The following is a 457319-nucleotide window of genomic DNA, read 5'->3' on the forward strand; positions in this document are numbered from 1 at the left end:
GTGGAACAAAACAAAAAAGCAAGACATCGTCATCATGTCGTGTTCGCGTCCACTATGCAGTATCTGACACAACACCCCGGACCAGACACCAACCGTGTGTCCCGGATGTTTGTCGGTGGTCAATAGCGGCAGGGAAACGCCCGGACCCATTCCGAACCCGGAAGCTAAGCCTGCGTCGCGCCGATGGTACTGCAACCGGGAGGTTGTGGGAGAGTAGGTTACCGCCGACACCAAACAACAAAAACAACTCAATAATCAAGGGAGGGCTCTCGGCCACAGGCCGGGAGCCCTCCCTTTTTCGATCCTTGGCTCTACTCTCGCGGGACTTAGTCGGTGTCGTTTGCCGGCCTGGCGGGGCGCTCGGTTGTCTGTATTGCTTTCAGGGGTGGTGATGCGACAGGGTGTCTGGCACGCTAAGCTGTAATAGTTGTTATCTACAATTAAGAAAGTGAAGTTATGACTCATTCTGCCGCTTCCCCCGTCGGCGCGTCGACCCCGGCAGTTGCAGCCCGGGCCATCGAGCTGTTTAAGCAGTACGGCGAAGGGGAAACTTCCGTTACCGCACTGGATCACGTCACCATCGACTTCCGCCAGCAGGAGTTCACGGCCATCATGGGGCCGTCGGGCTCCGGCAAGTCCACGCTGATGCACACCATGGCCGGCCTGGACTCGGCGACCAGCGGGGCCGCCCTCATCGGGGAGACGGACCTGTCGCAGCTTAGCGACAAGGAGATTACTGCCCTGCGCCGCGACCGCCTCGGCTTTATCTTCCAGTCCTTCAACCTGGTGCCGACGCTGACCGCGGCAGAAAACATCACCCTGCCGGTGGACATCGCCGGCAAGAAGGTGGACAAGGCGTGGTTCGACGAGATCACCACGCGCCTGGGCCTGGCACAGCGCCTGGAGCACCGCCCGGCTGAGCTCTCCGGCGGCCAGCAGCAGCGCGTGGCCTGCGCCCGCGCGCTGGTCTCCCGCCCGGAGATCATCTTCGGCGACGAGCCGACCGGTAACCTGGACTCCAATTCTTCCGCCGAGGTCCTGGACATCCTGCGCACCAGTGTCGACCAAGACGGGCAGACCGTCGTCATCGTCACGCACGACGCCAAGGCGGCATCGTACGCAGACCGGGTCGTCTTCCTGGCCGACGGCCGCCTGGTGCACGAGCTGGAGGAGCCCTCAATGGAGGCCATCCACCAGATTATGGCGGAGATTGAGAGCTAAGCATGGGCAAGAACAAAACCATGCGCAGGGTATCCCTGCGCAATATCCTGGCCCACAAGCTGCGGCTGGGCCTGACGGTGCTGGCCGTGGTGCTGGGCACCGCGTTCATCGCGGGCTCGTTCATGTTTACCAACTCGCTGTCCTCGACGTTCGACTCCGCGGTGTCGAACTCTTTTACCGGCGTGGACGCGGCCGTCTCCCAGAAGGAGGGCGGCCCGCTCCTTAACGCGGAGATGCGGCAGAAATTAGCGGACGACCCGCAGGTCGCCGGCGTTAACATGCAGTCGAGCCAGACGGTCGTGGTGGCCAACTCCGACTCCGAGGCCTTCCAGACCCAGGGTGGTACCTCCGCGCTGGTGCCGTATTACGCGCCCGAGGACACGGTGGGTCAGCCGGCGGAGCTCGTCGAGGGCAACGCCCCGCAGGGCACCAACGAGGTCGTGGTCAACTCCGGGGCGGCCGAGAAATTCGGCATCGGAATCGGCGACGAGGTCGTCGTGGTCCACCCAGACAAGCAGGACCGGATGACTATCTCCGGCATCGTTGAGCCGGCGATCGAGCAGGGCTCCGGGCTAACCCTGTCGATGGACGCCGAGGGCTTCAACGAGGCCTACGGTGACTCCCAGCAGCTGCGCGTGGCCGCGGCCGATGGGCTAAGCGCCGACCAGCTGGTCGACCACCTCAACGCGACCTACGAGGTCGAGGCCGAGTCCGGCCAAAAGCTGGCCGACGAGCTGTCCGAGACCATCTCCGGGGCGCTGAAGTTCGTCAATTACTTCCTCATCGCCTTCGGGCTCATCGCGCTGCTGGTGGGCACCTTCATCATCGCGAACACCTTCTCCATGATCGTCGCGCAGCGGACCAAGGAATTCGCGCTCCTGCGCGCCCTGGGCGCCTCCCGCGGCCAGATCACCGGCTCGGTGGTCATGGAATCCCTCATCGTGGGGCTCATCGGCTCCGCCCTGGGCGTCGTCGCGGGCGTCGGCCTGGTCGCCATCATCAAGGCCGTCATGAACGGCCAGGGCATGCCGATGGACGACTCGCTGGGCCTGTCCGCCTCCGCCATCCTGGTCCCGCTGGTGCTCGGCACCATCGTCACTGTGGTCTCCGCCTGGATGCCGGCCCAGCGGGCGGGCGCGGTGGAGCCGGTCGAGGCGATGCGCACCACCGAGTCCGCCGCCGGATCCTCGCTCAAGGTGCGCACCATCATCGGTGGCCTCGTCCTGGTACTCGGCGCGGCCCTGGCGGCCACCGGCGCGCTTATCGATGCCGAGACCACCCCGCGCGCCGTCCTAGTCGGCGTGGGCGCCCTCTTCGTCATCGTGGGCTTCTTCCTCGCCGGCCCGGCGCTCTCGCTGCCCATCGTGCCGGTGCTGGGCAAAGTCTTCGGCGCCCCCTTCGGGGCCATCGGCCGCCTGGCCGCGACCAACTCCCGGCGCAACCCGCGCCGCACGGCCGCGACCGCCTTCGCGCTGACCCTGGGCATCGCGCTCGTCACCGCGATCGGCATGTTGGGCGCGACGATGAAGACGTCCATCTCCAACGTGCTGGATGACAAGATCTCGGCCGACTATATCCTGGCCGGCCCGCAGTCAGGCTCCTTCCCGACGCCGAACGACACCGCCGACAAGGCCCGCGAGGCCGACGGGGTAGGCGAAGTGCTCTCGCTGTCCATGGCGCCGGTCGCCATCGACGGGCAGGCCAGCCTGGACTACGGCCCCCGCTTCCAGCAGTCCATGGTCATGGACACCAACCCGGAAAACCTCTTCCAGCTGGACGTGGCGGAAGGCAACGTCAACTTCGAGGCCGAGCCCGGCTTCATCGCCACCACCGATTACGCCGCCGAGCACAACTGGCAGGTGGGGCAGACCTACCCGATGACCAAGGCCGGCGGCATCGGCGAGGCGGTCGATGCCAAGCTCATCGGCACCTTCGAGCCGAACCAGATGATCCAGGGCTTCGCGATTAACCAGGCCCTGGTCGAGGAACTGGTCCCGCGGGACGCGCTGATTACCCAGATGGTGGGCGTCAACGCCGCCGAGGGCACCGACCCGGAGGAGCTGCGCAGCAACCTGGAAGAGGCCGTCGAGGACCTCGTGGTCGTCCAGGTCGCCACCGGCGAGGAATACGCCAGCGAGTCCGCCGGCGCCATCGACCAGATGCTCTCCATCCTCTACGCGCTGCTGGCGCTGGCCGTGGTCATCGCCGTGCTGGGCATCGTCAACACCCTGACCCTCGGCGTCATCGAGCGCCGCCAGGAGATCGGCATGCTGCGCGCCGTGGGCACCCAGCGCGGCCAGATCCGCACCATGATCACCCTGGAGGCGGTCCAGATCGCCATCTTCGGCGCGGTCATGGGCATCCTCATCGGCCTGGGGCTGGGCTGGTCCTTCATCCAGGTCATGTCCGAGCAGGGCCTCGACGAGGCCACCGTCCCGTGGGGCCAGCTGGCCATCATGCTGGTCGGCTCCGGCGTGGTGGGCGTAATCGCCGCCCTCTGGCCGGCGGGCCGGGCCGCGAAGACCCCGCCGCTGGAGGCCATCTCCTCTTAAAGCCGCCCCGCGCGGGGCTAGCCGAACCAGATTCGCTCGGCCCAGATCACCCCGCGCCACGCGGCGATGATGCCAATCGCCACAGTGATGGCCGCATACCGCAAGGCCCGCCCCCAGTGACGGGCCTTGAGCATGTCCCCCAGCTCCCGCGCAAAAGTGGACCAGGTTGACAGACCGCCGGCGAATCCGCCGGTCAGGCCCATATAGGCCACGGAACCCCACGGGCCGGCCTCCCAGCCGCCCAGGCGGAAAAACCCCACGGTCAGGCCCAGGGCGAGCGAGCCCAGGACATTCGCCGCGAAGGTGCCTCCCGGGCTGGGCAGAAGGCGCGACAGGCCGTAGCGCAGCATGCCCCCTAGAAACGCGCCCAGCCCTACCGCGGCGAGGATGAGCAGGGTGTTGAGGCTCAGCGCCGTCATGACTTCTCACCCCCGAAGTGCGCGCCGGCCAGGTACGCGCCGACGCAGCCTAGCAGCGTGGCCGCCACGTAGGCGGCCGCGGCGCCGGGGCTGAGCTCCGAGCTCAGCAGGGCGAAGGTGGCGAAGCTGGTAAATCCCCCGAGCACCCCGGTCGACCAGAAAGGCCCGGGCCGGCAATACCCCATGAGCGCTGAGCCGGCCACGTTGATGGCCAGCAGCGGCCACCACGCCTGGGCAAAAAACGCCATGAGCCCGACCCGGGCAACGGCGCCCAAGGCGGCCCCGGCGCCGACAATCAGAGCTTCGCGCATAGTCTCCTATGCTAGTGCTAGCCGCGGCAAGGCGGCTACTTCCAGTCCATCCCCTGGGCTTCGGTGAACTCGCGCACCTCGGTGAACGGGCGGTTTAGTCCCGGATCGAACTTGAGGTAGGCCTTGGTCTCGCGAGCCACCAGCCCGGAGAGGATGAGCAGGCCGATGAGGTTGGGGACCGCCATCAGGCCGTTGGCCAGGTCGGAGAAGGACCAGACCAGATCCAGCTCGGTGACGGCGCCGACGAAGACGACGACGGTGAAGAACATGCGGTAGGGCAGGGTAGCGATGGTGCCCACCAGGGAGGCCAGCGCGCGCTCGCCGTAGTAGGACCACGCCACGATGGTCGAGAAGGCGAAGAAGATGATGGACAGGGAGACGATGGTGCCGCCCCAGTGGCCGGGCAGGCCGACGGAGAAGGCGTCGGCAGTCATGGTGGCGGCGTTGTCGCGGCCTTCGTCCCAGGTGCCGGTCACCACGATGACCAGGCCGGTGATGGAGACCACGACGAGGGTGTCGATGAAGGTCTGGGTCATGGAGACGAAAGCCTGGCGGGCCGGGTGCGGTGTCTTGGCGGCCGCGGCGGCAATCGCGGCGGAACCCATACCGGACTCGTTGGAGAAGATGCCGCGGGCGACACCGAACTGGATGACCATGATGATGCCGGCGCCGGTGAAGCCGCCGGCCGCCGAGGTACCGGTGAAGGCGTCGGTGAAGACCGTGGCCAGGGCCTCCGGCAGCGCCCCGGCGTTGGTGATGAGCACGATGATCCCGCCGACCACGTAGATGATGATCATCAGCGGCACGAAGGCGGAGGTAATGCGGCCGATGGCCTGGATGCCGCCGAGCAGCACCGCGCCGATGGCGACGAACATGATGGCGCCCGAGGCGACCGGGTCGATGCCGAAGGTGGACTCCATGTTGGAAGCGATGGCGTTGCCCTGCGTGAGGTTGCCGATGCCGAAGGAGGCGAAGACCGCGAAGATGGCGAAGGCCACGCCGAGGATCTTGCCCAGGGGCCCGCGGATGCCGCGCTTGAGGTAGATTTGCGGGCCGCCGATTTGCTCCCCGCGGGCGTCGGTGACGCGGAAACGGACGCCCAAGTAGGCCTCCGTGTACTTGGTGATCATGCCGACCAGGCCGGTGACCCAGATCCAGAACAGGGCGCCCGGCCCGCCGATGGACAGGGCCGTGGCCACACCCACGATGTTGCCGACACCCACGGTGGCGGCCAGCGCCGTGGTCAGCGCCTGGTAGTTCGTAATATCACCGTCGGTGGAATCATCCGAGTCGTCGCGGCTGAACACCGCGCGCAGGGAACGGCCGAGGGTGCGAAACTGCAGGCCGCCCATGCGGATGGTCAAAAACAGGCCGGTCAACAGCAGCAGGGGGATAAGGAAGAACGGGCCCCAGACGACGGAGCCCACCGAGTCGAGCAAATTCTGTAACGAGTCCATTCTTGGAATGTACCCGCCGCCACACTGATTTGTGACCTAAATGACAAAAGAGGTGTGCGGCGGGGGTAAAAGGCAGGTGTGCTCACGCTGCGCGCCGCGGCCGCGCGGGCGACAATGAAGGCGCAAGGGCCCGTGCCAGCACTGGCCTCCCTAAACCGCGACGAGAGGAACCCGCCATGGCCCACCCCCGCGCCGGAGCGCCGGCCCGCCCGGAAGACCGCGACGACATCGCCCACGTGGTGACCTCCTACTATGCGCTGCGTCCCGACGTCCGCACCCCGGGCCAGGAGGTGGTCTTCGGCACCTCCGGCCACCGCGGCAGCAGCCTGGACGCGGCGTTTAACGAATGGCATATCTGGGCCATCACCCAGGCCATCGTGGACTACCGCGCCGAACACGGCATCGCCGGCCCGCTGTTTATCGGCCGGGATACCCACGCTCTCTCCGAGCCGGCGGTGGTCTCGGCGCTGCAGGTCCTCGTCGCCCGCGGGGTGGACGTGCGGGTCGATGCCCGCGGCGGCTACACCCCGACCCCGGCGGTCTCCCGCGCCATCGTCACCCACCCGGGCAGCGACGGCATCGTGGTCACCCCGTCCCACAACCCGCCGCGCGACGGCGGCTTCAAGTACAACCCGCCGACGGGTGGCCCGGCCGACTCCGCGGCGACCGACTGGATAGCCGACCGTGCCAACGGCTACCTGCGCGCCCGCCTCGAGGGCGTCGAACGGGCCGACGTTGCCGGGGTAACGGACCCGGGCCTGGCTACCTACGACTTCCTGGGTTCCTACGTCGACGACCTTGACAAAGTGGTGGACCTGCGAGCCATCGCCAAGGCAGGCGTACGCATAGGCGCGGACCCGATGGGCGGGGCGGCGGTGGACTACTGGCCGGAGATCGCCCGGCGCTACGGGCTGCAGCTGACCGTGGTTAACCCGCACGTGGACGCCACCTTCGGTTTTATGACCCTGGACAAGGACGGCCAGATCCGGATGGACTGCTCCTCCCCGGCGGCGATGGCCTCGCTGATTGCCAACCGGGAGACCTACGACATCGCCACCGGCAACGACGCGGACGCGGACCGGCACGGAATCGTCACCCCGGACGCCGGGCTGATGAACCCCAACCACTACCTCGCGGTGGCCGTGGACTACCTCTTTTCGCACCGCCCCGACTGGGAAGGCGCCGGGATCGGCAAGACCGCGGTGTCCTCCTCGCTCATCGACCGGGTGGCGGGCCGCCTGGGACGGGAGCTGGTGGAGGTCCCCGTCGGCTTCAAATGGTTCGTGCCGGGGCTGCAGGACGCCTCCCTGGCTTTCGGCGGCGAGGAATCCGCCGGCGCGTCCTTCCTCTGCTTCGACGGCAGCACCTGGACCACCGATAAGGACGGCATCATCATGAACCTGCTCGCCGCCGAGATTCAGGCGGTGACCGGGCAATCGCCGTCCCAGTGCTACCAGGAGCTGACCGAACAGCTGGGCAGCTCCGCCTACGCGCGCATCGACGAGCCCGCCGACCGCGCCGCCAAGGCCGTTCTCAAGGGGCTGAGCCCGGACGCGGTCACGGCGACGCAGCTGGCTGGGGAGGAAATCCGTGCCAAGCTCACCGAGGCCCCCGGCAACGGCGCGGCCCTGGGCGGGCTCAAGGTGGTCACCGAAAACGCCTGGTTCGCCGCGCGCCCCTCGGGCACCGAGGACAAGTACAAGATCTACGCGGAGTCCTTCCGGGGTGAAAAACACCTGGAACAAGTCCTGCAAGAGGCTGTCAATGTGGTCAAGGACGCATTGAGCAGCGCCGAGTAATGTGTAAACTGTTCAAGCGTGAAGAAACTCGATAAAAGCCTGATTCTCGACCTGCTAAGCGCCTTCGCGCGCTTCTTCATGGCCTATATCTGGATCGCCGCAGGTGTGGAGAAACTCAACAAGCACTTTACGATGACCCAGACCATCGAGGCTTATCAGATCTTCACGCCGGAATGGTCGCACTACCTGGCCTATCTCATCGGCCCGCTGGAAATCGCCGGCGGCGTCCTGCTGCTTCTGGGCCTGTTCATGCGCCCGGCAGCCAAGGTGGGCATCATCGTGCTCGTGCTATTCATGATCGGCATTGGCCAAGCCTGGGCCCGCGGACTGGACATCGACTGCGGCTGTTTCGAAGTCGATCCGGCCAACACCGACCAAGTCATGGACTACGTCAAGACACTGGGGCGCGATCTCTTCTTCCTCGTGCTCATGGTCTGGATTTGGGTGCGTCCGTTCAAGAAGTTCGCAATTTACCCCTAAGGCCAGCTTGGGTAGGCTATTCCCAGGTGCAAAGACCGCAAACAACCCTAAACCAAGGATGAGTGGAGTAAGTGAGTAATTCTCGGAAAGTCACGGACCCGAACGCCAGCGGCAAGTCCGGGTTCCTGTGGGGCCTGGTAGCCCTGCTGGTCATCGTCGCCGTCGTCATCGGCTACATCATCTGGAACGGCCAGAGCGCGAAGACCGACGAGCTGGCCGACCGCGCCGTCGACGTCAACATGGACATGCAGTACGAGGACCACTCCGTGGTGCTCAAGTCCGCCAACACCAAGGACGATGCCCCGGTTGTCGACCTGTACGAGGACTTCTCCTGCCCGCACTGCGCGGAGCTGGCAGTCGCCTCCGACGAGAAGATGGCCCAGGCCATCGAGGACGGCAAGATGATCGTCCACATCCGCACCCTGAACTTCATGGACGGCCAGGACGATCCGGAAAAGCTTGACGGCTACTCCACCCAGGCGGCCACCGCGGCCCGCGCCCTGGCGGAAGACGGCGACGTCCACGCCTACTGGAACCTGCGTAAGGTCCTGCTCGAGGATCAGCAGGATGTCGCCCGCCAGTGGGGCGCTGAGGAAATGGCTGACGCCGCCAAGGCTTTCGATGCCTCCGGCGACGCCGTAGACAAGATTAAGGGCATGGATCTGAGCGCCGGCCAGGAATTTGCCGCCGCCAACTACCACAAGCTGGAGAAGGACACTGGTTCCGTGTCCTCCCCACGCATCTTCGTCGATGGTGAAGAGCTGGAGCTGACCTCCGATCTGGGCGCCTGGGTCGACCAGGTAGCCAAGTAGGCTCGGCCGGAGAAAAATTAGCTCACGCTGGCGATTTGGTTCGCGCCTTCGCCAGCGTGTAGATTAATACGAGTTGCCGCACCAGGTACCGCACGGTGTCCAGGTGCACGGCATACGGGGCTATGGCGCAGCTGGTAGCGCACCACACTGGCAGTGTGGGGGTCACGGGTTCGAATCCCGTTAGCTCCACTCCACAACTTCATACCTGGTACTTCCGCAGTACTTTGGGGCTATGGCGCAGCTGGTAGCGCACCACACTGGCAGTGTGGGGGTCACGGGTTCGAATCCCGTTAGCTCCACCAATTTTTACAACCCGGGTTCGGCTCAGCTGGCCCGGGTTTTTGCTGTGCCTGCCCGCGCGCCCGGTTCGCCGGGGTGAGATTTGGTTAGGATGGTGGGATGGCTACTTTTACCAAGGACGTTGCCCAACCCGACCAGGCCGGGGCGGAGGCCGCGGGCCTGCGCTGGCTGCACCAGGCGGTGCCGGAGGCCGTCGTGGAGGTCGTAGAGGTAGGACAGGGCTACCTGCGCACTGAGCGGGTGGAACCGGCCGCCCCCACGGCGGAGGCGGCGCGCGAATTCGGCCGGCGCCTGCGCCGGATCCATGCCGCCGGGGCCGAGGCCTTTGGCTGCCCGCCTGCGGGCTGGGAGGGCAAGAACTTCATCGGCCGCGTCGAACAGGACTGCCTCCCGAGTGATTCGTGGGGTACCTTCTACGCCCAGCAGCGCGTGCTGCCCTTCGCCCGCGGGGCGGGCCTTTCCGCCGGTGACTTGGACACGGTGGAGCGGGCCTGCCAGGCCATCGCCGCGACTGACTTCGACGTGGAACCCGCCCGTATCCACGGCGACCTGTGGGCCGGCAACCTGCTGTTTAGCGAGGGCGGCGCCGTGGTCATCGACCCGGCGGCCCACGGCGGGCATCCGCACACGGACCTGGCGATGCTGGAGCTTTTCGGCGCCCCGTACTTGGACGAGATTCTGGCCGGCTACGGCGATCCGAAGGTCGACTTCGACCTGCACCAGTTGCACCCGCTGGCGGTGCACGCCATGACCCACGGGCGGGCCTACCAGCGCCCGCTGGTCGCGGCCGCGCGCGGCGTGCTCGAGCGCTACTAGGCGCGGGGGAGGAGCTATAGCGGGCGAGGGCCCTGTGGCATCTGGCGCTTGTGTGCGCCGGCGCGCCAGAGGCGCTCGATGGTGGCGGCGGCCGCGGAGGGGACCGGCTTGCCCTCCAGGTAGTCGTCGATGTCGGAATAGCTAACGCCCAGCGCCTCCTCGTCCGGCAGGCCCGGCTTGTTGTCTTCCAGATCGGCGGTGGGCACCTTGGCCCAGGTCGAGCGCGGCGCGCCGAGGTGTACTAGCAGTTGCGCGCCCTGCCGCTTGTTGAGGCCGGCGAGCGGGAGGAGATCCGCCGCACCGTCGCCCCATTTGGTGAAGAACCCGGTGACGTTTTCCGCGGCGTGGTCGGTGCCGATTACCAAGAGGTTCTTCTCGCCGGCCACGGCGTACTGGGCGACCATGCGGAGGCGGGCCTTGACGTTGCCGCGGTTGAAGTCGCCGAGCGCGTCCTGGCCCAAGGAATCGGCCGCGGCGGCGGAGAGGGCATCGGTAGCCGTGGCGATGTCTAAGTCCAAGCGGTGATCGGGCTGGATGAAGTCCAGGGCCACCTGGGCGTCGTCCTCGTCGACTTGCTGGCCGTAGGGCAGGCGCACGGCCCAGAAGGCCGCGCCGTCGACCTGCTCGCAGGCCAGCTGGGCTAGCCGGCCGGCCAGGGTGGAGTCCTGGCCGCCCGAAATTCCTAGGACGTAGCCTGCCGCGCCGGTGGTTTCGAGGTAACTAACCAGGAAGTCGACGCGCTGTTCGACCTCTTTTGCTGGATCGATTAAGGGCCGGGTGTGCAGGGCTTTTATGATTTCGGACTGGGTGGAGTTCGGATCTGGTGACATGTGCTTCATCGTAGTGGAGTGCGACAATGTGGGACGTGAAACAAAGTTCTTATATTAAAACGGTGGCGACGGTAGCGGCGCTGGGCGGCTTGCTCTTCGGCTACGACACCGGCGTGATGAGCGGTGCGTTGCTGTTTATTTCCCCCGAGTTCGGGATGAGCGCCCACGAGGAGGGCTGGGTGACCTCGGCGCTGCTCATCGGTGCCGCCATCGGTGCGCTCAGCGCCGGCCGCGTGGCGGAATCCCTGGGGCGGCGGCGGACGCTCATCCTGGGCGGCGTCGTCTTCGTGGTGGGCTCCATGTGGTGCGCGCTGTCCGGCTCGGTGATGATGCTGGCGGCCGCGCGGGCCTTCCTGGGCCTGGCGGTCGGCGCGGTCTCCATCGTCTCGCCCATGTATATCTCGGAGATGGTGCCCACGGCCGTGCGTGGCAAGCTGGTCTCGCTCAATACCTTGATGATCGTGGTGGGGCAGCTGCTGGCCTACCTGGTCAACTCCGCGCTGGCGGGGCTGGGCAGCTGGCACCTGATGTTGGCGGCCGCGGCCATCCCGGGCGCGGCGCTCGCGGTGGGCATGTGGTTCCTGCCGGATACTCCCGTCTGGTTGGTCGCCCGCGGCCGCACCGAGGATGCGCACCGGGTGGCCGGCCGGGTCGGGCTGGAGCTGGACGAGGTCGCCGACAGTCAGCACCACCAGACCGACGGTAGCGAGTTTTCGCGGCTGAAGTCTGCGCGCTGGCTGCAGGTGACCGTCCTGCTGGCCATGCTGATGGGCCTGACCCAGCAGATTACCGGCGTGAACGCGATTGTTTATTTCGCGCCGACGATGATGAACCAGGTGGGGATTTCCACCCAGAACTCGGTCTATACCTCGATGGTCATCGGTGCGGTCTCCGTGGCCGCGTGCTGGGTGGGGCTCAAGGTGGTCGACCGGGTAGGCCGCAAGCGTCTGCTGCTCATCGGCCTGGGCGGCAACGTGGTCTCCCTGTTCGCCCTGGCCGTGGTCTACGCGCGGGCGGAGGGATCCGTGGTCTTCGCCGGCCTGTCGCTGGTGCTGATGGCTAGCTTCATCGCCTTCCAGCAGGCGGCGGTCTCGCCCACGACGTGGCTGCTGATTTCGGAGCTGGTGCCGGTGGGCATCCGCGGCATCGGCATGGGGATTGCCGGGCTCAGCCTGTGGGCGACCAACTGGGCCGTGGCCCAGTACTTCCTGCCGCTGGTGGAGTGGCTGACCGGCCCGTGGGCCTTTGCGCTCTTCGGGTGCCTGGGGCTCGTGGCCATCGGCTATACCCGGGTGCTGGTGCCGGAGACCATGGGGCGCAGCCTCGAAGAGGTCTCTGCCGACCTGCGGCGGCGCTACCAACCCCAGGAGTGAATTTTGGGGTCTGGGGCAACGTACGGTAAAGTGTTTCCCCGTGTCAGTGCTGAGGTTGCTCAGCACGTTCTTTGTTATAGATTCAACCGCATTTTTATTGCGCATTCAGAAAGGAGCGCCCGATGAAGGTCCGCAAGTCGCTTCGGTCGCTGAAGAAGAAGCCGGGCGCCCAGGTTATTCGCCGCCACGGCAAGGTCTTCGTGATCAACAAGAAGGATCCGCGTTTCAAGGCTCGCCAGGGCTAGTCTGAACCGGAAGCGCGAGAGCCGCTCCCCGTCGCACCAATAGTGCAGTACGGGGAGCGGCTTTCTGTGTTGCGGGGTAATTACACCTTTGTAAGTGAATTATCTCACAATGCCTCGGCTCGTCCTGCGGAAATGCCAACGGTGTAGTTACGTCGTTGGTGAGCGCCGGCCTAGATGTGGGGCTTGAGCTTCAGATGTCCTGCGGATATCCCGCGCGGGAGCACAAGATATTGTGTCTGTTGCGGGTTATTGCCCCAAAGTATAGTGTTGTCGGTGTTGCTCCGGCGGGCCTAGGCGCCGCCCTGAGAGGGCGTCGAAGAGTGCGCAACGCGCTCTGCAGCCAGGCCGGAGAAGAAGGAATCTGCCTCCCCGAAACGGATTAAGGAACCTGCCACCATGTCTATCAAGCTCTACACCAAGCCCGCCTGCATGCAGTGCAACGCCACCAAGAAGGCGCTGGACCGTGCCGGCCTGGACTACGAGTCCGTAGATATCTCCCTTGACGACGAGGCCCGTGACTACGTCATGGCCCTGGGCTATGTCTCCGCCCCCGTCGTGGAAGCTAATGGTGAGCACTGGTCCGGCTTCCGCCCGGACCGCATCAAGGAGCTGGCTACCCTGGCAGCCTCCGCGTAACTAGGGGCCGAAGATATCCATGTTGGTCGTGTATTTTTCTTCCGCTACGGAAAATACGCGCCGCTTCGTGGAGAAGCTGGGCTTCCCCAATGCGCGTATTCCGCTGCGGCTGAACGATGAGCCGCTGACTGTCAACGAGCCCTACGTCTTGGTCTGCCCGACCTACGGCGGGGGAGCGTCCATCAACCACCAAAACTCCCGCCCGGTTCCCCGGCAGGTCATTCGTTTCTTAAACGATGAGCACAACCGGAGCCTCATCCGTGCGGTTATCGCGGGAGGCAACAGTAACTTCGGCACCGACTTCGGGAAGGCCGGGGATGTCATCTCCGCCAAATGCAAGGTGCCGTACGTCTACCGCTTCGAACTACTCGGCAACTCCGACGACGTGGAGATCTGCCGCGGCGGTTTGCTAGCGAATGCGCAGCAGCTAGGGCTGGAGCCCGGCCTGAGCGCATAGGGCAATCTACAAACGCCGGCCGCGGGGAAGCGGCCGGACAGATAGACTTAAAAACAGGAAATATCGCGTGGGCTAGCTTGGGCGGTTGGCGGTCGCGTCTTACCTCGCGGGGACGCGGCTGGCCAACCGCCTTCGCCGGCCCGCGCCTTACGTAAAAGATGAAAGGCCTGAGTGCAGCCGTGGATAACCAGTTGGGAAAGACTGTGGCAGAGCCGGTTAAGCCGGAAGAAAAACTCGATTATCACGCGTTAAACGCGCTGTTGAACCTGTACGACGAAGACGGCAAGATTCAGTTCCACCAGGACCGTGAGGCTGCCAACCAGTTCTTCCTGCAGCACGTCAACCAGAACACCGTCTACTTCCACGACCTGGAAGAAAAGATCGGCTACCTGGTGGACAACCAGTACTACGACCCGACGGTCATTGAGAAGTACGAGTTTTCCGACATCAAGGACCTGTTCAAGCGGGCTTATGCCTTCAAGTTCCGTTTCAAGTCCTTCCTGGGCGCGTACAAGTACTACACCAGCTACACGCTGAAGACCTTCGACGGACGCCGCTACCTCGAGCGCTTCGAGGACCGCGTGGCCATGACCGCCCTGTTCTTGGCCGACGGCGACGTCGACTTCGCCGGCAAGATCGTCGACGAAATCATGACCGGCCGTTTCCAGCCGGCCACCCCGACCTTCCTGAACGCCGGCAAGGCCCAGCGCGGCGAACTGGTGTCCTGCTTCCTGCTGCGCATCGAGGACAACATGGAGTCCATCGGGCGCTCCATCAACTCGGCTCTGCAGCTGTCCAAGCGCGGCGGCGGCGTGGCCCTGCTGCTGTCGAATATCCGCGAGTCCGGCGCGCCGATCAAGCACATCGAGAACCAGTCTTCCGGCGTCATCCCGGTCATGAAACTGCTGGAGGACTCCTTCTCCTACGCTAACCAGCTGGGCGCGCGCCAGGGTGCGGGCGCGGTCTACCTGAACGCCCACCACCCGGACATCCTGAACTTCCTGGACACCAAGCGCGAGAACGCGGACGAGAAGATCCGCATCAAGACCCTCTCGCTCGGCGTGGTCATCCCGGACATCACCTTCGAGCTGGCCAAGCGCAACGACGACATGTACCTCTTCTCGCCGTACGACGTGGAGCGCGTCTACGGCAAGGCCTTCGGCGATATCTCCGTGACCGAACACTACGAGGAGATGGTCGAGGACCCGCGCATCCGGAAGAAGAAGATCAACGCCCGCCACTTCTTCCAGACCCTCGCGGAGATCCAGTTCGAGTCCGGCTACCCCTACATCATGTTCGAGGACACCGTGAACCGGGCCAACCCGGTCAAGACGGGCCGGATCAACATGTCCAACCTGTGCTCGGAGATCCTGCAGGTCAACTCCCCGTCGGAGTTCAACACGGACCTTACCTACCGCACCCTGGGCAACGACATCTCCTGCAACCTGGGTTCGCTGAACATCGCGATGACGATGGACTCGGACAACTTCGCCCAGACCGTCGAGACCGCCATCCGCGGCCTGACCGCGGTCGCGGACATGACGGCTATCGACTCCGTGCCGTCGGTGCGCCAGGGCAACGATCAGTCCCACGCCATCGGCCTAGGCCAGATGAACCTGCACGGCTTCCTGGGCCGCGAGCACATCGAATACGGCTCCGAGGAGGCCCTGGACTTCACCAACGCCTACTTTGCGGCGGTGCTCTATGCCTCCCTGCGCGCCTCCCTGAAGATCGCGCAGGAGCGCGGCGAGGCCTTCGCGGAGTTCCCGCAGTCCGAGTACGCGACCGGCGAGTTCTTCGACCGCTACGATCCGGCGGAATTCCAGCCGCAGACCGAGCGGGTCAAGGACCTTTTCGCCAACTCGACCATCCACACCCCGTCCGCCGAGGAGTGGGAGCAGCTCAAGCAGGACGTCGCCCGCGACGGCCTGTACAACCGCAACCTGCAGGCCGTGCCGCCGACGGGGTCCATCTCCTACATCAACAACTCGACGTCGTCCATCCACCCGATCGCCTCCAAGATCGAGATCCGCAAGGAAGGCAAGATCGGCCGCGTCTACTACCCGGCGCCGCACATGGACAACGACAACCTGGAGTACTTCAAGGACTCCTACGAGATCGGCTATGAGAAGATCATCGACACCTACGCGGTCGCCACGAAGTACGTGGACCAGGGCCTGTCGCTGACCCTGTTCTTCAAGGACACGGTCACCACCCGTGACATCAACAAGGCCCAGATCTACGCCTGGCGCAAGGGCATTAAGACCCTGTACTACATCCGCCTGCGCCAGATGGCGCTGGAAGGCACCGAGGTCGAAGGCTGCGTGTCCTGCATGCTCTAGCTGCAGCCCGCGCTGACCGCCGGTAGCGCGAGAAGGGCCCGAGGGAATCGCCCTGATTCCCCGGGCCCTTCTTTTTCTTGCCTTGCGCTTTAAACTTGGCGCTTACCAGTCGCGGTGGGAGCTGGCGCGGTTTTCGTCCAGGATGATGCGCGAGAGGTGCTCGGCGCGGTCTGGGTCGCGGTCCTGGATGGCGGCGGCGAGCTCGTGGTGGAGCTGCGTGGTGCCGGCGACCGGATCGCGCTTGGGGGAGCCGAAGACGGACTTGCCCTTGAAGATGGACAGCAGCGACGGCGCGAGCGCGGCGAACATCTCGTTGCCGGAGGCGTGCAGGATTAGGGTGTGGAAGCGCAGGTCGGTGGCCAGCTCTTCGCCGACGCGCGAGGGCGGGGAGGTCTCCAGCTCGGTAAGGCGGCGGGCGAGGGCGGCCAGCTCGGCGCATTCCTCGGCGGTAGCGCGCCGGGCGGCTAGGCGGGCGGCGATGGGCTCGACGGCCAGGCGCAGCTGGTTGAGCGAGCCGAGCTGATCGGCGCGCGTGCGCTCGGACTGCAGCCGCCAGTTGATGATGGCCTGGTCGTAGACCGCCCACTCGGTCATCGGCAGCACCGTGATCCCCACGCGCCGGGAGGAGGCCACCAGCCCCATCTGCTCAAGCGCGCGCATGGTCTCCCGGGCGACGGTCCGGGAGATATCGAAGCGGGCGCAGATATCTAGCAGGGTAAAGGTCTGGCCGGTGGTAATGGTCCCGTTGATGATCTCGCCGCCTATCTGATCGAGGACGGAGCTCAGTAGGGGAGTGGGGTGCTGGGAGGTAGGGGCAAGCAAAATCTGAAATCCTCGCGCGTGGACTGGGTCAGTGGTCGGAAAAATACGGGACAGGGACGTATCACCGGGATGTGGCCCCGGCGGTAATGAGCCCGGCAGCAGGCGCTTACGTGGATATTATCGCTGGCTACAAGGATGCGTTAACGCTTGTGGGCGGACTAGACCTGATTGTTATTTTGTAGGGGTAACCGGCCGCAGCCCGAGGTTAGGACGCCCAGCGGGGAATTGCGGGGCCTACTCGGGTATCGTGGTGGGTTGTAATACTCCCCGATCCATGAAGGTAGGTCACCTGCGTTGTCTCACGAGTACGATGCGTATGTTTCCGGCCATGACCAGCCGGTTAAGGCAATCAACTGGAATACTATTCCGGACGAAAAGGACCTCGAGGTCTGGGACCGACTGACGGGTAACTTTTGGCTGCCGGAAAAGATCCCGGTCTCCAACGACATCCCGAGCTGGAAGACGCTCACCGACAAGGAGCAGGAGACCACCATGCGGGTCTTCACCGGCCTGACGCTGCTGGATACCATCCAGGGCACCGTCGGCGCGGTCAGCCTGCTGGATGACGCCGTCACTCTGCACGAGGAGGCGGTCTACACCAACATCGCCTTCATGGAATCGGTGCACGCGAAGTCCTATTCCAATATCTTTATGACGCTGGCGTCTACCCCCATGATCAATGACGCCTTCCGCTGGTCCGAGGAGAATGAGAACCTCCAGAAGAAGGCCAAGATCGTCATGTCCTACTACGAGGGCGACGACCCGCTGAAGAAGAAGGTCGCCTCCACCCTGCTGGAGTCCTTCCTGTTCTACTCCGGCTTTTACCTGCCGATGTACTTCTCGTCCCGCGCCAAGCTGACGAACACCGCCGACATCATCCGCCTCATCATCCGCGACGAGGCCGTCCACGGCTACTACATCGGCTACAAGTATCAGCAGGGCGTGCGCAAGCTGGACGAGGCCAAGCAGCAGGAGCTGAAGGAATACACCTTCGATCTGCTCTACGATCTCTACGACAACGAGATCGACTACACCGAGGATCTCTACGACGAGCTTGGCTGGACCGAAGACGTCAAGCGTTTCCTGCGCTACAACGCCAACAAGGCCCTCAACAACCTGGGCTACGAGGGCCTCTTCCCGGCGGACGAGACCCGCGTGTCGCCGTCCATCCTGTCCTCGCTGTCGCCGAACGCGGACGAGAACCACGACTTCTTCTCCGGTTCCGGTTCCTCTTACGTCATCGGCAAGGCGGAGGAGACCACCGACGACGACTGGGACTTCTAAGAAGCTCCGCAGTTCCCGACACCCCCGGCTGAGACGTCAACCGAAAGGATGACGTATCACGGGGGTGTATTTTCGTCTCTGCACCGGCGGCGAAGCGGGGCTGGCGCGGGAAATATTGTGGGCTACACCACGTTCGCTCGCGGGCGGGTTCCGGGCTGGCAAAAATCTAAGCCCAATTTACTGCGACAATGCCGCCACACGAGCCACACGAGGCCACTCAGCTGCGAATTCGAGTCTTAGAAACAGCTGGCAAAGTGGGGTGGAGTTGGCCTAGGATTAGGCGGTGTAAAACTTTTAAGCGCTTGTATGGCATAAAGCTGGCAAGCGCTTGCTAGTCAGGAGGATATAAATGACCGCTGTGGCGCCACGGTTGGACGACTACGTCCAGCCTTCACGTCCAGAGCCGACGGGGCACGCTAAGACCGGCTCCAAGGCCTGGATGATGTTGACCACCACTGACCACAAGCAGCTGGGCATCATGTACCTGATCATGTCGTTCAGCTTCTTCTTCCTTGGTGGCCTAATGGCACTGCTGATCCGCGCTGAGCTGTTCACGCCGGGTCTGCAGTTCCTGTCCAACGAGCAGTTCAACCAGCTGTTCACCATGCACGGCACTGTGATGCTGCTGCTGTTCGCAACCCCGGTTGTCTGGGGCTTTGCTAACTACATCCTGCCCCTGCAGATTGGTGCGCCGGATGTGGCCTTCCCGCGTCTGAACGCCTTCGGCTTCTGGATCACCACCATCGGTGGTGTCGTGATGCTGGCAGGCTTTTTGACCCCGGGCGGCGCTGCCGACTTCGGCTGGACCATGTACCTGCCGCTGGCGGACTCCGTCCACACCCCGGGCATCGGCGCTGACATGTGGATCGTCGGCGTCGGCGCTACCGGTGTCGGTACCGTTGCTTCCGCCATCAACATGGTCACCACCGTGCTGACCCTGCGTGCGCCGGGCATGACCATGTTCCGCATGCCGGTGTTCACCTGGACCATCTTCACCGCTTCCGTGCTGGCCCTGATGATCTTCCCGCTGCTGCTGGCTGCGGCACTGGGCGTTCTCTACGACCGCAAGCTGGGCGGCCACATCTTCGACTCCGCTAACGGCGGCGGCATCCTGTGGCAGCACCTGTTCTGGTTCTTCGGACACCCGGAGGTCTACGTTCTGGCCCTGCCGTTCTTCGGCATGGTCTCCGAGGTCGTGCCGGTCTTCGCTCGCAAGCCGGTCTTCGGCTACGTCGGCCTGATTTTCGCTACCCTGTCCATCGGTGCGCTGTCGATGGCCGTCTGGGCTCACCACATGTTCGTCACCGGCGCGGTCCTGCTGCCGTTCTTCTCGTTCATGACGTTCCTGATTGCGGTTCCGACCGGTATGAAGTTCTTCAACTGGGTCGGCACCCTGTGGAAGGGCCACATCACCTGGGATACCCCGATGATCTTCGCCATGGGCTTCATGGCCACCTTCCTCTTCGGCGGTATGACCGGCGTTATGCTGGCCTCCCCGGCACTGGACTTCCACCTGGCTGAGTCCTACTTCCTGATTGCTCACTTCCACTACACCCTGTTCGGTACCGTGGTCTTCTCCGCCTTCGCGGGTCTGTACTTCTGGTTCCCGAAGATGACGGGCCGCATGCTGGATGAGCGTCTGGGCAAGATTCACTTCTGGCTGACCTTCATCGGCTTCCACGGCACCTTCCTGGTCCAGCACTGGGTCGGCAACATGGGTATGCCGCGTCGTTACGCCGACTACCTGGAGTCCGATGGCTTCACCATCTACAACCAGATCTCGACCATCTTCTCCTTCGTGTTGGGTGCTTCCGTCATCCCGCTGATTTGGAACGTGTTCAAGTCCTGGCGCTACGGCGAGATCGTCACCGTCGACGATCCGTGGGGCTACGGCAACTCCCTCGAGTGGGCCACCAGCTGCCCGCCGCCGCGCCACAACTTCAACTCGCTGCCGCGTATCCGCTCCGAGCGCCCGGCGTTCGAGCTGCACTACCCGCACATGGTTGAGCGCATGCGCTCCGAGGCGCACATCGGCGCCGGACACTAAGTAGTGTCAACGAGGCGCTGAACCCTCCTGCCAACCAAGCCACCTTCTAGGTCCGGTTCTTACCGGGGCCGCAGAAGGTGGCTTTTGGCGATCCATAGCCACGTCGCGGCGGCCAGCTCAGGGGCTGTGACCGCGGCCGCTGCCTGCTGTGGCAGGATAAAAGCTGTGGATAATCAAGCATTAAAGGACGTAGTGATTACGACCTCGGGGCCGGACAAGCCCGGGGTTTCGGCGGCCTTCTTCCGCGTGCTGGCCGCCGTCGGGGTGGAGCTGGTGGACGTGGAGCAGGCCATCTTCTCCGGCCGCATCACGCTGGCCGCCTACGGGCGCCTGGACCCGCAGCTGGTGGAGAAGGCCGAGGCGGGACTGCGCAACACGCTGAGCATCTACCAGCACACCGTTAGCGTCGAGGTGGGCACGGGGCGTACTCCGCGGCCGCGCTCGACCCACGTCGTGGTCATCATGGGGGCGACGGTGACCGCCGAACAGATGGCTGCGCTGGCGCAGGAGCTAGCCAACTTCGACACCAACATCGACCGCATCCGCGGCCTGTCCCAGCAGCCCCTGACCGGCCTGGAGCTGGCCGTGACCGTGGGCGGCGACGCGGGCACGCTGCGGGCCCGGCTTGCCGAGCTGGCCGGGCGCCTGGGCGTCGACCTGGCCATCGAGGAGGCGGGCCTGCACCGCCGCGCCAAGCGCCTAGTCTGCTTCGACTGCGACTCGACGCTGATTACGGGCGAGGTGATCGAGATGCTGGCCGCCCGCGCCGGCCGCGAGGCGGAGGTCGCCGCGGTCACGGAGCGGGCCATGCGCGGCGAACTCGACTTCGCCGAGTCCCTGCGGGAGCGCGTCAAGGCCCTGGGCGGGTTGGCCGAGTCCGTGCTGGCCGAGGTCGCCGAAGACATCGAGCTCACTCCGGGCGCGCGCACCACGGTGGCCACGCTGAAGCGCCTGGGCTTTAGGGTCGCGGTGGTCTCCGGTGGGTTTACCAAGGTCCTCGAGCCGCTCGCCCGGGAGCTGGATCTGGACTACGTACGGGCCAACACTCTGGAAGTCCGCGACGGGAAGCTCACCGGCGAGGTGACCGGGAAGATCGTCGACCGCGCCGCGAAGGCGGAATACCTGCGCGAATTCGCCGCGGACTGTAGCGTGCCCATGTCGCAGACCGTCGCGGTCGGCGACGGGGCCAACGACATCGACATGCTGAGCGCGGCGGGCCTGGGCATTGCCTTTAACGCCAAGCCGGCGCTCAAGGAGGTGGCCGACGCCCAGGTCAACCACCCGTACCTGGACGAGGTCCTGCAGCTGCTGGGCATTCCGTCCGCCGAGATCGTGGAGGACTAGGGCATGGGCGCCGAGCAGGCTATCGATGCCTCCTTTAGCACCGCGCACCAGCGGCTCAAGGATTCCTGTAGTTCGCGGGACTGGCACCGCGATAGGGAAGACCCCGACCAGCCGGAGACGGTCCAGGCCATGCAGATCGCGCTGAACCTGCCCAAGCAGGACACCCCGGCCCGCCACCGCGTGCTGGAGGCGGCCGCGCGGGCGGTCGTGTCCGTCTGCCTGGACGAGCGGGCCGGCGGCGATACCGCCTTCGCGGCGGCCCTGGGGCGCTGGTACGGCCACCGCATCCGCAAGGTCGCCCGCCGCAGCCGCAACAAGGCCTGGAACGACGTGCAGGCCCTGCCCGGCGTGACGGTCGACGTGGCGCGCGCGTTTGTGCCCTCGGCGGTCAACGAGGTGGATCCGCTCATCGGCAAGCTGCAGATTGGCCACACGGACCTGCCAGCCGACCATCCGGGGGAGCCGTTAGGCGATGCCCCGGTTATCTACGTGGACGCCTCCCTCGGCATGAGCGCCGGCAAGGCCGCCGCCCAGGTGGGCCACGGCTCCATGTTGCTGGCCGCGAGCCTGGATACCCAGGCGGCGTGGGAGTGGAAGCAGGCCGGCTTCGCCTTGAACGTGCGCGAGGTCGACCACGCCACCTTCGAGCGCGCGGCAAAAGAACCCGGGGCGGTGGTCGTCGTCGACGCCGGGTTCACCGAGATCGCGCCGGATTCGGCCACGGTCTGCGCGCTGTGGCGCCCGCTAGGCGCCCAGTAGCCCCGGGTAGCTATGGTTGGCCGGGCCGGCCGCTAGCGGCTGTCTACGAGCCGCTGGAGGGCGCCTAGCACGGTGTCTAGGCGCGTGGTGGACCAGAAGGGCGGCATGGAGGCGCGTAGGAAGCCGCCGTAGCGCTTGGTCTCCAGGCGGGGGTCGAGCACCGCGACGACGCCCCGGTCGTTAGTTGCGCGCAGCAGGCGGCCGGCGCCCTGCGCCATGAGGAGGGCGGCGTGGGTGGCCGAGACCTCCATGAAGCCGTTGCGGCCGGCCGCCTTGGCGGCCTCCGTGCGGGCCTGCATCAGGGGGTTATCGGGCCGCGGGAAGGGGATGCGGTCAATGACCACCAGCGAACACGCCGGCCCGGGCACGTCCACGCCCTGCCAGAGGGTCAGCGTGCCGAACAGGCAGGAGTTTTCCTGCTTGCTGAACTTATCTACCAGCGCGCCGATGGAATCCTCGCCCTGGAGGAAAACCTCGAAGGGCAGCTTCGGGCGCAGCTCCTCGGCGGCCTGCTGGGCGGCCCGGCGGGAAGAAAACAGCCCCAGGGTGCGCCCGCCGGCGGCGGTGATAAGCTGGCCCAGCTCGTCGAGCGTGGCCGGGGCCAGGCCGTCGCGGCCCGGCTGGGGCAGGCCCGCGGCGGTGTACAAGATCCCGGACTTGGCCGGGTCGAAGGGCGTGCCGACGTCCAGCGAGTCCCAGGTGCCCTGCGGCAGGCCCCACTGGGCGGCCATCGCGTCGAAGCGCCCGCCCAGCGCCAGCGTCGCCGAGGTCAGTACGACGGTCTGTTCGGCGAAGAGGTTGTCGTGGAGCATCTCCGAGATAGACAGCGGCGCCACCGCCAGGGTGTTCGCCCCGTTGCGGCTGTCGCGATCCAGCCAGACGACGTCCTCGTGCGCGGCCGGATCCCCGGTCGCGAAGACGTCGAGCAGCCGCGCGACGGTCTCCACGATAGAGCCCAGGTGGTTGGTCAGGTTCTGGCGCTCGGCGTATTTCTCCGGGTCCTGCGCCTGCTCGTTGTCGGGGGCGCGGCTGATGGTGGACTTGATGTCCTCGACCGTCTCCGCCAAGGAAGACAGCTGGGACTTGGCGTCATCCGGCAGGTCCACCCAGCGGCCCGGGGAGTACTCGTCCAGCAGGATATTGAACTCGTCGGCCTGTTCGGTAAGGCGGGTTTCCTTCCCGTTGGCGCCCAGCGCCTTGACGCGGTTGGCCGCCATCTTGAGGCCGCGGGCGGTCAGCTCGGCCGTGGACACCGAGGTGATGCGGCCGTCCAGCTCGTGGGCCTCGTCGATGATGACCGCCGAATGCTCGGGCAGGATGGTGGCCTGGGAGACGGCATCGATAGCCAGCAGCGCGTGGTTCGTGACCACCACGTCCACCTGGGCCGCCGCCTGCCGGGCCGCCTCCGCGAAGCAGTCGGCCCCGTGCGGGCAGCGGGTAGCGCCCAGGCACTCGTTAGCCGTGACCGAGACCTGGCGCCACGCGAGGTCGCTGACCCCGCGGTCTAGGTCTTCGCGGTCGCCGGTGTCGGTCTCATCCGCCCAGTCGTAGAGGCGAGCGACCTGGGCTCCCAGGCCCGTGGCCTCGGTTTCCTCGAAGAGGCCGGACTCCGCCTCGGCCAGGGACTCGGCCCGCGCCACCTTGTTCAGGCACAGGTAATTCGAGCGGCCCTTCATGATGGCGAAGGTGGGCTTGCGCTGCATGATGGGCTCGAGCGCGTCGACCAGGCGGGGCAGGTCGCGCTGGACCAGCTGGCGCTGCAGGGCCAGCGTCGCGGTGGAGACCACCACGGTCGAGCCGGTGTTGTGCGCGTGGCGGATGGCCGGGACCAGGTACGCCAGGGACTTACCCGTGCCGGTGCCGGCCTGCACGGCCAGGTGCCGCTGGCTATCGAGGGCCTTGGTCACCGCACCCGCCATGCGGATCTGGCCGTCGCGCCGGGTGCCGCCCAGGGCCTCGACAGCCGAGGACAGCAGCTCCTCGGTGGAGTGGTTGAGCGGCTCGCGATAAGACTCGCTGTCGGGGTCGGCGGGGTCTGCTGGGTCGTGCGGGGCGTTTGTCACCCCGGTTAGTCTACCGGCCTAGGACTGGTGCGGCGGCAGCAACCCGACCGCCCGGGTGGGCACGGCCGGCTCGCCGCGGGACAGGGCCAGGCCCTCCCAGGGCAGCGTGCCGATGGCCGCGGCCAGGTGGGCGCGGGAGGCGTCCAGGTCCGGGATGTCGTCGACGGCCCGGCCGTCGCGCATCAGCGGGATGGTCAGCTGCTGGGTCTCCAGCCCGCCGACGTCCGGGGCGGTGGTGTCCGTGTAGGGGAAGACGACCTCCTCGACCGCCACGCCGGTGGAGCGGTAGGTGCGCAGCGCCTGCTTGGCGCCGCCGATGGATTCCTTGGAGGAAGAGCGCTTGGCCACCGGGTGGCCGTCGACCTCCACGACCTTGTAGACCAGCCCGGCCGTCGGGGCGCCCGAGCCAGTGACCACGGAGGTGCCCACGCCGTAGACGTCCACCGGATCGCCGCGTAGGCCGGCGATGGCGAACTCGTCCAGGTCGGAAGAGACCACGATCTTGGTCTTGTTATTGCCCAGGTCATCGAGCTGCTTGCGGACCCGGCGGGTGACCGCGCCCAAGTCGCCGGAGTCGATGCGCACGCCGCCGAGTTCCTTGCCGGCGACCTCCACGGCGTTGATAACGCCCTGGGTGATGTCGTAGGTATCAACCAGCAGCGTCGTGCCCGCGCCCAGGACGTCGATCTGGGTGGCGAAGGCGGCCTTCTCGTTGGCGCTGCCGTCCTCGTTGACGTGTGCCAGCGTCCACGCGTGCGCGGCCGTGCCGGAGACCGGGATGTCGTAGCGGAAGCCGGCCTCCAGGTTGGAGGTGGCGACGAAGCCGGCCAGGTAGGCCGCGCGGGCGGCGGTGACCGCGCCGTATTCGTGCGTGCGGCGCGCGCCCATCTCCAGGATGGGGCGCCCGTCCGCGGCGGTGACCATGCGGGCGGCCGCGGAGGCGACGGCGGAGTCGGCGTTCATGATGGACAGGATGACGGTCTCCAGCACGATGCACTCGGCGAAGGTGCCGCGCACGGTCAGCAGCGGCGAATTCGGGAAGTAGAGCTCGCCCTCGCGGTAGCCGTCCACCTGGCCGCTGAAGCGGTAGGTGCGCAGGTAGTCCTTGGTCTCATCGTCGAGGAAGTCGAGGTGGGCCAGCTGCTGCTCGGTGAAGCGGAAGTTCTGGATGGCCGCGATGACGCGCGGCGTGCCGGCGACGACGCCGTAGCGGCGCTCGTTCGGCAGGCGCCGGGAGAAAACTTCGCAGGTGACTTGGCGGTGGGCACTGCCGTCTCGCAGGGCTGCCTGGAGCATGGTCAGCTCGTACATGTCGGTGAGTAAGGCAGTGGAGGCGGTGATATTCGAGCTATCGTTCACATCGTGAAGTGTACGTCACAGCCGCGTGACGGGGGTGTTTATTGTTCAAATTGGATGACCACCCAGACGCGGCCGTGGCCGATTTCGGCGGCGACCGCCTGGAAGGTATTGGCCGGGTTTAAGACCACCTCGAGGTGCGGGCGGGAGGCGCGCAGCTTCTCCACGACCGCGTAGCCGGTGGCGCCTTCAGCCGGCAGGTTGACCTGCAGCTGCGAGATGTTCTCCGGCGAAGGGGATTCCTTCCCGGCCGCCGCGTTCTGGCGGGCCCGCTCGCGCGCCGCGCCCTGGCGGTCGGGCCACGGCAGCCCCGGCGGCAGCCCGTTGTCCAAGCGCCACTGGTTCAACGCGGTGCCCACCTCCTGCTCCAGCTGGGTCAGCCGGACCTGCTCTTCCGGGGAGGCCGGCTCCGGTTCCATGGTGGACGACCCGTTGCCGGGAGACTCCGACGAGCCCGTCCCGCCGGGGCTGGAGACCAAGGAGGCGATGGCCACGCCGACTGTTGCGGCGAGGGTGACGAAGGTGATGACCGCGCGGGCCACGCCGGGCAAGTCGGCCGGGAAGCGGCCGGCGCGCACGTCGTTGATTAACCGCGTGAGCAGGGGAGGCTGTGACATGCTGTCCTTTCCGCCCGTCAGGCTGGGGCTGGCAAGCACTAAAGCTGAACTGTTTCAGTATGGATGAACCACGGAATGGATGAACCATGGATGGATTAGGCTACAGGGCTAGCTGAGGCACAGGTTACCTGCCAGGCAACTTGCGCACTAGTGAAATTGGTTAGGCTATAAGGTATGACTGCCAGAATTTCCCCCATTTACATGGGCTCGCCCATGGCTACCCCGGAACTGGACGAGGACCTTCAGGTGGACGTGGCCACCAGCGAAAACTTGCCCTGGATGTGCATTGTCTGGGACGACCCGGTCAACCTGATGAGCTACGTCTCCTACGTCTTCCAGACCGTGCTGGGCTACGACAAGAAGCGGGCCAACGAGTTGATGATGCAGGTGCACACGGAGGGCAAGGCGGCCGTCTCCTCCGGTGAGCGCGACAAGATCGAGGCCGACGTCAAGAAGCTGCAGATCGCGGGCCTGTGGGCCACCATGCAGCAAGCCGGCTAGGAGGCGGAGAAGAAAACCCCATGCAAGAGTGGAAGAAGAAGAAATCGCTCATGCGCCCCGTGCGCTTTCACGCCGTACTCGACCCGATGGAGCGCGAGGTCCTAGGCAACCTGACCTCGACGGTGGCCGAGGCCATCATCCAGCGCGCGCAGTCCGCGCCGAAGGACGAGCTGGCGGAGATGATGGACATGCCCTCCGGCCACAAGGAAGCCCCGGAGGATCCGTCCCTGGCGCGCCTGTTCCCGGATTTCATGGCCGACGGCGATGAGGAATTCGACGGCGACGCCTCCCTGATGCGCAGCCTGCACGAAAACGACATCGCCCGCGCGAAGCTGGCTAACCTGCAGGCCATCAACTCCGCGCTGGGGCCGACCGGCTCCGTGGAGCTGAGCATCACGGAGGAAGAGGCCCACCAGTTCGTCGCCGGGCTCAACGACTTGCGCCTGTTCGTGGCCGCGGGGGATTTCAGCGGCCCGGATGCCGCGGTCACGGACCGCGACGCGCTTGTGGAGTGGCTGGCCTTCAACCAGGACTCGCTGCTGCGGGCGCTGATGTCCTAATGCTCAGCGTCGGCCACGTCAGTCGCGGGGATACCGGGGTCACCGCGGTCTATTTCGGGCCCGCCGGGGCAGTGGCCGGCGTCGACGTGCGCGGCGGCGGCCCGGGCACGCGGGAGACCGACCTTTTGGCCCCGCACAACACCGTCCAGCGGGTCCACGCCATCATCCTGGCGGGCGGTTCCGCCTTCGGCCTGGCGGCCGCGGACGGGGCCATGCGGCAGCTGGCGCAGGAGGGGCTGGGATTCGCCGTCTTCGGCGAGGACAAGCCCGGCCCGCGCGTGCCCATCGTGCCGGCGGCCGTCATCTTCGACCTGGCAGTGGGCCCGACGATGCCCACCGCCGACGACGGGGCCGCGGCCATCCGCGCCGCCCTGGCCGGCGACGATCCGGCCCAGGGCAGCGTCGGGGCCGGCTGCGGCGCCACCGCCGGCAAGCTGCGCGGCGGGTTGGGCCGGGCGCAGCTGGAGTCGGCGGATACCGGCTATCACGTCGGCGCCATCGTGGCGGCCAACCCGGTCGGCCAGGTAGTCGACGCGGCCACCGGGCGCCTGTTCCGCGCGGCGGGCACCCCCGGCATCGACAGCGCGGCCTTCGCCAAATTGCCCGACCCGGCCGCCGGCCTGAACACCACCATCGGGGTGGTCTACACTAACGCGCCGCTTTTCAAGGCGCAGGCCAAGCGGCTGGCCCTGGCCGGCCACGACGGCATCGCCCGCGCGGTGCGCCCGGCCCACTCGCCGCTGGACGGGGACACCTTGTTCGGCGTCTCCACCGCGGGGGCGGGGCAGGCCGCGGCCGCATCCGCGCCGGTGGGAGACGGGGTCCTGGCCCGGCTGACGGCGCTGGCTGCCGATGCCGTCGAAGCCGCCATCGTCTCTGCCGTCTGCGCGGCCAGCGACGGCTTCGGCTACCCCGCGTATTCTTCCCTGCTGCGCTAAGCTGAAGTGCACTATGACATATTCCACTGGACCGTATTCGTCCCGGCCGGACCGTAGCCGGGGGCAGACCGGCCCGGCGAATTTCGGGCCCACGGGCGGGCCCCTCCAGCCGGCCGGCGGCGCTGGCACGCGCAAGCGCCAGACCAACCGGGGCGACTCGGTGAATTACACGCGCGCCGGGCGCCTGCGCACCGGCCTGGTCTTCGCTATCGGCTACCTGGTGGTGCTCTGGGGCATCCACATCATCAACTACGTCATCTTCGGCGGGCAATTGAGCTACTACGGCATCCACCCGCTGGACTTCAACGGCATCTGGGGCATTGTCACCGCCCCGCTGTTGCACGCCGACTGGGAGCACCTCATCGGCAACTCGCTGCCCGGGGCCGTGTTCTGCTTCCTCATCGGCCTTTCCGGGCGGAAGGCCTGGTGGGAGGTCACCCTGCTGGTGGTGCTCATCGGCGGGCTCGGCACGTGGCTGCTGGGCGGGCCCGGCACCAACCACATCGGCGCCTCCAGCCTGGTCTACGGCTGGCTGGCCTACCTGCTGGTCCGCGGTATCTTCAATCGCTCGCTCATCCAGATCGTCCTCGGCGTGGTCCTGGGCGTTGCCTACTCCGGGCTGGTCTGGGGCGTGTTGCCCATCTACGAGGGCGTGTCCTGGCAGGGCCACCTGTTCGGGGCCATCGGCGGCATCGTGGCCGGGATGACTATCACCTCCGACGACACGTCGAAGCAGATTATGCGCCGCAGCGTAAAATAGTTCGGCGTGACTGAACTAGCTGATAAACCGCAGCCCGGACCGACCGCCCCCATCGGGATTTTCGATTCCGGGGTGGGCGGCCTGACGGTCGCGCGCACCATCATCGATCAGCTGCCGCACGAGTCGCTGCTCTACATCGGCGACACGCTGCACGGCCCCTACGGCCCGCGCCCCATCGCGGAGGTCCGCGCGCTGTCCATCGACATCGCCGACGAGCTGGTCGCCCGCGGCTGCAAGATGATCGTGGTGGCCTGCAATACCGCCACGGCCGCCTTCCTACACGACGCCCGCGAGCGCTACGACGTGCCGGTCGTCGAGGTCATCCGCCCGGCCGTGCGCCGCGCCATCGCCACCACCCGCAACCACAAGATCGGCGTCATCGGCACCGAGGGCACCATCAAGTCCGGCGTCTACCAGGACCTTTTCGCCGTGCACCCGGACGTGCAGGCCACCGCCGTCGCTTGCCCCGACTTCGTGCCTTTTGTGGAGCGCGGGATTACCTCGGGCCGCCAGATCCTAGGCATTGCCGAGGGTTACCTGGAACCCATGCAGGCCGCCGGCGTCGACACCTTGGTGCTCGGCTGCACGCACTACCCGCACCTTTCGGGGGTTATCCAGCTGGCCGTGGGCGACGAGGTCACGCTGGTCAGCTCCGCGGAGGAGACCGCCAAGGACGTCCTCAAGGTGCTTACCGAGCGCGACCTGCTCGCGCCCGTGGACAACCCGGCCACGCGCGTGTTCGAGTCCACCGGCGACATGGAGATCTTTGAAAACCTCGCCTCCCGCTTCCTGGGGCCGGGGGTCGGTGAATTCAACCACATTTCCCACTCGGGTTGATTTTCTCCCCGAAATGGCCACAAATCGCCCCACTGTGGGCCCATTCGTGACACCATGAATGCATGAAGTTGACCATCTTGGGATGCTCCGGAAGCGTGCCCACTTCCGGGAATCCGGCCTCCGGCTACCTCGTGTCTTTCCCGGATGCGCCGTCCATCCTCATGGACTTGGGCCCCGGTACGCTGGCCGCTTTGCAGGACGTCCAGGATCCCTGTGACGCCCACGTGGCGCTGACCCACCTCCACGCCGACCACTGCATGGATTTTCCCTCCCTGATGGTCTGGCGCCGCTTTCACCCCTACGCGCCGGCCCAGGGCCGCAACTTCTGCTTCGGCCCCAGCTACGCGCCGCTGCACCTGGGGCGCCTGTCCTCCGACGGCCAGCCGGACGGCGTGGACGATATGTCGGATACCTTTGCGTTCAGCCCCTGGGAGGACGGGGTGGAGCAGCGCGTCGACGACGTCGCCATCACCCCGTACCGCACCATCCACCCGGTCGAGACCTACGGCCTACGCCTGCGGCACACTGAGACCGGCACGATCATCGCGTATACCGCGGACACCGCCTTTGATACCAAGCTGGTGCCGCTGGCGCAGGACGCGGACGTCCTGCTGGCAGAGGCCGCCTGGGGAGCTAGCTCCGAGGGCAAGGCGGAAAAGATGCACATGTCCGGCGCGGAGGCCGGCCGCCTGGCGCAGCTGGCGGGCGTGAGCACCCTCGTGCTGGTGCACCTGCAGCCGTGGGGTGATGCCGCGGAGACGGTGGCCGCCGCCCGCGCCGAATTCGACGGCGAATTGGTCCTCGGCAAGCCCGGGATGGTCATCGAACTCTAGCCCGGTTGCTGCGGGTAGCCTGGGGAGCATGACTGATTTTCAACGAGCAGACGGCCGTGGCCTCGACGAGCTGCGCACCGTGCGAATTACCCGCAATTTCACCACCAACCCGGCGGGCTCGGTGCTGGTCGAGTTTGGTAACACCCGCGTGATGTGCACCGCCTCGGTGGAAACCGGCGTGCCCCGCTTCAAGCGGGATTCCGGCGAGGGCTGGCTGACGGCCGAGTACGCCATGCTGCCATCCGCCACCCACGAGCGCATGCCGCGCGAGTCCATGAAGGGCAAGGTCAAGGGCCGCACGCACGAAATCTCGCGCCTGGTGGGCCGCTCGCTGCGCGCCGCGGTGGATCTGCGCGAGCTGGGGGAGAACACCATCCAGCTCGACTGCGACGTCCTGCAGGCCGACGGCGGCACCCGCACCGCCTCGATCACCGGCGCCTACGTCGCGCTGGCCGATGCCGTGGCCGCCCTGAAGGAGCGCGGCGCCGTGCCGGGCGAGCCGCTGCTCGACCCCATCGCGGCGGTTTCCGTGGGCATCATCGACGGCCAGATCTGCCTCGACCTGCCGTACGAGGAAGACTCCCGCGCCGAGGTGGATCTCAACGTGGTCATGCAGGAAAGCGGCGACTTCGTGGAAATCCAGGGCACCGGTGAGCACGGGCTGTTTGGCCGCGACGAGCTCAACCAGATGCTGGACGTGGCCCAGAAGGGCTGCTCCGAGCTCATCGCCGCGCAGCGCGCCGCCCTGGGGTGGGACTAATGCAGCTGCTGGTCGCCTCGAACAACCCCAAGAAGCTCAAGGAGTTGCACACCATCCTGGCCGAGGCCGGCATCGAGGGCGTGGAGCTGGTCCCGCTCAGTGAAGCCGAGCCCTACCCAGAGCCGGTCGAGGACGGGCGCACCTGCGCCGACAACGCGCTGATCAAGGCCCGCGCGGGCGCGAAAGCCACCGGCCTGCCGTGCGTGGCGGATGATTCCGGCCTGGCCGTCGACGAGATCAACGGCATGCCCGGCGTGCTGTCGGCGCGCTGGTCCGGCCGCCACGGCGACGACGCCGCCAACAACGAACTCCTGCTGGGGCAGCTGGCCCACGTACCGGAGGAGCGCCGCAGCGCGGCGTTCGTCTCCGTGTGCGCGCTGGTCACCCCGGCCGGGCAGGAACACGTGGTGGAAGGCCGCTGGCCCGGGCGCGTGCTGACTGCCCCGCGCGGGGAGGGCGGCTTCGGCTACGATCCGCTTTTCCAGCCGGAGGGCGAGGAGCGTTCCGCCGCGGAGATGACCCCGGAAGAGAAAAACGCCGTCTCCCACCGGGGCCAGGCGCTGCGGCAGCTGGTTCCCGTGGTAGCGGCGTTGCAGAAAAACTAGCGCACCAGGCTAGAGCTGGAAGTCGCGCTGCACCTCGCGGCGGCGCTTGACCTCCATGTAAAAAGAGAAGAACGGGATGGTGCCGGCCAGGGCCGTGGTGAACCACTTCATCGGCGGCCACAGGGCCTTCGGCGCCAGGTTCAGGATGGACAGCAGGTACAAGACGTAGAAGGCGCCGTGGATCTGGGCGATGTGGGTGGCCCACTCGGGCATGTCCATGCCGACGATGTATTCCAGCACCATGCGCGTGGTCAGCACCAGCAGGAAGATACCGGTGACCGTCGCGGCGACGGTGAACAGGGTCAGCGCGGTGCGCACGCGGGCCTGGCGGGCCGGGTGGATGCGCTTCGGCGCGGTGGAAGCAGAAGTGTTCTCAGAAGTCATAGCAGTTATCTAGCTTAGCTTTTTCGGAAATAAAAATCGCACGGGTCAGGCCCTAGCGGTCGAGGTCGGGGTTGACCTCGTGGTGCCCGCGGCGGGGGCGGTTGAGCTCGTTGAACTCCTCGACGCCTAGCTGGGGCCGGCTGGGCAGGAAGTCCTTGTCGATGGTGGTCGGCTTGGTCTTGGTGACCTCCGGGGCCTCGTAGGCGAACCCGTCGAGGTCCTCCGCCTCGTTTTCGGCGGCGATGCGCTCGTTCTCGCTGCGCAGCGCGGTCCGGTAGGCGTAGATGACAAAGGCCGCGAACAGCGGCCACTGGAGGGCGTAGCCCAGGTTCTGGAAGGTGCCGGAACCGGACTGGAAGCGGGTCCACTGCCAGTAGGCGAGCGCGAAAAAGGCGACCACGAGCACGGCGATGAGGACAATATGCCACCACCGCACTCGGATCCTCTGGCGCTTGCCGGTTTCTTGCGTGCTCACGTGTCCTAGCCTACCCACTGGCGGCGGCGCGCCAAAGTCATTAGTGAGCAAACATTAGTGAGCAAAAACGCCCACCGCCCCGATTAGAACTCGCAGGAATCAATCCGGTAGTATCAATCGCGTTAAGCGCCCGTGGCGGAATTGGCAGACGCGCTAGATTTAGGTTCTAGTGTCCGAAGGACGTGTGAGTTCAAGTCTCACCGGGCGCACCACACAAAAAGGCCTCTTGACCAGCTCAAGAGGTCTTTTTTAATTCCCCCACAGACCCATCGCACGACAAATCCACGACATCAGAAAAACGACTATCCATCACAGCACCAATCGAGTCCACGTCGTTCTCCCACAAGTCCGCGTACGTTTGAAGAGTCTCCGCGGCGTTCTTGTGACCAAGATAACGCTGCACGACTTTCACCGTCGCCCCGGAGCCAATCATCAGGCCAGCCGCCACATGGCGCAGCCCATGCGGTGTAATCCGCTCAGGGATAACCCCCGCCTCCACACACCGCCGCACCGCAAACGCAAACCACGAATGATGACCCAGCGGCTTCAACGGCGACTCGCCGCCGAACAACCACTCTCCCGGGGCACGCCCCTGGGCCTGCGACCGCAAAAACCCCATCACAGTCTCAGGCACCGCGATAACACGGGACTCACCATTCTTCGGTGCCCCAACATGCAATTGCCTGCCCTCCCACGTGACAGCGCGGGCTACTTTCACGCGGTGTCCAATATCGGGAATATCCCCAACTTGTAGGCCGGCCAGCTCGCCCCACCGCAGGCCAGTCATGCCAAGAGTGAGCACGATACCCCCGTTGGGGCCGCACTCACGCGCCAGGCCGACCAGCTGCTGCTCGGTCAAATAAATCTTCTTCGGGATAGGCTTCTTCGGCAACGTCACCCCGCGGGCACGATTCAAAGGCACCGCACCATCATCGACAGCGATGTCCAGAATTCCGGCCAGCACGCCATGAGCGCGGCGCACAGACACCGGCTTCTCATGATGCTCTGACAGCCACGCTTGCACCTCGGGCTTACGAATTGAACCCACACTACGATTACCCCACACTGGCTTTACCCAGTTCTCCCAGGACGACCGCATAGGGCGTAGTGACCCCGGCGCTAAATGTGCCTTCGTCTTGAAAAACAAGGGAGCGTAATCGGCCACGGTACGCCGCGCCAAAGTCGGGTCACACCACGTACCATCACGCACATCCGTCGCGTTTTTATCCGCCCACGCCTGGGCCTCAGTCTTCGTACGAAAGCCCTGCTTAGTCCTCGACCTGCCATCCGGGGAGCGGTACTGCACCCGCCACGCATGGCCTTTAGCAGTCTCGTATTTTTTGATAGAAGCCATATGCTAAAATCACTTCCTAGCCGGGCGGCCCGTAAGACAGCCCCCGACACATTTCGAGAGGAACACCCCTGGCGCACGAAAGTGCCAGGGGTGTTTTGCTTTAAAGTTCGTAAACGAACCCGTTAATACCAATCTTTGTCGCGCCCTCCGGGATGATAAAAGACCCGTAAATACGCATTTTCTGGCCACTGTCAATCGTGCTAGACCACAGCTCATGGCCATCATCGGCACCACGGCAGTCCACGTCCATATCCGGGGTCTGGGTGTACCCATCCGCGTCCTGAACGATCGGATCTTCCACCATGATCCAGTCGTTGCCGACGCTGGTTTCCACATGCACCACGTCTACATCTGCCCACAGCTGAAGAAGCTGCTTGCCTTCGGGAACCTTCCCAAATTCTGGATCCTCCTCCCCGCCATAGTCGTTGGTGCCGTACCGGCATTCTTCGCCTACGCTCATGTCGGTCAGTGTGAAATTGGTTTCGTTGCCGGGAAGCTGGGAGAGGTTCACGGTCTGTCCAAGCTCCGTCGCAGCGGGATTCTCGTCGGAGGTGCCTTCATCGGTCGGCTGGGTGGTGGTCTGCTCCTGCTGGGTGGCCTGTTCGGTGTTGGTATCACCGTTGTCGTCGCCACACGCTGTCAGCATTAACGCTAGGGGGAGGGTAAGGGCGATAGGGGCAATTTTCTTCATGATTGATTCCTTTCCGAGGATTCTAGCCATACGGCTAGGAGGTACTGGGTGACTTCGAGCTCGTCTGCGATGGCTGGCAGATGACCATCGTGCCATCGGTAGGATGATTCGAAGTATGGGCGGTCTATGAGTAGATGTGCGGCGTACTGGTCAGCGCGACGCTCCTGGCGCTGGTCATAGTGTCCGTTGCCTGTTGGGCGGTCGCCATGTGTGGCGTGGCCGAGCTCGTGGGCAAGAGTGCAGCGGTACTGGGTGATGCTCATTCCGCGGCGTGTGGATATAGTCCGCGTGGCGTGGTCGTACCAGCCCTTGGGACCGCCATCGTGCCGAACCAGCCGCACGCCCAGATCGTCTGCTAGGCGCTGCAGGCTAGGGGATGTTATCTGGGTCAGTCCAATCACCCCCTTCCTTTTCCTCCCGGAGCGCATCCTCATCAGGGGATGAGTCGGCGACGGCCTGAAGTGGCATATCAGCACGCTGTTCGGCCAGCTGGTCGACCGGAATATCCTCGATGAGCTTGAGGCGTCGAAGGAGTTCATCCGTTAGCTGCTCGTCGGAGGCGCGAGACAGTGCCGTTATGACGCCCGGTTCGTTGACCCAGCGGGCCGAAATGAAGCCCAGGTCTACTAGCGCGTAGACGGGGGACTCGTTATAGGCCTCAGCGATTTTAATGAGGTTCTCGGGGGCAAGCTCGCCTGCTCGGATTTGGCGAGAGAGAGTCGCGTCGGAGATTCCTGAGCGGTGGGCTATGGCTCGATTCGAGTCGCCTTGGGTGACGCGATGTAGCCATTCAATGTGTGGTGATGTCATGGCTTTAATTTTAGTCAATGTTCGCGCGTGCGTCAATATGGAACGCCCTTTTATGTGGGAAAATGGGAAATTTCGGCGTTGGGCTTGCGCAAATGAAGCGCGTGCGTCATAATGGTGCATGTGAGTCATTATGAAGCGCAGGAGGTGAACATGAAAACCCGCCTAGATCCCACAGTCCTCGACCAGGCACGCGAGCAGCTCGGATTCAAGTCAGATGAAAAGCTTGGCGCCAAGCTAGGCCGCTCCGGTCACACTATCCGCCAATGGCGAAAGGGAAACAGTACCCCGACGGCCCCCGACCTGGTGAAACTGCAATTCCTCACCGGCCGCCCCTACGGAACCATGCTGCTCATCCCCGAGCGCACAGAAGCCGCCTAACCCCACAAAGAAAGGAGGCCCCAATGAAGCTGCACAAGCTCAACATTGAAGGCACATCCACAGGCGTCAATATCGATGTTGACGGTGCCCCAGAGGGTATCCACATCGAATACGAAATTCTGCCGGAAGTCATCGCGGAGCTGGTCAGGGTCGCCTTGGCTCAAGGAGCAACGAACCAAGGCGACTAGCTCACCTACTTCGACTTCTTAGACCGGGACTCGGAAACCGTGGTCTTTGGGTGTCGAGCAGCGGTAGAAGCCTTCACAAACCGGCCAGTAATGGCACTGCGATGGTTCTTACCGGAGCTTTTCCCTGAGGATTTAGCCAACTGAATTCACCTCACTTTCCGGGGAGGTATCCCCAAGTGAAGTTTAAAACGAAAGGAGCCCCGACATGAGTGCACATGACGGAGCTGACAATCAGCTTATCCCATTGACCAGCAATGGGGAAACTCAAGCGGTCATGGGCCGAGACCTCCACAGCTTCCTCGAAGTGGAGTCAAATTACACAACGTGGTTCGACCGCATGACTGAGTACGGATTCGTAGCAGGTCAAGACTTCGATTCCCAAAATGGAATCGAACACGACAAGCTGGGTCGCCGCCGCGAAGTCAAGAATCACATCATTTCTCTGGATATGGCGAAGGAAATCTCCATGATCCAGCGCACCGAACGTGGCAAGCAGGCACGCCAGTACTTCATCGAGTGCGAACGCCGGGTGAAGGGGTACCAGGCCACCCCCGCGCTTCCTCAGGATTATGCTTCCGCGCTTCGCGAGCTGGCCAGCACGGTGGAGGCGAAGGAGCTCGCCGAGGAGCAGGAGCGTGAGCAGCGTGAGCTTGCTGAGAAGCGGGCGCGTGCTATCGAGGCGCAGGCCCCCGCCGTTGCAAAGGCGCAGGCTCATTCCGGTGTTAAGGAATGGAAAGGTAAGCAGAATTTTGCCCGCGAAGTGCAGCAGTGGGGAGATTTGCAAGGGCTTGATATTAAGCAGGCCAATGTTATCCAACTGCTGACCCGGAAGGGAATGTATATCGCCCCGGGGCGCGCCGACAGTGGCCAGGTTAAGCGGGACGCTGTACGTGCCGGTTGGGGCAAGAACGAAAAGGGGGTCGCTGAAAACGGGCACGCCTACGACCGCCCGTTAATCAGCCCTAAGGGCCAGGACGTGGCCTGGAAATGGATTATCAAGGCCGCCGCAGAGTACGGCCAGGAACTGAACCCGAAGGAGATCGCCTAATGAGTGACTACATGTACCGCGCCCACATCATCGACTACCCAGAGTTTGAGGCGTACACCGCGTTCGATGAACGTACTGGCGAGGAGACCGTTGAGTGGGGTTGCCCGGTGGGATGGCAAGCGGGGCCGGAGTATATCGAACGGTTTAAGTCCAACAAGTTTTTCGAGCCGAATACGGATAAGTGGTTTAGGTCTCGTTCTTCGGCGAAGCGGCGTGTAGACCTGCTGAATTCGATGGGATACATCGCGATTGTTCAGCGCAGCGCCCCGGTCCAGTGGCCGAAGGACAGGCAGGAACGAGTTCCCGAGAAGGCAAACGTGGCAGAAGCGCTGCGGATTGTCCGGGACGCAGGCTTCGAACTGGCCTCATAAAACCCTAGATGCGAAAGGAGGATCGTCATGAATAATGGTGAGAATTCCCCCGGTGCTGGCACACCAGGGGAAACCTATGAACAGTTGACGGAACGGTTGTCAGCTCTTGAACGTCGCACGGAGCGCCTCGAAAGCTTCCTCGTCTGGGAGTTGTCGAGCGGCGACATTCTCAATTCCCGCGACTAGCTCCAGGTTTTTCAATCGAGTTTCGAGGGAGGCAAGAGTCCACAGAGTCTGCATTTCCAAATTGACGAGGTATGAAAACTCTCCGTTCTCCTGCATCTTCTCGAAAAAACGGGCGGTGTCTATTAACCCCTGTCTCGTTAGTTCCTGGTGAATCTTCTGGAAATCGGAATCCATTGTGTTCACCTCCTTTCTTGCGCTGGTTGCGCGGAAAGAAATTTTAGCCCGTTGGAGCGAAGGGTTGGTTCGATTCCAGCCCCGGGCGCGGGGACCGGTGTGTCCCAAAGTTTCGCCACAGTGACATAAACCCCAAGGGGTTTAGGTAGGGCGAAAAACGTTGTATCGAGAACTCAATAGTGAAACTGCGCCAAGGCTCATACTTACCTACTTGGTGGCCGGCCTGCTCAAGGTCTGCCGTAGTAGGGCCGTTGGAACCTCCACGATTAGCGAGCGTGGAGAGGCAACACCTGGCGCGTAAACAAATTCCAGCCCTTGCCCACTGGTGTGGGCAGCTGTTTTCCGTATCCCAACTAGCGGATCGGGGCGTATTACAACACTAGCTGTTCAGATTCGATTTCTGACAAGGGCACTGGGGGTGTTTGTGGGTTGTCCAGCATTCGCCCACCAAGGGGTTACCCGGCACGCCGGCACTGGCCACCTGCACCCCACCCAACACATGAAAAGGCCTCCGTGTGACGTAGTCCGAATAATCACGCGGAGGCCCCTATCAGGAAGGTATCCCACATGAATATTACACGTTATTTGACGGTGAAACAGGTCTCCGACATGACTCAATACTCGCCGTGGTTCATTTACGAGGCCTTGAATCGGGGCGTTCTCAAGGGCACGAAGTCGGGCCCTGGGTTCCGTGCTCATTGGCGTATCCGCCCGGAGGACGTGGACGCCTGGCTAGAAGGGAACGCTGCCTAATGAAGCGAATTCTCCGAAGTCTCCAGAGTCTGTTTTACCGTGGCCGGCACCGCCGCAAGTTTGTGATGGTGTGGCGATGAAACGTATTACCCCAGACAAGCTGCCCCAGCTGCTGCGTGACATTGAGGGCCAGTACACGGCCCTATATCACGCCGCGAATACCACTGAAGAAATCCGTAAGCGCCTGCATGACGGCGCCGCGCACGCCCACTACCTGGCCGGCTTGGCCAAGAAATACGAGGAGAGGATCCGTTATGCCCACCCCGACCACAAGTAATACCCGGCCGCGCCGGGTGAACCCTGACCGGCGAATCGAACGCCTAGAAGACCAGCTCGCCAAGCGAATGCGCTTCGCCTGGCTCATGTTCATCTTCGGCACCCTGGCCGGCGCGGTGTTCACCGCCATCATCTCCGCCCCGCCAATCTGGCTGGAGGCGATGTGACATGCCATTTTTTGGTTATGAGTCAGCCCCGTGGCTTGGACGCGAGCGCAAGAAAATCGCGCTCGCCCGGCTAGAAAACGAAGCCCTTGATTGGATGCGCGAATACGGCGACATGTTCCCAGAACTCCGGGACCTATGCCACGAAATCGACGTACAAATCGACAAAGAAAGGACCCAACTGTGAAACACCCGCACCCGACTGAAATTCCTCCCCGTGAGGTTGTGCGCAGCATGTCACCGACGATGCTGAAGCATCTGGATGCTATCGCCCAGGGCGAGACTGTCACCAACCAGCAGCGAGTCGAAGACCTCGCCGACCGAATTTTGATTACGTTCACCTACCAGCACGGGCGGAAAATTCCCGCCCACCTGACCGACCACGGCGAACGCGTCCTGAAGGAGTGGAAAACCAATGGACGCTGACGAGGTGAAGCCGAAGGCTCGTGTTGTTCGCAGGGATGGCGTGTGGATGGCGGTACGCGGGATGTGGAAGCGCACGTGTTCGTCTCATGCTGAGGCCGTTCGCCAAGCGGAATTGCTGTCCAAGAAGAAAATGTGCGTGTTTTCGCAGTGTGTCCGCCCTCAGGTGACTGTCGAGCACCGAGACCTAGGTCTCTGCGACTTCCACGCCCGAAGAGCAGCCGCAATTCTCGGCTGGGGAAAGCAGGCCGCAGCATGATTGACGACCGTGTAACCCGTGCCGAAAAGGACGCCGGGGTTTATGACTGCGACGTGTGCGAGTCCTACCCGTGCGAGTGTGAGCCAGACCCAGACCAGATTTATGAACTTGCCGTAGGCAAATAAGGGAGGAAAACAATGTTTAATAATTTGCCAAGTCCCGGCCATTTGCCGGAGCCAAAAGCCGACATCCGTGGTGCGGCCCATAAACTGGCGCAGATTATGTCTGCCTACATGGAATCTGGCTTTACACGCGAGGAAGCTTTCGAGCTAGTCAGCAGGGTGATGGTTGAACATACCCGTGCCGAAAGGGAGGGCTAATGACCGGTCATGTATTGGGGCAGGGGCGGGCCGCCACGCCCGGTAGCCCAGAGCACATGAAGCTGATTACCGCCTCGAAAATTCCCGCCATTCTGGGTATTGACCCGTACCGGACGCAGGGGGACCTGTGGATGGAGATGAGCGGGCTGGCTACCCCGGAGGAGCCGAGTGAGGAGATGCGCCAGGCGTGGGCCTGGGGTCATGCTGCGGAGGAGTCGCTGGCCCGGTGGTGGCAGGCCCAGCACGACGGGTGGACGCTCAATCAGAAGCGTGGCGGAACAACAGAGATCGCCTACGCGGACGACAATCTGCCGTTCCCGAACCAGGTCACGCTCGACCGGCGCGCCCGATCCGGCAGTCGGTATCACCGTTTGGAGATTAAGACCAGCGCCTCGGAGAAAAAATGGGGCAGCAGGGAAGCGGAACTACCTGGTGACGTGGCGGCGCAAACCATCTTCCAAGCTGGTGTGAGCGGCATCCAGGCCGGGACAGTCATTGCGCTTATTGGTGCTGACCGGCCCCAATATCCGCGCACTTATGACGCCCCGGCGGATAAGGAGTTGTTTGAGGGCATGGTGGACGCCGCCTTGGCCTTCTACCGCACTCTGGGGGAGGAGGAGCCGCCCGCACCAGACCCTGCACTCCTGGACGCGCTCAAAGCACAACAGACCCCCATTGATGATGACGATGTCACCATCCCGCAGGATGTGCTCGACCGGTACCAGCAGACCAAAGACGCGCTGGCTGAGGCCAAGGATGACCACGACCAGTCCAAGGCCGAGCTAACCCAGATCCTCGGCGCGCATAAGCGGCTCATCGGCCCGGACGGGCAGGTCATCGCCACCCAAATCCCGGGCCGTTTCTCCCAACGCCACGTCCCCGAAGAATACGCCCACCTGCTCAAACACCCGGAGGTCATGACACCCAAACTTGATAACAGGAAGCTCAAGTCCAAATACCCCGACCTCTACCACGCCGCCACCGGCCCCAACACAGTGAGGTACCAATGACCCCCACCCCAAACGACCACGCCCTGCAGCAAGCCCGCGCAGACCACGCCGACTACCTCGCCATGTGGGATGAAGCAGTCGCAGAAGTCAACGAGACCTTCCACCGCTTCCACAACCAAGACCCCCACACCGCCGCCATCCTCACCCTGGCAACCATCCTCAACCTACAAGAAGGAGAATAAACATGACTACCGATATTCAGCACTATGGCAATAGTGACTTTGATAAGCATCTGTCCGCTCAAATGCGACACGCTGAAACGCTTGCCCAGGCCAATATGATCCCCGACAAGTTCAAGGGCAACCCAGCCAACGTCCTCGTTGCTCAAGAAATCGCCCGCAGCATGGGCGAATCCACATGGGTCACGATGACCGAGCTGTACTTCGTCGGCAATGTGCCCACTTTCAGCGCGAAGTACATGCGCTCCCGAGTCCGTGCAGCCGGCCACATCCTCCGCGAGTCGTTCGACCCGAAGACTATGACCGCCACGTGCGTCATCATCCGCAAGGACGATCCAGACTATGAGCACGTAACCACCTGGACGAAGGCAAAGGCCGAAGACCACGGGCTGTGGGGCAAGGGCCACTGGAAGAAGAATCCAGAGCTCATGCTCAAAAACCGCGCCGTGTCTGAAGGCGTACGCGAAGCCTGCAATGAAGTCATGGGTGGGGTGGTCTACACCCCGGACGAAGCCCAATCCATCCAGATGACGGCTACCCGGGATGATGCGCGTGGTGTGTCGCAGGTGCGGGCGGCCCTGGCCGCGAAGAAGGAGCAGGAAGCCCAGGAAGAGCAGGGCGCGCCGGCCCCGTCGAATGTGCAGCGGGTGCAGGCCGTGACCTCCCGCGAGCAGCTCGACAACCTCATGGGCGAATTACAGGCTCAGGCGCAGCCTGATGAGTGGGCCGAGCTCGTGGACGCCGCCAACGCGAAAGCGGAGGAACTCTAAATGGCTTACACCGTACTCACCGGGAATTTGGGCAAAGACCCGGAGTTGAAGGCGACCCGCGATGGTAAACCCATGCTCACCCTGTCGGTGGCGTGGTCTGAAAATACGCGTGACGCCAACGGCCAATGGTCTCCTGGCCCGACCGTATGGGTATCCGCGAGGGTCTTTGGAAAGCAGGCAGAACACGCCGCCCAGTCGCTCCACAAAGGCTGCATGGTTACTGTGTCTGGCCAGCTCAAACCCGAAACCTGGGCCTCTGACCAGGGCGAGCAAACAGTCATGACCATGATGGTCGACACCATCGCCCCGGCACTGTTCACTCAGGTCACAGAGGTGCGGAAGGCAGGCCAGCAGGCCCAGCAACCCCAACAGCAGACCAGCAACTGGCAGCCACAGAACAACACCGGGCACGCCTGGAACACCCAGCAAAATCCGCCCTTTTAGCCGCCCCGCCCCGAGCGTATCGGGGCCCTTTTTCTAACCCGCTTCACCCCAAGGAAACACCATGTGCACCTCCTCCTACGGCAAATCTAAATCCGCCGAGACCATTCGCATCATGCCCCGCGGCGTGAAAAACGACATCATCAAACCGGTCCCGGACATTGACCCCAGCATCATTGAATGGTTGCAGCAGCACTCCTGCATCGTCGCTTCCGCCAAGGCTGAGCACGGCCTGAGGTGGACGAAGCTCGGTAAATCTGTCCGCAAGCAGCTCACGACTCGGGCGGCACTGTAATGGCCACGCCAACCACCAAATACAACCGCCTGATGAGTGACGTCCGCCAGCTCAAACTCGACTTGGAGCAGATGGCCGGACTCGCCCCGTCCCAGGAGCGGGACGCGTTCTTCGACGCCGCCGGCATGGTCAAAAACGTCCTCGAAACCCACGAAAGGAACCACTAATGCTTAACCTCCTAACCGCCTGGCCCTTCACCCCCGACGGTGGCCTAGCCGACCCGAACCACCCCATCTACATGCTGGTGTGGGCACTGGCCCAGCTGGGGGTGCTGTAATGGCCGGCTACACTCGCAAACAGCTTATTAACGCGTGGGAAGCCCTCGACCGGATGGACGATGGGCACCGCAGTCTAGATGCCTACAACAACGACCTGGAAGCGATTAAAGCTGTTCTGCCAGAACGACCGAAGAAGACCATGGACGACCTCGGCTGGGACCAAGATGAGAACTTCCTGATGGAGGCAGAACACGGCAGGACCAAAGTCGTCATGCTTGGATACCGGCTTGATGGCCACACCATCCTCACCGACAAGGGGCACATCGCCCCGCGTCACCTGAGCCCCACCGGGAGGCGGTACAAGCTCGTACTCGACGACGACCACCCGGAATATTTAGAGACTGAGCAGGACTACGAGAACGCGCCGGAAGGCACCATCGTCGCCGCTCTTCATTCAAGTCCCTGTTTAAAAAACAGAAGCGTGTGGCTCTGGCCCGACAGCATGACGGGGACCGACAATAAGGACATGTTCGGCGTCCGCCGCCGTGTCCTGCGCTGGGGGAGGGGCACCGATGCCTAACCCAACCCGTCAAGAAATCATCGACGCTCACAACGCGCTAGAGGACCTAAAGAACGCAGCGTTTAGTGCAGCCGACTTCACTAGCGACACAGTGCTTTACACGCAATGGAAGAAACAGGTCCTCGCAGCCCTTCCACCCAGACCACAGCCCACCATGGCTGAGGCCGAATGGGACGACAAGCACTACCTCGCGGAGGCACAATTAAAAAACGGTGTAAAGGTAGTCATGCTGCACCCCGAGTCTGACACGCAAATCCTATGTTTCTGTAAACGGTACGGCCCGTATCGGGCCTACAGTTTCAACGTCGACCAGCTCACCCCGACTGGGCGGCGCTACACACTCACGGAGGTGCAGGAATGAGCGACACTCCGCGCCCCATTAATATCACCCAATCCAAAATAATTTGGCGGGAATGGGGACTCTGCGTACTCCTAGACATCAGACCTGGAAAGAACACTGTACTGCAAATCAGCCGCGAAGAAGCCGCTATTTTTCGCAATGAGCTCAACCGCTACCTAGGAGAATCCCAATGATCGGCCCTTGGCAGCGTTGGTTCGCCTGGTACCCCGTGCGCACCGAGCAGCACGGGTGGAGGTGGCTACGCACCGTGGAGCGCGCCCTGCACTACCCGCCCGACATCCCATTCGCGCCCGACCCTTACTGGGTGTACCGGCCAACCAAAGACAATCGTCACGAAATCGAGGAGCAGGAATGAGCATCGGCCCTTGGCAGCGCTGGTTCGCGTGGCGCCCCGTCGAAACGGAGCAGCACGGGTGGCGCTGGCTACGCACTGTAGAGCGCCGAAAAATCACCGGCCCCACATTCAGCCCGTACGAAAAGCCGTATCTGTGGGAATACCGGCCAACCAAAGACAATCGTCACGAAACGGAGACAACCAATGACTAATCGTGACCGTGCGCTCGCCTCACTGGTGACTCTCACCCCGCCAGACGGGTGGGGCGAGACGTGTGTGGCGTGGGTGGAGTCCCGCGACGCGGAGTGCGGGAAAGACGTGAAGCACGGCTTTCTGTGCACCCGGCACGCCACAGTAGCGAAACGCCGCTGGGAGAAAAAGCAAGCGAAGCGACAAGCCCAGCAGCAGCAGCGCAAACAGCACCGAGCGAAGCACCTTCCGGAGTGGCGCGCCGAACTTGACCGCATCGACGCGGAACTCACCAGACGCACCCAGCCGTTGACCACTGACCGTGCTTTCTCCGGTGGCGTCGGCACCAGGAAGCACAGGAAGCACCTGGGCCGCCAGTTCTCCGACGCAAACGTCGAGCGCGTCGGCACACTGCTACGCCGACGCCAAACACTCGAATCACTGATAGGAGACAACCAATGACTAGCCTGAGCACCACTAATCTCCAGCGCCTTCTCGACCAGGCCGTGCCCGGGCCGTGGGAATACAACCCCGGAGAAGCCCCAGAGGAGCGGTACATCGGCGACTCGGCTACCTGGGACATGTGTATCGCAGTAGAGGCAAACGGCGAAGGCTCTTCATGCTCGGACGCTGACCTCACACTCGCCGCAGCCGCCCCAGAACTCGCACAGGAAGTAATCCACCTACGCGGCGCGCTCGAATACCTCATAGAAGAAACACGCCTCGCCGCCGAAAACACCAAAGATGTGAAAACCATGAAGCACGTAGCGGAGACCATTAAAACCACCATCGCAAAATGCAAAGGAGACCACGATGAGTAGCCAAGACCACGCACTGGAAGCAATCGCCGCCACCACCGCCTGGGAACCACTACCGGAGGCTCCCGGTGAGTGATTTTCACTTCGCCCGGGCCGTCCGCATCATCGAAGCCTGCACGGACCAACCCCCAGAGGTCACCGCACGGGCCCTACAGCTCGCGGCACTACTCCCGCTGAACCCTCTTGACCCGGATAACGACAATCACCCCTAGGAGGTGATGCACTATGCCTGAAAACTTAACCATTGGGTCCCTGTTTTCGGGCTACGGCGGCCTCGACCTAGGAGTCATGCAGGTGCTCGACGCCCAGCCCGCTTGGCATGTTGAGGTAGACCCCGCCCCGGCCTCCATCCTCGCTAGTCACTACCCAGACGTGCCCAACCTGGGCGACGTGACACAGATTGATTGGGGAGGAGGTGCCGTAGCCCCGGTGGACATCATCACCGCTGGCTATCCCTGCCAGCCATTTTCCCAGGCAGGGCACCGGAAAGGAACGAATGACGACCGCCACCTATGGCCCCACGTGCTCGATGCAATTAAGCATCTTCGACCACGATTTGCCCTGTTCGAAAACGTATCTGGCCACGTCACACTGGGACTCCCCGAAGTCCTGGACGACCTTGCCGAAATCGGGTGGGATGCGCAGTGGGCATGTATACGAGCATCCGACGTGGGAGCACCACACCACCGGGAGCGCTTGTTTATCCTTGCTTCCCACGCCGACGGCCTCGGACTCGAAACGGGCCGACTCGCCCGCAGACCAGCGCCGCAAATCCCCTGGGATAACGACATGCTCGACTTTCTGGCCCGGATTAACGCAGCCTCCGACCTCCACTGGGAAATAACCAACCGGTGGGGCGACCACGGCCCGGCCATCCTCCAATGGGCGCTAATCACCGGGCAGCCGCCGCCGCCCATCATCGCCGACCATATCGGCCCCAGCCTGCACCCACGTTTCCCGGAAATCCGCGCCGCCACCAGCACAGAGTTCATCGAATGGATGATGGGCCTCAAAGACGGCTGGGTAACCAGCGTGCCCGGCCTAACCCGCAACCAACAGCTCAAAGCCCTAGGCAACGGGGTCGTGCCAGCCCAGGCCGCCGCAGCACTCACAGAACTACTCACCCTATAAGCCCCGCCGTTTAGGACCTCAATAGTCCACACGCGGGGTCGTTTCGTATGAAAGGAACCCAATGATTTATTACCAGCTGGATGATGGCGCAGCCCACCCGCGCCAAGCCTACAAAGATGACGCCGGCATCGACCTAGCCCTCAAACACGACCTCACCGTGCCCGTGGACGCGCACAGGGTAGGGGACACCGGCGTGCACGTTGCTGTGCCACGCGGCCATGTGGGGATGGTGTTTGTGCGCAGCAGCACCGGTATCAAGAAGCACCTGGTGCTCTCTAATGGCACCGGCATTATTGACAGCGGATACAGGGGCGCAATCAAGTTGAGCCTGCACAACACCGGCGACACCACACAGCACATCGCAGCTGGCGACTACATCGCACAACTCGTAGTAATCCCCATCACCGCCAACGAAATCGCCGAAGTACCACACCTCGACACCACCCAACGCGGCACCAACGGAATCGGGAGCAGCAACTAAATGCCCACCCATCAGCAGCGTGAGGACATGCGCGCCTGGTTGGAATCACGCGACGTGTACTACGCCAGCCCCGCATTCCTCGACGCACTCATCCAACTATTCCAATCCATAGAGAAAGGAGGAAACAACGATGAACTACCTGACCACCAGTGAAAAATACGAGCTATGCGACATGCTAGACCCAGAAAGATACCTCCCCACCGAACGCGCCCTAGCACGCTACATCCTCGTCCATGTAGACGAAGAGCCCCACCTGACCCGCGTAGCACGCGAAGTCCTAGGAGTAGGAGACGACGATGCGTAAATTCGCGCAGATACAGGTAGAAATCTGGAATGACAGTGAATTCCGGAGCCTTACCGTTAACGCCCAGCACCTCTATTTTGTCCTGATTTCACACCCGTCCCTGAACCACGCTGGGGTAGGGGATTGGCGCCCCGGACGATTAGCGAAGTTTGTCGGCAACTGGGAACGAACAGACGTTGAAGACGCCGCTCAAGAACTCATCGCGGGCCTTTATGTGCTCATCGACGAAGACACTGAAGAGTTCCTTGTTCGTTCGTATTTGCGCAACAGTGGGCTGTTGAAGCAGCCGAAGATGGCGACCGCTATGACGCGGAAGCTAGCAGAGGTCGGCTCTAGCGAGTTGCGTGGGGTTGTTGTGTACGAGCTCGCCCGGCTCCGCGAGGAGGCTCCCAGCCTTCCGGGGTGGGGGTCTGAGGAGGCGTTGAATCTGTTGTCTGAGCCCCGTGTTGACCCGTCCATTTACCCGTTAGGTAAGGGGTCCGGAAAGGGGTCCGGAAAGGGGTCCGGAAAGGGGTCCGGAAAGGGGTCCGGAAAGGGTAAACCGACCCCTATCGGTAAGGGGTCCGGAAAGGGGTCCAGAAAGGGGTTCCCTATAACTAGTAACTGTAACTATGTAACTAGTAACTCAGTAACTAGTTCAAAACCAGGTTCAAACGATGAACCCGAAGAGGGTTCACCTGACGGTGAACGCGGGCGTGACGAGACCCCCAACAAGTACCCCGCAGCCTTCGAAGACTGGTGGCACCTCTACCCACGCAAGCAAGGCAAGCGAAAAGCCCTCAATGAGTGGCGACGCGCGACTAAGCGCGTAAGCCGCGACGAACTCAACGCCAAAACCCAACGCTTCACCGACTTCCACGCCACCCAAGGCACCGACAAGCAATACATCCCACTGCCCACCACATGGCTGGGCCGAGACGGCTGGGACGACGAACTCATACCCCGCACCAGCAACCCCGCCCAAGACACCAACACCCTTAACGCGTGGCTCGGCCTCCCCAACAATCACGACCCCAACACCATCGAAGGCGAAGTCGTCAACCACGCCTGGCAGTCGAAAGGAGAACTCCCATGGTGAACCAAACCACCGCCGCCGCCATCCTCCAACGCGGCAAACAACTCACACCAGACCGCTTCCCGAAACCCGACGCATCAACCGCCGCCGCCTGGGCCAAATCCCTGCGCGGCACCTACCCGTCAGCACTGTGGGAGGAAGCCGTGCACCTCTGGGCCGAAGACCTCGTCGGAGACCGCATGGCCACACCAAAAGAACTCAACCAAGCCGCACGAATCGTCCTACGCCGCTGGGAATCAGACCCCGTCCGCGGCCCACAACTCGAAGCCCACCGGCAGCAGCTCACCGAGCAGCGCGACCAGGAACTACGCGACGGAACCTTCGGAATAAACCGGGGCTACCAACCACGTGCTGTGGAACCACCAAAACCGGAAGTCCCCGACTTCATCAAAAAATGGACCAAGAGAAACAACCACAAACACCCAAAATAAGCCCCAGAAGCCCCACAGAACGACAAACAAGACACCCGTGGAAACCAGTCCAGAACGAAACGCCAGAGCGTTAGAAAGGCACACAGATGGCACGAAACAGAAAATCAGCAAAAGCAGCCGGAGCTAGGTTTGAACGCCAAATCGCAGATTTCTTACGAGACAACCTCGACGACCGCATAGACCGAAGAGTCAAAACCGGGGCGAAAGATTGCGGCGACATCGCCAACGTCCGCGACTCACACAACCGCCGAATCGTAATCGAAACCAAAGACTACGGCGGAAAACTCAACCTCCCCCAATGGACCAAAGAAGCCCACCAAGAAGCCCAAAACGACAACGCACACGTAGGCCTCGTCATTGCCAAACGACGCGGCACCACCGACCCCGGAAAACAATGGGCAATCATGACCGTCGACGACCTCACCAAACTACTCACACCAGGAGAACACCAATGACCACTGACCTTCGCGGTTCCGACATCAAGGCCACGGCACTCAACCTTAAGAACAAGTACTACGTCCTGGACGCCCACATCCTCGACCGGCCGGCACCGCCAGAAGCCCGCGTCATGAAACCCAACTTCGGGCCCGCCGAACCATGCAACCCACTCATCTTCGCCAAAAAGCTAGACATGGAGACCAGGCTCAAAGAGGTTGCGTTCGACGCACTCGGAGAACTCAACGTCACCATCCGCGATGACCAGGCCGGCGCGGCTAGCCTCTGCCAACTCCTAGCCACCCACGCCAACGACGTGGTCCTCCTGGACTGGGCGGGCGACCTCCTCGACGAACTGACCCACCAAGACCAAGTGCTGGGCCGGTTCATCGACCGACACATCGACCAGAAGGAGCCCTCGGTGTGGGACATTTACCGGCGCAAACAGCACCTTGTGAATAAATATACCCCTCGACTTGACAAACAACCCCCCAAAATGTGATATGCTCGCGTGTGAAACAAGACCCCGGACAGGAACCCAACCACCCGTCCGGGGTCTTCGCGATCCAACAGCAAGGCGGTGAAACATCCAATGGCCTGGACAAACCGCACCAAACACGTCACCACCACCACCCGCAAGCGCATACTCAACCGCGACAACAACACCTGCCAACACTGCGGCAGCAAAAACGCCCCACTCGAAGTAGACCACATCAACAACACGCGCGGCCCCGGCTACCACCAGGACGCCAATCTCCAAGTCCTGTGCACCTCTTGCCATGAGGCCAAAACCCGGGTCGAGCAGCAGGCGGGGCAGAAGCGTAGAATTGCGCGCAGAAAACTCCCCCTCGCGCCACACCCTGGACTCAGCTAGCCCCTCTACAAGAAGAGGTGGGGGAGGACCCTCGACTTCGCCAGTTCGCGCCCTCAGAAGGCATAGGGTGAATGTCTGTGTACGGGTTAGGGGATTGCCCTGGTGGGGCTGTTTGGGTGCTTGTGTGGCGTTCTGGGTGGCGTTTGGGCGGTTGGATGGTTGTTGTGGTGGGTGTGTTGGTTTTTGCGCCTGTTTTGGTGGGTGCATACCTATGAAAATATATCCGCTGGTCAACGTGGTTAATTCGTAACACTCTGGTAGAATAGGGTGCATGACCTGCAAAGAATGTGGCTCGCCACTTGGAATTGGGGGCGCCCGAGGTCGGCTGCCTCGGTTCTGCTCGAATGCTTGCCGCCAGCGCGCCTATCGCCGCCGCCGCGACACCACAATCCCCGCGGCCATGCGGGGCACCGCCCGCTGGGCACGAGCTGTAGGCAAGCGGCCCATTCAGATTGATGGCACCCCTGCCTCGTCGACAAACCCCGCCACGTGGTCAGCGTATTCGAAGGTAATGAAATCAAAAGCTGGCGACGGCTTTGGTTTCATGCTGGGCGACGGTATCGGGTGTTACGACCTGGATAACGCGCTTGAACACGGTGCCCTGAAGCCGTGGGCGTGCGAGACTGTAGCGTCCATTATTGAACCGGTCCTCTACATCGAGGAGTCTCAGTCAGGGACCGGTCTGCACGTGTTCGTGGCCACGGGGGAGGCGCCTGGGAGGCGTGCCCCAGTGGGGGATGGAATTGTTGAGAAGTATTCGTATGGTCGGTTTATCCGCTGTGGTAGGCCAGTGAAGTTAAAGGAAGTGATGAGTGGTGCCCGGTCCACCGCCGAAGAGGAGTGACCAGCGTCGTCGTCGTAATAAGCCGGACGAGAACCAGCCGACGTTGACTGTGGTCAAAGACAGTGCCCCTCGTCCTGTTGTGAAGGCGCCGCGGGTGTCGCCGTCGTGGCACCCCTTAATGAAGGACTGGTTCCGTTCGTTGAAGCAGTCGGGGCAGGCGCGGTTTTATGAGCCGTCGGATTGGCAGACTGCCCGGTTGTTGGCTGAGGTTATGAGCCAGGAGCTAAACAACGGTGAGGGAGTTAAGGCGTCGATGCTTGCCGAGTTTAACCGTGCTGCGGCGTCGCTGATGACGACGGAGGGGGAACGTCGTCGTCTTCGTGTTGAGCTCCAGGCCGCAGATGGCGCTGTGGTTGATGATGAGTCTTCTTCGGTGATGTCTCATTACAAGGAGCTGTTTATGTAGGAGGTGGCCGGTATGGGTGATGTTGCTCCGCAGGAGCGGCTGGCGACGTTGCCCGAGGGGCTACCTAAGTTCACGCTGGGCTATGAAGCTTTGGCGTGGGCCGCGAAGTACCTGCGCCACCCGAACGGTATTCGTGCGGGTAAGGCATGGCAGTTTACCCGCGAGCAGGCACGCTTCGTCCTGTGGTTCTACGCCCTGGACGAAAATGGCCGTTGGCTTTTTCACCATGGGGCGCGCCGGTTGGCGAAAGGGTCCGGTAAGTCTCCGTTCGCTGCAGTCATGGCGTTGATTGAGCTTTTGGCACCAGTACGGTTTGACCACTGGAACTCAGGCGTTCCCGGTGGTGTGGTCGGGAAGCCGGTGTCGATGCCGTGGGTGCAGATTGCGGCGGTCTCCTTGGACCAGACTGAGAATACTATGCGTATGGTGCGTGCTATGGCCTCTCCTGCGAATGCGCCGGCTCTGCACCGCGACTACAGCCTGGACGTTGGAAAGACCCAGATTTTCGTGCAGCCGGAGGGCAAACTCGAAGTCATTACCTCATCGGCAGCAACCGCGGAAGGCGCGGAGTCAACATTCGTTATCGGCGACGAGTTGGAGCACTGGACCCCGTCGAATGGCGGGGCAGAGTTGCACGCTACTTTGATGGATAACTTGTCGAAGTCTGGCTCTCGTATGTTGGAGACGTTGAATGCGTGGAAGCCGGGCATTAACTCGGCGGGCGAGTCCACGTTTAATGACTGGGTTTTGCAGGAGTCTGGCCGGTCTAAGAATGAGTCGCGGATTCTTTACGATGCGCGTCAAGCCCCGCATGATACGGAGATGGGGGATGCTGATTCTCTACGCTCTGCACTTGAGTGGGTGTATGCGGATTGTCCTTGGTCTGACATTGATGCAATTATGACGCGTATCTGGTCTCCGTCGGCGCAGGTGGATGATTCGAAGCGGAAGTATTTGAATTGGCCGGTGGCTTCGTCTGATTCGTGGTGTGATCCGCAGGATTGGGCGCAAATGGCGCGGCCGGACATTGATGTCGCGCCGGGTGAGGACATCGTAATGTTCTTTGACGGTTCGCTGTCGAATGACCACACAGCACTTATTGGGTGTCGTATGGATGACGGTCATATCTTCACTATTGGGGTGTGGCAGCCGAAAGCAGCCGACCCGGACGATAAACCCATGGTCGATGTGCAGGCGGTTGATGACCGCGTTGATTTTGCGTTCGCTACATGGAATGTCATCGGCTTTTACGCCGATGTGCGTGAATGGGAATCGTTTACGAAAGTGGCGTGGCCGGAGCGGTACCGAGACCGGCTGGAGTTGTGGGCGACATCGAGGGGCGCGCAGCAGCCGGAGCCTATTGCTTGGGATATGCGCGGTAAGGACTTTCAGTTCACTACGGCTGCGGAGCTCGCGGAGGCGGAGGTTATGCAGCACTCGTTCACGCATGACGGTAACCCGTTGTTGACGGAGCATGTGTTGAATGCCCGCCGGCATGAGGGTCGGTATGGCATCACGGTGCGCAAAGAGTCGAGGAAGTCGGCGAAGAAGATTGACGCGTGTGTGTGCATGATTGGTGCGCGCATGGTGTGGCGTCTGGCTCGTGAACGTGGCGGCGTATCGAAGAAGAAGCAACGGACTGGGAAAGCATTTTTCATTTAATTAGTGGGAGGAGGACGTCGTGCTAAGGCGTGATAAAGCAGAGCATGCGGTGCGTGAGTTACTGTCCACGCACGTGGCCGAGCGCAGGATTTTCGACAATATCCATGAGTACATGGTGCCGTGGGATAGTGAGACGGCCACGGTCCGAGTTGGCGCCACGTCGAACTCTAAGAACCGTGAGCAGCACGCGGAGCTTGCGCGCATGTCTGTCGCACCGTTCGTGGCCCTGGTGGTGGATACTTATTCGCAGTCGTTGAAGGTGGACGGTTTCTACTCCGCCGATGGTGAGCAAGCGGATGCCTGGTCTTGGTGGCAGCGCAACAAGATGTCTGCCCGCCAGACTGGTCTGCACCGGGCGGCGTTAACGTATGGCACGTCTTACGCGTCGGTGCTTCCGGCTGCTGATAATGCTTTGCGTATTGGTGTGCATTCCCCGCGGCGCATGGTGACGTTCTACTCTGACTCGCTTGGCATTCCGGGGGTGCCGTCCTCGGATGAGTACCCGATGTTGGCGCTTGAAATTGGTGACCGGTACATGCGACTGTTCGACGAGGAGTACGTGTACTGGTTTGGTATTGAGCATGCGCCGCAGGAAGTGAGGGATTGGCTTGATAGGACCTATTACTCCCCGACGAATCTAGTGTTTCAGGAAGCCCGTCCGCACAATATGGGTGCGGTGCCTATCGTTCGATACCAGGACCGAATGCTTACTGATGGTGAAGAGCGCCGCGGCATTGTGGAGCACTTACTTGGTTTGCAGGACCGCATTAACCGTACGAACTATGAGCAGGGTGTAGCGCAGCATTTTGCCGCGTTTAAGCAACGCTATGTGATTGGTTGGGTGCCTGAGAATGAGATGCAGGCTTTCCTCCAGTCTGTGGCTGACACGCAGTTCTTTGATGACCCTGATGTGAAGGTTGGGCAGTACGACGAGACGGACTTGTCGCGTTATATTGAGTCGCGGCAGGCGTCGGTGCGTGACTTCGCGGCGTTGGCGCAGGTGCCTGCCCAGTCGTTGGGGGCAAATGCCATTAGTAATATCTCGGCTGACGGTCTGGCAGCACTCGAGACCTCGAAGGATAGGCAGGCGGCGGAGATTCAAACGTCGCTTGGCGAGTCACATGAGCAGCTGCTGCGCTTGTGCTCGCATGCTTCTGGTGATGAGGACGGCGCCGCCGATTTTGAAGCAGAGGTGACGTGGGAGGAAACCTCGTCTCGTTCGTTTGCGCAGACGGTGGACGGTTTGGGCAAGCTGTCGACCATGCTGGGCATTCCACCCGAGGAGCTGTGGTCAGACATTCCGGGGTGGACGAAGGAACGGGTGGAGCGCGCCCGCTCGACCGCTCGTGCGTCGAGTCTGTTTAGCGGTATTGCTGATGCTGGTGACGCTGTGGAGGGTTTGCAGCTGTAGTTACTGTGAGGTGGTGATGGTATGCCGCTGGCGCATGTTCGCAATAATGATGATTCGCTGGCGGTGGATATTAGCCGCCTAGTGAATAAGGCTTTGGCTACCTATGGTGTTCCGGTCACTGTGGAGCAAGTGGAGCAGCTGGTGGATATTTTGTATCCGCGGGTTATTCGCATGCGGCGTGTATCTTGGCGCACACACGTGGTGGAGCTTGGCCGCCAGGCCGCTGGCGTTGGCGTGGAGATAAAGCCCGAGGCCATACGGCCTTACCCTCGGAAAGCCCTGTTTGATGCTATCGCTGACGTATCGCGCCTGTCCCCGGACTCGTCGAAACTTCACGTGATGATGTTGGATGAGGAGTCTAAGAAGCGCGTTATGCAGGCTGTGAGCCCTGATTTTTCCAACCGTATGGATTCAGCAGTTAAGGCACGTGTTGCTGGTGAACTTGGCCGGCGTTTGTCGCGCCATGTTGTGGATGCGGGGCGTAGTGCTGTGGCGGATGCAGCACATAACGGCACGGCACGGTTTAAGTCTGGGCGCCCTGCCCGCGCCGGGTATGCGCGCGTTTTATCCGGCCGCGAGTCGTGTGCTTTTTGTACCATGCTCGCCTCTCGCGGGGCGGTGTATTCGGAGGATACGGTAATCCGCCGGAGTGATGGGCGCAGGTATCACGATGGCTGCGATTGCATCCCAGTGCTCGTAGTTGATGGCAAACCATGGGAGGGGCAAAAGGAAGCAGATGCCCTGTATGCGCACTGGCGTGAACAGACCTGGGCGGGAGATAAACCGTCGCCTGCACAGTTTCGAAAATGGGCCGAGTTCATTTCGTCTGGTGGTTTGAACACCACTGATTATTCGCCGTTTGGCGGAAAATAGCGCTACCAACGGTTGGCGATGTTGGGGTTCGATTCCCCCTTAGCGCACCACCCCCACACCACATTGCTTGGTGGCGGGGGCTTTTTCATGCCCAACCCAGATAACCCAGGAGGTTACCGATGGCAGAAGAAACTACCGCCACCACCGACGACCAGAATGCCGCCGAGGTGGCAAACGAGGATAAGGCCCAGGAGGCCGACAACTCGAAACCGGAACGCAGCGCAGAGTCCTACCAGCAGGAGTTAGAGAAGCTCCGCAAGGAAAGCGCACGCTACCGCACCGAACGCAACGAACTACGTGCCGATGCGGAAAAGTACCGCGAGATTCAAGACGCCGAAAAGACGGAACTACAACGCGCCCAAGAAGCCCTGGAGGCCGAGCGCACCAAGGCCAACCAATACCAAGTGGAATTGGCACGTTCCAAAGCCCTTTCTAAGTACGGAATCTCGGCGGAGAACGCCGACCTGCTGGGAAGCGACCCGGAAAAGTTCGACGATAACGCAAAGCGCTTAGGCGAGTTGCAGGCACAGGCCGCGAAGCGAGCCACACCGCCGTCTGACTACCCAGTCGAAAGTCTTAAGCCTGGCGCGTCCTCGCGGGAAGATGCGCCGGACTATTCGTTCCCTGCGTCGTGGCCGGTTAACGGCAAGTTTGCACAGCATAACTAATTCCCATTAAAGGAGGGATTTTCGTAATGTCCACTGTTGTTCATTACACCCCCGCCCAGAATCCGACTGTGAAGGCACAGGCGGACCTGAAGGCGGGTACTTTCGTACAGATCGCTGGCGATATTGATGGCCGCAACCCAGTTGCGAAGACTGCGGGTGCTGGTGCACAGGTCTTCGGCGTGCCCGCCACCGACGTTGCAAAGGACGGCTACGTCATGGTGTACCGCGCAGGACACATCGTTGAAGTCGAGTCTAATGGCGCTATTGCCGCCGGTGACCCGGTAGCTGCTGCAGCGTCCGGCAAGGCCACTAAGGCCGCGGAAGCCGCCCCGGTGGTAGGTATCGCCGTGTCTGCCGCCGCTGATAACCGCGTCATTGTGGCGCTGAAGTAAGGAGGAAGAAAGATGGCTGATTTCACTTTCCCACTTTCCCCAGCCCGCGTTAACGACGAGGGCACCATCACCACGTCCATGCTGGTGAAGGAACCGACTCGACTGTCTAACTACGTGGCGGAGCTTACCCAGTCGAATCTGGTATCCCAGTTCCTGTTCACCTCCACAGCTGCTAATGGTGGCGCGATCATGTATGACCGCCTTGAAGCCAACATGGCCACTGCGGCGGAGAAGCCTGGCGTCATTGCCCCGGGCGCGGAGTTCCCAGCGTTCTCCACCGCGCAGGGCAAGCCGGTAGTCGACCCGGTTGTAAAGACCGGTGGGCACTACGACCTGACTCGTGAGGCGGAAAAGCGTAACGACCCAATCATCTTGCAGCGTGGTGCCAACCGTGTTGCCAACACGATGGTCAAGGACATTGATGACCGTGCGTTCCAGGTCATCGATGGCGTTATCTCCAACATGGACAATGGTCTCAAGCTGGAGTCTTCCGGTTGGGCAGCAGCCGGCAAGGTCACCGCATCCAATAAGACTGCGCTGACTGGTGAGGGCAAGCTCATTGATGATATTGAGGAAGCCAAGCTCAAGATTGAGGAAACCAATCTTGGGTACATTCCCGACACCCTCGTTCTGAAGCCACGTGACGCGAAGAACCTGCGCGCCATCCTCGGTGTTGACAAGTGGCAGCAGATTCTGTCCACCCTCGGCATCACCCTCTACGTGTCCAACACCACCTCGCTGAAGGAAGGCGAAGGTCTCCTGCTGCAGCGTGGCGCCGTTGGCGTCATGGGTGTTGAGGACCCGATCTCCACCGACAATGAGTACATCAAGGGCCGCCAGGTGACTCGCTTCTACACTTGGGCGACGATGGCGTTTGGTGTTACTGACCCGTTGTCTGTGGTGAAGCTGTCCGGTTTGGAGCAGTAGTCATGGCGGCGTTTGCAACTAGCGACGAGCTGCGCGCACGGTGGTCGCTTGCCCCTGACGGGGACCAGGCGAACGCCGTACTCGAAGACGCTTCCGTGTGGCTGCAGGCCATGTACGACCTGCCAGACAACCCGTCAGCCAAGCTCGCTGCTGTCTTGCGGATTATCGTGTGCTCGATGGCGAAGCGTGCTTTGCAGTCTGAGGGCACTGACCACATGGAGTCGTTGTCACAAACTGCTGGGCCGTTTTCTCAGTCGTCGTCGTTTCGTAATAGTGAGGGAAACTTGTTTCTCACGAAGGCGGAGCGAGAAATGCTAGATAAAGCGCTCGACGATGAGCTGAACCGGTCTCGTGGCATGCGAACCGTAGAGGCGGTGAGCTGGTAGACGTGGCTTTCATTCCGCTTAATCAGGCTGTGGAGGTGTATCGCCGTGGCGCCCCGGAGCGGGATCGCTTCGGCAATGAACGCCCCGGTAAAGGTGAGTGGCGGCAGGTTCAAGTGGCGTCGTGGTGGGTGGACCGCACTGAGGAAAAAACAGAGGATTCAATTCTCCGCACGATTGATTACCTGCATGTGCATTTCACCCCAGAAACGGCACCTGGCCCGGAATCGAAGATCCGTATTCCCGATGGGTCCGAATGGACCGTAGAAGGAAACCCGGAGAATTATAACCACGGGTGGCACGGGTGGTCACCAGGACTAGTAGTCGTTCACGGGAGGAAGGTCGAAGGATGATCCAGGTAGTCGCTAAGGATGAAGCCGGCGAGCTTAAGCCGCTTGAGTTTGATACGAACGCGGTGGAGGTTATCGACGGTGCGCTTATCGTCTACACGCATGGGGCGAAGGATTTTTTGGCTGGTTTTGCTCCCGGCCAGTGGATGACGTTCCAGCGTATGGATATTACAGACTGATGGTCCGTATCCAGTTCAATATTGACGGGTTTAACCAGCTTAGACGGGACCCCGCCCTCGTGAGGTTGGTCGATGACCTTGCTGAAGGTGTGGCCGAGCGGGCGGGGCGCGGGTTTGGCTGGAAGTCTCGGACTGATATTGACCGTCACCGGGCCATCATCTTTACTGGGACGGCCCGCGCTATGCGGGTTAATGCCCGCGATAACACACTGTTGAAAGCGTTAAGGGGTGGATAAGAGTTTTGTTTGTTACCCCTGTCGAGAGGCTCATCATGGCACTAGGTGAGCGGCTTGAAGCACCAATTTCTACGAAAGTGCCGCGAAATCCGCCTGACCTGTTTGTAAGGCTTGACCCGTCTGCCCCACGTATGACGGGGCCTACGTCGCAGGATTCGCTTATGGCGGTGCAGGTCTACGGGCGGGACCAGGAAGATGTCATTAACTTGATTGGGGCTATCCGGTTCCTGCTTGTGGATGAAATATATGCCCTAGACCAAAAGATAATTTGGTGGTCAGAGGAGTCCGGGCCGCATGAATTCCCGGACCCTGATACTGCTGAGTTTTTCCGATGGCAGACTACGGGCGTTCTCACTACAACCCTCACCTAAACCTGGTGGGGGTTTTCGCATACCTACTGAAAGGTTGATTTGTCATGGCTGATTTGCGTAATCGTCGCAACGTTCTTGTTGGTGCCCCGGATGTTGAAGCTTCCGGCGGCATCACTATTGGCCCGGTGGCCACTGACCCTCAGACGTTCCCGACTGACGCGGAAGGTGAACTGGAGCCCTCCCTGGAGCATAAGCCCGCTGGCTATGTCTCCGAGGACGGCGTGGTCAAGACTGTGGACCGCTCCACTGAGAAGATTAAGGACTGGAATGGCGACACCGTCGTCATCACCCAGTCCGACCACTCTGTCTCCCTCCAGGTAACGTTTATGGAGGGTGCGAATGGTGAGGTGCTCAAGCTTATCGCTGGTGAGAACAACGTCACCGAGTCCGGCGGCACCATCAAGGTCATTGACAACGCCGACGAACTCCCGCACCGTTCCATCGCCTTCTACATCAAGGGCGGTAACGGGTCTCGAATTAAGGTGTTCGCCCCGGACGTGCAGGTCACTGAGGTTGGAGAGACCAACTACGTTCGTTCCGACGTCATCAAGTACCAGGCGACCCTGGAGTGCTTCGGTGTGGATAACGTCAAGCTGATTTCGCTTATCAAGCGAGCCGAAGATGATTCTGTACGAACCTCTGGTGGCGCTGACGGCGTAAACGACGAGGAAGCTGGCGATTCCGTTTAACCGCCCCTATGGGCCTAGGGAGTTATTGCGGTTCGCCCTAGGCCCACCCCAATGAACCGCAACACGATTTTCACACTCACAACTAGAGAGGAACCGCAATCATGGCACTCGAAAAATTCCACTTTGAAGCCACCGACGGCACCACCATCGACGTCCACTACCTGAACGACAAGATCTCCTACAAGCAGATGAAGGCCATCCGCAAGAAGTACAAGGGCGACGAAGACGGCTTCGGCGACGCCCTGATGGAAGCCGCGCTCGATAAGGAAGACCTGGATAAGGTGGAGAGCCTGTCCATGCGTGATTTTGGTCGATTTATGGAAGAGTGGGCTGAGACTGAGGACGCCCCGCTGGGGGAATCCTAAGCCTCGTTGACCTCATCGAAGATGAAGGGGAAGATGGGCTAACCGCCCTTGAGGCGGATTTAATCCGCGAGGGTGTACGCCTGCGCTGGGTCGGGGATGGGACGGACCGCCTATCATGGCGGGATCTGCTTGTCCTGGTGAAACACATGGAGGGTTCTGCGGCGCTTGCGGAGCAGCTGACTAACCATGAGTCCACGTGGGACATTGGTACGCATTTGTTGGCGTCGGTTCTTGACGGCGTCCATGCCATTATTTGGCAGAACGGCGGGGGTAAGGGTGCGCGCCCGAAACCTGTCCCCCGGCCAGGTGAGAATAAGGCCACGCCGCGTCAAGGTAAGCCGGTCCCTCAGGGCGATCCGTTTAACCCGAATGAATCTGGTGTCTTCAAGGGTGAGATGACTCCGTTGTCTGAGCTGAATGAGTGGCTCGGGTGGACTAAAAAGCCGACGCGGGACGAACAAATCGTTGACGCTTATGCCGACGGTGGAGTGTCTTACCGCGAGTTAGCTGCCCAATTTGGGGTGTCTACGTCAACCGTGGGGCGTGTTGTGCGCGCAGCCCGCTCCAATTAAAGAAATGTAGGTGAATAAGCATGGCCGGTGTAGAGCTTGCGAACGCGTGGGTAAATATTATTCCCTCGACGAAGGATATCGCACCGAAAATTAAGAAGTCCTTTGGCGAGGTGGATAAGGTCGCCGGCCGTTCGGGCACTTCCATCGGCCAGAAGCTTTCTAACCACATGGGCAAGGCCCTAAAGATTGGCGCCGTATCCGCTGGTACAGCTGTGGGCGGTGCCCTTGCTGGGTCCATTGCTAAGGGCTTCGGACGCCTGACGGCTATCGAAGGTGCGGAAGCCAAGCTGAAAGGTTTAGGTAATTCCGCGTCCGATGTGGCCGGCATTATGGACAATGCTTTGGCTTCGGTCAAGGGGACGGCTAATGGCCTTGGTGAGGCCGCTACAGTATCGGCCTCGATGGTTGCTGCTGGTATTAAACCCGGCAAGGAACTGGAGCAGACACTCAAGACTGTGGGCGATACGGCGGCTATCGCGGGCCGTTCCATGTCTGATGTGGGCCTAATTTTCGGCTCGATTGCTGCCCGTGGCAAGCTTCAGGGCGACGACTTGCTTCAGCTCACGTCGGCAGGCGTGCCTGTATTGCAGATGTTGGCCGAGGAAACCGGTAAGACTTCTACCGAGATTTCTGAGATGGTGTCCGCCGGTGAAATTGATTTCGCGACGTTTGAGCGCGCCATGCGCAAGGGCGTCGGGGGATCTGCCCTGGAGATGGGTAACACCTTCTCCGGTGCTATGGCTAATATGGGCGCGGCGATGGGGCGTTTTGGCGAAGCCCTCATTAAGCCCGCCTTCCTATCTGCTCCAGCCATGTTTTCGGCTATCGGCGGGGCTTTTGACGCCATGGCTGAAGGATTCAAGCCCGCTAGCGAGCATTTAACAACGATTCTTACCCCGGCTTTTGAGAAGGTCGGTAAGGCCATTGAAGGCGCCTCCCCTTTCTTGGAGACGGTGGGGCAAAAATTCGGGGAAATCGCGGTGAGCCTTGCGGAAGCCGCAGTTGACCCCGCTAATTGGGAACGAATCGGTGGGGTGTTTTCGACCCTGTGGGACACGGTAGAAAAGCTGTGGCCGTCGATTGAGTCACTAGCGCGGTCCTTCGTGAAGATTACTGCGTCCCTCTCCGTTGCCACGTGGGAGGCTTTGGGCGGTGTGTTGAACGCACTAGCCCCGCTCGTGTCTTCTGTTCTGGTCCCGATCGTTGAGAAGGTCGCTCAGTTTGCGGAGCAAAACCCAGGGGCGATCCAAGCAATCGTTGTTGGTTTTCTAGGGTTTAAGGCTGTTAGCGCTGTTGTTGGTCCTGTCAGTAAGGCTGCGTCGGCGATTAAGGGCCTGAAAACTGCTGCGGGCACGCTGAGGAAAATCTTCCAAATTGGTGGGTTGGTCAACGGGTTTAAGACGTTGGCTAGCTTTGCTGGGACCAGTGTGCCTGTTTTAGGCCGTCTCGGCGGTGTGGTTAGTAAACTCGGCGGTTTCCTCAAGGCCGTTGTAGGCCCGCTCAAGACGGTAGGGAAGTTTTTCGCTACTGTCATCACGAAGATCAACCCTTGGGTGGCTGTCATCACGGCAGTTGTTGGGGCTTTGACCTGGTTCTTTACTCAGACTGAGTTGGGGCAAGAAATCTTCCAGGGTTTCGTGGACGGTGTTTCTGCTGGTTGGGATTGGATTAGCCAAAAGACTGGGGAAGTACTATCCACCGTAGGGGAGCTGCTGTCCGCCGCTTGGGGTGTTATCCAGCCTATTCTCCAGGGGATTTGGGACGTTATTCAGTCTATCGGCCAGATTGCCATGAACGTTTTCGGCGGTGTGCTCGCCGTAGCGATTGGTCTGGCGGTAGTGGCGTGGCAGGGGCTGTCTGCCGCGTGGAATGCCTTGTGGACCGGTGTTATTAAGCCCGTTATCGACGGTTTCGGCAACGCCATGTCTTGGCTGTGGTCCAACGTTATTAGCCCTGTCGTTGATTGGATCGTCGGTAAGTGGAATGTTCTTTCCGAGGCATTGCCAATCGTCTGGGCATGGATTAAGACCACAGTCATCGACGCGTTTGCTAACGCCATGTTGTGGCTGTGGAATAACGTCATCAACCCGGTCATCGACTGGATCGTCGGTAAGTGGAACGCGCTTGTTAGTGCGCTCCAGGCGGTGTGGGGGTGGATTAAGTCCACCGTTATCGACCCCCTGGCCGCTGCTATGCAGTGGCTGTGGTCGAATGCCATTAGCCCGGTCATCGACTGGATTATCGGTAAGTGGAACGCCCTCGTTGGTGCTTTGCAGGCGGCATGGAATTGGATTAAAAACACAGTCCTTTCTCCGCTCGCCGCAGCGATGCATGCGCTGTGGACGACCGCAGTCAAGCCCGTCATCGACTGGATGGTCGGTAAGTGGAATTGGTTGCGTGACTCCATGCACGCGGCCTGGACGTGGATTAACACCAACGTCATCGAGCGGTTCAAGTCCGCCTTAGATACGCTGAAATCGTTCTTCGGCACGGTCGTCAACGGCATTAGGGACACGTGGAACCGGTTGAAGTCGGCCCTGGCAGGGCCAATCAATTTCATGATTAATACCGTCTACAATGGCGGCATTGCCAAGGCTTGGGATACCATCGGCGGTTTCCTGCCGCTGAACCCGAAGACCGCGAAGAAACTGGCCCCCATCAGCGGCTACGCTACTGGTGGTGCTATCCGCGGCCCGGGTTCTGGTACCTCGGATGATATTCTGGCCCGCCTGTCCAATGGTGAACACGTGCTTACCGCAGCAGACGTTCGTGCTGCTGGTGGGCAAGGCGCAGTGTATGCCATGCGACAAGCCCTGAAGAAGGGGCAAGGGTTTACGTTCGACGGCACTAGCCTCCAGCTTCTGCCGGAGCACATCAACAACCGTAAGGGCGACCTCGTTGGCGCAGCTCCCGGCCTGTTCCCAGCCTTCAAAGACGGCGGCGAGGTCCGCCCAATGTGGGAGCTGCAGCTGGAACGTGGGCACAAGTGGGCTAAGGCTCGGCACGGGCGCCCGTATGTGCTTGGCGGTTCTGCTGAAGGTGGCGGCGGTACTGACTGTTCGGGCTTCATGTCTGGTATTGCGGATGTGATGGGCGGCGGTAATGGTGCTCGCCAGTGGGCCACGATGGCGTTTAACGGTGGCGGCAATAGTCAGTATCCCTCTGGGCCGCAGGGTTTCGTTGCGGGGCTGAAGGGTAATACTTTCTCCATCGGTGTTACCAATGGTGGTGCCGCTGGTGGCCATACTGCCGGTACTCTGGGCGCTACGTCGCGTGTTGGTGCGGTTAACGTTGAGTCTGGCGGCTCGCCGTCGATGGTGAAGTATGGTACCGGCGCAGCGGGCGCTAACGATGGTTACTTCCGCACTCACTACCACCTGCCTATTGGCCCGGGTGGTGCATTTGTCATCGGTAAGGGGTCTGGCGGCCCGTCGCCGGAGCAGATGAAAGATTTCGTCTCCAAGAAGGTCTCGGACGTCATCGATAAGATTATGGGGCCAATTAAAAACCGTCTTCCTGCCGGCCCGCCCGCGTGGAAGGACATTCCACGTGGTGTCTACGACAAGGGCAAGAAGTCCTTGTCGGACAAGATGGGGGATCTGGTCGGCGGTCTTGGAGACAAGCTCAGTACTGTTTACACGGCGGCTCAAGAAGTGGGTGATATTCTCCGGAACGCTGGACGCGGCGCTATGGAGTGGGCGGGCCGTGCTATTGGTCTGCATGACCAGGGCGGCTGGCTCCAGTCCGGGAATCTGGCGCTGAACCTTTCCGGTAAGCCGGAGCCCGTGCTGACGAATGCCCAGTGGTCGCAGGTCGCTGGCCTTATTCGTGCTATTGGCAAGCTGGTGCCCCCGCTGGAAAAGTGGGCTAACGCAGCGGCTAAGCACGTGGAGAAGGACCCTACGCGTAACGTGCAGGCATGGTTTGCTCAGTCTTCTGTGAAGGACAAATTTGATGTGGCCTCTAAGGCCCCGGTCCTGGGTAACCTCATTTCCCCGTTTAGTGGTGTAGCCAGCGGTTACGATTCGCTAACGAAGGCTTATGGGGACCAGTCGAAGGCAGCGGGCGACCTGAAGGTGGCCGAGTCCGAGCTGGCGCAGGCCCGTAAGGATGGTGACGTCGGGAAGGTTGCTGAGGCCGAGAAGAAGTACGCAGCGGCGAAGAACGCGGTCCAGGAGGCGGCGGTTGTTGCTGGACATGCTGAGATTGCTATGGTCATCGCGGTCGCGGACGCGTTTATGGACGTGTGGGAACTCGTCGTTGGGTCTATCATGAAGGCCCGCGTTGAAGCGTTCAAGGCGATTTCTTCCACGATGGGCTCCATCCGCGAGCTGGTGACGATGACCGAGGGGCTCCGCCAGCAGGTGGCCGGTTTGGTGATCGACCAGGCGATGGCGGCGATTGAGCTATCGGCTGCTGAGCGCACGGTCCGTACCACTCGGATGGATGGGATTAGGGCCCAGCTGGAGGGCGCGAAGTCTTTGGCTGAGGTTCAGGCGCAGTTTGATGCGCAACGCCGGGCTGATATGAGGCTGGCGGCCGCTAACTATGAGGACTTGTCGTTGGCTTATGACAGGTTCCGGTGGAAGATGGCTGTTGGTAATCAAGACGTGATGGGGCAGATGGCCGCATGGTCTGATGAATCGCACGCCCTGTATGCGGAAGTTCTGGCAGCACAGATTAACCAACAGCTGGTGGCTAAGAAGGCGCAGCAAGCCAATCTTGAGGCCACGTATAAGGCGACGTTGGCGGCACTTGATTTGCAAGATGTCACGGCAAGCCTGAATGTTGCTACCCAAAAGTTGGCGCTGATGTCCGGTACCGCGTTTGGGTATGACTCGGTTCAGGCCACCGTTGGTCAACGCTACGCGGACTTGATGACCGAAAAGGCTCAGTTGCAGGCTAACCAGGCAGACATTAAGACCTGGATTAACCCTGTCAACTGGTTCACTGCGATGCCTGCCGCGACACGTCGCATCAAACAGATTGACGAGGAGCTGGCGAAGCTGGCGTCTCGGTCAGAGTTTAAGGACTTCGACGCTGAGACTAAGTCCCAGATTGATAAGGCTGCCGCTGCCGCCGGCGCCATGGGGTTCTTTGGTGCTGGGGACAAGGTGGCCGACATGATTAAAAACGGCGCCCCCGGTGACCCGGCTCGTGCTTTGGAGCAGATGAAGTTTGAGCACGGTCTGATTGATTTGAAGGCTGAGCAGGATAATCTGCGCTCCAAGCTGGAACGCGACATGGCCGAGCTGGACCACCGGGCGAAGCTGGATCCGCTCAAGACTGAGATTGAGGGCCTGGAGCAGGAGAAGGCGTCGAATGAGACGTGGGCCGAGTATTGGCGTACGTCGAATGAAGAGGTCCGAGCAGCTTTGGCTGACCTGGCGAAGTTCCAGGCCGAGTCGGCTAGCGAGCTGAAGGGCATGTCTGAAAAGCAGCCGGTGCAGATTATCGGAAGCAGCTTCAGCGCTGATGATGTGGCCGGAATGCTTGAGCAGCTGGGTTACCGTGTGGACCGGTTGGAGAACCCGAAGCCGAACGCGGCGACGGTTGCTATGTCGAGGAGGTAGCGCATGTACGACATTGAGTACCTGTCTTTTGATGGGGGATTCCGTATTGGTGATGGGTCCGAGTCGGACGTGTTTATCGAGTACGACACGCTGTCTGGGTTTGTTGGCCAGTTTGAGGACACTGGTGTGGCCACGGTGGGGATGCCGGGTGAGGTGGTGGACTTTCGTGACAGGAAGGTGCTGCCTACTGAGGGGTCTTTTACCCTAGTGGTGAAGTCACGTGAGGCGTGGGAGCGGGTACGTCGGGCGTTTTCCACGCGGCGGCATGGCACTTTGATTATTAGGCATGGTTCAGAGCATCACCTGCCGGTGTGCTTGGCGCAGTCGTTGCCGTCTCCGGGGAGTGTGCCGAAAGTTGGGGCCCGGATTGAGGTGAATCTGGTCCGTCATGAGGGTGCTTGGCTGGTGCCGATGGATGGCGTTGGTAACGTCACTGTGACGAATTTCGGTGAGACTCCGGTATGGCCGCGTTTCGTCTGGAGGGGGGGCGGTGGTGGGGTTACGTTGCCTTCTGGGGCGGGTTTTACCCTCCCGCCGGTGGACGATTGGCACACCTTGTATATGGATCGGCGTCGCGCGGGCCAGGTGTACGGGCCGGATGGCGTGTTTGACCGTGAGGTAACTGGGCAGGTTGATGCGGTGTGTGAGCAGGTGCCTGTCGACGAGTCACGCACCTTCACCCTGCCGGGCGGGGCACGCTTGGAGTGGTCGGTGGAGGTGTTTGACCCGTGGATTTAAGCTTGTGGCGTAAGCATATTCAAGCTGTTGTGGACGATGAAGGGCAGTGGGTAGGCCTGTTGAACGAGGAAGGCTACCCGATTCTGGATTTCCCGGCGGTGGTGAGTATTAAAGCCCCCGAGACACGCCTTGCCCCCTCTTCTGTGGAGGTTGTTGCTAGCGTAGCTAATGACAGTGCTGTCCGCCTGGTGGATGAGTTGGTGGCCGGCGGGCTAGGTGTGCTCGACGCGGAGAAGCGTCTTGTGCCTGCTGCTGGCCCTACTCGTATGGTGTGTGTCGTGCGCGAGGGTGAACGCCTGGTCTACACGGTCACTCACGCGGTGGCGGAGGGCGGGGCGGCCCCGTCAACGTTGACGGTTCATGGGGTTGACCTTGTGGATTCGCTGGCGTGGTGGCCGTGCCCTTCGGTGCCGTTGGAGTGGGTGAAAGCCAAGGTGGAGTCGTGGACTACCGACGCTTCCGGTGTCGAGTACAGCAAACCGCGCGGCCTTGCCCGTGTGGAGTTCGGGACCGCCGTGGACGGCTACACCGTGAAAGGCCCCGCAGTGACTGCGATCCGTACAGTCATTCAGGATTCGTTTGACGCGGTGAACCGCCTGATGGGGTGGGAGGTACCGCACGCTGTAGTTGAGTTCAACAAGGTAGGCGCCGACCCATCGCCGGAGGTGTTGATTCGTACTGATGACTCACCGATTTGGGATACGGTCGCCGACCCGGCAAAAGACGCTGGGGTGAACATCGACGTTGATTTGTGGTTGCCGGGCGACATGCCGGTGATGGTGCGTACCGATGACCGGAAGGATTACGCCGAGCACTCGTGGGACGTTCCAATTCAGATAGTAAAGGTGGATTATGCAGCCGCTAATCGCTGATGGTGGGGAGCTTACTGTCCTGCGGTCTCTTGCTGCTTATGTGTGGGGCCGGTGGCAGGTGGAGTGGCCGGACAGCGTGCCGGAAGACCAGCGGCCTACGCTGCCGAAGGATCGTGAGCATGGTTTCGTGTATCGTATGCCCGGAACCGTAGGGCGGATGGGACGGAGGTTTGTGCGCTCGGACGTGTCGATAACCGCCGCCGACTATGGGGACAATGGGCAACCGTTACCCATGTCGGGGTGGTCCGATGTGGAAGCAGTCCTTGACGCTGCGGAGCGCAGGACGACTGGGGACGCGTTTTTTGAACGTGAAATCACCCGCGGGGGGTTAGGCCCTTTGGTGCCTTACCGCGATTTTGATGTGGGTGACTTGGTGCCGGTTCAGATTTGGGGCCGGGTGATGGAGCAGCCGGTCATGTCGATTGAGGCTGTGTCTGAGGCCGGTGCCGTTGTGGATTGGTCTGTTCATGTTGGTGGAGATCTGGTCGCTGACGATGTGGAGCGTAAAAAGTCCAATGAGGCTTTGGAGCGGTCGATTGCGCAGGAGCGGCGTGAGCGGTTGAAGGACGTTGGGGTGGTGTCTCGGGCTGCGTCGCGTGCTCAGTCTACGGCTGATGGGGCTGCGGAGGGTGTGCAGGATCTGCGGGATACGCTAGGGGGTCCCGGCGCGTCGGGGAAGACGCTTGTGGAGCAGCTGGGAGCACTAAACAAACAGCTGAAGGAACAAGGGGAGGAGCCCCAGCCGGGTGTGCTGCCTGCTTACCTGGATTTGAATACGAGGTTGTGGTCGCAGCAGGAGAAGGTCAATGCGGTTCAGACGGAGGCGCAGGAGGCGGATAGGAAAGCCCTGGACGCTTTAGGTAAGGCCGTCAGCCTCCTGCACCTGAACAATCACGGCAGCTGGTACATCTCGAAGAGCTACAATCTGGGCCGTCGTGAAGAGGAGCACATGTGGTTTGACGCGCAGCGGTCTAGTTCGGTTTCTGGGTGCAGGGTGGCGTACTTCACGGATACTGGCGACCCGTACATCAAACTTTCTGAAGCGGGCGACTGGCAGGTCTACGTCCGCGTGACTGCACCACCGTCGAACGCGATTGTCAGTGGCAGTTTCACGCTGACGGTTTACGCGTACGCGCCGGGCGGAAGAAAAATAGCGGAAGCGAAAACCCGCACCAAAAACTACGGCTACTACGACACAATGCAGCTGCAAACGACCCTCAACGCGGAGGAATCCGGCTGTTACCTGTACGCGACCCTGTACACCGACGAGGCCACAAGCGGCGGCCTATTCGATGCGTCGGGTGGCAAAGAACTAACCGAACTGTCTGTGCGCCAGCTTTCACGTGGGTGATGGGTGTTTATTTTTAGGAGGTCATTATGCCCGTTTTGCAGGGGACACTTATTGATGTGACGGCTGAGCCGTCGACGGCTAGTGAGGTGTGGGTGCGTGCCCCGCGTGGGCGTGTGGCTGGTACGCGTGTGGTGGTGCCGGAGACCCGGCGGGTGGAGGTGACGGGCGGGGAATTCAGTGTGAATGTGGAGCCTGGGCCTGCCTACCTCGTCGTTGTGCACGCTACCGGCCCGCAGGAGCACGTGCCCCTGTTGGTCCAGGAGGGGATGACCACGATTGCTGAGGCGGTGCGCCTAGGCGACGAGTCGTGGGCCGATTATTCGCCGTCGCAGGCTGACGCTATCCGCGCTGAGGTTGTGGCGTCGGTGGCGCAGGCCCGCCAGCAGGCGCAGGATGCGGCCACGTCAGCTACAGCAGCGGACAAGTCAGCTAGTGGTGCGTCGTCGTCGGCGGCGCGGGCTGAGGAGTCTGCGCAGGCCGCGACCACGGCGGTGGATAACGCGGCAATGTATTCCAGGGAAGCGCTGGACTCCAGGTCGGCGGCGCAACGGGATGCCAACCGGTCGGCTGAGTCGGCGTCGTCTGCTGCTGAGTCGGCGTCACAGGCGGCGGGTAGTGCCGCGAGCGCTAAGGTTGATGCTGACCGTGCTGGGCGTATCGCGGAGTCAACGTCGTGGGATGGGGATAAGCTCACCGTCAATGGAAAAACCTCCCCGTCCCTCACCGGCCCCAAGGGAGAACCTGGCGAGGTGTCGAAGGCCCAGTTGGACATAGCCATCGCGGCGGAGAAGGCCCGCACGGTGGGCATGGTGTGGATGGTGGAGACCGAGGACCAAGCCACGGTGAAAGAAGTCTCATGCCAAAAGGGTGACTTTATCCAGGTCGCTCAAACCGGAAATATCTACCAGGTGGTGTAAACAATGATTAACACTCTGAACCTCATTGCCCCCCCACAAGGCGGGTGCTAAACAATGACGCTAAGAAAGATCGCCCCCGTCACGGAGACCGCGAGCGGTACTGGCTGGTCGGTCAGGAAGACCGGCAATGTGGTGGAGCTACGCATCGAGGGGCTGGACAGTCAGCAGTCATTCCCCGCTCAGTACGCCCCCACGTCGCAGACGTACGCGCCGGTGTCCGCCCAATCCACCACCAGCTCGTACACACCCCGCGTCAGCATCACCTACAACGGCGTCATCACCCCGCAGGGGTATTCGGGCAAGGGCTGGGGGATAGCCACCTACACCGTCTAACCAGCGTAGGCGGTGGTGCGCGGTGGCGCTGAAACTCATTAAATCCAGCCCCCGCACGCTGTGGGCCTCCACCTCCCCTAAGTCGAATCGTAACCCGATCAACTGGGTTCCTGAGGGTGACCCGTGGAGGGGGGTGAATTGGTCCCGGGTGAGCCCACCGGGCGGAAAGTGGCTGGTAGAGATGGTTAACTCACATGAATTTGCCGCTGAACTGTGGGTGCAGGGTACCAGAGTTGCGACCGCCACGGGCGGGACCGCCTCTCATGCGGTGGAGTTAACAGCCGCGGCCAGGAGCGACGTGTTCGTGCAAATACCCGGGGAGAATCACGATAAGCCGATAATTTTGCGCTTCACCCCAATCAACTAGGAGAAAACACTATGACCGTAGAAGACCTACAAGACAAAATCCGGCAGTTCGACGACGCCCAGTTTCAGCAACTCCTCGCGTGGGTGGTCACGGAAGAGAAAGACCGGCGTGCAGCACAGCCAGCCATCGAGCAGGCACAGGCTGAGGTAGTCAAGGTGTTGCAGGACGAAGGCAAGCTCCCGATGCCTGATGCGCTGACTGACGCGGAGGCGCTGCCCGAGGACGTCAGCGACGTGCCAGAATGGGCTAACCCAGGCACCGATCATTCTGCTATGTACCGCGAAGGCGATATCGTGCGTTACCAGGGGCGGATCGTTCGCTCCACACACCGGGGGCTGAATCACTGGACTCCAGGCACATTAGCTTTCGACGGGCGAATTTGGGAGGACATCACCCCGACCGACGACACCCCCGCCGAGGGCAGCGATGACACCACCGAGGACGCGGAGGCCACCCCGCCCACCTGGCGGCCTGGCGTTGCCTACCTCGCCGGCGAAGAAATCCTCCACGAAGGCCGCCGATACCGCGTAATCCAAGGACACACCTCGCAAGCAGGATGGGCCCCAGGCGCCGCACACTCACTATTCCAGGAGGTCAAAGCATGAAGAACTGGGAGACGCTAGAACCTGATAAGTACGCGCTGGTTGGCGGGCATCGTTTCACGAAGGGGCGCGCCCGGCCGATTGACCGGATCATCATCCACCATAATGCCGCTAATCGATGGTCATCTGAGCAGGTGCGTGACCTGTGGAACAACAGCCGAGAAGCCTCCGCCCACTACCAGGTGGAGGCGGACGGGACGATCGGCCAGCTCGTCAACGACTGGGACACCGCCTGGCACGCGGCAAATGCTGATATTAACGCCCGCTCGATTGGTATCGAGCACGCGAATATTTCCGGCCCGCCGCGCTGGCAAATCTCCGACAAGACGATTGAGGAGGGCGCGCACCTGGTCGCCGCTCTCTGCCACGCCTACAAACTGGGCCGGCCCACCTGGGGGAAGAACGTTTTTCCCCACTCGCAGTTCACCTCCACCTCCTGCCCTCATCAGCTGGACGTCGGAGGCGAGGACCACGCCACCTACATGCGGCGTGCCCAGTGGTGGTACGACAACCCCACCGGTGGGGCGAAGAAAACCACACCGGAGCAGCATCCGAAACCGAAGGAGCAGAATGTGCTGACCACTAAGTATTTCACTGACTACATCACGGGGTTTTTCACTCCGCAATTTGACGCAATTCAAGAAATTTGGACGCAATTAAGGGGGCCAGGGGGTAAGGGATGGAAACAATTAGGTGTTAATGACAAGGGGCAGAATTTAACCCCGGTTGATGCACTTGCGGCCATCCGTCGCCAGCTCGTAGAAATAGAAAGGAAGTTAGACGATCTCTCTAAATAACCATATTGACCTGCTATAATGGTGAATAAGAGCGGCCCGCATAGGTGCTACCAACACCGATACGGGCCTAACCCACGACACTGACAAGGAGTGTGAGGGCTGTGTCTCAGCCTACCTGTAACGAAAATTGGCTACCAATCCCGGGGTATGAGGGGCGATACGAGGTATCGGATCTCGGGAATGTTCGCAGTGTGGAAAGAGTGACCGTTGACCGACGTGGTGGAAGAAAACACTATGCCGGAAAGGTATTGAAGCCCCACAGCAATGGCTCTCATTTTAATGTTCCGCTTTATGACGGATTCAGCAATAAGCGCTGGGAGTATATTCACAGGCTTGTGATGCTGGCTTTCGTAGGGCCATGCCCTGAAGAGAAAGAGGTATGCCATAACAACGGAGACCCATCTGATAATCGCTTGTGTAATTTGCGTTACGGAACAGTGAGCGAAAACCGGTTGGATTCGGTAAGGCACAGAACCCATCCAGAAACTAGAAAAACCCACTGCCCACGGGGCCATATTCTCGCTGAACCCAATCTGCGTAGTGGGCAAAAGCCGGGATATCGGAAGTGTAAGACGTGCAAATACGCACAGGAATATATCAAACGCCATCACTTAAAGGGTGAGTGTACGGAGGTCTATGCAATGTATTACAAGAAGATTATGGAGGTACGATAATGGGTAAGCACTACAAGAACCCGGTTTTCACGACCGTGTCGGAGCACGTGGCAGACGCTGTCGCGGTGGAACTTCAAGAACAGCCGTGGTGGCGGCGATATAAGGGAACCATCATGCTTATTTTGCAGGCTGTTGCGTGGGTGGCTGGTGTTATTCCGGTCTACCTGGCGGACGCGCCGGAATGGACAATCATCCTTGTGGGCGGTATCGGTTTCTTCGTCACCACCCTAGTCAACCGCCTCACTGTTGACGGTGTCACCCCGTCCATGGCCTCACGCCTAGCAGGCCAAGCGGAACGCCGCGAATCAGCAGAAACCCCCGCCACCCTACCGGTCTACAACGGCCCCACCACCGCAGGGGAGTAGTCATGACCCGCACCCTTCGACTCATCATCGCCGCGCTAGCGCTCCAAATGACGTCACGGGGCTTGGACTACCTATTCGGTGACACTCGCTCAGGGATCGGCATATTCGAGATTGATAGCATCGGCCCGCCCTTCGCATGGGGCCTAGCCTGTATCCTCGCCGCCGCGATTACCGCTACTGGTCTCGTCATTGGGAGGGACCGAATTACGAGGGGAGGAGCAACGCTATCAGCGGCGATCTACGTCGCTTTCGCCCTTATGGTCGTTGATGACGTTTACCTAAACGACACGGTGGATGACTGGCGCTATCTCACCCTTTATTTGTCCGCCGCGTTTATCTGGGGGGTCATCGCATGGTCGCTCAGTGTCCGCATGGCGGTCACCGAGAACCGGAAGGAGCATAGTGCAGATTGACGAAATACTTACGTTCTTATCCGGTTCTAAGAGCCCGCTGGGCTTTTTTCTTTCCGTCGCTATCATCCTCGCCTTCGTGAGCGGACTATTCTCCAAGGCGGCAGAAAACTACGGCGGCATCATTGGTGCGGCCAGCAAGGCGCTCAATAAGCATAAGCAGGACGCCATCGCCGCCGACGAGGCTAGCGATGCCCGCCGCCTCGACCGGTTAGAGAAGACGATTCAACGCCTCGATAACGAGGTTGGTGAGCTGCGGGAGAAAGACAAAATCCACCATGAATACCAGCTTTATGTCGCAGCGTACTGGCGCAAGCTGCAGTTCTGGGCAGTGGAGAAGAACATCACCCTGCCGCCCCCACCGATGATGACCTACCCGGAGTGGAAAATAAGTACCTACCCAGACACGGAGTAACGTTGACCCCCGCCCTCGTGGTGGGGGTCTTTTTTCATGCCCTTTTTTAGTAGTCGCCCTTCAGGGAGGTGATGTACAGGGAGGCTTCTTTTTTGGACATTTTTTCTACTTCCTCGCGGGTGGTGGGGCCGTAGTAGAAGCCGCCTTCGAGGCGTGCGCCCTGGTCAATAAGTGCCATGATGTAGGAGACCTGGCGCGGGGTGGCGAGTGGGCCTTTTTCTGCGATGAGTTGACGGCGTTCTTCTTCGGCTTTTTCTTCGGCGGCGATTTCTGCGCGGATGGCTGCCCGTTCTACATCCCATTTTGCTTGGAGCTCGTCGCAGGCGGCGATGGCTTCGGCTTCGTCGGCGTAGGGGCGGAGATTTTTGGGGGTGATGCTGCTGTTGTGGAATGCGTAGAGGCCGGGTCCCCAGGTTTTGCCGCGTTCTTTGCGGGGGCGGGTTTCCTGGATGATGTAGTAGTCTGTGGTGCTGTAGATTTCGTTTTTCATGGTGTGGGTCCTTTCTGACCTTTGTGGCCGGGAACTTTTCCCTTGCCTGTACTACTAATAGTAGTCGATCCCCCGCTAGTTGTCTAGCTGGTAGACATCTATATTTGTATGGTGTTCGTCACTCCTCGTCCCCTAGGTGGAGGGTGACCCCGTGCATGGCCATGGCGAGTCGGCAGGCCGCCTGCTCCCAGTCGAGGGCCCGGCCGTCCAGCTGCTGCTCCTCCGAATCGGAGGGGTAGAGCAGGATGACGCCGCGCTCCTCCATGTCGGCGAGTGTGTCCGCGTCATCAAGGAGGCGTTCTAGCAAGTCTTGAACACCGCCACTGATAGCCAGGGGGATAGGGGCGGTGCCTGCCACCCACCGTGCGTAGGTGCGCCGGGCTACCCCTAGCGTGCGGGCCATAGCATTGGTGTCCAGCCCCAGGAGGTGCTGCGTGGCCTGCAAATCGCCACGCGAAATTGGTTCTTCCCCGCCCTCGTCCCACATGACGGCGGGCACGTCCCAGACTTTGCAGGCTAGGGCGTCCAACAGATCCTCGGTCAGGGGGCGCGGGGTGGAGGGCTGCTCGTCCTCGTCCAGTCCGGACTCGTCCAGCGGGTGCACCGCCTGAACCTGGTCTAGCCAGTCGTCCATGATTTTGCCGCTGTCTAGGGCCTCGTCGATAAGCAGCTTGCGCAGCTCCTCCAGCGACTCGCCAATCACCTCGTTGGTGTAGCCGGCCTTTTCTGCGGAAATGATGATGGTCATGATGGTGGTCTCCAGTCTTGTGTGTGGCTGTGTGGTTTATGTATTTTGTGTGGTTTGTGTACCCCCCAATTAACTTCCCACAGTGTTAAATTGAGTAGGAAGCCAGTGGGGGGCCGGGGGTTATAGTGCGTGAGCTGCGACATTCTCCCAGAAGTCAACGTCCTGGCGGATGATGAAGCGCTTGGCGATGCCTTCCCCGTCGGTGGTGATGACCTGGTCGGCGATGGTGTCAATGTCGTGCTGGTCGGCGTACTCGCCCAGAACTTCGATGATCTCGCGCTGGATGGCTTCGGTGCGGGTTTCGTATCGCATTGGAATCAATCTCCCTTGTGTCGTGGCCGGGAACCTCTTTCCCTTGCCTGTCCCTATTACCTTAGCGAACCCTGTAGCAGTTGTCTAGTCGGTAGACACCGCTATTTATGTGGTGTTCGCCACAAAGAAAAATCCCCGCCGGAGCGGGGAAGCGACATCCGTAGAACACAACAAAGGCTCATCCCCACCGCGGCGGGGAGGACTGGATGTCTAGCCCTAATCGTACTCGCCCAGGATTGGAAATTCATCCATCCAGGAGTAGATCGTCTGCCGGGTAACCCCCATCGCGCGGGCCAGCTGCGCGACCGGAACCTGTTTCGAGTGGGCTAGGCGGGCGACCTGCTCGTGCAGCATTCGCTGGTCAAGTTCCAGCTTAAATTGGAGATCTGCCAGGCGCTCCCGCTCCTCGCGCACCTCACGCACCAGCGGAGGTTCCTCCTGAGACGGCGTAGTAATTTCGTAGGCCTTGATGTGGATGGGCTCAAATCCAAGCGCCTGCACCAGGTCGCCCTGCACCATGTCCAGTACCGTCGCGCCCAGGCCGTATTTCTTCTTCGTCTCCTCGGTGACTACCCAGGTTCCCCCGGCCTGCCCGGTCTCACCCAGCACCGCGCCGTCTGGGGAGACCAGCACGCCCTTCACGCCGCTGTCTCCCGTCCAGGCGCTAGCCCACCGCGCCAGCTGCTTATGTGCGCCCATCGGGCCGCCGCCACGCTTGGCCAGCACCTGCTCGGCCTTCCGGGCGTTCCAGGCGTTGATAGTGCCATACTTGAAATTAATCATTGTTCTTTACCTCTCATAGATCCGTTGTGCCTTTCTGTCCATATCCTAGTGTATACACGCTAGACATGTCTAGCGGTCTATACTGTGGCGGCGGCACGCTCGGCGCGTAGGAAGCACGCCAAATCCCACGACAATTCCACGACAAAAGGCCTAAAAAGCGGCCAAAAGCGCCCAAAAGATACCTAACGTGAAAACCAGAGAAAACCACTACAACCAGCAAAAACACAGGTAATAGTGGGGAGGCGACAAAAGGCGTAAAAGAGTTCAAGTCTCACCGGGCGCACCAGGCTAAAGGAAAAATGCCGAGGTCATCGCAGCAAAGACCTCGGCATTTTTGTGTCTTCCTACTCCACCTCGGTGAATTTCCGGTCCCACGCGGAGCGGATGGGGTTGGCGTCGGCCAGCAGGATGTCGAAGCGGTCGCCGGCGATTTCGACGATTTCGCTCAGCGCCACGCGGTGCTCTTGGGGCTCGGAGTTGGCCAGGCGGCGCACGCCGGCGTCGAGGACGCGCTCGAAGGTGTCGTTGGTGTCCAGGTAGGCCACGAACGGCATGCCGAAGCGCTCGCGGTAGGCGGCGGCCAGCTGGGTGATCTGCTCGGTCTGGACGTCGTCGAGCTCGCCGAGGCCCAGGGAGCCGCGGTCGGCGGAGATCGCCGCGGCGCCCTCGTCGTCGGCCAGCAGGAGCTCGTCCATGGCGGGGTAGTCGTGGATGAGCTGTTCGCGGCGCTCGACGTCGGCGGTAAGCACGGCGACCTGGATGGCCTCGCGCAGCTGCCCGACGTTGTCGAAGGGGCGGGACTCCCAGGTGGTCTCCAGCGGCCAGGTCTCGTTGTTGAACAGCGGGCGCAGGGTCGCCACGAAGTCGTCGCGGTCCATGGCGTTGAGCTCGTCCAGGGAAACGCCCGTGCCGCCGGTGCGGGCGACGTCCCCGCCGCGGGAGCGGCCCGTGTGGAAGAACAGCAGGTTCAGCCCGATGGCGGTGATGGCGCCGATCGACATGCCCGAGGAGACGAAGGTCTGCGACCACTCCGGGAAGACCGCCGCGATGTCCGGCTTGAAGGTCACGAGCATGGCCAGGCCCAGGGCGGTGGTCACGATGACGGCGTTGCGTCCGTCGTTGATGTCGGCCTTGGCGATGGTCTGCAGGCCCACCCAGGCGACGTTGGCGAACAGCGCTAGCGATGCCCCACCCAGCACCGGCGCCGGGATCGCCGCGACGATGGCGCCGGCCTTGGGCAGCAGGCCCAGCACGATCATGAATCCGGCGGCGGCCACGGCCACCCAGCGGGACTTCACGCCGGTCAGGCGGACCAGGCCGACGTTCTGGGCGAAGCAGGTGTAGGGGAAGGAGTTCATCACGCCGCCGATGACGGTGGACACGCCGTCGGCGCGCAGTGCGGCCTGGACGTCGGCACGGCGGATGCGCTTTTTGACGATCTCGCCGGTGGCGAAGACATCGCCGGTGGTCTCCACCATGGTGATTACCATGACGATCAGCAGGGAGAAGATGGCGACTAGGTCGAACTGCGGCATGCCGAAGTAGAACGGCGTCGTGATGCCGAAGGCATCGGCCTCGCCGACTTCCGCGAAGCTCGCGTCGCCGGACAGGAGGGCCACGCCCGTGCCCAGCACCAGGCCCAGTAGCACCGACAGGGTGCCCAGGAAGCCGCGGAAGAAGCGCTGGACTAGGACGATGACGGCCAGAGTGCCGAAGCCGTACCAGAGGTCGCGGGCCGCTGGTGCGCCCTCGGCGTAGTTGGTGAAGTCGTTGGCGGAGACGGCCAGCAGGGACGTACCCATCACTAGCAGGACGGTGCCGGTGACCACCGGCGGGAAGTAGCGGAGGAAGCGGCCGAACAGCGGCGCCATGAAGAAGGTGAACAGGCCCGCGACGATGATGGAGCCGTAGATGACCGGCAGGGAGGCCACACCGCCCTGCCCGTCGGTCGCGCCCAGGCCGATGGCGATGATCGGCGCGACGGCGGTGGTGGTCACGCCCTGGACGATGGGCAGCCGCACGCCCACGTGCTTGCCGATGCCGACCGACTGGATGATGGTCGCGATACCGCAGGTGAGTAGATCCGCGTTGATGAGGTGGATGGTGGTGGCGGTATCCAGGTTGAGCGAGCCCGCGATCAGCAGCGGGACGATGACCGCCCCGGCGTAGAAGGCGAGAACGTGCTGCAGGCCGAGTGCGGCGAGTTTGCCGGGGGCCGGAACTTGGTCGACGGGGTGTGTGCGCTTGGGCTGGGTGCTAGTTTGGGCAGCCACGAAGTCCTCCAGTGTGGGGCGAAGCAAAAAAGGGGTCTAATTCGTACCCCTCAAGCGTAGAAGGGCGGCGCAGATTTCGGGAAAACCGCAGCAAAACGTTCCGGTTATGACCAGAATTCCGGCCGGCGCCCGAAGCTTAAACCGGACGGACGTTTTACTAAAAATGCCTGAGCAGCACACTAGAGTCAGACATCAGACCTGTGGGCCATTGCACACTTTCTGGGTTGGAGTAACCACCTAACAAGCCCCTACACTGGGACTCAACGGGGCTTGCCGCTAGAGAAGCTCAAGACCATCGAAACCCGAGAAAATATACAGGTTACAAGGTGGATTGGGAATTGGGAATGGCGAGCGCGCCCCAAGGTATAAGGGAACTTATAGATACAGAAGGGAGTCACCGACAGTGACCACCGCAACCCAAGACCTCAAGTTTGATGCCTGGAAGGGGTTTGAGACCGGTCCGTGGACTGAAGGCATCGACGTGCGCGACTTCATCCAGCGCAACTACACCCCCTACGAAGGGGATTCGTCCTTCCTGGCCGGCCCGACCGAAAAGACCAAGCGCACCTTCCAGCACCTGGAAGACAACTACCTGTCCGTCGAGCGCCAGCAGCGCGTCTTCGACGTCGACACCCACACCCCGTCCGACATCGACGCCTTCCCGGCCGGCTACATTTCCGAGGATGACAACGTCATCGTCGGCCTGCAGACCGATACCCCGCTGAAGCGCGCCATGATGCCGTTCGGTGGCTGGCGCATGGTCAAGCAGGCCATCAAGGAAGCTGGCAAGGAAGTGGACCCGGAGGTCGAGAAGATCTTCACCCGCTACCGCAAGACCCACAACGACGGCGTCTTCGACATCTACACCCCGCGCATCCGCGCTGCCCGTTCCTCCCACATCATTACGGGCCTGCCGGACGCCTACGGCCGCGGCCGCATCATCGGCGACTACCGCCGCGTGGCCCTCTACGGTGTTGACTACCTCATCGAGGAAAAGCAGGCCTCCCGCGACTCCGTCGCCGACGCCGGCTTCTCCGAGCACTGGGCTCGCTTCCGCGAGGAGCACTCCGAGCAGATCAAGGCTCTGAAGAAGCTGAAGGTCATGGCCGAGCAGTACGGCTTCGACATCTCCGGCCCGGCTACCACCGCGCAGGAAGCTGTGCAGTGGACCTACTTCGGCTACCTGGGCTCCATCAAGTCCCAGGACGGCGCCGCCATGTCCATCGGCCGCCTGTCCGCGTTCTTCGACTGCTACTTCGAGCGCGACCTGGCCAACGGCACCATCACCGAGGAAGACGCTCAGGAAATCATCGACGCGCTGGTCATGAAGCTGCGCATCGTCCGCTTCCTGCGCACCGAGGACTACGACCAGATCTTCTCCGGCGACCCGTACTGGGCCACCTGGTCCGACGCCGGCTTCGGCGACGACGGTCGCCCGCTGGTCACCAAGACCTCCTTCCGCCTGCTCCAGACCCTCATCAACCTGGGGCCGTCCCCGGAGCCGAACATCACGATCTTCTGGGACCCGAAGTTGCCGGAAGGCTACAAGAAGTTCTGCGCCCACATCTCGATTGAGACCTCGTCCATCCAGTACGAGTCCGACCGCCAGATTCGTGAGCAGTGGGGCGACGACGCCGCCATCGCGTGCTGCGTGTCCCCGATGCGCGTCGGCAAGCAGATGCAGTTCTTCGGCGCCCGCGTCAACGCCGCCAAGGCCCTGCTGTACGCCATCAACGGTGGCCGCGACGAGGTCAGCGGCAAGCAGGTCGTGGAAGGCTACGAGGCCATCCAGGGCGACGAGCCGCTGGACTTCGATGAGGTCTGGCAGAAGTACGAGGAGATGCTCGATTGGGTCGTCGGCACCTACGTCGAGGCCCTGAACATCATCCACTACAGCCACGACAAGTACGCTTACGAGGCCATCGAGATGGCCCTGCACGACTCTGACATCGTGCGCTCGATGGGCTGCGGTATCGCCGGCCTGTCGATTGTCGCCGACTCCCTGTCCGCCATCAAGTACGCCAAGGTCACCCCGGTCCGGGATGAGTCCGGCCTGATTGTGGACTACAAGACCGAGGGCGAGTTCCCGGTCTACGGCAACGACGACGACCGCGCCGACGACATCGCCGCAACCATCGTCCACACCGTGATGGAAAAGATTAAGGCCATCCCGATGTACCGCAACGCCATCCCGACCCAGTCGGTGCTGACCATCACCTCGAACGTGGTCTACGGCAAGGCCACTGGCGCCTTCCCGTCAGGCCACGAGGCCGGCACCCCGTTCGCGCCGGGCGCAAACCCGGAGAACGGCGCCGACAGCCACGGCATGGTCGCATCCATGCTGTCCGTCGGTAAGCTGGACTACAAGGATGCGTTGGACGGCATCTCGCTGACCAACACCATCACGCCGTCTGGCCTGGGCCGTACCCCGGATGAGCGCATCACCAACCTGGTGGGCGTCCTGGACGCCGGCTTCATCATGGACAAGTAAGACCACCCAAAACCCAATCTCGTAGAAGGAGAAATCATCATGGCAACCCCGACTTTCGATCAGCGTCTCGAGGCAATGAAGTCCCGTCGTGCAGAGCACAACATGGACTCCGGCCTGTACCACGCCAACATCAACGTGCTGGACAAGTCCACTCTGGAGGACGCAGTTGAGCACCCGGAGAAGTACCCGAACCTGACCGTTCGCGTCTCCGGCTACGCCGTCAACTTCGTCAAGCTGACCAAGGAACAGCAGCTGGACGTCATCTCCCGTACCTTCCACCAGGGTTCGTAAAAAACCATGGCTGATGGCGTTACTGGTGTTGTTACCCTCCAACCAGAAGAAGGCGAAAAGGTTCGCGGCGTCGCCGCGGGCCTGGGTGGGGACAACGAACTCGACCAAATCACCCGCCCCGAGCTCATGGAAGCCCGCCGCACTGGCGACGTCGGCTTGGTGCACTCGTGGGAACTGGTGACCTCGGTCGACGGGCCGGGTACCCGCATGACGATGTTCATGTCCGGTTGCCCGCTCCGCTGCCAGTACTGCCACAATCCTGACACCTTCGAGATGAAGACCGGCTCCCTGGAGAAGGTCGAAGACGTGGTCAAGCGCGTCAAGCGCTACAAGCCCATCTTCGACGCCTCCGGCGGCGGGTTGACCATCTCCGGTGGGGAGGCGCTGTTCCAGACGGCGTTCACCCGCCGGGTGCTCAAGGAAGTGCACGATGCCGGCATCCACACCACCATCGATACCTCCGGTTTCCTCGGGGCGCGCGTGCGCGACGAGGACCTGGACAACATCGACCTGGTTCTGCTGGATGTCAAGGCAGGCGATGAGAAGACTTACAAAGAAGTCACGCGGCGTCAGCTGCAGCCGACCATCGATTTCGGTGACCGGCTCTCCGCAGCAAACAAGCCGGTGTGGATCCGCTTTGTGGTCGTCCCCGACCTGACGGATAGCCCGGAAAACGTCCAAAACGTCGCCAACATCGTGGCACGGTGGCCCAACAACGTGGAACGCGTTGAGGTCCTTCCGTTCCATAACATGGGCGCCGACAAGTGGCGTGAGCTGGGTTATCCCTACACACTGGAAGACACTAAGCCCCCGGCTGCAGAGGATGTCGAAGCTATCCGCGACGTCTTCCGAGCCAAAGGCTTCACGGTCTACTAGTTCCCTATAACCCGCAAACACCCGCTCGCTTGCCCTCCTAGTCTCTAGGAGGCAGCGGGCGGGTGTTTGGCGTTTGCGGGCGGCTAGGCGGCTATTCCTTGACGTAGCCGACGTTTTCGACCTCGACACTGCCCAGCGACTTGGCGCCGAAGTTGGCCAGCTTGGGGTTGGTGGCCACCATATCCGGGCCGTTCATCAGCGGCATGATGCCGAAGGTGGACAGCGCCTCCTTCTCCAGCTCGTTGGCTTTCTGGGTCTGCTCATCCGCGTCCGCGATCTGGCCCAGTTCTTCGATTTTCTTGTCCATCTCCGGGGTGCCGGTGCCGGACTTGTTCAGCTCCGAATCCGAGGCGTAAATCTGGTTGAAACTCGCCACGCCCAGCGGGGAGGAGGACGCGAAAGCCATCGGGAAGATGTCGAAGTCGCGCTTGGTGACGATCTTGGAGAAGTCCGCCGACGGGCGCTCCTCGATGTCCAACTTGATGCCGACGTCCGCCAGCATCTTCTGGGTGGCGGAAGCCTCCGCCTTGATCCCGGGGTCGTCGCCGGTGAGCACGTAGCGCAGGGCCAGCGGCTGGCCGTCCTTCTCGCGGGTGCCGTCGGCGCCCGGGGCCCAGCCGGCATCGTCGAGCAGCTGCTTGGCCTTTTCCGGATCGAAGGAGATGAGCTCGCCGAAGGAGTCCTGGTAGCCCTCCTGGGTCTGGTAGAGGGTGAACGAACCCGGCAGGTCCTCCTCGTAGTCCAGGTCGTTGAAGCGGATGGAGGCCAGCTGGTCGCGGTCGATGGCGGTCATGAAGGCCTCGCGCACCTTGATGTCGTCCAGGCCTGGCGCGTCGGAGTTCAGCACGAAGAGCACGTTGGCCGGGCGCATGGCTGCGCGGATCTCGATGTTGTCCATGTCCTGGATGGTGGCCAGGCGCTCCTTGGAGGCCACGCCCGTCGCGTCGATCTCGCCGGCCTTGAAGGCGTTGATGGAGGCCTGCGACTCCATCTGGCGGTAGGTGATCTTCTTGATGAAGGGCTTGTCGCCCCACCACTTGTCGTTTTCGGTGAAGGTGACGGTGCCGGCGCCGAAGTCGACGCTGTCGACGGTGTACGGCCCCGCGCCCCACTCCGGGTGGAGCTGGTTGACGTAGGCCTCGTTGAACTTCTCGGCCGAGTCGACCTGCGGCGGCAACAGGGAGGAGAACGTGTCCTGCCACCACGGGTAGGCCTGCTTGAACTTCACGACGACCTGCTTGTCGTTTTCGCCCGGGGTGATGGACTCGATCTTGTCGAAGCCCTCCGTCGAGTGGATGTTGAGCTCATCCATCTCGCCGTTGTTGAACTTCCAGGTGTGCTCGAAGACCTTCCAGTCGATCTCCGTGCCGTCGTTGTACTTGGCGTCCGGGTTGATGGTGTAGGTCACCTGCGTCTTGCCGTCGACGACCTCTTCTTCCACGTCGGTCAGGTAGTCGGCGTTCGGGACGAATTCGCCGTCGCCGGTGTAGGTGGACAGCTGCGGGTTGTAGTACTGCCAGAAGGTCCGGGTGTAGCTGGTCATGTCCGCGTTGAAGGCGTTCTGCTGCTCCGAAAACTCATCGATGCCTAGGGTCAGGTCGTCGCCTTCCTGCAGGTTCTCGCGGTCCTGCATGTTGTAGGAGCCCTCCAGCTGCAGGTCGACGTCGATGGCGCTCGAGGAACCGTTCGAGCCGCCCGCGCAGGAAGAAAGAAGCACCGCCGAGGCCGCGAGTGCTAACAGCGTGGTGTAGCGGTTTGTGGTTGACATGGTCTGAACTACCTTTCTGGCAGGGGTGGAAATCTTGAGGGAGGTTGGTATGGAGTTATCTCTGCTGCGCCGGGCAGCAAACTGGGGAAATTCTTTAAGGCTCAATGGGCTCGTAGACGGTCCTTTCCCGGGTGCGCTCTACGGCCGGGTCGGGCACGGGGATGGCCGAGATGAGCGCCTGGGTATAGGAGTGCTGCGGGTGGTCGAAGACTTCGTCGATGGGGCCGGTTTCTACAAAATCGCCCTTGTACATCACGGCCACCTTGTCGGATAAGTGCCGGACCACGGAGAGGTCGTGGGCGACGAAGACAAACGAGATGCCCAGCCGCCGCTTCAGGTCGTGCAAGAGGTTGATGATGCCGGCCTGGATGGACACGTCCAGCGCGGAGACCGGCTCGTCCAGGATCACCACCGACGGGTTGGTGGCCAGCGCCCGGGCTAGGCCGATGCGCTGGCGCTGCCCGCCCGAGAAATGCCCGGGGAAGCGGTCGATGTGGTGCGCGGACAGGCCCACCAGCTCGAGCAGCTCGGAGATCCGGGCGTCGACGTCGCCGTCGTAGCCCAGTGACTGCAGCGGCTCGGCGATGACCTCCCGGATGGTCATGCGCGGGTTGAGCGAGCTCATCGGGTCCTGGAAGACCATCTGGATGTCCTTGCGGAGCTCGCGGCGCTGACGGTCGCCCAGCTGGGAGGCGTCGACGCCGCCGACCACCACGCGCGCCCCGTCGGTGGGCTTGAGCTCCATGACCTCGAGCAGGGTGGTGGTTTTGCCGGATCCGGACTCGCCCACGATGGCCAGGCACTCGCCCTCGTGGACGGTGAAGCTGACCTGGTTGACCGCGTGTACCGTGCCCACGCGGCGTTTCAGGATGGAGCCCTTGATCAGCGGGAATTCCTTGCTGAGGTTCTCGACCTCGAGGGTCGTGCGGCGCTTCTCGAAGGGGGTATCGCCCAGCACGTCCTCGGCAAAGGTCGGCAGGGGGAACAGGCGCTGGCCGCCAATCCGCGAGTCGATGATCTCGTCCGCGCGGTGGCAGGCGGCGCGGTGGTGGCTGACCGCCGGGTCCAGGCTGGAGGTCATGCCGACTAGTTCCGGCTCGCTGGCGCGGCAGGCATCGATAGCCACGGGGCAGCGGTCGGCGAAGGGGCACTCGTCGGGGACCTCGATGAGCTGCGGCGGCGTGCCGGCCACCGGGGTCAGCGGCTCCGACTGGGCGGTGTCCGCGCGCGGGGTGGAGCCCAACAGGCCGATGGTGTACGGCATCTTCGGGCTGTTAAAGAGCGTGTCGACGTCGGCGTATTCGACTGGGCGGCCGGCGTACATCACGGCGACGTCGTCGGCGGTGCCGGCCACCACGCCCATGTCGTGGGTGATCATGATGGTCGCCGCGCCGGTCTCCCGCTGCGCGACCTTGAGCACGTCCAGAATTTGCGCCTGGATGGTCACGTCCAGGGCCGTGGTGGGCTCGTCGGCGATGATGAGCTGCGGGTTGTTGGCAATGGCGATGGCGATGACCACGCGCTGGCGCATGCCGCCGGAAAACTCGTGCGGGAAGGAGCGCAGGCGCTTGACCGGGTCGGGGATGCCCACTAGGTCGAGCAGCTCGGCGGCCTCCTTCTGCGCGGCGGCGCGCCCGATGGAGCGGTGGGCGGTGATCGCCTCGACCAGCTGGTCGCCGATGCTAAAGACCGGGGTGAGTGCCGACAGCGGATCCTGGAAGATCATCCCGATGCCCTTGCCGCGGATGGCCGACATCTGCTTGTCGGTTTTGCCCAGCAGCTCCTCGCCTTGAAAGCGGACGGAGCCGGTGACCTTGGCGTAGTCGGGCAGCAGCCCCATCACGGCCATGGAGGTCACGGACTTGCCGGATCCGGACTCGCCCACGATGGCCAGGGTGCGCCCGGCCTCGAGGCTGAAGCTGGTCCCGCGCACGGCGTGGACGGTGCCGGCCTCGGAAGGGAAACTGACGTTGAGGTCTTCGACCTCGAGCAGGGCGGTCATGCGCGTCCTCCGGAATTCGAGTTGGGGTCGATGGCGTCTCGCAGGCCGTCGGCGATAAAGGCCATGGAAACGGTGAGCAGGGTCAGGGTGGCGGCGGGGAAGTAGAACTGCCAGGGCGCGGCCTCGACGGCGTTGGTGCCCACGGCCAGCAGCGTGCCTAAGGAGACGTCCGGCAGCTTCACGCCCAGCCCCAGGAAGGACAGCGCGGTCTCGGAGACGACGGTGGAGACCACGCCCAGCACTAGCTGGATGATGAGCAGCGATCCGATATTCGGCACGATGTGGCGGACGATGATTTTCGGGCGCGAGACCCCCATGTAGCCGGCGGCGCGCACGTAATCGTTTTCCCGCACGCTCAGCGCCATGGCCCAGATAACGCGCGCGGCATACATCCAGCCGAAGGCGATGAGCACGATGATGAGCATCTTCCAGTCGCCGCCGGAGTCGGAGACGACCAGGGCGATGAGCAGGAAGGTCGGGATGGCCAGCAGAAAGTGGATAACCGCCAGGATCACCTTTTCGGTCCAGCCGCCGTAGATGGCCGCGCCGGCGCCGATGATCGCCGACAGGATGGAGGTGGCGATCGAGACGGTCAACGCGATGACAAGCGATCGGCCCAGGCCGTGGACGACCTGGGCGAACAAGTCGTTGCCGGAGTTGGTGGTGCCGAACCAGTGATCCGGCGACGGCGGGGCGGACAGGGCCAGAAAGTCCGGCTCGTCGAAGGCCCACGGCGTCAGGTAGCTGCCGAAGAGGGAGACGGCGATAAGGCCCAGGAAGATGATGAAGCCGACGGTGGCCATCTTGTTGCGGAAGAACCGGCGCGTGTACAGCTTGAGCTTGCTCGTGCCGCGGATGGTGGTCTCGTCGGCGGTGTAGAGCTTGCGCTGCGACTCGTCGGCGTCGACGCCGGCCGCGGTGGCGGACAGGGCGCTGGGCTCGGTGGCCATGCTGAAGTCGGCGGTCGCGGTGTGCGGGCGGATGCCCAGGTTGTCCGCGGCCGAGTCGATGGCCAGGTCGTTGCGGAGGTGGGGAGTGGCCCGCCGGGCGGTCGCGCGCGGCTGGGTGGATTTGCTGCGATCGGACATTTAGCTCACCCTTACCCGGGGATCGAGGACGACGACGATGAGGTCGGCCAGGATGGCCGAGACCGCAATCATGACGGCGCCGAAGGCGGCCACGGCAGTGGTGCCGTGTATGTCGTTGCGGGAGATGGTCTGGATGAAGTACTGGCCCATGCCGTTCCAGGCGAAGATGGTCTCCGTCATGATGGCGCCGGTGAAAATGCCCGGCACGGAGAAGGCCACCGACGTGGCCACGGGGATGATGGAGGTCCGCAGCGCGTGCTTGCGGATGGCCTGGGTGCGGGTCAGCCCCTTCGCCCGGGCGGTGCGCACGTAGTCGGCGGATAGGTTATCCAGCAGCAGCGTGCGCTGCATCATGTGGTAGCCGGCGTAACTGATAATGACCAGCGAAATGGTAGGCAGCACCAAGTGTTGGGCGGTGTCGATGAGCGTGGGAACAAACCCTTCGACCCCGGGGGAGCCGGCGCCGCTGACGTAGACGATGCGCTGCCCGGTCACCCGGTTGAGCCACAGGCCGACGGACACGACGACCAGGGAGGCGACGACCACGTGGACGTTCATGGTGACAATCGACATGCCCTGCCAGAAGCGATCGGCGAACTTGTACTGGCGGGAGGCGGTGTAGACACCCAGGCCCACGCCGAGGACGATGGAGATGATGGTGGCCAGCAGCAACAGCTGGGCGGAAACCAGCGCGCGCCGGGAGACTTCCTCGGTGACCTCCACCCCGAGCGGGGAGGCGCCCCAGTCCCAGTGCAGCACCACGCCGGTTAACCACGTCCACCAGCGCTCCAGCAGCGGGGTCTCCGGGTCCAGATTGAGTGGCTGCAGGATGTGGCTAATCTGCTCCTGGCTCAGCGGTGGGCGCCGCCCGGCGTAGTTGGAGCGCGGATCCAAAAAGACCGATGCCAACAGGTAGGCGATGTTGGTGGCCAGGAAGATCACGATTAACCAACTGGCGGTCTTTTTGATGATGTATTTGACCATCGCGGTTTCCTTGGGTGTGGGAACGTACTCGGGTTAAGTGATCCAGCATCGAAGTTCGTTCGAATGTGGTGTGGATTACTAACTGTGATATTGACAATAGTGGGGGCGCTAAACCGACGGGGCGAAAACGAGGAAAAATCCTCCGGAAAGGTGTGGGCGCATACCCCCATCCGGGTAGGGCGGCGCCGTGGCTCGGTCCCGATCCCGCTTCCCCGATCCCTAGCCATGCGCGCTGTTCGCGCTGGGTGGGACCCCCTCGCGCATCGGCGGCGAATGTGTCAGACTGAGAGCTGACCGGTGCAATAGAATTCTCCGAAAATAGCCCCGAAAACCGAACCGAAAGCAGAAAGGCCGCGCGTGAGCACGCTTCTCGTCATTGGCATCATCGTCCTCATCGTCATTTTGACGTTGTTCGACGGATACTTCATCGTCCGCACCAAGGAGGCCGCCATCATGGAGCGGCTGGGCAAGTACCAGGGGGTGGCGCATGCAGGCCTGCACTTCAAGATCCCCTTCGTCGACCGGGTGCGTGAAAAGATTAACCTGCAGGTCCGCCAGCTCGACGTGATGGTGGAGACCAAGACCAAGGACAACGTCTTCGTCCAGATCCCCGTGGCGGTCCAGTACCAGGTCGTCCAGGGCCGCGAGCGGGAGGCTTACTACACCCTGTCCAGCCCGGACCAGCAGATCGTGGCCTACGTCCAAGACAACGTGCGTTCCTCCGTGGCGAACATGAACTTGGATGACTCCTTTTCCTCCAAGGACACCATCGCCCAGAACGTGGCCGAGTCCCTGCGCGACAACATGGCGGCCTACGGCTGGCACTTCGTCAACACCCTGGTCACCGACATCCGCCCGGACGAGCGCGTGCGCGAATCCATGAACTCCATCAACGCCGCCCAGCGCGAGCGCGAAGCCGCCGTGGCCCAGGCCGAGGCCGAAAAGATCCGCGTGGTCAAGGAGGCCGAGGGCGCGGCCGAGGCCCGCAAGCTGCAGGGCCGCGGCGTTGCCGACCAGCGCAAGGAGATCGTCGAGGGTATTGCCGCCCAGTACGAGATGCTGCGCAACGCCGGCGTCGAGGAGTCCCCCGAGGCCCTCATGCTGGTCTCCCAGTACCTGGACGCCATGGTGGACGTTTCCTCCAACGGCAACGCCTCCGTGCTCTACATGCCGTCCAACCCGGCCGGCATGGGGGATCTCTTCGCGGGCATGCGCGACGTGCTGATGAGCAACCACGCCCTGGACAGCCTGGACAAGCCGAACAAGTCTTCTTCCAGCCAGCGCCCGCGCACCCGCAGCAACCCGGAGCGGGAGACCAGCTCCGCCAGCCCGGCCGAAAAGCCCAGCCTGCCGAGTGCCAGCGACGTGCGCGGTCAGGCCGCCGACTGGGCCAACGACAACGGCATCCACTCCGCCCGCGACGCCTTCCAGGCGCTGCGCGACAAGCACGGGGAGTGGCGCAACGACGACTAGTGAGTTTGTTTTTCCGGCGCGCCGGAATCTCCACTAGCCTTAGGTGAGCACCAACCTGTAAAAGGAGCAGCTCACCGTGAATCCTCGTGAACCTTTCGCCCTGTCCTTTTCGGGACAGGGTTTTTCTTGGGCCGACTCGTTACGCGGCGCTGGCGCCGACCTGCGCGCCACGGTGGACCAGGCCGCGCAGCTCCTGGAGCCGCTTGCCGCCGAGCTGGCCGGTCGGCGCCCCCGCGGCTTCCACCCCTTCGACTGGGCGCAGCAGCCGCCGGCTTGGGATCTCAGCGCCCCCGAGGTTTCCGTGCCCGGCATCTTCCTGGCGCAGCTGAACCTGCTCGACGCCCTGGCCGCCCAGGGCCTAGAGCTTAACGATGCCGTCGCCGTCGCCGGCCACTCCCAAGGCCGGCTGGCCGAATTCGCGCTGGACGGCCTGGGCGGCACCGCCGGCCGGGCGGAGATGCTGGCTATTGCCCAGCTCATCGGCGCGGCGATGACGCACACGGCGCGGCGCTACGGCCTGGTCCGCGACCGCGCCGCGGCCCCCATGGTCGCTATCGACGCCGACCCGCGAGACATCGCCGCCGCTATCCGGGACACCGGCGCGGACACGGTCATAGGCTTGCACAACAGCGCCCACGATGCCGTCCTGTCCGGCCCACCCGCCGACAACCTCGCCGTCGCCCGCGCCCTGGGGGTGGAGGCGCGCCCGCTCAAGGTGGCCGCGGCCTTCCACCACCCGCGCATGGGCGAGGCCGTGGAGCAGGTCGTGGACTGGGCCCAGCAGGTGGGCCTGGACGCGGGTCTGGCCTTCCGCGCGGCCCGCGCGGTGCTCACCGACGTCATCGACTGGCCGGCGCAGGTCGGCCGCCTCGTCGACGCCGGCGCGCAGTGGATCCTGGAGGTCGGCCCGGAAGAAGGCGTGCGCCCCCTGACCGAGAAGATTGTGGAGGGGCGCGGAATCGGGGTGCTCGCGGTCGGCACCGCGGAAGGGCAGGCCCGCCTTATCGACCCCGGCCACCAGCTGGCCCCGCCCCGCCCGTACCGCGACTTCGCCCCGCGCACCACGGCCGGCGGCGAACTAGTGACCCGCTTTACCCGCCTGACCGGCTACCAGGCCGTGCTGCTGGCCGGCATGACCCCTACCACGGTGGACCCGGCCATCGTGGCGGCCGCGGCCAACGCCGGGTACTGGGCCGAGCTCGCCGGCGGCGGGCAGGTCACGGACCAACTGCTCGGTGACAACCTCGACTACCTGCGCGAGCACCTCGCCCCGGGCGTGAACGCGCAGTTCAACGCGCTCTACCTCAACCCCCGACAGTGGCGCCGCCAGGTGGCGGGCAAGCGGCAGGTGCCCACCGCGCGGGCGAACGGGGCGCCGGTCAACGGCATCGTGTGCTCGGCGGGCATCCCGCCGCTGGACGAGGCGGTGGAGCTCTACCGGAGCCTGCGGGAGGGCAACATCCCCTGGGTGGCCTTCAAGCCCGGCGCCGTGCACCACGTCGATAAGGTGCTGGAGATCGCGCGCGCGGTGGCCCCCGCCCCCGTCATCATGCAGCTGGAGGGCGGGCTGGCCGGCGGGCACCACTCCTGGGAGGACCTGGACGAGCTGCTGCTGGCCACCTACGCGCGCATCCGCGCCGCGGAGAACGTCTACCTGGCCGTCGGCGGCGGCATCGGCACGCCGGAGCGCGGCGCGGACTACCTGACCGGCGCGTGGGCGCGCGCTTACGGCCGCCCGGACATGCCCGTCGACGCCATCCTGGTCGGCACCGCCGCCATGGCCACGCGGGAGGCGACCACGTCCCCGGCCGTCAAGCGCGCCCTCGTCGCAGCCGCCGGCACAGAGGGCTTCATCGCGGCCGGCACCGCCCGCGCCGGCATGTCTTCGGGCCGCTCGCAGCTGGGCGCCGACATCCACGAGGTGGACAATTCCTTCGCCCAGGCCGGCCGGCTGCTGGACGCCGTGGCCGGCGACGCCGACGCCGTGAACGCCCGCCGCGCCGAAATCATCAGCGCCTTGGACGCCACCTGCAAGCCGTATTTCGGGGACCTGACCAGCCTGACCTACCGGCGCTGGCTGGAGCGCTACCTCGAGCTGTCCCACCGCGGCGAGTGGGCGGACGACTCCTGGCGCGCCCGCTTCGCACAGATGCTCCTGCGCGCCGAGGCCCGCCTGCACCCCGCCGACCACGGCGAGTTCGCCTCCCAGCTGCCCGCCGGCGAGCTGGACGCCGGGAACCTGGCCGACCTGCTGGCGATCTACCCGCAGGCCGGCACCCAGCACGTGAGCGCTACCGATGCCGCCTGGTTTATCGATCTCCTCAAAGGCCCTGGCAAGCCCGCCAACTTCGTGCCGGTCATCGACGAGGACGTGCGCTGGTGGTGGCGCACGGATTCGCTCTGGCAGGCCCACGATGCCCGCTACCCGGCAGATGCCGTCTCCATCATCCCGTCGCCGCGCTCCGTGGCCGGGATTGATCGCGTGGACGAGCCGGTCGCCGAGCTGCTGGGCCGGTTCGTGGCCGCCGCGGCCGCCCGCGCGGAGTTCACCTGCCCCGCGGCGAGCGAGCGCGAGCGCATCCTGTCCGCGCCGGCCTGGGACTGGGCCGGCCACCCGGCGGCTAACCCGGCGCGCCGGCTGGGCCTGGAAGCAGGTCCCGACGGGGGATTCCGCGTGCCCGGCCTGAGTGTCACGGTGGAACTGCCCGAGGGAGCGACCGTGCCCGTCGTGGGCGCGGATTCGGCTGGTGAGGCCATGCGGGAGCTGGCGCGCCGCGCCGCCGGCGGGCAGCTGCCCGAGGTCGTCGGCGGGGCGGCGGCGTGGTCGACGACGCTGAACACCGTGGACTACCAGACCGTGACCGCGGGCTACCTGCCGGGCGACAGCGGCCCGGCAGGCGCGTCCGGCCCGGCCGCCGACGCGCTGGTGGGGCCGGCCTGGCCGGCCATCTTCGCGGTCATCGCGGACACCGACGCCGTCGAGGGCCTGCTGCGGCTGGTGCACCTGGAACACGCGGTGCGCCTGCATTCCGAGCTGCCGCAGCATGGCGCGCAGGTCAGCGCCACGGCCCGCCTGACCCGCGACCTGGCCACCGCGCGGGGGCGGGTCCTGGAGGTTCACGTCGGCATCGTGAGCGGGCACCAGCACCTGGCAACGCTGACCGAGCGCTTCCTCATCCCCGGTACGGCCAGGGCCGACGAGCTGCCGGCATTAGACGTCACGGACCCGGCCGCCCGCCCGACTCCGCTCTTAAGCCGCGGCCAGGTGGCGGTTACCGCGCCGGAGAGCATGCGGCCTTTCGCCCAGGTCACCGGCGACTTCAACCCCATCCACACCGACGAGAACCTGGCGCGGGCGGCAGGCCTGCCCCAAGGCCCGATTGTCCACGGCATGTGGACCTCGGCGCTGGCGCAGCTGGCCGCCGGGGACAACATCGTGGGCTGGCACGCGCGCCTGCTGGCCCCGGTCCTGCCGGGGCAGACCGTGGAGTTTTCCACCGCGCGGACCGGGCAGGCCGCCGGCGGGGAAGTGCGCACCGTCACCGCCACGGTGGGCGGCGTTCCCGTGCTGGAGGCGACCGCCCAGCTGGCCGCCCCGGTGACGTGGTACGCCTTCCCCGGCCAGGGCATCCAGTCGCCCGGCATGGGCATGGCAGCTTATGCCGCGTCCCCGGCCGCGCGCGCCGTCTGGGACCGCGCCGACGCCCATACCCGGCAGGCGCTGGGTTTTTCCATCCTGGACATCGTGCGCCGCAACCCGCGCGAGGTGCAGGTGGCCGGCGAAAGCTTCTCCCACCCCGACGGGGTGCTGTACCTGACCCAGTTCACCCAGGTGGCCATGGCCACGCTGGGCTGCGCGCAGGTCGCCCAGCTGCGCGAGGCCGGGGTGCTGGCCGAGCACGCCTTCTTCGCGGGGCACTCGGTGGGCGAGTACAACGCGTTGGCCGCCTTCGCGGACGTGCTCTCGGTGGAGGCGGTCATCGAGATCGTCTACCAGCGCGGGCTGACCATGCACCGTCTGGTCCCGCGGGACGGCGACGGCAACTCCAACTACGGGCTGGCGGCGCTGCGCCCGCACAAGATGGGCATGTCGGACGCGGACGTCTTCGACTACGTCGGCCAGCTGTCGGCGATTACGGGCGAGTTCCTCGAGATCGTCAACCACAACGTCAAGGGCAAGCAGTACGCCGTGGCGGGCACACGCGCCGGGCTGCGCGCCCTGGAAGCCGATGCCGCCTCCCGCGGCGAGCGCGCCTTCGTCCTCATCCCCGGCGTGGACGTGCCCTTCCACTCCTCCCGCCTGCGCGACGGGGTGGATGATTTCCGCCGGCACCTGGACCAGCTCATCCCGGCAGACATCGACCCGGACAGGCTGATTGGCCGCTACATCCCCAACCTGGTGGCCCGCCCCTTCGACCTGGGCGAGGAGTTCATCCAGGCCATGGAGGAGGTCGTTGACTCGCCGTGGCTGACCGCGGCCCGCACGCAGCCGGCCCAGCAGCGCGGCCGCACCCTTCTGGTGGAGCTTTTGGCCTGGCAGTTCGCCTCCCCGGTGCGCTGGATCGAGACCCAGGATTTGGCGCTGGGGCCGCTGGGAGTTGAGCGCTTTGTCGAAATCGGCGTGGCCAGCGCGCCCACCCTGGCCAATATGCTGCGCCAGCACCCGGGCGCGGCGCGCGTGGAGGTTCTCAACGCCGAGCGCGACCAGGCCGTCGTCTTCGCCACCGATGCCGACCCCGAGCCCGCACCGGAACCGGAGCCGGAACCAGAACCGGAGCCCGAGACGGAGCCGGAGCCGGTAGCCGTGCCCGCACCAGAGCAGCCGGCCGCCACAGACACTCCGGCGGATAAGCCCCTGCTGGCCAGCGATGCGCTCCGCCTGCTGGTGGCCGCCTGGACCAAGGTGCGCCTCGATCAGCTGCGACCGGCGGACACCATCGAGTCCCTGGTGGAGGGGCAGTCGTCCAGGCGCAACCAGCTGCTGCTGGATATCTCGACCGAGCTGGGGATTGCCGCTATCGATGGCGCTGCCGACCTCGACCTGGCCAGCTTGGGCGAGCTAGTCGACCGGCAGGCCCGCGGCTACCAGGCCTTCGGGCCGGTGCTCCAGCCGCAGGTGGAGGCCTGCCTGCGCGATCTCACCGGCCCGGCCGCGCAGCCGACCTCGTATGTTTCCGAACGCGTGCGCGGCCGCTGGGGCTTGGGCCCCGGCTGGCTGGACCGCGTGCTCGCCCACCTGGTCGACGGCACGCGCCCCGGGGCCTCCCTGCGTGGCGGCGAGCTAGCCAGCCTGCCCGCCGGCCTCGACGCGGCTATCGATGCCGCCGCCCACGCCGCCGGAATCACCACCCCGCTGCCGGAACCGGCCGCGGCCGCGGCTGCCACCGCTGACCCGGCCGCCGTGCGCGAGCTCACCGATGCCCTAACCGCCAACGCCCGCGACCTCGTCGAGCGGCTGGATCCGGAGGCAGCCAGCGCGGAGGGCCCGGATGATGGTGCCGGCGCGGGAGGCGAAAACGCACGCGAACTCGCCCAAGCCGTCGACCGCGAGCTGGGCGCGGGCTGGGCCGACTTCGTGCGCCCGGCCTTTGACCCGGGGCGGGCGGTCCTGCTCGACGACCGCTGGGCCTCGGCGCGCGAGGACGCCGCCCAGGGCCGCGGCGATGTGACGGCGACCGGCGAGGAGGTCGCCCGTATCGCCGAGTACGCCGGCCACCCGGAGCTCGCCGCCGCGGCCCGGAAGGACCCGGCCGGCCTCGACTACGCCGCCGACTGCGCGCTGATAACCGGCGCCGCGCCGGGCTCCATTGCCGCGGCCATCACCGCCGAGCTGCTGCGGGGCGGGGCGACCGTCGTGGCGACCAGCTCCCGGCTGGACCAGGCGCGCCTGGACTTTTTCACCCGCCTCTACCGCGACCACGCCCGCGGCCAGGCGGCGCTGTGGGTCGTGCCGTGTAACGTGGCATCGTTTGCCGATGTCGACGCCCTGGCCGACTGGGTGGGCAGCGAGCGCACCCGCACCGTCGGCGCCGAGGTGCGCCTGGTGAAGCCGGCGCTGACGCCGACCCTGCTCTTCCCGTTCGCCGCGCCGCGCGTGGCCGGCACCCTGGCCGAGGCGGGCGCGGGCAGCGAGCGCCAGATGCGCCTGCTGCTGTGGTCGGTGGAGCGGCTCATCGCCGCCACCGCCGACATCGCGGAGCACGTCCACGTCGTCCTGCCGGGCAGCCCCAACCGCGGGCGCTTCGGCGGCGACGGCGCCTACGGCGAGGCCAAAGCGGCCCTCGATGCCGTCGAAAACCGTTGGCGCCGCGAACCGGCCTGGGCCAACCGCGTGGGCCTGGTGCACGCCCAGATCGGCTGGGTGCGCGGGACCGGCCTGATGGGCGGCAACGATCCGCTGGTCGCCGCCGCCGAGGCCCGCGGCGTGCGCACCTGGGACACCCGCGAGCTCGCCGCCGAGCTGCTGGCCGAAGGCGCCAACCCGGCCGCCCGTCGGGCGGCGCGCGAAGAGCCGGTCGCGGTGGATCTGACCGGGGGACTAGCCGCCGCGGACGTGGATTTGGCGGCGCTGCGGCAGGAGGCATCGGCAGCCGGGGCAGAGGCCGCGGCGGAGCCGGACGCGCGGGTCGTGCCGGCCCTGCCCAACCTGGCCGCGGCCGCGGCCCCAGCCCCGGAGCCGGACTTCGGCGAGGTCACGGCCGGCCTGGAGGAGATGGTGGTCGTCGTCGGCGCCGGCGAGCTCGGCCCCTGGGGCAGCGCGCGCACCCGCTTCGAAGCGGAACTCGGCGGCGACCTCAGCGCCGCCGGCGTGGTGGAGCTGGCCTGGTCGATGCGGCTTATCCGCTGGGAGGACGGCTGGGTCGACGCCGCCGGCGAGCCCGTAGCCGAGGCAGATATCTACGCCCGCTTCCACGACGAGGTCATGGCCAGCGTCGGCGTGCGCCGCCTGCGCGACGACGCCGGCATCAGCGACAACCTCGCCGGCGAGCTGACCACGGTCTACCTGGACCGCGACCTGACCTTCAGCACCGCGGACGCCGACAGCGCCCGCGCCTTCGCCGCCGCCGGCGCCCGGGTGCGCCCTGACGGGGATGCCTGGGAGGTCACCCGCCCGAAGGGCAGCGAAATCCGCGTGCCGCGGCGCACCGTGATGACCCGTTTCGTGGGCGGCCAGCTGCCCGACGGCTTCGACCCGGCCGCCTACGGCATCCCCGCCGACATGGTGGAGAACCTGGACCGCCTGGCCGTGTGGAACCTTATCTGCACCGTCGAGGCGTTTACCTCCGCCGGGTTTAGCCCCGCCGAGCTGCTCGCCCACGTCCACCCGGCGCGGGTCAGCAACACCCAGGGCACCGGGATGGGCGGGGTGGCCTCCCTGCGCGGCCTCTACGTCGACCGCCTGCTGGGCCAGCCGCGCAACAACGACGTGCTGCAGGAGGCGCTGCCCAATGTCATCGCCGCGCACGTCATGCAGGACTACGTGGGCGGCTACGGGCAGATGGTCCACCCGGTGGCCGCGTGCGCGACCGCGGCGGTCTCCGTGGAGGAGGCCGCCGACAAGCTGCGGCTGGGCAAGGCCGACTTCGTGGTGGCCGGCGGCGTCGACGACATGAGCGTGGAATCCGTGACCGGCTTCGGCGCGATGGCCGCCACGGCGGATTCTGCCGCGCTGGCGGCGGCGGGCATCGCCGAGCGCTATTTCAGCCGGCCCAACGACCGGCGGCGCGCCGGCTTCGTGGAATCCGCCGGCGGCGGCGCGCTGCTGCTGACCCGCGGCGACCTAGCGGCCGAGCTGGGCCTGCCGGTGTTAGGCGTGGTGGCGTTTGCGGAGTCCTTCGCCGACGGGGCGCACACCTCCATCCCCGCGCCCGGGCTGGGCGCACTGTCGGCCGCCCGGGACAACCGGTTGGCGGCCGCGCTCGCCTCGTACGGGCTGGACGCCGACGACGTGCGCGTTATCAGCAAGCACGACACCTCCACGGAGGCCAACGACCCGAACGAATCCGACCTGCACCAGCGCCTGGCGCGGGCCAGCGGGCGCACCCCCGGCAACCCGCTGTACGTGATTTCGCAAAAGCACCTGACCGGGCACGCCAAGGGCGGGGCGGCGGCCTTCCAGCTCATCGGGCTCATGCAGGTCATGCGGCGCGGTATCATCCCGCCGAACCGGGCCTTGGACTGCGTCGACCCGCAGCTGCGCCGCTTTTCCGACCTGGTCTGGCCGCGCACCCCGCTGCCGGCGGACATCAAGGCCGGGCTGGTGACCTCACTGGGCTTTGGGCACGTCTCGGCGCTTATCGCCGTGGTGCACCCGGGCGCGTTCGCCCAGGCTCTGCGCCAGGCCAAGGGCGAGTTCGCGCTCAACGAGTGGCGCACCCAGGCCGCCCGCCGCGAGCGCGCGGGGCAAAAGCGCCGCGATGCCGCCATGCACGGCCAGGGCGCGCTCTATGCCCGGCCTACGGGGCGCAACCTGGGCGGCCGCGGCTCGGGCCACGAGGCGCAGGTCTTGCTGGATCCGCAGGCGCGCCTGCGGGGAGGGGAGCTTAGCTAGATGTTCGCGGTCGGCACCGACATCGTCCACATCCCCGGCTTTGCCGAGCAGCTGGGGCGGGAAGGCACCACCTTCGAGCGGGTCTTTTCCGCCCTCGAGCAGCGCGTGGCCGCGACCCGGCCGCGCCGGGAGGAGCACCTGGCGGGGCGCTGGGCGGCCAAGGAGGCCTTCATCAAGGCGTGGTCGCAGGCGCTCTACGGGCGCCCGCCGCGGCTGGCGGAACACGAGGTCGATTGGGCCGAGGTCAGCGTCCAGCCGGACGCGTGGGGTAGGGTCGGCCTGCACGTGACCGGCAAGGTCCGCACGGCTATCGATGCCTCCCTCCCCGGCTGGCAGGCCCACCTCAGTATCTCCCACGACGGCGACTACGCGGTCGCGACGGTGATAATCTCCTGCTAGCGCGTGCGGGCTAGCGCGCGCGGGGGCGGGGCGAGGCGCGGCGCCTAGGTTGCGGCCACTAGGTCGTGGCCACGGAGAAGAGGTAGGCCACGAGCATGCGCTTGACCTCGCCGACGACGGAGGCGAAGCTGTCGGCGTCCTCGGTGCGGATGGCGTAGTTGAGCAGGGAGACCACCGTGTGGACCAGGAAGCCGGCCAGTTCGATGCGCTCCTCGTAGTCCATGCCGGTAGCCAGCGGGGCGAGGATATCCGCGAGCGGCTCCAGGATTTCGCGCTCGGTGGCCGCGGCGGTCGCGCGGGTGGCCGGCGTGGACTGGACGGCGTGCCAGACGGCCCGCCGGGACGGGTCCTTGCGCCACATCGAGGCCAAGTGGTCGATGAACTCGTCGAGGAAGTCCGGCCACTGCAGCGCCGGGACGTGCTCGGAAAAGCGCTGGATCTCCGCCAGGTTCTCGGCAGTGTCCTGGCGGTCCAGCTCGCAGACGAGGACGTATTTGTTGGCGAAGAACTGGTACAAGGTGCCAATCGGCACTTCGGCGCGGCGCGCGACCTCGTCGAAGGTGAAAGACTCAAAGCCTAAGTCCACGAGCACGCTGCGCGCGGCCTGCAGAATCCGGTTGAACCGCTCGCGGCTGCGGGCCTGCGCCGGCCGTCGGCGCGGGACGAGGATCTCGGCCTTGCCCGCCTGCTCGTTCGCGTCGGTTTCGGGGTTGTCGGTGGAGGGTGTGCTCATCGAGGGATAATTTAGGCGTCTAGTTCTTTGCTGATGCGGGCCACGTGGCCGGTGGCCTTGACGTTGTACTTAGCCAGGGCGATCTTGCCCTCGGCGTCCACCAAGAACGTGGAGCGGATAACGCCCTGGACGACCTTGCCGTAGTTCTTCTTCTCGCCGAACGCGCCGTAGGCCGTCATGACCTCCTTGTCCGGGTCGGACAGCAGCGGGAAATTCAGGTCGTGATCGGCGCGGAACTTCGCCAGCTTCTCCGGGTTATCCGGGGAAATACCCACGACAGCGATGCGCCGGTCGTTCAGTTCCTCCAAAGAGTCGCGGAAATCGCAGGCCTCCTTGGTGCAGCCCGGGGTGTTGGCCCGCGGGTAGAAATAAACCAGGACCTGCTGGCCGGCGAAATCACTCAGGCTGACGGTGTTGCCTTGGTCGTCGCTCAAGGAGAACGCGGGGGCGGTGTCGCCTACTTCTAAACGCTGTTGGTCAGTCATGCTATCCACCATACCCGGCCCGGCAGGTGGCGGAGGTTGGGTCAATACGTCACGCTGGCGGCAAACGCGATAGAATGTCCGCGTACCCGATAATCTTTAAGCGAAATACCAGGAGTAGAACGTGGCACGCAGTATTGAGGACATCCAGCGCGACATCGAGCGCACCCGTCGCCAACTGGCCGGCACCTTGGACGAGCTGGCCGACCGCAGCCGCCCGCAGAACCTGGCTAACGATGCCAAGTCTGCCGCCCAGGACAAGCTCCAGGACAAAAACGTTCAGATCGCTCTGGCCGGCGTGGCCGCCGTCGTCGTCGGCGGGATCGCCTTCGCGGTCTTTCGTTCCCGTCGCCGTTCCAGCGACATCAAGGAACTGCAGCGCCTGCTCGCGCAGCGCAAGTAATTTCCTCCTTATTCCGAATCATTCCGAATCCGACCTTCGCCTCCTAAAACGGCGAGGGTCTTTTTCGTACCTGCTGTTTTATCCGCGGTGGTTCATTCCCGGCGGGGCGGGGTCCAGACCACGCGCCCGTGGCGCCGGACCAGCCGGCCGCGGCGAGAGCGGGCGGGGGAGTCATCGTTGACGGAGTTGTGGTAGCGGCACAACGTGGCGAGGTTGTCGGCGTTGGTGTGCCCGCCCGCGGACCAGGCGCGCAGGTGGTGGACCTGGCAGTCCTCGGCCGGCGCGCGGCAGTCGGGCCAGGCGCAGGTGGGGTTTTCCAGCATCGCCAGGTGGCGCTGCTTCCACGTGGCCAGCCGCTTGCTGCGGTACAGGTTCAGCGGGCCGTGGACCGGGTGGAAGAGCCCAACGTAGCCGTAGTCGCTCAAGATGCGCCCGACCAGCTCCGCCCCGGTCAGCCGGCCGCCGTTGGTCAGCTGCAGCTCGACGTCCTGGCCTTCGCCGTCGAGTAGCTGCACGAACTCGTCCAGCTGGATGACGACGTTGGTGGTGATCTGCGGGCGCTCGGCCCCGCCCTCGAAGACGGCGCGGGCATCCTCGACGGTCTTGACGTGCGCGTGCAGGTCCGCGATGTCCAGCGAGGAGGCCGTGATCGACAGCGTCGCCGTCCCGTCGCTGCGCCGGGTGACGTTTACGCCGGGGCGCCGCGGCGGCCGCGGCTGGATGTCGTTCACGCGCTTGCGCCCCAGCGAGCGCAACTTCTTCGCGTCGCCCGGGGTGCGGGCGAGCTCCAGGAGGAGGCTGACGGCATCGGACTGCCGCTTGAGGCGCTTGACCTGGCTGTAGATGGCCAGCAGCGCGGCGTAGCTGTGGCCGGTTTCGGTGGCGGCATCGCGGGCCGCGGCGCGCTGGGCGGAAAAGGACGCGGTGCTAAAGAACAGATCGCGCAGGCCCAGCAGCGTGCGGGCGGCCTGGGGGTCTTCGCCCCAGCTTAAAAGGGTGTCGTAGTCGAGGTCGCGGGCAAGGGACAGGTACGTGATGCCGTCGGCGCGGCTTCTGATGGAGGCTTCGAGTGCGTGCATGACCTTCACGCTAGAAAGGCGGGCGCCCCGGCTCAACGATAAGCCGGCCGAAGCTGTGGATAACTCGCCGAATTTGTATTACAGGTAATACAACGCGCGGTTATCCACAGGTTTTAGGCCAGCTCGGCCCCGGCGGCGCGCAGCTCGGCGAAGGTCGCCTGCGCGGCGTCCTCGCTTACGGCTGAGCACAGGTCCTGGCGCACGGTGACGGCAAAGCCTTCGCGCAGGGCATCGAGGGCCGTGGCGCGTACGCAGTGATCGGTGGCGATGCCCACGATGTCCACGCGCTTAATCCCCCGGCCGCGCAGGTAGTCCGCCAGCGACGTGCCCGCTTGGCTGGCGCCCTCGAAACCGGAATAGGCGGCGGTGTAGGCGCCCTTGTAGAAGAACTCGTCGATGTCCTCCTGCGGCAGCGCCGGGTGCAGCCGGGCGCCCTCGCTGTTGGCCAGGCAGTGCACCGGCCACGTGTCGACGAAGTTGGGGTTGTCGGAAAAGTGCCCGGCCGGGTCGATGTGCCAGTCCAGGGTGGCCACCACCGCGGGATAATCGGCAATAACGCCAGCGATGCCCTCTGCTACCAGGTTGCCGCGCTCAGTGCCGAGCGCGCCGCCGGGGCAGAAGTCGTGCTGGACGTCGACGACGAGGAGGGCATCGGCGTGCGTAGTCATGAGGACTAGTTTAACTGTCGGTAGGCTGGTCAGGGTGAAAACTCCGATCCCATTTTACCTCGAAGAAATCCTCGACAAAGTGCGCTACTCCGACGGCGGCGCCGTCGCGGACTATATCCCCGAGCTGGCCGACGCCAACCCGTCCTACTTGGCAGCGGCCATGTGCACGACCACGGGCAACGTCTACAGCGCCGGGGACAAAGAGGAGCGCTTTACCATCCAGTCCATCTCCAAGCCCTTCGTCTACGCCCTCGCGCTGCAGGAGCTGGGCCTGGACGCGGTGCGCGAAATCGTCGGCATGGAGCCCTCCGGCGAGGCCTTCAACGAGCTGTCCCTGAACGCCGAGGACCACCGGCCGGTCAACCCGATGATCAACGCGGGCGCCATCGCCGTCACGCAGCTGATTAACGGCGTGGATTCGACCGTCGACGAGCGCGTCGAGCGCATCCGCTCCTATATGTCGCGCCTGGCCAGCCGGGAGCTCGGTATGGACGAGCGCGTGTGCGGCTCCGAGCTGGAGCACTCCGACCGCAACCTGTCCCTGGCGCACATGCTGCGCAACTACGGCATCATCAAGGACGAGGCGCCCGATGCCGTGACCACCTACATCCGCCAGTGCTCCCTCCTGGTCGACGTGCGGGACCTGGCCGTGATGTCGGCTACGCTGGCCAATGGCGGCCGCCAGCCGGTCACCGGCGAGAAGATCCTGGACGCGGACGTGTGCCGCCTGACGCTGTCGGTGATGAGCTCGGCCGGCATGTACGACGGCGCCGGCCGCTGGATGGCCGAGGTCGGCATCCCCGCCAAGTCGGGCGTGGCCGGCGGGCTCATCGGTACGCTGCCGGGCCAGTTGGGTATCGCGACGTTCTCGCCGCGGCTGAACAAGGAAGGCAACAGCGTGCGCGGCGTGGAGGCCTTCAAACTGGTCTCCCGCGACATGGGCCTGCACCTGATGTCGACGGAGGAGCGCTACGGTATCGCGCCCATCCGCGATATCCACGAGGAAGAGGACACCTACGTCTTCCGCCTGCAGGGACAAATCAACTTCAACGCCGCGGAGACCATCCTCTACGAGCTGGCCGACCAGGACTTCGACAACGAGGCCGTGGTGCTGGACATGTCCGGCGTGACCGGGTCGAACCGCATGGGGCGGCGCATGCTGAAGGAGGGCTTGCGCCGCCTGCGCGAGTCCGGCCACGACATCGGCGTGGTGGATCCGGACAACCGGATGACCGACCTGAAGATGTCCGACGGCACCGAGGTCCCTGTCCACGACGCCGAGGATTACGAGATCGCCGGCGAAGAAATCTAGGCGCGCCAGGGTGCCGAAGGGAACCGGTGCCCTGTGAAGTTTAAGATCTCGACCGAAACTAGTTTTGCGGAGGCAGGCAGTCTCTTTTGGCGCCTCCCTGCTCGATCGAGAAAGCGTGGCACGGGTCGCCTGCCTAATCTGGGTCCATAGCTTAGAGGTCTTCCGCTTGATTAAACTGGGCGACCGGCTCCCGGGAAATTGAACGCCGCGGATGGGCTAACTGAGGTTGTGCCTGTTAGGCCACGCCTTCGCTGTGCCGTAGCAAAAGTATGCAGGCCATCTCAGGAATCTCCGTGTTTTCCATACAACTTTACGCATAGCCTAATGTAGCTGTTATGTTTCGAAACTAATTGTATAGGTGTTCTCACATTCACCTTCACCGACATATAAACCTCATCGGAGACAGGTTGCGAAATGGAAAACACAGTATCGATTACGGGAGAACTTCTCTCGGACTCCACACCAGTAAGCGACTATAACTGGCCTTCTACTGAGCCGGTTTTCTCTATCATCGACCCAGTTGTACTCAATTCTTCTCTACGCGGGACTTGACCAAGCCTAAGAAAGGCAACAGATGCGAATAGTGAGCGCTCTAAACTTTAATACCCTTCGTTTCGGGCTTGCATACGCAGTGGGCCTTTTCGTTGCGGGCGTGGATCTGTCGATATCTGTGCGGGTGGGAGAAAACCTGACGGGGAGCTCGCTAGGAGGGACAGCGGCCTATGTGTTAATAGCGCTGGGAACAATAATTGCTGCTCGTTTGGGTGCACCCCGGCTACAAAGAGTTGGTCCAAGGAGGACCTATCGCGGCGCAGGAACAATCTGCGCTTTATCCGGGATCGCGACTTCTTATGCGGCCTACGCGGGCGTCCCAATTTTGTTCTACGTGGGTATGCTTCTCGTCGGCATTTTTATGGGAATGTCAAACTTTCATAGACTCTTAGTCAAGGATTACTCGAGCAGCCCGACCGTGTGGGATACGAGCCTGGTGTTGTTAAGTGGGGTGGCGGGATCGATTTTGGGACCATGGGCTGTGGGAGTCGTTGCGACCTCTGTCGACGATTTCTATAAGGCGTATCAGATGGTGGTTGTGGTAGGGCTCCTTACGTTTGTTATCTCGTATATGCTCCCGAATCATTCTGGTTCGTGTGGCCAGGAGAGTAACGTGCATAGCGGTTTTGGTGACCGCTCACTTCTTTATCTAGGGGGTGTAGCCGGAATGCTCGGCTACGTTGTTATGACTCTAATGATGACTGCGATTCCACTCGAGGCGCAGAGGCAGAGCTTGAGTAGTGTCGAGATATCTCAGCTGACTGGAATGCATATGATTGCTATGTATCTGCCTATCGTTATAGTTCCACCCCTTCTGGAGAGATTCTCGCCTAAAAATATGGCGGTTGCGGCGCTGGGTTTTGGCGGCTTTGGTGCCTACTGTTTGTGGGCCGGAGACTTTTATACAGGGAAAGCCGGCTTAGCCATGTTGATGGTGATTGCGGGCGTGCTCTGGGCCTTCTCGTATACCGCTGCATCCAACATGGTGGCGGTGAGCCGTTTTGGGCAGGCTAATCCTTCAGCGAGGGGGCGAGTTGAGATGCTGCCGCCGATTGGGATGGTACTGGGTTCGATTATCGCTGGATTGCTACTGGAAAGTGCGGGATTTGTTTGGGTGCTATTGGTTTTTATTCTTGTGTCAACGATGGCTGTGCCCGTCCTGTTTTTCATGAGCCAAGCTGGAACAGACGCGAAAAAGACTGTCTAGGGAAGATTTTGTTGCTTGGTGTCGGTTGTCGTTCGGTCCGGTGTAGCGGACTTCGCGGCGACTAGGTTACAAACTTCCTAACTGACGCGATACAGGAAAAATCGCGCCGGAAGTTCTGTTGGAAAAAATTCTACCCTAAATGGGGCAAGCTAAAAAGGCCAAGTTCAGAACGGTAAAAATACCGCCTGACTTGGCCTTATTGTGCGCCATCAGGGACTTGAACCCCGAACCCACTGTTTAGGCAGTTTCGCTGCTTAATACGCTAATAGAAATGAGTATCCTTTCCGATTTTGTGCAATCCATGCGAGCGCGGGGGTGCCGGAAACAGACTGTCCAGCTACGCCGCTATCACGCTATGCGAGCCGTCGAGGAACTTGGCGAGCCGAACACGTGGACTAAACGCGCCGTTGAACAATTCCTAGCGAATCCCGATTGGGGAGCGTCGGCGCGTCGGTCGATGCACGCGAGCCTAAAGGCGTTCATTCGCTCGATTGACTCAATCGAGGGCGCGGGAGTCATGGATCAGATTCCGGCGCCGCGTGTACCTCGCGGCGTTCCTCGGCCGCTTTCCGATGACGTGATTCGAGCCGCCCTGGCGCGCGCCGATGCGCGCACCGCACTCATGGTTGAGCTTATGGCCTACGGTGGTTTGCGCCGGGGCGAGGTCGCCGCCGTGCGCGGTGACGATGTAAGCGGCGGTTGGCTGCGTGTAACGGGCAAAGGCGGGCACGTGCGCATGGTGCCCCTGCCGCCGCACCTGTCGCGGCGAGTAAGCACGCACGGGCCGGGGTTTGTGTTCCCAGGGCAGATTGACGGGCACCTATCCGCACGCCGCGTCGGCGAGCTAATACGCGAGGTGCTACCGGCGGCAATGACACCGCACCAGCTACGTCACCGCTACGCTTCTACGGTGTATCAGCAATCCCACGATATTCGCGCGGTTCAGTCGTTGCTCGGCCACGCCCGGTTGGATACCACCATGATTTACACAGCGGTGGACAGCTCGGCGGCGGCGAGCGCGGCGGCCGGGGCGTGGAAGCTGGCTGGCTAGGACCCGTCCGCGATAAAGGTCACGGAGGTGTTACCGCCCTTGGTAGCTCTGACGGTTCCGTCTGCACCGACCTGGATTAGGAAGAACTCGAACTTGCCGAAACCATCAGCCGACGCGCCCGTCAGAATGATAGTGTGCGACGGCCGCCAGCCGGAGGGCAGCTTAGGGGAGTTCGCTAGTGCGGACCCGTTGAGCCTTATTTCTACTTGCTTTCCGCAGCGTAGCGCGTAAGCACCCGTATTTCCGAGTTCCCGGCGTTCGACTGTTTGCGCCGCGTCTTTACCCGCCGGGCCTTGGGGGCCGGTGGGGCCAGCCGGGCCGCGCTTGCCTTGCGGGCCGGCGGGGCCGGGCGGTCCCTGAATCTCGCCGACGTTAGACCAGCTCTTACCGGACCAGACATGGACAGTGTTGTCAGTGGTGAGAAGGTAGGCGTCTCCGGGGTTAGCCGATTCTGGGAGGTTCGAGGCGCTGGAGACCGTTCCGAGTAGCTGGAAGCCGGACCCCGGCTCGCCTTGCGGCCCAGCGGGGCCGGTCGGGCCCTTAGCGCCCTTTGCGCCCTTAGGCCCTTGCGGTCCTGTAGGACCGGCGGGGCCGGTGGGGCCAGCCGGGCCGCGCTCGCCTTGCGGGCCGGGGGTGGTCTGGATCGTGGATACCGTGTTTTCCAGCCCTAGAGCCAGATTCTGTAGCAAAGTCGGGAGATTCTGAACCGGATCGCTCGCGGTGGGGTAAGGGATTGAGTATTTCTTAGTCTTTGCGGGCATTATGCGTATTCCTTAAATGGGTTGTTGGGGTCAAGAATGGAAAAGTCAGACCAGGTGGTTCGCTCGGCATAGTCGCCGATGGTGTAGCCGCCGGAGTTAAGAGTCTCGTAGGTCACGTCACCCTTCCCGGCGCCGATACGGCCGATGTGGATCAGGTTGTGGGTGACGCGCCAGGTCTCGCCGTTGTACTCGAGTTCGCCGCCTACGGGCATTACCGTTGGCGGGACGGTATCAGCGGCAGCGGCCTTGGGTACAGATTGGAGCCATTGGAGCACGGCCGAGTTAGTCATTACGCCGATGATTCCGGTGTCCCACGTGGAGAGCCAATACAGTTTTTCTACCTTGGTTTCGAGGCGGTCGAACTCATACGTCACGCGCGGCGGCAGTGGGTATTGGGTCACGCGTTTGACGGTGTTGGCGACGCTGTATGCGTACCGTTGGATATAGCCCTTGTCCGTCGATGATGACGGAGCGAGCATGGTGTCCGCAGTCATGGAGTCGGCGCCGTCGGTGTAGACGGTGACGGATTTTTCGACTTTGTCGTTCTCGGTGTAGGCGTAGGCCTTAACGTCTACTTTTTGCAGGTTCATTGGCGGGCCGATGGTGAATCCGAGCTCGTCCACCTCGAGGACGTCGCCGTCCAAGTCTACGACGTCGTTGGTTCTTCGCAGATAGTCGGTATCCGCTTCGATTACTAGGCCGTAGGCGTAGTGGGCGAGGTGTGAGCGAATTAGGGAGGGTCCGAGATTCTGGGGGAAGATTGCTCGAGTCTGGGCGTTGTAGTCCCAGCCCCGGCCGCCTAGAGTGCGATAGAACCGCTCGAGGTAGGTACGCAAGGTCGCGTTATCCCAGTCAGGGTGCGCAATTTGCACAGTGGTATTAGCAGATTCTGGCGGCACTTCCACGGCGCTTACGGTCTCGGTGAATCGGGGGAGAGAGCGTAGACGCTTAGTGATTTTCTTGGCGGTGCTTACCATATCGGTGGCTTGCCACCCGGTGTCCACTAGCGGGCGGTGGTGCTCGAGGACGGTTGTTACGTCGGCGGCGGTCACGGTGAGTTCGTAGAGCTCGCGGCCGTTGAGGGTGGTGCGACGCGCTTTAACTTCGCGGGGGTAGCCGCGAAATATAATCGTTCCGGCGACGTTGATAGTAATCGGGATTGACTGGCGGAAGGCCATGAATAACCCGGTGGTGTAGGCCGCGGAGTCGAACACAAATAGGCGGAAGTCCGCCGTTGTTGGGGTGTGTTCCTCGAGGTATTCCTCCCGGCCCCACGTGAGGTAGAGCGATTCCACCGCGATAGGCTTATCGGCGGTGTGAATGTCATCGTGAGTCATCGTGGCTTGCCAGGCCGAGTGCTCGAAGTTAATCAACGGGACAAACGGGTCCATTATGCGAATACCTTTTTTCGTCCGAGGTTTACATCAGTTTTCCGGATTGCGCGGGTTACTACGTCGGCCAGGTGGCGTTCATCACCGATAGCCGAATCGGTGATGTTCACGTTTATTACGGGTGGCGCGGCGCTGGTAGAGTGGCGCGGCGCGGCCGCGATGGTGGCGGCCAGGCCGCCGGTCACCGCGCCGTCGAAGCCGGAGAAATCCATACCGGCGAAGTCCATTCCACCGGCGAAGTCCATTCCACCGGCGAAGCTAAAATCAGGCACGGGAACCGACTGAATCCAATTGATTAAATCGCGGAGCCATGAAATTACCACGTCAATCTTGTTAATCAGCCATTCCAGCCAATCGCCTACATCGGCGATAGCCGGAGTCAGCCACTTGATAAATCCGCTGGCCAGCGACGCTACCCAATCAGCGACTACCGCGATAATATCCGCCGCGCCGCCGAGGAGGTTAGTCAGCGGTGGCAACAGCGACGTAATCAGTTCGGCGATAGGTGGCAGCAGCGGGGTGAGCGCTTCCACGATTTGGATAAAAGCGTCCGCCAAGGACAACACGGCGGGCATCACGGCAACCAAGATGTCTCCCAGGGCGGGCAGTAGTGCGCGTGCTACGTCGGCCAGCGGCGGGAGGATAGGCAGCAGGGCGCGAATTAGGTCTTGCACCACGGCCGCCATTTGAGGGAATAGCGGGGCGACTGATTGGAGCACATCGCCCAGGAGCGGGAATAAGTCGGCGGCGACGTCTTGCAATACCGGGATTACCGGGCGGAAAGCGTCAGCGAGCATTCCCACGGTCTGAACCAGAGTAGGAATGATGGGGGTCACAGCTTCAATTGCGCCCTTGAGCAGGTCGCCGATTAGAAGGGAGATGTCATTAATCAGCGGCGAGATTGCCACCATGGCATCGCCGAGGGCCTGGCCAATGAGCGCGGCCACCATGGCCAGCGGCTCGAGAAGGGGGGAGAGAGCTTCCGCGATGAACTGTAGGCCGGTGAAGAATGGCTCGATTGCCGGGGCGATGATTGCCAGTGCCTCGGCTAGCGCGGTGCCCACGGTCTCGGCCATCGCGGAGAGAGGTTCGACTAGGCCTCCGACGGCTACGCCTAGCGCGGTGAAGATGTCGCCCAGGGCGGGGCCGAGGGCCACGCCGAGCTGGGCGAGCAAGTCCAGCAACGGGCCGAGCAGATTGGACAGCCCGTCGAGCGCGGCCGAGAATCCCAATACTAGTTCGGTCATAACGCCGTTGTCGGCGAACTCTTGGAACTTCGCGCCGATGGTTCCGAGCACGCCGCCGAACGCTTCGCCAAGTCTCCCGGCGGTTTCTTCCATGACGGGGCCGATTGCGAGGAATCCTTCGACTAACTGGTTCAGACCGGGCGCGAGCGTTGAGAGGAACTCGCCGCTGGCCACGGTGAGAGATTCCAGCTGGGATTGGTTAGCGCTTACGGTGTCGAGGAGTCCAGAGAATACCCCGGCGGTGGTCGCCGCCAGGTCGGTCATAGCCGGGGTCAGGCCGGTTATGGTCTCGCCTAGGCGGGCGAATGAGTCGGTCATTCCGGCGGCGAACTCGCTGCTTACCGCGCCCTTGAGTTTCTCGAATGGTGCTTGGGCGGCGGTGGCTGCTTCCTTGATTCCGTCCATGCCGAGGGCTACAGCGCCGAGGGCGGGCCCGGCGACAGCGCCCAGGGCGGCGGCACCGGCGGCGATTTGGCCGATAGCACCGCCAGCGATAGCCGCGCCGGAAGCTACCGAGGAGGATATAGCGGTAAACTTCGCCATTTTTTTGGCCATGGTGTCGGCCGCTTTCGCCGCTTTGCGGAAGCCGCGATTATTCGCGTCGGACACGATGCGAATGGAGACCATCGAGGTCTTTTTACCGGCCATTTTCCTTTGCGCTTTCCTTGATTACGTCGATCATTGTCGCCAGCATCACCGGATCTTCATTGAGTAGGACGCTGGGCGGGGTTCCAGTGTGTACCGCCAGGGCGGCGATTACTCGCCCTGGGCCGGTGTAGGGTTTTCGCTCGCGCCGCCGTCCTCGTCGGGCAAGTCAAAGTCCACCACGTCGTTTAGGAAGTCCTCGAATGGCTTGGAGTAGTTGCCGGTTCGCTGTAGAGACTTCCAGGCGATGAACGCGCACGCGGTCACCTGGGAGGTTGGGTCGTTGAACGCGCCCCACTTGCGGGTTCGGGCGGTGGCTTCGTAGGCCACCATGTCCGCCAGCGTCGGGTGGATCTCGTGCTTGGTGCCGTCGGCTAGCTGGATGATGATTGTGTTCATAGTTTTACTTTCCTTTAACTTTTTTGATTGCTTGGTCTACCGCGTCCATGTACGCCTTCATCCAGATACTTTCGTTACCGGTGGCGGCGTTAGCCATAAACGGGTTTGCCTTACGTCCGCGTGCTGGCCAGCCCCAATGAACTACGCCCGCGTAGGGCACGGACTTTCGGCCAGCGCGGAGCATTCCGGCGCGGTTGGTCGCGGCGACTCGGAGACTGGCCTTTAGTTGGCCGGTGGCCACCGGGGCGAGCCCGGCGGCTATCGGCATGATGGATCGGGCCGCTTCGCGGTTGGCTTCGCGTAAGTCCGAGAGGTCGCCGCCGGCTTGCTTGAGCGTGCGGCGTAGGCGGCGCGCGCCGTCTACATCTATCGAGACTTTCTGAAAGCCGTTGCCCATGGCTAGTCGTTTCCGCTGTTCGAGGTTTCGGCGGTGAGAGTTGGCTGGCCGATGACGGGGAACTCCACCTCGGAGGTGTTGCGCTTGCCCACGTCGCCGCCGAGTTCTACGGGTACAACCATGATTGTGCCGGTGACTTTGGCGGCGGTTTCCTTGTCCTTGGGAATAAAGATAAAGGGTACTTCCTTGCCCTTATTCTCCCAAGACCAGGGCAGGAAGTGCCCCTTGGCGACGGTCTGGAAGCAGGTGACGGACATAGCCCAGGTGAAGTTGGTATCGCCGGCCAGCTGGCGGCCGGACAGCACCATAATCGAATCTTCCGAGTTAACGGAGGGAGTGAGACGAATCGCGGTGACGTACTCGTTCATTTCCACGGAGGTATCGCCGACTTCGCCTAGGGTGAGCTCGCCTGGGCCTAGGGTGAGATATTGCGGTTCCATTGGTCTTAGTCTCCAATTTCTACAGTCAGTGTCATTGCTGGGATTTGTCCCCAGTTGGGCAGGTCGATTGAGGTAATGGCAGTGGAGGTCGGGATGATTCCGGCGGACAGAATCTTCTCCAGAACTTCCATGAGTTGTGTGAGAGCGTGCGCCTGGCCGGTGTCACGCGCTAACAGGTGGATTTCGGCAGTGGGGAAAATCTGGCCAGAGTGGAGGAGCTGGGCGTCGATGGTGCCCACGGTGACGAAAGCGCCGGGAAGATTCACCCGGTGAGCTTCCAGGCTGGCGGGCACCCCGGCCGCCGTGAGCCGGTCGGCCAGGGCTTGCAGTTCGCCGGTGAGTTGGGTGGGCTTCATGTCATCCCACCTTGGGGATAGTCCAGCCGCCCAGGCCGAGCAGCATAGCGGCTTGCGGGTCGTGTTTTTGCACGTATCCGGCCGCATCTTCACCAAACTGGGCGACACCGCCGGGGGTGGCGCGCCGCCGCCAGAGGTGCGCGGCGAGGATTACCGCGCCGCCGTGGATACGGTCGTCCCAGCCCTCGGGGTCACCGTGCCATTTCGTCACAGTGTCGTTAATAATGGCTACTACGGTATCCAACGCCGTCGAATCGTGGCCGGAAGTTTCCACCCCTAACCATGATTCCACTTCCAGTGTGGTGATTTCAGCCATGCTTACTCGGTCCCCTCAGGAGACGATGCGGGCTCGGTTGTGGAGGTCTTGGAGAAGTGCACCTTAACCAGTGCTTCGGGCCGGTTGATCATGTGCGCGGTGTATCCGAATAGGGCCGCGTCCCGGCCGCCCTTGGCGATGTGCTCGGCCTGTACTCGGAGCGGGGAGCCGGGCAGTTCGTAGAACGTGGCGGCTTGCTTCGAGCCAACTAGGGCGGTTCCCGGTTCTACAAACTCACTGGTTACCCACTTATCCGGGGTGGATACCGGGGTCAGGCCGGTGTAGTGCGGAACGTCGAGCTGTGAGAAGTCCAGCACGCTTTCGAGGTCGTTGGGGTTCACCAGGGCGAAAGATGCAGGGACGTGAACCGCGTTGTCGATGCGGATTGCGCCGCGAGTAATCGCGCGAATCAGGTCCGGGGCGGCTTCCTGTAGGTCGGTAGCGTTGTCAGCCAGGAACGCGGCGGTGTCCTTGTCGGTCTCGAAAGCGTAAGATTCGGCCATCGCCTCCCAGTAGGCGCGGAGCGTGTCGGACTCGTTGAAGTCGAAAATCTGGCGGTCGAGGTCATTACCGCCCGCCCAGGGCTGGGCGCTAATTTCTACATTTTCCCACTCGGCAGGGGAGGAGTGGATATCGGTCTTGTCGCCCGCCCACTTGGCGACGGTCGGCTTAGTCTTCCACTTAAAGCCGGTGGCCTTGCGGTTGCGGAGCGCGGCGTTTTGAATCAGCGGGACTACGCGGCGTTCGTACTGTACGCCAGACCACAGCTCGCCGAGCCAGCCAGGGGCGACAGTGTTAATCGAGTTTGAGCCGGTGATGTCTACCAGCTCGGCGTGGAGTTCGTCCATGGCCAGCTCGCCGGTGTGGGCGGCCATGAGTAGGTCAGTTGCGCGCTCGAGGGTCGCGGGCTCGCGGGTTGGGTTCTCGCTCGTGAAAGCGGGGCGGATTGGATTGTTCATTTCTTCCTTGTCCTCGGTTGGGGTTGCTTCCTCGGATTCCTCGGCGGGTTCGGTGGTGTCCTCGGATTTGTCCGGGGTGGTGTCCTCGGTTGGGGTTGCTTCCTCGGATTCCTCGGCGTTCACAGTTTCTACCCGGGCACCGTCGAAAGCCGGAAAAGGTACTAGGGCCACGGCTTTTAGCAGTCCCTCGCGGGCTTCGCGGTTGCCGATGGTGCGGAGCCCTCGGACTTCGACACTGAAAGCGTCGATTGTGTGTTCCTGGGCCATGAGTAGCGAGTCCTGGGCGGCGGCGTGCGAGCCGAGCTTGAATCGCATGTAGAGCCCGTCCTCCCTATCCTCGGCATCGATTGCGTGTCCTACTGGCACGCCGCCTTTCTCGGAGTGGCCAGCGAGGAGCTTTACCTTGGAGAGAGTGGAGGGGAGGTTTACGGATCCGCGCGGGAACGTCATCTGTCCCTTGTTGGTGCTTCCTACCGCACCCCAGGGCAGGACGTAGCCCTCGAGGGTGCGCTCGGATTCGCTGGCGTGCACTTCGCCGGGGTCGATTACGTCAACGGCGGTGAGGTCAGTGTTTGGCATTAGTGTCCTTTCGGTTTAGCGCCTAGATGAAACGTGTCAGAGAGCCACGCGTCCACACTGGGGAGTGTGATCACGCGCTGTATTGCGGCGGTGACGGCGAGCGTGGAGACTACCCAGGGGACAGTTTCGACACCGGCGTCGCGGGCGATTTCAGGGAGTAGAGGGAGCAGTCCGAGCGTGGCGCAGATGACGGCGCGGATCGTCGCCCGCCAGGGGTGCTGCACTTGCGTGGCGTGTTCTTTGGTGTCGATTCGGTGAGCCACCGTGAGAGAGTCCTTCCTTGTATTCCTTGGCAGAGTGGCGAATCCACGTAAACAGAGCGATGGAGAGCAGAATCGCGCCGGAGAGTAGTCCGGCGATGTAGATGATTGCCATGAGTAACACCGCCTTATTCCTTTACGTCTTTGGTTCCTGGTACGCCCTCAATTTCGGCGATTGCACATATCACGTCGTGGAGGGTGCGGCCGCCGGATTGCGGCCAGGGCGTGCGCCCCTGGTCGGTGCGCTGGCCTAGGAGCTGGTCGAGGATGAGGTCTTGTTTGGCTTCGATTCGGTTGGCTTGCTCGGGGGTCACGGTTGATTCCTTTCGTGGTGGGGGAGTTGGTGACGGGTTGGCCATGCGGTCGTACCAGTAGGACGCGCGCGCCATGTAGGTGCGGTGGTCTTCGCCACCTGGCGCGAGCTGGTGCGGGCAGGAGGTGGACGCAAAATCGGAGTGGGGGAAGATGTTTACTCGCCAGCGCGGCGGGCCGAGCTTGTAGGCGTGGCAGAGCGCGGCGACTAGGTGAGCGCCCTCTTCGATGGTCTTATCCGAGATTTGCCAGCGCGGCGGGCCGCCGATGTTGGCGTGTTCGATTCCGATGGACTCGGCGTTTACCCGCGCGTTGGCGGCGTGCCATGCGGTATCCCAGTCATTTACCAGCTGGCCGATGGTGCCATCGTCTTCCACCTGGTAGTGAGCGCTTGCTTCGCGCTCGGTATCCCACAGGTGCTTGCAAGCTTCAGTGGACATGCGAACCCCGGCGTTGTGGTGAATGACGATTTTGTTAATCGCCGAGGTGCGCCCCTTGGTGAATCGGTGCCCGCCTACTAGGGCGTATTTATCAGGCTCGAGAGTTAGCCAATTCTTCATTTCTTGGCGTCCTTTCATCATCGGGAACGTCCACGGATTGAACGTTCAGACCTCCCACGTCGGTCAGCTCGCGGGTGTCGAATCGGATTTGGGCACCGGCCGGGGTCATGTCGTCCATGCCCAGGCGCGCGGCAATCGCGGCCATGAACGGCGCTAGGCAAAAGTCGATGAACTCGGTGTTGCGCGCGTCCACGTTGGAATAGCGCATCGTGTTATCCCCGCTGGCGGCGTCCAGGAGAATCGCGGGGATTCCGGTAATCCGGGCGATGTCCAGCGCGTTAGCCGCGCGGCCCTCAATGAGTAGTGAACCGTCGTACTGGCCGTGATTCTTCACTTCGATATTGGGCGAGGTATAGGACACCGCCCCATCTTCGGACTGGCGCGCCTTAATCCAGCCCGTAATGAGTGCGCACTTGGCTTCATCAGAGAGTGGATCGCCGCCGGTCTGGTGGAGCTCGGTGTGGGCTACTGGTGTTGTCGCCGCTTTCGTCGATGCCCGATTGAGCGCGACAGCGTGGCGGATTGTCTCGGGGCTGGCGGCCAGGACGCCCTCGTCTACGCCGGGGATTAGACACACCGATTCGGGGTTGACCTCGCGAGATTGGTAGGTGATTCCGCCCTCGTCGGTGAACTCCCAATCAGCGTAGGGCACGCGGTCGGCGGCGATGACGCGGCCGTCCTGGTCGCGCTCGAGTGCCCAAAGACTCCAACCGTAGAAAAGTAAATCGTCTACCGTCCAGAGCATTCGGTGAAATGGGCTAATCGGCCCGTTGGAGCGCGAGAGCCATTCGGGCTGTAGCTCGTCCGGCTCGTCGCCGGTGGTCTGATACAGCGGGCAGCGGGCGATGGAGCCAACGATGAGGCGGCGAGCTCGCGCCAGGGCGGGAATCCCGATAGCGGTGGCGCGAGTCGCAGGAATGTAGGGCCTATCCGGGGGGTCGATGCTTAATAGGTGGTTGGGCGATGCCCAGGGCGACTCGTAGGCAACGGAGCCCGCCGCCAGGGCGGGCAGCGCGAGTGAGTCGCGGAGAGTTTGCAAAAGTCCCATGCGGAAAGAATGACGCTAACCGCTGGCGATTGGTAGAAAAGTCGAGGTTAACGCGGGTAGCGGCGCAATCTATACACGTTGTTCATTGCGTACTCGGCCCCGTGATAGTCACCGTGAGCGTCCTTGAGGTGCCGGGCGATGAGATACCAGCCGTGCTCGCGGCTTCGCGCGGCTTCGCGCCACTCGCACTGGCGGCAGCACACTACCGTGAGGTAGGGAGATTCTTCCACGATGGCAACCATGTTTTGTTTCTTTGGGGTCACAGCGAAAATACCTCGGGCGCGGAGACCACCGGCGCGACAGCTCGCACGCCCCTTACCGCCAGGAGCCCGGCTTCAATCGACGCGATGGATCCGTTAGAGCGACGGCGGTCAATAAGTCGGCCTTTATCGCCTACAGTGCGTAGCGCCGCGCCGCTAAACTCGGCGGGCCACTCGGGGGCGGTGCGTAGGAGGAGCCGTTGCTCGGGTATCGCGGTGAGCATGAAGTCAGTGGATTGGATCAGGTCATCTACGGTGGCGAGTTGCACCGCTTCGCCGAGGTCGGCGGCCAGTTCCTCGGCCAGGTGGCCGGAGGGGCCGTGAGCGTCGATTCGGATTGACTCGGGGCGGTGCTTTCGGTGGATTCGCTTTACCACGTCCACCGCCCAGGCTTGGCCGGGGCGTGACTCAATCAGCTCGAGGGCGGGCACCCCGTTAATCGTGCCAGCGGCCACGATAGATGTTTGGTCGTGAGCCCAAGACACGGCCACGCCGAGGTGGAATGTTCCGGGATCAAGTGGCGCGTTAGTGGTCGCGGCTTCAATCGCGGCACCGGGGAGAATCGCGTTAGACACTTTCGTCCGCCGGTTGCCGTAGGCGCGGGCAAACTCACCGGGGGTGAGCTCGTCGGCGGCTTCCTCGAGTCCCTGCATCGTCAGCCCCTCCCCAGCGGAGGGGTGCGCGGCGAACACCGCGTCTAAGTCGGTGGGGTCTACATCGTCGCCTATCCCGTAGTCGATGACGCAGACACCCGGCGTTTTGTTCTCGCGCGCCTGGTCTAGCATGTTGTGCCACCACGTCGAGTTTCCGTCCCCCATCGTCGAGAAATACCAAGTCTGGGGGCCGTGGCCGAGGTCGTGCCGGGTCGATTTCGTCGGAACGATGGCCTGTAGGAGGGCAGCCCCGGCCGCTTCGCTATGCACCCACGGTTCATCAATGGCCACTAAGTCGGATTGCTCGCCGTGGAGATAGTCGCCAGTAGGCGGCATTGGCCGGAATTGAGCGTCGGTGGCGGGCACGATTAGGCGAGTATCCCCCGCACCGAACTTCGTTCGCACGATTGATTTAAGCCGAGAGCTGGCAGGGGTGCCGCAATCTTTAACCCATCGTTCGCGCGCGGCCTGGCCGGTCTGAGCTGTATACCAGACCCGCGCCCCCGGCTGTATCAGCGTGCGGTGAGTCCCCACGGCCATGAAGTTGTAGGTCTTACCCGCCTGTCGGGGAACGGAGACTAGCACCGTGTGATAGTTCCACTTGCCGGTGTCTGGGTTGATTTCCAGGGCAACATCATCTGCGGCGCGTTGCCAGCGCTTGAGCCGCCCCTTGAGAGCACCGGCGACGGCATCGACGGCCGGGCCGTAGGTGGGGAAGTCCTCGTTACGCGGGGTGTGATAGCGGGGAACCGCTAGGGCCGAGTGCATTTAGTAAGTCCTTGATTTCATCGTCTGTTGCAACGTCGCGTGAGTCGGGGGTCATGCGAGCCTCACGGAGCGCGCTAACCATCTGGTCGATAATTTTTGTCGGGCCGTAGGGCCTGTTCTGCTTCTCGAATGAGTCGAGCGCCCATGCACCGGCGCGGAGCACGGTCTCAATTCCTTCATCTACTTCGCTTAGCCCGCCCTGGTCGCGAGCGGCCAGAATCGCCGAGTCCATCGCCTCCGAGTGCCGTCCTCGGAGCACCTGATCAGGCTCTTTGATTGCTTCCGTCTCGAAGATGCCGAGCTGGCCAGCACGCGGCCGCCTAGGATCTGGTCTACCCATGATTTATGCCGTCCTAACTGGGGTTTTCGTGAATTGTACCAACCCCCGTGTTGAATTACGCTGGGAAAAAATGGAAGTTGGGCGCGGGACTTCCTGGGCGGCCCTTACTACCAAAACGCCCAGGTGGAGCGCCAGCCAATCGCGGGAACGCGGCGCCCGCTCGCCCCGCGCGATGGGGTGAGCCTTGAACCACTCGGTCAGGGAGCGCGCCCCGCGCGAGCTGTTGCAGGACTTATGCGCCGGGCGGAGATTGTCGAGCGAGTTATCGCCACCGCAAGCCACGGGGACAACATGGTCGATAGTGGTAGCGCCCGGTTTACCGCATAGATGGCAGGTGTCGCCGTAGGTCTCGAGGGTTAGAGCGATGAGAGCTTGGAGCCGTCGCCCGCTTAGCCTAGCCAACCAACTCACCCCTGGCGATTGCTTGGAGTCGCTTAGAAGCTTTATTCCTGGCGTGGCCCTTCTTCACAGGCACCCACACGCCCGCCCGCACGCTATCGCCCACCAACGGGTAGAAAGCTTCCATAGCACACTGTTGCTTCACCGGGCAGCCCCTACAGAGGAACTCGGCCACGTCATCGCGGGTAGTGTCCGGCCCCATGAGCTCGCGCCAGGGTCTAATGTCGTCCAGGTCGTAGACCATGGGGTGTTGCGTAGTGCAGCGAGCGGTGTCTGTCCACTTCTCGAGGCGGGCCATTTATCTACCTTTCCTATCTTTAGCTACTAGTTGCAGGGGCTAGGGTGGTTACCCATATCGCCCCCTACGGGGGAGTTGTTTGTCGATGACCTCCCCAGTGCTGGTTTCCCAGTTTTGAACCGCTTTCCGACGTCATCCCACGACTAATAGACCCGCGTGCTTTTCCATGCACGGGGCCTCTCAGTTCCACGCCTGCTACCGGTAGCTAGTCGGCGGCGGGCGGCTCCGGGGCGCTAGACCGGGGCACTTTTTACTGTGGTGAAAGCTCAATTAGCGCACGCGGTTGTTGTTAGCCCTGTACTCACGTCATAAGCAGGGGGTCGGTTGAAAGTCATCTAAGGTTATTTAGTTTTCGCGTGACGTATCCCGGTAGGGCACGCCATGAGGGCCCATCAACGACCGCGACGGAGATGATTTGTGTTGATAGACCCACATGACCGGTCCCTAAATCGGAAGCTGTCCGGCGTAGTGGGAGTGGTGTCGTTCCCAGCACGAGGCGCAAATCCTCATACCGTTCTGTTCCGGGGCGACATGGCCGGCGGCGAAGGCGATCCCACACACATCGCAGCGGTATTCGCTGCGCTTATGAGGGAACTCGCCTCGGCACGCCGGGCAATTAGGATCGGGGAACTTCACGGCGTAGAGACTCCCGGCTTAGTCCGTTGACTGCGAAGGCGACGCCGAGGGTGGCGAAGGCGATGGCTAGCACTCTTTCCCTCCAATCTCGGCGGCCAGGCGCTCGAGCTCGGTACGGTCGAATACTTGAATACCGCGCTTGCCTAGTTCGCCGGCCGGCTTGAGCTTGCCAGCCTTAGCCCATCGGTTGATAGTTCCGCGGGTAACGCCTAGGAGGTGGGCCGCCTCCTTGCTCCCGATTAGTTCTTTAAGCGTCATAGGACACATTAAAGCACAACGGGCCAATGTCATACAACCTTAAACGCTACATAAGACACAACTGAAGTGCGTCACTTGACGCATTAGCCAGCTAAAGGGCAAAATTAACCACATGACTACTTCAATACATGGCGCGGGGTTCGTTCCCTCATGGACAATCGCGGACCGGGTACGTAAGGCGCGCGAATCCACGAATCTAAAGCAGTCCGAATTGTCGGCACGCCTAGGGATGGCTAGGACGTCGCTAGCAAGGATTGAGCAAGGTAAGTCTGAGCCACGGCGGACAACACTTATCGCCATCGCGTTCGCGACGGGCGTGTCTCTTGATTGGCTGGAGACAGGCGAAACCCCCGCCGGGCCGGAGCCAGACGGGGGTGAGGTTGTGCGCCATCAGGGAATCGAACCCCGAACCCACTGATTAAGAGTCAGTTGCTCTGCCAATTGAGCTAATGGCGCATTGTTTCAAAAACTTGAGCCAATCTCTCGGCCGCTGTCCTTGCAACGGAAAATAACTTTAACCCCTTCAAAGAAAATAGTAAAATCGGCTGGTCATCCCAGGTTTTTGCGGGGTATTAACGTAACGTTATCGCGTGCTTGATGCTGAATGCAACGATTAGGTATCAAAGTCGCTGCAGCGCTAATTTTGTGTACAAATTGGGGACGTTTTGTCGATATGGTTAGTGAGATTGGGTGACGAGCTCGCGGCGAAGGCGGCTCGGCGGCTGACTCGCAGGTTAACTTGCAGGTTAAAAGAACCAGGCTAGATAAGGGTTTTTGAATTTTGACTAGGACGATTTCGCTGCTGCGCCGCGGCGTAGTGACGGTAGTTGCATCCGTTACGGCGGTGTCGCTGGCGGCGTGCACGATTGGCGATCCGGAGGGTAAGGACGCGGCGGCGCCGGAGGTAAGTGGGGCATCGGAAGCCGGTGCCACCAGCGTGGCCAAGAAGGAGAAGAAGGCTCCGGAGTTCTCCGTCAAGGATGGCGCCGAGGACGTCGATCCCTTCACGCCCGTGACCGTGAAGTCCCTGGGCAAGGGGCTGGAGACGGTCACCATGACCAACGAGCAGGGCTACGTCGTGGCGGAAACGCTCTCGGATGATGGCAAGACCTGGTCGAGCGACGAGACGCTGGGTTATAACCGGACCTACACCATCTACGCCAAGGACGAAAACGGCAAGGAAAAGACCGTCCAGTTCACCACCCCGGAAGCTAACGGCACCGCGGATGTGGCCATGGCCCCGCTGGACGGCTCCGAGGTGGGCGTCGGGCAGACCGTGAACTTCCGCTTTGGCGTGCCCGTGCCGGACCGCAAGAAGGCCGAGGAGGCCCTGACGGTGGAGACCTCCCCGGCGGTGGAGGGCGCGTTCCACTGGGTCAACGACTACGAGGTCCGCTGGCGCCCGAAGGAGTACTGGGAGCCGGGCACGAAGGTGACCGCGAAGGCGGAGATTGAAGGCGTCGACCTGGGTAACAAGGTGTACGGCGGCTCCAACAACGAGGCCAGCTTCACCATCGGCGACCGGGTCATCTCCATCGTGGACGACGCCACCAAGACCATGCGGGTCTACAAGAACCAGGAGCTGCTGCGCGAGATCCCGGTCTCGCTGGGCCGCGACGGCCAGTACGCGACCCCGAATGGGCGCTACATCATCGGCGACGAGCACGAGCAGCTCATGATGGACTCCACGACCTTCGGGCTGGCTCTCGATGCCGGCGGCTACCAAACCGTCGTCGACTATGCGACGCAGATGTCCTATTCGGGCATCTACGTCCACTCCGCCCCGTGGTCGGTCTGGGCGCAGGGCAACACGAACACCTCGCACGGCTGCATCAACGTCACCCCGGAGGCTGCCCAGTGGTTCCAGCAGGTGGTCGGCCGCGGCGACATCGTCCTGGTCAAGAACACCTCCGGCGGGGTGCTCTCGCCCTACGACGGGCTCGGCGACTGGAACATGTCCTGGGAGGACTGGAAGGCCGGCAACGCCTAGCCCGCCTAAGCCAGCTCAACCTTTGCGGAGCGCGTGCTCCCCGCGGCCAATGACTACCGTGGGGAGCATGCGTTTTTCTGTCTTAGATAGGGCCGCGGCGACCCCGGCCGAAACGGAGGCCGAGACCCTGCGCGGGGTGGCCGAGCACGCCCGGTACGTCGAGTCCTTGGGCTTCGAGCGCTTCACCGTCGCCGAGCACCACGGCGTCGACGGCATCCCCAGCGGGCAGCCGGCTCTCTTGGCGGCGCACGCGGCGGCGGCCACACAGCGCCTGCGCGTGGGCACGGCGGGCATCATGGTGCCCGGGCACCCGCCCTTTCTCATCGCGGAGCAGGTGGCGACGCTGGCGGCGCTGTACCCGGGCAGGGTGGACATCGGCCTGGGCAATTCCGTCGGCTTTACCGCCCCGGTGCGCGCGGCGCTGCGCCAGGACGGCAAGGCCCGGGAGCGCTACAGCGATGACCTGGGCGAGCTGCTGAGCTACCTGCGCGGCGATGCCGCAGTCACCGCCCGCCCGCGCCTCGAGGGAGAGGTGGGCCTGTTCCTGCTGGCCGGCTACGCCTCCGCGCGCACCGCCGGGCGCTTAGGCCTCGGCGTCATCCTGGGCGGGCCGGTGGGCACCCAGCTAAAGGCCGCCCAGACCTACCGGGCGAACTTCCAGCCCAGCGAGTTTTGCCCCGCCCCGCACGTGATTTCCTCGCTGAATATCGCCGTGGCGGACACGGAAGCAAAGGCCGCGGACCTGCTGGCCCCGGAGGCCTACGCGCAGGCGATGGCCCAGTCCACCGGCCGCTTCAGCCCGCTGGTGCCGGCCGCGGACCTGGATCTCGCCGCGATGACCAGCCAGCAGCGCGCCCGCATGCGCGACATCCAGGCCCACCACGTGGTGGGCACGCCACAAACAGTGCGGCGGGAGCTAGCGGCAATTGCTAGCCAGCTGGGCGTGGAGGAGTTTATGGTGACGGGCGATATCCCGGACCGCGCCGGCCGGGCCGAGAGCGAAAGGCTCCTGGCGCACCAACTAGCTCACTAGGGATAGCAAAAGCAGGCCAAGGAATCCTTGACCTGCTTTAACTTTGGGGTGGCTGACGGGGCTCGAACCCGCGACACCCAGGATCACAACCTGGTGCTCTACCAGCTGAACTACAGCCACCATCGCTGCCTTAGCAGCGCTATTTAGGTTAACCCATGAACGGCGAATTACAAAAACGCCTGGTAAGCGTGGGTGCTTTCGGCCTTCGCCTCGAGGGCCTGGCCGCTGTCCGGGCCGCCGTCGGTGCGGAAGACGCTGCGGCGGTAGTAGTCCAGCTCGCGGATGGACTCCACGATGTCCTGCAGCGCGCGGTGGGCCAGCCCCTTATCCGGCTGGTGGAAATACGCCTTCGGGTGCCAGCGCCGCGCCAGCTCCTTGATGGTGGAGACATCGATCATGCGGTAATGCAGCGCCTGGTCCAGCCGGGGCATGTAGCGCCGGATGAAGGTGCGGTCCGTGGCGATGGAATTGCCGGCCAGCGGGGCGGGGTGCTCCGGGTCGCAGTGGGCCGCGACCAGCTCGAGGACGGCCTGCTCGGCCTGCTCGACGGTGGTGTGGGAGGCGCGGATTTCCGTATCCAGCCCGGAGTTGGCGTGCATCTCGGTAACCACGTCGTCCATCTGCGCCAGCTCCTCCTCGGTGGCGTGGACGACGAGGTCGATGCCCTCGCCCAGGATGTTCAGGTTGCCGTCGGTGATAACGGCCGCGACCTCCACGATGACGTGGCGGTCCGGATCCAGACCGGTCATTTCCAGATCGATCCACACCAGGCGGTCGTGTTTGGGGGCTATCTCTTGGCTATGCATAACCACCAGTCTAGCTACCCCATCTGCGAGTAGAACTTGCCCACCAGCGGCGCGATAAGTGGGGTCGGCAGCACCTGGCTAATCGTGTTCATCGCCTTGGACAGCGGTCCCGGCACCACGCGGCGCTGGTTGCGGGCCATGGCCGCCAGGGTTTCCTGCGAGCAGGACTCGTAGGTCGTCCACAGGAAATCCGGCACGACCTTGTCCACGATGGACTGCTCCTCCGCGGGGACGACGGCATCCCGGACCGGGCCGGGAGCGAGCAGCGTGCAGCTGACGCCGCTGCCGGCCAGCTCGTAGTGCAGCGCCTCCGTGAAGGCGTTGACGCCGGCCTTGGTGAAGACGTAGGTGGCGTTGTTCGGGATGGGGATGTTGCCGGCCGCCGAGCCCACGTTGCAGATGGCGCCGCGCCGCCGCGGCAGCATCTGCTCCAGCGCCGCGCGGGTAATGCGGTGCACGGCCGTGGCGTTGAGCTGGAACTGGTCGGTCTCGTAGCCGAAGTCTTGATCCATGAACGGGCCAAAGCTAGCGATGCCGGCCGAATTGACCAGGATGCTCACCTCCCGGCCGCGGATGAACTCGACGAGCCGGTCGACGTCCTCGGCGCGGGAGAGGTCGGCATCGAAAGCCACGGCCTCGACGTCGTGGGCCCTGCTAAGCTCGCCCGCGATCTTGTCCAGCGCCTCCTTGCGCCGGGCGACCAGGACCACGTTGTGGCCCAGTGCGGCTAGGTCGCGGGCCATGGCCTCGCCGATGCCCTGGCTGGCGCCGGTGATCAGGGCATAGGAATGGCGGGTGGGGGCAGGCAGTCCGGATTTTTTCGGCATAGCGGGTTCAAGTCCTTTCGCGGATGGTGCGTTCGACCTTAGGCGGTGCCACTCAGCCTAGCGAAAAGATCCGGGTTAGTTCAGGGAAAAACCCTGATGCGCTGCGGGTGGATCCACGGTTGAATAGAAGGTGAAAGGAAAACCCCGACCCCTAAGAAGGAGAAATACCCCCATGAACGACAAACTCCACCGCTCCACCACCGACCGCTACGTCGCCGGCGTGTGCGGCGGCATCGCCGAGACCTACAACGTGGATGCCACCCTGGTGCGCGCCCTGTTCGCCATCGCCACGCTGGGCGGCGCCTGGGGCCTGGCCATCTACATCGTGCTGTGGATCTGCATGCCGGAAGGCCCGCAGGCCTAGGCCCGGCCCCGCGCTACTGCAGCGGGCCGAAGTCCATGAATTCCCGCCAGGTGTCCCACTCTTCCTGCAGGGCCGCCCGGCGGGATTCTTTGCTCGCGTGGCCGTCGATGAGGCTGGCGTCCTGCATCCGGATGCCGTTGTCGAAAAAGAGCGCGGCGTGCCCGGAGGCCCCGTAGCGGATGACCGGGATGAGGTTGAGCCCGTCGAAGGACAGGCGCGCGTTCGGGCGCACGTCCAGGCCCGCGATGGCCGCCAGGGTGGGCGCGAGATCCATGGGGGAGACCAGCTCCTGGGAGGTGCCGCCTTCGGCCACACCGGGCCAGAAGATGCTCATGGGCCCCGGGGAATCGCTGAGCGTGGCCACGGCCACGACGCCGGTATCCGGCAGCGAGCCCGGCTCCTCCCACAGGCGGAAGACGTTCTCGCCCGGCTGGGCGGGCTCTGCCCCCTCGGTGACGCGCCAGCCGGCGTCGGCGAAGACGTCGGTGATGCGGTAGCGCGCGCGGCGCTGCGGGTACTGGCCGGTCAGCACCGCGTTGCGGGACGAGGGGTAGTCCGCGGCGGGCGGGTAGCAGTTATCGAAGCGCAGGCCCGGCGGGGCCAGCTCGGCGGGCCAGTGGGAGAAAGTAGCCAGGGTGATGTCCATGGCTGCTATTTTAGTCCCGCTCAGACGGGAGAAAGCGGTGCCCCCACCAGGATTCGAACCCGGGACACGCGGGGTAGAAACCCGCTGCTCTATCCACTGAGCTATAGGGGCTAACAAGGGGCAGGCGCCGCGCTGTCGCGCAGTGCAGGACAGATTTTACTCGACCGGCCCGGCGCCGGAGACACACGGCCCGCTAGCTGGTCGCGGCGCCGTTGTCCGCGCGCTGCTTGCCGACCTTCTTGACCAGCTCGATAAGCCGCTGGGTGGCCGGCGAAAGGTCGGCGTCGCGCCGGGTGAGCAGGATGCCGCTCATCATCGGCAGCTCCTCCTTGAGCTGGCGGTAGTGGATGCCCTCGGACTTGAACGTGCGGGCGGTCTCCGGGAAAAGCGCGACACCCAGCCCGCCGGCGACCAGCGGGATGGCGGTCTGGAGCGTAGATATTTCCTGCCGGCGCGCGGGCACGGCATCGGGGTGGTCGGCCCAGAGCTCGTCCAGCAGCTCCGTGAGCCCGATAAACTCCGGGTTGCGGGGCACGACCACCCAGGTCTCGTCCCGGATGTCGTAGAGCGAGACCGGATCCGGCAGGCCGGCCAGGCGCTCGGGCAGGCCGACCACCCAGGGGAAGCGGGCGAACTCGACGACGTCGAGCTGGCGCACGAAGCGCCGCGCGACCGCGGCCGGGTCGGTGACCGGCAACAGGCCGACGTCGACGGTGCCGTCCAGGACCCGCTCCAGCGTGATGCTGGGGGAGGGGTCTTCGACGTAGACCTCCACGTCGGGGGCCTCTTGCAGCATCTCGTGCAGGACGGCGGGCATGACGGTCCAGTTGAACTCGGGCGCCGAGCACACCGAGACCGAGCCGGCTAGCCCGCCCGCCATCTCCCTAATGCGCTGGGTGGTCTGGCTGAGCAGGGCGTCGAGCTTGACCGCGGTTTTGTAGACGTAGTGTCCGGCGTCCGTCGGGGTGACCCCGGCGCGGCTGCGGTTGAGCAACTGGATGCCGAGCTCGTCTTCGAGCTTGCGGATGGATAGGCTCAGCGAGGGCTGGGTCATCTCCATCGCCGCCGCGGCATGCGTGAATCCGCCGTGGTCAACCACGCTGCGGAAGTAGTGGAGTTGCCGAGAATCCATAAATCCCATCGTGCCAGAAAATAGACCATTAATCATTTTCGTTATGGAAACGTCGCCGAAGTAGAATAGCGGCATGTCTTTCAGCCACGCCACCGACGCGGATGCGACGAAGAAGCCTAGCCCCAGTACCGGCACCCAGCAGGTGCGATCCAGCTGGGGTATTTACGCGGCAGCCACGGTCTTCGCCGGCGTGGTCGGAGGGTTCATCTCGATGTTCTTCCTGGCCGACTCGCTGCAGGCCCTAGGCATTCCCGATCCGGGCCGCCTGACCACCATCGGCCTGCCGGCGTTCCGGGGCGCGGCCTGGATACTCATGGCCCTGGCCGTGGGCTCCTACCTGACCTCGGCGTTCCTGATTTCCCCGGCCGTGCCGGAGGGGGACAACGAACGGCTTATCGATGCCCCCTTGACCGTCGACGGCCACCTCGCCGCCCGCACCGGCATGGTTGCCTCCTTCGGCGTGGCCATCGTCTCGCTGCTGGAGATCCCGCTGGTCATGTCGGATGTCTCCGGCACGCCCTTCGTCCAGGTCTTAAGCCCCGACATGCTGGGCCTGGCGCTGTCCCAGGTGGCTACCGCCCAGGCGTGGCTGGCCACCGCGGTGATCGCGGCGTTGGTCGGCGTGCTGACCCTGTTCAGCCAGCAGTGGTCCCTGCAGCCGGTGCTGCTGTTTTTGTCGATCACCATGGTGGTTCCCCTGGGGTTTGACGGGCACTCGGCCTCCGGCGGCGACCACGACTACGGCACCAACTCCTACCTGTGGCACCTGTTGTTCGTGGTGCTCTGGGTCGGCGGCCTCATGGCGCTCATCGCCCATGGCCGACGCCTGGGCCGGGAAATGGGGCAGGCGGTGCGCCGCTATTCGACGCTCGCGCTCGTCGCCGCGCTGGCGATGGCCGCCTCCGGCGTGGTCAACGCCGCCATCCGCGTGGAGTGGTCGGACTGGCTGACCACCCGCTACGGGCTGATTATCACCACCAAGACCGTGCTGCTGGTCGTGCTGGCCTTTTTGGGCTTCGTCCACCGCCAGCTGACCATCCCGCAGCTGGACAAGCGCCCGCGCCTGTTCCTGCGCGTGGCGGTGGTGGAGGTGGCCGTCATGGCCGCCACGGTCGGCGTGGCCATCACCATGGGGCGCACGCCGCCCCCGCCGCCGCGGGATCCCAACCTGAACTCCATGCAGATCCAGCTGGGCTACGAGCTCTTCGAGCGCCCCACCTTCTGGAACGTGTGGACCTTTTTCCGCTTTGACATCATGTTCGGGGTCATCGGCCTGGTGCTGGCGGGTCTGTATGTCTACGCCCTCTACCGGCTGCGCAAGATCGGGCTGAGCTGGTCGCCCATGCGCACCGCCTGGTGGATGCTCGGCTCGCTGGGCATGACCGTCGTGATGTCGACGGGCATCGGCCTGTACTTCCCGGCCATGTACTCCATGCACATGCTGGGGCACATGGTCCTGTCCATGGTCATCCCGCTGTTTTTGGTGCTCGGCGCGCCGCTCACCCTCCTCATGGAGGCCTTCCCCGCGGGGCGGCCGGGCCGGCCCAGCCTGCACGACTACGCCGTCGCGGTGACGAAGTCGCGCATCCTGCGCGCCATCACGCACCCGGCCGTGAACCTCCTGCAGTTCCTGGTGGTCTTCTACGCCATCTACCTGTCCTTCGACTTCTACGAGTTCGCCATCTCGGAGCACGCCGGCCACGTCCTGATGAACTGGATGTTCCTGCTGTCCGGTTACCTCTACTTCTGGGAAGTCATCGGCCCGGATCCGCTGCCGAACCGCGCGCCGGTGCACATCCGCCTGTTCGTGCTGTTTTTGTCCATGCCGGTCCACCTCTATATGGGCGTCTACCTCATGCAGCTCAACGCCATCTTGGGCGAGGAGTTCTACAACTCCCTGAACCTGCCGTGGGATATCGACCTGCTGGCGGACCAGCGCGAGGGCGGCGGCATCGCCTGGGGCTTCGGGCAGTTCCCGCTAGTTATCGTCTTCGGCAAGCTCTTCGTCGATTGGCTGCGCGAGGATCGCAACACCGCCGCGCGCCACGACGCGAAGGCGGATGTGGATCACGACGCCGACTTGGAGGAATACAACCGCATGTTGGCCGGGCTGAGCGAGGATGGTGACATTAGTCGTTTCCGGCAGATGTAGGCACCTCACCAGCGCCCATAGTGCTTAACGATGCCACCCCGTCCCCACCATAGGCATATTTCGCGCCGTGGGGGCGGGGTTTATCCACAGGTACGGCCGGCGCCGGTTTACAGCCGCTGCCGCCTCGGCGAGCATGGACACCAGCGGCCCGCGACCGCGGGGCGCGAAGAACACTATTTGCTCGAGGGGAATTAAACCGAGATGTCTCAACTGTCCATCACCGTTTTTGGCCACCTGACCCATAACCCACAGCTCGTTAAGTTCAACGACGAGACCATGAAAACCAACCTGCGCGTCGCCTCCTCGCGGCGCGTGCGCGATAACTCCACCCAGTCCACCGACACCTGGAAAGACTCCGACCTGTTGTTCATGGACGTCGAGGTCTGGGGGCCAGCTGGCCCAGTCCTGCCGCATCACCCTGCAAAAGGGGATGCCGATTATCGCCGTCGGCTCGCTGGTGACCAGCCAGTGGACTACTGAGTCCGGCGAGGCCCGCAGCCGCATCTACCTGAAGGCCTCATGGCTGGGCCTGGACATGAACCGCTGGGTCATCGGCGCCCGCAAGATCGAAACCGTCACCAACGCCGCCGGGGTGGAGATCCCGGGCGAGAGCGTCCTGGACTACCCGGTGGACAAGGACCTGTCGAAGTCCGGACCCAAGCAGCCGGAGCCGGCACAAGCCGCGGAGTCTGCGGAATCCGGGGACGATAGCAACGGAGAGGGGGATACCGCCACCGATACCGCGGGTGATCGCGCCGCCGCCAGCGCGCGCAGCGTCCTGAGCTAATCCGCCAGCTACTTCACGACCCGTCGGCGCCCTGCTGTGCCGGCGGGTTATGTGCCTTAAGGGGTAGCCAGCGGGCAACTTGCGGTAGTGTTTGTGGTGATAAAACCTGACCCAATGGACGAAAAGGGGAATGATGGGCGAGTTCATCTACACGATGAAAAACGTGCGCAAGGCTATCGGCGACAAGGTCATCCTGGACAATGTCACCATGGCCTTCTACCCGGGCGCCAAGATCGGCGTCGTGGGGCCAAACGGCGCCGGCAAGTCCTCGATCTTGAAGATCATGGCCGGGCTGGACCAGCCCTCCAACGGTGAGGCTTTCCTGGATCCGGGCGCCACCGTCGGCATCCTGCAGCAGGAGCCCCCGCTGAACGAGGAGAAGACGGTCCGCGAGAACGTCGAGGAGGGCCTCGGCGACATCTTCGAGAAGAAGCAGCGCTTCGAGCAGATCGCGGAAGAGATGGCCACCAACTACACCGACGAGCTCATGGAAGAGATGGGCAAGCTGCAGGAGGAGCTCGACGCCGCCGATGCCTGGGAGGTCGACTCCAAGATCGAGCAGGCCATGGAGGCCCTGCGCTGCCCGCCGTCCGATGCCCCGGTCACCAAACTCTCCGGTGGTGAGCGCCGCCGCGTCGCACTGGCCAAGCTGCTGCTGAGCGAGCCGGACCTGCTGCTGCTCGACGAGCCCACCAACCACCTGGACGCCGAGTCCGTCCAGTGGCTGGAAAAGCACCTGCAGGACTACCCGGGCGCCGTGCTGGCCGTGACCCACGACCGCTACTTCCTAGACCACGTCGCCGGCTGGATCTGCGAGGTCGACCGCGGCAAGCTCTACCCGTACGAGGGCAACTACTCGACCTACCTGGAAAAGAAGCAGGAGCGCCTCGAGGTCGCCGGCAAGAAGGACGCCAAGCTGCGCAAGCGCCTGAAGGACGAGCTGGCCTGGGTGCGCTCCGGCGCGAAGGCCCGCCAGGCCAAGAACAAGGCCCGTCTGGAGCGCTACGAGGAGATGGCTGCCGAGGCCGAGAAGTACAAGAAGCTCGACTTCGAAGAAATCCAGATCCCGACCCCGCCGCGCCTGGGCAACAAGGTCGTCGAGGTCAAGGATCTGGTCAAGGGCTTTGGCGACCGCGTGCTCATCAAGGACCTGTCGTTCACGCTGCCGCGCAACGGCATCGTGGGCGTTATCGGCCCGAACGGCGTGGGCAAGACGACCCTGTTCAAGACCATCGTCGGGCTGGAAGAGCCGGACGCGGGCTCCGTGGAAGTCGGCGACACCGTCAAGCTGTCCTACGTGGACCAGAACCGTGAGAACATCGACCCCGAGGCCACCGTCTGGGAGGTCGTCTCCGGCGGCCTGGACTACATCCACGTCGGCCAGAACGAGATGCCCTCGCGCGCCTACCTGTCCGCTTTCGGCTTCAAGGGCCCGGACCAGCAGAAGCCGTCCAAGGTGCTCTCCGGCGGTGAGCGCAACCGCTTGAACCTCGCGCTGACCCTGAAGGAAGGCGGCAACCTGATCCTCCTAGACGAGCCGACCAACGACCTCGACGTCGAGACCCTCGGCTCGCTGGAAAACGCCCTCGAGAAGTTCCCGGGCTGCGCCGTGGTCATCTCCCACGACCGCTGGTTCCTGGACCGCACCTGTACCCACATCCTGGCGTGGGAAGGCAACGTGGAAGAAGGCAAGTGGTTCTGGTTCGAAGGCAACTTCGGCGACTACGAGAAGAACAAGGTCGAGCGCCTGGGCGAGGAGGCCGCCCGCCCGTCGCGCGTGACCCACCGCAAGCTGACCCGCTAAACAACGCAGTTAACCGCAGTTAAAAGGAGCAGGATGTCCATCCATACCCACGAGGTTCCGGTCCGGTGGTCGGATTTCGACCGCTACGGCCACTTGATGAACGCGAATTACGTCGAGCTGGCGCAGGAAGCGCGGCTGGCGTTCGCGGAAGACAAGTTCTACTCGCAGGGGCACGAATTCGCGGCTTTCGTGCGGCACCTGGACCTGGACTTCCGCCTGCCCATCGAGCCCCGCGGGACCACCTCCGTGGTGGTCGAAACGCAGGTCGTCGAACTGGGCAACAGCTCCCTGACCACCCGCCAGGAGATCAAGGACAGAAACGGCCGGGTCGCCTGCGTGGTGGAATGCGTGCAGGTCGCCGTGGACCTTGAGACCCAGCGCCCGCGCCCACTCAGCGATGCCGAGCGCGACATCCTCACCCAGGTAGGGGAAGAATAGTTGCCGAACGAATCGCTGGACCTGCGCAACGGCGGCAAGGGCCTGCAGGTGCTGGTGAGCCGTGCGATTGGCGTCGACGGCGGGTGCTCCGTGCGGCTGCGCCAGCTGACCGAGCACCAGGTTGATGTCTTCGTCACCACGCCTTTCGAGGTCGTTGTCGCGCGCCGCGTGGAGGGTAAGGCCTCCCGCGATGGGGCAGTGGTCTCCGCATATCTGCTGCAGCAGGAGCTGCTCAAGCACAACGCCGCCGGCAAGCTGGAGCTGGGCCCGGCCCGCGATCCCGTCTGGCCGGGCGCGCTGCCGCCGATGGACGGCTTCCGGCTGCTGGACCACCTGCCGGTAGAAGTCGTGCGCGAGCTTGCCGATGCCGGCCAGGCCCTAGCCCGCCAGTTCTCCGGACCGTTGGGCCCGCCGTCGAGCCTGATGAACCAGACCGTGGTCACCGTCGAGGGCCAAGGCAAGCAGGTCGAGGTGCCCATGCGCATGATTTTCGCCTGCACCAGCCTGGGGCTCATCCCCGGCTTCTCCGCGCCTACCGACGTCCCGCGGCACCTACGCGTTGCGGCGAAGGGCCGCTGGGTGCGCCTCGATGCCCCCTTCGGCACCGTCTACCACTCCAACCGGCTGTCTTTGTTCTAGGAAACTCTAGGTTTTCCACAGGCCGCGGTTCCCGAGTGTTAACCATTCCACTCGGGCGGCCGAGTTATCCACAGGCGCGGGATCGTGCTCTTGTGGGGGTTGATCTGTGTTTCTAGCGTGTGAGTCATGACAACGACAGCCATGGACACACTGAAAGCAGCGCACGCCATCTTCGCGGACGGGATCCAGTATTTGGACCTGTGCCGCCAGCTCAGCCTGCCCGCTTTGAAGGCTGTCATGTCCGATGTTGCCGCGGCCGCACACCACCGCGCGTGCCAGACCTTCTTCGGGAAGACGTCCTATACGCGCAAGCAAGCCGCCGCCCGCCGAGCCGCCGCTTCTCAGGGCCATCACCTGGATACCCTCTTGGTCCTGGACAATGCCTTCCGCCGGGTACGCCACCAGGGCGAGGCCTGGGCCATGCTCATCGAACTGTGCAACACCCCCGGCACCACCAAACAACTCCGCCGGCTTGCCAACCAAAAAGTCTTGGAGCTCAACCGCCCGGCCCCACCCGCCGAAGGCGTGCGCGTGACCCGCCGCAAAGACGGCCCCAGCACCTTCTCCATTACCGGGGACCCACAGCTGGTAGAAAACCTCTGGGCATCAATTAAGACCATCCCCGACGTGGAAGCCTTGTTCAGCGGCGGCCTAGAAAAACAACCCAAGACCACCCACGTGGTCATCTCCCTACCGGACTGGGTGCGCATCCTTGCCGGAGACGGGGATGAGATCACCTTGCAGCTGAGCAACGGCACCACCATGACCGGTGCCGACTACGTCCGACAGTGCCTGCTGGACGCGGGCCTTGCCACCCTGGTGGATCCGAGGCGCGGGCCGGTCAACCAATACCGCTACCAACGGCATGCCTCGCCGAAGCAGAAAGACATGGCCAAAGCCGAGACCACCTGGTGTGCCTGGCCGAACTGTAGGAAGCCGGCGGATGAGTGCCAGGTCCACCACATCCACCCCTGGGCAGGCGGCGGAGAAACCAACCAAGAAAACCTGACGCTGTTGTGCGAGTTCCACAATTCCTGGAACGACGACGATCCGGCCTACCCAAGGCACGGGAGGGTCAACCGAAGACACGGCACAGTCACGTGGGACCCGCCCTGGAGCGGCGGCTGACACGGGGGCCAGCCGAGAGAGCAAAGTCGCGAGAGCAAAGCCGCGGGGCTGACGGCTGACGGCTGACACGGGGTCAGCCGAGGGAAAAGGAACAACAAAGTCAACCAAACCCCACGACTGCCGGGCCACAAGGGGCAATCCCAGTCTAAACACGCGAAAAGGCGCCACGGAAACCACTCCGTAGCGCCTACTCGGCGTGCCGAAAAGCTAATCCGGCCGGTTGATGAGCATCGCGGCGACGCGCTGCATGTGATCCCAGATCATCGCGCGGTACGCCGGCGGAATGGTCTCCTCCTCGATGTCCTCCAGGGACGCTCCCATCAGGTCCAGCCAGCGCTGGGCGGCGGCGGAATCGATGGGGAAGGACACATGCCGCATCCGCAGGCGCGGGGCACCGCGGTTGGCGTTGAACTCGGCGGGCCCGCCCCAATACTGGGCGAGGAACCACTGCAGCCGTTGCGCGGCGCCGTCGAAGTCCTCGGCCGGGTACATGGGCGCCAGGATGTCGTCGTTGCGCACGCGGGCGTAGAAACCTGCGACCAGGCGGCGGAAGGTCTCCTCGCCCCCGATGGCATCGTAAACGCTGCTGGGCTGCACTTAGTCCGCCTTCCGCATGATGCCCATGCCGTAGGGGTACGGGGTGGAAATGCCGGCCTCCTGCATCGCGTCCAGGATGTGCGCCTGGGCGTGGCGCTGGACGTGCCACTGCTGGCCGGGCATCGTCTTGATGGAAATGCGGTAGGAGATGTAGTCCGGCTCCCAGTCGGAGATGCCGTTGATGACGGGCTCGTCGATGACCTCGTTGACAATCTCCGGATCCTTGATGGCCTGGTTGACGGCGTCCTCGATGACGCGCCACGCTTCCTTCGCGTTGTTGGACAGGCCCACCGGGATCTGCAGGCGGCAGATGGCGTAGTGGTCGGAGAAGTTACCGATGCGCAGGATCTCACCGTTGCGGACCGTCCACAGGGTGCCGTCGATGTCGCGCAGCTTGGTCACGCGCAGGGTGATGTCCTCGACGTCGCCGATGATCTCCTCGCCCACGTCGATGGTGTCGCCGATGCCGTACTGATCCTCCAACAGCATGAAAACACCGGACAGGAAGTCCTTGACCAGCGACTGGGCGCCGAAGCCAAGGGCGACACCAACCACACCGGCGGAAGCGATAAGCGGGGCGATGTTTACGCCCAGCTGGTCCAGGATGAGCAGGGCGGCCAGGCTCCAGATGATGATGCCCACCGCCGATTTACTGACCCCGGCCAACGTCTTGATGCGGGACTTGCGCCGGTTTTCTTGGCTGCGGTTCATCGCGGCCTGCTGGCGGCTTTCCTCCTCCCGCTGCGCCTTGGTGGCCTTCGGCCCCAGCGGCAAGCGCGGGATGGTCGTCCCGCTGGGGGTCTTGGAGGCCTTGGCGGCCAGCTGGTTGATGATCCGGCGCAGCACCCACTGGGTGATGACGGCGATCAGCAGGATGATGACGATCTTGACGGGCCGTTCGACGACCCACGAGCGGATCTGCTCGTCCTCCCACCAGTTGCTGACCGTGTCGACGGCAGTGGTGCTGGCGGAACTAGCTAACACTGTGAGACTCATGCACTCTCTTTCTTTGTTGACTCGGCTTCGATTGTAGTAACCGCGGCCGGGCGTGGGCGCAGCGATGGCTACGGCGGCACAGGGCAGGTGGTGAATAAAAGGGTGGCGGGGGAGCGCCAAAAGTGGACAGCTTGGTCTAGGGTTGGGTGGCATGACGCAGCAGACGAAGCAAGAACTCGCCCAGGGATTTACCTCCCGCGCCATCCACGCCGGCTACCACCCGGACGGACACATGGGGTCCATCAACGTGCCCATCTACGCCTCCACGACGTTTGCGCAGGACGGCCTCGCGCAGCTGCGCGGCGGCTTCGAGTACGGCCGCGTGGCCAACCCGACGGTCCGCTCTCTAGAGCAGACCCTGGCGGCCCTGGAAGACGCCAGCTGTGCCCGCGTGTTCTCCTCGGGCATGGCGGCCATCGACACGCTCATCCGCATCCTGGCCCGCCCCGGCGATCACGTCATCCTCGGCAACGACGCCTACGGCGGCACCTACCGCCTGCTGCACCACGACTTTGGGGAGTGGGGCGTTCAGCTCAGCGTCGTGGACACGACCGACCCGGACGAGGTCGCGGCCGCTGTGCGCGACAACACCCGGATCATCTGGCTGGAAACGCCCAGTAACCCGGCGCTGTCGGTCACGGATATCGCCGCCGTCGCGGAAGTGAAAAAGCACGCCGCGCTGGTGGTGGACAACACCTTCGCCACGCCCTACCTGCAAAACCCGCTGGCCCTGGGCGCGGACCACGTGGTCCATTCGACCACCAAGTACCTGGGCGGCCACTCCGACGTCCTCGGTGGTGCCGTCATCACTAACGATGCCGAAGTCGACGAGCGCCTCCTGTACTTCCAGGGCTGCGTCGGCGCGGTCTCCTCGCCTTTCGATGCCTACCTCACCGCCCGCGGCATCAAGACCCTGGGCGTGCGCATGGAGCGCCACTGCTCCAACGCGCAGGCGGTAGCGGAATACTTGGCCTCCCGCCCCGAGGTCGCCCAAGTCTATTATCCGGGGCTGGAAGACCACCCGGGCCACGCGACGGCCGCGGGCCAGATGCGCGGCTTCGGCGGCATGCTCTCGGTGCGCTTCCGCAACCCCGAGCACGCGGAGCAGTTCTGCCTGAACACGCGCCTGATTTGTCTGGCGGAGTCGCTGGGCGGGGTCGAGTCCTTGGTCGAGCACCCGCAGAAGATGACGCACGCCTCGGCGGAAGGCTCCGAGCTGGTCCCGCCGGCGGACATGGTGCGCCTGTCGATTGGTATTGAGGACGAGGCCGATCTCATGGCCGACCTCGCCCAGGCGCTGGGCGCCCTAAGCTAGCAGGTCGCCGGCCGTGCGGTCGGTCTCCTGCAGCAAAAGGGGATCGGTGCCCGGCATGGGGGAGATGGTGGTGTCCGGCCACTGGGCATAGGTGGGGATGCCGATGATGTGCAGCCGCTCATCCACCGCGCCGTCGGGGTGGACGGTGCGGCGCTGCCACGTGGTCTCCGGCGAGCCCGTCGGGTGCCCGTGGTCGTGGAACGGTCGCGTGCGCGCCTGGATCGACACCGACATCGGGTCGACGGCGTGGCGCACGTCGGGCTGGTGCATCCAGGCGTCGACGAGCCAGTCGGAGCTGGCGGCGCCGAAGCGGGTGCGCAGGGTGAACGCGTCGCCGATTTCCAGGTGCGGGTGGTCGCCCAGGAAGGTGACCAGGCCGGCATCGATGAGCGCGAGCAGCTGCTGGGTGCGGAACAGCGGCGGGCCGGAGCCTACCATCTGGCCAAACGCCATGAACTCGCGGTAGGCCCCGGTGCGCGAGGCCCAGCTCATGCGGCCTTCCGAGCCGGCGATGGAGGCGGGCTTGCGCGCCGCGGAAATCGCCCACAGGGCGGCCTTGAGGCGGGAGTCGCGCCCGGCCTGGGACTCGGCGATGTCGCGTTCGAGCCCGGCGGCGATGAAGCCGGTCGGGTCGTCGCCGGCGTAGGCGGCCAGCGGGTTCATCCAGTAGTCGAGGCGGAACTCGCAGTCCAGCGCCGCGGTGAGCTCGGCCGCCAGGGCGGGCAGGGTGTCGGCGTGTAGCTCGGCGGCATCGATCTCGGCGGCGCGCTCGGGGTAGTAGGCGGCGTAGGCGTCGCGGACCAGGGCGGGCAGGACCTCGGCGCCGAAGTCGAAGTCGTCGCCCAAGTCCGCCAGCGCCGCCTTAAAGCGGGACAGGTCGGCCTTCGGCGGCAGGGAGTGGTACTGGGACTTCGGCAGGTAGGGGTAGCCGCGCCCGGAGGTAACGACCAGCTGGGGCTCGCGGCCGGACGGCTGGTAGCGCAGGCCGCCGCGGGCGGAGTCGTCGGCGACGAACTCGCCGCCGCGGTTGATGGTCACCAGCGCCATGACGTCGAAGAAGCCCATGCCGAGCCCGCGCACGAGCACCTTCTGGCCGGCCGGTATCTCCTCGACGGGCTGCTCGACGGGGTTGTCGGGGCGCACCCAGTTGAGATCCGCGGCGGCCAGGCGCTGCTCTTCCTCGTTGGCGGCCGGCACCTGCCAGCCGTAGGTCAGCACGGTCTTGTCGGCGGCCACCTGGGAGCCGTCGGCCAGGGTGAGCACGTCGTGATCGCCGGCGTCGGCGATGTCGGTAGCGCGGCTGAAGTGGTGGACCACCTGGACCTGCTCGGGCAGCTGCGCCAGCGCGACGGTGAGCACCCAGCGCAGGTAGGCGCCGTAGAGGGCGCGGGAGGGGTGGGACTCGGGCCGGGACTCGTCGAGCTCCGTGGCAAAGGCGCGGTCGACGGTGGGCGGGAACTGGCGGAACAGCTCGACCTTGGCGTCGCTGATGCCGGCGGCGGCCGGGTCGTCGCCGCGCAGGAGCTGGATCCACTCGTAGAGGATGGGGCCTTCCAGCGCCGGGGCGGTGAGGGTGGACTCCGGCTCGGTGAACAGGGTGACCGCGCCGGCCAGGGTGTTCATGCACAGGGTGCGGGTCTGGTCGGTTTCCCAGATGCGGCCGGCGCCGTGCTCGGCGTCGTCGATGAGGTGCAGGGTGATAGGTGGGGTGGAGGGGTGCTCGTGGAGGTGGGCGGCGAGGCGTTCAATGACGGAGATGCCCCGCGGGCCCATCCCCACGATGGCCACGGCTAACGGTGCTGACAATGTCTTCATCCTTCATAGACGAGAGAATAAATTAGACTAGTTGGTCTACAGTAATGATACTAAACGGTCTAAACTGTGTTAAATTCGCAAGCAGTTAAAAGTTGAACTAACCCCGAAGAAGTATCATCACCGTGAAACTACTCAGAACCCTCACCAGTCTAGTCGCCGTGGCAGCGCTGGCCGCTGGGTGCGCCACCGCGCCGGAAGGGGAGGAAGGCGGCTCCGACAACGTCCTGACGTACCTGGAGCCGCAGTTCTTCCGCACCCTCTACCCGCCGGCCGCCGGCTTCTACCCGAACGGCGGCGTGGTCAACCAGATCACCGACCGGCTGCTCTACCAGGACCCGGAGACCCTGGAGCTTTCTCCCTGGATCGCCACGGAGCTGCCCGAGGTCAACGAGGACGCCACCGAATACACCTTTAATATCCGCACGGACGTGACCTACTCCGACGGCTCCCCGCTGACGGCGGAGAACGTGGTGGCGAACTTCGATCTCTACGGGCTGGGCGACAGCGACCGCACGCTGACCGCCTCCGAGCAGATCTCCAACTACGAGCGCGGCGAGGTTATCGACGAAGACACCGTGCGTTTCCACTTCTCCGCCCCGTCGCCGGGCTTTTTGCAGGCCACCGCCTCCTACAACGCGGGCCTGCTCGCGGACGAGTCGCTCCAGCTGGACAACGAGGGCTTCGGCCCCGGCAACGCGCGCAACGTCATCGGCTCGGGGCCCTTCGTGGTCGAGCACGAGGAGATCGGCACCGACCTGGTGTTAAAGACCCGTGAGGACTACGACTGGGCGCCACCTCAGGCGCGCCACCAGGGCCGGGCCGCCATCGACGGCGTGCACTACATCCTGGCCGCCGAGGAATCCGTGCGCACCGGCGCGGTGCTATCCGGCCAGGCGGACATCGCCCGCCAGATTTCGGCGCCGCAGGAGGACCTGCTGGAATCCCGCGGGGTCAACATCGTCACCCGCGGCACCAACTCGATGAACAACCAGCTGGCCTTCCGCTTCGACCACCCGCTGCTGCAAGACCAGCGGGTGCGCGAGGCGATCATCCACGGCATCGACAGGCAGGAAATCCTGCGCGTGCTCTTCTCCGACTCCTACCCGCTGGCCACCTCCACCGTGGCCGAAACCGGGCTGGGCTACAAGGACCAGGGTGATGCCTACGCCTACGACCCGGACGCGGCGCGCGAGCTGCTGGCAGCAGCCGGCTGGGAACCGGGCCCGGACGGGATCCTCACCAAGGACGGCAAGCGCCTGGTGCTGCGCTCGAACACGGCGCTGCCGCAGCCGCGATCCAAGGAGGTCATGACGATGGTTCAAGACCAGCTGGGCGAGCTCGGCATCGGCGTGGAGATTAACGCCGGCGACCAAGCCACGCAGAACGCGGACGCCAAGGACATCGACAAGGTGCAGCTGTACCACTCCATGGTCGCGCGCGCCGACTACGACGCGATTACGTCCTTCTACAGCATCAACAACCGCGACGCCTTCCTCAACCAGGATTCCGCCGGCGAGCCCATCGACGCCCACCTGGAGCAGCTGCTCGACCGCGTCGTCTCCGTCACCGGCACCCAGGAGCGCGAGCAGGCGGTCCAGGAGGCCCAGGATTACCTCACGGAGAAGGCCTACGCGCTGCCGCTGTTCGAGGAGCCGCAAGTCTACGCGGTCGCCGAGGGCGTGGAAGGCTTCCGGCCGGAGGCCGTCGCCCGCCCCTGGTTCTACGAGGTGGAGGAGATTAACTAATGACCGGAAAGCAGATTTTGGCCCGTCTCGGGCAGGCACTGCTGGTGCTGCTGATTACCTACACGGTCGCGTTCTTCCTGCTGTCGGCGCTGCCGTCCGATGCCGTGCAGTCCCGCTTCGGCGACCCGGCGCTGGGCCTGTCGCAGGCCGAGATTGACGAGATCCGGGACTCGATGGGCATCGATAAGCCCCTGTGGGTCCAGTTCTTTACCTCGCTGGGCGGGTTCCTGGTCGGCGAGTTCGGCAATTCCACCGAGTCCGGCGCCCCGGTGGCCACGCTGATTGCGGACGCGCTGCCGCACACGCTGGCGCTGGCGACCTCGGCCATCGTGGTCTCTGTCATCGTCGCCCTGCTGGTCGCCTTCGCCGCGACGCTGCCGGGCCTGGGCTGGATCGGCTCCTTCTTCCGCGGGCTTCCCTCCCTGCTGGTCTCCCTGCCGGGCTTCTGGGTCGGCATCCTGCTCATCCAGGTCTTCTCCTTCCAGCTGGGCTGGGTGCGCGTGATTGAGCCGGGCAGCATCGAGGGGCTCATCCTGCCCACGCTGACGCTGGCGGTGCCCATCTCCGCGCCGCTGACGCAGGTGCTCATCCGCTCCATCGAGCAGACGCAGGGCCAGCCTTTTGTCAACGCGGTGCGCGCCCGCGGCGCCTCGGAGGCCTGGATCTTCTGGCGCAACGTCCTGCGCAACTCCCTGCTCCCGGCGCTGACAATGGCCGGCCTGCTCTTCGGCGAGCTGGTCGGCGGCGCCGTGGTCACCGAGACCGTCTTCGGCCGCACCGGCCTGGGGCAGATGACCGCCCAGGCCGTGGCCAACCGGGACACCCCGGTGCTGATGGCGGTGGTGGTTATCGCCGCGGCCGCCTACGTGATTATCAACCTGGTCGTGGACCTTTTGTACCCGGTCCTGGACGTCCGCCTGCGGGGCCAGAAGGCCCCGGCCCGGGTGGCAGGAAGGAAGACCCATGTCTAAGCCCCGCAATCCCTGGACGCGCCCGACCTCGCTCGTGGCGATCGTCGTGCTGGTCATCGCCGCCCTCGCGGCGCTGTGGCCCGGCCTGCTGGCAAGCGCGGACCCGTACGCGGGCACCGACGTCGCCCTGCTGCCGCCAAGTAGCGAGCACTGGTTCGGCACCGACGCCGTCGGCCGCGACTTGTACGCCCGCGTCGTCTACGCGGCCCGCCAGTCCCTAGTCGGCGCCTTCATCGCCGTGGCCGTGGGCCTGGTGGTCGGCACGATCATCGGCGTGCTGGCCGGCAGCCTGCGCGGCTGGGTGGACACGGTCCTGATGCGCGTGGTCGACGTGCTGCTGTCCATCCCCGGCATCCTGCTGTCGCTGTCCATCATCATCGTGCTGGGCTTCGGCTCCGTCCAGGCGGCGGTGGCCGTCGGTGTCACCAGCATCGCCGCGTTCGCGCGCTTGGCGCGCTCCCAGGTCATCAGCGTGGCCGGGGCGGACTATGTGGAGGCCGCCTACGGCTCGGGCGCGCGCCCGCTGCAGGTGATGGTGCGCCACATCCTGCCCAACTCGCTGACCCCGGTGGTGGCCCTGGCGACCCTGCAGTTCGGCTCCGCCATCCTGCAGCTGTCCATCCTGGGCTTTTTGGGCTACGGCGCCCCGCCGCCCACGCCGGAGTGGGGGCTTATCATCGCCGAGGGCCGCGACTTCATGGCCACCGCCTGGTGGCTGATTGTCATCCCGGGCCTGGCGATTGTCGCCGTCGTCATGGCCGCCAACCATCTCTCCCGCAACATCCGGGCGCAGGCCTAAACCACAAGGAGCAGAACTCGTGTCACTGTTAACTGTTACTGACTTGAACGTCTCCTACGACGGCTCCCCGGCGGTCCAGGGCGTGAACCTTGCGGTGGAGCCGGGCCAGATGACCGCCATCGTCGGCGAGTCCGGCTCGGGCAAGTCCACCTCGGCGCTGGCCATCCTGGGCCTTTTGCCGGACAACGCCGCCGTCGATGCCGGCTCCGTGACCTTCCAGGGCCGCGACCTGACCGGGCTTAGCCGCAAGCAATGGCGCGGCATCCGCGGCGCCCACATCGGGCTGGTGCCGCAGGATCCGAACAACTCGCTGAACCCGCTGAAGACCATCGGCGCCGCGGTGGAAGAGGGCATGGAAATCCACGGGCGTGGGGATCGGCGCGCCCGGGCGCTGGAGCTGCTCGATCGGGTCGGCATCGATGACCCGGAGCGCCGCTACCACCAGTACCCGCACGAGCTGTCCGGCGGCATGAAGCAGCGCGTCCTCATCGCCGCGGCGGTGGCGCTGGAGCCAGAGCTTATCATCGCCGACGAGCCCACCAGTGCCCTCGATGTGACGGTGCAGAAGACCATCCTGGACCTGCTGGACGACATGCGCGAAGAGCTCGGCCTGGGCCTGCTGTTTATCACGCACGACCTGGCCGTGGCGGGCGACCGCGCGGACCAGATCGTGGTCATGGAGGCCGGCCAGGTCCGCGAGTCCGGCCTGGCGGCCACGGTGCTCACCGACCCGCAGCACCCCTATTCCAAGCGCCTGCTCGCCGATGCCCCCTCCCTGACCGCCGCCGATTTCACCCGGCAGCAGGCCACCCCGGCCGCCGCCGGCACGCCGCCGCTGCTGCGGGTGGACGGCCTGGTGCAGCGCTTCGGCGACTTCACCGCCGTGGACGGGGTGAGCTTCGAGGTTGCTAAGGGCACCACGCACGCGCTGGTCGGCGAGTCCGGCTCCGGCAAGACCACCACCGGCCGGTCCGTGTCAATGTTCAACCAGCCGACCGCGGGCAGCATCCGGCTGGGCGGCACGGAGCTGACCGAGCTGGATGCGGCCGGCCGGCGCGAGGCCCGCCGCCAGGTCCAGCTGGTCTATCAGAACCCGTATAGCTCGCTGAACCCGCGGCGCACCATCGCGGATACCATCGCCGAGCCCCTGGTGAATTTCCGCGGGATGAAGCGGCCCCGGGCGCGGGAGGCCGCCCGCGAGTTTATGGAGCTGGTCGCCCTGGACCCGGACATGGGCCAGCGCCTGCCGGCGCGCCTGTCCGGCGGGCAGCGCCAGCGCGTGGCGATCGCACGCGCCATGATCATCGAGCCGGAGCTGGTCGTGCTGGACGAGGCGGTCTCCGCCCTGGACGTGACCGTCCAGTCGCAGATCCTGCGGCTGCTCGACGACCTGCAGCAGGAGTTGGGGCTGACCTATATCTTCATCTCCCATGACCTGGCCGTGGTCAACCAGGTCAGCGACACCGTCAGCGTGCTGGGGGCGGGCCGGCAGGTCGAATACGGCCCGACCGCCGAGGTCTTTACCAACCCGCAGGCGGATCTGACCCGCCGGCTCATCGAGGCCATCCCCGGCTCTCGCTACCGCGGCGGCGACCTAAACTTGGGCCTGTAAGAGCGAAAAAGTAGCAAAGAAGCAGCAAGCAGAAACGAAGAACCGAGGAGGATCAATGACCGATATCATCGACGAGCTGGCGCAGACCAGCCCCGCCGTTAGCCAGCTGCGCAGCGCCCGGCGGGCGGCCCGCGAGAACGCCCAGCTGAGCTTCGAGGCGCTGCTCGAGCCGGCGGAGGCCGGCGAGTTTAGCCAGGCGGAGCGCTACGCCGTGGCCGCCTTCGTGGCAGGTATCACGCAGGCCGGCCGCCCGGCGGAGTTCTACCTGGACCTGTTGGGCGACGAGGACGAGGAGCTTCTCGCCCCAGTCAAGGAGGCCATCGCGGGCGGACAGCACCGCGGGCCCTACGCGGGCGGGGGATATAGCACCTTCGAAGGCCTGGGCGAGCGCCTGGGCGCGGCCTTCGACTTCGCGCACCTTCTGGTCTTCCACCCGAAGGACGCAGACCCGGCGGCCATCGGCCACCTGGACGCCAGCGGGTGGGGCCCGACCGGCATGGTCAGCCTGGCGCAGCTGATTAGCTTTTTGGCCTTCCAGCTGCGCGTGGTGCGCGGCATCGCGGTGCTGGGCGGCGGGGCCCCGGCCGCGCCGGGGGCCGTGGCGGAGACCCCGCAGGAGCGGCCCGGCTGGGAGGTCACGGGCGGGGTGGAGACCCCCGAGGTGGTCCACCCAGGCCGCTTTGTCAACCACGCGCTGGGCTGGAAGCCCTGGGTGCCGGGGCTGAGCAAGGAAGACTTCACCGAGGAGCAGCGCGAGGCGCTGATTAAGCCGGAGCGCATCGAACAGCCCTACTTCCGCCTGCTGGCCCGCGACCCCGCCGCGCTGAAGGCCCGCACCCTGACGGACCTGGACATCTTCTACAACACCGACGGCGGGCTGGGCCGCGCGGAGCGCGAGCTGGCCGCCACGGTGGTCTCGCGCCTCAACGGCTGCGAGTACTGCGCCTCCGTGCACCAGCAGCGCTACGTCGACGAGGGCGGCGACCGGGAGACCATCGACCGCCTCCTCGACGACGGCGTCGACATCGACCTCGGCCGAGCCGACTGGGCCGCCATCCGCGACGCCGCGGTGGCGATTAGCCGGACCCCGATCGAGTTTGGCGCCGAGCACGTCGACGCGCTGCGGGAAGCGGGACTCGACGACCAGGCGGTCCTGGACGTTATCTATTCTTCGTCCTTCTTTAACTGGGCGAACCGCCTGATGCTGACCCTGGGCACCCCGGACGTGCCCCGGCGCTTCCGCTAAAGCGCCTAGACTGGCCGGCATGACTAACCAAGCACAGACCAAGACCGCCGTCGTTACCGGCGCCACCGGCGGGATGGGGCGCGAGATCGTCGCGGATCTGTCCCGCGACCACCACGTCGTGGCCATCGGCCGCAACGCCGAGCGCCTCGCCGAGCTGGAGGGGCCCGGCGTGACCTGCGTGCGCGCGGACCTGACCGAGGACTTCGACCTGCCGGAGCTAGACCGCGTCGACGTGCTGGTCCACGCGGCGGCGATTGCGCAGCGGCGCTCGGTGGCATCGGCCAGCCGGGACGACTGGGAAGGCCACCTGTCCATCAACGTGGTGGCCCCGGCCATGTTGACCCAGCGCCTCCTGCCGGCGCTCAACCGCGCCGGCGGAACCGTGGTCTTCATCAACTCCGGCGCCGGCCGGGGCGGCTTCGGCGACAACGTGGTCTACGCGGCCACCAAGCACGCGCTCTACGCCCTGGCGGACGGGCTGCGCAAGTCCGAGCACGGCATCCGGGTGAGCACCGTGGCGCCCGGGCCCACGGATACCGCGATGTTGCAGGGGCTGACCGACTACAACCGCGACGAGGTTATCGCCCCGGCCGAAATCGCGCGCGCGGTGCGCGCGGTCGTGGACGCCGGCCCGACCACGCAGCTGACCGAGATCCAGGTGCGCCCGCGCGTGGAATAGGCCGCGTGGGTCGAACACCTCGCGCAGATTCATGCGCTAAACTTAATCTGTGACTAAGCAGCCCAGCTCTAAACCGGCCTATCTGGCCATCGCGGACGCTCTGCGGGGGCGCATCGAACGTGCCGAGTTGCGGCCGGGCGACCGGTTTCCCACCGAGCGCGCGCTCGTCCACGAGTTCAACGTCGCCCGCATGACGGTGCGGCACGCGCTGGATATCCTCCAGCTGGAAGGGCTTATCGATCGCCGCCGCGGCCGCACCGGGGGAACGTTCGTGCGCACGACGGCGCCGGTGGTGGACTTGGGCCGCGTCGAGGACCTAGGGGCGCAGCTGAGCAACGACGAAAACGAGCTCGTCATTGACGAGCTCGAGGAGTCTCGCGTGCAGGTGCCGCCGACGGTGGCGGAGCAGCTAGCGATTGCGGAGACCGACCGGGTCTGGTCCGTCAAGAGGCGGCACACCGTCGACGGGACCCCGGCGTTGTTTTCGCACCACTTCGTGCCAGCGGCGGATTTGCAGGGCCACTGGGAGCAGCGGCGCCCGGCCAGCTACCGGCAGTCCTTGGAGCCGGCGCTGCCGAACGCGGTGGAGCAGAAGGCGCTGGGGCTTTCGCGCACCACGCCTATCCTGCGGGTGCAGCGCTGCGCGCTCGACGCCGCCGGCCGCCCTCTGGATTTCACCGAGATGGCGTTGCGCGGCGACGTCGCGAAGCTGCACCTAGATATTTAAGGGGCGGGCGCGGGCCCCGCAGGGCTAGAGGAGCACCTGCGCGAGCAGGGAACCGACCACACAGGAGGTCAGCACCGAGATGGCGCCCGGGATGATGAAGGAGTGGTTGATGACGAACTTGCCGATGCGGGTTGTGCCCGTACGGTCGAAACCGATGCAGGCCAGGTCCGACGGGTAGGTCGGCAGGATGAAGTAGCCGTAGGCCGCGCCGTAGAAGCCGACGATGACGGCCGGGTCGATACCCAGCTGCAGGCCGATGGGGGCGATGGCCACCAGGGCCGCGCCCTGGGAGTTGACCAGCTTCGAGACGATGATCAGCACGACGGCGTATGCCCACGGGGCTTGGGCGACGACGTCGCCGAGGCCGGCCTCCAGGGCATCGATGTGCGCCTGGAAGAAGGTGTCCGCCATCCAGGCCACGCCGAAGACGGAGAAGACCGCGGTCATGCCGGCCTTGAAGACCGGGGTGCTGGCGATCTTTTTGTGGTCGACCTTGCAGCTCATCAGGATGACGGCGCCGGCGACCAGCATGACCATCTGGATGACCAGGTTCATCGACACCGGCGAGAGCTCGCCGTCCTCGCCCGGGACGAGCGGGCGCAGGAAGTCGAAGGCGCCGAGGAAGACCACGCAGACGATGGCGACCAGGAAGATGGCCACGGAGCGCTTGGCTTCCTTGGGGAATTCCACGCCGATGAGCGAGTGGCTGGAGTTTTTAATGGAGTCCGCGAACTCGGGGTCCTTCATGCGCTCCTGGAAGACCGGGTCCTTGTCCAGGTCCTTGCCGCGGCGCAGGGACCACAGGGCGGCCAGGATGACACCGGACAGGGAGGCCGGGATGGCGACCATGAGGATCTGCGGGATGGAGTAGGCCTCGTCGATGGCGCCGGCGTGCTCGGCCAGGATGGAGGCCAGCGAGACGGTGGCGACCGAGACCGGCGAGGCGGTGATACCCATCTGGGCCGAGGTGGAGGCCACGGCCATGGGGCGCTCGGGGCGGATGCCCTTCTTCAGGGCGATGTCCTCGATGATGGGGAACATCGTGTAGACGACGTGGCCGGTGCCGCAGAGCACGGTCAAAAACCACGTGGTCAGGGGAGCGAGAATGGTGATGCGCTCCGGGTGGGCGCGCAGGATCTTCTCCGCGAATTGCATCATGACTTCGAGGCCGCGCGCCTGTTGGAGGGTCGCGGCGCAGCCGATGACTGCGATGATGGTCAGCATCACCGATACCGGCGGCTCGCCCGGGGCCAGTCCGAAGACGAAGACCATGAGCAGTAGGCCGATACCGGAAATCAGGCCCAGGCCGAGCCCGCCGTAGCGGGTGCCCAGCACCAGGGCGACAAGGATAATGACCACTTGCAGTACGATCGCCAGGACGGAGTCCGGGGCGAGGACAGTGGCTAACATCTAAGTGCCTTTCCACTAGTAACAAACAAGGGGGACAGTAAAAATATTATCGAACCGGGCATAATCGGACATAGCGGAAGCGGCGAGCTAATAATCACAGCTCGCCGCTTAGTAGTTTTGGGTGCAAATCTGCTAAAATCCCAGCGTGACGCCCATACTGTTAGCTGGCGTCCACCGCCCGGTTGCGCACCGCGCGGGCGGTGCGGTCACGCTGCTCGGTCACCACGCGGCGCAGCCCGGTGGGCAGATCGCGGCGCAGGAACTCCTCGGCGCGATCCACGGTTGCCTGGCTGACGTCCCAGGAGGGGAAGAGGCCGGTGACTGTCGCCAGGGCGATCTCGTGGGACTGGCCGTCCCAGATCTTTTCTGCCACCTCGAAGTAGCCCTCGCTGGGCAGGTTGTCTTCCGCGCCGGGGAAGACCAGGCCGGCCAGCTTCGAGCCGGTGTCGCGGTTGCCGAGTTTCCCGTCGACGAGCTCTCGCCAGACCGCCTTCTTGTTCTCTGGCGTGTTGATGGCGGCGCGCGCCTTGAGGGAGGCCTGGTAGCCGGTGGCGGAGTTGTCGCGCTCGAGCTCGGCATCGATGAGCTTATCCGCGTCCTCCACGGCCCCGCCGGCGACCAGGGCGGCCACGGCGCGCCAGCGCATGCCGTAGTCGTTGGACGCCTCCAGCACCCCGCGGAAGAAGTCGCGGGAGGCATCGGTCAGCGGCAGGGATCCTAGGGCCTTGGCGAAGACCAGGCGGCGCTGCTCGTCCTCGCCGCGGGCCCCGGCGACGAGGGCATCGGCCAGCAGGGTAGTGTCCTTCGCCCAGGCGGGATCGGCGTAGCGCAGCTGGGCCTGCACGGCCTGGGTGAGGATGCGCTCGAGGACCGACAGCTCGGTCTCTGCGGCCGCGCCGCGGGCGACCAGGGCGATGAAGTCTCGGGCGCGCATGCTGCCCGCGCGGGTCATCTCCCAGGCGGCGGACCAGCACAGGGTGCGCGCCATCGGATCGGCGATCTTGTCGATGTTGTCCACCACGAAATCGCGGGAGGCTGGGTCCAGATCCTGCAGGGCGTAGGTCAGATCGTCGTCGTTGACCAAGACCAGGTCCGCGGCCGGGGCGCCGACCAGCTCGGCGACGTCGGTGCTGGCGCCGTCGATGTCCAGCTCGACGCGCTGATAGCGGGTGACCTTCCCGCCGTCCAGGCGGTAGAGCCCCACGGCCACGCGGTGGGTGCGCAGGGTATCCCCGGACTGCTCGACGGCGAAGTCCGTGTAGGTGCCGTTGTCCACGTTAAAGCTGGCCTTGAGCGAGTTCACTCCGGTGGTCTTGAGCCACTGCTTAGCCCAGAAGGACAGGTCGCGGCCGGAGGCCTCGGTCAGGTGGCGCAGCAGGTCGTCGAAGGTCGCGTTGCCCCAGGCGTGGGCGGCAAAGTGGCGGCGCACCCCGGCGAAGAAGTTCTCGCGGCCGACGTAGGCCTGCAGCTGCTTAAGCACGCTGGCGCCCTTGGCGTAGGTAATCCCGTCGAAGTTCTGCTCGACGGTCTCAATATCCGAGGCGTCCGTGGAGATGGGGTGCGTGGTGGGCAGCTGGTCCTGCTGGTAGGCCCAGGCCTTCTCCACGTTGGCGAAGGTCACCCAGGCCGTGTCGTACTGGGTCTGCTCCGCCTGGGAGATGGCGGCGGACCAGGTGGCGAAGGACTCGTTGAGCCACAGGTCGTTCCACCACTGCATGGTCACCAGGTCCCCGAACCACATGTGGGCCAGCTCGTGGAGGATGGTGTCCGCGCGGCGCTCGTACATGTAGTGGGTGGCCTGGGAGGCGAAGACGTACTCGTCGCGGATGGTCACGCAGCCGGCGTTTTCCATGGCGCCGGCGTTGAACTCTGGCACGAAGACCTGGTCGTACTTGCCGTAGGGGTAGGCGAAGCCGAAGTTGCGGTGGTAGAAGTCAAAGCCCTGCTTGGTCTCGGTGAACAGGCGCTCGTGGTCCAGGTGCTCGGCCAGGGACTTCCGGCAGTACAGGCCCAGCGGGACCTCCAGGTCCTGGGCGGGCTGGCCCTCCGGGTGGGCGGAAAGCTGCCCGCGCCAGGTGTCGGTGAACTCGACGTAAGGGCCGGCGCACACGGCGATGAGGTAAGTCGACAGCGGGTAGTCCAGGTGGCAGCTAAAGGTGTTGCCGCGCTGGGTCACCGGCCCGTTGGTGATAACCCGCCAGCCCGCCGGCACTGCGAAGGACAAGTCGTAGGTCGCCTTGAGATCGGGCTGGTCGAAGCAGGCGAAGACCCGCTTGGCGTCGGCGGTCTCGAACTGGGTGTACAGGTAGGGCTGGTCATCGGCCGGGTCAACGAAGCGGTGCAGGCCCTCGCCCGTGCGGGAGTAGGGGATGCGGGCGGTGACCTCGACGGTGTAGTCCGCGACCTGCAGGCCGGACAGCGGGATGCCGAACTCCGGCTCGTAGGCGGCGGTCGGCAGGGGAGCCCCGCTCAGGCGCACGTCCAGGATCTCCTCGGCGCGCAGATCCAGGAAGGTGCTGCCCGGGCGCAGGCACGAAAAGTCCACGCGGGTGGTGGAGATGAAGTGCGTGTCCGACTGCGTTAAGTCCAAGGCGACGTCGTAATGGTTGACTCGCAGCATCTGCGAGCGATGCTGGGCCTCGTCGCGAGTCAGGTTTGTCGAGGTCATAGCTGTTTTACCTCCTAGGTGGTGAATTTTAGGCTACGGTCCAGCCTAGCCGTCGCCTAGGCTGGGGCGCGCGGAAATCCTTAAGCAACCAAGATTTTAGGAGAAAACGTTCATGACTCAGCAGGTGAAGTTCTGGTTCGACGTCTCGTGCCCGTTCGCTTGGGCCACCTCGCGGTGGATCAAGGAGGCCGAGAAGGTCCGCGACATCGAGGTCACCTTCGTGCCGATGTCCCTGTCCGTGCTCAACGAGGGCCGCGACCTGGACCCGGCCTACCTGGAGGCCATGGAGGCCAACTGGGGCCCGGCCCGCGTCTTCGCCCGCGTGGCCACCCAGGAGCCGGCCAAGGTCGACGAGCTCTACACGGCCATGGGCACCCTGGTCCACGTGGAGGGCAACGCCGGCAAGAAGGGCTACGGCGCTTACGACGAGGTCATCGCCCAGGCCCTCGACCAGGCCGGCCTGGACGCGGCCTACGCCGAGGTAGCGAATACCACCGACGCCGACGAGGAGCTGAAGCGCTTCCACCAGGAGGGCATCGACTCGGTCGGCGAGGACGTGGGTACCCCGGTGGTCAAGCTGGGCGAGACCGCCTTCTTCGGCCCGGTCATCACCCGGATCCCGCGCGGCGAGGAGGCCGGCGAGCTTTTCGATGCCGCCGTCAAGCTCGCGGAGTTCCCCTATTTCTTCGAGATCAAGCGCACCCGCACCGAGATGCCGGCGGCCGAGTAGGCCCGGCGGTAGGATAAGAATTATGCGCGTATACCTAGGAGCAGATCACGCAGGTTTTGAGACCAAAAACCTGATTGCACAGCACTTGTCCGACGCCGGCCACGAGGTCATCGATTGCGGCGCCCACACCCTCGACCCGGAGGATGACTACCCGGCGTTTTGCATCGAGGCGGCCCAGCGCACGGTCAACGACCCGGGTTCTTTGGGGATCGTGCTGGGAGGCTCCGGCAACGGCGAGCAGATCGCGGCCAACAAGGTCGAGGGCGCGCGCTGCGCCCTGGCGTGGTCGGAAGAGACCGCCCGCCTGGCCCGCGAGCACAACAACGCCCAGCTCATCGGCATCGGCGGCCGCATGCACACCCCGGAGCAGGCCCTGGCCATCGTGGACGCCTTCCTGGACCAGGAATGGTCGGGCGCGGAGCGCCACCAGCGCCGGATCGACATCCTGGCCGACTACGAGCGCACCGGGATCGCCCCGGAGGTCCCGGAGGCTTAAGCCAGCTAGCCAGCCGGCTAGCTAGGCCCCTCTAGTCAGACGAAAGGCGCCGGGGAGAACACCACTGAAGTGCTTCTCCCCGGCGCCTTTGTGCGGGCGCTTCGGCTTAGAAGTCGAAGTCGAAGCCGTCGCCGCCGAGCAGGCCGCCGTCAAAGATGCCGCCGTCGAAAAGGCCGCCGCCGTCGCCCATGTCCCCGGCGTCGCCGGCGTCCCCCATGTCGCCGCCGTCGCCCATATCACCAGCGTCGCCAGCATCCCCCATGTCGCCGCCGTCGCTGAAGTCGCCTGCGGCCGCCTCCTCGCCGGAGTAGCCGACGCCGGCCATGCCGGCGAACATGGCGTTAAACATCATGGAATAGCCCATCATCCACACGCCGGTAGCCATGGCGTCCGCCCACCACGGGCGGGAGTACCAGCCGGCCGGGACCGGGCGGCCGGCCACCGTGCCGCCGGGGTAGTAGTTCGGGGTCTCGTCGGACGCGTACGGGGAGGCGGTGATCTCCTGGCCGCCGGCGTCGACAGTACGGCGCTCGGTGACCTTGCCGGCCTTGCGCTGGCCCTCCAGCGGGGGCAGCTCCGGGCCCGGATCCATGCCCATGATTTCGCGCGCCGCGTTGACGTAGTGCAGGCCCTCGAGCGCGGACTCGCGGGCCAGGTGCGCCTGCTTGGTGGTGTTCGCCTGGGAGATAGCGGAATTGGCCGCGGTGAAACGTTCCGAGGCATCCGCCATTGCCTGCTGGGAGGCCTTGTCGGTGCCGGACAGGCTCATCACCTGGCCGCCCAGGCGCTCGATCCAGCGCCGCGCCTCAGCCTGCGCGTCTTCCAACTGTTGCTGCTGGCGCTGTTCGGTCTTTTTCTTGTTGTTGCTGCTGGTCCACCAGGCCACGCCGCCGCCGACCACGATAAGAAGGATGAGCAATGACATGTCTAAAAAGTTCACTTCCCGATAATCGAGTGTTGTCTCCCGCGCCCGGCGGGGCAGGTGGGCCCCGGCGCGGGGTAGTTCTCTGGGTACCTATTAGGTTAAACGCCAGCCTATCCCGAAAAGTTCCCTCCCGTTGAGCTTTTGGGGCGCGTTCGGTGCGGGCCCGCGGCCCGCCCGGGCGGTTTTGGGCGCGGCCCAAACCATGCGCTATCATTGTTCCCACGCCTTTAAAAGGGGCAGTGGGAATGTCGTATAGTGGCTAATACCTCAGCCTTCCAAGCTGAAGACGCGGGTTCGATTCCCGTCATTCCCTCCAAGTAACGCCGAAGATGCAGCGCGCTGGAAGAGTCCAGTCGCCTGGTCTCCGGCGTTTTGCGTATCAGCCTGGCCAGCCAGGGGGGGGCGGGGGACAACCTGGGTGTTTATCTGCTCAGCAAGAACGGTACCGGCGGCTGTCCCTGGGGCGCGCTCGCGCCTTAAAAGACGTGGTTTCAGTACAGTGGGGCGCATGAACGTACCAATGATTGAGCTCAACGACGGCAACCGCATCCCGCAGCTGGGCTACGGCGTGTTCCAGGTGGACCCGGACAAGACCGAAAATCTGGTCGCCGAAGCCCTGCGCCAGGGCATCCGGCACATCGACACCGCCGCCATCTACGGCAACGAAGAGGGCGTGGGCCGGGCGATTGCCGCCTCCGGCATCCCGCGGGACGAGCTGTTTGTCACCACCAAGCTGTGGAACGACAGCCAGCTCAACGCCGCGGAAGCGCTGGATACCTCCCTGGGCAAGCTGGGGCTCGATTACGTCGATCTCTACCTCATCCACTGGCCGGTGCCCGCCGACGGCAACTACGTGGAGGCCTGGAAGCAGCTGATTGAGTTGCGCGAGGCCGGCAAGGCCAAGTCCATCGGCGTGTCCAACTTCCTGCCGGAGCACCTCGACCAGCTGGAGATGAACACGGACGTCACCCCGGCCGTCAACCAGATCGAGCTGCACCCGTACTTCCAGCAGTGGAAGGACATCGACGCCGCCCGGGCCCACGGCATCAAGGTCGAGGCCTGGGGCCCGTTGGGCCAGGGCAAGACCGATATCTTCGAGCAGCCGGAAATCACCGACCCAGCCGAGGCCCACGGCGTCAGCCCGGCGCAGGTGATCATCCGCTGGCACCTGCAGAACGGGACCATCGTCTTCCCGAAGACCGCCACCCCGGAGCGCATCCGCGAAAACTTCGACGTCTTCGGCTTCGAGCTGAGCGAGGACGAGATGGCCGGCATCACCTCGCTGGACCGCGGCGAGGAAGGCCGGGGCGGTGCGCACCCGGCGGAGATGGACGCGAAATAGCGGCTAACTGGTCGCGCCGTGCGCCCCGAGCCTGCGGAAACCGGGCCAACCGGGACCCGAAGTTGGGCATAGCGCGGCGGCATCGGTAAGCTAAGGCGAGCAACGCCGGCGCGGGGTTTCCGCGCTGGCAGGGCAAGCTATACGGGGCGTGGCGCAGCTTGGTAGCGCACCTGCTTTGGGAGCAGGGGGTCGCAGGTTCAAATCCTGTCGCCCCGACGTATAGGGGCCTGTCAGCCACCCTCATGCGAGGTGCTGCCGGGCCCCTTGTTTATACTCTGTACCAGAAATCCTTCTACCAATTGAGAGCCAGGAGAGTTACTCGTGAAGACTACCGTCGACAAGCTGAGCGACACCCGCGTTAAGCTCACCGTCAACGTCCCGTTCGCAGAGCTGGATAAAGAGATTGATCAGGCCTACGCCGCAATCGCCCAGCAGGTTGCCATCCCGGGCTTCCGCAAGGGCAAGGCGCCGCGCCAGCTTATCGATGCCCGCTTCGGCCGCGGCCCGATCCTCGAGCAGGTCGTCAACGACATGCTGCCGTCCCGCTACGAGCAGGCCGTCACTGAAAACGACCTGAAGGTCATCGGCCAGCCGGACGTGGATATCTCCAAGATCGAAGACAAGGACTTCGTGGAGTTCACCGCCGAGGTCGACGTCCGCCCGGAGATCGAGGTCCCGGACTTTGCCGACCTGTCCGTCACCGTCCCGGCCATCACCGCCGAGGACGCCGACGTGGACAAGGAGCTGGAGAACCTGCAGGAGCGCTTCGGTGAGCTCAAGGACACCAAGCGCAAGATGAAGACCGGCGACATCGCCGTCATCGATCTCACCGCTGAGGTCGACGGCAAGAAGATCGACGAGGCTTCCACCGAGGGCCTGAACTACCGCATCGGCGACGACGACCTCATCAAGGGGCTGGACACCGCCCTGCGCGGCCTGAAGACCGACGAGGACGCCGAGTTCACCGCCAAGCTGGAATCCGGCGAGCACAAGGGCGAAGAGGCCACCATCAAGGTCCACGTCCAGCAGACCAAGGAGCGCAAGCTGCCGGACCTGGACGACGAGTTCGCCCAGCTGGCTAGCGAGTTCGACACCATCGACGAGTTGCGCGATGCCACCAAGACCCAGGTCGAGGAGCAGAAGAAGGCCCAGCAGGCCGGCAATATCCGCGACGAGGTCCTGAAGGCCGCCCTGGACAAGGTTTCCTTCGAGCTGCCGGAGTCCATCGTGGAAGAGCAGGCACACGCCCAGCTGCACCAGGTCCTGGGCCAGCTGGCTCACGACGAGAAGGCGCTGGCGCAGCTGCTCGAGGCGCAGGGCACCACCCGCGAGGAGTTCGACGCCGACGCCCGCAAGTCCGCCGAGGAGTCCGTGCGCACCCAGCTGTTCCTGGACACCGTCGCTGAGCAGGAGCAGCCGGAGGTCTCCCAGCAGGAGCTGACCGACCACATCCTGTTCACCGCGCAGTCCTACGGCATGGACCCGAACCAGTTCGTCCAGCAGCTGCAGTCCAACGGCCAGATCGGCAACCTTTTCGCCGACGTCCGCCGCGGCAAGGCCCTGGCCGCCGCTATCTGCCGCGTTGACGTCAAGGACGAGGACGGCAACAAGGTCGACGTCGACCAGTACTTCGGCGAGATCGACGAGGACGAGGACGCGGCAACCGACTCCGAGTAAGGTCGCCTCCCGCCGCGCCTGTAGCGGCCGCGGCGGGGCCGCCTAGCCCAGCTTCGGCTGGGCTTTTTGTCTGTCTGCGGCGGCTGCACCGCGGCTGCAACGCTGACAGCGAACACGTCCCACGGGAGGCGGGAAAGGCAGTATCGTGGGTCGTATTAAGACAAAGATCCGTCACCAAGGAGATTATGAATTCTATGTCTGACAGTATTCAGATGACCTCGCCAGCACCGGGCATGAACCTCGGCGACAGCGTCTACGAACGCCTGCTGCGCGAGCGCATCATCTTCCTGGGCACCCAGGTTGATGACGAGATTGCCAATAAGCTCTGCGCCCAGATCCTGCTGTTGTCCGCCGAGGACCCGACGCGCGATATTTCCCTCTACATCAACTCCCCGGGTGGCTCGGTGACCGCCGGCATGGCCATTTACGACACCATGAAGTACTCGCCGTGCGACGTCGCCACCTACGGCATGGGCCTGGCCGCCTCCATGGGCCAGTTCCTGCTCTCCGGCGGCACCAAGGGCAAGCGCTTCGCCCTGCCGCACGCCCGCATCATGATGCACCAGCCCTCCGCCGGCGTGGGCGGCACCGCCGCGGATATCGCCATCCAGGCCGAGCAGTTCGCCGCCACCAAGCGCGAGATGGCTGAGCTGATCGCTGAGCACACCGGCCAGACCTTCGAGCAGATTACGAAGGACTCGGACCGCGACCGCTGGTTCACCGCCGCGCAGGCGAAGGACTACGGCATCGTCGACCACGTCATCGAGACCGTCAACGGCCCCATCAGCAACTAGAACTAGGTAGCACCTCACCACCTCAAGCTCAGAAGCAAGGAGAATTTTTAATATGACGCAATCGCAGATGCCTTCTTCCCGCTACGTGCTGCCGTCGTTCATCGAGCAGTCCGCGCAGGGGACCAAGGAGACCAATCCGTACTCGAAGCTCTTCGAAGAGCGCATCATCTTCCTGGGCACCCAGGTCGATGACACTTCCGCTAACGATGTCATGGCGCAGCTGCTGGTCCTGGAGGCTCAGGACCCAGACCGCGACATCACCATGTACATCAACTCCCCGGGCGGTTCCTTTACCGCGCTGATGGCTATCTACGACACCATGCGTTACGTGCGCCCCGACGTGCAGACCGTCTGCCTGGGTCAGGCGGCTTCCGCCGCGGCGGTCCTGCTGGCTGCCGGCGCTCCGGGCAAGCGCGCCGCGCTGCCGAACGCCCGCGTGCTCATCCACCAGCCCGCCACCCAGGGCACCCAGGGCCAGGTCTCCGACCTGGAGATCCAGGCCGCCGAGATCGAGCGCATGCGCAAGCTGATGGAGAACACCCTCGCCGAGCACACCGGCCGCACGGCCGAGCAGGTGCGCATCGACACCGACCGCGACAAGATCCTGACCGCCGAAGAGGCCAAGGAATACGGCATCATCGACCAGGTCTTTGAATACCGCAAGCTGAACTCCTAAATTCAGGGGTACTCCTTGTGGGACTCAGGCCCGCCGCCGGCATACCGCCCGGCCGCGGGCCTTTTGTTTGGGGTGGCACGAGGCAGCCGGCGCGCGCGGGGCGGGAGATTGCGCAAGCGAAAACTATCAGTCGCCGGGAACGGCCCTGCTCAGCCGGGCCAACACCGGCAGGGCTGACGCGTCCCACCAGGCGGGAAGGGCGAGGTAGCCCACCGGAAAACGGGGGTGGCAGATCCCACATTAATTGCGTTGTGGCGTGGAAGGTGGCTATATATTTCTATGTCACGAATCACAAACGCTCACTCAGTGCCAGACGCGTCGGGCGACGCGCACGGTGCCGGCGACGGCTCAGCCGTCGGTAAACCACAAAAATCAGAACGTCAGTTTTTCGGCCACCCGTGGGGGCTGGCCAACCTCTTCGGCGTGGAGATGTGGGAGCGTTTCAGCTTCTACGGCATGCAGGCGCTGGTCCTGCTGTACATGTACTACTCCGTGTCCGAGGGCGGCCTGGAGATCCCCAAGGCGGCGGCAACCTCCATCGTCGGCGCCTACGGCGGCCTGGTCTACATGGCCTGCCTGCTGGCCTCCCTGGTGGCCGACCGCGTGCTCGGCGCGGAGCGCACCCTGTACTACTCGGCCATCATGGTCATGCTGGGCCACCTGGCACTGGCCTTCATCCCCGCGGTCACCGGCCTGGCCATCGGCCTGGTGCTCATCGCCGTGGGCTCCGGCGGCGTGAAGACCACGGCGCAGGTGGTGCTGGGCGCGCTCTACTCGCGCGATGATCCCCGCCGCGATGGCGGGTTCTCCATCTTCTATATGGGCGTTAATATCGGCGCGCTCTTTGGCCCGCTGATTACCACGCTCCTGTGGGGCTGGCAGGGCTTCCACTGGGGCTTCGGCATTGCCGCCGTGGGCATGTTCTTCGGCCTGGTCCAGTACACCCTCATGCGCGGCAGCACCATCAAGGAGGCCGGCCACGAGGTCCCGAACCCGGTCTCGCGCCAGCAGTTGCTGGCGGCCCTGGGCGTCCTCGCCGTCATCGTCGTCGTGTGCGTGTGGCTCATCGCCTCCGGCGTGGTCAAACTGGAGTGGCTGTCCAATATCGTCACCGTCGTGGCCTTCCTCGCCGCGGTGACGCTGTGGCTGCAGATGTACCGCTCCCGCCTGACCACCCCGCAGGAGCGCGGCCGCCTGCTCGGTTTTATCCCGATGTTCGTCTCCGGCGTGCTCTTCTTCGGCATCTTCCAGCAGCAGTTCACCGTGCTGACCATCTACTCCGATATGCGCCTGGACCGCCACATCTTCGGCACCGAGATCCCGCCGTCGATGGTCCAGCTCATTAACCCGATCTTCATCGTCATCTTTTCCAGTGTTTTCGCCTTCATCTGGACCAAGCTGGGCGACCGCCAGTGGTCGACGCCGACCAAGTTCGGCATTGCCAACGTCATCATCGGCGTCTCGCTGTTCTTCTTCCTGCCGTTCAGCGGCGGCGGCCCGAACTCCACCCCGATGTTCGCCATCATCTGGATCCTCTTCCTGTTCACCATGGGCGAGCTACTGCTGTCGCCGGTGGGCAACTCTCTGGCGACCAAGGTCGCCCCGGAGGCCTTCCCGTCGCGCATGATGGCGGTGTGGATGATGGCCGTGGCCATGGGCACCTCCCTGGCGGGCACGCTGGCCGGCTTCTACAACCCGGATGACGCCGGCGCGGAAAACACGTTCTTCATCACTCTGGGCATCGTTTCCATCGCTCTGGGCGTGGTCTTGTTGGCGCTCGCCAAGTGGGTAGTTAGCAAGTTCGCTACCTTCCGCTAAGGCGCGCCGGCTGCGTCGGGTGGGCGTGGTACGGTTGCTGGGATAAAGGAAATTGTGCCCTATGTGTTGAGAGGGTTTAATGGCACGTATGCAAGAAAGCGCGGATCTGCTCAAGTGTTCCTTCTGCGGCAAGAGCCAGAAGCAGGTTAAGAAACTCATCGCCGGCGGCGGTGTGTACATCTGCGATGAGTGCATTGAGCTGTGCAACGAAATTATCGAGGAAGAACTGGGCGCGGCCCAGGCCGAGCAGGCCGAAAAGGAAGAAGTTCGGCTGCCCCGCCCCTCGGAAATCTCGGCCTTCTTGGATAACTACGTCATCGGCCAGGACCAGGCCAAGCGGGTGCTGTCCGTGGCGGTCTACAACCACTACAAGCGCATCAAGGCGGAGGAAGCTGCCGCCGCCCGCGGCGGCAAGCGCTCCAAGAAGGAACCGGAAGACACGGTCGAAATCGCCAAGTCCAACATCCTGATGCTGGGCCCGACCGGCTCCGGCAAGACCTACCTGGCCCAGACCCTGGCGCGCATGCTGGACGTGCCGTTCGCCATCGCGGACGCGACCTCCCTGACGGAGGCCGGCTACGTGGGTGAAGACGTGGAAAACATCCTGCTGAAGCTGCTCCAGGCCGCGGATTTCGACGTGGAAAAGGCCCAGCGTGGCATCATCTACGTCGACGAGATCGATAAGATTTCCCGCAAATCGGACAACCCGTCCATCACCCGTGACGTCTCGGGCGAGGGCGTGCAGCAGGCCCTGCTGAAGATCCTGGAGGGCACCGTCGCGGCCATCCCGCCGCAGGGCGGGCGCAAGCACCCCAACCAGGAATTCATCCAGCTGGACACCTCCAATATCCTGTTCATCGTGGCCGGCGCCTTCGCCGGGCTGGAGAAGGTCATCTCCGAGCGCGTGGGCAAGAAGGGTCTGGGCTTCGGCGCCAAGCTGGAGACCCAGTCGGAGCAGGAGCGCGTCGACCTCTTCGAGGAGGTCCGCCCGGAGGATCTGGTCAAGTTCGGCCTCATCCCGGAGTTCATCGGCCGCCTGCCCGTCGTGGCGACGGTGGACAACCTGGACCAGGAGTCCCTCATCCGGGTGCTAACCGAGCCGCGCAACTCCCTGGTCAAGCAGTACCAGGCCCTGTTCGTCATGGACGGCGCGGAGCTGGAGTTCGACACCGGCGCGCTGGAGGAGATTGCCAACCTCGCGCTGGAGCGCAAGACCGGCGCCCGCGGCCTGCGCGCCATCATGGAGGAGCTGCTGGTGCCCATCATGTACGACATCCCGGACCGCGAGGACATCACGGGGGTGCGCATTACCGCAGAGGTAGTCCGCGGCGAGGACGGCCCGGAGTTCATCTACGCCGACGCCGAGGAGCAGTCGGCCTAGGCAGATGTCTTAACAGCTAGAGGCAGATAAAAGCCGGCCCGCGTTTTCGAAGAGGAAGCGCGGGCCGGCTTTTTCGCGTCCGGGCGCCGGGGAAGGGGAGAGTCTCCGGCGGGCGGGGCTAGCCGTAGATGTCGCTGTTGTTGTCCGCGGTATCGACGGCCTCGCGGGCGGTAAGGTAGGACGCCTCGCCGCTGTCCGGGATGTTGGCGGTCAGGAACGCGAGCACTGCGTCCACCACCATGCGGTGCAGCCCCGCGGTGTTGGCCTCGGACTGCATGTCTATCCCCAACAGGTTGTCGATCATGTTGTGGTTGGTCACCCGGTACATGGTCAGCGAGGTGATCAGGGTGAAGATGTCGTCGGCCGAGATCCCCGGCCGGAAGGCCCCGGAGTCCTGCCCGTGGAGGAGCAGCTTGTCCAGGTGTAGGGCCACCCCGCTGACGTCGTTGACCGGCTGCCGGCCGACCACGCCGAAGACCTGCTGGGTGGTCTCCATCGCCAGCATGCGCACGGCCTCCGGGTGGGCGATGTGGCAGGCAAAGAGGGCATCGACAAGTTTGCGCACGCCCTCGACCGGGACCTCGGAGTCGACCTCGAGGTCCTCGAGCGGGGGATTGAGGCGTTCTACCGCGGCCTCGAGGGCGCGCTGGTACAACCCGCGCTTGTCGCCGAAGTGGTAGTGCAGCATGCGCTTGGACAGGCCCGAGAGGTTGGCGATGGTCTCCATCTTGGTCTCGGTGAAACCGAACTGGGAAAACTGCTCGAGCGCGACTTCGACGGCGCGCTGGGCAGACTCGGCTCCCGTGACGGCGGTGGGAGAATCGGAGTTACCCATAGCAACATGCCCCTCTTTTTTAAGAATCGCTTAGACGGATTGGTTCATTCCCTATCGTGCCGCAAATTCGCGACCCCGTCCGGTAATTGCCCCCGGGGGCGGTAAAATGCCAGTACAGCCGAGTTAGAGGTGTACTTCTGCTACCTCAATTCGAGGGCAATCGGGCGGAACCTATCGCGCTACCGTTTTTGTGTCTAGACTAGGAGTTTCACCGAAAGCTCGAGGTGTTCTTCTGGGAAGGATGATGCACACAATGTCTAAGCCAACAGCACAGGGTGGACCGAAGCACAACGTTTCAGAACCCATCAACGTCACGGTCACCGGCGCCGCCGGGGCCATCGCCTACTCGCTGCTGTGGCGGATCGCCGCCGGCGAGGTCTTCGGCGCCGACCAGCCGGTCCGCCTGCGCCTGCTGGAGCTCGAATCCGCCGTGCGCGCCGCCGAGGGCGTGGCCATGGAGTTGCAGGACTCCGCCTTCCCGCTGCTGGCCGGCGTGGAGATTACCGCCGACGAGGACACCGCCTTCGCCGACGCGAAGGCCGCCTTCCTTGTCGGCGCGCAGCCGCGCACCAAGGGCATGCAGCGCGCCGACCTGATTTCTGCCAACGCGGAGATCTTCTCCCGGCAGGGCGAGTCCCTGAATCGCGTGGCCGCCCGCGACGTGCGCGTACTGGTGGTGGGCAACCCCGCCAACACCAACGCGCTCATCGCCGCCCACCACGCGCCCGACCTGGATGATTCCCAGTTCACCGCGCTGATGCGACTCGACCACAACCGCGCGGCCGGCCTGCTGGCCCAGCAGGTAGGCGTGCGTCCGGATGAGATTGAGAAGCTGGCCGTCTGGGGCAACCACTCGGACACCCAGTTCCCGGACATCACCTTCGCCACGGCGGGCTCCCGCCCGCTGGCGGAGGCGGTCGACCAAGGCTGGTACGCAGACACGTTCATCCCGACGGTGGCCGGGCGCGGCTCCGAAATCATCGAGGTCCGCGGGTCCTCGTCGGCGGCCTCGGCGGCCTCGGCGGCCGTGGACCACATGCACGACTGGATTTTCGGTACCCCGCAGGGCGACTGGCGCACCGCGGCTATTGTCTCCGACGGCTCCTACGGCGTCGACGCCGGCCTGGTGGCGGGCTTCCCGACGGTCAGCCGGGACGGGCGTTGGGAAATCGTGCAGGGCCTGGAGTTAAACGATGCCCAGCGGGCCCGCATCGATGCCTCGGTGGCGCAGCTGCGCGAGGAAAAGGAAGCCGTCGCCCACCTGCTGGGCTAGCCCCGGGAGAAAAACCCGCGGTCTTGCCTGGGTGGGGCCCAAAGGGGTTTGACCGACAGGGTAGAATTGGTCGGCGTGACTGAGCGTAAAAATGAGGAACTAGTAGGTACCAACCGCGCGGACGCGCTGCCCAAGTCCTGGGAGCCGCAAGAACAGGAGACCGCCCTGTACGAGGGCTGGGTCGACGCGGGGTATTTCACCCCGGACGCCCACTCCGACAAGCCCGCCTATTCCATCGTGCTGCCGCCGCCGAACGTGACCGGCCAGCTGCACATGGGCCACGCGCTGGACCACACGCTCATCGACTCCATCATCCGCCGCAAGCGCATGCAGGGCTATGCCACGCTGTGGCTGCCGGGCGCGGACCATGCCGGTATCGCCACGCAGACCAAGGTCGAGGCCGCCCTCAAGGAATCCGAGGGCAAGACCCGCTGGGACTACGACCGCGACGAGTTCATCGGCAAAGTCTGGGAGTGGAAGGAAAAATACGGCGGCACCATCCAGTCCCAGATGCGCGCCATCGGCGACTCCGTGGACTGGTCCCGCGAGCGCTTCACCCTGGACGACGGGCTGTCCAAGGCCGTGCAGACCATCTTCAAGATGCTCTACGACGCCGGCCTGATCTACCAGGATTACCGCCTAGTCAACTGGTCGCCGGTGCTGGAGACCGCCGTGTCCGACATGGAGGTCGTCTACGACGACGTCGAGGGCGAGCTGGTCTCCATCCGCTACGGCTCGCTGGATGACAACGAGCCGCACCTGGTCGTGGCCACCACCCGCGTCGAGACCATGCTGGGCGACGTCGCCATCGCCGTCCACCCGGACGACGAGCGCTACGCCGACCTGGTGGGCAAGGAGTTCCCGCACCCGTTCCGCGACGATCTGAGCCTGAAGATCATCGCCGACGACTACGTCGACATGGAATTCGGCACCGGCGCGGTCAAGATCACCCCGGCGCACGACCCGAACGACTACGCCATGGGCCAGCGCCACGGCCTGGACATGCCCATCATCATGGACAAAACCGGCCACATCGCCGATACCGGCACCCAGTTCGACGGCATGACCCGCGAGGACGCCCGCGTCGCCATCCGCGAGGCGCTGGCCGAGCAGGGGCGAATTGTTAAGGAAATCCGCCCCTACGTCCACTCGGTCGGCCACTCGGAGCGCTCCGGCGAGGCCATCGAACCGCGCCTGTCCAAGCAGTGGTTCGTCAACGTCAAGGAGATGGCCAAGTACTCCAGCGAGGCGGTCCGTCAGGGCGATACCACCATCCACCCGGCCTCGCTCGAGCCGCGCTACTTCGACTGGGTCGATGACATGCACGACTGGTGCATCTCCCGCCAGCTGTGGTGGGGCCACCGGATCCCGATCTGGTACGGGCCGGAGGATGCCGACGGCAACCGCGACGTGGTCTGCGTGGGCCCGGACGAGGAAGCCCCGGCCGGCTACGAGCAGGACCCGGACGTCCTGGACACCTGGTTCAGCTCCGCGCTGTGGCCGTTTTCCACCCTGGGCTGGCCGGAAAAGACCCCGGACCTGGAGAAGTTCTACCCGACCAACGTGCTGGTCACCGCCTACGACATCCTGTTCTTCTGGGTCGCCCGCATGATGATGTTCGGCACCTTCGCCGCCACAAAGACCCCGGAGCTGCTGGGTAACGGCACCGACGGGCGCCCGCAGGTGCCGTTTGCGGATCTCTACCTGCACGGCCTGGTGCGCGACGAGCAGGGCCGCAAGATGTCCAAGTCCCTGGGCAACGGCATCGACCCGATGGACTGGGTCCGCGACTACGGCGCGGACGCGCTGCGCTTCGCCCTGGGCCGCGGCGCCAACCCGGGCGTCGACCTGCCGCTGGGCCCGGACGCGGCCGCCTCGGCGCGTAACTTCGCCACCAAGCTCTTCAACGCCACCAAGTTCGCCCTGCTCAACGGCGCCGGGGTGGCGGAGCTGCCGGAGCGCGACGCCCTGACCGATGCCGACCGCTGGATCCTGGACCGCGCCGAGCAGGTCCGCGCCCGCGTCGACGCCTACCTGGACGACTTCCAGTTCGCCAAGGCCAACGAGCTGCTCTACCACTTCGCCTGGGACGAGCTGTGCGACTGGTACGTCGAGATCGCCAAGACCCAGATCGCGCGCGAGCCGGCCGACGAGGCCGAAAAGCAGCGCGCCCGCACCACCCAGATCGTGCTGGGCCGCGTCCTCGACGTCGTGCTGCGCCTGCTGCACCCGACCATGCCGTTTGTCACCGAGGTCCTCTGGAAGGCCCTGACCGGCGGCGAGTCCCTGGTCGTGGCCGACTGGCCGACCGCCGAGGACACCAACGGCGGCGCCGCGACCGACGAAGCCGCCGCCCGCCGCATCCAGGACGCCGAGAAGCTCATCACCGAGCTGCGCCGCTTCCGCTCCGACCAGGGGGTTAAGCCCTCCCAGAAGGTGCCGGGCCGCCTGGACTTCGCCGCCGCGGACCTGTCCGGCCAGGAGGCCTTGGTGCGCAACCTGGCCAAGACCACCGAGCCGGGCGCGGACTTTACCGAGTCCGCCTCCATCGAGGTCCGCCTGTCGCAGGCCACCGTCGAAGTCACCCTGGACACCTCCGGGGCCGTCGACGTCGCGGCCGAGCGCAAGCGCCTGGAAAAGGACCTGGCCAAGGCCAACAAGGAGCTGGAACAGACCACCAAAAAGTTGGGCAACGACAACTTCCTGTCCAAGGCGCCGGAAGAGGTCGTGGAAAAGATCCGCACCCGCCAGGCCGTGGCGCAGGAGGAAGTTGACCGCATCAGCGCGCGTTTGGAGGCGCTCAAGTAGTGACTGACCGTACCGGAAACGGCGGCAACGGCCGCGAGCAGGGCCGCGATAAAGGCCAGGAGACCGAATACGAGATCGTCGACGCCCTCAAGGAGGGCACCGAGGGCTCGCCGGTCGAAATCACCGAGTCGGGGCTCACGCTCAACCTGGGCGGGGCGGAGGACTATTCCGCGCCCGCGCCGGAGACCGTCAGCGCCGAGGAACTGCGCGAGCTCGCCGAGGTCGAAGAGGAACTCAACGCCCGGTGGCCGGAGACGAAGATCGAGCCCTCGCTGGAGCGCATCGAGAAGCTCATGGACCTGCTCGGCCACCCGGAGCGGGCCTTCCAGGCCATCCACGTGGCCGGCACCAACGGCAAGTCCTCGACGTCGCGGATGATCGACTCGCTGCTGCGGGCGTTCCACCGCCGGGTCGGCCTGTTCACCAGCCCGCACCTGCAGCGGGTGACCGAGCGCATCGGCATCGACGGCCAGCCCATTCACCCGCGCGATTATGTGCGCATCTGGCGCGAAATCCGGCCTTACGTGGAGATGGTGGACGCCGAGTCGTTGGCGGCTGGCGGCCCGGCCATGTCCAAGTTCGAGGTCCTGGTGGGCATTGCTTATGCTGCCTTTGCCGATGCCCCGGTCGACGTCGCCGTCATCGAGGTCGGCATGGGCGGGCGCTGGGACGCGACCAACGTGGTCAACTCCGAGGTCGCGGTCGTCTGCCCGGTGGGCATGGACCACACCGATTACCTGGGCGATACCCTCGCCGAAATCGCGGGGGAGAAGGCCGGCATCATCAAGGCCCGCCCGGACGCCGACGACCCCATCACCCCGGCCGAGAATATCGCCATCCTGGCGGAGCAGGAGCCGGAGGCCATGGAGGTCCTGCTGCAGCAGGCCGTGGCCGTGGACGCGGGGGTGGCGCGCGCCGGCAACGAGTTCGCCGCGCTCGAATCCACCATCGCCGTGGGCGGCCAGCAGCTGCGCATCCAGGGGCTGGGCGGCCTGTACGAGGACGTCTTCTTGCCCCTGGCCGGCGAGCACCAGGCCCGCAACGCCGCGGTGGCCCTGGCCGCCGTGGAGGCCTTCTTCGGGGCCTCGGCCGGGCACCCGCTGGACGCGGCGAGCGTGCGCAACGGCTTCGCCCAGACCATCTCGCCGGGCCGGCTGGAGCGCATGCGGCAGTCGCCGACCACGTTCATCGACGCCGCGCACAACCCGCACGGCGCCCGCGCCCTGGCTCAGGCCCTGGGGCGGGATTTCGACTTCGCCCGCCTGGTCGGCGTGGTCGCCATCCTGGGCGACAAGGACGCTACCGGGATCCTCACCGCGCTGGAGGACGTGCTGACCGAGATCGTCATCAGCCAGAACAGCTCCCCGCGGGCGCTGGACGCCTACGAGCTGGCCGAGCTGGCCCGCGACATCTTCGGCGAGGAACGCGTCTACGTCGAGCCCGACCTGCAGTCGGCCTACGCCCAGGCCGTCGAGCTGGCCGAGGATGCGGAAATCCAGTCCGGTTCCGGTATTGTCATCACCGGATCGGTGGTCACCGCCGGTGAGGCACGCGCGATGTTTGGAAAGGAGCCGGCATGACGGACAAGCCGAAGGACGTCGGGCCCCTGGGCATGGGGCACAAGCCCGTCAAGGACCCGATTAAGGGCTTTAACGGGATGGTCATCTCCAGCACCCTGACCCTGGAGGCGCTCACCCTGGTGCTGGCGCTGCCGATGCTGCGCATGCTCTACAGCGGCGAGCTGTGGACCGGGGTTAACATCGCCATCGTCGTGGCGCTGATGGTCTTCCACCTGGTCATGTTGGCCTTCGCCAGCCGCCGGTGGTCGCTGAATGTCATCCTGGCCGTGCAGGTGCTGGGTATTGTCGCTGGCCTGTTTATCCACTGGTCGATCGTGGCCATCATGGTGGTCTACGGACTGGTCTGGCTGCTGGCGGCCTACCTGCGCTCCAACCTCATCGCGCGCATGGAGCGCGGCCTGCTGACCACCCAACACCTGGATAAGAAGGGCTAGGCAGGCCGCCGTGCGCTACGTGTATTCGCTGCTGGCCGCGCTGGCCTGCGTGGTGGTCATCCTCGCGCGGGCTTTCCACTGGCCGGGCGTGGTCATCGTGGTGGGGCTTATCGTGGCGGCCGCTTTCCTGGCGCTGGCCTTGTTCCGTGGCGGCCAGGATCGCCCGGGCAAGGAACGCCCGCTGCGCCAGGCGGATTTCTCCCCGGAGCGCGAGGAAGAAATCCGCGAGCTCGTCTCCGCCGGCAAATACGGCACCGCGGTCAAGCAGGTCCGGCTGTGGTACCGCCACGTCGGCCACGACGAGGCCGAAGCCATGGTCAGCCAGCTGACCACCGGCCACTAGCGCAATCCCGGACGGCTGCCGCGGGGCGATTATTGCCGCCTTAAGTGCGAAGGATCGCTCGGCATTCGGTACGATGGCCGGTATGACTGAACGTACTCTTATTCTCATCAAGCCGGACGGCGTCAAGAACGGCCACGTAGGCGAAATCATCTCCCGTATTGAGCGCAAGGGCCTCAAGCTGGTGGAGATGGATCTGCGCACCGCAGACCGCGAAACCGCAGAAAAGCACTACGCTGAGCACAAGGACAAGCCGTTCTTCGGCGAACTCGTGGACTTCATCACCTCCGCTCCGCTGGTCGCAGGCATCGTCGAGGGCGAAAGCGCCATCGCTGCCTGGCGTCAGCTGGCCGGCGGCACCCACCCGGTCGAGAAGGCCACCCCGGGCACCATCCGCGGTGACTTCGCCCTGACCGTCGGTGAGAACGTCGTTCACGGCTCCGACTCCCCGGAGTCCGCTGAGCGCGAGATCTCCATCTGGTTCCCGAACCTCTAAGACGCACCCTTATTCGCTGCCCCCGCCCGCGGCGCCTGGGTATCCCGGCCCCGCGCGGGGGTTTCGCGCATTCACAGCACCACTAGGCGACCGCGGCTCCGGGCCTGTTTTTAGCGCCGCTGCGACTCGGTCAGCGCGTGCACGCCCACGGCAGTGATGCTCATCCACCACTGGGCGGATCCTCCCTGCCAGGTAGGCGCGCGGAGCTTCACCAGCTTGGCGCTGTCTAGCTCCTGCAGGCGCCCGCGTAGCGCCTCCTCGTCGGCGGAGAGCGCGGGGTCCAGAATCCTTTGCAGACCCTTCAAGCCCACCTCGTTGCCGTCGACGGCGCCGATGGCGATAAGCGCGGCGAGGATATCGGTGTTCTCCTCGGCCAGGCGTTGCGTGGTGGCGGTCAGCTCGGTCAGCCCGAAGTCCATCCGCTGGATGCGCCGGCGGCCAATGCTGTAGGAGCGCCGGAAGAGCACGGTGCCGGAAAGGAACAGTCCCACGCTGTAAAACGCCGCCGTGGACAGCGTGGCCACCGCCGGCGGGACCGAAAAATCCCAGCCCAGCGCCTGTACCGGCAGGGCCAGCAGGGGCGCGACGATGGGAATGAACGGGGCGAAGTAGGCGGCGGTGGGGTAGTCGCCGTCCCGGATCTCCATTTGCGGGACGCCCACGGCCTTCGGGTAGTGGCGGGCAATCTTGACCCCGCAGGCCACCGCCGCCACCAGGCACAGCGCGCCAAGGACGTAGAAGGCCGTATGGTCTAGGAAGAAAAAGCTCACGCCGAAGCTCGCCGTGGTGGTGAAGGCAAGCAGCTCGCGCGGGTTGAACTCGTTGCGTCCACGGTAGTGCCGGATTGCTGCTGCCGGTGAGGTGGGTACGAGTTCGCCGTCGGACATGGTCTTAAGCTATCACAGCGCGAAATTCCGCCTGCCCGGGCAGGTGCGCCCAGAAGCGCGCGCCCAAGTGTGCCACAATAGGAGCTAGAGCCTGTATGCCAGGTTTGCAGTTGTGCATAACTAAATACTCAATCTTTAACACTTAAACTTTCGGCGCTTTCAGGGTAGAAAGCCCCGCGGTGTGCTTGCCTGCAGCTTGGATGACTTGCGCGGCCCCGCGGCGAGCTTGCCCTCGAGCCACTAGACGTCAGGAGTAGCCCGTGGCTGCAAAGACTAAAAACGAACAGAATACGGATTTATCAGCGGCCGCCGCGTTGGCCGAGCGGATCGATAGGAGCCAGCTGAAGGACAAGACGCGGCTCTACACCCTCGCCAAGATGCTGGGGATTTCCTCCAAGGCCCTGGTGGAACAGTTCGCCCAGCAGGGCATCAAGAAGGCCCCGCAGTCCGGCCTGAGCAAGGTGGAAGCCGAGCAGATGCTCGACCGCATCCAAGCCGCCGGCTCCCAGGCCCCGGCTGGCGATGCCCCCTCCGAGGCCGCAACCGATCCGGAGCCCGAGGCCCAGGACGCGCCCCCGGCCAAGAAGAAGACCACCAAGTCCACTAAGTCCACCAAGAACAAGCGGAAGGCCGCGCCCAAGGGCAAGCGGGCCGCCACTAAGTCCGAGAAGGCTAAGGCCGAGAAGGCTAAGCCCGAGGAGGTCGAGCCCGAGGAAGCCAAGTCCGAAATGGGCGCCCCTGCTGAGGAGCGGGCCGAGGATAGCGCCGCGGACAAGAGCGCGGACAAGCCCAAGAAGACCCGCAAGCGCGCGACCCGCAAGTCCACCAAGAAGCGGGCCGTGCGCGCCGCCGCCCCGGCCAAGCCGCAGCAGCAGGACGAGGAGCCGAAGCACGAGGACTCGGCCGACGCCGTGGCCACAGCCGCCGAGGAAAAGCTGCGCGACCGTGTGCGCAAGAACGTGGAAAACGAGTTCAACCAGATCGCCGACAAGGTCGACTCCGAGCTGCAGAACCTCGCCCCGACCGAGGCGCCCGACGGCGCCGATGCAGCAGCCGGCCACGGTGGCCAGGACGGCATCGGCAGCACGCAGGCTGACCAGGCTGACCGGGCTGACACTGCACAGGCCGAGGACGAGGACGAGCACGCAGACCTCGAGCGCGACGAGGACCTAGAGGAGCTGGTCGCGGCCCTGACGCCGCCGCACCAGGCAGCGGCCAAGGATAATGCCGCGGACTACGCGCCGGTCTTTATCGCCCCGCAGGCGAATGCCGCCAAGCCGGCCCGGCCGGCTGAACCGGATGATGCGGACGGCGATGACGACGAGCCGGAGCGCATCGAGGCCCCGCGCGGCATCAAGGGCTCGACCCGTATCGAGGCGCAGAAGCGCCGTCGGGCGGAGATGCGTGAGAAGGGCCGGGAGCGCAAGCACATCGTCTCCCAGGCGGAGTTCCTGGCGCGCCGGGAATCCGTTGAGCGCACGATGGTGGTGCGCGAGCGCCAGCGCGTCGACCACGCCGGTTCCGTCACCCAAGTAGGCGTCCTGGAAGATGATCTGCTGGTCGAGCACTTCGTGACCTCGGACTCGCAGGCCTCGCTCATCGGCAATATCTACCTGGGCCGCGTCCAGAACGTGCTGCCGTCGATGGAGGCCGCCTTCGTCGACTTCGGCGAGGGCCGCAACGGCGTGCTCTACGCCGGCGAGCTGAACTGGCGCGCCATGGGGCTCAAAGGCCGTTCCCGCAAGATAGAGCAGGCCTTAAAGTCCGGCGACCAGATCCTGGTCCAGGTGTCCAAGGACCCGATCGGGCACAAGGGTGCGCGTCTGACCACGCAGATCTCCCTGGCCGGCCGCTTCCTGGTCTATGTGCCGAACGGCCGCAGTGCCGGTATCTCCCGCAAGCTGCCCGCCCCGGAGCGCAAGCGCCTCAAGGAGATCCTGCAGCGCGTCGTGCCGGGCGAGGGCGGCACCATCATCCGCACCGCCGCGGAGAACGTCTCTGAGGAGGCCATCGCCACGGACGTTGGCCGCCTGCACGGGGTCTGGGAGGACATCCAGGAGCGCGCGGAGAAGGAAAAGAAGTCCAAGGGCGCGAAGCCGGTGACCCTCTACGAGGAGCCGGACATGTTGGTCAAGGTCGTCCGCGACCTGTTCAACGGCGACTTCAAGCACCTGGTCGTGGACGGCAAGAAGGCCTTCAACACGGTCAACGCCTATATCCAGTCGGTCGCCCCGGACCTGGCAGACCGGGTGGAGCGCTTCGACCGGAAAAAGCACGGCGGCCAGGACGCCTTCGAGGTCTACCGGATCGACGAGCAGCTGCAGAAGGCCCTGGCCCGCAAGGTGTGGCTGCCTTCGGGCGGCACGCTGGTCATCGACCGCACGGAGGCCATGACCGTCATCGACGTCAACACCGGCAAATTCACCGGCTCCGGCGGTGACCTCGAGGAGACCGTGACCCGCAACAACCTCGAGGCCGCAGAAGAGATCGTGCGGCAGATGCGCCTGCGCGATCTGGGCGGCATGATCGTCGTCGACTTCATTGACATGGTGCTGCCCGAAAACCAGGAGCTGGTCTTGCGCCGGCTCAAGGAGGCCTTGGGCCGCGACCGCACCCGCCACCAAGTCTCCGAGGTCACCTCGCTGGGCCTGGTGCAGATGACCCGCAAGCGCCTGGGTGCGGGCCTCCTGGAGACCTTCTCCAGCGAGTGCGAGCACTGCCAGGGCCGCGGCATCATCATCCACGACGACCCGGTCGAGCACACCGACGATCACTCCGGCCCCGGGCACCACGACCGCCGCAACCACAAGCACGCGGATTCGGGCCACGGCCGCAACCAGCGTTCCGCCGAGGAGCAAAGCTCCAAGTCGGAGTCCCGCGGCGGCACCCAGCAGCTCGACGAGCTGGTGGCCAGCGTGGTCAAGGACGACAGCGCCGCCAACGACGGCGAACATCGCGACGAGCGCCACGACAATGACCCCGAGGACCGCAAGGGGTCCTCCTCGCGCCGCCGCCGTCGCCGCGGCAGCCGGGGCGGTCGCTCGAACCGCTCCCGCGATGATCAGTCCCGCGACGAGCAGTCCCAGGACTCGGTCAGCGATATTGAGAAGATCGCTTTCGCCGCGGCCGACAACGCCGCCGACAGCGACGATGTCGCCGAGTTCAAGGACTACGTGCCCGACGAGGGCGCGCAGCCGGCACAGGCTGGTGGCGCCGCCTCCTACGACGAGGCAGTCGAGGAATTCGAGGCCTCGCCGCGGCGCAAGCGCAAGACCCGCGGGAACTCGCGCTCCGATCACCGCCCGCGCCGGGAGGATTTCCCGAGCCAAGGCAGTGATTCCGCGCAGCCCGCGGCCGGCGCGCAGGCTCAGGCGGAGGACGCTGCTGACGATGCCGGCGATTCCTCCGCGAATCAGCCGGGGCGCGGCAAGCGCGGCCGTCGCCGGGCTACTCGCCGCAGTGGCGGACAGCGCGGTGGGCGCGGCAACCGTGGCGGCAGGCAGTCCGCCCCGGCCCAGGAGCAGGCCTCGGCCCAGGATTCGCGGGCTGGTTCTGCGGCGCAGGCCGAGGACAACACCGAGGACAACACCCAGACCGTGGTCCGCGGGCGCCGCCGGCGGGCAGTGCGCCGCACGGCGAAGGCCGACCAGCCGGAGCAGGCGGAGTCCGGTCGCGCGAACGAGCCGCGGCGTGGCACCGATGAACACAAGGCCGACGGTGGCGCAGAAACCCGGAAGCAGCCCAGCCGGGGCCGGCGCCGGGCGACGCGCCGAAGCAGGAAATAAGCAGAAATTGGTGTGACCGGCGGGTGCAGGAAAGACGCGGTTTGTCTTTTCTGGTCCCGTCGGGGTAGGATTTCCAAGTCGCCGTTTAAGTCCAGTTGAGCCGCGCCAGAAGTCTCATGACTTACGTGTCGCGCCGGCACTGGACTCAAGCGCAAAATGTAATTGTCCATTCAGGGGTTGGGCCTCGCCTGCCCCTGAGCCGAGTTTAGATAAGGGGTAACCCTCTATGTACGCGATCGTCAAGACCGGCGGAAAGCAGTACAAGGTTGCCGAAGGTGACCTCGTCAAGGTCGAGAAGATCGAGGGTGAGCCAGGCTCTGCCGTGGCTCTCACCCCGGTTCTGCTCGTCGATGGCGCAAACGTCAAGTCGAAGGCCGATGACCTGGCTAAGGTCAAGGTCGACGCTGAGATCGTTGATCAGGCCAAGGGCCCGAAGATCAACATCATGAAGTACAAGAACAAGACTGGTTACAAGAAGCGCATGGGCCACCGCCAGCCGCTTACTGTTCTGAAGATTACCGGTATCAAGTAAGCTGCGAGGCTTGCACTAAAGACCCCTTGAAGGAGGGAAACCACAATGGCACACAAGAAGGGTGCATCCAGCACTTCTAACGGTCGTGACTCCAACCCGAAGTACCTCGGCGTTAAGCGCTTCGGCGGTCAGCAGGTCAAGGCCGGCGAGATCATCGTTCGCCAGCGCGGCACCAAGTTCCACCCGGGTGAGAACGTTGGCCGTGGCGGCGACGACACCCTGTTCGCTCTCGAGGCCGGCTCCGTCGAGTTCGGTGTCAAGCGCGGGCGTCGCATCGTCAGCATTGCTCCGGCCGAGGTCGCTGCCCCGGCTGCGGAAGCTTCCGCCTAGTACCACTCTAGGTTCCACACCCCGTCATTCCACGCCTTAAAGCGTGGGAGGCGGGGTTTTGGCATGCCTGGGTACTCCCGGGCTTGCTGGAGGCTGTGAGAACCGTGGTCAGCGGCCCTCGGGGAGGGCGGAAAAGCGGTAGCTGATGGACCTGCCGACCGAGAACCTGAAAGAAAGCTCCGAGTTTCCATAACGGCAAGTGAAAGTATTGGCAAATCGCGCGACCGTTATCAGGGTTTGGACGGGTTTGCAACCGCCAATGTATGAATAAATATTATGGCGGTCAGCTTTGGTCGCGCTTCGCAATTATGCAGCTTATGGAATTTTAACCGGGTAAAAATAGCTTAAAGGGCCAAGTAAAGTTTCAATACCAAAAGAGGCCTTTTCGACTTGTCTTTAATTAGCAGTTGTCTTAATATTACCTGTGTTATACATACTCCCCAAGCCTGACGATAACCAGCAGTGGTGAAGGGCCCAAGGGGTGACATTTCTTTAGCTGAGAGGCTCTTGTATCAATGACCGCTTCCAAGAAGATTGCCGCCGCTCTGGCCGCGACTACCCTGACCTTGACCACCGGTTTCGTCGGCGCTGGGGCGAACTTTGCCTTCGCGCAGGAAACCGGTGCGGAATCCACCCCGGCGGAAGAAGCGGGCGCTGAAGCCCCGCTGGCTCCCAACAACGACGCCGGCCTCATCAACGCCGACGCTGACGTCGCTCTCACCATCGAAAAGTACCTTGGTGAGCCGGGCGATACCTCCACCTCGCTGCCGGGCGCTAAGTTCCGCGTCGAGCGCGTCAACGACATCGATCTGACCGATCCGGCCGGCTGGGCACAGGTCGGAAACCTCAACCCCGGGGACGAGAGCCTCGCGGTAACCCCGGTCGACGGCGGGGAAGATGGTGTCTTCACCACCAACGATCAGGGTGTTATCAACCTGACGACGGCGGCCAACGGCCTGTCCGTCGGCGTCTACCGCGTCACCGAGGTCCAGTTCGAGAACTACACCGTGGCCGCCCCGTTCTTCGTGACGCTGCCTTACGACAACAACGGCAGCTGGGAGTATTCCCGGACCGTCCAGCCGAAGAACCAGGACGTCACCCCGAACAAGCAGGTCAAGGACGATGGCGTCACCATCGGCAAGCCGCTCGAGTACACCATCAACGCGCCGGTCCCGGCAGGCGAGCTCAACCGCTTCAACATCGTGGATAACCTGGTTGAGAACCTGAACGCACCGGCCGCTGGTGACGTGAACGTGACCACCAACGGCGACGTCGACCTGGCCAACGGCACCGACTACGAAATCACCGTGAACGGCCAGGAAGTCCGCGTGAACTTCACCGACGCTGGCCGCAGCAAGCTGCAGGAAGCTCGCCAGTCCAACCCGGGTCTGCAGGTCAGTGTCAACTTCGCGGCGGTAGTCAACTCCGTTCCGGAAAACGGGGTCATCAACAACTCCGCGACCGTGGAGCTGCCGAACGGCCAGGACAGCACCACCGACGACGGTGATACTCCGACCAACACCGTCTTCGGCAACCTGACCATCACGAAGACCTCGCCGGCTTCGGAGGGTTCGCTGAACGGCGCGACCTTCGAGCTCTACCAGTGCTCCGCGCAGGACGACGGCAGCTACCAGCTGCTGGGCGACGCCGTCGAGGTAGCTTCCGCGGCCAGCGGTGAGAACATTACCACCGGTACCGAAATGACCACCGCCGGCGGCGGGGCCGATGACGCCTCGGACGCAACGGCGAACGGCTATGCCATCCCGCTGCAATCCACCTCCACCGGCGCGACCGGTGTTGTTGCCAACACCTACTGCGTGCTGGAAACCCAGGCCCCGGACGGCTTCGTCCGTAACCCGCAGCCGCAGCCAGTCAACGTGGACATTGAAAACCGCGCTCTGTCCGTCTCCGTGGAAAACCAGCGTGATTCCATCATCGGCCAGCTGCCGGCTACCGGCGCCTGGGGCATCCTGATCGCCTTCCTGGTGGGCATGGCCTTCCTGGCCCGTGGCCTGTACACCAGCTACAAGGATTCCCGCGCAACGGCCTAAGACCACGGGGTCATCCTGACGGGCGAGGGCCTAGCTGTTCTACGGTGCGTTCGCGAATGTGAGGAGTAAAGATGCGAGCAGGCGGTGACCATGCGCAGCCGGTAACGGCCGCGCAGGCGCCCCGACGTGGGTGGTGGAAACGTTACCGCTCCGTCGTCTACCTCGTCATCGCCGCCCTCATCTTCCTCACCCCGGTGGTGCTCACGCATTACAAAAACGTCGAGCAGAACCGGATCGCGGAAGAGTATTCCCGCAACGTGGCGCAGCTAGACCCCGCCGAGCGGGAGGCAGCGTTGGCCGCGGCCCGGGACTATAACTCCCGGCTGCCGGAGTTCGGCGCCCCGGACCGGTGGACTTTGGGGCCGGACAAGGACTCCGAAGGTTACCGCGAATACCTCACCCACCTCGACGCCTTCGACAACTTGGCGCGCCTGCGGGTGCCGTCGGTGGGCATCGACTTGCCGGTCTATCACGGCACCGACTCCAGCGTCCTGGCGCATGGCGTCGGGCACCTGTACGGCACCGCGCTCCCCGTCGGCGGCGTGGGCACGCACTCGGTGCTGACGGGGCACACCGGCCTGGCGACTCTGACCATGTTCGACAATCTCACCCATATTCGCGAAGGGGAAGTCTTCACCGTTGAGGTGATGGGGGAGAAGCTCGCTTACAAGGTCACCTCGATTGAGACCGTACTCCCGGAAGACATTGAGACCATCCGCCCAGTGGCTGACAAGGATCTGCTGACGCTTGTCACCTGCACCCCGTACGGGATTAACTCGCACCGCCTCTTGGTACACGGGGAACGCACCGAGCTACCAGGCGACATTGAGCAGGATTACCACAGCCCCTGGCAGCCCTGGATGATCGCCGCCGTGATTATCGGCCTGCTGGTCATCATCTACCTGTGGTGGTGGATGCGGCGCCAGCGCCGAAAGAACAAAAACGACACAACGCAGACCCCATAGACGCAGCCTGCAGCACCGGACGCGTTTTAGACAAGGACTTGAACTATGGACATAGTTAGCGCACTAGGGCGGCACCGCCGCGGCGCTTCGTCGTTGACGGCTAGTCTGCTCGTGGCTCTGCTTTGTGCACTCTGCGTAGTGGTCACGCCGTGGGGTGCCCCGCAAAGCGCTGCGGCCGAACAAACCGGGACCGTCGTGGTTGCTAAGACGGCCGGGGTAGGGGATGAGGCCGAACCGGCTGTCGCGGGTGCCCAGTTCCAGCTGCTCGAATTGCCGGAACTGCGCGCTGACGGGGAAGAAGACTTACAAGAACTCGTCCGCGCCGACCCGCGCCTGCTCTACGGAGAGCCAGGAGTTCCTGTGGGCCGGCGTCTGGTGGCAGAGACCGACCAGGCGGGCATCGCCCGTTTCGAAGGAGTCTCTCCGGGCGTTTACCAGCTGCGGGAGTTGCCTTCCCAGACCGGCGATGTGGAACGCACCGCCGCCACCACGACGCTCGTGCGGGTCGAAGCCGGCCGGACGGCGTGGGTGCGCGCGAAGAACCAGCCGCTGCGCGTGGACAAGGAAGTCAACGTGGCCTCCGCCCGACCGGGCGACACTGTTGCGTACCGAATCACCAGCAGCGCGCCCGACGTCGACGCCGCGGGCGCGCTGCACCGGTGGGAGTTTCGCGATGAGCTGGACCGGAACTTCGCCTCCGGGGCTATTAAACGGATCACCGTCGCGAATGCTGACCGGGATATCACCCTGGACGAAGGCGTCCACTACACGGATAAGTCCGCGGGGCTGACTCTGGAGGCATCGTTTAACGACCGCGGGCTGGCCGAGCTCGCGCGGCTGCGCGACGGCCACCCAGAAACCAAGGTCAGCGTGTACCTGGAAGCGGTCGTTAGCGACGCCGCCGCCGCAGGCACGCGGGTCCCGAATACCGCGCTGGTCGCAGTCGACGGCCTGCGCCTGGAGCGCGATGCCGTGGCGTCTAACCGGGCTACCATCACCGTGGTCGCCGCGAGCGAGCCGGTGCCGAGCACCTCGCCGTGGCCGAGACCGGAAGAACCCGACCGGCCCGACCACGAGGCGCCGGGGCGACCGGGGGATGGGCAGCCCGAGACGTCGACGCCGCGCCCGCAGCAGACTCCGGAACCGCCCGGGCGCGGGCCCCGGCAGGTTCTGGACAAGCTAGCAACGACGGGCGCGAGCATCTTCGGGCTGGTGCTCGCAGGCTTATGCGCCATAGCCATCGCGGTTATATTACTGCGCCGGCGGCGCGAAGAAACGAATGAGACAGGGGAATGAGAAGGATGCAGAACAGGAGCACGCTGATGACCGGCCGTAGGCTACTCGCCCTTGTACTCGTCGCCGTCTTGTATATTTCCGCGTTCATGGTGCCGAACAGCTTCTCGGATGAGGTCACACCGCAGGCGGAGGCCCAAACGAATGACGACTCGGCGAGCCAGGCGGGCCACTTTGACTTCGGAGACTGCGCCGTACGCCAGACTCGCGGGCCCCTGATGGACGACAAACCGGAGCTGTGCTGGATCGACTTCAGTGACCTCGGTGCGCTGTCGACGACCCCGAAGAGCTTCACCAAACAGATCGGTCACTATCAGCTTTCTTTCGACCTCAGCGTCAATGCTGCCACTGAGCCGGGCCGAGTGACTCCCCGCCGCGACCGCCAGACTAATTCTGCTTTCGGGTATTCCAACGACCGAGACAGCATTTTCGTGCCCTATGCCGGTGACCAGTCCCGCCCCATTATTCACGTGGATCAGCAATCCCCGACGGCAACCTTCAGCCCGCGCAAGATGGCGCGGTTTACCTTCCGCAACATCAAGATCGTGGATACCACGACCGGTGCCAGGCTGCCGAATTACAACATTGTCTTAGCCGACGCCGAAACCACGAAGATCCAGGCCTACGGCGAGCACATGGTGATGGACGACCTGAACCCCAACAAACTCATTGAAGACTGGGGCCAGATTGCCCCGGACAGGTTTTATCGCGCGTGTTTGCCGGCCCCGTTGGGAGGATCCAACTTCTACGGGCGTAGTAAAAACGACGATGGCAGTTTTGTCTATCGCAATAACGAAGGCGAAATTGTCAGCGAGAACGCTCCCGGTGCGCGTCGGTATGTCTACGAGTACTACCGCGAGGGTGATCCGACGCGCCAGGCGACTAAGGACATCGCGTGCCAGGAAAGCCGCGGTGCATGGGCTAGTCCGGACAATCGCGCCGGTACCTACCTGTGGTCCGCGGATGCACCCGAGAACCTGGAAATTACCACTTTTTCCACGCAGAACCAGGCCTTCGCTCTGGCCGTGCCGATGTCCCTGATGCGAACTTCCCAAAAAATTGACACCACGATGGAGGAAGCCGCTACCGGGCAGTCCACCCAGTTCGATACAAACATGTACCTGGACAACGACGGCGAGGAAACTCCCATCGCAAAATCCGAGGGAGACCGGTACAGCGAGGCTCTCCGGGTCATTACCACCCGCAACGAAGCTGGCGAGTTACAGGATGGCAAGCCGCGCGCCAAGTCGCAACAGGTCTTCCGTTCCCAGGCTTCGGGCGGGCAGGCGGACAAGGTTTTCGACCGTTATGCACCTCAATGGACGTGTAGTTACCGCGGCAGTGCTAGCACAACTTATACGCTGAACGAGGCCTATCCCACTGCGGGGGAATTCAGCCTGGTTAATAACAAAGAAAGAGGGTTTTCGGAGGTTCGCACGGCCAATGCGCGTAACAACGCAGTCAGCTGCGAGGTCGAGTGGAAACCGAAATTTGTGGCCGCAAGTTTGCAGCTGCAGAAGACCGTTTCCGGTTCGGCAGCGACGTTTACCGAAAACCAGAACCGCACTTTCACGCTGCGTTACCAGTGCACTGTGTCCGATGCGTACAAGCGCGCCTATGGCGAGACTGCGGCGCAGGGCGAATCCGACCTGCTCAATGGGGCTACTGCAACCGTGACCGGCCTACCTGCGGGCACCCAGTGCCGGGTGGCCGAAGATTTCGGCGACTCGGAACCGCGCCCAAAGGGCCAAGACTGGGACCTCGTTTGGGATGTGAAACAGGGAGCGAATCCCGACGCCGCTCCGCGGACAGAGGATGACAATGGAATCGACGCGCAGGTGCTGACCCTGACCGAGGGGAATAACTCTGTTTCCCTGCGCAACAACTACGAGGCCCGGCTGGGCACCCTGGATCTGTCCAAGCACGTCACCGGAGCGCCGGTAGCGGAGCTGGGCAGCCCCAAGGATTACCGCTTCCACCTGACTTGCGAGGGCACCAACTACGCCCAGGACGTCACCCTGAGCCTGTCCGGCAGCGGGGACCTGTCGGGATCTACCGAAATTACCGGGATCCCGACCGGCCGTGACTGCACGCTGTCGCCGTTGACGGGCCTCGACCGGGAGCAGACGGAGTTTATGACCTTCGACGGCCGGGACGTCACCTTCCAGGGGCAGGACACCCCGGCGGACGGCTCCGGCTCCTACCACTTCGAGCTGGATGAGAACCCGGCTGCCGCGGGCGCGGAGGAGATGCGCATCGAGGCGCACTATTCCTACAAGACCCGCGAACTGAACGTGGTCAAGCAGCTGACGGGCCCGGGCGGCGAAAAGGCGCGAGGCCTGCATTACGACTACCCGGTCACTGTCCGCTGCCAGCGCGGCGATTACGCGGAGTCGCTGGTGGAGGCCGAGGGCACGACCAGCACGCAGAATTATTTCTCCGTCGCTGATGTTCCGGTCGGCGCTACCTGCCGCGTGGAGGAAGGCGAGTTTGACTACCCCGCGGACGCCGGCATTCGCCCATCAGACAATCCGGTGAGCATCACGGTTCCGGACGGGACGTCGGAAACGCGGACGGTTGAGTCTGCAAGCGTCGAATTCGTCGTCCCGCCGGCCTCCCGCGCGGCGACGGTGCCGGTCGTGGTGACGAACGACTATGACGTTGAGGTCGCCCCGGTTAACCTGCAGAAGCTGGTGGACACCAACGGCATGGCCGGGCAGTTCCCGGATTCCTACGAGCTGCAGTTCCGCTGCGGAACCCGCAACGTCCGCGCCGCCGACGGCAGCTACCCCTCGGTGAGCCTGACCGGTAGCGTTCGGCTGGGCGCCAACGAAGACCAGCGCTTGGTCGCGGACACGGACGACCCGGCGCTAGCCGCCTTGGTCAACGACCAGGACGGCGCGCTCGGCGTTCCGGTGGGCAACGAATGTACGTTCACGGAGACTACCCCGGGCGGTCTGCCCAGCGGCGTTAACTGGAGCTCAGATCTGTCCGAGGCGGCGCACGAAGTCACGGAGGGCGACAACCGAGTCACCGTGACCAATACCTTCGAGCCGGCCGGTGAAGGCCTTACCATCAACCAGAACTTCGCCGGCAACGCGCGCCTGGGCGAGGAGGTTGAATACCAGCTGACCTGTGAGATCGATGGCGCGCCCCTGCCGCTGTCGCCGGCGGAAGAAAACATCACCCTGGGTCCGGACAACCCGCGGCATGAGATCGATAGCTCCTCTCTGCGCGAGGGCGCCGAATGCCGGATCAAGGAGATCCGTGATGAATCCACCAGTGGTCTGCGGACCATGGATGGCATCACCTTCCCAGTCCGTCGTGATAGTAGCGCGACGCTGTCGCAGGACGACGGCAGCGAGCAGCGCTACGAGTTCGCCGACAACGAGCTCATGGAAGGCTCGTTCACGATCGGCCAGTCGACCGTTATCAACCTGAAGCACGCCTACGCCTACCAGATGCGTGATATCTCGGCCCAGAAGCTGGTCGAGTTCGCACGTCCGGAGGATCCGATGATTTCTCCGGCCGGCCAGGACGCGCTGCGCGAGCGCGGGTACACCGTGACCCTGCAGTGCGTGCCGCCGGCTGGTGGGGCCACCATCACGGTTACCGACACGATGACCGGTACCGAGGGCGCCGAGCGCCTGGCGGCGGTTCCGGCCGGCAGCCGCTGCGAGCTGGTGGAGCAGGACTTCGCCAGCGGCACGGGCCTGGATTCGGAGAGCAAGATCTCCCTCGAGGGCGGCGATGGCTCTGGCCCGACTATCGATGACCCCCTGCGTTTCGTTGCCGTGAACCCGGAGAACCCGCAGAATACGGGCGAGATCGCCGCGAAGATCACGAATACCTTTAACCGCCGCGCGGCCACGGTCGAGCTGAACAAGATAGCCCGCACCCCGATTGACGTCCAGGCCACTTTCCCCGAGTGGGACTTAGGCCCCTTCGGCGGTGACACCGGTCCCTCGCACCCGGACAACGGTCGGGTGTTCTACCAGCACGACTTCGTGCTGACCTGCCACGACCCAGGGGACAAGGACTCGGTCATCGCGGTCCGCGAATCCACCATCACCGGCCCCGGCCAGACCGAATTCGTCGACGTTCCGGAAGGCGCCGAGTGCAGCATCAGCGGCAACAAATTCGGCACCCTGAACATGACGAAGGAACAGGACGGCATGGAGCTGGAGACCCACCTGCGCCCGAAGCAGGTCAACTGGGCCTCCGTGCACAACGACGGCACGACGCTGGTCGATGACGAGTTGGCTAACGACGCCACGGAGTCGATGGATTTCTCGGTGCTGGCGGACAACGGTTCCGATCCCGGCAACGTCATCAACCTGACCAACACCTACGAGTTCCTGCCGGCTACCGTGCGCTTGACCAAGGAGGTCAAAGGCGACGCGGTGAACTTGGCTCGCCTGGCAGACAACCAGCAGTTCGACTTTTCCTACCAGTGCCGCGGCGTGGGCTATTCCTACTCCAGCATCGGCCTGGGCGAAGTGACCCTGCCGAACACGCTGGAGCTGAACGAATTCACCGAGCGCGACGGCGTCTATCGCTTCGAGTCGGAGCCGGTCCAGGTTCCCTCGGGCGCGCTGTGTAACTTCACCGAAAACCAGCCCCTTGACACCCCGGAGGAGTTGGAGCTTGACGTGGATTCGCCCGGCGAGAACGTCCGCGTCGAAGACGCCGCGGACCAGGAAATCGACCAGAACTTCGAGTTCGTGAATAACTACTCGCGCCGCCTGGTGGACGCACGCGTGACCAGCATGCATGATGGCTACCTCGAGGGCGCCGACCCGGCCGGCTACAACTATCACCTCACCTGCCAGGACGCAGACGATAGGGATGCGGTCCTCTTTGATGAGACGTTGAGCTTCGACCTGCAGTCTTCCTTCGTAGAGGGCAATCTGAGCGGCTCCACGCCGCCGTTGCGCGGTAGTGTCATCCAGATCCCTGTCGGCGCTGAGTGCCGCATCGAGGCGGGGGAGTCCCCGGCACTGGCAGCGCGCCCAGAGTTGGAGGTCAACCAAGGCGACCGCGCTCCCTATATGGAATTCGCCCACTGGGGAGCGGCCACCTCGGAGACCGAGAACCCAACGCGTCCGCTGAGCGATGTCGCGCCGGGGGATGTCACCGAAGAGATGAAGAGCTACGCCTATGAGTTCACGGTTCCGGCCTCCGCCCAGAGCCCGGGCGCCGAGCAGGTCGCTCTGAGCGTGGCCGGTGAGGCCGTGCACCCGCGCGCCACCGTCGACTTGACCTTTACCAAGGAAGTAGACGGCGACGCCGCGAGCGCCGCGGACTATGATTTCTTCGCGTCGTGTACTGGCGAGTCCTTCAGCCTGCGGGCGGGGGAGACCCACGTCATCCACGACGTCGACGTGAACGCGCCGTGCACGATCTACGAAACCGAGGACGATAATCCAAACGTGGACGCGGTACTTGAATTCGGCGATGAGCTCGGTGAGCGCCTGTCGGAACCGGCCTTGGTGGCGGATAACCTTCACCGCCGCGAAGCACCGGATGAAGTCAACCCGGATTCCACGGTCCAGGTACCGACCGGCTGGACCGTGCGCGTCAACCCGGTGGCTTCCGCCACGGACCTTTCGCGTGACGGGGCCAAGTGGGCCTTTACCGGCATCAACCGGATGCCGGGCGTGGACATCGACAAGCACATCGACGGCGCGCCGCTGTCCGCAATCACCGGCGCGGTCGCAAACACCGCGCTCTTGCCGGATGATGCCACGCAGATGCATTTCAGCTACACCGTGACCAACCCGGGCGCGCTGCCGCTGAAGGACTTCTCGTTTGCCGAACCGGGCCTGGCCGGCCGCGAGATTGGCTTCGGCGATGGCCACACCGTCACCGTCGGCGAAAACGGAGTCCTGCCGGCGGAGGTCTGCGCGGCAAGCCTGCCGGGCGGGGAGCTGGCACCGGGCGCGTCCTTTACCTGTGAATTCGACGTCGCCGTGCCGGAGACCACCGAGGAATTCTTCCGCTACGGCGGTGGGGACGACGGTACGGTCACCGTTGCCGCCAGTGTCGTCGGGCAAGAGGCCACGGGCGCCATCGTGCGCGACTCGGATAGCTACGGAGCTATCCGCCTGCCGGAGAGCATCGGCTGGATGCTGCCTGATACCGGACGCCAGACCCTGGTCTTTTTCCTCCTGTTGGGCTTGCTGATTCTGGCCGCCGGCTTGATTCGCTACCTGCGCAACCGGGATGATGAAGAAAACGAGCTGGACGAAACCCAAGGAGCGGAGGAGTCATCGCGGAGCTAACCAGCCCCAGCACGGGCGCTGACCCGGCCGCCACCGCCGCCGGCGATGCCCGTGCTGTGCGGCACGGCCGCAGGAGGCATAGTGGCCGGTCGGGCCGGGCCCGCCGGTGGCGCTCTTTGGCGTGGATCCTGGTGGGTATCCTCATCCTGTCCTACCCGGTGGTCGCGACGTTGTATAACGACTACCGGATCCAAAAGCAGGCGGAGGACTACAGCGGATCGGTGAAAAAGATCGACCCGCCGAACCGGGCGCAGCAGTACTTGGCCGAGGCCCGCGACTACAACGCCCGGCTGTCCCAGCAGGGCCACCACGCGCTGCCGCCGGGGGATGAATCCCCGGGCTGGCAGGAGTACCTGTCCACGCTGAACGCCCCGGAGACCAACGGCATGCTGGCGCGTATTACCATTCCTGCCATCGACGTGGACCTGCCCGTCTACCACGGCACCCAGCCGGACGTGCTCTACGAGGGCGCGGGCCACATGTTCGGCAGCGATCTGCCCGTGGGCGGGGCCGGCACCAACGCGGTGATTACCGCGCACACCGGCATGGTGGATGCCTCCATGTTCGACCGGCTGCCCACGCTCAAGGACGGCGAGATCGCCACCGTGGAAGTCATGGGGGAGAAACTGCACTACCGGGTCACCGGCCGTAAGGTGGTCAAGCCGGACTACTGGCAGGCGGCGACCTACGAGGAGAGCAAGGACAAGCTCACCCTGGTCACCTGCACCCCGTACGGGATTAACTCGGACCGACTGCTGGTCGAGGCGGAGCGCGTGGATCTCGGAACGGACGGGGACTACTCGTGGAAGCCGTCGTTTAGCTGGTGGATGCTGGCTGCCCTGGCGATTATCGCCATCGTGCTGGCCATCGTGGCCAGCAAGGAATGGCGACGCCGCCGGCGCCGGCGCCAGCAGCAGGCCGGACAGCCAGAAGAAGCGGCCCAGGCGGGCTAGGTGAGCATTCTGGGACCTCACCGCCGGGCTGGTAGACTCCCAGGTTAAGTGAAAATCCGTTCTTTACGTGGGGAATTGAAGGTGAGGCACCATGGCCCGATTTGTTGACCGCGTCGTTTTGCACTTGCAGGCAGGCGACGGCGGGCACGGCTGCGTGTCCGTCCACCGCGAGAAATTCAAGCCCCTCGGCGGCCCGGACGGCGGCAACGGCGGCCACGGCGGGGACATCGTCCTGGAGGTCTCCAACCAGATCCACACGCTGATGGACTTCCACTACCGCCCGCACATCAAGGCTGAGCGGGGCGGCAACGGCGCGGGCGATAACCGCAACGGCGCCCGCGGCAAGGACCTGGTGCTGGAGGTGCCCGCCGGCACGGTCGTCCAGGACACCAAGGGCCGCGTGCTAGCCGACCTGACGGTCCCGGGCACGCGTTTCATCGCGGCCGAAGGCGGCTACGGCGGCCTGGGCAACGCCGCGCTGGCCACCGCCCAGCGCAAGGCCCCGGGCTTTGCCCTGCAGGGCGAGCCGGGGCAGGCGCACGACCTGGTCCTGGAACTTAAGTCGATGGCCGACGTCGGGCTGGTTGGCTTCCCCTCGGCCGGTAAGTCCTCGCTGATTTCGGTGCTTTCTGCTGCCAAGCCGAAGATCGGTGACTACCCCTTTACCACCCTGCAGCCCAACCTCGGCGTGGTGGACATGGGGGATTCCTCCTTTACCATCGCGGACGTGCCGGGGCTCATCCCGGGCGCGTCCCAGGGCAAGGGCCTGGGCCTGGACTTCCTGCGCCACATCGAGCGCACCGCGGTGCTGGTCCACATCGTGGACACCGCCAGCATCGAGCCGGGCCGCGATCCGGTCTCGGATATTGAGGCCCTGGAAAACGAGCTGGCCCAGTACAAGTCCGTGCTGGACGGGGACACGGGCCTGGGCGATCTGCGCGACCGCCCGCGGCTGATCGTCCTCAACAAGGCCGACGTGCCCGAGGCCGCGGAGCTGGCGGAGTTCGTCAAGGAGGACCTGGAAAAGCAGTTCGGCTGGCCGGTCTTTATCATCTCCGCGGTCGCCCGCAAAGGCCTGGATCCGCTGAAGTACGCCCTGATGGAAGCGGTGGATAAGGCCCGCCGCGAGCGGCCGAAGCAGAAGGCGGATCCGAATCACACGGTCATCCGTCCGAAGGCGGTCGGCCCCCGCACCGGCGGTTCCTTCGCCCAGTTCACGGTCGAGGCGGACCCGGAGGTCGAGGGCGGCTTCATCGTCGAGGGCGACAAGATCGAGCGCTGGATTACCCAGACCGACTTCGAAAACGAAGAGGCGGTGGGCTACCTGGCCGACCGCCTGGCCAAGGCCGGCGTGGAAGACTCGCTGCGCAAGGCCGGCGCCGTGGAGGGCGCGCCGGTGACCATCGGCGGTATCACCTTCGAGTGGGAGCCGATGACCGCCGGGGATCCGACCCTGGCCGGCCGCGGCCACGACGCCCGTCTGCAGGGCACCTCGCGCGTCTCCGCCGCCGAGCGCAAGCGCGCCTCCCAGGCCCGCCGCGGGCTTATCGACGAATACGACTACGGCCAGGACGAAGAAGTCACCCGCGAGGGCGCCAACCGCGACCGCTGGCAGGGCTAGGCAACCCCATTGCCGGCGCCGGCCGCGCGGGGCGAGGTGGGCCAAAAGTAGGTAAGGCCTGCACACCGGCGCGGTAGGTTTGTATGATCGGTGAGCATGACTGCGCAATCGGACAATCACAGTACTTCTTCCGACCAGCCTTCCCGGCCCCTGCCGCTGGAGCCGTATGCGGATCAAGCTCCGGAGACCCCCTTCCCGGACCCGGCGCCGCAGGCCGACGAGTCCCTGGCGATGGGGCACGAGTCCCAGCTGCGCGAGGAGATCGCCAAAGCCAAGCGCGTGGTGGTGAAAATCGGTTCCTCCTCGCTGACGGGCGATGATTTCTCGGTCGCCCCGGAAAAGATCGACCGGATCGTGGACGCCATCCAGGCCCGCATGGAGTTCTCCGACGTCATCGTGGTCTCCTCCGGCGCCGTGGCCGCGGGAATGAAGCCGCTGGGGCTGACCCAGCGGCCTACGGACCTGGCCACCAAGCAGGCCGCCGCCGCGGTCGGCCAGGTACACTTGGCCTACGAGTGGTCGCGGTCTTTCGCCCGCTACGGCCGCACCGTGGGTCAGGTCCTGCTGACGGCTTCCGACGCCGGCAAGCGGGACCGCGCCCGCAACGCCCAGCGCACCATCGAGCGGCTGCGCCACCTGCGCGCCGTGCCGATCGTCAACGAAAACGACACGGTGGCCACCTCCGAGATGCGGTTCGGTGACAACGACCGCCTCTCCGCCCTAGTCGCCCACTTGACCTCGGCGGACGCGCTCTTCCTGCTCTCCGACGTGGACGGGCTTTACGACCGCAACCCGGCGGATCCGGGCGCCCAGTTCGTCGACGAGGTCCGCACCGGCAAGGATCTCAAGGGCGTGGCCGCCGGCGACGGCGGCAAGGTGGGCACCGGCGGCATGGCCTCCAAGGTTTCGGCCGCGCGCCTGGCCGCCCGCGGCGGGGTGCCGGTGCTGCTGACCTCGGCGGATAACATCGGCCCGGCCCTGGAGGATTCCCGCGTCGGGACGGTCTTCCACACCCGCGAGGAACGCCGCCTGTCCGCGTGGAAGTTCTGGGCGCTGTACTCGGCGGACTCCGGCGGAACCCTGCGCCTGGACGCCGGCGCGGAGGAGGCCGTCACCCGCGGCGGCAACTCCCTGCTCGCGGTCGGTATCACCGACGTGGACGGCGAGTTCCGCGCCGGGGAGATCGTCGACATCGTCGGCCCGGAGTCCAAGGTCATCGGCCGCGGCGAGGTCAACTTCGACTCCAGTACCCTGCGCGAGATCATGGGCCGCCACACCGACGAGCTTCCGGTGGAGATGCACCGCGCCGTGGTCCACGCGGACTACCTGTCCAACTACGCCTCCCGCCTCTAAAACGGAGGGTAAAAAGAACGCTTAAGGCAACGCGGCCGGCGGCTTGGTCGCGTAGCGTGGGGCCCATGAAGTATTTTATGGGCCCCTACGTTTGGGAAGAGACGGTCGCCGATATCGACGCCGCCGGCCACGAGCGCGTCGATCGGCTGGAGGACGCGGAAGCGTATATCAACACCTCGCCGAACCCTGCCAAGATCCCGGATATGCCGGGCAACATCGGCTTCATTCAGCACTGCTTCACCGGGGTGGAGGGCCTCATTGCGGCCGGGCTGATTAGCGAAGGCGGGCTGCGCTGGGCGAATTCGGCCGGCGCCTTCGCCACCCCGGTCGCCGAGTCCGCGCTGGGGCTGCTGCTCTCCCAGGCCCACCAGCACAAGGCCTTCGCCCTGGCCGCGGACTGGGGCATGGCCGGCGAGCTCGACAAGCAGCAGGCGTGGCTCTACAGCCCGGCCGGCCGCGACCCGAAGACGGTGGTGGTGCTGGGCGCGGGCGGCATCGGCAAGCGCCTGATTGAGCTCCTCGCCCCGTTCGGCCTGCACGTCATCGCCGTGAATAATTCCGGCCGCGAGGTCGCCGGCGCGAACGAGACCTTCGCGCTTAGAGAGGCCGGTGAGGTCTGGGGCCGTGCCGACTTCGTGGTGAACATCCTGCCGCTGACGCAGGAGACGAACGGGCTTATCGATGCCTCTTTCTTCGCCCGCCTCAAGCCCAGCGCCATCTTTGTCAACGTCGGCCGCGGGGCCACGGTGGTGACCGACGACCTGGTGCAGGCGCTGCAAGACGGCACCATCGCCGGTGCCGGCCTGGAGGTCGTGGACCCGGAGCCGCTGCCGGACGGGCACCCGCTCTACGCGCTGCCGAACTGCACGATGACCCCGCACATCGCGGCCTCGCAGCGGGTGGCGCGCTTCCACCTGGGCCCGATCTTTGACGCCAACGCCCGGGCTTTCGCCGCCGGCGAGCGCATGCCCACCGAAGTCAACCCGGAAGCAGGTTATTAAGCCATGAAATACGTGATGTACCCGCAGCGCTGGGAAGCCGCCCAAGCCGCCTTCGACGAGGCCGGTTTCACCCAGCTGGGCATGGAGCAGCTGGGGCAGGCGGACTTCCTGTTCTTTACCGGCGGCGCCGACGATCTGCCGGAGATCCTGCCGGAGTCCCTCGGCTTCGTGCAGCTACCTTTTGCGGGCGTGGACGCGCTTTTGCCGCAGATGCGCGAGCTGACCCGCACCTGCGGCACGCGCTGGTCGAACGCGGCCGGGCTCTACGATGAGACCGTGGCCGAATCCGCCATCGCCCTGCTGCTCGCGCAGCTGCACTCCCACCGCCGCGTGGGTTCTACCTGGGACAACCGCGACGAGGTGGAGGCGCACACCTCCTTCCTCTTCGAGGACAAGACGGTCGCCATCGTCGGTGCCGGCGGCATCGGCGCGCGGCTGATCGAGATGCTGCGCGGGTTTGGCCCGAAGATCGTCGCGGTCAACCGCAGCGGTAAAGACGTGCCGGGCGCGGACCGCACCATCCCGACCGAACAGATGGATAAGGTCTGGCCGGCAGCGGACTACTTCGTGCTGCTGCTGCCGCTGACGGACGAGACCCACCACGTGGTGGACAGCCGCGCCCTGGAGCAGATGCCCGAGCACGCCGTGGTCATCAACGTCGGCCGCGGGCCCCTGGTGGACACGGACGCGCTGGTGAAGGCCCTGCGTGAGGGCAACATCGCTGGCGCCGGCCTAGACGTGACCGACCCGGAACCGCTGCCGGACGGGCATCCGCTGTGGGAGATGCCGCAGGTGGTCATCACCCCGCACGTGGCCAACCCGCCCTATTCGGTCAAAAAGCGCAGCGGCGCCCACGCCGTTAGCGTGGCCCGGGCCTTCGCCGAAGACGGCAGCCTGCCCACCGAGGTCGACGTCGACGCCGGCTATTAACGCCGCGGGTAACCGCCCGCCCGCGAGCACGCACGTGTGACCCAGTGCATCAATCCGGGGGATGAGCGGGGTGGGTTTACGTACACTGGGACGCATGACTCAATCTACGGATGAACTGAGCCCGGAACGCCAAGCCGAGCGCGACGAGGTGCTGACCAAGGCGCGCGCTGCCAAGGAGGTCGCCGCGCAGATCGCGCAGCTGACCACCCCGCAGAAGAACGAGATCCTGCGGCAGGCGGCGAAGGACTTAAGCGCGGCCACCGAGGAGATCCTCGCGGCCAACCAAAAAGACATCGACGCCGGCCGTGAGGCGGGCATGTCGGATTCGCTCATCGACCGCCTGAGCCTGGACGCCGACCGCGTCGCGGGCATCGCGGACGGCCTCAACCAGGTGGCCGGCCTGCAGGATCCGGTGGGGGAGGTCGTGCAGGGCCGCACCATGGACAACGGCATTCAGATGCGCCAGATCCGCGTGCCGCTAGGGGTTATGGGCATGGTCTACGAGGCCCGCCCGAACGTCACGGTGGACGCCTTCGGCCTGGCCTTAAAGTCCGGCAACGTGCCGCTGCTGCGCGGCTCGAAGTCGGCCCGCAACTCCAACGAGAAGCTGGTGGAGATCCTGCAGTCCACCCTGGAGGCCGCCGGCCTGCCGCGCGCCGGGGTCCAGCTGCTGCCGTGTGAGACCCGCGGCTCGGTCCAGGACCTGATTACCGCCCGCGGCCTGGTCGATCTGGTCATCCCGCGCGGCGGCGCCGGACTGATTAACGCCGTGGTCACGGGCGCTACCGTGCCGACCATCGAGACCGGCACCGGCAACTGCCACTTCTACGTCGACGCCTCCGCGGACCTAGACAAGGCCATCGCCATGGTCATCAACGGCAAGACCCGGCGGACCTCGGTGTGCAACTCCACCGAGTGCGTGCTGGTCGATGCCGCCCTGCCGGCCGCCGACCAACTGCGTGTCATCCAGGCCCTCCAGGACGCCGGGGTGACCATCCACGGCGACACCGAGGAGCTAGCCGCACTCGGCGTCGAGGGCGCGGTGCAGGCCAGCGAGGAGGACTGGGCGGAAGAATCCCTGTCGATGGACATCTGCGCCAAGGTCGTCGACGGTGCGGGTGGGGCCATCGAGCACATCCGCCGCTATTCCACCGGCCACACCGAGGCCATCGCCGCCCAGGACGCGGACGTCCTGCTGCGCTTTGCCAACGAGGTCGACGCCGCCGCGGTCATGCTCAACGCCTCGACGGCCTTTACCGACGGCGAGGTCTATGGCATGGGCGCGGAGATCGGCATCTCCACGCAGAAGCTGCACGCGCGTGGCCCCATGGCCCTGCCGGAGCTGACCTCTACTAAGTGGGTGCTGCAGGGCAACGGCCACACCCGCCCCTAGCCGGGACGTATACTAGCCATCCATGAGCAACCGTATAGGGATTATGGGCGGGACCTTCGATCCCATCCACCACGGCCACTTGGTGGCCGCGAGCGAGGTAGCGCACCGCTTCCAGCTGGACCAGGTGGTCTTCGTGCCCACCGGGCAGCCCTGGCAGAAGGCGGACCGGCAGGTAACCCCTGCCGAGCACCGCTACCTGATGACGGTGGTGGCTACCGCCTCCAACCCGCGGTTTACCGTCTCCCGCGTGGACATCGACCGCGAGGGGCCGACCTATACCATCGACACGCTCCAGGACCTGCGGGAGTTCTACCCGGAGTCCGAGCTGTTCTTCATCACCGGCGCGGACGCGCTCAGCTCGATCATGAGCTGGCGGGACTGGGAGAAGATGCTGCAGATGGCCAGGTTCGTCGGCGTGACGCGCCCGGGCTACGAGCTGACCGACAAAATGCTGCCCCGAAAGTCGCGGCAGGGGATAGAGTTGGTGGAGATCCCCGCGATGGCGATTTCCTCGACCGATTGCCGTGAGCGCGCCGCCGCCGGCCGGCCGGTGTGGTATTTGGTCCCGGATGGGGTGGTGCAATATATTGCCAAGAATAATCTCTACCGCATCAACCCAGATCAGCCGCTCTAGCAGCGCGCCGCGAGTAGGAAAATGTCCGAAAACGTGGGACACTAGTATCGATTATCGGTAGAAGTTAACGCCTGCAGAATTTGTTGAAGGATTTCCCGCATTGTCTATTACTGACGTAGCCCGGAGCATGGCCGAGGTAGCCGCGCGCGCTGCCCAAGAGAAGTTGGGCGGCAACATCGCCGCTATCGACGTCTCCGACGTGCTGGCGGTCACCGAGGTCTTCGTGATCGCCTCCGCCGATAACGAGCGCCAGGTGCGCTCCATCGTGGACGAGATCGAAGACGAGATGACCGCGGCCGGCTACGAGCCGAAGCGCCGCGAAGGCAACCGGGAAAACCGCTGGGTGCTGCTGGACTACGGCAACGTGGTCGTCCACGTCCAGCGCGAGGGCGAGCGGGACCACTACGGCCTCGACCGTCTCTACCACGACTGCCCGCTGGTGGAGATCCCCGGCGTCGAGGCCCCGCAGCGCCCCGGCCAGTGGGCCGGCGAGGTCAACCCGCGCGAGGCGGAATCCGTCGCTGACCTGCCGCTGGCCGACAAGGCCCCGGGCGAAGACGAAGAGATCTAGGTAGCCGCACCATCATGAGCCGCCGCCTGATCCTCATCCGCCACGGACAGACCACCTATAACGCTACGGGCCGCATGCAGGGCCACCTGGATACGGAGCTGTCCGAAACCGGCTACGCCCAAGCCCGGGCGGCCGGCGAGTTGCTGCGCGGTGAGGGCGTGGCCAAGATCGTCGCCTCGGACCTGCGCCGCGCGGCGGAGACCGCCCGCGTGGTCGGCGAGACCCTGGGGCTGGACTACCAGACCGATCCGCGCCTGCGGGAGACCAACCTGGGCAACTGGCAGGGGATGAGCTCCGCCGAGGTGGACGAGCAGTTCCCCGGCGCCCGCGCCCTCTGGCGCCACGACGCCACCTGGGCCCCGCCGGAGGGCGAATCCCGCGTGCAGGTGGCCGAGCGCGCCCGCCCGGTCATCGACGAGCTCATGGAGTCGTTCCAGGACTGGAACGGTCAGGCGCTGCTGGTGGTGGCCCACGGCGGGGCCATCGCGGCGCTGACCTGCCACCTGCTCGGCCTGGAGCATAGCCAGTACGGCACGCTGTCCGGGCTGAAGAACACCCACTGGGCGCAGCTGACCGCCCGCCCGGTCTTCGACGCCGCACGCCCGCTCGCCCCCGTGCACTTCGATCCCGCCCAGCCAGCCAAGGCCACCTGGTACTTCGACGGCTGGAACATGGGAGGGCGCGTCGTCGGCGACGGCGGGGCTGATATCTAGTGGCGGTACGCGTAGTTACGGATTCCTCGGCCGGGCTGCCGGAGGAGATCGTGGCGGAGCTGGGCATCGGTGTTATCGAGCTCCACGTCATGGACGGCGAGGGCAAGGACGGCACCGAGCAGTCCACCTCCGGGGTCAGTGCGATTGAGCTCGCGGCCTTCTACGGCCGCCAGATGGAGCGCGCGGCCGCCGCCGGCGGGGAGGAAGCCGTGTTGGCCATCCACCTGTCGAAGGAACTGTCCTCGACCTATTCTTCCGCCGTGACGGCCTCCGGGGCCTTTGCTGCCGATGCCCTGGCGGTCATTGACTCCGGCTCCACCGGCATGAGCATGGGCGCGGCGGTCATGGCGGCCGCGCGGCTGGCCCAAGACGGCGCGGACCTGGCGGAGTGCCGGGCCGCGGCCGAGGACACGCTGGCGCGCTCCAATACCTGGGTCTACCTGTCCAGCACGGACGATCTGCGCCGCTCCGGGCGCATGTCCACCGCCACCGCCATGCTCTCGACCGCGCTGCTGGCCACCAAGCCCATCATGGAGCTCGTCCACGGCAAGGTGGACCTGGTGGGCAAGACCCGCACGCAGACCAAGGCCTTTACCAAGCTGGTGGAGCTGGCCGTCGAGCGGGCCGAGGGCGAGCCCGCCTTCGTGGCCATTCAGCACAACGGCGACGAGGAGGCCGCTGAGCGCCTCCAGGATCTGCTGGACGGGGCCTTACCGGAGGGCTCGTCCTTCATGCTGCTCCCGCTGGGCGGGGTGCTATCCGTGCACGTCGGTTCCGGCGCCATCGGGGTCTCCGCGGTCTTCGCCACCGAAACCCCGGTCCCGGCCCCGAAGCCGAAGAACCCTTTGGGCACCTTCGCCGCCCGCCACCAGCGCGAGCAATAGCCGCTAGACAGCAATGTAGCCAACGAGGACGAAATTTTTCGTGCCTCGATGGGACCATTGCGAGTAACCAATAAAGGATCCATTATGGGTTGGGGTTAAATTCCGGTTTGTGGCCGGTGTGGAGGGAAAATCCCTTCCCTTTCCGGCGGTGGCACTTTAGTCTCGGCGGCATGAGCGCACCGCATTTGAGCGACAGACTAAAGGAACTGACCCGGCCCACCGGGACCGAGGAGCTGATGGACGTGTCCTTCCCGGCTCCCCGGTTCCGCATTCCCGTCGCACCCGCCGCCGTGTTGGGCGTCTTGCTCATCCTCGGCCTGGTGGTGTGGGTGGGCTGCACCGCCTTGCGGGACGACCCGGCCGAGGAGGCGCACCTGGCCTGGCAGGAGGGTGGGCCCGAGATCGAGGAATCCAACCTGACGCTAAGCGGCCATCCGGCTGAGGCCGGCGGGGCAGGTGCTGCCGCAACTGAGCAGGCCGCGCCGACTACGGGCCCGGTGGTGGTCTCCGTGGTCGGCAAGGTCGCCCGGCCCGGGTTGGTCACGCTGGAGCCGGGCGCGCGGGTGGCGGATGCGCTCGCCGCCGCCGGCCCGCTCCCAGAGGCAGACCTGGCGCAGGTCAATCACGCGCAGGTACTCCAGGACGCCCAGCAGATCCACGTGGTCGGCCCCGGCGAGACCCCCGTGGAGCCCGGCGGACTCCAGGGCGGGGATGGCACCGGCGACGGTGGCGGTGGCGGCGGCTCCTCGGCGGCCGCCGGCGGGGCGGTGAATATCAACACCGCCAGCGCCAGCGAGCTGCAGTCCCTCAGCGGGGTGGGGGAGGTCACCGCCGCGGCCATCGTCGACTACCGCGACAGCATCGGCGGGTTCAGCGCGGTGGACCAGCTGCTGGAGGTCAGCGGGATCGGGCCGGCGAAGTTCGCGCAGCTGGAAGGGCAGGTGACCGTGTGAGGGAGCTGCGCCTGGTGCCCGCGGCCGCCAGCGTCTGGGCAGCCACCCTGGCCGTGGTGCTGGGCTGGCCGCTGGTGGGCCTGGGCGTGGTGGGAGCGGTGGTCGTGGCTGCCGCGCTGCGCCGGCACGCCGGCCAGGCGCTGGTGGTGGCGGTAACCGGCAGCGTGGCGATGGCGGTTGCGCTGGTGCGGCAGGCCCGCGCCGCGGCGTTCGCGCCCACCGGGCGGCTAGAAGGCGAGCTGCAAACGGCCCCGGTGGCCCTGGACAGCGGCGGGTGGCTGCTGCGCCTGGACGTCGAGGGCGTGCCGGGGACGGTGCCGGTCTTTAGTGAGTCGCTTCCCGAGGTTGCCGGCTTTGCCGCGCCGCCGGCGGGCACGCGGGTGGCCGTGGACGGCACGGTGAGTGAGTCGAACCGCCCCGGGCTGGTCGACGTCGTGGTCAACGGGGAGGTTACTACCATCGCCGCCCCGCAGGGCTGGGCGGGTTGGGCCGCCGGGGTGACTGAGAAATTCCAGGCGGTGGTGCTGGATACTGTGGGCCCGGCCAGCCAGGGCCTGCTACCCGGGATGGTCCTGGGGGACGTGGGGCTGCAGGACGTGGCCGAGCGCACCCTGTATATCGAGACCGGTCTAAGCCACCTCTCGGCGGTCTCCGGGGCCAACGTCGTGGTGGTCACCGCCGCGGCCGCGCTCGTGGCGCGCTGGGCGCGGGCGTCGCCGTTAGGACAGGTGTTGAGCGCGCTCGGGGCGCTGGCAGTCTTCGTGGCCTTGGTGGGCGCGGAGCCTTCCGTGCTGCGCGCGGCCGTGACCGGCATGGTGGGGCTGTTGGCGGTGGTGAACTCGTCGCGCATGGAACCTGTCCACGGCCTGTGCCTGGCGATCATCGGGCTGCTGTGGTGGGACACGGAGCTGGCGGTCAACTACGGCTTCGCCCTATCCGTGGCGGCGACGGCGGGGATTGTGGCGCTGCAGCCGGTCTTCTACCGCTGGCTGGCCCCGCTCGGCCTGCCGGACCTGCTGACCCGGGCCTTCGCGGTGGCGGTGGCGGCCGACATCGTGACCATCCCGATCGTGGCGCTGATGGCCGGGGAAGTCTCGGTGGTCTCCATCGTGGCGAACGTGGCCGTCGCCCCGGCCACCGCGCCGGTGACTGTGGTGGGGCTGCTGGCCGCCATCGCGGTCAACATCCCGGGGATCGGGGCGCCGCTGGCGGGTGTGCTGCTCAAGGTGGTGGAGCCGTGCACGTGGTGGATCAACTCCGTGGCGCACGCGGTGCGGGATCTGCCCCTGGCGGTGGTGACTGCGGGCCCGGTGGCGGTCGCGCTGGTTTACGGGTGGGTCGTGGCCGGCTTCCTCTTCCACCGGCCGCGGCTGACGGTCACGCTGGTGCTGAGCGTGGCAGCGGTGCTGGGGCTGGCGGGTTCTCTGGGGCATGCGCCCGCCTGGATTCAGGCCCGGGGCGGGGCGCGCCTGCACACCAGCGCCCCGGAGGTCGACCTGACCGGCCTGCGCGCGCACGTGGTGGACACGGACGACGACATCGAGCCGATCCCGCCCGGCACGCAGGTGATCGTGGTCTTGTCCGGCCAGGGCGCCGCGGCGGACCGGCCCACCCGTACGCAGGACCATATCCCGGTGCTCTACCCGGCCCGGGACGGGCCCGTGCGGGTCTATGCGGACGGCACCCAGCACGCGGTGGACGGGAGGTTCTAAGATGAAGGGCATGCCAGCTTCACCGGTCCACCTCATCGTCGGCGACGACGAATTCCTCACCGAACGCGCCCGCCGTACCATCACCAAGCAGGTCGCGGCGGATACCGGCCAGACCCCGGAGATGACCACCCTGCGGGCCAGTGAGGTCACCGAAGGCGAACTGGCCGAGGCCACCAGCCCGTCCCTCTTCGGCGACAACCGGCTCATCGTGGTCACCGACGCCGAGAAGGTCGGCAAGGAGCTAACCGGCCTGCTGATTAACTGCGCCAAGCAGCTGGCCCCGGGCATGACCCTGGTGGCGGTCTACAGCGTCACGGCCAAAACCCTGAAAAACAAGAAGAAGCAGCCCGAGCTGGTCACGGCGTTTACAAAGCTGGGGGAGCGCCACGACGCCTTTTCCCTCTACCCGAACGAGCTGGGCCGCTGGGTGACCAAGGAATTCTCCCGCCACAAGGTGCAGCCGACCCCCGACGTGGTCAACGCGGTGCTCCAGGGCGTGGGCTCGGATCTGCGAGAGCTGGCCTCGGCGGTCAGCCAGCTGGTCGCGGACACCGGCGGCAACGTCACCATGCAGGCGGTCCAAGAATACTATTCCGGCGTGGCCGAGGTGGCCAACTGGGATATCGCGGACGCCGCGGTCGCGGGCAAGACCAACACCGCGGTGGCCACCTGCCGCCGCGCGCTGCAGCTGGGCGCAAGCCCGGTGGCCATCGCCAGCGCCCTGGCCAACAAGGTCAGCGCCATCGCGCGGCTGTACTCCGCCCGCGGCGACCAGTATTCCCTAGCCAAGCAGACCGGCCTGAACCCGTACGTGGTCAAGCTGACCCAACCGGTGGCCCGCCGCTGGTCCGGCCGGGCGGTCACGGAGGCCGTCATCCTCATCGACGAGCTCGACTACGATGTCAAGGGCCAGTCCGGCAAGGACCCGGACTTCGCCGTGGAGTCGGCGGTGCGCCGGATCGCGGAGCTGGCCGGATAAAAAGCCGGGCCTAAGGCCGGTCGGCCGCGGCCAAAGATTAGGCTGGAGTGCATGACTGCACCTGGACCGGAACTGCAAGACCTCGTTAACCGCCTCTTCGATATGGCCCGCCAGGGCGATAAGACGCTGCTGGACTACATCCACCAGGGCGTGAATATCGACCTGGTCAACCACGAGGGGCAATCCTTCGTCATGCTCGCCGCCTACCACGGCCACGCCGAGCTGGTCGCTGCCCTGGCGGAGGAGGGTGCAAACGTGGACCTCCTCAACGATCGGGGCCAGTCGCCGTTGGCCGGCGCCATTTTTAAAAAGGAAGACGCGGTTATCGACGCCCTCCTGGCCGCCGGCGCCGATCCGCAGGCCGGCACCCCCAGCGCCCTGGATACCGCGCGCATGTTTGAGCGGACCGACCTGGTCGAGCGCCTTTCGTGAGCTGGTCATCGTTTCTCGCGATCATCGTGATGAACCTGGTCGGGGCCGCCAGCCCCGGCCCCGACGTCATCCTGGTGACCCGGTACGCCACGAAGTCCCGCCGGCACGCCATCGCCGCCGCCGCGGGCATCCAGGTCGGCGTGCTGATGTGGTGCACGCTGACCGTCTTCGGCGCGGCCGCGCTGCTGAGCACCTTCCCGTCCGTTTTGGGCTTCGTCCAAGCCATCGGCGGCGCCTTCCTGGTGTGGATGGGCTGGAAGACCATGCGCGCCGGGCTGGCGGAGCGCCGCAACCCGCCGCAGAGCCTGGATGACGCCGTGCAGCGGCTCGGCCGCATGCGCCAGGCCTTCCGGCTGGGGCTGGCGACCAACCTGTCCAACCCGAAGATTGTGCTGTTTTTGGCCGCTATGATCGCGCCGCTGCTGCCGGCGCACCCGCCGCTGGGGCTCTCGGTCGCGCTGGTGCTGTCGCTGTCGCTGTCCAGCTTCCTCCTCTTCGTCGCGCTCAGCTGCGTGATTTCCACCAACGCGGTCCGGCGGAAGCTACTGGCGGCCGGCCCCTGGATCGACATCGCCGCCGGCGCCTTCTTCCTGGTGGCTGGCGTCCTGCTGGCGGTCAACGGCCTGCGGGAGATCCTCTTCCCATAGGCCCGGCTGCCCGGCCGCGGGCTCGGCCTGGGCGGCGTGGGCCAGGTCCCGGACCCACTCGGTCCAGGCGGCGACGGTGGCCGCGCGCCGCTTGAGGGTGGTCTCGCCCAGGCCCAAGCCTGCGCCGCGCATGATCTCCTCGGCCTCGTCGCGGCCTATCTTTTCCCCGGCCAGCGCGCGCTGGGCGGCCGTGCGGAAGACCCCGCGGGCGGCCAGGCGCTCCACGATGGCGAAGTTGCGCGCGTCCAGGTCATCGAGCGCCATGACCTGCTCGCCCAGCTCGGTCAGGGTCACTCCTCGCTGGCTGATGCGGACCAGGCCGAGGTAGGCCGCCGCATTCGCGTAGTAGTCCGCCTGCCGGGCGGTAAAGCCGTAGGCGGTGTGGATATAGTCCTTGGTCAGCGGCTCCTCGCTGGCGTCGAGAAGCTCGCATAGGTTGACCACGCGCGCAAACGAATCCGCCTGCGGAAAGGGCGCTGCGGCTGGCTCCGGTTCCACGCGGGTGCGCTCGATGGCGTCGAGGAGTGAAGCGGCCGTCAGCTGGGTGCTGCCCAGGCAGTAGCGTGCCGAGCGCACCTGCCGGATGCTGCGCGGGTCGTTCTCGTCGCCGAAGGCGTAGAGGAACAGGTGGAAAACGCCGTTCGAATACAACAGATAGACCGGCAGCACCGGCTTGGAGACCACCTGTCGGAAGCGCCGGTAGGGGAAGTACAGCTGGCGGATGTTGAAGTCCTCGGGCAGGTGGTTTTTCGCCTCGATGAGCACTAAGCAGTCCGCGGACTCGTAGCCGCCGTCGATCTCCATCTGCGCGCGGTTTACGGTGAAGTCCCGGCCGTCCAGCCGCAGCGGGATCTGGTGGGTGGACATTCGCCCTGAGACCGTCGAGCGCAGGGGAGCGCTGCCGATGAAGTCTTCCAGGATGCCGCTAAGATCCGCCGCGGCCAGGGCCAGCGACTCGGAGGTTAACTGGGAAAAGTCCAGGGACTCGATGTCGGCCGGCACCGGCAGGCGCCGGGTGGGCTGCGGCCCGCGCTCGAATTCCTGGTAGAGGCCGAACTTGCCGACCAGGTAGGTATCCCGCGACAGCGGCACCACGGACAGGCCGTATTTGCGGAATGGCCACGGCCGCGAGCTGGAGTAGTCGTGCTTGGCCATCAGCCGGGGCTCGCGCCGGCTGATCTTCTTCAGGCGGGAGGCGGTGATGCGGGCGAAGCCGTCGCGCGCAAGCGGCGCGGCGAATTCCTCGGCGGCGAAGACGCGCAGCCAGCCGACGTCGTTGACGCCGAGTTTCGTGTCCTTGCCGATGCCAAAACGGTCGCGCAGCTCGGCTATTTCGGCGGCCTCGGCGTCGGTGGGCCGCCTCATGCGGTGGCTCCTCCTGCGGTGTCGGTGTAGTTGCGGACTAGGACCTCATCGACCTTCCCGCGCCTGGAGGCCACGGAGTTGATGGCCCGGGTGGCGCCGACGATCTCGGTGGGGTAGTCCGCATAGAGGTCCCGGATGAAATCCGTGGCGGAGTTCGACAGAAGGAAATTGACCCCGCGTGCGTCCAGCTCGTCGCAGGCCCGCTTGAGGCGTTCCTGCTGGCTGCGGTCGAAGCCGCCGGCGGCGTAGCCGGTAAAGGAGCTGGTGACGTTGACCGGGTCGTAGGGCGGATCGAGGTAGACGAAGTCGCCGGCCTGGGCGGCCTCCAGCAGCACCGCGTAGTCGCCGTTGAGCAGTTCGACGTCGTTGTCGCGCAGGTAGGCGCCCACCGCGCGCAGGGTGGGCTCGTCGCAGATGGTCGGGTTCTTGTAGCGGCCGAAGGGCGCGTTGAACTGGCCGGCGGAGTTGACCCGGTACAGGCCGTTGTAGCAGGTCCGGTTCAGGTAGACCGTGCGGGCGGCGCGCTCGACGGCGCTGAGCGCAGCGAAGACCTCCGGGTCGCGGTCCAGGGCGCGCAGCTCGTAGAAGAACTCCGGGGTATTCGGGTAGCCCGCCAGCAGGCCGATGAGCTCGTCCACGTGGTCGCGGGCGACCCGGTAGACGTTGATGAGCTCGGTATTTAAGTCGTTGACCGTGGCCTTTCCCGGGGCGAGAGCGAGCAGTACCGCGCCGCCGCCCAGGAAGGGCTCGAAGTAGCGCTGAAACCCGGCCGCGGGGAGGGCGGACCGAATGGCTGGTAGGAGCTGGCGTTTGCCGCCTACCCATTTCATCAAAGGTTTCAGGTTGTTCATCGTGGCAATATCTTAGCGCCCCGGCCGACCCGCCGGCCGCGCGGCCCGCCTTGCGGGGAACAGGTGTTCGCCTGGAGGGGTAAAATAAAGGCCGTCGGCCCGCGGGGAGGGATCCTCCCTAGTGTGCGGGCCGGCGGCCAGTATTTATGAACCCGGGGTGGGCTTAGGCCATCTTGTTGAAGGCGTTAGCCATGCCGGACTTCTTGTTAGCAGCGGTGTTGCGGTGGAACACGCCCTTGGACACGGACTTGTCCAGGGAGCGGGAAGCAACGCGCAGCTGCTTCTCAGCGGCAGCCTTGTCACCGGAGGCGACAGCCTCGCGGAACTTGCGGATCTCGGTGCGGACCGCGGAGCGGATGCCCTTGTTGCGACGGCGAGCCTTCTCGTTGGTGATGACGCGCTTCTGCTTGGACTTGATGTTAGCCATAGCTTAGAAATACCTCTTAAGTAATCGATCTGATTGACAACGAAACTTGGGGCACTCTCCGGACATGGCTCCAGGCCACCGCTGGTGGCCGCGGCGCCGGCGTACAAGGCGAACCCAAGGTCCTGCCCGCCCGGCCGACGCGCCCGGAGTCCAAGTAACCCGGCTATCTTAGCAGCCGGGCGCCTGCCCGGCCAAAACGCGACTTCGTGCTAGGCCCAGTGGTAGACGGCGCGCAGGCGGTTGGCGATCCGCTCGAAGCGGCGCTGCGGGAACAGGATGCCTTGGCGGCGGACTTGCTCCTCGCTGATTTCCAGCAGGCGGTCCAGGCGGATCCAGCACTGCCGGCCGGACTCGTCCCATTCGCCGGAGCCTATCTCCAGCCAGCAGTCGTCCTCGGCGTGCTCCGGATTGGGGGAGATGAGCAGGCCCAGCACCGTGGTGCGGGTGCGGCCGACCACGAGGACCGCGCGCTCGGTGGGCGGGGACTGCGGGCCGCCGGTGGGTGCCCAGACCCAGACGACCTCCCCGGAGTCGGCCTGGCCGTCCATGTCCGGGGCGAAGAAGATGGACCGCGCTCGGTCCTGGGTGGCCTCCACCCGGATGCTGGCGGGCTTGCGCGGCTCCCAGCTCGTGCGGTGTCCGTGCAGGCCCAGGCTCTGGTTGATGTGGCTGAGTCCCTTGTCGATGGGTTCCTTGTCGCCCACGCCCAGCGCGTGCAGGACTTTCCGGCCCCAGGAGGGCGAAGAGGTGCGAGCAGACTCGGGGTTAACCATGTGTCTATCCTACTTGCCGGTAGCGCCCGTGTCTTGGGTAAGCTGGGACGGACTACCTATTTACTCGAGGAGATTAAGGGACATCGTTGTCTGAGAATTTTGCGGCCACTACGTTCACGGATCCGTCCAAGATCCGGAACTTTTGCATCATTGCTCATATCGACCACGGGAAGTCGACCCTGGCCGACCGCATTCTCCAGCTGTCCAAGGTGGTAGAGGAGCGCGACATGCGCGACCAGTACCTCGACAACATGGACATCGAGCGCGAGCGCGGCATCACCATCAAGGCCCAGAACGTGCGCCTGCCGTGGGTCCCGCAGTCGGGCGAACTGGCCGGCACCCAGATGGTCCTGCAGATGATCGACACCCCGGGCCACGTCGACTTCTCCTACGAGGTCTCCCGCGCGCTCGAGGCCTGTGAGGGCGCCATCCTGCTTGTCGATGCCGCCCAGGGCATCGAGGCCCAGACCCTGGCCAACCTCTACCTGGCCATGGAAAACGACCTGGAAATCATCCCGGTGCTCAACAAGATCGACCTGCCGGCGGCCGATCCGGACAAGTATGCGCTCGAGCTGGCCAACATCATCGGCTGCGAGCCGGAGGAGGTCCTGCGCGTGTCCGGCAAGACCGGCGAGGGCGTCGTGGAGCTGCTCGACCGCCTGGTCGACCTGGTGCCGGCCCCGACCTCGGAGGGCGGCTCGGACGCCCCGGCCCGCGCGCTGATTTTCGACTCCGTCTACGACACCTACCGCGGCGTGGTCACCTATATCCGCATGATGGACGGGACCCTGAAGCCGCGCCAGAAGGTGCTCATGATGAACACGGGCGTGGAGCACGAGATCCTGGACATCGGCATCGTCTCGCCCACGCCCACCTCCTGCAAGGGGCTGGGCCCCGGCGAGGTCGGCTACCTGATCACCGGCGTGAAGGACGTGCGCGAGACCAAGGTGGGCGACACCGTCACCTGGGCCAAGAACGGCGCGGCCAACCCGCTGCGCGGCTACGAGGACCCGAAGCCGATGGTCTATTCCGGCCTGTTCCCCATCTCCCAGGCGGACTTTCCCGACCTGCGCGACGCGCTGGACAAGCTGCAGCTTAACGATGCCTCCCTTACCTTCGAGCCCGAGACCTCCGTGGCGCTGGGCTTTGGCTTCCGCTGCGGTTTCTTGGGCCTGCTCCACATGGAGATCACCCGCGACCGCCTGCAGCGCGAATTCGACCTGGATCTCATCTCCACCGCGCCGTCGGTGACCTACCGCGTGGTCGGCGAGGACGGGGAAGAGCAGATCGTGCACAACCCCTCCGACTGGCCGGGCGGCAAGGTCGGCGAGGTCTACGAGCCCATCGTGAAGATGACGGTCATCGTGCCGGAGGAATTCGTCGGCCCCACCATGGAGCTGTGCCAGTCCAAGCGCGGCCAGATGGGCGGGATGGATTACCTGTCCGAGGACCGCGTCGAGCTGCGCTACACCATGCCGCTGGGCGAAATCATCTTCGACTTCTTTGACATGCTCAAGTCCCGCACCAAGGGTTATGCCTCCCTCAACTACGAGGAGGCCGGCGAGCAGCTGGCCGACCTGGTCAAGGTGGACATTCTGCTGCAGGGCGATCCCGTGGACGCGTTCTCGGCCATCGTCCACCGCGACCACGCCCAGCACTACGGCAACAAGATGACCAAGAAGCTCAAAGAGCTCATCCCGCGCCAGCAGTTCGAGGTGCCCGTGCAGGCGGCGATCGGCTCGAAGATCATCAGCCGTGAAAACATCCGCGCCATGCGCAAGGACGTGCTCGCCAAGTGCTACGGCGGCGACATCTCGCGCAAGCGCAAGCTGCTGGAGAAGCAGAAGGCCGGCAAGAAGCGCATGAAGTCCATCGGCTCGGTCTCCGTGCCGCAGGAAGCCTTCGTCGCCGCGCTGTCGACGGACTCCGACTAACTCTTACTAGCTCCAGCTAGTAGAGCACCACGCGTGCGTTATTCCCGCCGGTGCACTCGATGGAGTTGTCTGCCGAAACGCTGCACTGCAGCGCGTAGGTTTGGCCCGTCGTCGGGCTGGTCACGGAGATTTCCGGCTGGTAGAAATCCCGGATGTTCTCGCCGGTGGGGTGGTGCCCGGCGGTCTGGGCGTTGACGACGGCGCTCCCGAATCCGCAGCTGGTGTTCTCGCCGGCCAGGACGGTGTGCAGCCCGAAGCCGTCGCCGAGGAGACAGACCTCGTAGTAGGTGCCGGCTACGGTGGCGGTCTGGCCGGGGGCGGGGTTGCGTTTTACCAGATCGAGGTAGTCGGAGGCGACGTGGTCGACGGCGCGGTTGCTCGCGCCAGCTGCCGCGTCGTCCTCCCGGAAGGTAGCGGCGGTGTTTTCGGCCGCGGAGGAGGCGTCGGCACCGTCGCCAGGGGAGTCGGTGGATGTCTGGGCCCTCGAGCTGGCCTGGGGGTCGGTCGGGGCAGGCTCGTTCGTCTGGCTGGATTGCTGGGTGGGGGTGCTTCCCGCTTCGGGGGTCGGGGTGTTTTGGGCGGATTCGCCGGTGGAACACGCGGCGACGAAGAAAAGCGGGGCAAGGGCCAAAAGTGAAGTGCGTCTCATTAGAGTCAGGCTAGTGTGTATACAGGTGCGATGGAAGGGCTAGGCGAGAAAAACTTGGTACGCTCGGTGGCTAAACGCCAGTAATAAGGAGTTAAAGATCACGATGACGGTGCCTCAGTCCCCGGAGCAAAAGGACCCGCGAACCGCCTACCGTACCGGCCCCTACCGGCAGCCCTCCCCGGAGCAGTCCGTGCCGCGGCAGGGCCAGCAGCTGCCCCCGCTGCCCGTCACGCAGGCAACCCTGGATTCGCGCCCGGCGGGGGAGGTCCTGCGCGAGGACGGAGCACAGCTGCTCGAGCACCTGCAGGTGCTGCGCCGCGACCTGCACCAGAACCCGGAGATCGGCAACCACACCCCCTATACCCAGGCCAAGGTACTCGAGGAGCTATCCGGGCTGCCGCTGGAAATCACCACGGGCGTCTCGGTCACCTCCGTGGTGGCGGTCCTGCGCGGCGGCAAGCGTGGCGAACATCCGGTCTCCGTCCTGCTGCGTGCGGACATGGACGCCCTCGAGGTCGCGGAGCGCACCGGCTCCCCGTTCGCGGCCACCAACGGCTATATGCACGCCTGCGGGCATGACCTACACACTGCCGCGCTGGTGGGCGCGGCGAAGCTGCTGAGCCAGCACCGCGAGGAAATCCCCGGCGACGTCATCTTCATGTTCCAGCCCGGCGAGGAGGGCCCGGGCGGTGCGCGCCCCATGATTGAGGAGGGCGTGCTGGATGCCGCCGGCCGCCGCCCGGTGGCCGCCTACGGCATCCACGTCGGCCCGCAGGACTACGGCAACTTCTACCACGTGCCCGGCCCGCTGATGGCCTCCTCGTCCAACCTGCGGCTGACCGTCCACGGCAAGGGCGGGCACGGCTCCCGCCCGCACGACGCCATCGACCCGGTCGCCGCCATGGCCGAAATCCAGGTGGCCCTGCAGACCGCCGTCACCCGCCGCTTCGACGCCATGAACCCGGTGGTCATCACCGTGACCAACCTGTGGGCCGGCGACGGCGCCATCAACGCCATCCCGGACAAGTGCGGCTTTTCTGCTACGGTGCGCGTGCTTGACGATGCCGCCATCGACCGCGTCCGCCAAGTCATCACCGAGGTGGCCTCGAACGTGGCGGCGGCGCACCGCTGCGCGGTGGACATCGACTTCGAAATCCTCTATCCGACCACCAAGACCAACCCGCGCGAGAACGCCTTCGCCGCGGGCGTGTGGTCCCGCCAGTTCGGTTCGGACCGGGTGGTGCCTATGCGCTCGCCCATGATGGCGAGCGAGGACTTCGGCTTCGTCCTCCAGCAGGTGCCGGGCACGTTCGTGTGGCTGGGTACCGCCAACCCGGAGACCCCGCAGGCCAAGCGCGAGTGGAATCACTCGCCGCTGGCGCGCTTCGACGACTCTATTCTGGGCGATCAGGCTGCCGCACTTGCCGGGGTGGCCTTTGAGCGGCTGGTGGCTGAGGAGCTGCTTCCGTCGCCGACCATTCACGCGGCTCGTCAGGCAGCCCAGCAGGGCTAGCCGCCACCAGCTGCGGGCGGCGGCGCACTAGGTAGAGAATCCAGGCGGTCGCGCCTCCGGAGAAGACGACCTCGGCGGCAACGGATGCCCAGCTCACCTCCACGGCGTTGGGGTCCGTAATGCCCACGGCCGCGGTGCCAAAGGCGAAGACGTTGCCCACGGTGTGGACCACGGCGGCGGCCTCGATGCCGCCGGTCTGCCACGTCAGCACGGTCGCGGCCGCGGCGAAGACCGCGATGGCGGCCAGCCCCTTGGCATCGTAGGCATGCCCGGCGATAAACAGCCCGAAGCCGGGCAGGTAGGCCAGCCACGGCCATCGGATCCAGCGCCCCAGCCACTGGGGGAGGAGAGCACGGAAGACTAGTTCCTCGCTGAGTGCTTGCAGCGGAACCAGCGTCACCGTGAGTGTCAGCAGCACGGCCGCGGTGGAGTCCCACCGCGGGGAATTGCCCTCTATGACCGTGACTGGGAGGTAGGCCACCGCCCAGGCGAGCGCGGCCGGCAGCACGGCCTGAGCGGCCAGCCCCCAGCGCACGCGGCCGGTAACCGACCACAGCCCGCCGGCCCCGCGCCGGGCAGGTGGCACGCTCCGGCCGCACCGGCAGATGCTTGCGGCCACCCAGGCGGCGGCGCCGAGGACAATGATGAGCCCTAGGCCGACGGCGAAGGGGCCGGGCCGGGACATGTCGTCGATGGCGTCGATGGCCTCGCTGCCCAGGCTGAACCCGGCGACCAGGGTGAAACCGAGGAAGAAAACCGCGGCGAAAACGATGAAGACTGCGGCTTCTAGCAACGGGCGCCACCAGCCGCCCGGCAGCACACGGTGAAAAGAACTCTGAGTTAATGTGTCCATGCCCTCCACAGTGTCAGGTTATGGACCGCGGAGTCTCCTCCCCGGGGAGGATTTCGCGGCCTCGGTGGCCGCCTATACTGAGCCCATGACTGTGGGACCGGAGACCGTGCGCCGGATAGGCATCGTTGTGCTGTGCGCCCTGTGCGACCTAGCGGTGGGGCTGGTGCTGGTGGGCATTGACCTGGAGGATTCACCCGTCGCCGACACGCCGGAGTTCGGCGCCTACGTGGCTTTCATGGCGCTCGTCGGCCTGGTGGGGTGGCCGCTGTTGTTTATCGGACTGCGCCACGATCCGGAGGAAGACTCCGCCCACCCCGGCCCCCGGTCGGCGCTGGTCTGCAGCGTGCTGGTGATCCTCTGCAGCTTTTCCTATTTCGGCTTCGCCTCCTCCGTGGTGGCTTTTATCTCCCTGGTCGGGCGCGGCTCCACCCGGTGGTCCGTGGCCGGGGTGATCGCGATGGTGGCCGGCGTGCTGGTGGATTGGGCGTTTAACCCCAGCGGCGCCCCGCCGTTAGACGACTGGTATTTCCTGGCCGCGCTCGCGGTGGTGATGGTCCCCATGCTGCTCGTCGGCATGGGGCGCGCGGCCAGCAAGCGGGACCAGCGCGCCCGGGTAGCGGCCGCCGCCACCGCCGAGCGCGAGCGCCTGTCCCGCGACCTGCACGACAGCCTCTCGCACCGGCTCAGCCTGATTTCCCTCTACGCCGGGGCCCTGGCCGAGCGCGCGGACTTGAGTCCCGAGCAGCAGCGCCGCTCCGCCGAAACCATCCGCGCCGAGGCCGCCCACGCCGTCGACGACCTGCGTCAGGTGCTGCGCTCCATCACCTCGCGGCAGGCCCCCGGGCCCGGCGTCCGCGAGATCATAAGCTCCGCCCAGGAGGCCGGCGACGCCATCACCTTCACCAGCGACGGCGCCACCCCGCGCCTGTCCACCGCGGCTGCCCAGGCTCTGGCCCGCGCGCTGCAGGAATGCCTGACCAACGCCCGCAAGCACGCGCCCGGCCAGCCGGTCACCGTGGTGGAGGCCACCGAGCCCCAAGCCGGCACCTACACCTGCCACGTCAGCAACCCGCTCCTGGCGGGGGTAGCGGGGAAGGGCACCGGCCGCGGGCTGGAAGGCATGCGCCAGCGGCTGAAGCTGGTGGGCGGTAACCTGGCCATCGACCAGGGCCGCGAGTTTTGCGTGCGCATCACCCTGCCGCTCAAGGAGGCGCAATGATTAGGGTCGTCATCGTCGACGACGAGGAGCTGGTGCGCGGCGGCGTCCAGCTGGTGGTGGAATCCGATCCGGAAATCCAGGTGGTCGGTGAGGCCAGCAACGGCCGCGATGGGGTGGCGGTCGTCGCCGACCTGCAGCCCGACGTGGTGCTCATGGACATCCGCATGCCGGTGCTCGACGGCATCACCGCGGTGGAAAAGATCGACCCGGCCGTGCCAGTCATCATGCTCACCGCCTTCGACACCGACGAGTTCATCGCCGCCGCCCTGCGCGCCGGGGCCGTGGGCTTCCTGCTCAAAAACACCCCGCCGAAGGCCCTGACCGCCGCGGTGCGCGCCGCGCACGAGGGCCAGCAGATCCTCTCGCCCGGGGTGGTGGGCTCGCTGCTCGATGCCGAGCCGAAGGCCACTCCCAAGCAGGCCGCCGCGCGTGCGAAGCTGGCCAACCTCTCCGGGCGCGAGCTAGAAATCGCCCGCCTGGTGGCCGAGGGGCTCAGCAACGCTGAGATCGCCGCGGCCGAGTTCGTCTCCATCACCACGGTCAAAACCCACGTCCAGCACATCCTGCGCAAGCTGCCGGCGCGCAGCCGCATCCACATCGTCATCACGGTGCTGGATGCGGGTCTGTAGAAAAGTAAAGGCAGAACAACATGACTGAACAGTTTCCATTAACTGTCGGCGGCACGAGCTACGTCGCGGTCGTGGCTCCCTCGGCAGCGGTTTCCGTCATCGGCCCCGCGGTCCACCGGCAGGCCATGGCCCGCGTGACAGAACTTTTCCGCCTGCCGGTCAGGGAGGGTTCCTCCGTTTGGGGCGGGACTAGCCCCGCGCAGCGCGCGGCGGAGATCAACCACGCGATGTCGGATCCGGAGTGTGCGGCGGTGCTGGCCGTCGCCGGCGGCAACGACTCCATCCGGTTGTTGCGCCACCTGGACCCTGAGGTGCTGGCCAGCAGTGCTGTTCCCTTCATCGGCTACAGTGACAACACCGCCATTCACAATTTTCTCTGGCGGTTGGGGAAGCGCTCGTTCTACGGCGGAGCCACCCAGGTGCAGTTGGGGCCGGGGCCGGGGATGGATCCGGAACACGTGGCATCGTTGGGAGCCGCCGTGGCTGGCCAGGGAACACTAGAACTGTCTGCGCCCGCGGCATACGAAGTCCGCGGCGTTGAGTGGCAGGATCCGCGGGCGTTGGACAGCTACGGTCACCGCGTGGAGTTTCCTCCCTATGTCTGGGAAGGGGCCCGCAAGGCGGTGCGCGGGCGCACGTGGGGCGGGTGCCTCCAGACGGTCGTGCAGCTGGCCATGATGGGGCACCTTCCGGAGCCACCCGAGCTTGCAGGGGCCGTTATGTTCCTCGAGCTTTCCGACGAGCCGCTCGGAGATGGCAATGTGTGCAAACTCGTGCGTGCCCTAGGCGAGGCGGGGTATTTCGACGCGGTCGCGGCCCTCGCCCTGGCCTTGCCCCCGCACTCTGTTAGCGGCCCCGGCGGGCAGGTGAGACCCGATCCGGCGAAAGCACGCGCGCTGCTGGCCGAGATGTCGGAGCAGGTCGATGCCTACAACCCGGAACTAACCCGGGTGCTAGGGCTGCCCATCGGGCACCAGCGCCCGCAGTACGTCATTCCGTACGGCGGCGAGCTGCTCATCGATGCCCGCCGCCGAGAGGTTACCGCCCTGTACGGCGACGGCCCCGCGGGCCAGTGATGAGGACGATGAGGGCGGCGACGATGCCGATGGCCGCTATGACCACCGGCGCCCACCCGGCCGCGCCCCAGTAGGCGGGGTAGTAGCGCAGGGCGTAGCCGAAGACCTGGCCGTCGTCGAACTGCTGGACCAGCGAGGCCGCCAGCCACCACAGCTTGGCGGTGGCCAGCACCGACCCGGCAACCAGGGTGGCGGCGATGCCGGCGCGGCCGCCGCGGCGGAAGGCCCAGCACAAAAGGCCGACTGCTACCAGGACGATGCCGGCCATCGTGGCGGCGAACCACAGCGGGGTCTGGATGGAAAACGGCGAACCGTTCAGCAAGAACTCGTGGTCGACGCGGTGCTGGTCAATGAGTGTGAATCCGTCGAGGACGACGTCTGCGGGAAGGCCCATACCTCAAAAGCCTAGCGGCGCCCGCTCCAGCCCGGGCGGAATAGCGCTGTAAGACTGGCCACTTGGGCGCTAGTCCTTCTACCCCTTGTGGTCCTGCTGGCTTTCCGGGGCGTCTGCGCGGGTTTGTTTCGCCTGCTTGGCCTTCTCGCCGATGTAATTCGGGTGCGTGGAATCGTGCTTCGGGTCGTAGCCGTCGGACCAGGTGTCGGTGGAAAAGTCGTAGTCGACGGCGTCGCCGGCCTCGTCGGTGCGCTGGTACCAACGAGTGTAGCGGCCGGCCGCGGAGTCGAAGTCGGAGCCGGCGCCGCGCCCGTCGGCGGCGTGCTCGACGGAGAACTCGAAGTCGTCGCCGTGCTCCTCGATGCCGCGGATTACCGCGTTTTCCACCGCCGTGCGCGCGTACTGGCGGCGGATGAACATCGGGTCGCTGCGCAGATCCACGATGAAGGCGACCATCATCACCAGCAGTACCACGCAGAAGGGCAGCGCCGACAGGATGGTCAGGTTCTGCAGGCCGGACAGGACCTCCTCGCCGCCGGTCAGAAGCATGACCACGGCGATGCCCATCATGCACAGGCCCCAGAAGACCACCAGGGCCTTGTTCGGGGAGGGGTTGCCCTTCGAGGCCATGGTTCCCATGATGACCGAGGCCGAGTCCGCGGAGGTGACGAAGAAGATGGCCAGCACGCCCAGCAGGATGAACGGGGTGATGGTGCCCAGCGGCAGGTTGCTGAACATGTTGAACAGGATGGCCTCGCCGGAGGCGTCGGCGTCGAAGCCCGGGATGCCGGCGTCGTGGAAGGTGATGGACGTCCCGCCGAAGATGGTGAAGGCCAGGATGAGGATGATGGTCGGGGCCAGGATGGTCACCGCCGCGTACTGGCGCAGGGTGCGCCCGCGGGAGATGCGCGCGACGAACATGCCGACGAACGGCGCCCAGGCGATCCACCAGGCCCAGTAGAAGGCGGTCCAGTAGGACTGGAACTCGACCGTCTCGTCGCCCCAGGACAGCGACTTCGACATCATCGGCAGCAGCTCGTCCAGGTAGGTGACCATGCCGGACGGCAGCAGGTTGAGCAGCAGCAGGGTGGGGCCGGTGATGAAGACGAAGGCCACCAGCGCCAGGGTGAGCGTGATGTTCAGGTTGGACAGGTAGCGGATGCCGCGGGAGACGCCGGAGACCGCGGAGATGACAAAACCCACACCCAGCACGGCGATGATGATGAGCAGAATTCGGTTGGGTAGCGGCCCGGCGCCGGAGATAATCTCCACGCCCTGGCCGATCTGCACGGCGGAAACGCCCAGGGTCGCGGCGGTGCCGAACAGCGTGGCGATGAGCGCCATGATGTCGATGACCTTGCCCAGCGGGCCGTCGGTGTCCTTGGAGCCGAACAGCGGTTTAAAGATGGACGACACCAGCGGCACGCGCCCGCGGCGGTAGGACGAATAGGCGATCGCCGCGCCGACCAGCGAGTACATCGCCCACGGGGAAATGCCCCAGTGGAAATGGGACTGCGCGACCGCCTGGTGGAGGGCCTCGACCGTGCCGCCTTCGTCCACGGTGTGCGGCGGCGGGGTCAGGTAGTAGCTCAGCGGCTCGGAGGGGCCGTAGAAGAACAGGCCGACGCCGATACCCGCGCCGAACATCATCGCCACCCACGAGAAGAAACCGAACTCCGGCTGCTCGTCGTCGGTGCCCAGCTTGATACGGCCGAGCTTCGACAGGCCCACGTACGCCATCACCACGATGGCCAGGATCATGGTGATGTTTAGCAGCCAGCCCGCGTTGGTAATCGCCCAGCCAAAGGCCGCCGATGCCGTCTGCGCCACCTGGTCCGGCAGCATCACGCCCCAGGCAATGAAGCCGACGACGAGTACCGCCGTCACGCCGAAGATGACCTTGTCCAGGCCGAAGGTGTTGCGCTGGTCTTCCACGCCGATGCCCGGGACCAGGCCCGGGTGCATGTTGTGGGGGTAGAGGCCCACCGCGGGCCCGGGGCTGCCGGCCGGGCCGCCGCCGCGCGGCTGCGGCCTGCTGGAGGCTGCGGAAGAGGTAGACGAGGTCGGCGAGGATTCAGGCTCAGGTTTAGACACGAGGGTCAATCATTCAGGATATCGATGTCTACCACAACTCGAGCACCCCGCGTCTACTGCTTAGTCTGCTCATGCTAGACAATCCCGTCTAGTGCCGGATAGGCTAGGCGCCATGTTGATTTCCGGACTTCTGGTGGGCGGCGTCTTCGGCGCCGTCCTGCAGCGCGGGCGCTTCTGCGTGACCGGCATGCTGCGCGATATTTTCATGAACAAGACCTGGCGCGGATTCACCGCGCTGATGATCCTCATCTCCGTGCACGCCTTCGGCCTGACCCTGCTGACCAGCCTGGGCGTCATCCAGCCCGAGGTCGCCAACTTCACCCCGGTGGCCATCATCGTGGGCGGCTTCATCTTCGGCCTGGGCATCATCCTGTCCGGTGGCTGCGCCTCCGGCACGTGGTACCGCTCCGCCGAGGGCCTGGTCGGCTCCTGGATCGCGCTGCTGCTCTACGGCCTGTCCGCCGCGGCGATGAAATCCGGCCCCCTGGCCGAGGTCGACGGCTGGTTCAAGCAGTGGGAGATGCCGCTGACCACCATCCACGGCGCGCTGGGGATTACGCCCTGGCTGCTGGTTGCTGTGGTCTGGGCCGTGACCTTTGGGCTGTGGCGCCACTACCGCCGCAAGGACGCCGGCCGCCCGAGCTACGACCTGGGGCAGCCCTGGTGGGCCCGCCCGCTGTCGCTGAACACCGCGGCCATCCTGGTAGGCCTCATCGCCACCGTGGCCTTCCCGCTGTCCGCCGCCACTGGGCGCAACAGCGGCCTGGGCATTACCACCCCGACCGCCGACGTCATGCGGTATACCACCACCGGCGACGGGCAGTACCTCAACTGGGGCACGCTGCTGGTTCTCGGCCTGTTCATCGGCGCCTTCCTCGCGGCCAAGGCCACCGGTGAGTTCCGCGTGCGCGTCCCGGACGCGCAGACCGCCTACCGCGCCGTGGCCGGCGGCATCATGATGGGCGTGGGCGCGTCCCTGGCCGGCGGCTGCACGGTCGGCAACGGCATGGTGGAGACCTCCCTGTTCAGCTTCAAGGGCTGGGTCGCCCTGCTGTTCATGGCCCTGGGCGTGGCCGTGGGCGCCAAGCTGTGGCTCAAGCCCCACCGCGCGGCCGAGTCCCCGGCCTCGGCCGAAGACGCCGTGCTTCGCGACGCCCCAGCCACCACCCACCAGCCCTTTCCTGTTGCCACCGGCGCCGTCGCGCTCAAGCCCCAGGTGAGTACGTCCACCCAGAAGGCCCGCCCGCTGGGGCAGGGCCGCTACGCGCTGGACACACTGGGCGCGGTCTGCCCCTTCCCGCTGATGGAGGCCAAGCAGGTCATGGACGAGCTGGAGACCGGCGAGGCCCTGGTCATCGACTTCGACTGCACCCAGGCCACCGACTCCATCCCGGCTTGGGCAAACGATGCCGGCCACCGCATCACCGACTTCCACCGCGCCGGCGATGCCGGCTGGCAGGTCACCGTCGTTAAAGGAGGCTAATCACAGGGGTGTGAGTTAGGATGAAGGGGCATCGCAGGTTATAGCGATGCCCCTTTAACTTTGTGTCAGCGAGGTATAAACCCACCATGCAGTTCCCAGAATCCGTCGTGGCCGAACTGGAAGAGCTTTTCGCCCCGGTGGTCCAGGAGCATCTCCTCGATGCTTCCCTGCTGCTGCAGCCGCGCTAGCGGGCCTGCGGACTGGCCATTCTCACCTTGTCCGCCAACTGGCGGATATCCGCGGCGCTGGGCTGGCTATCCGGCGCCAAGTTACAAAAGTCCAGCAGTTGGTAGCCGGCGTGCTGGATCGCCTCGTGTTGGGCGCTGAACTCGCCGAGGCGATCCGGCTGGTTGGCGCCCACCGACTGGATGGAGCGGCGCTCGGACAGCAGCTCGTACTGCAGGTCGCGGCGCTGGCTTAAGGATTGCTGCGGCGTTTCGGTCAGCAGGGCGCCCAGCAGCGCGCCCATCGACTCGTAGCAGCGGATCTGCAGCCGGTGGTGGTTCAGCGCCGCCGATGCCGGCCGGTACAGCCACAGCGCCAACAGCGCGAACAGGATGGACAGGGAAATCTCCGCCATGCGCGCGCCGACGACGGGCGCCAGCTCCGGCGCCTGCGAGTTGCCCATCAAAAGCGCCAGCGGCGTCGAGAAGATCACGCAAAAGGCGTAGTTTTTCACCACGAAAATCTCCGCGAAGAACTGGCAGGCCGCCAGCGCCAGCAGCAACGACCAGCCCCACACGCCGAAGTAGTGGAAGGTGGCGAACAGGCACACGCCCAGCACCGAGCCGGCCGCGCGGTGGATGGCGCGCACCGTGCCCGGCACCCGGTCCGGGCCCCACTGCAGAATCAGCAGGACGGAGATAGCACCCCAGTCCGGGCGGCCCAGGCCGAGCGCCACGCCCAGCAGCGCGGTAATCAGGCCGGCGAAGAAGACGCGCTCGGCGGTGATGAAGGCGTGCCCGTTGCGCACCGCGGAGCGGTACAGGCGGTAGGTCACCGTCGGGCGGCTGTGCGGGATGACGGTGCGGCTCGGATCGATGTCGTTGGGGGCATCGGTGAGCAGGGCCTCGGCGGCGCCGAAGTCGTCGCGCAGGTTATGCCGAACGATGCTACGCTGCGCCGCCAGCGTGCGCCGCACCAGCTCGGACTGCGACAGGTTGATAATGCGACCACCGCTAACGATGCCCGCATCCGCCAAAGACTGCCACGCATTCGACAGCGCCGTTTGCGCCTGGTGGTGGCGGGCCAGGTGGTCCTTGTCGGCGTTGGCGTAGTCCTCTGCCGCGCGCTCCAGGGTGTCGACCACGCGGCGCTCCGGCCCGTGCTTATCCAGCAGCGACGGGGCCATGCCGAGGATCCACGCGGTACCCGCGCCCACACAGGCCCACAGGATGACCTCGCCGACGTGGGTGCCGCTACGGGCGAGCATGGTGGAGCCACCCGAGACCATCACAATGAAAAAGCCGCCCGGCGGCGGCAGGCGCAGAGCGTTTTGGACGAACGCGGCCGTGGTGGCCAGCAGCACCGTAAACAGCGCTGAGAGGATAAGCCACCAGTGGCCGTGGCCGGGGGCGAAGACCAGCGTGCCCACCAGGGTGCCGGTGGCCGATCCGGCGACCAACAGCGAGCCGGCCACCGCGATGACGCGGGCGCGCGTGCGGTAGGGGTGGCCCTCGCCGTAGATGACGGCGAAGGCGCCGGTGGCGATGAGCAGGATAGCGTTGGTATAGCCCAGCAGCAGGGCCACGCAGCCCGGCAGGAGGATGGCCAGGGCGGCGCGCAGCGCGCCGGGCCACCGCGGGGCGGAGGAGTGGAAGGTGGTCAGCAGCTGGAGGGTACTTGGTCTCTGGGGAGTAGGGTTGTCCGTCACGGTGCTGCTACACGTTCCTTTCTCGTATCAAATTTGTTCGGCCAATACAGCGTACTCTTCCGCGGCAGTTTCGCGAACTCTTGCATTCCTTGAGTATCTGTTTTCCACAGGCCGCGGTTCCCGAGTGTTAACCATTCCACTCGGGCGGCCGAGTTATCCACAGGCGCGGGATCGTGCCCTTGTGGGGGTTGTCAGGTGCTTCTAGCGTGTGAGTCATGACAACGACAGCCATGGACACACTGAAAGCAGCGCACGCCATCTTCGCGGACGGGATCCAGTATTTGGACCTGTGCCGCCAGCTCAGCCTGCCCGCTTTGAAGGCTGTCATGTCCGATGTTGCCGCGGCCGCACACCACCGCGCGTGCCAGACCTTCTTCGGGAAGACGTCCTATACGCGCAAGCAAGCCGCCGCCCGCCGAGCCGCCGCTTCTCAGGGCCATCACCTGGATACCCTCTTGGTCCTGGACAATGCCTTCCGCCGGGTACGCCACCAGGGCGAGGCCTGGGCCATGCTCATCGAACTGTGCAACACCCCCGGCACCACCAAACAACTCCGCCGGCTTGCCAACCAAAAAGTCTTGGAGCTCAACCGCCCGGCCCCACCCGCCGAAGGCGTGCGCGTGACCCGCCGCAAAGACGGCCCCAGCACCTTCTCCATTACCGGGGACCCACAGCTGGTAGAAAACCTCTGGGCATCAATTAAGACCATCCCCGACGTGGAAGCCTTGTTCAGCGGCGGCCTAGAAAAACAACCCAAGACCACGCACGTGGTCATCTCCCTGCCGGACTGGGTGCGCATCCTCGCCGGCGACGGGGAGGAGATCACCTTGCAGCTGAGCAACGGCACCACCATGACCGGTGCCGACTACGTCCGCCAATGCCTACTGGACGCCGGCCTAGCCACCCTGGTGGACCCGAGGCGCGGGCCGGTCAACCAATACCGCTACCAACGACATGCCTCACCCAAGCAGAAAGACATGGCCAAAGCCGAGACCACCTGGTGTGCCTGGCCAAACTGTAGGAAACCGGCGGATGAGTGCCAGGTCCACCACATCCACCCCTGGGCAGGCGGCGGAGAAACCAACCAAGAAAACCTGACACTGTTGTGCGAGTTCCACAACTCCTGGAACGACGACGACCCCGCCTACCCCAGACACGGAAGAGTCCACCGAAGACACGGCAAAGTCACCTGGGACCCACCCTGGAGCGGCGGGCCCTAGGCCCGCCGTGAAAACAAAGCCGAGAGACGAAGGCTGCGAGGGGACGCTACAAGGAACAAGGCCAGCCGAAATACGCGAAAAGGCGCCACGGACCACGTCCGTAGCGCCTACTCGGCGTGCCTAAATACCTATATAGACCTATATAGACGAATCCTCGACCGCGGCCAGCAACTCGCGCGTGTAGTCGTGCTGCGGGTTCTCCCACACCTCGGCCGTCGGCCCGGCCTCTAAGATGTGGCCGTCGCGCATGACCACCACGGTGGGGCAGAGGTAGCGAATCACCGACAAGTCGTGGGAGATGAACACGACGGTGAGATCGTAGGCATCAATGAGCGAGTCGAACAGATCCAGCACCTGCCGGCGCACGGAGACGTCCAGCGCGGAGACGGCCTCGTCGGCGAGCACGATATCGGGCCGGCCCACCACGGCGCGCGCAATCGAGATGCGCTGGCGCTGCCCGCCGGAGAACTCGTGGGGGTAGCGGGAGGCATCGCTTGCTTTCAACCCCACCTGCTCCAGTACGCGGGCGACCTCCTCGGGCCCGGCGCCGCCCTCGGCGATGGATCGCCCCACCGTCAGCCGCGGGTTGAGCGAGCCCTGCGGATCCTGGAAGACCATCTGCACGCGCCCGTCCACACGCACGGATCCGCTGTCGGGGCGCTCCAACCCCGCAATCAGCTTGAGCACCGTCGTCTTGCCGGACCCGGAGCCGCCGACCACGCCGACGCGCCCGCCCCGCGGCACCGCCAGGTCCACGCCTGCGACCGCCGCCGCGCCGCCGAAGCTCTTGGTCACCGACTCCAGTGCGATGACGGGGTCCTGGCGGGAGGGGGCGGCATCGCCGGCCGGCAGCCGGGAGGCGCCCACCAGCTGCTGGGTGTACGGGTGCTGCGGGCTATCCAACACGTGCTCGCCGGCCTCGACGATGGCCCCGTCGCGCAGCACCGCAATCCGTTCACACATCCGGTCAGCCACCCGCAGGTCGTGGGTGATAAACAACACGGCGGTGTCGTGCTCGGCGGCCAGGGCGTCGATGAGGTCGAGGACCTCGGCCTGCGTGGTCGCGTCCAGGGCGGTAGTCGGCTCGTCGCAGATGAGCAGGTCAGGGGTACGGGCCATCGCCATGGCAATGAGCACGCGCTGGCGCTGCCCGCCGGACAGCTCGAAGGGGTAGCGCCGCGCCGTCGATGCCGGCAGCAGCACCTTCTCCAGCATCTCCGGGCTCCCCCCGGCCAGGCGCAGCTGCCGCCCGACGGTCATCAACGGGTCCAGCGCGCTCATGGGCTCCTGGAAAACCATCGCCATCCGCTCGCCGCGCAGCCGCCGATGCCGCTTATCCGCCAGCCCCACCAACTCCTGGCCGTCGAAGCGGATGCTGCCGGCGACGGGCAGGTCGTGCAGCCCCATCACCGACAGGGCGGTTAAAGACTTGCCGGAGCCGGACTCGCCGATAAGGCCTAGGCGTTGGCCGCGGTCCAGGTGCAGGGAGACGTCGTCGACGAGCCCGTCGCCCACGCGCAGGCCCTCGATGGCAAGCAAAGTCATGCGTCCTCCTTCGGATCCCAGGCGTCGCGCAGCCCGTCGCCCAGCAGGTTAAAGCCCAGCACCGTCACGGCGATGGCCGCACCCGGCGCCCACACCAGCCACGGGGCGGTGCTCATCAGCGTCTGCGAGTCCTGCAGCATCCGCCCCCAGGACGCGGCCGGGGGAGCCGTGCCCAGCCCCAGGTAGGACAGGGCGGCCTCGGCCAGCACGGCCAGGGCGAAGTAGACGGAGGCCTGGACGATGATGAGCCCGCGGATATTCGGCAGCACGTGGCGCAGCGCAATCCGCGGCGCGGACACGCCGGAGACCCGGGCGGAGGCGATGTAGTCCTGGTGGATGACCTGCAGCGTGCCGGAGCGGGCCACGCGCGCGAACGCCGGGATGCCCGCGATGCCGATGGCCACCATTGCCGTTACCGTCGACGGGCCCCACACCGCGCCGGCGACAATCGCCAGCAGCAGCGCCGGGAAGGCGAGCACCAGGTCGGAGCCGCGCATGATAAGCCAGTCGCCGTAGCCCATGCCGGCCATGACCCCCAGCGGCACGCCCACGGCCGCCGCGATGCCGACCGCGAGCACGCCGACCAGCAGCGTGACCTGGGAGCCCACCATGATGCGCGCGGCCACGTCGCGGCCAAAGCGGTCGGTGCCCAGCAGGTGTTCGGCGCCGGGGCCGACCAGCCGGGCGGCGGTATCTGCCAGGTCCGGCGGGTACGGCGTCCACACCAGGGACACCAGCGCCAAGACAATGGGGATGGCCACTAGGACGGCGCCTAGGTACTTCTGCATTACGCGGCCTCCTTGACACTGGGGCGGGCGTTGGCGCGGCCGCGCGCCAGGCGCGGGTCAATCAGGCGGTAGGCCACGTCGACGAGCAGGTTCACCGTCAGGGTGAACGCCACCAGGAGCATGACCAGCGTCTGGACGGTGGTGAGATCGCGGTTGGCGACGGCATCGAGAAGCATGCTGCCCAGGCCCGGGACCACGAAGACGGATTCGATGACCACGGCGCCGATGACCAGCGTGGTCAGCTGCACGCCGGCGACGGTCAGCACGGGCAGGGCCGCGTTGCGCAGGCCGTGGCGGATAAGCGCCCGCGTGGGCGAGGCACCTAGCGCCCGGGCGGTGCGGATATAGTCCTGCCCCATGACCTCGCGGACGGCGGCGCGCACGTACCGGGTCAGCATGGCCGCCTGCACCAGCGCCAGCGAGACCACCGGCAGGACAAGGTGCGCCACGAAATCGCCGAAGCCCTGGTTGGGCGGCACCCACCCGCCGGTGGGCAGCCAGCGCCCGAAGGCGTTAATAAGCAGCAGACCGACCAGGAAGTTCGGCAGCGCGATGCCCAGCTGGCTCAGCACCGACAGCCCCGGGTAGCGGGCGCTGGCAATTCCCAGCGGCACCGCGATGACCAGCGCCAGCAGCAGCGCCAGGCCGACCAGGATGAGCGAGACCTGCGCGCGGTCGAGCACCTGGGCGGTGATCGAGGTCTGCGAGGCCAGCGAGACGCCGAAATCGCCGCGCAGCAGCCCGCCCATCCAGTCCGCGTACTGGGTGATAAGCGGCTGGTCCAGGCCTAGGGTGGCGCTGAGCTCGGCGACGGCGTCGTCGGTGGCGTTGATGCCCAGCGCCACGCGGGCCGGGTTGCCCGGCACGGCCCGCATCATGGCGAAGATGACCACGCTGGCCACCGCCAGCACGAAGACGTAGCGGCCCACCAGCTTGACGATGCCGACTGCCCTCACCGCGCGCTCACCTCCGTCAGATCGACGGAGTCGGTAACCATGTCGGGGCGCAGCCCGGTCACGCCGGGGCGGCTGAGCACGATATTGGGCATGTTCATCAATGTGACGGCGCCGGCCTCGGCCATGATCTGGTCGACGGCCTGGGAGGTCAGCGCGCGGAATCCTTCGGGGGTCGCGGCGGTATCGGCGGCGGCGAAAAGCTCGCGCACGCGCGGAGAATCGTAGCCCAGGTAGTAGTCCGGGCTGCCGAACAGGGTGGTCAGATCGCGCGGCTCGACGTGGGAGACCAGCGAGACCTGGTAGTCGTGGGCGCCCATGACCTGGCCCAGCCACACCGCGGGGAATTCCGCGGACTCCAGCCGCACGTCGAAGCCGACCTCCGTCAGCTGCGAGTAGATCAGCTCGGCGGCGGTCTGGGCGTACGGCAGGGTAGGCACGGTGATGGTGATGGGGGCGCCGACGGCTCCGGCATCGTGGAGCAGCTGGCGCGCCCGCTGCGGGTCGAAGGGGTAGTAGTTTTCGCCCGTGAACCAGGGGTCGGTGGGCGCGACGGGCGCGGCGCCGGTGTCGGTGGCTAGCCCGCCGAAGAGGATCTCGCTGGCGGCCTGGCGGTCGATGGCATAGGCCACGGCCTGGCGCACCCGCGGGTCGTCGAAGGGGGCGGCCTGGTTGTTCAGCGACAGCAGCACCTCGCCGTTGGTGGTGCCGACGTGCTTTTCGATGCCGTCCGGCAAGTCGTCGAGCAGCTCCGGCGACTGAACGGCCCAGACCACGTCCGCCCCGCCGGAGCGCAGCGCGTTGAGGGCGGTCAGCGAATCCGGGAAGTAGCTGATGGTGACCGGCTGGGCGGCCGGGGTGCCCCAGTAGTCGTCGCGGGGGTCGAGCGCCACGAACTCGTTGGGGCTGAACTTGCTCACGGCGTAGGGGCCGGTGCCGACGGGGCGGCTGGCGAGCTCGCCGACGCCATCCGGCGTCATCATCGCGCCGACGGTGGTGCCCAGCTGCCACAGCCAGCTGTTGGAACGCTGGTGCAGATCGACGGTGAGCTCGTGCTCGCCGGTCGCGCGGGCGCTTTTGACCACGTCCATCTGGGAGGACAGGGCGTTGGACCAATGGTTTTTGACGTAGTCCAGGCTGAAGGCTGCGGTCTCCGCGTTGAAGGGGGAGCCGTTGGAAAAGCGCACGCCGCGGCGCAGCTGGAAGACGTAGTGGGTGCCGTCGGCGGAGACCTCCCAGTCGGTGGCGAGCTGGGGCACGACCTCGCCGGTCTCGGGATCGATGGCCACCAGGGTCTCGTAGACGTTGTTCATCAGGGCGGCGGGGATGGCCGCGCCGCCGACGGTGGTGAAGTCCAGGGACGTGGCGGGGGAGGTGGTGGCGACGGTGAGGGCATCGGCGGCCTGGCCGGCGGGGGCCGGGTCGACGACGGCGGTATGACCGGCCGCGCACCCGGATAGCAGGGTGGCGGCGAGTACCAGCGACGCGCTGCGTCTGGCTCGGAAAGTCATATCGAAAGGGTAGTGCACCCCGTCACTATTTGGCGAAATTGCCACACATTAGTTGTCGCTGACCCCCGGGAATACCTCCAGCGGGGAGGCGCCACCGCGTACAGAGGACAGGTTTACCGACAACGCGTCGGCGCGGAAGCGGTAGACCGCCAGCTCGACGGGGCGGCCTTGATGGTTGGCAACGAGCATCCCCACCGTCCAGATGGGTGAGCCGGGCTCGATGCCGAGGGCTGTGGCATCGTCGGCCGTGGCGGCGCCTATCTCGATGCGCCGGTTGACGTTGTCGAAGTCGACGCCGGCGGCGCGCAGGTGCGTGTGCAGCGAGCCGGAGTCGGCGTCGAAGTTGAGGATTTCCTGCCCGACGTCGATGGGGAAGTAGAGCCGCTCGATGACCAGGGGGCGGTCGTTGCAGCTGCGCAGGCGGTGGACGTAGACGACCTGCTCGTCGGCGTCGATGCCGAGGCGCTGGGCGACGTCCTCCGGGGCGGGGCGGCGGGCCAGCCAGAAGGTCTTCTGCTGCGGGGTATAACCGTGCTGGCGCAGCCAGGAGCTCACGGAGATGATGGAGTCGAAGGTCTCGGCGTTGAAGTTGCCGAGCACGACGGAGCGCCGGCCGCGGCCGGAGGAGATGGCGCCTTCGGCGCGCAGGACGGCCATCGCCTGGCGGACGGGGCCGCGCGATGAGTTGAACTGCGCGCATAGCTCGGCCTCGCTGGGCAGTTGATCTCCAGGCTGGAGTTCGCCGCTGCGGATCTGCTCCTTCAGGTAGTCGCAGATTTTGAGGTGCTGCTGCGGTTCTCGGTGCTGCCTCACTAGTTGTTCAGTGCTCCCTTCAATCCAGACAGGCTGGAAAACGCCGGCGCTTCCGCCACCCGGGGTGGCAGGCGCCGGCCGGCCCGCGAGCTGGGGAGAACGCGGGCATCATTAACGGTTTGCCTTAGTTGTGTCAAGTGTAACGAATAACGGTTTTATAAAAAACGGCATACAAGTAATTATTGGGATGTGAAGATGTTTTGTTTAGGTTGCTGCGATTGGTGGGAGGCTATCTCGGGGGTGAGGTGCCGGCGCACTTTCTGGCCCCCTGGCTAGCGTGATTATAGGGTGCTTGAGGCGTGGGGCCAAGGCGCGGGGCCGCGTTGTGAAGCTAAGAGAAGACTCAGAAAGATAGATAAGTCACACTGCCCGCGGTGAGCTTCGAGTTTTTGGGAATGTATACAAATATGCATCCGCACCGTTCCAGTAGGGGATAGTTGTGCCGTCTTGAGCTGCGTATATATCTACACCTGTTGATCTTTTGGTCCAGTGGCTGGGGGTGGTGGGCGAGAAACTGATCATTAATTCTCAGTTTCACCGTTCGGGGCGATGGCGTCCGCTACTCTGGTGACGGCATATTCCGTCCAAAGATAGGATCATTCCTCATGTCTTCCGATCGGCCCAAGAGGTTTCTTGGGCTCAAGACCGACCCCTTTGTCTTCTTAGTGGCCGCCGGCTTTATCGTCGTCTTCGTTGCCGGCACTCTGTTGTTCGGGGTCCAGGCTCGCGATCTCTACGCGGTCGCAGCCAATTCCTTGCTCACCAACCTGGGCTGGCTGTACATCGGCGGTTTCTCGGTTATTTTCGTGTTCCTGATTGGTATCTTCGTTTCTCGCTATGGCAATTTGCGCCTGGGCGACGACGATGACGAACCCGAGTATTCCCTGCCGGTGTGGTTTTCCATGCTCTTCGCCGCCGGGCTGGGCGCGACCTTGCTCTTCTGGGGCGCGGCCGAGCCGCTCCACCACTCCTTCAACCCGCCCCGCGGGGGACTGGAGCCGATGAGCCAGGAGGCCATAGAACAGGCCTTCCACTTCACCTACTACCACTTCGCGGTCCACATGTGGGTCCCGTTCGCCCTGCCGGGCCTGGCGATGGGCTACTTCGTCTACAAGCGCAAGATGCCCGCCCGCATGTCCTCGGTCTTTTCCCCGCTGCTCGGCAAGCGTGTCTACCGCTGGCCCGGCAAGCTCATCGATGCCCTCTCTATCATCGGCACCGTCTTTGGCCTCGCCGTCTCGGTGGGCCTGGGCGTGCTGCAGATCAACGCCGGCCTGAACATCATGTTCGGCGTGCCGCTGGTCGGCTGGGTCGAGGTGCTCATCATCGTGGCGGTTACCGCGATCGCCTCCATCTCCGTGGCGTCTGGCCTAGACCGCGGTGTGAAGATCTTGTCGAACGTCAACATCGTCGCCGCCTTCGTGCTGATGTTCTTCGTCCTCGTGATGGGCCCGACGCTGACCCTGCTCAAGCACACGGTGGAGGCCTTTGGCGGCTACGCCAGCTCCCTGCCGGAGCTGATGTTCTGGACGGACTCCTTCGATGAGAACCCGGGCTGGCAGGGCACGTGGACGGCCTTCTACTGGGCCTGGACCATCTGCTGGGCCCCGTTTGTGGGTATGTTCATTGCGCGGATTTCGCGCGGGCGCACGGTGCGCCAGTTCATCGGCGGCGTGCTGGCGCTGCCGACCATCGTGGTCGTGGTGTGGTTTTCCATCTTCGGCCGCGCGGCCATCGAGACGGAGCTGGACAACCCCGGCATTCTGACCAAGCCGGTGGTCGAGGACGGCGACACCCCCGTCGCGCTGTTCGCCCTGCTGGAGCAGTACCCGCTGTATATGCTCTCCGGCACGCTGGCGCTGGCGGTCATCATCGTCTTCTTTATTACTTCGCTGGACTCGGCGGCGCTGGTCATGGATACCTTCGCCAGCGGCGAGGAAAACAAGACGCCGACGTATTACCGCGTCTCGTGGGCCTGCGCGGTAGGCCTGGTGACCGCGGCCTTGCTGTTCATCAATGACACGGGCATCGAGGCCATCCAGGAAGTCGTCATCGTCGTAGCGTTGCCGTTCTTCCTGATGGAATTCGTGATGATGTACTCACTGGTCAAGGGTATGAACGACGACTCGGCGGCGCAGCGCCGCACCCGCACGCGCCACTGGGGCAAGACGGACACGCCGGAGAAATACGAGGCCGCCGATGCCCGCCCGGCCCCCGGCTACGACAGCGAGGGCAACGAGCTGGATCGCCCCGAACTCGAATACGACGAGGACGGTAACATGCGCATCCCGGGCAATATCATCGTCGAAGGCGACCTGGGGGTGGGCGGCGACTTCGACGACGACTGGGACGGCGAGGACGCCGCCGGCCAGGGGGACAAGCCTCGCGCTTAAGGGGGGAGCGGGTCTGAGGCGGGGCCCTAAAGCCCGCCTAGAGCCCGCTTAGACTGGGCCCGGAACTCGGCTGGAAGCAAGCCTAAGAGCCCAGCTGAGAAACAGGCCTAGAACCCGGCCGGGACCCGGCATGGATCCCGGCCTAGAACCAGGCCTTGGCCAGGATGTCCAGGGACTTGAGCGTCTCGGCGCGGCTGCTGGTCTGAATGGAGACCATCAGCTCGTCGGCGCTGGCGTGATCCTGGAACCACTCGAGGTATTCGCGGACTTCGTCGCCGGTGCCGACGGCGGAGTAGCGCAGCATCTCCAGGATCTGCTGGCCCTGGTAGGAACCGATGATCTGGTTGACCTGCTCGTCGGTCAGGAACTTGCCGCGGCCGGCGAAGGCCTTGACGCGGTTGAAGCCGACGCGCTCGAAGATTTCGGAGGCCTCTTCGGAGGTATCGCCGGCGGTGACGTTGACCGCGGCGATGACGTAGGGCTCGTCCAAGACGTCGGAGGGCTGGAAGTTGTCCCGGTAGTACTTCGTCGCGGCCTCCAGGTGCTGCGGCGCGAAGTGGGAGGCGAAAGAGTAGGGCAGGCCGTACTTGGCCGCCAGCGATGCCCCGAACATCGACGAGCCCAGGATGTAGACCGGCACGTGCGTGTTGGCACCCGGCACCGCCTGGACGCCCGGGATGATGGACTTGCCGGCCAGGTAGGCGGTCAGCTCGCGCACGTCCTCGGGGAAGCGCTCGGCGGCGTTGCCGTCGCGGCGCAGGGCGCGGCCGAGAGTGTGCATATCGGTGCCGGGGGCGCGGCCGACGCCCAGGTCGATGCGGTCCGGGTAGAGCTCGGCCAGCGTGCCGAACTGCTCGGCGATGATATAAGGAGCGTGGTTAGGCAACATCACCCCGCCCGAGCCCAGCCGGATGCTGTTGGTGTGGGCACCAATATGGGAAATCAGCACCGCCGGGGCGGAGGAGGTGATGGTGGACATGTTGTGGTGCTCGGTGTACCAGAGGCGCTTGTACCCTAGCTCCTCGGCCCGCTGGGCGAGGGTGACCGAGTGGGCCATGGACTGGGCGGCGGTTTCCCCCTCGTAGATCGTGCAGAAATCCAGTACGGAAAGCGGTGCGTGGGCAGTCTGGGTAGTCAACGGTGCTCCTTTGGAAGACGACATCTTGCTACCCACCGTACCTGCGGCGGATTTTATTCGGCGGCGGGGCGCACGAGGGCATCGATAACCGCGCCGACGACGAAAGCAATCGCGGTGGGCACGACCCAGCCCAGCGACAGCGCCTGGCCCGGCGAGAGGTTGAGCATCGGCTCCAGGGCGCTGGCCCAACCCAGGTCGGCGATGACCGTCAGGGCGGACCAGAGCACGGAGACCCACAGGCTCAGCCGGTAGCCCCAGTAGAAGGTCACGGCCTTCTTGACCAGCGGCTGCAGCAGAGTGATGAAGATCAGTGTGATGGCCGGCGGGTAGAGGAAGGTAATGAACGGCACGGCCACCGACAGCACGGTCTCCAGGCCCTGGAACGCCAGCAGGATGGACAGGGCGGTAAAGACCACGGCCCAGAAGCGGTAGGTGGTCTTGGGCACCAGCATCTCGAAGAAGGCGGAGCAGGCGGTGATCAGGCCCACGGCGGTGGTCATGCACGCCAGCAGCACGATGGCGGAGAAGACCGCCTGGCCGACCGTGCCCATGGTCATGTTGGCGGAATCGGCCAAAAGGACCGCGCCGGATTCGTAGTCCTGGCCGTTGGGCAGGGTCTGCGCCAGCCAGGCCAGGCCCAGGTAGATGGCCGCCAGCAGGCCGCCGGCCACAAGAGCGGCGGTGATGGTGCCGCCCATCAGGGACTTGGTGGACTTGAATCCCTTGCTGCGCAGGGAGCCCACGATGACGATGGAAAACGCCAGGCCCGCGATGGCGTCCATGGTGTTGTAGCCCTCGAACAGGCCGGTGACCATGGGGGAGCTGGAATAGTCCTCGGTGGGCACGCCCGGGTTCCGCGGGTTGGCGGTGGTGGCCAGGATGATGAGCAGGGCCAGCAGGGCCACCAGGGCCGGGGTCAGGAACTTGCCCAGGGTGTCCATGATGGAGTTCGGCTTCCAGGACAGCGCCAGCGCGATCAGGAAGAACACGGCGTTGAAGATGCCGTTGGCGGCCGTGCCTTCCCAGCCCAGCAGCGGGGTGATGGCGGTTTCCATGGAGACCGCGCCGGTACGCGGCAGCGCGTAGAAGGCGCCGATGGCCAGGTAGGCCATAGCGGAGAAGACGATGCCGAACCAGGCGCCGCCGTGGGCTCCCAGGTCACGGACGCTGCGGCCAGACAGCGAGACTGCCACGACCGCCAGCACCGGCAGCAGCACGCCGGCGGCGAGGAAGCCTAGGACGGCGGGCCAGAAGTTAGTGCCGGAGGACACGCCCACCATGGGCGGGAAAATGAGGTTGCCGGCGCCGAAGAACATCGAAAACAGCATGAGCGCCGCCACGACGATGGTCATAGCAGGCCGCTTCGGTGCGGACGTAACGGGTTGAGCCATTGCTTAAGCCCTTCATTGACAGGGGGTCGTATAGTATCGCTCCCGCCGCCACGCCCCACGGGGGTGGTGTGGGGCCCAGCGGCGGGTTATGGCCGGCGGGTCGCGCCGTTCGCATAATGAGACAATACCGCCCACTGTATGAGAAAGTAAAGACGGGGTGCTAGTTTTCGAAGGCGCGGCCCAGCCGGTCGAGCGCCTCCTGCAGGATTTCCCGCGAGGTCGCGAAGTTCAGCCGCGCGTGGTGCTCGCCGCCGGTGCCGAAGGTGGAACCCTCGTTGAGCGCGACGCGGGCATTCTCCAGCACCCAGCGGGCCGGGTGCGGATCGGAGCCAATCTTAGTGTCGGAAAAGTCCAGCCACAAAAGGTAGGTCGCCTGGGGGCAGGCGGCCTTAATACCGGGCACGCGCTGGGGAAGCTCCTCCAGCAGCCAGTCCCGCGTCTGCTTCAGATAGGCCAGCTCTTCGTCCAGGTACTCGCCGCCGTCGCGGTAGGCGGCCTCGGCGGCGATAACGCCCAGGGTGCCGGTGCCGTCCTTGGCCACCCCGGTCAACCTCTTCCAGGTCGCGATGTCGGCGGGGTTGGAAAAAATCATCTGCGCGCATTTGAGGCCGGCCACGTTGAAGGCCTTCGACGTTGAGGTCGTGGTGATGGTCACGTCCGGGCCGACAGATGCCACCGGCGTGTGCTGGCCCGCAAAGACCAGCGGGGCGTGGATCTCGTCGGCCAGGATGCGGGCATCGTAGGTGCGCGCCAGCTCGACTAGGCCGCGCAGGAAGTCCTCGTCCAGCACGCGGCCCAGCGGGTTGTAGGGGTTGGCCAGCAGGATGGAGCCGGCGCCGGCGGCGAAGGCGCGCTCGATTTCGGCCAGGTCCAGCTCCGCGGAGACCTCGACCTTCTCGCGGCCGGCGGTGGCGGGCACCTCCAAAAGCGGCGGGTAGGACGGTACCGGCACGACGATCGGGGAGTCCGGGCGGGTGAAATACTGCACGCCCAGCAGCATGCCGCGCACGACGTCGCCGATCCAGAAAATCCCCTTCTCGTCCGGGCGCCAGCCGAAGCGCTCGGCGTAAAAGTCCGCGAGCGCTCCCGGCAGATCGCTCGAGCGCGGGGCCGGGGTATAACCGAAGGTCTCGCGGTCCACCATGTCTTGGATGGCGTCTTTGATCGCGGGCGCGGTGGGGAAGTCGGATTCGGCAATCCACAGGGGGATGACGTCGGAGTCGTAGACGGTCCACTTGCGGGTGCCGCGGGCGGCTAGTTGCTCAAGACTCGGAAATTCCATGGCCCCCAGCCTAGCCGGGCTTAAATCTCGGTCTCATCCTCCGACTCGCGCTCCGGGCTGCCGTCCACGAAGCCAAAGCGCTTCAACCTCCGCCTATCCGCCGCGGAGGCCGACTGAGTCAGCTGCAGTAGCTGTGCATAAATTCCGCCCGAGCGGGCCAGCTCCGCCGGCGAGCCGATCTCCTGGACGCGTCCGCGATCCAGCGTGACGATCGTGTCCACGCCCGCGATGGTGGACAGGCGGTGGGCGATGATCAAGGTGGTGCGATCCTTCATCAGCTCGTCCAGGCCGGCCTGCACGGCGCGCTCGGCCTTGGTGTCCAGCGCCGAGGTGGCCTCGTCGAGGACCAGGATGGGCGCGTCCTTGAGCATCGCGCGCGCCACCGCCACGCGCTGCTTCTGCCCGCCGGACAGCCGCAGGCCGCGCTCGCCGACGACGGTGTCGTAGCCATCGGGGAAAGCGGTGATGAAGTCGTGGGCATTGGCGCGCTGGGCGACGGCGACGATCTCGGCATCGCTAGCGCCCGGCTTGCCGTAGGCGATGTTCTCGCGCACCGTGCCCGAAAACAGGAAGGGCTCCTGGAAGACCACGCCCACGGAGGCGCGCAGCTGCTCCGCGGTCAGGTCGCGGACCGGGTGGCCGAGCACCTCGAGGTTGCCCTCCGTCGGCCGGTACAGGCCCAGTAGCAGGTTGACCAGGGTGGACTTGCCGCCGCCGGACTCGCCGACCAAGGCGACCTGCTGGCCCTCGTGCGCGGTGAAGCTGACGTTTTCGACCACCGGCTTGCCCTCCTCGTAGGAAAAGGACACGTCGTGGAAGGCGAAGCCGGCCTGCCCCGGGGTCTGTTCCAACGGGGCGACGTCCTGGGAGCCGGGCTCGGTGGCATCGGCGGCGCGGGCGGCGCTGATAAGGGCCGGGTTGGCCGTGGGCTCGACGTCCTCGCCCATGACGCGGAAGTAGTCGCGGGAGCCGGCGATGGCCCGCTGCGCGGAGTCGACAATCCAGCTCATCATGAACACCGGCTGCTTGGCCATGGTGACCATCTGGATGAGCATGACCATATCGCCCAGACCGAAGTGCCCGCCCAGGGTGCGCCAGAAGATGACGGCGTAGATGCCGAAGAAGATGGCGGCCATCGCCAGCCCGCGCAACCCGTCCATGGTGTGCCACCAGCGCGACTGCGGGCGGGTGGTCTCCACGTACCCGCGGTAGTGGCGGGCAAAGCTGGTTAGCTCGCGCAGCTCTGCCACGAAGGACTTGGTGACCTTGACCTGGCCGATGACCTCGGCGAAGCGGCCGTTGGCGACGTCGATGTGTTCGTTTTTGACCGCCTCGTAGCGCTGCCAGCGCTTGGAGGTCAGCGCCGTGAGCCACATATAGATAGGAAAGAGCAGCGCCAGCATGACCGCCAGCGGCCAGTAGTAGAAGGCGGTGATAATCAGGATCGCCACGACCTGCAGCAGCATGGAGATGAAGTTGTTGGAAAACGACTGCAGAAACTGCGTGACGAACATGATCGAGCGGTCCAGGCGCGCGATGATGGTGCCGGTTATCTGGTTGTCGTAGTAGCGCTGCGGCAGCGATAGCAGCTTGGCGAAATACCGCGTGGACAGGATTTGCCGAAGGCGCGAGACCATGACGTCGCCGACGTAGCCGCCCAGGTTGTTGAAGATGGAGCCTAGGGCATCGGCGGCGAAAAGCAGCAGGGCGAGCCAGATGACGGTGCGCAGGGCGGTCTCGGCGGGGCTGTCGCCGGTAACAGCCGCGACGATGGTGTCCGTGGCCTCGCGCACGATAAACGGCGAGGCCAGCGACAGCGCCGCGGCCAGGGTGGCGGTGAGCACCACCCCGAGGTAATAGGGCCACAGTGCCCACGCGCTTTTGACGATCCGGGCCAAAGAATTCATGCCCTGCCTCCACTACCTAAAGCGTTGTTTTTGATTAAGTCACGGGAACCCACAGATACTAAGGCCGCCAAGCACGCCTGGCAAACGGGACGTCGATGCGTTAAAAGGCGGCCGCGTCGGTTAAGCTTACGGCGAGCAAGTACTACACGGACGGGAGATAATCCACGGTGAATAACTCGCAGTGGCGGGCCCTCGGGCTGGTGCCGGTGTGCGCGCTCGGGCTGGCGGCCTGCAGCGTGCTCGAGCCCGGAGAAGCCGGCCTGAGCCCCGACGAAGAAATCACGGTCACCTCCTCCGAGATGCCCGATTTCGAGCCGGAGGACGTGCCCGACAAGGAAGTCAAGGGCGACCTCACCCAGACCGTCAAGGACGAGGGGTTGGGCGTCGAGTGGACCCTGCAGGGTGTTTACGCCGACAGCGTCCAGGGCTCCGTGGTCACCGTCGCGCTGAAAAACCTCAACGACGTGCCCCTGCCCGCCGATGCCATCGGCCAGCCCAAGCTGGAATACCGCTCCGGCAGCAGCTTCGAAGAGGTCGACCTGCTGGACTACGACTCGGAGGTCAACTCCGACGTCAACCCGCCGGGCCTCGACTACCCGCTGGGGGAGAAGGCGACCACCAACGTCCAGTACCGCGTGGACGCGTCCCCGACCGCGCTGACCGATGCCCGCTTGACCCTGGGCAACGTCACCTGGGTGGGGAACCTGAACCTGTGACGCCGCAGACGCCTATGACGCCCGCTCCAGAACTCGTCGTGCTCGCCGACGCCGACGGCCAGCCGGCAGGGACCGCCGACAAGGCCACGGTTCACACGGACAACACGCCGCTGCACTTCGCGTTTTCCGCCTGGGTCCACCGCGGCGACGAAGTCCTGGTTACCCGCCGCGCCCTGGCTAAAAAGACCTGGCCGGGCGTGTGGACCAACGCCTTTTGCGGGCACCCCGGGCCCGGCGAAGACACCGCCGATGCCGTCCTGCGCCGCGCCGCCTTCGAACTAGGCCTGCGGGATACCGCGCGGCCGGCCTGCGTGCTGCCCGATTTCTCCTATCGCGCGGTGGATTCTTCCGGCGTGGTCGAAAACGAGATTTGCCCCGTCTACGTCCTGGAACTGGACCCGGGGACTGAGCCGGCCCCCAACCCGGACGAGGTGGACTCCTACCAGTGGGTTACTGCGCGTGCGCTTATCGATGCCGTCCGCGCCACCCCGTTTGCCTTTAGTCCCTGGATGGTCGAGGAGCTGGCCGAGCCCGCCCTGCGCGACTACCTGCTGGGGGTATCCGGGCGGTAGCAGGACCACAGGTAGTCCAGCGGGCCGGGGTGCGGCTGGCGGGCGCCGGTGGCGAGGTCGAAGCGCTGCGCCGACCCGGCCGGGAAACCGGCGTCGCCGGTGCGCGCGAAGTGGGCCAGCCAGTCGGCGAAGACGCCGTCGGCCGGGTCGAAGAGGGCCGGCAGGTCGTCGCAGTGGCGCGCCGGCGCCCCGTCGGAGCGGACGAACTCTACGAGGCGGATAAGCTCCGGGTGCGGGTGCTGGTGGGCTACGGCGGCGACCCAGCGGCGGATGGTGGCGTCGCCGACCACGGCGCGGTTGCTGACCGAGTGAGTGCCGGCGCGCCAGGTGGCAAAGCGCGGCAGGTTCAGCGCCGCGGCCAGCGGGCGCGGCGGGACCTTGAGCCGGTCGAGGCGGCGCGCGCCGGGCTGGCCCCACATCTCCTCGCGGGTACTGCTGACCACCAGGGGCACCGCGGCGAGCTCCGCCGGCTCCAGCGGCCACGGCCCGAGCGCGATGTCGAGGGGGTGCCGGGCGCGGAAGCGCCGGTAGCCGCGCTCCAGGCGGCCGCTTTGGGCGAGCTTGGACAGGCTGCGGCGGGTCACCGGGGCGGCGAGCGCGGTGCGCAGGCTGGCCTTGCGGCGGGAAAACGGCTCGCGCGGGAAGGCGGGGGAAAGAGCTACGGCCCGGCGGAAGCCGCCGCGGAAGTGATCGCGGCGGCACAGCCACAGCGCGATGGCCGCGCCGGCGGACTGGCCCACCAGGGTCACGTTGGTCGGATCGCCGCCGTAGTCCTCGATGTTCTTTTGCACCCACTCCAGGCCCGCCAGGCAGTCGTTCACCCCGCGGTAGGAGCGCGGCTCGTCGCCGGTAAAGCGCGCGAAGCCGGCCAGGCCCAGGCGGTAGCTGAGCTGGACCAGGATGAGGCCGGCGCGGGCGGGGTAGTCGCCGATGGCGTCGCGGTGGGAGCCGGAATCAAAGCCGCCGCCGTGGATGAAGACCACCACGGGCAGGTCCGCGCCCGGGCGCGTGCCGGCCGGCCGCGTGATGGTCATCGCGCCGACCTGCGGGGCGGCATCGAAGGGATCTTTCGGGGCAGCTGCGGGAAGCTCGAGGGATTCTGGCGCCATGCTATAAGATCATAGGCCATGGACTATCTCTCGCAGCTTGCCGATGCCACCTCCCAGGCCGTGGCCTCGGCGCCCATGTGGCTGCAGGTGGGCATCATGCTGCTGACGGTCGTGCCGGCGCTGGTGGTGGTGGCGTGGGTGCTCATGCTGGTCGTCGACTGGTGCGCCCGCCGTTTCCGCCGCCGGCCCGGGCGGCACTAGGATGAGGCATTATGGATGACAAGCACGCCGCGGACGCCCCGGAAGAGGTCGGGCGTTCGCACCGCCCGTATTCGCCGGTGGACCCGCGGGTAAACCCGACGGCGGATCAGTCGCGCCCGGATTACCAGCCGCGCGAGGGCTTGTCCGGGTCCCAGGCGCCCGAAACAGCCGAAACGGCCGAAGCAGCTGAGACAGCCGGGGCGGCCGGGGCCGGCCACGCGGCGCGGGCAGGGCAGCACAAGCGCAAGCGCGCGCTGCCGCGCTCCCAGGTCACCCCGACCCTGCGCCTGCTTATCGCCCTGGTAATCGTCGCCGCGCTTATCGGGCTGTTCGTTTAGCGCGCTGCTCGTCTAGCGGCCGCCGCCAGGCGGGCAAAGAGCGGCTGGTCGGCGATATCGTCCAGCAGGACGGGGCGCTGCTGGCTATCGCACAGCGGCACGCACCAGTTGGGGTAGAGATCCCGCGTGGTGCCCGGCTGGTTCTGCGCGCGGGTATCGCCGACCATATCGACCAGGTTCGTCACCGTCAGCGCGGCCGGGGTGGCCGCGGCGAAGCGGTGGAGGGCCTCGACGACGGCCAGCTCGTCGTCCGGCCGCGGCGCGACGGCCGGGTCGAGGAAGCCTTCGGCGGCTAGCTGGTTAATCACGGCCTGCTGCCAGGCGCGATCCTCGGCGTCTTCCACCTCGGCCGGGCGGGTGAGCACGCCTAGCTCCTCGCGCAGGGTGATGTGCCCGCCGCGCAGGTAGGACAGCGTCGGCGGCATGTCGTGCGTGCCCACGGCCACCAGCGCCAGGCGCCGGTAATCCGCCGAGGCGCGCGCGTTCTCTGTGTCCCCGGCCTTTTCGAACCAGACGACGTTGGTGCCCAAGATCCCGAAGCGGGCTAGCTCGTCGCGCACGGATTCTTCCACCGTGCCCAGGTCCTCGCCGATGACCACGGTGCCGGTGCGCTGGGCCTCGAGCGCCAGGATGCCCACCATGGCGCGCGAGTCGTAGCGCACGTAGGTCCCGGCCGTCGGCGGCAGGCCGCGCTGGATCCAGTAGAGGCGGAACAGCCCCAGGATGTGGTCGACGCGCAGGCCGCCGGAGCGCCGCATGGCCGTGCGCAGCAGGTCCCGCCACGGCCCGTAGCCGGCCTCGGCCAGGCGCACCGGGTGCCACGGCGGCTGGGACCAGTCCTGGCCCAGCTGGTTGTACTCGTCCGGCGGCGCGCCCACCGAGGCCAGCGGCGCCAGGTACTCGGCCAGGTTGACCGCGTCCGCCCCGCCCGGGTGGATGCCCACGGCCAGGTCCATGATGATCCCCACGCGCATGCCGGCCGCCCGCGCCCGCTCCTGGGCGGCGGCCAGCTGCTCGGCGCACAAAAACTGCAGCCAGCTGTAGTACTCGGTCAGCTGGTCCAGGCCCGCCTGCTGCCGATGCCGCCTCCCCGCCTGCGCAGCCAACTCCGCCTCGGCGCACCAGCGGGCAAACTCCGCCAGGCCCGCGCCCTCGGTGCGGGTGAACTCGCGGAACTGCGCGCGGCGCTCCTCCGTGTGCTCCAGGAAGAATAGCTCGCGCAGCACCTGCAGCTTGGCGTCGAAGATGACGTCCCGGTCGATGACCTGGGCGGTGGTGTTGGCCAGCTGGAACTCGGCGGCGAGTTCGTCGACGTCGGCGCGGGTGTCGGCATCGAGAAGCGCCAGCTCCGGCACGTCCTCAACGCGCAGGTAGAGCGGGTTGATGAACCGGCGGGTGGTGGGCAGGTAGGGCGAATCCTCCACCGGTGGGAAGGGCTCGGCGGCGTGCAGGGGGTTGACCAGCAGGAAGTCCGCGCCCGCGTGCTCGGCCACGAGCTCGGCCAGAGCGCCCAAGTCGTGGAAATCGCCCATGCCCCAGCTGGCGGCCGAGCGCACCGAGTACAGCTGCGCCATGACGCCGGTGCCCGGCTGCGAGAGCAGCTCGTCGGCGGTATCCAGGTGGGACGGGACCACGATGAGCGGGCAGCTCGCCTCCAGATCCTCGCTGCGCAGGTGCAGTTCGTGGTAGCCCAGCGGCAAGTCGCCCGGCACGTGGAAGCTGGCCTCGCCCCAGGACTTACCGTCGACGTCGACGTCGGGGGAGTCGTTGGGATCCTGGTAGGTCGGGGCGGTGCCGCCGTGTTCCAGTTCTACGGTGACCTCGGCGGGCGCGCCGGCGGGCACGTGGACCAGAAACGGCTCCTCGTGGCCGGCCGTGGCGACCACGCAGGCCGGCAGCGGGCGGGAGGCGGCGGCCTGGTAGTCCCAGTAGAGCTGCAGGGTGATGTCGTCGTCGCTGGGCTCGGCGGGAATGTCCACGCCGAGGGCGCGCAGGGTGCCGATGATGGTGGGGGCATCGATAGCAATGTGCTCGCCGGACTGGGCGGTATACGCCGTCGCGACCCCGTGGTGGGCGGCGAGCTCGTCGAGGAGGTGGCGGGAAGTCACGGTGCTCATTGTGCCATGAAAGCCGCGGTGTTGCTTGCTGAATATGGGGTGGGAATTGGTAGAGTGGACCACGGTTTTTATGAGGAAATGGTCATGTTCTTGAAGCAGGCCTGAAAGGAAAATTGTGACCCTACCGGAAGTGCATACCCCTGCAGAGTTTGAGATCGAGGAAGGCGAGACCTGCTTGACCGCTCTCATCGCCACCGCCAAGGCCCGCCCCCATGGGGTCATGTTTACCCGCCCGGCCAACTACGAATGGGTCAACGTCACCGCCAAGGAATTCATAGGCGAGGTCTTCGAGGTAGCCAAGGGGCTTATCGCCTGCGGAGTGGAAAAGGGCGACCGCATCGCGCTGATTTCGGCAACCCGCTACGAGTGGTCGCTTTTGGACTACGCCATCTGGGCGGCGGGCGCGGCCTCCGTGCCGGTCTACCCGTCCTCGTCGATGTCCCAGGTCCAGTGGATCATGGAAGACTCCGGCGCCGTGCTGGCCATTACCGAAACCCGCGAGCACTCCGAACTGGTGCGCCACCTGGTCCTGCAGGACGACGGGCAGCCGATGCTCAAGGACTCCCCGTCGCAGCTGCGCCGCGTGCTGGAGATCAACTCCGCGGCCATTGACACGCTGAAATTCGAGGGCCGCGGGGTGGAGGACTCCGTCATCCAGGAGCGCATCGCCGCCACGCGTACCGACGACCTGGCCTCGCTGGTCTACACCTCCGGCACGACTGGCCGGCCCAAGGGCTGCATGCTCACCCACCGCAACTGGCTGGCCGAGGTCCGCGGCCTGCTGACCAACCCCATCGGGCACATCGCCGTGCCGGGCACCCGCGTGCTGACCTTCCTGCCGCTGGCCCACGTGCTCTCGCGCGCGGTCTCGCTGGCCGTGGCCATCGGCGGCGCCACCCAGAACCACTGGTCCGATTTCTCGACCCTGTCCATCGAGTTCGCCCGCTCCCGCCCGAACCTCATCCTGGGCGTGCCGCGCGTGTTCGAGAAGGTCTACAACTCCGCCGCCGCCAAGGCCGCCGACGGCTCCGGCGTCAAGGCCGCCCTGTTCAGCCAGGCCGAGAAGGTCGCCCAGGACTACTCGCGCGCCCAGGACACCCCGGAGGGCCCCAACCGCCTGCTGCGCGCCCAGCACAAGCTCTTCGACAAGCTGGTCTACTCCAAGATCCGCGAGGGCGTGGGCGGGCAGGTGCGCTATGCGATCACCGGCGGCTCGGCCATGAGCCACGACCTGCTGCACTGGTTCCGTGGCATCGGCCTGCCGGTCTACGAGGGCTACGGGCTGACCGAGGTCGCCGCGGCCGCCGCCGTGGACTTTGAGGACCAGAAGATCGGCACCGTCGGCCGCCCGCTGGAGGGGGTGACCATCCGCACCAACGAAGAGGGCGAAATCTGCATCAAGGGCGACATCGTCTTCGCCGGCTACTGGAACAACCCGCAGGCCTCGGAGGCCGCCCTTGAGGACGGCTGGTACAACACCGGCGATCTGGGCGAAATCCTGGATTCGGGCCACATCATGATCACCGGTCGGAAAAAGGACCTCATCGTCACCGCCGGGGGCAAGAACGTCTCGCCGGGGCCGATGGAGGACATGTTGCGCTCCCACCCGCTCATCTCGCAGGCGATGGTCGTCGGCGACGGCAAGCCCTTCGTCGGCCTCCTGTTGACCCTGGAGCCGGAGGCGCTGGAGCGCTGGAAGCGCGAGTACAACATCCCGGCCAACCGCAGCGCCCAGGACGTAGCCACCGACCCGACCCTGCGCGCCGAAATCCAGGACGCCATCAACCAGGTCAACGCGACCGTCTCCCACGCGGAGGGCATCAAGAAGTTCTTCATCCTGGAATCCGACCTGACGGAGGAGGAAAACGAGCTCACGCCGACGATGAAGGTCAAGCGCAACGTCGTCGCCCAGCGCTACGCGTCCGCCATCGAGCACATCTACAAGCGCTAGAGATAAAAATCTTCTCGGAGTGTCGCCCAGAAAGTTGCCAGGTTCTCGCCTAAAGTCAGCAAGCGTCAACGGTAAGTCTCAACCTTTACTTCAGGATTGGGTTTGTTCGCGGAAAGGACGATATGCACAAACTGGCTGCTGAATTGCGCCACCGCGAATTGACGCAGGAGATCTACAACATCGGCGACGAAGTGGCCGAGTACATCGAGCACCTCATCGAGGCGCTGGAGGACTGGGACGTCGAGCTGGTCGTGGACTGCGTGGCCGAGCTCGATGACATTATTGAGGACGCGCGCGTGGACGCCGGCCGGTGCGTCGGCGAGCTCATCGGCCTGCGCCAGGCGCTGGTCTCCGGGGTGCGCTCCGGGACCATCTCCGCGGCCGCGTCGGGGGAGTTCGACGTTGCCGCGCCGGAAGGGCTGACGGTGGCGCGGTTGGAGGCTGACCACGCCGTGGCCGGCCCGCCGGTGGACGTCCATCAGCTGGCCACCGCGCTCAACGCCCGCACCCGGGCGACGGCCGAGAACCTGCGCGAACAGGTCGACTACGTCCTGGCGCAGACCGATGCCGTCGCGCGCAACCTCGACATGGTCTCCCTGCCCCACCTGTACAAGCGCGTGGGGCAAACCGTCGGCGTGGCCTTGCAGGCCTGGCAGCACTGCGTTGCCGATGCCCACCCCGGCTACGTCCGCGCCATGCGCGGGCACAACCCGCCGCCGTTTCTGGAGGAGCGCGCCCGCGTCCAGGCCGTCGTGGCCAAGGTCGCCGCGAAGCGCGCCGCCCAGAAGGCGAGCAACGCTACCGCTTAGGGCCTAACTAGACTTCCTTCCTTCTGGTCTGAGGGAAGGGCCGACGCCGCTGGATTCCCTCTCCAGCGGCGTTTCATTTTCCACTGGTCGACGGCGATAAACAGCACCAGGGTCGCGCCGAACAGCGGCAGGAAGGTGCCGGCCGTCGCCACGAACAGCCCGACGATGGCCCACTCGCCCCAGCTCAGCCGCGGGTGGCGGCCCGGGATCCGCGTCGGGCGGCGCTGGAACCACATCGCGTAGCCCGCGCCGATCATTACCGCGATGGCTACCGCCGAGGCCAGCAGCAGGATTTGCAGCGGCAGGCCGAACATGATGCCCATGTGCAGGTAGGTGCCCCACGAGGTCAGCTGGGAAAACAGCGGCAGGTCGCTAAAGGGCAGGGAGGCGGTGACGGTCTGGGTGGCCGGATCGATGGCCACGGCATCGGAGGCCAGGCGCCAGGGCACCCAGCGCTCGGCTGCCTGCCAGCCGTGGGAGGTGTCCTCGCCGGGGAAGAGGCGCAAGGGCCCGGTGAGTCCGGCATCGCGGGCGGCGCGCCAGACGCCGTCGGCCTGGTCGGCGATTTCCGCGTCGAACCACTGGCCGGCGACGACGGGCGGGTGCGGCAGGGCGGTATCGACCGGGTCGGCGCTGCCGCGCAGGGCGCTGATCGTCGTTGCCACGTTGGCCCCGGCGACGTTCGACCAGGTGATGCCGGTCGCGGACAGGCCGAGCAGGACCACGAGCAGCCAGGTGCCCAGGCTGCCGTGCAGGCGCATCAGGCCACGGCGCCCGGACCAGGTGGTGCGGGGGCGGCGGTAGCACAGCCAGATGGCCAGGCCGCCGAGGGCGACGAACCACATCCAGGACGCCGCCAGCTCCGAGTACAGGGCGCCGACATCGCCCAGGTGAAGCGACTTGTGTAGCTGGGAGAACCAGTAGCGCACCGGCAGCTCGCCGACACCCGAGTAGGACGGCTGCGCGCCCAGGACGTGGGAGTCGTAGGGGTTGACGAAGACGGCCAGGAGCCGGGACTCGCCCAGCGCCGGGTCGGCCACCAGCACACGGGTCGTGTCCGTGGCGGAGTCGGCCGGCCAGACCTGCTCGACGGGGTAGTCCGGGTAGGCCGCCTGGGCGGCGCGGACTTGCTCGCTGAGTGGCTGGGGTGGGGCATCGTTGGCGCTGACGTGCAGCAGGTCCCGGTAGACGAAGTTCTCAATCTGCGGGGCGACGGCATAGCCGGCACCGCTGATGGCCGCGACCAGGATGAACGGTGCGATGAAAAGCCCGGCATAGAAGTGCAGGCGTTTGGTCAGGGCGCCCAGGCCCGTGTTGATAAAGTTCACGCGAGTATCCCTTGTGGAAGGAAGAAACGGTCAAGGACAAGGAGCGTCGCGTCTGCAGCCGGAAACTCTTCTAAGAAGTCGTTATCGCTGCCAGAAAAGTTCCCGGCTGTTGAAAATTGGTGCGTTTAGGCAGCGTGCGCGGCGAAATTGCCCGGCGACTTCAGGTGGCTCAGCAGGAGGGCCTCCGTCCGGCGCGGGTGTTCGGTCAGGTCGTCGTAGGGCAGCCTGAGTGGGCGGTAGGAGGCGTGGCGGAGGGCATCGTCGCGCTGCTGGAGGGCTGAGGCGTGCAGTTGTGTGCTCCCGCACGCCGGGTCCTCGACCTCGACGGCCAGCCAGTTATTCAGCAGGATGCCGATGAGCGCGCCCGTGCTGGCGAACGTGCACAGCTTCATGTCGTTGAGGTGGGGACGCAGGAGGCCGGAGGAGAGGATGAGCGCGCGGGCGTAGGACTCGCCCACGTGGCGCACCGACGGGTTGGATAGTTCCGCCACTCGGCGGGCGACCTGGATGTTGCGGGCGCGGCCTAGGAATTCGATCTCGCGGCGGAAGTCGGTGGGGGTGATACCTAGGGCGCGGGCGGCATCGCCGGCGATGAGCCCGGAGGTAAAGCCGTGGAAGCGCGCCACGTCGATGACGGCGCGGGCGGGGTTGACGCAGCGGATGCCGTCGATGATGTCGTACTGGTTTAGCCGCGTTTTGCGGAACATGATTCCGGGGATATGCCGGTCGTGGGGCGGGAGGTTGTTATTGGGCAGGGACATCTCGGTCGGCGCGTTGGCGGCCGGGCCGGCCACCGGCAAACGATGCATATGCGCCGCCGCCGCAGAAATCGCCACCGCGGTATAGGAGCTCAGGCCCGCGGCGATGGCGCGCAGGCGGCCCTGTTCCTGGTGGGGCAGGGAATGGAAGTAGCGCGCGGAGACGGCGAATCGGCCCGCGACGCGCAGCAGCGCCCCGGTTTCGAGGCGGTGCCAGACGAAAGGGTGGTTGCTGGGGGTCTTGGAGAGGTTGATTAAAGCGTTGGTGTGGTCGGGTGCGGGCGAGCGGAAATACTGTGGTGAAAAGTTCATGGTTCCCAGCCTTGCGGGCGACCCGCCCCCGCGGAAGGGGCCCCACCCGCAACCTGTGGACAACCAGTGCGGTTTTGTGCGGTTCGTCACCTTTGGGGCGTGGCGGGGACGCGTTTCTGTGGATAACTCGCCTTCAGGCACGCCGAGTAGGCGCTACGGACGTGGTCCGTGGCGCCTTTTCGCGTATTTCGGCTGGCCTTGTTCCTTGTGGCCCGGCAGTCGTGGGGTTCGGCTGGCCTTGTTCCTTGTGGCGGCCTCTCGCAGCCTTCGTCTCGCGGCTTTTCTCTCTCGGCTGGCCCCCGTGTCAGCCGCCGCTCCAGGGCGGGTCCCAGGTGACTTTGCCGTGTCTTCGGTTGACCCTCCCGTGCCTGGGGTAGGCCGGATCGTCGTCGTTCCAGGAGTTATGGAACTCGCACAACAGCGTCAGGTTCTCCTGGTTGGTCTCGCCGCCGCCTGCCCAGGGGCGGATGTGGTGAACCTGGCACTCATCCGCCGGCTTGCGGCAATTCGGCCAGGCGCACCGGGTGGTCTCGGCCTTGGCCATGTCCTTCTGCTTCGGTGAGGCATGCCGTTGGTAGCGGTATTGGTTGACCGGCCCGCGCCTCGGGTCCACCAGGGTGGCAAGGCCGGCGTCGAGGAGGCATTGGCGGACGTAGTCGGCACCGGTCATGGTGGTGCCGTTGCTCAGCTGCAGTGTGATGTCATCCCCGTCGCCGGCTAGGATGCGTACCCAGTCGGGAAGGGAGATGACCACGTGCGTGGTCTTGGGCTGCTTCTCTAGGCCTCCGCTGAACAGGGCTTCCACGTCGGGGATGGTTTTGATTGATGCCCAGAGGTTTTCTACCAGCTGCGGGTCCCCGGTAATGGAGAAGGTGCTGGGTCCGTCTTTGCGGCGGGTCACGCGTACGCCTTCGGCGGGTGGTGCCGGGCGGTTGAGTTCCAAGACTTTTTGGTTGGCCAGTCGGCGGAGTTGTTTGGTGGTGCCGGGGGTGTTGCACAGTTCGATGAGCATGGCCCAGGCCTCGCCCTGGTGGCGTACCCGGCGGAAGGCGTTGTCCAGGACTAGCAGGGTGTCGAGGTGGTGGCCCTGAGAAGCGGCGGCTCGGCGGGCGGCGGCTTGCTTGCGTGTATAGGACGTTTTCCCGAAGAAGGTTTGGCACGCGCGGTGCTGCGCGGCGGCGGCGACGTCGGACATGACAGCCTTCATAGCGGGCAGGCTGAGCTCGCGGCACAGGTCCAGGTAGCTGATCCCGTCCGCGAAGATGGCGTGCGCTGCTGTGAGTGTGTCCATGGCTGTCGTTGTCATGACTCACACGCTAGGAGCCCCTGACAACCCCTACAAGGGCCGGAATGCCGATCTGTGGATAACTCGGGGCAATATAACCATCCTGCGCACACCATCCACAGGCTGAAAACGGCCGTTTTTGCGGCGCCACCTGCGAAAAAGACCCGCAGCATAGGAATGTGCCCAGGCTGCGGGAAGGCGGGTAGAACTGTTACTTAGTTTCGGTTACTTCGTCTCGCTGACCTGGTCGAGCTTCTCGGCAATCTGCGGCCACAGCTGACCCATGATGTCGTCCCAGGTCAGTACCCACATCGCGTTGTCCTTGTCGGCCCGGCCGACCACCACGAGCTGCTCGTTGCGGGCGCGCATGTGGTCCAGCGTGTGCTGCACGGTCGTGCCGCCGGCGACGGTCAGGCACGGGCGCGAGAACTCCAGCACCGGGGTCTCCGGGTCGGCGAGCAGGGTGTCGCGGACGTGGACCAGCCGCGGCACGCGGGAGGACTTGCCGAAGACGAGCACGCGCATGATGTCCTTGCGCAGTACCAGGTCCTGCAGCTCGCGCACGGTGGTGTCGCTGGGCATGGGGACCACGGCGGAACCGTGCTCGCGGGCGAGCTCGGCGACCGTCGAAGACTCGAGCTCGATGACGCCGGTGATCTGCGAGGCGGATTCGTCGTCCATGGCGCCGGTCTCGCGGGAGTGCTCGACCAGGCTGCGCAGCGTCTCGACGTTGTAGCCGGCGGCCGCCGCGCGGTCGACGGGCTCCTCGCCGGCCAGGTGCACCAGCTGGTTGGCCATCCGGTTGATCCAGGCCAGCAGCGGGCGGAAGACCCAGATGAAGGCGCGGGCGGGGATGGCGATGAGCCGCAACGCGGTCTCCGGGTGGGTAATCGCCCAGGACTTCGGGGCCATCTCGCCGATGACCAGGTGCAGGAACGTCGCTAGGAACAGCGCGACGATAAACGCCACGATGTCGGCCACGCGCGCGGGCATGCTCAGCGCCTCGAAGACGGGCATCAGCAGGTGGTGGAACCACGGCTTGGTGACCGCACCCAGGATGAAGGTGGCGGCGGTGATGCCGAGCTGGGAGCCGGCGAGCATCATCGTTAGCTCGTTGAGGCTGCGCAGGCCGGCCCGGGCGCTGCGGGAGTCCTCGGCTATCTCCTCGAGGCGGTTGCGGCGCGCGCCCAGCAGGGAGAACTCGATGACCACGAAGAACGCGGAGGCGACGATGATGACGATCGTCACCAGTAGGTTAAAAACCCAGTTGTCCATTACTTCTCCTCCTCCCGGTATTCTTCGACCAGCTCCAGCGCGAGGCTCGAGGGCACGTGCCGGTCGATCTCCTCGACGCGCACCTTGAGGTGGCGCAGTGGGGCATCGTCGGCGTCGACCCAGTCCTCGGGCTCGGCCTCCAGGTCGATGGTGTGGACCTCGCCGGCCTCGACCAGCGCGCCGGTCTGGGACATCAGCAGCCCGGAGATGGTCTCGTAGTCGCCCTCGGGCAGGTCGTGGCCGATGGCGCGCTCGACCTCGTCCAGCGGGGTGTCGCCGTCGACGATCCAGTGGTTGTCGCCCTGCTCGGTGATTTCCTCGGACTCTTCGATGTCGTGCTCGTCGGTGACATCACCCAGGATTTCCTCGGCCAGGTCCTCGAGCGTAACGATGCCGACAAACCCGCCGTACTCATCAATCACGCACGCCAGTTTCTGGTCCTGGCCGCGCAACTCGGAGACTAGATCCGGCAGCGGCATCATTTCCGGGACCACGACGGGCTCGCGCATGACGCGGGTGACGGGGGCATCGGCGGCCAGTTCGGTGCCCAGGACGTCGATGAGGTGGACGACGCCGATGGGGTTGTGCTCCTCGTCGACGACGGGGTAGCGGGTGTGGTTGGCGGCCATGAGCGCGCGGACCTCGCCGAGGGTGGTCTCGGGGTCGACGGCGTCGGCGCGGGAACGCGGGATCATCGCGTGCTCGACGTCGTGCTCGGGGAAATCCAGCAGACGGTCGAGCACCATGTAGGTGTCCTGATCCAGGTCGCCGGCCTCGTGGGAGGCGTCCACGATGGACTCGAAGTCGTCGGTGGTGGCCGACGAATCCACGTCGTCGACCGGCTCCACGCGGAACAGGCGCAGGATGGCGTTGGAGGAATACTCGAAGAAGTGGATAATCCAGCCGAAGATGCGCAGGTACCACTGCGTGGAGGCGGCCAGGAAGCGGGCCGACTTCATCGGCGCGGCGATGGTGTAGTTCTTGGGGAACAGCTCCGCGAAGAGCATGCTGGCGATGGTCGACAGCGCCAGCGCCACCACGGTGCCGACGGTGACGGAGACCGACCGCGGCACGCCGACGCCGCCGAGCAGCACGCCTAGGGCCTCGCCGACGAGCGGCTCGGCGACGTAGCCGATGAGCAGGCCGGAAATCGTAATGCCCAGCTGCGCGCCCGAGAGCATGAAGGATGTGCGCTCGGTGATGTGCAGGGCCCGCTGGGCGGTTTTATCCCCGTGGGCGGCCGCGGTGCGAAGCTGCGTGCGGTCGACCGACATGAACGCGAATTCCTGCGCGACGAAATACGCGTTGGCCACAATGATGAGAGCGATGACCACGATGCCCGCTAAGAGCATCAAAGCTGCGGACCACATGGTTTAGACCCCACCGCCTAGATACAGGTAGCGGGGACATCGACTGGGAGGTTCCACCAAAGTAGCCTTTCTTTCCTTGGGGACGGGGATTTTTTACCTTCTTAGACTACATGTATAACCGCCCTGGCCCCCAAGTTTGTTCCCGCTTTCGCTAGGCTGATGCCCATGCAGGATTCCTTTGGGCTCTATATCCACGTCCCGTTTTGCGCCACACGCTGCGGGTATTGCGATTTCAACACCTATACGCCCGGGGAGTTGGGCGCGCCGAATTCGCAGGCCAGCTACCTCGACGCCCTGGACCAGGAGCTCGAGCTGGCAGCGGCGAAGATCCAGCGCCCGGCGGAGACGGTCTTTATCGGCGGCGGCACCCCCTCGTTGCTGGGTGCGGACGGCCTGGCCCGCGTGCTGGACCGCGTGCGCGCGACCTTCGGCCTGGCCAAAGGCGCGGAGGTGACCACGGAATCCAACCCGGAGTCGACGGGCCCGGCGTTTTTCGCCGGCCTACGCGAGGCGGGCTTTACGCGGGTGAGCCTGGGGATGCAGTCGGCATCGTCGGCCGTGCTGGCGGTGCTGGAGCGCGCCCACACGCCGGGCCGGGCCTTCGACGCGGCCGCCGAGGCCCTGGCCGCGGGCTTCGAGCACGTGAACCTGGACATGATCTACGGCACGCCGGGCGAGACCGACGACGACGTGCGCGCGACCCTGGACCGCGTGCTGGCCACGGGCGTGGACCACGTCAGCGCCTATTCGCTCATCGTGGAGGACGGCACCCGCATGGCCCGCAAGGTCAACAAAGGCCAGCTGCCCGCCCCCGACGAGGACGTTATGGCCCGGCGCTACCAGCTCATCGCCGGCGCCCTGGAGGAGGCCGGCTACGGATGGTACGAGGTCTCCAACTGGGCGAAGCCGGGCGGGGCCTGCCGGCACAACCTCATCTACTGGCGCGACGGCGACTGGTGGGGTGCTGGCCCCGGCGCCCACTCCCACCTGGGCAACACCCGCTTTTTCAACGTCAAGCACCCGGCCCGCTACTCCCGCCTGCTTGGCGATGCCGCCCTGCCCATCGCCGGCGAAGAAATCCTCACCGACGCCGACCGGCACACCGAGGCCATCATGCTGGGCCTGCGGTTGAGCGAGGGCATCCCGCGCGGCTGGGTCTCGGAGGCTGCCGACGAGGTGGTGGGGCGGCATCGCCGGCGCGGGCTGCTGGAAGAAGCCGACGGGCGGTTAAAGGTCACGGACTCCGGACGCCTGCTGGCGGACGGGATTATCACCGATATCTTGGTGGCCGAAGACCGCGGGTAGGCTTAAAGGCATGTCTAGCACTACTGATGCGCGCCGCAAGGAAGTCCTGCGTGCCATCGTCGCGGACTATATTGCCAGCCAGGAACCGGTGGGCTCGAAGACCCTGCTGGAGCGCTACCAGCTGGGGGTATCATCGGCGACCATCCGCAACGACATGGCGGCGTTGGAATCCGAAGGCCTAATCACCCAGCCGCACGCCAGCTCCGGGCGCGTTCCCACGCAGAAGGGCTACCGCCTCTTCGTGGACGCCATCCACGACTTAAAACCCTTGAGCGCGTCGGAGCGCCGGGCCATGCTCAACTTCCTGGAAGGCGGGGTGGACCTGGAGGACGTGCTCTCGCGCTCGGTGCAGCTATTGGCCCAGGTCACCAAGCAGGCCGCGGTGGTGCAGATGCCGAACCTGCAGGTCTCGCGCGTCAAGCACTGCGAGGTCGTGGCCTTAAGCCCGGTCCGCCTGCTGCTGGTGCTGATTACGGATACCGGCCGGGTGGACCAGCGCAACGTGGCGCTGGATGCGGTCATCGACCCGGACCAGACGCACCGGCTGCGCGAGCTGCTCAACAACGCCCTGGCGGGCAAGACCATCACGGAGGCCTCCCAGTCCCTGGCCGACCTGGTCGACGTCGCCCCGGTGGACATGCGCGGGCACGTGCTCAACAGCGCCACGACGCTGATCGAGACCCTGGTCAACCAGCCGGCCGACCGCCTGCTGCTGGCCGGCACCTCCAACCTGACCCGCCTGGCCCGGGATTTCCCGGACGGCCTGCCGGGCATTATCGATGCCCTCGAGGAGCAGGTGGTCTTCCTCAAGCTGCTGGCGCGCGTGCCGGATATGGGCAACGTCTCCGTGGTCATCGGGGACGAGCACGAGGCGGACGCCCTGCGCACCTCGTCGGTGGTAACCACCGCCTACGGCACGGACGGCGAGACGCTGGGCGGCCTCGGCGTGGTGGGGCCGACGTTTATGGATTACTCGGGAACAATAGCTAAGGTTTCTGCTGTTGCACGCTATGTCAGCGAAATTCTGGCCGGGGAGAAATAGCCGCTGCAGCGGCTAGTAGGCTGGAAGGCCGCTACAGATTTTTAAATACCCCTATCGACTAAGCAAGTAAGGACGCAATTTACCGTGGCTCGTGACTATTACGGCATTCTGGGCGTGGACAAGTCCGCGTCCGACTCGGAGATTAAGAAGGCCTACCGCAAGCTCGCGCGCAAGTACCACCCGGACGTGAACCCGGGCGACGACGAGGCGGCGGAGAAGTTCCGCGAGGCCTCCCTGGCCCAAGAGGTCCTGCTGGACCCGCAGAAGCGCCAGATCGTGGACATGGGCGGAGATCCCATGGAGCAGCGCGGCGGCGGGCCCGGTGCCGGCGCGGGCGGTTTCAGCGGCTTCGGGGGCGGCGGCCTGGGCGATATCTTCGCCGAGTTCTTCGGCGGGGCGGCCGGCGGCTCCCGCGGCCCGCGCTCGCGCGTGCAGCCGGGCAACGACGCCCTGCTGCGCACCAGCATCACCCTCGAGGAGGCCTTCACCGGCCTGCAGAAGCAGGTCACCGTGGACACCGCCGTGCTCTGCGACAAGTGCGAGGGCTCCGGCTCGGAGTCCAAGGCCAAGCCGGTGACCTGCCCGACCTGCTCCGGCGCGGGTGAAATCCAGGAGACCCAGCGCAGCTTCCTGGGCAACGTTCTTACCTCGCGCCCGTGCCCGCAGTGCCAGGGCTACGGCGAAATCATCGAGGACCCCTGCAACCACTGCGGCGGCGACGGACGCGTGAAGAAGCGCCGGGACCTGAAGGTCAATATCCCGGCGGGCATCGGCAACGGCATGCGCATCCGCATGGCATCCCAGGGCGAGGTCGGCCACGGCGGCGGCCCGGCCGGCGACCTCTACGTGGAGGTTTCTACCCGCCCGCACAAGGTCTTCGAGCGCGACGCCGACGACCTGCACGTGACCCTGCGCGTGCCGATGGTGGACGCCGCCCTGGGCACCCAGGTCAAGCTGCCGCACCTAAGCGGCGAGGAGGTCACCGTGGACGTGGCCGCCGGCACGCAGCCGGGCGAGGCCATCGAGATCCCGGGCCAGGGCATGACCCGCCTGCGCACCGAGGGCGCGGGCAACCTGTACGCCCACGTGGACGTGGTGGTCCCGCGCAACCTGGACAAGAAGACCCGCGAGGCGCTGGAGAAGATCCGCGACCGCCAGAACGACTCCGCCACCGTCAAGGAGGAGGGCGACGGCCAGGACGAGTCGCTGTTTTCCCGCCTGCGGGGCCACTTCCGTCGCTAATGTCGCTGCCCGTATTCATCCACCCGGACCTGAGCCCCGCCGCGCCCGGTCAGACCGTGCGCCTGGACGGGGCGGAGGGCCGCCACGCCGTGACGGTCAAGCGGCTCAAACCCGCCGAGCAGCTGGAGCTTATCGACGGCACCGGCCGCGTGGTCACCGCGGAGGTCACCGCCACCGCTGGGAAGGACCAGCTGGAGGCCACCGTCACCGCGGTGCGCGCGGAACCGGCCCCGCATCCGAAGGTGGTCGTCGTGCAGGCCATCCCGAAATCGGAGCGCGCCGAACTGGCCGTGGATTTGGCCACCCAGGCCGGCGCGGACGAGATCATCGCCTGGCAGGCCGACCGCTGCGTGGCCAAGTGGGAGGGCAAGAAGATCCCGAAGGCGCTGGCCAAGTGGGAGGCTGCGGCCCAGGCGGCGGCCAAACAGTCCCGCCGGGCGCGCATCCCGCGGGTTAGCGGCCCGGTCACCACCGGCGAGCTGACCCAGCTGCTGGCCCAGGCCGACCACGCCTTAGTCCTGCACGAGGAGGCCACCCGCAGCATCCGTGAGGCCCAGCTTTCCGGCACGGTCTACCTGCTGGTGGGCCCGGAAGGTGGCATCGGCAGCGCGGAGCTGGAACGCCTGACCCAGGCCGGGGCGCAACCTATCAAGTTGGGGCCGCAGGTGCTGCGGACGGCATCGGCGGCCATGGTGGCCCTGGCGGCTATCGGGGCGTTAACCGAGCGCTGGTAGCCTATGGGCGTGGCTATTGATACCCAGAAAATTGAGCTCGACCCGGTCTACGTCAACGCCGTGCTGGGCACGGCGGATGCGACGCTGCGCGTGCTCAACGACCAGCTGGATGCCGATCTCTTCGCCCGCGGCACCACGGTGACCGTCACGGGCCCCGACTTCGAGATCGCCCGGGCGGTCAAGGTCTTCGAGGAGTTGGAGGCCATCGCCCGCCGTGGGCACGCCATCTCCCCGGAGACGGTCAAGCACACCGTGGCCATGATCGAGACGGAGGCGCCGCTGTCGGTCAGCCAGGCGCTGGCCGCGGATATTATCTCGCGGCGCGGCAAGACCATCCGGCCGAAGACGGTGGGGCAGAGCCGGTACGTGCAGGCCATTGATGATCACACGGTGGTCTTCGGCATCGGCCCGGCCGGCTCCGGCAAGACCTACCTGGCCGTGGCCAAGGCCGTCCAGGCGTTGCAGAACAAGCAGGTCCAACGCATCATCCTGACCCGCCCGGCCGTCGAGGCGGGCGAGAAGCTGGGCTTTTTGCCCGGCACCTTAAACGACAAGATCGACCCCTACCTGCGCCCGCTCTACGACGCGCTGCGGGACATGCTGGACCCGGAGATGATCCCGAAGCTGATGGACGCCGGCATCATCGAGGTCGCCCCGCTGGCCTATATGCGCGGCCGCACGCTCAACGATGCCTTCGTCATCCTCGACGAGGCCCAAAACACCACGCCCGAGCAGATGAAGATGTTCCTGACCCGCCTGGGCTTCGGCTCGACCATCGTGGTCACCGGCGACGTCTCCCAGGTGGACCTGCCGCGCGGGCAGGTCTCCGGGCTGAAGATCGTGCGCCGCATCCTGGACGGGGTGGACGATATTTATTTCGCGGATCTCGGTTCCCACGACGTGGTGCGCCACGCGCTGGTCGGGCGGATCGTCAACGCTTACGATGCCTACGATGCCGCCACCGAGCGCGGCCGCCAGAAGCAGGAGGGCTAGAAAAACCATGGCCATTGAATTTGTCAACGAGTCCGGCTACGCCGGCGTGAACGAGGAGATGCTGGGAGACGTCGCCAGCTTCGCCCTGGCGCAGATGGACGTCAGCCCGGAGGCCGAGGCGACCATCTCCGCGGTCGACCTGGCCACAATCGAGGACATGCACGTGCGCTGGATGGACCTGGCCGGGCCTACGGACGTGATGAGCTTCCCGATGGATGAGGTCACCCCGGGCTCGAGCACCGGTACCCTGCGCCCGGACGCGCCGGCGGCCCAGGACGGCTTTGGCCCGGCGATGCTGGGCGATATCGTCCTGTGCCCCGAATTCGCCGAGCGCCAGGCCCAGGCCGCCGGCCATTCGCTGGGCCACGAGCTGGCGCTTTTGACGGTGCACGGGGTGCTGCACCTGCTGGGCTACGACCACGCCACCCCCGCGCAGGAAAAGGAGATGTTCGGCCTGCAGAACGAGCTGCTGGCCAACTGGTACGACGATCTGTCCGCGCGCGGGGTGAGCTACCAGCCCAAGCCGACCGGCCCGCGGGCGTTCCCTTCGGCGGCCGACCGCGCGGACCTGGACCGCCAGGTGCCCGGCGGTGGCATCCCGCCGGTGGGGGAGCCGGTGGCCACACCCGGCAACAGTGACGTAGACGACGACTAGACTTATCTGCCATGAGTATCCTTTCCATCCAGTCTCATGTGGCCTACGGGCACGTGGGGAACTCCGCTGCCGTCTTTCCCCTCCAACGCGCCGGCCACGAGGTCTGGCCCGTGCACACCGTTAATTTCTCGAACCACACCGGCTACGGTGACTGGGGCGGGCCGCAGCTGCCGGCCGCGCAGGTCACCGAGATCATCGACGGCATCGAGCGCCGCGGCGCCTTCCCGGATGTCGCGGCGGTGCTGTCCGGCTACCAGGGCGGCTCCGATATCGCGGAGGTCATCATCGACGCCGTGCGCCGGGTCAAAAAGGCCAACCCGCAGGCGCTGTACGCCTGCGACCCGGTGATGGGCAACGAGAAGTCCGGCTGCTTCGTCTCCGACGAGATCCCGCCGCTGCTGCGCGATAAAATCCTGCCGGTCGCCGACATCATTTTCCCCAACCAGTTTGAGCTGGGCTACCTGACCGGCCAGCCGACCGGCACGCTGGACGAGACCCTGCAGGCGGTCAAGGTGGCCCAGGAGATTGGCCCGCGCGTGGTCCTGGTGACCTCCGTCGAGCGGCCCGAGACCCCGGAGGACCAGGTGGAGATGATCGCCGTGGACGGCGACCGCGCCTTTACGGTGACCACCCCGCGCCTGCCGGTCAAGTACAACGGCTCCGGCGACGTGACCGCGGCCCTGTTCACCGGCCACTACGTGCGCCACCAGGATGCCCACGCGGCGCTCAAGGCCACGGCCTCCCAGGTCTACGATCTGCTGCGCACCACCTACGAGGCGGACTCGCGCGAGCTGGAGCTCATCGCCGCCCAGGACTGCTTCGCCCACCCGCAGCTGCAGTTCAGCGTGGACGAACTCTAGGTTTTCCTGCCCCCGCGCGTGACCTTGTAGGATAGTTCCCACGATGACTAATGAAACATTCTTGGCCGGCACGGCCGGCACCCCGGAGGGGTTCCGCTCCGGGTTCGTCAGCTTCGTCGGCCGCCCGAACACCGGCAAGTCCACCCTCACCAACGCGCTGGTGGGGCAGAAGATCGCCATCACCGCGGATCAGCCGGAGACCACGCGACACCCGATCCGCGGGCTGGTGCACCGCGACAATGCCCAGATCATCGTGGTGGACACCCCCGGCCTACACCGGCCGCGAACGCTGCTGGGCGAGCGCCTCAACGAGGCCGTCAAGGACACCTACGCCGACGTCGACGTCATCGGCATGACCGTGCCGGCGGACGAAAAGATCGGCCCGGGAGATCGCTGGATCCTGGACAACGTCAAAAAGGTCGCCCCGCGCACCCCGGTGGTCGGGATCGTGACCAAGCTGGACAAGGCCACCAAGGACCAGGTCGGCGCGCAGCTGCTGGCCCTGCACGAGCTGCTGAGCCAGGACGACCCGGATGCCGTGGTCATCCCGGTCTCCGCGCGGGAAAACACGCAGATCGACGATCTCATCGGCGTGCTGACCGAGGCGCTGCCGGAGGGCCCGAAGTTCTACCCGGACGACCACGTCACCGACGACGACCGGGACACCCGCATCTCGGAGCTCATCCGCGAGGCCGCGCTGTCCGGGCTCAAGGACGAGCTGCCGCACTCGGTGGCGGTGGAGGTCGACGAGGTCCTGCCCGATCCGGAGCGCGAGGGCGTGCTCGACGTCCACGCCGTGCTCTATGTGGAGCGCCCGGGGCAAAAGCGAATCATCGAGGGCAAGGACGGGCGCCGGATGCGCCGGATCGTGGGCAACGCCCGCAAGGAAATCATCTCCCTGCTGGGCCAGAACATCTACCTGGACCTGCGCATCAAGGTGCTCAAGAACTGGCAGTCCGACCCGAAGTCGCTGGGCCGGCTGGGCTTTTAGGCCATGTCGCGGGCGTCGTACCGGGACCGCGCCTGGGTCATCCGCACCTACGATTTCGGCGAGGCCGACCGCGTGGTGGTGCTGCTGACCCGCGAGCACGGGCTGGTCCGTTCCGTGGCCAAGGGGGTGCGCCGGGCCAAGTCCCGGTTCGGCTCCCGGCTGCAGCACTTCGTCAACCTGGACGTGCAGCTCTACCCGGGCCGCAACCTGGCCACCATCTCCCAGGCCGACACCGTGGAGTACTACGGGGCCAAGATCACCTACGACTACGACCGCTACACCGCGGCCTGCGCGGCCCTGGAGTCCGCCGAGCGCCTGGCCGCCACGGACACGGACCCCTACCTGTACGAGGCCCTGCGCGCAACGTTTAGCCTGCTGCAGACCGATGCCGATCCCACCGCCGTGCTGGATTCCTTCCTGCTGCAGGCGATGGCCCACGCCGGCTGGGCACCCAGCCTCTTCGACTGTGCCCAATGCGGGGCGCCAGGCCCCCACCACGCTTTCCACCCCGCCGTCGGCGGGGCGGCCTGCCACCAGTGCCGCCCGCCCGGGGCGGCGGAGGTGGACCCGGAGACCTTGCACGTGATGTGGCTGCTGGCGCATGACCGGCTGGGGCAGGCGGAGGCATCGATAGCCGCGGTGCCCACGCGTGGGGCCCAAGCCCACCAGCTGACGCGGGCGCACCTGCAGTGGCACATCGAGCACAAGGTCACGGCGCTGGCGGTGATGGATCAGAGCTAGCCGACGCCGCCTTGCGGCAAGGTAGTGTGCAGACAGTAGAATGGGTGGCTGTGATTACTCCCGATCCGAACCGCATCCTGCACCCGCCGCAGATCCCCGCCGAATTTATGCCGAAGCACATCGCGCTCGTCATGGACGGCAACGGACGCTGGGCGCAGGAGCGCGGCATGGCGCGCACCGAGGGGCACAAGCGCGGCGAGGCGGTGCTGCTCGACGCCGTCGACGCCTGCCTGGCCATGGGCGTGGACTACCTGTCGGCCTACGCCTTTTCCACGGAGAACTGGCGGCGCAGCCCCGAAGAGGTGCGCTTTTTGATGGGCTTTAACCGCGACGTCCTTAGGCGCCAGCGCGGCTGGCTGCACGAGAAGGGCGTGCGCGTGGTCTGGGCCGGGCGGCGCCCGCGCCTGTGGCGCAGCGTGGTGCGCGAGCTGGAAGCGGCCGAGGAGCTCACCCGCGACAACACGCGGATGACCCTGGTGATGTGCGTGAACTACGGCGGCCGGGCCGAGCTGGTCGACGGCATGCGGGTCATTGCGGACAAGGTCGCGCGCGGGGAGATGCGCCCGCGCGAGATTAATGAAAAGACCATCGCCCAGCACCTCTACGACCCGGACATGCCGGACGTGGACCTTTTCCTGCGCCCGTCGGGGGAGAAGCGGACCTCGAACTTCCTGCTGTGGGAGTCGGCCTACGCGGAGATGATCTACCAGGACAAGCTCTTCCCGGACTTCACGCCGGAGGACATGTTCGCCGCCGTGGAGGAGTACGCGCGCCGCGACCGCCGATTCGGGGGGACGAAGTAGTGGCTGCTCCGGGAGAGCCGACCAAGCAGCAGATCAACCGTTGGCGGCGCTACCTGGCCAACGAGCGCGCCGAGGCGGCGGTCTACCGCGAGCTGGCGCGCAAGAAAGTCGGCGAGGAGCGCTCCATCCTGCTGCAGCTGGCGGAGTCGGAGTCCCGGCACGAGCAGTATTGGCGGGACAAGTTAGGGGATGCCGTCGGTTTCCCGCGCAAGCCGGACCTGGGCACGCGGGCGCTGGGCTTTATGGCGCAGCACTTCGGATCCGTGTTCACGCTGGCGCTGATGCAGACCGCGGAAACGCGTACCCCCTATACGGACGATATCGACGCCAGCGACCAGATGGCCGCGGACGAGCACGTCCACGCCGAGGTCGTGCGCGGGCTGGCCACGCGCGGGCGCGAGAAGATGTCGGGCAATTTCCGCGCCGCCGTCTTCGGCGCCAACGACGGGCTGGTCTCCAACCTGGCGCTGGTCATTGGCGTGATGGGCTCGGGCGCGGCATCGACGGCGGTGCTGCTGACGGGCATTTCCGGCCTGCTGGCCGGCGCGCTGTCCATGGCGGCGGGCGAATACGTCTCGGTGAAGTCCCAAAGCGAGCTGCTAGAGGCCTCCCGCCCGGCGCCGGACGCCCACACGCTGGTGCCGGACCTGGACGTCAACGCCAACGAACTCGCGCTCATCTACCGGGCCCGCGGCATGGGCGCGGAGGCCGCGGAGACCAAGGCCCAGGAGGTCTTCGACAAGATGCAGGCCCGCCAGCGCGCCGCGCACCCCTCGGCGGGGCTGGGCGCGATGGGCCTGCCGGCTGCGGACGCCGCGGGTGAGGCCGACGGCGGGGCGCCGGGGGTCATCGGCCAGGCGTGGTCGGCGGCGCTGTCAAGCTTCTGTTTCTTCGCTACCGGCGCGTTTATCCCGATCATCCCGTTCCTCTTCGGGGCCTCGACCACCGTGGGCGCGGTGGTCGCGCTGGTGCTGGTGGCCATCGCCCTGATGTTTACCGGCGGCGTGGTGGGGGTAATCTCCGGCAAGCCGCCGCTGAAGCGGGCGCTGCGCCAGCTTGCTATCGGGCTGGGTGCGGCCGGGATTACCTACCTACTCGGCGTCGGCTTCGCTGCTCTTATCGGCTAGGCGGCACTGGCGGCAGGTGCCGAAGATTTCGGCGTCGTGGCCGGTCAGTTCGAAGTCGTAGTCCTTGGCTATGCGGGCCGCCCAGTCTTCGATGGGGCCGCCGTCGATTTCCTCGGTGCGGCCGCACTTGGTGCAGACCAGGTGGTGGTGGTGCGCGTCGGAGTCGCAGTGGCGGTAAAGGGTCTCGCCGTTGGGCATGTGGAGGGCATCGACGGCATCGATATCGCTCAAGGACTGCAGGGTGCGGTAGACGGTGGTCAGGCCCACCTTTTCCTGGCGCTGCTGGAGCGCGAAGTGGATGTCCTTGGCGGAGGCGAATTTCTCCATGTCCCGCAGGACCTCGATGACGGCGGTGCGCTGACGGGTGTTGCGGGAGCCCAGCTTGGGGATACTGCTTTGGATGGCCATACCGGCTAGTTTACCAGCGTTGATACATCTACAACTACCTCTACAACCAGGAAGAGGGCGCCACCGGTCCGGTCGGGCGGCTAGTCTTTGAACTCGAGGGTGGTGCTGAGTGTGGCGGCCTGGCGGTAGATGTCCAGGATTTCCTCGGCGGCGAGCCGGTAGGTGACCTCGCGCCCGGAGCGCTCGGCGCGGACCAGGCCGGCCTGCTTGAGCACGCGCAGGTGCTGGCTGATGAGCGGCTGGGACTTGTCGAGCGCCTCGACCAGCTCGTGGACGTAGTGTTCGCGCTCGCGGAGAAGGAGGAGGATGTGGAGCCTGAGCGGTGAATCGAGCGCGCTGAGAATCCGGACCGCGGGTTCAACGTCGGCGGCGTCCTGCTTTCTACACATGCGGGGGTGTTCTTTCTCCTGCGGGCGTTGGGGTATAGGGAATTTTTACTCTTGCATTAGACCAATAATGGGCTAACTTCTATAAATTATCGCCATACTGCAACGCCAAGGTATACCAAATCCATATTGTTTAGTGTAGTCACAATGATATACCGGCCGTCCAACAGACAGCCGAAATAATAAATGGTTACCCCCGTCCACAGTGTTTGGATTGGGTGGGCTTGGAGTGCCCCCGCTGCGAGCTGGGCTGGCGGACACGCTAGACTGTGATTGACCTATATCCCCTGCAACCGGCCGGGGATTGAAATCCCGACTAGAGGAGTCAGAAACACTCATGGCATCCGTCATTGATACCGTAGTTAACCTGTGTAAACGACGTGGTTTGGTCTACCAGGCGGGTGAAATCTATGGCGGTTCCCGCTCGGCGTGGGATTACGGCCCGCTGGGGGTGGAGCTCAAGGAAAACATCAAGCGCCAGTGGTGGCGCCACATGGTCCAGTCCCGCGACGACGTCGTGGGCATTGACTCCTCCATCATCCTGCCGCGCCAGACCTGGGTGTCCTCCGGCCACGTCGAGGTCTTCACGGACCCGCTGGTGGAGTCCCTCTACACCCACAAGCGCTACCGCGCGGACCACCTGCTGGAGGCCTACGAGGAAAAGCACGGCCACGCCCCGGAAAACGGCCTGGCCGACATTAATGATCCGGAGACCGGCCAGCCGGGCAACTGGACCGAGCCGAAGGCCTTCTCCGGCCTGCTGAAGACCTACCTGGGCCCGGTCGACGACGAGGAGGGCCTGCACTACCTGCGCCCGGAGACCGCCCAGGGCATCTTCGTCAACTTCAAGAACGTGCTGACCTCGGCGCGGATGAAGCCGCCGTTCGGTATCGCCAACATCGGCAAGTCCTTCCGCAACGAGATCACGCCGGGTAACTTCATCTTCCGCACCCGCGAGTTCGAGCAGATGGAGATGGAGTTCTTCGTCAAGCCGGGCGAGGACGAGCAGTGGCACCAGTACTGGATCGACGACCGCTACAACTGGTACGTCGACCTGGGCATTAACCCGGAAAACCTGCGCCTGTACGAGCACCCGAAGGAGAAGCTGTCCCACTACTCCAAGCGCACGGTGGACGTGGAATACGCCTTCGGCTTCACCGGCTCCAAGTGGGGCGAGCTCGAGGGCGTGGCCAACCGTACGGACTACGACCTGCGCGTGCACGCGGAAGGCTCCGGCGAGGATCTGTCCTACTACGACCAGCAGGCCGACGAGCGCTGGATCCCGTACGTCATCGAGCCGGCCGCCGGCCTGGGCCGCTCCATGATGGCCTTCCTGGTGGACGCCTACCACGAGGAGGAGGCCCCGAACGCGAAGGGCGGCACCGACAAGCGCGTCGTGCTGCGCCTTGACCGCCGCCTGTCGCCGGTCAAGGTCGCGGTCCTGCCGCTGTCTAAGAAGCCGGAGCTGTCTACCCCGGCCAAGGAGCTGGCGGACAAGCTGCGCGCGCACTGGAACATCGACTACGATGTCTCCGGCGCCATCGGCCGCCGCTACCGCCGCCAGGACGAGATCGGCACGCCGTTCTGCGTGACCTTCGACTTCGACTCCCTGGAGGACGGCGCGGTCACCGTGCGCGAGCGCGACACCATGGAGCAGGAGCGCGTCAAAATCGACGAGCTGGAAGCCTACCTGGCTGCTCGCCTCATCGGCTGCTAAGAGGGAGAAGGCATAACCATGCACTTCACAAGTTGGGACCGCAGCGACAAGGAGCAGCCGACGTTGCTGGTGGGCCGGGGGCCGGAGGAGCTGGGCTCCTTCACCGCCTCCGGCGCGGAGGTCGACGGCCAGCACTGGCGCACCGAAGTCGATGAGCAGCTGGGGGCCTCGGCCACCTCGGACGACGGGCGCACCTACCGCCTGGCCGGCAACCTGAAAAAGGACAAGACCCTACAGGCCTCCCTGGAGGGCCGCACCTTCAGCCTGGTCAACGAGTCGGGCAGCAACTGGGTCATCTTCGACGTCAATGACCACAAGGTCGCCCAGTTCAGCGGCGCCAACAACGGCGTGCGCGAGGCGATCCTGGAATTCGACAACGCCGAGGATGATTCCGACCCGGACTCCGCGCTGGACTTAAACCGCCAGGAGGTGGCGGCGCTGAGCTGGTTTAGCCGCGTCGTCCTGGAGAACCGGTTGTCCCAGCGCTCCGTGGCCATCATCGGCACCTTGATTTTGCTCTCTGCGGTGGCGGTGCTGGCGGTTCTGATTTAAACTGCATCCGTGAATGACAAGGCGGGTGTATTTAACGGGCACTCCGGCCACCGGGTAGAGGCCCAATTGCGCTGGAGCGGTGGTCGTTTGCTGGATGCGGCAGACGGCGTCATCGCCAGCGCTAACGACGAGGTCCTCACCGTGGCCGGAGATCATCTGCTGCTCGAAAACCTGGGCAGCCAGATGCGCTTCCGCCTGCGCGGAACGTCCTCCCAGGGGACGTTTTTCAACCTCCAGCAGACCACCTTCTCGGTCTCCCGCCTGTCCGCCACCTGCGGGCCCCGCCGCTATATCCTGGAGCGCACCCGGCCCTTTAAGCGGGAACGCTGCGTGAAGGTCCTGGGCACGGGGGAGGACGCCCCGGTGACTATCGCGCGCACCAGCCCGCAGCTGGGAGGGGACCTTGTGGTCACCCGCACCCCGGCCGGCGAGGCCCTCCCGCTGGCGGACCTAGCCTTTTTGACCTGGGGGATTAGCCTGGTCGACCTGCCGCGCCAGACCCGGCGCATCTAGCCCTCCCGCGAGCGGGAGGGGCAAGCGGACAATTGAGAGAGGCTAGAAGGCGCCGCCGCGGCCGCCGCCGCTGAAGCCGCCGCCCCCGCCGAAGCCGCCGCCGAAACCGCCGCGGTTGCCGCCGCCGAGCAGCTGGCCGATGACCATGCCGGTGACCACGTTGCCGGCGACATTGCCGGCCTGCGCGCGGCGCTGGGAGCGGCGGTAGTCGTCGATGTCGCTCTTGGCCCGCTGCAGCGCGGCCTGGGCGGCGGCCAGCGCCTGCCGGGCGGAATCGAGGGCGCGCTGGATATCGGACTTCTTGTACTGCAGCGCCTGGGCGCGCAGGCGCTCCGCGTCTGCCAGGGCCGTGCGCGCGGAGGCGCCGATGAGCCGCCCGCGCGAGGAGATGAGATCCTCGGCGGCCTGGATCTGCGCGGCTGCGGCGCTAAGCTGCTGGTCCAGCAGCGCCAGCTGGCGCGCGTGGGTCGAGGTGACCTCGCGGACGCGGTCCAAGGCCTGATCGACCTCGGTGTCGATGGTGGCCAGCTCCGTGTAGCAGCCCAGCGGATCGTCCCCGCCCTCGGTGCGGGCACGCTCGAGGGAGCGCTGGGCGCGGCCGACCAGCTCGTCCAGGGCGGCCCAGTCGGCGGCGGTGCCCTGGGACTGGCCCTGCTGCTTGAGGCGCTCGGCCTCGGCGAGCTCCTCGTCGACCTCGGCAATCAACGCGCCCAGCTGGGACTTGGCGGTGGCGATATTGGTCTCGGCGTTTTCCACGCCGGTCAGCAGCCGGTTGGCCACCTCGAGGGCGTGCTCGCAGGAACGGATGGCGTCGATAAGCCCGCCCTGCTGGCCCGCCGGCCGGGCGGCAATGCCGCGGGCGCGCTCTAAGTCCTTGTCCACCTCGTCCAGGCTGACCGCGGCCATCTCGACGTTGTCGGCGATGGATTCGAGCATCTCGGCCGAGTAGTCGGCCTGCAGCGACTCCCAGGTGGCCTGCGCCTGCGGCTGGCGGGCGCGCAGGTCGACCACGCGCTGGGTCAGCTCGTCGAGCTTGCTGTCCGCGGTGGCCAGCAGGTTGCGCATCTCGGCGAATTCCTCGGCCTGCTCGTCCAGGGCCCGGTCCGCCTGCCCGCAGGAGGAGATGATGTCGACCAGCATCTGGCGGCGCTGGGACTCGGATTCCGGGATCGAATCATCCAGGCGCTGGCGGATGTCGAAGGCCTTGCGCAGCGTGGCGGTGGAGTGGTTCATCGCGCGGGTGAACTGGCGGGTGCGCTCCGCCCCGAACTCGGCCTGGGCCAGCTGGAGTTCCTCTTTGCCGCGGCGGATGGACTCGTCGGTGGAGACCAGCTCCTCGCGGGCGCGCTCCTCCAGGGTTTCCAGCGGCAGGGCGCCCAGCCGGCGGGTGTCGGCCGGGTCGATGCTGCGGGCATCGGTCAGCGTGGCCTGCGACTGCTTCTTGGTCTTGCGGCGCGAATAGGCCCAGATGCCGCCGCCGGCCGCGGCGAGTGCGGCCCCGCCGCCCAGCAACCAGCCGGTGCCGCCGGCGCCCTCGTCGCCGCGCCCCTTGTTGAGCGCCTCCTCGACGACGGCCTGCGCCGCACCGGGGAAGTCGTCGGCGGCCAGGCGGGCATAGGCGGCGTCGTAGAGCCGGTCGATATCACTCTGGTTCCATTCGCCGCCCACGTAGACGCCGGCGTCCCGGGCGTCCACGTTGACCACGAAGGCGGCGGTGTTCTGCCCGCGGGAGTTGACCACCTGTTGGGCGTAGTCCTGGGCCTGCAGGCCGGACAGGTCGTTGGAGTAGATGATGTAGAGCAGGCGCTGCTGCTCGGTCTGCAGCTCCGAAATCTGCTCGGACAGCTGGCTGATCTCGGCGTCCGAGAGCACGCCGGCCTCGTCCGTGACCGGCTGGCGCACCTGGCTAGGCTCCAGCGCGAGGACCTGCCCGTGTTCGCCCGGCGCCGCCGTTGCCTCCAGGGCGACCGGGGCGGCGCAGGCCACCAGCGCGGCGGCGGAAATGGCTGACAGCCGCAGCGGCAGCCGGGAGTTTGCGACGGGGTGGGGCAGGTGAACGCGCTTTGTCATGGCCACCAGAATACCGTGTTGCTGGCATACTGGGCACGGTGAAACCAGCCGCAACACAACCTTCCCGCACGCCTGCGGCGCCGGCCTGGATCGCGGTCCTCGGCACCGCGCAATACGACGGGGTGGCCTCCCGCGTGCTCGCCGCGCGCATCGCCACCGCCATCCAGCTCGCACTTGGGCACCCGGCCGCCGCGGTTTTCACCCTGGGCGGCAACCTGCCCGGCGACCGCTTCACCGAGGCCGGCGTGGCGGCCCGGGACCTTGTGGCAGGCGGCATCGACAGCGCCCGGGTCATGGCCCTGCCGGAGGGCAACGACACCGCCGGCTCCCTGGCCGCGCTGGCCCGCGAGGTCTCCGCGCGCGGGCTGGGCGCCGGCGTCATTGTCACCGATCCGCTGCACCGCGCGCGGACTGCCGCCCTGGCCCGGCGGGCCGGCCTGCGCGCTCGCACCTGCGGGGCGCGCGACTGCCCGCAGCGCTTCCCGCACCGTTCCTGGTGGCGCGCGGCCGCCCACGAGGGCGGGGGACTGGCCGTCCTCGGCGCGGAGCTGACCGTCGGCGCCCACCGGGCGCGGCAGCTGCGCGGGGTGCTGCACGGCATCGAAAACCGCCTGCGGCCCTCGCGGGCCCGCCGCAACCATTTCCTACGCGCCGATTAGCCAACCGGCCGCGGCCCGGCCCGGCGTTTAGACTGGCAGGGTGACCTATAGCTACCAACCCGCCGACCGCGCCCGCCGCAGCCCGGAAGGGACCAAGGGCTCGAGCTTTCCTTCCGGCAGCGCTGCCGATGCCGACCATCGCGGCGCCTTCGCCCGCGACCGCGCCCGCGTGCTGCACTCGGCCGCGCTGCGCCGCCTGGCGGACAAGACCCAGGTGGTCGGCCCCCACGACGGGGACACCCCGCGCACGCGGCTGACCCACTCGCTAGAGGTCGCCCAGATCGCCCGCGGCATCGGCTCCGGCCTGGGGCTGGATCCGGACCTGTGCGACATGGCCGGCCTGACCCACGACATCGGCCACCCGCCCTACGGGCACAACGGCGAGAACGCGCTCAACGAGGTCGCCGCGGACTGCGGCGGCTTCGAAGGCAACGCGCAGACCCTGCGCATCCTGAGCTTCCTCGAGCCGAAGATCCTCGGTGTCGGCGCGGAAAGTGAGACCTCCTACGGGCTCAACCTGACGCGCGCGGCCCTGGACGCGGCGTGCAAGTACCCGCGCACCAAGACCAACCCGGACGGCACCACCAACCGCAAATACGGCTGCTACGACCAGGACGCGGCCACGCTGGAGTGGCTGCGCGCCGGGCACGCCGACGACCTGCCCTCCATGGAGGCCCAGGCCATGGACTTCTCCGACGACATCGCCTATTCCGTCCACGACGTCGAGGACGGGGTGGTCTCCGGCCGCATCTCCCTGCAGGTGCTCTGGGACCTGGTGGAGCTGGCCGCCCTGGCCGACAAGGGCGCGCACGCCTTCGGCGGCACGGCCGAGGAGCTGCTGGCTGCTGCCGATTCCCTGCGCCGCCTGCCGGTGGTCAACCGCGCCGCGGACTTCAACCACACCCTGGACGACTACGTCGCGCTCAAGCAGCTGACCTCGGAGCTGGTGGGCCGCTACGTCGGCGCGACGGTGGAGGCCACGCGGGCGGCCAACACGGACCTGTTGGCCAGCAACCAGCTGGGCCGCCAGCACGGCCGCCTGGTGGTCCCGCCGCTAGCGGACGCGGAGGTGCGGCTGCTGAAGACCATCGCGGTCCTCTACGTCATGGACGAGCCGACCCACCTGGCCCGCCAGGATCGGCAGCGCGAAAGAATCTACCGCGTCTTCGACTACCTGACCGCCGGCGCGCCGGGGGCGCTGGACCCGATGTTCAGGCTCTGGTACGAGCAGGCGGAGACCCCGGCGCAGCGCTGCCGAGTCATCGTGGACCAGATCGCGTCCATGACCGAGTCCCGCCTGGAGCGGGTGGCCCGCCAGTCCGCGGACCTGGCCGGCTTCTACGACTAGGCGCGGCTAGCGCAGCAGACGCACGCCGAGGTCGTCGAGCACCCGGCGCAGGCGCCGCGAGTCGGCCTCGGGCAGGCACCAGTCGGCGCAGACGATGGAATCCAGGCCGAGCTCGCGCAGGAAGTCGGCTAGGGCGTCGAGATTGCGCGGGGCGGGGCGCTCACCGGCCTGGCGCAGGTTGCCCAGCGCCCGGTAGAAGTCGGCCTCGCTGCGCAGGCAGTCCGTAATCAGTACGCGTTTAGTGTTCGGCATCTGGGATCTCGCAGAAGCTTTCGTAGTGGTCGGAGGTGTAGTACCAGTGCTCGGGGTCGGTCTCGCTGCCGCCGCCGGTCACGATCCGGCGCTCGCCGCGGTGGTTAATCCCCGGGGTCTCCACGGTGTACTCGCGGTAGTAACCGGAGGCCTGGTCCGGCAGGACGCCCTCGTAGTTGCCGAAGCGCTGGTTGTCATTGTCCGGGTGCGGGTAGGGCCCGCCGGCCTGAATGGTCTCCACGGTCTCGGCGGCCTCGTCCGGCAGGGTGGACAGCTCACACGTATCATTCTCTGCCGACGCCGCGGTCTCCGAGCCCGCACCCGAGCCGGAGCCATTGCCGCCTAAGTCGAGGCCGAAGTAGCCCGCGATGAGAACCACCGCGAGCCCGCCTAGGGCCACCGGCCACGATTTTTGGGAGCTACCGCTTTTCGCCATGGCTTTAAGTTGTAACAGGTGTGCCAGCCGATACCGAAATTGGGCGCCGGTTTGCCGCGCTGGGTACGCTATTACACATGGCGCGAGGCAGGATTCCGGAAAGCGATATTCAGCAGATCCGAGAGCGTGCACCGATTGAGGAGATCGTGGGCGAATACGTCCAGCTCAAACCGGCGGGGCACGACTCCATGAAAGGCCTGTCTCCCTTCAAGGACGAAAAGACCCCGTCCTTCCACGTGCGCCCCCAGCGCGGCTATTTCCACTGCTTTTCCACGGGCAAGGGCGGCGACGTGTTCACCTTCCTGATGGAGATGGAACAGCTCAGCTTCCCGGAGGCCGTCGAAGCCGTCGCGCAGAAGATCGGCTACCACATCAACTACCAGGGCGGGACCACCGGCGCCCGCGACGTGAAGCCGGGCACCCGCCAGCGGCTTATCCAGGCCAACAAGGCCGCGCACGAGTTCTACCGCCAGCAGCTGGAGACCCCGGAGGCCGCCACGGCCCGCAACTTCCTGCTGGATCGCGGTTTTTCCCAGCAGGTCATCTACGACTTCGAGTGCGGCTACGCCCCGGACGGCTGGGACACGCTGACCAAATACCTGCTGCGCATGGGCTTCGACTACGAGGAGCTGGAGGCCGCCGGGCTGGCCAAGATGGGCCGGCGCGGACCCATCGACCGCTTCCACCGCCGCCTGCTCTGGCCGATCAAGGACATGGCCGGCAACGTCATCGGCTTCGGCGCGCGCAAGCTCTTCGACGACGACAACCTGGGCAAATACATGAACACCCCGGAGACCATGCTCTACCACAAGTCCAAGGTGCTCTTTGGGCTGGACGTGGCGAAGTCGAGCATCGCCAAGCAGCGCCAGGCCGTCATCGTGGAAGGCTATACGGACGTGATGGCCATGTACGCGGCCGGGGTGCCCAACGCGGTGGCCTCCTGCGGCACGGCTTTTGGCGGGGAGCACCTGCAGCTGCTGCGGCGGCTGATGCTGGATGATAGCTATTTCAACGGTGAGCTCATCTACACCTTCGACGGCGACGAGGCCGGGCAGAAGGCCGCCCTGCGCGCCTTCGAGGGCGAGCAGAAATTCACCGGCCAGTCCTTTGTCTCCATCGCCCCGGACGGGATGGACCCGTGCGATCTGCGGCTCAAGCGCGGCGATGCCGCCGTGCGCGAGCTGGTCGCCGACCGCATCCCCATGTTCGAGTTCGTCATCGAGTCGCTGATTTCCGGCTACCGGATTGATACCGCCGAGGGCCGCCTGCAGGCCCTGCGCCGCGCGGTCCCCGTCGTCGCGCAGATCCGCGACAAGCCCCTGCAGCGCGAATACGCCCGCCGCCTGGCCGGCTGGGTGGGCTGGCCGGATCCGGAAGAGGTCATGCACCAGGTCGACCAGGCCGCCCGCGACAACCGCTCCCAGGCCCAGCGCAAGCCGGTCATGCAGGCCAAGCGCTTCGACAACGCGCAGGCCCAGCCCGCCCAGCAGGACGTGCCGGCCATCCGCCCGCCCAGCCCCAACGAGACGCACCTGTGGCCGCAGCGCGAGGCCCTCAAGCTGGCCCTCCAGCACCCGGCCGTGGTGGGCGAGTACTTCGACGGCCTGCCGGCGGATTCCTACACCAACGACGCCTACCGGACCGTGCGGGAGGCCATCGCCGCAGAGGGCGGCGCGGTGCGCGGCGCGCAGCTGCCTAACGTCGAGTGGCTCGCCGCCGTGGCCGGCCAGATGCGCGATCTCACCGGCCGGAACTTCGTCTCGGAGCTGGCCGTGGAAACCATCCTGCCCACCGGCGATATCCCGCTGGAAAGCTACGCCGACTCCGTGCTGTCCCGCCTGCAGGAATCCCGCGTGGCCGACCAGATCGCCCAGCTCAAGGCGCGCCTGGGCCGCATGCGCCCCAGCGACGACGAGCGCGCCTACAACAGCCTCTTCGCCGATCTGGTCGCCTTGGAGCAGGCCCGCCGCGAGCTGAACGAGCGGGCGCTGTAGCCACCCCGCAACCGTGCCGGTAGCGGCGGCGTATAGACAAAAAACGCGCGGGGAGACTCGCAGGCGCGGAGGAAAAATAAGGCGCGGGCCCTAGTAGGCCCGCGCTCGCGTTCGGCTAATCGGTCGGTAGTCCTTGGTGCTAATCCTCGTCGGGTTCGTAGATGCGATCCCGGGGGATATCCGGCTGCCCGGTCGACCGGGTGCCGCGGGAACGCAGGTCCTTGATCTCCCGCATGCGCGGCTCCGGGTCCAGCCGGTTGGCCACGGCCTTGCGCGCGGAGCGCAGGGCGGACTTGGTGGCGGGGGAATTGACGGCCTTCTGGTAGGCACCCTTGATCTGGTGATAACGCTTGCGGCCGGCCTTAGTGCCGAAGACGTACCCGGCTGCGGCGCCAACAACGAACTGAATCATGGGCGGTAGATTACTCCCTTGCGAAAATCGGCGATAGGTGTGGTGCTTTTTACGCTCCCAGCCTACCTATTTTCCCTCCCCGCCCGAACGGGGGTGAGGGCGGCGAAGTGTTTTCCTAGTCTTCCGTATATGCATTCGGCACTATATATTTAAGGGGTGGATATGGGAATGATGCCGGCCGTACCCGCTGCTAATGAGACCGCAGCGGGCCTGGCGTGGGCCGCTTTGCTGCTGGCGGGTTCACAGGAAGCGGCCTAGAAAACACGGCGGAAACGGCGCGGGCGGCCGGCCCGTGCGGACGCGGCGGGGGAGCGCGCGAAATTCACCTTCCTGCGGGCGGCATAACGGTAGCGGGATTGTTTCGGCCTAGGTAAGGTCATTACAAGTTAACCGACTCATTTTGTCTTCCTAAATTCGCCAAAGGAGCGTAATGCCTGCCCCGAAGATCATGACGGTCTACGGTACCCGCCCAGAAGCCATCAAGGTGGCGCCGGTCATCAAGGCCCTCGACCAGGATGATCGTTTTGAATCCGTACCGGTGTCCACCGGCCAGCACAAGGAGATGCTCGAGCAGGTCAACTCCATGTTCGGGATTACTCCGGCCCACGATCTGGGGCTGATGAAGCCGGGGCAGGGCTTGAACGAACTGGTCTCCCGCGCGCTGGTAGGCCTGGACGAGGTCATCGCCCAGGAAAACCCGGACGCGATCATCTCCCAGGGGGATACCTCCACCGCGATGGCCGCGGCGCTGGCCGGCTTCCACCGCGGTGTCAAGGTCATCCACCTGGAGGCCGGCCTGCGTACCGGCGATATTTCCTCCCCGTTCCCGGAGGAGGCCAACCGTAGGATCATCGGGCAGGTCGCGGCCTTGCACCTGGCGCCGACCGAGGGCGCGATGGAAAACCTGCGCAAGGAGAACTTCCGCAGCAAGGACATCGTGGTCACGGGCAACACCGTCATCGACGCGCTGCTGGAGGCCGCCGGCTGGGACACCGAGTTTGCCGACCCGGCGCTGCAGGCAGCCGCGGCCACGGATAAGCGCTTGGTCGTGGTGACCACCCACCGCCGGGAGAACCTGGACGCGATGAAGAATATCGGCGACGCGGTCGCCGACCTGGCCGCAGAATATCCAGACACCTACTTCGCCCTGCCGTTGCACCTGAACCCGAAGGTGCGCCAGGCGGTGCTGCCGGAGGTAGAAAATCTGGACAACGTCATCATCACGGACCCGCTGCCGTACGACCAGTTCACCCAGCTGCAAAACCGCGCGAGCATCATCCTGACCGACTCCGGCGGGGTCCAGGAGGAGGCCCCGGCGCTGGGCAAGCCGGTGCTGGTGATGCGCTCGAATACCGAGCGCCCCGAGGCCGTCGTGGCCGGCACCGTCAAACTGGTCGGCACCGACCGCGACCTCATTACCGCGGAGGCGCGCCTGCTGCTTGAGGACGACGCCGCCTACGCCGCCATGGCGAATGCGGTCAACCCCTACGGCGACGGCCAGGGCGCGGCGCGCTCGGTGGCCGCCATCACGAAGCTGTTCGGCCTGGGCGAGCGCCTGCCGGACTTCGCGCCGTCCGCCGCGGACTAGGGCGCCCGCCCCGGGGCGGAATTTGCCGCCGCGTTCCGCCGGTTGGGGCGCACCCGACCTCCTATACTGGGGAACATGCAACCCCATGAGCTTTCCCAGACGATCATCCTTCCGCAGACCAAGGTGGCCTTCTTTATCAACCTCACGGTGCCCGAGGGCCAAGAACAGGCGGCCATCGATGCCCTGACCGGCCTGGCCGGCACCGTCGACGGCGTCAGCTTCCGCGATCCTCATTCACACCTGAGCGCCGTGGTAGGCATTGGCTCCCAGCTGTGGGATCGGCTTTTCGACCCGTCTACCGCGCCGAAGCCGGAGGGGTTGCACGACTTCGTTCCGTTGGAGGGCGATAAGCACTCCGCGCCCTCGACGGGCGGGGACCTGTTCTTCCACATCCGCTCGGACGAATTCGACCGCGCCTTCGAGCTGACCCGCCGCATCAAGGGGCTGTTGGGCGACGAGGTGGAAACCCTCGATGAGGTCCACGCCTTCCGCTACATGGATTACCGCGACCCGCTGGGCTTCGTGGACGGCACCGAGTCCCCGCAGGGTCGCGCGGGCGCCGACGCCGCGCTAATTGCCGAGGGCCAGTGGGCCGGCGGCAGCTACATCGTGGAGCAGAAATACACCCACAACCTGAAGGACTGGGAGGAAATCGGCGTCGAGGAGCAGCAGCGCGTTATCGGCCGCACCAAGGCCGAGGACATCGAGTTCGACGACGCTGAGAAGCCGCACAACAGCCACGTCTTCCTGAACTCTGTGGAGGACGCCGACGGCAACTCCCTGGAGATCGTCCGCGACAACCTGGCCTTCGGCAAGGGCACCGGCGAGCAAGGCACCTTCTTCATGAGCTACGCCAACGACGTCCGCGTGACCGAGCTGATGTTGCGCCGCATGTTCCTGGGCGAGCCCCGCGGCAACTACGACCGCATCCTTGATTTTTCCACCCCGCTGACGGGCGCGAACTTCTTCGCCCCGCCGCAGGAATTTATCGACGCCGCCGACGAGTACGTGTGCCCCGGCCTCCTGCCGGACGACGACGCCCCGGCCGATCCCAGCCAGCCCGCCACGCAGCTGAGCGCCGCCAAGGGGCTCTACCCGCAGGACTAGCGGCTTTTCGCACCGCCCTGGGAGAACACACCAGGGCGGATTTTGCTGGTGTTGGAGATTGCGGAGTCTCAGGCTCGGTAGAATACACAATTCGATCTGGATGACTTCGGTAAACTGAACTCATGGACAGCTTGTCTCCCAAGAGCCCTCCGCAAGTCCACCTTCCGTTGTCTACGGAGGGAGTGGCGTACTTCGTGGATGAGGCGGGGAGTAAAGGTTCTCTCGGGAAACACTTTGTGACAGCAGCGGTGAGGACTACTGATCCGGATAAGCTCTCTAGAGCTATCAAAGCCTGTCGCGATAGAAACAATTTTACGAAAGCCGAAGAAATAAAATTTTCCAAGGTGACAAAGAATTCCGAGCCCATACTTGCTGAGCTATTTGCGGAAGCAGTGTCAGCAGGATGCACCTTTGGAGCGTTTGTATTAGATAAACGGCATTTTGACCCGTGGTCTAACAGGGATCAGTGGCAGGGACACCGCTTTGCTACCGACCGGTTGCTTCGAGGGCTTATCACTCGGCGCGAAGTGAGTGTGCTGATGGTGGATCACATTGATGTCCCAGAAGGGATTTCGTATGGTGATGAGCTTGCTGCTTGCTTAAATAAACGGTTTGGAAACAAGCGAGTGATTACCGCAGTTAGTCTCGATTCTAGGACTTGCCCTCCACTGCAAATCGCTGATTTGTTGGCTAGCGCGGTCTTTCACGCGAGAAAGAAGATTGAAGACAATGGGTTGGAGGACTTTCTCGACGACAAAACACCTAAGGCGCGATTGGCGAAAGATATTGCGGCTACATTAGGTGAAACGTGCTTCAACGATTGTCGAACCGATCTGCTGAAACTCCAAACAAGCCATGAGCTATCCTTGACAGAACTTAGGGGTGGGGTATGATCCAATTAGGCGCTGAAGCCTTAGTCTCAGACTAGAAGCAAGCGCCCGATGGGCCGAGTCGCAGACTCATTACCCATGAAAAGCGGATCCCATACCGCAACACTTACCGTACTTATCGCGACGCCCCACTTGATAAAGCGGGGCGTTTGCTTTTGTCTACACTCCTTTTCCTTATGTGCTATAACCCGCTGAACTGGGAAAATGCAAACCCAGGGACGGGGTAGTCTCCCAGGAATTAGACGTTGTAGTACAGCTCGAATTCCTTCGGGGATGGGCCCTGCCGCAGGGGCAGGATTTCCCGGTCGAATTTGAGGCGGGCGTAGGCCTCGAGGAAGTCCTCGGTCATGACGTCGCCGGCGGTGAGGAACTCGTGGTCGGCCTCGAGTGCCGCGAGCGAGGACTCCAGGGAGTGGGGGACCTGGGGGATATCCTTGCGCTCCTGCGGGGAGAGCTCGTAGAGGTCCTTGTTCACCGGCTCGCCGGGCTCGATGCGGTTGAGGATGCCGTCGATGCCGGCCATCATCTGCGCGGTAAACGCAAGGTAGGGGTTGGCCGAAGGATCGGGCGCGCGGAACTCAATGCGCTTGGCCTTCGGGTTTTCTCCGGTCAGCGGGATGCGGATGGCCGCGGAGCGATTGGACTGGGAATAGGCCAGGTTGACCGGGGCCTCGAAGCCGGAGAATAAACGGCGGTAGGAATTGACGGTGGGGTTGGTCAGCGCCAGCACCGCCGGCGCGTGCTTGAGCAGCCCGCCGATGTAGTAGCGGGCGGTATCGGACAGGCCGGCGTAGCCGGTCTCGTCGTAGAAAAGCGGCTTGCCGTCCTTCCACAGTGACTGGTGGGCGTGCATGCCGGAACCGCCGTCGCCGGCCAAGGGCTTGGGCATAAACGTGGCGGTTTGCCCGTGGCTTTCCGCGGTATTGCGCACCACGTATTTGAAGGCCTGCATGTCGTCGCCGGCCCTAAGCAGGTTGGCGAAGCGGTAGTTGACCTCCTGGATGCCGCCCGTGGCGACCTCGTGGTGGAAGCGCTCGACATCGAAGCCGATGAGCTCCAGGTTATAGGCGATGTCATCGCGCACCGGGATGGTCTTGTCATAAGGAGCAACCGGGAAGTAGCCGTCGTTGATGCGGATCTGGTTACCGCGGTTCGGGCTGCCGTCCATCATGGTTTCCTCCCCCGAGCGCCACCAGCCCTCGTCCGAGTCGACCTGGTGGAAGGAGTGGTTCACGCCGGAGGAATAACGGACCGAGTCGAAGACGTAGAACTCCGCCTCCGCGCCGATGGAGCAGGTATCGGCGATACCGGTCTCCTGCAGGTAGGTCTCCGCATTCTGGGCGATGGAGCGCGGGTCGCGGGAGTAAGAGGCCTGGGAGAGGGGATCCCGGACGAAGAACTGCATGTTCAGCGTCTTGTGGGCGCGGAACGGGTCGAGATACGCCGTGCCCGGATCGGGGATGAGCGTCATGTCCGACTTATCAACGGTGGCGAAACCGGGGATGGAGGAGCCGTCGAAGGCAAAACCTTCGCGGGCGGTCTCCTCCGTTAGCAGGCGGGCGGGCACGGTCAGGGCATGCTCGGCGCCAAACACGTCGCTGAAGCGGATATCGAGGTAGCGGACCTGCTCCGCCTGGATGAAGTCGATGACATCGTGGACTGAGGAAGCTTGAAAGCTCACTGTGGAAAAACACGCCTTAGGGTGTAGTTGGGGATGGGAAGACTGGAAACTAGATGATTGCTGGGTTGGCACCGGCGCCCTAGGACAGCGCCGGCACGTCCCAGAGGTTGAGCGGGGTGCCCAGGCCCTTGTCGCGGGCTTGGTCGAGGACGTCCGTGGCCCACGCGACGTCCTCGACGGGCATGCCGCCGATGGAGTAGAAGAAGATTTCCTCGTCGTTGGTGCGGCCGGGGGCCTGTCCGTCGGCGATGGCGCCGATATTGGCGATGTCAGACTCGTCCAGCTTGCCCTCCTGGACCATGTCCCACCAGCGGTTGCCGGGGATGCCGAGCAGGCGCTCGTACGTCACGTCGGGGCCGTTCTCGTTGAACCACTCGGCGTACAGGCCCTTGTAGTCCACCACGAGGCGGGCCCCGCCGGAGGCGACGAAGTCATCGTCGAAGCGGGCGGCGGCGGGCGCCAGCACCAGCGCGCCAGGCTTGAGCCAGTCCTTGTTGAAGTAGGGGAAGCCCTGCGGGCCGTCCTGGGAGGTCGAGGTGCCCGCGATGAGGATATCGGAACCTTCCACCGCCTCCTGCTCGCTGTCGACGACGGTGAACTCAATGTCCGGGTGTTGCTCGCGCAGGTAGTTCGCGGTGCGCACGGTGGAGGCGGCCGTGCGCCCCTTGATCTTGACGTGCTTGATGGACGGGCGCTGGGTAATAGAGGAAGCCAGGATGGTCCGCGACATCACGCCCGGCCCGATGATGCCGACCTCCTCGGCATTGTCCACGGCCAGGTGCTTCACGCCCACGGCCGGCACGGCGCCGGTGCGGTAGGCGGAGAGCAGGTTCGCGGACATGATGGCCTTCGGCGCTCCCGTGACCGTGTCGTTGAGGACGAAGACGTGAATGGAGCGCGGCAGCCCGTGGTTGCGGTTGTCCGCGTTGGAGCCGTACCACTTCACGCCGGTGTTGTTGAAGCGGCCGCCGATATAGGCCGGCATGGCCATGAAGCGGCGGTCGGGGCCGTTGGCCGGCATGCCCTCGAACTCCGGGTCATCGGGGAAGTTGATCTGCGCGCCGTGGCTGTTGGCGGAGGCGCCAGCCATACGGTAGTCACCCTTGTCGAGCAGGATGAGGGTTTCTTCCATGGTTTCGACGCATTTGGCGGCATCCGTCACGCCGGCGTCGATCATGTCTTGTTCGGACAACCAGATGAGGTCTATTCGGGTATCAGGTTGTTCACTTGCTGTCATGGGCCTGCTTTCTGTGTTGAGCGCGCTTGCGGGCTCGCGGCGAAAAACTACCTTGGCTCACCCGCGAAGGCGCGACTGCGAAATCCAAGGTCGTAGGGCCCAGCGTATAGAAGCCACCCACGCGCCGTACCCACTTTGCGTTCTACCCCCGCACCGAAACCAGGCAAATATGTCTATTGCACTCTACGTTTGCCCGCAAAAACTTCCAAAAACCCCTATGCTGCGACGATGCCCCATACCGGGGGTATTTGCGGGGTAAATAGGGTTGCTCCGACTAAATCCATCGGCGGGGTTATATTCCTGATTGCTCGGGCTGTGGGGGTGCCGCAGAGCCGGACGCCTCATATGTGCTGTGGAGCCTGCTGCCTTGCCAGGGGGGTAGCAACCGGCCTAATTCGTGTAGGGGTCGTTCGCTCGGCAGTATTCTTCCGAGTTGGTGGAAATGCAGTTCATCCACCAACTTTGGATTTCACCGCTGGAGGGGTTCGGGTTGCCGTTCTCATCGTGGCCGTATCCGCAGATTGCCGCAGGGCACGTGCCCCCGTCGGCATAGGGGATGGTCGCGGGATCGGGAAGTCCGGCGTTGGCCTCGGCCTCACGATACTCTTCAGCGCCTTCTTGGTTGGCGCAGAAGTCAGTAGGTTGAGTGGTTCCGTCTGACATCCGCGAAGGACCCGGTGTCCCGGGGAGACACTCGACAACGTAAGGCTCTTGTGGTTCCGTATCCGATGCTGTGGGATCAGGGGATTGTGCCGCAGGTTCTTCGCAACTCGGTTCTTCACTGGTTTCCTGCGGAGTGCTTGGCTTGGTGCTCTCGCTGGAAGTTGTGGACGCACTGCTAGTAGAGGAGGCAGAAGTGTGGTCCTCGGAAGGGGCGCCTTGCTCGTCTCCGCATGCGCTGACGAAAAGAAGTGAAGCAAAAACCAGGGGTAAGACGCGGCGCATTGTGCGGCCTTTCAGGGGGCAGGGAAACAGGGCATTGGTCATCGATAGGAGATGGCGTGGATGTCTCTATTTATACCTCACGAGGCGAGGAGGAGCGCCGTATATAGGCAAAAGAAAAGCCCGCTGTAAACAGCGGGCTTGGTTTGCTCCTCCAACTGGGCTCGAACCAGTGACCTAAACCGGGTTTAACCAGCATAAACACCATATTTAAGCCCCCAGGCACGACAAGCCCACGACACCCGAAAAGAGGTATACTTAAATGGGTAAAGTGCCCGCGATGGCGGCAACCATCCGAGCACGCGGTCGAACCTGAATAGGAGATTCGACATGCCCAAGGGTACATGTTCATTTGATAATTGCGGACGATACGATAGCCACCTAAGAAGAGGGCTCTGTCACAGCTGCTACGAGCGGATGCGCCGAGCAAATCGTCTAGATGAATTTGCAGCCAGGCCAAAAAGGATTCCTGCCTACGAGAGAGCAACGAAAATCGGATGGGAAATCCGTCCGGACGGTTGTTGGAACTGGAAAGGAACCATCAACTCCTACGGCTATGGCACTATCTTTATCGGAAGTTACGGTAAGAATAAATCTCCACGTCGCTCAATCGTCACACGAGTAGTATGGGAACATCATAATGGGGACATCCCGGATGGTTACTTAATTTGTCATACTTGCGACAATCCAAGGTGCGTTAACCCGAAGCACCTTTTTGCAGCTCCTCCGAAAATTAACACTCACGACATGCTGGCAAAGCGCCGTAACCCGAATGGAGAAAGGCACCCTAACTTTAAACTAACTGATGCAGAAGTGGCTCAGATTAGGTTTGAATACAAGGGGAAACACGGAGACCTAGCCCGGCTAGGCAGAAAGTATGGGGTTTCAAGAAACTGTATATCTCTCATTGTTAAATCTAAGTCTAGGACGACTTTAACGAATCCAGTGCTGAAGTAATCTTTTGGTCAATTTTGTCCCCCAGTTTCTGCAAGTCCTCATCCCACAGCGCTGAGTAAACATCGAGGGTCATAGCCGCCGAAGAATGACCAAGCTGCCTTTGAACTGCAAGCACATTCGCCCCGGCGGAAATCATCAGTCCAGCCGCAACGTGCCTTAAACCGTGCGGGGTGACTCGCGGGAAATCCGGGTACTTCTCCATGCAGCGGTCTAGCGCGTTGTAGTACCACTTCCCATGCGTTGGTGGTTTCATCGGCGTGCCGTCACGACGCGGCCACAACAACTCATCCGGGCCTTTTCCGTCCATCACTGGCACCAGCATCCGCATCACCGAAGGAGGCACAGATACTTGGCGCACCTCATGCGTCTTAGGCGTTCCAATAATCACCTCACTACCCACAGTGACCGCGTTACGCTCCACGCTGATGCGATTCCTTAGCACGTTCACATCCCGCACCCGCAATGCCGCCGCTTCACCCCAACGCAGCCCCACCGTGCCCAAAAGCCACACCAACTCCCGATAACGCGTACACTCACCCACCAGCAGACTTAGTTGCTCCGCCGTCAGATACACTTTCCGCGCCGCATCCTTACGCGGCAGTTTCACACTCCGCGCCGGATTCTCACGCACAGCCTTATCCATCACCGCCAGGTCAAGAATCTGCGCCAGCACCGCATGAGCTTGCCTCACTAGCGACGCAGACCTATCCAAACTAGACACCCACGCCTGCACCTCCGAAGGCTTAATACCAACCACCTGCCGTCCACCCCACTTCGGCTCCACATGATTGCGCCAGACTGCCAGCATGTCATGCCGCGTCTTAGGCTTCAGGTGAGTAAGGTTCGCTTTCCACGGTACGGAAACCTCACCAATAGTTACTTTTCCGGCGTTGGGGTCAATCCAGTCATTTTCACGAACTGCAACCGCGTTTTTATCCGCCCACGCCTGAGCCTCAGTCTTCGTACGAAAGCCCTGCTTAGTCCTCGACCTGCCATCCGGACTGCGGTATTGGACTCGCCACGCGTTACCTTTGGCGGTCTCATATTTTTTAATCGAAGCCATGCTAAAATCACTTCCTAGCCGGGCGGCCCGTAAGACAGCCCCCGGCACATTTCGAGAGGAACACCCCTGGCACTTTCGTGTGCCAGGGGTGTTTTGCTTTATACTGCTGGTGGCCCACACCCCCATGGGCCAGGACACCCCGTGTTGAGCACAGGTCCACGGGGTCGTTCCTTGTTTTATCGAGCTAAGCATTCCTTAGCAGCGTTGGTGCCGTCTAACGGCCCGCCAGGGGTTTCCGGCCAATTGAACAGCTCGGCGGTGCCAGGGCTAGCAGATGTAATTGGGCCGCTACCGTCTATGGGTGCCGTGAAATCAGCGGCGAACGGTTCATCTTCACCTTCCCAGGTGATGTTCGCAGCGATGAAGTTATTGTCCGCGCCCTGGACCATGACCGCCTTATCGACTGTGGAGTGGGCACCATCGTCCCACTTGTCGCCGTCCATGATTCGCTGCATTGTCTCATCCGGCACTGGCAGGCACTCCCAGTCTTGGCCGGCGACGTTCACCGTGTTGGTCTTTTCTTCTGACTGGGTTTCTTCTTGCTGCGTGGCTTCCTCGTCCGCAGGGGCTTCTTCCTGCCTGTCCTCGGCTGGGAGCGGCTCCGAAGTGACCTCTTCAGAATCATTGCCAGTGTTTTTATTTTCGCTGTCGGTGACAGCGTTTCCAATTCCTGCGAGGACGAGGACTGCGATGAGGATTACCCACCAGCGCTTCCACCAGGGCTTCTTCTTCGATGATTCTTGCTGCTGGGAATAGGGGGTCTGGTCGGTCATGCTGCTTGCCTTTCGTAGAGAGATTGCCAAGTTTTTAGGACTTTGACCGTCACGCCGAGCTCGTGGGCTAGGACGGAGGGGTGTGGTCCGTAGATTGCTTCTGTGGTGGCGTAGTCGTGGGGGTTGATGAGGAGGCGGGCGGCGAATCGGTCGGCACGTAGCTCGTGTGGCCCGTGGTGGCCGGGCGGGTCACCGTAGTGTGCGTGGCCTAGTTCGTGGGCTAGGGAGCACAGGGTGGTGACGTCGTCCATGCCGACGCGCAGTGTGATGGTGTTGCGGTGGGGGAGCCATGCTGCTTTCGGCCCGCCGCGGTGCCACCTCACCCGATACCCGCGCCGCTGCGCCACATCAATGAGGGCGTCAACGTTAATCAATCAAATCTTCACCTCGTTTCTCACGCTCAGCTTGCTCGTCGGGGGAGGAGTCAGCGGCGTGCGGGATACTGTCATCCCAGTCCATGACCGTGCCGTCATCCTCGTCCTGTAGTGAAGCATGAGCGCCGGACACGGGGGCACCCGCACGACGAGAGGCCAACTCGTCTATCTCATTAGCGCGGGTCGCGGGGTTGAGTCGACGTGCAAGCTCTATGGCTAGTTCACCCTCGTCGGCGGTAGATACTAGGGCGCCGTCGGAATCGAGGAAATCAAGCACTTCTTGGTAGGGAATATACCCCAATTCGACTAGAGCGAGAGGGCGGTTGATTCCTAGCGCTTCGCAGAGTGTGAGTAAGTCGTCCACGGGGAGACCCTCATTAAGGCGCTTGTTTGCGGTCTTCCGGGTGACTTGGAGGATGTTTGCGATGCCCTGGTCCGTGATGCGGATGCGCGATGTTTCGCTTAGCCACTGCTTGATATCCATGGCTGTAACCCTAACACAGTGAGTAAAAAATTACACACTGAACGGGTAATGACGTGCCCAAATGGTAACTTCCATCCCCCCATTCGTGTAATTACACTTGCTGGTTACAGGTGGGGTGTGTAAATTCAGTTACACAGCGACCGGAAGAAAGGAGGAAAAGGGAATGTTTCTACTCTCTCTCGATGAAATCGACCGAGTGAAACGACTTCATCACATCACGTCCACCACGGGCCTAGCAGAAAAAACAAGCCTAGCCCGAAAGACCTGGACCACCGCAATAAACACCCGCAAGCCCACAGTCTCTGTACTTGAAGCGTTAGCAGCACTCGGAGCTAACCCCTCCAAAATACTCGTAGCAGACGAACTCGCAGCATAGGAAAAGGCCCGGTGCTGGAACACCGAGCCAAAGGAAAGTACCACTTACTAAGGAGCGTATCACAATGAACAACCAACTGGTTCACGCTAACGCTGACGGGACCCTAACTACCACTTCGGAGATTGTCGCCGGGGGTGTAGGGATTCAGCACAAGAACGTTCTGGAAACGATTCGTAAGAACCAAGCAGACTTCGAGGAGTTTGGAAGGGTCGCGTTTGAAACGCGGACCCGTCAAACCGCAGGCGGAGCACAAAAGACCACCATCGCGGTTCTGAATCGCGAGCAGGCGATGTTCGCCATGACCCTGTTCCGCAATACGCCGGTGGTGGTTGATTTCAAGAAGAACCTCATTAAGGCCTTCGTAACTATGGAAAACCAACTGGTGCAGGCTGAGCATCAGGTGAATGCTTTGATGCGTCAGTCGCAGATGCAGATGGAGTTGTGTCAGGCAGCGAAGGGGCTTATCCACCCGGACCACTTGGAAGCGAAGGCCCGCATTGTTCTGGCCCGTGGTTTGGGTGAGGCCCCAGAACTCGACCCGGAAACCCGCCCCCTGTACACAGCGGACTTCTTGAAGTCCAAGAACCTGTCCAACAAGAAGATGAAGTCCGTGGCCCCAATGTTCGGAAAGCGGATGAAGGCACTGTACACGCTGGAAAAGGGGCGCGAACCAGAGAAATACGACCTCACCCTGCCTAACGGTCAGGTTCGCCAGGTTAACGGCTACACCGAAGCAGACCGGGAGCTGATGCAGCGCGTGTGGGACCAGTACTACACCACCGCATAAAAGAAAGCCCGCATAAAGCGGGATTGAAAAGGAAGGAGTTTACAGCATGACCCGCGATAACAAGGAAACCCCCGGTGCTGGCACACCAGGGGAAACCTATGAACAGTTGACGGAACGGTTGTCAGCTCTTGAACGTCGCACGGAGCGCCTCGAAAGCTTCCTCGTCTGGGAGTTGTCGAGCGGCGACATTCTCAATTCCCGCGACTAGCTCCAGGTTTTTCAATCGAGTTTCGAGGGAGGCAAGAGTCCACAGAGTCTGCATTTCCAAATTGACGAGGTATGAAAACTCTCCGTTCTCCTGCATCTTCTCGAAAAAACGGGCGGTGTCTATTAACCCCTGTCTCGTTAGTTCCTGGTGAATCTTCTGGAAATCGGAATCCATTGTGTTCACCTCCTTTCTTGCGCTGGTTGCGCGGAAAGAAATTTTAGCCCGTTGGAGCGAAGGGTTGGTTCGATTCCAGCCCCGGGCGCGGGGACCGGTGTGTCCCAAAGTTTCGCCACAGTGACCTAAACCCCTTGGGGTTTAGGTAGGGCGAAAAACGTTGTATCGAGAACTCAATAGTGAATTTGCGCCAAGGCTCATACTTACCTACTTGGTGGCCGGCCTGCTCAAGGTCTGCCGTAGTAGGGCCGTTGGAACCTCCACGATTAGCGAGCGTGGAGAGGCAACACCTGGCGCGTAAACAAATTCCAGCCCTTGCCCACTGGTGTGGGCAGCTTTTCCGTATCCCAACTAGCGGATCGGGGAGTATTACAACACTAGCTGTTCAGATTCGATTTCTGACAAGGGCACTGGGGGGTTCGTGGGTTGTCCAGCATTTGCCCACCAAGGGGTTAACCGGCACGCCGGCACTGACCACCTGCACCCCACCCAACACATAAGAAAAGCCCCCGCGTGACGACAGCCAAAATCATTCACGCGGAGGCCCCTATCAGGAAGGTATCCCACATGAATACTACACGTTATTTGACCGTTAAACAGGTCGCCGACATGACCCAATACTCGCCCTGGTTCATCTACGAGGCCCTGAACCGCGGGGTTCTCAAGGGCACGAAGTCAAGCCCGGGGTTCCGCGCTCATTGGCGAATCCGCCCTGATGATGTTGATGCCTGGCTGGAAGGGAACGCACAATGAAACGAATTCTCCGAAGTCTCCAGAGTCTGTTTTATCGGGGCCGTCACCGGCGCGACTACATCATGGTCTGGAGGTAGACCCAGTGCAGCAAATCACCCCAACAGAGCTGGTGAAGCGTCTACGCGACATCGAAGGCCAATATCAGGCCCTCTACCTGGCCGCGCACGCCCCAGAACAGCTCCGCCGCCGCCTACATGACGCGGCCGCTCAAGCCCACCAGATGGCCGTAATGGCCAAGAAATACGAGGAGAAAATCCGCCATGCCCACCCCGACCACAAGTAATGTCCGCCCGCGCCGAATCAGCCCCGACCGCCGAATCGAACGCCTGGAAGAACAGCTCGCCAAGCGAATGCGATTCGCGTGGTTGATGTTCATCTTCGGCACCCTGGCCGGCGCGGTTTTCACCGCGATTATTTCCGCCCCGCCCGTCTGGCTGGAGGCGATGTGACATGCCCATCATCGGATACGACCCCACCCCGCCGGTATCACCTGACCGGAAGAAGATCGCTCTCGCCCGACTAGAAAGCGAAGCCCTGGACTGGGCCCGCGACCACGGGGACATGTTCCCCGTCCTGCGGGATATGTGTCACGAGATCGGTGTCCAAATCGACCACGAAAGAGAGAACCTGTGAAAGACGACGATGAATCTAAGCCGAAGGCCCGCGTCATCCGCAGGGACGGCGTGTGGATGGCTGTGCGCGGCATGTGGAAGCGCACTTGTTCGTCTCATGCTGAGGCCGTGCGCCAGGCGGAATTGCTGTCCAAGAAGAAAATGTGCGTCTTTTCGCAGTGCGTCCGCCCGCAGGTGACTGTCGAGCACCGAGAGTTAGGCCTCTGCGACTTCCACGCCCGAAGAGCAGCCGCAATTCTCGGCTGGGAAAAGCAGGCCGCAGCATGATTGACGACCGTGTAACCCGTGCCGAAAAGGACGCCGGGGTTTATGACTGCGACCAGTGCGAGACCTACCCGTGCGAATGCCAGCCAGACCCAGACCACATCTATGAACTTGCCGTAGGCAAATAAGGAAGGAAACCAATGTTTAACAGTCTGCCGACGCCCGGCCACCTACCGGAACCATCCGCGGAACACCGGAGCTCAGCCGCTACTCTCGCGCAATCCTTTGCCAGCTACATCGATGTGGGATTCACCCGCGAGGAGGCACTCGAACTCGCAAAAACGACGTTGCAGGAAGTCATCCGTCGGCTCCCGAAGGAGGATGAATGACTGGCCGTGTACTGACCGCCGGGCAGGCCGCCAAGCCTGGAAGCCCGGAACACCTGAAGCTAATCACCGCCTCCAAGATACCCGCCATCCTGGGGATTGACCCGTACCGGACGCAGGGGGACCTGTGGATGGAGATGAGCGGGCTGGCTACCCCGGAGGAGCCGAGTGAGGAGATGCGCCGGGCGTGGGCGTGGGGGCATGCTGCGGAGGAGTCTCTGGCCCGGTGGTGGCAGGCCCAACACGACGGGTGGGCGCTGAACGCCAAGCGGGGCGGGACAACTGAAATCGCCTACGCGGACGATAATCTGCCGTTCCCTAATCAGGTCACGCTTGACCGGCGTGCTCGGTCTGGTAGTCGGTATCACCGGCTGGAGATTAAGACCAGCGCCTCGGAGAAAAAATGGGGCGACCGTGACGCGGAACTACCTGGTGACGTGGCGGCCCAGACCATCTTCCAAGCAGGTGTGAGTGGCATCCAGCACGGCACTGTCATCGCGCTTGTCGGTTCCGACCGACCAATGTACCCCCGCACCTATGACGCTCCAGCAGACGCGGAGCTCTTTCAGGGCATTGTGGACGCCGCCCTGGCGTTCTACAAAACGCTAGGGGAGGAGGAGCCACCCGCACCAGACCCGGCACTGTTGGACGCGCTCAAAGCACAACACGCCCCCATTGATGATGGCGACGTCACCGTCCCGGATGATGTGCTGGCCCGCTACCAGCAGACCAAGGACGCGCTGGCTGAGGCTAAGGACGACCATGAGCAGTCCAAGGCCGAGCTAGCCCAGATCCTCGGCACCCACAAGCGGCTCATCGGCCCGGACGGGCAGGTCATCGCCACCCAAACCCCGGGCCGTTTCTCCCAGCGTCACGTCCCCGAAGAATACGCACACCTACTCAAAGACCCGGAGGTCATGACACCCAAACTTGACAACAGGAAACTCAAATCCAAATACCCCGACCTCTACCACGCGGCCACCGGCCCCAACACAGTGAGGTGGACATGACGTACCCGCACGGAGAATGGGGAAAAGAAATCAGGAAAATCTGCGACGCCCTCAACGGGACCTGCACACCGTCCCCCGGGGGGCACTACCGCGTCACGTTCAGTAACGGAAAGCACGTCACCATCCCCGCCACGCCATCCGACCGCCGTGGAAAGAAAAACACAATCCTGGACTGCGAAAGAGCTGCAGGACGACGCCTTCCACGGCAGCAATCAGGAAAATTCACGTTCAAGCGCCCCCAACGATCATTCGCCGATGCACCGCCATCCAGGAAATCTGACGCCACCCTGCGCAACGACGCGAAAATGGCGCGCTTGCAGGAAATCGACCGAACCATAACCCGCTGGCTTGACGACCCGCCTTCATCGCAGGAGCAGGCCGAGAAACTGCTTGTCGAACGCGGCGCGCTGGTCGACGACCTACAAGCCCGCGGACTCGACGTGCCTGAACACTACTCCCAACCAGTCACCGACGGAGACATCAATGACCCGAACGCCACATGATCATCTTTTGCAGCAAGCTCGCGCTGACCACGCCGCCTACAAGGCCATGTGGGAAGAATCAATCCTCGAAGTTGATGAAACCTTTGACCGGTTCAGCGCCGAAGACCCCCACACCGCCGCCATCCTCACCCTGGCAACCATCCTCAACCTACAAGAAGGAGAATAAACATGACTACCGATATTCAGCACTATGGCAATAGTGACTTTGATAAGCAGCTTTCCGCTCAGATGCGACACGCTGAAACGCTTGCCCAGGCCAATATGATCCCCGACAAGTTCAAGGGCAACCCAGCCAACGTCCTCGTTGCTCAAGAAATCGCCCGCAGCATGGGCGAATCCACATGGGTCACGATGACCGAGCTGTACTTCGTCGGCAACGTCCCAACCTTCAGCGCGAAGTACATGCGCTCCCGAGTCCGTGCAGCCGGCCACATCCTCCGCGAGTCCTTCGACCCGAAGACTATGACCGCCACGTGCGTCATTATTCGCAAGGACGATCCAGACTATGAGCACGTGACCACCTGGACGAAGGCAAAGGCCGAAGACCACGGGCTGTGGGGTAAGGGCCACTGGAAGAAGAATCCAGAGCTCATGCTCAAAAACCGCGCCGTGTCTGAAGGCGTGCGCGAATCCTGCAATGAAGTCATGGGTGGGGTGGTCTACACCCCGGACGAAGCCCAATCCATCCAGATGACGGCTACCCGGGATGATGCGCGTGGTGTGTCGCAGGTGCGGGCGGCCCTGGCCGCGAAGAAGGAGCAGGAAGCCCAGGAAGAGCAGGGCGCGCCGGCCCCGTCGAATGTGCAGCGGGTGCAGGCCGTGACCTCCCGCGAGCAGCTCGACAACCTCATGGGCGAATTACAGGCTCAGGCGCAGCCTGATGAGTGGGCCGAGCTCGTGGACGCCGCCAACGCGAAAGCGGAGGAACTCTAAATGGCTTACACCGTACTCACCGGGAATTTGGGCAAAGACCCAGAACTCAAGGCCACCCGCGATGGTAAACCCATGCTCACCCTGTCGGTGGCGTGGTCTGAAAATACGCGTGACGCCAACGGCCAATGGTCTCCTGGCCCGACCGTATGGGTATCCGCGAGGGTCTTTGGAAAGCAGGCAGAACACGCCGCCCAGTCGCTCCACAAAGGCTGCATGGTTACTGTGTCTGGCCAGCTCAAACCCGAAACCTGGGCCTCTGACCAGGGCGAGCAAACAGTCATGACCATGATGGTCGACACCATCGCCCCGGCACTGTTCACTCAGGTCACAGAGGTGCGGAAGGCAGGCCAGCAGGCCCAGCAACCCCAACAGCAGACCAGCAACTGGCAGCCACAGAACAACACCGGGCACGCCTGGAACACCCAGCAAAATCCGCCCTTTTAGCCGCCCCGCCCCGAGCGTATCGGGGCCCTTTTTCTAACCCGCTTCACCCCAAGGAAACACCATGTGCACCTCCTCCTACGGCAAATCTAAAGCCGCCGAGACCATCCGCATCATGCCCCGCGGCGTGAAAAACGACATCATCAAACCAGTCCCGGACATTGACCCCAGCATCATCGAATGGCTCCAGCAGCACTCCTGCATCGTCGCTTCCGCCAAGGCTGAGCACGGCCTGAGGTGGACGAAGCTCGGTAAATCTGTCCGCAAGCAGCTCACGACTCGGGCGGCACTGTAATGGCCACGCCAACCACCAAATACAACCGCCTGATGAGTGACGTCCGCCAGCTCAAACTCGACTTGGAGCAGATGGCCGGACTCGCCCCGTCCCAGGAGCGGGACGCGTTCTTCGACGCCGCCGGCATGGTCAAAAACGTCCTCGAAACCCACGAAAGGAACCACTATTGCTCAGCCTCCTAACCGCCTGGGCCTTCACCCCCGGTGGTGGCCTGGCAGACCCGAACCACCCCATCTACATGCTTCTGTGGGCACTGGCCCAGCTGGAGGTGCTGTAAATGAGCGGACACACCCGCGACCAGATAATCGACGCGTGGGAAGCCCTCGACCGCATGGACGAGGGGCACTACAGCCTGGAGGCCTACAACCGCGACTTGGAGGCGATTAAAGCCGCCCTGCCAGAACGACCGAAGAAGACCATGGCAGAAATTGGCTGGGACCAAGACCAGCATTTTCTCTGGGAGGCCGACTTCAACGGAGAAAACGTCGCCATGCTCGGATTCTCCCTCGACGCTTGCAACATCCTCACCGACAAGGGCCACATCTCGCCCCGCGACCTGACCCCTACCGGGAGGCGGTACAAGCTCGTACTCGACGATGGCCACCCGGAATTTTTAGTGTCTAAGCAGGACTACAAGAACGCGCCTGACGGAACTGTGGCTGTAGATGCTTATCGCCTCACTTCTTGGATTAAGAAAGGCGAAGGCTGGGATTCAGCTATCGATGAGAACGTTGGACACCGCGATATGTTCGGAGAGCCACGCCGTGTTCTTCGCTGGGGGTGGGAATGGTGACTAATTGTGACCGGGCGCTTGCCTCCATGGTGACTCTCACACCACCGGACGGGTGGGGCACCCGGTGCGTTGCGTGGGTGGAGTCCCGCGACGCGGAGTGTGGGAAAGAGGTGAAGCACGGTTTTCTTTGTACCCGCCACACGACGGTGGCTAAACGCCGCTGGGAGAAGCAGCAAGCGAAGCGCCACGCCCGGCAGGAGCAGCGTGCGCGGCACCGGGCGAAGCACCTGCCGGAGTGGCGCGCCGAACTGGCCCGCATTGACGCGGAGCTCACCAAGCGCACCCAACCGCTGACCACTGACCGGGCTTTCTCCGGCGGCGTCGGCGCGGGGCAGCACAGGAAGCACCTTCGCCGCCAGTTCTCCGACGCAAACGTTCAGCGCGTCGGCACACTGCTCCGCCGACGTGAAGCGCTCGACTCCCTGATAGGAGACCACCAATGAGTAACCAAGACCAAGCAGCAGAAGTAATCCGCACTTGGCAGCAGCGGCATAAGAACGCGATGGATAGAAACCCAGACTGGGCCGCGCAAAACCTCGCGGGCGACCTCCACAACGCAGGCCTACTCGCCCCAGGCCTACTAGCACCGGATGCCTCATTCCCCAGCGGGGAAAAGGAATGGGGTGTGATGGACGGCTACGTCAATCTGGACGGCGGGGAAATCACCGTCGCCTACGACGAGCGCGACGAAGACACCTACCTCACCGAACCTGCGCCGGAGCCGGGACAAATCCGCATCACCGACACCAACCAAGGCCGCGAACTCGCTTATAGAATCCTCGCGGCCTGCGACCTGAAGGATGCACAAGATGACCAACTATGACCGGGCCCTCGCGGTGCTCGAAGCGTCCAACTACACGGAGGAAGAATGAGAACACTGGCCGAAATGACGCAAAAGGAGCGAGCTGAGGCTATAGGTTTGTGGTGCAACGTATCCACCGAGCGTTACGTGGCCGTCATCGTACGGATATACGCAGCCGAGGACGGTAAATACGCGCAAATGCTGTGCCCGGAACTCAACGACTACTACACCTCAAACCTGGAAAGCGTCACCCCACGCTTTGACATACCCCGCGCCTGGAACCCAGACGGCACACCAGTAAAAGGGAAGTTGTACACCAGCACAGTCGTCATGAGTGATGTTCACTTCGACCGGGCCGTCCGCATCATCAAAGACTGCGCAGACCAGCCCCCGGAGGTCACAGCACGGGCCCTACAACTCGCGGCGTTACTCCCGTTGACCCTTCATGACCCGGATAACGACAAGCGCAGAATGCGCAACCACCCCTAGGAGGTGATGCCTATGTCCGAAACGTCCCTCAAGATTGGGAGCCTGTTCTCGGGCTATTGACGGCGGCCTCGATTTAGGCGTCATGCAGGTGTTCGACGCCCAGCCCGCCTGGCACGTCGAAATCGACCCTGCCCCGGCCGCCATCCTCAAACACCACTACCCAGACGTGCCCAACTTGGGGGACGTAACACGGATTGATTGGGGAGGTGGTGCCGTAGCCCCGGTGGACATCATCACCGCTGGCTATCCGTAGCCGTGCCAACCATTTTCTCAGGCCGGGCACCGGAAAGGAACGAATGACGAACGCCACCTATGGCCACACGTCAGGGACGCAATTAAGCATCTTCGACCACGATTCTGCCTGTTCGAAAACGTATCTGGCCATGTCACACTGGGACTCGCCGAAGTCCTGGAAGAACTTGCCGAAATCGGGTTCGATGCGGAATGGGCATGTACGCGAGCATCCGAGATCGGCGCCCCGCACCACCGAGAGCGCTTGTTTATCCTCGCTACCAACCCCGACGGCCTCGGACTCGAAGCGAGCCGACTCGCCCGCAGACCAGCGCCGCAAATCGCCTGGGATAACGACATGCTCGACTTTCTGGCCGGGGTTAACAGCGCCGCCGACATCCACCGGGAAATAACCAACCGGTGGGGAGCGTACGGGCCCGCAATCCTCCAGTGGGCACTCGTGACCGGGCGGCAGCCCCCGCCCATCATCGCAGACCATATCGGCCCCAGCCTCCACCCACGCTTCCCGGAAATCCGCGCCGCCACCAGCGCAGAATTCATCGAATGGACCATGGGCCTCAAAGACGGCTGGGTAACAGGCGTGCCCGGCCTAACCCGCAACCAACAGCTCAAAGCCCTAGGCAACGGGGTCGTGCCACAGCAAGCCGCCGCAGCACTCACAGAACTACTCACCTCATAACCCCGCCGTTTAGGACCTCCGCAGTCCATCTGGCGGGGTCGTTTCGTATGAAAGGAACCCAATGATTTATTACCAGCTGGATGATGGCGCAGCTCACCCGCGCCAAGCCTACAAGCACGACGCCGGCATCGACCTAGCCCTCAAACACGACCTCACCGTGCCCGTGGACGCTCACAGGGTAGGGGACACCGGAGTTCATGTTGCTGTGCCACGCGGCCATGTGGGGATGGTGTTTGTGCGCAGCAGCACCGGGATTAAGAGGCACCTAGTGCTTAGTAACGGCACCGGCATTATTGACCAGGGGTTTAGGGGCCCCATCAAATTGAGCCTGTATAACACCGGCGACACCACACAGCACATCGCAGCCGGCGACTACATCGCACAACTCGTAGTAATCCCCATCACCACCAACGAAATCGCCGAAGTACCCGAACTCGACACCACCCAACGGGGCACCAACGGAATCGGAAGCAGCAACTAAATGCCTACCCATCAGCAGCGTGAGGACATGCGCGCCTGGCTCGAATCACGCGACCTCTACGGCGCCACACCAGACCTACTCGACGCGCTCATCCAACTATTCCAATCCATAGAGAAAGGAGGAAACAACGATGAACTACCTGACCACCAGTGAAAAATACGAGCTATGCGACATGCTAGACCCAGAAAGATACCTCCCCACCGAACGCGCTCTAGCACGCTACATCCTCGTCCATGTAGACGAAGAGCCCCCCCTGACCCGCGTAGCACGCGAAGTCCTAGGAGTAGGAGAAGACGATGCGTAAATTCGCGCAAATCCAAATAGACATCTGGAACGACACCGACTTCCGCAACCTCACCCCAGCAGCACAACACCTCTACCTAGTACTGCTATCTCACCCATCCTTACTGCAGTGCGGGGTAGGGGACTGGAAGCCTAAACGCCTCACCGGGTATGCGAATGGGTGGAAAAAAGAAGCAATTGAGGCGGCAGCGGGGGAGCTGATTGAGGGTCGTTTCATTGTGATTGATGAGGACACTGATGAGTACTTAGTGCGTACCTATGTGCGTAATGGTGGGTTGATGAAGCAGCCGAATTTGGCGACGAATATGGCGCGGTCGCTGATGGAAGTGGGGTCTGAGGCTTTGCGTGGGGTGGTGACTTTTGAGTTGCAGCGGCTTGAAAATGTGAAGTCGGAGTTGGCCGGGTTCACGTCTGATGCGGTGAAAAAAGTGTTGGAGAACCCTTCGGTTAACCCATCGGATTACCCATGTGGTAACCCATACGGGAACCCATCGGGTAACCCATCGGGTAACCCTTCCGAAAGGGTTCCGGTAACCCATCCGGTAACCCATCAAAATGACGATTCGAACCCATCGGATGACCCATCGGGTAACCCTAGCCCCATAACTAGTAACTGGTACATAGTAAATAGTAGATCAGTAACTAATACATGTTCAGAACCAAGTTCAAACGACGGGTCAACCAACACTGCTCCAACCGAGAGTTCATCTAACGATGAACGCGTCGATGAAGAACCCGCCAACCGCTACCCGGACGCCTTCGAAGACTGGTGGAACCTCTATCCCCGAAAACAAGGCAAGCGAAAAGCCCTCAATGAGTGGCGACGCGCGACTAAGCGCGTAAGCCGCGACGAACTCAACTCCAAGACCCGGCGCTTCGCCGACTTCCACAACCACGAGGGCACCGACAAGCAATACATCCCACTACCCACCACATGGCTCACCAGAGACGGCTGGGACGACGAACTCATCCCCCGCACCAGCAACCCCGCCCAAGACACCAACACCATCAACGCCTGGCTAGGCGTCCCAGACAACGCCAACACCATCGAAGGCGAAGTCGTCAACCACGCCTGGCAGTCGAAAGGAGAACTCCCATGGTGAGCCAAACCACCGCCGCCGCCATCCTCCAACGCGGCAAACAACTCACACCAGACCGCTTCCCCAAACCCGACGCAGCAACCGCCGCCGCATGGGCCAAATCCCTACGCGGCGCGTACCCGCCAGCACTGTGGGAAGAAGCCGTACACCTCTGGGCCGAAGACCTCGTAGGCGACCGCATGGCCACCCCGAAAGAACTCAACCAAGCCGCCCGAATCGTCCTACGCCGCTGGGAATCAGACCCCGTCCGCGGCCCACAGCTGGAAGCCCACCGCCAAAAGCTCACCGACCAACGCGACCAGGAACTACGCAACGGCACCTTCGGCATCAACCGGGGCTACCAACCACGTGCTGTGGAGCCTCCGAAACCGGAAGTCCCCGACTTCATCAAAAAATGGACCGAGAGAAACAACCACAAACGCCCAAAATAAGCCCCCAGAAGCCCCACAGAACGACAAACAAGACACCCGTGGGCAAACAGTCCAGAACGACAATTCAACGCGTTAGAAAGGCGCACAGATGGCACGAACCAGAAAAACAGCCAAACAAGCCGGCGCAAGATTCGAACGCCTCATAAGCGACTACCTACGAGACAACCTCGATGACCGCATAGACCGAAGGGTCAAAACCGGGGCGAAAGATTGCGGGGACATCGCCAACGTCCGCGACTCACACAACCGCCGCATCGTAATCGAAACCAAAGACTACGGCGGAAAACTCAACCTCCCCCAATGGACCAAAGAAGCCCACCAAGAAGCCCAAAACGACAACGCACACGTAGGCCTCGTCATTGCCAAACGACGCGGCACCACCAACCCCGCCCACCAATGGGTCGCAATGACCGTCGACGACCTCACCAAACTACTCACACCAGGAGAACACCAATGAGCCTCGACCACACCCTCCGCCACATCGCCCAACTCCTCCACACCCTCCAAACCACCTACTGGGAATCCGACCTCCACGCCGCCCGCCAATCACAAACAGGCGTCCGCACCAACACCACCGGCTCCACCACCCCCGGCGACGACACCCAACTCGAATACCTCCTCGACATCCAAACCCGACTCCAAGAACTCGCCGAAAACATCAGCGACGACCTCACACTCCCCATCCCACCCGACGCCCGCGTCGGAGGATTCTGGCCCGCCTGGATACACCGCCACCGCCACCACCTCCACAAACTCACCTGGTACGACGACCTCGAAACCGAACTCCACGACCTCGAAACCGAACTCACCACCCACATCCACCCAACCCGACCACACACCATCAACCTGCCCGACTACGCCACAGCAGACGAAATCGCCAAAGCCCTCGGCAAAACCCCAACCGCAATCCGCAAATGGTGCACCCGCCACCACGTCACCGCCTACACCCAAAACGGACGAGTCCACTACCGCACCCAAGAAATCCACGAACAATAAACACCAATGTCCAAATCCGTGGTACACTTACGTGTAACAACACATGACCCCCAACAACAGTTGGGGGTTTTCGCGATCCACAAGGGCGGTGAAACCCGATGGGCATACACATCATCACCGGGCCACCCGCCGCCGGTAAAAGCACCTACGTACGCCAACACCGCAAACCCGGCGACATCACCATCGACTACGACGACCTCGCCAACACACTCGCAGGACTTGAACCCAAAAACCACGAACACGAACAGCACATCAAATCCGTGACCAAAGCCGCGAGACAAGCAGCAATCGACGCCGCACTCAAACATGCAGACGACCACGACGTGTGGATCATTCATTCCACCCCAAGCGCTAAGGCCCTCAACGGTTACCGCGACCAAGGCGCGCACATCCACGTCATCGACCCGGGCAAAAACACCGTCATGAAACGCTGCAAAGCAGAACGCCCACCCCACATGCTCAAAATCGCCGCCAAGTGGTACGACAAGCAAAAACCAGCAACCACCACGCAACGCGGCTACGGCCATACCCACCAAAAACAGCGACGCGTACTGTTCGCACAACTCGTGGACGGTTCACCATGTGAAGAATGTGGCCGACCGATGTACAAAACCGCGTCCAAGAACTTCGACGGCGCGCCCCTGGAAGCCGACCACGGGCCAGGGTCAGCACTGAAATACGCGGAAGACAAACGCCGCACACGGGCTACCCGTCTACTGCACCGCACCTGCAACCGGTCAGGGGGAGCCTGGGACAAACCGGTAAAACAGGAGGTCACGAGTGTCGATAGGGGATCTGCCGCGATTGTGTGGTAATGAAAAGGAAAACCAATAACCCCCGGTCAGAATCTTAGACGGGTACCGTCCCTGACTCCTCCCCTGGTGCCGCTGAGCCAGGCCGTCTCTCTCCCCACCACAGTGGGTTTTAAGGCGCCTAGGAGGCCCGTAGGAGGCCGTTCAGGCGGCGAGGTAGTAAAAATGGTTCGGGAGGCCCGTAAATCGCCTTAAATTGGGGCGTGTTTCGTCCACTGAGAGGAGGTCCCGTGGTGGATATGGAGCTTAAACGGCTTGCTGGTCAGGTGGAGCGCCTGTCTGATGGTCGCCAGCTGACCGCTTTCGACCAGGACGCGGTTGTTACGGTGGCTGGTCTGTTGGATCGGGTGGCTCAGGCGCGGTCGATTATCGCTGAGGAGGGGCCTGTTGCGGCGAAGGAGTCGGGGGAGCCGATTGAGCATCCGGCGGTGAAGGTTGAGCGAATGGCGTCGGCTGAGATTCGCGGCTGGGTGAAAGAGAGGCCGGACTTGTTTGGTAAGCGTTCGCAGGGGGCCCAGTCGTCGGGTGGTTCGGCGAAGGAAAAGTTTGGGGGTTTCAAGGTTGTGACGCAGGAGGTGGCGCCCGATGGATAAGCCGGAGTGGTTGATTGGGTGTCAGACTCCTACGTATGAGCATGTCCCGGACGGTGATGCGGAGTTTGCGCGGCGTGCGTGCGAGTTTGTCCGTTGGGCTGGGATGACGTTGTACCCGTGGCAGGAGCGGTTGTTGCATGATTTGCTTTTGCGGGATGAGTCGGGGCATTGGTCTGCGAGTGAGGCGGTTGTGTCGCTGGCGCGTCAGAACGGCAAGGGTGAAGTACTTGTTGCCCTGGAGCTGGTATCGATTTATTTGTGTGACGTGCCGCGTATTATGCACACTGCCCACTTTTTGGATACGGCGATGGACGCTAGGGATCGTTTGTGGGATGTGATTGAGGAGAATCCTGCGCTCATGGAGTGGTGGGAGGACGAGCACCCGGGCGTCCCGCAGAAAATTCGGGGCAACGGCAAGGACGCGATTAATTTTCCGAATAAGGCGAAGATTTATTACCGGACGCGGACGAAGAAAACTGGCCGTGGCTTGTCGTTCGATTTGTTGGTGTTTGATGAGTGTTTTGATTTGCCGAATGAGGTTTATGCGGCGATGAATAACACCACGAAGGCTAGGCCAAATGCGCAGAAGGTTTTTATTTCGTCGCCGGTGAATATCAAGGAGCATTTCCACGGGGCGATTTTCTCGGCGAAGCGCTGGGCTGCGATGGATGGCGAGCCGGGGATACTGTTCAAGGAGTGGTCAGCGTCTGAGGAAGATGATCCGTTTGATGAGGTGACGTGGGCGAAGGCTAACCCATCGTTGGTTGATGCCCCGAAGCCTGGCGTGCAGTTGCATGAGGTGCGTTCGGAGGCTGCGGCGGCGCGGAAGTCGGAGACGTTGTTGGACCCGTTCTTAGTAGAGACGCTAGGCCGGGGTAATTGGGTTCCGCGTGATGGTGAGTTAGTTGATGATTTCGTCCCGATTATTGACACCTCGGCCTGGTCGTCTGCGGCTGCTGCGATGCCGCCGAAGTCGGGGGAGTCGTGCCTGGCTGTTGATGTGACCCCGGATGGGGAGTCCGTTGGGGTTGTTGGCGCGGCTCAGGTTGGGGAGAAGGTGTTCCTTTCGGTCGCGCCGATTAATGATTTTTCCCGCTCCGATGTTGTCGGCGCTGTTTCTCGCGCTGTGGGGATGAATGACCCGGTCGCTGTTGTTGTTGACCCGTCAGGGCAGTGCTCGACCATGGTGGAGCCCTTGCGTGATGAGGGGATTGAGCCTGAGCGGGTTAACGGCACTCAGGTGTCTCAGGCTTATGAGTTGTTTTTACGGCTGTGGGCTGAGGGGCGGATTATTCATGATGGTTCGCAGCGCTGGTTGGATGCTTTGGGGGTTGCTGAGGAGCGGTCGAAGAATGGTCGCTACCGGTCGTTGGAGCGGTATTCCGGTGATGTGACTGTGCTTGTTGCCGCGTCGTTGGCTGTGTGGGGATTGCAGGAGTTTGGCATTGGTGATGTCGAGGTCGATGTTAAGCGGGCTCGGCGTCATGTGAGTGCGGCGCGTGGTGTTAATCGGGGGCGTCGTGTTGCTGAGATGAGTTTCTAAGGAGGTGGCCGGCATGTCTGTTTTGAATGTGCGTGAGGTTGGCCATGCGCGGGCCACCCGTAATTATGCTTTGGCTGAGGATAATTGGGAGCTTCGGTTCCCTCATTCCGCTAAGGTGTTTGCGAAGATGGGCCGTGAGGATGCTCAGGTTACGTCGGTGCTTCGTGCGGTGACCCTGCCGATTCGGCGGGCGACGTGGTTTGTGGAGCCGAATGGTGCGCCGGATGAGATTGTTGCCGCGGTATGTGAGGACCTGCGGCTGCGGGCGAAGGGGGAAGATCCGAATAAGCCGTTCGCGCCGCGCACTGGTCGTGTGTCGTGGGAGAAGCACCTGGAGCAGGCGTTGAAGGCCATGCAGTTTGGGCACATGTTCTTCGAGCAGGTGTATGAGCCTGGCCTGGATGGGCGTGAGCATTTGGTGAAGCTTGCTCCTCGTTGGCCGGGCACGATTGACCAAATCAACGTGGATGATGATGGTGGTTTGGCGTCGATTCGGCAGACACCGTTGGGGTCTAGTTCCCGTGTAGATGAGGCGCGTGTCATGCCGGTGGATCGTCTTGTGGCTTACGTCTTTGATGATGAGGGGTCGCAGTGGACGGGGAAGTCGGTGCTGCGTCCGGCGTATAAGCATTGGAAGCTACGGGACTCTCTGCTCCGGCTGGAACTGAACACTCTTGACCGAAACGGCATGGGTGTGCCGGTGTATACCGGTTCGGATGTGGCGGCTGACCCGGATAAGGACCTTAAGGATGGTCAGTCCATTGTTGAGGGTTTTCGTGCTGGTGTTCACTCTGGTGCGTCTATTCCAACGGGTGCGAAGTTGCAGTTGCTGGGCACGTCGGGGCAGTTAGTTTCGCCCCGTGAGGCGATTAATTACCACGACAGCATGATTGCTAAGAGTGTGCTGGCTCACTTCCTGAACCTTGAGGGCAAGGGAGGCTCCTACGCCCTGGCGGAGACACAGTCTGACCTGTTTATTCAGTCGCTGCAGACGACAGCGGAGTGGCTGGCTGATGTCGCGACTCAGCACATTGTTGAAGACCTCGTCCGGGTGGCGTTCCCGGAGCACACTGGTTTGATGCCGCGTATTTCGTTCGACCCAATTGCCTCTAAGAAGGAAATTAGCGCCGGTGACCTTGCTGGTTTGAAGAACGCTGGCCTCATCCTTGGGGATAAGGACCTAGAGGAGGACCTGCGCCGCCGGTACACGCTGCCACCAAAGCAGAAACTGACCGACGCTCTGGAGTCTAAGAAGCAGCGTCAACAGCTTGAAGAGCAGATGGGTGTCACGTTGAGTTCTCAGGACGAGATACCTATTGACGTTAAAACCGTTGAAGAACCTAGGGAGTGAATCCGGTGAACGAAATCCTTATCTACGGAGATATTGGGTTTGAGGTTCAGGCGAAAGACATCGTTAGTCAGTTGAATGACGCGGATGGTCCGGTGACTGTCCGCGTCGATTCATTTGGTGGTGATGTTTACGCGGGAATCTCAATCCTTAATGCGCTACGCCGGTATTCGGATGTGGTGACGGTGTACGTGGATGGTATGGCAGCGTCTGCCGCGTCGTTTATTGCCGTCGGTGGTGCTGACCGTCTTATCATGTCGCCTAATTCGAGCCTGCTTATTCACGGGGCGTGGTCGCAGGGGATGGGCAATTCGGAAGAGATGGCGCAGCTTGCCTCCGACTTGAATCAGATTACAGACAACCTCGCGACTATCTACGCCGAGAAGACAGGTCAGGAGCCTGAGTATTGGCGTGAGCTTATGAAGAAGGACACCACGTTTACCGCTGAGCAGGCTGTGGAGGCTGGTTTGGCGGATGCTGTTGATGAGCTGGAGAAGTCGGCGCGTGCTGAGAAGCGTCACGCGGTGATGGCTTCGGGGCGGTCGCGGTTCGCTAGCCACGCTGGGGGGCGTGGTGTTCCTGAGATTGAAACCCGGGCTGCGGCTCCGCCACCGACGATTGGTTGCCGGTCGGAATCGGCGCCAGAAAACACTATGCCCAGTGATGGGCAGGAAGGAGATGCGATGAGCATCAAGAATCTAGCCCAGGAATTGGGTGTTGAGCCGGATGTGCTTCGTGAGAAGCTGTCCGGCTTTTTTAATGAGGAGGTTACTGTGACCGCCACTGTTGACCTGACCTACCCGGAGAACAATACTGTTGTTCCCACTGGTGAAGTTCAGGTTGCGCCGAATGAGGACGTGCCCGCTGGTGTCACGTTCGAGTTGACCGGCACGCCGGATGGTTGGTCTGGTGAAGTTGCCGAGGACACTGGCGTGCTCAAGGTGACCGCCCCGTCGAATGTTGAACCAGACACTGAGGTTCAGTTCACTGTTGCTGTTAACGGTGGTTCTGGTGAACCGGTAGAGCTGACCGTTCCTGTCATGGTGAAGGCCGCGGCTAACACTGAGGAAGAAACCACACAGGAGACTGCCCCGGAACCTGCCGCACCAGCAGAGGACACTGTCACCCTGGATGCTGAAACCTACGCTGAGCTGAAGGCTGCTGCGCAGCACGGTTGGAAAGCGATGGAAGAGCAGAAGGAAGCAAGCCTCGTTGCTGAGGTGGATGGCTGGATTAAGGAAGGCCGTATTTCCGCTGCCCGTCGTGCTAAGGCGATTGCGGCGATGAAGCGTGACGCTGAGGCTGCTCGTGACATCTACGGTTCTAACCCTGCTGGCACTATCCCGCGTGCGGAGATTGGCTACGGCAAGGATACGGAGCCAGATGAGGCTAAGACCGTGCGTGCAAAGGCCGACAAGGTTGGTTTCCTGACCCGTAAGAACTTTCACTAAGGAGAAGAAGTAATGTCTAACCCGACTTTCCGTTCCGGCCCGATTAGCTACAAGGCCGAAGAAGACGTCACTAAGTTCCGTCTCGTTCAGGTAGGCGAGAACGGTGTTAAGCACGCCGCTGCTGAAGGCCCCGTGTTTGGTGCCGTAACCGAGAATGCCTCTGCCCCTAAGGATGAGCAGCCGGAAAACACCCTGGCGCTCGGCGCGCCGGGAATTGTTGCCGTTCACATCGGCCCGGCTACCGTGCCGCTTGAGGTTAATGGTGACGCCGCTGATATTAAGCAGGGCACCCCAATCTATGCCGCTGCTGATGGCAAGGTATCCACCTCTGGTTCCCTTCTTGTAGGTCTTGCCGCCCGCAATGGTGACGGCAAGAACGTGCGTACCACCCTCGTGACCCCTGTTATTGCTCCGGCACCTGCGGTCTAACCCAACTTTTCTAAGAAGGAGAAATAAGAATGAGTGAGCTTATTACTAGCGCCTACGATGGCCCGAAGCTGACCGTGTCCGAGATGATGGAGGACCCGACCTTCATCCCTCAGCGTGTTGTTGATGGCCTTCAGGGCCAGTTCCTGGAGGACCTGTTCTTCCGCCAGGCTGAGGCGAATAAGGGTGTTGTGGCTTTCCGCGAGGCCGCAGCAGAGTATCTTGCTGATGATGCTGAGGAAATCGCCGAGTTCGGTGAGATTCCTGTGTCCGCTCCGGAGCTTGGCCCACTGCGTGCTGCTTACGGCATTAAGTCCGGTGAGGCTATCCGCATTTCTTACGAGATGCGCAACGAGAATAAGGTTGACCAGGTTAACCGCCACATTCAGGCCCTGGAAAAGACCGTTATTCGTCACGGTATTAACGCGGTACTGGGTGTGTTTGAGTCCGCTAAGGTGCCTGAGCTGCAGGCTTCCGCACCATGGACCGGTGGCGACCCCGTCAAGGATGTTTTTGATGCTGTGGAGCTGGTCCAGTCCGCCCATGAGGGTGATGACCTGAACCGCCAGTTCGACTATGATCCGAACACCATCCTGCTGCACCCAGCTTCTTACACGAAGCTGATTCGTAACGAGCAGATGCAGAAGTACTACATTGGTGCCGCTGCTCTGGATAACCCAATCTTCCTGAACCAGAATGGTGATTCCATCTTTGGTGGACTGCGTGACACGGAGCTGTTCGGTACTCTGCGTGTGGCTACCTCGCGTCTGATTGAGCCGGGCACGGCATACATCTTTGAGGCGCAGGGTGTTGGCTTCAAGTCCGACACCATGCCTTTGACCGCAACTCCTCTGTACTCTGAGGGTGGCCAGTCTGAGCTTGGTGGCCCGACCATGTCCTGGCGTTCTGACCTGGTGCGTAAGCGCGCTATCGCGGTGGATAATCCGAAGGCTGTCGTTAAGCTGACCGGTATCGCCTAATGGTTAAGGTCACGTTAGCGAAGCATTGGAGTCCGGAGGATAAGTTGTATTCTCCGGGCGCTGTCGTTGAGGTGGATGATGAAACGGCTCGGTGGTTGGACAGCTGCGGTGCTGTTTCTCACGTGCCTGACAAGGCTGAAAAGAAGCCAGCTGCACGTAAACCGGTAGAGAAACCCGCCGAGGAAGGCAAGCCCGCGGATAAACCTGGCAAGGGTGATGTTCCTCGCCCAGCCAAGGCTGCATCTCTTGATGAATGGCGTAAGTACGCGGAGGCGCAGGGCATCGTGACTAAGGGCTTGTCGAAGAAGGAGCTTATCGCGGCGACTCGCTAGCGGTTGATTGGAGGTTGGCCGTGCTGGATATTGATGCTGGCTTTGTCGCCAGCCGACTACCGCGCCAGTTGAGTACTGATGAAAAAGATCGTCTTGAGGTGCTGATTCAGGACGCGGTGGAGTTGATTGATGTGGCTTTCGCCAAAGCCGGTCGGTCGTTTGCTGCGGAGCTTGACTCAGTCCCGTGGCTAGCTCCGGCGGCGCGCCGGGCTGTGCTTGAGATGGTCTCGGCGTCAGTGCTGGTGGGCGGGAACGCTGGGGTTCGGTCGGTGTCGTCTACAACAGGCCCCCAGTCGGACAGCATCACGTTTTCTGACGTGGACTCAGTCTCGTGGGGCGGCGTGCGGCTGACCGATGATCTTCTTCGACTGTTGGGGCTGTTAGGGGAGCGGCCGCGTGGACGTTTCCCGGCGCCTCGACGGTGGCCGGAAAGGTGGTCGCCGTGAGTGAGATTCTCTTGGTGACTGGGAAGCCCACGCTTGACCGGTATGGCGACCTGGTCGCGGCCCCGGACTCCCGTGAAATATCCGATTGCGTCGTTGGTTTGCGGGGCCAGTCGGATATTGACGGCGGTGGTGTGTGGGACGGTCACGCGACGACGTTGGAGGTGCTGGCCCCTGGCGGGACGGAAATCCGTGAGGGTGAGACCGTGCAGTGCCGCGGCGTTGAGTACGTCGTGACCAACGTCCCGTTTGATTGGTCAGTCGGGCGTCGCCCCGTTAATCCCCGTCACGCCCCGCGTACGCGATTTTTGATTGAGCGAAAGGAGGCTTAGATGGCTAAGGCTGGTAAACCGACTTTTCGCCTCAATAAGAAAGAGTTCGCCAAGGTTGCGGAGCTTGTCCGCCCCCAGGTGGAGGCGGCAGGTAAGGCAGTTGGTGAGCGTGCGCGGCCGAAAGTCCCAGATGACGTGCCAGTCCGGGTTCGTAACGGCACGTCGAATACTGGGCGCCCGCATTCGATCGTTGGTATTTATCATCCGTCGGGTCTGCCTCGGCAGGCTAAGCATGGTGTTCTCACTAGCGCGGCGGCTGAGGTTGGCCTGGAGGTCACGCGTTATAAGGGGCGTCGTTGATGAGAGTGCAAGATGATGCTGAGCGTGAGATTATTGACCTTCTGGGCCGGGCTTTAAGCAACCCTGGCATGGTGTCTGCTTTTCTCCCGGAGAAGTGGTCACCAGCCAAAGGTCTTCATGTGACTGTTCAATCTGATGGCACGCCGGTGACGTCGCGTGGGTGGACGCGGGAGACTATCCGCGTGACGGTGCATGGTGCGGTGAAGTCGCAGGTGTCGAAGATTGGGCGTGCGGTTGATGGTTTTTTGCTGTCGCCGATGTCTGGCCATTTCATGGCCGTTCAACCGGGGGCGGGGCTTTTTGTGTCCCCGGATTCAAAAGTCGGGGGGTTTGTCTCTTCGGCTACGTATCGCGTGGCTAAGCCACGCATAATCATAGGAGGAAGAAAGTAAATGGCTGTCAAGTATGACTCTAATGACGTCCTGCCGTTGACCGACCAGGAGGTTCTGGTCTCGCTCGACCCGGACGCCAAGATTGGTGACAATGGCCTGTTCGGACCGGAGTGGCATACGGTCGGTATCCTGGTGGATGATTCTGAGCTTCAGATTTCCCGCGGCATGGAGGAGGAGACTGTCTCCGGTAAGGGCCGTGGTGTTCTGGCTCGTCGTTTCAAGCCGGGCGATGTCACCGGTCAGTACGAAGTCCTGTCCGATAATGATGTCACTGACTACATCGCTTTCCCGGACGCGGTCGTGAAGAACAACGTCCGGCTGGAGCGTCATACCTCGAAGGTCGCGATGCTTCAGACCGCGTACGTCAACGTGCGTGAAGACGGTGTGATTGAGGTTCGTGTGTCTCGTATCCCGGCGACGCACCGTATTGAGACTCTGGGCCGTAATGAGACCCCGGCGGGTAAGACCGTCACGGTTGGTTTCCGCCCAGATGGTGACAAGGTCATCTTCGAGAAGGTCATGTTCAAGGTTCAGGAGGACGGCACCTTGGTGGATATCACTCCGAAGGTTATTGTTCCGCAGGCTGAAATCACCGAGAATGAGGACAACTACCAGGTCGGTGAGGGTAAGCCGGATGGTGTCATCACCCCGGAGACTCTCGAAAACCCCTCGGTAGCCTCACCGGAGGAAGAGCCGTCGGGTGGGCCTGAGCATGGCACTCAGGACGACGACCCGTCGGCATCTGATGAGGAGAATTCCCCGTTGTAGACTTCTTAGGCGGGTTTTGGCATGGGCGGTGTTGGGGACGTTTTTCTAGTCCTTTCTCCCCGCGCCGCCCTCCCTAAGAATTTTTAAGTAAAGGACTACCAGTTTTTGGCCCCGGAAACTCCGGGGCTTTTGTCATGAGAGAAGGGACTAGACTAATGGCAGAAGCAAAAAAGACTACCGCGAAGTCGCCGGCCAAGGCAGAAGCCCAAGGCACTGACGTTGTGACTTTTAACGTTGAAATCAACGGCGCCGAGATTAATCTTGAGGCCCCGGCGAATATCCTGGACGCGGACGCTGAGGCCTACATCGCTTACGAAGAGGGCAAGTACGGCCTGATGATGAAGTCGATTCTTGGTGACCTTCAGTGGCGCCAGCTGCGCGCCGCGGGGATGACGACTAATCAGATGATGGAGGTCGTCTTCACTGCGTATCAGGAGGCGGCTGGCCTGGGGGAAGGCTAGCCCTACTCCCTGCCGTCCTGGAGCATGAGGACGCGGTGGAACTTGACCTGTGGGAGCGCGGGGTTGATTATCGTGATTTTTACCGACCGGGTGGCGGCGAGTCTCGGTTAACTCTGCGGCGTCTGCTGCTCATTGTGGATGACTTACCGATGTTTGGGTCTCGGTTTTGGGCGGCCTATCGGGGTGTGGACTACGTCCCGCAGGATGTTCTTATCCAGTCGGATATTTTCGCCATGTTTTCTGAGAAGCCGCACTATTTGCGTACGTGGCGTGAGGATGTGCGGCGTGCTCGCGAGAAGGAAGAAAAGAAAAAGGCGATTATGCGCGGCGCCAGGGAGAGGGCGCGGCGTAACAATTCTTAGGAGGTTTGCACTATGGCTGCAGTCGGTTACGCGATGCTGCCGGTGATTCCGAGCTTCGACGGGATTTCTCAGCAGATTGAGAAGGATATCTCGAAGCCACTGTCGAAGGCCTCCAAGAGCGCCGGCGAGGCCCTAGAAAAGGGTGTCGGTAAGAATATTGAGCAGCTTTCTGACCGGGTTGAGAAGGCCCAGTATCGGCAAAAGCGGGCGACGGAGGAGCTGTCGTCTGCTCAGTCGAAGCTGGAGCAGGAAACCCTGAAGAATGAGGCGGCGCAAAAGCGGGTGGAGCGAGCCGCGAACGATGTTGAGGCAGCCCAGCGCAAGCACGCGAAAGCGGTTGATGACGCTCTAGATTCGTACGCTGACCTGGCGAAGTCGGGTACCGCGTCGGCTGAGCAGCTGGCGAAGGCTGAGCAGAAGATCACGGATGCCCGGAGTAAGGGCGCGTCGGACGTGTCGAAGAAGGAGGAGACTCTTCTTCGTGCGCGAGCATCGCTGAAGTCGCAGTCGGATAAGACTACGGCGGCGGAGGAAGCGCTTGCGGATGCTCAGCTAGAGTCCGCGACTGCTGCATCTCGTGCGGAGAAGGCCGCGGATGATTTGGCGCGGGCGCAGAAGAATTCCGCGTCCGAGGGGCAGAAGGCCGCGTCGAAGCTGGATACGTTTAAGGCCTCTGCTGAGAAAGTCGGGTCTGGTCTGGTTAGTGCGGCTGAGAAGCTGAAGGTTCACGCGGCTGTCGTCGGTGGGGCGATTAGCGGCCTGGCCGGTGTGTCTGTGGCCTATGCTTCGGAAGCTGAGCAGTCATACGGTGCTGTGGAGTCGATTTTTGGACGTCACGCTGATGTGATTACTCAGAAGTCGAAGCAGGCGGCGGATGCTGTTGGCCTGTCTGGCCGCGAGTATCGTGAGCTGTCTTCGTTGACCGGCGCGATGCTGAAGAACATGGGCATGCCGATGAAGGAGGTCACCGACCGGACTCAAGATTTGGTTGAGGTTGCCTCGGACTTGTCGGCGACGTTCGGCGGCACGACCAAGGACGCGATTGAGTCGGTGAACGCGCTTCTGCGTGGTGAGGCTGACCCAATCGAGAAGTATGGCGTGTCTATCAAGAAGGCGGACGTGAACGCTCGTCTTGCTGCTAAGGGGCTGAACAATCTTGAGGGTGAGGCGCTGAAGCAGGCTGAGGCCCAGGAGCTTCTGGCCATGCTGACAGAGCAGACCGCCTCGGCTCAAGGCCAGTTTGCCCGTGAAGTGGATACCGCTGCCCATAAGCAGCAGGTGGCTACCGCGAAGCTGGATGACGCGAAGGAAGTAATCGGCACGGCGCTTCTGCCAGTGATGGCTGACCTGGCTGATTTGGCTGGCCGTGTCGCTGAGAAGATCGGTGAACACCCGAAGGTGTTTATGGCGCTGGCTGGAGCTGCGGCAACTCTGGCTGGTGGTATTTTTGTTTTGGGTTCCGTGGCCCCGATTTTTGCTTCTATTTCTGCTGCTGCTGTAGCTGCTGAAACGTCGATGTGGGGGTACGTGACAGCCCAGGCTGCCGCGATTGCCCCCGCGCTTGCTGTGGCCGCGGCGATTGGTGCTGTTATCGCGGCTCTGGCCCTGTTTTTTACCAAAACTGAGGTCGGGCGGAAGCTGTGGTCTGGGTTCGTTGACTCGCTTAAAGCCGGTGTTGACCGGATTAAGGATGTTTTTGGCCAGGTGAAACAGGCCGTTGAGGATGTTTTTAGCCTCTTGTTTGCCGGAGAGTTCTCCGGTAAGAGTGGCCTGTTCGGTTTGGGTGATGAGTCCTCCCACCTGGTGCAGTCCCTGCTGGGTGTGCGTGACGTCGTGGCCAACACCTGGGAAGCGGTGAAAGAATTTGCCCAGGGTATGTGGGATAGTCTGCAGCCGGCCCTTGCGTGGATTGGAGGGTTTCTACGCGATTCCCTGTCCGGGGCTTTGTCCTCGCTGTGGGAGGCACTGCAGAATGTTTTCGGCGCCCTCATGGAGGTCGGTAAGGCCCTTGGTGGGGCTGTGCTTACCATGCTGCAGGCGTTTTTCAGCGCGGTGAAACAGCTGTGGGATTTCCTCGCCCCGGTTCTGGTGCCGGTACTCAAAGTGCTGGCCGGCATCGTTGGAGGCGTCCTGGTTGGCGCTTTCTTGGGGGCTGTGAAGGTCATCGAGGGTGTGGCGAAGGTTATTTCGTGGCTGGCGGAGGGGTTCCGCTGGCTGGTGGAGAACGCTATTGCCCCGCTGATTGAGCGCCTTGGCCAGTTTGTTGGGTTCTTGATGTCCTCGTTGATGCCTACCTTGTCAGCGGTTGCTGGGCTTATCCGGGACGTTGTCGTTGGCGCGTGGAACGTGCTGTATACGGCGATTCAGTGGGCGTGGGAAAACGTTATCCAGCCGGTATTCAATGCCCTGGCCGAGGTTGGCCAGCAGGTTGCCCAAGTCCTGCTGACGCTTGTGTTTACTCCGATTCTGTTGGCGTGGAAGGCCCTGTCCACGGGTATTCAGTGGGCGTGGGAGAACGTAATTAAGCCGGCCTGGAGCGCTGTTGTGGCGTTCGCCATGGAGACTCTGTGGCCAATGTTGCAGCAGGTGTTCCAGTTCGTGAAGGACGGTTTTCACGCTGTTGGTAATAGCATCCAGTGGGTGTGGGCTAACGTGATTAAGCCTGCGTGGGATGCTCTCGCGGGCGCGGCGAATTGGCTGTGGGGCACCGTCCTGATGCCCGTCTTTGACCGGGTTAAGGCCGCGTTCCACGCTGTTGGTAACACTTTCCGCTGGGTTTACGACAACCTGCTGAAGCCCGTGGTCGACTCGTTCGCATCCGCCTTGAACTGGCTGTGGGAAAGCGTGATCAACCCTGTCGTTGATTGGATCCGCGGTAAGTGGGATGGCATGGGCCGTCTTTTCGGCCGGGTGAAGGATTTCATCGTTGATAATGTTTTCGGCGGGATCCAGTCTGGCCTGGATACGTTGAAGGGCTGGTTTAACACGGTTGTTGGGGCCATTGAGACGATTTGGAATCGTATCAAGCGGATTACCGCTAAGCCGGCCCGATTCGTCGTGGAGACCGTCTACAACAACGGTATCCGTAAGGCGTGGAATGCGGTCTCGAAGTTCACTGGTTTGGATGAACTACAGCCCGCCAATCTAGGCAAGCTCGGGGCTTACGCCCGTGGTGGTGTGCTTCCTGGGTACACCCCAGGACAGGACGTTCACCAGTTTTATTCCCCCACTGGCGGGCGAGTTGACCTGTCCGGTGGTGAGGCCATTATGCGCCCTGAGTGGGTGCGCGCCATGGGCGGTAAGGCCGCGATTGACGCGATGAATAAGGCCGCGATTAGCGGTGGTGTCAATGGTGTCCGAAAACTGCTGGGGTCTGACCCTGGCTCTGTTCAGCGCCGCGCTGACGGAGGAGTTCTCGCTTTCAAGGATGGCGGGCTTTTCCCGAACGGTGACACTGACCGCAAGGAGAACCAGTCTGCGGCTATCCAGCGTGCTCTGGCGTTTATGCGTCGGGAGGCTGGCAAGCCCTACCAGTGGGGCGGCGTCGGTAACCCGAGCTGGGACTGCTCCGGCCTGTGGTCGGGCATCGTCCATGAGCTTAATGGTAATGACGGTCGTAGCGGTCGTCTTTTTAACACGAATTCGCTTATCGCTAATCCGGGCACTTGGGGCTTTAAACCGGGTCTAAGTGGACCGGTTACGGTGGGCGTTTCTGCCGACCACATGGCCGGTACGCTGTCCGGGCTCAATGCTGAGTCCCGGTCCGGTGACGGCGTCCTACTTGGTGGTTCGGCGTGGGGTTCGGAGAATGGTTATTTTCCGTACAAGTACACGCTGGCTTCTATCCTGGGTGAGTACCTGCCGGGCGCAGAAGGTGGCGGCGGTGGTTTCAACCTAGGTGCCATGGTCAAGGGTATTTGGGATGGCATCATTGATAAGTTGCCGAAGTTCGACGGGGCTGCCACCAGTGGTTTGATTGGTCGTTTGCCGGCTGAGATGCTGAAGAAGTTGGCTGCGTCTGCGTGGGATTTTGTGAAGGAGAAGATTGGCTCGTTCTTCGGAGCGGGCGGTCAATCCGGCAACGCGGAGTCCTGGCGCGAAATGGCTATGTGGGCGATGCGTCGTACGGGCTTTAATGCTGATGACCCGGCGCAGGTGAACGCGATGCTTGCTCAGATTCAGTCCGAGTCTGGTGGTATTCCTGACCGTAACCAGGAGATCGTTGACGTTAACGGCACTGGTGCTAGTGCCGGTCAGGGCCTGTTGCAGATTATTCCGGGGACGTTTGCCGCCCACCGTGACCCGGAGCTGCCGAACGACCGGACTGACCCGCAGGCGAATATGGTTGCGGCGCTGCGGTACTACAGGAGCCGTTACGGTGACGACCTGACCACCATGTGGGGTCATGGGCACGGGTACGCCCGTGGTGGTGTCCTGCCAGGGTTTACCCCTGGACGTGATATTCACCGGTTCGTATCTCCGACAGGTGGGGCCCTGGCCCTGTCTGGTGGGGAGTCCATCATGGTGCCGGAGTGGACGCGGGCGGTCGGGGGCCCTGCTGCCGTGGCCGCGATGAACCGTGCTGCAAGTGGAGGCCGCGCCGGTAACGGTGTGGGTTTTGCTGCTGGTGGTGTGTGGTCAGGCCCGCGTGGTTTCTCGCAGGATGAGCTGGTCAAGGCCGTGCAGGAACTGACGAAGCAGATTCAAAAGGCCGCCGACCCAAAGAGCATCGAAGGGATTATCGCCCGTGCTGGGGCCACCCAGGTGGGCGAGATTCTGGGGATGCTGGACATGCCAGGCTTGTCGTCTACGGTGTCTACCTTGGTTTCTGCCGAGAAGGAGCTGGTGGAGGCTCGCGACGGTCACGCGCAGCGCCTGGCGGACATCGCGGACAAAGAGAAGGCCTTGGAGGAGGCCCGGAAGGCTGCCGGGGAAGCTGCGGATGCTGCGGCTTCCGGCATGTCGGAAGAGAATAAGAAGAAGCTGGAGGAAGCGGAAAAGGCGGTCGCTGACGCCCGGGCCGCGAATGACGCTGACAAGCTCGCTGAGTCCGAGAAGAAGCTGGCCGATGTGCGTAAGGAGGTGGATGAGTCCACTGCGAAGGACGCGGAGAAGCGTGCTGATGATGTGGCGAAGGCTAATGAGCAGGTCGTGAAGGCCGAGCAGGAGCTTACTGAGGCGCGCCGGAAGTCTGCTGCCGCTTTGGACATGAAGGTCTTTGACGTGGCTCCGCAGATTCACGGGGCGTTGTCTCAGGCTGCTGCGGCGACCGCACAGGTACCGCAGGTGTCGCAGGCTTTGGCTGGTCTTGCTGCTGCTGCCGGCCCGGCTGGTGTGTCTGTCGGGATGGCCGTGCAGGGTGTGAAGACGTTTATTTCGACTGTGAAGTCGATTTTGACGACGATTGGTGATTTTGTCGCCAAGATCTTCACCTCTCAGGCCGCTGCTCACAAGCTGATGGTCGATGCCCTGAACACTCAGTATGAGTGGGCTAAGACTATCGATGACATGAAGCAGAAGATTGTGGAGCTGCGTGTTCAGTGGGCTGAGGCGCAGGTGTCTTTGCGTGACGCTACGTGGAAGACGCGGCGTGCTCAGGCTGATGTGGTGCGTGCCCAGCTGACCGGTGTGAAGTCGGTGGCTGAGGCTGAGGCTGCGCTTCAGGCTGAGCGGGAACGCGTCGCCCGAGCTGCACAGCTGAACCTCAAGGACTTGTCGTTGGCGTACGACCGGTACCGGTGGGCTGAGTATCAGGGGATTGTTGACCGGTTGAATTTGGCTACGGTGGTCACCCCGGAGATTCTGGCGCTTGAGGCCGAGGTCAACGCGGCGAAGCTGAACGCGTTGGCGTCGCAGCGTGAAGCATCGTTGGCTGCTTTGCAGGCGTCGTGGGAGCAGCAGAAGGCTGCGCTGAATTTGATTCAGGTGCAGCAGAATCTGGCGACAATGACGCAAAATCTTGCGTTGATGTCGTCGGAGCTGGGCTTGTCTCAGGGCCAGGCGCTGCAGGCGATGAATACTCGTAAGCTGTACGAGGAGAAGGCTGGCGTCCAGTCGCAGATTGGTAAGAATTTCTGGCGTTTGTCGTACTGGCTGACTGGTGCTGGGGCGGCTGATGCGAAGCGGATTAAGGAGCTTGACCGCCTGATCGCTGAGCGTGAGGCGGCCGGTAAGGGCGCAGGTTCCGGTGTTGTTAAGGGCACTGGTGCTATGGGCTTTTTCGGGTATGGTGATTCTGCTTCTAACGCGGTGAAGAACGCTGGTTACGGTGAGCTGGAGCGTAAGCAGTGGGAGTACCAGGAGCAGCTGCAGCTGCAGGAGATTGAGCAGCAGCGTAAGCAGCTGGAGCAGAAGATTGAGCAGAATAAGCTCTACGTGGAGTTCCAGAAGCGTGTGGGTGAGCTGACCGCCGAGATTGAGGCCCTGCGGTCTGCGGAGTCGTCGGCGAAGCATGCGGCTGAGTATCACCGCGAGGAGAACCCGGCGATTAAGGCGGCGAACAAGCTGCTCGCCCAGTTTGAAGCTGGCCGCGCTCGCGAGTACATGGGCGTGGCCCGTGGTGAGAAGCAGGTCGTGGAGATCACTATTCCGCAGCAGGATACGTATACGCGTGAGCAGGTGGACGGGATGTTGGATGCACTGCAGCAGATTCCGTCGATTGATGCTCGTGTCCGGAAGCTGGAGGCTCCGGCTAAGCCGGGTGCTGCTGCAGTTATGTCTGGTGCGACTAGGTAAGGAGATGGTCTGGTGAGGGAGTTCACTTTGTTTGGTGTGGACGGCTCTGTGTGGCCGTTGACTTCCTGGGAGCACGCGGGCGTGTTTTTTCGGGCTGAGCCGGTTGATTTGCAGGCTGACGATGAGGGCCGGGTGGCTGGCAGCTTGGAATTGGTGGTTTCTGACCATCGTCCGGACGGCAGCCGAGTCGGCACGATTGATGATGTGATGTCTGCGTGGCGGCGCGCCTGGTCGAAGCACCGAGATTGTAGTTTGCACGTTGCTGACGGGAAGGACTCGTTGAGCCTGCGCCTGCGGTTGGAGTCGGTGGTGCCGAGCTTGCCCAGTTTGGACGCGGAGGGGTATGAGGAGTTTTCGCAGTCGGTGGTCGCGCCGGATGGTGCGGCGTGGTTGCGGAAGTCCTCGCGCCCTGGCCCTGTGGTTCGAGTGGTGAACGCTGGTGACCATGAGGCGTGGGTGTCTATCCGTTGGCAGCGGGGCGGTAGTGTTCGCCTGCCGTCTGGTGCAACATTTATATTGCCTACGGTTCCGGAGCCTCGGACTCTTCTTCTTGACCCTGGTGAGTCGTGCGCTGTCGTTGATGATGATGGTGTGCTCGATAGATCGCTGTGGGGCGAGTTGCGGTCTCGTGTGTTTCCTGAGCCGGTACCGCCGGGGCAGGTGCGTGAGTTTGTCGTGCCTGACGGGGCTTCGGTGCTTTTTAATGAGCGGGTTGATGACCCGTGGGCCTAAAAACCGTGGGGTGTGGCCCGCCCCCATCTTTTGACCATAATTTCATACGAAAGTTGTAGCGCTAGAAGCCGTTTTAAGGCGTTTTAGCAGCGTTGGTGGTGTCCTAGGTAGGCTCAACGCGTCTACGGGGAGGTAGAAAAATTGGCTACAGACTGGAAGTCCGTACAAACCACTGTTAAGCAGGTGATTCGCGACCGTGGGCAGTGGATTGGGCTGCTGAATGAGGATTGGGAGCCTATCGCGGAGCTGGAGCCAACGTCTTTTCAGGAAACGGAAACTCGCCTTGCCGCCCCGGAGGTCTCGCTTACCCTACCCGGGCGGGATAGTGGAAGCCGTGTGTCCCTGGCCGTGGATGAACTGGTGGCTGAGGATTTAGGCGTGTTTGATGAGCGGGGTTATTTCCGCGCTAAGAACGACGTTGCCCGGTCTATCTGCGTGGCGCGTGAAGGATACCGGCAGGCGTTTTTCATCCCATATCTGGACGCGGAGGGGCAGCGTGCCCCGGAGTCTCTGTCGGTAGAGGCTGCTGGGCTTTTGTCTTTGCTGGAGGCGTGGCCATGCCCGTCTATCCCAGAATCGTGGAGGGGACAGTGGTCTACCGAAACGGGTGACGCCGGCGTCGAGAAATATGACAGGGCGCGTGAATTATCCCTGGTGGAGATGGCAACCCGAGCGGACGGGTACACGGTGAACGGGCCGGCGGAGCCGACGATTCAGAATCTAATACAGGACTCGCTGGACGCGGTGAACTCGCACATGGGCTGGACTGCTGACCCTCACATGGTGGTTGATATGACCTCGACGGGACGTACGTCGCCGGAAGTGATGATCCGTGTTGAAGATGATCTGGTTTTGCCGACGGTAGATGAGTCGGCCCGGCTAGCTGGCGTGAATATCAACGTGGATTTGTGGTGGCCTGGCGATGAGACCGTTCTGGTGCGGGACTCTGACCGAAAAAACGTATCAAAGAAAGAATTCCCACACCCCGTGGCTGTGGTGCGCGTGCAGCAAATAGAGGAGGGCTAGACCATGGTAGATGTTGCACCCCTAGTTGCTGACGGTGGTCAGCTGCGGCTTGTTCGCCGCCTGGCGGCGTTTGCTTATGGTGAGCGCTCGGTGGAGTGGCCGGAGGATTTCGACGGGCCGGAGAAAGACCTGCCGGATGACCGTGTTTTCGGCTATGTGGCGAAGCTGCCGGGGAAGTCTCCGGGCCGGTCGGAGCGTCGTTTTACCCGGTCGGATATTCAGATTGACGCGGTAAACGGAACGTCCACGACTGAGCAGGTGCTGGATAGTGCCGCTAACCGTACTGGCGGGGACGCGTTCGTTGAGACTGTGATTAGTGGTCGTGGATTAGGACGCCAGGTTCCGGGCGTTGATTTCCGTTTAGGGGACCGGGTACCGGTTCGCCTGTGGGGTCGTATTTTGCCTGGTCAGCTGGTGACGGAAGTGTCCTGGGAGGGGACGGCCCCGTCGGTGAAGGTTGGCGGCCAGGTGCTTGCCGATTTGGAGGCGCTGGATCGCGATGTTTTAGAGCAGAAGCGTGCTATTGCCGTGGAGCGGCGGGAGCGGCTTAAGGATGTTGGTGTGGTGTCTCGGGCTGCGTCGCGTGCTCAGTCTACGGCTGATTCTGCGGCGGCTGACGCCCAAGACGTGCGTGAGGCGCTTGGGGGTCCCGGTGCGTCGGGGAAGACGCTTGTGGAGCAGCTGGGAGCACTGAATGGGCAGCTGAAGGAGCAGGGGGAGGACCCGAAGCCGGGGCTGCTTCCTGCTTACCTTGATTTGAACACGAGGCTGTGGGGGCAGCAGCAGCGTGTCAACCGCCAGCAAGAAGAAATCAATGACGCGGTGGATTCGTCGGCGCAGGATCAGGCGGAGTTGATTGAGTCGATGACCCGCCAGCTGGATAGTCTGCGGTCGCAGCTTGCGGCGGTGTCTGGATCGGTGTGGCAGGTCGGCGCCCCGGGTGACGGGATGTGGGACCGGGAGCTCGAACCCTACGGCTTCGGCGCTTACAAACACTTTCTCGTCGCTGAGGGTTCCTGGGTGGGCAAAGCCATCGTAGATTTGACCGTGACCAGGGGAAGTGGGGAGAGCCGCGAGTACATATTCAGAACGATGTCCGTGGACGTCGGCGCCCAACGGCGCTTCCTCCTCTCGGAGGGGTCTAGCGCCCCGTCGGCTATTGTCCACTACCGGGTCGATGATGGCCGCGCTCGCAGCCGCAGATTGACTATCGAATCACAGACCGCCGACCAGGAATATAACTCGGTGGCGCCGCGATTCACGACCCCCACCGCCTCGACCTACGCGATTAACGTGGACCTGACATGGCTGAACGCCCACAGGGGGGCGTTGTATGCAATTCGCATTATGGCCTACGGGGATGGTGGCTCGACTCAGCTGGAGAGTATCTCCCGTAGTTCTATCGGGCCGCTCGGCCCGGCGGGTAATGGGCGCCGCACCATGACCCTAGCGGCGGAGAAGGAATTGGAGGCAGGTGTGGAAATCGCCGTCGAGGCGATGTGTGACCACTCTGGCGAGTACCAGCGCCAGGTGGACGGCGGCAATGTGAATATTTCATGGGTTGTTTAGGAGATGACTGATTATGCCTGTTTTGCAGGGGACACTTGTTGATGTGACGGCTGAGCCGTCGACGGCTAGTGAGGTGTGGGTGCGTGCTCCGCGGGGGCGTGTGTCTGGTACGCGTGTGGTGGTGCCGGAGACCCGGCGGGTGGAGGTGAAAAACGGCGAGTTCGAGGTGCACATTGAGCCCGGGCCTGCCTATTTGGTGGTGGTGCACGCTACCGGCCCCCAAGAACACGTGCCCCTCCTGGTGCAGGAGGGCATGTCCACGATTGCTGAGGCGGTGCGCCTTGGCGACGAGTCGTGGGCTGATTTTTCCCCGTCGCAGGCCGACGCTATCCGCGCTGAGGTGGTGGCCTCTGTGGCGCAGGCCCGCCAGCAGGCGCAGGAGGCGGCCACGTCAGCTACAGCAGCGGACAAGTCCGCTAGCGGGGCCGCCTCATCGGCGTCGTCTGCTGCTGAGTCGGCGCAGGCCGCGACCACGGCGGAGGATAACGCGGCAATGTATTCCAGGGAAGCGCTGGCCTCCAGGGAGGCGGCGCAACGGGATGCCAACCAGTCGGCTGAGTCGGCGTCGTCTGCTGCTGAGTCGGCGTCACAGGCGGCGGGTAGTGCCGCGAGCGCTAAGGCTGATGCTGACCGTGCCGCACAGATAGCCGATTCCACCTCGTGGGACGGCGACAAGCTCACCGTCAATGGAAAAACCTCCCCGTCGCTTACCGGCCCGCGGGGTGAGGCCGGCGAGGTGTCGCAGAAGGAGCTTAACGCCCGCTTGGCCTCCTCCCCCTACAATTCCGTCACGGTCAGGACTGAGGGCGAGGCGCAGACCCTGTCTGGCCTGCGAAAAGGTGACTATGTGCATGTGCTCGATACGGGGAATGTCTATATTTGGGAGTGAAAACAATGACCAGTAACACACACACCATCCTGGCGGTGGTCTAGATGCCGCTAAGAAAAGTCGATTTGTCGACCACAATCTCTGGCCAGGGTTGGGAAGCTACAAAAACCGGCCAGTGGGTCGAATTCCGAGTTTTGGGGTCGATAGAAGACGATATTACGCTCCCCAAGGGATTCGCCCCCGCGAAGCAGACCTATATCCCTATATCTGCCGAAATGACCGACACATTCACCCCGCGCTTAGCTATCAACCAGGCGGGCGTGGTCACCAAGCAGGGCTTTACCTACGGGTGGGGACTCGGTATTTGGCGAGCCGCCTAGCAGGTAAGGCGGTGCACCATGCCGCTTAAGAAAATCACGCGCATTACCCCGGCCCCGACCACACTGACCGGGGCGCAAGACACCGGCTGGCTGGACCTCATAGACCAAGACGGGGTGGGTGGAGCACCCTACTATGTCCCCATGGCACCCGGCACTTACCTCACGGTCGGTTACGCAACCGCAGATAGCGTGAGGATGATTGTCCGCCCCGGAAAGGCTGGGGATCGCGGAGACTATTTCGACGTGAGTACGACACTAGCCCCTATCGCGATTGTGGAGATCACCGCTCCGGACAAGATTATTTTGGACGCGCAGTATGGCACAGCCTCCGCCCGCGTCATATTCATTCCCCTGTAACAATCAACATTTAGCTCCTGACCGCGCCTGGTTGGGGGCTATTTTCATGGGCGGAAGCGCCCAGGAAGGACACGACTATGGACACGATTAAAGACAGTATTCAGGCCCTCGACAACGCCGAGTTTGCTAACCTCATGCGCTGGATGTACGGGGAGGAACAACCCCGACGGGAGGCGCAGGCCGAGGTAGTCAAGGTGCTGCAGGACGAAGGAAAGCTCCCGATGCCCGATGCGCTGACTGACGCGGAGGCGCTGCCCGAGGACGTTAGCGACGTGCCAGAATGGGTCAACCCGGGAACCGATCATTCTGCTATGTACCGCGAAGGCGATATCGTGCGTTACGAGGGGCGGATTGTTCGCTCGACGCACAAGGGCCTCAACCACTGGGAACCAAACACACTGTCGCTCGACGGCCGTATCTGGGAGGACATCACCCCAGCCGAGGACGAGACCAGCGATGACACCACCGAGGACGCGGAGGCCACCCAGCCCACATGGCGGCCCGGCGTTTCCTACCTCGCCGGTGAAGAAATCCTCTACGAGGGCCGCCGATACCGCGTCATTCAGGGCCACACCTCACAAGAAGACTGGGCCCCAGATGCCGCCCACTCGCTATTCCAGGAGGTCAAAGCATGAAGGACTGGGAGACTCTAGAACCTGATAAGTACGCGCTGGTTGGTGGACATCGTCTCACGAAGGGGCGCGCCCGGCCGATTGACCGGATCATTATCCACCACAACGCCGCAAACCGATGGTCGTCTGAACAGGTGCGTGACCTATGGAATAACAGCCGCGAAGCGAGCGCCCACTACCAGGTGGAGGCGGACGGGACGATCGGTCAGCTCGTCAATGACTGGGACACCGCCTGGCACGCGGCAAACGCTGATGTTAACGCCCGCTCGATTGGTATCGAGCACGCGAATATTTCCGGCCCGCCGCGCTGGCAAATCTCCGACAAGACCATCGAAGAAGGCGCCCACCTCGTCGCTGCCCTGTGTCACGCGTACAAGCTCGGCCGACCGCAGTGGGGCCGAAACGTCTTTCCCCACTCACAGTTCACCTCCACCTCCTGCCCCCACCAGCTGGACGTCGGAGGCGAGGACCACACCACCTACATGCGGCGCGCCCAGTGGTGGTACGACAACCCCACCGGTGGGGCGAAGAAAACCACACCACCGGCGGCGCAGAAGCCGAAACCGAAGGAGCAGAATGTGCTGACCACTAAGTATTTCACTGACTACATCACGGGGTTTTTCACTCCGCAATTTGACGCAATTCAAGAAATTTGGACGCAATTAAGGGGACCATCGGGTAACGGCTGGCCTCAATTAGGGCAGGATAGCCAAGGCCGCGACCTCACGTTGGTAGATGCGGTGGCTAGTATCCGCTACCAGCTCGCGCAGATTCAAGCAGACGTAGACGAACTGAAGCGGAGGAAGAAATAATGGGTAAGCATTACAAGAAACCGATTTTCACGACCGTGTCGGAGCACGTGGCAGAAGCTGTCGCGGTGGAACTCCAGGAGCAGCCGTGGTGGCGGAGATATAAGGGAACCATCATGCTCATCTTGCAGGCCGTCGCGTGGGTAGCTGGTGTTCTTCCGGTCTACCTGGCGGACGCGCCGGAATGGACAATCATCCTTGTGGGCGGTATCGGTTTCTTCGTCACCACCCTAGTCAACCGCCTCACTGTTGACGGTGTCACCCCGTCCATGGCCCCACGCCTAGCAGGCCAAGCGGAACGCCGCGAATCAGCAGAAACCCCCGCCACCCTACCGGTCTACAACGGCCCCACCACCGCAGGGGAGTAGTCATGACCCGCACCCTTCGACTCATCATCGCCGCGCTAGCGCTCCAAATGACGTCACGGGGCTTGGACTACCTATTCGGTGACACTCGCTCAGGGATCGGCATATTCGAGATTGATAGCATCGGCCCGCCCTTCGCATGGGGCCTAGCCTGTATCCTCGCCGCCGCGATTACCGCTACTGGTCTCGTCATTGGGAGGGACCGAATTACGAGGGGAGGAGCAACGCTATCAGCGGCGATCTACGTCGCCTTCGCCCTTATGGTCGTTGATGACGTTTACCTAGACGACACGGTGGATGACTGGCGCTATCTCACCCTTTATTTGTCCGCCGCGTTTATCTGGGGGGTCATCGCATGGTCGCTCAGTGTCCGCATGGCGGTCACCGAGAACCGGAAGGAGCATAGTGCAGATTGACGAAATACTTACGTTCTTATCCGGTTCTAAGAGCCCGCTGGGCTTCTTTCTTTCCGTCGCTATCATCCTCGCCTTCGTGAGCGGACTATTCTCCAAGGCGGCAGAAAACTACGGCGGCATCATTGGTGCGGCCAGCAAGGCGCTCAATAAGCATAAGCAGGACGCCATCGCCGCCGACGAGGCTAGCGATGCCCGCCGCCTCGACCGGTTAGAGAAGACGATTCAACGCCTCGATAACGAGGTTGGTGAGCTGCGGGAGAAAGACAAAATCCACCATGAATACCAGCTTTATGTCGCAGCGTACTGGCGCAAGCTGCAGTTCTGGGCAGTGGAGAAGAACATCACCCTGCCGCCCCCACCGATGATGACCTACCCGGAGTGGAAAATAAGTACCTACCCAGACACGGAGTAACGTTGACCCCCGCCCTCGTGGTGGGGGTCTTTTTTCATGCCCTTTTTTAGTAGTCGCCCTTCAGGGAGGTGATGTACAGGGAGGCTTCTTTTTTGGACATTTTTCCCACTTCCTCGCGGGTGGTGGGGCCGTAGTAGAAGCCGCCTTCGAGGCGTGCGCCCTGGTCAATAAGTGCCATGATGTAGGAGACCTGGCGCGGGGTGGCGAGTGGGCCTTTTTCTGCGATGAGTTGACGGCGTTCTTCTTCGGCTTTTTCTTCGGCGGCGATTTCTGCGCGGATGGCTGCCCGTTCTACATCCCACTCTGCTTGGAGCTCGTCGCAAGCGGCGATGGCTTCGGCTTCGTCAGCGTAGGGGCGGAAAACGTTTTTGGGGGTGATGCTGCTGTTGTGGAATGCGTAGAGGCCGGGCCCCCCAGGTTTTGCCGCGCTCTTTGCGGGGGCGAGTCTCCCGGATGATGTAGTAGTCGGTGGTGCTGTAAAGTTCGTTTTTCATGGTGTGGGCCCTTTCTGACCTTTGTGGCCGGGAACTTTTCCCTTGCCTGTGATACCCATATTAGTCGATACCCCGGCGGTTGTCTAGCTGGTAGACATCTATGTTTGTATGGTGCTCGTCACACTTCATCCCCTAGGTGCAGTGTCACCCCGTGCATGGCCATGGCGAGTCGGCAGGCCGCCCGCTCCCACTCCAGAGACCGTCCATCCAGCTGCTGCTCATCCTCCTCGGAGGGGTAGATGAGGATGGTGCCGCTCTCATTCATGTCTGCGAGTGTGTCCGCGTCATCCAGGAGGCGGTCTAGAATATCTCGTACACCGCCACTGATAGCCAGGGGGATAGGGGCGGTGCCAGCCACCCACCGTGCGTAGGTGCGACGTGCCACCCCTAGCGTGCGGGCCATGTTGTTGGTGTCCAGACCTAGTAAGTGCTGGGTGGCTTGCAGGTCACCACGCGAAATTGGTTCTTCCCCGCCCTCGTCCCACATGACGGCGGGCACGTCCCACACGTGGCAGGCTAGGGCCTCCAGCAAGTCCTCGTCCAGAGGGCGCGGGGTAAGCGGGGCCTCGTCCTCGTCCAGCTCGGACTCGTCCAGCGGGTAGACCGCCTGCACCTGGTCGGCCCAATCATCCATGATTTTGCCCGCGTCCAGGGCCTCGTCGATAAGCTGCTTGCGCAGCTCCTCCAGCGACTCACCCGTAACCTCGTGAGTGAAACCGGCCTTTTCTGCGGAAATGATGATGGTCATTGTGGTCTCCAGTCTTATGTATGGCTGTGTATGTTGTGTGGTTTATGCGCCTTCCCGTCTAGCCCTCCGCTGTGGGGGGGGCTAGGCGGGGCAGCGGGATTACAGTGCGTGACCTGCGACAATCTCCCAGAAGTCAACGTCCTGGCGGAGGATGAATCGCTTGGCGATGCCCTCCCCGTCGGTGGTAATGACCTGGTCGGCGATGGCGTCGATGTCGTGCTGGTTGGCGTATTCGCCCATAACCTCGATGATTTCGCGCTGGATGGCCTCATTGCAGGTTTCGTATCGCATGTGGAATATCTCCCTTGTATCGTGGCCGGGAACTTTTCCCTTGCCTGTACTACTAATAGTAGTCGATCATCTACCTACTGTCTAGTTGGTAGACATCTATTTTTGTGTGGCGTTCGCCACAAAGAAAAATCCCCGCCGAAGCGGGGAAGTGGCATCCGTCGAATACAATAAAGGCTCATCCCCACCGCAGCGGGGAGGGCTGGATGCCTGCAATTAATCGTACTCGCCGAGCAGCGGAAAATCACCCATCCAGGAATAGACCGTCTGCCGCGTCACCCCCGCAGCGCGGGCCAGCTGCGCGACCGGCACCTTCCTGGAGTGTGCCAGGTGAGCGACCCGCTCATGCAGCATGCGCTGGTCAAGCTCCAGCTTGAATTGGAGATCTGCCAGGCGCTCTCGCTCCTCGCGCACTTCACGCACCAGCGGGGGTTCCTCCTGAGACGGCGTAGTAATTTCGTAGGCCTTGATGTGGATAGGTTCAAAACCGAGGGCCTGCACCAGGCCGCCCTGCACCATGTCCAGCGCCGTGGAGCCCAGATTGTATTTCTTCTTTGTCTCCTTGGTGACTACCCAGGTTCCCCCGGCCTGCCCGGTTTCTCCCACTACCGCCCCGTCAGGCGACACCAGCACACCCTTCACGCCACTATCGCCCGTCCAGGCGCTAGCCCACCTCGCCAGCTGCTTGTGTGCCCCCATCGGGCCGCCGCCACGCTTGGCCAGCACCTGATCCGCCTTCCTGGCGTTCCACGCATTGATAGTGCCGTATTCGAAATTAATCATTTTTCCTCCAGTCCTTTCGTTTTCTTCTACCCTCATCCTAGAGTCTACCCGATAGACATGTAGGGCTATTGGACTATGGATCTGGTCACGCTAGGGAAGTGGTCGCCACGCCAAATCCCACGACAATTCCACGACAAAAGGCCCAAAAATAGGCCAAAAGCGCCCAAAAGATACCTAACCCGAAAAACACGAAAACCCCCGATGGCCAGCGTTGTTGCTGGTCAACGGGGGCTATGAAATTGCTCCTCCAACTGGGCTCGAACCAGTGACCCTTCGATTAACAGTCGAATGCTCTGCCAACTGAGCTATGGAGGAATATCCATTCGCTGCAACGACTGCTCGCCGCAACGAGACATAACTATATTAGGAAACCTCCGAATAACACAAATCGCCAGGCAGTCGAGGTTTTCTGGATTCGTATTGTGAAGGCAGAACGCGTGGGTTCTGGCAGGTAGATTAGAGGGGTGACTTCTCGGATTAGTTTTCACCCGCACACGTGGACCAAGCGGGCCCTGGTGGTGCAGACGGACCTGCCGGGGCCGCCGGAATGGGGCCCGGAGCAGCTGTGGCGCCTGTTTCCGTCGCGGGCGCAACGCCCGGTGCGGGTGAGCTTCGCGTTTAATCGTGACGTCGCGGTCACGGGTGATTGCCTGGCCTTGGCGCTATCGACGCTGACGGGGAAGAACTTCGAGCGCATCGATTTCGGCTTCGAGGTCTCCACGGGGGTGCGGGAGGCGATAGCCGAGTGGACGCAGGCCGAGGTCAACGCCGAAGGTGCAGCCGGCGGGGAGGGGACCGCGCCGGGTGGGGCGGCGGAACCTGCCAACGGCAAGGTGGTGCTGAACTTTTCCGGCGGGTTTGACTCGCTGGCGGCGCGCTACCTGCTGCCGGCAGACCATGAGTTGGTCTCGTTGGATTTCGGCGGGAGGTTTAGCCGCGAGCGGGAGTTCTTTCAGCGCTTCGACCCAATCCGCGTGGAGACCAACGTGGTGCGCACCCCGCTGCGGGCGAACTCGTGGTCGTTTATCGGCCTGGGGACCCTGCTGACCGCGGCCACGACGCGCGCGGAGTACTGCTCTTTTGGCTCCATCCTGGAATCGACCAGGTTTAAGCGGGGCAGCGCCTATGAGAATAACTTCACGTTCCCGCCGTTTGCGGCGGCGGGGATGACGAACGCGGCGCCGACGCTGGGCCTGACCGAGGCCGGCACGGTCTTGGTGCTCGCACACAACGCGCCGGAGCTGCTGGCGGATTCCTTGCAGTCGCTGGCGGGGCCCCGCGAGGAGAAGCTGGTGCGCAAGCGGGCGCTCGTCGAGGCGGTGCTGGCGTCGGCGGGCACGGCGGTGAGGCTACCGCGCATCGAGATGCCGGCGGAGCCTTATTTCACGTTCGGCGACAACTTCACCACGGACCTGACCGCGATGTACTTGAGCTGGCTGGGGCGCCCCGACCTGGCCCGGCAGCTGGTGCGCGGGTTCAGCCAGCAGATCGTGCGCGACGTGCGGGGCATGGATTTTGACTTCATGCGTAAGGCAGACGGGCGGATGTACCGCAATTACCCGGAGCCGCTGCACGCCACGCTGACCGCGGGGCTGGACCAGGCCGGCATCGAGTTTTACACGGCCGAGGACGAGGAGGCCAACGCCGAGTTTTTGCGCTACTGGCGGGACTTCAAAGCCAACCAGCCCAGCTAATCTGTGATGCTGTCGCTGAACATGTCGTCGGCCAGCAGTTCGTCCCACTGCCCGCCCAAAGAGACGGCGAATTCTAAAATTCCCTGGAGGAGATAAAACGGGGGCGGGGCATGCCCCGGGCCCCAGTCGCCGACCAGGAAGCGGCGGCGCGCGGCGTGGTCGGCGGTAGCGTCCTTCCAAGGCCGGCAGTGTTCGGTCAGGTGCAGCTCGTCCTCACTGCACTGCAGGTAGGCCACGTGATTCGGGAAGGACTCAGAGTAGAGCGGGGTGACGTCAGTGACCGCGGGGATGTCCTCGATTGGCGCGCCCGCCCAGCTGCTGTCCAGGAAAGCCTGAACGTGGCCGGGGTAGTAGCCGGCGATGGTGGTCTGCGGGTTCGCCACGATGGCCAGGGACCCGGGGAAGCGGTGGGAGTAGTACAACGCGGCGAAGGCCCCGGCGGAGGAGCCGTAGAAGATGAGGTTTTCTGCGTTGCCGAGCCCGTCCTGGATGTGGTCGATGGCCCGGACCAAGTCGTCCTGCAGGGGCAGGGAGGGCGAGCCAGTGAACCAGCCGATGGCGGTGCTGCGCCCCAGCATCGGGTCGGAGACAAAAATAAGATTGGCGTCCAGGTTCTCGGTCAGCTGCTGGCCCACGAACAGCGGGAGGCTCGTCGTCGCCGGGTCGGCGGCGGCGTGGAAGACCACGATGGTGGTGGCCGCCTGCCGGTCGACCACCATCAGCTCCAACAGCGCGTCCTCGTAACCAATGACTTGGATACCGGGGGTGAGCGCGGCGTGGCAGAAATCGTCGAGGGACCGGTGGAGCACGGTATCCGCGCGGTAGCGCCGGTAGTTTCTGACGAAAGGCATGCGCACAAGTCTAGCGCTTTGCCTAGCCCACGTGTTCCACCCTGTGCACGCTTGCGAAAACGGGTGCGGACTAAATCCACAACCCTGCGGAAGTGAGCGGGATTCGTTTAAGATGTTCGCAGTTAACATTTTTCTGTGGCGCTGTAACCCAGCGGAAACCCACTGAAAACCCAGCGATCCCCCGAACCGAAAACGAGCCCAGCGATGAATCTTTCCGAACTACGGACCGCCTTGTGGCACTTGCGCAAGGGCGGTTTCCGGCAGCTGGGGAGGCACCTGGAGCACCGCGAGAATCTCCGGTTGAAGGCCTCGCAGGACGCGGCGGATAAGCAGCGGGTAGAGGAGATGAAGCGCGCCGAGCTGCGCGGTTTCGACCCGCTGGACTTTGAGGAGTTCCCGGGAAACACGTCTCGGCCCAAGCCTTTCGGCCATTACCGGGTGGGCGCCATCCTGGATGATTTCTCGCACCTGGCCTGGGGAGGGGAATTCGACCTGGTGCCACTGACCCCGGACAACTGGCGCGAAGAGATAGCAGACGGCATCGATTTCCTGCTGGTTGAATCGGCCTGGCAGGGAAATTCCGGGGCCTGGCGTTACCAGGTCGTCGGTAGCAACGCCCCCTCGGACAACCTGCGCGAGCTGGTCGCGCACTGCCGGGCATCCGGAATCCCCACGGTGTTCTGGAACAAGGAGGACCCGGCCCACTTCGACGACTTCCTCGCTTCCGCGCAGCTTTTTGAAGTCGCCGCTACTACCGATGCCGCCTGCGCGCCCCGCTACCAGGAGGCGCTGCCGGGCACCCGCGTGGTGGTCGCCCCCTTCGCCGCCCAGCCCCGGGTGCACAATCCCATCCGCACCGCGGTCAGCGGGCGCTACCAGCGCGGGGATATCTGCTTTGCGGGAACCTATTTCCGCCACAAATTCCCGGAGCGGGCCCGGCAGATGGAATTTATCTTGCGCGCCGGGCTGCTAGCCAGCGACAACCTGCATTCGGCACTGACCATCTATTCGCGCAACCAGGGCGTCGACGACAAGTACACCTTCCCGGCGCCGTTTGATGAGTGGGTCGTAGGCGCGCTGCCCTACGGACGGATGCTCAGCGCCTACCGCGGCTACAAGGTCTTCCTCAACGTCAATACCGTCACGGATAGCCCGACCATGTTTTCCCGCCGCGTCGTGGAGCTGCTCGCCGCCGGCACCGCGGTCGCGACCACGCCGGCGGAGGGGATATCCCGCCTGTTCGGCCCCGGCGAGGTCCTGACCATCGACGGCCCCGCGGAACAGCCGGGCGAGGATGCGGAGGAAGCAATCGATGCGGCGGCCGCGAGCATCGAGGCCCTGGTGCGTTCCGCACTCGCCCGGGACCGCATGGTGCATAAAGCCCAGCGGATCATCTGGGAGGGGCACACCTATACCCACCGCGCCCAGCAGATCGTTCAGGCGATAGGCCTGCCCGCGGCCAACGCCTGGGCCGGCCGCCCGAAGGTCACGGTCGTCATGGCTACCAACCGGCCCGAGCGCGTGGCAGAGGCCGTGGCGCAGATCCTCGCCCAGCGCGAGGTCGAGCTGGAGGTCTTGGTGGGACTCCACGGTATTGCCGCCCCGGAGCCGCTCCCGGAGGGCGTGCGGGTCTTCGAGTTCCCCGCGGAGGCGAGCCTGGGCGAGGCCCTCAATGGGTTGGTTCGTGAGGCGAGCGGTGACTACGTGGCCAAGATGGACGATGACGATTGTTACGGGCCGGATTACCTGCGCGACCAGGTCAACGCGCTGCGCTTTTCCGGGGCCGAGGTCGTGGGCAAGCAGGCGTCTTACCTGTATCTCGCCGACACGGATGAGCTGGTGCTGCGTAAACCCTGGCGCGAGCACCTGTGGACCGACCTGGTCTTAGGCGCGACGCTGGCCGCGCGGCGGGAGACCTTCGTGGACCATCCCTTCCGGGAGCTCGGCAGGGGCGAGGACACCCAGTTCCTGCGCGACGTGGCCGCCGCGGGCGGCAGGATTTACTCGGCCGACCGTTTCAACTATATCCAGGTCCGCGCCGCCCACGGGCACACCTGGGACGTGGAGGCCTCGGCACTAAAACGCAACGGGGTCGTGGAAAGCTACGGGCTCAACCGATCCCACGTCTTCGTGGGCCGGGAAGCAGACGAGGATTAGGCCAGGGGAGAGCACAACATGTTTTTCATCGGACGCACGCGGTACAGCCTGTTCAACCCGACCTCGACGTCGTGGCGGCTGACCCAGCAGGACAGCGCTGCGACCGCAGGCGCCAAATCCCACGCCAAAACCGCGAAGAGCGTGGAGAATTACCGGAAGGAACTCTACGCCCCGGACCGCTTGGCCCTGCGGGAAGAGATCTTTACCCAGCACACGTTGCCGGCCTTGGCCGCGGCCGCGCGGGATTTCGACGTGGTGCACGTGGTGTCCTACTCGGAGTCGCTGCCGGAAAAGTACCAGCGCAGTCTCGCCGCGGCGGCGCAGCGCTACGATTTTCTGCACCTCGACAAGCGGCCCGACGGCCAGGCCGGGACCCCGCTGGGAGAAATCGCGCGCGGGCACGTGGCCGCGGGCGAGGCCTTCGGCCAGTACCGGCTTGACGATGACGACGTGTTAAGCACCGAATACTTCGCCACCATGGCGCGGTATGTGCGGCCGGAGTACTGCGGGATGGCGGTCAGCTTGCCGCTCGGGGTGGAGGCAATTCTGCACCGGGGGCGCGTGACGAACCTGCGGCAGGCGCATTTCCCCATGAATTCCATGGGGCTGATGTACGTCTGCCAGTTTGGCGAGGACGGGAAGCTGCAATCTCCCCGCCCGGCCCCGCACAACATGGTGGACCGGAAAAGCCCGGTTATCCTGGATTCCCGCCAACTGGGGTATTTCCGCTTCAACCACCTAACCCAGGACAACGCCTTGCGCGCCAAGGATGGGCCCTCCATGTCGGGCCTGGTCAAGGCGATGTCTAAGTACCCACGCTTTGAGGACGCCGACACCCTGGAGCGCCTGTTCCCCACGGTGGCGCCGCTGGTCGTGGACGAGAGCACTGCCGATGCCTTGGACCGGCCCACTCTGGTGTGGGCAGCCACCCGGCTAGAAATGCCCCGGCCGCTGCAGACCTTCCGCCTGGAACTTGACCATATTTTCGCGCCGACTGCCCGACCCCACCAAGGACTGGTCACCCTGGATATCCAGAACGCCGACGGACGCCCGGTCCCCGTCGGCACGTCGCTGGCCGGTGTGCCGAAGTCCGCCCGAGCGGAGGTGGGCTACTACAAGTACCTGGACTCCCGGCCGGGGAGCGGGTCAAGCACGGTGGAGGTTTTCCTCCCGGACGGCTACCGCGTGGTGGGGCTGGGGGTGCGCCGTTTCGGCAAGTCTCTACCGTTTTTCCTTCGGAGTGCTGAATTGAGCTTCCCGAGCGAGCAATCGGAAGTAAAGTAGACAAAGTGGCTACCAAGAAATCTAGATAATCTCCGATAGTCTGGGCCGCGTGCCTGGAGGCTAGAAGAATCCGATATCCCGCCGTGAGAGAAAGCACCTAGTTTGCCGTGAAGATCCTTGTCCTTTCCCAGTATTGGTATCCGGAAAACGGGGTGCCGCAGCGGCGGTGGGCGTGGCTCTCGCGAATCCTCATCCGCAACGGGCACCAGGTCACCGTCATCGCGCCGCCCCCGCACTACCAGCGCAAGGTCTCGCTGCGGCAGTGGTTGTCCCAGCGCAGTTTCCGTTCCGCGCGGCAGGCGGAGGAAGGACCCGCGGGTGAGCGGGTTATTCGGTCGGGCTTTTTCCCCGCGGGTCGTTCGCTGACGCAACGGATTTTCAACCAGGCCTCGGTGGCCGCCTCGATGGTGCTGATGCACCTCAACCCCTCGCACCAGGTCCGCAAACTGCGACCCGATTTGGTCATCGGTACGGTGCCGGCACTGCCGACTTCGGCGGTAACGCGGCTGGTCGCGGGGATCCACCGGGTGCCGTACGTCATCGACCTGCGCGACGCCTGGCCCGATCTGCTGCGCGAGAGCCGCGACTGGAATTCGGGCACGGGCCGGAGGACGCTGCGGGAGAAGATCTTAAGCCGCGGGCCGCTCCAAGTGCTGACCAAGCTCACCGAGCAGGTTATGTACTCAGCACTGCGCAAGTCCGCCGGCGTCATCACCACTACCCAGCGGGAGAGCGACTACCTGGCCACGTACTTCGCCCGGACCATGCCAGGCCCCAAGCCGGAGTTGACCACTATCCGCAACGTCTTCGCGCCCCGGTCGGACTACGACCGGCAGGTCAAGGCGCCGCGCGAAGGCGGCCTAAACGTCCTGTACGCCGGCACGCTGGGCCGGGCCCAGAAGCTGGAAAACGCCCTGGAGGCCGCGAAGATCGCCCGGGACAAGGGCCTGGACGTGCACTTGCGCATGATCGGCGACGGGGCTACCTGGTTCGCCCTGAACGAGCGCTCGGAAGAATTGGGCCTCGACGTAGAATTCCGCCACCGGCTGCCGGCCGACCAGCTACGGGAATACTACGAGTGGGCGGACACCGCCTTGGTGCATCTGACCGATTGGGACGCCCTCGAGCGCGCAATCCCGTCCAAGACCTACGAACTCATGCAGTTAGGTCTCCACATCAGCGCGGCCGTGGCTGGGGAGGCCGCGACGCTCATTCACCAGCTGCACGCGGGCCACGTCGTGGAGCCAGAAAACCCGGAGGCGCTCGCGGACCTGTGGATTGAACTCGCCGCGAATCGCGGGATGCTCCAGGTCGGGGAGGACGGAAGGAAGTGGGTGGAGCACCAGCGCGACGAGGTCGTTCCGTTAAACCTGCTCGACATCCTCGACCGGATAGAGCGCAACAACGTCCGCGTCCAGCGAAACCAGCAGGGCTCTCGGGGATAGGTGGCACATCATCATGCGTATCAGCAGCCTAGACGCCTACCAGGGCACATTCGGCGCTAAGACCCATGCCCCGGGCCAGCCCACCGCGCAGCCCGCGCGGCCAATCGTCATACTTGATGACTCCGAGGAGCCGGTCTCCCTGGCATCCGTGACCGGGGATGCCATCTTCCTGTCCGCGCCCCCGGACACATGGCCCGCCGACGGTGGCCGGCTCATTCTGGTCAATACTCCCGAGTCGCTCACCCTGGACGCCGCCTCCCGTTGGCTTAGCGCCGGCCACGAGCAGGCCGAGTACTGGGCAGATCACGAACACGTGGCGCGGATGGTGGAGCTGCTGCGCGCCGAGGTCGCGGAGGGGAGCGTGTGCGTGACCGGTTTTGAAGCCCGCGAAGGGTGGTTGCGGCTGCGCCTGGGCACTGCCACCGGTCCGACCCGCTCCAGCGAAGACTTCGTGCGGGGGCTGGCCGCCCAGGCCGGTCCTGGCAGGGACCCCGAGCACACTCCTGCGGCGCCGACGCTGTCGGAGCCCAGCCTGGGCTCGCTGGTGGTCAAGAAGGTGGTGCCACTGGCCAAGCCCATCAAACAGTACCTGCCGGCCACGCTCGTGGCCTACCTCTACAAGGGATTGGAGAAGCTGCGATGAGCCGCGGAGAATTCCAGCCGGGCATCAGCGTCATCGTGCCCTCGTACCAGGGCTGCCAGCGTTTGCCGGACATGGTGGCATCCCTGTTAGAGCAGACGCTCGCCTCGGAGCTCTTCGAGGTCATCGTGGTGCTCAACGGTCCGGCCGACGGCAGTTACGAGGTCCTGGCCCAGGCGCGCGCGGAGCACCCGAGGCTGAACCTGCGGGTGTTGACTAGCGATGCCCCAGGCGCCAGCCGCGCCCGCAACCTTGGGCTGGCCGCGGTGCGGCGGGAATACGTCACCTTCCTCGACGATGACGACCGCCTCGAGCCGCGTTTCCTCGAGGTGGGGCTGGCCACGGCCGGGCCCGGCGTCTGCGCGCTGCTGCCGATAGCGGACGTGCGCGCCGGGCAGCGCGAGGAATCCACGAGCCTGGGCGTGCGCATCAAAGCCTTGGCGGGGACCACACAGCTAGCCCGCAGCACTGCCTGGGCCCTGGGCTTTAACGCCTGCAAGGTGGTCCCCAGCGCGGTCCTGACCCGCTACCGCTACGCGGAAAACCTGGACTCCGGCGAGGACGTGGTCTTCTTCGCGCATTTGCTCAAACACCCCGACCTGGCCCTGCGCGTGCCGGGGGATTACGCCAAAGCAGCCTACCTGCGCACCCAGCGGGCCGGGTCGGTCAGCCGGCAGGAAAGCTCGTACCAATTTAGCGTGCGCCAGCGCCTGGACTGCATCGCTAGCCTGCGTGGCATCACAGTCCCGGAGGCCTCCGCCACAGCGCGGGAGAGCCTGGAGGCCGCCCAGTTCTCCTTCGTCGGTGATTACCTGAAAACCAACCCCGGGGACGTGGACAGCGCAATCGCGGAGGCAGTCAGCTTGAAGGTGCCGGGCCTGCCGTGGGCAGAGTTGCGCACGGAGAAAGCGCGCCGGCTGGTGATCTCCTATTGCTTCCCGCCGTATGCGGATACCGCCGCCAACGTCGTGGCCAAGCACATTGCCGCACGCGGCGAGCTCGTCGACGCCATCTCCGCGGATATGTCCCGCGTGCGGGGCAAGGATCCCTCGACACAGCTAATTGTCGAACCCTACCTGGCCCAGCACGCCGAAATCCGGGTCGATCCTTCGTTCGCGGCCTGGCCGCTGATATCCAGCTTCGCCCGGAAGGCCGCGCGGGTGGCCGGCAAGCGGATGAACTCCGCCGGGCCTTACGAGGCGATGTACTCGCGTGCCCTGTGGTCCGGTTCCCACGTGGCCGCGGCCCTGGTCAAGCTCAAGCACCCGGGGCTTTCCTGGGAAGCCGAATTCTCCGATCCCCTGCGCTTCGGCGTCGACGGCCAGCCGCGGGAGGGTGCTATCACCCCGGGGCTGACCACGCTGCAGCTGCGGCGGGCGGTCTCTGCCAGCCGGTGGGCGGGGATCCCCCTGGATACCCACTTCGCGCTGACGGAGGCCGTGACCCTCATTTACGCCGACCGCTTGGTGTTTACCAACGCCAACCAGCGCGAGGTCATGCTGGCGCCGTATCCGGAGGGGCTCCAGGAAGAAGCCCGGGCGAAATCCGTCATCCGGCCGCACACCCCGCCGCCGCGCGAGCTGTTTTCCTTGGGCACCTCGCGGGCCCGGGCAGTCCCGGGCAAAATCAACATCGCCTACTTCGGCAACTTCTACGCCAACCGCGGCATCGGGCCGGTCCTGCAGGCGCTGGCCACCCTGCCGGATACCGCGCGCCAGCGCTTTGTCCTGCACATCTACTGCGGCAACCCCGCTGCTGTCGATGCCCTCCGGTGGCAACAGGCCGCCGAGGCGCCCGGCGCGCCCGTCGACGTGCGCGCCTACCCCTATGCGGATTACCTAGACTTTTTGGCTACTACGGAGGACTACGACGTGCTGCTGGTCAACGACGCGGAGACGACCGGGTCCGCCTTTACCGTCAACCCGTTTTTGCCGTCGAAGTACTCCGATTATTCCGCCTCCACCACGCCGGTGTGGGGGATCGTCACCGCCGACTCGCCGCTGTCGGGGCTCCCGCTGGACTACCGCAGCCAGTCCGGCGACACGGATGCGATAGTAAAAACCCTTTATCATTTGCTAAGGGAAGTTGACTAGACTGGTTGAAGTTTCAAGTGAAAACAAAGAGGTACGTTAAGACAATGAGGCAACGGAAAGGGGGCCGAAGTAAATGAGTCGTCACCGAAAGCGGGAGAACTCCCGGAGCGTCGATTATTTCCAGAAGCTCAACGAGCAGATCACCCATTCCGACGGCCCGGTCCAGATCGTGTCCCCGGAGGGGCTGAAACCGCTCAACCCCCGACCCAGCCTGTCGACCTACCTCCAGCAGCTCTGGGAGCGCCGCTTCTTCGTCATCGCGGAAGCCCGCTCCAAGGCCCTGCGCTCCACGCGCGACTACCGCCTGTGGAAGCTGTGGCTGGTGGCCAACCCGATCCTCGACGTGGCCTTCTACGGCTTCCTGTTCGGTTACCTGTTCAAGACCTCCCGCGGCATCGAGAACTTCATCGGGTATCTCATCCTCGGCATCATGTTCATGCGCATGATCACCGGCCTGTTATCCGCCGGCAGCGGACTGATTACCAAGTCCCGCGGGATGATCCGCACCTTCGCCTTCCCGCGGGCCTCGCTAGTGTTTTCGCAGACCCTGCGCGCCGGCATTGATAACCTCCTGCCCGCACTCATCGGCATGATCCTGGCCTTTTTAGCGCAGTGGGGCACGCCACCTAACTGGACCATCATCCTGGTGGTGCCGCTCTACCTGATGCTGCACATCTTGGGCTGCGGGCTGATGATGATTTCGGCGCGCCTGACCGCGGAAATCCCCGACGTCAAGGCGCTGATGGGCATTGTCACGCAGGCCTGGTTCTTCTTGTCCGGCGTGATGTTCTCGCTGGATCGTTTCTCGCACACGCCGGTCGTCCAGGAACTGATGTCGCACAACCCGGCCTATATCTTTCTCATGGCGATTCGTAATTCCACCATCTATGGCACCTGCCCGGACCTGTCCACCTGGCTGACCTTACTGGCCTGGACCTTCGGCACCTTCGTGGTGGGTTTCATCTACTTCTGGGGAGCGGAGCACAAATATGTCCGACTTGCATAAGACCGACCAAGCAGACGCTGACGGCGCAGTCGACTACGTGGAGGAGGCTAACGTCGTCGTCCAAAACGTATCCAAGCGCTACGTCATCAGCCAGTCCCGCTCCGACGACGCCCGCACCGTGCGGGCAGGCAAGAACAAGATGGTCGTCGACGCGCTAACCGATGCCTCCTTGGTCGCAGTACCCGGCGAGTCCGTCGGTATTATCGGCCTGAACGGCTCCGGCAAATCCACGCTGCTCAACCTCATCGCCGGGGGCGAATCACCCACCAGTGGCAAGATTCTGGTGCGCTCGCAGCCGATGCTCATGGGAGTAAGCCCCGCCCTGCAAAAGTCCCTGTCCGGGGAGACAAACATCTACCTGGGCTGCCTGGCCTTGGGCATGAAGCCGGACGAGGCCCGCGCCCAGATCCCGCTTATTGCCGAATGGACTGAGCTGGGCGATGCCATCAAGCGCCCCATGTCGACCTACTCCTCCGGCATGAGCTCCCGCTTGGGCTTTGCCATCTCCACCGCCGTCAAGCCGGACATCCTCCTCATCGACGAGGCCCTATCCACCGGCGACGCCGCCTTCGGCGCCAAGGCCAAGGCGCGCATGGCCGAGGTCCTAGAGCGCGCCGGCAACCTCTTCCTGGTCTCCCACTCCATCGGGCAGGTCGAGAAGAACTGTCAGCGTTGCATCTGGATCAGCAAGGGACACATCATCGCCGACGGCCCCACCGACGTCGTCTCTCCCCAGTACCACGAGTGGGCACGCCTGATGGGCAAGGACAATAAGGACCCCGCGCACGAGTACCTCCAGGAAGTCACCGCGGCTTATCAGCCTCCGAACGTCGTTTTGGGCTAAAGCAAAGGGATCCTTCGTTACCTCACGAGGGTGAGATACCTTGTGTATTCTGAATTAGCAGTTGAAACTAGTCTGGATAATTGTGGAAAGGCCCGGGATGAATGTTCTAGGCAAAATCCGCCACGGTAAAGCATTGACACTGCTTCTAGCCGTGGCGTTTGTGCTGTTCGCAGTGGCTTTCATTGTGCCGCAAGGCGTCGGGGAAACTGTTTTCGCCCTTGCCGGTGGCCTAGTTGCTCTGGTTTTCGCCGTGGGGTTTTTGTCTTGGGCAAAGCACTCGGTGGGTGAGCTTCGCCAATACTTCCGCCAGGTGGATAGTCGCCTCAAGCGCCTGGAGCCGCAAATTTCGAATGCGGTAGCGCAAAGAAATTCGGTCTCTGACCAGACACAGACACGCCCTTGTACTCCCAGTGCCTCCGCATATCCGGTATCCGCAGACACTCCGGATAATACTTCGCCGTTGGCTGCTGAGACCGGCAGCGTATACGCTGCCGGAGCGATCCCCGCATCCTCTGTTCGGCGGTCGAATACGCCGGGAGTCATCGGGCGTGGGGCAGCCGCCATCAGCGTAACTAGTGATGAATATCAGAACTTCAGTACGGTCTTTGACTCGCCCGAGGATCGCTGGACTAAACGCGTAGCGGTCATCGGGACAACTGATTTGATATCGGATCTGTCTGATTCGGTAAACCTCGAGGTGCTCAAACCGAATCAAACCCGACTGACCGTGGTGGCTCCGCAGGACTACGTGGTTATTCAGGAGCAAGCTTTCAGCAACGGGCTGTGGGCGCACGGGCTGGAGTCTTTCCGCTTGCAAACATTCCTTGAACTAGCGGAGTCGTTGAAGCTGGCGAAGAAGCAAGGGGCGATCGTGATTGTCCTCGCCGGGGCCGAGGTTGCGACCCTGACGCATTCGTTGCGAGAAGCAGCGGACTACGTACTTGGTGACGGCGAGGACGAGAGCGCGCAGTTGGAAGGCTTGGCGATGTACGCCAGGTTAGAGAACTATCTGGAAAAGGAGAGCACGCACAATGTCTAAAGCTGCTGTATACGCTGACATTAATCCCAATATTATCGACGGCTCTTCCATCTGGATGATGTCGATTACGGAGGTCCTTAGCCGAGTCTTCGACGAGGTTTGGCTGGTTCTGAAGACTGAACCTACCGACAAGAAGCTGGTATCAGCGGTTTCAGTCTTGGACAATGTGGTCATTGACTACGTCCCGAATCTTTCGAGCGACGAGATTAACGTCCGCGATATTGGACAGTGTGCGGCTCGCGTAAAGGAAATCCACGCTGCGGAAGGCCTTGCTGCTGTTGTGGTCCGCGGGCTCGATGCGTGTAATGCTTTTTGTAGGGAGCAGGGGCTTAGCGAAATCCTGTGGTCCTACGTCACGGACTTGCCATTTCCGCCGAGTAAGCTATCCGCCAATGGGCTGAACCGTTTGGAACGCGTTGCCTCCCGCTCAGCTGGATTGTTCTCGCAGACGGAGACTTCCCGCTCTTATTTTGAAGCCTTAGCGCCTTCGGCTCCTGGGAAAACGTACCTGCTGCCTCCCATGATTCCCGACAAGGCCTTTGCAGACAGGGCGCAAGACCCTGCGGGGGATGAGCGACCCCTGGAGATTGTGTACGCGGGTAAATTTGCCAAGGATTGGAAGACCTTGGAAATGCTGGAGTTGCCTGCCAAGCTCCAGGAGAGGGGAGTGCGTGCCCACCTGACTGTCATCGGAGCAAAGATCAATCGGGACAAGGAAGATCCGAGCTGGAGCAGTCGAATGGCCCAGGCACTAGAGGCTGCCCAGCGAGGGGAGTACCTCGGAGTCACGGCGGTAGGTGCGGTCGCGCGCGAAGAGTCCCTGCGCATGATTTCGGAGGCGGACCTGGGTATCGGGTGGCGTACTTCGAAGTTGGACTCCAGCATGGAGATTTCTACTAAAGCCTTGGAGTATGCAGCAGCCGGCACTCCGCCGGTAATCAACCGCAATGGCGACCATGAGCTCCTCTTGGGAACTGATTATCCCTTCTTCGTTAACGCGCATACTGATGTCAACCAACTAGCTGACACCATCGCAGCGAATCTTGGGTCAGTCCCGCAAGTTCAAGACTCTGTCCAGCAAGGGGTCCGCCAGTACTCGATGAGCTCTGCTGTACAACGCTTGCGAGACGTCTTTACCCGTGCGATGGTCTTGCGCAATGACCAGGATAACGGAAATGCGTATGAGCCGACGAAGCTACTGGTGGCGTCTCATGACCTCAAATTCGCTGGTGAACTGCTTTCTCGGCTGCTCAAAGATCCTCGCTTCGAGATTAAGTTCGACCATTGGGAGTCCCTGCACAAGCACGATGAGGCAAAAAGCGCCGAGCTAGCCCAATGGGCCGATATCATCTTCTGCGAGTTCGCTGGCCCAAACCTGACTTACTACTCAAACCACAAGCCCGAAAAGGCTCGCCTTGTTGCTCGCCTCCACGGATTCGAAACACGCAACCGGGCTCCTTGGTTCGCCCACGCGGACTTAGAAGCAGTTGATTCTGTGCTGACGGTTTCGGAGCACTATCGACGCGCCACCGTCGAGTTTCTCCCTGAACTAGACGGGAAGGTCCGGGTGGTCCCGAACATGATCGATACCCAGGACTTTTCTCGCCCTAAGGGGCCAGACGCTCGCTACCACTTGGGCCTCGTAGGGATGGTGCCGTTCTTGAAGCGACCCGACAAGGCTTTGGACCTGCTCAGCAACCTACTGTCACAGGACGAACGCTACTATCTTCACATCAAGGGGCGAATGCCCTGGGACTACCCCTACGTTTGGAAGGACACCCTGCAAAGGCACAAGTACCTCGACTTTTTCGCACGACTACGAGAAGATGAGGTTCTTTCCAACCACGTCGTTTTTGAACCTTTCAGCACCGACATTGCTTCGTGGTTGCGAGGAATCGGTTTCGTCCTTTCCCCGAGTGACGAAGAAAGCTTTCACCTCGCCCCAGCCGAAGGCATGGCCTCCGGAGCTGTGCCAATAGTCTGGAGTCGTGCCGGATCGACAGAAGTCTTTGGGAGTGACAATGTCTACGAAGATCTTGCACAAATGGCCGAAGTCGTTCTATCCGCCCAGTCCCACAGAATGCTCGAAGATCTGGGTCTTGGAGCAGAGCGGAAAGCTTCAGAATGGGATGTTAGTAGTATTTATCGGTCTTGGATTACCCAACTAATTGAGGGAGAAAGTCTCAATTAAACATCCGTTGTATTCAGTCCTATTTTCGCGGTGGAATGATTAGTTGTAAAACAGAAACAGACTGTTAAGGAAACCGGAAGTGTCTTGGGGTCGGTGGCTCATAAATGGCTAGCTTAAGACGTTGCTTCGCCGCTCTTTAAGTTTCGTAATTCGGTCTTGGCTGAAGTGCCCAGCGGTGCCGAATGCGTTCTTAGATTAGCTTGCAGTGCGACTAGCCTACAAGGCAGTCGAACCCATCATCTGTTTGGAAGGGCGGAGGAACTTAGTCCGAACTATTGATGAGGATAGGGTAAAATGGTTCAGACAAGTTCGGTGGTTGAACCCTAGGCATTGAATCTGCCACATCCCCTGGAAAGGAAGCCGTTGTCACTGTATAAATCTCCAAACCGCGGAAGGCCAATTGTAATTTCGGGTGGATTAGGCCGTATTAACAGCATTTCACGTGTGGTTGGCGGATCAATCGCAATTCACTCTTACCCAGAGGTGCGATTCGATCCAAACAAGCCATTTTGGCCTCAAGTTGAGAATCACGACTTACACGTGACCGTACGTTTTTATCTACATTCTCTTAATTGGATTGACTTCATTGTAGATAGTTTGATTAGGACTCCTTCAGCTGAGTGGTCTAAGGAGCAGTCTGCGGGCGCGGAATTTGTTCTATCCACTGCCAAGCAATGGTGGGAGCTTAATTGTGAGACTCCTCAATGGTGGACTGATGAGTATGTTTGGGGAGGTCACGCTGTAGCGATTAGGGCTGCTTCATTAGGGGTGCTGAGCCAAGTATTCCCCGAGGACAAATGGCTATATGAGGCAATTCAGTTTCATGGTCAATGGTTGATGGAAAACTTTGACGGATACTGGAACCACGGCCTATCCCAAGCCCTAGCTCTTCTGGTGGTTGGAGACCGAATTGGCAATGATACTTTCGTCAACACTGGGACTGAACGAGCTGTGGCTTGTTTAGAGGTGATGATTGACGAAGAGGGCGCGATCAATGAGCAAGCTCCTGAATATGCAAATTATATTGAGCGCTTGCGGAGCACGACGGTTAAGGCACTGGAGTTATTTGGTGCTGATGGAGCGGAAAAACTACGAGCTAAACGGTTACCGTTGGAAGAATTCATGGTGCACTCCCTCACACCTAGTGGAACCTTTGTAGAGCTGGGAGATTCAATGCCGAGAAGGCCAAACTTTGTAAAAAGAGGGCCCTTGGAATATCACCACTCGAATGGAGTTACCGGAGCAGAGGTTCCTCGGGTCAAGGTGTATAGCGCTGGTTATGTATTCGGTAGGTCTGGCTATGGGCAGTCTAGACCGACCTCCGAGGAAACTTATTACACGTTACGGTTCGGGCCTCCACGTCAGATTCATGGGCATTTAGATCATCTTTCCGTTACTTTTTGGGCCCTAGGACGGGATATAATCACGGATGCTGGGCACCCAGGATATACCAAAGGGCGGTTGCGCACTTATGCGCAAAGCCGTTTGGGGCACAATGTCCTTACCATCCGAGGTAAGAAGCATGATCCACAATCCGCGTCGAAGTTGCTGGAACGCCAAATCGAGAAGAATTGGGCAGCTTTTGATCTGGAAGATGTTTCGTGGCAAGGAATTTCGTGGAAGCGAAGCACTTGTTTTGCTGACTGCGGCCCCTTCGTCGTTGTAGATAGCTTAGAACCAACTCCTGGCATTGAGTATGCAGAGCAGAGGTGGAATGTTGCTCCAGAGTTTGAGTATGTGGGATCACTCTATGAAACTGTGACTTTTCGATCGGTCGTCGATGGAACTAAACTAGTGTTTATCCGATATGGTATTGAAGGGGAAAATGTTTACGAGCATACGGACGTAAACATGGGGAAGGGGGACATAGATAATTTGAGGGGAATTATATTTCGTGATGAACAACCTGTGAACACTTGGAATATAGGTTTTGGGCGGTCTAGTCGGAACTTCTGCATGCTCACGGCGGTGATCGTCGCTGGAGCTAATGAAAAAGTGGAGTACACTTTTAAAGATGTTGGTCCCGCTGGTCGTATCTTGCGGATCACACGTGGGACACAGAAGTTCTTTTTTCAATTTGACTCGACGAAGAAGTCAGTCCGTGCCAAAGCGATCCCTGAACCGCCGGGGTATCTCAATGGGGGGCTGAACCCCAGCTAACCTGCTGAGCAATCTAGCGTAAGGACTGATGCTCGTGTATTCCGAAGGCTCAGCAGGTGAGGGGCACTGCATGGGGCTCTTCCGCTTGACGTTAATGCGGCGGTTGAGTAGTACCGCGGTTTTCGATTGTTAATAAGTTCACAAGTTATTCCAGAGGCCCTTGGCATCGACGACTTCCTTGCCATCCAACAGGTGCGCGTCCAGCTTCTTGAACTCCTTGTGATCGACCAGCAGCAGGATGACATCGGCGTCGTTGATCGCCTGGGTGTAATCGTTAAGCTTCGTGTTGTCGAAGCCCTTGAGGCGCTTGGGCAGCTCGTCGACGTTCGGCTCAGCGACCAGGAAGGTGGTGTCTTGGAGTTCTTCGGCTAGGTCGACCGCGATGTTGAGGGCCGGCGACTCGCGCAGGTCGTCGATATCCGCTTTGAAGGCGAGGCCGAGGACGGCGACCTTGGACGCGCCAGTGCGTTCGATGGCTTCCTTCACCTTGCTAATGACCCAGGCCGGCTTGCCATCGTTGACGTTTCGGGCGGTGTGGATGAGCTTGGAGTTTTCCGGATCCGCCGACACGATGAACCACGGATCCACGGCGATGCAGTGACCGCCGACGCCGGGGCCGGGCTGCAGGATGTTGACGCGCGGGTGGTGGTTCGCCAATTCGATGAGTTCCCAGACATCGATGCCGAGCTTGTCAGCAATGAGGGAAAGCTCGTTGGCGAAGGCGATATTGACGTCGCGGAACGAGTTCTCAGTCAGCTTGGCCATCTCCGCAGTGACGTCGTTGGTCGGCAAGAGCTCGCCCTTGCAGAAAGAGGAATAGATGGCGGTGGCGCGCTTGGTTGCCTCCGGGGTCTGGCCGCCAATGATGCGGTCGTTGGTGCGCAGCTCTTCCATAGCCTTGCCCGGGAGGATGCGCTCCGGGCAGTGGGCGAAGTAGACCACCGGCTTGCCCTCAGGGTTTTCAGTGCCATCGGCGACAAGGTCGGGGCGGAGTTCAAGAATCTTGTCGGCCATCTTCTTGGTGGTCAGCGGCGGGGAAGTGGACTCTAGGATGACCAGCTCGTCGCCCTCCAGCTGCGGCGCAATGGCCTCAGCTGCCGAGTAGATGAACTTCATGTCGACGTCGTAAGACTCAGTAAACGGCGTGGGCACCGCGATGATGTAGGCATCCGCGTGTACCTGCTCCGTGGTGGCCTTGAAAAGGCCGGATTCAAGCGCCGAGCGCAGCTCTTCTTCCAACCCCGGCTCAACGATAGTTACCTCGCCGCGGTTGATGCGGTCAACGTTCACAGCGTTGACATCAACACCAGTGACTTTGACACCGGAATTAGCTAGAACAACGGCGGTCGGCAGGCCAATATAGCCAAGCCCGACGAATGCGACGTGCGTATTGGACATTAGATTCCTTTGGATTAGAAGCAAAGGGCGCGCAGGCATGTTTCATCCTCGCGAACCCGGTATAACCTGCGGTGGGACTCGGCAGGCATATTACACGTGCGTCAGTCATCATGCTTGGTAAGTTGTGAAATCTTATTCAGAACTTAGGTTCGTTTAGCGATTTCAGGGGTGACTAGACATTGTGGCGCGGCGAACCTTAGTAGAGTATTAGTCAGAGATATAGGTGTCTTTTCGACGATGGTTTCCGGCTTCTATTCTCCGCATGCCCAGTTTGACTATAAATACTTACCACTTTGGGGGAATACGACGGTATGAGCGGTGAATGTGGTGTTCCCTGGGTTATCTGAAACGGGTCTGCGTGCCTATAAGGGGAAGTGTGTTTACCTGAGTAGCAGTGGAGACTTTGGGGTTTCTCAGTACTGCGTTCGCAGGATATGGTGTGGAGGAGGTTCGATTTCAGGGCGAGTGAAGTCGTATGTAAAATGAGCTCTAGGCCGGTATTCCCGCAGCTAGAAGAGTGTGTTCCCCGCGCAAGCGGGGATGAGCCGTAGGCGCGGTCGATGTCGTGACCGGCGGCCAGGTGTTCCCCGCGCAAGCGGGGATGAGCCCAACCAGCAGGGCATTGTTGCCGTACCGTTCGCGTGTTCCCCGCGCAAGCGGGGATGAGCCTCATTACTACAAACCCAGTAGACCGTGTCCCAAGTGTTCCCCGCGCAAGCGGGGATGAGCCCCGCTTGGAATGTACTTGGAAGGACTGGGCGCAGTGTTCCCCGCGCAAGCGGGGATGAGCCCCTGACGCCCGCGCCGAAGCGTGGGATAGCCCGGTGTTCCCCGCGCAAGCGGGGATGAGCCGTCTCCACGCCGGCCGCGGAGTTGCGGCGCCGGGTGTTCCCCGCGCAAGCGGGGATGAGCCCAATGGGTACACGTCTCCCCCTTCGGGACGATGGTGTTCCCCGCGCAAGCGGGGATGAGCCCCTCCCCAAGACCCAGCTCGACGAACTCGCCAAGTGTTCCCCGCGCAAGCGGGGATGAGCCGCCCTAGACAACAACAAAATCATGGACGGCTGGGTGTTCCCCGCGCAAGCGGGGATGAGCCCGGGGCCGATGAAGGGGACACTTTTCCCCGCGAGGTGTTCCCCGCGCAAGCGGGGATGAGCCCGCCTACAGGTTTTTCGTCTGACTCGCGGCCTGGTGTTCCCCGCGCAAGCGGGGATGAGCCGACCTGGAGCTGGAGCCGGTGAAGATGACGGCTGTGTTCCCCGCGCAAGCGGGGATGAGCCGCAGGCCGAGGCCCGCGCCGCCGACATGGAGGCGTGTTCCCCGCGCAAGCGGGGATGAGCCGATGTTTCGCCCCCACTGTGGCCGGCCGAGCTTGTGTTCCCCGCGCAGGCGGGGATGAGCCCCTCCTCTGTGAATGTTTTCCATTCGGGGCCTCGTGTTCCCCGCGCAAGCGGGGATGAGCCCCCCCCAGCTTCCCACCAGCTTCCCACTTAACTTGTGTTCCCCGCGCAAGCGGGGATGAGCCCCCGACCGGACGCGGCCACGGTAGAGCAAGTCCGTGTTCCCCGCGCAAGCGGGGATGAGCCCCCACACCACAGTCCAGGCGGGCGGGGACAGCAGTGTTCCCCGCGCAAGCGGGGATGAGCCGCGGCATGGTGCACCGCCTGTCGTGCTAGGCGGGTGTTCCCCGCGCAAGCGGGGATGAGCCCCAGGCCACAGAACTCATCGAGAACGAGCCGGAGTGTTCCCCGCGCAAGCGGGGATGAGCCCACCACACCTACTAAGTTGTGTACCAACTAGACGTGTTCCCCGCGCAAGCGGGGATGAGCCGCCGCAAAAATCCTCGGCTGGGGAAAGCAGGCCGTGTTCCCCGCGCAAGCGGGGATGAGCCTCCATCAAAGGCCGACTTGAGAGTGCCAATAGCGTGTTCCCCGCGCAAGCGGGGATGAGCCGGCCATGCGCACCGTATCTACGACGGCGCTATCGTGTTCCCCGCGCAAGCGGGGATGAGCCCCCAACAGAAAGGAAGTAACACACCATAATGCCGTGTTCCCCGCGCAAGCGGGGATGAGCCGCGTCGACGTCTTCTGGGCGGATGCGCCAATGAGTGTTCCCCGCGCAAGCGGGGATGAGCCCGCGTCACCAGCGGCACGGGCCGCCGAAGATGTGTGTTCCCCGCGCAAGCGGGGATGAGCCCTTCTGGATGGACTGGTCATCAATGTGTCCTGGGTGTTCCCCGCGCAAGCGGGGATGAGCCCGGCCCTTGGAAGTGCGCCAACACTCACAAGGGCGTGTTCCCCGCGCAAGCGGGGATGAGCCCCAGCGCGTCCACGTCATACCGGGGCAGGATGTGTGTTCCCCGCGCAAGCGGGGATGAGCCCTTCTCGGCGCGCATAAGCGGCTCATCGGCCCGGTGTTCCCCGCGCAAGCGGGGATGAGCCCCTACAAGAAGGAGAATAACCAATGACCACTGAGTGTTCCCCGCGCAAGCGGGGATGAGCCGGCTACCCGTCTGGCCTAGCCAGCTGTCCACCTGTGTTCCCCGCGCAAGCGGGGATGAGCCCCAGGCCACAGAACTCATCGAGAACGAGCCGGAGTGTTCCCCGCGCAAGCGGGGATGAGCCGGCCATGCGCACCGTATCTACGACGGCGCTATCGTGTTCCCCGCGCAAGCGGGGATGAGCCCCCAACAGAAAGGAAGTAACACACCATAATGCCGTGTTCCCCGCGCAAGCGGGGATGAGCCCTTCTGGATGGACTGGTCATCAATGTGTCCTGGGTGTTCCCCGCGCAAGCGGGGATGAGCCGGCTACCCGTCTGGCCTAGCCAGCTGTCCACCTGTGTTCCCCGCGCAAGCGGGGATGAGCCCGGCCCTTGGAAGTGCGCCAACACTCACAAGGGCGTGTTCCCCGCGCAAGCGGGGATGAGCCCCAGCGCGTCCACGTCATACCGGGGCAGGATGTGTGTTCCCCGCGCAAGCGGGGATGAGCCCCAGCGCGTCCACGTCATACCGGGGCAGGATGTGTGTTCCCCGCGCAAGCGGGGATGAGCCCTTCTCGGCGCGCATAAGCGGCTCATCGGCCCGGTGTTCCCCGCGCAAGCGGGGATGAGCCCACCCACACGCCTGGGAAAACCTCGTAAGTATCGTGTTCCCCGCGCAAGCGGGGATGAGCCTACCTCACAGCCAGCGGATATTCATCCATCCAGGTGTTCCCCGCGCAAGCGGGGATGAGCCGAAGCACAAAAGGCACCTGAGCCGCCAGTTCTCGTGTTCCCCGCGCAAGCGGGGATGAGCCTTTCCGTCGCAGCGGGATTCTCGTCGGGGGCGCCGTGTTCCCCGCGCAAGCGGGGATGAGCCCGCGGTCGCGAGGGACTGCACCGCGGGCATAAGGTGTTCCCCGCGCAAGCGGGGATGAGCCGCGTCGACGTCTTCTGGGCGGATGCGCCAATGAGTGTTCCCCGCGCAAGCGGGGATGAGCCCGACGCCCATGCGGCACACGATGGCGCCCACCCGTGTTCCCCGCGCAAGCGGGGATGAGCCCCTTGGCCTTGCCCGTCGTTGGCGTGAACGTGAGTGTTCCCCGCGCAAGCGGGGATGAGCCTCATGAGAGAGCTAGCCCACGACTACAAACAGCGTGTTCCCCGCGTAAGCGGGGATGAGCCCGCTCTTCACGATGCGGGCCTGCTGTGCCCAATGTGTTCCCCGCGCAAGCGGGGATGAGCCGGCCTATACCGGAAGATACGAAAGAGACAAGGGGTGTTCCCCGCGCAAGCGGGGATGAGCCCATAAAGGTACACGGAAAACACGGCCGCTGCCAGTGTTCCCCGCGCAAGCGGAGATGAGCCCCGTCTCCGACGTTGGCATTGCCCAAAGCATCAGTGTTCCCCGCGCAAGCGGGGATGATCCCAAGGTGTCCGCACCGAACTCCAACCGCTGGGTGTGTTCCCCGCGCAAGCGGGGATGAGCCCAGCAAGTGGATACCGGTACGGCTAACGCCGCTGTGTTCCCCGCGCAAGCGGGGATGGGCTCCGTTAGTTCCGGCCTCTTTTGGACCACCTTAGTGTTTCCTGTGCAGGTGGAGTGGCGGGCGGTTAGTGCGGGTCTCCCGAGAGTTGTTGCTCTGCGCCGTACTCGGTGCCTTTGTTGCGGGATTAAAGCTTGGCCCCGCCGTAGCGGGGAGGTGACCCCCGTAGAACAAAACAATGGCTCATCCCTGGTGCAGGGAATCTATTAAACGGGGCTCGAGTAACAACCGTAGCACCGGTGGAGGAAAACCGAATACGGAGAAAAATATAATTTGTTATCTTCTACGGTTGACATAATTCAGACTGTACTTGTATTCTCAAAATTACACGGTGGCTATGGAACCGGTTGCCCTCGAAAGGAATGGAGTTTCCATGGATCGGATGCGTAGTCTTGGAGACTTGCCACAGCCGGTCGTTGATTTTGCGCGACGGGCAGATGGCTGGGTTGCGGAGCGGAGCAAGGAGGCTCAGAGCCTGTGGGCGAAATCCGGGGATGGGGTTAATTTCCTGACCTTGCCGGAGCATTTGCGAGACTCGGCATGCGCGGCTTCTCTGGTTTTCCATGTGTGGTTGTCTGATTCTTTAAAGAGGGAATTGGCGCAGAATCTCGGCATTTCTATAGGGGAGTTAGAGAATCTAGTCCTTTGGCTGGCGGCCACTCATGATCTGGGAAAGGGTGTTCGAAAGTTTCAGGGGCAGATCGAACTGAGGTCAGACGTGGGGCACCTAGTCTCTCGCGTGCGGGATGCGGGTCTTGACCTAGACCAAGGGGTAGATGAGCTTAATGTGGACAAGTTGCCACACAGTGTGGCGTCAGGCGTAATAATTCGAGATTGGCTGGAATCGGCGCGCGGTTTTCCGCGACGTTCAGCGAACTCGGTAGCCGCTGTAGCGGATGCCCACCATGGTATTCCGAGTGAGCAAATTTCGGAACGAGTTGCTCTCATTATTAGTCAGTACCCGCTAGCTTGGCGGAAGGTTCACAGCGAACTGCTGGAAGCAACGGCTGAGCTCACTGACGTGGACGTGGTGCTGGAGAAGCTACGGAAGAAAGGAATACGGCGTGCACGTGACCTACAACTTCTGACCGGTTTGGTGGTGATGTCCGATTGGATTGCTTCCAACGAAGACGCATTTAGCCTGGGTGGTTCGGATTCGCAGGTGGAGCGTGTTGAACAGGCTGCAAAGGCAGTTCAGCTTACATCGCCATGGCATCCGGTAGATGACATGACCGTGGACGTCGACGTCAGCTTCCGGCAAGCATTTGATTGGCCGAGTGACTATTCGGCCCGGCCGGTTCAGAAAGCTATGGTAAAAGCGGCGGAAAAGACTGTCGGTCCAGTGATGATGGTGCTGGAGGCGGAGACTGGTGCAGGTAAAACCGAAGCCGCTTTGCACGCAGCCCGAGTGTTAGCAGGGAAAAACGGTGCCCAAGGACTCTATTTCGCGGCGCCTACCATGGCAACGGCTAACGGTCTTCTGGAGCGCACGGTGCAGTGGGCGAAAAACACGACGGACGAGCAGGTGCGATCGATGTATTTGGCTCACTCGAAAAACGCCTTGTCGCAGCCGTACCAAGACTTAAAGATTCGGGACGTCGAACCCGAACTTTCCGATAGAAGTGGCGCGGTTGTTGCCTTGCAATGGCTTAGTGGGCGGCGCCGTGGACTATTGTCGAACATCGTCGTGGGGACAATCGACCAAGTCCTGATGATGGCCCTGCAGCAGCGGTATTCAATGCTCAGGCACCTAGCTTTGGCGGGGAAAGTGGTCATTTTCGATGAGGTGCACTCTTTCGACCTGTATTCGACCAATTATTTGAAGACCACCCTCAGCTGGCTTTCATACTACGGCGCAAGTGTTATTGTCATGTCAGCAACGCTACCGCCGGCGCGGAAGAAAGAGCTTCTCGGAGCGTATTCCGATGGAATAGTCCCAGAGGGAGAGGACCCTAGCTATCCTTTGATCACCGTAGCTTCCCCCGACGAAGTCGTCCGCATTCCTGTCGAGGAGAAAACCGAGAATCAAATAGTGGGTATCAATTTCATTGAAGATGATTTGGAAATTCTCAGCGCGACGGTGACTGAGCTTGTCGGAGAAGGTGGGTGTCTCCTAATTATCGTCAATACGATTGCGCGTGCCCAAGCAGCATATCAGCAATTAAGTTCGATTTATCCCGGCGAGGTGGAACTACTTCATGCCGGTTTCATTGCTTGGCAACGCTCCCAAAAGGAAGAACGCTTACGAGCTGAGCTAGGCCCCGAGGCGCACAGACGTGATGGCAGACCAGAGCGAAGAGTTGTTGTTGCTACACAGGTAGCCGAGCAGAGTTTGGATATCGATGCCGACGTTTTGATTACCGATATCGCACCCATGGATTTGGTGATTCAGCGTGCTGGTCGAATTCACCGTCACCAAAGGCCAGTGGGGGATCGTCCAGATAACCTACGGACCCCGAAGATATTTATCCGTGGGATTGTTGAAAGGTGGCCTGCTCCCGAATTCGATGGTGGGGCAAGTGCTATTTACGGTGATGCGTTATTGCTGGCAACGCTGGCGACGCTTCCTGATCGCTTTCAGCGTCCTGAGGACGTGCCTGACTTGGTCCGGCAGGCCTACGCTGAGGATTGGCCAGTTCCAGAGGCCTGGGCTGAAGCCGCACGTAGCGCCCAGGACGAGGACCTAGCCAAGAAGAAACGAGCGGAGAGTCGGTCGGCCAGCTTCCGCATACCCCCGCCAGACACAAAGAGGTTCTCCAGCTTGTTCCAGCAGCTGGTTGGTGAGAATGCCGGGTCGCGTAGCGCTGGAGCCGACGGCGAGCGGGGTGCTGCCATGGTCCGTGACGCTGAACCAACTGTGGAAGCAATCCCGGTTATCGCGACGGAGTATGGCTACATTCCTTACGGGACGGACGCCGAGATCCTCGGGGGAGAGGAGCTGTCGTTTAAGCAAGCACGTGTGTTGGCAACCGGAACCGTCCGACTTCCTACCCGCATGACGCGACGACCGAAGGACTTCGATGCGGTGATTACAGAACTTGAACAATCCACACCGACAACGTGGCAGCAAAGCCCGGTCCTTCGCGGACAGGTAGCTCTCGAGTTGGATGATGAAGGCTGTTGTGAGCTTGGTCGTTTTCAGGTCCGCTACACCAACGAGTTAGGAATCGAAATTCTGAGCGATGATTTGGAGGGGAGTGTCCCGTAGAAACTGTAGATTAAGTGATGCCTCCAGAACCGAGGCCAAACTAAACAAAACTACCCACGACTGGAAAGGAGGGTGATAGCTGTGACTGATAAAAGCGCCACAAATCGGACGACGTTTAATCTGTTGGATGAGCCGTGGATTCGTTGCATGGATATGGAGGGAAATCCCCAAGAAGTCAGTATCAGAGATATTTTTGCGGGACGTGTACGCGTCGCGAAGGTAGTCGGCGAGTCACCGACCCAAGATTATGCCGTAATTCGCGTACTACTAGCGATTTTCTGGCGTGCACACGCCAAGGAGATTTCCGACGCATTGCCCCAATCGCGGCGGGAGGATTCCTTTGATTGGGGAGAATGGTTCGAAGAAACACGGGAAGTTTTGGAGGACTCGAGCCGAGACGATGTTGTCCTTGACTACTTGGAGTCCCATGAAGACCGCTTTGATCTCATGGATGAACAACAACCGTTTATGCAGGTAGCGGATCTTCACACGAAGTCCGGCGAGACCAAATCTGTGTCTATCATCGTGCCTGAGGCAGCGAGTAAGTATTTCACCATGCGTACGGCGGAAGAAAGGGAAGCTCTTTCCTTCGCGGAGGCCGCTCGGTGGTTAATCCACGCGCAAGCATACGATTGCTCCGGTATTAAATCGGGAGCGGTTGGAGACGAACGTGTCAAGGGAGGAAGAGGCTACCCGATCGGTACGGGCTGGTCAGGTCGAACCGGCGGGACTTTGATCCTTAGCCCGCACGGTTTACTCGACACCTTGCTACTCAACACAGCTCCGGAGGCAGTGAACCAGAGCGCTACCGCACGAGATTTATCCCTCGATTTGCCAGTGTGGGAGCGTCCACAAGATTCGGCAGCCCAGCGGCCAGGTGCGGATGCGAAGGAAGGAGCCGTCCCTATGGGGGCAGCCGACTTGGCAACGTGGCAGGCGCGGCGGATTAAGCTTCACGTTCAAGACGGTAAAGTCCGCCGAGTTGTCGTGGCGAACGGGGATCGCATCCCTGCAGCTGGTAAAAACGCTTTCGGAGATCCGATGACACCGTATCGGTACAGTCCTAACCAATCCACACAGACGGAAGATGCCTATTACCCGCGTCCCTACGACGAAACCCGAACGATGTGGAAATCGCTGGATGCTCTGGTAGCTGTGACCGGAGACGCCGGTTTCACAAAGAAAGAAAAAGCGCCGATCCGGCCAGCTACTCTCAGCAACGTGGCGAATCTATCCGCCGACGGATACCTGGAAACGCGGGTCCTTGACCTCGCTTTGGTCTCCATGGTCTACGGTCCGCAGGAGTCAACGGTGGGCACTACTTTTAGCGCATCCATTGGTTTGCCCCTGGTTGTCTTACGCACGGACGACACCGGCAAGCGCGTGCGCGAGGCTGTCCGCACAGCGGTAGAGAAGACTAAAGCCGCTGCCGTAAGCGTCGGATGGTTCGCGGGACAGCTTTTGGTAGCGGCCGGAGGAGACTATCAATTCGGCGCTGTCGCAGCGGACCGCTTCTACTCGCGTCTCGAGCCGAAGTTCATCGACTGGTTAGCCACCGTCGACACCGAAAACGTGGACGCGCGCGCCCGCCAGTGGCAGTTCGCTGTTCTCGAAGAAGCGCTGGATCAGGCGGTCGAAATGGTTCGCGGTGCAGGGCAAAAGGCCATTGTAGGGTGTGTCACAGACGCGGATGACAAGGGGCACGGACGGATTGTCTCGGCCGGTACGTTGCACCATGCTCTAAAACGCCGTTTGAAAAAGGACCTGCCACTAACAGCGCCCGAGCCGGAAACCCTAGACTCGACGGAAGAAAAGGATGAAGTCCATGCCTGAAACGCAAGACGTGGCTCAGCCGGTTGCGCAGCGACCCGGCCTGTACGCCTCGGTTACCAATACGGTAGATGCCCTGCAATACGCCTATTTGCGCAGTCCTAACCACGCCGCGGCTGCGCACGCCCGAGGCGTGCTAGCGCAGTTGCGTAAGTACTCCTCGCGCACTCCTGAGCAGCAGCCTTTGGCTCTGGAAGAAATCTTGTTGTTGCTTGAGCCGCCCCTGGAAGAGCGGGAGCTGGGCGGAGGAACGCGCCTTTCGCCGAGCGAAAAGGCGGCCTTCCACGCGCTCGTCGCGTTCGGTATCCACATGCAAAGCGCAACCAGCGAAGCGCACGTTTCGACGCATAGCTTTGCCTGGGCGTGCGGACGAATGTATGCCATCCGGGAATCAGGGTCTATCAAGCCCCGCTTCGACGCGATGCTGCTAGCACGAGATGAAGCCTCTCGGATGGTTCAGCTGAGATCGCTCATCACGCTTCTGCGCTCTTCGAAATTGGCATTCCACTACGGCTTTTTCGCTACTGATCTCCGCGTTCTGCTCCAGACCTCTACCACGCAGGGTGATGCCGCACGTCGCCAAGGCGTGCTTCTACGTTGGGGCCGCGATTTCGCCGCTGGTGCTAGCTTTCAGCCCAAGAACTCCTAAGTAAACCTCTATCCTCTCGAAAGGAAAACCATGTCTTACATCATCGATATTCACGCTCTGCAAACCGTTCCGCCGTCTCTCATCAACCGCGATGACACCGGTGCTCCTAAATCCGCCATCTACGGTGGCGTCCCGCGTCAGCGCGTGTCTTCGCAATCCTGGAAGCGCGCTATCCGGAAGTATTTCGCGTCCAACGTTTCTGCCGACAGCGTGGGCAAGCGCTCTAAGCGCCTCCCGCAGGAAATCGCTCAAGGCCTCCAAGAGCATGAGGGCTGGGATAAGGAACGCTCCATCGAGGCCGTAACCCAATTGTTCAAGGCCGCCGGAATCAAGGTAGAGGTCGACAAGAAGAAAATCACTTCCCTGAAGAAGGAAGTAGAAGCCGGTGAGGAACAGGAGAAAAAGCTGGAAGACGCGTTTTACCCACAGACGAGCTATTTGATTTTCTTGAGCCCGCACCAGATCGAGCGGGCAGTCAAGGCGCTCGTCGAGGCTGATGGTGAAAAAATTAAAAAGGCAGAAGCCAAGGAGATCTTGGACGCTGAGCACTCCGTTGATATGGCAATGTTCGGGCGTATGGTCGCAGATGATGCTGCCTATAACGTGGACGCCGCAGTTCAGGTGGCCCACGCACTGGGTATCCACGCTAGCGCCCCGGAATTTGATTATTTCACTGCGGTAGATGACCTTGCAGAAGCCGGCGAGGAAACCGGCGCGGGCATGATCGGGACGGTCCAGATGATGTCTTCAACGTTGTATCGTTACGCCACGCTAAATCTTGGCGGGCTGGCTAAGAACCTTGGCTCCGAGGAAGAAGCCCGGACTGCTGCCGGGCAGTTCATCGACGCCTTCATCAAGTCGATGCCGACCGGAAAGATCAACACCTTCGCCAACCAGACTCTGCCGGAGCTGGTCTACGTAGCAGTTCGCGAGACTCGCCCGGTTTCCTTGGTCACCGCGTTCGAGACTCCAATTGAACCGACTGAGGCAGAGGGGCTTCGCGTGGCTGGTGCTAAGGCTCTAGCAGCCGAGGAGAAGGGTTTTGAAGAAATGTACGGCCTCAAACCGAAGGCGGGATTCGTGTTAGGCTTCGAAGACGCTCGGCAGGCTTTTAGCGATATCGCCGAGGCAGTAACTCTCGGCGAATTGCAAGAACGCATCTCCGCGGCTCTGGAAAGCTAAAGGCTAGGAGCTTTGTCAATGACTTCTTCTCTCTTGCTCTTGTTAAAGGGGCCGATGCAGTCCTGGGGCGATGACTCCCGGTATGCCACCAGAACGACGGCGTCAACGCCATCTAAATCGGGCATCGTGGGGTTGATCGCGGCAGCCCAGGGACGCCGACGGACCGACCCAATTGAGGACCTCGCGCACCTGCGGCTTGCCGTGCGTGTTGACCAATCAGGCAGCTTATTGCGTGATTACCAAACGGCGCAGCCTTGGCAGCGTGACCCTAAAGCTTCGGCCAATCTGGTCACTCGATATTTCTTGTCAGATGCTGCTTTCGTCGTTGCAGTAGAGGCCGAAGACCGGGCGCTTCTGGAAGGCTTTGCCGACGCACTGAACGACCCCGTCTATCCGTTGTTCATGGGGCGGCGATCGTGTCCGGTGCCGCCCAACCTGGTAATAGGCATAGTAGACAAGCCGGCGGTGGAGGCACTGCAAGCTCATCAGAATTGGCATGCGACCAAGAACCACATGAAAACCTATGGTGAGCAGGTTGCCTTGCCTATCTACCGTGATGCCGAAGCGGGTGAGGTAGGGGTCGCGCGCCAGGACGTGCCGGTTTCCTACAACCCTGAACACCGGAAATATGGCTGGCGAGAGGTCGTTCAGGCCGACTATGCCACCTTGAACAACCCCTTGGATCCTAACGAGCTGCAGACGGATCCTTTCCTAGAGGCGGTGCTAAACGCATGACAACGATGACGAAAGTGCTGATAAACCCAGCTAGGAGGCAGGGACGTAGGCTGCTAACTGACCCGCAGACCATGCATGCGGCCGTGCGCGCGGCATTCCCTCCGGATCTGGACGAGTCTTCGAGCCGAGTGCTGTGGCGTACGGATACTAACGGTCATGAGCATGCGCTCTACATTGTTGGTCCGGAAAAACCCTCCGGGCAGCACATCGTGGAGCAGGCCGGGTGGGATACTCGCCCAGCGCAGATAGCTGAATACGACCGTTTTCTGGCTGCGCTCAAGAAGGGCCAGCGCTGGCACTTCGAGCTGGTGGCGAACCCTACTTTTGCCAAGACGGTGGAGGGCAAGCGCAGTAAAATCAAGGCTCACGTGTCGGTCCCCCACCAGCTTGGATGGCTGTACGACAAGGCACCCAAGTGTGGCTTTAGCCTCGCCCCCCGTGTGGATGATGAAGCGTCAGACCAAGAGAGGGAGCGCTGGGCACCGACCGAGGTGCCCAGCGTGACCGAGCGTAAGACTCTCGATTTCCGTCGTGGTCGAAGCAGCGCTCGGGTGCACATTGTGACTGCGCGTTTTGCGGGTGTCCTGGAAGTCACGGATCCGGATCTCTTGCGCGTGGCGCTGACACAAGGAATTGGGCGAGCGCGCGGTTACGGGTGCGGCCTGATGACTCTGGCCAGGGCCCGAACCGATGCCAACGCCTAGGGAGGTACCTATTGCGCGAACCGCGTTGTCGAGGATGGAAGACCGGCTGAGCTTTCTCTACGTGGAAAGAGCAGTGGTTAATAGAGAAGGAAATTCTCTGACTATCCAGGACCGGCGCGGGATCGCGCATCTGCCTGCTACGCACCTCGCCGCGCTGTTGCTGGGTCCGGGGACCCGGGTTACATACGCGGCCATGGCATTGCTAGGTGACGCCGGAGTTTCAACTGTGTGGGTCGGAGAGCGTGGCGTTCGCTACTACGCGAGCGGCAGGCCACCTGCCAAGTCCTCGCGGATGGCTGAACTTCATGCTGCCGTCGTCACCAATCAGAGACGGCGCTTGAATTGTGCACGGACAATGTATTCCATGCGCTTTTCTGGTGAAGACGTGAGTAGGCTGACAATGGCGCAGCTGCGTGGAAGAGAAGGCGCTAGGATGAAGAAGATCTACGCGGCCGAGGCCAAGCGCACCGGCGTGTACGGGAACCGGCGATCGTACGATCCCAGTGATTTCAGTTCTTCGGATCTGATTAACCAGGCCCTGACAGCAGGTTCCGCGGCCCTATACGGGGTCACACACGCCGTTGTTACTGCTTTAGGTTTTATCCCTGCCCTGGGGATTATCCACACAGGTACGGACCGTTCGTTTGTTTACGATATTGCTGATCTTTACAAGGCGGAAATCTCTATCCCCGCTGCCTTCGACGCCGTAGCAGCTGCGGGTGGCCAACCGAGCGTCGAAGTTCGCCGTCGAGTGCGAGACGCTGTAATCGAACGACGGTTAATGCCCCGCATGGTCGCCGATCTGAAGACTTTGTTCGAGGTCCCTGATGATGAACTCCTAAGTGACGTGGAGCTGCTGCTGTGGAGCGAGCTCGAGGTGATCGCGTCCGGAATCAATTGGGCTGAGGAAGAGCAGTTGTCATGACGGTACTGGTTTTATCAGCTTGCCCCGCAGGGTTGAGAGGAGACCTCACCAAATGGTTGATGGAGGTCTCGCCGGGAGTTTTCGTCGGCCGGCCAACCGCGCGGATTAGGGAGCTGTTATGGGAGCGGACCGTCGAGCTTTGCAAGGACGGTCGGGCCTTGCTCGTGTATTCCTCGAACATCGAGCAGGGGATGGAATTTCGGACTCACCGGCACCAGTGGAAGCCTACCGATTTCGATGGGGTGACTCTGATGATGCGCCCTACCGACCGCCGGAAGAAGCCGCAGCGCAGAACCGGATGGTCAAATGCCCGCCGTTCTAGAAACGCTTATGACAAGCAAACCCGCGGTAACCGGTCGTCCTAAGTAGAGTCTGTGCAGACCGTGAGTTTTAGGCATCGGTAGGTGAGAAGAGTCGGTTAGCTGTTTAGTACTGCTTTGATGGCGTCGAGGGTGGCATCAATGTGCGGGATGGTGCCGGCTACGTGCGAACCAGCATCATTCGGAAGGAAGGTCACCTGCGCACCGCGGTCGGCCCACTCCGTAGCCAATTGCTCGGCTGTGTCAAAAGGAATGACGTCGTCGCCACGGCTGTGCGTGATGACTACCGGGACGTTGGGGGCACGGTGGCCGATATGTTGGTCCGCGAGCATTTGGTTAAAAGGAGCGGACTCGATGAGTTCATGAACGTCAGTGCCGTCGGCGGTGAGCCCGGAGATGGTCTGCCCCGAATAGAGCCCGAGGCCCAAGGTGCACGTGTTCGTGGCGTTGCGGAGGACCTTCTGCCCGCGGGGGCTGAGCTGGTCATTGAAATCGATGCCGTAGCTCTGGGACAGGCCGAGTAGAGCAAAGAGCTCGAAAAGGAAATACGTAGTCCCGTCGAGGACTGATGGCAAAAGAGTGAGATCGGCTGGGGCAGCACCGACGGTCGCGAGCTTTACGTTGAGCTCGGGGGCGTAAGAGTCATACTGCTCCGCGGCGCTGGCGGCCGCGCCGCCGCCCTGCGAGTAGCCGTTGAGGAAGACAGGATTCTCCGGGCCCAAATCCCAGCCCTCTATTTGCTGCGCAGCACGTACGCTATCGAGCACGGCGTGGGCCTGGCTGAGGCGGTCCATGTAGGTATGCAGGCCTGGGGTGCCAAGCCCTTCGTAGTCGGTCAAGACCACTGCGTATCCCTCCTTGAGGAGGCTTTCAAAGAAGAGCTGCTCGTAGTCGCCCACGCCTTCGGCGATTTTGCGCGATGGCGAGCAGCGATCCGCTACGCCCTGGGTGCCGGGCGCGTATGCGACCATAGGTCGTGGCCCGTCACCGGTCCATTGTTTCTTCGGCTCGATGACAATCCCGCTGACCGGTGTGGGCTCTCCCCGGCGGTTGGTGGAAGAGTAGAGGATGCGCTCCGCCTTGTAAGGGCCGATATTGGTAATCCCCAGAGTGTTTAGAGGGTTTCTTACGGAGGAATTCCGGAAAAGCTGTCCTGGAAAAGAACCGTCCAGATCCACTGGGTCGTGGTAGAAAGTCGAATAGCTATCCCCGGTAGCTTTGTCGGTCCCGCGGGAAGATAAGCCGGGCGAGCTGTGTCGCATCTCGTCCGCGGCTTCGCGAACCTGCTCAGTAGTTTCGGGGGATTGGTCAGCAACGGGATCGGAGAGAGCGTCATCGATAAGAGCGGACTCGGGGAGCTCGGCGGTAGGAGCGGCGTGAGCGCTGACGTTAGTGGCCACCAAAGATGACGTGAGTAGAAAAGCCAGGATAGGCCGCGTGAGGCGGCGGGGATCGGGCATAAAAGGTTCCTTTTCCAAGAAGGCATGACCTTTGGTGGGCATGCGGGAGACAATAAATCCGCGGCTGAGTTGGGCCCGCGGCAACTGTTATTATGAGTGTTTCAAATACTAAGTATAAATGTTGTTCGGCAAAACTACGAAACTTTTACTGGTGATCGACTTTTATTGGTTATCGATCTGCGTTAGCTAGGACAATTGGCTGCTACGGATAGGATCAATCTCGGCGAGTCTGCGCATTCCGTCGGCCCCCAACAGATCGGCGGCTGCTTCGCACAGGGCCTCAATGAGGGCTAGAGAGGGCACTAGGGTGTCCGAAGGACCGTTCGCCTCCACCCGGGCGGTAAGCACGATGTCAGCATAGGAGGCGATAGGCGACATCCACTTGTCCGTGATGAGGATGAGCGTGGCACCTCGAGTTTTCGCTGTCTGCGCCCGGTAGGCGGAGGACGCGGAGTAGCGGCGAAAGTCGAACGTTATCCACACTGTCTCGGAGGAAATCCCCGCGAGCGTGTCTTCGAGCTTCCAGCCGTCGGCCGGACAGCTATGCAAGTTGGTCCGGAAAAGGTTGAGCTGGGCCAGCAGATGCTCGGCCAGGATGTGGGAGTACGTTCCACCGTCGCCAATGATGACCTTGGTCTGGTCGCCGAGAAGGTCCACAGCGCGGGAAATATCCCCGGCGCGGAGGTTCTGGAACGTGGAGACGATTCCGTCGACGAAGGCACGTTCTTGGTCGATAAATGCGCCATGGTCCGCGTCGTGGGTGGGTAGTGTCGATTGCTGGGCAGCTTGATCGAGTGCAGATTGCTGGCGGTCCTTCAGCTCCTGCTTGAGTTCGTCCTGGAAGAGCTTAAATTTTGGAATGCCCAACGATTGGACGAAGCGGACTACCGTCGCTGAGCTTACTCCGGAGGCTTCCGCAATCCGTTCCACGGTGTCGAGGCCGCTGTACGGAAAGCTACTGAGGATGTACCGGGCGACGAGTTTCTCGGAGCTGGAGAACTCATCCAGGCCGGACCGGATTCGCTCCGCAATGCTGGTGGCGTTGGGCATAGTCGGTTATTTTACGTCCAAAGCGCGGGCGGCGGCGAGGTAACCGGCGATGAGAGCTTTGGCCGTGTAACCGACGGCGTCGTCCGGCGGCAAGAACTTCGCGTCGTGGAGTGAGGGAGTAGCGCCGCTTGCCACGCCGACGAAGCACATCAGGCTGGGGACGAGCTCACCGTAGAAAGAGAAATCGTCCGCACCGAGGGAGCGCATCGGCTCGGCAGTCCCCAAGCCCAGCGTGCCTTGCACGGCGGCGAAGTTTGCGGCCAGGTGCTCGTCATTGATGAGGGCCGGCTCGCCAGGGAGGTACTCGAGGTTTCCGGTGCACCTGAAAGCCTGCGCCGTGTGCTCGACGAAGTGTCTCACCGCAATAGCGATCTCCTGGGCGGCCGCGCTACTGGAAGTACGAACCGTGGTCTTGATTGTGCCCTCGCCGGCTAAGACGTTGGCAGCACTCGAACCGACCTGGACGGAACCGACGCTGATCAAGGCCGGCGCCATCGGGCTGGACGTGCGCCGGACAATTTCAGACAGGCCGGAGACGATTTGTGCCACGCACACGGCGACATCGTTGGCTTTGTGCGGGTACGCGCCGTGCCCGCCTTGGCCATCGACGGTGATGATGAACTCACCGGCGGCGGCGTTAATGAAGCCTTCCCCGGATGCGACTGCCCCGAGCGGGACATCGGGGTGCACGTGCGCGCCGATGGCGTGCGCCACGTCATAGGTAGCAAACGCCCCCGACTCCTTGATATCCAAGGCCCCAGACGGGTAAGTCTCCTCACGGGGCTGGAGGAACGGCACCAGCCCGTAGGGAAGATCGAGCTTTTTGGCGGCGCGCACTACCGCGACGAGGGCGGCGAGGTGCACGTCATGCCCGCAGGCGTGCATTGCTGAGCCTGGGGACGCCCACTCCACCCCGGTGGCTTCTTCCACCGGCAGGGCGTCTAATTCACCGCGCAGGGCGATGGAGGGGCCCGTCCCTGGGCCGATGCGGGAAATCCCGCCCGTGGTGGCCAGTGACTCGAAGTCGAGCTCCATGGCGCCGGCGACCGTATCGGTCGTGTCTTGTTCCTCGCCGCTGACCCGTGGGTTCGCGTGGAGCTCCTTGCGCAGCTCTACCGCCGCAGGCAGCTCTTCTCCCAACGCCGCAACCCAGTGATTCGCAAGCTGGTCATAGTTGGTCTTGCTTTTTCCCACTCAGTTCCCCTTTCTCTTTGTTTTCTCGTGCTCCGTGCGAATTAATTGGTTCCGTACAAACGGGCGGCGTTGTCGTAAGAAATCATGCGTGCCACCCGCAGGCACTGCTGCATCGGCCATCCGTGGAAGTCGTGAAATTGCGCCAGCGCCTGGGCCATCCCATCACGGTAGAGCTGCGCGCCGAGGTAATAGAGCTCGGCCAAACCGAAGGCGTCGGTGCTAAACAAAACCTTGCTGAAAGGAGCAAGCTCGAGGGACTCGGCGATGACCGCGTCGGAGCGGCTACCCGTGTAGTTGATAGCCAAGCCTACGTCGAAGTAGACGTGTTCGAAGACGTGCGCCAGGTAGCCGGCCTCGCGGTGGTAGGGGTAGCAGTGGAGGAGCGTGAAACGGGCGCCAGAATCACGGCTCAATCGGAAAAGCTCCGTGAGCAGGAGAGGGTTGCACCGGTGCAGATCGACGTCGTCGTCGCCGTATCCGATGTGCAACTGGATGACCTGGCCGGCATCGATAGCCAACCACAGCAGGTGGCGGATGAGTACCGGATCCGCCAGGCGCAGTGGCTCCTTCCCGTTGAGGAAGTCCCGCGCGGACTCGCGGACTGAACTTGCTGCGGGACGCGTCGCGTCGAAGTCTAGGCCAGTGCGGTAGGCGGCGATGGATTTAACCCCGATTGCGCCGCGCAAAGCACTGGTTAGACGCACCGCGAGCGTGTCGAGGAAACTCTGCGCTAAAGCATCGTCCGCCTCCTGGGGTGCGCCGGAAGGAAGCAATTCCTGGGCGACCAGCTCGGCGAGGTATTCCAAGCGGACCACCTCGTGCGGTGTGGCGCCGCTGAGGCGCCCGAGCTCCTCTGCCGGGGTGATAACGTCCGGTGAAAAACCGGTGTCCACACCCAGATCCGTCAGCCGCGAGGCTTGCAGCAGACGGGAATTGGCTTCATCTGCGCCCAGCTGCCGGCGTTGCTCCAGGTACTCTTCGGGGCTGCACCAAGGCTGCGCACCGAGAATTGGGGCGCATTTCGCGAGTACCTGAAACCCCAGCTGCGAGTCGAAACAGGTTAGCCCCTCCGGAGCCGGACGCGAGGATTCCGAAATCATGGCCTCGAAATCGGCGCGGGACAGATCCTTCGGGACCACGCCGTGGCAGTGGTGGTCGAACAAAGGGAGTGAAGCAAGTTCCTCGCGGAAATCGGGGTAGCTCGGGGATTGCTTAGAAGACATCCGCATACACCTCGCATTGTTCCTCGAAAGATTTCCCGTGAAGCTCAGAGATCTCGTCGCGTTTGACCTTCAGGTAGGTCTCGGACCAAGCGGGTGCGAACCAGGATTGGACTTCCTCGTTGGCCTCGAAGAGATCCAAAGCCTCGCCCAGGGTACCCGGCAATTCCGGAAGGTTTGCGTGCTTGCCTTCGAGATCCAGATCGCCTTCGACGATGTCGACTGGGTCGAGCCCCTCATCCAGGCCGGCCAGACCGGCCCGCAGGATGATGCCCATGAGGATCCACGGATTGGCGCCAGCGTCCGATCCGCGGAACTCGAAGTGGAGTTGCTTTTCGGGAGACTTTCCGTTGATTTCGTTAGTCGGGCAAATTCGGATGAGGGACTCGCGGTTCTGTAGTCCACAGAACGCGCGGGCTGTCGACCAGTTGTCGGGTTTCAGACGGAGGTAGCTGACCGTGAGCGGGGCGAACAACGCGGTCAGTGCTGGGGCGTACTTGATGATGCCGGCGTTGAAGCGGCCGGCCAACTCAGAGACTCGGCCTGGCCGGGAGGCGTCGAAGGAGATGGCTTCCCCGTTTTTGCCGTAGAGCCCGTAGTGGACATGGACCCCGGAGCCTCCCGCCTCCGCACTGGGGACCGGAGAGAAAGTGACTTCCTTGTCGAAGGCTTCGTAGACGTTGCACGTGATATCGCGCAAAAGGAGGGCGCGGTCGGCCGCGCGAAGCGGGTCGGTGGGCTTGAGGGTTAGCTCATATTGGTGCTGGGCATACTCAGGTAGCCAGCATTCTGGTTCGATTCCGGCGCCATCGAGGATTTTAAATAGCGTGGAACTTACCGGCTCTGCGGAAAGGAAATTCGAATAGGAAAAGGGGTGCGGGAAGCGCGTGGCTGCGCGCTCGACGAATTCGTGCTCGAAGGAGGCGGTGAAGGTAATCCCGTGCTTTTCTTTTAGCTCCGCCACCGTGTTTTTGAGGAAAGTTCTACTGCATGATTCCCAAGGCGTGCCGTCAGTGTTGACCACGTCGCTGAAGCAATACTCCAAGTCGGCTTGCCCGGGTACCCCGGAGATGGTTGTTTTGGAATCGGCATCGGCAAGCAGGCGGAGATCCCCGGAAGCGCCGTAAGGGATACCGCCGACGATGTGGCCGAGCGGACCGATCCCCAGGTTGGCTGGCACCCACCCGACGCTCGCGCCGGGACGGAAGTCTTTGGAGTGAATGGCCCGACCCTTGGTGCGGGCTGAGAAATCGCAGGTAGCGATGAAGGTGAACATTCCGTGTGCAATCGACGGGGCGGTTTCGTTTTCGATCTCGACACTCATGGTTTACTCCTTTAGCTGGTGATTGAGGTGGGGCTAGTGGGTGGAAGCATCGTCGGCGCGGGACCATCTTCGGCCGATCTTGCGCGCGAGCTCGGGCCTTGCTTGGATGACCAGTGCGCCGATGACGCACCAGGCGCCGGAAATCCAAGGGAAGTAGCTGTACGGGGCTTCCTGGCCACTGACCTGCACTACGTATACGAACCCGAGGTAGGCAAGCGCGAGGACGGGGAAGATAATCTCCCAGTAGGGCACCTGGTTGCCGCGGCGAAGGATGTGCGCGATGGCGCCAGCCGAGGCCATGCCGTAGGCCACCACCATGCACAGCGTGGCGATGGTCGCGTACCAGTAGTAGACATCCACCGGGCTGACGTGGCAGATACCTAAGACGACAATCATCACGATGGACAACCCGTTGGTAAACAGCACTGCCGGGACTGGCACACCGCTGCTGGGGTGGCGCTCGGCGAATTTCGCGGGGCCGAAGCCGTCTCGGGCGAGCGCGAAGAGCAGACGCGAGGTGGCTGTCGAGGAACTCAGGAAAGCACCGAAAGCCACGGCGAAGGCGATGACAGATAGTAAGACCGCGAACCAGGAGCCAACGTAGGTGGAGCCCAGCGTCGTCAGGGTAGACGAGGCACCGGCGAAGGCGGCCACGCCGGCCTCATCGGTGCCAAAGCCTAGGGATTGGGCGAACATGACGAAGGTGTAGACGAAGCCGCCGACTACGACCGCGAGGAGCAGGCTGCGGGGAATGATGCGCTGGGGGTGGTTCGTCTCCTCCCCCAGCGAGGAACCGGACTCGAAGCCCGCCCAGGACAAAAACCCAAAGACGGACGCGGTCATGATCGCGCTCCAGGGGTTGCCTGCCGGGCTGAGGGTTTCCCAGTCGAGGCCGGTGCTCACCGGGGCGTTATCCCCGGTCACGGCGACCAGGATGATGACCGACAGCACGAGCATCACGACAATTCCGGCCAGCCCGATAAACAGGGTGGTGCGCGCGGTCAGCTGGGAGTTGCGCAGGTTTAAGATGGCGCCGATGACGGCAACGGCGATGGGGATAATTAGCCAGGCCAGGCCGAGCTCGGCTGTGTTGAACTGTTCCAGCATCGCCTCGAAGAAGACAGCGCAGGCGCCCAGGATGCAGGCGGTCATGAAGATATAGGTCCCGAGGAGTGCGAAGCCGCCGAAGAAGCCCGCTTTAGGGCCTAAGGTCACGCCGGCCAGTGCGTAGACCGAGCCGGCGTGCGTGACGGTGCGCAGGAGTCGGACGAAGGCATAGGCGACGAAGAGGCTGCCGACGAAGGACACTAGGAAGGTGAACGGTACGGCCTTACCGACCAGCCCTGCCACGCCGATGCCATTGAGCGACATCGCCATGACCGGACCCATGAAGCCGACCGAAATTGCGGTGACCTCCCACGTGTTGAGGGGGCGTTTCGTGACCTTGGCGGGTGAGTCAGCGTGAGGTACAGCGTGGCTTTCCATTTTCTGTTCCTTCCTCCGCAACAAGGAGCGGAGTACTACGGGATGGCTTGTAAGAATCCTTACACAGTGTGTCCTAGATCGCAATGAAATTGAAAAAGTAGTTTAGGTAACTCTCTAACAGTGCAGGCAGATGCGTCTTGGTCTGTGTAATAAATATTTCAGCACCGGGTTTTTGTGGTGCCTGCTCTCCAGGGGACGGGCCTCCGCACCTACGTCAGTTAACTGCGTCCCTTGAGGGGTAGGGCGCGCCCTACTATGAAGTTGCGGGCTCGCCCTCTTCTGCGCGTCCGCGGTGCGTGGTGGGATTGTGGTAATGACTTCGACTTCCTTTTTCCGCCGCGTTCCGTGGCGCACCATTGGGTGGGCGCTGCACGCTGTCGTCCGCGTGGTTATTTGCGTGCTAGTTTTGCCGTACGCTGCGGCCAAGGTGATTCTGCTGCAGATGGGGGTGGTTGATTACCCGGGGTTGCTGATTACGTTGGGGGAGAAGTCCCCGATGGGGCTTTTGTGGACGTTTATGGCTTTTAGCCCGTGGGTGCAGTTTCTGGCAGGCCTGGTGGAGCTAGGTGCCGCGGCGCTGGTGCTGTGGCGGCGTACGGCGTGGCTAGGTGGGCTTATCGGGGCGGTGTCCCTCGGGGTGGTCTGGCTGCTGAATATGACCTTTGATGTGCCGGTCAAACAGTTCGCTTTCGCGCAGATGGTTCTTTTCCTGATTGTTTTAGCTCCCTGGGTTCCCCGGCTGGTGGCTTTCGCGCTGGGCCGCGCCGTTCCGGAGATGCATTATCCGCGGCTTATCCCGTGGCCGCGGGCCCATCGCCTAACGCGCTGGCTGCCGCCCGTGGCGGCGGCGGGGATGCTCATCGCGGGTCTGGTGGCGTCGGCTATCCTCGTGCCCAAGCAGTTCCCCACGGTCCACGAGGATCTGGCCGGCGTGTGGCAGGTCGCCCAGGACAGCACCGCGCCCGCGCCCCAATTGCTTGACGATGCCCGCCTGTCCACGCTCGCCCTCGGCAAACGGTCGGTGGGCGGCGCCCCGGCCCTAAAAGGGCTAGAGGGCGACCCGGGGGAGTTCGCGGGGGCTACCGTCCGCCGCGCCAACGGGGATCTGCAGGCCGGCTTCTACCGGGTCGATGACAGCGAGCCCGGGCGGCCGCGCGTGGATCTGTATTTGCTGGCACCGATGGCCGCAGATGAGCAGAATTTCGGGGCGGGCGAGGAGTTCACGGACGAGTACCACCTGCGCTACCGGATCGTGGACGGGCAGCTAGAGCTCGACGACGACGCGCACCAGCTCACCCTGCGCCCGTCAGAGACCGGCAGCCTGCTCCTCGACCGCGGCTTTAGGTGGCAGGGCAGCCCGCTCAACCGCTAGGGAGTGGCTACGGGCGGCTTCCGCAGGCCGGAATTTAGGCCGGCTCCAGCTGGGCGGTCGCAGCAGACAGCGCCCGGACGGTGCGCAGCAGGGCGGCGGTGGTCTCCTGGTGTACCCGGCAGAAGCGTTGGGTGCGCACGGACACGCTTAAAGAGCCCAGGGTATCGCCCATGTCGTTTTTGAGTGCCACCCCGACGGCAGAGACGCCGGGTTCGAAAAGCGCGTGGGTGAGGGTGGCGCCGTGGCAGCGGTAGCGGTGGAGCTGCCGGCGCAGCGCGCGAAACTCGGCGTCCGGCATGCTGGGGTAGAGGGCGCGCAGCTCGCGCGGGGAGAGCTCGGCCAGGATGCACAGCCCGCCGGAGTTGCGGGTGGCGGGCATGATCTGCCCCAGCCGCGAGGTGACCGCCTCCGGGTGGCTGCCGGCCGGGGAGTAGACCACGCGCGTGACGGTGCCGGTGAGCACCTGCAGGTTGCAGGTGTCGCCGCATTCTGCGGCCAGAGCGTCGACGTGCCCGCGCACCGCGGCGGTCAGCCGCGCGCCGAGGCCGGGTTTGGCCAGGCCGGCGGTCAGCGCCGGGCCGGGAAGATAGGTGCGTGCCTCGGAGCGGGTGGCGAAGCCGCGGTAGACCAGCATCGCGAGCGAGCGGTGCACCGTAGACTCCGCGACACCCAGCCGCCGGGCCACGGGCTGGATCCTTATCGAGCCTTCGTCCCTGAGAATCAGCGTGAGCGTGAGCGCCAGATCCACGGACTGCACGTACTCGCGGGGCGCCGGCCCCAGGGATGGAGAGTAGGAAAGCATATCCTAAGTATGCCAGTTCCGGTGGGCGGGATTTCGTTGCCTCCCGCTTGGGCGGCGCCCACTATGTTCTCCATGTCTTCGACCACTTCTGCTTCTGTTCCTGCTTCGCCGGCGTCTGCTTCGCCGGCTTCTGCCGCACCGGCCGCCTCGCCGCGGGGGAGCGCGCTGGCCGCGGTGCTGGTGGGCTGGTTCTTCGTCATCTTCGACGGCTACGACCTCATCGTCTACGGCACCACCCAGAACGCGCTTATCGAGGAATGGGGCCTGAGCTTAGGGCACGCCGGAACGATTGGTTCGGCGGCCTTCGTCGGCATGGCCATCGGCGCGGTCGCCATCGGGCGCGTGTCGGACCGGGTGGGACGCAAAGCCGCGGTGCTGGGCTCCGTGTGCGTGTTCTCCCTGGCCACGGTCCTGTGCGCCGCCGCCCCGAACGCGCTGGTCTTCGCAGCGTTGCGTCTTATCGCCGGGATGGGGCTGGGCGGGTTAGTGCCCTCGGTCAACGCGATGGTCGCCGACCTCGTCCCGGCCCGCCGCGTGGCCGCCTGGTCCACGGTAATGATGTCCGGCGTCCCGCTCGGGGGAACGCTTGCCGCGGTCCTCGCGGGCGTCATCGTGCCCAGCGATCCCCACTGGGGCTGGCGCACCATGTACCTGCTGGGCGTTATCCCGCTGGTATGCGGTCTGCCGGTCGCCTGGAAGGTCCTGCCCGCTCACGCCCGCGCGGCTAGCGATGCCCCCAGCGCCGAATCGGCCGGCTTTCACCTCCTGTTGGGCAAGAAATACCGCGGCATGACCGCCTGGTTCACCGCGGCGAGCTTCGCCACGCTGCTGGCGTGGTTTGGCCTGGGCACCTGGCTGCCCAAGCTGATGACGGAGTCCGGCTACGACTTCGGCGCGGCTGTCCACTTCACCCTGGCGCTGAACCTGGGGGCGATCGCCGGGTCGGTGATAACGGCTTGGGCCGGCGACCGCTTCGGGCCCGTGCGCGCCGGGGCCTGCGCGGCCGCGGCGGCCGCGGGAGCCTTGGCGCTTTTGCTCACGAGCCCGGGCAGTGGGGCAGTCTTCGCCATCCTCGTGCTGGCCGGGGTGGGCACCCACGGCACGCAGATCCTCATCATTGCGGGCGTGGCGCGGATGTATCCACCCCAGGTCCGCGGCACGGCCCTGGGGTGGGCCTCCGGCGTGGGCCGGATTGGTGCGGTAGTCGCACCGCAGATGGCGGGCCTGTTGCTGGAAGCCGGACTCGGGGTCGGCTCCAATTACCTCATGTTCGCCTCGGCAGCCGGGGTATCGGCGGCGTCGCTACTCGTGCTCACGATGCTCTATCTGCCCCGCGTATCCGCTAAAATCTAGCTCGTGGCAAGAGCAAAGCATGTGGCGAAGGCGTTGACAATCGGTAAGGTCCGGCAGGGGCTGGGGCGGTTGCGCTCCAACTGGATGTATATCATCCAGATCGGCCTGGCAGCTGGCCTGGCCTTTGGCTTCTCGCACTACGTCATCGGGCACGCGTTGCCCTTTTTCGCCCCGATGTCGGCCGTCATCGTCTACTCGGCCGCCGGGGACCGCGTGCGTAAATCCATGGAGCTGGTCGTCGGCGTCACCCTGGGGGTGGGCGTAGGCGACGGGCTCATCTACTTCGTGGGTACCGGCGCCTGGCAGATCGCGGTCGGGGTGGCCGTCGCCGTGGCCCTGGCGACCTTCGTCGACCGCGGCGCCTTGGTGGCCAACCACGCGGCCTTTGCCGCGGTGCTGATCGCCACCATCCTGCCGCCGGAGACCTCCGGGGGTACTGACCGCATGGTGGATTCCCTGGTCGGCGGCATGGTCGCGCTGCTAGTCATGGCACTGCTGCCGGCCTCGCCGCTGCGCAACGGCCGCCGGGAGGTCGCGCGCATCCTGGGGCTGACCGGCTCCATCCTGGACGAGGTCGCCCAGGCAACGCAGGCCCGCGACGCCGCCGGCATCGCCCGCGCCCTGGAGCGCGCCCGCGGCAGCCAGGCCAACGTCAACAAGATGATCACCGAGGCCAACAACTCCCGGGAGGTCATCTTCGCCTCCCCGCTGCTGGTCAAGCAGCGCGAGGACATGCGCGTGCTTTTGGGGCTGCTCAACAACGTGGACAACGCCATGCGCAACACGCGCGTGCTCTCCAGGCGGGCCCACGTGGCCGTGCTGGATAGCGAGCCGATTACCGACGAGCTCATCGAGCTGCTGCGCGATGCCGCCGAGCTGACTACCCAGCTCTCCGACGCCATCCTGAGCGATCCGGACTTCGCCGATTCCACCACGATCTCCGAGCTGACCACGGGCCTGCGCCGCCTGGCCGCCCAGACCGGGGTGGAGCTGGTCCACGCCCAGGACATCTCCCGCGGCATTTCCACCACGGTCATGCTGGCGCAAGTGCGCTCCCTGCTCGTCGACCTGATGGGGGTGTGCGGGTGTAGCCACGAGGAGGCATCGTCGGCGCTGACCCCGACCACCCCGACGCCGGGCTACGAGCCCCACGTCTGGAAAGACGATTGTTAACTTAGTCGAAAGCTAAAATTCAAAGCGCGGTTACGCGCGGCCCCTAGAGTGTGCGGGCGTACCTGTCTCCCTCACACTTGAATGGATATTTGTCATGGCTCACCGCCGCTACCGCTCCGTTGCCGCCATCTCCGCACTCACCCTGTCCCTGTCCACCCTCACCGTGCCCACCGCGCTGGCCGACGACGGCCTCTACCGCGGCGCAGTCGAGGTCGTCCCCGCCGCTGACGACGCCGTCCGCGACACCCTCACCGGCACCGTCTTCAACGACACCAACCGCAACTCCACCCAGGACGACGACGAGGCCCCCATCGAGGGCGTGGCCGTCTCCAACGGCCGCGAGGTCGTGACCACCGACGCCGAAGGCCGCTACGACATCCCCGTCGACGACAACACCACCGTTTTCATCACCCAGCCGGCCGGCTACCAGGTGCCCGTCGACGACGACAACGTCGCGCAGTTCTTCTACAACCACGTCCCGGAAGGCTCCCCGGAGCTGAAATACGGCGGCATCGAGGCCAGCGGCGGCACCCCGGAGGCCGTCAACTTCCCGCTCGTGACCGACCCGGACTCCGCCCTGAACAACCAGCGCTGCCTCATCGGCGGCGACATCCAGACCTACGCCAAGGACGAAGTCGGCTACGCCCGCACCGGCGCTTTCACCGATCTCAGCCAGCGCGACGACTTCACCAACTGCGGCGCGCTTTTTATCGGCGACGTCGTCGGCGACGACCTCTCCCTCTACCCGGACACCCGCGAGCTGACCGGCATGCTTAACTCGCCGGCGCGCTTCCTGCCCGGCAACCACGACCTGGACTTCGACGCCGACGCCGAGCACAAATTCGACACCTACCGCCAGGAATTCGGCCCGGCCTACCACTCCTACGACGTGGGCAACGCGCACATCATCTCCCTGGAATCCGTCGAATACCCCGTAGACGGCGAGCAGTACAACGGCGCCATCGATGCCGACCAGATGGCCTGGCTCCGCGCCGACATCGAGCGCACGCCCGAGGACAAGGTCATCGTGCTCGCCTCCCACATCCCGCTGTTTTCCTTCTCCGACTCCGGCTCCGCCCGCCACCAGGTCGACCAGGTCAAGGAGATCGCCGAGCTGGTCGAGGGCCGCGAGACCATCGCGGTGAGCGGCCACACCCACGCCGTGGCCAACATGCGCGCCGGCGACAGCACCCAGGAGTGGAAGGACACGCTTGGCGTGGACGAGCTGCCGTTTACCAACATCGTGGCCGGGGCCATCTCCGGCGACTGGTACTCCGGCGAGATGGGGGACAACGGCGTGCCGAAGTCCTACGGCCGCGACGGCTCCAAGCCGGGCGTGCTCTCCCTGGACATCAACGGCTCCGAGGTCAGCGAGTTCTTCACGCCGGTCGGAGGCGACGACAACGATCAGATGAACGTCTCCCTGAACACCCCGCGCTACCGCGAGTGGTACGACGAGACCATCGAGTACGACGGCTCCCGGGCCAAGAAGGGCGGCGAGAAGCCGGCCTTCGACAACCCCGAGCAGGTGGGCGCCGAGGAGCTGGACGGGTCCTACCTGACCACCAACTTCTTCATGGGCGCTACCGGCTCCACCGTCGAGGTCTCCTTCGACGGCGCGGATGCCGTTGAGGCCGAGCGCACCCAGCCCATGCAGGGCGAGGAGCAGCGCTACGGCGCCGAGTACTCCGACCCCCTGGCCGTGCAGGCCCAGGCCGTCCATGGCGGCAGCATCGCAGACCGCGCCGCCCACATCTGGCGCGCGCCGCTGCCCGACGACCTGGAGGGCGGCACCCACACCGCCCAGGTCACCGCCACCGACGTCCACGGTAACACCTACACCAAGGACTACGAGTTCGTCGTCGGCGAGGCTGACCAGGACGGCCAGGGCGGCCAGGACGGGGACGGCTCGTCCGCGGGCTCCTCCGATGACCTGAGCAGCGGGTCCAGCGGGTCCAGCCAGGGCGGCACCGTCGCTGCCGTGGTGGGCCTGGTCGGCATCATCGCCGCGGTCGGCGCGCTGAGCACCCCGGCGGTCATGGAACAGCTGCGCGGCTTCGCCCGCCAGCTGGGCATCCGTCTGTAAAACCGCGCCGTGCGCTGCGGCGACGCCACGGCGCGGGGCGGGGAAGTGACCGGGAAGATAGGTAAGGGTCTACTTGGTCACAGAGGCGTCGAAAATTTGGGTAGGTTTGGCTAACGCGGAGTAGCTTAAAGGGTGTTATAAGCCTTTGGCACGCGGCTTGGTGACGCGCGCCACCTACCGAAAGGACGATGGCCATGCCAGCCATTGCTTCCCGGGCCCAGCGCCCGCCCCGCGGGAGGCGGGGAACCTCGCTAGTTTTAACCCCCGCCAACCTGGAGCACCTGCGCCAGTACAACGCCCCGCTGGCTAATCGCCTGGCGGAGCTGGGGCTGCGCGCCGGGGCGCAGGTCGAGATTGGGCCGGCCGTGGCGGGCGGGTCGCGCATCGTGAGCGTGGGCACCTGCCGCTACGCCGTCGATGCCCACACCCTGCGCCTGCTGGAGGTGCTGGCATGACCACCGCCACCTGCCACGGCAACCCGAGCGGGGCACTCGCCCCGGAAGGCTCGCCCATCGTCGCGCTGGTCGGCGCGCCCAACTCCGGCAAGTCCACCCTGTTTAACGCCCTGACCGGAGCGCGCGCCCAGACCGGCAACTGGCCGGGCACGACCGTGGAAATCAGCCGCGGCGCCTGGCGGCTGGGCACGGACACCCAGGCCGACGTCATCGACTTCCCGGGCGCGTATTCCCTGGAGCCGCTCAGCCCCGACGAGGCGCTGACCCGCGACATGCTTCTCGATGCCCCACCCTGCCACCGCCCCGATCTGGTGATCGTGGCCGTCGACGCTACCGCCGTCGCCCGCGGGCTCAACATCGCCTTCCAGCTCGCCGGCGAGCCCTACCGGATTATCGTCGCGCTGACCAAGCTGGACGTGGCCAAAGCGCGGGGCCTGCGTGTGGACGTGGACGCGCTTTCGGCCGCCACCGGCCTGCCCATGGTCGCGGTGGACCCGCGCCGCCGCGACGGGATGTCCCGCGTGCGCGCGGCCGTCAACGCCGCCCTGGCAAGCAGCCCGGAGGCGCTGCGCCCGGACGACACCCCGGACCAACGCTTCCTCGACCTGGACGCCGCCGCCCGCGCCGCCGTCACCCAGGACCACGAGGTCACCACGCTCACGCAGCGCCTCGACAAGGTGGCCCTGCACCCGGTGGCCGGCCCGCTGCTGTTTATGGCCGTGATGTGGCTGGTCTTCCAAATCACCACCACCGTCGCCGGGCCCCTCCAAGACGGGCTGGAGGCCTTCGTCTCCGGGCCGGTCTCCGGCGCGGTCACCGCGGCCCTCGGCGCGCTCGGCTGGGACCACCCGTTGGTCACGGGTCTCATCGTCGACGGGCTGGTCGGCGGCGTCGGCATGGTGCTGACGTTTGCGCCGCTGATGGCGCTGATGTTTATCTGCCTCGCGGTGCTGGAGGACTCCGGCTACATGGCCCGGGCGGCGGTGGTCACCGACCGCGTCATGCGGGCCATCGGCCTGCCGGGCAAGGCTTTTATCCCCATCGTCGTCGGCTTCGGCTGCAACGTGCCGGCCATTTCGGCCACCCGCGTGCTGGGCACCCCGCGCCACCGCATCCTGACCTGCCTGCTCATCCCGTTTACCTCCTGCTCGGCGCGCCTGGTCGTCTTCGTGATGCTGGCCAGCACCTTCTTCCCAGAACACGCCGGGTCCGTGGTCTTTGCCATGTACGTCATCTCCATTGCGCTGGTGGTACTCACCGGCCTGCTGCTGCGGCACACCCTCTGGCGCGCGATGCCGTACGAGCCCCTAGTCATCGACCTGCCGACCTACCAGGTCCCGACCCCGCGCCTGGCGCTGGCGGTCATGTGGACCCGGCTCAAGGGCTTCTTGCGCACCGCCGGCGGCATCATCGTCGCCACCGTCGTGGTGGTCTGGATGCTCATGGCCCTGCCGGTTTCCACCGCCCAGCTAGACGAGGCCACGGCGGGAGAACTCGCCGTCGAAGACTCCGCCTACGGCGCGCTTGCCGATGCCGCCGCCCCCATCTTCGCCCCCGCCGGCTTCGATTCCTGGTCCCTGACCGGGCCGCTGGTCACCGGCTTCGTGGCCAAGGAGGCGCTGATTTCCACCTGGGCGCAGACCTACTCCGTCGATGATGTCACCGACGCCGAGCCAGACGAGCAGGCCCACAGCAGCCTGAGCGACCACGTGCGCGCCGACTTCGACGCCGCCTCCGGCGGCCACGCCCGCGCCGCGGTCTGGGCCTACATGCTCTTCCTCCTGGCCTATACCCCCTGCGTGGCCACGCTGGCGGCCCAGCGCCGCGAGGTCGGCTGGCGCTGGACGCTGTTCGGCTTCGGCGTGCAGCTGGTCCTAGCCTGGACGCTGGCCGTGGCGGCCTTCCAGATCCTGCGGTTGTGGTTCTGACGGGGCGTGGCTCAAATGACTGACACACGTACATCCCCTCTGGCCGCCGTGCGCGAGCTCATCGGCCGCGGGGTTACCTCCCGCGCCGAGGTCGCCGCGCGCAGCGGGCTGGACGCCGGCGTCGTCGACGCCATCCTCGATCACCTGCTGGCCACCGGCGGACTCGTACCCGAGCCGGTCTCCGGCTGCCCGTCCGGCGGCTGCGGCGGCTGCGCGGCCGCTGGCACCTGCCCCAGCGCCGCCGGTGGGGCGCGCCGCGGGCCGGTGCTGCTGAAGCTGATTAACTAATCAGGCCCTCTTCGCGCAGGAAGTCGTAGGCGACGGTGGCATAATCCTCGCCGTCGACGTCCACGCGCGCGTTGAGCTGCTGCATCCGCTCATCGGTCAGGATGTCGGAGAGGGGAGCCAGCAGCTCGGCGATTTCGGGGTTTTCCTCCATGACCTCGGTGCGCACCACCGGGGCCATGTTGTACTTCGGGAAGAACCCCTTCGGATCGCTCAAGACGTGAAGGTCGAGCGCGTCGATGCGCCCGTCGGTCGCAAAGACCGAGCCCATCCGGCACTCGCCGCGGTCGAGGGCCGCATACACCGCGCCGGAATCCATCTCCAGCAGGCGCTCCCGGCTGGGCTGCTCCACGCCGTAGGCATCCAGCATGGGCATCAGGCCGTCGTTGCGGGCGATGAACTCCGCGTCCGAGCAGATGGTCTGTTCCTCGACCGGCAGCTTGGAGATGTCATCCAGCGACTCGATGCCGTATTCCCGCGCCGTGTCCTCGCTGACAGCCAGGGCGTAGGTGTTGTTCATCGGCGCGGGCGGCAGCCAGGTGAGCCCGTTGGCGGCATCGGCGTCCTTGACGGCTTCGTATTGTTGCTGGGTGTCCGGGATGGGGTCCGTCTTGCCCAGGTAGGTAATCCACGCCGTGCCGGTGTACTCGAACATCATGTCCATGTCCCCGGCGACCAGCGCCTGGCGCGCCGAGGTCGAGCCCGGCACGTTGGTCAGGTCCTGGACATCCGCGCCGGCCGACTGCAGCAGGATAGCGCCGATCTTGCCCAGGATGATCTGCTCGGTGAAATTCTTCGAACCGATGGAGACGTTGGTGCCCGATAAATCGATATCCGAAAGCTCCCCGTCGAGCTCGGCTGTCGGCACGAACCCGCCCGCGGTGCCCAGCCCGCAGCCGCCCAGGGCCAGTGTGGGCACCAGGCAGGCGGCGGCGATTAGCGTGCGAAACTTCATGCGTTCATCCCCTTCGGAGTCAGGGCCACTTCCAGCAGCCGGCCCACCCACTCGACGGCCAGAGCCAAGGCCGCGATGAGCACCGCGCCGGAGACCAGAATGGAGTTGCGGTACAGGTTAATGCCGGTAGTGATCAGCCCGCCGAGCCCGCCGGCGTCAATAAACGTGGCGAAGGCCCCGGCGCCGACCAAAAGCACCAGGGAGGTGCGCACGCCGGTCATAATCACCGGCAGGGCCATGGGCAGCTCGACTTTGAGCAGGACCTGGGCCGGCGACATCCACAGCCCCCGGGCGGCCTCCACCAGCGCGGGATCCACCCCGCGCAGGCCGGCTACCACGTTGGCCAGCACCGGCAGGAAGGCGTAGACCCACAGGCCCGCAATCGCTACCGGCGGGCCGAAGCCCAACCAGATGGCCAGCAAAACAATGACGCCGATGACCGGGGCGGCCTGCCCGATATTGGCCAGGCCCGTAGCCAGCGGAGCGAGGAATTTCGTGGCCGGGCGCGTGAGCACGATGCCCAGCGGCACCGCCGTGACCACCACCAGCACGGCGGTCACCACCACGATCTGGAGGTGCTCGAGCGCTAGGTAGCCGACGTTAGACAGGTCCAGGGTGCGCGCCTCGATGTCGTCGAGGTCCGCCGCCTGATGCCACATAAACCACCCGACGAGCGCGGCCGCCACGAGCACCGGGATGCCCACCATCAGCAGGCGGTTTTCCGCCGAGGCGTGAGTCAGTTTTTCTTTCATTTCTCGCTGTCACCCGCCTCCGCCTTCAGGGTGCGCACGTAGTCATTGACCGTGTCGTAGAGCAGCACGCCGATGAATTTCCCGCGCCGGGTGACCATCGCGCCGCCGTGGGAGGACACGAGCATGGCCGACATGGCATCGCTCAGCGTGGAGCGGGCGCCGACCACCGAGGACAATTCCACGGTGGGCTCTGGCAGCACTTGGTGGCGCTGCACCTGGCGCAGCGTGACCCACTCGCGCGGCCGGTCCTTGTCATCGAGCACGACCACGGTGTCCTCGCCGGCGGCGCGGGCCCGGGCGACAACCTCGTCGGCCGGCTCGCCGATGCGCGCCACCGGCGGATCCCACAGCTCCATCTCCTCGACGCGCTTCAGGCTCAACTGCTTGAGCGTCGAGCCGGAGCCGATGAAGTCCTCGACGAACTCGTTGGCGGGGGCGGCCAGGATGTTTTCCGGGGTATCGTACTGCGCGATCTGCGCGCCGGGCTGCAGGATCAGGATGCGGTGGCCGAGCTTGACCGCCTCATCGATGTCGTGGGTGACGCAGACGATGGTCTTGCCCAGATCCGACTGGATATTGACCAGCTCGTCCTGCAGGCGCGTGCGGGTGATCGGATCCACGGCACCGAAAGGCTCATCCATCAGTACCACCGGCGGGTCGGCCGCCAGGCCGCGGGCCACGCCCACGCGCTGCTGCTGGCCGCCCGAGAGCTCCCGGGGGAAGCGCTCCCGGTAGACGGAAGGATCCAGCCCGACCATGTCGAGCAGCTCGTCGACGCGCTGGGCGGTTTTCGACTTCGGCCACTTGAGCAGGTGCGGGACGATGGCGATGTTGTCCGCCACCGTCATGTGCGGCATCAGGCCGCCGCCCTGGATGACGTAGCCGATTTCGCGGCGCAGGCGGGTCGGGTCCTTGGCCGTGGCGTCCTCGCCGTTGATGAGGATCCGCCCGCTGGTCGGCTCGACCAGCCGGTTAATCATCTTCAGCGAGGTGGTCTTGCCGCAGCCAGACGGGCCGACGAAGGCCACGAGCTCGCCGCGCGGGATGGTCAGCGAGAGGTTATCGACGGCCGGGGAGCCCTGGCCGGGGTAGGACTTGGTGATGGCGTCGAAGACGATCTCGGCGCCAGTAGAACTATCAGTCATGCGGAAATCCCCTTCGAGGTCGTGAGTTTCTGGAGGCCGGCGAGGCAGGCATCGACGACCAAGGCGACGATGACCACGCCGAGCGTGCCGACGAGCGCGTAGTTGAGCGCGTTGGCGCCGCCGATCTGGCTAAGCCCGGAGTAGATATAGCTACCCAGGCCGGGCCCCAGCGCGTAGGCGGCGATGGCGGCCACGCCCATCGACAGCTGCGTGGAGACCCGGATGCCGGTCATGATGACCGGCCACGCCAGCGGCAGCCGCACGCGGAACAAGACCGCGGCCGGCGACATGCCCTGCCCGCGGGCGGATTCCACCACGGCCGCGTCCACGCCTTGCAGCCCGACGATGGCGTTGCGCAGGATGGGCAGCACGGCGTAGAAAACCACCAGCGCCACCGACGGGACCGTGCCGATGCCGAAGAGCGGAATCGCCAGGCCCAGCAACGCCAGCGAGGGCAGCGTCAGCCCGATGGACGACAGCGCGTTGGCCGCGGCGGTCGCCTTCGACGAGCGGGTGACCAGCACCGCGATGACCAGCGCGATGACCAAGGCCACGGCCACCGACTGGACCACCAGGCTGGTGTGCTGGAACGCGCGAAAAGCGATGTCCTGCCACCGGGCTCCGATGAATTCTGCGAGACCGTTCATGGGGTCAACCCTTCACAAATAAAGAAAGATAAAACCATATGCCCAGCATACAGGCCTACGCGCGGCGGGCCGGCTCCGCGATCTGGTCTGGCGGTGCAATGCCTAATATCCTTTTAGCTAACAAACCCGTCACATCCAGTAGAAAGAGTAGTCATGCACACTACTGCCGAACCCCGGCCGCTTGCCCTCAAACAGGTGGTCCCACTCATGGTCGCGTTGCTGGCGGCGGTCTTCGCCTTCCAGCTCAACGCCTCCATGCTCTCGCCCGCGCTGGCCACCATGGAAGCCGAGCTGGGGGCGACGACCTCCCAGATCGGCATGACGCAGACGGCGTTTTTCACAGCCGCGGCGCTGTTCTCTCTCTTCCTGCCGCGGTGGGGTGATCTCATTGGCCGCCGCAAGGTCCTGGTCGGCATGATGACGATTACCGGCATCGGCTGCCTGGTGGCGGCGCTGGCGCCGAACGTGACCATCCTGCTGCTGGGCCGCGTCATCCAGGGCGTGGCGGGACCGACGGTGCCGCTGACGCTGATTATGCTGCGCCAGCAGGTCGCCAACGAAAAGCAGTACGCCCTGCTGCTGGGCGTGCTGACCTCCGTCAACGGCGGCATCGCGGGTGTGGACGCCCTGGCCGGCGGCTTCCTGGCGGACCACTTCGGCTTCCGCTCCGTGTTCTGGACGATGGCCGTTATCTGCGCCCTGGCCGTCATCGGCGTGCGCGGCTGGACGCAGGAATCCGTGGCGGACGCGACCATCTCCATGGACTGGGCGGGCATCGCGCCGCTGGCCGTGGCGCTGGGCTGCGTGCTCACTGCTTTCAACGAGGCCGGCAAGCTTGCCGATGCCAACTGGCTCCTCGTCGTCATCCTCCTCCTGGTCGGCGCGGTCTGCCTGGTGGTTTTCTGGAACATCGAAAAGCGCGTGCGCCACCCCTTGGTCACCGTGGACTACCTCAAGCAGCGCCGCACCTGGGCGCTGCTGTCGACGACTTTGCTGACGATGACCGGCGTCTTCGCCGTCATGAACGGGCTCATCCCGAACCTGGCCCAGGACGCCGAGGTCGGCGCCGGCCTGGGCGCGGACGTCGTCTCCTTCTACACGCTGACCCCGTACGCGCTGGCCGGCCTGGTCTTCGGGCCTATCGCCGGCTGGATGGCCGCGCAGGTCGGCTACAAATTCGTGCTGCAAACCGGCCTGATCGGCACGGTCGTCGGCCTCATCGTCACCGTCTTCATCGTGGGCAACCCCGGCAAGCTGTCGCTGCTTCTCGTCTCGCTGTTTATCGGTATCACCTACGCGGGTATTGCCAACATCATGCTTAACGGGCTGGGCATCGTTTTGTCCCCGGCGGACAACCAGGGCTACCTGCCCGGCATGAACGCCGGCGCCTTCAACCTGGGCGCGGGCCTGAGCTTCGCCATTCTCTTCGGCGTGGCCGGCTCCTTCGACTCCGGCTACCACGCGGGCCTGGTCACCGGCTGTATCATTTTGGCAGCGGCGTTGGCCATGAGCCTGCTCATCCCGAAGCCGGAATCCATAGGCGACACGGTCGCGGCCGCCAACCACGACTAGGAGATTGGTAGAAGAAGATGACCAAGATAATTCTGGACTGCGATCCCGGGCACGACGATGCCGTCGCCCTGCTACTGGCCCTGGGCAACCCCGGCATCGACCTGCTGGGGGTGACCACCGTCGGCGGCAACCAGACCCTCGACAAGGTCACGCGCAACGCGCAGGTCGTCCTCGAGCTGGCCGGCCACACCGAGGTGCCCGTCTACCCGGGCTGTAACCGCCCGCTGGTACGCGACGTCGAGGTCGCCGAAGACATCCACGGCTCAACCGGCATGGACGTGCGCGGCATCGAGCTGCCCGAGCCTACCGTCGCGGTGCACGACTCCCACGCGGTGGATTTCATCATCGAGACCGTCATGTCCGCAGAGCCCGGCACGGTCACCCTCGTGCCGACGGGCCCGCTGACCAATATTGCGCTGGCGGCGCGGAAGGAACCGCGCATCGTTGAGCGTGTGCGCGAGGTCGTCCTCATGGGCGGCGGCTACCACCAGGGCAACTGGTCCGCGGTGGCGGAGTTCAACATCAAGGTCGACCCGGAGGCCGCACACATCGTCTTCGGCGAGGCCTGGCCCGTGACCATGGTGGGCCTGGACCTGACCCACCAGGCGCTGGCCACCGCCGAAGTTGAGGAGCGCTTCCGCGCGATGGGTACCCAGCTGGGCGACTTCGTGGTCGGCCTGTTCGGCTTCTTCCGCGAGGCCTACCGCGAAAACCAGGGCTTCGACGACCCGCCGGTCCACGACCCGTGCACGATTGCCTACCTCATCGACCCGGCCATCGTGCGCACGGTCAAGGCCCCGGTCCAGGTGGAACTTTCCGGCGCGTTGACCACCGGCATGACGGTCACGGACTTCCGCGCCCCAGCCGGCGAGGACTGCCACACCCAGGTCGCCACGACGCTCGACCACGCGGCCTTCTGGGACCTGGTCGTGGACGCCGTCGGCGCCCTTTCCGGTTGCGAGGACTAGCCGGCTGTTTTAGAGTCGGCCCCATGACATCGGGGGATTGTTTGCAGCGCTTCCTGGCTGCCAGCGCGCAGCCGGGCATCGCCGTCATTGAGGGCGCCTGGCACGCCGACTGGGCCGGCCTGCGCGCCGACATGACGCAGAACCAGGACGAAGTCGAGCGCGTCATCGGCCTAGCCCAGACGCTGTTCGGGCGCGTTAACAACAGCCGCCGCCAGCGCCGCGTGCGCGCCAACGCCGAGCGGCTCGGCCACGGCCTGCAGGTCCTCGACGTGGTCTGCGGGGTGCTGCGGCGGGTGAAAAACAAAAACGACGCCTGGCGCATCATGGAGGAGCTGTCCGCCCTCGAGCTGGGCGCCGCCGGAATGCGCCGGGCCGCTGCCCGGAAGGTCCGCGCCGCCGCCCCCAAGCCGGAGCCGGTGCCGGGCGTGGTCTATACCCGCTCCACCGCGGGCCTGTGGGCCATGCGCCTGGTCGCCGACGCCGGGCTTGTCGCCGACATCAAAGCCCACGTCAAAGACGTCGACGATGCCCGCGCGCTGTTCACCGGGGAGGGCAGCGCCGAGCGCTCCCAGGTCACCACCAACGTGGTGCTCAACCTGGAGGACTTCGGCGAGCTGGTCTCCGGCGGGGCGGGCGAGGACATCGCCGTCCAGCTGACCAACGGCGCTGTCATCAGCGGCGCCGAACTGGTCACCCGCGCGCTTGGCGATGCCGGCTACGTCGGCGTCTTCGACCCCGTCGCAGGTCCCGTCAACCTCTACCGCGATAGCCGCCTGGCCTCCTGGAAGCAGCGGCGCCTGGCGATGATGGAACACCCCGTCTGCGCCTGGCCGCAATGCCTGGCCGGCGCCGACGAATGCCAGGTTCACCACATCCGGCCCTGGTTCTCGGGCGGGCCGACCAACCAGGACAACCTGGCCACCCTGTGCCCGCACCACAACGGCGCGAACGAGGACGGCGTGGACAACCCGAAAAAGCGCGGGCGCATGGCCCGGGTGCGCGGCAAGACCGTCTGGGTGCCGCCGCAGCGCCCACCCGATGCCCCAGCCGCTGGGGCCGCCGCTGCCCGGGCCTAAACGGCGCGCGTTCAAGAGCGCGGATCGACGGCGCGAGCCTAAAACACCGCAATCCCAAAAACGGGAAACACGACACAGACGAGGCGTTCGCGGGAAAATGGCCCACGAACGCCCCGTCGGCGTGTCCAAAACTGCCTGCCTTGAACTGCCTGCCTCAAACGGCGCATCTAGAGGCGCTTTTAGGCGCGCCCAGGCGCCTTGTGACAGGCGCCTTGTGAGCAGTGGGGCCAGCGGGGCTCGAACCCGCGACCAACGGATTATGAGTCCGTAGCTCTAACCGACTGAGCTATAGCCCCTTATAACCGCGCGCAGCGCTGGAAGCTAGTGTAGCGGGGCGGACCTGCCGGGTAAGAAACCGGGGGTGTGGTGCCCGCGGCGGGGGGTGGGGTGGTTCTAGAATCAGCAGTATGACGGTCGAAGAGGTAGACCCCCTAATCACCGCGATGTACCGCTGGTCCGATGTCAGCGGCGTGCTGCTGATGGGCATCATCGGCGGCACGATTGCGCGCCAGCGGGGCTACGACATCGTGGGCTTTTTCTTCATCGCGCTGTTCTCGGCGCTGGGCGGCGGCATGATCCGCGACGTGCTGATCAACCGCGGCACCGTCGCCGCCATGAGCGAGCCGGAGTACCTCATCCTCGCCTTTACCGGCGCGCTGATTGCCCGTTTCGTCTATTTCAAGGGCAAGACCTGGGAATTTTTCGAAGTCCACGGCGACGCCCTGGTCTCCGCGCTGTGGGCGGCCACCGGCGCGGTGAAAGCCATTACCTACGGCCTGCCGGTCTTGCCGTGCATCATGATGGGCGTGTTCACCGCCACGGGCGGGTCCATGATCCGCGACACCGTCACCGGCCGCACGCCGGCCGTCTTCGGCGATAACCGCCCCACCGTCATCCCGGCGGTGGCCTGCGCCGTCACGGTGCTGGTGGCCCACCACTTCGGCTTCATGGCCGTCGGCATGGTGGTCGGGCCGATTATCAGCTTCGTGCTGACCCTGTGGGGCTACTGGGGCAACTGGCGCGTCTCCACGAACCAGGAATGGGCGCCGGTGAATGATACGGCGGCGCAGATGGCATCGTTGGCCAAGAAGGCCGAGCACAAGGGCCGGGCCGTGGGCCGGCGGCTGGAGCCGGGCAAGCTGCGGCGGTGGCGGCATCGGCAGATGGAAAAGGCGCTCAAGCGGCGCATCGAGGCCGAGGTCAGCAAAGGCGCGCGCCGCGCGGACGCGGAGACCGCCGCCGACGAGTTCATGGAGGAATTCACCTCCGAATTCGCTGCCGTGGATCCCACCGCGCTCAACGATGCCCCCGCCTCCGACACCGACACCTCGAGCGACGACGGCCTGCTGTCCGGCATGGGCGTGGACCTGGCCGGCGACTCCTACGACAGCTACCACAGCGACGACTCTGAGCACCGCGACATGCTCGACCGCATCTTGGCCGACGACGAGCTGACCGACGAGCTCATCGAGCGCCTGGTCAAGCGCTACGAGCAGCGCGGTGACAAGAATGATTAAAAACCTGAAAACAGCGCGCAGTTGCGTGGCATTAAACGTTCAGGTTGACGGACTAATTTAGCCGTTATGAACCTGAAATACTATCTGTTCCAACTGTGGGGCATCGTGGTCGATCACGGCCTGCCCCTGTTGGGCATTGTGCTGACCGCGGTGCTCATCCCGCGGATTGGCCGGCTGGTGGTGCGCATCATCGAAAGCCGGCTGGACCAGGAAGAAGAAGCCACCAAGGCGCGCCTGGCGCTGGTCGGGGCGCTCGTCTACGTCGGCGAGGTCGTGGCCTACTTCCTGCTGGTGGTCGCGGCGCTGTCGAATATCGGCGTGCCGCCGCTGGGCGCGGCCATCCCCGCGACCGTGGTCTCTGCCGCCGTCGGCTTTGGCGCGCAGTCCATCATCGGGGATTTCCTGTCCGGCTTTTTCATCCTGTCGGAAAAGCAGTTCGGCGTGGGCGACTACGTCAGCTTTGACGGGGCGACGGGCATCGAGGGCACGGTGGTGGCCCTGACGCTGCGTACCACCAAGGTCCGCACGCCGACCGGCGAGGTCGTCACGGTGCCCAACGGCTCCGCCGGCGTGGTCACCAACTACTCCCAGGACTGGTCGCGCGCGGTGGTCAACCTCGCGGTGCCGGTCTCGACGGGGGAGAACCCCGCCGATATCACCGCCCAGGTCGAGCGGATTTCCGAGGAGGCGATCGCCGACCCGCAGATCGCCCCCGATGTCGTCGGCGAGGTCGAGGTCCTGCCCGCCACCGGCCTGGAGGCCCCCACGGCCGCCGGCCAGCCGTGGCAGGTCAACTACCGCGTCATGGTCCGGGTCAACCCGGCCCGGCAGTGGGCCGTCGAGCGCGGCATCCGCTCCGCGCTGCTCAACGCCTTCTGGGACCACTACCATCTGGCCGCCGATGTCCCCAGCGAGCTACCTCGGCTTGCCGTCGAGGCGCTGGCCGGGACACAGCAGCCGGCGCCGGGAACGCCTGAGTCGCCGGGCTCGCCTGAGTCGCCGGGCTCGCCGGACCCGGAGACCGCCGAGACCGCCGAGACCGTCGTGCTGCCCGGGCCGGAAGGCTCCACTCCCATGGAAGAACCCGAGGACGTCGCCGCGGACCAGGCGGCATTGGAAGGCAGCGAGGAGCCGGAGGACGGCCCGGCCACCGGGAGTATCTGGCGCGACGACGAACCGGCCACGCGCTGGGGCAAGCTGGTGACCCTGGGCGGGCGGATCCGGGCCTCGACTACTGGTCTGTTCGCGGCCCTGGCCGTTATCGGCCTGCTGGTGCTGGCCTCCAGCAACCCGGAAAACGCCAGCGCCGGCTGGCTCTCGCCGGCGAACTGGACGCAGACGTCCACGCCGGAAGCCGAGACCGAAACCACCGCGGGCGACGACGCCGCGAGCGGCGCGAACACCGCCACGGAGCAGGAGAGCGAGCCGCAGCCGGAGACCGCCGATCCCACCGCCGCAGAAGCGACGGAGCAGGAGGGGCAGTCCGGCGACTCTGGCCAGTCCGGCGAGTCCAACCAACAAGGCCAGGCGGGCCAGGCGGGCCAGGGCACGGGCCAGCAGCAAGCACCGGCGACGGGGGAGGCGACTGGGGCGGAGACGGCATCGCCGGCCGCGCCTACGGAGCAGGCGGAGCCGACCGAGGCGGGTGACACAGCCCGGGCTAATCCTTAGACTCGGGGTATGTCACAGAACTACCGCGTTCAGAACCCCAAGACCGACGAAATCGAGCAGACCTTCGAGTTCGCCACCGACGCCGCCATCGGGCAGGCCATCACCGACTCGGCCGACGCCTTCCAGCAGTGGCGCCAGACCAGCTTCGATGAGCGCAAGAAGGTCCTCAACAACGCCGCGAACCTGTTGCGCGAGCGCGCGCCCGAGCTGGCGGAAATCGCGGCGACCGAGATGGGTAAGGAGCTCGGCTCCGGTATCGGCGAGGTGAAGTACTCGGCCAAGATCCTGGATTACTACGCCGATAACGGCGCCGAGTTCGCTCAGGACGAAAAGATCCCGCACAGCGGCGGCACCGCCATCATGCGCCGCCTGCCGGTGGGCCCGCTGCTGGGCGTGATGCCGTGGAACTTCCCGTACTACCAGGTCGCCCGGTTTGCCGCGCCGAACCTGATGGTGGGCAACACGATCTTGCTCAAGCACGCTGAAATCTGCCCGCGCTCCTCGGCGGCGTTCGCGCAGATCCTCACCGAGGCCGGCCTGCCGGAGGGCGCGTTCATTAACCTGTACGCCACCCACGACCAGGTCTCGACGATTATCGCCGACCCGCGGGTGCGCGGGGTGTCCCTGACCGGCTCCGAGCGCGCCGGATCGGCCGTGGCCGCGCAGGCGGGCAAGGCGCTGAAGAAGTGCGTGCTGGAGCTGGGCGGCACCGACGCCTACATCGTGCTGGACGCCGCCGACATCCCGGCCGCCGCCCGCCAGGCCTGGGACAAGCGCCTGGCGAACACCGGGCAGGCCTGCACCTCCAACAAGCGCATCATCGTGCTGAATGACATCTACGATGACTTCGTGGCGGAGATGGTGCGCATCGCGAAGGATTACCAGCCCGGCGACCCGCTGGACGGGGCCGAGGGCAAGTACTACCCGCTGTCCTCGCGCGCGGCGGCCGAGACCCTGGACCAGCAGGTCAAAGAAGCCGTGGAGGCCGGCGCGACACTGCACGTCGGCGGCGAGCTGGCTGAGGTCGGCGCCTATTACTCGCCGGCGGTGCTCACGGACGTGCCGGTCGGCTCGGAGTCCTACTACACCGAGTTCTTCGGCCCGGTGGCGGAAATCTACCGCGTCGGCAGCGAGGAGGAGGCCATCGCGCTGGCCAACGACTCCCGCTACGGCCTGGGCGGGGCGGTCTTCTCCGCGGACGAGGAGCGCGCCAAGCACGTGGCCTCCCAGATCGAGACCGGCATGATTCACGTCAACATCCCGCAGGCCTCGGCCCCCGAGCTGCCCTTCGGCGGGATCAAAAACTCCGGCTACGGGCGCGAGCTATCCCCGCTGGCCATGGACGAGTTCGTCAACAAGCAAACCTTCTACGTGAATGAAAAGGAATAAATTCTAAGGTTGTGAAGTTTGCTCCCACATGGAGTCTTCGAATCTTTTCGCGCCCGTCGAGCTCGGGCGCCACACCCTGGCCAACCGCATCACGATGGCCGCCATGACCCGCCAGCGCGCCGGGCGCAGCGGCGTGCCGACCGAGCTGCACGCGCAGTACCACGCGCAGCGGGCATCGTTGGGGCTTATCGTGACGGAGGGCGTCTTCCCGTCGCTGGACTCGCGCGCCTTCCCCGGCCAGGCCGGCATCACTAACGATGCCCAGCAGGCCGGCTGGCAGCGCGTCGCCGAGGCCGTCCACGCCGCCGACGGCGTGATGTTCATGCAGGTCATGCACGGCGGCCGCGTGTGCCACCCGAACCTGACCGAGGGCGCGGAGCCGGTGGCCCCGTCCGCCATTTGCTCCGGCACCCAGATCCACACCTTCGACGGCAAGCAGGACGCGGTGACCCCGCGGGAGCTGGAGGTCGCGGAGATGGAGCGCATCGTGGGCAATTTCCGGGCCGCGGCGCGCCGGGCCGTCGATGCCGGGGTGGACGGCATCGAGATCCACAACGCCAACGGCTACCTTTTGCACGAGTTCTTGGCGCCGTCGTCCAACCAACGCACGGATGATTTCGGCGGCAGCGTGGACAACCGGCTGCGCTTCCCGCTGGCCGTGGCGCGGGCGGTCGTCGAGGAGATCGGCGCGGATCGCGTCGGCGTGCGCATCTCCCCGGAGCACAACGTGCAGGGCGTTATTGAAGACGATCGCGCGGACGTGGCAGAGGTCTACGGCCGCTTCGTCGACGAGCTGGCCGAGCTCGGGGTGGCCTACGTGTCCATCCTGCACGCCGACCCGACCGACGAGCTAGTCGCCGACCTGGCCCGCCGCGCCCGCCACAACGGGCGCACGCGCGTGCTGATGAACAACGGCTTTGCCCAGCTGACCGAGCTGCCCGACGCCGAGGCCATGCAGCGGCTCGACTACGTCGATGCCGTCTCGGTGGGGCGCGAAATCATCGGCAACCCGGACATCGTGCGCCGCTGGAAGGAAGGGTTGGCGCTCAACACCCCGGAGCAGGCCACCTTCTACGCCAACGGCGCCCACGGGTACACGGATTACCCCTTCGCGGACTAGCGTGCGGGGTTGAGTCCGCCGCGGCAGGGCTTCGGGCATGACGTCGGTCACTATCTGTTTAGCCCGGCCTGCCGCCGGCCTTCCCAGGCGATAGGATGAATTGAATTTTATTCAACTTATCTCTTTGGGAAAGGACATTTTATGCGCACACAGCGTGGGGCAGTGGTGGCTGCCGTCGTGGCCGCCACCCTGGCGGCGGGGGCCGGGCAGGCGGCTGGGGCATCGGCAGCGCCGTTTGAGACCTCGGTGGACGACAGCTTCGGTATCAACGACCCGACCTGCCAGCCCACCGGCGAAGTGGACGAACCCGTCGTGCTGCTCCACGGCACCTCCGACAACTCCAGCAACTGGGAGAGCCTCATCCCACAGCTGCAGGACGCCGGCATGTGCGTGTGGGCCTTCGACTACGGCGCCGACGACGTCACCCTGCAAAACGCCATCCCCTCCCTGAAAGCAATCGGCGACCTGGACGAGTCCGGCCGGGAGGTCGCCGAGCAGGTCCGCTACGTGCGCCAGGCCACCGGTTCGGACAAGGTCAACCTGGTCGGGCACAGCCAGGGCGGGATGCACACCAAGACCTACGAGCAGATCTACGGCGACGAGGGCACGGTCGCCCGCGTGGTGGCCATCGGCGGCAACTACCACGGCACCACGCTGGGCGGGGCGCTGGACTTCCTCGGGCCGATTATCACCGCCGTGCCGAACCTGGCGCGCTTTTTGGCCTCCACGGCCGCGATCCAGCAGGTGATTGGCTCGCCGTTTATCGACAAGCTCAACGCCCTGCCGGATACCACAGCGGGCGTGCGCTACACCTCGATCTACTCGCCGGCGGATAAGACCGTGACACCGAACAGCTCCTCGCAGCTGACGGCGGTCGAGGGCGCGGACGTCGTCAACGTCGACCTGGGCGAGACCTGCGGCGCGAGCCCCGAGCACCCGCAGCTGCCGCGCGATGCCTCCGCCCAGGCGCTTATCCTGTGGGGCCTGCAGCGCGGCGCCGGCGAGCAGCCCGATGCCGCCGCGTGCGGCTCTTAAACCCTGAGCGGCCGGGCCCCGGTACGCTGGGAAGGCATGAGTCTGCGTGAACATCTTGACCAGTGGCCCGTCGATAACGTTGCTGCGCAAGTGCTGCGCGGCGGCGAGATAGTCGACTCGGTGGGGGATACCAGCCGGCGGTATCCGGTGGCGTCGGTGACCAAGCTCGTCGTCTCCTACGGGGTGATGCTCGCTGTCGAGGAGGGCGCGGTCGAGCTCGACCAGGCCGCCGGGCCCGAAGGCTCGACGCTGCGCCACCTGCTGACGCACGCCTCCGGGGTGGGCTTTGATTCCCGCGAGCCGCAGAAGCCGGTGGGCGAGCGGCGCATCTATTCCTCGGCCGGCTACGAGTGGGCGGCCGAGATCGTGGGGGCGGCGGCCGAGATGGACTTTGCCGATTACCTGCGCGAGGGCGTGCTCGAGCCGCTGGGCATGCGGGATACCGCGCTGGAGGGCTCGGCCGGCCACGGCTTGGTCTCCACCGTCGACGACCTGGCCGCCTTCGCGCGCGAGGTGCTCAACCCGCAGCTCCTGGACCCGTCGACGGTCGAGGAGATGCGGACGGTGCAGTTTCCGGAGCTGCGCGGCATCGTGCCCGGCTACGGGATGCATAAGCCCTGCCCGTGGGGGCTGGGCTTCGAGCTGCGCGGGTCGAAGGACCCGCACTGGACCGGGAAGAACATGCCGGGGGAGACCGCCGGGCACTTTGGGATGTCGGGAACCTACCTCTGGGTGGCAGGAGATCACGCCATGGTGGCGCTGACCGACCGCGACTTCGGCGACTGGGCCAAGCCGCTGTGGGCCGAGACCAACGCGGCCATCTACGCCGAGCTAACCGGCCAGTCGGAATAGGCGCAGTGCAGGCGGCGGGCTCCAGGGGGCGGCTCGGCCCCAGCGGAGCAACCCCCGGAGCAGTCCGCCGGAAAAACCCGCCGGAACAGCCCGCCGGAACAACCCGCCGGGACAACCCACCGGAGCAGCCCGCCGGGACAACCCGCCGGAGCAACCCGCGCCTGGGTACCCCAGGCCACCCGTGGTGAGGCTCAAGTTGTACTTGAGGTTGAGTAAACGGGGGATTGAAGTAGTGGTTTAGAGTTGCTGATGTGACGGGTGTGAGGGGAGACTAAGTCAGGTAACGCATTCGAGTTCGTTGGGGAAGACGATGCTCGTCTTGCGCCACTTAACGACGCCCCGGTTGCGCGTTTCTGGCAGGAGGTTCCGTGAGGGATTCTGAGGAGGAACTCCGCTAGGGATTTCCGCTTGTCAGCGCGCAGCTTTTCGCACCTGGCTTTCGGCCCGCGTGCGGGCGCGGCACGGCAAATCTGTGCCGGGGAGGGCGTCGGTGGCGGGGCTACTCCGCGGAGGAGATTCGGCTTTGAGTACATGCGTAACACCCACCGGCATCGCCGCATCTTCGGCGGATGCCGCTTCTTGGCCGGCCGGCCCCGTCGGGGTCGCGCCGCGAACGGCCGCGGCCGCGACGTGCTCCACGGTCCTGCGGATTTCCGGCATGCCCGTACGCCTGCGGCCCGTGGTCGAGGACCTGATGGCGCGCGTCATCGAGTCTGAGTCCGAGTTCGTCGTGCCCGGTGACGACCCCTTAACGGCCCAGTGGTGCACCCGCTGGCACAAGGACTACCCCGGCGACAATATTGTCGCGCTGGCCGCCGGCCGGGCCACTGGCACGCCCTGCGGGGTCGGCTGCCGGCAGGTGCTGACCGGCACCCGCCAGGAGTTGACTGACTTTGCCGCCGAGCTGAGCCAGCTGGCCCGCGCGTATGGCTTTAGCGCGCAGCTAGAAGGGTTCGAGGACGTTGCCGGCTAGGTCGGCAACCGAGTCACGCACCGCCGTGGGGCGGTAGGGGTAGCGGGTGACCTCGGCATCGTCAGTAATGCCGGAGCGCACCAGCACGGTGCGCAGGCCCGCCTCGATGCCGGCCTTGACGTCGGTGTCCATGCGATCACCAATCATGACGGTGTCCTCCGAGTGGGCGCCGATGTGGTTCAGCGCCGAGCGCATCATCACCGGGTTCGGCTTGCCGATGTAGTACGGCTGACGGCCCGTGGCCGTCGTAATCAGCGCGGCGACCGAGCCCGTGGCCGGCAGCACGCCCTGCGGGGCGGGACCGGTCACGTCCGGGTTGGTAGCAATGAAGCGCGAGCCGCCCCGGATCAGGTTGATGGCGGTGGTGATCGCCTCGAAGGAATACGTCCGGGTCTCGCCCAGCACGACGAACTCTGGGTCCGCGTCGGTGAGGATCCAGCCGGCCTCGTGCAGGGCGGTGGTCAGCCCAGACTCGCCGATGACGTAGGCGGTGCCGTCCTTGACCTGGGTGGACAGGAAGGTCGCGGTCGCGGTCGCCGAGGTCCAGATGCGCTCCGGCGGGATGCGCAGGCCCGTATTCGCCAGCCGCGCGGACAGGTCCCGCGGCGTGGACATGGAGTTGTTGGTCAGCACCATGAACTCGATGCCGTTGTCGTAGAGGGCCTGCAGGAAGCGGTCGGCGCCGGGGACCATCTCGCCTTCGCGGATGAGCACGCCGTCCATGTCAGATAGGTAAGAAATCATTGGTGGTCCTCCACATACTGCACGAAATCGCCGACGGTCGAAAAGCCCAGGACGGTCTCCTCGTCGAGTCGGACCTTGAATTTTTCTTCGGCCTTGACGGTCAGCTCGATCATCGTCAGTGAGCGCAGGTCGACGTCCGCGAGCGGCTTATCGCGCTCGATGTCGTCGGCATCCACCCCCGTGACCGATTCGATGAGCTGGCACAGCTCGCCGTAGGTGTCGCCCGCCGAGGAAGTCGACTCCTCGGCCGGGCCGGAGGAAAAATGCGCCTGAAGTTGCGCGGTGAGATCGTTGGCCATGGGACCTAGTCTAGTAGGTTAAACGCGGCGGTTCGGATAGGATTATTACTCGACATGAGAAGGAGATACCAGGCCGAGATCATCGCTCGCAGTTGGGGCAAGCGGTTCCTGCCGTCCGGCCGCCGGCAGCTGCGCAAAGCCTACGAGCAACTGCACGATCACCGCACTGCGCCGGGGCTTACCCACCTGCTAGCGGAGGGGACCAGCACGGGCAACGGCATCGATATCGCCTGGTATGAGGCAGGCGCTGACGATGCCGACGTCACCGTCGTCTTCGTCCACGGCTACACCCTGGCCGCCGAGAGCTTCTACGAGCAGGTCGACTACCTGCGCGAGCACTACCCGCGGGTCAAAAGCCTGCTGGTCGACCTGCGCGGGCACGGGCAATCGGCCACGGTGCCCAGCGAGGACTGCTCGATCAGCTCGGCGGCCGACGACGTGCTCGCCGTCGTGCGCGAGCGCGCCCCGCACGGCCGGCTGGTCATCGTCGGGCACTCCCTGGGCGGGATGGTCGCGCTCAACCTGATTCGGCGCTGCGACGCCGAGACCTACGGGCGCATCGATAGCGCTTTGCTGGTCTCGACCTCCATGCGTCGGTTCTCCGCGCGCGGGGTGGCGCTGGTGCTGAACTCGGCGCTGATGCACGGGCTGTATAAGGCCTGCAACCGCCTGCCGGAGAAGATGAACAACATGCGCTACGAGGTCGCCCAGTTCGCCGCGCCCGTGCTGGCGCTGCTGGCGGCGGGCTTTCCGCGGATGGAGCGCATCCAATTCCACGCCGCGATGCTGCTGGATACCCCGCTGGATTCCTTCGTCGGCTTCTTCGACGACTTGGTGGAGCACCGCGAATTCGCCGCGCAGGAGCGGCTGTCTGGCCTGCCGGGGACCGTCGTCGTCGGCGGGCTGGATATCGTCACCCCGCGCAGCCAGTCCGAGGTTATCCTCAACCACTGGCCGCAGGCCGACCTCGAGGTCGTCGAAGAGTCCGGGCACATGGTCATCCTGGAGGAACCGGAGAAGGTCGCCGAGTGCCTGGGTCGGCTCCTCGACGCTCACAGCGACGTCTAGGCCGGTCTTTCGGCCCGAGGCAGCACGAAGCCCCACCTCCTGCGGCGCTGTTAAGCGCTAGGAAGTGGGGCTTGTGCCGGCTTAGCGGAATTATTCGCTGTCGCTCGGGGTGGTGCTGGTCGGGTCGTCCAGCTTGAGGTCGCTGGCGGCCTTCTTCACCACGTCGCGGTCAACCTTGCCGTCGCGGGCCAGGCCCTCCAGGACGCCGACGACGATGGACTCGGCATCGGTGTTGAAGTAGCGGCGAGCGGCCTCGCGGGTATCGGAGAAGCCGAAGCCGTCCGCGCCCAGCACGATGTAGGTGCCCGGCACGTAGGGGCGAATCTGCTCCTGCAGGTCCGTGGCGAAGTCGGAGACACCGACGAACGGGCCCTCGTGGTCCTTGAGCTGCTTGGTGGCGAAAGCCTCGGTCGGCTCGCTGCCGGTGCGCAGGGCCTCGTGGTTGCGGCGGGCGCCATCGCGGGCCAGCTCGGTCCAGGAGGTCACGGAGAACAGCTTGGCCTTGACGTCGTAGTCGCGGGCCAGGATCTCCTGGGCCTTGAGGGCCTCGTGCACGCCCACGCCGGAAGCCAGGATGTTGGCCGGCAGGGAGCCGCCCTCGGCGGTGTTGTAGTGGTAGATACCGCCGTGCAGGCCCTCGACGTCCAGGTCTTCCGGAGCCGCCGGCTGGTGGACCGGCTCGTTGTAGACGGTGAGGTAGTAGATGACGTTCTCGCCCTCGCCGTCGCCGTACATGCGCTCGATGCCGCGGTGGACCAGGTGGGCCACCTCGAAGCTGAACGCCGGATCGTAGGAGACGATGGCCGGGTTGGTCGAGGCCAGGACCGGGGAGTGGCCGTCCATGTGCTGCAGGCCCTCACCGGTCAGGGTGGTGCGGCCGGCGGTCGCGCCGATGAGGAAGCCGCGGCCCATCTGGTCGGCGACGGCCCAGAAGGCGTCGCCAGTGCGCTGGAAGCCAAACATCGAGTAGAAGATGTACAGCGGGATCATCGGCTCACCCTGGGTGGCGTACGAGGTCGCCGCCGCGGTGAAGCTGGCGGACGCGCCCGCCTCGGAGATGCCCTCGTGCAGGATCTGGCCGTCGGTGGCCTCGCGGTAGGACAGCATCAGGTCGTGGTCCACCGGCACGTAGTTCTGGCCGCGCGGGTTCCAGATCTTCAGCGTCGGGAACCAGGAGTCCATGCCGAAGGTGCGGGCCTCGTCCGGGATGATCGGCACGACGCGCTTGCCCAGCTCCTTGTCGCGCATGAGCTCCTTGAAGGTGCGCACTAGCGCCATGGTGGTGGCCACTTCCTGCTTGCCGGAGCCCTTCATCACGGACCGCAGCTTGGACAGCTCCGGCACCTTCAGCGGGGTGTAGTCCACGCGGCGCTCCGGCAGGAAGCCGCCGAGCTCCTTGCGGCGCTCCAGCATGTACTTGACCTCCGGGGCGTCGTTTCCCGGGTGGAAGTACGGCGGCAGGTACGGATCCTTTTCCAGCTCCTCGTCGGAGATCGGGATGTCCTGCTTGTCGCGGAAGAGCTTCAGGTCCTCCAGCGTCAGCTTCTTCATCTGGTGGGTGGCGTTGCGGCTCTCGAAGTTGTGGCCCAGGCCGTAGCCCTTGATGGTGTGCGCCAAGATGACGGTCGGCTTGCCGGTGCCGTGGTTGTCCAGCGCCTGCGCGTAGGCGGCGTAGATCTTGCGGTAGTCGTGGCCGCCGCGGCGCAGGGACCAGATCTCGTCGTCGGAGAGATCCTCGACCAGCTTCAGGGTGCGCTCGTCGCGCCCGAAGAAGTGCTCGCGGACGTAGGCGCCATCGTTAGCCTTGAAGGTCTGGTAGTCGCCGTCGGAGGTGGTGTTCATGACGTTGACCAGGGCGCCGTCCTTGTCGGCCTCGAGCAGCTTGTCCCAGCCGCGGCCCCAGATGACCTTGATGACGGACCAGCCGGCGCCGCGGAAGAAGGACTCCAGCTCCTGGATGATCTGGGTGTTGCCGCGGACCGGGCCGTCCAGGCGCTGCAGGTTGCAGTTGACCACGAAGGTCAGGTTGTCCAGCTCGTAGAGCGAGGCCATCTGCAGCAGGCCGCGGGACTCGGGCTCGTCCATCTCGCCGTCGCCCAGGAAGGCCCAGACGTGCTGCTTGGAGGTGTCCTTGATGCCGCGCTGCTCCAGGTACTTGTTGAAGCGGGCCTGGTAGATAGCGTTGGCCGGGCCCAGCCCCATGGACACGGTCGGGAACTCCCAGAACCACGGCATCAGGCGCGGGTGCGGGTAGGACGGCAGGCCCTCGCCCTTGCCGCGGGAGACTTCCTGGCGGAAGCCGTCCAGGTCGTCCTCGGTAAGGCGGCCTTCCAGGTAGGCGCGGGCGTACATGCCCGGCGAAGCATGCCCCTGGAAGAAGATCTGGTCGCCGCCGGACGGATCATCCTTGCCCTTGAAGAAGTGGTTCAGGCCCACCTCGTAGAGCGGGGCCGCGCCGGCGTAGGTGGAGATGTGGCCGCCCACGCCGATGCCCGGGCGCTGCGCCCGGTGCACCATGATGGCGGCGTTCCAGCGGATCCAGCGGCGGTAGCGCTTTTCCAGTTCCTCGTCGCCCGGGAATTCCGGCTCCAGCGAGGTCGGGATGGTGTTGACGAAGTCCGTCGAGGTCAGCGCGGGCAGCTGCACGCGCTTAGCGGTGGCGCGCTCCAACAGGCGGAGCATGAGGTAGCGGGCGCGTTCCGGATCGGAAGAGTCCAGCAGGCCGTCGAGGGACTGCATCCACTCGCGGGTTTCTTCCGGGTCCTTATCGTGCAGGTAAGACGCGACGCCGTCGCGAATCAGCGGGAAGTTGGAGTCCCCCTGCAGGGCGTCCTTTTCAGCCATTAAAAGCCTCCTGAAGTAAGTTAAGCACTTTGCCGTCCAGAATACGCGCTTTATCTCCGCGCGCGCGGGCCGGGCCGTTGCAAATCGCACCTACCCTTTTATTTGCGCCGTTGTGCAGTGGGAATGGCGAATCTGTGAAGCCTGTTAAGTTGCGGGCTGGGAGGGGGTGGAAACCGCAACTAGGGCACAATTAGGGCGACAGTGAGAAAACTGCAGTATTAAGCGGTAGAGTGCTATCTGACACAGCCTGGTGAAGCGCCAGGACCCTAAACACACAGGAGGACAATTTCAGTGGCGGACGCTGCGGGCGTAACCAACGACCATGCTGACTACGCGAAGGTGCTGGGCATCGACAAAGGCATGGTTGCCCTAGAGCTCGGATGGGACGAGGATTGCGATCCGGCAATCTCCGAATCCGTCGAAGACGTCATCGGGGAAGATTTCCTCGAAGAAGAAAATGACGAACTGTGTGACGCCGTCGTGCTGTGGTGGCGCGACGGGGACGGCGACCTAGTTGACGGGCTGGTCGACTCCCTGCGCCCGCTGGGCGAGGGCGGGGTCATCTGGCTGCTGACCCCGGGCGCGGGCAAGCCGGGCACCGTCGCCCCGGGCGAAATCTCCGAGTCCGCCCAGCAGGCCGGCCTGGTCCAGACCAAGGCGGAGCGCCTCGGCGACTGGCAGGGCAGCTGCCTGGTCGGCCGCGGCTACACCAAGAAATAACACCCCACCGCCAGCTGGCGGGGTGAATTTGCACTAGCTCGCGGCGTCGGGCTAGTCTTTGTAAAGCGCTTTTCGCGCATTGCGGCTTTAGCTCAGCTGGAAGAGCAATTGGTTTACACCCAATAGGTCACAGGTTCGAGCCCTGTAGGCCGCACAGAATTAAAGGCCCTTCCCGGTTCTCCGGGCAGGGCCTTTCTTGTGTCTGGACCGCGGTGCTAACTGCGCGCTATCAGCGCCGCTAGAAGCGTTCCTTGTTCCGCTTGGCGAACTTCGAGTAGAAGTCCGGCTTGGACTCGCCGTAGCGGGCGCGCATGCGGCGCTCGTGGGCCTCGGCGGCCGCCTCGGCCTTGGTGTCCGCGGTCTCCGGCTCGGCGCCTGCGGTCGAAGTAGCGGCTGCGGCCGAGTCACCGGCCGGGCCCCCTTGCGCGTCGGCGGCGTCCAGCTGGGCCATCTCGGCTTCTTCGTCGCGGACGCGGCGCCGCTCGCGGATTTCGGCCCAGACGAAATAGCCCAGGCCCAGCGGGGCCATGATGCCGAAGGCTATCCACTGAAAGCCGTAGGACAGGTGGTTGCCGCGGTCCATCTGCGGGATCGGGATGGGGTTGAGCACGCCCGGCTGATCCTCGGTGAGCTGGACGTAGTCGAGTCCGAGGTCGGTATCGATAAGCTCGCCGACCTGGGGCGGGTTGATGGAATAGACCTGGGGGTAGCCGTCGCGCTCGACGGGGGCGGAGGAATGCTCGGCCTCGTGCTGGCGGACCATGCCGATGATCTCCTGCGGCCCGCTGGGGGCGGGGGCGATTTCCGGCACGGCGTTGGCCTCGCCGGCCGGCACCCAGCCGCGGTTGACCAGGATGGTCTGGCCGCCGTCGGTGCGGAAGGGGACCAGGGACTGGTAGGACGGTCCGGAGGCTACCGGCCGCAGGCGCACCAGCACCTCGTCGTCCGGCAGGTACTGCCCGCGCAGGATGACGCGCGACCACTCCTCGCCGCCTTCGATGGCGCCGTTGTCGCTCAGGATCTCGTCGGCGGGGACGGGGTCCTTCTCGTAGGCGGCGGTGATGTGTTCATTGCGCTCGACGATGTCGTCGTCCTTGCCCAACTGCCAGGGCGCTAGCACCGTGAAGGCCAGGTAGGAAAACACGATCACGAACAGCAGCAGGAAAACCCAGCTGGGCTTGAGGAAAGTCTTCCACCACGCCGTCTGCTGCCGCGCGCGCACCGGCTCGCTGTCCGGTGCCGTCTGCTTAGTCTGAGTACCCACGAATACCCAGTCTAGTCACGGGCATGGTCGCGAATCCAAGCCATGAGCCCGTCGGCGGCGGCCTCGATGGCCTGGCGGGTGCGGGCGAAATCCTCCTCGTCTCCGTAGAAGGGATCCTCCACCGAGGACCCCGGGGCGGAATCCGGGTCGAAGTCGCGCAGCAGCACGACCTTGTCCGGGTCCGGCGCCTGCTCGCGCAGGGTGGCCAAGTGCCCGGTGTCCAGAGCGACGATGAGGTCGGCGGCTAGGTCCTCGGCGGCCAGCTGGCTGGCGCGGTGGGCGCTGCCGTCGTAGCCGCCGCGGCGCAGCTCGGCGATGGCGCGCTTGTCGGCGCCCTGGCCGACGTGCCAGCCGCCGAGGCCGCAGGAGGTGATGCGGGCGGCATCGTCAAGCCCGGCGGACTCCACGGCGTCGTGGATGATGACCTCGGCCATAGGGGAGCGGCAGATATTGCCCGTGCAGACGAAGACGATGTGGAGGCGGGGATCAGTCTCAGAAACAACCATCAGCGGGGAATTCTCACCTTTAGCTCGATTAGTGGGGGCTGCTTACACAACCGTAGAACGCAGTTAGGATATACCGTTAGGACCTGCCAACGCTAAAGGAGCATAAAAAGTATGACCACTACGGCCACCGTGGGAGAAGTCTGCCACCACCTGGATGCGGCCTACCCGCCGGCGCTGGCGGAAAAATGGGACGCCGTCGGCCTGGTCTGCGGCGACCCGGACGCCCCGGTCACCAAGGTAGCCTTCGCCCTGGACTGCACCCTCGAGGTCGCCCAGGCGGCTGTCGATGCCGGCGCCCAGCTACTCGTCGTCCACCACCCGCTGCTGCTGCGCGGGGTGACCTCGGTGGCCGCGAACACGCCGAAGGGCAAGGTCGTCCACACCCTGCTCAGCGGGGGCGTGGCTTTGTATGCCGCCCACACCAACGCCGACTCCGCCCGGCCCGGCGTCAACGACAAGCTGGCCGAGCTGGTCGGCATCACCCCGGGCCGGCCCATCGTGGTCAAGGACCCGGACGTGATGGACAAGTGGGGCGTGCACGTGCCAGCAAACGATGCCGACCGCGTCAAAGAAGCCCTTTTTAACGCCGGTGCCGGCCAGATCGGCAACTACCGCGCCTGCTCCTTCGACATCGCCGGCACCGGCCAGTTCGAGCCGCTGCCGGGGGCCAACCCCACCGAGGGCGAGGTCGGCACCCTCCACCGCGGGGCCGAGACCCGCGTGGAATTCGTCGCGCCTTCGTCCCGGCGCAGCGCCATCCGGGCCGCGCTTATCGATGCCCACCCCTACGAGGTTCCCGCCTACGACGTCGTGGAGACCGCCAACCCCGCGGACCTGGATCAGGCCTGCGGCCTGGGGCGGGTGGGCCGCCTGCCCGAGCCGATGACGCTGCGGGAGTTTACCCAGCAGGTGGCCAACGCCCTGCCGGAGACCGTCTGGGGCGTGCGCGCGGCCGGGGATCCGGACCAGCTCGTCCAGACCGTGGCGGTTAGTTCCGGTGCCGGCGATAGCTTCCTGGACCAGGCGGCTAAACTAGGCGTCGACGTTTACGTGACCTCGGATCTGCGGCACCACCCCGTCGACGAGCACCTGCGCGCCGGCGGCCCCGCGGTCATCGACACCGCGCACTGGGCCAGCGAGTTCCCCTGGACTTACCAGGCCCGCGACCTAGTCGCCGGCAAGACCGGGCTAGACTGCGAAGTCCTAGAAATTCGCACCGACCCGTGGACCGTGTCGCTACATTCGGAAGGAGAATAAAGGACATGAAGCTGCAACCTGAGAGCCAGGCCGTGCTGCTAAAGCTGGCCAATCTGCAGCGCGCCGTCGACTTCGGCGCCGAGGAGCGCCAGAGCCCGGAGCAGGAGGAGCTGGCTAGCGCCGAGCGCGAGTACGCCCGCCTGGTGGATTCCGCCGGATCCGCCCAAATGGCCGTGGACGATATGGAAAACGAGATCCTGCGCATCCAGGCCGACGAGCGCAAGCTGCGCGCCCGCGAGCGCGACGACCGCAAGCAGCTGTCCGCCGAGCTGGATCCGGACAAGCGCCGCGACCTGGAGCACGACCGCTACGCGGCGAAGTCGCGCATCGCTGACCTGATGAGCGAGCTGCAGGAAGCCCACAACGAGATCCACGCCCTGCGCAACAACCGCGACTCCCAGGGCGCGCAGCGCGACGAGGCCGCCCGCAAGCTCGAGGTGGCCCGCCGCGCCGCGGAGGCCGCCCAGGCCGCGACCGACAACCAGCCGGACCCGCGCGTGGAAATCGAACAGCTGCGCGGTCAGCTGCCGGGCGAGGCGCTGCGGATCTTCGACGACCAGCGCGCCGAAAACAACGTCGGCGCCGCCGAGTTCAAGGCGCAGAAGTCCTGCGGCGGCTGCTTCATCGTGCTCCCGCCGGCGGACCAGTCCGCGGTGCGCAACGCGCCGGCCGACGAAGTCCCGCAGTGCCCCGAGTGCGGCACCTACCTCATCCGACAGTCCTAGGCGGCCGGTGCCATGAAGGTAATCATCTACGCCGACGGCGGATCCCGCGGCAACCCCGGGGTGGCCGGCTCCGGCACGGTGGTCTACGCCGCCGACGGCCGCGAGGTGCTGCGCACCATCGCCTACGTGGTCGGCACGCAGTCGACCAATAACGTCGCCGAGTACAACGGCCTGCTGCGCGGGCTCGAGGCCGCCCGCGAGCTGGGCGCCAGCGAGGTCGAGTTCTACATGGACTCCAAGCTCGTCGTCGAGCAGATGAACGGGCGCTGGAAGATCAAGCACCCCGACATGCAGAAGCTGGCCATGCAGGCGCACAAGCTGGTGGCCAGCCTGGATGACTTCCAGCTGGCCTGGGTGCCGCGCGCCAAGAATAAGGTCGCCGACGCCCTGTCCAACGACGCCATGGACGCGGCGGCCGCCGGCCACGCGGTCGGCATCGTCGGCGGCATCGAGGGCGATGCGGGTACGGACGACGCCGCGGGCACGACCGAGCACGGCGGGCCGGCGCCCAGCGACTGGCTGGGCGAGCGCGGGGAAACCACGCGGCTGGTGCTGCTGCGCCACGGGCAAACCAAGATGTCGGCGCAGCGCCAGTATTCCGGGCACTCCAATCCGCCCCTGACCGAGCTCGGCCGCCGCCAGGCCCTGGCCGCCGCGCAGGCCCTGGCCAGTCGCTTCGGCACGGGCGAGGACGGCCAGGTCGCGGCGGTGGTGGCCTCCCCGCTGGGCCGGTGCCAGGAAACCGCCCGGGCCGTCGGCGAGGTCCTCGGCCTGGACGTGGGCACCGACGACGGGCTCATCGAGCTCGACTTTGGCGCCTGGGAGAAGCTGACCTTTAACCAGGCCCACGAGCGCGACCCGCAACTGCACGCTAAGTGGCTGGAAGACACCGCGGTGTCCACGCCGGGCGGGGAGTCCCTGCAGCAGCTGCACCGCCGGGTGCGCCAGGCGCGCGAGAAGTTAGTTCAGCGCTATGCGGGCAAGACCATCCTGCTGGTGAGCCACGTTAACCCGATCAAGTCGCTTGTCGCGCAGGGCCTGGGCGGCGGGCCCAGCCTGTTCGATCGCTTCTTTTTGGATCTTGCCTCGCTGTCCGAGGTGGAGTTCTGGGACGACGGCGCGCTGGTGCGCTGCGTCAACGACGCCGGCCACCTGTCCGGGCTGGATGCGGGTCAGAGCTAATTTTCACGCCGGCCCGCGCGCGGACTAGACTAAAGCGCGCGAATGAGTCGGCCGGGTAAACGCGGCAAATGAACCGCCCCACGCGTTGGGGCAGGCAGGCGCCGAGGAAAGTCCGGACTCCACAGAGCACGGTGGTTGCTAACAGCAACCCGGGGCAACCCGCGGGCAAGTGCAACAGAAAGTAGACCGCCTGGAGCAATCCAGGTAAGGGTGAAACGGTGCGTTAAGAGCGCACCAGCACCCCAGGTGACTGGGGTGGCTGGGTAAACCCCACCGGGAGCAAGGCATCACGGCCTGCCTTTTGGGCAGGCCCGATCAGGTGTTTGAGGGCTGCTCGCCCGAGCCTGAAGGTAGCTGCTTGAGGCGGCCAGCAATGGTCGACCCAGATGGATGTTTACCACGCCGGGGACGGGCAACCGCCCCGCGCGGACAGAATCCGGCTCACAGGCCGGCTCATTCGCCCCACATCTTTTAATTTTCCGTTGCTCACATAGGCGCGCGGGAGTGGGGCGCCTGTGGAACAATGAGGCGGTATGAAGCTGTATGCTGCGCCGCTGGACTTTGATAACGTCGCCGCGGAATTCCAGGTCTCCCGCGACTTCGACGAGCACGTCACCGACCAGGCCCGCGCGGCGGTCGATCAATTTGCCGCCAGCCGCCGGGACGCCCGCGACTTGCCGTTGGTCACCATCGACCCGCCGGGCTCCAAGGACCTGGACCAGGCCGTCTACATCACCAGCGGGCCCGCGGGCGGCTACCGCGTCTACTACGCCATCGCCGACGTGGGCGCCTGGCTGGGCGGGACCGGCGAAGAGGCGCCGGCGGCCGTGCACGCGGAGTCCATGGCCCGCGGCCAGACCATCTACCTGCCGGATTCGCCGGCCCGCCTGCACCCGCCCGTGTTGTCCGAGGACCGCGCGTCCCTGCTGGAGGGCGTGGACCGGCCGGCCGTGCTCTTTAGCTTCGACCTGGACACGTACGGGGAGGTGACCGACTTCTTCGTCGAGCGCGCCCTCGTACGCTCCCGGGCGCGGCTGGACTACGACGGCGTCCACGAGAACCTAGTACACGGGCGGATGAACTCGGCCATCCGCCTGCTGCCGGAGGTAGGCCAGCTGCGGCAGGCCTCCGCGCTGCGGCGCGAGGCGATTTCGCTGCGCATCCCGTCGCAGCGGGTCGTCGAAGACGTCGACGGGCGCTTCGAGCTGGAGATCGAGCCGCGCCACGAGGTCATGGACTATAACTCCGAGATTTCCCTGATGGCCGGCATGTGCGCGGGCCAGCTCATGCACAGCCACGGCGTGGGTTTCCTGCGCACCCTGCCAGGTGCCAGCCCCGAGGCCGAGGAGGAGTTCCGCGCCGAGGCCCGCGCCCTGGGCTTCGAGCTGGGCGAGCTTAGCATCTCCGAGTTCCTGCGCGGGGTGGATGCCAGCTCACCTCGGGGGATGGCGGTCATGCGCGAGGCCCTGCGGCTACTGCGCGGGGCGGACTACGCCCTGCTGGGGCGCGACGAGGGGCAGATCCACGCGGGCATCGGCGGCTATTACGCGCACGTGACCGCGCCGCTGCGCCGGCTCATCGACCGGTTCGGGTTGGAGGTCTGCCTGGCTATCTGCGCCGGCACCGACGTCCCCGAGTGGGTGCAGGCGGACGGTGAGGAGGCGGTGGCATCGATGCGGCGGAGCTCCCAGTTGGCCTCCCAGGTGGACAAGGCGTGCCTACAGCTGACCGAGGCCACGGTCCTGGAGCCGTGGGTGGGCACGAATTTCTCGGCGGTGGTGCTCTCCAGCAACGCCGAGCGCGAGACCGCCCGCCTTTTGGTCAACGAGCCGCCGGTCATCGGGCAGTGCGTGGGCGCGCCCGCGCCGGGCAGCGAGACCTCGGTCTCCCTGGTCACGGCGGAGCCGGAAGAGCGCGCGGTGAAATTCGCCTGGCCGGCCGACTAGAACCGGCTGACTAGAACCGGCCGACTAGGACCGGTCGATTAGGCGGCGGGCTCGCCGGGGTTGACCGGGACGATGAGCAGGCCGTCGTCGGCGAGATCCTGAGAGAAATTCTGTGCGCGTTCGGCGGGCACGTAGGCGATGACCGAGTTGGCCACCCCGGCCGCGGCCGCCCGGGCTGCCACCGCGCCGCGGGCCGTGACCAGCTCGGCGACCTCGGCGGCCACCGGCAGGTGATAGATGCTGCCCAGCGCCGATTGCGACTGGTGGAGGAGCGGCAGCAAGTCCGCGCCGCGGCGGGAGCGCAGCGAGCGCGCGATGCCCAGGGCGCGGTCGGTCTCGGCGGCGTAGAAACCGAGCCAGCTGGCGGCATCGGCGTGCTCGGGGTGGTCCTGTTCCGGGTGCACCTCGTGGACCGCGTCCAACCAGTCCAGAACGCGCGAGGACGCGTCCGGCAGCAGGCGCAGGCTCTCCGTGCCGAAGGCGTGGCAGGCGTTGTCGACGAAGCGCTGGCGGATGCGCAGGTCAACCCCGATCTGCGGGTCCGGGGTGGAGTCCGGGACCGCGACGACGAAGGCGTGCAGCTTGTCGCCCAGCGGGTGCGGGGCCTGCGTGACGGAACCGTCGGCGTAGTCGATGATGGAAACCTGCCGGCCGTTGCCGCGCAGGGCCGCGGTGTGGCGGGCGCGCAGCGCCGGCAGGGCGGCGAAGGAATCGACGGCCTGGGAGCAGACCTCGGCGAGGCGGGCGCGCAGCGGGGCATCGTGGGGATCCTCGTTGCCGCCCAGCATGGCTAGGGCCACGGCGACATCGGCGGCCGCCAGTCCACCCAGGCCGGAGTAGGTAGGGATGTCGGTGACCACGGTGATGTCCACTCCGGTGGTCTCGCGGGAGAGCAACTGCCGGGAGACCATCGTGCTGACCACGCCGCCGAAGCGCTCGGCCAGCCCACCCGTCGGGAACGGCGGCGGGACCGGCTGGCCGGCCTCGTCGACGCCGGGCTGCTGCGCCGCGGCCAGCTGGGACAGGGTGTCGAGCGTCGTCGATTCCTCGCGCACCTGGGGCTCGCCCGGACCGTCAACGCGGTAGGTCACGGTGATGGTCGAATCCTCGCGCGGGCTCACCGCCGCGGCGGCGCGCAGATCGGAAAGCCCTGCGGCAACGATGCCCCCGTAGTGGTCAACGTGCTCACCGATAAGCAACCAGGTCGCCGGTGCGCTCGCCACGTGGGCGGCTTCTACGCCCACGCGTTGGTGGTGGGCGGCGCGGGCTTTGTCGTCGACGTGGTCGGTCGGGGCGGGCCAAAATGGCATTGCGGGGGATACTCCTTCATTAGCGGTCGCTCTCGCCGGCCCGGCGCCTGCGACGTCGGTGACGAAGATTCAGCGGGGATGAGGCGCGGGCGGGCGAGAAGTCCTAACAGGAACATTCTAGCGGCGCGGACAACTCCCGATGAGTACTGTGGGATCCCGCGGGCGATAACCCGCGCTAAATCGCTTAATAAACCCCGTCAACCAAGGAGGATTAGTCCATGGCCGAGCAGGATTCGCAATGGTATTTCAACCCGTCTACCGGTGAAGTCACCCAGGGGCCGCAGGATTCCTGGGACAACCGGATGGGGCCGTACTCGTCCGAGGAAGAGGCCCGCAACGCGCTCAAGACCGCGGCGGAGCGCAACGCCGCGGCCGATGAAGCCGAGGAAGCAGAAGACGACTGGGGCAAGCCGGCCCAGTGGGATAAGTAATCTACTTCAGCTTCTTCTTCAGCGGCTTGAACGCCGCCTTAATCTGGTCGAAGGACTCGGAGTAGTCCTCCAGCGCTTCCAGGCCAATCTGGCGTTCGCGCTGGTACAGCAGCCCGTAGCCGAAGGTGTCCTCGCCTCGGCTGCGGGCTGCTTGCGCGAGCTCTAGCAGCTTGTCGCGGGAGGTCACCGAGTCCTGGAAGTCGCCCAGCACCGACTGCATCTGCTTGCAGGCCTTGTACAGGCGCTTGGTTTTGAGCTTGGTCGCCGAGCCCGCCGCCTCAGCGGCGTAGCGCAGCTTCTTGGCGGCCTTGCGCATGTCGTGGAAGTAATCTTCGCGCTCGTGCAGGCTGAGCTCGTCATTCTCCCAGTTGATAACCGCCTTTTCGTGGCGCTTGACCAGCTTGCGGTAGGCCTTGGCCAGGTGCCGCGCCATGACGGTTTCCATGTCCTCGGGCTCGGCCTGCTCAGCCTGTTCGGCCTGCTCGGCCTGTTCAGCCTGTTCAGCCTGCTTGGTCTGCTCGGCCTGTTCCGGCTTGTCGGGCTCCGCCTCGGCAGGGGCAGTTTCCGCGGGCGCGGCGGAGGTGGTGTCCTCGTCGCCGGCCGGGGCGGGGGCATCGGCGGCCGCCTCCGGCTCGGCTTCGGCCGGCTGGGCCTCCACGACGGGCGGGTGGGCCAGCAGCTGGTCGAGGGAGTCGAGCAGCTCGAGGTAGCGGTCTGAGTTGAGGGCGCCAATGACGCGGCGGTGGGCGCGGCGGTAGGCGGTGCCCATGTCGTGGGCGATGTGCCGGCGGGTGGTCTCATCCAGGGTGTCGGAGTCTTCCTCCTCCAGCAGGGATTGCCAGCGTTCCTCGACGACCTCGGCGTCGCGGGCAACACCCAGCATGCCGGCCAGCTCCTTCAGGTTGGCCTCGATCTTTTCGATCTCCGGGCCGGCCACGATCCCGTGGAAGGTCTGCAGGTGGCTGCGCAGCTCGCGGGTGGCCACGCGCATCTGGTGGACGGAATCCCACTCGTCGGCGCGGACCTTCGGGTCGTATTCGACCAGCTTGTCGCGGTTGGCCTGCAGGGCCTCGACGACGGCGGCGGCCGGGGAGTCTTCCTCCACGTCCGGGGTGCGCAGGGCCGGGGGAAGCGGAGCCTGGTCCTTGGAGCGGCCGAGGGCAGACGACAGCTTCGACGGGGAGGCGGACACCCGTGCCCCGGCGCCGATGAGCAGGGAGGTAGCAGAGCGGATGATCTCACTGCCGCGTTCGGTGCCGGCGGTTTCGGCGGCCAGCTCCAGCTCCCACTCGCGCCAGGTGGACTGCTGGCCGCCGGGCAGGAAGCTCCAGGCGGTGACGTGGTCGTCGCAGAACTCGGCGACCGGGCGGCCGTCGTCGCCCAGCAGCAGGGTCTCGGTGCGGTTGTTATCAACCTGGGCGATGGGGGAGACCGGGTGGTTGCGTACGATGGCGCGGACATGGCTGAGCAGTTCCGCCGGGACGCGGTATTCGCCGTCGACGGGTTCGCCGAGCTCGGCGCGGACCTCGGTGCGGCCGGTCGAGCCGGGCAGCTTGATGTGCCAGCCGTCGTCCTTGCCGCCGGTGCGGCGCCGCAGGGTGATCTTGTTGCGGGTCAGCCGCAGGTCCTCGGTGTCGTAGTAGATGGCGGATAGGGACTGTTCGGTGGATTCCCCATACCCGGCGACGTGGGCCAGACGCGTCAGATCCGGGGTGGGGGTGGATTCCGCGACTGCGAACTTCGCCTCGATCTCGAGGAAACTGCTGGTTGCCATGGGTGCCCTTTCCTTGTAAAGACTGCTGTGCCTATTAGCCGCGATCATACCCGGCTGAATTTTGCTCCGTCCGGGGCCATCACCCGCCGGCGCGGAATCCGGAAAACGTGGGCAACCACCGGGCCCGCCCGAGGCCCCACAACGGGGGCTAGGCGCTCAGCGCGCGCTGGTGGGGCGCGAGTCCGGAGGAGTCGCCGCTGAAGTGGGAGCGTTCCGCGGCGCTGGCCCCGGCGCCGGCGCCCAGCGGGTTGTTCATCGACAGGCTCGACTGGCTGGTGTGCGGGTAGACCTGCTGCAGTGCGTCCTGGGCGGCGGCCATGCGCTCGGCCAGGACGGGCAGGAGGCCGTCGCCATCCGGCTCCCCGTCGGCGTTGGACGCACCGGCGCGGTTGGCCTCCTCGAGGAGCTCGGAAATGCGCGCGGCATAGGAAAGGCGGAAGCTGCGGCGGTAGGAGGCGGTCTGGCTGAAGTACTTGGCCATTTCCGCGTCCGCGCCGTTGCGCATGTGCCAATCGCACTGGCGGTTGAGGTTGGCAAACAGGTCCACGGTGTGCGCGCAGTCGTCGGGAGCGCCCACCAGCACGGCCAGGCCGCGCTTGTCCACCAACAAGGCGGTGACCGAGTTCGCCGCGGCGATAACACTGAGCAGCACGGCCTGGTAGGCCACCCAGGGCGCATGCAGGTGCACGCGGTGGGCGATACAAGGCGTTTCCGTCTCCGCGCCGGCGGAGGCCTCCGCCAGGCGGTATTCCTGCCGCAGCTGCTGCGCCTTGGCGATGAGCGTTTCCGCCTCGTCCAGAAACTCGGTGGACTCGGCCTTGCGCAGCAGGGAGTCCACCTTGCCGGCGGCCTTGCGCTGCGCCGACGTCATGGCGGCCTCGGCGGCCTGAGAAGGATCCAGAAGCTCCCAGTCGGGCAGGCTGGGCAGGGACTTGAAATCCGCAAAGAGCTGGTCGATGGCCTTGTCCGGGACGGTGGGATCGGTCGGCGGGCCGACGGTCAACCAGGCGTGCCGCAGTGCCGGGCTGGTCACATGTGCCGGGATGCGGGCGGCGGCGTAAAAGACCATCTGGTGGGTATAGGGCCCGCAGATGTGGATCAGATCCTCCGGCCGCCAGCCGGCGCGGGCGACGAGGATGAGGAAGTCGGCTAATTGCTCAAGGCGGCGGTGGTAGCTAAAACGCATGGGCTAAAAGTTTCCTTTCGTTGCTTAGGGTCTAAAATCCCCAAATTCAGTAGGTGCTGCGGTGGCCTTATCCGACCACGCGGGCCAAGGGGCACTCGCAGCCGCTTCCCCTGCTGGCCACCCCCGCTTACTGGCCGCAGGCGGGCAATGTGACCACCCTGCAATGGCCCACCGGACTGGTCCGCGACAAAGCCCGCCTTGGTGAGCCCGGCCTACTAAGGTGGGTTCCATGAACAGCCAACATGAATTCGTGCTGCGTACCGTCGAAGAGCGGGATATCCGGTTTATTCGCCTGTGGTTCACCGATATCCTGGGCGCGCTCAAATCCGTGGTGATGAGCCCGTCCGAGCTGGAATCCGCCTTCGAGGAAGGCGTGGGCTTCGACGGATCCTCCGTGGAAGGTTTCTCGCGCATCTCGGAATCCGACACGATCGCGCTGCCGGATCCGTCGACGTTCCAGATCATGCCCTTCGACCGCGACGAGCCGGAGCTGCAGTCCGCGCGGATGTTCTGCGACATCGCCCAGCCCGATGGGCAGCCGTCGATGGTGGACCCGCGCCACATCCTGCGCCGGCAGGTCACCGCGGCGGCCAACGAGGGCTTTACCTGCATGGCCTCGCCGGAAATCGAGTTCTACCTGCTGCAGCAGCGTCCCGAGGCAGAAAACCTGCTGCCGACCGATAACGGCGGCTATTTCGACCAGGCCACCCAGGACGCCGCCCCGCGCTTCCGCCGCCAGGCCATGTTGTACCTGGAGGAACTCGGCATCGCCACGGAGTTTAGCCACCACGAGACCGCGCCGGGCCAGCAGGAGATCGACCTGCGGCACGCGGACGTTATCACCATGGCGGATTCCATCATGACCTTCCGCTACGTCATCAAGAAGGTCGCCGCCGACCTGGGCGTGCGCGGCACGTTCATGCCCAAGCCCTTCGAGGAATACTCCGGCTCCGGCATGCACACCCACCTGTCCCTGTTCGAGGGCGAGTCCAACGCCTTCCACGACCCGGACGATGAGTTTTCGCTGTCGACGACGGCCAAGCAGTTCATCGCCGGCATCCTGGAGCACGCCAATGAGATGTCCGCGGTGACGAACCAGTGGGTCAACTCCTATAAGCGCCTGATGTTCGGCTCGGAGGCCCCGGGCTCGGCGACCTGGGGCGTGTCCAACCGCTCGGCGCTGGTGCGCGTGCCGACCTACCGGCTGACCAAGGAGGAGTCGCGCCGGGTGGAAATCCGATCAGTGGATTCCGCGATGAACCCTTACCTGGGCTACGCCGTCCTGCTGGCCGCCGGGCTCAAGGGCATCCGGGAGGGCTACGAGCTGGGAGACCCGGCCGAGGACGACGTGCACCAACTGACGCGCCGGGAGCGCCGGGCGATGGGCTACAAGGACCTGCCCATGTCGCTGGACCAGGCGCTGCGCCACCTGGAAAAGTCCGATTTCATGGCCGAGGTCATGGGCGAGCACGTCTTCGAGTTCTTCCTGCGCTCGAAGTGGGATGAGTGGCACGCCTACCAGCGCCAGATCACCTCCTTCGAGCTGCGCCACAACCTGAACTACTAAGCCTTTAACACCTAAGCGAAAGGGGCAATTGACTGTGCGCGCGACGGTACCTTCCCCGGCCACCCTGGGGCTGACGCGGGCGAACGCGGCTGCCGACCTGGAGTGGTTGGGCTGGAACAACGCCGAATCCACCGAGCTGCTCTGGTGCCTGGCTGCGGCCGGGGACCCGGATCTGGCGCTGAACACGGTGATGCGCCTTTATCAGGGACTGGATGATTCCGGCCGCGAGCTGGATGAGCAGATGCGCGCGAACGAGGCGCTGCGGGTGCGGCTGCTGGCGCTGCTGGGGGCATCGACGGCGCTGGGGGATCACCTGGCCGCCGAGCCGGAGCTGTGGCGCCAGTTGGCCGAGCCCTTGCCGGAGCCGGAGGAGATGCTCGCGCAGCTTTTGGGCGCGGTCGATGCCCGCCCCGCGCAGTTTGTGGCCGAACTCGACCGGCCAGACACGGCGAGTGCGCAGCTAACCACCCCGGGCAGCTACGTTGCGGCAACGACGGGCCAGGACGCCGCGCGGGCGCTGAAGTCGACGTACCGGACGCTGATGATGCGCGTGGCCAGCCACGACCTGGCGGGCACGTTCTATTCGCGCAAGGGGCAATCCCGCCCGCAGCCGCGCATCGAATACTCCACGGTCACCCGGCTGACCACGGCGCTGGCGGACGCGGGGCTGACCGCGGCGCTGGCGGTGGCCACGGCTTCGGTCTACGGCGAGGAGCCGCTGGATAGCCAACTGGCCGTCATCGCGATGGGCAAGTGCGGGGCCGGGGAGCTTAATTACATCTCCGACGTCGACGTCATCTTCGTGGCCGAGCCCTTAAGCGAGGACGGCGACGCCAGGCTGAGCAAGGCCACGCGGGTGGCCTCGAAGTTCATCCAGATCGGCACCAAGTGCTTTTTCGAGGTGGACGCTAACCTCCGCCCGGAGGGCAAGTCCGGGGCCCTGGCCCGCACGCTGGACTCGCACGTGAAGTACTACCAGCGCTGGGCGCACACCTGGGAGTTCCAGGCGCTGCTCAAGGCCCGCCCGCAGACCGGCTACCTGCCGCTGGGCCAGGACTACCTGGAGCGCATCGGGCCGATGGTCTGGTCGGCGTCCCAGCGCGAGTCCTTCGTGGAAGACGTGCAGGCCATGCGCCGGCGCGTGCTCGACAACGTGCCCGAGGACCTGCGCGCCCGGGAGCTGAAGCTGGGCTCTGGCGGCCTGCGGGACGTGGAGTTCGCCATCCAGCTGCTGCAGCTGGTCCACGGCCGCTCCGACGAGAGCCTGCGCGTGCTGTCTACCGTCGATGCCCTGGCCGCCCTGGTCAGCGCCGGGTACGTGGGCCGCGAGGACGGCAACCAGCTCATCGAGGCCTATGAATTCCTGCGGCTGCTCGAACACCGCCTGCAGCTGGAGCGTTTCCGCCGCACCCACACCATGCCGCCCAACGATGACGCGGACGCGTGGAAGTGGCTGGCCAAGATCTCCGGTTTCACCCCCACCGGCCAGCGTTCCGCCGCCCAGATGATGGCGGCGACGCTGCGCACCATCCGCCACCGGATTTCGCAGCTGCACTCGCGCCTGTTCTACCGCCCGCTGCTGCACTCGGTGGTCTCCATGAGTTCCGCGGAGCTCAAGCTCTCGCCGGAGGCCGCGAAGCTGCAGCTGGCCGCGCTGGGCTATAACTACCCGGACCGCGCCTTCGAGCACCTGACCTCGCTGGCGGCGGGCAGCTCCCGCAAGGCCAAGATCCAGGCGATCTTGCTGCCGACGCTGATGGAGTGGCTGTCTGCCACCGCCGACCCGGACATGGGCCTGCTCAACTACCGCAAGCTGTCGGAGGCGGCCTTTGACCGCACCTGGTTTTTGCGGATGCTGCGGGACGAGGGCATCGTCGGCCAGCGGCTGATGAAGATCCTGGGCACCTCGCCGTACACCGCGGACCTGATTATCGCCGCGCCGGATACCGTCAAGCTGCTCTCCGACGGCGCCGCCGGGCCGAAGCTCATGGACGCCCAGCCGGAGCAGGCCTTCAAGGCCCTGGTCAACTCCACCAAGCGGCACGCCGACCCGGACAAGGCGGTGGCCGTGGCGCGGTCCCTGCGCCGGGTGGAGCTCGCCCGCATCGCCGCCGCGGACCTGTTGGGCTTCATGCCGGTCGAGCAGGTCTGCCGGGACCTGTCCCTGGTCTGGGACGCGGTGCTGGAAGCCGCCCTGCGCGCCGAGATCCGCGCCTGGCTGCGCGCTCAGGAAGAAGTGGCGGCCGCAGCGGCCGAAGACCCCGCCGGCACGGAAGGTACTGACGATGCCGACGGCGCAGCGGCCACGCAGCCGGTGCGCCCGCCGGCGCGGATCGCCGTTATCGGCATGGGCCGGCTGGGCGGTATGGAGCTGGGCTTCGGCTCGGACGCGGACGTGATGATAGTGGCCGAACCCGCGTCGGGCGTGGACGAGACCGCCGCCATCAAGTGGGCGATCGGGATCGTGGACAAGATGCGCCGCCGGCTGTCCAAGCCCTCGGGTGACCCGCCCCTGGAGGTGGACCTGGGCCTGCGCCCGGAGGGCCGGTCCGGGGCGGTGGTGCGCACGATCGCCTCCTACGAGCGCTACTACGACCAGTGGGGCGAGCCCTGGGAGATGCAGGCGCTGCTGCGCGCGGCCTTCGTGGCCGGCGACAAGGACGTAGGGGAGAGGTTCCTGGAGGTCATCGACCGCTTCCGGTACCCCAGCGAGGGCGTGAGTCAGGCCACCATCCGCGCCATCCGGCGGATGAAGGCGCGCGTGGACAACGAGCGCCTGCCGCGCGGGGCGGACCGCAACACCCACACCAAGCTGGGCCGCGGCGCGCTGACCGACATCGAGTGGACGGTCCAGCTGCTGACCATGATGCACGCGCACGAATTCACCCAGCTGCACGACCCGTCGACGCTGCGGGGCCTCGACGCGCTGGAGGAGTGCGAGGTGCTTGACGCCGAGCAGGTCTTAAGCCTGCGGGAGGCGTGGCTGATGGCTACCGATGCCCGCAACGCCCTGGTCCTGGTCCGCGGCAAGCGCGTGGACCAGCTGCCGCAGCCGGGCCCGCAGCTGGCCCAGGTCGCCGGTGCGGCCGGCTGGGCGCCGGAGGACAACCAGGAATTCCTGGAGGCCTACCTGAAGCTGACCCGGCACGCCCGGCGGGTGGTCGACGAGGTTTTCTGGGGCGAGGCTGAATCCTTCGAGCACGACTAGCAAGCGGCACCAATGCCCCTAGGGGGTCGCCCGGATTTCGCCCTGATTTTGCTGGCAAAGTCGGCTTTTGCCTAGGCAAGCCGCGTTCGTCTTCCTAGACTGGGGTGTGCCGTCCACGGTGGCTGGCCCACCACGTGGCCCCACCGCGGACGCGGCACCACAGCGAATTCACCCCACAAACAGCGGGCCAGTAGTAGAGGAGAAAACACCATGGCACTGCAAATTTCTTTAGATCTTTCGGCGGCTACCTTCCGCGACCTGAGCGGCTTTATGGACTCGGCGCGCGCGGCCGGCGCGGGCGCGGACACGGAGCTGAAGGTAGAAGGCGACAAACTAGTCATCACCATCGAGGGCCCGGCCGGGAACAACCGCCCGGACGCGCCCCACCAGGTGGTCGACGAGGACGGCCGCGGCGTCGACGAGCGCAAGCCCAACTTCGGACCGGTGGGCGAGCAGGCCATCCGCAGCGTGATCGATATCTTGAGCGGACGGCAGGAACCGCCGCGCCGCGGTGATAGCTTCGGGCACTTCTAGGCGCTAGAATTCCCGAGAGTCCAGCACTAGTATTTGTTCATTCGGTTTTCTATTAGTTCAGGCAAGGGGCCAGCATGGCAGGCACAGAACCCACCGCGCCTTCTCAGCCCACCCGGGCGGAGGAGCCGGCCGGGGCCGCGCGGGCGGTCAGCGGGCAGACGGACGCGCATCGTCAGCAGTGGGTCGTCGCCGGCGCCGTGGTCGTCCTGGCCCTGATTTTCGCCCTGGTGGCGGCCTGGTTCCTGTGGCCGCTGCACACCACGCACCAGGGGCGCACGGTCGGTGACGCCGCCTCGCAGGTCACCGGGCCGGAGACCACCGCCCCCGAAGACGCCGACGACGAGGAACCGCGCCCGGGCTACCGCTTGGTCGAGCTGGCCGAGGCCCTGGGCATCCCGGAGGCCGCCATGCCCAAGCAGGCCTTCGAGGCGGGCGATAGCCGGGAGCAGTCCCGCCAGGAGCTCGAGGCCGTCATGGACACCGCCGTCGGCGAGGGCCGCCTGAACGCGGACGAGGCCCAAGCGGTGCTCAAGGCCTTCGACGAGGGGCTCATCGAGGGCCAGTCCGGTCCGCTGGTGGCCAGCAACGACGACCAGTAGCGCGGGCTGCATCCGCCCCGCGGGGCACGACCGGGCAGGGCCGGGCAACCGGCAGCGAGATAGCAGGAAGCCGCCACCGCCCACACAGACGCGACGCTTATCCTTTCCCTAGAAGATAACGGAAAGGTAACATTTTATGTCCTGTTCTTACACCGTCCGCAGGCGCTGGCAGACGCTCGGCATGCTGGCAATCGCGCTGGGAGTGCCCATCTTGGGCGGCGTGGCCATGGCGGCGACGGTCAACGATTTCGTGGTGGCCGGGGCCGGAAACGTCGAAACGTACCTGCCATTTACCAGTAGGGTAGGGCTGCACCCAGCCAGCGCCCTGCCCCCTGGCGGCGCCGAGACTGGACTGGCTGAACGGATGGCAAACGCGCTGCCTGCCCGGCTGCGCGGACTCTCCTAAGGAAGGTCGTGGCCCGACATGCTGACAGCGGTAGCGTTCCGGGCTTTCGAGCAACGCCGGCACCGGCCCGGGAGCGCCTATGTCTGGCAGCTGCCGATAACCCGCTACCTGCAGGAGTTCGGCAACATCGATTTTCGCAGCCAGGTGACGTTCTTCGCCGGCGAAAACGGCGCCGGCAAGTCGACCTTGCTGGAGGCCATCGCCCTGAGCGCCGGTTTTAGCGGGCGGGGCGGACCGCTGCAGCCCGAAGAGGTGAGGGGGACCAACACGGAGTCGGAGCTGTCCCACTGGCTGACCCTGCGCTTGGATGAGCCGCTCCTGCGCGGGTACTACCTGCGCAACGAGACCCACTTCGACCTGCTGCGCGACGAGGCCGCGCGGGCCGCCGGGCGTAACAACCTCGCCCGGGGCGTGGACCTGATGAAACGCTCGCACGGCGAATCCGTCTTCGACGTCCTCGGCGAATACGTCGACGGCCGCGGGCTCTACCTCATGGACGAGCCGGAGGCGGGCCTGTCGGTCATCCGCCAGATGGCCCTGCTCGCCGAAATCGACCAGGCCGTTCAGCGCGGCGCCCAGTTCATTATCGCCACGCACTCGCCCATCCTGCTGGGCACGCCTGGGGCGCAGATCTTGCAATTCGACGACTTCGGCGTACAGGAGGTGGCCTACCGCGACACCGACGCGTACCGGGCCACCCAGGAATTCATCGAGGCCCCGGAAGCGGTCGCGGAGTTTCTGACCCGCCCGGAGCTAGACGAAGAGGACTACTGACCAGACTCGGCGCGCGGCTTAAACCGCGCGCCGAGCCGCCGGAAGCGATCATTCCGGCAGGCGGGTGATGCGGATGCGCGGTCCGGGCTCTTCTTCGCCGCGGCGCAGCCAGCGGGTGACCAGAATGCCAATAACACCGACGGACCACACCGCCAGGATGGCCCACGCGGCGTAGCGGAAGTCGCCCCACTCGTAGGCCGCGCCCTGGGAATGGGAATCCAGCAGGAAGGCGAAGGACTGCGCGCCCAGCATGCCGGCGATAAATCCGCCCATGTTGCCCAGGCCGGTGGCGGTGGCCACCACGTCGCGGCCCAGGTGCTCGCGGACCAGGTCGAAGCCGTAGTTCGCGGACGGGCAGCACAGGGCGATGGTGAAGGCGAAGCCTAGGGCCGCAGCCAAACCGCGCGGTTCCGAAGCGGAAAAGAACCACGCCCAGAACAGCAGGTGCACCGTGGAAAAGCCAACGGCGATCAGGTCGCGGGCATTGCCCGTGCGCGCGGAGATCTTGCCGTGCAGCGGGCCGATGAGCACGAGGAAGACGGAGTTAATAGTTAGGACCAGGCCGGCGGAGGCCTCCGACAGGCCCATGCCCAGCGTCATCAGCGGCACGCCCCACATCATCACCACGACGATCTGGAAGAACATGTTGGAGTAGTGGATGAAAAACGCCTGCCAGGCCACCGGGGAGGTCACCACGGACTTCAGGCGCTGGGGGATGGACAGCGCCTGGGAGTTGGGCTGGACCTCGACGACCTGCTCCTCGTAGACGCCGGCCTTTTCCGGGGAATCGGCCACCGCGACGGCCGCGGCCAGCGCGATGATGATGCCCACCGCGCCCAGGCTGACGAACGCCGCCGTCCAGCCGGTGGCGCCTAGCAACCAGAGGAAGGGCACCGCGGAGACGAACTGACCCAGCTGGCCCATGGAGCCGGTGACCTGAGTGAGCATCGGCGTGCGGTGCAGCGGGAACCAGTAGGGCAGGATGCGCATGACCGACAGGAACGCGGTCGCATCCCCGCCGCCGATCAGCACGCGGGCGCCGATGGCCACCCAGTAGTTGGTGGTAAAGCCCAAAATGACTTGACCGATACCCATCACCACCGCGCCGACGACCAGCATGTTGCGGGGCCCGAAGCGGTCGATGGCAATGCCGGTGGGGATTTGCGCCAGGGCGTAGACGCCGACCTGCACGGAGGTAAACACCGCGATCCGGGAGGCGTCGACCCCGAAGCGCTCGATGGCGTCGACGCCGGCCACGCCGAAGGAGGTGCGCCCGGTAATCGCCACGATGTAGACCAGCACCGCGGCCACCCAGACATATAGCGCCTTGGTGGTGATGACTTCCCGCGGGTTGGGGCGGTGATTCTCAGGAGTCGACATGGCCGCTTAGTCTACTACCGCGCGAAATTTTGTCGACTGGGGACCGGCGGGGAAGCCGAGGCTGTGGGCGCACTCAAAGCGGGGGATAAAACGGGGCCCCGAACACACCGTTAACCGCTAGACTTAACCGCGTGGATTATATTTCGACGCGTGATGTGGACCAGGTTCCGGCCAAATTTACCGACATTCTGCTAGGCGGGCTCGCCCCGGATGGCGGTTTGTACCTCCCGGAGCATTACCCGCAGCTGGATGATGAGCTGCTGAGCAGCTGGCGCGCCCTGGCCGATAAGGAAGGCTACGCCGCGGTCGCCGCCGAGGTCTTGAAGCTGTACATCGACGATATCGACCCGGCGGACCTGGAGCAGATCGCCGCGCGCGCTTATACCTACCCGAAGTTCGCGTCCGAGGAAATCGTGCCGGTCACCGAGCTGGGCGACGGTCTCTTCATCGGCCACCTGTCGGAGGGCCCGACGGCCGCGTTCAAGGACATGGCCATGCAGCTGCTCGGCGAGCTCTTCGAGTTCGAGCTGGCGCGCCGGGAAGAGACGCTGAACATCCTGGGCGCGACCTCGGGCGACACCGGCTCCTCGGCGGAATACGCTATGCGCGGCCGCCCCGGCATCCGGGTCTTCATGCTGACCCCGGCCGGGCGCATGACCCCGTTCCAGCAGGCGCAGATGTTCGGGCTGGATGACCCCAATATCTTCAACATCGCACTGGACGGTGTCTTCGACGACTGCCAGGACGTGGTCAAGGCCGTCTCCGCGGACGCGCAGTTCAAGCGCGATTACCGGATCGGTGCGGTCAACTCCATCAACTGGGCCCGCCTTCTGGCCCAGGTGGTCTACTACGTCTCCTGCTGGCTGCGGGTGACCGACAACAACCAGCAGAAGGTCTCTTTCTCCGTGCCGACGGGTAACTTCGGCGACATCTGCGCCGGCCACATCGCCCGCCAGATGGGCCTGCCCATCGACGCCCTGGTGGTGGCCACCAACGAAAACGACGTGCTGGACGAGTTCTTCCGCACGGGCAACTACCGCCCGCGCCCGGCCGCGGAGACCTTCAAGACCTCCTCGCCGTCGATGGATATCTCCCGCGCCTCCAACTTCGAGCGCTTCGTCTTCGACCTGACGGGCCGTGACGCCGCCCGGGTGGCCGACTGGTTCGGCACCAAGGTCAAGGAGGGCGGGTTCTCCGTGCCCCTGGAGCTACTAGAAGACGCCCGGGACAAGTTCGGCTTTACCTCCGCCAGCTCCACGCACGCGGACCGGCTGGCCACCATCGCGGACGTGGATAAGCGCTACGGGGTGCTCATCGACCCGCACACCGCCGACGGCGTCAAGGCCGCCCGCGCGGCCCAGGCAGCCGGCGTGGAGACCCCGATCGTCTGCCTGGAGACGGCCCTGCCGGTCAAGTTCGCCGACACCATCCGGGAGGCCACCGGCCGGGAGCCGGAGGTGCCGGAGCGTTTTGCCGGTATCCTAGATGCCGAACGTACCGTGGCGGACCTGCCGAACGACGCCGCCGCGGTCAAGGACTACATCACGCGCTCGATTGACACCACGGAGGTCTAATAATGGCACAGGAACAGTTCGCTGGGCCCGAGTACCACACGGAATTCGATCCGGAGAAGTTCCTGCGCGACCTGCGCGCCCAGGCCGCCGAGGAAGAGGACGAGACCACCCCGGACGATGGTGCATCGCAGAGCTAGCCGCGTTTGCCTCGCGGTCGCCGCGGTCGTGGGGCTTAGCAGCGCGTGCAGCCTGCCCGTGGTAGACCCGCTGGAGGAGAGCAGCCAGCGTACCGCGCCCGCGACGGAACTGGGCGCGGCGGCGGAGCAGACGGACATCCCGCCGCGCGAGGACGAGATCCTGACCCCGCAGTTCGCGCCCGTGCCGCCGGGCGCGGCCATCCACCTGTCCGCGCAGACGCCGCAGCCGGGGGAGTACTTCAGCTACCAGCTGTGCACCGTCGCCTACTCCTTCAGCCTGCCCGATGGCCGGAGCATTGCCGTGACGGCATCGCACTGCGGCAAGGTCGGCGACCAGGTCTGGGCGGCCGACGAGTACGGCGAGTTTTCCTACCCCGCGGAGCCGGTGGGCCAGGTGGTCTACTCGGATTTCTACGCCGCAGATACCCACCACCTGGACGTGGCGTTTATCGAGCTCAATGAGGCGGGAACCTCCGGGCAGATTCCTTTCCACAGCGCGGAGTCTTTAGAGACCAACGTCGCCACGCAGCTGGCGCAGCTTCCCGAACATGCCTGCAAGCTGGGCGGATCCACCCATAAGACCTGCGGGGAGGTCACCCACCTGCCGGAGCTGAGCAAGCTTAATGCCGACGGCGAGCAGCTCGAATCCGAGTCCGCGCGCGCCCGCATGTGTGCGCGCACGGGCGACTCGGGCGGGCCCGTCTACGCCGAGCGGGACGGCCGGCCCGTCATCATCGGCTTGGTCTCCGGCACCACCGAGCGCATGGATGGGGGAACGACCTGCGAGGACTACCCGGACATGGAGGTCTCCTTCACCCCGGCGGTGGAGGTCCAGCGGCTAGCCGACGGCCTGTGGGGCGAGGTGGCCCGCGCCGACGCCGCCGTGCCGTAGGCTAGGGGTATGGCAACCCCGGATTTCATTGTGTCCCTGCGTGAAAAGATCGGCCACGACCAGCTCTTCCTGCCCGCCGTGACCGCCGTCATCGTGCGCGGCGTCCCGGAGGGCGCCCCGCTGTGGGAGGTGCCCACGGTGTTGCTGGCCCGCCGTGCCGACAATGATAAGTGGGCCCCGGTGGCCGGCATCGCTGAGCCAGGCGAGGAAATCAGCACTACCGCCATCCGGGAGGTCGCCGAGGAAGTCGGGCTGGAGGCCCGCGTCGAGGCCCTCCTGGGGGTCGGCCAGGTCGGCCCCGTGGAATACGGCAACGGGGACAAGTGCTTGTTCATGGACACCACCCTGCGGCTGAGCGTGGCTGACGATGCCGTCCCGCACCTCGCCGACGACGAAAACACCGAGGTCGGCTGGTTCTCCGTGGCGCAGCTGCCGCAGTCGCTCACCGCCCGCCACCGCATGGTGATCGCGGACGCCGTAGCGCAGATGAAGCACCCCGCCGGCTTCCGCCCCCGGATCGGCTACGCTAAGCGCAACTAGGCGGACCGATTAGCCCCTGCAGCTGCTCGGGGCTGTCGGCGAAGGCGAAGCTATCGATGCCGTCGTCGACCTCCGCGCGGGCGTGGATACGCCCGCAGACGACGATGTCGACGGCCCCGCGCGCCGGGGTCACCAGCAGCCGGCCGCGGGTAGCCAGCGCGTAGAACAGGTCGGCGTCGCCCGCGCCCCACTGCCAGGCCGTCGCGTAGACGTCGCGGGCGCCATCGCCCAGCCAGGACGTCTCCAGCACCAGCCCCGGGCGGGTCTGGTAAATCCCGTCGCGCTTCAGCGGGCCTAGCACCTGCCGCACCGCCGCCACGTCGGCGGTGTCCAGGGCGACGAAGGTGAGGGGGTTGAACATGGAAACGAACCTAGCACGACCGGGGAATGCTCAAATGGTGTCTTTACCGGGATACGCGGTCGTTGGCTTTGAGACAACCGGCTTCGGGGCGACCGACCGGATCATTGAAATCGGGACTGTGCTCTTGGACCATACGCTTCCGCGTCGAGGGCGCCTTCGAGACCCTCGTCCAGCCGGCCCTAAACGCCCCTCGGCCCGCGCCGGTCTGGGCGGCTGGTGGCCGGGGTCGGGAAGTAACGAAAAAGCCGGCACCCACGAGGGGCGCCGGCTGGGTGCAGGAAAACCTGCGGCTGGTTAGGAGACTAGCAGTCGAAGTACATTTCGTACTCGAGCGGGGTCGGGCGCAGGCGGGCCGGGGTGATTTCCTCGTCTTCCTTGAGCTTGATGTAGGACTCGATGAGGTCCTCGGTGAAGACGTCGCCCTCGGTCAAAAAGTCCATGTCGTTGCGCAGGGCTTCCAGGGAGGCTTCCAGGGAGGTCGGGGCCTGCGGGATGGAGGCGGCCTCCTCCGGCGGGAGCTCGTAGAGGTCCTTGTCGACTGGGGCGTGCGGCTCCAGGCGGTTTTTCACGCCGTCGATGCCGGCCAGCATCATGGCGGCAAAGCCCAGGTACGGGTTGCCGGACGGGTCCGGGGCGCGGAACTCGATGCGCTTGGCCTTCGGGTTGGAGCCGGTAATCGGGATGCGGATGGCCGCAGAGCGGTTACGCTGCGAGTAGACCAGGTTGATGGGGGCCTCGAAGCCCGGCACCAGGCGGTGGTAGGAGTTCAGCGTCGGGTTGGTAAAGGCCAACACCGCGCCGGCGTGGTGGAGGATGCCGCCGATGTAGTAGCGGGCGGTGTCAGACAGGCCGCCGTAGCCGGACTCGTCGTGGAAGAGCGGGGTGCCGTCCTTCCACAGGGACATGTGGGCGTGCATGCCGGAGCCGTTGTCGCCGGCCAGCGGCTTCGGCATGAAGGTAGCGGTCTTGCCGTAGGCCGCGGCGGTGTTCTTGATGATGTACTTGAAGGACTGGACATCGTCAGCCGCGTGCAGCATGGAGTTGAAGCGGTAGTTGATCTCGTTCTGACCGCCGGTGCCGACCTCGTGGTGGAAGCGCTCGACGTCGAAGCCGGCGTCCTGCAGGTTGCGGACCATGGCGTCGCGGACTTCGCCGGTCTTGTCGTACGGCGCGGTGGGGAAGTAGCCGCCCTTCACGCGGGTCTTGTAGCCGGTGTTCGGGGTGCCGTCGATGTTGGTCTCGGCGCTGCGGTTCCACCAGCCCTCGTCGGAGTCGACCTTGAAGAAGCCCTCGTGGACGTCGGTGGAGTAGCGCACCGAGTCGAAGATGTAGAACTCGGCCTCCGCGCCGAAGAAGCAGGTGTCAGCGATGCCCGTGGAGTTCAGGTATTCCTCGGCCTTGCGGGCGATGTTGCGCGGGTCGCGGGAGAAGGGCTCGAGGGTGAACGGGTCGTGCACGAAGCACTTGATGTTCAGGGTCTTCTCGGTGCGGAACGGGTCGATCATGGCGGAGGACGGATCCGGCAGCAGGGTCATGTCGGATTCGTCGATGGAGGTGAACCCGCGGATGGAAGAGCCGTCGAAGGCTAGGCCCTCGGTAGCGGCGTCCTCGTCGAACTCGGAGGCGGGGATGCTGAAGTGGTGCTCGATGCCCGGGACATCGGTAAAGCGGATATCGACAAAACGGACGTCTTCGTCCTGAATAAACTTTACGATGTCCTGAACGGTCTCGAAAGCCATGGTCATGCTCCTGAATATTGAGATAAAAATGGGCTCTAGGCAAAGATTTTACGCGCTGCCTTGAGACATATGAGGGATTGCCTTACCACTTTAACAAACCACCTATTACCCGATAGGTTTTGGGATTTCCCAGCGGGGTTTTCTTCTGCCTTCCAACCCCGCTAAATTAGGGGGCATGGCTGAAAAGAAAACGTGGCTGGACGGCCCCAGCATCCCCGGTGAATATGATTCCGCCGAGGCAGTCTCCCGGTGGCCCGGGGAGCTGCTTGGCCTGCCGAAAAGCGGCTCCGGCGCGCAGGCTTCGGTCATGCGCCGCGCCGGCGGTGTGCTGATCGACTGGGGCATTAGCATGGTCCTGGCCATCATCATCACCCAGTTCACCGACGCCCTCGGCGCGGCCGCCACCCTCGGGTACGGCATCTGGATCATCCTGGGCATCGTCTGCGGCTGGCTCTTTGCTCGTACCCCCGGAATGGCGGTGCTGGGCATGGGCGTGGCCCGCGTCGACGCCCCCGGCACCCGCGTGGGCTTCTGGCGCGCGGCCGTGCGCACGCTGCTCACGGCCGTCTTCTTCCCGGCCGCCATGGTCGACGCCGACGGGCGCGGCATGCACGACCGCGGCACCGGCACCACGGTCATCATGGCCTAAGGCGCAGCCCGGCCCGTCAAAAAACAACGGCGCCCGCCTCCCAGCCCGAGATAGTTCGCGGCAAGAGGCGGGCGCCGTTATTATCTGGCGCGGGGACCTTATTTCTTCTTGCGGCCGGCGGCGCGGCGCATGCGGCGGTTCATGCCGGACATGTTGCGGGCCTGCTGGGGCATGGGGCCCTTGGGCACGCCCGGCATCTGGCCCGGCAGGGAATCCATGGCCTCGATGCGGCGGGCGTTGGCGTAGACCTCGTTCTTGTTGTAGTTGCGCGGCAGGCGCATGATGTGGCTGCGCAGCTTGGCCAGCGGCACCTCGCCCTCGCCTTCACCGACGTAGACCTCGTAGACCGGCACGCCGGCGGCGAGCTTGTCGATGCGCTTTTTCAGCTGCCCCACGGTAGCGGACAGGCGCTTCTTGTCGCCCTCGCAGACCAGCACGACGCCCGGGTTACCGATGACTCGGTGGACCAGGTCCTGGTGGCGGGTGACCGCGACGCCCTGCTCGACCTTCCAGACGATGCCGACGGTGTTGCGCAGCTGGTTCTCCAGCGCGTAGCCGGCCACGCCCTTCTGGTCTTCGACCTTTTTGTACATGTCGCGCTCGAGGCGGCGGGTGAAGATGAACATGGCCAAAAGCGCGCCCAGCGCCAGGCCGATGGGCAGCATGAACCACTGCCCGTTGAAGAGCATGCCGATGAGGAAGAAAAGCAGGCCCAGGCCTAAGAAGGCCAGCAGCATCAGCGGGATAAGCGCTTTATCCTGCTTGCGCTGCATCTGGAACGCCTGCCACATCTGGCGGCGCGTCTGCTTGCCCTTTTCGCGCTTGGCTTTCTTCTCTGCCTTTTTTGCGGCCTTGAGATCGGCCTTAGTATTTCCCTGTGCCATGCCCTCTACTCTAAAGGGTTGTGCCCGCAAACTGGAAACGGGGCCGCGCTTTGGCGCGGCCCCGTAACAGTACGAAGTCAGCTAAAAGGTAGACAGGTCAGTACCTGGCAGTGGCCTAGCTCTTGACGCGAGCGGTCACCGGGGTCTCCTCGGACGGGCCGTACTTGTCCAGCAGCGTGGAGGCCTCCTGGGCGGTCGCGCCCTTCGAGGTCTCAGCCAGGTGGGACAGGTGGGCGGGCAGCTCGCGGCCGCGGGCCTCCATGGCCTGAACATACAGGCGGCCGGCGCGGTAGGAGGAGCGGACCAGCGGGCCGGACATGACGCCGCCGAAGCCCAAGGACTTAGCGAGCTTCGAGTGGGAGACGAACTCCTCCGGGCGGACCCAGCGCTCGATGGGGTGGAAGCGCGGGCCGGGGCGCAGGTACTGGGTAATGGTGATGATGTCGCAGCCGGCCGAGCGCAGGTCGCGCAGGGCCTCCTCGATCTCCTCGGCGGTCTCGCCCATGCCGAGGATGAGGTTGGACTTGGTGATAAGACCGTAGTCGTGCGCCTGGCGGATAACGTCCAGGGAGCGCTCGTAGCGGAAGGCCGGGCGGATGCGGCGGAAGATGCGCGGGACCGTCTCCAGGTTGTGGGCGAAGACCTCCGGCTCGGCCTCGAAGACCTCCTGCAACAGGTCCGGCTTGCCGGAGAAGTCCGGGGTGAGGTTTTCCACGCCGGTGTGCGGGTTCAGCTCGTGGATCTTGCGCACCACCTCGGCGTAGAGCCACGCGCCCTCGTCCGGCAGGTCGTCGCGGGTCACGCCGGTGATGGTGGTGTAGTTCAGGTCCATCTCCCGGATGTTTTCGGCCACGCGGCGCGGCTCGTCCGTGTCCAGGGCGTCCGGCTTGCCGGTCTTGATATCGCAGAAATCGCAGCGGCGGGTACAGGAGTCGCCGCCGATGAGGAAGGTGGCCTCGCGGGATTCCCAGCACTCGTGGATGTTGGGGCAGCCGGCCTCCTGGCAGACCGTGTGCAGGGAGGCGCCGGCGACGCGGTTGCGCATATCTTCGTAGCCAGGGCCGGTGCGCACCTGGTTACGGATCCATCGGGGTTTCTGCTCGATCGGAGATTCCGCATTCTTTTTCTCGATGCGTAGCAGCTTGCGTCCTTCAGGCTTAATAGTCACGTTGTCTACCCTACGTTGTTGAGTTGGCGAAGTGGAAAATGTCCGGTTTTCGGGGCGTCCGGCACCCCGGGGATGCCTCAGTCACAACCACTCAAGCGGTGTGATCATTCCTGGTTGGCTGCCGGGGTCGTTCGTTCGGGGGTGGCGGCCTGCTGGCGGGCGCGCCGGCGGGCCTCGTTGGCCAGCTTGGTCGGATCCGGGGCGGAGCCGAAGGTGTGGTCGGCGACGACGAGGCGGCCCGAGAGGGCATCGTCAAGCGCGCCCAGCAACGGCTCGGTGGCCTCCTCCAGGCCGACGTGGCGGCCGAGCTCAAGAGACAGCGTGGTCACGTCGGCGTCGTCGATGCCGCAGGCCACGATGTGTTCGTAGAACTCGAGTGTGTTGCAGCAGTTCAACGCTAGGCCGTGCATGGTCACCCCGCGGGTAATCCGGATGCCCAGGGCGGCGATCTTGCGGTCGCGGTGCGGGGCCTGCGGGTCCTTCGGCTCCGTGGTGGACGGCACCCAGACCCCGGAGCGGCCGTCGATGCGCCCGGCGGTGATGACCCCCATCTGCCGCACGGTCTGGATGGTGGCCTCCTCCAGCCGGCGGACGTAGTCGACCACGTCGACGGGCTCGGCCAGGCGGATGATGGGGTAGACCACGAGCTGGCCTTCCCCGTGCCAGGTGATCCGGCCGCCGCGGTCGACGGTGATGACGGGCTGGCCGTTATCCGGCATGTCGGATTCCATGGTGCGCTTGCCGGCGGTGTAGACGCTGGGGTGCTCGACCACCAGCACCGTGTCCCCGATATCACCGCGGGCGCGCTGCTTGGCCAGGTCGGCCTGCAGGTCCCAGGCTTCCTGGTAGTCCATCCGGCCCAGGTGGCGGATGTCCAAGGGCGCGTTGTCGGCGCGAATGGAACGGTCGGCGGGGAAGAAAGGATCGCGCGGTGCAGTCATAGATACCCATTGTAATTCGCCTTCGTAGCGAGTACGCGCGCGGTTGCCTACCTGGGCAGACAAATGCACCCCGGGCAGACCGACCCGGGCCGCGAAGAGTGCGGGCGGGGGACCGGTCGTGCCGGGGTGCGGGGCGCCGGCACGGGGCCAGCGCGGGAGCTTAGATGCCGTTGGCGGCGGCGTAGTCGGCGGCGCTCATCAGCTCGCCGGCCTCGGAGACCTCGACCTCGAAGAGCCAGCCTTCGCCGAAGGGATCGTTGTTGATGACGGAGTAGTCATCGTGCACGCCCTCGTTCACGGCGGTCACGGTGCCGGTGACCGGAGCGAACAGGTCGGAGACGGACTTGGTGGACTCGACCTCGCCGCAGGAGTCGCCCGCGGTGATGGAGTCGCCGACGGCCGGCAGCTCGGCGAAGACGACCTCGCCCAGGCGCTCAGTGGCGACCGAGGTGATGCCCACGCGGACGGTCTTGCCCACGACTTCGTCCGGAGCGGCAGCCAGCCACTCGTGGTCCTCGGAGTAGGAGTAGTTATCAGGCAGGTTGGCCATGGGGAAAAGTCCTTTCTGAAAGGATCGGGCGTTATCGGGCTTTATTTTAGAACGGTTTTACTTGTCTCGCTTGTAAAACGGCAAGGCCGTTACGGTGAACGGGTAGCGCTTGCCGCGGATGTCGACCTCGACCTCGGCGCCGGGCTCCAGGCCTGCGGAGGTATTCAGCAGCGCCAGGGCGACCGGGTGGCCCAGCGTCGGGGAGGGCTGGCCGGAGGTCACGGTGCCCACGTGGGTATCGCCCACGTAGACCTCGGCGCCGGAGCGGGCCGCGCGGCGCTGGGAAGACTCCAGGCCGGTGATGACCTGCTGCGGGCCCTCAGCGGCGCGCGCACGCATGGTCTCCGCGCCCACGAAGTCCGCTTCCTTCTTGGCGAAGGCGCGGGACATGCCCGCCTCGACCGGGGTGATATCTCGGGACAGCTCGTTGCCGTAGAGCGGCATCCCGGCCTCCAAGCGCAGGGAGTCGCGCGCGGCCAGGCCGCAGGGCTTGAGGCCGTATTCCTCGCCGGCGCGCAGCAGCTCGTTCCACAGCTCCGGGGCGTCCGCGTTGTAGACGATGAGCTCGAAGCCGTCCTCGCCGGTGTAACCGGTACGGGCGACGATGGCGAACTTGCGGGCCACCTTGCCCATAGTGGCGGCGTAGTAGCCGAGCTCATAGACCGCGTCCTGCTTACTGTCCTCGACCAGCGGGACGAGGATCTCGGCGGCCTTCGGGCCCTGGACGGCGATCATCGCCACGTCCTGAGACTCGTTCTTGAGCTGGACGTCGAAATCCTTCGCGCGCTCCTGGAAGGCCTCCCAGACGGCCTGGGTGTTGCCGGCATTCGGCACCACCAGGAACTTCTCCTCCTCGAAGCGGTAGGAGATGAGATCGTCGATGATGCCGCCGTCCTCGGCGGCGACCATGGAGTACTTGGCCTTGCCCACCTTGACGGTCTCCAGGTTGGAGATAAGCGCGTAGGACAGGAACTTGGCCGCATCCGGGCCGGTGACCCAGATTTCGCCCATGTGCGACAGGTCGAACAGGCCGGCGGCCTCGCGCACGGCGCGGTGCTCATCCAGCTCGTTGGCGTATTTCAGCGGCATGTTCCACGGCCCAAAGGCGGTGAAAGTGGCGCCGAGCTTCTCGTGCTCAGCGTGCAGCGGGGAATTGCGTAGTTCGGACATTTAGCTCTCCTTTTCGTTGGTCATCTCGAAAGCCTCCGGCGGCGGGCAGGAGCAGACGAGGTTGCGGTCGCCGTAGGCCTCGTCCAGGCGGCGGACCGGGGCGAAGTACTTGCCGCGGCGCAGCGAGTCCACGGGCCAGGCGGCCTGCTCGCGGCTAAAGCCGTAGTCCCAGTCGTTGCTGGACACGGACAGCGCCGTGAACGGGGCGTGGGCGATGACGGAATCCTCGTAGGCGACCTTGCCGTCGATGATCTCCTGGATTTCGGCGCGGATGGTGCGCATGGCCTCGATGAAGCGATCCAGCTCGCCCTTGTCCTCGGACTCGGTCGGCTCGACCATCAGGGTGCCGGCGACGGGGAAGGCCAGGGTGGGGGCGTGGAAGCCGAAGTCGATGAGGCGCTTGGCCACATCCGCGGCGGTCACGCCGGACTTATCGGTCAGCTCGCGCAGGTCCAGGATGCACTCGTGCGCGACCAGGCCGGCGTTGCCGGTGTAGAGGATCGGGAAGGAATTGTGCAGCTCGTGCGCCAGGTAGTTCGCGCCCAGGATGGCGTGCGCGGAGGCCTGCTGCAGGCCCTGGGAGCCGGCCATGGCCAGGTAGGCCCAGGAAATGGGCAGTACGCCGGCGGAGCCGTACTGGCTGGCCGTGATCGGCACGCCCTCGCCGACCGGGGTGGCCTCGGTGGCATCGTGTGCCGGATCGGCGGCGTTGGACGGCAGGAACGGGATGAGGTGCTCGGCCACCGCCACCGGGCCGATACCCGGGCCGCCACCGCCGTGCGGGATGGTGAAGGTCTTGTGCAGGTTCAGGTGACTGACGTCGCCGCCGAACTGGCCCGGCTGGGCCCAGCCGGTCAGGGCGTTCATATTCGCGCCGTCGATGTAGACCTGGCCGCCGGCGGCGTGGATCTTGTCGCAGACCTCGCGGACCTCTGGGTCGAAGACGCCGTGGGTGGACGGGTAGGTAATCATGATGCCGGCGATGTGCTCGCCGTGCTGTTCGATCTTCTTGTCCAGGTCCGCCAGGTCAATCGAGCCGTCGTCGGCGGTCTTGACCACGCTCACACGCAGGTTGGCCAAGGTCGCCGAGGCAGCGTTGGTGCCGTGGGCGGAAGCCGGAATCAGCACGACGTCGCGGCCGTTGTCGCCGTTGGCCACGTGGTAGCGGCGGATGGCCAGCAGGCCGGCGAGCTCGCCCTGGGAGCCCGCGTTCGGCTGGATGGAGACCTTGGCGTAACCGGTAAGCGCAGCCAGCCAGTCTTCGGTCTGGGTGATGAGCTCGCGCCAGCCGGCGGTGGTCTCCTCCGGGGCGTAAGGGTGGATGCCCGCGAATTCCGGCCAGGAGATGGGCTCCATCGCCGCGGTCGGGTTCAGCTTCATGGTGCACGAGCCCAGCGGGATCATGCTGCGGTCGAGTGCCAGGTCCTTGTCGGCCAGCTCGCGCAGGTAGCGCATCATCTGGGTCTCGGAGTGCAGCGAGTTGAAGACCTCGTGCTCCAGGAACGGGGTGGAGCGCTGGAGGCCTTCCGGCAGGGCGAAGGGTTCGGTGTCGGCCACCTCGCCGCCGAAGGCCTTGGCGAGGGCCTCGACGTCGGCATCGGTAGCGGACTCGCCGAAGGAGACAGAGACCTTGTCGCTGCCGATGGCGCGGACCAGGTAGCCGGCCTCCTGCAGGGAGGACTTGATGGCAGCCGCGTCCACGCCGGTGACGGTGACGGTGTCGAAGAAGTCATCGGAGGCAAGATCCAGGCCCTCGCCCTTGACGGCGGCGGCGAATGCTGAAGCTAGGCCGTGCACGCGCTCGGCGATGGCCTTCAGCCCCCGCGGGCCGTGGTAAACGGCGTACATGGACGCAACGTTGGCCAGCAGCGCCTGGGCGGTGCAGATATTGGAGGTGGCGCGCTCGCGGCGGATGTGCTGCTCGCGGGTCTGCAGGGCCAGGCGGTAGGCCGGGCGGCCCTCAGCGTCCTTGGACACGCCCACGATGCGGCCCGGGATCTGCCGCTTGAGCTTGTCGGTGACGGAGATAAACGCGGCGTGCGGGCCGCCGAAGAACAGCGGCACGCCGAAGCGCTGGGAGCTGCCCGTGACGATGTCGGCGCCCATCTCGCCCGGGGCCTCCAGCAGCGTCAGGGAGAGCGGGTCGGCGACCACGGCGGCCAGGGCGCCCCGGGAGTGGGCCTCCTCGATGACCGAGCGCGGGTCGAAGATATCGCCCTCGGTGCCGGTGTAGGCCGCGACCACGCCGACGATGTCCTCGCCGGCCAGGCCATCGGACAGGTCCGCGACGATGACCTCCAGCTCGATGGCCCGGGCGCGCTCGGCGGCGACGTTAAGCACCTGCGGGTGGAGGCGCTCGTCCAGGACCACGCGGCGGCCCTTCTTGACCGCGCGGGACATCAGGCCGACGGCCTCGGCCACGGCGGAGGCCTCGTCCAGCAGGGAGGCGTTCGCGATCGGCAGGCCGGTCAGGTCCTGGATCATGGTCTGGAAGTTGAGGAGCGCTTCCAGGCGGCCCTGGGAAATCTCCGGCTGGTACGGGGTATAAGCGGTGTACCACCCGGCGTCCTCGAGGAGGCCGCGGCGGATGACCGGCGGGGTAATGGTGTCGCTGTAGCCCTGACCGTAGAAGGACTTCAGCAGATGGTTCTTGCCAGCCAGCTCGCGCAGACGTTCCTGGGCGTCGTACTCGCTGAGCGGTTCCGGCAGGCCCGGCAGCTCCGGCCGCTCGTCGGCCCGAATCTTGGCCGGGATAGCGGCGTCGACCAAGTCTTCAACGGTGGAATAACCCACCGCCTGAAGCATCCTAGATTGTTCGGTGGCATCTGGCCCGAGGTGACGGGAGATGAATTCCATTAGCGTTACTCCTTGATTGGGTAGGCAAAACGGCCATACGGAACACCAGTATATTGTCGCGCGCCACACCCCTGGGCCTTTTTCACCCCCAACCACGGCGCGTTAAATACACCTCGTCGCGCCTCGGGGACGTCGGCCCCGCGTGCGGGGGTTAGTGACATCTCCAACTAGACCAAAAAACTGTGACCAAATCCGACCCACAAGGGGGTCGCGGGGGTAGTTGGCCAAAGATGAAGCCCCCGTTGCCTTTCCCTAAAGTCATAGGAAAAGGCAACGGGGGCTCGGGCCGGACCGCTAAGGCCGGCGGCTCAAGGCCGCGTCTTAGCCGGCTTAGAGAGCTAGGTCGGACTCGAAGTCCGCGGTCTCCAGGCGGTCCTTGATGGTGGTGATGAAGCGGCCCGCGTCAGCACCGTCGACCACCTGGTGGTCGTAGGTGAACGGCAGGTAGCACATCTGGCGGATGGCGATGGCGTCCTGGCCGTCGTCATTGACCACTACCGGGCGCTTGGTGATGGCCGCGGTGCCCAGGATGCCGGCCTGCGGCGGAACCAGGATCGGGGTGTCCAGTAGGGCGCCCTCGGAGCCGATGTTGGTCACGGTGAAGGTAGCACCGGTCAGGTCGTTCGGCTTCAGCTTGTTGTTGCGGGCCTTGTCGGCCAGCTCGGCAATAGCCTGGGCGATCTCCGGCAGGGTCTTGTCCTGCGCCTTGTGGATGACCGGGGTGAGCAGGCCGCGCGGGGTGTCCACGGCGATGGCCACGTTCACGTCCGCGTGGTAGGTCATCTCCTTAGTCTCCGGGTTGTAGGAGGCGTTGACGTTCGGGTGGGAGACCAGCGCCTCGACGGTGGCCTTCACGATAAACGGCAGGTAGGACAGGTTGGCGCCGTACTTGTCGATGAACGCCTGCTTGTTCTTCTTGCGCATGTCGGCCACCGCGGTGACGTCGACTTCCTGCACGTGGGTCAGCTGCGCGGAAATCTGCAGGGCCTCGACCATCTTGGAGGCGGTGATCTCGCGGATGCGGTTGACCTTCTGAGTGGTGCCGATGAGCTCCTGCTTCTCCGGATCCACGGACTTGGTGGACCAGTTGGCGCGCTCGCCCGACTTGCCGGAGGCAGCCTTGTCGGAGCCGGACTTCGGGGCCTCGCCCTCGCCGGCAGCAGCCAGCACGTCCTGCTTGCGGATGCGGCCGCCGACGCCGGTGCCTTCCACGGAGTTCAGGTCAACGCCGTGCTTGTCAGCCAGCTTGCGCACCAGCGGGGTCACGTACGGGACGTTGTCGCCGTTGTTGACCTTCGCGGAGGTGTTCTTAGCCGCGGACTCGTCCTTCTTCGGGGCCTCGTCCTTCTTCGGGGCCTCGTCCTTCTTTTCTTCCTTGGCGGAGGACTCCTCGGCCTCTTCTTCTTCCTTGGCCTCGGCCTTGGAATCGGAGTCGTCGGACTTGGCCGGGGCGGAGCCGTCGCCGATGCGGGCGATGACTTCGCCGACCTCGATGGTGTCGTCCTCGTCGGCCAGGATTTCCTGCAGGGTGCCGGCGACCGGGGACGGGATTTCGGTGTCGACCTTGTCGGTGGAGACCTCGAGCAGCGGCTCGTCGACCTCGACGGTGTCGCCGACGGACTTCAGCCACTGGGTGATGGTGCCCTCGGTGACGGACTCGCCCAGCTCGGGCATCTCGACGTCGGTGGCATCCCCGGAAGCGCCGGAATCCTTGGCGGAGGACTCCTCGGCCTTTTCTTCCTTCTTCGGCTCTTCGTCCTTTTCTTCTTCCTTGGCCTCAGCCTTGGAATCAGAGTCGGAGTCGGCGGACTCGCCCTCGTCGCCGATGGTGGCGATGACCTCGCCGACCTCGATGGTGTCGTCCTCGTCGGCCTTAATCTCCAAGAGGGTACCCGCAACCGGGGAAGGGATTTCGGTATCGACCTTGTCGGTGGAGACCTCGAGCAACGGCTCGTCGACCTCGACGGTGTCGCCGACGGACTTCAGCCACTGAGTAATAGTGCCTTCAGTTACGGATTCGCCCAGTTCGGGCATCTCAACGGAGTGCGCCATGAGAATTAAGACTCCTCGAAAGTTGGAAATAACAAACCTTTTGTCAACAGCCTACCGGTTCGGTCAATTCGTCGCGCATTATCTCACCCCTAAAGCGGTGTTCCGCCTCACAGGCTGCCGAAGACTAGGTGTGAGTTACCGGGAAACTGTCTACATCACTAGGATAGTGTGCCGTGTTCAACCCTTTCCGCCGACGTCGCTCTAAGTCCCCGCTGAAGCCGCCCCGCGCCCCCGGGGAAACCATCCGTGAGCAGGATGCACGCGATCTGCAGGGCTGGGCGCGCCCCCGCGGGTGGGTCGAGGCCTTCGTGGAGCCGGAGACCATCGTTAACGAGATGTCGGTGGTCGTCGTCGATGAGGGCGGCGACTTCATCCGGCGGCGCATCGGCGGCCCCAAGGGCATCGACGCCGTGGCCAAGCTGTTGGACTGCCCGATCTACGACGTCGAGGAGACCGGCTACCCGGAGCGGATGCGCCGCAAGATGGAACGCGACCGGATCCTGCGCAAGCGGGAAGAACAAAAAATTCGCCGCGCCCGGTTTGAGCGCGGCGAAAATCCCGATTCTTAAGGGATTAGTCCTCGAACGATTAATCCTCGTCGTCGGTGGTGGCCTCGGCCGCGTCGGTGCTGCCCGCCCCGGCGACCTGCTGCAGGACGGCGATGATGGTGCGGGTCGGCACGCCAGTGGCGCGCTTGGGGGTGTAGCCGCGGGCGCCGTCGCCGTTCCAGGCGGGGCCGGCGACGTCGATGTGGGCCCAGTCGATGCCCTCGCCGACGAAGTGCTGCAGGTAGGTGCCGGCGAACTGCATGCCGCCCTCGCGCTGGGCGTTGATGTTGCGGATGTCGGCGTTATCCGACTTCAGCGACTCGTTGTGCTCTTCCAGCAGCGGCACGGCCCAGGCGTTTTCGCCCACGCGGCGGCCGATGTTGGCGACCTCGTCGCGGAACTCTTCGGTACCCATGACGCCGGCGGTGCGCTTGCCCAGCGCAACCATCTGGGCGCCGGTCAGGGTAGCGGTGTCGATGAGGTAGTCCGGCTTGTCCTCGCTGGCGCGCGCGATGGCGTCGGCCAGCACCAGGCGGCCCTCAGCGTCGGTGTTGAGCACCTCGGAGGTGGTGCCGCCGTAGTGAGTGATGACATCGCCCGGGCGGGTGGCGGAACCAGACGGCATGTTCTCGGCCAGCGGGATGGTCGCGGTGACCGTCACGTCCAGCTTGAGGTAGGCCGCGGCCAGGGTGGCGGCGGCCACGGCGGCCGAACCGCCCATGTCCATGATCATGTCCCACATGCCGGCACCCGGCTTCAGCGAGATGCCACCGGTGTCGAAGGTGATGCCCTTGCCCACCAGCGCGACGTGGCGCTTCGCCTTAGACGGGTTCCAGATCAGGCGTACCAGGCGCGGCGGGCGGGCCGAGCCCTGGCCCACGGACAGGATGCCACCGAAGCCTTCCTTCTTCAGCTGCTTGTCGTCCAGCACCTCGACGTCCAGGCCCGCGGCGGTGGCGTGGGAGGACAGGATGTCCGCGTAGACGGAGGGGTAGAGCTCGTTGGACGGGCAGTTGACCAGGTCGCGGGTGAAGACGGTGGCCTGGGCGATGGCGCGGGCCGCGTTGAACTCGTTCTTGGTGGCCGCGTCCTTCTTGTCCCGCAGGAGGAAGGAGACAGTCGCCGGCTTCTTGTCCGCCGGCAGCTTGTCGGAACGCAAGCCCCGGTGGACGTAGCCGCCCAGGATGATGCCCTCGACGGCGGCGGCCAGGCCGAATTCGTGCAGGGTGGTGGCCACCTTATTCAGGCCTTGGACGGCCCGGGCGGCGCTGCCGGCGGCCCGGCGCAGGCTCTCGTCGTCCAGCTGCTCCGCCTTGCCGAGGCCGACCGCCACGATGGAGTCGGTGCCGACCTCGGGCGGGGCCGGGATGCGGTGGACCGATCCGGCCTTGCCCGTGGCGCCGACGGCCAGCAGCTGGTCGAGGACGGTGCGCAGGGCGTCGCCGTCCAGCGCCGCGGACGCGGGGATCTCCACGCCGTCATCGCTGGCGAAGATGCCGATGACCAAGGCCTGCGCCTTCTCCGGGATCTTCTTCGCGAGCTTAACCGCGGGAACCACGCCGGCGCCCGGGATCTCGATTGGGGATTTCTTCTTAGCCATAGTTGTCATCCTCCTATTAAAAGCCGTCACTATAGTCTGCCCGTCCCGCCGGCAGCGGGGTGGGGTAGCTATTTTTAGGGTATGGCCCCACTGTAGCGGCCAGCAGGCCGGGCCGGGGAAGGTTTGGCCCCGCGGTTTCCCAACAGGTGGGACGAAGGGCGGGGTGGGCGGCGGCGGTCAAAGGGTTTCGCTAATAAAAACCGGTTGGGTGACCAAAAGGCGGAGTAGAGTGTGGACATGACTTTGCTTGACTACACCGTAACCCGTACCGACCAGCCGACCAGCCCGGAAAAGATTGCCGAGATCCTCGACAACCCGGGGTTCGGCCGCTATTTCACCGACCACATGGTCACTATCGACTGGAACGAGGAGGAAGGCTGGCACGACGCCCAGGTGCGCCCCTTCGGCCCCATGGAGATGTCGCCGGCCTCCAACGTCTTCCACTACGGCCAGGCCATCTTCGAGGGCATCAAGGCCTACCGCCAGCCGGATGGCACCGTGGCCACCTTCCGCCCGGAGCAGAACGCCGAGCGCATGATCCACTCGGCCGAGCGCTTGGCGATGCCGCCGCTGCCCGCCGAGGAATTCACCAACTCCCTAGCCCAGTTGGTCGCCGTCGATAAGGACTGGGTCCCGGCCGCCGGCGGGGAAGACTCCCTCTACCTGCGCCCGTTCATGATCTCCACGGAGGTCTCCCTGGGCGTCCACCCGGCTAAGTCCTACCGCTACATCGTCATCGCCTCCCCGGCTGGGGCGTATTTCACCGGCGGCGTTAAGCCGGTCTCTGTCTGGCTGTCCACCGACTACGTTCGCGCGGCCCCAGGCGGCACCGGCGCGGCGAAGTTCGCCGGCAACTACGCGGGCTCGCTGCTGGCGCAGGCCCAGGCCGACGAGAAGGGCTGCGACCAAGTCGTCTGGTTGGACGCGCTGGAGCGCAAATACATCGAGGAAATGGGCGGGATGAACCTGATGTTCGTCTACGGCAGCGGCGACAAGGCCCGGATCGTCACCCCGGCGCTGTCGGGCTCCCTGCTGCCCGGCATCACCCGCGACTCCCTGCTGCAGGTCGCCCAGGATGCCGGCTACGAGGTGGAGGAGCGCCGCATCTCCGCCGAGGAGTGGCACGCGGCAGTCGACAGTGGCGAGATGACCGAGTCCTTTGCCTGCGGTACCGCCGCCGTCATCACCCCGGTCGGCCGCGTGCTGGGCAAGGACGTGGACTTCACCATCAACGGCAACGAGCCGGGGGAGGTCACCATGGCGCTGCGCAAGCAGCTCACCGACATCCAGCGCGGCAGCCAGCCCGACACCCACGGGTGGCTGCACACGCTGGTCTAGGCGGCCGGTCCTAGCCCCGGCGCTGCCGCGGAGTTAGTCCGCCAGGGCCGTGGCGATAAGCTCCACGGCCGAATTCATCAGCGGCAGGGCGGACAGGGCGCCCAGGCCCTGGCCTGCCGTAACCGCCAGATCCAGCCAGGGCTCCTGACCGAGGTCCGCCACGGCGCGCTCGAAGGCCGGGGTGGCGGTGGAGGTCGCGATAAAGACCCATTCCTGGGTGCCCGGGCTTAGCCGCTCGGCCAGCATGGCCGCGGCGGCGCCGAAGGAGCCGTCGATGAGCACCGGGGTGCGGCGCGCGGCCGACTGCGCGATGAAGGCGACCTCGGCGGCAAACGCCGGCGAGCCCAGCAGACGGATGAGCTCGGCCGGCTCGTCGGCCAGGCCGCGGCTGCGGAACATTGCGTCGCGGACGACGCTGACCTGCTGCTTCCATTGCTCCGTCGGGACTTGCGCGCCGTGGGGGACGATGGCCACCGGCTCGGTGCCGGTCACGCGGCCGACGAGGGCGGCGGCCACGGTGTTGTTACCGACGCCGATATCAGCCGGGATCACCAAGTCGTCACCTTCGTCGGCGCTGGCGTCGGCGGCCCTAATACCGATGTCGAAGGCCTGGGCGGCCAGCTCCGCGTCCATCGCATCAGCGCTGTCGATCGGGGCGGAGGTACCCGCCTGGATAAGACGCACGCGCGCCCCAGCCTGGCTGGCCAGAAACTCAATCGGCCCGGTGTGCTCGGAAAGTTGTTGGACCGAGTCCTTGGTGAAGCTAGCCGGCCATTGCGACACCGGCGCGTCGGCGTGGGCGATGCCGTTGTCCCCGGCAAAGACCACCACCCGCGGCCGGGCCACCGGCTGCGGGCTGACCCGCTGCTGGCAGCCGGCCAGCCAGACCACCGGCAGGGCCATCCGCCCCAGGGCGGCGGCCTGCGGGTTTAAGGCCACCTTGGCTGCGAGCTCGCGCCGCTCGGCCGCGCCGATGCCGGCCGCGCTATCCGCCTGCAACTCCACCATGACTAGGCCAGCGCCTCGCCCGGCTTAACCCGCGGGCGCGGAACGCGCCACTTGCGCGGCTGAGTCGCGCGCCCCACCGCGTAGCTGCCGAGGCTGAAGCCGGTCGCGGTGGTGCCGGGGAACTTCACCCTTACTGCGTTGTTGACGCGGCGGCCGTGCAGGATAGCCAGCACGGCGAAGAGCAGGATAAAGACCATGCCCACGGCCGAGACCGCCGGGGAGATGCTCGGGACGAAGGTGCCGACGAACATGAACAGCAGCAAGGCCAGCGCACCGGGCATCGTAAAGCGCAGGGGGCTATTCGCGACGTCGACGACGTCGCGGGCATAAGCCCGCTCCTTGCCGCGGTCGCGAGCCGGCAGGTAGCGCTCGTCGCCGGCGGCCATGCGCTCCTGGGTCTCGCGGTTGCGCTTGCGCTGCTCCTCGCGCTCCTTGGCCTTGTAGTCCTTCCATTCTTCCTTGGACATGGACTTCTTCAGCTCTTTGCGGTTCTGGTGCGCCTGCGCAGTAGACATGCGGTGCGGGTCGCGGATAACGCCCTTGGCGATTTCCTGATCCGCACGCTTCGGGGTCGGCCGGCCCTTCGGCGGAGTGTAGCCCTTCGGGTAGTTCTGGCCGGCCTCGCCTGCGTCAGCCTTGCCGTTGTGCGCGGCCGAGCCGGCGCTGGCCGACTGGTCGGCGTTCTCCGCTGCAGCGGCGTCCTGATTGTCTTTTTGCCACGGTAGTTTCACAACACCCAAGGTTACAAGGTTGGTTGGCTAAAGTGGAATAAGCCCCGCGCCCGCGCGGTTGAACAGTAATACAAGCCATGACCCCGCCGCCGGGCACGTCAGCCTTTCTTGACGGTAGTGAGGCGAGTAGGGTGGTGGAGAGCACTAAGATACGACGCACAGTCGAACAATCAAGTCGAACAAGGAGTATTTATGACCGCCCCAGCATCTGCTACTGGCGTCATCCTGACCGAGGCCGCCGCCGCCAAGGCGAAGGCCCTGCTCGATCAGGAGGGCCGCGACGATTTGTCCCTGCGTATTGCTGTCCAGCCGGGCGGCTGCGCCGGCCTGCGCTACCAGCTGTACTTCGATGACCGCACCCTGGACGGCGACAAGGTCGACCAGGTCGGCGGCGTGAAACTCGTCGTGGACAAGATGTCCGTGCCGTACCTGACCGGCGCCAAGATCGACTTCGCCGACACCATCGAGCAGCAGGGTTTCACCATCGACAACCCGAATGCCGGCGGTTCCTGCGCCTGCGGTGATTCCTTCAACTAAATAGCCGTCGGCGGCGAGCACACCTGTTCGCCGCAACGCATACAAAGCTTTGGGCTCGGCCCTCCTGCAACGGGAGGGGCCGAGCCCAAAGCTTTAGCTATCTTCAGCCATCTTCAGTGGCGAACCTGGCAGGCGTTAGAGCTTGACCGGGTAGTCGCGCTGCTCGATCTGCGGATCGATGCGGTCTTCGACGAAGATGCCGTGCCAGATCATAAAGGACAGGACCGTCCACAGGCGGCGGGAGTGGTCGCTGACGCCGTCGCGGTGCTCCTTGAGCATCTCCAGGACGGCCTCCTTGTTGAAGATGTCCTCGGTCTGCGAGGCGTTGATCTGGTCCTGGGCCCAGCCGTAGAGCTCGTCGCCGGCCAGCCAGTGGCGCATGGGCACCGGGAAGCCCAGCTTCTTGCGGTGCAGCACGTGCGGCGGAACGATCTGCTCCAGCGCCTTGCGGAGCGCGTACTTGGTGGTCCCGTGGGAAATCTTCAGGTCGTGCGGGATGGTCTCGGCAACCTTGAAGACCTCCTTGTCCAGGAAGGGCACGCGCAGCTCCAGGGAGTTGGCCATGTTCATCTTGTCCGCCTTGACCAGGATGTCGCCGCGCATCCAGGTAAACAGGTCCAGGTGCTGCATGCGGGCGACTGGATCAAAGTCTTGGGACTGGGCGTAGATCGGGGCGGTGACCTCGCGGTGGTCCCACTCGCGGCGGGCCCACGGCAGGACGCGCTGGAGCTGCTCGAAGTTGAAGGAACGGGCGTTGCCGTAGTACCGCTCCTCCATGGTCATCGAGCCACGGTTGAGCAGCGACTTGCCCTTCATGCCCTCCGGCAGAATGCGGGAGAGCTGGCCCAGCCCGCGACGCAGGGGAGAGGGGATCTTCTCAAACGGCGCCAGGGAGAGCGGTTCCTTATATATTGTGTAGCCGCCGAAGAGCTCGTCGGCGCCCTCACCGGACAGCACCACCTTGACGTGCTTGCGGGCCTCCTGGGCCACGAAGTACAGCGGGACCAGCGAAGGATCCGCGACCGGGTTGTCCAGGTACCACATGATCTTCGGCACGGCGTCGGCGTACTCCTCCGGGGAGACGATCTTGACGATGTGTTCGACGCCGATGGCCGCGGCGGATTCCGCGGCGACGTCGACCTCGGAGTAGCCCTCGCGCTCAAAACCGGTGGTAAAGGTCAGTAGGTTTTCGTTGTGGCGCTTGGCCAGCGCGGCGATGGCCGTGGAGTCAATGCCGCCGGAGAGGAAGGAGCCGACCGTCACGTCCGCGCGCATATGCTTCTCGACGGAGTCCTCCAGGGCGCGCGCGATGCGGTCGAAGAGCTGCTGCTCCTGGCCCTGAGCGACCTTCTGGACCGGGAAGGTCGGGCGGAAGTAGCGGTCGGCGACGACCTCGCCGCCGGGCTTCAGGGTCACGGTGCAGCCGGATTCGACGCGGCGGATGTTGGCGTGCAGGGACTCCGGCTCCGGCACGTACTGCAGGTCCACGTAGTGCTCGATGGCGCGCTTGTCAAGGCTCAAATCTAGACCGATGGTCTCGGCCATAGCCAGGATGGACTTCATCTCGGAGGCGAAGACCGTGCCGGCGGAGGTGGTGGCGTAGTAGAGCGGCTTGATGCCGAACTGGTCGCGGGCGGCGAACATCGTCTTGGTCTGAGTGTCCCAGATGACGATGCCGAACATGCCGCGCAGGTGGTTGACCACGTCCGCGCCCCAGTGGTGGTAGCCGACGACGATGGGCTCGCCGTCGCCTTCCGTATTAAAGGTGTAGCCGGCGGCCTGTAGCTCCTCGCGCAGCTCCAGGTAGTTGTAGATTTCGCCGTTGAAGGTCAGGGCGTAGCGGTCCGGGGCATCGGCCGGGCCCCAGCGCAGCGGCTGGTGGGAGTGCTCCAGGTCGATGATGGACAGGCGGTTGAAGCCGAAGACGGCGTCGTCGTCGTGCCAGGTTCCGGCCGCGTCCGGACCACGGTGGCGCATACAGGGCAGTCCGTCCTCAACGGCCTGGACGTAGTCCGTGGCGTTGTGATTCGCGGCTAGCAAACTCAAAAGTCCGCACATACGGGTCTCGCTCCTTGCTAAGAAAGTTTCTGAACAACTTGGCATTTTACGGGGCGCGGGGCGTAGATAGCTATTGGCGCTCCGAGGGCGGGGCTGCGGACTGGCTGTGGGCGACCTGTGGACGGCGGCCGGCTGCCGCCGCGGGGTGGGCCAGCGGCGTAGCTTCCACCTTTAGGGGCGAACTTTCGGATGATAGCCAGCCCAAGTGCCTGTGAATTGGGTAACAGGGAAGAAATCGCAGTTAAAGGGCATAATCCACGGCAGAGGCCGATGACCATGTAACATAATCGGCCGTTACGGTCGCGGGCAAAGGAATGCGCGCGACTATTCTTGGGATTCGGCTAAGAAATGCGAGCTGGATCCACTATCCTAAACAGATAGGAATGCTCTGAGAGCGTTTAAGAAGTTTGTGTGGACAGAAAGGCAGAACACACGTGGGACAGCGTAATAAGCGCAACCTGGCCCGGAAGGCTGGTCTAGCGGGCGCACTGGCACTTGGTGGCAGTGCTCTCGCAGCCTGTGATGTGCAGGCTCCCGAGGCCGTAAACAAGGTCCTGGGATTCGGCTGGCCGCGGGGCATTACCCCGGAGGCAGAAGCGATGTACAACTTCTGGATCTGGGTCTGGGTTGCTGCATGGACTATCGGTATCATCATGTGGGGCCTGTTCTTGGTGGCCATCTTCCGGTGGAGCGCCAAGCGGGCTAAGAAGCAGGGCAAGGGCGAGTTCCCGAAGCAGCTGCAGTACAACGTCCCGCTGGAGCTGGTGCTGACGGTTATCCCGATCATCATCATTACGGCCCTGTTCTTCTTCACGGTTCAGACCCAGCAGAAGGTCACCGCCCTGGACAAGGACCCGAAGGTGACCGTGGACGTGACCGCTTACCAGTGGAACTGGAAGTTCGGCTACGCCGCCGTCGACGGTTCGCTGGCTGGCGGCCAGGACTACGACGGCACCGATGAGGAGAGCAACCGTCTGGCGGAAGAATCCGCCATCGACCCGGAGGGCACCGAGAACGCTAACCCGATTCACGGCAAGTCCAAGGGTGACATCTCCTACCTGAACTTCAACGACATCGAGACCGTCGGTACCACCGAAGAGGTTCCGGTTCTGGTCCTGCCGACCAACACCGCGATTGAGTTCCGCCTGGCTTCCGGCGACGTTTCGCACGGTTTCTGGATTCCGGAGTTCCTGTTCAAGCGCGACGTGTACGCACACCCGGAGAACAACCAGCAGGAGCGCGCTTTCCAGGTGGAAAGCATCGACAAGGAAGGCGCCTTCGTCGGCCGTTGTGCTGAGATGTGCGGTACCTACCACGCGATGATGAACTTCGAGCTGCGTGCCGTTTCCCCGGAGAAGTTCGAGGAGTACATGCAGTACCGCATCGACAACCCGGACGCTCCGAACTCTGAGGCCCTGGCGCACATCGGTGAAGCTCCGTATGCCACCTCGACCCAGCCGTTCAACTCGCAGCGCGACACCCATCATGGCGACAACTACGTTGACGCCAACGACAAGGCACAGGCATAAGGAGATATTGAACCATGCGTGTAGGTGCAAAAGTCTTTTACGGGATCTTCACATACCTGTTGATCTCCGAAATCGTCTACATCTTCGCCGTCAACTTCGTTAAGGACGACGGCTACCGCCACGGCCCCGAGTGGGCAGGTATGGTCGCCATGGCACTTGCGGCCCTGCTGGCCCTGATGCTCGCGGTCTACATCCAGTTCACCGACGCCCGTTCTGACGTCCTCCCGGAGGACTGGGAAGAGGCGGAGACCGAGGATTCCGCCGGCATCCTGGGCTTCTTCTCCCCGGGTTCCATCTGGCCGTTCATGATGACTATGGCCATCGCGGTCCTGGGTCTGGGCATCATCTTCATGTACTACTGGATGATTGTCCTGGGCGCTATCATGCTGGTGTGGGCTACCGCCAAGCTCTCGCTGCAGTACGGCCTGCCGAAGGAAAAGCACTAGCTTTACACTGCGCGCCGTAGGCGCCCCGCAGCTTCTTAGACGACATGGCCCCGGGTCTCCCTGAGTGGGAGGCTCGGGGCCTTCGTCGTATCTTGTTCCAGAAAGTTCCCGCGAATTCCAGAAAATTTTGCTCGCGTGGGAAATGCCTGGGTTTTGCTGGCGATGCCGGGGGAGCGCCCGCCGGCTTCCGCCCGGCCGTCGGTGCTAAAAGCCCTCGTTATAGCGATTTTCGTCTGGGGGTAATACGAAAGTTGCAAGCCTGCGGTTTTGCCGGCCGCGGAACGTGAATTATCTCTCATTCGATTTTCGGCGGAAATGGTTGCAACCCGACGCGGTCTCGTTCTCGCGGAAATTCGGCGCGGTGAGGTGTTGTCGACTGTTAGCCTTTAGGGTGCGTTGACCTGCGCGAATGGCGGTGTTGGGGAGAGGGTTTAGCGGCGAAGTTAACGTTGCTCAATGAAAGTTGCGGTCGTTCCTGTGTTTTTGCTGACTGCGCGCGGAAAAATTAATAGCGAAAGCGGGGGGGAACTAGATGAATTCGGGTCGAGAAACGGCCATACTAATAGGCGTGACGAGCGCAGTTTCTAATCAAGGTATGGCAGCACCACGTGTTGCCGCGCTGAACCGACCCAATATGGTCAGCGTGGGCACCATCGTGTTCCTGTCGCAGGAGTTAATGTTCTTCGCCGGACTGTTCGCGATGTGGTTCACATCCCGAGCTAACGGTCAGGAAGGCGATTGGGCGGAACACACCGCCCACATCAACGTGCCTATGGGCTTCCTTATTACGGGCGTCCTGGTGCTTTCCTCCGTGACCTCGCAGTTCGGCGTCTTCGCCGCAGAAAGGGGTGACGTATTCAAGCTTCGGCTCTGGTACTCGGTGACCATCCTCCTGGGCGTTTTGTTCCTGGGCATTATGGCCTTCGAGTGGTACGAGCTGATTCACCACGGTGTTACCGTCCAGGCGAGCGTGTTCGGATCGGTCTTCTACATTCTGACCGGCTTCCACGCGGCCCACGTGACCGGTGGCCTTTTGAGCTTCGTGGTGATTTTGCTTCGCATTGCCAAGTCCAAGTTCACGCCGGCGCAGGCAACCGCTGCCATGGCGGTGTCTTACTACTGGCACTTTGTGGACGTCGTGTGGATCGGCGTTTTCGTCGTTATCTACCTCGTCCAGTAGGCCGTAGATAGCCGAGCCATCTCGGTCTACAGCCATTCATTTCCGGACACCAGTAACACAAAAGGAAAATGATGGATACCAATCCCAACAACAACGCTTCGCCGGTGGGTGAGACCACCGCGGCGGCCGCGGCGAAAAAGACCCGCCGCCGGCGCAAGATGAAGCGCACCCTCGCGGGCGCTTTCGCGCTGACCGTCGGTCTGACGGGTGCGGGCGTTTTGGCTACCGCCCTGACGCCGGACGCTCAGGTCGCCACCGCCCAGAAGGATGACCAAGCCCTCATCCAGGAAGGCAAGGACATCTACGATGTCGCTTGTATTACCTGCCACGGCGCCAACCTGCAGGGCGTCGACAAGCGTGGCCCGTCGCTCATCGGCGTCGGCGCCGGCTCGGTCTACTTCCAGGTTCACTCCGGTCGTATGCCGATGATGTCTAACGACGCCCAAGCGGAGCGCAAGACCCCGCGCTACACCGAGCAGCAGACCTTGGCCCTGGCGGCCTACGTCGCAGCCAACGGTGGGGGACCGGACATCGTCTACAACGATGACGGCACCATCGCTATGGAATCCCTGCGCGGCGCCAACTACAACGGCCAGATTCAGGCCGAGGACGTCGCCAAGGGCTCGGAACTGTTCCGCATGAACTGCGCCTCCTGCCACAACTTCACCGGCCAGGGCGGCGCACTGTCCTCCGGTAAGTACGCACCGGCCCTGGATCCCGCCAACGAGCAGGAGATCTACCAGGCCATGCTGACCGGCCCGCAGAACATGCCGAAGTTCTCCGATCGCCAGCTGACCGCTGACGAGAAGAAGGACATCATCGCCTACATCAAGTCTGCTAACGAGACCCCGTCTCCGGCAGGCTGGGACCTGGGCGGTCTCGGCCCGGTCTCTGAAGGCCTGGCAATGTGGATTATCGGCATCACCGCGCTGTGCGCGGCCGCTATGTGGATGGGATCGCGCTCATGAGCAACGTAAATCACAACTACACCGACGCTCAACTGAAGGGCATGAGCAACGACGAGCTCGCCGCCCTCGGTACTGAGCTGGACGACGTCACCGTCGCCTTCCGTAAGGAGCGCTTCCCGGTCGAGGGAGACCCGGCAGAGAAGCGCGCAGCCACCGGCATTGGTATCTGGCTGACGATTTCCATCATCTCGGCCATCGCCTTCTTGGGCGTCTACCTCTTCTGGCCGTGGCAGTTCAAGACCCTGGGTGAAGACGGCCTGATTTGGCACACGCTCTACACCCCGCTGCTGGGTTTGTTCTCCGGTCTGGCAATCATCTGCCTGGGCGTCGCTATTATTCAGTACGTCAAGAAGATCATTCCGGAAGAGATTTCGGTCCAGCGTCGCCACGACGGCCCGTCCGACGAGGTCGACCGGCGCACCCTGACCGCCCTGCTGAACGACTCGTGGAAGACCTCCACCCTGGGTCGCCGCAAGACCCTGATGGGTCTGCTCGGCGGCGCCGGCGTCCTGTTCGGCCTGTCGGTCATCGCCCCGCTGGGCGGCGCTATCAAGAACCCGTGGAAGGTTCGCCACGAGATGAACTACATGGGTGACGGCACCCTGTGGACCTCCGGCTGGACCCTGCACGAAAAGGGCGTCAAGCTCTACCTCGCTCGCGACACCAGCACCATCGCTGAGATGCACGAGGGCGAGTCCGGCAACCACTACACCACGAAGGGTCTGGCGCGCCTGGTGCGCGTCCGCCCGGAGGACTTGGCTGCCGGCGGTATGGAGACCGTGTTCCCGTTGGCAGAATCCGACGTTAACGACGGCGACCTGTACGATCCGGACAAGGACGTCTACGAAAACCACATGCACTCGATCCACGGCAACCGTAACGCGGTCATGCTGATTCGCCTGCGCCACGCAGACGCTCAGCGCGCCGTCGAGCGCAAGGGTCAGGAAGACTTCCACCACGGTGACTACTACGCCTACTCCAAGATTTGTACTCACATCGGTTGCCCGACCTCGCTGTACGAGGCTCAGACCAACCGAATCCTGTGCCCGTGCCACCAGTCGCAGTTCGACGCGCTGGAGTACGGCAAGCCGGTCTTCGGCCCGGCCGCCCGTGCTCTGCCGCAGCTGCCGATCACCGTGGACGAAGACGGCTACCTCGTCGCGCAGGGTAACTTCATTGAGCCTGTCGGCCCGGCATTCTGGGAGCGTAAGTCATAATGAGCAATAAACTCGCTGAAATCGGTAACAACATTGATTCGCGGTACACTGCCTCCGGCATGATCCGCACTCAGATCAACAAGGTCTTCCCGACCCACTGGTCCTTCATGCTGGGCGAGATGGCGCTGTACAGCTTCATCATCCTGCTGCTGACCGGTATCTACCTGGCGCTGTTCTTCGACCCGTCGATCAGCAAGGTCATCTACGACGGCGCCTACACCCCGCTCAACGGCGTGGAGATGTCGCGTGCTTACGCGACCGCCCTGGACCTTTCCTTCGAGGTGCGCGGCGGCCTCTTCGTCCGCCAGATGCACCACTGGGCAGCCCTGATGTTCATGATGTCCATGGTCGCGCACATGCTGCGTATCTTCTTCACCGGTGCGTTCCGCCGCCCGCGTGAGGCCAACTGGATCATTGGCTGCGCGCTGATTCTGCTGGGCATGGTCGAGGGCTTCCTCGGCTACTCCCTGCCGGACGACCTGCTCTCCGGCGTTGGTCTGCGCATTATGTCCGCCATCATCCTGGGCCTGCCGATCATCGGTACCTGGCTGCACTGGGCCATCTTTGACGGCGACTTCCCGTCCGACCTGATGCTGGATCGCTTCTACATCCTGCACGTGCTGGTCATCCCGGGCATCATCCTGGGCCTGATCGCTGCCCACCTCATCCTGGTCTGGTACCAGAAGCACACCCAGTTCCCGGGGCCGGGCCGCGCCGAGAACAACGTCGTTGGCGTCCGCATTATGCCGGTCTTCGCCACCAAGGCCATTGGTATGGGCCTGATGGTTGCCGGCGTTTTGGCTCTGATGTCTGGTCTGTTGACCATTAACGCCATCTGGAACCTGGGGCCGTACAACCCGTCGCAGGTCTCCGCTGGTTCCCAGCCGGATATCTACATGCTGTGGACTGACGGTGTCGCTCGTATTATGCCGGCCTGGGAGCTCTACCTGGGTAGCTACACCATCCCGAGCGCCTTCTGGGTTGCATTGCTCTGTGGCCTGATGGTTGTCCTGCTGTTCGCCTACCCGTTCATCGAGAAGAAGATGACCGGCGACGACGCCCACCACAACCTGCTGCAGCGTCCGCGCGACGTTCCGGTTCGCTCCGGCATCGGCGCCATGGCCATCACTTTCTTCCTGCTGGTGACCATGTCCGGTGGTAACGACCACGTTGCACACTTCTTCCAGATCTCGCTGAACGCCATGACCTGGCTGGGTCGTATTGGCCTGCTGGTCCTGCCGCCGCTGGCTTACATCATCACCTACAAGATTTGTGTGGGCCTGCAGCGCTCCGACCGTGAGGTCCTGGAGCACGGCATCGAGACCGGTGTCATCAAGCAGCTGCCGAACGGTGCCTTCATCGAGGTGCACCAGCCGCTGGGTCCGGTCGACGAGCACGGCCACGCGGTCCCGCTCAAGTACGCCGGTGCCAAGGTTCCGAAGCAGCTCAACGAGCTGGGCCTGGCCGACGCCGAGACCCAGGGTGTCTTTTCCTCCGACGACGAGGGTGTGGTCAAGAGCGTGAACCAGCACCATGCTGACAACGCCGCCGAGGAAGCGGAGATGTTCCGCCGCCTCAACGAGGCCAACCGTCGCGAAGACGAGGAAAACGGCCGCTACTAAGACCCCGGCCATCCTTTAACTAGCGCTCACAAAGCCCGCCGCTCCCACCCGGGAGTCTGGCGGGTTTTGTTTTGCCCACTGCCTGCCGATGCCTCCTGGGCCCGCTCGTGCCCCACCGCCAGGGGAGGGGAGGCCACCAGGCCCCTTGGGGCGCGTGCGGAGTGCCCAGTGGCCGTAGAACGGCCCCATGGTTGCGGCTCGACCAACCGTGCCGGCCGGCTGCATTCTATTCCTCTATATCGATAGGTATGTAGAGGAAAGGCTCCATCTAAATCTGTTTCCATGTACTGGTGCGCGTGTTAACGATGGGGCAGGGTATAAGGCTTCAGCGGAGCTGCGTGGGGCCCTGAGGGGGCTCTTCTCGAGGCCCATCGGGGTCCAAAGCACGCCCCTAATGGGGCCCAAAAACCGCGGAATTTAGACCCCAAATAGCGAGTGTGAGGAAGCTAACAATACGGATGTGGCTTGATGGCGTTCATCGGGTGGGGTGGAGCCTGCTTAAGGGCTCTCAGGGTGTCCCGTTTTGGTTGTTGCCGCAGGTCATGGTAATCTCGTTCGGGTCGCTTGGCGGCGTGGGGTGCGCGCCAAGGCCGGCGAATCTGAGAGCGTCTCAGTCCGATAAACGGGGTATAACGAAACGGTTACAACGCGACACACTTCGGTCAATTAGACAGAATTCGTGATTGTTTCGTAACCTATTCGAGACACAGCGTTGCTCACCGAGCAGCCAGTCCCGAACTAAAGATTTTTTAAAGCGCCGTATCTGGCCGCTCCCACGAAGAGGGTTGTGGCCGAACGGAGGCCGGCAGTGAAGTTGCTGCCGGCCGACGAACGTTAGGCCCGTCCCCTGGGCCAGAGCCTTACTGAGATAGACAGAATCCCGGCAAGGTAGGCGCCAAACAAGATTTGGAGTTTTTTCGTGGCTAAGCACCGTCGTCAGACCGCAACCATGACCCGCCGTATCGCGACCACCGCCGTAGTGGCAGCATCCGCTACCGTCGCCGTCCCGGGCGTTGCGAACGCTACCGAGGTAGTTATCCCGAACACCAACTACTCTTTCGAAGTCCAGGGCCTGGATCAGGTCCCGAACATCGAGAAGGTTCCGAACATCCAGACCTACGTCCCGTCCCTGGGCGAGGCACAGAACGTTAACTACAACGCCACCGCACAGGTCGCTCCGGCGCCGGCTAAGTCCGAGGGCCAGAAGGTCGTCGACGCGGCTCGCTCCGTCATCGGCGCTCCGTACGGCTGGGGCGCTGCCGGCCCGAGCTCCTTCGACTGCTCCGGCCTGACCTCCTGGGCCTACGGCCAGGTGGGCAAGGCCATCCCGCGTACCTCCCAGGCGCAGGCCGCCCAGGGCACCCCGGTCTCCCTGGACCAGCTGCAGCCGGGTGACATCGTTGCCTACTACGGTGGCGCTTCCCACGTCGGTATCTACACCGGCAACGGCACCATCATCGACGCCCTGAATTCCGGCACCCCGGTCCAGGAGCGTCCGCTGGACTACATGCCGATCCACTCGGCCGTCCGCTTCTAGGACTTACCGCAGCCGCTCTTAAGGCTGGCCCCGATCCCCGCGCGGGTCGGGGTTTTTCTCTTTTGTCACACCCGTTGCATCTTTGCCACTTTCCCGCCTTAAGGTGGGAAAACAACTTCGCGCCTGACTGGTAAACCCCGGCGGGATGCTCTATAGTTTTTTAAGTTAGTTCACTCCTTTTTTGACACTGAAGAATTTGACACTGAAGAAAGAGTCATCGTGCTTGAATATTCTGCGCGGCGCACCCGTTCCATGCGCCGCATCTCCGGCGGCTGGTTGGCTGCCACCACGGCCGTTGTGATGGGTGCAGCGGTCTTGAGTCCCGCGGCGGTGGCGCAGGAAGCCGACGGCGCGGACCAGCCCGCCGTCACGCCGGCCGGTGACGACGTTGACTCCCTGCTGGCCGAGATGGGCGAGGTGGCCCAGAAGGTCTCCGCCAAGAGCGAAGAGGTCAAAGAGGCCGAGGACAAGCTCGCCGCGGCAGAAGAAGACACCAACAGCTCCGCCGAGCACGCCCACCGCGCCCAGGTAGAGGCAGCTGCTGCCGATGCCGCCGTCAACCACCAGCGCGGCAACGTCAACGGCATTGCCAAGTCGCGCTACCGGGGCGTCAACATGGACCGCCTGACCGCCACCCTGGCCAGCGGGGACCCGCAGGCGGCCGTGGAGCGCCTCGGCTACCTGGGCGCGATTTCCCGCGACGCCCAGCGCGACCTCGAGACCATGTCGACTAACGCGGACGCCGCCAAGTCCAAGCGCGACGCCGCCGACGCCGCCGTCAAGGAGGCCGAGCGCAAGACCCGCGAGCTGCAGGAGCAGAAGGACCGCCTCGTGCGGGAGCAGGAGGAGCTGGAGAAGCAGAAGGCCGCCATCGAGGAGCGCGTCGACGCCCTGTCCGGCGAGGACCGCGCCCGCTGGGAGGCCCAGTTCGGTGGCTCGTCGCTGTCGCCGGAGGACATCGCCGGCCTGTCCGGCAAGGGCGGGGACGCCGTGGCGGCCGCCCTGTCGAAGATCGGCAGCCCGTACGGCTGGGGCGCCGCCGGCCCCAGCGAGTTCGACTGCTCCGGCCTGATGTTCTGGGCCTACCAGCAAAAGGGCGTGAGCATCCCGCGTACCTCCCAGGCGCAGATCGCCGGCGGCACCAGCGTGAGCATCAACGACCTGCAGCCGGGCGATATCGTCGGCTACTACCCGGGCGTTACCCACGTCGGCATGTACATCGGTGACGGCCAGGTCGTCCACGCCTCGACCTACGGCGTGCCGGTCCAGGTCGTGCCGGTCGACTCTATGCCCATCCAGGGCGCTTCCCGTTACTAAACGCGCGCGGGCTATAGGTACAGTTGGTGCCTATGGCCCGCGTTTTGCTTGTTACCAACGATTTCCCGCCCACCATCGGCGGGATCCAGTCCTACCTGCGGGATTTCCTCGGCACCCTGCCGCCGGACCAGGTCATGGTCTTCGCCTCGACCCAAAACGCCGACGATGCCGCCTCCTACGACCGCGACCTGCCCTACCGGGTGGTCCGCTGGCCCCGCCAGGTCATGCTGCCCACGCCGGCGACGGCCCGCGCCATGCAGGAGATCATCCGCCGCGAGGGTATCGACACGGTCTGGTTCGGCGCCGCCGCCCCGCTGGGGTTGCTCGGCAAGGCCGCCCGCGACGCCGGCGCCACCCGCGTCATCGTGACCACCCACGGGCACGAGGTCGGCTGGTCGATGCTCCCCGGCGCCCGTCAGGCCCTCCGCCTCATCGGCGCCTCCGCCACCGCGGCGACCTATATCTCCGGCTACACCCTGCGCCGCCTGCGCCCGGCCTTTGGCTCCCAGCTGGACTGGGTGCACCTGCCGTCGGCGGTCAACACGGACGATTTCCACCCCGCCGACGCCGCTTTGGCCGCCGCCGCCCGCCGCCGCTACGGCCTGCGCGCGGACGGCCCCGTCGTCGTCTGCATCTCCCGCCTAGTCCCGCGCAAGGGTCAGGACCAGCTCATCCGCGCCTTCGGCCGGCTCAAAGACCAGTATCCCGACGCCCAGCTGCTCATCGTCGGCCGCGGACGCTACCGCGCCAGCCTCGAGGCGCTGGCCGGCATGTACTTCCCAGACACGCACTTCGCCGAGGCCGCCGACACCGCCGACCTCAACGCCGCTTTGGCCGCCGCCGACATCTTCGCCATGCCGGCGCGCACCCGCGGAGGCGGGCTCGACGTGGAGGGGTTGGGCATCGTCTACCTCGAGGCCCAAGCCGCAGGCGTGCCCGTCATCGCGGGCGATTCCGGCGGCGCGCCGGAGACGGTCACGCAAGACACGGGCATCGTCGTGCGCGGGGCAAGCGTGGAGGAGCTCACCGACGCCTTAGATACTTTGTTGTCGAATCCGCAGCGCCGGCAGGAGATGGGCCGGGCCGGGCGCGCGTACGTGCAGCAGGAATGGACGTGGGAGGTCATGGGCGCGCGTCTGCGCCGTCTGCTTCGATGTGACCGCTAAGGGGGAGGGGGTATATCCTAGACTGCATGTCGAAAGCCTTTCCCGCCCCCTCGTCTGCAGAGGCGGAGTCCTCGCAGCCGTTGACTATCGGCATGGATATTGGGGGCACCAACCTGCGCGCCGGCGTGATTACGCCCGCCGGACAGCTCATCGATAACGTTAGCGTCCCCACCCCCAACACCGCCGACGGGCTCGAGGACGCGCTTGTCGATGCCGTCCGCCGCCTCCAGGACACCTACCCCATCCAGGCCGTGGGCCTGGCCGTGGCCGGGTTCATCGACCCGGACTGCGAGGTGGTCCGCTTCGCGCCGCACCTGCCGTGGCGTAACGCCCCGGTGCGCCGGCGGGTAGAAGAGCGGCTGGGCCTGCCGGTGCGCCTCGAACACGACGCGAACTCTGCGGCGTGGGGCGAGTGGCGCTTCGGGGCCGGCCAGCACGCCCGCGACTGGGTCTTTTTCTCCGTGGGCACCGGGATCGGCGCGACGTTGATGACGCAGGAGACCATCTACCGCGGCGCCTTTGGCACCGCCCCGGAGTTCGGCCACCTCGTGGTCGTGCCGGGCGGGCGTCAGTGCTCGTGCGGCAAGCGCGGCTGCCTGGAGCGCTACGCCTCGGGCACCGCGCTGACCGACACTGCCAACGAGCTGCGCCCGGACTATGCCACCACCTTGCCGGCCGATCCCTCGGGCGAGGAGATTGCCGCCGCCGCCCGCGCGGGCGACGCGCTGGGCATTGCCGTCATGGAGGATCTGGGCAGCTGGCTCGGCCAGGGCCTGTCGATCGTGGCGGACGTCCTCGACCCGGAGCTCATCGTGCTGGGTGGGGGAGTCAGCAAGGACGCCGACCTCTACCTGGAGACGGCACGCGAGTTCATGGCCCGCGACATCGTCGGCGCGGGGCACCGCCCGGTGGCCGAGGTCGTTACCGCCAGCCTGGGATCTGCAGCAGGTATGATCGGGGTGGCAGATTTGGCACTGCGCCAGGCGGACATGGTTCACGAGGAAAGTTAGACGATGCACAATAAATGGTATTGGGCCTTTAAGAACATTTTCTTCGGCCCGGCGCTGCGCCTATGGAACCGGCCGTGGTCGCGCGGCATGGACAACATCCCGGCCAACGGGCCCGCCATCCTGGCGTCCACGCACCAGGCCGTGATGGATTCCTTCTACTTTCCGCTGCTGTGCCCGCGCCAGATTATCTTTCTCGCCAAAGCGGAATACTTCACCTCGCCCGGGCTGGTCGGCCGCGTGCAGAAGTGGTTCTTCAGCTCGGTGGGGCAGGTTCCCATAGAGCGCAACGCCGAGTCCGCCAGCGAGGGCATGCTGATTTCCGCCAAGCGCATCCTGGGCAACGGGGACCTGTTCGGCATCTACCCGGAGGGCACGCGCTCCCCGGACGGCCGCGTCTACAAGGGGCGCACCGGCATGGCGCGGGTGGCCATGGCCACCGGCGAGCCGGTCATCCCCATCGGCATGATCGGCAGCCGTGACGCTAACCCCATCGGCACGTGGATCCCGCGGCCTAAGCGCGTCGGCATGGTGGTGGGCGAGCCCATCGACCCCATCGCCTGGGCCCGCGACAACGGGCTGGACCCCGAGTCCCACGAGGCCGCACGCGCCTTCACCGACTTCATCATGCACCGCCTGGCGGACATGGTGGACCAGCCCTACGTGGACGTCTACGCCTCCGAGGTCAAGGAGTCCCTGGCCGCCGGGAACGGCTACCCCGAGGGCGCGGAACCGTCGTCGCCGCAGTCGGGGGTGGCATAGAAGTTTTGCCTTCTCCCGCCGCCTCCCAAAGGCTGGCCTGGCCCGATGTTGCGAAGGGGCTCTCGATCATCGGGGTGGTGGTGCTGCATATCTCCATCACCGTCCCGGATGCCCACTTAACCTGGCTCTTTGCCGCCAACACCTGGCTGGACCCGCTGCGCATGCCGCTGTTTTTCTTGGTCAGCGGCTACTTTTCGAAAAAGATTTTCCACTACAGCCTGTGGGAACTCTTCAGCCGCCGCCTGTGGTTTTTCATCGTGCCCTATTGCATCTGGGTCCCCGTCGAGCTGTGGACCAACAGCGTCCACTACTCAATCGTCTTCGGCGACGAGCCGCGCACCTTCACTGACTACGCGCTGTCCCTGCTGCTAGGCCACAACATGGGCTGGTTCCTGCACGCGCTGGTGTTGTTCAACCTCTACCTGTGGGCGGTCCGCCGCCTGCCGCGCTGGGCCGCGATTTTCGGCTCGCTGGCCCCCGTGCTCTTTCTGGGCTGGCACGAGGAGGTCTACTTCGTGGGCAAGGCGCTGATGTACCTGCCCGTCTTCGTCATCGGCGCGTTTTGCCGCCAGTGGATCACGGATTTCGCCGAGCTCATCGATGCCCCCTTGCGCCACGCCTTCACCGCCCGCGTTCGCCCGCCCAAGTACGCGGTGCTCAAGGCCATCGCGCCCGTGCTCGGCAGCGCCGGCGGTTTTGTGGCCGGCTACAGCCTGGTGCGCTGGTGGAACGGTATCAAGGACTCGGACATCGTGGTGGACTGGTACCTGCCGGGTGCGGACTGGCTCGGCGGCGCGGAGCTCTGGTCCCTGGTGCGCCTGGGGCAGCACCTGCTGATGTTCCCGGCCGCCATCGCGGGCGCGGTGTTGCTGTCGTATGTGCCGGGTGTATCCCACCTGCTGCGGTTTATCGGCCGGCACACGTTGCCGGTCTACCTGGGCCACCCCATCGCGCTGACCCTGGGCTTCGGGCTGCTGACCGCCTACCACCCCGTTGAGGTCATGATCGACGGCGCGTGGCCGTGGGAGAACACCTGGTTCTGGATCCTCTACTGCTTGGTTATCTCCGCCGTCGGGACGCTGGCGCTGTGGGCCTTGAGCAAGGTCCCCGTGCTGGGCTGGTCGATGAAACCGCCGCAGATATACCGCGGGGCCACCAGCGCGCACAGCACGATAACCCAGGTCAACCAGAAGTAGTCGTTGCCGGGCACGGCCTGCCACAGGCTCCACTCCAGCTCCTGGTTCTGGGTGTTGGGCACCAGCCAGTGCCCGCGGGCGAAAAGCGCCAGCCACAGCAGCGCGGGCAGCCAGTAGCTGCGGGGGACAAGCGCGGTGACGTAGGCCGCCAGCAGCACCAGCCACACGTAGTGGTGGGACCAGGACACCGGCGAGGCCAGCAGCGACAGCTGCGCAGTGATGAGGATCATCGGGACCACGCCGCCAGCGCGGACGCGGTAGACGGCCACCACGCAGGCGGCGATGACGACCGCCACGCCGGCAAGCCACCAGTCACCGGCCCCGATGCGTTCGAGGAAGCCGCGCAGGGACTGGTTGGACGAATACGCCAAGCCGCCGATACGCTCCGAGTCCCGCAGCGTCTGCAGCCAGTAGTCCCGCGAGCTGTCCGGGGCGGCGATAAAGCCCACCCCGACCCAGCCGGCCACCGCCACCGCGGTGGTCGCCAGCGCGCGCCACTCCCGCCGGGCGAAGTAGACCAGCACGAAGACCGCGGGGGTCAGCTTGATGCTAATCGCCAGGCCCAGCAGCACGCCGCGCAGGCGGCGGGGCAGGACCAGAAAGTCCAGCAGCACGATGAGCGTGAGCAAGATGTTGACCTGGCCGAAGCTGAAAGTCTCGGTGATGGGCTCCGCCAACGTGGCCGGCAGCATGCACCACGCGGCCCACGTCGCCGCCGCGTCCTTCTTGAGCGGCCGCAGTACCAGCCAGAGGCACGCCCACAGTCCGGCCCACGATGCCACCGTCCAGACCGCCGAGACCACCGGCAGGCTCGCCACGCTGAGGGACGAAAAGAGCACCGCCGCCAGCGGCGGGTAGGTAAAAGGCAGGATTATCCCGCCGGTGACCTCGTAATCCTGCGCGTAGAGGTGTTTGCCCTCCAACCAGGCCTGGCCGCCTTCACGGTAGACGTCGAGATCGATGTGGTAGTACGGCCTTAAGGTGCCTTCGGTAAGCAACAAGGGGGTATCGATAAGCCAGAAGATGCTTACCACAAAGGACACGAGGAGCGGAATCCAGGCGGGAATGCGCCGTATAGTTGAAGCGAGCACGGCAGTATTCTACCCCGCGCGAGGACCTGTCTAGCCAAGAGCTAGAATTAGTACTCGTGCGATACTTCTACGACACCGAATTCATTGAGGACGGCCGGACAATAGAGCTGGTCTCCATCGGTATTGTCGCGGAAGACGGACGCGAATACTACGCGGTGTCGACGGAGTTCGACCCGCAGCTTGCCAATTCCTGGGTGCGTGAAAACGTGCTCGATAAACTGCCCTCGCCCCACGATGCCGTGTGGAAGCCCGTCCACACCATCCGGGAGGAAGTCTACGGGTTTTTATGCAACGCGAAAACGCCGCCCGAACTGTGGGCGTGGGTCGGCGCCTACGACCACGTGGTGCTCGCGCAGCTGTGGGGCGACATGGCCGGGCTGCCCAAGCGGCTGCCGCGGTACACGCGAGAACTCAAGCAGTACTGGGAGTTTGCCGGCCGCCCGAAGCTGCCGGCCGTGCCGGCGGGCAACCACGACGCCTTAGTGGATGCGCGCCACAACTTGGCCAAGTTCAACATCTGCCAGAAGGCGCTGCCACTGACCAAGGGTAATCGGATTACTAAGTAAACCGTAACTATCATCCGACCGATGAACGTGGTTAAATCGGGGTGTGAGTTGGACAATTGATATCCCGAATGAAGCCCTGCCCGATCTACCCCCGTTGCCGGATGGCATCGAGGAGAAGTTTCGGGACGTCGTAGACCGCCCTGCCAAGCAGCAGCCGTCCTGGGACCAGGCCCAGGCGGACAACGTGCGCAAGATCTTGGAGTCGGTCCCACCCATCGTCGTGCCGCCGGAGATTGAATCCCTGAAGCGCAAGCTCGCGGCCGTCGCCACTGGCAAGGCCTTTTTGCTCCAGGGCGGCGACTGCGCCGAGACTTTCGAATCCAACACCGAGCCGCACATCCGCGGCAACATCAAGACCCTCCTGCAGATGGCCGTCGTGCTGACCTATGGTGCCTCGACGCCGGTCGTCAAGCTGGCGCGCATCGCCGGCCAGTACGCCAAGCCGCGCTCCGCGGACCGCGACGGTAACGGGCTGCTGAACTACCGCGGCGACATCGTCAACGGCGTGGAGCCGACCGAGGAAGCCCGCCGCCACGACCCGGCCCGCATGGTTCGTGCCTACGCCAACTCTTCGGCGGCGATGAACCTGGTGCGGTCGCTGACCTCGTCGGGCACTGCGGACCTGTACTCGCTGCACGAGTGGAACCGCGAGTTCGTCTCCAACTCCCGCGCCGGCGCCCGCTACGAGGCCCTGGCCAACGAGATCGAGGCCGGACTGAATTTCATGAGCGCCTGCGGCGTCAACGACGACACCCTGCGCTCGGCCGACATCTACTGCTCGCACGAGGCCCTGCTCAAGGACTACGAGCGCGGCATGCTGCGCCTGGGCCAGGACGACCGCGGCCACACCAAACTCTACGACCTGTCCGCCCACCAGGTGTGGGTCGGCGAGCGCACCCGCGGGCTGGAGGACTTCCACGTCAACTTCGCGGCGCTAATCGGTAACCCGGTCGGTATCAAGCTGGGGCCGGGGATCACGCCGGAGGAGGCCGTGGAATACGCGGAGAAGCTCGACCCGCTGCGCGAGCCGGGACACCTGACCATGATCGCCCGCATGGGCCACGACAAGGTGCGCACCGTGCTGCCGCCGGTCATCAAGGCCGTCGAGGAGTCCGGTCACAAGGTCGTCTGGCAGTCCGACCCGATGCACGGCAACACCTTCACCGCGTCGAACGGCTACAAGACTCGCCACTTCGACAAGATCCTGGACGAGGTGCAGGGCTTCTTCGAGGTGCACCGCGAGCTGGGCACCCACCCGGGCGGCATCCACCTGGAGTTCACCGGCGAGGACGTCACCGAGTGCCTGGGCGGCGCCGAGGACATCACCGACGTCGATCTGCCGGGCCGCTACGAGTCCGCCGTGGACCCGCGCCTGAACACGCAGCAGTCGCTGGAGCTATCCTTCCTGGTGGCGGAGATGCTGCGGAACCAGGGGCGGCATCGCTAGTAGGTGCGCCAGAAAATCGGGGTGCCGGCGTAGTAGCCGGACCCGAACCACCAGGCCGCCAGCGCGACGCCGCCGGCAAGCACAGCAGCGACGATAAGAAACAGCGTCAACGGAACCCACGAGCGGTTGGTCAGCAGCCGTTCGGTGGGTTCTTTTTCGGCCGTGCGGGCCATCGGGGCGGCCTGGGGGCGCTGGAGCGGCGCGGGGGCGGGTTGTGCTGGTTGTGGCGGTTGGGGCGCGGGCAGCGGCTGCGGGGCGACCTGGGGCTGGTCCAGCCGGGTCTCGAAGCTGAGCGGCTCGCGGCGGTAGTGCTCGGTCGGTGCCTCAGCCGCGGGGTCGCTAACGATGCGCGTTTCCGCCTCCGCGTCCAGGTCCCCGGGGTCTTCGGGCGGCTCGGAGTTTTCGAAGACCCCGGTGGCGGCGAAGACCGCCGTGCCGGACATGTCCGTGGGCTGGGCCGCGGTGCGGGCGGCGGCGGAATCCTGGGGGACGGGCACGGTGTAGGTTTGCAGGCCCAGCTCCTGGGAGACATCGTCAAGCGCGGCGAGGAATTCGCCGGCGTCGGCGAAACGGCCCTGCGGATCGCGGGCGGTGGCGGAGGCGACGAGGGCATCGAAAAGCGGGGGAATGCCGGCGATGCGCTCGCTCGGCGCCACCACATCCTCCTGGAGGCGGGCCAGGGCATGCGCCAGGGCGGTCTCGCCCTGGAAGGGGACGGTGCCGGTGAGCAGCTCGAACAGGACGATGCCTGCCGAGTAGACGTCCGTCGCTGGGGTGATCGGGGAGCCGTCGACCTGCTCGGGGGCCAGGTAGGAAACCGTGCCGACGATCTTGTCGGAGGTCGCCTGCTGCGCGCTGGTGGAGCGGACCAGGCCGAAGTCGCCGAGCATCACCCGGTGATCCGAGTTTATCAGGACGTTGTCCGGCTTGATGTCGCGGTGGATGAGGCCCTTGTTGTGGACGGCGTTCAGGCCCGCGAGCACGGCGCGCATGACGCCGGCGGCCGCGTAGGGCGGCAGGGGGCCGCGCTCGGCGAGCAGCTCGCGCAGCGTGCCGCCGGTGATGAGCTCCATGATGAGGAACATCGGGTCGCCGTCGGCGGAGAAGTCGTACACGCCGACCAGGTTCGGGTGGGCGAGCTGGGCCATCGCCTTGGCTTCGCGCTCGAAGCGGCGGGTAAAGACCGGGTCGTCCACGAATTCCGCGTGCATGACCTTGGCGGCGACGGCGCGGCCCAGGCGCAGGTCCACGCAGCGGTAGACCGTGGACATGCCACCGCGGGCGATGGGGCGGTCCACCCGGTACCGGTTCTCCAGCACGTCACCAATTTCTAACCGACTCATGGATTCCAGTATGGCCGAAATCCCGGAGGATGTGCACACCGGCTACAGTAGAGTGCCGTGACTAGTATGGATGAATCTCTGGAAACCCTGCTCCGCGACGAACCGATGCTCACCCTGCCGCAGGTCGCCGACAAGCTCGGCATCGCGGTGACCCGCGTGCACGACCTGTTGAACGCGAAGAAAATTATTGCCTGGCGCACCGGCGACAAGAAGCTGGTCCCCGCGGCCTTCTTCAACGACAAGGACGCCATCAGCAAATTCGTTTCGGGAGCCATCACCGTGCTGTCGGACGGTGGCTACAGCGAGGACGAAATCCTTCGCCACCTCTTCACCGAGGACGAGTCCCTGCCGGGGCGTCCCATCGACGGCCTGCACGGGCACCTCGCGCGCGAAGTAATCCGGCGCGCGCAGGCCTCGGCCTTCTAAGGCACGCCGAGTAGGCGCTACGGAGTGGTTTCCGTGGCGCCTTTTCTTGTGCCTTTGCTTGTTGCCCGGCAGTCGCGGGGTTTGGTTGACTTTGTTGTTTCTTTTTCCTTGGCTGACCCCGTGTCAGCCGCCGGCCGTCAGCCGTTGGCCGCTAGGGCCCGCCGCTCCAGGGTGGGTCCCAGGTGACTGTGCCGTGTCTTCGGTTGACTCTCCCGTGTCTGGGGTAGGCGGGGTCGTCGTCGTTCCAGGAGTTATGGAACTCGCACAACAAGGTCAGGTTTTCTTGGTTGGTTTCTCCGCCGCCTGCCCAGGGGTGGATGTGGTGGACCTGGCACTCATCCGCAGGTTTGCGGCAGTTGGGCCAGGCGCATCGGGTGGTTTCGGCTTTGGCCATGTCCTTCTGCTTCGGTGAGGCATGCCGTTGGTAGCGGTATTGGTTGACCGGCCCGCGCCGTGGGTCTACCAAGGTGGCTAGGCCGGCGTCGAGGAGGCATTGGCGGACGTAGTCGGCACCGGTCATGGTGGTGCCGTTGCTCAGCTGCAGTGTGATCTCGTCCCCGTCGCCGGCAAGGATGTGCACCCAGTCCGGTAGGGAGATCACCACGTGGGTGGTCTTGGGCTGTTTTTCTAGCCCGCCGCTGAACAAGGCTTCCACGTCGGGGATGGTCTTGATTGATGCCCAGAGGTTTTCTACCAGCTGCGGGTCCCCGGTAATGGAGAAGGTGCTGGGTCCGTCTTTGCGGCGGGTCACGCGCACGCCTTCGGCGGGTGGGGCCGGGCGGTTGAGCTCCAAGACTTTTTGGTTGGCAAGCCGGCGGAGTTGTTTCGTGGTGCCGGGGGTGTTGCAGAGTTCGATGAGCATGGCCCAGGCGTCGCCCTGGTGGCGTACCCGGCGGAAGGCATTGTCCAACACCAAGAGGGTGTCCAGGTGATGGCCCTGAGAAGCGGCGGCTCGGCGGGCGGCGGCTTGCTTGCGCGTATAGGACGTTTTCCCGAAGAAGGTCTGGCAGGCACGGTGCTGCGCGGCGGCGGCGACGTCGGACATGACAGCCTTCATAGCGGGCAGGCTGAGCTGGCGGCACAGGTCCAAATACTGGATCCCGTCCGCGAAGATGGCGTGCGCTGCTTTGAGTGTGTCCATGGCTGTCGTTGTCATGACTCACACGCTAGAAGCACAGATCAACCCCTACAAGGGCCGGAATGCCGATCTGTGGATAACTCGGGGCAAAGTAACCATCCTGTACGGGCCCAGAAAGAGGCGAAAATGCCCGTTTTTGCGGCGCGAGCTGCCCTAAGGGCGAAAAATGGAGCAACGTGCCCAAGTAGGCACAAAGCTGGTCTCAACACGCGGCGCGGCTGTGGAGAACCCCGATTTGGGCGCCTCGGGAGTTGAACTCGTTACACCGCGGCGCGGGATGCTGAGGATAATTCCCGCCGCGGACGGGCGGGGAAAACCCACTCGGCGGCCAACCAGGACACGATGATGGAGCCGATGACCCACCACCAGTTGTAGAGCTGGTGGTTGCCGTCGCTGGAAAACGACACGGCCACGAAGACGGAGGCGCCGGTAGCGAGCTTGATGACCCACATCGGCGGCCGCGCCACGCCCACGAGCGAGATGACCGAGGCGTAGTACCACGGCAGCGTCACGGAGTTGAAGATGAACGCGACCTGGTAGGCGCCGGCGGTGCCTAGGACGGCATCGCGGATGCTGCGGCGGGAAATCCACCACACCAGGATTAGTCCCAGCAGCATGAGGAGCATCGACAGCGTGCGCATGATGCTCAGCACACTGTTGTAGGAAATATCCGGGTTGAAGATCTGGACCAGCGGCGCGACCACGTCGGTGACCAGCGTCGGGCCGGCCAGCGGGTTGATGACCTTGGCGTTGCCGGTAATCTCCGATAGCCAGCCCCAGGAGGACCCGGACGCCCAGGTAATGACGGCCACGACGGCGACGGTCTCAAGGACCATCACGGTGCCGGCCGCCACGAAGACGCCGAAGCGCTTGGCCACGCTGGAGGTCGCACGCGGGGCGAAGTGGTGGACCATGATCCAGACGACGAAGGGCATCGCGATGAAGGCGGTCGCCTTCAGGGCCACGGCGGCGGCGATCAGCGCCAGCCCGGACAGGAACTTGCGGCGCAGGGCCAGCAGCAGGCCCAGGGAGACCAAGCCGACCATGACGGATTCGTTGTGCATGCCGGCCACGAGGTGGAGCAGCATGACGGGGTTGGCCACGCCGAGCCAGAGCGCCATCGTGGGCGAGCCGCCGAGCTCCCGGGCGATCCGGGGTACCGACCAAGCAATCGCGGCGAAGCCGGCCAAGGAAATCAACTTGTAGACGAAGATACCCACGGCGACGTTGTCGCCGACCAGGGCGGTCACGCCGTCACCAATCCACAGGTGCAGCGGACCGTACGGGGTGGTGGTGTTGCGCCAGTCCTGGGAGACCTCAAGCAGGAAGGGACCGGGATTGACCACGGGGCCTTCCGAATACGGGTCGAAGCCGTCGCGGACCATGGCGCCCTGCATGAGGTAGGAATAGACGTCACGGGAGGCCAGCGGCGCGGCCACGATGAGCGGGGCCAGCCACCAGGCCAGCGTGTGCCGGACGGTACCCAGCGCCCCCTCGCGGGCGGGCGCGACGGTCTCCCGGCCCAGGAGGATCCAGGCGCCGACCAGGCAGAAGATGCCCACCCAAAACAGCGCCATGCCGAGGTTGCGGCCGTGGCCGTAGGCCAAAAAGCTCAGGTTGAGCGCCTCCAACAGGCCGCCGCGGTTGCGGGTGGCGCCGCCGGAAAAGGACGCGATAGCCAGCAGGATGGTCCCGGCGAGCCCGAGCGTTAGCGGGCGCGGGAGGCGGATGGTCAGTGGGGTCGTAGCCATGGCGCGGCGCTATTTCTGCCGGGAGGTGGCGCGAATGGCCAGGTCGCGCAGGGCAGCAGAGACCTTCTCGTCCACGCCGGCGGCGTGCAAGTGCCCCAGGCCGGATTCGGTCAGGGCATCGATGCGTTCCTCGATGGCCTCGACCGCGCCGGAGTCCTGGATGATCTGGGACATGGTGGCGATATCGGCCGGGTCGTCGGTGGTGCCGATCAGACGGCGTAGCGTGGCGGCCGCGGCGGGATCGGCTTGATCGGCGCGCTCCAGGGCCGTGGCCAGCAGGACGGTGCGCTTGCCTTCGCGCAGGTCGTCTCCGGCCGGCTTGCCGGTGACGGAGGGATCGCCGAAAACGCCTAGCTGATCGTCGCGCAGCTGGAAAGCCACGCCGATGTCGCGGCCGTAACCGCGGAAGGCATCGATAAGCGTGGGCGAGGCGCCGGCGATGGCGGCGCCTAGGTGGAGGGGGCGCTCGATGGTGTAGGCGGCGGTCTTGTAGCGGTTGACGGCATCGGCGAGCTCGACCGACTCGGAACCGGTGGCCTCTAAGGTGATGTCGAGCAGTTGCCCGCCGATGACCTCGGTGCGCATGGCGCGCCACGGCTCGCGGGTGCGGGCCAGGGCGGCGGCGCTGAGGCCGGAATCCTGCAGCATGTCCTCGGCCCAGGCCAGGGCCATGTCGCCGACGAGGATGGCGACGGACTCGCCGAAGAAGTCGGCGTCGCCGTGCCACTGCGCTTGACGATGCCGCCCTGCCACCGCGCGGTGCACCGTCGGCTTGCCGCGGCGGGTGCTGGAGGCGTCGATGATGTCATCGTGGATGAGCGCGCAGGCCTGGATGAACTCCAGGGAAGAGGCGGCGCGGAGGACGGCCTGGGGATCCTCGTCGCCGTCCAGTCCGCCGGCGCCGACGAAGCCCGCCCAGGCGTAGAGCGGGCGGATGCGCTTGCCGCCGCCGAGAACGAAGTCCTCGAGGTAGGCGATGGAGCGGGTAACCGGCGCGCCGATGGAGCCTACGACCGGCCGTCGCTCCTCCAGGAATTCCGCGAGGGTCGCGCGGGCGGCGTCGGGGATTTGCTCAAGCTGGGGAATATTGTCTGCGGTCACGCCTAGGTATCTTACCGGTCGCGGGTGGCGCTCCGGTGTTGCGCAACCGCCGGCAGCGGCAGCGGGGCGTACAAGAGGGCAAACGGGCGGGAATCGCCGGGGTAGCGGTGGTGGCGCAGTGCGTCCCGAAAGCCCAGCGAGCGGTAGAGGCCGAACGCCGAATTTCCCTCCTGGGGCACCTCCGGCGTCGACAGCGCGACGTAGTCGGCGGGCACGTTCCAGAGCAGCTCCGTGATCAACTTGCGGCCGATGCCGTGGTTTTGCATGCCGGGGCGCACGTGCACCTCGGCTAGCTCGAAATAGCTGCGCAGCAGCGCCCATTGCTGCTCGGTGGGGCCGCCCTTTTCGTAGAAGCCCCGGCGCAGCTGCCGGTCCCACCAGGTATCCGGCGAGCCGAGAAAGCCGTAGGCCAAGCCGACGATGCCGCTTTCGGTGGTGGCGACTACCGCGCTAAAGCCCGGGTGGGAAATCTCTCGGCGCCAGGCGTGGGTACGGCTGACGCGGATGGAGTCGTTGTAGTCCATCGCCTCGATGTAGATCTCGACGAGCTGGGGCGCGAGCAGGGAAAACTCTTGCGGGCTGAGGCGACGGATGGAGATGTTCACGAATCTATCGAAACATGTTTGGCCCCGCGGCGGGGCAATTAGCCTAATTAAAGGTGTTCGAACTAGCTCCCGAGTGTTCGAAAAGAAAGTTTTAATCCTGCTTGAGGGGTTGTGGAGTTCGAACACCTGAGCTATATTAAGAGGTGTGAGTCGGAGGTGTTCCTAGAGTAAACGGCAAAAGAAAACAATGGCGCTCCCGCAAGCGGCAGCTTCGGAGGGAAGGTGAACGGACATGGCACACGTAATCTCGGCAACTAGGCAGGCAACCACGCGGACCTCGCGCACCAGCGGCGTGGGGAAGCAGCAGCATTTCCTGCGTCAAGCGCGAATGCTGATTGAGCAAGCGCGGGAGTATGCGGCGGACGGACGTTTCGAGGAGGCCCTCGAGGTCGCCTACCAGGCGGGGCTGCGCACCGCGGGGGCGCGCATCGCGGTCTCCGTGGTGGCGCGCCGCAAGCGCAAGCCGTCGAGCGCCTGGGAGCAGCTCGCGCTTGTGAGCGCGGAGGATAAGGAGTGGGCGCAGGAATTCGGCCAGTACTCCAAGCTGCGCTCCCGCGTTTCCCTCGGGCTGGAGGACGGGGTCGAGGAAGACACCGTCTTCGAGCTGATGGGGTTGGCCGCGCGGTTTATGGCCGCCACCCATGCGGCCGCGGTGGAATCCGACTTTGCCGCCTAGGTGCTAGCGCCAGGTGCTGGCCCTAGTTGTTAGCCCTAGTTGTTAGCCCTAGTTGTTAGCCCTAGGGGTTGGCCCGGGGCTTAAGTTGGGCTTTGTATCTACGTTAGAATGGGGGAGGAAGTGGCAGGGCGGGAACTAAATGTTTGGCGCTCACGTTGAACACAGTGAAAGGCCGTCGTACAGGGCCGTATTTTAGGCAGCGGTCCCTAAGGTTTATTGGAGGTACAGTGTCTCTTTCGGAGCAGGAACAGCGCGCGCTACGGGAGCTCGAGCAGCAGCTGTTGGCTGAAGATCCCAAGTTCGGTGCCTCTGTAGCCCAGGCCTCGGCCGGGTCCCCGAGCGGGGCCGTGACCTTGCGCGGCGTGGCGCTGGTAGTTGTCGGGCTGGTCATGCTGGTGGGCGGCGTGGCCCTGGCGCAGAACAGCCTGTGGTTCGTGGTCCTGTCGATCCTGGGTTTCCTCGTCATGTTCGGCGCGGGCATCTGGATGCTCCGCGGTGGCGGTACCACGGGTGCGAAGTCGGGCAAGAGGAAATCGGGCTCCGGCCGGGGCGGCGCGGGGGCGTCGCGGTCCGGCGGTAGCTCGATGGGTAACAAGCTGGAAGAGAACTTCCGCCGCCGCTTCGAGGGCAACTAGAGCATCGAGCTAAGCGGCCTAGCTTTCCAGGCCCCTGGGAGGGATCCCAGGGGCCTTTTTCGTGTCTCCGCGTGGTCTACACACAATTCCCCACTTTCCCCCACGCTGGCCCCCGCGGGGCCTAGAACGGGGAGTGCTGCGCGGGGGCGGGCCTTCGGGAGGAGCGGCGCGTGCGGCATTAGGCCAGCTCGCGAGTCGCAGTAGTAGGGGCGTGTGCGCTTTGGGGCTAAAGAATCTTGTGGTAAAAGAGGTGCCTATGTGGCGTCTGAGGCCTCGAAAACGCCGCGCCTGGGGATTTCTCCCCACTATTTTTATTACCTCTGACCTGTGGTTATGTGGCGAGTGGGTGATGGGTGGGGCGCGGTGGGTGTTGAAAGTGGGGGAAAGTGGGGTAAAGTGGGGCGCAGCGGTGGAGAAGTCGAACTTTGAGACCGTGGAGAAATGTCGGAGTTATCGAGCCAAGGAAGGTGGACGCCGGGATGTTTCTCGGAACCTACACTCCGAAGCTTGATGACAAAGGACGCCTAACGCTTCCGGCTAAGTTTCGAGATGAGCTAGCTGGCGGACTGATGGTGACTAAGGGGCAGGACCACTCACTAGCGGTTTACCCGCGCGAGGAGTTTGCGGAACGAGCTCGAAAAGCAGCGGCCGTGTCCCGGACGAACCCCACCGCCCGTGCGTTCATTCGTAACTTGGCAGCGAGCGCCGATGAGCAACGCCCGGATGGGCATGGCCGTATCACGTTGTCCGCAGGACACCGCGAATACGCCAACCTTTCCAAAGAGTGCGTGGTTGTCGGTTCAGTGGATTTTCTCGAGATTTGGGACGCAGCCGCTTGGGCTGAGTACCAAGAGCAAACTGAAGACGCCTACTCGGCGGCGGATGCGGACGACGTCCTGTCCGGCCTGCTGTAGAAGGCAGTTCACAACTCAACAGAGTGCGTGTACGGACTCTGTCCGAAGTGGAGTAGCTGGTGTACTTCCCCGACATCAGAACCCATTTCGGGCAGGGCCCTATACGCACTTAATTTGTCCCGACAACCCACCGCGGCCAAATCCCAAGCTACTTCGTTTACGGAAAGGGGGCACCATGGCTTCAGCTGAACGCAACAACCACGGCCACGTGCCCGTGATGCGTGAGCGTATGGCTGAGCTGCTCGCGCCCGCCGTGGCGAAGGCGGAAGCAGAGACCCCGGGCGGCGCCGTCCTAGTGGATGGCACGCTTGGCGCGGGCGGCCACACGGAATACTTCCTGGAGACCTTCCCGGAGGTGTCGGTGATTGGCATCGACCGCGATGGGGCATCGTTGGCGGCGGCCCGCGAGCGCCTGGCGAAGTTCGGGGACCGCTTCGTGGGCGTGCAGGCGCGCTTCGACGAGGTGGGCGACGAGATTGCCCGGCCGGCCACCCCG

Annotated in this window: 433 protein-coding genes, 11 tRNA genes, 1 rRNA gene, 1 other RNA gene, 3 pseudogenes and 1 CRISPR repeat array (1 of these 450 running past the window's edge); of the genes and pseudogenes, 306 read left to right on the plus strand and 143 right to left on the minus strand. The window is 64.4% G+C overall.

Annotation, left to right across the window (positions count from 1 at the left end; genetic code table 11):
• The first annotated feature begins 111 nt into the window (after positions 1–111).
• From rrf to QQS53_RS03330, 3 genes are all read left to right on the plus strand, one after another.
• A 5S ribosomal RNA gene (gene rrf, locus QQS53_RS03320) occupies positions 112–230 on the plus strand.
• Positions 231–456: 226 nt separating this feature from the next.
• Positions 457–1221, plus strand: coding sequence for an ABC transporter ATP-binding protein (locus QQS53_RS03325; RefSeq protein ID WP_472774519.1), 765 nt, complete (start codon positions 457–459; stop codon positions 1219–1221).
• A gap of 2 nt (positions 1222–1223) precedes the next feature.
• Positions 1224–3773, plus strand: a complete 2550-nt coding sequence (locus tag QQS53_RS03330) for an ABC transporter permease (protein ID WP_472774520.1) — start codon at positions 1224–1226, stop codon at positions 3771–3773.
• Between the two features lie 17 nt (positions 3774–3790).
• On the opposite strand, the gene QQS53_RS03335 is transcribed toward QQS53_RS03330, so the two are convergent.
• From QQS53_RS03335 to QQS53_RS03345, 3 genes are read right to left on the minus strand one after another with little or no spacing between them, the layout of a single operon-like run.
• The gene (locus QQS53_RS03335; RefSeq protein ID WP_472774521.1) at positions 3791–4192 is read right to left on the minus strand and encodes a fluoride efflux transporter FluC; all 402 of its coding nucleotides are present in this window, start codon (positions 4190–4192) and stop codon (positions 3791–3793) included.
• On the minus strand, positions 4189–4503 hold the full coding sequence (locus tag QQS53_RS03340) for a fluoride efflux transporter family protein (protein WP_472774522.1): 315 nt from the start codon (positions 4501–4503) through the stop codon (positions 4189–4191). Before QQS53_RS03340 ends, QQS53_RS03335 begins: the two co-directional genes overlap by 4 nt.
• A gap of 35 nt (positions 4504–4538) precedes the next feature.
• Entirely contained in the window at positions 4539–5960 is a 1422-nt protein-coding gene (locus tag QQS53_RS03345; RefSeq protein ID WP_472774523.1) for an alanine/glycine:cation symporter family protein, read from the minus strand.
• Positions 5961–6136: 176 nt separating this feature from the next.
• Here QQS53_RS03345 and pgm point away from each other — a divergent pair, with 176 nt between their 5' ends.
• The 6 genes from pgm to QQS53_RS03375 all read left to right on the plus strand — a co-directional run bounded on the left by pgm (position 6137) and on the right by QQS53_RS03375 (position 10167).
• Positions 6137–7759: a phosphoglucomutase (alpha-D-glucose-1,6-bisphosphate-dependent) gene (gene pgm / locus QQS53_RS03350; RefSeq protein WP_472774524.1), complete on the plus strand. Its 1623-nt coding sequence runs from the start codon at positions 6137–6139 to the stop codon at positions 7757–7759.
• Between the two features lie 18 nt (positions 7760–7777).
• Entirely contained in the window at positions 7778–8239 is a 462-nt protein-coding gene (locus tag QQS53_RS03355) for a MauE/DoxX family redox-associated membrane protein (protein ID WP_472774525.1), read from the plus strand.
• A gap of 71 nt (positions 8240–8310) precedes the next feature.
• The gene (locus tag QQS53_RS03360; protein ID WP_472774526.1) at positions 8311–9051 is read left to right on the plus strand and encodes a thioredoxin domain-containing protein; all 741 of its coding nucleotides are present in this window, start codon (positions 8311–8313) and stop codon (positions 9049–9051) included.
• A gap of 116 nt (positions 9052–9167) precedes the next feature.
• Positions 9168–9240 (plus strand) — tRNA-Ala (locus QQS53_RS03365).
• 37 nt (positions 9241–9277) lie between these two features.
• A tRNA-Ala gene (locus QQS53_RS03370) sits at positions 9278–9353 on the plus strand.
• A 97-nt stretch (positions 9354–9450) separates the two neighbouring features.
• Positions 9451–10167 (plus strand): fructosamine kinase family protein, encoded by a 717-nt coding sequence (locus QQS53_RS03375; protein WP_472774527.1) that lies wholly within the window; start codon positions 9451–9453, stop codon positions 10165–10167.
• Positions 10168–10181: 14 nt separating this feature from the next.
• Here QQS53_RS03375 and nadE read toward each other — a convergent pair whose 3' ends face one another.
• Positions 10182–11006, minus strand: a complete 825-nt coding sequence (nadE, locus tag QQS53_RS03380) for an ammonia-dependent NAD(+) synthetase (protein WP_472774528.1) — start codon at positions 11004–11006, stop codon at positions 10182–10184.
• Positions 11007–11032: 26 nt separating this feature from the next.
• Between nadE and QQS53_RS03385 the strand changes: the two genes are divergently transcribed.
• From QQS53_RS03385 to nrdE, 5 genes are all read left to right on the plus strand, one after another.
• A complete protein-coding gene (locus QQS53_RS03385) occupies positions 11033–12370 on the plus strand; it encodes a sugar porter family MFS transporter (RefSeq protein ID WP_472774529.1) in 1338 nt (445 codons plus the stop codon).
• Positions 12371–12492: 122 nt separating this feature from the next.
• Positions 12493–12615, plus strand: a complete 123-nt coding sequence (gene ykgO / locus QQS53_RS03390; protein ID WP_003847162.1) for a type B 50S ribosomal protein L36 — start codon at positions 12493–12495, stop codon at positions 12613–12615.
• A gap of 396 nt (positions 12616–13011) precedes the next feature.
• Positions 13012–13251 (plus strand): glutaredoxin-like protein NrdH, encoded by a 240-nt coding sequence (gene nrdH, locus QQS53_RS03395; protein ID WP_290223104.1) that lies wholly within the window; start codon positions 13012–13014, stop codon positions 13249–13251.
• A gap of 19 nt (positions 13252–13270) precedes the next feature.
• Positions 13271–13708 (plus strand): class Ib ribonucleoside-diphosphate reductase assembly flavoprotein NrdI, encoded by a 438-nt coding sequence (nrdI, locus tag QQS53_RS03400; RefSeq protein WP_472774530.1) that lies wholly within the window; start codon positions 13271–13273, stop codon positions 13706–13708.
• A gap of 179 nt (positions 13709–13887) precedes the next feature.
• Positions 13888–16050 (plus strand): class 1b ribonucleoside-diphosphate reductase subunit alpha, encoded by a 2163-nt coding sequence (gene nrdE, locus QQS53_RS03405; RefSeq protein ID WP_472774531.1) that lies wholly within the window; start codon positions 13888–13890, stop codon positions 16048–16050.
• A 102-nt stretch (positions 16051–16152) separates the two neighbouring features.
• Here the strand turns inward: nrdE and QQS53_RS03410 are convergent, their stop codons facing one another.
• Positions 16153–16872, minus strand: coding sequence for a FadR/GntR family transcriptional regulator (locus QQS53_RS03410; RefSeq protein WP_472774532.1), 720 nt, complete (start codon positions 16870–16872; stop codon positions 16153–16155).
• Positions 16873–17166: 294 nt separating this feature from the next.
• Here QQS53_RS03410 and nrdF point away from each other — a divergent pair, with 294 nt between their 5' ends.
• The 4 genes from nrdF to QQS53_RS03430 all read left to right on the plus strand — a co-directional run bounded on the left by nrdF (position 17167) and on the right by QQS53_RS03430 (position 22306).
• Positions 17167–18156 carry a class 1b ribonucleoside-diphosphate reductase subunit beta gene (nrdF, locus tag QQS53_RS03415; RefSeq protein ID WP_070769689.1) on the plus strand — a complete coding sequence of 330 codons (990 nt, stop codon included), beginning with the start codon at positions 17167–17169 and terminating at the stop codon, positions 18154–18156.
• A gap of 349 nt (positions 18157–18505) precedes the next feature.
• Entirely contained in the window at positions 18506–20203 is a 1698-nt protein-coding gene (gene ctaD, locus QQS53_RS03420) for an aa3-type cytochrome oxidase subunit I (RefSeq protein ID WP_472774533.1), read from the plus strand.
• Positions 20204–20359: 156 nt separating this feature from the next.
• Complete coding sequence (serB, locus tag QQS53_RS03425; protein WP_472775046.1) at positions 20360–21547, plus strand: phosphoserine phosphatase SerB; 1188 nt, start codon at positions 20360–20362, stop codon at positions 21545–21547.
• Positions 21548–21550: 3 nt separating this feature from the next.
• Positions 21551–22306, plus strand: coding sequence for a peptidyl-tRNA hydrolase (locus QQS53_RS03430; RefSeq protein ID WP_472774534.1), 756 nt, complete (start codon positions 21551–21553; stop codon positions 22304–22306).
• 32 nt (positions 22307–22338) lie between these two features.
• On the opposite strand, the gene QQS53_RS03435 is transcribed toward QQS53_RS03430, so the two are convergent.
• The 3 genes from QQS53_RS03435 to QQS53_RS03445 are packed head-to-tail and all read right to left on the minus strand — an operon-like array spanning position 22339 to position 26342.
• On the minus strand, positions 22339–24369 hold the full coding sequence (locus tag QQS53_RS03435; protein ID WP_472774535.1) for an ATP-dependent DNA helicase: 2031 nt from the start codon (positions 24367–24369) through the stop codon (positions 22339–22341).
• Positions 24370–24387: 18 nt separating this feature from the next.
• Positions 24388–25728, minus strand: a complete 1341-nt coding sequence (locus QQS53_RS03440; protein WP_472774536.1) for a nicotinate phosphoribosyltransferase — start codon at positions 25726–25728, stop codon at positions 24388–24390.
• Positions 25729–25766: 38 nt separating this feature from the next.
• Positions 25767–26342 (minus strand): CAP domain-containing protein, encoded by a 576-nt coding sequence (locus QQS53_RS03445; RefSeq protein ID WP_472774537.1) that lies wholly within the window; start codon positions 26340–26342, stop codon positions 25767–25769.
• Positions 26343–26543: 201 nt separating this feature from the next.
• Between QQS53_RS03445 and clpS the strand changes: the two genes are divergently transcribed.
• The 8 genes from clpS to rdgB all read left to right on the plus strand — a co-directional run bounded on the left by clpS (position 26544) and on the right by rdgB (position 32136).
• Positions 26544–26843 (plus strand): ATP-dependent Clp protease adapter ClpS, encoded by a 300-nt coding sequence (gene clpS / locus QQS53_RS03450; protein WP_070769684.1) that lies wholly within the window; start codon positions 26544–26546, stop codon positions 26841–26843.
• A 20-nt stretch (positions 26844–26863) separates the two neighbouring features.
• A complete protein-coding gene (locus QQS53_RS03455; RefSeq protein ID WP_472774538.1) occupies positions 26864–27403 on the plus strand; it encodes a DUF2017 domain-containing protein in 540 nt (179 codons plus the stop codon).
• Positions 27403–28341, plus strand: a complete 939-nt coding sequence (locus QQS53_RS03460) for a P1 family peptidase (protein ID WP_472774539.1) — start codon at positions 27403–27405, stop codon at positions 28339–28341. The genes QQS53_RS03455 and QQS53_RS03460 overlap by 1 nt, the downstream gene beginning before the upstream one ends.
• A 13-nt stretch (positions 28342–28354) precedes the next feature.
• Positions 28355–29101: a rhomboid family intramembrane serine protease gene (locus tag QQS53_RS03465; protein WP_472774540.1), complete on the plus strand. Its 747-nt coding sequence runs from the start codon at positions 28355–28357 to the stop codon at positions 29099–29101.
• Positions 29102–29107: 6 nt separating this feature from the next.
• A complete protein-coding gene (murI, locus tag QQS53_RS03470; protein WP_472774541.1) occupies positions 29108–29938 on the plus strand; it encodes a glutamate racemase in 831 nt (276 codons plus the stop codon).
• A gap of 62 nt (positions 29939–30000) precedes the next feature.
• Positions 30001–30771 (plus strand): MBL fold metallo-hydrolase, encoded by a 771-nt coding sequence (locus QQS53_RS03475; protein ID WP_472774542.1) that lies wholly within the window; start codon positions 30001–30003, stop codon positions 30769–30771.
• Between the two features lie 28 nt (positions 30772–30799).
• Positions 30800–31531 (plus strand): ribonuclease PH, encoded by a 732-nt coding sequence (gene rph, locus QQS53_RS03480; RefSeq protein ID WP_472774543.1) that lies wholly within the window; start codon positions 30800–30802, stop codon positions 31529–31531.
• Positions 31531–32136, plus strand: coding sequence for an RdgB/HAM1 family non-canonical purine NTP pyrophosphatase (rdgB, locus tag QQS53_RS03485; RefSeq protein ID WP_472774544.1), 606 nt, complete (start codon positions 31531–31533; stop codon positions 32134–32136). The genes rph and rdgB overlap by 1 nt, the downstream gene beginning before the upstream one ends.
• Before the next feature lie 9 nt (positions 32137–32145).
• On the opposite strand, the gene QQS53_RS03490 is transcribed toward rdgB, so the two are convergent.
• Both QQS53_RS03490 and QQS53_RS03495 read right to left on the minus strand, forming a co-directional pair.
• Positions 32146–32520, minus strand: coding sequence for a DUF3817 domain-containing protein (locus QQS53_RS03490; protein ID WP_070769676.1), 375 nt, complete (start codon positions 32518–32520; stop codon positions 32146–32148).
• 52 nt (positions 32521–32572) lie between these two features.
• Complete coding sequence (locus QQS53_RS03495) at positions 32573–32995, minus strand: hypothetical protein (protein WP_472774545.1); 423 nt, start codon at positions 32993–32995, stop codon at positions 32573–32575.
• Between the two features lie 126 nt (positions 32996–33121).
• Between QQS53_RS03495 and QQS53_RS03500 the strand changes: the two genes are divergently transcribed.
• Positions 33122–33207, plus strand: a tRNA-Leu gene (locus QQS53_RS03500).
• A gap of 23 nt (positions 33208–33230) precedes the next feature.
• Here the strand turns inward: QQS53_RS03500 and QQS53_RS03505 are convergent.
• The 4 genes from QQS53_RS03505 to QQS53_RS03520 all read right to left on the minus strand — a co-directional run bounded on the left by QQS53_RS03505 (position 33231) and on the right by QQS53_RS03520 (position 35970).
• Entirely contained in the window at positions 33231–34349 is a 1119-nt protein-coding gene (locus tag QQS53_RS03505; RefSeq protein ID WP_472774546.1) for a tyrosine-type recombinase/integrase, read from the minus strand.
• 100 nt (positions 34350–34449) lie between these two features.
• Positions 34450–35040 (minus strand): hypothetical protein, encoded by a 591-nt coding sequence (locus QQS53_RS03510; RefSeq protein ID WP_472774547.1) that lies wholly within the window; start codon positions 35038–35040, stop codon positions 34450–34452.
• A complete protein-coding gene (locus QQS53_RS03515; protein WP_472774548.1) occupies positions 35037–35474 on the minus strand; it encodes an ImmA/IrrE family metallo-endopeptidase in 438 nt (145 codons plus the stop codon). Before QQS53_RS03515 ends, QQS53_RS03510 begins: the two co-directional genes overlap by 4 nt.
• On the minus strand, positions 35410–35970 hold the full coding sequence (locus QQS53_RS03520; RefSeq protein WP_472774549.1) for a helix-turn-helix domain-containing protein: 561 nt from the start codon (positions 35968–35970) through the stop codon (positions 35410–35412). The genes QQS53_RS03515 and QQS53_RS03520 overlap by 65 nt, the downstream gene beginning before the upstream one ends.
• Here QQS53_RS03520 and QQS53_RS03525 point away from each other — a divergent pair, their 5' ends adjacent.
• The 37 genes from QQS53_RS03525 to QQS53_RS03705 all read left to right on the plus strand — a co-directional run bounded on the left by QQS53_RS03525 (position 35971) and on the right by QQS53_RS03705 (position 57885).
• Positions 35971–36228 carry a helix-turn-helix domain-containing protein gene (locus QQS53_RS03525; RefSeq protein WP_472774550.1) on the plus strand — a complete coding sequence of 86 codons (258 nt, stop codon included), beginning with the start codon at positions 35971–35973 and terminating at the stop codon, positions 36226–36228.
• Between the two features lie 23 nt (positions 36229–36251).
• Positions 36252–36416, plus strand: a complete 165-nt coding sequence (locus QQS53_RS03530; protein WP_472774551.1) for a hypothetical protein — start codon at positions 36252–36254, stop codon at positions 36414–36416.
• A 205-nt stretch (positions 36417–36621) separates the two neighbouring features.
• Complete coding sequence (locus tag QQS53_RS03535; protein ID WP_472774552.1) at positions 36622–37464, plus strand: antA/AntB antirepressor family protein; 843 nt, start codon at positions 36622–36624, stop codon at positions 37462–37464.
• Complete coding sequence (locus tag QQS53_RS03540) at positions 37464–37835, plus strand: hypothetical protein (protein WP_472774553.1); 372 nt, start codon at positions 37464–37466, stop codon at positions 37833–37835. The genes QQS53_RS03535 and QQS53_RS03540 overlap by 1 nt, the downstream gene beginning before the upstream one ends.
• A gap of 27 nt (positions 37836–37862) precedes the next feature.
• Entirely contained in the window at positions 37863–38021 is a 159-nt protein-coding gene (locus QQS53_RS03545; protein WP_472774554.1) for a hypothetical protein, read from the plus strand.
• A gap of 741 nt (positions 38022–38762) precedes the next feature.
• Entirely contained in the window at positions 38763–38948 is a 186-nt protein-coding gene (locus tag QQS53_RS03550) for a helix-turn-helix domain-containing protein (protein WP_472774555.1), read from the plus strand.
• 76 nt (positions 38949–39024) lie between these two features.
• Positions 39025–39225 carry a hypothetical protein gene (locus QQS53_RS03555; RefSeq protein ID WP_448878920.1) on the plus strand — a complete coding sequence of 67 codons (201 nt, stop codon included), beginning with the start codon at positions 39025–39027 and terminating at the stop codon, positions 39223–39225.
• Positions 39203–39391 (plus strand): hypothetical protein, encoded by a 189-nt coding sequence (locus QQS53_RS03560; RefSeq protein WP_472774556.1) that lies wholly within the window; start codon positions 39203–39205, stop codon positions 39389–39391. Before QQS53_RS03555 ends, QQS53_RS03560 begins: the two co-directional genes overlap by 23 nt.
• 243 nt (positions 39392–39634) lie before the next feature.
• Positions 39635–39814, plus strand: a complete 180-nt coding sequence (locus tag QQS53_RS03565; protein WP_472774557.1) for a hypothetical protein — start codon at positions 39635–39637, stop codon at positions 39812–39814.
• Between the two features lie 393 nt (positions 39815–40207).
• Positions 40208–40390: a hypothetical protein gene (locus QQS53_RS03570; RefSeq protein WP_472774558.1), complete on the plus strand. Its 183-nt coding sequence runs from the start codon at positions 40208–40210 to the stop codon at positions 40388–40390.
• A gap of 56 nt (positions 40391–40446) precedes the next feature.
• Positions 40447–41400, plus strand: a complete 954-nt coding sequence (locus QQS53_RS03575) for a YqaJ viral recombinase family protein (protein ID WP_472774559.1) — start codon at positions 40447–40449, stop codon at positions 41398–41400.
• Entirely contained in the window at positions 41397–41582 is a 186-nt protein-coding gene (locus QQS53_RS03580) for a hypothetical protein (RefSeq protein WP_472774560.1), read from the plus strand. The genes QQS53_RS03575 and QQS53_RS03580 overlap by 4 nt, the downstream gene beginning before the upstream one ends.
• Positions 41583–41584: 2 nt before the next feature.
• Positions 41585–42349, plus strand: coding sequence for a recombinase RecT (locus tag QQS53_RS03585; protein ID WP_472774561.1), 765 nt, complete (start codon positions 41585–41587; stop codon positions 42347–42349).
• The gene (locus QQS53_RS03590) at positions 42350–42793 is read left to right on the plus strand and encodes a single-stranded DNA-binding protein (protein WP_472774562.1); all 444 of its coding nucleotides are present in this window, start codon (positions 42350–42352) and stop codon (positions 42791–42793) included.
• 61 nt (positions 42794–42854) lie between these two features.
• Positions 42855–43085 (plus strand): hypothetical protein, encoded by a 231-nt coding sequence (locus tag QQS53_RS03595; protein ID WP_472774563.1) that lies wholly within the window; start codon positions 42855–42857, stop codon positions 43083–43085.
• A complete protein-coding gene (locus tag QQS53_RS03600; protein WP_472774564.1) occupies positions 43085–43252 on the plus strand; it encodes a hypothetical protein in 168 nt (55 codons plus the stop codon). Before QQS53_RS03595 ends, QQS53_RS03600 begins: the two co-directional genes overlap by 1 nt.
• Before the next feature lie 109 nt (positions 43253–43361).
• The gene (locus QQS53_RS03605; protein WP_472774565.1) at positions 43362–43883 is read left to right on the plus strand and encodes a hypothetical protein; all 522 of its coding nucleotides are present in this window, start codon (positions 43362–43364) and stop codon (positions 43881–43883) included.
• A 712-nt stretch (positions 43884–44595) separates the two neighbouring features.
• Positions 44596–44790, plus strand: coding sequence for a hypothetical protein (locus tag QQS53_RS03610; protein WP_472774566.1), 195 nt, complete (start codon positions 44596–44598; stop codon positions 44788–44790).
• On the plus strand, positions 44783–45229 hold the full coding sequence (locus QQS53_RS03615; protein ID WP_472774567.1) for a hypothetical protein: 447 nt from the start codon (positions 44783–44785) through the stop codon (positions 45227–45229). Before QQS53_RS03610 ends, QQS53_RS03615 begins: the two co-directional genes overlap by 8 nt.
• On the plus strand, positions 45226–45588 hold the full coding sequence (locus QQS53_RS03620; RefSeq protein ID WP_472774568.1) for a hypothetical protein: 363 nt from the start codon (positions 45226–45228) through the stop codon (positions 45586–45588). Before QQS53_RS03615 ends, QQS53_RS03620 begins: the two co-directional genes overlap by 4 nt.
• Before the next feature lie 65 nt (positions 45589–45653).
• Positions 45654–45797 carry a hypothetical protein gene (locus tag QQS53_RS03625; RefSeq protein WP_472774569.1) on the plus strand — a complete coding sequence of 48 codons (144 nt, stop codon included), beginning with the start codon at positions 45654–45656 and terminating at the stop codon, positions 45795–45797.
• Between the two features lie 13 nt (positions 45798–45810).
• Entirely contained in the window at positions 45811–46716 is a 906-nt protein-coding gene (locus QQS53_RS03630) for a DNA cytosine methyltransferase (RefSeq protein ID WP_472774570.1), read from the plus strand.
• 61 nt (positions 46717–46777) lie between these two features.
• A complete protein-coding gene (locus QQS53_RS03635) occupies positions 46778–47197 on the plus strand; it encodes a dUTP diphosphatase (RefSeq protein WP_472774571.1) in 420 nt (139 codons plus the stop codon).
• Positions 47198–47493: 296 nt separating this feature from the next.
• Complete coding sequence (locus QQS53_RS03640; RefSeq protein ID WP_472774572.1) at positions 47494–48579, plus strand: hypothetical protein; 1086 nt, start codon at positions 47494–47496, stop codon at positions 48577–48579.
• Positions 48573–49007, plus strand: a complete 435-nt coding sequence (locus QQS53_RS03645; RefSeq protein WP_472774573.1) for a hypothetical protein — start codon at positions 48573–48575, stop codon at positions 49005–49007. The genes QQS53_RS03640 and QQS53_RS03645 overlap by 7 nt, the downstream gene beginning before the upstream one ends.
• Before the next feature lie 86 nt (positions 49008–49093).
• Positions 49094–49462: a putative PDDEXK endonuclease gene (locus QQS53_RS03650; protein WP_472774574.1), complete on the plus strand. Its 369-nt coding sequence runs from the start codon at positions 49094–49096 to the stop codon at positions 49460–49462.
• A complete protein-coding gene (locus QQS53_RS03655) occupies positions 49459–49944 on the plus strand; it encodes a hypothetical protein (RefSeq protein WP_472774575.1) in 486 nt (161 codons plus the stop codon). Before QQS53_RS03650 ends, QQS53_RS03655 begins: the two co-directional genes overlap by 4 nt.
• A gap of 90 nt (positions 49945–50034) precedes the next feature.
• On the plus strand, positions 50035–50316 hold the full coding sequence (locus tag QQS53_RS03660) for an HNH endonuclease (RefSeq protein ID WP_472774576.1): 282 nt from the start codon (positions 50035–50037) through the stop codon (positions 50314–50316).
• A gap of 511 nt (positions 50317–50827) precedes the next feature.
• On the plus strand, positions 50828–51160 hold the full coding sequence (locus QQS53_RS03665) for a hypothetical protein (protein ID WP_472774577.1): 333 nt from the start codon (positions 50828–50830) through the stop codon (positions 51158–51160).
• A complete protein-coding gene (locus tag QQS53_RS03670) occupies positions 51132–51566 on the plus strand; it encodes a phage terminase small subunit (protein ID WP_472775047.1) in 435 nt (144 codons plus the stop codon). Before QQS53_RS03665 ends, QQS53_RS03670 begins: the two co-directional genes overlap by 29 nt.
• Before the next feature lie 12 nt (positions 51567–51578).
• Positions 51579–53228, plus strand: coding sequence for a terminase (locus tag QQS53_RS03675; protein WP_472774578.1), 1650 nt, complete (start codon positions 51579–51581; stop codon positions 53226–53228).
• 19 nt (positions 53229–53247) lie between these two features.
• Positions 53248–54639 carry a phage portal protein gene (locus tag QQS53_RS03680; protein ID WP_472774579.1) on the plus strand — a complete coding sequence of 464 codons (1392 nt, stop codon included), beginning with the start codon at positions 53248–53250 and terminating at the stop codon, positions 54637–54639.
• A 21-nt stretch (positions 54640–54660) separates the two neighbouring features.
• The gene (locus QQS53_RS03685; protein ID WP_472774580.1) at positions 54661–55512 is read left to right on the plus strand and encodes a VG15 protein; all 852 of its coding nucleotides are present in this window, start codon (positions 54661–54663) and stop codon (positions 55510–55512) included.
• A 119-nt stretch (positions 55513–55631) separates the two neighbouring features.
• Entirely contained in the window at positions 55632–56180 is a 549-nt protein-coding gene (locus tag QQS53_RS03690) for a hypothetical protein (protein WP_472774581.1), read from the plus strand.
• A 26-nt stretch (positions 56181–56206) separates the two neighbouring features.
• Positions 56207–56572 (plus strand): capsid cement protein, encoded by a 366-nt coding sequence (locus QQS53_RS03695; protein WP_472774582.1) that lies wholly within the window; start codon positions 56207–56209, stop codon positions 56570–56572.
• Between the two features lie 12 nt (positions 56573–56584).
• Complete coding sequence (locus QQS53_RS03700; protein ID WP_472774583.1) at positions 56585–57499, plus strand: major capsid protein; 915 nt, start codon at positions 56585–56587, stop codon at positions 57497–57499.
• A 2-nt stretch (positions 57500–57501) separates the two neighbouring features.
• Positions 57502–57885, plus strand: a complete 384-nt coding sequence (locus QQS53_RS03705; protein ID WP_472774584.1) for a hypothetical protein — start codon at positions 57502–57504, stop codon at positions 57883–57885.
• 325 nt (positions 57886–58210) lie between these two features.
• Here the strand turns inward: QQS53_RS03705 and QQS53_RS03710 are convergent, their stop codons facing one another.
• Positions 58211–58336: a hypothetical protein gene (locus tag QQS53_RS03710; protein WP_472774585.1), complete on the minus strand. Its 126-nt coding sequence runs from the start codon at positions 58334–58336 to the stop codon at positions 58211–58213.
• 726 nt (positions 58337–59062) lie between these two features.
• Here QQS53_RS03710 and QQS53_RS03715 point away from each other — a divergent pair.
• The 15 genes from QQS53_RS03715 to QQS53_RS03785 all read left to right on the plus strand — a co-directional run bounded on the left by QQS53_RS03715 (position 59063) and on the right by QQS53_RS03785 (position 74058).
• Positions 59063–59707 (plus strand): phage tail tube protein, encoded by a 645-nt coding sequence (locus QQS53_RS03715; protein ID WP_472774586.1) that lies wholly within the window; start codon positions 59063–59065, stop codon positions 59705–59707.
• A gap of 101 nt (positions 59708–59808) precedes the next feature.
• Positions 59809–60072 carry a hypothetical protein gene (locus QQS53_RS03720; protein WP_472774587.1) on the plus strand — a complete coding sequence of 88 codons (264 nt, stop codon included), beginning with the start codon at positions 59809–59811 and terminating at the stop codon, positions 60070–60072.
• Positions 60073–60467: 395 nt separating this feature from the next.
• Positions 60468–60644 carry a helix-turn-helix domain-containing protein gene (locus tag QQS53_RS03725; protein ID WP_472775048.1) on the plus strand — a complete coding sequence of 59 codons (177 nt, stop codon included), beginning with the start codon at positions 60468–60470 and terminating at the stop codon, positions 60642–60644.
• A 20-nt stretch (positions 60645–60664) separates the two neighbouring features.
• Positions 60665–66217 (plus strand): tape measure protein, encoded by a 5553-nt coding sequence (locus QQS53_RS03730; protein WP_472774588.1) that lies wholly within the window; start codon positions 60665–60667, stop codon positions 66215–66217.
• A gap of 3 nt (positions 66218–66220) precedes the next feature.
• On the plus strand, positions 66221–66955 hold the full coding sequence (locus tag QQS53_RS03735) for a hypothetical protein (RefSeq protein ID WP_472774589.1): 735 nt from the start codon (positions 66221–66223) through the stop codon (positions 66953–66955).
• Complete coding sequence (locus QQS53_RS03740; protein ID WP_472774590.1) at positions 66946–67827, plus strand: hypothetical protein; 882 nt, start codon at positions 66946–66948, stop codon at positions 67825–67827. The genes QQS53_RS03735 and QQS53_RS03740 overlap by 10 nt, the downstream gene beginning before the upstream one ends.
• Positions 67808–69178, plus strand: a complete 1371-nt coding sequence (locus tag QQS53_RS03745; RefSeq protein ID WP_472774591.1) for a hypothetical protein — start codon at positions 67808–67810, stop codon at positions 69176–69178. The genes QQS53_RS03740 and QQS53_RS03745 overlap by 20 nt, the downstream gene beginning before the upstream one ends.
• A gap of 113 nt (positions 69179–69291) precedes the next feature.
• Positions 69292–70095 (plus strand): hypothetical protein, encoded by an 804-nt coding sequence (locus QQS53_RS03750; RefSeq protein WP_472774592.1) that lies wholly within the window; start codon positions 69292–69294, stop codon positions 70093–70095.
• 54 nt (positions 70096–70149) lie between these two features.
• Complete coding sequence (locus tag QQS53_RS03755; RefSeq protein WP_472774593.1) at positions 70150–70428, plus strand: hypothetical protein; 279 nt, start codon at positions 70150–70152, stop codon at positions 70426–70428.
• A gap of 378 nt (positions 70429–70806) precedes the next feature.
• Positions 70807–71400, plus strand: coding sequence for a carbohydrate-binding protein (locus QQS53_RS03760; RefSeq protein WP_472774594.1), 594 nt, complete (start codon positions 70807–70809; stop codon positions 71398–71400).
• The gene (locus QQS53_RS03765; RefSeq protein WP_472774595.1) at positions 71397–72194 is read left to right on the plus strand and encodes a peptidoglycan recognition protein family protein; all 798 of its coding nucleotides are present in this window, start codon (positions 71397–71399) and stop codon (positions 72192–72194) included. Before QQS53_RS03760 ends, QQS53_RS03765 begins: the two co-directional genes overlap by 4 nt.
• A 101-nt stretch (positions 72195–72295) precedes the next feature.
• A complete protein-coding gene (locus QQS53_RS03770; RefSeq protein ID WP_472774596.1) occupies positions 72296–72868 on the plus strand; it encodes an NUMOD4 motif-containing HNH endonuclease in 573 nt (190 codons plus the stop codon).
• Complete coding sequence (locus QQS53_RS03775; protein WP_472774597.1) at positions 72868–73233, plus strand: hypothetical protein; 366 nt, start codon at positions 72868–72870, stop codon at positions 73231–73233. Before QQS53_RS03770 ends, QQS53_RS03775 begins: the two co-directional genes overlap by 1 nt.
• Before the next feature lie 2 nt (positions 73234–73235).
• Positions 73236–73646, plus strand: coding sequence for a hypothetical protein (locus QQS53_RS03780; protein ID WP_472774598.1), 411 nt, complete (start codon positions 73236–73238; stop codon positions 73644–73646).
• Positions 73636–74058, plus strand: a complete 423-nt coding sequence (locus tag QQS53_RS03785) for a hypothetical protein (RefSeq protein ID WP_472772791.1) — start codon at positions 73636–73638, stop codon at positions 74056–74058. The genes QQS53_RS03780 and QQS53_RS03785 overlap by 11 nt, the downstream gene beginning before the upstream one ends.
• A gap of 46 nt (positions 74059–74104) precedes the next feature.
• Here the strand turns inward: QQS53_RS03785 and QQS53_RS03790 are convergent, their stop codons facing one another.
• The 5 genes from QQS53_RS03790 to QQS53_RS03810 all read right to left on the minus strand — a co-directional run bounded on the left by QQS53_RS03790 (position 74105) and on the right by QQS53_RS03810 (position 78664).
• Complete coding sequence (locus tag QQS53_RS03790; RefSeq protein WP_472774599.1) at positions 74105–74548, minus strand: hypothetical protein; 444 nt, start codon at positions 74546–74548, stop codon at positions 74105–74107.
• A gap of 118 nt (positions 74549–74666) precedes the next feature.
• Positions 74667–75296, minus strand: a complete 630-nt coding sequence (locus tag QQS53_RS03795; RefSeq protein ID WP_472774600.1) for a hypothetical protein — start codon at positions 75294–75296, stop codon at positions 74667–74669.
• 120 nt (positions 75297–75416) lie between these two features.
• The gene (locus QQS53_RS03800; protein WP_472774601.1) at positions 75417–75608 is read right to left on the minus strand and encodes a hypothetical protein; all 192 of its coding nucleotides are present in this window, start codon (positions 75606–75608) and stop codon (positions 75417–75419) included.
• A gap of 216 nt (positions 75609–75824) precedes the next feature.
• Entirely contained in the window at positions 75825–76391 is a 567-nt protein-coding gene (locus QQS53_RS03805; protein ID WP_472774602.1) for a transposase, read from the minus strand.
• Between the two features lie 344 nt (positions 76392–76735).
• Positions 76736–78664 (minus strand): solute carrier family 23 protein, encoded by a 1929-nt coding sequence (locus tag QQS53_RS03810; protein ID WP_472774603.1) that lies wholly within the window; start codon positions 78662–78664, stop codon positions 76736–76738.
• Positions 78665–79067: 403 nt separating this feature from the next.
• Here QQS53_RS03810 and pflB point away from each other — a divergent pair.
• A pseudogene (pflB, locus tag QQS53_RS03815) lies at positions 79068–81446 on the plus strand (formate C-acetyltransferase).
• 6 nt (positions 81447–81452) lie between these two features.
• A complete protein-coding gene (gene pflA, locus QQS53_RS03820) occupies positions 81453–82322 on the plus strand; it encodes a pyruvate formate-lyase-activating protein (RefSeq protein ID WP_472774604.1) in 870 nt (289 codons plus the stop codon).
• Between the two features lie 91 nt (positions 82323–82413).
• Here the strand turns inward: pflA and QQS53_RS03825 are convergent, their stop codons facing one another.
• The 4 genes from QQS53_RS03825 to QQS53_RS03840 all read right to left on the minus strand — a co-directional run bounded on the left by QQS53_RS03825 (position 82414) and on the right by QQS53_RS03840 (position 88164).
• On the minus strand, positions 82414–84090 hold the full coding sequence (locus tag QQS53_RS03825; protein WP_472774605.1) for an ABC transporter family substrate-binding protein: 1677 nt from the start codon (positions 84088–84090) through the stop codon (positions 82414–82416).
• A gap of 94 nt (positions 84091–84184) precedes the next feature.
• Positions 84185–86092, minus strand: a complete 1908-nt coding sequence (locus tag QQS53_RS03830; protein WP_472774606.1) for a dipeptide ABC transporter ATP-binding protein — start codon at positions 86090–86092, stop codon at positions 84185–84187.
• Positions 86089–87180 carry an ABC transporter permease gene (locus QQS53_RS03835; RefSeq protein ID WP_472774607.1) on the minus strand — a complete coding sequence of 364 codons (1092 nt, stop codon included), beginning with the start codon at positions 87178–87180 and terminating at the stop codon, positions 86089–86091. Before QQS53_RS03835 ends, QQS53_RS03830 begins: the two co-directional genes overlap by 4 nt.
• Positions 87181–88164, minus strand: a complete 984-nt coding sequence (locus tag QQS53_RS03840) for an ABC transporter permease (RefSeq protein ID WP_472774608.1) — start codon at positions 88162–88164, stop codon at positions 87181–87183.
• A gap of 357 nt (positions 88165–88521) precedes the next feature.
• On the opposite strand from QQS53_RS03840, the gene QQS53_RS03845 reads away from it, so the two are divergent.
• The 3 genes from QQS53_RS03845 to acpS all read left to right on the plus strand — a co-directional run bounded on the left by QQS53_RS03845 (position 88522) and on the right by acpS (position 98587).
• Positions 88522–89637 (plus strand): SPFH domain-containing protein, encoded by a 1116-nt coding sequence (locus QQS53_RS03845; protein ID WP_472774609.1) that lies wholly within the window; start codon positions 88522–88524, stop codon positions 89635–89637.
• 76 nt (positions 89638–89713) lie between these two features.
• Complete coding sequence (locus tag QQS53_RS03850) at positions 89714–98188, plus strand: fatty acid synthase subunit beta domain-containing protein (protein ID WP_472774610.1); 8475 nt, start codon at positions 89714–89716, stop codon at positions 98186–98188.
• A complete protein-coding gene (gene acpS / locus QQS53_RS03855) occupies positions 98189–98587 on the plus strand; it encodes a holo-ACP synthase AcpS (protein WP_472774611.1) in 399 nt (132 codons plus the stop codon).
• Positions 98588–98645: 58 nt separating this feature from the next.
• Here the strand turns inward: acpS and QQS53_RS03860 are convergent, their stop codons facing one another.
• Complete coding sequence (locus QQS53_RS03860) at positions 98646–99320, minus strand: TetR/AcrR family transcriptional regulator (protein WP_472774612.1); 675 nt, start codon at positions 99318–99320, stop codon at positions 98646–98648.
• Positions 99321–99331: 11 nt separating this feature from the next.
• Positions 99332–99805 (minus strand): thioredoxin-dependent thiol peroxidase, encoded by a 474-nt coding sequence (gene bcp / locus QQS53_RS03865; RefSeq protein WP_472774613.1) that lies wholly within the window; start codon positions 99803–99805, stop codon positions 99332–99334.
• A gap of 121 nt (positions 99806–99926) precedes the next feature.
• Here bcp and QQS53_RS03870 point away from each other — a divergent pair, with 121 nt between their 5' ends.
• A complete protein-coding gene (locus tag QQS53_RS03870; protein ID WP_070769608.1) occupies positions 99927–100205 on the plus strand; it encodes a DUF3618 domain-containing protein in 279 nt (92 codons plus the stop codon).
• Positions 100206–100297: 92 nt separating this feature from the next.
• Here QQS53_RS03870 and QQS53_RS03875 read toward each other — a convergent pair whose 3' ends face one another.
• Positions 100298–101284, minus strand: coding sequence for an HNH endonuclease signature motif containing protein (locus QQS53_RS03875; RefSeq protein ID WP_472774614.1), 987 nt, complete (start codon positions 101282–101284; stop codon positions 100298–100300).
• 113 nt (positions 101285–101397) lie between these two features.
• Entirely contained in the window at positions 101398–101952 is a 555-nt protein-coding gene (locus QQS53_RS03880) for a nicotinamidase (RefSeq protein ID WP_472774615.1), read from the minus strand.
• 34 nt (positions 101953–101986) lie between these two features.
• On the opposite strand from QQS53_RS03880, the gene QQS53_RS03885 reads away from it, so the two are divergent.
• From QQS53_RS03885 to QQS53_RS03895, 3 genes are all read left to right on the plus strand, one after another.
• Positions 101987–103264, plus strand: a complete 1278-nt coding sequence (locus QQS53_RS03885) for a glutaminase (RefSeq protein ID WP_472774616.1) — start codon at positions 101987–101989, stop codon at positions 103262–103264.
• A gap of 583 nt (positions 103265–103847) precedes the next feature.
• Entirely contained in the window at positions 103848–105023 is a 1176-nt protein-coding gene (locus QQS53_RS03890; RefSeq protein WP_472774617.1) for an MFS transporter, read from the plus strand.
• Positions 105024–105294: 271 nt separating this feature from the next.
• Positions 105295–106074, plus strand: coding sequence for a tyrosine-type recombinase/integrase (locus tag QQS53_RS03895; protein ID WP_472774618.1), 780 nt, complete (start codon positions 105295–105297; stop codon positions 106072–106074).
• A 760-nt stretch (positions 106075–106834) separates the two neighbouring features.
• Here QQS53_RS03895 and QQS53_RS03900 read toward each other — a convergent pair.
• The 15 genes from QQS53_RS03900 to QQS53_RS03970 all read right to left on the minus strand — a co-directional run bounded on the left by QQS53_RS03900 (position 106835) and on the right by QQS53_RS03970 (position 119356).
• Positions 106835–108226: a hypothetical protein gene (locus QQS53_RS03900; RefSeq protein WP_472774619.1), complete on the minus strand. Its 1392-nt coding sequence runs from the start codon at positions 108224–108226 to the stop codon at positions 106835–106837.
• Complete coding sequence (locus QQS53_RS03905) at positions 108226–110121, minus strand: phage tail family protein (protein WP_472774620.1); 1896 nt, start codon at positions 110119–110121, stop codon at positions 108226–108228. Before QQS53_RS03905 ends, QQS53_RS03900 begins: the two co-directional genes overlap by 1 nt.
• 108 nt (positions 110122–110229) lie before the next feature.
• Complete coding sequence (locus tag QQS53_RS03910) at positions 110230–110517, minus strand: hypothetical protein (RefSeq protein ID WP_472774621.1); 288 nt, start codon at positions 110515–110517, stop codon at positions 110230–110232.
• 4 nt (positions 110518–110521) lie between these two features.
• Positions 110522–110914, minus strand: coding sequence for an HK97 gp10 family phage protein (locus QQS53_RS03915; RefSeq protein WP_472774622.1), 393 nt, complete (start codon positions 110912–110914; stop codon positions 110522–110524).
• Positions 110915–110916: 2 nt separating this feature from the next.
• A complete protein-coding gene (locus tag QQS53_RS03920; RefSeq protein ID WP_472774623.1) occupies positions 110917–111354 on the minus strand; it encodes a hypothetical protein in 438 nt (145 codons plus the stop codon).
• A 5-nt stretch (positions 111355–111359) separates the two neighbouring features.
• Positions 111360–111710 (minus strand): hypothetical protein, encoded by a 351-nt coding sequence (locus QQS53_RS03925; RefSeq protein WP_472774624.1) that lies wholly within the window; start codon positions 111708–111710, stop codon positions 111360–111362.
• Position 111711: 1 nt separating this feature from the next.
• Entirely contained in the window at positions 111712–112026 is a 315-nt protein-coding gene (locus QQS53_RS03930) for a hypothetical protein (protein WP_472774625.1), read from the minus strand.
• A 2-nt stretch (positions 112027–112028) separates the two neighbouring features.
• Complete coding sequence (locus tag QQS53_RS03935) at positions 112029–113564, minus strand: hypothetical protein (RefSeq protein WP_472774626.1); 1536 nt, start codon at positions 113562–113564, stop codon at positions 112029–112031.
• A gap of 388 nt (positions 113565–113952) precedes the next feature.
• Positions 113953–114696, minus strand: a complete 744-nt coding sequence (locus tag QQS53_RS03940) for a peptidoglycan recognition protein family protein (protein ID WP_472774627.1) — start codon at positions 114694–114696, stop codon at positions 113953–113955.
• Positions 114668–115744, minus strand: a complete 1077-nt coding sequence (locus QQS53_RS03945) for a phage portal protein (RefSeq protein ID WP_472774628.1) — start codon at positions 115742–115744, stop codon at positions 114668–114670. Before QQS53_RS03945 ends, QQS53_RS03940 begins: the two co-directional genes overlap by 29 nt.
• A 47-nt stretch (positions 115745–115791) precedes the next feature.
• Positions 115792–116007, minus strand: coding sequence for a hypothetical protein (locus QQS53_RS03950; protein WP_472774629.1), 216 nt, complete (start codon positions 116005–116007; stop codon positions 115792–115794).
• On the minus strand, positions 116004–117425 hold the full coding sequence (locus QQS53_RS03955) for a terminase (RefSeq protein WP_472774630.1): 1422 nt from the start codon (positions 117423–117425) through the stop codon (positions 116004–116006). The genes QQS53_RS03950 and QQS53_RS03955 overlap by 4 nt, the downstream gene beginning before the upstream one ends.
• Before the next feature lie 343 nt (positions 117426–117768).
• On the minus strand, positions 117769–118176 hold the full coding sequence (locus QQS53_RS03960; RefSeq protein WP_472774631.1) for an HNH endonuclease: 408 nt from the start codon (positions 118174–118176) through the stop codon (positions 117769–117771).
• Entirely contained in the window at positions 118160–118462 is a 303-nt protein-coding gene (locus QQS53_RS03965; RefSeq protein ID WP_472774632.1) for a WhiB family transcriptional regulator, read from the minus strand. The genes QQS53_RS03960 and QQS53_RS03965 overlap by 17 nt, the downstream gene beginning before the upstream one ends.
• A 702-nt stretch (positions 118463–119164) precedes the next feature.
• The gene (locus tag QQS53_RS03970) at positions 119165–119356 is read right to left on the minus strand and encodes a helix-turn-helix domain-containing protein (protein WP_472774633.1); all 192 of its coding nucleotides are present in this window, start codon (positions 119354–119356) and stop codon (positions 119165–119167) included.
• Between the two features lie 112 nt (positions 119357–119468).
• Here QQS53_RS03970 and QQS53_RS03975 point away from each other — a divergent pair, with 112 nt between their 5' ends.
• Positions 119469–119774 (plus strand): helix-turn-helix domain-containing protein, encoded by a 306-nt coding sequence (locus tag QQS53_RS03975; protein WP_472774634.1) that lies wholly within the window; start codon positions 119469–119471, stop codon positions 119772–119774.
• Here the strand turns inward: QQS53_RS03975 and QQS53_RS03980 are convergent.
• Positions 119740–119812: transfer RNA gene (locus QQS53_RS03980), tRNA-Lys, on the minus strand. The genes QQS53_RS03975 and QQS53_RS03980 overlap by 35 nt on opposite strands.
• Positions 119813–120137: 325 nt before the next feature.
• On the opposite strand from QQS53_RS03980, the gene QQS53_RS03985 reads away from it, so the two are divergent.
• Both QQS53_RS03985 and QQS53_RS03990 read left to right on the plus strand, forming a co-directional pair.
• Positions 120138–121346, plus strand: coding sequence for a L,D-transpeptidase (locus tag QQS53_RS03985; protein WP_472774635.1), 1209 nt, complete (start codon positions 120138–120140; stop codon positions 121344–121346).
• Positions 121347–121413: 67 nt separating this feature from the next.
• The gene (locus QQS53_RS03990) at positions 121414–122379 is read left to right on the plus strand and encodes an MsnO8 family LLM class oxidoreductase (protein WP_472774636.1); all 966 of its coding nucleotides are present in this window, start codon (positions 121414–121416) and stop codon (positions 122377–122379) included.
• Between the two features lie 44 nt (positions 122380–122423).
• On the opposite strand, the gene QQS53_RS03995 is transcribed toward QQS53_RS03990, so the two are convergent.
• The 3 genes from QQS53_RS03995 to cmrA form a co-directional block, all read right to left on the minus strand.
• Positions 122424–122499 (minus strand) — tRNA-His (locus QQS53_RS03995).
• Between the two features lie 47 nt (positions 122500–122546).
• Positions 122547–123185, minus strand: a complete 639-nt coding sequence (gene orn, locus QQS53_RS04000; protein ID WP_296206625.1) for an oligoribonuclease — start codon at positions 123183–123185, stop codon at positions 122547–122549.
• 14 nt (positions 123186–123199) lie between these two features.
• Entirely contained in the window at positions 123200–124012 is an 813-nt protein-coding gene (gene cmrA / locus QQS53_RS04005) for a mycolate reductase (protein ID WP_472774637.1), read from the minus strand.
• A gap of 172 nt (positions 124013–124184) precedes the next feature.
• Between cmrA and QQS53_RS04010 the strand changes: the two genes are divergently transcribed.
• Positions 124185–124376, plus strand: a complete 192-nt coding sequence (locus QQS53_RS04010) for a PspC domain-containing protein (protein ID WP_448872038.1) — start codon at positions 124185–124187, stop codon at positions 124374–124376.
• Between the two features lie 13 nt (positions 124377–124389).
• On the opposite strand, the gene QQS53_RS04015 is transcribed toward QQS53_RS04010, so the two are convergent.
• The 3 genes from QQS53_RS04015 to QQS53_RS04025 form a co-directional block, all read right to left on the minus strand.
• Positions 124390–125022 carry a hypothetical protein gene (locus tag QQS53_RS04015; protein ID WP_472774638.1) on the minus strand — a complete coding sequence of 211 codons (633 nt, stop codon included), beginning with the start codon at positions 125020–125022 and terminating at the stop codon, positions 124390–124392.
• Positions 125023–125060: 38 nt separating this feature from the next.
• A tRNA-Arg gene (locus QQS53_RS04020) sits at positions 125061–125133 on the minus strand.
• A gap of 82 nt (positions 125134–125215) precedes the next feature.
• On the minus strand, positions 125216–126154 hold the full coding sequence (locus QQS53_RS04025; protein WP_472774639.1) for a LysR family transcriptional regulator: 939 nt from the start codon (positions 126152–126154) through the stop codon (positions 125216–125218).
• A 73-nt stretch (positions 126155–126227) separates the two neighbouring features.
• Between QQS53_RS04025 and QQS53_RS04030 the strand changes: the two genes are divergently transcribed.
• The 7 genes from QQS53_RS04030 (at position 126228) to QQS53_RS04060 (ending at position 133102) form a co-directional block, all read left to right on the plus strand.
• On the plus strand, positions 126228–128306 hold the full coding sequence (locus QQS53_RS04030; RefSeq protein ID WP_472774640.1) for a bifunctional copper resistance protein CopD/cytochrome c oxidase assembly protein: 2079 nt from the start codon (positions 126228–126230) through the stop codon (positions 128304–128306).
• A gap of 201 nt (positions 128307–128507) precedes the next feature.
• The gene (locus QQS53_RS04035; RefSeq protein WP_472774641.1) at positions 128508–128786 is read left to right on the plus strand and encodes a single-stranded DNA-binding protein; all 279 of its coding nucleotides are present in this window, start codon (positions 128508–128510) and stop codon (positions 128784–128786) included.
• A complete protein-coding gene (locus QQS53_RS04040; RefSeq protein ID WP_472774642.1) occupies positions 128737–129093 on the plus strand; it encodes a hypothetical protein in 357 nt (118 codons plus the stop codon). Before QQS53_RS04035 ends, QQS53_RS04040 begins: the two co-directional genes overlap by 50 nt.
• A 133-nt stretch (positions 129094–129226) precedes the next feature.
• A complete protein-coding gene (ettA, locus tag QQS53_RS04045) occupies positions 129227–130897 on the plus strand; it encodes an energy-dependent translational throttle protein EttA (RefSeq protein WP_472774643.1) in 1671 nt (556 codons plus the stop codon).
• Between the two features lie 33 nt (positions 130898–130930).
• Entirely contained in the window at positions 130931–131335 is a 405-nt protein-coding gene (locus QQS53_RS04050; RefSeq protein ID WP_448233391.1) for an acyl-CoA thioesterase, read from the plus strand.
• Entirely contained in the window at positions 131336–131974 is a 639-nt protein-coding gene (locus QQS53_RS04055) for a DUF8185 domain-containing protein (protein WP_448872028.1), read from the plus strand.
• Positions 131975–132100: 126 nt separating this feature from the next.
• Positions 132101–133102, plus strand: coding sequence for an HNH endonuclease signature motif containing protein (locus QQS53_RS04060; protein ID WP_472774644.1), 1002 nt, complete (start codon positions 132101–132103; stop codon positions 133100–133102).
• Between the two features lie 207 nt (positions 133103–133309).
• Here the strand turns inward: QQS53_RS04060 and QQS53_RS04065 are convergent, their stop codons facing one another.
• The gene (locus tag QQS53_RS04065; RefSeq protein WP_472774645.1) at positions 133310–133699 is read right to left on the minus strand and encodes a globin domain-containing protein; all 390 of its coding nucleotides are present in this window, start codon (positions 133697–133699) and stop codon (positions 133310–133312) included.
• Positions 133700–134695 (minus strand): mechanosensitive ion channel family protein, encoded by a 996-nt coding sequence (locus QQS53_RS04070; protein ID WP_472774646.1) that lies wholly within the window; start codon positions 134693–134695, stop codon positions 133700–133702. It abuts the gene before it with no gap.
• Between the two features lie 151 nt (positions 134696–134846).
• Here QQS53_RS04070 and QQS53_RS04075 point away from each other — a divergent pair, with 151 nt between their 5' ends.
• Positions 134847–136010, plus strand: coding sequence for a cystathionine gamma-synthase (locus QQS53_RS04075; protein WP_472774647.1), 1164 nt, complete (start codon positions 134847–134849; stop codon positions 136008–136010).
• On the opposite strand, the gene QQS53_RS04080 is transcribed toward QQS53_RS04075, so the two are convergent.
• Positions 136002–137825, minus strand: a complete 1824-nt coding sequence (locus tag QQS53_RS04080; RefSeq protein ID WP_472774648.1) for an FAD/NAD(P)-binding protein — start codon at positions 137823–137825, stop codon at positions 136002–136004. The genes QQS53_RS04075 and QQS53_RS04080 overlap by 9 nt on opposite strands.
• Positions 137826–137947: 122 nt before the next feature.
• On the opposite strand from QQS53_RS04080, the gene QQS53_RS04085 reads away from it, so the two are divergent.
• From QQS53_RS04085 to QQS53_RS04115, 7 genes are read left to right on the plus strand one after another with little or no spacing between them, the layout of a single operon-like run.
• Entirely contained in the window at positions 137948–139570 is a 1623-nt protein-coding gene (locus tag QQS53_RS04085) for a TIGR04028 family ABC transporter substrate-binding protein (RefSeq protein ID WP_472774649.1), read from the plus strand.
• The gene (locus QQS53_RS04090) at positions 139570–140541 is read left to right on the plus strand and encodes an ABC transporter permease (protein WP_448872014.1); all 972 of its coding nucleotides are present in this window, start codon (positions 139570–139572) and stop codon (positions 140539–140541) included. The genes QQS53_RS04085 and QQS53_RS04090 overlap by 1 nt, the downstream gene beginning before the upstream one ends.
• Positions 140534–141340: an ABC transporter permease gene (locus QQS53_RS04095; protein WP_472774650.1), complete on the plus strand. Its 807-nt coding sequence runs from the start codon at positions 140534–140536 to the stop codon at positions 141338–141340. The genes QQS53_RS04090 and QQS53_RS04095 overlap by 8 nt, the downstream gene beginning before the upstream one ends.
• Before the next feature lie 19 nt (positions 141341–141359).
• The gene (locus tag QQS53_RS04100; RefSeq protein ID WP_472774651.1) at positions 141360–142952 is read left to right on the plus strand and encodes a dipeptide ABC transporter ATP-binding protein; all 1593 of its coding nucleotides are present in this window, start codon (positions 141360–141362) and stop codon (positions 142950–142952) included.
• Between the two features lie 55 nt (positions 142953–143007).
• On the plus strand, positions 143008–144198 hold the full coding sequence (locus QQS53_RS04105) for an alkylhydroperoxidase domain protein (protein ID WP_472774652.1): 1191 nt from the start codon (positions 143008–143010) through the stop codon (positions 144196–144198).
• A gap of 19 nt (positions 144199–144217) precedes the next feature.
• Positions 144218–144877, plus strand: a complete 660-nt coding sequence (locus QQS53_RS04110; protein WP_472774653.1) for an SDR family oxidoreductase — start codon at positions 144218–144220, stop codon at positions 144875–144877.
• A gap of 49 nt (positions 144878–144926) precedes the next feature.
• Positions 144927–145604, plus strand: a complete 678-nt coding sequence (locus tag QQS53_RS04115; RefSeq protein ID WP_472774654.1) for a GntR family transcriptional regulator — start codon at positions 144927–144929, stop codon at positions 145602–145604.
• A 24-nt stretch (positions 145605–145628) separates the two neighbouring features.
• Here the strand turns inward: QQS53_RS04115 and QQS53_RS04120 are convergent, their stop codons facing one another.
• Positions 145629–147014, minus strand: a complete 1386-nt coding sequence (locus QQS53_RS04120) for an anaerobic C4-dicarboxylate transporter (RefSeq protein WP_472774655.1) — start codon at positions 147012–147014, stop codon at positions 145629–145631.
• 160 nt (positions 147015–147174) lie between these two features.
• Positions 147175–149682 (minus strand): aminopeptidase N, encoded by a 2508-nt coding sequence (pepN, locus tag QQS53_RS04125; RefSeq protein WP_472774656.1) that lies wholly within the window; start codon positions 149680–149682, stop codon positions 147175–147177.
• 112 nt (positions 149683–149794) lie between these two features.
• On the opposite strand from pepN, the gene QQS53_RS04130 reads away from it, so the two are divergent.
• Both QQS53_RS04130 and QQS53_RS04135 read left to right on the plus strand, forming a co-directional pair.
• The gene (locus QQS53_RS04130; RefSeq protein ID WP_448871998.1) at positions 149795–150412 is read left to right on the plus strand and encodes a mycothiol-dependent nitroreductase Rv2466c family protein; all 618 of its coding nucleotides are present in this window, start codon (positions 149795–149797) and stop codon (positions 150410–150412) included.
• A 22-nt stretch (positions 150413–150434) separates the two neighbouring features.
• On the plus strand, positions 150435–150908 hold the full coding sequence (locus tag QQS53_RS04135) for a ribose-5-phosphate isomerase (RefSeq protein WP_296206562.1): 474 nt from the start codon (positions 150435–150437) through the stop codon (positions 150906–150908).
• Between the two features lie 106 nt (positions 150909–151014).
• On the opposite strand, the gene QQS53_RS04140 is transcribed toward QQS53_RS04135, so the two are convergent.
• The gene (locus tag QQS53_RS04140; protein ID WP_472774657.1) at positions 151015–151833 is read right to left on the minus strand and encodes a DUF1542 domain-containing protein; all 819 of its coding nucleotides are present in this window, start codon (positions 151831–151833) and stop codon (positions 151015–151017) included.
• A 241-nt stretch (positions 151834–152074) separates the two neighbouring features.
• Between QQS53_RS04140 and QQS53_RS04145 the strand changes: the two genes are divergently transcribed.
• The 8 genes from QQS53_RS04145 (at position 152075) to clpX (ending at position 159521) form a co-directional block, all read left to right on the plus strand.
• Positions 152075–152149, plus strand: a tRNA-Gly gene (locus tag QQS53_RS04145).
• A 192-nt stretch (positions 152150–152341) separates the two neighbouring features.
• Positions 152342–153175, plus strand: coding sequence for an aldo/keto reductase (locus QQS53_RS04150; protein WP_472774658.1), 834 nt, complete (start codon positions 152342–152344; stop codon positions 153173–153175).
• Between the two features lie 142 nt (positions 153176–153317).
• Positions 153318–153391 (plus strand) — tRNA-Pro (locus QQS53_RS04155).
• A gap of 105 nt (positions 153392–153496) precedes the next feature.
• Positions 153497–154852: a trigger factor gene (tig, locus tag QQS53_RS04160; RefSeq protein WP_472774659.1), complete on the plus strand. Its 1356-nt coding sequence runs from the start codon at positions 153497–153499 to the stop codon at positions 154850–154852.
• 194 nt (positions 154853–155046) lie between these two features.
• The gene (locus QQS53_RS04165) at positions 155047–155646 is read left to right on the plus strand and encodes an ATP-dependent Clp protease proteolytic subunit (RefSeq protein WP_070769070.1); all 600 of its coding nucleotides are present in this window, start codon (positions 155047–155049) and stop codon (positions 155644–155646) included.
• 52 nt (positions 155647–155698) lie between these two features.
• Positions 155699–156322 (plus strand): ATP-dependent Clp protease proteolytic subunit, encoded by a 624-nt coding sequence (locus QQS53_RS04170; RefSeq protein WP_070769069.1) that lies wholly within the window; start codon positions 155699–155701, stop codon positions 156320–156322.
• A 279-nt stretch (positions 156323–156601) separates the two neighbouring features.
• Positions 156602–158140 carry a peptide MFS transporter gene (locus QQS53_RS04175; RefSeq protein ID WP_472774660.1) on the plus strand — a complete coding sequence of 513 codons (1539 nt, stop codon included), beginning with the start codon at positions 156602–156604 and terminating at the stop codon, positions 158138–158140.
• Between the two features lie 79 nt (positions 158141–158219).
• Complete coding sequence (clpX, locus tag QQS53_RS04180) at positions 158220–159521, plus strand: ATP-dependent Clp protease ATP-binding subunit ClpX (protein ID WP_472774661.1); 1302 nt, start codon at positions 158220–158222, stop codon at positions 159519–159521.
• 118 nt (positions 159522–159639) lie between these two features.
• Here the strand turns inward: clpX and QQS53_RS04185 are convergent, their stop codons facing one another.
• The gene (locus QQS53_RS04185; RefSeq protein WP_472774662.1) at positions 159640–160356 is read right to left on the minus strand and encodes a TetR/AcrR family transcriptional regulator; all 717 of its coding nucleotides are present in this window, start codon (positions 160354–160356) and stop codon (positions 159640–159642) included.
• A gap of 253 nt (positions 160357–160609) precedes the next feature.
• Here QQS53_RS04185 and QQS53_RS04190 point away from each other — a divergent pair, with 253 nt between their 5' ends.
• From QQS53_RS04190 to ndk, 6 genes are all read left to right on the plus strand, one after another.
• A complete protein-coding gene (locus QQS53_RS04190; protein WP_472774663.1) occupies positions 160610–161629 on the plus strand; it encodes a malate dehydrogenase in 1020 nt (339 codons plus the stop codon).
• Positions 161630–161704: 75 nt separating this feature from the next.
• Complete coding sequence (locus tag QQS53_RS04195) at positions 161705–164437, plus strand: valine--tRNA ligase (protein ID WP_472774664.1); 2733 nt, start codon at positions 161705–161707, stop codon at positions 164435–164437.
• A gap of 74 nt (positions 164438–164511) precedes the next feature.
• Positions 164512–166017: a bifunctional tetrahydrofolate synthase/dihydrofolate synthase gene (gene folC, locus QQS53_RS04200; protein WP_472775049.1), complete on the plus strand. Its 1506-nt coding sequence runs from the start codon at positions 164512–164514 to the stop codon at positions 166015–166017.
• Positions 166014–166451, plus strand: coding sequence for a DUF4233 domain-containing protein (locus QQS53_RS04205; protein ID WP_472774665.1), 438 nt, complete (start codon positions 166014–166016; stop codon positions 166449–166451). The genes folC and QQS53_RS04205 overlap by 4 nt, the downstream gene beginning before the upstream one ends.
• 10 nt (positions 166452–166461) lie before the next feature.
• Positions 166462–166794, plus strand: coding sequence for a hypothetical protein (locus QQS53_RS04210; protein ID WP_472774666.1), 333 nt, complete (start codon positions 166462–166464; stop codon positions 166792–166794).
• A gap of 82 nt (positions 166795–166876) precedes the next feature.
• Positions 166877–167287 carry a nucleoside-diphosphate kinase gene (gene ndk, locus QQS53_RS04215; protein WP_070769091.1) on the plus strand — a complete coding sequence of 137 codons (411 nt, stop codon included), beginning with the start codon at positions 166877–166879 and terminating at the stop codon, positions 167285–167287.
• Between the two features lie 110 nt (positions 167288–167397).
• On the opposite strand, the gene QQS53_RS04220 is transcribed toward ndk, so the two are convergent.
• Positions 167398–168174: a hypothetical protein gene (locus QQS53_RS04220; protein ID WP_472774667.1), complete on the minus strand. Its 777-nt coding sequence runs from the start codon at positions 168172–168174 to the stop codon at positions 167398–167400.
• Between the two features lie 260 nt (positions 168175–168434).
• Here QQS53_RS04220 and QQS53_RS04225 point away from each other — a divergent pair, with 260 nt between their 5' ends.
• From QQS53_RS04225 to QQS53_RS04330, 22 genes are all read left to right on the plus strand, one after another.
• Entirely contained in the window at positions 168435–171959 is a 3525-nt protein-coding gene (locus QQS53_RS04225) for a translation initiation factor IF-2 N-terminal domain-containing protein (RefSeq protein ID WP_472774668.1), read from the plus strand.
• Between the two features lie 226 nt (positions 171960–172185).
• On the plus strand, positions 172186–172491 hold the full coding sequence (gene rplU / locus QQS53_RS04230) for a 50S ribosomal protein L21 (protein WP_290222882.1): 306 nt from the start codon (positions 172186–172188) through the stop codon (positions 172489–172491).
• Between the two features lie 45 nt (positions 172492–172536).
• On the plus strand, positions 172537–172821 hold the full coding sequence (rpmA, locus tag QQS53_RS04235) for a 50S ribosomal protein L27 (protein WP_448879031.1): 285 nt from the start codon (positions 172537–172539) through the stop codon (positions 172819–172821).
• Between the two features lie 515 nt (positions 172822–173336).
• A complete protein-coding gene (locus QQS53_RS04240) occupies positions 173337–174872 on the plus strand; it encodes a SpaH/EbpB family LPXTG-anchored major pilin (protein WP_472774669.1) in 1536 nt (511 codons plus the stop codon).
• Between the two features lie 71 nt (positions 174873–174943).
• On the plus strand, positions 174944–175837 hold the full coding sequence (locus tag QQS53_RS04245) for a class C sortase (protein ID WP_472774670.1): 894 nt from the start codon (positions 174944–174946) through the stop codon (positions 175835–175837).
• A gap of 138 nt (positions 175838–175975) precedes the next feature.
• Complete coding sequence (locus tag QQS53_RS04250) at positions 175976–177133, plus strand: isopeptide-forming domain-containing fimbrial protein (protein WP_472774671.1); 1158 nt, start codon at positions 175976–175978, stop codon at positions 177131–177133.
• A 5-nt stretch (positions 177134–177138) separates the two neighbouring features.
• Positions 177139–183414, plus strand: a complete 6276-nt coding sequence (locus tag QQS53_RS04255) for a DUF5979 domain-containing protein (protein WP_472774672.1) — start codon at positions 177139–177141, stop codon at positions 183412–183414.
• Between the two features lie 131 nt (positions 183415–183545).
• Positions 183546–184367: a class C sortase gene (locus tag QQS53_RS04260; protein ID WP_472774673.1), complete on the plus strand. Its 822-nt coding sequence runs from the start codon at positions 183546–183548 to the stop codon at positions 184365–184367.
• A 91-nt stretch (positions 184368–184458) separates the two neighbouring features.
• On the plus strand, positions 184459–185988 hold the full coding sequence (obgE, locus tag QQS53_RS04265) for a GTPase ObgE (RefSeq protein ID WP_472774674.1): 1530 nt from the start codon (positions 184459–184461) through the stop codon (positions 185986–185988).
• A 96-nt stretch (positions 185989–186084) separates the two neighbouring features.
• Positions 186085–187341, plus strand: a complete 1257-nt coding sequence (gene proB / locus QQS53_RS04270) for a glutamate 5-kinase (RefSeq protein WP_472774675.1) — start codon at positions 186085–186087, stop codon at positions 187339–187341.
• 65 nt (positions 187342–187406) lie between these two features.
• Positions 187407–188342, plus strand: coding sequence for a D-isomer specific 2-hydroxyacid dehydrogenase family protein (locus QQS53_RS04275; protein ID WP_472774676.1), 936 nt, complete (start codon positions 187407–187409; stop codon positions 188340–188342).
• Positions 188343–188345: 3 nt separating this feature from the next.
• Complete coding sequence (locus QQS53_RS04280) at positions 188346–189272, plus strand: D-isomer specific 2-hydroxyacid dehydrogenase family protein (protein WP_472774677.1); 927 nt, start codon at positions 188346–188348, stop codon at positions 189270–189272.
• Between the two features lie 94 nt (positions 189273–189366).
• A complete protein-coding gene (locus QQS53_RS04285; RefSeq protein ID WP_472774678.1) occupies positions 189367–190665 on the plus strand; it encodes a glutamate-5-semialdehyde dehydrogenase in 1299 nt (432 codons plus the stop codon).
• Between the two features lie 22 nt (positions 190666–190687).
• A complete protein-coding gene (gene nadD, locus QQS53_RS04290; RefSeq protein ID WP_472774679.1) occupies positions 190688–191299 on the plus strand; it encodes a nicotinate-nucleotide adenylyltransferase in 612 nt (203 codons plus the stop codon).
• A gap of 100 nt (positions 191300–191399) precedes the next feature.
• Positions 191400–191870 carry a ribosome silencing factor gene (gene rsfS, locus QQS53_RS04295; protein ID WP_472774680.1) on the plus strand — a complete coding sequence of 157 codons (471 nt, stop codon included), beginning with the start codon at positions 191400–191402 and terminating at the stop codon, positions 191868–191870.
• Between the two features lie 14 nt (positions 191871–191884).
• Entirely contained in the window at positions 191885–192583 is a 699-nt protein-coding gene (locus QQS53_RS04300) for a histidine phosphatase family protein (protein WP_472774681.1), read from the plus strand.
• Entirely contained in the window at positions 192583–193467 is an 885-nt protein-coding gene (locus QQS53_RS04305) for a DegV family protein (protein WP_472774682.1), read from the plus strand. Before QQS53_RS04300 ends, QQS53_RS04305 begins: the two co-directional genes overlap by 1 nt.
• A 170-nt stretch (positions 193468–193637) precedes the next feature.
• Positions 193638–194420 carry a ComEA family DNA-binding protein gene (locus QQS53_RS04310; RefSeq protein WP_472774683.1) on the plus strand — a complete coding sequence of 261 codons (783 nt, stop codon included), beginning with the start codon at positions 193638–193640 and terminating at the stop codon, positions 194418–194420.
• Positions 194417–196132, plus strand: coding sequence for a ComEC/Rec2 family competence protein (locus QQS53_RS04315; protein WP_472774684.1), 1716 nt, complete (start codon positions 194417–194419; stop codon positions 196130–196132). Before QQS53_RS04310 ends, QQS53_RS04315 begins: the two co-directional genes overlap by 4 nt.
• A gap of 1 nt (position 196133) precedes the next feature.
• Positions 196134–197111 carry a DNA polymerase III subunit delta gene (gene holA, locus QQS53_RS04320; protein WP_448879059.1) on the plus strand — a complete coding sequence of 326 codons (978 nt, stop codon included), beginning with the start codon at positions 196134–196136 and terminating at the stop codon, positions 197109–197111.
• 51 nt (positions 197112–197162) lie between these two features.
• Positions 197163–197543 carry an ankyrin repeat domain-containing protein gene (locus QQS53_RS04325; protein WP_368520323.1) on the plus strand — a complete coding sequence of 127 codons (381 nt, stop codon included), beginning with the start codon at positions 197163–197165 and terminating at the stop codon, positions 197541–197543.
• Positions 197540–198190 carry a LysE family translocator gene (locus QQS53_RS04330; protein ID WP_472774685.1) on the plus strand — a complete coding sequence of 217 codons (651 nt, stop codon included), beginning with the start codon at positions 197540–197542 and terminating at the stop codon, positions 198188–198190. Before QQS53_RS04325 ends, QQS53_RS04330 begins: the two co-directional genes overlap by 4 nt.
• Here the strand turns inward: QQS53_RS04330 and QQS53_RS04335 are convergent.
• The 4 genes from QQS53_RS04335 to QQS53_RS04350 all read right to left on the minus strand — a co-directional run bounded on the left by QQS53_RS04335 (position 198086) and on the right by QQS53_RS04350 (position 201606).
• Positions 198086–199555, minus strand: a complete 1470-nt coding sequence (locus QQS53_RS04335) for a type II restriction enzyme (RefSeq protein WP_472774686.1) — start codon at positions 199553–199555, stop codon at positions 198086–198088. The genes QQS53_RS04330 and QQS53_RS04335 overlap by 105 nt on opposite strands.
• Positions 199552–200406, minus strand: coding sequence for a DNA adenine methylase (locus QQS53_RS04340; RefSeq protein ID WP_472774687.1), 855 nt, complete (start codon positions 200404–200406; stop codon positions 199552–199554). The genes QQS53_RS04335 and QQS53_RS04340 overlap by 4 nt, the downstream gene beginning before the upstream one ends.
• A gap of 163 nt (positions 200407–200569) precedes the next feature.
• Positions 200570–200833, minus strand: coding sequence for a 30S ribosomal protein S20 (gene rpsT, locus QQS53_RS04345; protein ID WP_070769038.1), 264 nt, complete (start codon positions 200831–200833; stop codon positions 200570–200572).
• A gap of 209 nt (positions 200834–201042) precedes the next feature.
• Positions 201043–201606: a type II toxin-antitoxin system PemK/MazF family toxin gene (locus tag QQS53_RS04350; RefSeq protein ID WP_070769037.1), complete on the minus strand. Its 564-nt coding sequence runs from the start codon at positions 201604–201606 to the stop codon at positions 201043–201045.
• Between the two features lie 86 nt (positions 201607–201692).
• On the opposite strand from QQS53_RS04350, the gene lepA reads away from it, so the two are divergent.
• A complete protein-coding gene (gene lepA, locus QQS53_RS04355; protein WP_472774688.1) occupies positions 201693–203540 on the plus strand; it encodes a translation elongation factor 4 in 1848 nt (615 codons plus the stop codon).
• Between the two features lie 16 nt (positions 203541–203556).
• Here lepA and QQS53_RS04360 read toward each other — a convergent pair whose 3' ends face one another.
• A complete protein-coding gene (locus tag QQS53_RS04360) occupies positions 203557–204189 on the minus strand; it encodes a hypothetical protein (RefSeq protein WP_472774689.1) in 633 nt (210 codons plus the stop codon).
• Positions 204190–204292: 103 nt separating this feature from the next.
• Between QQS53_RS04360 and QQS53_RS04365 the strand changes: the two genes are divergently transcribed.
• The gene (locus tag QQS53_RS04365) at positions 204293–205702 is read left to right on the plus strand and encodes a M20 metallopeptidase family protein (RefSeq protein ID WP_472774690.1); all 1410 of its coding nucleotides are present in this window, start codon (positions 204293–204295) and stop codon (positions 205700–205702) included.
• Here the strand turns inward: QQS53_RS04365 and QQS53_RS04370 are convergent.
• Positions 205584–206555 carry a CPBP family glutamic-type intramembrane protease gene (locus tag QQS53_RS04370; RefSeq protein WP_472774691.1) on the minus strand — a complete coding sequence of 324 codons (972 nt, stop codon included), beginning with the start codon at positions 206553–206555 and terminating at the stop codon, positions 205584–205586. The two genes, QQS53_RS04365 and QQS53_RS04370, sit on opposite strands and share 119 nt — an antisense overlap.
• A gap of 85 nt (positions 206556–206640) precedes the next feature.
• On the opposite strand from QQS53_RS04370, the gene QQS53_RS04375 reads away from it, so the two are divergent.
• From QQS53_RS04375 to QQS53_RS04385, 3 genes are read left to right on the plus strand one after another with little or no spacing between them, the layout of a single operon-like run.
• Positions 206641–207774, plus strand: coding sequence for a sensor histidine kinase (locus QQS53_RS04375; RefSeq protein ID WP_472774692.1), 1134 nt, complete (start codon positions 206641–206643; stop codon positions 207772–207774).
• A complete protein-coding gene (locus QQS53_RS04380) occupies positions 207771–208403 on the plus strand; it encodes a response regulator (RefSeq protein WP_472774693.1) in 633 nt (210 codons plus the stop codon). Before QQS53_RS04375 ends, QQS53_RS04380 begins: the two co-directional genes overlap by 4 nt.
• A 20-nt stretch (positions 208404–208423) precedes the next feature.
• On the plus strand, positions 208424–209479 hold the full coding sequence (locus tag QQS53_RS04385; RefSeq protein WP_472774694.1) for an LD-carboxypeptidase: 1056 nt from the start codon (positions 208424–208426) through the stop codon (positions 209477–209479).
• Here the strand turns inward: QQS53_RS04385 and QQS53_RS04390 are convergent.
• Together QQS53_RS04390 and QQS53_RS04395 are read right to left on the minus strand one after the other, a co-directional pair.
• Positions 209442–209873 (minus strand): hypothetical protein, encoded by a 432-nt coding sequence (locus tag QQS53_RS04390; protein ID WP_472774695.1) that lies wholly within the window; start codon positions 209871–209873, stop codon positions 209442–209444. The genes QQS53_RS04385 and QQS53_RS04390 overlap by 38 nt on opposite strands.
• A 78-nt stretch (positions 209874–209951) precedes the next feature.
• Entirely contained in the window at positions 209952–211838 is a 1887-nt protein-coding gene (locus QQS53_RS04395; RefSeq protein ID WP_472775050.1) for a BCCT family transporter, read from the minus strand.
• 241 nt (positions 211839–212079) lie between these two features.
• On the opposite strand from QQS53_RS04395, the gene QQS53_RS04400 reads away from it, so the two are divergent.
• On the plus strand, positions 212080–213450 hold the full coding sequence (locus QQS53_RS04400; RefSeq protein ID WP_472774696.1) for a YeeE/YedE thiosulfate transporter family protein: 1371 nt from the start codon (positions 212080–212082) through the stop codon (positions 213448–213450).
• Positions 213451–213634: 184 nt separating this feature from the next.
• Here the strand turns inward: QQS53_RS04400 and QQS53_RS04405 are convergent, their stop codons facing one another.
• On the minus strand, positions 213635–215323 hold the full coding sequence (locus QQS53_RS04405) for an FUSC family protein (RefSeq protein WP_472774697.1): 1689 nt from the start codon (positions 215321–215323) through the stop codon (positions 213635–213637).
• Between the two features lie 215 nt (positions 215324–215538).
• Between QQS53_RS04405 and QQS53_RS04410 the strand changes: the two genes are divergently transcribed.
• Positions 215539–216543, plus strand: a complete 1005-nt coding sequence (locus QQS53_RS04410) for an HNH endonuclease signature motif containing protein (RefSeq protein WP_472774698.1) — start codon at positions 215539–215541, stop codon at positions 216541–216543.
• Positions 216544–216681: 138 nt separating this feature from the next.
• Here the strand turns inward: QQS53_RS04410 and QQS53_RS04415 are convergent, their stop codons facing one another.
• From QQS53_RS04415 to QQS53_RS04435, 5 genes are read right to left on the minus strand one after another with little or no spacing between them, the layout of a single operon-like run.
• Positions 216682–218088 carry an ATP-binding cassette domain-containing protein gene (locus QQS53_RS04415; protein WP_472774699.1) on the minus strand — a complete coding sequence of 469 codons (1407 nt, stop codon included), beginning with the start codon at positions 218086–218088 and terminating at the stop codon, positions 216682–216684.
• On the minus strand, positions 218085–218876 hold the full coding sequence (locus QQS53_RS04420; RefSeq protein WP_472774700.1) for an ABC transporter permease: 792 nt from the start codon (positions 218874–218876) through the stop codon (positions 218085–218087). Before QQS53_RS04420 ends, QQS53_RS04415 begins: the two co-directional genes overlap by 4 nt.
• On the minus strand, positions 218876–219832 hold the full coding sequence (locus QQS53_RS04425) for an ABC transporter permease (RefSeq protein WP_472774701.1): 957 nt from the start codon (positions 219830–219832) through the stop codon (positions 218876–218878). Before QQS53_RS04425 ends, QQS53_RS04420 begins: the two co-directional genes overlap by 1 nt.
• A complete protein-coding gene (locus QQS53_RS04430; RefSeq protein ID WP_472774702.1) occupies positions 219829–221340 on the minus strand; it encodes an ABC transporter substrate-binding protein in 1512 nt (503 codons plus the stop codon). The genes QQS53_RS04425 and QQS53_RS04430 overlap by 4 nt, the downstream gene beginning before the upstream one ends.
• Positions 221341–221388: 48 nt before the next feature.
• Positions 221389–222153 carry a GntR family transcriptional regulator gene (locus QQS53_RS04435; protein ID WP_472774703.1) on the minus strand — a complete coding sequence of 255 codons (765 nt, stop codon included), beginning with the start codon at positions 222151–222153 and terminating at the stop codon, positions 221389–221391.
• Between the two features lie 605 nt (positions 222154–222758).
• On the opposite strand from QQS53_RS04435, the gene QQS53_RS04440 reads away from it, so the two are divergent.
• On the plus strand, positions 222759–224546 hold the full coding sequence (locus QQS53_RS04440; RefSeq protein WP_472774704.1) for a BCCT family transporter: 1788 nt from the start codon (positions 222759–222761) through the stop codon (positions 224544–224546).
• A gap of 142 nt (positions 224547–224688) precedes the next feature.
• Here the strand turns inward: QQS53_RS04440 and QQS53_RS04445 are convergent, their stop codons facing one another.
• The 4 genes from QQS53_RS04445 to QQS53_RS04460 all read right to left on the minus strand — a co-directional run bounded on the left by QQS53_RS04445 (position 224689) and on the right by QQS53_RS04460 (position 230264).
• Positions 224689–225708 carry an LLM class flavin-dependent oxidoreductase gene (locus tag QQS53_RS04445; protein WP_472774705.1) on the minus strand — a complete coding sequence of 340 codons (1020 nt, stop codon included), beginning with the start codon at positions 225706–225708 and terminating at the stop codon, positions 224689–224691.
• Positions 225709–225737: 29 nt separating this feature from the next.
• Positions 225738–227075, minus strand: coding sequence for a branched-chain amino acid transport system II carrier protein (brnQ, locus tag QQS53_RS04450; protein ID WP_472774706.1), 1338 nt, complete (start codon positions 227073–227075; stop codon positions 225738–225740).
• A 160-nt stretch (positions 227076–227235) separates the two neighbouring features.
• Positions 227236–228357: a MalY/PatB family protein gene (locus tag QQS53_RS04455; RefSeq protein ID WP_472774707.1), complete on the minus strand. Its 1122-nt coding sequence runs from the start codon at positions 228355–228357 to the stop codon at positions 227236–227238.
• A 20-nt stretch (positions 228358–228377) separates the two neighbouring features.
• Positions 228378–230264 carry an ABC transporter ATP-binding protein gene (locus tag QQS53_RS04460; protein ID WP_472774708.1) on the minus strand — a complete coding sequence of 629 codons (1887 nt, stop codon included), beginning with the start codon at positions 230262–230264 and terminating at the stop codon, positions 228378–228380.
• A gap of 167 nt (positions 230265–230431) precedes the next feature.
• Between QQS53_RS04460 and QQS53_RS04465 the strand changes: the two genes are divergently transcribed.
• Together QQS53_RS04465 and idi are read left to right on the plus strand one after the other, a co-directional pair.
• Positions 230432–230980: a hypothetical protein gene (locus QQS53_RS04465; protein WP_472774709.1), complete on the plus strand. Its 549-nt coding sequence runs from the start codon at positions 230432–230434 to the stop codon at positions 230978–230980.
• Between the two features lie 14 nt (positions 230981–230994).
• Positions 230995–231552, plus strand: a complete 558-nt coding sequence (gene idi / locus QQS53_RS04470; protein ID WP_472774710.1) for an isopentenyl-diphosphate Delta-isomerase — start codon at positions 230995–230997, stop codon at positions 231550–231552.
• Here the strand turns inward: idi and QQS53_RS04475 are convergent.
• Positions 231525–232661 carry a carboxylesterase family protein gene (locus QQS53_RS04475; RefSeq protein ID WP_472774711.1) on the minus strand — a complete coding sequence of 379 codons (1137 nt, stop codon included), beginning with the start codon at positions 232659–232661 and terminating at the stop codon, positions 231525–231527. The two genes, idi and QQS53_RS04475, sit on opposite strands and share 28 nt — an antisense overlap.
• Before the next feature lie 18 nt (positions 232662–232679).
• Here QQS53_RS04475 and QQS53_RS04480 point away from each other — a divergent pair, with 18 nt between their 5' ends.
• Positions 232680–232862 carry a hypothetical protein gene (locus QQS53_RS04480; RefSeq protein WP_472774712.1) on the plus strand — a complete coding sequence of 61 codons (183 nt, stop codon included), beginning with the start codon at positions 232680–232682 and terminating at the stop codon, positions 232860–232862.
• Between the two features lie 11 nt (positions 232863–232873).
• Positions 232874–233200: a hypothetical protein gene (locus QQS53_RS04485; protein WP_472774713.1), complete on the plus strand. Its 327-nt coding sequence runs from the start codon at positions 232874–232876 to the stop codon at positions 233198–233200.
• Here the strand turns inward: QQS53_RS04485 and malQ are convergent.
• Positions 233197–235308, minus strand: a complete 2112-nt coding sequence (gene malQ, locus QQS53_RS04490; protein WP_472775051.1) for a 4-alpha-glucanotransferase — start codon at positions 235306–235308, stop codon at positions 233197–233199. The genes QQS53_RS04485 and malQ overlap by 4 nt on opposite strands.
• Before the next feature lie 124 nt (positions 235309–235432).
• On the opposite strand from malQ, the gene QQS53_RS04495 reads away from it, so the two are divergent.
• Positions 235433–237268, plus strand: coding sequence for an AMP-dependent synthetase/ligase (locus QQS53_RS04495; RefSeq protein ID WP_472774714.1), 1836 nt, complete (start codon positions 235433–235435; stop codon positions 237266–237268).
• Between the two features lie 122 nt (positions 237269–237390).
• Positions 237391–238077, plus strand: coding sequence for a hypothetical protein (locus QQS53_RS04500; RefSeq protein ID WP_472774715.1), 687 nt, complete (start codon positions 237391–237393; stop codon positions 238075–238077).
• On the opposite strand, the gene QQS53_RS04505 is transcribed toward QQS53_RS04500, so the two are convergent.
• From QQS53_RS04505 to QQS53_RS04525, 5 genes are all read right to left on the minus strand, one after another.
• Positions 238074–239405 (minus strand): PepSY-associated TM helix domain-containing protein, encoded by a 1332-nt coding sequence (locus tag QQS53_RS04505; protein WP_472774716.1) that lies wholly within the window; start codon positions 239403–239405, stop codon positions 238074–238076. The genes QQS53_RS04500 and QQS53_RS04505 overlap by 4 nt on opposite strands.
• A gap of 125 nt (positions 239406–239530) precedes the next feature.
• The gene (locus QQS53_RS04510; RefSeq protein WP_472774717.1) at positions 239531–240475 is read right to left on the minus strand and encodes a hypothetical protein; all 945 of its coding nucleotides are present in this window, start codon (positions 240473–240475) and stop codon (positions 239531–239533) included.
• A gap of 304 nt (positions 240476–240779) precedes the next feature.
• Entirely contained in the window at positions 240780–241781 is a 1002-nt protein-coding gene (locus tag QQS53_RS04515) for an HNH endonuclease signature motif containing protein (RefSeq protein ID WP_472774718.1), read from the minus strand.
• 204 nt (positions 241782–241985) lie between these two features.
• The gene (locus tag QQS53_RS04520; protein ID WP_472774719.1) at positions 241986–243035 is read right to left on the minus strand and encodes a CNNM domain-containing protein; all 1050 of its coding nucleotides are present in this window, start codon (positions 243033–243035) and stop codon (positions 241986–241988) included.
• Positions 243035–244405, minus strand: coding sequence for a hemolysin family protein (locus tag QQS53_RS04525; RefSeq protein ID WP_472774720.1), 1371 nt, complete (start codon positions 244403–244405; stop codon positions 243035–243037). Before QQS53_RS04525 ends, QQS53_RS04520 begins: the two co-directional genes overlap by 1 nt.
• 165 nt (positions 244406–244570) lie before the next feature.
• On the opposite strand from QQS53_RS04525, the gene hemW reads away from it, so the two are divergent.
• From hemW to QQS53_RS04580, 11 genes are all read left to right on the plus strand, one after another.
• Positions 244571–245710: a radical SAM family heme chaperone HemW gene (gene hemW / locus QQS53_RS04530; protein WP_472774721.1), complete on the plus strand. Its 1140-nt coding sequence runs from the start codon at positions 244571–244573 to the stop codon at positions 245708–245710.
• Positions 245711–245720: 10 nt separating this feature from the next.
• The gene (hrcA, locus tag QQS53_RS04535; RefSeq protein ID WP_472774722.1) at positions 245721–246752 is read left to right on the plus strand and encodes a heat-inducible transcriptional repressor HrcA; all 1032 of its coding nucleotides are present in this window, start codon (positions 245721–245723) and stop codon (positions 246750–246752) included.
• Between the two features lie 84 nt (positions 246753–246836).
• Entirely contained in the window at positions 246837–247994 is a 1158-nt protein-coding gene (dnaJ, locus tag QQS53_RS04540) for a molecular chaperone DnaJ (RefSeq protein WP_472774723.1), read from the plus strand.
• Positions 247994–248728: a 16S rRNA (uracil(1498)-N(3))-methyltransferase gene (locus QQS53_RS04545; RefSeq protein WP_472774724.1), complete on the plus strand. Its 735-nt coding sequence runs from the start codon at positions 247994–247996 to the stop codon at positions 248726–248728. The genes dnaJ and QQS53_RS04545 overlap by 1 nt, the downstream gene beginning before the upstream one ends.
• A gap of 9 nt (positions 248729–248737) precedes the next feature.
• Positions 248738–249721 (plus strand): PhoH family protein, encoded by a 984-nt coding sequence (locus tag QQS53_RS04550; protein WP_472774725.1) that lies wholly within the window; start codon positions 248738–248740, stop codon positions 249719–249721.
• Between the two features lie 7 nt (positions 249722–249728).
• Positions 249729–250376, plus strand: coding sequence for an rRNA maturation RNase YbeY (gene ybeY / locus QQS53_RS04555; protein ID WP_472774726.1), 648 nt, complete (start codon positions 249729–249731; stop codon positions 250374–250376).
• Between the two features lie 11 nt (positions 250377–250387).
• Positions 250388–251236, plus strand: a complete 849-nt coding sequence (gene pdxY / locus QQS53_RS04560) for a pyridoxal kinase PdxY (RefSeq protein ID WP_472774727.1) — start codon at positions 250388–250390, stop codon at positions 251234–251236.
• A 43-nt stretch (positions 251237–251279) separates the two neighbouring features.
• Positions 251280–252227 carry a GTPase Era gene (era, locus tag QQS53_RS04565; protein WP_472774728.1) on the plus strand — a complete coding sequence of 316 codons (948 nt, stop codon included), beginning with the start codon at positions 251280–251282 and terminating at the stop codon, positions 252225–252227.
• A 3-nt stretch (positions 252228–252230) separates the two neighbouring features.
• On the plus strand, positions 252231–252968 hold the full coding sequence (recO, locus tag QQS53_RS04570; protein WP_472774729.1) for a DNA repair protein RecO: 738 nt from the start codon (positions 252231–252233) through the stop codon (positions 252966–252968).
• A gap of 50 nt (positions 252969–253018) precedes the next feature.
• Complete coding sequence (locus QQS53_RS04575) at positions 253019–253771, plus strand: isoprenyl transferase (protein ID WP_472774730.1); 753 nt, start codon at positions 253019–253021, stop codon at positions 253769–253771.
• Positions 253771–254898: a VIT1/CCC1 transporter family protein gene (locus QQS53_RS04580; RefSeq protein WP_472774731.1), complete on the plus strand. Its 1128-nt coding sequence runs from the start codon at positions 253771–253773 to the stop codon at positions 254896–254898. Before QQS53_RS04575 ends, QQS53_RS04580 begins: the two co-directional genes overlap by 1 nt.
• On the opposite strand, the gene QQS53_RS04585 is transcribed toward QQS53_RS04580, so the two are convergent.
• Both QQS53_RS04585 and QQS53_RS04590 read right to left on the minus strand, forming a co-directional pair.
• Positions 254863–255306, minus strand: coding sequence for a Fur family transcriptional regulator (locus QQS53_RS04585; protein WP_472774732.1), 444 nt, complete (start codon positions 255304–255306; stop codon positions 254863–254865). The genes QQS53_RS04580 and QQS53_RS04585 overlap by 36 nt on opposite strands.
• A gap of 80 nt (positions 255307–255386) precedes the next feature.
• Positions 255387–255695 carry an ArsR/SmtB family transcription factor gene (locus QQS53_RS04590; RefSeq protein ID WP_472774733.1) on the minus strand — a complete coding sequence of 103 codons (309 nt, stop codon included), beginning with the start codon at positions 255693–255695 and terminating at the stop codon, positions 255387–255389.
• Between the two features lie 334 nt (positions 255696–256029).
• Here QQS53_RS04590 and QQS53_RS04595 point away from each other — a divergent pair, with 334 nt between their 5' ends.
• From QQS53_RS04595 to QQS53_RS04605, 3 genes are read left to right on the plus strand one after another with little or no spacing between them, the layout of a single operon-like run.
• Positions 256030–257409 (plus strand): glycine--tRNA ligase, encoded by a 1380-nt coding sequence (locus tag QQS53_RS04595; protein ID WP_070768827.1) that lies wholly within the window; start codon positions 256030–256032, stop codon positions 257407–257409.
• An 18-nt stretch (positions 257410–257427) separates the two neighbouring features.
• The gene (locus QQS53_RS04600; RefSeq protein ID WP_472774734.1) at positions 257428–257961 is read left to right on the plus strand and encodes a hypothetical protein; all 534 of its coding nucleotides are present in this window, start codon (positions 257428–257430) and stop codon (positions 257959–257961) included.
• A gap of 9 nt (positions 257962–257970) precedes the next feature.
• The gene (locus tag QQS53_RS04605) at positions 257971–258474 is read left to right on the plus strand and encodes a hypothetical protein (RefSeq protein ID WP_472774735.1); all 504 of its coding nucleotides are present in this window, start codon (positions 257971–257973) and stop codon (positions 258472–258474) included.
• A 42-nt stretch (positions 258475–258516) separates the two neighbouring features.
• Here the strand turns inward: QQS53_RS04605 and QQS53_RS04610 are convergent, their stop codons facing one another.
• Positions 258517–260544 (minus strand): TPM domain-containing protein, encoded by a 2028-nt coding sequence (locus tag QQS53_RS04610; RefSeq protein WP_472774736.1) that lies wholly within the window; start codon positions 260542–260544, stop codon positions 258517–258519.
• A gap of 38 nt (positions 260545–260582) precedes the next feature.
• On the opposite strand from QQS53_RS04610, the gene QQS53_RS04615 reads away from it, so the two are divergent.
• Positions 260583–261203, plus strand: a complete 621-nt coding sequence (locus tag QQS53_RS04615) for a YdcF family protein (RefSeq protein ID WP_472774737.1) — start codon at positions 260583–260585, stop codon at positions 261201–261203.
• A 40-nt stretch (positions 261204–261243) separates the two neighbouring features.
• A complete protein-coding gene (locus QQS53_RS04620) occupies positions 261244–262551 on the plus strand; it encodes a deoxyguanosinetriphosphate triphosphohydrolase (RefSeq protein WP_472774738.1) in 1308 nt (435 codons plus the stop codon).
• A gap of 6 nt (positions 262552–262557) precedes the next feature.
• On the opposite strand, the gene QQS53_RS04625 is transcribed toward QQS53_RS04620, so the two are convergent.
• Both QQS53_RS04625 and QQS53_RS04630 read right to left on the minus strand, forming a co-directional pair.
• Positions 262558–262803 carry a hypothetical protein gene (locus QQS53_RS04625; RefSeq protein ID WP_472774739.1) on the minus strand — a complete coding sequence of 82 codons (246 nt, stop codon included), beginning with the start codon at positions 262801–262803 and terminating at the stop codon, positions 262558–262560.
• Positions 262790–263239 carry a guanyl-specific ribonuclease gene (locus QQS53_RS04630; RefSeq protein WP_472774740.1) on the minus strand — a complete coding sequence of 150 codons (450 nt, stop codon included), beginning with the start codon at positions 263237–263239 and terminating at the stop codon, positions 262790–262792. The genes QQS53_RS04625 and QQS53_RS04630 overlap by 14 nt, the downstream gene beginning before the upstream one ends.
• Positions 263240–263316: 77 nt before the next feature.
• On the opposite strand from QQS53_RS04630, the gene dnaG reads away from it, so the two are divergent.
• Entirely contained in the window at positions 263317–265233 is a 1917-nt protein-coding gene (gene dnaG / locus QQS53_RS04635; RefSeq protein WP_472774741.1) for a DNA primase, read from the plus strand.
• A 139-nt stretch (positions 265234–265372) separates the two neighbouring features.
• On the opposite strand, the gene QQS53_RS04640 is transcribed toward dnaG, so the two are convergent.
• Positions 265373–265645: a hypothetical protein gene (locus tag QQS53_RS04640; RefSeq protein ID WP_472774742.1), complete on the minus strand. Its 273-nt coding sequence runs from the start codon at positions 265643–265645 to the stop codon at positions 265373–265375.
• A 430-nt stretch (positions 265646–266075) separates the two neighbouring features.
• Between QQS53_RS04640 and wecB the strand changes: the two genes are divergently transcribed.
• The 3 genes from wecB to QQS53_RS04655 all read left to right on the plus strand — a co-directional run bounded on the left by wecB (position 266076) and on the right by QQS53_RS04655 (position 269233).
• Entirely contained in the window at positions 266076–267233 is a 1158-nt protein-coding gene (gene wecB / locus QQS53_RS04645) for a non-hydrolyzing UDP-N-acetylglucosamine 2-epimerase (protein ID WP_472774743.1), read from the plus strand.
• A 75-nt stretch (positions 267234–267308) separates the two neighbouring features.
• Complete coding sequence (locus QQS53_RS04650; RefSeq protein WP_472774744.1) at positions 267309–268340, plus strand: Dyp-type peroxidase; 1032 nt, start codon at positions 267309–267311, stop codon at positions 268338–268340.
• A gap of 122 nt (positions 268341–268462) precedes the next feature.
• Positions 268463–269233, plus strand: a complete 771-nt coding sequence (locus QQS53_RS04655; protein ID WP_472774745.1) for a DUF3800 domain-containing protein — start codon at positions 268463–268465, stop codon at positions 269231–269233.
• A 235-nt stretch (positions 269234–269468) separates the two neighbouring features.
• On the opposite strand, the gene glnA (QQS53_RS04660) is transcribed toward QQS53_RS04655, so the two are convergent.
• The 3 genes from glnA (QQS53_RS04660) to QQS53_RS04670 form a co-directional block, all read right to left on the minus strand.
• Positions 269469–270911 (minus strand): type I glutamate--ammonia ligase, encoded by a 1443-nt coding sequence (glnA, locus tag QQS53_RS04660; RefSeq protein WP_472774746.1) that lies wholly within the window; start codon positions 270909–270911, stop codon positions 269469–269471.
• A gap of 79 nt (positions 270912–270990) precedes the next feature.
• The gene (locus QQS53_RS04665; RefSeq protein ID WP_472774747.1) at positions 270991–272148 is read right to left on the minus strand and encodes a tyramine oxidase subunit B; all 1158 of its coding nucleotides are present in this window, start codon (positions 272146–272148) and stop codon (positions 270991–270993) included.
• Positions 272149–272538: 390 nt separating this feature from the next.
• Positions 272539–272811: a hypothetical protein gene (locus tag QQS53_RS04670; protein ID WP_472774748.1), complete on the minus strand. Its 273-nt coding sequence runs from the start codon at positions 272809–272811 to the stop codon at positions 272539–272541.
• Between the two features lie 696 nt (positions 272812–273507).
• On the opposite strand from QQS53_RS04670, the gene QQS53_RS04675 reads away from it, so the two are divergent.
• A complete protein-coding gene (locus QQS53_RS04675; RefSeq protein WP_472775052.1) occupies positions 273508–274047 on the plus strand; it encodes an HNH endonuclease in 540 nt (179 codons plus the stop codon).
• Here QQS53_RS04675 and QQS53_RS04680 read toward each other — a convergent pair.
• The 4 genes from QQS53_RS04680 to QQS53_RS04695 all read right to left on the minus strand — a co-directional run bounded on the left by QQS53_RS04680 (position 274013) and on the right by QQS53_RS04695 (position 276741).
• Positions 274013–275110, minus strand: coding sequence for a tyrosine-type recombinase/integrase (locus QQS53_RS04680; RefSeq protein ID WP_472774749.1), 1098 nt, complete (start codon positions 275108–275110; stop codon positions 274013–274015). The two genes, QQS53_RS04675 and QQS53_RS04680, sit on opposite strands and share 35 nt — an antisense overlap.
• 176 nt (positions 275111–275286) lie before the next feature.
• Complete coding sequence (locus QQS53_RS04685; protein ID WP_472774750.1) at positions 275287–275883, minus strand: hypothetical protein; 597 nt, start codon at positions 275881–275883, stop codon at positions 275287–275289.
• Positions 275880–276257, minus strand: coding sequence for an ImmA/IrrE family metallo-endopeptidase (locus QQS53_RS04690; protein WP_472774751.1), 378 nt, complete (start codon positions 276255–276257; stop codon positions 275880–275882). Before QQS53_RS04690 ends, QQS53_RS04685 begins: the two co-directional genes overlap by 4 nt.
• Positions 276250–276741, minus strand: a complete 492-nt coding sequence (locus tag QQS53_RS04695) for a hypothetical protein (protein ID WP_472774752.1) — start codon at positions 276739–276741, stop codon at positions 276250–276252. Before QQS53_RS04695 ends, QQS53_RS04690 begins: the two co-directional genes overlap by 8 nt.
• A gap of 440 nt (positions 276742–277181) precedes the next feature.
• Between QQS53_RS04695 and QQS53_RS04700 the strand changes: the two genes are divergently transcribed.
• The 48 genes and pseudogenes from QQS53_RS04700 to QQS53_RS04935 all read left to right on the plus strand — a co-directional run bounded on the left by QQS53_RS04700 (position 277182) and on the right by QQS53_RS04935 (position 314574).
• Positions 277182–277904: a Rha family transcriptional regulator gene (locus tag QQS53_RS04700; protein WP_472774753.1), complete on the plus strand. Its 723-nt coding sequence runs from the start codon at positions 277182–277184 to the stop codon at positions 277902–277904.
• 46 nt (positions 277905–277950) lie between these two features.
• Positions 277951–278112, plus strand: a complete 162-nt coding sequence (locus QQS53_RS04705; protein ID WP_472774754.1) for a hypothetical protein — start codon at positions 277951–277953, stop codon at positions 278110–278112.
• A gap of 741 nt (positions 278113–278853) precedes the next feature.
• Entirely contained in the window at positions 278854–279039 is a 186-nt protein-coding gene (locus tag QQS53_RS04710; RefSeq protein ID WP_472774755.1) for a helix-turn-helix domain-containing protein, read from the plus strand.
• Between the two features lie 82 nt (positions 279040–279121).
• Entirely contained in the window at positions 279122–279322 is a 201-nt protein-coding gene (locus QQS53_RS04715; RefSeq protein WP_472774756.1) for a hypothetical protein, read from the plus strand.
• A complete protein-coding gene (locus QQS53_RS04720) occupies positions 279300–279488 on the plus strand; it encodes a hypothetical protein (protein WP_472774757.1) in 189 nt (62 codons plus the stop codon). The genes QQS53_RS04715 and QQS53_RS04720 overlap by 23 nt, the downstream gene beginning before the upstream one ends.
• 1 nt (position 279489) lies before the next feature.
• On the plus strand, positions 279490–279672 hold the full coding sequence (locus QQS53_RS04725; protein WP_472774758.1) for a hypothetical protein: 183 nt from the start codon (positions 279490–279492) through the stop codon (positions 279670–279672).
• Entirely contained in the window at positions 279669–279938 is a 270-nt protein-coding gene (locus QQS53_RS04730) for a hypothetical protein (protein ID WP_472774759.1), read from the plus strand. Before QQS53_RS04725 ends, QQS53_RS04730 begins: the two co-directional genes overlap by 4 nt.
• Before the next feature lie 322 nt (positions 279939–280260).
• Positions 280261–281271 carry a YqaJ viral recombinase family protein gene (locus tag QQS53_RS04735; protein ID WP_472774760.1) on the plus strand — a complete coding sequence of 337 codons (1011 nt, stop codon included), beginning with the start codon at positions 280261–280263 and terminating at the stop codon, positions 281269–281271.
• Positions 281268–281774: a hypothetical protein gene (locus QQS53_RS04740; RefSeq protein WP_472774761.1), complete on the plus strand. Its 507-nt coding sequence runs from the start codon at positions 281268–281270 to the stop codon at positions 281772–281774. The genes QQS53_RS04735 and QQS53_RS04740 overlap by 4 nt, the downstream gene beginning before the upstream one ends.
• On the plus strand, positions 281755–281940 hold the full coding sequence (locus QQS53_RS04745) for a hypothetical protein (RefSeq protein ID WP_472774762.1): 186 nt from the start codon (positions 281755–281757) through the stop codon (positions 281938–281940). Before QQS53_RS04740 ends, QQS53_RS04745 begins: the two co-directional genes overlap by 20 nt.
• 2 nt (positions 281941–281942) lie before the next feature.
• Complete coding sequence (locus tag QQS53_RS04750; RefSeq protein WP_472774763.1) at positions 281943–282707, plus strand: recombinase RecT; 765 nt, start codon at positions 281943–281945, stop codon at positions 282705–282707.
• A complete protein-coding gene (locus tag QQS53_RS04755; RefSeq protein WP_472774562.1) occupies positions 282708–283151 on the plus strand; it encodes a single-stranded DNA-binding protein in 444 nt (147 codons plus the stop codon).
• A 61-nt stretch (positions 283152–283212) separates the two neighbouring features.
• The gene (locus QQS53_RS04760) at positions 283213–283443 is read left to right on the plus strand and encodes a hypothetical protein (RefSeq protein WP_472774764.1); all 231 of its coding nucleotides are present in this window, start codon (positions 283213–283215) and stop codon (positions 283441–283443) included.
• Positions 283443–283625: a hypothetical protein gene (locus QQS53_RS04765; protein ID WP_472774765.1), complete on the plus strand. Its 183-nt coding sequence runs from the start codon at positions 283443–283445 to the stop codon at positions 283623–283625. Before QQS53_RS04760 ends, QQS53_RS04765 begins: the two co-directional genes overlap by 1 nt.
• Positions 283626–283720: 95 nt before the next feature.
• Positions 283721–284236 (plus strand): hypothetical protein, encoded by a 516-nt coding sequence (locus QQS53_RS04770; RefSeq protein ID WP_472774766.1) that lies wholly within the window; start codon positions 283721–283723, stop codon positions 284234–284236.
• A complete protein-coding gene (locus tag QQS53_RS04775) occupies positions 284233–284679 on the plus strand; it encodes a hypothetical protein (protein ID WP_472774767.1) in 447 nt (148 codons plus the stop codon). Before QQS53_RS04770 ends, QQS53_RS04775 begins: the two co-directional genes overlap by 4 nt.
• On the plus strand, positions 284676–285059 hold the full coding sequence (locus tag QQS53_RS04780; RefSeq protein WP_472774768.1) for a hypothetical protein: 384 nt from the start codon (positions 284676–284678) through the stop codon (positions 285057–285059). The genes QQS53_RS04775 and QQS53_RS04780 overlap by 4 nt, the downstream gene beginning before the upstream one ends.
• 63 nt (positions 285060–285122) lie before the next feature.
• The gene (locus QQS53_RS04785) at positions 285123–285527 is read left to right on the plus strand and encodes a hypothetical protein (RefSeq protein ID WP_472774769.1); all 405 of its coding nucleotides are present in this window, start codon (positions 285123–285125) and stop codon (positions 285525–285527) included.
• An 82-nt stretch (positions 285528–285609) separates the two neighbouring features.
• On the plus strand, positions 285610–285780 hold the full coding sequence (locus tag QQS53_RS04790) for a hypothetical protein (protein WP_472774770.1): 171 nt from the start codon (positions 285610–285612) through the stop codon (positions 285778–285780).
• 12 nt (positions 285781–285792) lie between these two features.
• Positions 285793–286458, plus strand: a pseudogene (locus tag QQS53_RS04795) (DNA cytosine methyltransferase); the annotation flags it as partial.
• Between the two features lie 61 nt (positions 286459–286519).
• On the plus strand, positions 286520–286939 hold the full coding sequence (locus QQS53_RS04800; RefSeq protein WP_472774771.1) for a dUTP diphosphatase: 420 nt from the start codon (positions 286520–286522) through the stop codon (positions 286937–286939).
• Between the two features lie 296 nt (positions 286940–287235).
• On the plus strand, positions 287236–288345 hold the full coding sequence (locus QQS53_RS04805; RefSeq protein WP_472774772.1) for a hypothetical protein: 1110 nt from the start codon (positions 287236–287238) through the stop codon (positions 288343–288345).
• Positions 288339–288773 (plus strand): hypothetical protein, encoded by a 435-nt coding sequence (locus QQS53_RS04810; protein ID WP_472774773.1) that lies wholly within the window; start codon positions 288339–288341, stop codon positions 288771–288773. The genes QQS53_RS04805 and QQS53_RS04810 overlap by 7 nt, the downstream gene beginning before the upstream one ends.
• Before the next feature lie 88 nt (positions 288774–288861).
• The gene (locus QQS53_RS04815) at positions 288862–289230 is read left to right on the plus strand and encodes a hypothetical protein (RefSeq protein WP_472774774.1); all 369 of its coding nucleotides are present in this window, start codon (positions 288862–288864) and stop codon (positions 289228–289230) included.
• A complete protein-coding gene (locus tag QQS53_RS04820) occupies positions 289227–289769 on the plus strand; it encodes a hypothetical protein (protein WP_472774775.1) in 543 nt (180 codons plus the stop codon). Before QQS53_RS04815 ends, QQS53_RS04820 begins: the two co-directional genes overlap by 4 nt.
• A 98-nt stretch (positions 289770–289867) precedes the next feature.
• Positions 289868–290584, plus strand: a complete 717-nt coding sequence (locus QQS53_RS04825) for an AAA family ATPase (RefSeq protein WP_472774776.1) — start codon at positions 289868–289870, stop codon at positions 290582–290584.
• Positions 290585–290820: 236 nt separating this feature from the next.
• A complete protein-coding gene (locus QQS53_RS04830) occupies positions 290821–291174 on the plus strand; it encodes a P27 family phage terminase small subunit (RefSeq protein ID WP_472775053.1) in 354 nt (117 codons plus the stop codon).
• Positions 291167–292717, plus strand: coding sequence for a hypothetical protein (locus tag QQS53_RS04835; protein ID WP_472774777.1), 1551 nt, complete (start codon positions 291167–291169; stop codon positions 292715–292717). The genes QQS53_RS04830 and QQS53_RS04835 overlap by 8 nt, the downstream gene beginning before the upstream one ends.
• 13 nt (positions 292718–292730) lie before the next feature.
• Positions 292731–294068, plus strand: a complete 1338-nt coding sequence (locus QQS53_RS04840) for a phage portal protein family protein (RefSeq protein WP_472774778.1) — start codon at positions 292731–292733, stop codon at positions 294066–294068.
• A 5-nt stretch (positions 294069–294073) separates the two neighbouring features.
• Entirely contained in the window at positions 294074–295516 is a 1443-nt protein-coding gene (locus QQS53_RS04845) for a head maturation protease, ClpP-related (protein WP_472774779.1), read from the plus strand.
• A gap of 12 nt (positions 295517–295528) precedes the next feature.
• Positions 295529–295945 carry a hypothetical protein gene (locus QQS53_RS04850; protein WP_472774780.1) on the plus strand — a complete coding sequence of 139 codons (417 nt, stop codon included), beginning with the start codon at positions 295529–295531 and terminating at the stop codon, positions 295943–295945.
• Positions 295946–295974: 29 nt separating this feature from the next.
• Positions 295975–296922, plus strand: a complete 948-nt coding sequence (locus QQS53_RS04855; RefSeq protein ID WP_472774781.1) for a phage major capsid protein — start codon at positions 295975–295977, stop codon at positions 296920–296922.
• A complete protein-coding gene (locus QQS53_RS04860) occupies positions 296922–297254 on the plus strand; it encodes a hypothetical protein (RefSeq protein WP_472774782.1) in 333 nt (110 codons plus the stop codon). The genes QQS53_RS04855 and QQS53_RS04860 overlap by 1 nt, the downstream gene beginning before the upstream one ends.
• A 20-nt stretch (positions 297255–297274) precedes the next feature.
• Complete coding sequence (locus QQS53_RS04865) at positions 297275–297700, plus strand: Gp19/Gp15/Gp42 family protein (protein ID WP_472774783.1); 426 nt, start codon at positions 297275–297277, stop codon at positions 297698–297700.
• Between the two features lie 628 nt (positions 297701–298328).
• Positions 298329–298721 (plus strand): hypothetical protein, encoded by a 393-nt coding sequence (locus QQS53_RS04870; protein ID WP_472774784.1) that lies wholly within the window; start codon positions 298329–298331, stop codon positions 298719–298721.
• Positions 298722–299489: a hypothetical protein gene (locus QQS53_RS04875; RefSeq protein ID WP_472774785.1), complete on the plus strand. Its 768-nt coding sequence runs from the start codon at positions 298722–298724 to the stop codon at positions 299487–299489.
• Between the two features lie 155 nt (positions 299490–299644).
• The gene (locus tag QQS53_RS04880; RefSeq protein WP_472774786.1) at positions 299645–299950 is read left to right on the plus strand and encodes a hypothetical protein; all 306 of its coding nucleotides are present in this window, start codon (positions 299645–299647) and stop codon (positions 299948–299950) included.
• Positions 299951–299985: 35 nt separating this feature from the next.
• A complete protein-coding gene (locus QQS53_RS04885; RefSeq protein WP_472774787.1) occupies positions 299986–300312 on the plus strand; it encodes a hypothetical protein in 327 nt (108 codons plus the stop codon).
• Positions 300313–300324: 12 nt separating this feature from the next.
• On the plus strand, positions 300325–307047 hold the full coding sequence (locus QQS53_RS04890; RefSeq protein WP_472774788.1) for a hypothetical protein: 6723 nt from the start codon (positions 300325–300327) through the stop codon (positions 307045–307047).
• Positions 307048–307920: 873 nt separating this feature from the next.
• Complete coding sequence (locus QQS53_RS04895; protein ID WP_472774789.1) at positions 307921–308805, plus strand: hypothetical protein; 885 nt, start codon at positions 307921–307923, stop codon at positions 308803–308805.
• Between the two features lie 3 nt (positions 308806–308808).
• Positions 308809–310374 (plus strand): hypothetical protein, encoded by a 1566-nt coding sequence (locus QQS53_RS04900; RefSeq protein WP_472774790.1) that lies wholly within the window; start codon positions 308809–308811, stop codon positions 310372–310374.
• Between the two features lie 100 nt (positions 310375–310474).
• The gene (locus tag QQS53_RS04905) at positions 310475–311263 is read left to right on the plus strand and encodes a hypothetical protein (RefSeq protein ID WP_472774791.1); all 789 of its coding nucleotides are present in this window, start codon (positions 310475–310477) and stop codon (positions 311261–311263) included.
• A gap of 338 nt (positions 311264–311601) precedes the next feature.
• Positions 311602–311940, plus strand: a complete 339-nt coding sequence (locus tag QQS53_RS04910) for a hypothetical protein (protein WP_472774792.1) — start codon at positions 311602–311604, stop codon at positions 311938–311940.
• 77 nt (positions 311941–312017) lie between these two features.
• Positions 312018–312575, plus strand: coding sequence for a carbohydrate-binding protein (locus tag QQS53_RS04915; RefSeq protein ID WP_472774793.1), 558 nt, complete (start codon positions 312018–312020; stop codon positions 312573–312575).
• Positions 312572–313384, plus strand: coding sequence for a peptidoglycan recognition protein family protein (locus QQS53_RS04920; protein ID WP_472774794.1), 813 nt, complete (start codon positions 312572–312574; stop codon positions 313382–313384). The genes QQS53_RS04915 and QQS53_RS04920 overlap by 4 nt, the downstream gene beginning before the upstream one ends.
• Positions 313384–313749 carry a hypothetical protein gene (locus QQS53_RS04925; RefSeq protein ID WP_472774795.1) on the plus strand — a complete coding sequence of 122 codons (366 nt, stop codon included), beginning with the start codon at positions 313384–313386 and terminating at the stop codon, positions 313747–313749. The genes QQS53_RS04920 and QQS53_RS04925 overlap by 1 nt, the downstream gene beginning before the upstream one ends.
• A gap of 2 nt (positions 313750–313751) precedes the next feature.
• A complete protein-coding gene (locus QQS53_RS04930) occupies positions 313752–314162 on the plus strand; it encodes a hypothetical protein (protein ID WP_472774796.1) in 411 nt (136 codons plus the stop codon).
• Entirely contained in the window at positions 314152–314574 is a 423-nt protein-coding gene (locus QQS53_RS04935) for a hypothetical protein (RefSeq protein ID WP_472772791.1), read from the plus strand. Before QQS53_RS04930 ends, QQS53_RS04935 begins: the two co-directional genes overlap by 11 nt.
• Before the next feature lie 46 nt (positions 314575–314620).
• Here the strand turns inward: QQS53_RS04935 and QQS53_RS04940 are convergent, their stop codons facing one another.
• The 5 genes from QQS53_RS04940 to QQS53_RS04960 all read right to left on the minus strand — a co-directional run bounded on the left by QQS53_RS04940 (position 314621) and on the right by QQS53_RS04960 (position 317202).
• Entirely contained in the window at positions 314621–314752 is a 132-nt protein-coding gene (locus QQS53_RS04940; protein ID WP_472774797.1) for a hypothetical protein, read from the minus strand.
• A gap of 434 nt (positions 314753–315186) precedes the next feature.
• Positions 315187–315816: a hypothetical protein gene (locus QQS53_RS04945; RefSeq protein WP_472774798.1), complete on the minus strand. Its 630-nt coding sequence runs from the start codon at positions 315814–315816 to the stop codon at positions 315187–315189.
• Between the two features lie 99 nt (positions 315817–315915).
• Entirely contained in the window at positions 315916–316107 is a 192-nt protein-coding gene (locus QQS53_RS04950) for a hypothetical protein (protein ID WP_472774799.1), read from the minus strand.
• Between the two features lie 213 nt (positions 316108–316320).
• On the minus strand, positions 316321–316887 hold the full coding sequence (locus QQS53_RS04955) for a hypothetical protein (protein WP_472774800.1): 567 nt from the start codon (positions 316885–316887) through the stop codon (positions 316321–316323).
• Between the two features lie 242 nt (positions 316888–317129).
• Positions 317130–317202: transfer RNA gene (locus QQS53_RS04960), tRNA-Asn, on the minus strand.
• A gap of 149 nt (positions 317203–317351) precedes the next feature.
• Here QQS53_RS04960 and QQS53_RS04965 point away from each other — a divergent pair.
• Positions 317352–318581 (plus strand): hypothetical protein, encoded by a 1230-nt coding sequence (locus QQS53_RS04965; protein ID WP_472774801.1) that lies wholly within the window; start codon positions 317352–317354, stop codon positions 318579–318581.
• On the opposite strand, the gene QQS53_RS04970 is transcribed toward QQS53_RS04965, so the two are convergent.
• On the minus strand, positions 318578–319432 hold the full coding sequence (locus tag QQS53_RS04970) for a hypothetical protein (protein ID WP_472774802.1): 855 nt from the start codon (positions 319430–319432) through the stop codon (positions 318578–318580). The two genes, QQS53_RS04965 and QQS53_RS04970, sit on opposite strands and share 4 nt — an antisense overlap.
• Positions 319433–319636: 204 nt before the next feature.
• On the opposite strand from QQS53_RS04970, the gene QQS53_RS04975 reads away from it, so the two are divergent.
• From QQS53_RS04975 to QQS53_RS05020, 10 genes are all read left to right on the plus strand, one after another.
• A complete protein-coding gene (locus QQS53_RS04975; RefSeq protein WP_472774803.1) occupies positions 319637–321589 on the plus strand; it encodes a glycosyltransferase family protein in 1953 nt (650 codons plus the stop codon).
• An 18-nt stretch (positions 321590–321607) separates the two neighbouring features.
• Positions 321608–322873, plus strand: coding sequence for a glycosyltransferase (locus QQS53_RS04980; protein WP_472774804.1), 1266 nt, complete (start codon positions 321608–321610; stop codon positions 322871–322873).
• A 107-nt stretch (positions 322874–322980) separates the two neighbouring features.
• Complete coding sequence (locus QQS53_RS04985) at positions 322981–324318, plus strand: glycosyltransferase family 4 protein (RefSeq protein WP_472774805.1); 1338 nt, start codon at positions 322981–322983, stop codon at positions 324316–324318.
• Positions 324319–324331: 13 nt separating this feature from the next.
• Positions 324332–324961, plus strand: a complete 630-nt coding sequence (locus QQS53_RS04990; RefSeq protein ID WP_472774806.1) for a hypothetical protein — start codon at positions 324332–324334, stop codon at positions 324959–324961.
• Positions 324958–327051: a glycosyltransferase gene (locus QQS53_RS04995; protein ID WP_472774807.1), complete on the plus strand. Its 2094-nt coding sequence runs from the start codon at positions 324958–324960 to the stop codon at positions 327049–327051. Before QQS53_RS04990 ends, QQS53_RS04995 begins: the two co-directional genes overlap by 4 nt.
• A gap of 73 nt (positions 327052–327124) precedes the next feature.
• Positions 327125–328057 (plus strand): ABC transporter permease, encoded by a 933-nt coding sequence (locus QQS53_RS05000; RefSeq protein WP_472774808.1) that lies wholly within the window; start codon positions 327125–327127, stop codon positions 328055–328057.
• Between the two features lie 139 nt (positions 328058–328196).
• Positions 328197–328901 carry an ABC transporter ATP-binding protein gene (locus QQS53_RS05005; protein ID WP_472775054.1) on the plus strand — a complete coding sequence of 235 codons (705 nt, stop codon included), beginning with the start codon at positions 328197–328199 and terminating at the stop codon, positions 328899–328901.
• A gap of 97 nt (positions 328902–328998) precedes the next feature.
• The gene (locus tag QQS53_RS05010; RefSeq protein WP_472774809.1) at positions 328999–329940 is read left to right on the plus strand and encodes a hypothetical protein; all 942 of its coding nucleotides are present in this window, start codon (positions 328999–329001) and stop codon (positions 329938–329940) included.
• The gene (locus QQS53_RS05015; RefSeq protein WP_472774810.1) at positions 329933–332131 is read left to right on the plus strand and encodes a hypothetical protein; all 2199 of its coding nucleotides are present in this window, start codon (positions 329933–329935) and stop codon (positions 332129–332131) included. The genes QQS53_RS05010 and QQS53_RS05015 overlap by 8 nt, the downstream gene beginning before the upstream one ends.
• 540 nt (positions 332132–332671) lie before the next feature.
• Positions 332672–334291 (plus strand): heparinase II/III domain-containing protein, encoded by a 1620-nt coding sequence (locus QQS53_RS05020; RefSeq protein ID WP_472774811.1) that lies wholly within the window; start codon positions 332672–332674, stop codon positions 334289–334291.
• A gap of 138 nt (positions 334292–334429) precedes the next feature.
• On the opposite strand, the gene wecC is transcribed toward QQS53_RS05020, so the two are convergent.
• The gene (wecC, locus tag QQS53_RS05025; RefSeq protein WP_472774812.1) at positions 334430–335689 is read right to left on the minus strand and encodes a UDP-N-acetyl-D-mannosamine dehydrogenase; all 1260 of its coding nucleotides are present in this window, start codon (positions 335687–335689) and stop codon (positions 334430–334432) included.
• A gap of 519 nt (positions 335690–336208) precedes the next feature.
• A CRISPR array of direct repeats spans positions 336209–339718; the repeat unit is 28 nt; unit sequence GTGTTCCCCGCGCAAGCGGGGATGAGCC.
• 396 nt (positions 339719–340114) lie between these two features.
• On the opposite strand from wecC, the gene cas3 reads away from it, so the two are divergent.
• From cas3 to cas2e, 8 genes are all read left to right on the plus strand, one after another.
• The gene (gene cas3 / locus QQS53_RS05030; RefSeq protein WP_472774813.1) at positions 340115–342922 is read left to right on the plus strand and encodes a CRISPR-associated helicase Cas3'; all 2808 of its coding nucleotides are present in this window, start codon (positions 340115–340117) and stop codon (positions 342920–342922) included.
• Positions 342923–343003: 81 nt separating this feature from the next.
• Positions 343004–344755, plus strand: coding sequence for a type I-E CRISPR-associated protein Cse1/CasA (gene casA, locus QQS53_RS05035; RefSeq protein WP_472774814.1), 1752 nt, complete (start codon positions 343004–343006; stop codon positions 344753–344755).
• Positions 344748–345401 (plus strand): type I-E CRISPR-associated protein Cse2/CasB, encoded by a 654-nt coding sequence (gene casB, locus QQS53_RS05040; protein WP_472774815.1) that lies wholly within the window; start codon positions 344748–344750, stop codon positions 345399–345401. The genes casA and casB overlap by 8 nt, the downstream gene beginning before the upstream one ends.
• Positions 345402–345431: 30 nt before the next feature.
• Positions 345432–346583: a type I-E CRISPR-associated protein Cas7/Cse4/CasC gene (cas7e, locus tag QQS53_RS05045; RefSeq protein ID WP_472774816.1), complete on the plus strand. Its 1152-nt coding sequence runs from the start codon at positions 345432–345434 to the stop codon at positions 346581–346583.
• A gap of 18 nt (positions 346584–346601) precedes the next feature.
• The gene (gene cas5e, locus QQS53_RS05050) at positions 346602–347318 is read left to right on the plus strand and encodes a type I-E CRISPR-associated protein Cas5/CasD (RefSeq protein ID WP_472774817.1); all 717 of its coding nucleotides are present in this window, start codon (positions 346602–346604) and stop codon (positions 347316–347318) included.
• Positions 347315–348022, plus strand: a complete 708-nt coding sequence (gene cas6e / locus QQS53_RS05055; RefSeq protein ID WP_472774818.1) for a type I-E CRISPR-associated protein Cas6/Cse3/CasE — start codon at positions 347315–347317, stop codon at positions 348020–348022. The genes cas5e and cas6e overlap by 4 nt, the downstream gene beginning before the upstream one ends.
• Positions 348009–348947: a type I-E CRISPR-associated endonuclease Cas1e gene (gene cas1e / locus QQS53_RS05060; protein ID WP_472774819.1), complete on the plus strand. Its 939-nt coding sequence runs from the start codon at positions 348009–348011 to the stop codon at positions 348945–348947. The genes cas6e and cas1e overlap by 14 nt, the downstream gene beginning before the upstream one ends.
• Positions 348944–349312, plus strand: a complete 369-nt coding sequence (cas2e, locus tag QQS53_RS05065) for a type I-E CRISPR-associated endoribonuclease Cas2e (protein ID WP_472774820.1) — start codon at positions 348944–348946, stop codon at positions 349310–349312. The genes cas1e and cas2e overlap by 4 nt, the downstream gene beginning before the upstream one ends.
• Positions 349313–349365: 53 nt before the next feature.
• Here the strand turns inward: cas2e and QQS53_RS05070 are convergent, their stop codons facing one another.
• From QQS53_RS05070 to QQS53_RS05095, 6 genes are all read right to left on the minus strand, one after another.
• Positions 349366–350667: an alpha/beta fold hydrolase gene (locus tag QQS53_RS05070; RefSeq protein ID WP_472774821.1), complete on the minus strand. Its 1302-nt coding sequence runs from the start codon at positions 350665–350667 to the stop codon at positions 349366–349368.
• A gap of 246 nt (positions 350668–350913) precedes the next feature.
• Complete coding sequence (locus QQS53_RS05075) at positions 350914–351777, minus strand: MurR/RpiR family transcriptional regulator (RefSeq protein ID WP_472774822.1); 864 nt, start codon at positions 351775–351777, stop codon at positions 350914–350916.
• A gap of 6 nt (positions 351778–351783) precedes the next feature.
• A complete protein-coding gene (locus QQS53_RS05080; RefSeq protein WP_472774823.1) occupies positions 351784–352971 on the minus strand; it encodes a M20 metallopeptidase family protein in 1188 nt (395 codons plus the stop codon).
• Positions 352972–353012: 41 nt separating this feature from the next.
• Complete coding sequence (locus QQS53_RS05085; protein ID WP_472774824.1) at positions 353013–354194, minus strand: amidohydrolase family protein; 1182 nt, start codon at positions 354192–354194, stop codon at positions 353013–353015.
• Entirely contained in the window at positions 354184–355515 is a 1332-nt protein-coding gene (locus QQS53_RS05090) for a type I glutamate--ammonia ligase (RefSeq protein WP_472774825.1), read from the minus strand. Before QQS53_RS05090 ends, QQS53_RS05085 begins: the two co-directional genes overlap by 11 nt.
• Before the next feature lie 33 nt (positions 355516–355548).
• Positions 355549–357000: an APC family permease gene (locus tag QQS53_RS05095; protein ID WP_472774826.1), complete on the minus strand. Its 1452-nt coding sequence runs from the start codon at positions 356998–357000 to the stop codon at positions 355549–355551.
• Between the two features lie 313 nt (positions 357001–357313).
• Between QQS53_RS05095 and QQS53_RS05100 the strand changes: the two genes are divergently transcribed.
• Positions 357314–358372: a hypothetical protein gene (locus QQS53_RS05100; protein WP_472774827.1), complete on the plus strand. Its 1059-nt coding sequence runs from the start codon at positions 357314–357316 to the stop codon at positions 358370–358372.
• 34 nt (positions 358373–358406) lie between these two features.
• Here QQS53_RS05100 and QQS53_RS05105 read toward each other — a convergent pair whose 3' ends face one another.
• A complete protein-coding gene (locus tag QQS53_RS05105) occupies positions 358407–359174 on the minus strand; it encodes an IclR family transcriptional regulator (protein WP_472774828.1) in 768 nt (255 codons plus the stop codon).
• A 63-nt stretch (positions 359175–359237) separates the two neighbouring features.
• Here QQS53_RS05105 and QQS53_RS05110 point away from each other — a divergent pair, with 63 nt between their 5' ends.
• The 6 genes from QQS53_RS05110 to QQS53_RS05135 all read left to right on the plus strand — a co-directional run bounded on the left by QQS53_RS05110 (position 359238) and on the right by QQS53_RS05135 (position 366457).
• Positions 359238–360527, plus strand: coding sequence for an MFS transporter (locus tag QQS53_RS05110; protein ID WP_472774829.1), 1290 nt, complete (start codon positions 359238–359240; stop codon positions 360525–360527).
• A gap of 3 nt (positions 360528–360530) precedes the next feature.
• On the plus strand, positions 360531–361700 hold the full coding sequence (locus QQS53_RS05115) for an FUSC family protein (protein WP_472774830.1): 1170 nt from the start codon (positions 360531–360533) through the stop codon (positions 361698–361700).
• A gap of 94 nt (positions 361701–361794) precedes the next feature.
• The gene (locus tag QQS53_RS05120; RefSeq protein WP_472774831.1) at positions 361795–363786 is read left to right on the plus strand and encodes a calcineurin-like phosphoesterase C-terminal domain-containing protein; all 1992 of its coding nucleotides are present in this window, start codon (positions 361795–361797) and stop codon (positions 363784–363786) included.
• Positions 363787–363980: 194 nt separating this feature from the next.
• Complete coding sequence (locus QQS53_RS05125; RefSeq protein WP_472774832.1) at positions 363981–364241, plus strand: FeoA domain-containing protein; 261 nt, start codon at positions 363981–363983, stop codon at positions 364239–364241.
• Positions 364238–366169: a ferrous iron transport protein B gene (gene feoB, locus QQS53_RS05130; protein WP_472774833.1), complete on the plus strand. Its 1932-nt coding sequence runs from the start codon at positions 364238–364240 to the stop codon at positions 366167–366169. The genes QQS53_RS05125 and feoB overlap by 4 nt, the downstream gene beginning before the upstream one ends.
• Before the next feature lie 15 nt (positions 366170–366184).
• Positions 366185–366457: a hypothetical protein gene (locus tag QQS53_RS05135; protein ID WP_472774834.1), complete on the plus strand. Its 273-nt coding sequence runs from the start codon at positions 366185–366187 to the stop codon at positions 366455–366457.
• Here QQS53_RS05135 and QQS53_RS05140 read toward each other — a convergent pair.
• The 4 genes from QQS53_RS05140 to QQS53_RS05155 are packed head-to-tail and all read right to left on the minus strand — an operon-like array spanning position 366450 to position 369953.
• Entirely contained in the window at positions 366450–367409 is a 960-nt protein-coding gene (locus QQS53_RS05140) for a glycine betaine ABC transporter substrate-binding protein (RefSeq protein WP_472774835.1), read from the minus strand. The genes QQS53_RS05135 and QQS53_RS05140 overlap by 8 nt on opposite strands.
• A complete protein-coding gene (locus QQS53_RS05145) occupies positions 367406–368161 on the minus strand; it encodes an ABC transporter permease (RefSeq protein ID WP_472774836.1) in 756 nt (251 codons plus the stop codon). The genes QQS53_RS05140 and QQS53_RS05145 overlap by 4 nt, the downstream gene beginning before the upstream one ends.
• Positions 368158–369306, minus strand: a complete 1149-nt coding sequence (locus QQS53_RS05150) for an ABC transporter ATP-binding protein (protein WP_472774837.1) — start codon at positions 369304–369306, stop codon at positions 368158–368160. Before QQS53_RS05150 ends, QQS53_RS05145 begins: the two co-directional genes overlap by 4 nt.
• On the minus strand, positions 369303–369953 hold the full coding sequence (locus QQS53_RS05155) for an ABC transporter permease (RefSeq protein WP_472774838.1): 651 nt from the start codon (positions 369951–369953) through the stop codon (positions 369303–369305). The genes QQS53_RS05150 and QQS53_RS05155 overlap by 4 nt, the downstream gene beginning before the upstream one ends.
• Before the next feature lie 153 nt (positions 369954–370106).
• On the opposite strand from QQS53_RS05155, the gene uriT reads away from it, so the two are divergent.
• From uriT to QQS53_RS05170, 3 genes are read left to right on the plus strand one after another with little or no spacing between them, the layout of a single operon-like run.
• Positions 370107–371525 (plus strand): uridine transporter UriT, encoded by a 1419-nt coding sequence (uriT, locus tag QQS53_RS05160; protein WP_472774839.1) that lies wholly within the window; start codon positions 370107–370109, stop codon positions 371523–371525.
• A gap of 17 nt (positions 371526–371542) precedes the next feature.
• Positions 371543–372493 carry a uridine-preferring nucleoside hydrolase UriH gene (uriH, locus tag QQS53_RS05165; RefSeq protein ID WP_472774840.1) on the plus strand — a complete coding sequence of 317 codons (951 nt, stop codon included), beginning with the start codon at positions 371543–371545 and terminating at the stop codon, positions 372491–372493.
• A gap of 23 nt (positions 372494–372516) precedes the next feature.
• Positions 372517–373569: an HNH endonuclease signature motif containing protein gene (locus tag QQS53_RS05170; protein ID WP_472774841.1), complete on the plus strand. Its 1053-nt coding sequence runs from the start codon at positions 372517–372519 to the stop codon at positions 373567–373569.
• A 222-nt stretch (positions 373570–373791) separates the two neighbouring features.
• On the opposite strand, the gene QQS53_RS05175 is transcribed toward QQS53_RS05170, so the two are convergent.
• Positions 373792–373865: transfer RNA gene (locus QQS53_RS05175), tRNA-Ile, on the minus strand.
• A gap of 111 nt (positions 373866–373976) precedes the next feature.
• On the opposite strand from QQS53_RS05175, the gene QQS53_RS05180 reads away from it, so the two are divergent.
• From QQS53_RS05180 to QQS53_RS05210, 7 genes are all read left to right on the plus strand, one after another.
• Entirely contained in the window at positions 373977–375086 is a 1110-nt protein-coding gene (locus tag QQS53_RS05180; RefSeq protein ID WP_472774842.1) for a trimeric intracellular cation channel family protein, read from the plus strand.
• Between the two features lie 66 nt (positions 375087–375152).
• Positions 375153–376757, plus strand: a complete 1605-nt coding sequence (locus QQS53_RS05185) for a mechanosensitive ion channel family protein (protein WP_472774843.1) — start codon at positions 375153–375155, stop codon at positions 376755–376757.
• A 9-nt stretch (positions 376758–376766) separates the two neighbouring features.
• Complete coding sequence (locus tag QQS53_RS05190) at positions 376767–378146, plus strand: NAD-dependent succinate-semialdehyde dehydrogenase (protein WP_472774844.1); 1380 nt, start codon at positions 376767–376769, stop codon at positions 378144–378146.
• 28 nt (positions 378147–378174) lie between these two features.
• Complete coding sequence (locus tag QQS53_RS05195; RefSeq protein WP_472774845.1) at positions 378175–379266, plus strand: alkene reductase; 1092 nt, start codon at positions 378175–378177, stop codon at positions 379264–379266.
• A gap of 141 nt (positions 379267–379407) precedes the next feature.
• Positions 379408–380301 carry a lipase family alpha/beta hydrolase gene (locus tag QQS53_RS05200; RefSeq protein ID WP_472774846.1) on the plus strand — a complete coding sequence of 298 codons (894 nt, stop codon included), beginning with the start codon at positions 379408–379410 and terminating at the stop codon, positions 380299–380301.
• A gap of 36 nt (positions 380302–380337) precedes the next feature.
• The gene (locus tag QQS53_RS05205) at positions 380338–381153 is read left to right on the plus strand and encodes a serine hydrolase domain-containing protein (protein WP_472774847.1); all 816 of its coding nucleotides are present in this window, start codon (positions 380338–380340) and stop codon (positions 381151–381153) included.
• Positions 381154–381676: 523 nt separating this feature from the next.
• Complete coding sequence (locus QQS53_RS05210; RefSeq protein WP_472774848.1) at positions 381677–382126, plus strand: hypothetical protein; 450 nt, start codon at positions 381677–381679, stop codon at positions 382124–382126.
• On the opposite strand, the gene QQS53_RS05215 is transcribed toward QQS53_RS05210, so the two are convergent.
• A complete protein-coding gene (locus QQS53_RS05215; RefSeq protein ID WP_070767803.1) occupies positions 382097–382870 on the minus strand; it encodes an HAD-IIA family hydrolase in 774 nt (257 codons plus the stop codon). The genes QQS53_RS05210 and QQS53_RS05215 overlap by 30 nt on opposite strands.
• Positions 382867–383169, minus strand: a complete 303-nt coding sequence (locus QQS53_RS05220) for an acyl carrier protein (protein ID WP_472774849.1) — start codon at positions 383167–383169, stop codon at positions 382867–382869. The genes QQS53_RS05215 and QQS53_RS05220 overlap by 4 nt, the downstream gene beginning before the upstream one ends.
• Before the next feature lie 54 nt (positions 383170–383223).
• Here QQS53_RS05220 and QQS53_RS05225 point away from each other — a divergent pair, with 54 nt between their 5' ends.
• On the plus strand, positions 383224–384237 hold the full coding sequence (locus QQS53_RS05225; RefSeq protein WP_472774850.1) for an alpha/beta fold hydrolase: 1014 nt from the start codon (positions 383224–383226) through the stop codon (positions 384235–384237).
• 90 nt (positions 384238–384327) lie between these two features.
• On the opposite strand, the gene aceE is transcribed toward QQS53_RS05225, so the two are convergent.
• The gene (aceE, locus tag QQS53_RS05230) at positions 384328–387081 is read right to left on the minus strand and encodes a pyruvate dehydrogenase (acetyl-transferring), homodimeric type (RefSeq protein ID WP_472774851.1); all 2754 of its coding nucleotides are present in this window, start codon (positions 387079–387081) and stop codon (positions 384328–384330) included.
• 291 nt (positions 387082–387372) lie between these two features.
• Between aceE and QQS53_RS05235 the strand changes: the two genes are divergently transcribed.
• Together QQS53_RS05235 and QQS53_RS05240 are read left to right on the plus strand one after the other, a co-directional pair.
• Positions 387373–387801 carry a DUF3052 domain-containing protein gene (locus QQS53_RS05235; protein ID WP_070767799.1) on the plus strand — a complete coding sequence of 143 codons (429 nt, stop codon included), beginning with the start codon at positions 387373–387375 and terminating at the stop codon, positions 387799–387801.
• An 81-nt stretch (positions 387802–387882) separates the two neighbouring features.
• A tRNA-Val gene (locus QQS53_RS05240) sits at positions 387883–387955 on the plus strand.
• An 84-nt stretch (positions 387956–388039) separates the two neighbouring features.
• Here QQS53_RS05240 and QQS53_RS05245 read toward each other — a convergent pair.
• Together QQS53_RS05245 and QQS53_RS05250 are read right to left on the minus strand one after the other, a co-directional pair.
• The gene (locus QQS53_RS05245; RefSeq protein WP_472775055.1) at positions 388040–389023 is read right to left on the minus strand and encodes an SURF1 family cytochrome oxidase biogenesis protein; all 984 of its coding nucleotides are present in this window, start codon (positions 389021–389023) and stop codon (positions 388040–388042) included.
• Between the two features lie 53 nt (positions 389024–389076).
• A complete protein-coding gene (locus tag QQS53_RS05250; RefSeq protein ID WP_472774852.1) occupies positions 389077–389571 on the minus strand; it encodes a low molecular weight protein-tyrosine-phosphatase in 495 nt (164 codons plus the stop codon).
• A 111-nt stretch (positions 389572–389682) separates the two neighbouring features.
• Between QQS53_RS05250 and QQS53_RS05255 the strand changes: the two genes are divergently transcribed.
• The 5 genes from QQS53_RS05255 (at position 389683) to QQS53_RS05275 (ending at position 394681) form a co-directional block, all read left to right on the plus strand.
• Positions 389683–390828 (plus strand): Nif3-like dinuclear metal center hexameric protein, encoded by a 1146-nt coding sequence (locus tag QQS53_RS05255; protein ID WP_472774853.1) that lies wholly within the window; start codon positions 389683–389685, stop codon positions 390826–390828.
• Positions 390829–390833: 5 nt separating this feature from the next.
• Entirely contained in the window at positions 390834–391553 is a 720-nt protein-coding gene (locus QQS53_RS05260) for a zinc ribbon domain-containing protein (protein WP_472774854.1), read from the plus strand.
• Positions 391554–391565: 12 nt separating this feature from the next.
• Positions 391566–392735, plus strand: coding sequence for a bifunctional RNase H/acid phosphatase (locus QQS53_RS05265; RefSeq protein WP_472774855.1), 1170 nt, complete (start codon positions 391566–391568; stop codon positions 392733–392735).
• A 43-nt stretch (positions 392736–392778) separates the two neighbouring features.
• An RNA gene (rnpB, locus tag QQS53_RS05270) (RNase P RNA component class A) lies at positions 392779–393195 on the plus strand.
• Positions 393196–393268: 73 nt separating this feature from the next.
• On the plus strand, positions 393269–394681 hold the full coding sequence (locus tag QQS53_RS05275; RefSeq protein WP_472774856.1) for an RNB domain-containing ribonuclease: 1413 nt from the start codon (positions 393269–393271) through the stop codon (positions 394679–394681).
• 38 nt (positions 394682–394719) lie between these two features.
• On the opposite strand, the gene QQS53_RS05280 is transcribed toward QQS53_RS05275, so the two are convergent.
• Positions 394720–395991, minus strand: a complete 1272-nt coding sequence (locus QQS53_RS05280; RefSeq protein WP_472774857.1) for a galactokinase family protein — start codon at positions 395989–395991, stop codon at positions 394720–394722.
• Positions 395992–396209: 218 nt separating this feature from the next.
• On the opposite strand from QQS53_RS05280, the gene QQS53_RS05285 reads away from it, so the two are divergent.
• Positions 396210–396422, plus strand: a complete 213-nt coding sequence (locus QQS53_RS05285; RefSeq protein ID WP_070767730.1) for a hypothetical protein — start codon at positions 396210–396212, stop codon at positions 396420–396422.
• Between the two features lies 1 nt (position 396423).
• Here the strand turns inward: QQS53_RS05285 and QQS53_RS05290 are convergent, their stop codons facing one another.
• On the minus strand, positions 396424–398196 hold the full coding sequence (locus QQS53_RS05290; RefSeq protein WP_472774858.1) for a CYTH and CHAD domain-containing protein: 1773 nt from the start codon (positions 398194–398196) through the stop codon (positions 396424–396426).
• Between the two features lie 148 nt (positions 398197–398344).
• Positions 398345–399382: a DUF2786 domain-containing protein gene (locus tag QQS53_RS05295; protein ID WP_472774859.1), complete on the minus strand. Its 1038-nt coding sequence runs from the start codon at positions 399380–399382 to the stop codon at positions 398345–398347.
• A gap of 229 nt (positions 399383–399611) precedes the next feature.
• Here QQS53_RS05295 and QQS53_RS05300 point away from each other — a divergent pair, with 229 nt between their 5' ends.
• The 6 genes from QQS53_RS05300 (at position 399612) to QQS53_RS05325 (ending at position 406470) form a co-directional block, all read left to right on the plus strand.
• On the plus strand, positions 399612–400949 hold the full coding sequence (locus QQS53_RS05300) for a glutamine synthetase family protein (RefSeq protein WP_472774860.1): 1338 nt from the start codon (positions 399612–399614) through the stop codon (positions 400947–400949).
• A 34-nt stretch (positions 400950–400983) separates the two neighbouring features.
• A complete protein-coding gene (locus tag QQS53_RS05305; protein WP_472774861.1) occupies positions 400984–404157 on the plus strand; it encodes a bifunctional [glutamine synthetase] adenylyltransferase/[glutamine synthetase]-adenylyl-L-tyrosine phosphorylase in 3174 nt (1057 codons plus the stop codon).
• Positions 404158–404367: 210 nt separating this feature from the next.
• Positions 404368–404691 carry a hypothetical protein gene (locus QQS53_RS05310; RefSeq protein WP_472774862.1) on the plus strand — a complete coding sequence of 108 codons (324 nt, stop codon included), beginning with the start codon at positions 404368–404370 and terminating at the stop codon, positions 404689–404691.
• A 74-nt stretch (positions 404692–404765) separates the two neighbouring features.
• Positions 404766–405290 carry a hypothetical protein gene (locus QQS53_RS05315; protein ID WP_472774863.1) on the plus strand — a complete coding sequence of 175 codons (525 nt, stop codon included), beginning with the start codon at positions 404766–404768 and terminating at the stop codon, positions 405288–405290.
• Positions 405291–405426: 136 nt separating this feature from the next.
• Positions 405427–405696, plus strand: a complete 270-nt coding sequence (locus QQS53_RS05320) for a hypothetical protein (RefSeq protein ID WP_472774864.1) — start codon at positions 405427–405429, stop codon at positions 405694–405696.
• Positions 405697–405714: 18 nt separating this feature from the next.
• Positions 405715–406470, plus strand: coding sequence for an AAA family ATPase (locus QQS53_RS05325; RefSeq protein WP_472774865.1), 756 nt, complete (start codon positions 405715–405717; stop codon positions 406468–406470).
• A 48-nt stretch (positions 406471–406518) separates the two neighbouring features.
• On the opposite strand, the gene QQS53_RS05330 is transcribed toward QQS53_RS05325, so the two are convergent.
• Positions 406519–407850, minus strand: coding sequence for an MFS transporter (locus tag QQS53_RS05330; RefSeq protein ID WP_472774866.1), 1332 nt, complete (start codon positions 407848–407850; stop codon positions 406519–406521).
• Positions 407851–407981: 131 nt separating this feature from the next.
• On the opposite strand from QQS53_RS05330, the gene thrC reads away from it, so the two are divergent.
• From thrC to QQS53_RS05350, 4 genes are read left to right on the plus strand one after another with little or no spacing between them, the layout of a single operon-like run.
• Positions 407982–409424, plus strand: a complete 1443-nt coding sequence (thrC, locus tag QQS53_RS05335) for a threonine synthase (protein WP_472774867.1) — start codon at positions 407982–407984, stop codon at positions 409422–409424.
• Between the two features lie 2 nt (positions 409425–409426).
• Positions 409427–409561 (plus strand): hypothetical protein, encoded by a 135-nt coding sequence (locus tag QQS53_RS05340; RefSeq protein ID WP_290222556.1) that lies wholly within the window; start codon positions 409427–409429, stop codon positions 409559–409561.
• Positions 409542–410453 (plus strand): trypsin-like serine protease, encoded by a 912-nt coding sequence (locus QQS53_RS05345; RefSeq protein ID WP_472774868.1) that lies wholly within the window; start codon positions 409542–409544, stop codon positions 410451–410453. Before QQS53_RS05340 ends, QQS53_RS05345 begins: the two co-directional genes overlap by 20 nt.
• 9 nt (positions 410454–410462) lie before the next feature.
• Positions 410463–410993 (plus strand): NUDIX hydrolase, encoded by a 531-nt coding sequence (locus tag QQS53_RS05350; RefSeq protein ID WP_472774869.1) that lies wholly within the window; start codon positions 410463–410465, stop codon positions 410991–410993.
• Here QQS53_RS05350 and QQS53_RS05355 read toward each other — a convergent pair.
• A complete protein-coding gene (locus QQS53_RS05355) occupies positions 410980–411354 on the minus strand; it encodes a hypothetical protein (protein ID WP_472774870.1) in 375 nt (124 codons plus the stop codon). The genes QQS53_RS05350 and QQS53_RS05355 overlap by 14 nt on opposite strands.
• A 302-nt stretch (positions 411355–411656) precedes the next feature.
• Positions 411657–413093 carry a type I glutamate--ammonia ligase gene (glnA, locus tag QQS53_RS05360; RefSeq protein ID WP_472774871.1) on the minus strand — a complete coding sequence of 479 codons (1437 nt, stop codon included), beginning with the start codon at positions 413091–413093 and terminating at the stop codon, positions 411657–411659.
• Positions 413094–413268: 175 nt separating this feature from the next.
• On the opposite strand from glnA (QQS53_RS05360), the gene QQS53_RS05365 reads away from it, so the two are divergent.
• A complete protein-coding gene (locus QQS53_RS05365; RefSeq protein WP_070767747.1) occupies positions 413269–413742 on the plus strand; it encodes an RDD family protein in 474 nt (157 codons plus the stop codon).
• Between the two features lie 98 nt (positions 413743–413840).
• Here the strand turns inward: QQS53_RS05365 and QQS53_RS05370 are convergent, their stop codons facing one another.
• From QQS53_RS05370 to sucB, 7 genes are all read right to left on the minus strand, one after another.
• Positions 413841–414626 carry a DUF4191 domain-containing protein gene (locus tag QQS53_RS05370; RefSeq protein ID WP_472774872.1) on the minus strand — a complete coding sequence of 262 codons (786 nt, stop codon included), beginning with the start codon at positions 414624–414626 and terminating at the stop codon, positions 413841–413843.
• Between the two features lie 115 nt (positions 414627–414741).
• Positions 414742–415794, minus strand: coding sequence for a lipoyl synthase (lipA, locus tag QQS53_RS05375; protein WP_290222535.1), 1053 nt, complete (start codon positions 415792–415794; stop codon positions 414742–414744).
• 104 nt (positions 415795–415898) lie between these two features.
• Positions 415899–416735, minus strand: a complete 837-nt coding sequence (gene lipB / locus QQS53_RS05380; RefSeq protein ID WP_472774873.1) for a lipoyl(octanoyl) transferase LipB — start codon at positions 416733–416735, stop codon at positions 415899–415901.
• A 160-nt stretch (positions 416736–416895) separates the two neighbouring features.
• The gene (gene gcvH, locus QQS53_RS05385; RefSeq protein WP_472774874.1) at positions 416896–417285 is read right to left on the minus strand and encodes a glycine cleavage system protein GcvH; all 390 of its coding nucleotides are present in this window, start codon (positions 417283–417285) and stop codon (positions 416896–416898) included.
• 57 nt (positions 417286–417342) lie between these two features.
• Positions 417343–418455, minus strand: a complete 1113-nt coding sequence (gcvT, locus tag QQS53_RS05390) for a glycine cleavage system aminomethyltransferase GcvT (protein ID WP_472774875.1) — start codon at positions 418453–418455, stop codon at positions 417343–417345.
• Positions 418456–421311: an aminomethyl-transferring glycine dehydrogenase gene (gene gcvP / locus QQS53_RS05395; protein WP_472774876.1), complete on the minus strand. Its 2856-nt coding sequence runs from the start codon at positions 421309–421311 to the stop codon at positions 418456–418458.
• A 330-nt stretch (positions 421312–421641) separates the two neighbouring features.
• A complete protein-coding gene (gene sucB, locus QQS53_RS05400; protein ID WP_472774877.1) occupies positions 421642–423363 on the minus strand; it encodes a 2-oxoglutarate dehydrogenase, E2 component, dihydrolipoamide succinyltransferase in 1722 nt (573 codons plus the stop codon).
• Positions 423364–423536: 173 nt separating this feature from the next.
• On the opposite strand from sucB, the gene QQS53_RS05405 reads away from it, so the two are divergent.
• Positions 423537–423932 carry an oxidoreductase gene (locus QQS53_RS05405; RefSeq protein ID WP_472774878.1) on the plus strand — a complete coding sequence of 132 codons (396 nt, stop codon included), beginning with the start codon at positions 423537–423539 and terminating at the stop codon, positions 423930–423932.
• A 19-nt stretch (positions 423933–423951) separates the two neighbouring features.
• On the opposite strand, the gene QQS53_RS05410 is transcribed toward QQS53_RS05405, so the two are convergent.
• Positions 423952–425511: a leucyl aminopeptidase gene (locus QQS53_RS05410; protein ID WP_472774879.1), complete on the minus strand. Its 1560-nt coding sequence runs from the start codon at positions 425509–425511 to the stop codon at positions 423952–423954.
• A 237-nt stretch (positions 425512–425748) separates the two neighbouring features.
• Between QQS53_RS05410 and QQS53_RS05415 the strand changes: the two genes are divergently transcribed.
• On the plus strand, positions 425749–426849 hold the full coding sequence (locus QQS53_RS05415) for a branched-chain amino acid aminotransferase (RefSeq protein ID WP_472774880.1): 1101 nt from the start codon (positions 425749–425751) through the stop codon (positions 426847–426849).
• A gap of 33 nt (positions 426850–426882) precedes the next feature.
• Here the strand turns inward: QQS53_RS05415 and QQS53_RS05420 are convergent, their stop codons facing one another.
• The gene (locus QQS53_RS05420; RefSeq protein WP_472774881.1) at positions 426883–427857 is read right to left on the minus strand and encodes a nicotinate-nucleotide--dimethylbenzimidazole phosphoribosyltransferase; all 975 of its coding nucleotides are present in this window, start codon (positions 427855–427857) and stop codon (positions 426883–426885) included.
• Between the two features lie 2 nt (positions 427858–427859).
• Positions 427860–428588, minus strand: a complete 729-nt coding sequence (locus QQS53_RS05425; protein ID WP_472774882.1) for a DUF3043 domain-containing protein — start codon at positions 428586–428588, stop codon at positions 427860–427862.
• Positions 428589–428780: 192 nt separating this feature from the next.
• Here QQS53_RS05425 and QQS53_RS05430 point away from each other — a divergent pair, with 192 nt between their 5' ends.
• Entirely contained in the window at positions 428781–429125 is a 345-nt protein-coding gene (locus QQS53_RS05430; protein ID WP_472774883.1) for a HesB/IscA family protein, read from the plus strand.
• Between the two features lie 135 nt (positions 429126–429260).
• On the opposite strand, the gene asnB is transcribed toward QQS53_RS05430, so the two are convergent.
• Positions 429261–431183 carry an asparagine synthase (glutamine-hydrolyzing) gene (gene asnB, locus QQS53_RS05435; RefSeq protein WP_472774884.1) on the minus strand — a complete coding sequence of 641 codons (1923 nt, stop codon included), beginning with the start codon at positions 431181–431183 and terminating at the stop codon, positions 429261–429263.
• Positions 431184–431617: 434 nt separating this feature from the next.
• Here asnB and ctaC point away from each other — a divergent pair, with 434 nt between their 5' ends.
• From ctaC to QQS53_RS05495, 12 genes are all read left to right on the plus strand, one after another.
• A complete protein-coding gene (gene ctaC, locus QQS53_RS05440; protein WP_472774885.1) occupies positions 431618–432712 on the plus strand; it encodes an aa3-type cytochrome oxidase subunit II in 1095 nt (364 codons plus the stop codon).
• 14 nt (positions 432713–432726) lie between these two features.
• A complete protein-coding gene (gene ctaF / locus QQS53_RS05445) occupies positions 432727–433158 on the plus strand; it encodes an aa3-type cytochrome oxidase subunit IV (RefSeq protein WP_070769620.1) in 432 nt (143 codons plus the stop codon).
• Positions 433159–433726: 568 nt separating this feature from the next.
• Positions 433727–434338, plus strand: a complete 612-nt coding sequence (ctaE, locus tag QQS53_RS05450) for an aa3-type cytochrome oxidase subunit III (RefSeq protein WP_448232861.1) — start codon at positions 433727–433729, stop codon at positions 434336–434338.
• A 68-nt stretch (positions 434339–434406) separates the two neighbouring features.
• Positions 434407–435306, plus strand: a complete 900-nt coding sequence (gene qcrC, locus QQS53_RS05455; RefSeq protein ID WP_070769622.1) for a cytochrome bc1 complex diheme cytochrome c subunit — start codon at positions 434407–434409, stop codon at positions 435304–435306.
• Positions 435303–436523 carry a cytochrome bc1 complex Rieske iron-sulfur subunit gene (qcrA, locus tag QQS53_RS05460; RefSeq protein WP_472774886.1) on the plus strand — a complete coding sequence of 407 codons (1221 nt, stop codon included), beginning with the start codon at positions 435303–435305 and terminating at the stop codon, positions 436521–436523. Before qcrC ends, qcrA begins: the two co-directional genes overlap by 4 nt.
• Positions 436523–438145 carry a cytochrome bc1 complex cytochrome b subunit gene (qcrB, locus tag QQS53_RS05465; RefSeq protein WP_472774887.1) on the plus strand — a complete coding sequence of 541 codons (1623 nt, stop codon included), beginning with the start codon at positions 436523–436525 and terminating at the stop codon, positions 438143–438145. Before qcrA ends, qcrB begins: the two co-directional genes overlap by 1 nt.
• A gap of 919 nt (positions 438146–439064) precedes the next feature.
• Positions 439065–439682: a C40 family peptidase gene (locus QQS53_RS05470; protein ID WP_472774888.1), complete on the plus strand. Its 618-nt coding sequence runs from the start codon at positions 439065–439067 to the stop codon at positions 439680–439682.
• A gap of 219 nt (positions 439683–439901) precedes the next feature.
• Positions 439902–440999, plus strand: coding sequence for a C40 family peptidase (locus QQS53_RS05475; RefSeq protein WP_472774889.1), 1098 nt, complete (start codon positions 439902–439904; stop codon positions 440997–440999).
• A gap of 32 nt (positions 441000–441031) precedes the next feature.
• Entirely contained in the window at positions 441032–442165 is a 1134-nt protein-coding gene (locus tag QQS53_RS05480) for a glycosyltransferase family 4 protein (RefSeq protein ID WP_472774890.1), read from the plus strand.
• Between the two features lie 26 nt (positions 442166–442191).
• A complete protein-coding gene (locus tag QQS53_RS05485; protein WP_472774891.1) occupies positions 442192–443175 on the plus strand; it encodes an ROK family protein in 984 nt (327 codons plus the stop codon).
• A gap of 3 nt (positions 443176–443178) precedes the next feature.
• On the plus strand, positions 443179–443934 hold the full coding sequence (locus tag QQS53_RS05490) for a lysophospholipid acyltransferase family protein (RefSeq protein WP_472774892.1): 756 nt from the start codon (positions 443179–443181) through the stop codon (positions 443932–443934).
• A gap of 5 nt (positions 443935–443939) precedes the next feature.
• On the plus strand, positions 443940–445130 hold the full coding sequence (locus QQS53_RS05495) for an acyltransferase family protein (protein WP_472774893.1): 1191 nt from the start codon (positions 443940–443942) through the stop codon (positions 445128–445130).
• 200 nt (positions 445131–445330) lie between these two features.
• Here the strand turns inward: QQS53_RS05495 and QQS53_RS05500 are convergent.
• Positions 445331–446221 (minus strand): annotated as a pseudogene (locus QQS53_RS05500) (glycosyltransferase 87 family protein); the annotation flags it as partial.
• Positions 446222–446277: 56 nt separating this feature from the next.
• Here QQS53_RS05500 and QQS53_RS05505 point away from each other — a divergent pair.
• Both QQS53_RS05505 and QQS53_RS05510 read left to right on the plus strand, forming a co-directional pair.
• On the plus strand, positions 446278–446787 hold the full coding sequence (locus QQS53_RS05505; RefSeq protein WP_472774894.1) for a polyadenylate-specific 3'-exoribonuclease AS: 510 nt from the start codon (positions 446278–446280) through the stop codon (positions 446785–446787).
• Positions 446788–446830: 43 nt separating this feature from the next.
• Positions 446831–448234, plus strand: a complete 1404-nt coding sequence (locus QQS53_RS05510; protein ID WP_472774895.1) for a class II 3-deoxy-7-phosphoheptulonate synthase — start codon at positions 446831–446833, stop codon at positions 448232–448234.
• Here QQS53_RS05510 and QQS53_RS05515 read toward each other — a convergent pair.
• The gene (locus QQS53_RS05515; RefSeq protein ID WP_472774896.1) at positions 448231–449577 is read right to left on the minus strand and encodes a protein kinase domain-containing protein; all 1347 of its coding nucleotides are present in this window, start codon (positions 449575–449577) and stop codon (positions 448231–448233) included. The genes QQS53_RS05510 and QQS53_RS05515 overlap by 4 nt on opposite strands.
• Before the next feature lie 66 nt (positions 449578–449643).
• On the opposite strand from QQS53_RS05515, the gene QQS53_RS05520 reads away from it, so the two are divergent.
• Positions 449644–450003, plus strand: coding sequence for an Rv2175c family DNA-binding protein (locus QQS53_RS05520; protein ID WP_472775056.1), 360 nt, complete (start codon positions 449644–449646; stop codon positions 450001–450003).
• Between the two features lie 151 nt (positions 450004–450154).
• On the opposite strand, the gene QQS53_RS05525 is transcribed toward QQS53_RS05520, so the two are convergent.
• From QQS53_RS05525 to QQS53_RS05540, 4 genes are all read right to left on the minus strand, one after another.
• The gene (locus tag QQS53_RS05525; RefSeq protein WP_472774897.1) at positions 450155–451159 is read right to left on the minus strand and encodes an HNH endonuclease signature motif containing protein; all 1005 of its coding nucleotides are present in this window, start codon (positions 451157–451159) and stop codon (positions 450155–450157) included.
• Between the two features lie 242 nt (positions 451160–451401).
• Positions 451402–452892 carry an alpha-(1->6)-mannopyranosyltransferase A gene (locus QQS53_RS05530; RefSeq protein ID WP_472774898.1) on the minus strand — a complete coding sequence of 497 codons (1491 nt, stop codon included), beginning with the start codon at positions 452890–452892 and terminating at the stop codon, positions 451402–451404.
• A gap of 9 nt (positions 452893–452901) precedes the next feature.
• Positions 452902–453993: a polyprenyl synthetase family protein gene (locus QQS53_RS05535; protein ID WP_472774899.1), complete on the minus strand. Its 1092-nt coding sequence runs from the start codon at positions 453991–453993 to the stop codon at positions 452902–452904.
• 11 nt (positions 453994–454004) lie between these two features.
• Positions 454005–454598 (minus strand): GNAT family N-acetyltransferase, encoded by a 594-nt coding sequence (locus tag QQS53_RS05540; RefSeq protein ID WP_472774900.1) that lies wholly within the window; start codon positions 454596–454598, stop codon positions 454005–454007.
• A 232-nt stretch (positions 454599–454830) separates the two neighbouring features.
• Between QQS53_RS05540 and QQS53_RS05545 the strand changes: the two genes are divergently transcribed.
• From QQS53_RS05545 to rsmH, 4 genes are all read left to right on the plus strand, one after another.
• Positions 454831–455274, plus strand: coding sequence for an SAV_6107 family HEPN domain-containing protein (locus QQS53_RS05545; RefSeq protein ID WP_472774901.1), 444 nt, complete (start codon positions 454831–454833; stop codon positions 455272–455274).
• A gap of 227 nt (positions 455275–455501) precedes the next feature.
• Positions 455502–455909: a DUF3040 domain-containing protein gene (locus QQS53_RS05550; RefSeq protein WP_472774902.1), complete on the plus strand. Its 408-nt coding sequence runs from the start codon at positions 455502–455504 to the stop codon at positions 455907–455909.
• A gap of 479 nt (positions 455910–456388) precedes the next feature.
• Positions 456389–456823 (plus strand): division/cell wall cluster transcriptional repressor MraZ, encoded by a 435-nt coding sequence (gene mraZ / locus QQS53_RS05555; protein ID WP_296205687.1) that lies wholly within the window; start codon positions 456389–456391, stop codon positions 456821–456823.
• A gap of 175 nt (positions 456824–456998) precedes the next feature.
• Positions 456999–457319, plus strand: the 5' portion of a protein-coding gene (gene rsmH, locus QQS53_RS05560) for a 16S rRNA (cytosine(1402)-N(4))-methyltransferase RsmH (protein ID WP_472774903.1). It continues 723 nt past the right edge of the window; only the first 321 of its 1044 coding nucleotides appear in the window; its start codon is at positions 456999–457001; the stop codon falls past the right edge of the window.

It is taken from the genome of Corynebacterium sp. 2571A, from assembly GCF_055700935.1.

Excerpts from the sequence above, each read along its gene's own strand:
- QQS53_RS04040 (WP_472774642.1), top strand. The coding sequence starts at position 128,737 with ATGCCGATTATCGCCGTCGGCTCGCTGGTGACCAGCCAGTGGACTACT.
- QQS53_RS03580 (WP_472774560.1), top strand. The coding sequence starts at position 41,397 with ATGACCCCCACCCCAAACGACCACGCCCTGCAGCAAGCCCGCGCAGAC.
- QQS53_RS04910 (WP_472774792.1), top strand. The coding sequence starts at position 311,602 with ATGCCGCTTAAGAAAATCACGCGCATTACCCCGGCCCCGACCACACTG.
- QQS53_RS04785 (WP_472774769.1), top strand. The coding sequence starts at position 285,123 with ATGACGCAAAAGGAGCGAGCTGAGGCTATAGGTTTGTGGTGCAACGTA.
- QQS53_RS03725 (WP_472775048.1), top strand. The coding sequence starts at position 60,468 with ATGACTCCGTTGTCTGAGCTGAATGAGTGGCTCGGGTGGACTAAAAAG.
- QQS53_RS05545 (WP_472774901.1), top strand. The coding sequence starts at position 454,831 with ATGGCACACGTAATCTCGGCAACTAGGCAGGCAACCACGCGGACCTCG.
- QQS53_RS04870 (WP_472774784.1), top strand. The coding sequence starts at position 298,329 with ATGAGAGTGCAAGATGATGCTGAGCGTGAGATTATTGACCTTCTGGGC.
- nadE (WP_472774528.1), bottom strand. The coding sequence starts at position 11,006 with ATGAAGCACATGTCACCAGATCCGAACTCCACCCAGTCCGAAATCATA.
- QQS53_RS04700 (WP_472774753.1), top strand. The coding sequence starts at position 277,182 with ATGAACAACCAACTGGTTCACGCTAACGCTGACGGGACCCTAACTACC.
- QQS53_RS03710 (WP_472774585.1), bottom strand. The coding sequence starts at position 58,336 with ATGCGTGTAGACGATAAGCGCACCGTCGATAACCTCCACCGCGTTCGT.
- QQS53_RS04915 (WP_472774793.1), top strand. The coding sequence starts at position 312,018 with ATGGACACGATTAAAGACAGTATTCAGGCCCTCGACAACGCCGAGTTT.
- QQS53_RS04810 (WP_472774773.1), top strand. The coding sequence starts at position 288,339 with ATGGTGAGCCAAACCACCGCCGCCGCCATCCTCCAACGCGGCAAACAA.
- QQS53_RS03945 (WP_472774628.1), bottom strand. The coding sequence starts at position 115,744 with ATGGGACTTTTGCAAACTCTCCGCGACTCACTCGCGCTGCCCGCCCTG.
- QQS53_RS03600 (WP_472774564.1), top strand. The coding sequence starts at position 43,085 with ATGGCCACGCCAACCACCAAATACAACCGCCTGATGAGTGACGTCCGC.
- QQS53_RS03835 (WP_472774607.1), bottom strand. The coding sequence starts at position 87,180 with ATGTCCGATCGCAGCAAATCCACCCAGCCGCGCGCGACCGCCCGGCGG.
- QQS53_RS04185 (WP_472774662.1), bottom strand. The coding sequence starts at position 160,356 with ATGGGTAACTCCGATTCTCCCACCGCCGTCACGGGAGCCGAGTCTGCC.
- QQS53_RS03930 (WP_472774625.1), bottom strand. The coding sequence starts at position 112,026 with ATGGCTGAAATCACCACACTGGAAGTGGAATCATGGTTAGGGGTGGAA.
- QQS53_RS03325 (WP_472774519.1), top strand. The coding sequence starts at position 457 with ATGACTCATTCTGCCGCTTCCCCCGTCGGCGCGTCGACCCCGGCAGTT.
- QQS53_RS05260 (WP_472774854.1), top strand. The coding sequence starts at position 390,834 with ATGAAGCTGCAACCTGAGAGCCAGGCCGTGCTGCTAAAGCTGGCCAAT.
- clpX (WP_472774661.1), top strand. The coding sequence starts at position 158,220 with ATGGCACGTATGCAAGAAAGCGCGGATCTGCTCAAGTGTTCCTTCTGC.
- QQS53_RS04510 (WP_472774717.1), bottom strand. The coding sequence starts at position 240,475 with ATGAACTTTTCACCACAGTATTTCCGCTCGCCCGCACCCGACCACACC.
- brnQ (WP_472774706.1), bottom strand. The coding sequence starts at position 227,075 with ATGGCTCAACCCGTTACGTCCGCACCGAAGCGGCCTGCTATGACCATC.
- QQS53_RS04060 (WP_472774644.1), top strand. The coding sequence starts at position 132,101 with ATGACAACGACAGCCATGGACACACTGAAAGCAGCGCACGCCATCTTC.
- QQS53_RS04835 (WP_472774777.1), top strand. The coding sequence starts at position 291,167 with ATGGATAAGCCGGAGTGGTTGATTGGGTGTCAGACTCCTACGTATGAG.
- QQS53_RS05120 (WP_472774831.1), top strand. The coding sequence starts at position 361,795 with ATGGCTCACCGCCGCTACCGCTCCGTTGCCGCCATCTCCGCACTCACC.
- QQS53_RS04275 (WP_472774676.1), top strand. The coding sequence starts at position 187,407 with ATGAAGTATTTTATGGGCCCCTACGTTTGGGAAGAGACGGTCGCCGAT.
- QQS53_RS04475 (WP_472774711.1), bottom strand. The coding sequence starts at position 232,661 with ATGGCGCCAGAATCCCTCGAGCTTCCCGCAGCTGCCCCGAAAGATCCC.
- QQS53_RS03460 (WP_472774539.1), top strand. The coding sequence starts at position 27,403 with ATGCTCAGCGTCGGCCACGTCAGTCGCGGGGATACCGGGGTCACCGCG.
- QQS53_RS05195 (WP_472774845.1), top strand. The coding sequence starts at position 378,175 with ATGGAGTCTTCGAATCTTTTCGCGCCCGTCGAGCTCGGGCGCCACACC.
- QQS53_RS04875 (WP_472774785.1), top strand. The coding sequence starts at position 298,722 with ATGGCTGTCAAGTATGACTCTAATGACGTCCTGCCGTTGACCGACCAG.
- QQS53_RS05520 (WP_472775056.1), top strand. The coding sequence starts at position 449,644 with ATGGATGAATCTCTGGAAACCCTGCTCCGCGACGAACCGATGCTCACC.
- QQS53_RS04525 (WP_472774720.1), bottom strand. The coding sequence starts at position 244,405 with ATGTGGTCCGCAGCTTTGATGCTCTTAGCGGGCATCGTGGTCATCGCT.
- asnB (WP_472774884.1), bottom strand. The coding sequence starts at position 431,183 with ATGTGCGGACTTTTGAGTTTGCTAGCCGCGAATCACAACGCCACGGAC.
- QQS53_RS04130 (WP_448871998.1), top strand. The coding sequence starts at position 149,795 with ATGACTCAGCAGGTGAAGTTCTGGTTCGACGTCTCGTGCCCGTTCGCT.
- QQS53_RS03545 (WP_472774554.1), top strand. The coding sequence starts at position 37,863 with ATGAATAATGGTGAGAATTCCCCCGGTGCTGGCACACCAGGGGAAACC.
- rpsT (WP_070769038.1), bottom strand. The coding sequence starts at position 200,833 with ATGGCTAACATCAAGTCCAAGCAGAAGCGCGTCATCACCAACGAGAAG.
- QQS53_RS03705 (WP_472774584.1), top strand. The coding sequence starts at position 57,502 with ATGGCGGCGTTTGCAACTAGCGACGAGCTGCGCGCACGGTGGTCGCTT.
- QQS53_RS03595 (WP_472774563.1), top strand. The coding sequence starts at position 42,855 with ATGTGCACCTCCTCCTACGGCAAATCTAAATCCGCCGAGACCATTCGC.
- QQS53_RS05015 (WP_472774810.1), top strand. The coding sequence starts at position 329,933 with ATGTCTAAAGCTGCTGTATACGCTGACATTAATCCCAATATTATCGAC.
- QQS53_RS04760 (WP_472774764.1), top strand. The coding sequence starts at position 283,213 with ATGTGCACCTCCTCCTACGGCAAATCTAAAGCCGCCGAGACCATCCGC.
- QQS53_RS04105 (WP_472774652.1), top strand. The coding sequence starts at position 143,008 with ATGACCGATATCATCGACGAGCTGGCGCAGACCAGCCCCGCCGTTAGC.
- QQS53_RS04310 (WP_472774683.1), top strand. The coding sequence starts at position 193,638 with ATGAGCGCACCGCATTTGAGCGACAGACTAAAGGAACTGACCCGGCCC.
- QQS53_RS04585 (WP_472774732.1), bottom strand. The coding sequence starts at position 255,306 with ATGGCCATCCAAAGCAGTATCCCCAAGCTGGGCTCCCGCAACACCCGT.
- cas6e (WP_472774818.1), top strand. The coding sequence starts at position 347,315 with ATGACAACGATGACGAAAGTGCTGATAAACCCAGCTAGGAGGCAGGGA.
- holA (WP_448879059.1), top strand. The coding sequence starts at position 196,134 with ATGAAGGGCATGCCAGCTTCACCGGTCCACCTCATCGTCGGCGACGAC.
- QQS53_RS04670 (WP_472774748.1), bottom strand. The coding sequence starts at position 272,811 with ATGTCAGACGGAACCACTCAACCTACTGACTTCTGCGCCAACCAAGAA.
- pepN (WP_472774656.1), bottom strand. The coding sequence starts at position 149,682 with ATGACCTCGACAAACCTGACTCGCGACGAGGCCCAGCATCGCTCGCAG.
- gcvH (WP_472774874.1), bottom strand. The coding sequence starts at position 417,285 with ATGGCCAACCTGCCTGATAACTACTCCTACTCCGAGGACCACGAGTGG.
- QQS53_RS04770 (WP_472774766.1), top strand. The coding sequence starts at position 283,721 with ATGAGCGGACACACCCGCGACCAGATAATCGACGCGTGGGAAGCCCTC.
- cmrA (WP_472774637.1), bottom strand. The coding sequence starts at position 124,012 with ATGCCGAAAAAATCCGGACTGCCTGCCCCCACCCGCCATTCCTATGCC.
- QQS53_RS04430 (WP_472774702.1), bottom strand. The coding sequence starts at position 221,340 with ATGACTTTCCGAGCCAGACGCAGCGCGTCGCTGGTACTCGCCGCCACC.
- QQS53_RS03535 (WP_472774552.1), top strand. The coding sequence starts at position 36,622 with ATGAGTGCACATGACGGAGCTGACAATCAGCTTATCCCATTGACCAGC.
- QQS53_RS03975 (WP_472774634.1), top strand. The coding sequence starts at position 119,469 with ATGACTACTTCAATACATGGCGCGGGGTTCGTTCCCTCATGGACAATC.
- QQS53_RS04255 (WP_472774672.1), top strand. The coding sequence starts at position 177,139 with ATGCAGAACAGGAGCACGCTGATGACCGGCCGTAGGCTACTCGCCCTT.
- gcvP (WP_472774876.1), bottom strand. The coding sequence starts at position 421,311 with ATGGAATTCATCTCCCGTCACCTCGGGCCAGATGCCACCGAACAATCT.
- QQS53_RS04335 (WP_472774686.1), bottom strand. The coding sequence starts at position 199,555 with ATGAGGCGGCCCACCGACGCCGAGGCCGCCGAAATAGCCGAGCTGCGC.
- ykgO (WP_003847162.1), top strand. The coding sequence starts at position 12,493 with ATGAAGGTCCGCAAGTCGCTTCGGTCGCTGAAGAAGAAGCCGGGCGCC.
- QQS53_RS03935 (WP_472774626.1), bottom strand. The coding sequence starts at position 113,564 with ATGCCAAACACTGACCTCACCGCCGTTGACGTAATCGACCCCGGCGAA.
- QQS53_RS04890 (WP_472774788.1), top strand. The coding sequence starts at position 300,325 with ATGGCTGCAGTCGGTTACGCGATGCTGCCGGTGATTCCGAGCTTCGAC.
- QQS53_RS04820 (WP_472774775.1), top strand. The coding sequence starts at position 289,227 with ATGAGCCTCGACCACACCCTCCGCCACATCGCCCAACTCCTCCACACC.
- ybeY (WP_472774726.1), top strand. The coding sequence starts at position 249,729 with ATGGCCATTGAATTTGTCAACGAGTCCGGCTACGCCGGCGTGAACGAG.
- era (WP_472774728.1), top strand. The coding sequence starts at position 251,280 with ATGACTAATGAAACATTCTTGGCCGGCACGGCCGGCACCCCGGAGGGG.
- QQS53_RS04945 (WP_472774798.1), bottom strand. The coding sequence starts at position 315,816 with ATGACCATCATCATTTCCGCAGAAAAGGCCGGTTTCACTCACGAGGTT.
- QQS53_RS04350 (WP_070769037.1), bottom strand. The coding sequence starts at position 201,606 with ATGGTTAACCCCGAGTCTGCTCGCACCTCTTCGCCCTCCTGGGGCCGG.
- QQS53_RS04280 (WP_472774677.1), top strand. The coding sequence starts at position 188,346 with ATGAAATACGTGATGTACCCGCAGCGCTGGGAAGCCGCCCAAGCCGCC.
- QQS53_RS03925 (WP_472774624.1), bottom strand. The coding sequence starts at position 111,710 with ATGAAGCCCACCCAACTCACCGGCGAACTGCAAGCCCTGGCCGACCGG.
- QQS53_RS04995 (WP_472774807.1), top strand. The coding sequence starts at position 324,958 with ATGAGCCGCGGAGAATTCCAGCCGGGCATCAGCGTCATCGTGCCCTCG.
- QQS53_RS03690 (WP_472774581.1), top strand. The coding sequence starts at position 55,632 with ATGGCAGAAGAAACTACCGCCACCACCGACGACCAGAATGCCGCCGAG.
- QQS53_RS04360 (WP_472774689.1), bottom strand. The coding sequence starts at position 204,189 with ATGAGACGCACTTCACTTTTGGCCCTTGCCCCGCTTTTCTTCGTCGCC.
- QQS53_RS04630 (WP_472774740.1), bottom strand. The coding sequence starts at position 263,239 with ATGGCGAAAAGCGGTAGCTCCCAAAAATCGTGGCCGGTGGCCCTAGGC.
- QQS53_RS03540 (WP_472774553.1), top strand. The coding sequence starts at position 37,464 with ATGAGTGACTACATGTACCGCGCCCACATCATCGACTACCCAGAGTTT.
- QQS53_RS04460 (WP_472774708.1), bottom strand. The coding sequence starts at position 230,264 with ATGAATTCTTTGGCCCGGATCGTCAAAAGCGCGTGGGCACTGTGGCCC.
- QQS53_RS03830 (WP_472774606.1), bottom strand. The coding sequence starts at position 86,092 with ATGACCGCCCTGCTCGAGGTCGAAGACCTCAACGTCAGTTTCCCTTCC.
- QQS53_RS04920 (WP_472774794.1), top strand. The coding sequence starts at position 312,572 with ATGAAGGACTGGGAGACTCTAGAACCTGATAAGTACGCGCTGGTTGGT.
- QQS53_RS04415 (WP_472774699.1), bottom strand. The coding sequence starts at position 218,088 with ATGACTTTGCTTGCCATCGAGGGCCTGCGCGTGGGCGACGGGCTCGTC.
- QQS53_RS04940 (WP_472774797.1), bottom strand. The coding sequence starts at position 314,752 with ATGGCACTTATTGACCAGGGCGCACGCCTCGAAGGCGGCTTCTACTAC.
- QQS53_RS05095 (WP_472774826.1), bottom strand. The coding sequence starts at position 357,000 with ATGGAAAGCCACGCTGTACCTCACGCTGACTCACCCGCCAAGGTCACG.
- QQS53_RS04735 (WP_472774760.1), top strand. The coding sequence starts at position 280,261 with ATGACTGGCCGTGTACTGACCGCCGGGCAGGCCGCCAAGCCTGGAAGC.
- QQS53_RS04395 (WP_472775050.1), bottom strand. The coding sequence starts at position 211,838 with ATGCACCCGGGCCTGGTCCCGGGCATCGGCGTGGAAGACCAGCGCAAC.
- qcrC (WP_070769622.1), top strand. The coding sequence starts at position 434,407 with ATGATGGATACCAATCCCAACAACAACGCTTCGCCGGTGGGTGAGACC.
- QQS53_RS04440 (WP_472774704.1), top strand. The coding sequence starts at position 222,759 with ATGTCTTCCGATCGGCCCAAGAGGTTTCTTGGGCTCAAGACCGACCCC.
- QQS53_RS04010 (WP_448872038.1), top strand. The coding sequence starts at position 124,185 with ATGAACGACAAACTCCACCGCTCCACCACCGACCGCTACGTCGCCGGC.
- dnaG (WP_472774741.1), top strand. The coding sequence starts at position 263,317 with ATGGCGCGAGGCAGGATTCCGGAAAGCGATATTCAGCAGATCCGAGAG.
- QQS53_RS04030 (WP_472774640.1), top strand. The coding sequence starts at position 126,228 with ATGTCTTTCAGCCACGCCACCGACGCGGATGCGACGAAGAAGCCTAGC.
- QQS53_RS04375 (WP_472774692.1), top strand. The coding sequence starts at position 206,641 with ATGACTGTGGGACCGGAGACCGTGCGCCGGATAGGCATCGTTGTGCTG.
- QQS53_RS05140 (WP_472774835.1), bottom strand. The coding sequence starts at position 367,409 with ATGAAGTTTCGCACGCTAATCGCCGCCGCCTGCCTGGTGCCCACACTG.
- QQS53_RS04590 (WP_472774733.1), bottom strand. The coding sequence starts at position 255,695 with ATGTGTAGAAAGCAGGACGCCGCCGACGTTGAACCCGCGGTCCGGATT.
- QQS53_RS03620 (WP_472774568.1), top strand. The coding sequence starts at position 45,226 with ATGACTAGCCTGAGCACCACTAATCTCCAGCGCCTTCTCGACCAGGCC.
- glnA (WP_472774871.1), bottom strand. The coding sequence starts at position 413,093 with ATGGCTTTCGAGACCGTTCAGGACATCGTAAAGTTTATTCAGGACGAA.
- QQS53_RS04680 (WP_472774749.1), bottom strand. The coding sequence starts at position 275,110 with ATGGCTTCGATTAAAAAATATGAGACCGCCAAAGGTAACGCGTGGCGA.
- QQS53_RS04240 (WP_472774669.1), top strand. The coding sequence starts at position 173,337 with ATGACCGCTTCCAAGAAGATTGCCGCCGCTCTGGCCGCGACTACCCTG.
- QQS53_RS03650 (WP_472774574.1), top strand. The coding sequence starts at position 49,094 with ATGGCACGAAACAGAAAATCAGCAAAAGCAGCCGGAGCTAGGTTTGAA.
- QQS53_RS03640 (WP_472774572.1), top strand. The coding sequence starts at position 47,494 with ATGCGTAAATTCGCGCAGATACAGGTAGAAATCTGGAATGACAGTGAA.
- QQS53_RS03520 (WP_472774549.1), bottom strand. The coding sequence starts at position 35,970 with ATGCACCATTATGACGCACGCGCTTCATTTGCGCAAGCCCAACGCCGA.
- QQS53_RS03565 (WP_472774557.1), top strand. The coding sequence starts at position 39,635 with ATGCTGAAGCATCTGGATGCTATCGCCCAGGGCGAGACTGTCACCAAC.
- QQS53_RS05215 (WP_070767803.1), bottom strand. The coding sequence starts at position 382,870 with ATGATTTCTTACCTATCTGACATGGACGGCGTGCTCATCCGCGAAGGC.
- QQS53_RS03340 (WP_472774522.1), bottom strand. The coding sequence starts at position 4,503 with ATGCGCGAAGCTCTGATTGTCGGCGCCGGGGCCGCCTTGGGCGCCGTT.
- QQS53_RS03735 (WP_472774589.1), top strand. The coding sequence starts at position 66,221 with ATGTACGACATTGAGTACCTGTCTTTTGATGGGGGATTCCGTATTGGT.
- QQS53_RS04925 (WP_472774795.1), top strand. The coding sequence starts at position 313,384 with ATGGGTAAGCATTACAAGAAACCGATTTTCACGACCGTGTCGGAGCAC.
- uriT (WP_472774839.1), top strand. The coding sequence starts at position 370,107 with ATGCACACTACTGCCGAACCCCGGCCGCTTGCCCTCAAACAGGTGGTC.
- QQS53_RS04135 (WP_296206562.1), top strand. The coding sequence starts at position 150,435 with ATGCGCGTATACCTAGGAGCAGATCACGCAGGTTTTGAGACCAAAAAC.
- QQS53_RS03780 (WP_472774598.1), top strand. The coding sequence starts at position 73,236 with ATGACCCGCACCCTTCGACTCATCATCGCCGCGCTAGCGCTCCAAATG.
- QQS53_RS04740 (WP_472774761.1), top strand. The coding sequence starts at position 281,268 with ATGACGTACCCGCACGGAGAATGGGGAAAAGAAATCAGGAAAATCTGC.
- QQS53_RS04485 (WP_472774713.1), top strand. The coding sequence starts at position 232,874 with ATGGATGACAAGCACGCCGCGGACGCCCCGGAAGAGGTCGGGCGTTCG.
- QQS53_RS04750 (WP_472774763.1), top strand. The coding sequence starts at position 281,943 with ATGACTACCGATATTCAGCACTATGGCAATAGTGACTTTGATAAGCAG.
- QQS53_RS03895 (WP_472774618.1), top strand. The coding sequence starts at position 105,295 with ATGAGTATCCTTTCCGATTTTGTGCAATCCATGCGAGCGCGGGGGTGC.
- qcrB (WP_472774887.1), top strand. The coding sequence starts at position 436,523 with ATGAGCAATAAACTCGCTGAAATCGGTAACAACATTGATTCGCGGTAC.
- QQS53_RS05200 (WP_472774846.1), top strand. The coding sequence starts at position 379,408 with ATGCGCACACAGCGTGGGGCAGTGGTGGCTGCCGTCGTGGCCGCCACC.
- QQS53_RS04765 (WP_472774765.1), top strand. The coding sequence starts at position 283,443 with ATGGCCACGCCAACCACCAAATACAACCGCCTGATGAGTGACGTCCGC.
- recO (WP_472774729.1), top strand. The coding sequence starts at position 252,231 with ATGTCGCGGGCGTCGTACCGGGACCGCGCCTGGGTCATCCGCACCTAC.
- QQS53_RS04190 (WP_472774663.1), top strand. The coding sequence starts at position 160,610 with ATGTCTAAGCCAACAGCACAGGGTGGACCGAAGCACAACGTTTCAGAA.
- QQS53_RS03715 (WP_472774586.1), top strand. The coding sequence starts at position 59,063 with ATGGCTGATTTGCGTAATCGTCGCAACGTTCTTGTTGGTGCCCCGGAT.
- QQS53_RS05370 (WP_472774872.1), bottom strand. The coding sequence starts at position 414,626 with ATGGCACAGGGAAATACTAAGGCCGATCTCAAGGCCGCAAAAAAGGCA.
- QQS53_RS05430 (WP_472774883.1), top strand. The coding sequence starts at position 428,781 with ATGACCGCCCCAGCATCTGCTACTGGCGTCATCCTGACCGAGGCCGCC.
- acpS (WP_472774611.1), top strand. The coding sequence starts at position 98,189 with ATGTTCGCGGTCGGCACCGACATCGTCCACATCCCCGGCTTTGCCGAG.
- QQS53_RS04035 (WP_472774641.1), top strand. The coding sequence starts at position 128,508 with ATGTCTCAACTGTCCATCACCGTTTTTGGCCACCTGACCCATAACCCA.
- QQS53_RS05300 (WP_472774860.1), top strand. The coding sequence starts at position 399,612 with ATGAACAGCCAACATGAATTCGTGCTGCGTACCGTCGAAGAGCGGGAT.
- cas7e (WP_472774816.1), top strand. The coding sequence starts at position 345,432 with ATGTCTTACATCATCGATATTCACGCTCTGCAAACCGTTCCGCCGTCT.
- obgE (WP_472774674.1), top strand. The coding sequence starts at position 184,459 with ATGGCCCGATTTGTTGACCGCGTCGTTTTGCACTTGCAGGCAGGCGAC.
- cas1e (WP_472774819.1), top strand. The coding sequence starts at position 348,009 with ATGCCAACGCCTAGGGAGGTACCTATTGCGCGAACCGCGTTGTCGAGG.
- QQS53_RS04880 (WP_472774786.1), top strand. The coding sequence starts at position 299,645 with ATGGCAGAAGCAAAAAAGACTACCGCGAAGTCGCCGGCCAAGGCAGAA.
- QQS53_RS05255 (WP_472774853.1), top strand. The coding sequence starts at position 389,683 with ATGACCACTACGGCCACCGTGGGAGAAGTCTGCCACCACCTGGATGCG.
- QQS53_RS03915 (WP_472774622.1), bottom strand. The coding sequence starts at position 110,914 with ATGGGCAACGGCTTTCAGAAAGTCTCGATAGATGTAGACGGCGCGCGC.
- QQS53_RS03940 (WP_472774627.1), bottom strand. The coding sequence starts at position 114,696 with ATGAAGAATTGGCTAACTCTCGAGCCTGATAAATACGCCCTAGTAGGC.
- QQS53_RS04400 (WP_472774696.1), top strand. The coding sequence starts at position 212,080 with ATGTTGATTTCCGGACTTCTGGTGGGCGGCGTCTTCGGCGCCGTCCTG.
- QQS53_RS04385 (WP_472774694.1), top strand. The coding sequence starts at position 208,424 with ATGACTGAACAGTTTCCATTAACTGTCGGCGGCACGAGCTACGTCGCG.
- QQS53_RS05185 (WP_472774843.1), top strand. The coding sequence starts at position 375,153 with ATGAACCTGAAATACTATCTGTTCCAACTGTGGGGCATCGTGGTCGAT.
- QQS53_RS05295 (WP_472774859.1), bottom strand. The coding sequence starts at position 399,382 with ATGCGTTTTAGCTACCACCGCCGCCTTGAGCAATTAGCCGACTTCCTC.
- QQS53_RS03875 (WP_472774614.1), bottom strand. The coding sequence starts at position 101,284 with ATGCACGCACTCGAAGCCTCCATCAGAAGCCGCGCCGACGGCATCACG.
- QQS53_RS05075 (WP_472774822.1), bottom strand. The coding sequence starts at position 351,777 with ATGCCCAACGCCACCAGCATTGCGGAGCGAATCCGGTCCGGCCTGGAT.
- QQS53_RS03800 (WP_472774601.1), bottom strand. The coding sequence starts at position 75,608 with ATGCGATACGAAACCCGCACCGAAGCCATCCAGCGCGAGATCATCGAA.
- QQS53_RS05410 (WP_472774879.1), bottom strand. The coding sequence starts at position 425,511 with ATGGCTAAGAAGAAATCCCCAATCGAGATCCCGGGCGCCGGCGTGGTT.
- QQS53_RS03990 (WP_472774636.1), top strand. The coding sequence starts at position 121,414 with ATGCGTTTTTCTGTCTTAGATAGGGCCGCGGCGACCCCGGCCGAAACG.
- QQS53_RS04370 (WP_472774691.1), bottom strand. The coding sequence starts at position 206,555 with ATGGACACATTAACTCAGAGTTCTTTTCACCGTGTGCTGCCGGGCGGC.
- wecB (WP_472774743.1), top strand. The coding sequence starts at position 266,076 with ATGCCTGCCCCGAAGATCATGACGGTCTACGGTACCCGCCCAGAAGCC.
- QQS53_RS05480 (WP_472774890.1), top strand. The coding sequence starts at position 441,032 with ATGGCCCGCGTTTTGCTTGTTACCAACGATTTCCCGCCCACCATCGGC.
- QQS53_RS04325 (WP_368520323.1), top strand. The coding sequence starts at position 197,163 with ATGACTGCACCTGGACCGGAACTGCAAGACCTCGTTAACCGCCTCTTC.
- QQS53_RS04840 (WP_472774778.1), top strand. The coding sequence starts at position 292,731 with ATGTCTGTTTTGAATGTGCGTGAGGTTGGCCATGCGCGGGCCACCCGT.
- QQS53_RS03965 (WP_472774632.1), bottom strand. The coding sequence starts at position 118,462 with ATGGCCCGCCTCGAGAAGTGGACAGACACCGCTCGCTGCACTACGCAA.
- QQS53_RS05150 (WP_472774837.1), bottom strand. The coding sequence starts at position 369,306 with ATGACTGATAGTTCTACTGGCGCCGAGATCGTCTTCGACGCCATCACC.
- QQS53_RS05125 (WP_472774832.1), top strand. The coding sequence starts at position 363,981 with ATGCCAGCCATTGCTTCCCGGGCCCAGCGCCCGCCCCGCGGGAGGCGG.
- QQS53_RS04625 (WP_472774739.1), bottom strand. The coding sequence starts at position 262,803 with ATGCCGAACACTAAACGCGTACTGATTACGGACTGCCTGCGCAGCGAG.
- QQS53_RS03570 (WP_472774558.1), top strand. The coding sequence starts at position 40,208 with ATGTTTAATAATTTGCCAAGTCCCGGCCATTTGCCGGAGCCAAAAGCC.
- QQS53_RS05145 (WP_472774836.1), bottom strand. The coding sequence starts at position 368,161 with ATGAAAGAAAAACTGACTCACGCCTCGGCGGAAAACCGCCTGCTGATG.
- QQS53_RS04930 (WP_472774796.1), top strand. The coding sequence starts at position 313,752 with ATGACCCGCACCCTTCGACTCATCATCGCCGCGCTAGCGCTCCAAATG.
- QQS53_RS04745 (WP_472774762.1), top strand. The coding sequence starts at position 281,755 with ATGACCCGAACGCCACATGATCATCTTTTGCAGCAAGCTCGCGCTGAC.
- QQS53_RS03900 (WP_472774619.1), bottom strand. The coding sequence starts at position 108,226 with ATGGACCCGTTTGTCCCGTTGATTAACTTCGAGCACTCGGCCTGGCAA.
- QQS53_RS04245 (WP_472774670.1), top strand. The coding sequence starts at position 174,944 with ATGCGAGCAGGCGGTGACCATGCGCAGCCGGTAACGGCCGCGCAGGCG.
- QQS53_RS04675 (WP_472775052.1), top strand. The coding sequence starts at position 273,508 with ATGCGCCGAGCAAATCGTCTAGATGAATTTGCAGCCAGGCCAAAAAGG.
- QQS53_RS03775 (WP_472774597.1), top strand. The coding sequence starts at position 72,868 with ATGGGTAAGCACTACAAGAACCCGGTTTTCACGACCGTGTCGGAGCAC.
- QQS53_RS04110 (WP_472774653.1), top strand. The coding sequence starts at position 144,218 with ATGACTAACCAAGCACAGACCAAGACCGCCGTCGTTACCGGCGCCACC.
- QQS53_RS03860 (WP_472774612.1), bottom strand. The coding sequence starts at position 99,320 with ATGAGCACACCCTCCACCGACAACCCCGAAACCGACGCGAACGAGCAG.
- nrdI (WP_472774530.1), top strand. The coding sequence starts at position 13,271 with ATGTTGGTCGTGTATTTTTCTTCCGCTACGGAAAATACGCGCCGCTTC.
- uriH (WP_472774840.1), top strand. The coding sequence starts at position 371,543 with ATGACCAAGATAATTCTGGACTGCGATCCCGGGCACGACGATGCCGTC.
- QQS53_RS05365 (WP_070767747.1), top strand. The coding sequence starts at position 413,269 with ATGGCTGAAAAGAAAACGTGGCTGGACGGCCCCAGCATCCCCGGTGAA.
- QQS53_RS03755 (WP_472774593.1), top strand. The coding sequence starts at position 70,150 with ATGACGCTAAGAAAGATCGCCCCCGTCACGGAGACCGCGAGCGGTACT.
- QQS53_RS03880 (WP_472774615.1), bottom strand. The coding sequence starts at position 101,952 with ATGACTACGCACGCCGATGCCCTCCTCGTCGTCGACGTCCAGCACGAC.
- QQS53_RS04545 (WP_472774724.1), top strand. The coding sequence starts at position 247,994 with ATGTCGCTGCCCGTATTCATCCACCCGGACCTGAGCCCCGCCGCGCCC.
- QQS53_RS03805 (WP_472774602.1), bottom strand. The coding sequence starts at position 76,391 with ATGATTAATTTCAAGTATGGCACTATCAACGCCTGGAACGCCCGGAAG.
- ctaF (WP_070769620.1), top strand. The coding sequence starts at position 432,727 with ATGCGTGTAGGTGCAAAAGTCTTTTACGGGATCTTCACATACCTGTTG.
- nrdH (WP_290223104.1), top strand. The coding sequence starts at position 13,012 with ATGTCTATCAAGCTCTACACCAAGCCCGCCTGCATGCAGTGCAACGCC.
- QQS53_RS04445 (WP_472774705.1), bottom strand. The coding sequence starts at position 225,708 with ATGTCGTCTTCCAAAGGAGCACCGTTGACTACCCAGACTGCCCACGCA.
- orn (WP_296206625.1), bottom strand. The coding sequence starts at position 123,185 with ATGCATAGCCAAGAGATAGCCCCCAAACACGACCGCCTGGTGTGGATC.
- QQS53_RS03795 (WP_472774600.1), bottom strand. The coding sequence starts at position 75,296 with ATGACCATCATCATTTCCGCAGAAAAGGCCGGCTACACCAACGAGGTG.
- QQS53_RS03730 (WP_472774588.1), top strand. The coding sequence starts at position 60,665 with ATGGCCGGTGTAGAGCTTGCGAACGCGTGGGTAAATATTATTCCCTCG.
- QQS53_RS05105 (WP_472774828.1), bottom strand. The coding sequence starts at position 359,174 with ATGCTTTCCTACTCTCCATCCCTGGGGCCGGCGCCCCGCGAGTACGTG.
- QQS53_RS04455 (WP_472774707.1), bottom strand. The coding sequence starts at position 228,357 with ATGGAATTTCCGAGTCTTGAGCAACTAGCCGCCCGCGGCACCCGCAAG.
- QQS53_RS04090 (WP_448872014.1), top strand. The coding sequence starts at position 139,570 with ATGACCGGAAAGCAGATTTTGGCCCGTCTCGGGCAGGCACTGCTGGTG.
- QQS53_RS04990 (WP_472774806.1), top strand. The coding sequence starts at position 324,332 with ATGCGTATCAGCAGCCTAGACGCCTACCAGGGCACATTCGGCGCTAAG.
- proB (WP_472774675.1), top strand. The coding sequence starts at position 186,085 with ATGACTGCGCAATCGGACAATCACAGTACTTCTTCCGACCAGCCTTCC.
- QQS53_RS04025 (WP_472774639.1), bottom strand. The coding sequence starts at position 126,154 with ATGGATTCTCGGCAACTCCACTACTTCCGCAGCGTGGTTGACCACGGC.
- QQS53_RS05415 (WP_472774880.1), top strand. The coding sequence starts at position 425,749 with ATGACTTTGCTTGACTACACCGTAACCCGTACCGACCAGCCGACCAGC.
- QQS53_RS04755 (WP_472774562.1), top strand. The coding sequence starts at position 282,708 with ATGGCTTACACCGTACTCACCGGGAATTTGGGCAAAGACCCAGAACTC.
- QQS53_RS05275 (WP_472774856.1), top strand. The coding sequence starts at position 393,269 with ATGAAGCTGTATGCTGCGCCGCTGGACTTTGATAACGTCGCCGCGGAA.
- aceE (WP_472774851.1), bottom strand. The coding sequence starts at position 387,081 with ATGGCTGAAAAGGACGCCCTGCAGGGGGACTCCAACTTCCCGCTGATT.
- ctaD (WP_472774533.1), top strand. The coding sequence starts at position 18,506 with ATGACCGCTGTGGCGCCACGGTTGGACGACTACGTCCAGCCTTCACGT.
- QQS53_RS04095 (WP_472774650.1), top strand. The coding sequence starts at position 140,534 with ATGTCTAAGCCCCGCAATCCCTGGACGCGCCCGACCTCGCTCGTGGCG.
- idi (WP_472774710.1), top strand. The coding sequence starts at position 230,995 with ATGACGCCCGCTCCAGAACTCGTCGTGCTCGCCGACGCCGACGGCCAG.
- QQS53_RS05190 (WP_472774844.1), top strand. The coding sequence starts at position 376,767 with ATGTCACAGAACTACCGCGTTCAGAACCCCAAGACCGACGAAATCGAG.
- QQS53_RS04420 (WP_472774700.1), bottom strand. The coding sequence starts at position 218,876 with ATGCAGAAGTACCTAGGCGCCGTCCTAGTGGCCATCCCCATTGTCTTG.
- QQS53_RS03575 (WP_472774559.1), top strand. The coding sequence starts at position 40,447 with ATGAAGCTGATTACCGCCTCGAAAATTCCCGCCATTCTGGGTATTGAC.
- QQS53_RS04685 (WP_472774750.1), bottom strand. The coding sequence starts at position 275,883 with ATGACCGACCAGACCCCCTATTCCCAGCAGCAAGAATCATCGAAGAAG.
- QQS53_RS03720 (WP_472774587.1), top strand. The coding sequence starts at position 59,809 with ATGGCACTCGAAAAATTCCACTTTGAAGCCACCGACGGCACCACCATC.
- QQS53_RS04970 (WP_472774802.1), bottom strand. The coding sequence starts at position 319,432 with ATGCCTTTCGTCAGAAACTACCGGCGCTACCGCGCGGATACCGTGCTC.
- rpmA (WP_448879031.1), top strand. The coding sequence starts at position 172,537 with ATGGCACACAAGAAGGGTGCATCCAGCACTTCTAACGGTCGTGACTCC.
- QQS53_RS04380 (WP_472774693.1), top strand. The coding sequence starts at position 207,771 with ATGATTAGGGTCGTCATCGTCGACGACGAGGAGCTGGTGCGCGGCGGC.
- QQS53_RS04640 (WP_472774742.1), bottom strand. The coding sequence starts at position 265,645 with ATGATTCAGTTCGTTGTTGGCGCCGCAGCCGGGTACGTCTTCGGCACT.
- QQS53_RS05290 (WP_472774858.1), bottom strand. The coding sequence starts at position 398,196 with ATGGCAACCAGCAGTTTCCTCGAGATCGAGGCGAAGTTCGCAGTCGCG.
- QQS53_RS03345 (WP_472774523.1), bottom strand. The coding sequence starts at position 5,960 with ATGGACTCGTTACAGAATTTGCTCGACTCGGTGGGCTCCGTCGTCTGG.
- QQS53_RS03375 (WP_472774527.1), top strand. The coding sequence starts at position 9,451 with ATGGCTACTTTTACCAAGGACGTTGCCCAACCCGACCAGGCCGGGGCG.
- QQS53_RS04140 (WP_472774657.1), bottom strand. The coding sequence starts at position 151,833 with ATGTCATTGCTCATCCTTCTTATCGTGGTCGGCGGCGGCGTGGCCTGG.
- QQS53_RS03825 (WP_472774605.1), bottom strand. The coding sequence starts at position 84,090 with ATGTCAACCACAAACCGCTACACCACGCTGTTAGCACTCGCGGCCTCG.
- QQS53_RS04725 (WP_472774758.1), top strand. The coding sequence starts at position 279,490 with ATGCCCATCATCGGATACGACCCCACCCCGCCGGTATCACCTGACCGG.
- QQS53_RS04665 (WP_472774747.1), bottom strand. The coding sequence starts at position 272,148 with ATGACAGCAAGTGAACAACCTGATACCCGAATAGACCTCATCTGGTTG.
- QQS53_RS03685 (WP_472774580.1), top strand. The coding sequence starts at position 54,661 with ATGCCGCTGGCGCATGTTCGCAATAATGATGATTCGCTGGCGGTGGAT.
- QQS53_RS04340 (WP_472774687.1), bottom strand. The coding sequence starts at position 200,406 with ATGAACAACCTGAAACCTTTGATGAAATGGGTAGGCGGCAAACGCCAG.
- QQS53_RS04285 (WP_472774678.1), top strand. The coding sequence starts at position 189,367 with ATGACTCAATCTACGGATGAACTGAGCCCGGAACGCCAAGCCGAGCGC.
- QQS53_RS05205 (WP_472774847.1), top strand. The coding sequence starts at position 380,338 with ATGAGTCTGCGTGAACATCTTGACCAGTGGCCCGTCGATAACGTTGCT.
- QQS53_RS04070 (WP_472774646.1), bottom strand. The coding sequence starts at position 134,695 with ATGAGTCTCACAGTGTTAGCTAGTTCCGCCAGCACCACTGCCGTCGAC.
- QQS53_RS05005 (WP_472775054.1), top strand. The coding sequence starts at position 328,197 with ATGGTCGTCGACGCGCTAACCGATGCCTCCTTGGTCGCAGTACCCGGC.
- QQS53_RS03970 (WP_472774633.1), bottom strand. The coding sequence starts at position 119,356 with ATGACGCTTAAAGAACTAATCGGGAGCAAGGAGGCGGCCCACCTCCTA.
- rdgB (WP_472774544.1), top strand. The coding sequence starts at position 31,531 with ATGCAGCTGCTGGTCGCCTCGAACAACCCCAAGAAGCTCAAGGAGTTG.
- QQS53_RS05110 (WP_472774829.1), top strand. The coding sequence starts at position 359,238 with ATGTTCTCCATGTCTTCGACCACTTCTGCTTCTGTTCCTGCTTCGCCG.
- QQS53_RS03515 (WP_472774548.1), bottom strand. The coding sequence starts at position 35,474 with ATGAGGATGCGCTCCGGGAGGAAAAGGAAGGGGGTGATTGGACTGACC.
- QQS53_RS03505 (WP_472774546.1), bottom strand. The coding sequence starts at position 34,349 with ATGGCTTCTATCAAAAAATACGAGACTGCTAAAGGCCATGCGTGGCGG.
- QQS53_RS04500 (WP_472774715.1), top strand. The coding sequence starts at position 237,391 with ATGCACAAACTGGCTGCTGAATTGCGCCACCGCGAATTGACGCAGGAG.
- QQS53_RS04975 (WP_472774803.1), top strand. The coding sequence starts at position 319,637 with ATGAATCTTTCCGAACTACGGACCGCCTTGTGGCACTTGCGCAAGGGC.
- QQS53_RS04365 (WP_472774690.1), top strand. The coding sequence starts at position 204,293 with ATGACGGTGCCTCAGTCCCCGGAGCAAAAGGACCCGCGAACCGCCTAC.
- hrcA (WP_472774722.1), top strand. The coding sequence starts at position 245,721 with ATGTCTAGCACTACTGATGCGCGCCGCAAGGAAGTCCTGCGTGCCATC.
- QQS53_RS05485 (WP_472774891.1), top strand. The coding sequence starts at position 442,192 with ATGTCGAAAGCCTTTCCCGCCCCCTCGTCTGCAGAGGCGGAGTCCTCG.
- QQS53_RS05325 (WP_472774865.1), top strand. The coding sequence starts at position 405,715 with ATGCTGACAGCGGTAGCGTTCCGGGCTTTCGAGCAACGCCGGCACCGG.
- QQS53_RS04860 (WP_472774782.1), top strand. The coding sequence starts at position 296,922 with ATGGTTAAGGTCACGTTAGCGAAGCATTGGAGTCCGGAGGATAAGTTG.
- QQS53_RS03530 (WP_472774551.1), top strand. The coding sequence starts at position 36,252 with ATGAAGCTGCACAAGCTCAACATTGAAGGCACATCCACAGGCGTCAAT.
- ettA (WP_472774643.1), top strand. The coding sequence starts at position 129,227 with ATGGGCGAGTTCATCTACACGATGAAAAACGTGCGCAAGGCTATCGGC.
- lipB (WP_472774873.1), bottom strand. The coding sequence starts at position 416,735 with ATGACTGCACCGCGCGATCCTTTCTTCCCCGCCGACCGTTCCATTCGC.
- cas5e (WP_472774817.1), top strand. The coding sequence starts at position 346,602 with ATGACTTCTTCTCTCTTGCTCTTGTTAAAGGGGCCGATGCAGTCCTGG.
- pdxY (WP_472774727.1), top strand. The coding sequence starts at position 250,388 with ATGAGTATCCTTTCCATCCAGTCTCATGTGGCCTACGGGCACGTGGGG.
- QQS53_RS03560 (WP_472774556.1), top strand. The coding sequence starts at position 39,203 with ATGCCCACCCCGACCACAAGTAATACCCGGCCGCGCCGGGTGAACCCT.
- QQS53_RS04825 (WP_472774776.1), top strand. The coding sequence starts at position 289,868 with ATGGGCATACACATCATCACCGGGCCACCCGCCGCCGGTAAAAGCACC.
- qcrA (WP_472774886.1), top strand. The coding sequence starts at position 435,303 with ATGAGCAACGTAAATCACAACTACACCGACGCTCAACTGAAGGGCATG.
- QQS53_RS05490 (WP_472774892.1), top strand. The coding sequence starts at position 443,179 with ATGCACAATAAATGGTATTGGGCCTTTAAGAACATTTTCTTCGGCCCG.
- QQS53_RS04080 (WP_472774648.1), bottom strand. The coding sequence starts at position 137,825 with ATGAAGACATTGTCAGCACCGTTAGCCGTGGCCATCGTGGGGATGGGC.
- QQS53_RS05135 (WP_472774834.1), top strand. The coding sequence starts at position 366,185 with ATGACTGACACACGTACATCCCCTCTGGCCGCCGTGCGCGAGCTCATC.
- QQS53_RS03335 (WP_472774521.1), bottom strand. The coding sequence starts at position 4,192 with ATGACGGCGCTGAGCCTCAACACCCTGCTCATCCTCGCCGCGGTAGGG.
- QQS53_RS03590 (WP_472774562.1), top strand. The coding sequence starts at position 42,350 with ATGGCTTACACCGTACTCACCGGGAATTTGGGCAAAGACCCGGAGTTG.
- QQS53_RS03660 (WP_472774576.1), top strand. The coding sequence starts at position 50,035 with ATGGCCTGGACAAACCGCACCAAACACGTCACCACCACCACCCGCAAG.
- QQS53_RS03615 (WP_472774567.1), top strand. The coding sequence starts at position 44,783 with ATGACTAATCGTGACCGTGCGCTCGCCTCACTGGTGACTCTCACCCCG.
- bcp (WP_472774613.1), bottom strand. The coding sequence starts at position 99,805 with ATGACTGACCAACAGCGTTTAGAAGTAGGCGACACCGCCCCCGCGTTC.
- QQS53_RS03760 (WP_472774594.1), top strand. The coding sequence starts at position 70,807 with ATGACCGTAGAAGACCTACAAGACAAAATCCGGCAGTTCGACGACGCC.
- QQS53_RS05515 (WP_472774896.1), bottom strand. The coding sequence starts at position 449,577 with ATGAGTCGGTTAGAAATTGGTGACGTGCTGGAGAACCGGTACCGGGTG.
- QQS53_RS05170 (WP_472774841.1), top strand. The coding sequence starts at position 372,517 with ATGACATCGGGGGATTGTTTGCAGCGCTTCCTGGCTGCCAGCGCGCAG.
- QQS53_RS03465 (WP_472774540.1), top strand. The coding sequence starts at position 28,355 with ATGACATATTCCACTGGACCGTATTCGTCCCGGCCGGACCGTAGCCGG.
- pflA (WP_472774604.1), top strand. The coding sequence starts at position 81,453 with ATGGCTGATGGCGTTACTGGTGTTGTTACCCTCCAACCAGAAGAAGGC.
- QQS53_RS05220 (WP_472774849.1), bottom strand. The coding sequence starts at position 383,169 with ATGGCCAACGATCTCACCGCGCAACTTCAGGCGCATTTTTCCTCCGGC.
- QQS53_RS05225 (WP_472774850.1), top strand. The coding sequence starts at position 383,224 with ATGAGAAGGAGATACCAGGCCGAGATCATCGCTCGCAGTTGGGGCAAG.
- QQS53_RS03555 (WP_448878920.1), top strand. The coding sequence starts at position 39,025 with ATGAAACGTATTACCCCAGACAAGCTGCCCCAGCTGCTGCGTGACATT.
- QQS53_RS04600 (WP_472774734.1), top strand. The coding sequence starts at position 257,428 with ATGCACTTCACAAGTTGGGACCGCAGCGACAAGGAGCAGCCGACGTTG.
- QQS53_RS04650 (WP_472774744.1), top strand. The coding sequence starts at position 267,309 with ATGCAACCCCATGAGCTTTCCCAGACGATCATCCTTCCGCAGACCAAG.
- QQS53_RS04655 (WP_472774745.1), top strand. The coding sequence starts at position 268,463 with ATGGACAGCTTGTCTCCCAAGAGCCCTCCGCAAGTCCACCTTCCGTTG.
- QQS53_RS04855 (WP_472774781.1), top strand. The coding sequence starts at position 295,975 with ATGAGTGAGCTTATTACTAGCGCCTACGATGGCCCGAAGCTGACCGTG.
- QQS53_RS04410 (WP_472774698.1), top strand. The coding sequence starts at position 215,539 with ATGACAACGACAGCCATGGACACACTGAAAGCAGCGCACGCCATCTTC.
- wecC (WP_472774812.1), bottom strand. The coding sequence starts at position 335,689 with ATGTCCAATACGCACGTCGCATTCGTCGGGCTTGGCTATATTGGCCTG.
- QQS53_RS04220 (WP_472774667.1), bottom strand. The coding sequence starts at position 168,174 with ATGTCCGACGGCGAACTCGTACCCACCTCACCGGCAGCAGCAATCCGG.
- QQS53_RS05330 (WP_472774866.1), bottom strand. The coding sequence starts at position 407,850 with ATGTCGACTCCTGAGAATCACCGCCCCAACCCGCGGGAAGTCATCACC.
- mraZ (WP_296205687.1), top strand. The coding sequence starts at position 456,389 with ATGTTTCTCGGAACCTACACTCCGAAGCTTGATGACAAAGGACGCCTA.
- QQS53_RS05155 (WP_472774838.1), bottom strand. The coding sequence starts at position 369,953 with ATGAACGGTCTCGCAGAATTCATCGGAGCCCGGTGGCAGGACATCGCT.
- rph (WP_472774543.1), top strand. The coding sequence starts at position 30,800 with ATGACTGATTTTCAACGAGCAGACGGCCGTGGCCTCGACGAGCTGCGC.
- QQS53_RS03920 (WP_472774623.1), bottom strand. The coding sequence starts at position 111,354 with ATGGAACCGCAATATCTCACCCTAGGCCCAGGCGAGCTCACCCTAGGC.
- QQS53_RS05420 (WP_472774881.1), bottom strand. The coding sequence starts at position 427,857 with ATGGTGGAGTTGCAGGCGGATAGCGCGGCCGGCATCGGCGCGGCCGAG.
- QQS53_RS04705 (WP_472774754.1), top strand. The coding sequence starts at position 277,951 with ATGACCCGCGATAACAAGGAAACCCCCGGTGCTGGCACACCAGGGGAA.
- QQS53_RS03955 (WP_472774630.1), bottom strand. The coding sequence starts at position 117,425 with ATGCACTCGGCCCTAGCGGTTCCCCGCTATCACACCCCGCGTAACGAG.
- QQS53_RS03610 (WP_472774566.1), top strand. The coding sequence starts at position 44,596 with ATGAGCATCGGCCCTTGGCAGCGCTGGTTCGCGTGGCGCCCCGTCGAA.
- QQS53_RS05315 (WP_472774863.1), top strand. The coding sequence starts at position 404,766 with ATGGCAGGCACAGAACCCACCGCGCCTTCTCAGCCCACCCGGGCGGAG.
- QQS53_RS04900 (WP_472774790.1), top strand. The coding sequence starts at position 308,809 with ATGGTAGATGTTGCACCCCTAGTTGCTGACGGTGGTCAGCTGCGGCTT.
- QQS53_RS04480 (WP_472774712.1), top strand. The coding sequence starts at position 232,680 with ATGGACTATCTCTCGCAGCTTGCCGATGCCACCTCCCAGGCCGTGGCC.
- QQS53_RS04515 (WP_472774718.1), bottom strand. The coding sequence starts at position 241,781 with ATGACAACGACAGCCATGGACACACTCACAGCAGCGCACGCCATCTTC.
- QQS53_RS04980 (WP_472774804.1), top strand. The coding sequence starts at position 321,608 with ATGTTTTTCATCGGACGCACGCGGTACAGCCTGTTCAACCCGACCTCG.
- nadD (WP_472774679.1), top strand. The coding sequence starts at position 190,688 with ATGAGCAACCGTATAGGGATTATGGGCGGGACCTTCGATCCCATCCAC.
- QQS53_RS05525 (WP_472774897.1), bottom strand. The coding sequence starts at position 451,159 with ATGACAACGACAGCCATGGACACACTCAAAGCAGCGCACGCCATCTTC.
- QQS53_RS03840 (WP_472774608.1), bottom strand. The coding sequence starts at position 88,164 with ATGGTCAAATACATCATCAAAAAGACCGCCAGTTGGTTAATCGTGATC.
- feoB (WP_472774833.1), top strand. The coding sequence starts at position 364,238 with ATGACCACCGCCACCTGCCACGGCAACCCGAGCGGGGCACTCGCCCCG.
- QQS53_RS04595 (WP_070768827.1), top strand. The coding sequence starts at position 256,030 with ATGGCATCCGTCATTGATACCGTAGTTAACCTGTGTAAACGACGTGGT.
- casB (WP_472774815.1), top strand. The coding sequence starts at position 344,748 with ATGCCTGAAACGCAAGACGTGGCTCAGCCGGTTGCGCAGCGACCCGGC.
- QQS53_RS03330 (WP_472774520.1), top strand. The coding sequence starts at position 1,224 with ATGGGCAAGAACAAAACCATGCGCAGGGTATCCCTGCGCAATATCCTG.
- QQS53_RS04695 (WP_472774752.1), bottom strand. The coding sequence starts at position 276,741 with ATGGATATCAAGCAGTGGCTAAGCGAAACATCGCGCATCCGCATCACG.
- QQS53_RS05250 (WP_472774852.1), bottom strand. The coding sequence starts at position 389,571 with ATGGTTGTTTCTGAGACTGATCCCCGCCTCCACATCGTCTTCGTCTGC.
- QQS53_RS05180 (WP_472774842.1), top strand. The coding sequence starts at position 373,977 with ATGACGGTCGAAGAGGTAGACCCCCTAATCACCGCGATGTACCGCTGG.
- QQS53_RS03700 (WP_472774583.1), top strand. The coding sequence starts at position 56,585 with ATGGCTGATTTCACTTTCCCACTTTCCCCAGCCCGCGTTAACGACGAG.
- QQS53_RS03695 (WP_472774582.1), top strand. The coding sequence starts at position 56,207 with ATGTCCACTGTTGTTCATTACACCCCCGCCCAGAATCCGACTGTGAAG.
- QQS53_RS05085 (WP_472774824.1), bottom strand. The coding sequence starts at position 354,194 with ATGTCTTCTAAGCAATCCCCGAGCTACCCCGATTTCCGCGAGGAACTT.
- QQS53_RS04120 (WP_472774655.1), bottom strand. The coding sequence starts at position 147,014 with ATGTTAGCCACTGTCCTCGCCCCGGACTCCGTCCTGGCGATCGTACTG.
- QQS53_RS05090 (WP_472774825.1), bottom strand. The coding sequence starts at position 355,515 with ATGAGTGTCGAGATCGAAAACGAAACCGCCCCGTCGATTGCACACGGA.
- clpS (WP_070769684.1), top strand. The coding sequence starts at position 26,544 with ATGGGCTCGCCCATGGCTACCCCGGAACTGGACGAGGACCTTCAGGTG.
- QQS53_RS05265 (WP_472774855.1), top strand. The coding sequence starts at position 391,566 with ATGAAGGTAATCATCTACGCCGACGGCGGATCCCGCGGCAACCCCGGG.
- QQS53_RS05355 (WP_472774870.1), bottom strand. The coding sequence starts at position 411,354 with ATGTTCAACCCCCTCACCTTCGTCGCCCTGGACACCGCCGACGTGGCG.
- QQS53_RS03445 (WP_472774537.1), bottom strand. The coding sequence starts at position 26,342 with ATGTCACAGCCTCCCCTGCTCACGCGGTTAATCAACGACGTGCGCGCC.
- QQS53_RS05310 (WP_472774862.1), top strand. The coding sequence starts at position 404,368 with ATGGCACTGCAAATTTCTTTAGATCTTTCGGCGGCTACCTTCCGCGAC.
- QQS53_RS03630 (WP_472774570.1), top strand. The coding sequence starts at position 45,811 with ATGCCTGAAAACTTAACCATTGGGTCCCTGTTTTCGGGCTACGGCGGC.
- QQS53_RS04720 (WP_472774757.1), top strand. The coding sequence starts at position 279,300 with ATGCCCACCCCGACCACAAGTAATGTCCGCCCGCGCCGAATCAGCCCC.
- sucB (WP_472774877.1), bottom strand. The coding sequence starts at position 423,363 with ATGGCGCACTCCGTTGAGATGCCCGAACTGGGCGAATCCGTAACTGAA.
- QQS53_RS04850 (WP_472774780.1), top strand. The coding sequence starts at position 295,529 with ATGTCTAACCCGACTTTCCGTTCCGGCCCGATTAGCTACAAGGCCGAA.
- QQS53_RS04805 (WP_472774772.1), top strand. The coding sequence starts at position 287,236 with ATGCGTAAATTCGCGCAAATCCAAATAGACATCTGGAACGACACCGAC.
- QQS53_RS05010 (WP_472774809.1), top strand. The coding sequence starts at position 328,999 with ATGAATGTTCTAGGCAAAATCCGCCACGGTAAAGCATTGACACTGCTT.
- gcvT (WP_472774875.1), bottom strand. The coding sequence starts at position 418,455 with ATGTCCGAACTACGCAATTCCCCGCTGCACGCTGAGCACGAGAAGCTC.
- QQS53_RS04015 (WP_472774638.1), bottom strand. The coding sequence starts at position 125,022 with ATGGACATCACCCTGGCTACTTTCTCCCACTGGCCCGCCGAGCTGGCC.
- QQS53_RS04175 (WP_472774660.1), top strand. The coding sequence starts at position 156,602 with ATGTCACGAATCACAAACGCTCACTCAGTGCCAGACGCGTCGGGCGAC.
- QQS53_RS03765 (WP_472774595.1), top strand. The coding sequence starts at position 71,397 with ATGAAGAACTGGGAGACGCTAGAACCTGATAAGTACGCGCTGGTTGGC.
- QQS53_RS04300 (WP_472774681.1), top strand. The coding sequence starts at position 191,885 with ATGAGCCGCCGCCTGATCCTCATCCGCCACGGACAGACCACCTATAAC.
- QQS53_RS03790 (WP_472774599.1), bottom strand. The coding sequence starts at position 74,548 with ATGAAAAACGAAATCTACAGCACCACAGACTACTACATCATCCAGGAA.
- QQS53_RS04170 (WP_070769069.1), top strand. The coding sequence starts at position 155,699 with ATGACGCAATCGCAGATGCCTTCTTCCCGCTACGTGCTGCCGTCGTTC.
- QQS53_RS05350 (WP_472774869.1), top strand. The coding sequence starts at position 410,463 with ATGGCAACCCCGGATTTCATTGTGTCCCTGCGTGAAAAGATCGGCCAC.
- QQS53_RS03585 (WP_472774561.1), top strand. The coding sequence starts at position 41,585 with ATGACTACCGATATTCAGCACTATGGCAATAGTGACTTTGATAAGCAT.
- QQS53_RS04815 (WP_472774774.1), top strand. The coding sequence starts at position 288,862 with ATGGCACGAACCAGAAAAACAGCCAAACAAGCCGGCGCAAGATTCGAA.
- QQS53_RS03655 (WP_472774575.1), top strand. The coding sequence starts at position 49,459 with ATGACCACTGACCTTCGCGGTTCCGACATCAAGGCCACGGCACTCAAC.
- QQS53_RS05000 (WP_472774808.1), top strand. The coding sequence starts at position 327,125 with ATGAGTCGTCACCGAAAGCGGGAGAACTCCCGGAGCGTCGATTATTTC.
- QQS53_RS03550 (WP_472774555.1), top strand. The coding sequence starts at position 38,763 with ATGAATATTACACGTTATTTGACGGTGAAACAGGTCTCCGACATGACT.
- rplU (WP_290222882.1), top strand. The coding sequence starts at position 172,186 with ATGTACGCGATCGTCAAGACCGGCGGAAAGCAGTACAAGGTTGCCGAA.
- QQS53_RS03510 (WP_472774547.1), bottom strand. The coding sequence starts at position 35,040 with ATGAAGAAAATTGCCCCTATCGCCCTTACCCTCCCCCTAGCGTTAATG.
- QQS53_RS04955 (WP_472774800.1), bottom strand. The coding sequence starts at position 316,887 with ATGATTAATTTCGAATACGGCACTATCAATGCGTGGAACGCCAGGAAG.
- QQS53_RS04165 (WP_070769070.1), top strand. The coding sequence starts at position 155,047 with ATGTCTGACAGTATTCAGATGACCTCGCCAGCACCGGGCATGAACCTC.
- QQS53_RS05340 (WP_290222556.1), top strand. The coding sequence starts at position 409,427 with ATGGCACAGGAACAGTTCGCTGGGCCCGAGTACCACACGGAATTCGAT.
- ndk (WP_070769091.1), top strand. The coding sequence starts at position 166,877 with ATGACTGAACGTACTCTTATTCTCATCAAGCCGGACGGCGTCAAGAAC.
- hemW (WP_472774721.1), top strand. The coding sequence starts at position 244,571 with ATGCAGGATTCCTTTGGGCTCTATATCCACGTCCCGTTTTGCGCCACA.
- QQS53_RS04800 (WP_472774771.1), top strand. The coding sequence starts at position 286,520 with ATGATTTATTACCAGCTGGATGATGGCGCAGCTCACCCGCGCCAAGCC.
- QQS53_RS03455 (WP_472774538.1), top strand. The coding sequence starts at position 26,864 with ATGCAAGAGTGGAAGAAGAAGAAATCGCTCATGCGCCCCGTGCGCTTT.
- QQS53_RS04610 (WP_472774736.1), bottom strand. The coding sequence starts at position 260,544 with ATGACAAAGCGCGTTCACCTGCCCCACCCCGTCGCAAACTCCCGGCTG.
- QQS53_RS03475 (WP_472774542.1), top strand. The coding sequence starts at position 30,001 with ATGAAGTTGACCATCTTGGGATGCTCCGGAAGCGTGCCCACTTCCGGG.
- QQS53_RS04150 (WP_472774658.1), top strand. The coding sequence starts at position 152,342 with ATGAACGTACCAATGATTGAGCTCAACGACGGCAACCGCATCCCGCAG.
- pgm (WP_472774524.1), top strand. The coding sequence starts at position 6,137 with ATGGCCCACCCCCGCGCCGGAGCGCCGGCCCGCCCGGAAGACCGCGAC.
- QQS53_RS04390 (WP_472774695.1), bottom strand. The coding sequence starts at position 209,873 with ATGGGCCTTCCCGCAGACGTCGTCCTCGACGGATTCACACTCATTGAC.
- QQS53_RS04205 (WP_472774665.1), top strand. The coding sequence starts at position 166,014 with ATGACGGACAAGCCGAAGGACGTCGGGCCCCTGGGCATGGGGCACAAG.
- QQS53_RS03745 (WP_472774591.1), top strand. The coding sequence starts at position 67,808 with ATGCAGCCGCTAATCGCTGATGGTGGGGAGCTTACTGTCCTGCGGTCT.
- QQS53_RS03490 (WP_070769676.1), bottom strand. The coding sequence starts at position 32,520 with ATGACTTCTGAGAACACTTCTGCTTCCACCGCGCCGAAGCGCATCCAC.
- QQS53_RS04780 (WP_472774768.1), top strand. The coding sequence starts at position 284,676 with ATGAGTAACCAAGACCAAGCAGCAGAAGTAATCCGCACTTGGCAGCAG.
- QQS53_RS04710 (WP_472774755.1), top strand. The coding sequence starts at position 278,854 with ATGAATACTACACGTTATTTGACCGTTAAACAGGTCGCCGACATGACC.
- QQS53_RS05100 (WP_472774827.1), top strand. The coding sequence starts at position 357,314 with ATGACTTCGACTTCCTTTTTCCGCCGCGTTCCGTGGCGCACCATTGGG.
- QQS53_RS05530 (WP_472774898.1), bottom strand. The coding sequence starts at position 452,892 with ATGGCTACGACCCCACTGACCATCCGCCTCCCGCGCCCGCTAACGCTC.
- QQS53_RS03675 (WP_472774578.1), top strand. The coding sequence starts at position 51,579 with ATGGGTGATGTTGCTCCGCAGGAGCGGCTGGCGACGTTGCCCGAGGGG.
- QQS53_RS05320 (WP_472774864.1), top strand. The coding sequence starts at position 405,427 with ATGTCCTGTTCTTACACCGTCCGCAGGCGCTGGCAGACGCTCGGCATG.
- cas2e (WP_472774820.1), top strand. The coding sequence starts at position 348,944 with ATGACGGTACTGGTTTTATCAGCTTGCCCCGCAGGGTTGAGAGGAGAC.
- QQS53_RS04050 (WP_448233391.1), top strand. The coding sequence starts at position 130,931 with ATGTCCATCCATACCCACGAGGTTCCGGTCCGGTGGTCGGATTTCGAC.
- QQS53_RS05285 (WP_070767730.1), top strand. The coding sequence starts at position 396,210 with ATGGCCGAGCAGGATTCGCAATGGTATTTCAACCCGTCTACCGGTGAA.
- QQS53_RS03910 (WP_472774621.1), bottom strand. The coding sequence starts at position 110,517 with ATGAACACAATCATCATCCAGCTAGCCGACGGCACCAAGCACGAGATC.
- QQS53_RS04830 (WP_472775053.1), top strand. The coding sequence starts at position 290,821 with ATGGAGCTTAAACGGCTTGCTGGTCAGGTGGAGCGCCTGTCTGATGGT.
- QQS53_RS04075 (WP_472774647.1), top strand. The coding sequence starts at position 134,847 with ATGACGCAGCAGACGAAGCAAGAACTCGCCCAGGGATTTACCTCCCGC.
- QQS53_RS03635 (WP_472774571.1), top strand. The coding sequence starts at position 46,778 with ATGATTTATTACCAGCTGGATGATGGCGCAGCCCACCCGCGCCAAGCC.
- QQS53_RS03905 (WP_472774620.1), bottom strand. The coding sequence starts at position 110,121 with ATGGCCGGTAAAAAGACCTCGATGGTCTCCATTCGCATCGTGTCCGAC.
- QQS53_RS03605 (WP_472774565.1), top strand. The coding sequence starts at position 43,362 with ATGGCCGGCTACACTCGCAAACAGCTTATTAACGCGTGGGAAGCCCTC.
- QQS53_RS04950 (WP_472774799.1), bottom strand. The coding sequence starts at position 316,107 with ATGCGATACGAAACCTGCAATGAGGCCATCCAGCGCGAAATCATCGAG.
- QQS53_RS03430 (WP_472774534.1), top strand. The coding sequence starts at position 21,551 with ATGGGCGCCGAGCAGGCTATCGATGCCTCCTTTAGCACCGCGCACCAG.
- QQS53_RS04790 (WP_472774770.1), top strand. The coding sequence starts at position 285,610 with ATGCAGGTGTTCGACGCCCAGCCCGCCTGGCACGTCGAAATCGACCCT.
- QQS53_RS05280 (WP_472774857.1), bottom strand. The coding sequence starts at position 395,991 with ATGCCATTTTGGCCCGCCCCGACCGACCACGTCGACGACAAAGCCCGC.
- QQS53_RS05345 (WP_472774868.1), top strand. The coding sequence starts at position 409,542 with ATGGTGCATCGCAGAGCTAGCCGCGTTTGCCTCGCGGTCGCCGCGGTC.
- QQS53_RS03645 (WP_472774573.1), top strand. The coding sequence starts at position 48,573 with ATGGTGAACCAAACCACCGCCGCCGCCATCCTCCAACGCGGCAAACAA.
- QQS53_RS03665 (WP_472774577.1), top strand. The coding sequence starts at position 50,828 with ATGAAATCAAAAGCTGGCGACGGCTTTGGTTTCATGCTGGGCGACGGT.
- QQS53_RS04520 (WP_472774719.1), bottom strand. The coding sequence starts at position 243,035 with ATGGACAACTGGGTTTTTAACCTACTGGTGACGATCGTCATCATCGTC.